Here is a 461,373-nt window from a genome sequence, read left to right as displayed (position 1 = left end):
TGTTTACAATTGCAATGGAAACAGGAATTTCACTTGTGACAATTGGTATTCCGCTAGTTGCCGGATTATCTGTCGTGCATGGACTTGTTCCGCCGCATCCGGCTGCGATGGCTGCCGTCGGCATTTTTAAAGCCGATGTCGGGACAACAATTCTTTATTCGCTTATTGTCGGGCTGCCGACAGCCATTATCGCCGGCCCGTTGTTTGGAAAATGGATCGGGTCGCGTATGTATAAACAAGTGCCTGGTGAAATCGCTGAGCAGCTTGTACAGCATAAAGAAAAGAAAGACCTCCCTGGCTTTGGCAACACGTTATTTACGATTCTGCTTCCGGTTATTTTAATGCTGGTTGCTTCCATAGCTAATGTTACGCTGGATCAAGCGTCGGAAGCATCGAAAGTGCTGCGCTTTATCGGAGATCCGATCATCGCGCTTTTGATCGCGACGATTTATTCGTTCTTTAGCCTTGGCTACGCTCGAGGATTCAATCGCGATAAAGTATTAAAATTTGCCAATGACTGCCTTGGTCCTGTCGCCAATATTTTGCTTGTCATCGGCGCTGGCGGGGCGTTCAATAAGGTGTTGCTTGATTCTGGCATTGGCGACCAAATCGCAGACTGGGCTACACATTCGCAAATGTCTCCGCTGCTGTTAGGTTGGGGAATTGCCGCGCTCATTCGGATTGCGACAGGTTCTGCGACGGTATCGATGATGACAGCGGCAGGCATTGTTGCCCCAATTGCCGCCAGCATTCCTGGCACGAACGCTGAATTGCTTGTATTAGCGACAGGAGCGGGATCACTCATTTTATCGCACGTCAACGACTCCGGCTTCTGGATGATCAAAGAGTATTTCGGCATGACCGTCAAAGAAACGTTGATGACATGGACCGCAATGGAGACAATTATTTCTGTCGTCGCTTTTGCGCTGATTGCGTTGCTGGATTTATTAGTGTAAGATATAAAAAATGTCAGGCGCTTTCACAAAACCCTGTTAAGTGGGCATTTCCGACTTAGATCGAACAACAATGCTGTAATAGTCACTTGCACATAACTCTGTCAAGCAGATATTAGAAAAAGAGTATATGAAGCTGCGGCCTTTTCTCGATACTCAACCGGGGAAAGGCCGTTATTTTTCTTGGAAACGACTGTGATGGTAAAAAATGAATATATTCTTCAATCGCAATTACAAGCCTTAAAGAATCACACATTTATTTTTTTTGATCATCAAACTAACCCAGCAGGAAATTGCGTAAGGACTTCTAAAAGCGTGAGACTAATCGCTCGCTGAATCGTATAAAAAAGGAGATGCCGTCAAAACTATGTGTTTTTTGTTCATCTAAATGTAAAAAGCAGGTGAATATGCGAAATTAGAAGAACGGAACATTCGTTAAAAGTTCGCCCAACGACATAAAATTTAGAAGTTGTATTGATAGAGCATTTTTATTTAGGTTCAAAAGAAAAATCCTTGGGCTATTGTTTATTGTTATTATATTTTCGAATAAATTCGTCCACAGAATAATAGAACACTGCACGAATAACTGCATAAATCAGTAATTCAGGAGGAGACTGTAATGCAAATATAGATATAGAAAGACAGTATATAATTGCTTTGACTAATAGTCGATTTTCTTTTTTCATAATACTTTTACTTAAAATTTCAGAGAGGATTGATGCGGATACCCCATACAACAAAACAATGAAAGATACATAGAAGCCAGCAGATAAAAATATAGGAAATATTTCATCAGGAGTTTCCATCCTGAATCTAGGGATTAGACAGATCGTTATCAGTACTGATACCAACCAATATGTTGTGAGATTTCTAAATAAAAATGCTTTCATTCATACTACACGACCTTTTTTATGTTTATCCATCGGTTTTAATACAATGTAAATTAGCAGTAAATGACAGTTTCATAGAGATTTTATGTTAAGCAGCGATGGATAAATGAATGCGGAGTTGAAAAATATTAAAATATATAGTCCTGTTTGTTTGGACAACTCTTTTTTTGTATGTATACGATATGATTATGCCGAAAAATTTTTTATACATCTTGATAGGAATACCTGTTTTATTAGTAAGTTCATTTTTTCTTTTGAAAATTTTTAATGAGAATCGAGCAAACGATTGAGTTTTAAATATCGACATTTGAAATTCAAAGGATAAGAATGTAATTTAATTACGGTTCTATGTCAATTGTTTTGGCGATCATTATTGGACGAAAAGAAGCCGGACGTAAAACTCCTGCCTTCTTGACCACAAGGCGACTACAAACATTTAATGACATTCGATCGTGTGAGTAAAATGTTTGTGGGAGAAATTCTTAGAATTCCCCGATGAGGGGGTTGGGAACGTAGGTTCGCAATCCCCCTCATCGGGGCCACCAAGCGAAGCGCGGTAGGATCCCAAGCAGGAAACATGAAAAAGGACTCTCTCCCTGGTAAGATGATCATTGTCCACACCATCAAACAGGAGGAGAGAGTCCCATGAATATTCAACAACATCTTACCACAAATTCGTTGACATGGAAAGAGATCGAACTTGATTTGTTTCGAGCCCTGCAAAACGCCTTCGCTGAGCTGTTTACGGCTCTGTTGGAGGACATCGACCGACAATTGGCGGAAACCCGTGACAAGCGCCGGTACCACTTGAAAGACAAACGACGCACCACGATTCAAACCCTGTTTGGCGAAGTTACCTTTGAGCGAAACTACTATTTAGACCGAGAACAAAACCGTTACACGTTTTTGCTTGACTCCTTTTTAGCGTTTGATGGATCACAGTCAATCAGCCCTTGTCTAGAAGAAACAGCGGTGGGATTGGCTGTGGAGTGCTCTTCCTATCGCAAAGCGGCTCATACGCTTGCCCAGATGGTCGGGTATCCGGTGATGAGCCATGAGGCGATCCGCCAGTTGGTGCTCGAGGCTGAAGTTCCGCTGCACTGCCCGGTTGACCAGCGATATGGACGGGTGCTGTTTGTGGAGGCCGATGGACTGTTTGTCTCTCGCCAAGGGAAGGGAAAACGGGCCAAGGAAGACAAAATCCTGACCGTTCACGAAGGGTGGAAGCGCAACGGCTCACGGATCGAATTCGTGAATCAGCGCCATTACGTCCATGAGGGCAAGGGGGAGGTGTGGGAAGGCTTCGAGGAATTTTTGATGAACGAATATGCCTATGATCCGTGTCGGGATCTTCTTGTCATCAACGGGGACGGCGCTCCATGGATTACCGCGTGCCGGGAGTATTTCAAGGGACGGGTCTGCTTCCAATTGGATCGATTCCACGTGGCGCGTGAGTTGCGTCAATGCCTCTCGGGCCATCCACGGTGGCAGGCGATTCGGCAAAAGCTGGCGAAGCAGGATGAAGAGAAGCTGCTTGTGGAACTGAACAGCGCCCTCGGCACGCTGGGGGACGAAGCGAAAGAACAACAGCTGGCTGCCTTGATCCACCGGATCGAATCGATGCCGGGATGCATCCGTGATTACCGGGAATGGCTGAAGGAGCAAGGAGTGGACACAACGGGCATGTATCCGATGGGGAGGGCTGAAAGCGTGATGAGCCAGCTGGCGTATCGGGTGAAATACCGCCGCAGTTGGACAGACAAGGGACTCGGGGCGTTTTTCAAGGCAATGATTGCCCGGATGGATGGGATTCGTCTTTTCGGACGTCGTTTAGGAGAAGAATCGTCGCATCCGGCGGAGGAAACGGCATCTACCAAACAGACGATCGTGAACAAGGCGAAACAACGCGTCCGCCGTCTTCTTCCGGAGGTAACGCGGAAACAAGCCATATTTACAGCAATCGTCCGGGACTCCGATCTATCATGCCCTGTCTGAACTCAAAGGATGGTAAAAAAAGGTATACATATCGGTCTGTCATGGCAAGGGATGAGAGTCCGAAAGCGCTTACGGATGAAATTCAAAAAAATGGTTCGCTAACCTATGACTTACATCTGTTTTCAGGAATCAAAAAAGTTCCCACAAAGTCTTGACTGACTCCATTCGATCTATTAAGAACGATACAAAGTGGCTACGGCTAACGATCACAAGCGCAATTATTGTGTCAGTGATCGGAGGAGTCGTAGCTATTATTTTTGCTGCATTGAAGTAAGTGTTCAGTGACGGAAAAAACCGTGCGGTAGACAAGTAACTCATTTGTTGAATTGCTATGCTTCTGCTGTTTCTCTTGCCCTAGGTCTTGAATACACTAATGTTGGAGCAATGACAATTAGAAAGGAGATGTTCAAATGGAAGCTATTCTATCAATTGAGTTCACTGCATATGTGGCATTAGCCGTTTTGCTGTACGCAATCCGTCAAGCAACCAATCTTTCGAATCGCTACATTCCGATTGTCGCAGTTGTACTTGGCGTTGCTTTCTCTATTTTTGAAGCCAGCGCTTTCTCGTTTGAGGTTTTAGTAAACGGATTAAAATATGCCTTGTATGGGATCGGATCCGTCGCTGCAATCAAATATGCTCTTGAAAAGACAACGGAGAAATAATGGCAGACATAAATCCGGGGCGATAGCTGGTTGGAAAAGTATAAAGTGTTTCCTTTCTTGACAGCTGCATAAGCGTACTTGAATCAGCTAGAGGAACAAGCGGTTTGGCCGGAAATGGTAACAACCAGATGGTTCGTTTTTCGGGCAACACCATCACAATGCCAACCAAAGAATATAAAGGTTTTGTTGTCAATGTGAAGTTAAAAAGTACGAAATCTGGGCAGGAAGCGTCGAACATCTAGACGCTTTTTTGTTGATAATAAACGTTGCAAAGCTGAACTTGGTGAAAAAGATTATGTTTAAACCGTAAAGAAGTTAACGCTGCCGGCTATGTATGCGCCGGAGCGGACGAGTTGACCCAAAAATGCTTGAGAAATATTGTTCATATAATTTTTGGATTTCACAATCAATTCTTGTATAAATTTACATCTGGTGTATAATCAATTTGAGATTCAAAGGCAATCACCATATTACAAAATCAATAGATGAAAATGTTCCAAAGAAAGAAGAGATCGAAAAAAAAGCTGGTGGAATATTGTCTATGATACAGAAGCAGCAGTAAAAAGCATTCTGGAAAAAACACGGATTTAAACAAAATTGAATTGTCGATCTGCAAACAAACGTTATGTTTTAAAAATAATGAAATTTGTCGTCGACCTCCAATCGTGCAAAAAACCTGGGGGATCGACGACTCTTTCAAATCTCCATTGAGCCCGCACAAATTAAAGGATTGATAAAATATAACTCCTTCGTTAAAATGAAAATAACCAATCAACCATTTAAAACGAAATGCTTATTTAACAACATTTTCTGGGGTTTTTATCTTAACTATGAGGAATTGAAACATTTCATTTCGGATTTCAAAAGAAACGTCTTTTGTGTTTTTATCTTAACTAAGAGGAATTGAAACTCTGTAGTTTTATCATGGTCCCCTTTAATTGATAGTTCGACTATCTTTAGAGCGCTCCTCCGTCAAAGTTAATTTGACCCATTCAGCTTTCATAAGTCGGCATCTTGCCAATTAATGAGCAGGAACGATTGTTTAGAGAGGAAGTGGCAGGAAATGAGGAGTGATTACCGAACTTACCAATGACATTTTAGAGACATCTCAAAGAATGAATCAATTACTCGTTAACTTTTTAAAACTTTCGAAAGGTGAGGAAGATAACATCAAAGAAACGATAAACGTTATTGCTGTCATAGATGAGTTATTATCTCACTTAAGAAAAAAAATGAAAGATCAAGGGATTCAGGTCATCAAACAATCTGCAGAGAAAAAAGTATATGTCCTTGCCAACCAAAACGGATTAGCACAAGTGTTTCTAAATATTTTGATAAACAGTATGCAAGCTATGGAACAAGGAGGAACTTTGCTGATTAAAGTCGAAAAATTCGAAAAAATAGCATGGTTGAATGATTTGTTTTAGACTGACCGGTTCATAGAGGAAGCAAGCAGGAACAAAAAGTAGCATAAAAAAGAGTTCAAAACCGGAAATAAAAATGAAAACAATAGTTGAACTGTCTTCATTCCAGTAATTTTTATTAATGAGAAGAATAAAGAGAATGAGAAGTACAAAGAGATTACTCTCTAAAAAAAAGGCAGCTCCTCTTTTAATAGAGAAATTATTATTTTTCTTTTTTGTTAATGGAAATGAGCGATCTGGTTGTTTCAAATTAGAGTTTGGCAATAATTCTTTCATTATATTAGAATCTCCTTTGTTAAAGTAATTTGAATTGGACCGTATCTTTTTCTCAATTTCTATTGCACTAATTAAAAAAAATTCGCAATATACTTTTCCGCGGTTGTTAAAGAATCATTGACCATTTCTGTAACGGTTTCAATACCTTCTTCAATTTCTTTTCCGACCTTTTCCACTCCTTCCTTTATTTCCTGAACACCTTCTTCAATTTCGCGTCCCACTTTTTCGCCAAAGTCTTTCACGGTATCCTCTATCAACCATGACCCGACAATACCAACTCCAGCGCCAATAGCCCCGCCAATAATAGTTCCTACACCTGGTGCTATGAATGAACCTATAATTGCTCCCGTAGACGTTGTCGCAGCAACACCAATATCAAGGCCTATACCTGCCGAAAATCTCCCGAATTTTTCAAACCAAGATTTATATTGGTTGTTGTTATGCCAAAATTCACCTATATTTGTCCCGATTGAGAACGCTATTCCTACATATGGCAACCTTTTCATAAGTTTTGAAAAGGATTTAACATCTGTAAATTGCCGACTAGTGCTGTTAATATCAACTTTTGCAACGTATTGTTTTAATAAGCTTTTATCTCTACTGTTGTCGGAACTGCCATTTTGAATGCGATCTTTGCGGAAGCTATCGTCTTAATGGCGGAAAAAGGGTTTGAACCACCTATTTTTTTAAGTGGAAACATTGAAGGAGCCGATGACCATAACAACAAAATAATAGAAAAATATAATGATAGGATTCCTATTTTGATAGGTGAAGGTTAATATAGTGCCTGCCAACACCCGGGTTTTGTTGAAATCTTTTAAAACATTCGGGGGATGGCAGGTATTTTTCTTTGGTTAAATAGGCGAAAAATAATATATTGATTGGTTAAACATTGAGCAAGAAGACATAAATTGACATCCAATTTTAGACAAAGGGTGCACTTTTATGTCATATTTTAGAAAATAAGATAATAAATGGTAGAAAAATTTATTTCAGAATATTATAATGATTATGTATTTGATATTTACATTAGGTTTTTTGTAAGGAGGGCATAAAATGGTTATTTGTGAAGATTATGAAATTAGTCAAACAACCATAGCACTTCTGCATAATCACCATGAAAAATGTCAAACGAAAATTTTAGATTTGGAAGGTGAATTTTATTCTTCCAAACCAATTTTGAAACTATTAGAGTAAGCTTGTTTAAACAATTGTTCCACTTATGAAGGAAGGCGCCAAGCTGTTATCCATTTTACTAATTACACCCAAAGAATCCCCATTCTGATTAATCAATTTGAGAAAATTATTGCCTTTCCCACACACTCCCCGAACAAACTCGGTGCATATGGATATTTTTCCATCAAATTTTGGAAATCTCACCTATTAACAAAACACAATCACTCATTACTTTTAAAAATTATAAACAATTGAAGTTAAATATATCATTTCATACACTTCATGAACAATGCAAGAAATCAGCAATGTGTATTACACGTTTTTGTTACCCGTCACAATTTTCTTTTTGGCTGAATCCTAAACAAAAAAAATAAAAGGTAAAAAATAATGATATTAATTAATTTTTAGTGTATTTGAGGTGATACACCATCAATAAATCGCTTTCTCCAAGAAGTTGGCCAAAGAAACATATGGAACGATGAAACTAGAAGAAGTATTTCTGAGAGCGTTGGAAAAATATTTTTGGAAGAGATAAAAATTGAAATGTTAAGAACAATTTAGTAGAAGTCCTCTTTTCTTGCTTATTAAGAAAGGAGGATTTTTTATTGACCTTAAAAGTGTAACAAGATTTAATAGGAAATCAAAATCAGCATTAAAAAAAATTATGTAAATGTATAACATTAAATGCTACTTTTCACATCAATTAATATTTTGTAATATTTAATTATTAGAAAAAAATGGTGTTTTTTAAACAGCATCTGGAGGGAAGGAATGTCAACAACTACGCCTCTATTTGAATCGGATATGATATTGGACATTTTCGTGGAAGACACTCATTTTCGCGGTTTTTCAGTAGGATATGAATTAGGCGAATTTAGATATGATGAAATGGTCGACTTGATTTTTTCTGCATTAGCAGATTTTGCATTAACTGAAAAAGAAAAGGCTACAATGAATCCGTTTAATTCCAATAGAAAACTAAAAAAGGCTGCGAAAATTGTGTATGCAACTGATAAGTATAAATCGAGAGGGGAATATGGCGAAATACTACTGCATTTAATAATGAGGGACTATTTTAATTCAATCCCTGCTATTTCAAAATTATATTATAAAGATGGAGCAAATGAAACGGTCAAAGGTTTTGATGCAGTACATATTGTTCCAATAGAGGGTGAACTGGAGTTGTGGCTTGGGGAAGTGAAATTTTATAACGATATTTACAGAGCTATTAGAGATGTTGTTAAAGAGCTACAAGACCACACTGATAAGGATTATTTGCGTAATGAGTTCTTATTCATATCAAACAAAATTGATGATACTTGGGAGTACGCAGATAAATTAAAAAAGTTAATCGATGAAAGGACAAGCTTAGATAAAATCTTTACTAGAATTAAAATTCCAGTCCTTTTGACATATGATAGCGATGTTGTGAAAAGTTATAGAGTGGTATGTGATGATTATAAAAAGGCCTTGATTGAAGAATTAAATAAACATCATACAAATTTTAGGAGTAAAAATCTTCCAACCAACGTAGATATTATATTAATACTAATTCCTTTAGAGCATAAAGAGATATTAGTAGATAAATTACACGATAAATTAAGGATTTGGCAACAGATATGAGGGTAGATATGAATTATCAAAATGTAAAAAGGTTAATTGATGAAGAACAATTATCAGTGGAACAATATTTTGATATTTTTGCTTGGATTAATCGGGTAACTAAAGATGAAAGTACTGAACATGAAGGAAGGGACGTTTTATTACGATTGTTGGATAAACGAAACAAACTTCCATCACAAATTCAACCTATATTGAATGATTTTCTTGATAAATTAGGATATTTTCCGTATTTATCTTTTGAAAATGAAGAAAAAGTTTCAACTAGGGAGTTATTGCATTATGAGTTCTATCGTTCGGAAAATATTCCAAATATTGTGATGCATCAAAAGCAGGCGGAGGTTTATGATGCAATAACTTGTTATCAAAGTATCATTTTAAGTGCTCCAACTAGTTTTGGGAAAAGTTTACTTATTGAAGAAATTGTAGCATCGAAGCAGTACCAAAATATTGTTATAATACTTCCAACATTAGCTTTAATTGATGAATTTAGACTGAAGTTGAATAAATATAAATCTCATTACAAACTCATCTTTACTTCCAAACAAACGATAGGTGACAGAAATATATTTATCTTAACACCTGAGAGATTTTTAGAAATCGAAGGAATACCCAAAATTGATTTTTTTGTAATTGATGAGTTTTATAAACTTGATGGTACAAGAAGTGAAGATGAGCGAGTCAATGTATTAAACCATGCTTTTTATAAGTTAATTAAAATGACGAAACAATTTTATCTTTTAGGTCCTAATATTGCTTCTATTCCACATGGGTTTGAACAAAGTTATAATTGTAGGTTTATTTCGTCGGATTTTACAACTGTCTCATGTGATGAATTTTTTATTGAACGCAAAAGAAATAAAGAATTAGACCAACTTCTTCAATTGTTAGAACAGTTGGATGAGCCAACTATGATTTACTGTAAATCTCCAACTAGTGCTGAAAAATATGTTAGAGAAATCTTGGAGAAAATACAGAATAATTGGGAGCAGAGTGGTAATCATCAAGATGCTATTCATTGGATACAAAACAACATACATTCACAATGGACACTCAATAAAGCACTACCTTATGGTATCGCCTTTCATCATGGCTCTATGCCTAGGCATCTAGGAAAATATATTGTGGAAGAGTTTAATAGAGGTACAATAAAATATCTATTCTGTACAAGCACGTTGATTGAAGGGATTAACACAACAGCTAAAAATGTTATTATTTTTGATAATAAGAAAGGAAACGATAATATCACATTTTTTGATTATAGAAACATTAGGGGCCGAGCTGGTAGAATGACCAAACATTTTGTTGGTAGGGTGTACTCGTTTTACGAACCACCGAATGATACAGATATTTCTGTTGATATTCCATGGTATACTCAAGAGAATGCTACAGATGAAATTCTTATTCAGGTAGAAGAAGAAGACTTAAAGCCCTTTGCAAAAGAAAAAATTCAACAATATAAGGAACAAGAGGTATTAGACGTTGAAGTGATTAAGCGAAATAATAATATTTCTGTAAAGGGACAATTGGCGGTAGCAGAGCTTATTCAGAGAAATTTAGACTATTATCATTCTGTACTATATTGGACTAGGTATCCTACTTATGAACAATTAAAGGTGAGCTGTAATTTAATTTATGACTATCTTAGATTTTCAAGAAACCGTGATGAAGTGTTCAGTGGTGACCAACTTGCTTTTTACGTGTATAACTACGTGAGAGTAAAGTCAAATATGGCTAGGTTTATTCGTTTTCTAGAAAAGAATGATAGAAGAGTCCGAAGTGTTGACCAAGCTGTCCAAAAAGCTACTAAATTAGGAAGAAGTTGGTTTGAGTTTCGATTTCCTAAATTATTGTTGGGACTACAGAAAATACAAGAATCTGTCTTTAAATCTAATGGATTATCGTACGGGGATTATAAATTTTATGCTTCATTAATTGAATCAGGTTTTTGTAATCCTGCTGTTGCTGCTCTACAAGAATTTGGTATGCCTTTATCCTTGTTAAGGAAATTAGAGACAATAATTGATATTAACAAAGATGAGGAAGTAGATGTTGATAACGTAATTGAGCTAATAAATGCACTTAATGTTGATTCGTTGCAATTAGACCCATTTGAAAAGAAATTACTAATCGAATTTATAAATAACTAATTTCAAAAATTATTTTTTTGCTTTATACCTTTCATTCAAAGGAATCATGTAAACATGTCGAAAGAAGGTTAGATTTATGGATTATATAAAACTTTAGAAAATCTCTTTAAAAGACCACCCTCAAATAAATGAAAAATGGGTACAAAAAAAATTGTTGATGCCCCATCCATACTCCGTTTGGGCGAAATTGAATTGTAAAACATAGAGCGAAAACAGCCAAGGGAAGAGCGACTGAATTTTTTGTTTCAAGATGATAATAATCGTCGCTATGAAGCATCCAATTACATTAAAGGATCAAGCTTTTTCTGCGAAATATTTGCATTTAAAAGATGTTTATCAGGAGTATCCACATATCGTTGAGCAAGCAACGAATGAGCTTGTACAAGTGAATCAGTACTTGCAGCCACTTGGGGCTCATGTTGGTTACCGTGTGCGGGACGAAATTTGTTTTTACCTTGCCTATGCTGAAGAAGGAAATTTGATGACATATAAAAATGCGTTTGATCACTGTCTTCTTCAAAAAGTCTTACCGAGAATTTCTGGAAGTGATACGAGGGTACAACGGGCATTGGAACAGCTGTATATGTTTTGTACAGGTGCTGAATTACATGAGAATTACGAAGATCTAGCCAATTTTTCCTATGCCAAATATCCGAAAAGTGCAGCTAAAATTCTAGAAATGTTAAGGAGGTTAACGGACGATGGCTTTACGTCCTTCTGGATTAGCTCATGAGGATGTAGAGCTAGTCCATATTGAAACTGAACTATTAACACTCGTCATGAAAGGGAAGCCTTATCATGAGCGATATCAAGGTTTGAAGCAATATCGAAACATGGATGTTCACGAACAAATGGAATTTTCGGTCGATGGGGAAGGCATTCAAGAGATAAAAGTATTTGATGTAGATCAACAAACATTAGTCGACTGGTCGTATCATCGTCCAATCTTTTTTGAAAACGGAATTTACCAAGTCATCGTCTCTCCGAAAGTCGATACAGAATTATCTTTTTATCATGAACACCCTTCATTAAGAAGAGCGGTAGACAAAGTAAAGATCGGACAATCTTATGTGTTAATGGGGAATCTCCAGTTTCAAAATGAAGTGGGGCTTTCAACCTTTGAAATTAGAAATGAAAACAAAACTGTGTTAGAGGTCACAATTGAAATTTTTCCAACGAAATTAAATTACAAAGAAGATTATCACAAACTATTACAAGAAGTAAACGATGAAATTTATAATCTTGCCTTCCACTTTATCAAAAAAACGTATCAGCGGGCCAAAGTAAAGCTAGAGGGAACCCCATCTAGAAGTGAATTTTTTCGCTTAATGGACGTTCATTTTCACTCTTTTATTCAAGCGATCAAACGAATCGAACAGCAGCCTCACCACCAGCTTGTAAAAACTCATGTCAAGGCGAGAGGGGATCAATTAGGACGTCTCGATCAAAAAGGAAGACATTATTTGCGAAAACGTTCGCAGCTTTTTCGAGATGTGCCCAATGGTATTGCGATCCATGACCGTCTCGTCATGCCTGTTTCCGGATTAAAAATCAAAAAAGATCTCACGTTTGATACGTTGGAAAATCGTTTTGTCAAATGGATGATGAACCGATTAATCGATAAATTAGCGGATTTACTAGAAAAAATACATTCAAAAAACAAGCGCTATGAGGTTGAGCCTGATCAGGATCTAATCGAAAAGCTTTCAAACATGAAAAGAGAATTAGAAAAGAAAGTAAATAGTTTCTTTTGGAAAACGATCGGGATACTCGATCGCTCTGTCATGAGCCTTGTATTGCAAATGGCTCCTGGCTATCGCGATGCCTTTCAAATTTATTTATTAGTGACAAGAGGTCTTGCACTGCATGGAAAACTGTATCAAATGTCCGTCAAAGATGTCGCGACCCTTTACGAATATTGGACGTTTTTGAAATTAGGGCAAATCTTAGATAAAAAATACAAGTTAGTGAGTCAGGATATTATTCGTGTCAATCGAAACGGTTTATTTGTCAACCTGGAGAAAAATGCTTCAGCTACACGAATATATAAACATCCGTACACGAGTGAAAAAATTATTTTAACGTATCAAAAATACGAAGGGAAATTACCAACCATCCCGCAAATCCCGGATACAATGCTATTGATCGAAAAGAAGGGAAAGGATTACACATACAATTATATATTTGATGCAAAATACCGTATCGATTTTGCGATGGAAGGGAGCAGCTATCATCGAAACTATCAGCTTCCAGGACCAACAGAAGAAGATATAAATACGATGCACCGTTATCGAGATTCACTAGTTGTCCGCCACCAAGGACCATACGAACGAACCGCTTTTGGCGCTTACGTTTTATTTCCTTGGTGGGATGAAGACAGCTATCAAGAGCACAAGCTTTATAAAAGCATCAATGAAGTCAATATCGGCGGCTTGCCGTTTTTACCAAATGCCACACGCTTAGTAGAACAACTGATCGAACGACTAATTGAAAAAAATCCTGAAGAATTACAAAAGGAAGGAATCCTCCCAAGAGGAACGATCGAGGAATGGCAATCTTCTCTTGAGGAAAAGGTCCTTGTCGGTATGGTCCCAAGAGAAGAAAACTATCGGGCGAATCTTCAGCATCGATTTTACCACATCCCTGTCAAACGTCTTAATAAAGGCTGGCAAGAAGCTAAATATGTTGCCCTTTATCCGAAAAAAGGAGCTGCACCGACAAACGGTGTGACGTGCTACGGAAAAATAACCGACGTCCAATTTGTGAAAAGATATGAAATCACCGAATTACCGAAAAACAGTGCAGAAGAATATGTCAAATTCGAAATCGAGAGCTGGCATTTTCTCAAAGAAATTATTAAACCTGTTGGCTATGGAATTTCTGTCTACACGATGACAACCTTAAATACCTTAAAAGATGCGAAAGAATTGCCAGAACTTTTCATGAAATCAAAAGAAGAAGTCACCTTGTGGAGAATGCTGCGACGACTATCGGATCGAATCCGGTTTGATTTGGATGACAGGTACTTGGACAAAGCTTCGAAAATAAAAGCGTATCGAATCAAAGACATCGTGCTAAATCTTGACTACGATCAAAATTTCTTGGCTATCGCGAAAGAGAATGTAAGAAAAGTTGTAAAGCTTGAGGAACTGCGTAAACAGCCATCGAAAGTGTTTAAGGAAATTTGGAAGATGATGGGGGAGGGCTAGTTTTTTTGGAGGAAGCTAGGTCCTTTTAATGATTCCTTTGCTGCCTTTGTTAAAGGCACTTTTCTTACTTGTGGAACAAAAAGGTTCTGCAACAAGCCTTTGTTCAATAAAACTACTAGGATCATTTACATCTTTTTCAAAAAAAATGAAAATTTGTCGTCGACCTCCAATCGTGCAAAAATCCTAGGGGGATCGACGACTCTTTCAAATCTTCGTTGAACCTTGACAAATCAAAGGATTGATTAAATGTAACACCTTCGCTAAAATGAAAATAACCAATAAACTATTTTAAGCCAAATACTTATCTAACAACAATTTGTAGGGTTTTTATCTTAACTACGAGGAATTGAAACAAAATCTTTCGAAAGAAAAAGCTATTCATGTCGCACGTTTTTATCTTAACTACGAGGAATTGAAACCATCGAACGAATTATTGATGTGAAAAACGGAAAATTGGAAGTTTTTATCTTAACTACGAGGAATTGAAACTTTTTTTGTAACAACCAAATGTTACGCCTTCCCACCAGTTTTTATCTTAACTACGAGGAATTGAAACACTTCAATCCCAACAAACACCCCATCCACGCATGCAATGGTTTTTATCTTAACTAAGAGGAATTGAAACCTTCATTATAATGCTCCCATAAGGTGAGACACATGAGCGTGATAAATAAGTTATAATGATACCATGAAAAAAAGAAACCGATATACCGCAGAATTTAAAGCTAAGGTGGTTCTTGAGGTGTTGCGTGAAGAGCAAACCGTCAATGAAATAGCCGCCAAATATGAATTAAGCCCAGTCATGGTCAGTCGTTGGAAAGCAGAATTTCTAGAACGATCCTCGATGGTCTTTGAAAAAGGCTCAAGCGAAGTGGATAAAATCCGTAAAGAATATGAGGCCAAACAAGAAAATTTAGAGAAATTGGTAGGTCAGTTAACGGTTGAAGTTGACTGGCTGAAAAAAAAATCTGGGCTCAAATAAGTCTGTTGACGAACGAAAGGCTATGTATAATGCTCCCATAAGGTGAGACACATTTTGTCGAATTGAGTAGACCAAAAGGAAGTTGGTTTAAAATGAAAAAGTTTTTTCAATGTGCCAAAGATCAAGCAATCTGGATTTATTCAGGTATAGCCTGTGCTGTGTTGATCTTATTTCTAAAATAGAATTTAAAACAATAGTATCCTTCGGGGTGCCTTTTTATTTGGAGGAATGACGAACTGTATATATTTGTATCCTTCGTAGGAAGTATCATTAAGATTTTGAGAGTTATTGGATTAGCTTTCACAAATTGTATTTTTTGTATTCCTTGAAAGATGGAACGGAACGTTTTAACGATTATATTGAGAGCTTGTTGAAGAAAGAGATGGACAGAGACTAGTCAATGCATACGGAAGATTGGCTTTATCTAGCTAGTATTATGTTTGTTTTCAAGGAAAATAGTCGGCTGGCAAATAGACTGTTCCATGAAAAAGGAGCTACAGATTAACTAAATTTGTGATTTAACATTATATCTTATTCAATTAACGTGGCGGGATAGTTTAAGAGCTAACATTAAAAATACGAAGAAAGACAGGATGAGCTGTAAATGAAGAAAGTAATAAAGGTAATTTTTAGTATTAGTTTCATATTTTATTTATTAGCACTGGTAATGCTGTTGTTTGTAGGAGTTATGTTTGTGGGAATTAGAGGTCATATATGGACAGACTTATCGTTAATAGAATATTTAAGGAGTTCTTCAAATTTCGTTCCATTTAAAACTATTAGTACATATATTACGGCAATGTTTGACGGAAGTTTGAATATAAGTATACCTATAAAAAACCTCTTTGGTAACTTAATTATGTTTTTACCAATGGGAATTTACCTACCTTACTATATTAAAAAGATAAACAAGGTAGGTGGATTTACGTTCTCAATGATTATATTGTTATTTGTTATTGAAGTAACACAATTAGTTACAAGAAGAGGAAGTTTTGATATTGATGATTTTATACTTAATATGGTAGGTGCTTTGATAGGTTTTGGTATTTGGAAAACAAAAATAGTTCAGAGGTTACTTAAATAGATGTCTCTTACTCTTCAACTAAAGGGGGCTTTAGGTGAATAAGACTAAACTACGATATATAACTTCCAGATAATTGGAAGTTCTACTTTTTTATATAAAATCAACATTAAACTTTAACATAGCCATTTTTAAAAGGCCACCAAGTGATAGCGTGGTAGCTGCGAAAAAAATTTATAAATTTTTGTGTCTACTTTATTGACCTAATATCAAATCTCCAGTGAATAGTTGTAAAAGTATATAAAGAAAAAACGCCTCTCTCATCATTTTTCCAGCACCTCGTATCAAATGTAATTATCTCAATTTTTTACTATAAATTTAGAAAGCCGTTTTGCGCCAACATATACTGCGTGAATACATAAATACCCGAAAAACAAAAATAGGGAAACATAAAGACGACCTTTTTCTGTCATTACAATTTCATTAGATAGAAGAGAATAAAAGAACACATACAAATAGAAAAAGGCGAGCATGAGAAGAGCTTCGGAAATATAACCAAGAATTCCTTTTGCACGGTTTAACACGGCGGAAAATATCATATCCATGATCACTGTAATAAAGAGAGTAGTTACAAAAAATTTGAGAACAATTTTTATAGAAGATAGGGTTCCCGATGCATGAATATGAACATCGTTTGTCCATGAAATAAGATGCATTACAAAATAAAAAACAAGAAAAGGAAAAGAAATAATGGCTAAGCACATGAAAGATACAACTGTTTTAGCAAAGATGTGATCTGCCAAAGAATATTTGCTTCTATCTTTCTTTTTCATAATATGAAAAATTCCTCTCTAATTTATTTATTAGAAACGGGAATCGATTTTCCAGATGTTGATTTAACAAAATTAGAAGAAAGTTCGCAAATGCCTCCGTATCAAAACTGGAGGAAATATTAAATTCTTCATAATTAGGACGTTCTACTTGAAGGGTTCAGTTGCTGCTGCAATTAGAGAGTGGCTAAGAGCACTATAGTTGCAAAACAGCATGTAACGAAAGTATGAAAAGCTGTAAAAAGGTATAAAATTATGAAAAAAATATTGGTACTAAGACAACGATTTTTGTTTTAAATTATAAAGAAGGAAATAAGCGGACAACTAAAATAAAATTAGAAAGCATCATATTAATCCCAAATGGGGAGACAAAAAATAGAGGTGCTTGCTTATGATACAATATAAATTTGACATTGAGAAAAACCGTTCGAAAGAGATATTGGAAAATATTATAAATCAATTGTTTCCTCAAAAAAGAATAATCTATGCAATGATTCCTGATTACTACGATGACTTCCTTTTAGAGCTTTCTCCAAAGTTTGTAACAATCAAAAACATTTTGGATGAAAAATATTCCTTTCCGAAAACAGAATACATATTAGGTTATGCAGAGGCTGAAGACTTGTCCTTAGTTTATGAATTTTATGAGCGAGCCAGCGTTATTCCATTTGTTGTTGCAAGTCAAGATATTCCATTCTCCGCTGGCAGAGAAATTGTTGATTTCGAAAAATTTTATGATTACTTTAAAACGAATCTTATTTCTCACTTGACGATAGGTTATGATCAAAAGTTTTTAACCTTTTACAAAAATGAACCTTTACAGCATTAAAATTTTATCTAGCTTTAAAAGCACACTAATCCAAGATGAACTGCTTCCTTTCAAGCAGAACGTGGAAACAATCAGCGGTCTCGATCCTAAACTTCGAATGACTAAGACCATAAAGGGATCGACTGCATTAAGATTGGAGTCGCTAGTCTTGATCCGCAGGACTAAGGCCGTTTAATCATTTTTGATAACGGTGGTTATGGTAAATTTGATTTATTCGTCAACTAAATTTTTTCACATTTGATGTTAGTCAAAAAATGTAAATGGAAACAGAGATTCGAGGTGTCCGAATCGGCTAACAAGCAGCCGATATAAATTATCAGACTGGATCTTTATTTCTTTTGCCATTTACAAACGCCCAAACTGAACCAGAAACAATAGACAGAATTCCAATAAATAAAGAACATTTCTGAAGAATATCGTTACTCTGTTCCGTTGTCAGACATATTAGAAGCAAAGAAAAACCTATAAGAAATTGAGAAATCACCATATTATCTATTTTCAAATGAAACACCTCCCAAGAAAATAATACCATATTTTATGGTGTTTTAGTGCATACGTGAAAAAGTGATTTGAAGAATTTGCGAAACAAAATTGTGTTAAATGAAAAGTATTTAAAAATGCTTTTTTCCATTTTAGAAACGAGTTAAAAGTAATTGCTTACTTTATTAAGGAGTTTGGATTCTTAAAATAAATCGAATTGTAAATATGGCTATTGTAAAAATTGATCGTGAATTATCAGCTTTCTTCCATGGAGAAATCAAGTTTTTCTTGAAAGCATATGAAGAGTAGTAGCACAGACTCCGGCCAATGTCTGTGTTACTTTAGTAGATTTGGAGAAAAGGTCTTAACAGTCCTAAAACATGAGTTCTTACAAAAAGCTGGCTTCCTTCATTGTCCTTACCAGAACCAGTTTCAAAATGTTGGACCCGGCTGATGCTTGCTGTTTTCAGGATGTAGTAATGTCACAATTCCCAATTCAACATGTCCTTATCGAGTTCCGCAAAGAAAATCTGCAAAACGACGATTGCCCTTGATTTTAGCTAGTCGTTTTTGTTTTAGTATTTTTTAAGCGTAGCCTTCTTTTTATTTGGTCAAAGAAATCAATCGTCTTGTTCTTTTATTTTTTTGCGACTTGCCTGTCTCTAGATGTTGTTCAGCTTCTTTTTCAGTTGTGTTGATTCCTGATGATGTTGCAGCGTTTCATATGATTCAACATCATCACATCAAATATAAAATGAAGGGTATCTTTGCAAGTCATCACCAAAGAGACAGGACATACCTTTCAAACGCTTAAAACATACCGATAAAAGAGATGGACATCAACTATCCCAGTTAAGAAGCATCCTTTGAATAGAACCGCTATCCAACTAATGATTCTAGAAAGGATTGGAGACATTTTGAACGTTACGAGTTAAGCCGAATTTTCTCGCAAACTTTCTTGAATTCTTTTGCCCTTTGCTCAATCGTTCGCAATAGTTTTGCATCATTTGGATATATCAATTCAATAGCAGCAATAATATGACCGCTTGTGTTTTTCAAAGGAGCGGCGACAGTGATGAAATCTTGATAATGTTCATCCGCTGAAATTGCATATCCATTAGTTTTTACATGTTTGAGTTCATCTAAAAAGTCCTCAATATTTGAAAAAGCGGTAGCAGTTAAAAGATATTGTTCGGAATAATGGATAATTTCCTCTTCAGATAGTTGCGACAATAAAATTTTTCCAGCACTTGTATAGTGTAAAGGTACCTTTCTTTCTATGTACGTCACATACCCCATGATAAGATGTTCGTAGTCTGTTTTATTAATATAGTAAACGTGTTCGCGGTGCATCACGCCAATTTGAACCGTTGCTTTGAATTGAGAAGATAATTTCTTAAGTAAATAGGTAGAATTGCTGATAAGTTTTGTGTGGGCTGTCACAACAGAACTTAAGGAAAGAATGGACACACTTAATCGGTAGCTGTTCAATATGGAATCTTTCACAATAAAGCCTTCGTCTTCAAGATTTTTTACTAGCCGATGAGCAGTGCTGTAGGCGATTCCAAGTTGATCTGAAATTTCTCTAATGGAGTATTCACTTTTTTCCATGGTAAATAAATCGAGAATTCTTAAGGCATTTTCTAAAGAAGAGTAAGTTTTCTTTTTCATGTAATTTAGCAACTCCCGCCTAAAGATTAATTAAAATATCCGAGCATTTTCGAAAGCTTTTTGGCGGCTCGGATGACTTCTTGGGTAAAATAGGGAATATCCTCTTTGGTAATCCGATTACTTCTTCCTGTAACACTAATCGCTGCGATGACTTCATTTGTATAATCATAAACAGGAGCACCGATGCTAATCCCCTGGTAAAATTCATCAATGCAAATAGCAAAACCTTGTTTTTGAATTTCCTTTAATTGAGTGATCAGTTCGTGAGCAGATGTAACGGTATTTTGTCCATAACGTACAATCCCGTTTTCTTCAATTTTTTTCACTAACTTTTCTCTTTTCTCCTCTTTTTGATAAGCTAACATGATTTTTCCGCAGGCTGTACAATAGGATGGATTTCTTTTCCCGATGTGTGAATTTAACCGGATCGGATGTTTGCTCTCAATTTTGTCTAAGTATGCGATATCAGTTCCTTCCAGGACTCCTAGATGAACGGCTTCATCCAATTTTTGAACGAGTTCTTCTAAAACGGGTCTGGCTTCTTTTCGAATTTCCATTGTTGTTGTAATGATTTCAGATAAATGGAGAAACATATAGCCTAGCCTATATCGTTTTGATTGAGAATCTCGCAAGATGTAGCCATAATCTTCAAGGGTCACCAATAACCTTTTGGTCGTGCTAATGTTTAAATGAAGCTGTTTCGAAATCTCTGATAGTTTCCATTCAGGATTCTCCTTCGTAAATAGTTTCAGAATGTTCATGGCATTTTTGATTGTGTGAATCGAATAGGTTTCATTCATACGCTTCCTCCAAAACTTTTGAAATTATCATATAGCGAGAATCTATATTTTTATACAACTATTTTTTTGATAAATGTCATATAGCGGGAATGTATACTTTTATTTAACTGTTTTTTATTATAACATCAAATCGAAAAATTCAATAAAAACAAAATATTTATAATTTAGGGAGGATAAAAATGATTCTGAAATTTGAAAACGCATTCAACGAACCTTATGTGGAATTGAAGGATTTTCAAGAAATAAAACTGAGGAAACAAATAAAGTATGTGTATGAAAATTCCCCATTTTATAGAGAAAAATTTAGACAAGCGGGAATTTCGCCTGATGATATTCAAACGATCGGGGATTTAGAGAAAGTACCTTTTACAACAAAGGATGAGATAAGGGAGAGCCAAAAAATTCAACCGCCTCTAGGGTTGCACGCGGCCGCTTCTTTAGAAGATGTCATTCGGGTGCATTCTTCATCAGGAACAACAGGCAAGCCAACATATGTTGGGATCACAAGGCATGATTGGGATATATGGACAGAAATTCTTGCAAGGGTATTGACGACCCACGGGATTGGAAGAGACAGTCGAATCGTTTTTGCCATGGGACTTACTTTTTTCGTTGGAAGTTCAATGAAAGACGGCATTGAACGATTAGGTGCAACATTTATTCCTATTGGTACCGGCGCTTCTGAACGTGTAGTTCAAAGCATTCAAGATTTTCAGGCGGATGTTCTATTTTGCACCCCTTCCTATGCAAGCTATTTAGCAGAATATGTACGGGACCATTTTCATATGGAGCCAAAAGATCTTGGCATAAAAATTATGTCTGTAGGAGGCGAACCGGGAGGTGGTCTGCCGGAAGTAAGAAGAAAAATAGAGCAAGACTGGGGATGTAAAGTTTTAGAGGCAATGGGAAATGCAGATATGGCTCCTGTCTTGTTTAGCGAGTGTCCGGAACAGGATGGAATGCATTTTATAGGCTCAGACTTTGTCATTTGCGAAATCATTGACCCGAAAACGGGTAAAACGATTCCAATAGCTGATGGAGTAGAGGGGGAACTCGTTTATACAGCGATCGATCGCGAATGCTGTCCGCTCGTTCGCTTCCGCACGAGAGATTTAATTCGGGTTAAAACAGGTGAATGTAAATGCGGCAGAAAAAGTTTTCGAATCAGATGCATCGGACGAACTGATGACATGCTTATTGTAAGAGGTGTCAATGTATTTCCATCTGCCATTAAAGATGTGGTCAGCAGCTTCCGTCCACAAGTAACGGGAGAAATTCGAATCTTGTTAAAACAAAAACCGCCGTTAGTACATCCTCCTTTACCCATTCAAGTAGAGGTTGAAGACGGGTTAACCGAAAGTGAGCAATCGGCATTGAAAAAAGAGATAGAGAGTACTCTTCGTTCGAAACTGATTTTTACCTCTGATGTTCAACTTGTTCCAAAAGGAACATTACCAAGGTTTGAAATGAAAGCGAAATTAGTTCAAGAAATAAATGTGTAAAAAATTTTTCTATATTAATACTGACTATTTGTTAATAAGATTCATAGTATTTTCATATAGCGAGAAATGTTACTTTTATAAGAAATTCTAGAAATTTTTTGGAGGGATAAAATGAATTTGCAATTTGTTGATACAACGTTTCGCGATGGATCCCAAAGTTTGTGGGCAGCCGGAATGCGAACAGGAATGATGGAAGCGGTTGCAGAAGACATTGGAAATGCTGGCTTTCGCGTTGTTGAAGTACCCGTTATGCCGATTAATTTCAAAAAGATGATAAGAGATTTAAAAGAAGATCCTTGGAAATTGGTTTGTATGTTGGCGGAAAAAATGCCAAATGTAACAAAAGGTACTATGGGGGAACCGGCCATTTTTCCCTTTGAGATTATAAACGCCCCTGTTGAAGTTGTGAAACTGTTTTATAAGCGGATTGTGGAAACGGGAGTATTAAACAGGGTACAAATTATGGCAAATATTTTCGGGAATGTAGATAAACTTTATCCATGGTATCTTCCGTTTTTAAGAAGTTTAAACTTAGAAGTTGTTCTAGCTCTTTCTTATACTGTTTCACCACGGCATACGGATGAGTATTATGCCGAGAAAACCCGTGAGTTAGCTGCAATGAAACCGGATGTTATTTATTTAAAAGACCAAGGAGGTCTTTTAACACCAGATAGAATCAAAACGTTGATGCCGGTGATTTTGGAAAACGCGGGCGGCATTCCTGTTGAACTCCATTCCCATTGTACAACGGGATTAGCCGAAGCGGTGTATATGGAAGCGGTTAAACTTGGCGTTCGGACCCTTCATACTGCCATTCCGCCGTTAGCGGACGGATCTTCTCAGCCATCCGTTTTCAATACAGTAAAAAATGCCGGATATTTAGGCCATCAAACAAGCTTAGATTTAGAAAGAATCCAGCGGGCTTCAGATAAATTAATGCAAATCGCGAAAGAAGAAAATCTGCCTATCGGACAACCGCTCTATTACGATTATTCCCAATATGTTTACCAAATTCCGGGCGGAGTGATATCAAACTTAAAACACCAATTAAAAGAATTAAAACTTGAAAACCGATTAGATGAAGTATTGGAAGAAACGGTGCGTGTTCGTGAAGATTTAGGCTATCCGGTGATGATTACTCCGTATTCTCAATTTGTTGTCAGTCAAGCTGCGATCAATGTTGCTACAGGCGAGCGCTACAAAGTAGTAATTGATGAAATTATTCAATTCGCTCAAGGAATATTTAGTGAAGACTCTGGTTACACTTGGATGGATCAAAATTTACGGGATAAGATTTTATCTTTGCCGAGAGCAAAGCAGTTGTCAAAACCATCAGATCGAGATGTACCTCTTCATAAAATAAGAGAGCAATTCGGCGGTCCTGATTTATCGGATGAAGAGTTTTTGCTTCGCTATATTATGAAAGGAACAAAAGAAATTGAAGAGATGCGTAAAGCAGGGCCTCATAAGACCTATTTTTCAGCGTCAACTCCATTAGTACAACTGCTAGATAAACTTAGTAAGCAGCAAGATATCACACATGTGCAAATACAAGGTTTTAACAGCTCTTTAGTTTTAACAAAATAAAAAAAGTTTCGGATAGAACGCGGGTTTGTCAAAGAAAACGTAGGAGGGGAAAATATGAAGAAAAAGGGATTGGAAATTTTAAGTGAAATGGATGTACAAAACCTCACGGCTCTTATTGAAAAATTAGAGGCTTCTTCTTTTAACTTTTTAAAGCTTGAAAATGAAGATTATAAAATTGTAATCGGTAAAAATGGTGTGATCGAATCAAGTGAGACTGAAAAACAAACTGTCCAAGTCGCTGCTGAAACTCCTGTAGAATCAAAAACACAAGAAATTCAGTACCAAGAGGCAGCTGCAACGGAAGAACAAGCTGTGATTGAGGAAGCACCTTCAAACACTTTAAAAGAAATACCTGCCATACAAGAAGGGATTGAAATTATTAAAGCGCCAATGGCCGGTTTGTTTTATGCTCAATCTGAACCAGGTGCTCCTCCGTATGTAAAAGTTGGCGACCAAGTTGAAGAAAAGACAACAGTTGGATTAATCGAAGTCATGAAGGTATACAGTGCAATTCATGCGGGAGTAAAAGGAGAAATTGTCGACATTCATGTTGAGGATGCACAACTAGTAGAATACGGCCAACCGTTATTTTCAGTTAAAGTCAAATAGACGTAAGCACCTCTTATCATATTGGAAAAATATAAAATGGGTATCGCTTTTTAAGCTCAGAAATTAGAGGGATCGGTTTTATACCGATTTCTTCTCTTTACGTTGCTCTTTTTATGATAGGAAAAACTTAATTTCTATTAAATGAAAGATAGAGGGTGCAGGTCAAATGAATATTAAAAAAATTTTCATCGTCAATAGAGGCGAGATAGCAGTTCGAATTATTAGATCTTGCAAAGTTTTAGGAATCGAAACAGTTCTTGCTGTTTCTGAAGCTGATATAGACAGTCTGCCAGCTCGATTAGCCGACAAAACCGTTTGCATCGGACCAGCTAATTCAACCAAAAGTTATTTAAACATTCCCGTGATCATTACAGCAGCGAAATCAGTTGGGGCAGATGCAATACATCCAGGGTATGGATTTTTATCGGAAGTAGCCGAACTTGCACAAAACTGTCAAGATCATGGTCTCATATTTATCGGTCCAAAACCGGAGCACATTTCGAAAATGGGAAACAAGCTTGTCGCTAGATCAATCGCACAGCAATGCGGCGTCCCTGTTTTGCCCGGTTCCGAAAAAGTGGCATCCTTTGAGGAAGTAATTCAAACCATTGAAAAAATAGGTTTACCCATTATGTTAAAGGCTGCAGCTGGCGGAGGGGGCCGCGGTATGAAAATTATTACCGAATATGCCAATATTAAAACGGTTTTTGAATCAGCCTCAGCTGAAGCGAAAGCAGCTTTTGGTGATGGAACTATGTACGTTGAAAAATATATCCCTAACGCCCGGCATATTGAAGTGCAAATCCTTGGCGATCAACACGGAAATGTTATTCATCTTGGTGAAAGGGATTGTTCAACACAACGCCGGCATCAAAAATTAATTGAAGAAGCGCCCGCACCTAATATTTCTGAAAAGCTTCGCCAAGAGATCCGTGAAGCAGCAGTGAAGCTAGCCAAAAACATTTCCTATGAAAATGCAGGGACGGTTGAATTCATTGTGGATCAAGATGAACAAAAGTTTTATTTCCTTGAAATGAACACAAGAATTCAAGTTGAACACCCAGTGACTGAAGCTATTACAGGTGTTGATTTAGTGCAGGAACAAATAAATATAGCACATGGTGAAAAACTTCGCTTTACCCAATCAGATATTCGGTTTACTGGTCATGCAGTCGAATGCCGAATCAATGCGGAAGCACCGGAAGAAGGATTTCGACCAAGTCCAGGATTAATTTCAAAATGGGAAATGCCGCAAGGACCTGGAGTGCGGATTGATACCCATTGTTACCAAGGCTATTCAGTGTCTTTGTTTTATGATTCCATGATCGCCAAAGTTATCGTCCATGGTTATGATCGAACACATGCCATGAAACGAATGCTTGTCGCATTAGATGAATTTACAGTTGAAGGGATTAAAACAACAATCCCATTTTTAAAAGAAGTTTTACAGGACGAAGAATTTGTTAGCGGAAATGTCAATACCCGTTTGCTTGAAAAAGTTATGAAGTAAACAATGCAAGCAGAAATAGACAGGGCTGTTCAAAAATCGATGAAAGAGCAGTCCTGATTTTTTTTAACATAAGCAAATTGTCTATTTTACTTTTAAATAATAAATGATGAAGGATTTAGATTTACTTAGAATGTCTAGCAAAACATAACTTTATTTAACTTTCAAAAGAAGGTTATCGCAAAACTGTCGATTACCTCTTTTTTGTCTTAATTTTATCGATCTGGTTATAAAAAGTCTCACAAACAGATTCCTATCTTCTTTATTCGCATATTTTTTAACTGTTTTAAAACTATGTCCCGTCTCTTTGGCGTTGGTCTCAGAGACATCCCTTAATACAAATAGTTGATATGATGTTGTTGAATTATTGCAAGCATTTTTCTCTACTAACTGCCTTTTTTGTCCAATTAGAAGGCGACGGAAGAGGGGGGGATGACAATGATTTTTTATTTTGCAAGCTGCTAAATTTTTATTTTGTACTCAACTTTCGCAGCTCAATTTTGGTAAATAAGCCTTGATATAATTAGGCAAAACTACAATCCATTTACGTAATTGACTTTCGATGAATTTTTTAATCTTTTGATTTACATTTTGAAGTGCATCTTCAAGAATTTCAATGAGTAGTTGAAGTGCAAAGGCCCAATCTAGTTCATCGATTTCATCACAAAGTTCATAAAAAATGCCGCCTAATGTTCGATAATCTGTACTTACTCGGTTTTGCCAAGACAAAACAATGTACCTTGTAAACACAATAGTGGTATGGCTGATCATGGAATCATAAGATCTTCCTTGGAACTCTTTTTGGAGTTTCAATAAGGATTTGACTGTTTTGAAGAATACTTCAATATCCCAACGTATCCCATAAATACGAATGATTTCTTGATCCGATAAAGTACAGTCTGTACTCAAAATAGCTAGCCACTGTCTCTTTTTATTACGATTACGGACAAATACCACTTTAACAGGTACGCCATTTGCCATCGTTGTGTGAATAGAGCGCAAAATACCCTTTTGATGTTGTGATGGTTTAGCTGTTTGGTATAGTTTTTTTAGGCTCACCCATTCACCGTTCACTTGATATCTTTGTTTTGTATCCTTCACCATTCCAATAACATCCAACCCTTGATCCACAATGGACTTGATCAAAGGCTGTTGGGTAAACCATGTATCCATTAAAACGTATGAGGCATCGATTCCTTGAGAAAGTGCCCGTTTAATCATATTGGGAATAACTTCCGGCGCTTTTTGTAAAGCTTCGACACGCCGCTTATAACCGGATGTACGCTTATCGATTCGGTTATCAATCCCATTGATTTGGGAATTCGTAGAGCTTAATAAAGCAAAATCAATAGGCAAAAATGTAGCACCATCTGACCAGCCGAGTGTAAGCATACGAAATCCTTTGTAATAACGCATTTTTTGAGAAGAATGATCGAAACAGCGAGCAAGCAGTTCAACCTTTTTACTGCGATTTCGTTCATAAGATGAGTCGTCCACGATCAGCACTTTCGGACGGTCGTGTCTCGTTAAACTACTTACCTTCATAATGGTGAAAGTACTCAAAACAAGTAAAAACCTGCGCCAATTGTATTGAGGGTTATTTAAGAAGCGATAAATAGCGTTTTTTTCCGGCAAATCTTTAGCTTTTTTACTGTAGTTGAGCAATTTTCATTACAATAATTACCATGTAAAAAGAGACAAACGGAGTACCCCTTATGCCACATGAAGCTGTTTTTTAACGACATCAATGGGAATATCTTGTTTCGCTGCATCGTAAATAAACTCCACGAGGCTATGTCCTTTCTTCTTTCGAAGGAAGTCAAGCCCGGTAGAGAAATCGCTGTTGGATTCGACCATACTGTACACATAAGCGAGTTGCACCAAGATCCAATACCGTTTCACCGCACGACGTTGACGAACGCGGTACCCATCGAGCTTCAGCTGGTCTTTCGCTTGTCGAAAAAAGCATTCGATCGACCAACGCTGGGCATAGTAGCGCAAGATCTCTTCATCGCTTAGCTCCCGGTCGGTGCTCAAGACGCAGTGAAGATGTTCAGGTGTCATCGGCTGATCGGCTTTCCAAGCCAACAACACAACGGCATCATCGAGACCTTTCAGCGCTCCCTCGTAGCGATACACGCGATAACGCTCTTCTCCCACCGTGACGAGATGGGTGTCGTTCGGTTCGATATAGCGGGCAAACTGTTTGGCTTGGATGGCGATGCCTTTTGGATAAAGAACCCGATTCGTCTTGAGCATCGCAATGACGTGGAATCCTTTTTTCAGGCAGGCTTCCACGAGTGTTTTCGATGGGTACCAAGAATCCATCAGCACATAAACAGAACCGTGCACATCCAAAGAAGAAAGCATCTCGATGGCCCATTGACCCTTGCTTTTCCCATCCGCCTTGTCGTAGAGGCGAAACGCAAAGGGAAAGGCTTGCGTCATCGTATGAACCATGAGCCAGACGAGAGAGTGTCCCCAAATCGACTTTTTGTCCGCGTGAGAATAATGCCAATTACACCCTTCAATAGCGTGTTTCGCCTGTGACGAAGGCTTCGTTTTTCGGCAGATCGTATCATCGATCGAAACAAAAATGGGGTGATTCTTTCGCTTGGCCGTTCGTTCCACATGACGAAGCATCCACTGCTGGAGTTTGCGAAGCAAGATTTCTTCATCCCAAGGGCTTTTCGTGAAAAAATGGCTCAGTGTCGTTCGATGGTTGGGATGAAAGCTCTCATGATGCAGATCGGTCAAGGTTCCCACAAATCCTTTCGTTGTCAGCGCATCGATAATATGAACGAGATGCTTCATGACCGGCTTAGAGAAATAAAGGGCCAGCCCCAACATTGCGAAAAACTTGTCGATTCCTTGGTGATGTGGTAGTCTATTCATGAGACATGAACCTCCTTGAGAATGGTTTGGTGACACATCTATTCTAATCAAGGAATCGGGTTCATGTCTCCTTTTTTGTTCGGATGTAAATTTATGTTAGTGAATTTGCTCATCTACAGTTAGTGATTGTCGAAGCAACGAAAAACATTCCAAATGAAATCCGAGAAGCACACCCGCATATCGAATGGAGAAAGATGGCTGGCATGAGAGATATGATAATTCACGGCTATTTCTCCATTAATTATCGAATTGTCTGGGATGTTGTTCAGAATAAGATTCCTAAGTTAAAACTACATGTTGAGCAGTTACTAATTGAAAATTAGAGTGGATATTTTTAAAGACCAAATCTTTTTGAGTTAGCATAGAAGATGATAATCGATAATAATTTACTGTCGTTAAAAATCCATACTATCTATTTTCAACCGGCGTTCTCTTAAAATCTCTAGTTGCTCATCAAATGTAGTTGGACGTTTAACATTTGCTGTATTTTCTAACCCCCATAAATAAAAAAGCCCCACCTTGGTACACATTGTAAGAGTCGAGGTGGGTTCTGCTAATTTAATCGTAATCTTGTGTAAGTGAAGTGAAATGAAACATACACACATTTCTATAACTAAGATTAAAACAACTTCATCTGTTCGTTGTACAAAGTGTTTTTTTCATCTAACACATAGCCCATGGCGCGGTATCCCGCCAATCTTTTTTCAAACATCTTTTGCATCATCGGGATGTTTTTATCCACGTAGTCATATACACGTACTTCTTGTTTATTTGCATGAATTCGATGCAAGCGTCCGACATATTGTTGCAGGGTGCCTTTCCATGAAATCGGCATGGCTAAAAATAGAGTATCTAACCTCGCATCGTCAAATCCTTCACCGATATATTTTCCTGTTGCAATCACTAATCTTTCCATGTCATCAGGAATGGAAGAAAGTCGATGCAATTGTTCCATCCGTTCTTTTTTCGTCATATTCCCGGAGAGTACAATAATATTTTTAGCAAATCCTTTAAATAATTGCTTTAAAATTTCAACATGTTCAATTCGTTCTGTTAAGATTAGCGGACAACGGCCTTCTTCAAGCGCAGACAACACATCATCAAATAATTGCTGATTTCTCTGTTCATTGAGTGCTGTTTCTTTATAAAGTTGCTGAATGTCGTTGTGTGAGGACGTAAAGTTCGTATACCTCGGAATTAAACGATGAATAAATGGCCTTACTTTTGCTTGGGTTTTCCCGTCAATTTTATAACGAATAGGACCACATTGCATGTGAATAATAGGGTGTAAACCATCTTTACGAATCGGTGTAGCCGTTAGCCCATACACATACTTGGCGCGAACTTGTTTTAACACTTTCTCAAAGCTAAAGGCAGAAATATGATGGCATTCATCGACAATGATTTGGCCATATTGGGTAATAAATGACTTCAACTGACCTTTGTAATTTAAGCTTTGAATGGTTGCTATATCAATTTTTCCTGTTATTTTGTTTTTTCCGCCGCCAATTTGTCCGATTTCTTTTGATGAAATATTAAGAAACGTTGATAATTGCTCCAACCACTGTTGCATCAACTGTGTCCGATGAACAATGACTAGCGTATTAACTTTTCGTTCCGCAATAAGAGCGGCCGCTATAACTGTTTTACCAAAACCAGTGGTTGCTGAAAGAACACCTGTATTGTGTTTCAATAATTGCAATATGGCATCGTGTTGCTGAGAAGTTAACTCACCTTGAAATTCCACCTCAATCGTCTGGCCATCGAATTGATCATCAATGATTTCAGTTTGAATGGATAATGACGATAAAAGGTTAATAACCTCCTCCAAACAGCCGCGCGGTAAGACTAAATATCCTTCCTCATCCCAAGAGCAATTAATCACTCGTGGTATTCCGTATGTAGACATGCGATTTTTCTGAGCTTTATAAAATTCAGGATTCGCTAATGTTGCTAGTTTCGTCAACTTAGTTAAAAGAGAAGAGGGGACTCTATCATTTGGAATGTATAAACCATTCTTTAATTCAATAGTAATTTTCTCTGGATAAACTTCGTTTACAGTAATAGATTTATTTTCGTAAAGCTGTACCACATCTTGTACTTCTTTTTTTGTCATCGTTTGAACAGAAGATAGATACAGCCATTGGTCTGGATAAGGAGTAAAGGATTCATCGACAAATACACTATTGCCGTTTATCCTTGGCTTTCGCTGAAGCGGCAATGCGATTAAATTTCCGAATCCGCCTTTTGGAAGCGTATCTTGATTCGGGAATAATCGATCATAGGAGTCTAAACCTATTTCATATCGTTTTTCCATTGTTTTAGTGAGCAATGTCATTCCCATTTTGCGAGCTAATGAAGCAGGAATCTCTTCGGAGAAGAAAATCCATACGTGTGCACCATTCCCAGATCTTGATCGTTCAATGCTATACGGTACGGAAAACTCTTTACATACACAAACAAACGCCAACACATCTTCTTGCCAATTCTTTTTGTCAAAATCAATCGCCAAAAAGAAACACGTTTCATCTTTTTGCATCGGATAAATTCCAACCGTATGCTTTCCGCTTAAATGATCGTACAGTACTTGATCATTTAGCGGTAGCAATGTTCGATGCGGACACTCACTGCATTTGATCTCCGGTTTTCGACAAAGAGGTGGTTGCCACTCATAGGCACAGGCAGGTGTATATCCCGCACGGCCGTTTTTTGACTCCCAGCGAACCGCATATACATCAGTCCGTCCTCGAAAAAGCCGCTTGAATAATCGTATCTTTTCTTCAGGGGACGATTGGTTGTTGACTATAGAACTAGCCGTAGTTACAGAATTACTTTTTTCTTTCTTTTGCATCATCGTTGAAAGAATGTGTTTTAAATATTCATTTTCTTTCCTTAAACGTTCGCATTCCGCAAGAGCTTCTTGCAACTGAATCCGGATATCCATGACTTTACCTCGTTCGTTAAGTACCTTTGTAATTTTAGGACTACCATATAGGCCTCTTGATTCTAAATGTGCACGTTTAATCTTAGCTGTTAGCTTTTCTTTTCGTTTCTTTTGTTGACTCTTTTCACGCTTTTTCCAAGCATAATATCCACTTTTTGCAACACCTAATACTTGGCACATCTTCGCTACACGAAACTCGTGTTGGTGTTTTTCAATGAAGTCATATATTACTTCTGGTTTTTGGCGAAGATGCCCATAGCCTTTTTTAAGATTGCGTTCTCTTCCTCCAAATCCTTTATACGCTTATTTAATTCACGCATAGCTGCATCCTCAGGTTTTAAGTTGCCACTCCCAACAAAACTATTTACTGGATCCTTTTTATAATCACTCACCCATCTATGCAAGGTTTTTGGTGAAATATCTAGTTGTCTAACCGTTGCTGTAATTTGTTTTCCACCTTCTAAAACTAATTTTACTGCTCCTTCTTTAAACTGGCAATTTTAGTGATATAGAAAGCACTTACGAAACCTTTCAGTGTCAAGTGAATATGAGATACCCAAAGAAACCTATCAAATCAAGGATTATTCATAAATTTTTCACTGCGAAAGTTGAGTAATTTATTTTGTGTAAAAGTGTTCTAAAATATATTGAAGAGCTTTTGAATCCAGATAAAAACTCCCTACAATTAACCCTGTCAAATAAACAATGAAAAAAGAGCATTTCTGTTATATATAAATGTAACTGTAATTCAATATTTCGACTTCTCAAGAAACGTCTTAAGCGTTGTAGAACTTCTTCCAGACGATGTTCAATGTACTCTAAAAAACCGTTCACTCACATTTCGTAATCTTTGATTCCGAAAAAGTAGGATTTTTTTGAACGATGCCGAATGAGTAAGTATAAGTAGGAGAAAAACAAAGAAGTCGCAAAGAATGAAAATTCATATTCGCGTCATTTTTTACCAAGCTACGTATCTCAACATGCTCAGTGAATTTTTCGAGGATGAAATATATGTCAATTTCAACTTTTTGAAAAAATGCTTTAAAGGCTAGGAGGAGGCTTTTTTTCTTAATTATGTTTTCGAGATTGATACTCATGACGCAAAAAATGCATCATTATTACAAGAGTGAAAATCTATTTTGTCGAATGTTTTAAATTTATACATTTTGGAATTTGAGTATGTCCATGGAAGATGTATTCATTATATTAGCAACCATATCAAGTTGTTGAACTTATGTCTTGTTTGTTTGGAAGTCATCAGAAGAAGCCATACATAGTTTTAGCCTTTTTGTGTTATTATGTAAGAGAAAGGCGGTAGATTGGGAATGGACGATTTGTTTGACAAATACAAAGAATCGATCATGTTGTCGTATCAATATGCATTTCGTTTATTGTTGCACTTAAAAAATGTGATTTCAGCATCGCAACAAATAACAAATGAAGACGAATTGATGAAAGAAGTGTATAGAGATTCGATTGTGAAAAAATATGAGATTTTAGAAGATCAACTTTGGAAGCTTTTATCAAAAATTTTTAAGTCATCCGGGCTTGAACTAAACAGTCCGCGGGCATGTTATCGTCAAGCTTTTAAGGAAGGATGGATTGAAAATATTGATGTATGGAACGATATACTGAGTTCGCGAAACGCAACTGCCCATGTGTATAACGAAGAAGATTATGAGCGAATAAAAAATAAAATCGTAAATGAATATGTTCACCAAATCGAAGCGTTGCTTCAAAAAATAAAAGAAGAAGTGATTGATAGCGATGTATGGAATTAATAAAAATGTATTTGAGCGGTTGCTTACGTATTTTGAAGGTGACAAAGAGATTCAAAAAGTTATTTTGTTTGGATCACGCGCAAAAAACACGGCACGCTATAATTCTGATATTGATTTGTGTCTTGATTATACCGGAAATAAAAAGGGGAAAATAATGGACGACATTGACGAGATTGTCGGCATTTATTCGTGTGATGTGCTGTTTTTTGACTCGCTGAATGAGGAAATAAAACGGCAAATTATGCGTGATGGAAAGGTCATTTATGCAAAGCCTCTGTCGTGAGCTCAGTGTTCGAGAGTATGTGTCGAACATGATGGGACCCAAAAGTGTTCGCTAGGCGTTCTCTTTTCGGGTGCCCTCCCTTTTTCCGCAAAAAACATCCATGAGTAAATTTTACTCCCCACCCATACATGAAAATCAACTACTCCTTCCCATAATGGATGATGAACGCAAACAGTTTTGAAAGACGTTCTTGGCGAACAGTGACAGGCATTGTTTGTCAATATTGTAAAAAAGCTGCAGAAAGAGAATCCTTCCTCTGGAAGTTTTGTATGATTAGTGAAGTATGCTGAGGAGCGTCCGCATGAGGTTGCTATGTTGTTAAATCAGTTCATTTATTCATCTTTATTTCCTGCCTCAAACTTTGCGTAAAACTATAGTTTAATGAAAAATTCTCCTCAAGTTTTTTAGTTTAAAAGTGAAAGCAGCTTAGCCCGGTGTTTCATCATCTTCCCTTGTTTTGCAATCCCCCTCAAGTTTGGGAACAATCATTCATACCCTCTTCTCTTGTTTTCTTATATAATAAGAGAAAATCCAGTTTGTAGGAGTGGAGCGAGATTGGAACCAATTGAAAGATTGCTAGCCGTTTTTCCGAAGCGGACGATTTCGTTAGGGGAGCTGGAACAGCTCATTCAGCCTTTTGTACGTAAGCGTCAAATCTTGCACACCTTCTTGATGTGCTAATTTCATGAGATAATCTCCTCAAGATGAAATTGAAGGAGGTTTTTTTATGCCTAAGAATCCTGAATTACGAAAGGTTTGGGAACAACGAATCGCTGACTATCGTAAAAGCGGTCAAACTCAAGTAAACTGGTGCAAGGAAAATCAATGGAGTATTCACCAGTTTAAATACTGGTTAAGAAAAATTGAAAATCCAATAAAAAATCAAGGAAAGTCTACAAAATGGGCATCCGTTACCCTAGAAGATCATTCACAAACAGTTGAAAATTCATTACGGATTGAAATTAGTGGGATTTCAATTGAAGTAAAACCTGGTTTCGATCCGGCCTTTCTTTCAGAAGTGGTTAGGACGTTGAAATCAACATGTTAGCTGGTACAAGAGTTGAACGAGTTTACTTGGCAAAAGGAAGTACTGATTTGAGAAAATCCATTGATGGATTACCATTCTCATTATTGATGAAATGGGGTACTTAAAATTGGACCCAAACAGCGCTCATTACTTATTTCAGGTCATCGCCCGTCGGTATGAACATGCCCCGATTATCCTCACCTCCAACAAAAGCTTTGGGGAATGGGGAGAAGTTGTGGGAGACTCGGTATTGGCGACCGCGATGTTAGATCGATTATTGCATCATTCCATCATTTTCAACCTAAAGGGGGAAAGCTATCGATTACGGGAAAAGAGGCTCCAACAAGAAAAACAGAAGGATCAATAAGGTCCTTCTGGGGAATTTTAAACCGGCGATTTTGGGGAAAAAATAATCGGCCTTGACACTCAGATCAGGAAATTCATTTTATTTCCAAAATTAATTGTGTGCATACCACAAAAAATACTAAAATAGAAAAAAATAATCATTATAAAAAAATAATGTAAAAATACTACAAATTACCTAAAAATGTGATAAAATGATAATTGAGGTAAAAAATGGCTCTTCACCACAAAATGTACTTGACAATCAGGTTGTTTTCTGATCAAGGGTACAAAAAATGCGAAATTTCCTGTATGGTAAAGGTGACCAAACCATCAACCATGGAGGAAATTTCGCATGCAATCTCAGTTTATCAAAGATTTGATCACTTTACCAGGCTTTCTTATTCATGGAGAACGAAAAGAGGGAGAACGATGGATTTTTGAACTTTCCCTCCCTCCTCATTGTCCGATCTGCCCGACTTGCTTCGGACGGACAACCAAAATATCATCGAAACGAAAACAATGGATTCATGGCTATACCAATACGGTCGGTTTATTTTGGATTGAACTTCCCATAGAAAAACGGCGTTGCCAAGCCTGTTTTCTGACATTCACCGTTTCTTATCCGGGACTTCCGTCTCACAGTATCGCGACGGAATCGTTTCAACATTGGGTCGCCCAGTTATGCATCGGAAAAACGATTCAAGAAGTCGCTCGCTTGTTACAACTCGCCTATACGACAGTAGAACGCTGGTTTTATCAATATGCCCCGGCTCTTTTACCAACATCGAATCCTACAGTAGTATGTGTGGATGAATTCGCTTTCCGAAAGGGACATGATTACGGAGTAGCGGTGATGGACACACAGACTCGGAATGTCCTTTCCATTGCTTCTGGAAAAAATGAAGAAGCCATTGTGGAGGCGCTTCAACCCGTCGCCTCCAAAGTGAAGTATGTTGTCAGCGACTTGGCTCCTGCCATGAGAAAAGCCATTGAAAAGGTATGTCCAAAAGCCATCCATGTTCTTGACCACTTCCATGTGATTCAGTTATTCACCGATGCACTGGAACGTTGTCGCAAATACCTTGCCAAAGGCGGAACCAAACATGGAAGCGTTCGCCGCGTGTGCCGATTGTTAAGCCAACGTCCAGAAAAATTAACAGAAGAAGAGAGACAGGAAGTTCGACAATGGTGCCAAGAAAGTGCTTATTTACGTGATGTCTATCAAGCACTTCAACATTTCCGTTACGTATCCAAAAGCCAAACAAGAAAGCAAGCCGAAACTCGTTTGACCCAATGGTTTGACCGGTACCTTTTTAGCGACTGTGCCGCCGTACGCAGTATTGCCAAGGCACTCATCACCCGAAGAGACGCAGTGCTTTCTTGCATCGTTTTTTCTTACTCAAATGGTCCAATGGAAGGAATCAACAACAAAATAAAATTGATCAAAAGGCGAGGATATGGGTATCGAAATATCCAGCGTTTTACTTTGCGTGTCCGTCTAGAGACCTCTATCACATTTTAACGTAAAAATCAAGTACATCTTTTGGTGATGAACCTAAAAAGTGTATAATATTCAATTATTTAGGTGAAAAATGCTTGCTTTATCTTTTTCTATATTACTATGTTTTATTTTTACATTTTCACAATCTGCTGATGCTTATCGAGCCAGCAAAACTGTAAATCGCCGCCCTGTTCTTTTCTAACCAAAGCGTTAATCCCGATAACAATGTAACAGCGAAAGCCGATTTGCCTTATTTGTCTGACTGGAAAGGTTGCGGAAAATATAAAGCATTAAGTTCTACTACTAGAACCGGGTTTAAGAAGTTAACTCATCAAGTTTCGTTTTATACAGTTGGAGGAAGTGTTTCTTTTAGTGGAGCCGGAGCAAGTGGTAGTGGATCTAGTCCGGGTTATTCAAGAAGCACAACTACAAAATCTTATAGCAGCTCTGGAAATGTTTGTGGAAGCGGTTTAACAATATATCTTGGCAGTACACTACTACTATAGTTGATTATAGTAATAGAACATACACAGCTACTGCAAAAATCTAATATTTAGAGCAGAATATCTACACTTTTTACCTCATTTCCAATATAAACGCTAATAGGTTAGGAGATATGTTAAAAATAAGGAATAAAAAACTTTGAGGCGGTCATATGATACATTTGAGATATAAAAATATTGTGTCGATATGATGTTCAAAACAGTAAAATTGATGCAGGTGTTTGCTTATGAAATATGATCAAGGTGTTTCCTTGTCTTCTAGATACAGGCATGGCATCACGATCCCCATAATTGTAGATGTAAATCCTGCTGGGAAGTTTGAAAATTGGTCATTTCCTTCATGATTAGGCGGATGACCCCCATTCCAATGATGAAGGAGCTGTTTAAGGCGCAACACCCTGTTCCAGTGAAAGAGGATGACGGTACGGTTGCCGCTTTGACAGAAAAAGATTGTTCAAAAGAATGCTACTGGATGTACTTGTTAGCCAATGGCGATTCAGCTCCAACCTTCTTGTTCTGGCCTCTCTAGATGAAAAAGCTCATTTCATCCATCCTGCTGAGAGCTTTGTGGTGTGCATTTCATTTGTGAAACGATTTCATTGAATGGTGACCCATATTTTTTTGAAGCTTTTATTCGCCTTTTTCCTGCAAAAAATTTGTTAATCCTTATTGTTTAAAGAAGGAAAAATTACCCCTTTGTCGAATGGAGTAAAAGAAGAGAGGTAAATGCCGAAACTTAAGCAAATTTGTTGCGTTTACGATTCAACACTTATGAAAAACCGAATCAACAGCAGGTTAGAAATTGTCGTGCCTCATTCCCAAATGTAAACGGTGAAGGAAAATATTTTCAGCATTATGAGTGGCAACAAGGCTGTTCAAAAACTAAGCTATATAGGGGAGGTGTTGAAAGTCGAAAAAGATGAAAAATATTTAAGGGCGAAAAAAAGAGTGGAAAATTTGAAAGCCTTTTATTTGCATTTCATTTCTTATGTTTTAGTGAATTCTATGCTTTTTGTTTTTAATTTAATTTCGGATCCCGGTAATTGGTGGTTTCAATATCCGCTTTTTGGCTGGGGGATTGGACTTTTAGTACACGGCGCCTCAACGTTTGCATTTGGCATATTCGGGGAAGAATGGGAAGAAAAAAAGATACCTGAATCCGTGATGAATTGAAATCGACTTTGATTTTGTTGTAATTTTGATGGATTGATAATCCATAAAACCCCTTTTATGCTTATGACCTATGTCATCTCTATTTCCGAAAATGGAACAAATCTCTTTTTTAGGTATACGAACCAAAAAAATAGACAAAAAAGCACAGGGAGTGACGTTGGACATCAGTGCCCGAACATTCGTTCGTTATCTTGCCTCTCTCCATTTCTGATAGACGTTCAGTAGGGGCTCGCTATAGCCACTCCTTCGCGTCAGTTTCATCCAGATCTGTCGTGATCGACGGACGAGTCGCCCTGCCATCGTGATCACCGTCTGAATAATCGTCTTGATGCGGCGGCGTTTCACTTTGTGGTGCAACGGATGTCTCGGATCGCTTAATAGATCTTGTCCAATCAGACGAAGAAGATTGTAAACGAAGGCTCCCATGACCAACACGAGCGCATTCGTTTTCATCTTCCCAGATGGAAGCCGCTCTAAATCTAAGTCGCTCTTCAGTTCGCTATGAAACTGTTCGCATGTCGCATGGTCATGATACAACGCGAGCACATCGCTCATTCGAACATGCTCGTATCCTTTGAGCCGCACCCAATAGCTTTCCACTTCATAATCAGGAACGAGCATCAGCTGTCCATTGCGTTCCATCGTCCGTTCCGTCACTTGGGTGACTTGAACGTACGTATACGTGTTTCCATCGATCGCTGCCTTCTGTGGAAGGCATAGCTCATAGGTTTGTACTCCTTCGCTTTGTCCATCATCGACACGTTTGCCCTTTTGCGAAGCGATCTGGAACCAAAGCGCTGTCGATTCTCGGCGTAAGTTTCGCTTGATGACAAAGTCCACGTCTTCCTTTAGGCATACGTGCACATTCGCTTCTGCATCGTTTCCTGCATCCATGCGAACAAGCAGACGAGATGAAGTCAGTTGACGAGCTCGACGGATAGCGGTGACTAAAAACGAGGGCATGTTGTCTTGCACATGTTGTTTCCCTGGACGCAACTCGGCATGAACGAGATACCCTTCCTTCCCTGCATACGCAAACAACGGTGTAAAACCGTCAAATCCTTTATACGTTCGACTGACTCCTTCTTTTTTCGTATCGGAGTTGTCAAATGGGGAACCATCTATATCAAGGGGAAGCCATGTCGTCTTTCCTTTGGTCCAACAAGGGGACAAAGTGGCATGTCGTTGAATCAACAGACGTATGGACTCCTCCCAAAGAATCGTTTCGGTCATCGGAAGACAAGCGAGCTGATCGAGTCGTTGTCGCAAGGTTGGAGAGGAAGGCACGTGCTGAATCCCCATCGATGCCGAAAAGATATCGTCCTGACGATACGCTTCGATATGATCGAAATCCGTTTTTCCTGTGGCAAGCAAGCCAATCATCGAGCGAATGACATCGCTATGGGAAATGTGCACTTCTCGACGAACCGTTGGAAGCCGAAGTGCGTTTACCCGTTTATCCAGTTTCGTTCGATGGAGTAAGTAGCCAACGAGAGCAAGCCCAGCACTTGGGGTAATCGCTTCATCTGTCAATACAAACCGAATCGGGAAATCTTTCATCACATCACCTACTTGATGAAGAATCGTCAACGTCGTTTTCCCTTATCGTATCAACGGTTTGCGACCATTGTAAAGATGTTTTGTCACGGATTCAGGAAGATAAAAAAATATATGGAAAAAGACAGGTAGAACATTTTAAAAGCGTTCGGAATCGAACGTTTTTTTGTGGAGAGTATTAAAATGGAACATCTAAAAGCTGCACCCTGTGAGATGCATTTCAAACATTACAGTATGGAGAGTTGAATTATGTTTCGTCTATTTCATAAGCGGTGCTTTTTGTGTAAGCGAAAAACAAAAACTTACTATCATTATGTAGACCATAACGGAAAGAGTATGAAAGTTTGTCCGGAATGTGCAGTATATGCGGAAAGAAGGGCATTTAGAAAAAAAGTGTAGGCACCTTTTGGAAGGTGCTTTTTCTTTTCCTTAAAAACTCAACTTCAAAGGAGGGAGCTCTTTGTTAAATACTGCATAAGCAACGGGTAAGAGCAAGAGCTAAAAGCGCTGCTAAAATCGATTGGAAACCGCTGCAGAATCAATGTTGAAGCGAACAGCAGCTGATAAATTAGCCAAGATTAAGTTTAGTAACCCATAAAATAATTATGTAAACTAATATAAAAAAGAGTCGACTCATTCATCGTATGGATATAAATGGATGTATTGCAACTGATGGAGATTAACTCAAAGTATGGATATTGTTGGGGAAACAGGTTGGAATGGGTTGATAAAAAGAAAGCTGTCTGATCTTGAAGGATGGCCGCAGAGACATCCGAGAGGATGGCGAATCAGAGGACGAAAAATTCCTTTTGTATACATTGAAACATCCAGAGGGCACAAAAATCCTTTGTTCACAATAAACGCATCGGCATTTTGCAAAGGAATAGTTGCTTGGTCTGTATCGGCTTAATTTATGGTGTCTCCAATGAAAATCTGAACATTAGTGTACTTTTGAAATGCGAAATAATGATGGAACCTCTTGAGGTTATGGCGTTAAGGGAATTTAAACAAAACAACGCCCCCCTTAATAAAAGAGGGCGCATTGTGTAATGTCATTTAGCAGCACTTAGAAGGGTATCCTGGATCAACAATTACGTTTCTTGTAATTGGTCTATAAATATGTCTAGGAACATTGACAATATTGAAACGATTAATCCTTACAATTGGATGAATATAAGGAACTACACGTGGAATGAAACGGTCGCAAACCACATGTTTAGGCGGACAGATAATGGGTCTAGTATGACCAAACATTGGAAACTCACCTCCTAGAATATCTATATACATTAAATGTATTAGCAGGGCTTTTTGAAACGGACAAATATCACAAGTTATATAAAAAATTCATCTAATTGTAAAATATTGTAATATTTGGTATCGGAAGAGCATTCATAGTACGCATTTGAAGAGAAATTTTTGTTCGATGTGTTGACGTTAAAAGACGTCCAGATATCCCGCTTTATGTAGAAAGCTAAATTTGGAATGATCGGGATCAAATCCATTTGCCAGCTGCTGGAACAAAAAAGAGTTCAGCAACAGAAGAGAAAATGAACTGTTATTATGTTTACTAGGGACAGGAGAAACTCATTAAGTGAGGGGCTATAAGTTTTCGTGTAACCGATTTATCAGCTCCATCAGAGCGGGGTATTATGATTTAAACAAATGTGAACGGCTCATTTCTTTGTTCTACAAAAGCACAGATCCAACGCTTTTATGCCATATTATGCAAAAAATTGCTATGGAGACTTCCCAACTTTTTAACAGCAGCATTGGAATTCCACTTCTTTCAAATAATTGCTTAGAGAAAAAAGCTATCGTCTAAAACGGCATTTCTTCTGTTAAGAAAAACGGTAAGCTGCTTTATTTTTAGCCTGCCGAAACAACCTATACAAGTTGTGAAATAGGGGTTTTAACATGTTACTGTACATTCGTCAGGATGGCAACCCTGAACCCTTCACATTTTAACATGTTACTGCACATTCAAAAGGGACTGTTTCCCGGGGTGGATCGGGACTGTATAATTGAAATCAATATGTACTTTGGCATTAACAAATCAACGACCGGTGAGGGAGAATTTTTTTGCCTAAATTCATAAAAACATAAATTTCTACTTGACAGGTAGGATTAATATGTTTTAATATAATGTTAAATTTACTGGAAAATTAAAAACGCCGACTGGTTCACTAGAGGCTCCATTCAAGATGGATTTTCTTGATTTGGGAGCCTCTTAGTTTTTAAATTCGCAGCAGGAATATAAATGATCCGTATAAGGCACAGATGATGAAATAGTCTTAACAAGATCAGACTTGCACTAAGAAAGCTGGTGCAGCGAAATCGGATAACCATTTAAAAAAACGTAAAAATTTTATGATAAGGAGAGGATCACATGAGTAACCTTCTTCGTCAGGCTGTAGAAATCAGAAGAAAAAAATTGATCAACAAACTGATTGTCTTAAATGCATTTAAGAATGAGGAGCAGCTTTGCAAATTAACGTTATCAGAATTAGAATATGAATATAAAAAAACCCAAAGGGATTCCCATCCGCATAGTGAAACAGGGTTGATTCGTTGGACGAGCAAAAAATTATAATTTTCATCAAAAAATACGCATGATTCTTTTAAACCCGTACATTGGAAAGGGAAGGACAGTGAATTCTCATCAAAGCATGGGTAAGTGAACTGAATTTTCCAAAAGGTCTTCAACCCTTCTCAATTATTCTGCTAGTGATTAGCAGATCAAAACGCTATGGCAAATTCCAAAAATTTTGAATGAGGATTTATCGAAAACGAAATTTTACGCAATGGCTTTTAGTAAAAATTTCTATCTGCTTTTGCACTCTGAAATACTACTATATAGATAGTATTAGTATGATTTAATAAACTACCAGCTGAATTATTTGAGGCTCTTGATTCGAGATAGGAGGAAATCTTGATTTAAGAGCCTCTTAGCTTTTCATTTTAGTGTAAGGATTATAGATGCCGATTGAAACAGCGTTCTTCATTTTCGCTAAATCCGCCTTTAAATATTTAACATATATATAGATGCCGATTGTGCCATAGGAAAAATAGAAAATATGTACATATGGAGCTCGGTTATGCAGAAGGGGGGGGAATAAGGCTTCAAAGGCTATTGCAAAGCACAAAATAGCGTCCTCAAACGGTTTAAAGATTTTGTACAACTGAGAGGGGAAGCCGTTTTCATCATCGGCAGCCTGAAACAAATGCAGATCAGCTTGAGTTTGAAAATGAACATTAAAAAATCGCAAACGCGCGTTATTACATAGAAAATAACAAACAAGAACTTTCAACGACTAATGTCATGAAGTGTCAACCATTACATGAAAAATAGGGGAATTTTCCGGCAAAAACCATGAATTTCAACCTTACAGTTTTGGCTTTTATTGGCCAGACATTGAGAAAAGGATAAACTTGTGATCAATCAAGTTCGGTTTTTGCTTCGTTTTCAGATCAGCACACTGAGATGTGATCTATCTAGTCCGGTTTTGACAGAAAATAGAAAAACAAAAAACAAAGTTCATTTGATCTTCTAGCAGCTGTATGGCCTGCTGTTTATATGAATTAGACGTTTAAATTCTGACAACATTGAAGTTTGTGACAGCTCGCCATTACGGAAAGGCGTAACGGAAAAAACCGCTCAGTTGAAATTTCCAACAAAAAAAGGCATCCGTGATGGATACCCTTTTTCATTATTTTTGTACTAAGGAATCTAGAATATCATCGATGATTTGCGAATTGGCAATAGAGCCTGTGTACAACCAGCTTTTTTCAGGTGAAAATTCAAAAACGTTGCCTGCTTTTACAGCCGGAATGCTTTTCCATAGAGCATCACTTAAAGGTGCTGCATTGGAACCGTCACTATTAATTAAGAACAAATAGTCAGCATCCAATTCTACTAATTTCTCTAAAGAGATAGAGCTCCAGTTATCTGCTGAGTTTGCTGAAATTTCTTTTACAACTTTTGGCACTTTTAATCCTAAGTCTCCGTACATGACGGCACCGCTTGAAAGTTTTTCATTTACGATAAAGAATTGTCCGCCTACTAACCAGACTGCTGCGACAGAAGGATTTCCTACTTTTTCTTTAATTGTCTCTTTCGCTTCGGCTACTTTGGCGTCATATTCTTCTAGAGCTTTTTCCGCTTCTTTTTCCTTTCCTAATACTTCGCCAATAAGCTTCAATTCTTTGCGCCAATCGCTGTTATCTTCTTCACCAATAACAAAAGTAGGGGCGATTTGATTATATTGTTCATATTTTCCGCCTTCTACCATGCTAGCGGAGTCCATTATAATTAAGTCCGGATTCATTTTTTGAACTGCTTCAAACGGAAGATCATGAGGAATGGTTGGAATTCCTTTCAGCTCATCTTGCAGATAATCTTGTACGGTTTTCCCGTCGTTTACACTCCATTGTGCGACAGGTTTTACGCCAAGGGCAACAAGATGATCTTCAAGATAGCTGGCAATAATTCTTTTTGGATTAGCAGGAACTTCCACTTTATTTCCCATTCCATCTGTTAATGTTCTTGTTTCTGACTTTTCATTCTCATTTGAAGCTTGATCCGATCCGGAAGAGGAGTCGGTTCCTTGTCCGCCGCAAGCGGTTAATGATAGAGCTAATAGCGCAGCTCCTATTAGAGAAAATAACTTTTTCTGAAATACCATTTCTAAACCTCCAACTCATATGATAAAATAAATTTTTGGGAAGCAATAATGATAACCATTTTCAATTAAAATATATCTCTGCCACTTTGTCAATCTTAATTTTTATCATATGGAGGAAAAATGGTTTATGGATTCAACGATACATACGAAACCTGCTTCAGAATCTTTACATAAAAGCAAAAATAGATGGATTGCTCTTATCGTTCTTTTCATAGGCACCATTGGCCTATTTCTGTCAGTTGTCATTTCGATTCGTTTTGGTGCTGCGGATTTGAGTTATCGGGATGTTCTTGGTGCGTTTTTTGCCTTTGAAGAGGACAATCAAGCTCATGTCATTGTCAGGGAATTGCGTTTGCCCCGTGCAGTCGCAGCCATTCTCGTCGGTTCTGCCTTGGCTGTTTCCGGTGCTATTATGCAAGGAATGACTAGGAATCCATTAGCCTCTCCTTCTATTATGGGTGTAACGGCAGGATCGTCCTTTCTCATTGCCATTGCGCTGGCATTTTTACCGGGAATCTCTTATTTCGGTCTATCTATCTTTTCTTTTATAGGTTCAGGTCTTGGCGCTGGTCTTGTGTTCGGCATTAGCTCCCTTTCCCGCGGAGGGATGACGCCTGTGAAGCTGGCTTTGGCCGGGTCAGCGATTACATCACTCCTAACCTCCTTATCGACTGCGATAGGAATTAAATTTAATATTGCAAAGGATATCAGCTATTTTTTTGCGGGAGGAGTTTCAGCTGTCCAACCAACCCAAGTCCATTTTCTTTTGCCGTTCGTCATTTCCGGTCTTTTGCTGGCCGTCTTACTGTCGCGCTCTATTACCGTCCTTAACTTGGGCGAAGAAGCTGCCAAAAGTCTCGGGCAAAATACAAATGTGGTAAAATTTTTAGGAGCGGTCACGGTGCTGCTTTTAACAGGGGCAGCTGTTTCAATTGCTGGAGTGATTGGCTTTGTCGGACTCATCGTTCCTCATATTACACGGTTTTTAGTCGGAACGGATTACCGTTGGATTATTCCTTGTTCTGCCGTTTTAGGCGGGATTTTATTAATTGCGGCTGATATTGTCGGACGCATGGTGAATGCTCCGTTTGAAACTCCTGTTGGAGCGATAACTGCCGTTGTAGGGGTTCCCTTCTTCCTCTATTTAGCCCGTAAAGAGGGGAGGGTGTAACATGTCAAAAAGATTAATAAACTTCAAAACATTGTTTTTTTCAACTATTTTTTTCATCGTTATAACCGCAATCATAAGCATTAATGCCGGCTATATACAAATACCTCTTCATGAGGTCATTGCCGCCTTATTAGGAAATGGAACAGATCAAAATGAATTGACCATATTCCAATTCCGTTTGCCTAGAATATTCATGGCATTGCTCGTAGGGATGGGAATCTCCCTTTCAGGGGCTATCCTCCAAGGGGTTACGCAAAATCCGTTAGCGGATCCGGGAATATTGGGGATTAATTCAGGAGCAGGGTTTGCCGTTGTATTATATATGTTCTTTTTCCAAGGAGCTTCCTTTTTGAACGGCTGGGCTTCCGTGTATGTTTTGCCCATAACGGCTTTAGCAGGCGCTTTTCTTACCGCCGTCTTAATCTATTTTTTATCTCGAAAAAATGGACATATTACACCGATAAGACTTTTATTAATGGGAATAGGGATGAATGGGGCATTCAATGCCGGCATCCTCATCTTCCAAATGAAAATGGAACCGAATGATTTTACAAGAGCACTTACTTGGCTGTCGGGAGCCATCTGGGGTGCGAACTGGAACTATGTGTGGGCGCTGTTACCATGGTTATTGATCCTTATTCCGATCGCGATTTATAAATCAAAGGTTCTCGATATATTGCTTTTAGGTGATTCAACAGCAACAGGGGTAGGAATAAACGTTGCAAGAGAACGCAAGATTTTATTAATCATTGCCGTTACACTGGCAGGAGTTTGTGTAGCGGTTGGCGGAGGGATTACGTTCCTTGGCTTGCTTGCCCCTCATATTACAAGGCAACTAGTCGGGCCAAAGCATTCGAAATGCTTGCCCCTGACTGCAGCTTTAGGAAGCTTCATTCTTTTGGCTGCAGATACATTAGGACGGGTTGTCATGGCTCCTTCAGAGCTGCCTGTCGGGATCGTTGTTTCCATTTTGGGGGCGCCTTATTTTATATATTTGCTAATAAAATCAATTTGACGCTATATACAGCAAGATTTCATTGCACCGCTTCGTCTCAAAAAAAACTATACGAATTTGTCTAAAAGCGGCCCGGTTAAATGAGGGAAGGGACAAACACCTCCAGTGTCGAATGCATCAAATAAATTCGATGAATGGAGGTGTTTGTTTTATCCAAAAGATCAAGCGGTCAACGTTTTTTCATTATTGCAGCTTGAAGCTGCGCTTGTTCGTTATAAAAAACTGTTTTCTGCCGGTGAAAGGATGATCGTTTGCCATGCTATCCCGCAATTAATACAAAAGCAAGCCAGGCGAGCCCAGGTCCAAGCGCTACGACTACAACAGCAGAAAGTAAAAGCTGTTTAAAAAATACATTCTCTTTTACCCCTTGTACGTTTGCGAGCAGCAATGCACCGTTAGTGGAGAAGGGGCTTATATCGACGATGCTTGAAGAAATGGCAATGGCTGAAACGACACCGATGGAAGAAATGGTCGGGTCCTGTAAAATGGGTGCTGCCAGCGGGATGATAGCTGCCAGAAACCCTGTTGTCGAGGCAAAAGCTGAAACGATCCCTCCTACGTATGACGATGCAAGGGCTGCGATTACCGGATTTCCTACTTTTGCGATTAAGTCAGTCATGTAATCAATCGTTCCAATTGTTTCTAAAACGCCTACGTATGTGACAATACCAGTTATTAAGAGAATCACAGACCAAGGCATCCGTGATAGAACGCCCTTTTGCTGCTTTGGAGCAATTAATGCTAGCACTAATCCTACTCCAAGCGCTGCAAAGCCGATATCGATATCGAACATAAGAGCGAGGACGACGAGTGTGATGATCCCTAAAAGTGTGATGCCTCTGTAAAAAGTTAATCCATTTTCTTGTGATTTATTGTTCTCATTTGCGGAGGACCCTTCAGCTCTAGACGCTGCATCTTCTTCGGCAGCAGTTCGTTTTTTTAGCAGCCGAAGTCCTCCCAAAACGATGAACACAATCACAGAAGCAAATACACTGAAGATAAAAGCGTTTATGAAAAGCAACCCCGGCGAATGAGGAAGATCTCTTGCCTGCATAACGCCGTTAACAATCACTCCATAAGGATTAAGCAGTGAGAAGGATCCCGCTGTGGAACCAATCACTAACAATAACCCCATCAAGAGAGGATTAATGTTGTATCGTGCTGCAAAACGCAGCGCAATCGGCGCTAGGATCGCAATAGCAGCAGGTCCCAAAGTGCCGACGCTAGTTAAAATAGCGCAAAGCAAAAACATTATCCATGGCACGAGACCTAGATTACCTCTGACTAGGCGAAGACCCCATCCGGTAATCAAATCAACTGTCCCGTTTTTCTCAACAATTGAAAACAGATAAGTCACTCCAGCAAGAGTGACGAACAATTCAGCCGGAAAACCGCTGTAAATGTCGTCAATATTTAATCCGCTGAATACAACTCCGACGATAAAAGCAGCTACGAACCCTAAAACACCGAGGTTAATTGGCAAAACTGAACCTACAATAAACATCAACAGAAGCACAATAATTCCAATGAGCTCAATACTCATATTGATTTTTCCTCCTAAGCTTTGGAATGAAAATAGAAAATCCCAAAAATTTGAAACCGCTTTCTAAAAAACCCAGCTTACAAAATCGACGATCGACAATGCATTATAAGAATATGAATGACTAGAAAAAAGGTGACTTTTTATTTGAATATTCTGAAAAATATAATTTCAAATCATAAATCGTCACCTCTCGAAAAAATAATTGAAATGTATGCTTTTATTTTGAATGACATACCTGAACATTTCGGCGACTTCACAAGGAAATCGGCTGCTTATCCTATTTGTTAGAAGGCGGTCCAAGGGCAAAATAAAGAGAGAAACAGCATTTATAAGATTAAGATAAAGTGTTTTTCGCACATTCCCTCCTTTTCTCCGTTTTTCATTCATCACAGATTGTTTACAGCTATTTATTCATTTACAAAAATGTTTACGAAAGCAAAATGCAAAATATGCATCTTTGTCAATTGTCGACAGGATGTACGAAGCGATGAAATATTCGTAATAAAAATTTGAATATTCTTATTTATGAAGTCATTTATAATGAAAGGGATCACATTAATTTTTATATATGGAGGAAGGAGAACTTCTATAAATTTCGAATAAATTAGAACAGTGCAGCAAACGAAAGATTTGCGGAAAATCTTCCAATACAATGCCGACTTTACAGAATTTTTCGATTTGTATTTATAAACAAGTTATAATAGGATTATAAAAAATAGACAGTCGACATTATAGAGAGGAAGAGCGGGAATGAAAAATAATCAATTATTTTACAATCATTCGTTGTCCCACAAAATAGCGGAAAAAATAACAAACCAAATTATGGCGGGGGAGCTGAAGCCCGGACAAAAAATTATTGAGTCCACTTACGCAGAAGAGTTTGGAACGAGCCGGGCGCCTATTCGAGAGTCGCTCTATTTGCTGGAAAATGAAGGGCTAATAGAGCGAATTCCTAGAAAAGGCGCTGTTGTGAAAGGCTATACGGAAGATGAAGTTTATGATCTTCTTGAAATGAGAATCGTATTGGAAAGCCTTGCGATGAAAAGAATTAAAGTCCGCGGGATAAATGAAGAAATTCTTAAGAAAATGGAGCAATTGGTACAAAAGATGTCAGAGGTTGATGACGAAAAACAGTATGCCAATCTGAACCAAGAGTTTCATATGCTCATCATTGAAATGAGCAAAAGCGAAATTATTAAAGAAATGTATTGGAGATTAGGACGTCCTTTGCTTGTACTTCAAAGAATATCGTTTCTTGAAGAGGAGCATATAAAAAAGTCTTTGAAGGAACACCGCATTATTTTAGATTTGTTAAAGGAAAACCTGATCGATGAAGCGCTTGTTTTGCTTGAAAATCATAATCATAGCGTAATTAAAAGGGTCGAAAACAAAACGAAAAATAAACAATCGTACTAGCAGCAAAAAAGGGAAAACAACGAGCGCTGTAAATGTCTTGAAACGAACAACATATACATGATTTTAGGGAGTTCATATGAAGGAGTGAAGCCCTTTTCATATAAGCTCCTTTTTTTATTTTTCAGCTTATTGACTGGGTCATAATCAAAACATGACATAAGTAGGTTTTCCTCAGCAAATACAAAATGAAAATTTAAAATTTTTAGAATTTTTATTGACTTTTATAACATGAGGGGATATCATGGTTGTAACAAGATGATTGTCGACAGTCGTCCATCTTCTAGGAAGAGCATTTTTTGAATCCTGATGGTTTTGTTAAAAAATATAAAGACAAGAGATAGGTGATTTTTAATGAGGGTAACGATTAGTCAGGTCGAGGCGGATGGGAAAATTATACTTCAGGAAAGTGCCGGGCTTGCCATTGTAACGATCCAACGTCCACGCCTAAAAAATGCTATAACATCGGGGATGTGGAGGGAGCTGGCGGAAATCGGAAGGCTGATTCCTGAAAACCCGAAAACACGAGTGGTGATCCTGCGCGGAAGCAAGGATCAATTTTGTTCAGGTTCTGATTTGAAAGAATTTAACCAAATGTCGATTAACGAAGCGCACGAAGCTTTCCGCTTAATGGAACAAGCCATTTCGACGTTTGAAAAACTTCCGTTGCCAACCATTGCCGCTATAAATGGTCCGGCATTAGGTGCAGGATTTGTTCTATCTTTAGCATGTGATCTTCGGGTTGGGACCTCTAAAGCTAAAATGGGAATCCCAGTCGGACGGCTGGGAATTACGTTAAACCAAATGTTTGTAAAACGAATTGCAGATCTGATCGGAGGGAGCCGGACGATGGATTTAGTTTATACAGGTCGACTGCTAGACGCTTCAGAATGCTGTCAATTGGGATTAGTTAATTACATGGTTCCGGATGATGAGGATGTGGATCATTTTACAATACGTTTGGCGAAAAAAGTTATGGAGCAGTCACCGGCATCTCTTCTTGCTGTTAAAAGATCTGTCGCCTACAATAAGCCGGCACTTTCATTTCCGTGGGATACAGGTACGGCGTCCAGTATTGACGCAAATGATTTTCCTGAAGGTGTTCGTTCCTTTGTAGAAAAAAGAAAACCGAATTTTAAAGGGAGAGGTTGACATGCTGCCACTTGCAGGAATTAAAATTATTGACTTAACGAGAATATTGAGCGGCCCTTTTTGCACAATGACATTAGCTGATTTAGGCGCCGAGGTGATAAAAATTGAAAGTCCACAAGGGGATGATACAAGGCAATGGGGTCCTCCGTTCATTAAAAATGAAAGTGCGTACTTTCTAAGTGTCAACCGCAATAAGAAAAGTGTTGTTTTAAATTTAAAAGATCCAAAAGGAAAAGAAATTTTACTGAAAATGGTAGAAGAAGCGGATGTTGTTGTTGAAAACTTTCGACCCGGCACATTAAAAAAGCTCGGAATTGATTATGACATCTTAAAGCAGCATAACCGCGGAGTCATTCTTGCTTCGATTTCCGGCTTCGGTCAAACAGGACCGTATTCAAAAAAGCCTGGCTATGATGTCCTGGCTCAAGGAATGGGCGGGTTAATGTCCGTTACAGGCGAACCAGACGGTACACCAGTTAAAGCTGGATATTCTTTGGCAGACATCGGAGCAGGAATGTGGGCAACAATCGGCATTCTGTCAGCACTTTGGGAAAGAGAGCGTTCAGGTCAAGGACAATGGATCGATGTCTCCTTGCTCGACACGATGGTTTCTTGGCAAACGTACCTTGCCGGCAACTATTTTGCGACAAACAATGATCCAAAGCCGCTGGGAGGAGCCCATCCGAATATTGTGCCTTACCAGGTTTTTGAAGCTTCGGACGGCCACTTTATTCTTGCAGTAGGAAATGACAGCCTTTGGAATTCGCTGGTTGACGTATTGGATGTGGAAGCTCTTAGAGACCGGAAATTTAAAACGAATCCGGACCGGGTTCAAAATAGAGATGAACTGATTTCCATACTTGAAGAAATATTTAAAAGAAAAACGAGAGATGAATGGGTTGACATGTTGGAATCTGCGAAAATTCCATGCGGACCGGTTAATAAGCTTTCGGACATTTTAAATGATACCCATATCAAGGAAAGGGAAATGGTCGTTGAAATGGAGCATCCTTCCCTCGGAATCTTAAAAATGCTTGGTGTACCTGTAAAATTATCGCGCACACCGGGCAGGATCAAAACGGTCCCTCCAGCTCAGGGGGAGCATAGTGAAACCGTTCTAAAGCAAATGGGTTATAGTAAAGAAGAGATAGAAACATTTATAAAAGAGGGGATTATTATCCCTCAACAAAAATGTGTATAATTCGATAAAATTCAGTCGACAATCGACTAAAAATATTTTAATAATTTGCTAGTTTTTTCAAGTAAAAAAACTTCCTCTGTTTTATTGTGTATGATGCTCGATCCAAAGCCTATTTTTTTGAAATTCATGAATATTAATATCCCTCATAACAATCGGAGTCCCGAAACAAACATTTGCTATCATACGAACTGAATTTTCCTGTAAATAGACAGAATAGAGTTTCCGGTTTGCCGGATCCGGTCCGCCTTTAAGTTTTACGGGCATTTTCCTTCAGGTTGAAAGATTTTTAAGAAAGGGGTATTCACCCAATGCGCGTATTCGCTCTTGTTGGCCGCAGCGGCACGGGAAAAAGCACCAGCGCACTTTCTTTTGCACATAGTAAAAACATACCGGCTATGATTGATGATGGATTGTTAATTTATAAAGGGCGAAAAGCTGCAGGGAGTTCAGCGAAATATGAAAAGAACTATATAACCGCTATTAAACGGGCTGTCTTTTTTTATGAGGATCACCGAAAAGAAGTCCAAAATGCTATTAAAGCACTTGATATTCATTCGCTTCTTATTATTGGTACGTCTACAAAAATGGTTGATCAAATTGCGGAAACATTGCAATTAGGAAAAATCACCAAATATTACAAAATTGAAGAAATTAGATCGTCAAAGGAAATCAACATGGCATTATATGTGAGAAAAACAGAGGGGAAACATATTATTCCGATTCCATATGTACAAGTCGAACAAAATATTTTAAAGAAGATCATTATGAAGGGAAAGAAAATTTTTTCTACCCAAAAAGAAGAGATTGGTGAAACAACGATTATCAGACCACGGTTTCATCAAGGAACCATCCACATTTCTGAACACGTTTTAAAACAAATCATTTCCCATGCCTGCACTTCGGTAGAAGCAGTGAAAAAATGCCATCGGATAGATATTGCATTAAACGAGCTGCCGAATATAAAAATCACCCTCACCATATTTTATCCATTAGATGAAGCATTACCCGTCATCGCAGAAAAGATTCAACAAAAAGTTGCTGAAGATTTTTTAAAGTTTTTAAATATAGAGTTAAATAGCATTACTATTCATATCAGTAAATTGTCGATGGAACACTCTTATACTGCATCAATGATCCGGACTGCGCGTATATGATTTGGGCTGATAAGTTATGCAAAATTAGGTAATCGTAGCTGAGCAAAGGGGTGCCATATGATCAAAAAGTCAGTCATTATTATAAAAATGGCAAATGTAAAAGAACGGATTATACAGTAAAAGGCATATTGAAAAAATAAATTCATATAGAGCAAGTATTATATTTTTAATGCTGACAGCACAAATGCAAATGCTCCAGATAAACCTAGCATTATTTTGAATTCAGGATGCTCCTGAAGCTTCTTTTTAATAGAAAGTAAGCCTATAATTAAAGAAGGTAAAGTAACCCCCCACCAAAATAAAGCCCATTCAATCGGCAGAAAACCTTCCATAATATGCATGGCGATGGCCTGTTCCGGGATAAAAACGAATAGAAATGATTGGGAGCTTCCTTTTCGGCCCAACAGCGATGAGTGTTGTTGGATTTATTGTTCTCTTTTTCCAATCATTATTTACACAAATTTATCTCTTGTTAATCCGCCATTTTCAAACATTTTTAGCTGATTGAAAACGCCAGTTTATTCATCGTGAAGAATACTCAAAGTTTTCAATAAATAGGGAAATATACAATTAACAACAGATGATGTGTCTAGTACGATTCTTGGTTTTGCACTTTTTGTTATTTTGGAAAATGAAAAAAATTGACTTTGTCCTCAGGGATAGAAAGAATATAAAACGCCTCAAACTAATTCGTGGGCACAAATAAATCTTTGAGTATCTTCGGGACAGATAGAATATAAAACTCCTCAAACAGCAGGAAGCTAAATGGAAGCGATCTTTCACACTTACCATATGAAGCTGTTTATTTACTTTAAAAAGATTAGGAAAACCGGGCGTTCAATTTTTACGCCCGGTTTTCCTTAATGCCCACCATGCCCGTGTCCGTCTTCCTGAGCAATTTCAAGCTTGTCATCTAGAATTCCTTGTGTTTGAAAGGAAATTTGTTTTTGATCTCCGATGATAAAACCATGATTGTAAGGACCTGTTGTCGGGTCATCTTGAAAGGTTGGCTTGATGCTTGCCAAGAAATCATATGTTTCTTGTTGAAGCTGTCCTTTGTTTAACCAAATCATCGGTGCATGTTTGCCGAGATGTGAAAACGGCGCGGCAGCTAAAGCAAGCTCTGGTGAATCTGTTGAAATAAAAGAAACACCATGGCCCGGTTCCGTTATACCCCATCCGAATTGAGTGTCTTTATCTTTAAATTTGGCAAATTCAATCGAAGTGGTTACAGGGTCATTTCCAGCTATTCGATGAACAGTCCCGTATTCTTTCAATTGATTTTCTACATCTTTAGAAATAACCTTCTCTGGTCCTAAAATATAAATGTTTGCTTTCTTGTTCCGTTTCTTAAGCGCATCTTTCGTTTCTTTAGGAAGCTCGTGTTCAGATGCAAACAGTATAGGCTCAGGCATATGGGAAATCCAATTAACGGCTGGTATGGAATATAGTTTATGTTGATCCTCTGAAGAAACGATGATCACGCTTTCTGGATAGCCTTCGGATACTTCTGCATAAGCTTGATCGACATTCCTTGCGAATTCTGCGGGATTTTTTCCTTTGATCTGTTCTATTTTATAACCTGACAACTGGTTGATGACATTGTTTGAAACATCTCCTAACACAACAATTTGAGTGCCGTTCCGGTTCCCAGTTGGATTTAACCGTTTGATTTCACTCAACACTTTATCGGGAATGTTATCTTGATGAATCAGTAAGATCGGGCCGTTATTTGGATGATGGATTAAGTCAGCTCCGGCTAATGTTGTTTGCCATTGACCAACAGGAGACAGAATAGCGGCTCCGGGTTGATTTTCTTTATGTGTGGCAGGCCAAATGGTTTGGGATACGTAAATGGATGCACGAATTGGATCGGCAACAGGAATTCTCGTTATATTTTTCGTGTTTTGAACAATTAAGCTTTCCTCAGCATTTGGATTGAATTGTGCAGGCGCTTTGGAAAAGGCTTGATTTTTTGTGCTCTGAGTGTCTTTTCCGTTATGTTTGGCATGATCATTCATATTTTTGTGGTCCATTTTTTCATGATTCATGCCTTCTGTATGTTCTCCTGTATGGTCGTTGCTGCTTCCGTTGGAACATGATGCAGAAAAGAGCATGAAAGCTGTTAAAACGGTAAGAAAAATCAGCAGCTTACTATTTTTTTTCATTCTGATTCCTCCTCCTAACATTTTCTTTGCATCTGTTTTATCAAAAAAATGTGCAAAAATGATGGAGACGGTCCCTTTTTGATCCTGTAAATTTTTTTATGCGAAAATTATTTACTCGCCAAAAGGTGTGCCCGCATTTGGCATCCGCTCGCTGTTTTAAAGTTCGGACGGGGGAGAACAGATAAGCGTTGGATGAAAATGATATAATGAAAAAATGAGAACAGAACGTTCGGTTAAAGGCGGCGAAGAGCTTTCCTTTTTGAAGAGGAAGCTAGTTGGCTGATAAGGAAGGGACAAAAAGTGAAAAAAATTTCGTTTAAATTAGGACTGCTATTTTTCGTGTTTGTTTTGGGAGTCGAAATCATTTTATTTGTCTCATTGTACATAACTTTGGTCAATTCAAGAATTGAGGAGGAGTTTGAGCATCTATTGGCGAGAGGGAATAACCATCGCGATGTGCTGGAAAAAAACTTTGACCATTCCACGCTGGAGCATGTGACGATGATGGAATCGGAAGCGGTGACGGATGTAGTGATTACAAATGAGAAAGGCGATATATTGTATTATTCCGATGACATATTGCCTTTTGCCAAAAAAATTGTAAATACAATGGACAGAACGATTCCGCATGACGGAATAATCGTGCAAAGAAATTGGCAAAAAGAGTCGCATATAGCGACAGTAAGCCCGATACGTATTGACGGCAAGATCAAAGGGTATGTCTATATGTTTCAAAATACCGATGCTATTCAAAAAATGATCTATAAGTTAAAGCATCATTTCGTTTTGGTTGGATTTCTTTCGGTATTTTTAACCATTTTGACGATCGCTTTTTTATCAAAAGTGATAACAAATCCTCTTATTCGTATGAAACAGGCAACCGAAAAATTGAGCAAAGGCGATTTTTCTGTTCGCTTGCAAGTGAAAGGTGAGGACGAATTGGCGGAGCTGGGGGAAGCGATTCAAACATTGGCGAGAGATTTGGAATATTTAAAAAAAGAAAGAAAAGAATTTCTTGCCAGCATTTCTCATGAGCTCCGAACCCCTCTTACATATGTAAAAGGGTATGCAGATATCGCAAGAAGGCCAAATCTAAAAGAAGAGGAGAGAAACCGCTATTTGTCCATTATTTATGAAGAAGCGGAGAATATGCAAAAGCTTGTAAAGGAACTGTTTGAATTAGCAAAGATGGATCAACATTCATTTCAAATCCATAAGGAACCGACCAACTTGTGTGATTTCTTAAAGAAATTACATGACAAAATGCTACCTGCGTTTCATGAGAAAACCATGTCACTTATCTATAAATGTGAAAAAAACATTACCGTCCAAATTGACCAAAAGCGATTTGAGCAGGTGATGATCAATTTGTTGGACAATGCTTTAAAATATTCCGATGAAGGCTCAGTTGTATCGATTGAAGCAAGAGCGGAGAAAAACAGCATAGTGATCATTGTTTCAGACGATGGAATCGGAATTCCAGAGGAAGATTTGCATCATATTTTTGAACGATTTTACCGAGTGGATAAATCAAGATCAAGAACAAGCGGCGGTACTGGTCTCGGATTGGCCATTGTTAAGGAGATCGTCGAAGCGCACGGAGGAACGGTTTACGCCGCCAGTGAATACGGAAAAGGAACAAACGTTGTTATCACGCTGCCGGAGGTATAAGGATGTACACGATTTTGCTCGTTGATGATGAAAGAAAAATGTTGGACTTGCTGGAGCTTTATCTTTCCCCTCAAGGATATCATTGCGTCAAGTGCGAATCAGGATTATCAGCCATCCGATATTTAGAAAACAACAAAGCTGAACTTGTCCTTCTCGATATTATGATGGCGGAAATGGATGGCTGGGAAACCTGCCGGAAAATAAGAGAATTTTCAAACGTTCCTATTATAATGGTAACAGCAAGAGACCAAACATTCGACATTGTTAAAGGCCTCAAACTCGGTGCGGACGACTATATAACAAAACCGTTTGACGAAGCTGAACTGCTTGCTCGCATCGAAGCGGTGCTGCGTCGTTCCGCAGGAAAGCGTTCAATTATTGATGTTCAAGGATTGGTGTGGGATCAAGAAGAACATAAAGTCCATTTTCAAAACGAAGACATATTATTAACGCCGAAAGAATTCGATATTTTAGGGCTGCTTTTAAAGCACCCGAACAGAGCGTTCAGCAGGGAAGAAATCATTTTATCCTTATGGGGATACGATGCTGAAACTGAGGAGCGCACCATCGACTCTCATGTAAAAAATATCCGCGAAAAACTGAGACAAGCCGGTTTTCCGATCGATCAATTCCTTCGCACTGTTTGGGGAGTAGGGTATAGATGGGGAAAATAGCTGTATTGCCGGATTAGCTTTTTTTAATGCTGATACGGCAAGAGTGCATACATCTTTTATATTTGTTAATAGGCAGATGAGAGCCAGCTTATGTCTGGCTCTTTTTTATGTTTTGGAACCAATTTACAGATCATCTGTCATTTGCTTTCCGACCTTTAGCAAGAATAATTTTGTTCGAACTGTAAAAAACTACCCACAAATAAATGAATTAAAAAAGGGGTAAGTTATATGGAGCGCTTTGAGGAATTGAACAAAAATTATATAAATGGTGAATGGGTCGAAGGATTAAGTGAAAGAAAATATGAAAATTTGAATCCATATGATGGAACTGTCATTCAAACGATTCAACTGGCGACTTCACAACAACTTGAACAGGCATTTTTAAACGCAAAGGAAGCTCAAAAAGAATGGGGAAAAACATCGTCAGAAGAACGAGAAGAAGTGCTGCGGAAAACCGCGGAATTTTTTAAAAAAAATCGTGACGAAATCATAAAAGTGATCTCTCGTGAAACAGGCGGAAGCTTCATAAAGGCTAACGTTGAACTTGACTTGACGGTAGGGCTTGTGGAAGAAGCTGTGAAAATGGCCAAGAAATTAGATGAAGTGAGGGAAATTGAAGCCGATATAAAGGGGAAAGTGAATCGTGTTTATCGTCTTCCTTTAGGAGTTATAACATCCATCTCGCCTTTTAATTTTCCGATGAATTTATCCATTCGGACAATTGCTCCTGCTATTGCACTTGGAAACAGTGTCGTTCATAAACCTGATATTCAAACAGCCTTGACAGGAGGATCAATCATTGCGAGGGCATTTGAATATGCAGGACTGCCAAAAGGTGTTTTTCAATGTATTTTAACGGATATTGATGAAATTGGCGATGACATGCTCACTTCTCCGCATTCACAGCTTATTAGCTTTACTGGTTCAACGCCAGTTGGCAAGCATATCGGAAAAATTGCCGGCAGCATGCTGAAAAGGGTTGCCCTTGAACTAGGCGGAAATAACCCGTTCATTGTTCTGGCAGATGCAAATGTAGACCGTGCTGTTGATGCAGCTATTTTTGGAAAGTTTATACATCAAGGTCAAATTTGTATGATTGTAAACAGAATTATTGTCCATAAAAATAAATATGATGAATTTGTACAAAAATTTGTGGAAAAAGCCAAATCGTTGCCTTACGGAGACCCGTCTGACCCGAAAACAATTATTGGACCGCTTATAAACGAAACACAAATTGAAAAAGCTTTAAATATTATAAATGAAGCAAAAAAAGAAGGAGCAAAAATTGCGTTGGAAGGGAAGCGTATCGGAAATATTTTAACTCCGACTGTATTTGTGGATGTTGATAACAACAGCAAGCTTGCTCAAACTGAGTTATTTTCACCAATTGCTACGATCATGAAAGCGGAATCAGACGATCATGCCATTGAAATGGCGAATAATACAGAATATGGTTTAAGCTCTGCGATTTTTACAGAGGATTTAAGTGAAGGTGAACAACTAGGACTTCAAATTGAAAGCGGAATGACTCATATCAATGATCAAACAGTCAACGACAGCCCGACAATTCCGTTTGGCGGAACAAAGTCGAGCGGAATGGGTAGATTCGGAAATCCTTGGGTAGTAGAAGAATTTACGATGACAAAATGGATTTCGATTCAAAAAGAATATCGAAAATATCCTTTTTAACAACATCCCGACCTGCCAAACAATAAGGGATTTTTGAACGAACAGTTAATGGTTAACTGAAAATGAATTTGTGTATCATTTTTGCTTGGCAAATAATCATGACGTTTCCAAACTCTTTCCCGCGATTTTTGGGAAAGTTTTTTTATGTTGTGCATTTTTAAAAATCTAGAAATGAGCAGGATGATCTTTTCTAATCTCGTGATATGAGCATAGATAGTTTTACTGTCACTATTTCTGCATCTTTTTAATATTCAATCCGGCTTCAAAAAACGATGAAGCGTGTGTCTCGTTATCTTAGGCAGCGATGGATTACGACTCAAGAAGCTTTCCAGCTTGTCGTTAAATATTTTCATTTATACTCTATTGGATAATAACGGGTGAATACTAGCTGCTTATTATCCGATTTCACTTTCAATCCGGCTTTAGCGTATTGTTCCAATTATTTTAATTATCATTGTTTAGAAATCTCTAATGTTCCAGTACCAACAAAAAAATGTTATTATTGGGTAAAAAGGAGAAACATGTATGTCAAAAGAATCTGTTTCAGCTTTAGGGTATATACTTATTTCTATTGTTTTGATAATTTCAATTTATTTGTTAATTGAACCCAATTCACTAGTGCCTGAAGCATATAAGCTGGCTGTTGATGGTTATGTAATTGCTAGAACTTTAGTAATTCTTTTTATCTTGTATTTAGTGTCAAAACTAGGATTTTTATTTATAAATAAAAAAAATTAACTTCAAACTGTGAAATAATTAAAAAGTAAAGTGAATGGCTCTGTCGGTATCATAAAGCTGCCATTATAGACAGCAGCATCTAAATAATAACGCTGTTCGTCCATTCCTATATTTTAATTTTTCGGAATGAAACTTCCTAAGTTTTGGCTAAAATGATTCTTTTGTTAATCCATATGAATCGATATAATGATTCCATATCATGTATTGAACAGGAGAGGGAAAAAATCGTTTATGAAAAGGTACATTCATACGAAATCAAAATAGGCGAAAAAATAGAAAGAAGGATGAAGGTGCATGAACGTTTTTGAAGCTATACAGAAAAGACGTGAAATGACAAAGTTTCTAGATCAGCCTATACCAAATGAACGGTTGGAGCAAATTTTAGAAGCAGCTTATTTAGCCCCTTCTGGGAACAATCTGCCTTCCAGGGAGTTTATACTTATAACAAATCGTGAAAAGCTTGATGAATTGGCAAACGCCACGCCTTTTGTTTCTTGGTTGAAAGAGGCGAAAGCGGCCATAGCCGTTACAGGCTGCCCGGAAGTGAGCAAATATTGGCTGCAGGACGCCTCGATCGCATGCGGTTTTATATGGCTGACTGCAACTGAATTAGGTTTAGGGGCTGCTTTTGGTGCGATATATCACTCACAGGATCAAGCAGAATCAAAAAAACGGGAAGACTTTGTCCGGACAGCCTTAAACATTCCATCAGACCGCCGCGTAGTTGCAATATTAGGTTTAGGTTATCCTGAAAAGGAACCGCCCGCAAAAGAAATGGTTCGGAAGGAATCTATTATTCATTATGAACGGTTTCAAACGTAATTACGTTTGCGGAAATTTTGAAAAACCTTTTTCCAAGCAACATATGTAAGGAAAAAGGTTATACGAGTGTCATAGCATTTTATGGAATTTTTTGAAAATCGAGCTTTTCCATAAACTCGACAAACGCTTTCACAAATTTCAGTTGGATCGATTCCTTGTGATAAAACATCCAAGTTTTTCTTAAAATGGGCTTCCCATTTTTCGATTTCAGATCGATTTTATAAATATCGTCGGCATCATCTAAAATCAAGCTTGGCAAAATAGCGTAACCTAATCCGTTCAACACCATTTTTTTGCACGTATCTGCTTTATCGACTTCGATGCTGATCAATGGTGGTTGGGAGTAATTCTCAAACCACCAATTGTCCACTGCCGTTTTTAGCAAGGGATCCATCCGGTAATCAATTCTCGGCAAATTTGGAAGCTCCCGGAGATCTATTTTGTCTTTAGAAGCAATACAAATGGATTCCTCAAATAGTAATCGTTTTTGATCGTTCCAGCTGTAAGCTCCTTTTACGAAAGCGACATGGACTTCGTGGCTGTGGATCAAATGGGCTATCTCGCTGCTCGAGCCTGTCAGGACCTTAAATTCAATGTCGGGATACTCGTTTTTAAAAAGCTTTAAAAGACCGGGAAGTTTATAATCTGTAAAGTAATTGGAAACCCCTAATCTTAATGTGCCGGTTACTCGGTTCTCCATGTTCACAACATTTTCTTTTATTTTTTGTATTTTCAGCAGCATTTGATTCGCACATTTCGCTAAATATTCTCCTTGCGGGGTAAATTCAACTCCCCGCCTTCCTCGATGAACAATCTGTACACCGAATTCCTTTTCAATTTGCTGAAGCCGGTTTGTTAAAGCTGGTTGAGAAATATATAAATTTTTTGCAGCTTTTGTAATGTTTTTTTCGTTGTAGAGAACTTTCAAAATAAGCCAGTCTCGATCATCCATCGTCATCACCTCTCTTTTTCCATCAATAATTTTTATAATCATGCATAGATTATTGATATTTTATTTATATCTAAAAAAAGTATACAATATGTTTGTAGCAAGTTCGAATGCCGCAAGATATTTTGTTTAGAAAGAAGGATTGAAATGATACGAACGAAAGGTTTCTTGCGCAATGTTTCGTTTATTTTATTCAGCAGTATTGGAGGATTGCTTTTATCTCTAACAGGCCTTTCCATCGGCTGGATGCTCGGAACATTGGTGATGGCAGGGGCTTTTTCATTTTGGAGCCATACCAATTCAACATCGTCCGATGACAAGTATGTTTTGCCCCGATTTTGGATGAATGCTGGGCAATTTATTTTGGCGATTGAATTAGGGCAAAAAATCAATTTAACGGTTATAGATATTTTTAGAGATCATTGGATGTCCATCATGACAATGCTTCTCTTGTCCATTGTTTTCTCGCTGCTGTCTGGACTCGTTTTGTGGAAGTTCAGTCATACAGATTTATTGACTAGTTTGTTCGGAACGGTGCCCGGGGGCTTGTCTGTTATACCAGGCATAGCAGAAGAAGTCGGGGGCAACATTGGTGTCGTCAGCATTATACAAACGATGCGGGTATTTTTAGTAGTGCTTGTGATCCCGTTTCTTGTTTCTTCATTTGCGGTCCATTCTGAGAAGCTTGAAGTTTCGAACAACCAATCAGCGTTCATTTTTCCTAGCTTGGAAATGGACGAAATGATTTGGACGGCAGTATTGGCACTAGGGGCATTGGCAGGGTATTACATTGGAAAGCGGCTGAAGTTCCCTGCACCTTGGCTCGTTGGCGGAATGCTTGGTGCTGCTAGTATTCAAGCAGCCGGCTCATCATTTGCAGGCCACAACTTGACTCCATGGTGGCCGAACATTTTGATCATAGCGGCGCAAGTTTTCATCGCTGCAAGCATCGGCTCGAAATTTCATAAAAAGATGTTTACAGGGCTAGGGAAAACAATGGCGGTTGCTTTATTCAGCACGATTGGTTTAATTCTTTCCTTGTTTATTTGCGCTTTTATTGTTTCAAAGCTGACTGGAATAACCTTTGTCACAGCAGTTCTTGCATTTGCGCCGGGCGGTATTACGGAGATGGCTACAACAGCCGCTGTACTTCATGAAGATTCAACATTTGTTGTGGTCGTTCAAGTACTGCGCATTGTGTTAGTATGCATCGCAGTACCTCCATTGATCAAACTGCTCCATCAAAGAAGATTGCGCAATAGAGCACATTCGCATGCAGCAAGAAATATTTGATTGACATTAGGAACTTAAGACATGAAGCTTTTCAAGACTGACAGCTTCAAGTAAAATGGTAAGCGATGAATCTAATAGAAAGAGTGGTTGAGATGAAATATTTTGTCGTATTATTGCCGATGAAAGATGAAGAAAAAAGCAAAGCGTTTCGGAATGATCACTTGAATTATTTAGAGCAGAAAGGAAAAGAAGGAAAAATATTTGCAAAAGGCAGATTTACCGACGGCACAGGCGGTATGGTGATTTATCGCGCCGGCTCTTTTGAAGAGGCCGAAAAGCTTGCGAAAGAAGATCCATATGTTGTGACTGGCGCTAGAGGGTATGAGATTCACGAATGGGAAATGGTCAGCGACGCAGTGCTCCCAAATTAAGATTTTGATAGGAAAGCCGTTGTAGAATGATAGAACATTTGCATCGGTGCTGTCCGTTAGTCTCTAAAATAAAGCCCTTAGAGAAAAAGAGCTGTTTTTCTCTAAGGGCTTTTGTATGTTTACGATTTTTCTCAAAAAAACAGTTCGCAGATGCCGACTGCTTTCAATATGCTGTGGGCTGAAGGCACAATTCTGATAACATTTATATGCAAAAAACAATCATCAGAATTTTCTTGACTTATTTGTTATTATTATCGATAATGATAATAATAACATAAATAAAGGAGAAATTAACATGATTGAACAATTTGTCAGCTTTCAAAGCTGCGGATATGAGTTAAAAGGAACATTATCCATGTTACAAAACAGCCAAAAGCCGGCTATTCTCATTCTTTCCGGTTCTGGTCCGTTGAATCGCGACGGCAATGATGCAAAAGGAAAATTCCAGTTGAATATATATAAGCAATTGGCATCATTTCTTACTTCTTTAGGATTTATCGTGTTGCGATATGATAAAAGGGGAGTTGGTGAAAGCGGCGGCGATTATTTATCTGCAGGAATGTGGGATTTCGTCCGGGATGCAGCTAGCGCTGTACAATTTTTAAAACAACATCCGCTTGTTGATGAAAATCGGATCATTGCCTTGGGGCACAGTGAAGGAACAACATTGGCAGTTGCTTTAAACACCTTGGAGAAAATGGATGGGCTCATTCTTCTCTCAGGGGCAGGGGAGAGGCTGGAAGAAGCTTTAACGAGACAGAGAAAGCTTGTGTATGAAGCTTTAAACAATGTAACAGGTTTAAAAGGAAAAATGATCCGCATGTTTAACATCGAGCAAAAAAACGAAAAAAAGTCGAATGCCCTTTTTGAAAAAATCATGCAATCTGATCAAGATGTGATCAAAGTTGGTTTTCAAAAAATAAATGCTAAATGGTTTCGGGAGCATTTGCAATACGATGTGCTCGAAGATTTGAAAAAAATAGAATGCCCTGTTTTGGCCATTACCGGTGACAAGGACGTTCAAGCTGATCCGGAAAAGCTCAACCGCCTCCCCGCTATAGTGAAAGGGGAGTTGGAATATTATATGATTCAAAATATGGATCATTTATTGAAAAAACAAGAAGATGAGATTAATATGTTGAAAATGAAAAAGAATTATATCAAAAATGCGGATCAACCGCTTCACGAAGAGCTTTGCGACCATTTGAAAAATTGGTTGAACAAACGGTACAATGAGGTGTTTTCATGATTGAATCAAAAGCTGCTTTAATCTTGCATCCGGTACGGATTCGGATCATTCAAACATTGATCGGAAAACGCTTGACTGTGCAGGAAATAATGGAGTTTCTGCCGGAAGTTCCGCAAGCATCCTTGTACAGACATTTAAAAAAACTTGAAGAAGCAAAGCTGATTGAAATCGTTGAGAAAAGAAAGATAAGGGGAACAATAGAAAAAGTTTATGCCTTGCCGGATGAAACGATTGGGCTCGAAGACAGCGATTTGCAGCATATAAGCAGAGATGAACATTTGAACATATTTATGAGATTTATCGCCAATATTTTAGCGGATTATGAGAGATATTTACGACAAGAACAAATCGATCTCCTAAAAGATGGGGTGGGATTTCGGCAGGTTCGCTTTTATGCAAGCGACGAAGAGTTTTTTCAATTTGCTGAAACTATCAACCGGGCGATGAAAAAGCTAATGGAAAACCAGCCTGCTCCTAACCGAAAAAAAAGAATTTTTACATCTATCATCATGCCGGAAGCAGAAGAAAAATTAAAATAGTGCAGTTTTTTTTATCCGCTTTGATTGGAAATGAAAAGCTAATCAATATGGATCAAAACAGGAGGATTATGTTCTGAACGAGCTATAACTAGAAAAATTGGGGAAGCGATCTGATTGTTGCTTCGGAATTGTCATGGGGCTGTCCAGAAAGTCAAAATCCACTGAAAACGAAACATCATAAGCATTGATATATCAACGGATCAACGTTTCTAAAACATTAAAGGGGCGTCTATAAGCCGGAAAATCGACTTATTAGACTGCCCCATAAAGTTTCAAAATTAATGCATGTGGAGGAATTTATGTGGCGAGCTGGAAGAAAGTTCGGCTTGGTGAGATTGTTCAAATAAATCCTGAATCATTAACGAAACAATTTCCCTTTCAAATGATCGATTACATCGATATTTCGTCTGTTGGAACAGGCGAACTGAGGGAGACATCGCAATATTTGATTCATGAAGCGCCCAGCAGAGCAAAAAGGCTGGTTCGAGCAGGCGATACAATTCTTTCGACCGTCCGTCCGAATCGAAGATCCTTTTTGTTTTTAAAAAATCCGAAAGAAAATCAAGTTGTATCGACCGGTTTTGCGGTTCTTCGGCCTACGGAGCATATTCATCCGAGGTATGTGTATTACCTTATTTCCAATCAATCTTTTACAGATTATTTAGTTTCTCAGGAACAGGGAGCTGCGTATCCGGCTGTCAGCATGGATTCTATTAAAAATGCGCTCGTATTGCTGCCGGACATGCGGACGCAAGAGAAGATTGCGGACATATTAGGAACAATTGATGATAAAATTGAACTGAATATCAAGATAAATAAAACGATCGATGAAACGATCATGACACTTTACAAATACTGGTTCATAGAGTTTGGGCCTTTTAAAGATAGAGGGTTCGAAATTTCTGAATTGGGAATGATTCCGAAAGGATGGAAGGCAGGAACATTAGGTGAAGTTATAGAATTACAAAATGGATATGCTTTTAAAAGCAAGGAATGGAAATGTGAAGGCATACCTGTAATAAAAATAAAAAATATTGTCCCGCCTTTCATCAACAAAGAAGATGCAGCATATGTAGATCCATCTTTATTCCATCGATTAGATCGTTTCAAAATTACACAAGGAGATCTGCTCATTGGGCTAACAGGCGCTGAAATCGGGAAATGCGGCATTTACTATTTTGAAGAACCCGCATTATTAAATCAACGTGTCGGCAAATTTTATTCTAGCGTGCACGAAATGAATACATTGCCATTTGTCTATGCCATAACTAAATTGCCGGATTTCCGCCAAAAAATTTTAGATCGGTCTACTGGATCTGCACAGCCGAATGTCAGCGCGGATGAGATAAAAAAAATGAAAATTGTGCTTCCGCCGGATGATATTTTAAAAAAATTTATACGTTTCACCAGCAATTATTATGCGATGATGATACAAAATGCCAATGAAAATGACCGGCTCAAAAAATTGCAAAACGCTTTGCTGCCCCGGCTTTTATCAGGGGAGATGGATGTATTAGATGCTGAAAAGCATGTTGCTAACATGCTGTAAAATGATAAATAAGTTCCAAAAGAGGGGGATTGTTCCCCCTTTTTGGAATACTGCTACTTATCTTTCCAGTTCAATAGGAGATCCAGCATGTTTAGTATGAATTTTTGATCTTCAACCGGCCTTGCCTGAAGTTTTGTAATAATTTGCGACAAAGTATAATCTGGTTTTTTTGAATTTGGTTGAATAGATTTAAATAATTCCTCTAAAGAAACCTCAAGCGCCGTTGCGATTTTGTTAATACTTTCCAATGTTGCGTTTTTTTCACCTCTTTCTAATTGTCCAATATAAGTAGCATGTAGATTTGCTATATCTGCTAATTCTTCTTGACTCCACCCTTTCTGCTTGCGAAAATTTCGGATTCTTTCTCCGATTATTTGCTGTATTTTAGTCATGAACCGTCACTCCTTGGGGATAATAGTGATTCCTTTTTACAATCTACTATGAGAGTTAAGCCCCCAAGAGACTATTGATATTAAAAGCATTAAAATATATACTAAAAATATGAAATATAACATTAGACATTATCCGAAATAGGTCTATAGATAGACGTCTAGGAGGTTCTTCCATTGGTTAAATGGGAAATTAGAAGGATAAAAGAAATTATAGATAACAAATCATTTTGTCATTTTTTTCAACCTATTTATGAATTAAAAGAATCAAAAATATATGGATACGAAGCTTTGCTTCGCTGCAAATATTTTTCCGATCCGGAAATTTTGTTTCAAATCGCCCGTGAATGCGGTTTTTTATATGAACTGGATACTTGCTCCATTCACAATGCAATAACATCGATGGGAGACCTGCAGCAAAAGCTGTTTATTAACGTATTTCCATCGACGATTGTTCATCATTCTTTTACCCAATTTATAAAAAAAATAAACCTTTTTTTTCAGTCGACCGAAAAAGTAGTTTTTGAAATAAATGAAAGTGAAAAAATCGAAAATATTGAATTGTTGAAAAAAAATATTCAATTTTTAAAAGATGAAGGGTATAAAGTTGCCGTTGATGATTTCGGAAAAGGTGAAATATCGTTAGAAACCATTGTCGATTTAAACCCGCATTATATTAAAGTCGATCGTTCTTTAGGCCAAAATTTATATAATTCGGGCAAAAATCAAGATGTTATTAAAAAGCTTTTATTTCTTTGCGAACGTACCAATATGAAACTAGTTTTAGAAGGAATTGAGAAAAAAGAAGATTTAGACATGGCTAAAGCATTGGGGGTTCATTACGCTCAAGGATATTTATTAGGCGAGCCGAAGCCGATGAGGGAAAATACAAAAAAATAATTGCTGCTTATTCATAGTAAATGAATTAGAAAAATAAATTTTATCGGATCGAACATATAGACTATTTTCAGATTATTTTTACTTCATTGACGTAAAAGAACCGCAATAAATGGACGATATTTTTAATAAAAACGCTTAAATATCGGGTTATCGGTTGATCATATTTTTTGATCATATACGTTCATACGAAAGCAAAAAAAATACAATTTTAACAATAAATGATTAATTAACTAAAAAAAGTATGTTTTTAGACCGATAATTAAAATGTCAAGCAGCCAATTTCGGATTTGAGGGAGTGAAATGGATGGACAATGAGTTCCGTAACGTTTTTCTAAGAGGGAAGATCGAATTCTTTAAAAAATTTATGGTATAACAAAGGGGTAATGTTTATGAAAAAAAATTTTCAATTCACGATACGTTTGAAGCTAATGACCATTTCATTTCTTTTATTAACGATTCCGTTAGTCATTTTAGGTTTATTAAGCTATCAGAAAACGACTTCCAGTTTAAACAAGCTGGGGGAAACGAACTTAAAAAACAGCGTTGAAATGACCATTGAGTTAATCGATGCGTTAAATAAAGAGGTCGAAAAGGGTACACTGTCTTTAGAAGAAGCGCAGGAACAGGTAAAAGTTGCGATATTGGGGGAAAAGAATGCTGACGGCAAACGGCCAATTAATAAAAATTTTGATTTAGGCGAAAACGGCTACATTTCTATTATCAATCAAGAAGGAACTTTAATTGGACACCCAGCCGTAGAAGGCAGAGAAAGCTGGAATGATGAAGATTCTAAAGGCGTAAAATTCATTCAAAAAATGATCAAAACCGGAAATGAAGGCGGCGGTTTAACTTATTACGAATGGGCGCTGCCTGATAACGAAAATAGAATTGAAAAAAAAGTCGCCTATTCCAAAACCGATCCTCATTGGGGATGGGTTGTATGTGCGAGCACGTATTTAATGGATTTCAATCAGCCGGCTAAAGATCTTCTCGTTTTTTTAATGATTGTCATTGGCGCAACGGTCGTGATTGGATTTTTCATCGTATGGCTGTTTTCGAACAGCATTTCCAAACCAATACATGCCGTATCAGAGCGCATGCATTTGTTGGCTAACGGAGATTTAACACAAGGTGAAATAAAAATCAGTTCGAAAGATGAAACACAAAACCTGGCACATGCCATAAATCAGCTGCAAAAGAAACTGAAAGAAATGATTACAAACATTTCGAATGCTTCTGAAGTACTGACAAGCCACAGCGAGGAGATGACCCACTCTGCAAATGAAGTGAAGGCCGGATCAGAGCAGGTTTCAACCACCATGCAGGAATTGGCATCAGGCGCTGAAACGCAAGCAAGCAGCGCGAGCGACATGGCAGCAAAGATGGAGGTATTTGTCGAAAAAGTTCAAGATGCCAGCGAAAAAGGGGAGCATATTGAATCAGTCTCCAGAGAGGTGCTTGACATTGCCGGCAAAGGAAATAAACTAATGATGTCTTCTACCGAACAAATGTCGAAAATTGACGAAATTTTTCAACAATCTGTTGATAAAGTGCTCGGTTTAAACGGACATTTGCAAAAAATTACAAAACTCGTATCCGTCATACAAGGAATTGCGGACCAAACGAATCTTCTAGCATTAAACGCAGCGATTGAAGCGGCAAGAGCAGGCGAAAACGGAAAAGGCTTTGCAGTAGTTGCAGATGAAGTAAGAAAGCTCGCTGAACAAGTTTCCGTCTCAATCTCAGACATAACAAGCATTGTCGACAATATCCAAAATGAATCAAAGAATGTAGTTGATGCTTTAAAGAGCGGCTATCAGGAGGTTGAACAAGGAACAGAGCAAATTAAAAATACAGGCGCAACATTTCAAACGATCAACAAAGCTGTTACGGACATGGTTCATCATATTCAAACAATTGCGAACAACTTGACGGAAATCGCTTCCAACAGCCGGGAAATGAACCGTTCCATCGAGGAAATAGCCTCGATCTCCGAGCAATCAGCAGCAGGTATTGAGCAAACCTCTGCGGCAGCCGAACAAACAAGCAGTTCTATGGAAGAAGTGGCGAACAGCTCCGAACAACTAGCGAAGCTAGCCGAAGAGCTGAATGAATTTGTACGGCAATTTAAGCTTTAGAAAATAGAAGAATGTGTTTGATTTTTTTGATATCAGAAGATGTATTTGGGTGGGGATAAATGTCCTCACCTTAAACTTTTGAGCGATACATAGACCAGCTCCCTGCAAAAAGGGGGATAAATGTTCAGTATTGCTGGCATTTAGAGGGGGAAGACAACTTGCATAAATGTCAGATCAAATACAGACCTTTCTTTATTAGAAAGGAGATCAGTCGTAAAAGCATACATTTGATTAGAGATTAGTTCTTAGTGTGCACGAATTGCACAGTCTTTTTGAAAAAACTTTTGTCTTATTGCTCAAATTCCCAATATTCCACATCACATTTTCTCCATTTAAACCGCCTTTTTGCTGCGTGAACGATAAATCTATTATAATCATATGTAGAAGTGGAAATAAAGAGAGAAGATTCTCCTCATACAAGCTCATGCAAACTTTCAAGCAAGGCAAATCGTTTTATTGAAACATCTTTTGGTTTGACAGCAAAAAAACTTCTAAAAGTTTTGCGCAAGTTTAAGAAATGGTTCATTGAGAAAACGATTGTTTTAACACGAGTTAGTTTTGAGGTATTTTAAATAAGTTCAAATCTTTTCGAGAAAACGATCACTTTAACTTGAATTAGCTTGCTGATGAGGAGGTTTTTTCAATCAGCTTGTTTCATGCGAAAATGGTTCACTAAGGAAGGATGATTTCATGATCATAGATGATTTTGACGTGTTTTTATTTGACCTAGACGGAGTGATTTACATAGGAGAAAATCCGCTTCCTGGGGCAGTTGAATCTTTGCGGCGCTTGCGTCAAGAAAAGAAAATGATTCGGTTTCTTACAAATGATCCTTGTACTACGAGAGAAAAAATTGCCGGACGGCTCAAGCGAATGGAGATTACAGCAAGTCCAGAGGAAATCATTACATCCGCTTGGTTGACAGCTCAATATTTGCGAAAACAAAATATTCGCAGTGCCTACGTGCTGGGGGACGATCATTTACAGCACGAGTGCAGTCAAGCAGGAGTAATGGTTGTAAAGGGTGAAGAGGAGGCAGAAGCCGTTGTTGTCGGCTGGAGCGGAAATGTATCTTTGTACGATATTCAGGAAGCGGTAAAACAAATACATAATGGTGCGAAGTTTATTGCAACGAATGCCGATATGAGTTTCCCTACTTCGAAAGGTCCTTTGCCTGCAACAGGAGCTGTTGCTGAAATGATACGAGCATCAACCGGGAAAAAACCGTACATTGTCGGCAAACCGAATCCATTTATGTTCCAGAAAGCGATTGAATCGATTTCGTCTAAAGCAAAAGTGGTTATGATCGGCGATAACCCGTTAACTGATATATTAGGTGCTCATCAAGCAGGGATTCAAGCGATTTTAATTTCCAACGGGAAGAATGCACCGTTTCCATCTCCCGGGGATTACCGCAATCCGGATGCGGTGATCGGAAATTTGCAGTCTTTATTTGATGATCGTGTCAAAATTAAACAATGGAATACGCGTGATTTTGCATGGCCGGAGCGGATCGAAGCAGGAGTGGCGGGAATTATTTTTAACGAACAGCAGCAAGTTCTCCTATTAAAACGGTCGGATAACGGACTATGGGGCATTCCATCAGGGCATGTAGAGCCGGGAGAAAAGGTGGAAGAAGCAATTATAAGAGAAATTTATGAAGAAACAGGTCTTGAAGTGGAGGTAACCCGGTTGATCGGCATTTACTCAGATCCGGATTCACAAATTTTTTTATACCCAAATGGCGAAATCAGCCACTTTATTACAACCTGCTTTGAGTGCAAAATCATTGGAGGGACGCTGCGTCAAAAAACAGATGAAACGCTTGATGCACGATTTTTCGCTCCAAACGATCTGCCGGAAAACCTTTTAACGATGCATCCGAGATGGCTGCAGGATGCATTGGAAAAAGAGCATGCTCCATATATACGATAAAAGCCGGAATACTGTTGGGGGAAAAATTACGTCTTTTTCAAGTTTCGAGCAGAAGAACCTTATTATGAATTTCATTTTACACTGTTCCTAAAGCTAGAAACAAAAGGCTTATTAGATGTGCTATCTGCAAGGAAAGGCTGCTATTTTTCGGCAGCCTAGATAGTCATGCTAGGACTTTTGTTCATCTATTGTTTTTTTAAGAGAAAACTAGTTTTTGGCGGAAAACGAATAGGAGGATTTCTGATTTCTTTTACCGATTATTTCGATTTCCGCCATCGTTTCGCTTGAGATTTTTGAATTATTTTTAGCCGATTTTATCAAGCGTTCACATGTTTATATTTGCTTTTGTCGACGAATATGCATTCATTTGGGAGATGAATAACATCGCTTACGTATGTGATCTTCTATTAGGATGGGAAAACTAGCAATTTTTTTGTTTTGATTATATGTAAAATGATAAATAAATTTCGAATGAAATTTCCTGTATTTGTGCTTCGGTGAAAAACCATTCCACTTTCTCTTTTCTTCGCTTATTGCCAATTTTACTTGATTAGCGAATGCTTGAACGCATAAATGACGGCTTGGGTGCGGTCTTGAACGCCCAGTTTGCTTAAAATGTTGCTGACGTGAACTTTGACGGTTTTTAATGAAATGAACAACTCATCTGCAATTTCTTGATTTGATTTCCCTTGAGCCATTAAAAGCAGCACTTCCATTTCTCGGTTTGTTAATTCTTCATGAGGATGGCGGTTTTGTTTTTTATTCATTCTTGCCATCATTTTCGTTGTCACTTCAGGCTCTAAGACAGATTGTCCCTGATATGTTGAACGGATCGCATCGGCGATTTCGTCTGCTTTTGAAGTTTTTAACATATAGCTGACAGCACCGGCTTCAAGGGCAGGGTAGACTTTTTCATCATCGAGAAAGCTTGTGACAATAATGATTTTTGCCTCTGGCCATTGATGAAGTATTTCTTTTGTCGCTTCAATCCCGTCCATTTCCGGCATGACGAGGTCCATTAAAATAATATCAGGCTTTAATTGTAAAGCTAGTTCAATGCATTTTTTGCCATTATCAGCCTCGCCGACGATTTCTATGTCAGGCTGGGACGATAAAAAAGCCGAAACGCCGATTCTTACCATTTCATGATCATCAACTAGTAATACTTTAATCATTTTTATCACCTTCATCTGTTAACAACGGTACTTTTATTTCCAATCTAGTTCCTTCATGAGGGACACTGACAATTTGCAATGTTCCGCCGATTTCGGCTGCACGTTCATACATGTTTTGCAAACCATATGCTCCTGATTTTGCCGATTGAACGTCAAATCCTACACCATCGTCGACAATCCGTAAAATGGCCATATTTTTCCGTTTGATCAGCAATACTTCAAGTGTATTCGCTTTGGCGTGGCGAAGAGTGTTTGACACCGATTCTTGCAAAATGCGGAATAAATGGTCTTCAATCCCTTTATCTAGAGGAAATTGCTCTGTCTTCCATTGGATGTTCATCGGCACCTTTTGCCGCAGCTCTGTGAGCAGTTCTTCAATTCCAGTTTGCAAAGATTTACCTTTTAAAGGGACAGGCCGCAAATGCAAAAGAAGAGCGCGCATTTCAAGCTGGGACTGCTGAATAATTTCTTCAACTAAATGGATTTGTTTGCTCGTTCCTTCATCGATTTTTTCCTTGTTTCCTTTAACAGCAGAAATGAGCATCGAGGCCGCAAACAAGTTTTGACTGACAGAGTCATGCAGCTCGCGTGCCAGCCTTTGCCTTTCTTGTGAAATGATTTCTTCCAATCTTTTTTCTTGTTCTTTTGCGTTTTCACCTGCAAGTTTTTGCGTTAATTTCGTCTGTTCAATGAGATGATGCTGCACTTGGTCAATTCGAAGGTTGATTTCATCTAATTCTTTAATGTTTATATGTTCATTTTGTTCAACCGTTTCTCCTTTTGTTATTTTTTTTAGTTTGTCTTCAATCTTGTGTAGTTTATCTTTAAAAGGAAGTCCGAATAGAATGCCGAAAAGCAAGCCGATGGCGCTGCTGATTACGAACGTGAAGAGGATAAACGGAATATCAAGAATTTTTTGTTTCCATAGTAATGTCCAATTAGGAAACAGGAACGTAAGCAAAAGCGAAACAGTGAAAAATAAAAAAGTGACTACTGATGTTACTAAGCAGATAATAATTTGTCTTTGCAATACATTCATGTTCTTTTCACCTCTATTCTGCCAAAGGTTATAGAGGTGATGATTTTCACTTTTTGGGCAGATTCATGATAGTTTTTGGACTCATATCGAATTGTTTCGTTCCATACATTCGGTTCACTATAATCAAAAATGGAGTAGGAGCCGATGAAACCGGAATGGTGGACGGACACTTCCAGCTCGTAAGGAACAATTATTTCGATATTGCCGATAAGCTTTCGGATGACAATCACCGCTTCACCTTTCGGAAGAATCGTATAGTTTAAATCTATTACTGTATCGCCGATGCCTGTTTGAATGTTGACATCGTTCCATCTGTATATTTGTTCTTCGGTTCGCTGCGTTCCGAACAATCTGTTTTGAAAAAGAGGCGTTTTGGAAAATGTCTCTTCTTGCGAGAGGATTGGATCTGCTTCTTCAATTTTAGGAGACTTTTTAGCAGCTACCTGCTTGTTTTGAACATAGTGAAAAATAAAGTAAATGAAAACAGCAAATAGAAGCAGTCGGAATGTAAACATATTGAAAAAAGATAGAACGCCGCCGATTATTCCGATCCAAAATAACAATAATCCTGATTTTTTCGGCATTCTTTTTCTTCCAATATATACGCAAAAAATCATCATCATTAGGAAGAAAAGGGCCTCACCATTGAAAAATAAAAGCTCTGCGATGAATAAGATGATGCCAATGACGAAAATCCATTTTGTAAAATCTATTTTCGATTGATGAAACACGAGGCTCCTCTCCTTCCTATTAGTGTGAACATAAATATGGAAAGGCGTAGAGAACTACGCCCTTATAGCATAACAATTTACGTTAAGAATTTGAATCCGTTTCTTGATTTTTTAATTCTTTTTCAAGCTTTGCGATTCTTGCATCAAATGTTAATGTATCGTATCTGTTGTTGATTCGATTTTCCAGTTCATCAAGGTAATTCTCTATTTCAGCAAAGCGAACAAAATGGTTCTTTTCGGAATTATGCTGCTCAAGAACTTGGTTGATCCGGGAGTAGGCGCGTGCAATATTTTCTCGTCCCATCAGCTCCATGCGCTTTATATGCATATCTTTTAATTTATGTTTCATTTCTTCATATTTATGTTCTAAGTCAATGAGCTGTTTCGTTGCTTGTTCAAGCGCTTGTTTTAATTTTGATGCACGCTCCTCATACTGCTGCTGCTCGTTGATGGCAAATTGATGCAATTCTTCTTCTTGCGCTTTCAACGCAATTTCGGCTTGATATTTTCTTTTTTCTTTTAAGTGTTCAGCATGGTTGTATTCTCTTAACAGCTCTTGTTTTAATAATCGTTGGCGTTCGATTAATTTTTGAACCTTTTCAACTTCCTTTTCACATTGGCGCAAATATTCATTTAATAGCGCAATTGGATTCCTTTGTTCCTGTTCATTCAATAAATCATGTAAATCGGCCATAATCACATTTTTTAATCTCGTAAATATGCTCATTTTTTTCCCCTCCATTTATTGTCGTTTTAGTGATTCCCATTGTTTTTCAAAATTGGTGAATGGATCGTCTGACACATACGGATCATTCGATTTTTTCCAATTATTAAAAATGAGATAAAGCACATATGCGGCGATTAAACCGAGAATAGCTGGGACATTTGCAGCTGAAACAGATAGTGCAATCAGCCCGACAATCCCCCAAAACCATTTTTTTGATTTTTTGTCGGATTTCACAAATTGTTTAAACGAAAAGTATAGAACAAGCAAACTGATAAGAAGTCCGACGATTGAGCCGAGATTGGCGATTAAAACTATTGCGGCTATTGCACCTGCGATGAACAAACCGATTTTTTTCATAATTTGAATGACCTCCTTTCAATTTTCATCTTACCTTTTGTGGTCGCTGCTCATAACGAACCTGAGGCATATTTTGAACTACGACTTGAGGCGTATTTCGATTTCCTTTCAATGATTTTGTTCTGCTTCGGATCATGGTTAGAAGGGAGGACGGGGCATGGGAAACATTGATCAATCTGTATAAAAAGCACGCCATTATTGATTTAATGCGATATTACACCGTGATGAATTTGTTAATGATCTTGTTGTTTTTCTTCCGTAATCTAGCGGATGTGCCTTGGCATTTAATTTTATTCGCCTTGCTGCTCGGGTTGAATTTTTTGCTGATTGGTGCGTTATTGATTTTATTGGTCAAAAATGTAGAAATGGCGTTCGGATTCATTGCCATTTATACGGTTGTCGAATACGTGACAAACGGCGAACTTATACCATGGCCGCACTTTTTTTACAAATTCAACTCGATGGCTGACGGAAATGAAGCGTTTGTTTATGCAGCAAATATTTTGAGCATCGTGATCGCAAGCTTGCTGATAAGAAGAAAATTAACGGAGTAGGAAAATTGTTTTAAAAAGCGGTTTGGGGAAATAACGCTCCAATTTTAAGGATTTTCATTGCTATGCAATTGAAAACATCTGTAAGGCCATTTGTGATTGACGTACACTTTGCTGTCGGCCAAAAAGGGGAGTAAGTATGCAGACAAGCTGTTAACCAGCTTTGAGTAGTAATCGATGAATTTCACACTGAACGTCAAAAGAAAACGGAATATGGAAAAAGACGCATGCAAATCGTCAAAATGATTACAAAATCAAATGAAAAATCCTGCCAAGCTGCTTCGGTTTTTGCAGATGATCGTTTGGCAGGAATGATTTGAACTCTAAAGAGGGGGCATCCTTCTTCATGGGTTACACAGTTTTCCGCTCAATTAACCGAAAGGGGAGAGTCATCTTCTTATTTGTTTGCTCCCGTTTTTCTTTACAATGAATAATCGATTGCACCGCAAGCTTCCCCATTTTTCTTATTGGGATTTCAATAGTAGTGATTCCCATGATGTCGGCAATAGGCTGATTATCAAAGCTTAAGATGGCAATGTCTTGAGGAATCTTTATTTTATATTGTTCAGCACTTAATAAGATACCTGCTGCCACTTGATCGTTTGTAACAAAAAAGGCAGTCGGTTTTTTCTCTAAATGCTGAAGCTTTTCCATAAGCTGTTTGCCGTCAGTGATCGATAGGCATTTGTCGAAGATCCACTCGCTTCGAATCGGTTCGCCTAATTCCTTCATTTTTGTTTTATAGGCTTTTCTTCTTTTTTTACTGTTTGGCCCTTCCATTCGTCCTAAAGTAAATGCAATTTTCGTATGACCTTTCGAAATTAAATAGTCCAAACCAAACTGAAATGCCTGTTCATGCGGAATGCTCAAAGAAGGGAAATGGCTTTGGTCTGAATCTTCGCAAAGAACGATCGGTCCAGCATTTTTATATTCTTTCAATACATCAAAGGAAATGGCTCTTGAACAAAAAATGACACCATCCAATAAGGTTCCCCGCAACAATTCCAATGCTTCAAGCTCTTTTGCTGGTTCATAATTCGTTTGAAAGAGAACAAGCTGCAAATGATGCTTGATCGCTTCCTCCGAAATCCCTTCCACAATGCTGCTAAAATAAGGATGATCGATTTTAGGCAGGACGACGCCGATCAAATTTGAAAAGCCTCTAGACAAGTGGACTGCATGAATGTTCCGTTTATAGTTGATTTCTTCTATCACTTTTAAAACCGCTTCTTTTTTTTCGTCACTGACATATGGATGATTATTTAAAACTCTCGAAACCGTTGTAACAGAAACACCTGCAAGCTTTGCAATATCACGAATCGTTGCCATGAAATATCCCTTTCTTTTAAAAATCCTTGACCTGAAACGCGTTTCATACATTATGTTGATGTTGACAAAGAGATGAGTTTGAGGGGGGGAGGAATATGATGAAAGGATTACTTATTTTAATTGGCTTATGTCTTCTCGAAATCATCTTAGCAAAATTGGCGTTAAAAGACAAAGATGCTTCGCTGATGGATTTTGCTGAGTTCTTTGAATTAGATGATAAAAAAGAAGATCAGAAATGATACCTGTCCGGTTACGGTATTCAACTTCATTTGTCTACATTTGCTAAAGCCATACGGATTTACTAATATTAAATTGCAACGGTCATTCCGATCAGTCTGCAAAAAGCAATTTGCTTTTGCATGTTTTCGGTTTATCTGAAAGCAGCTGGCGGATGCCGGCTACTTTCAGGATGTTGCGTGTTCATCACCAATCTTAAATTCGACTGTGTTTGCCGAGCCATCACAAAAAAATTTATGGAACGGCCAATTGCCCTTGCTGCGGCCAGAACAACAATTTCTGTAACGATTTTGCGCGCAAGAGGAGAGGGAGGTTTCTCTTCGCATTCAAACGCTGCTCTTGCGATTGCTTTCATTTTGGTAAGGATGGTATTTTAGTGAATACGGAACGAAAAGAGATGAAAAATTCAACAGATCAGCTTTTTGACAATAAATGAAAGATTTGATAAAATTATTTCGAATTAAAAATAATTTAATTCGAGATATTTTAATTCGAAATAACGACCCGTTAAAATAATTGATTTACAAAAATGAATCGCGTAAAGAAAATAATAAAGGAGAATCAAAGATGAAAAAGAAAACAGCTGGAATTCATCATATTACTGCTATTGTCGGCCATCCGCAGGAAAATATTGATTTTTATGCTGGAGTTTTAGGGCTGAGGTTAGTTAAAAAAACTGTGAATTTCGATGATCCCGGCACGTACCATTTTTATTTCGGGGATAAAGAAGGAAAGCCAGGGACACTGATTACTTTCTTTCCTTGGCCTGATGCGTATCAAGGAAAAATCGGCAATGGTCAGGTGGGTGTAACTTCTTATGTGATACCAGAAGGTTCCATGAGCTTTTGGCAAGAAAGACTAGATAAATTTAGAATTCCGTTTACAATGACAGAACGGTTTGGTGAGTCACTGCTTGTATTTCAAGACCCGCACGGTTTGAACATTGAGCTAGTGGAACGAAAAGAAGGAGAATTAAATCAATGGGAATTTGGCCATGTCACCTCTGATGTTGCCATTAAAGGATTTGGCGGCGCCGTATTATATTCATCATTTCCTGAAAAAACGTCAGAGTTGTTGGAGAATATTTTTGGACTTCAACGAATTGGAAGGGAAGGAGATTTTATTCGTTTTCAGTCTCCAAGTGAAATCGGCAATGTCGTTGATGTAAAAATTACTTCTTCCGGACGCGGCATCATGGGGGTTGGAACAGTCCATCATATCGCGCTTCGGGCAAAAGACGACAACGATCAATTAGAATGGAAAACATCTTTAGAATCAAATGGATACAGGGTAACGCCAGTTCAGGATCGAAAGTATTTTCATTCTATTTATTTTAGAGAGCATGGTGAAATTTTGTTCGAAATTGCAACAGATCCTCCGGGTTTTGCAATTGATGAATCTTTAGATGCACTTGGAAAAGAATTAAAGCTTCCGGAGCGTTACGAAAAGTATCGGGAACGGTTGGAAAATAAGTTGATGCCAGTGGAAGTCCGAAACCTTGACGAATAAGAAAAGTAATGCTTAATAAACGCTGAGAAGGAGAAAAAACGATGAAACATATTTTTCAAAAAGGAAGCAATCCGGCAAAACCGACTCTCCTATTGCTGCATGGAACCGGCGGAAATGAGTTTGATCTTCTTCCCATTGCAGAAATTATTGATCCAGAAGCATCGATTTTAGCTGTGCGCGGAAATGTAATTGAAAATGGAATGCCGCGTTTTTTTAAAAGACTTGCCGAAGGAGTTTTTGATGAAGAAGATCTTGTTTTCCGTACAAAGGAATTAAACTCTTTTTTAGATGAAGCAGCACAAACATATCGATTTGATCGAAATTCTGTAATCGCAATCGGTTATTCCAACGGAGCAAATATAGCAGCCAGCCTTTTATTCCATTTTCGGGATGCGCTAAATGGAGCCATCTTGCATCACCCGATGGTGCCGAGAAGAGGGATGGATCTGCCGGATCTTTCAGGAAAAAACGTTTTTATTGCAGCTGGAAAGCGTGATCAAATTTGCTCTCCTGAAGAATCAATAGAGCTTAAAACATTTTTAGAAAATAACAACGCAAATGTGCACTTGCATTGGGAAAACGGAGGACATGAGCTGACTTTATCAGAAGTTCAGGCAGCATCCAATTGGTACCGGCAGCTTTATCAAAAATAAGCTGTGAAAGATACCAATAAAAGCAAGTAAATTGGATCAAAATGTTGCCAGCAATCAATTGGCCGTCATTCCAAAATGTTTATAACAAAATGCGGAAGGAAATTGGGCGTGCTCTTCCATTTGTAAATGTTTGTCATTCTCAAGGCTCGTACATCATATATCAAAAGAGCTGCTTAATTCCACGCAAAGCGGATCAAAAATGATCCGTAATGCAAAAAGTTTCGTCAAAGTGCGGGAGTTCTTATATTTGAAAAAATGTTTATCAACTTTGAACCTTGTGCATCAAATATATTAACAGAGCTGCCGAATTCCACAAGATTTACAATAGAAAATCGTGAGCGTTCGGTGGATTTTATGAAATCAAGATAAGTATTCGCAAAATAAATGTTTTGACAGAGGCATTAATTTGCAATTTTTCAGTAATGCTTTATTCTGTTTTAATTAATTGATATAATTGCCGAAAAAAAGAATATCGTTCTAAATAAAAAGATTGAAAGTAAAGGACGGAATTGCTTTCAAGCAAACAGTGGGGCTGTCCGACGAGTTGCTAAAATGAAAGATTTTGAGAAATACAACTGTGAAGGACAAACATAATGAAATAAAATTTATAAATGTTCTTTATAGAGGCAATGAAGTCCAACAAGAAGCGATTGTATGTGCTGAATGTCCGTCATAAAACTTTTGAAGAACCTAATGAAGAAAGAGAGCAAAAGAAAAGTCCTTCATAAGACTTCTGAAGGATATAAAAAAGATTGAAAAAATTGTATGTCCGATAAGTCTAAAAAATAATGCTCCCAAAAGTCAGTTAACCCTACTTTTGGGAGCCTCTTTATTTTGTTATTGCAGCAGGCAGCAATCTCTTAAGATATTTTTATGGTGCTTTAGACAACTTCAAGAATTTGAACATAATGGAACAAACAATAAACAGTCGAGCAACTGCTGCTTGAAAATGAATAAAAGAATCCTTTCATAATTTCATTTATAAAGCCATAATAATATTTAATAGCTTATTAGTTAAAAAACTGATTTTTCTGATAGAATTTGTTATAATGTTAATGAAAGGAGTTGAAATATTGTGACAAAAAAGACTAGATTAGGCAAGACCGATATATATGTGAACCCAATCGGGCTTGGAACAAATGCTGTTGGCGGGCACAACATTTTTCCAAACCTTGACGATGAAACTGGGAAAGAAATCGTTCGTACAGCTTTGGATCATGGAATAAATTTTTTGGATACGGCATTTTATTACGGTCCTGAGCGTTCGGAAGAAATTATCGGTGAAGTCGTCAAGGAGTTTGGCCGTCGTGATGAAGTAGTCATTGCTACTAAAGGTGCTCACAAATTTGTAGACGGAAAAGTTGTTCTTGATAACTCTCCCGATTTCCTTCGCGAGTCGGTCGAGGGCAGCCTGAAACGCTTAAAAACGGATTACATAGATTTATATTACATTCATTTTCCGGACGAAACGACACCGAAGGATGAAGCTGTCGGTGAATTGAAGAAGCTTAAGGATGAAGGGAAAATTCGTGCGATCGGTGTATCGAATTTCTCGCTCGAACAATTAAAAGAAGCGAACAAAGATGGGTATGTCGATGTAATTCAGTCCGAATATAACTTATTTAAACGACAAGCAGAAAAAGATTTGCTTCCTTACACGGCGGAAAATGGAATATCGTTTATACCATATTTTCCACTTGCCTCAGGTCTATTAAGCGGAAAATATTCGAAAGATGAGAAGTTCAATGATTCACGTGCACAAAATCCTTTGTTTCAAGGGGAAGCATTTGCGCGTAATCTCGAAAAAGTCGAGCAATTGCGTCCAATCGCAGAAGCGAAAAATGCTGAAATTGCTCACGTTGTGCTAGCATGGTATTTAACGGTCGATTCCATCGATGCGATCATCCCTGGTGCGAAGAAGCCGGAACAGGTACTTGACAATTTAAAAACGTTAGATGTCCAGTTAACAAAGGAAGAAATAGAGAAAATCAGTCAGATTTTTCAATAATTTTGTAAAAAAGCTGTGATGGAAATATCCCATTCACAGCTTTTAATAGGACTTTCTCATTCGTCAGAACGTTTAGAGAAGAAGCAGGAGTGGTAATATGAGACGTGTTTGTGTTTTTGCAGGATCGAATCCGGGAACAAATCCTAAGTATAAAGAAGCAGCTATCAAACTGGGAGAAGAATTGGTAAAAAACAGGCTTGAGCTCGTATATGGAGGCTCCAGCATTGGTCTGATGGGAGTGATTGCAAACACCGTATTAGAGTTAGGAGGCACCGTATTGGGCGTTATGCCGACGAATTTATTTCAAGGAGAGGTTGTCCACAAGCATCTCACTCAGCTTTATGAAGTCAATGATATGCATGAGCGGAAAGCAAAAATGGGAGAGCTTTCAGATGCGTTCATTGCTCTTCCCGGAGGCTATGGTACTTTTGAGGAAATATTTGAAGCGGTTAGCTGGGGGCAGCTTGGGATTCATGAAAAGCCTGTGGCGTTGTTAAATATCGATGACTATTACACGCCGGTAAAACAGATGATTGAGAATGCGGTAGAGGGAGGCTTCATGCCTGAAACGCATAAACAGTTTATGATTTTTGCAGACAATCCCTCTATATTAATAGATAAACTTCGTGCGTACAAACCGCCTTTGAAGACAAATAAGTGGATCGAACTAGATCGATAAATGAAAATATCAGAACTTTACTTCGCCTTTAGCTTTCTGATCAGTTTGTCTAAAAATGACAAGCTGATCAGAAACGTCAATGTTTAGTCGTTTATGCTTTTTTCAAGAGCTTTCAGCTTATGTTCAAGCTGTTGAAGCGCATCATCAATTTGATTTGCATTTTTCTCTAAATAGATTGGTTCGCCAAATGCAACGACAGCTTTTTTCCCGGCAAAAAAATCTTTTAAACTTTTTGGACCATGATAGGTTGCAGGCAATATGGGAACGCCGGCTTTCATCGCAATTGTAACCGCGCCTCTTTTTAAAGGAACTTCCTCGTCTGTTCTTGTGCCGCTCGGGAAAATTCCAACAACTTTATTTTCTTTTAACAGTTTCAAAGGAATTTTTAGTGCGCTCGGTCCAGGATTTTCACGATTAACTGGAAAAGCATGCATCTTTTTCAAAAACCAACCTATGAGCGTGTTCTGAAACAATTCTTTTTTGGCCATATAATGGACATGAATTGGAAAAAGTGCTGCGGCGAGCAAGACTACATCTACCCAGCTGCGATGAGAGCATGTAACAATAAAACGATGGTCTGCCGGAATATGCTGCTTGCCTTTGACTTCTAGCAAACTAAAAATTTTAATGATCAATATTGCAAGTTTTCCTGCTAAATGATAAATCATTTTGTTCCCCCCCCGAATGACTTCCAGAAATATGTTTGCGTTGCAAAAGATCTGTATTTTCGGTTAGGGCGCATGTCGATTTTGTCTGCGTTCAGTTTAGCATTTTTACGTGATGCATGTAAAGTCGGTAGTACATCGTCAACGAATCGTCTTATCCAAAGTCAGTCAGTGAAAATACCGCCGTTTCATTGGAGGATGGGCAGCCGTATTCGGTGTTTTTTAGATGAACAAGTATTTGTGCTGAAGGTTATTGGCACTGGATAGAAGGAGCAACCATATCAATAATAAAATGCTTTAATTGGAAAAATCAATTTTAATAGCAGTTACTTTGTTTCTATAAATTTTATACTTGATGATACAAAATATTGAGAGTAAAGAAGAGAAGAAGCAGAAAAACAAACATCAGTGCAATCTGTCTTTTTTATTTAAAAAGCAAGAGAGATAATCAATCCAGGCATCAGCGTAAAAAAATATGTAAGATAATCTGACATAAAACTTCAATTCTCTCATTGAATGGGATACACTGATAGGGAAAAATTTGATCCAATCGTGGAAATAAAGAAGAGTGAATTTGGATCGGTGTGATGTCAATTTCTATTCACTCAAGTTAAGATGGGGTATTATAGTGAGCATGATGAATCGCCAAAGCAGGGTAGGTAAAGCTTTAGCGATTATCATATATGTTTACTCACTATAAAGAATAAATGATGGAAATGACCATTTTTCTATCTTTTAAATGACTCCTTGTTCTACCATTGCATCAGCGACTTTTTTAAATCCTGCAATGTTAGCGCCGACGACAAGATTTCCGGAGCAGCCGTATTCATTTGCAGCGTTGACGCAATTTCGGTAAATGTTCTTCATGATATCACGTAATTTTGCGTCGACATCTTCAAAGCTCCAAGATAATCTTGCGCTGTTTTGAGCCATTTCTAATGCTGAAACAGCAACTCCGCCTGCGTTAGCAGCTTTTGCAGGTCCAAAAAGAATATTGTTTGATAAAAACACGTCGATCGCTTCTAATGTAGACGGCATGTTGGCGCCTTCTCCAACAGCTTTGAGTCCGTTGGAAACAAGGAGTTCAGCTGCTTTTTTATCGATTTCATTTTGAGTAGCGCATGGGAGGGCAATATCGCACGGAATGGACCAAATTCCGGAACAGCCTTCATAATATTCTGCATGAGGATGTTCATTTACATATTCTTTAATTCTTTTTCTTTCAACTTCTTTTAACCTTCTAACCGTTTCAAGATTAATTCCATTTTTATCAAAAATGTAGCCATCAGAGTCGCTGCATGCGACAACTTTTGCACCTAATTGTGTTGCTTTTTCAATCGCATATATGGCAACGTTCCCAGAACCAGAGACAACAACTGTGCTTCCTTTGAAGCTTAATCCATGGTCTTTAAGCATTTCTTCAACAAAATAAACAGTTCCATACCCTGTCGCTTCGGTTCTCGCTAGGCTTCCGCCGTAACCAATGCCTTTTCCGGTTAACACCCCAGCTTCAAATCCGCCGCGTATTCTTTTATATTGGCCAAACAAGTATCCGATCTCTCTTGCGCCAACTCCAATATCACCGGCAGGAACGTCAATATCTGGTCCAATATGTTTGTAAAGCTCTGTCATAAAGCTTTGTGTAAATCTCATAATTTCCCCATCTGATTTACCTTTCGGATCAAAATCAGATCCGCCTTTTCCTCCGCCGATCGGCTGCCCAGTCAATGAATTTTTGAAGATTTGTTCAAATCCTAAAAATTTAATAATGCTGGCGTTGACGGTCGGGTGAAAGCGCAAGCCTCCTTTATATGGCCCAATTGCACTATTATATTGCACTCTAAATCCGCGGTTTACACGCACTTTTCCTTCGTCATCCACCCATGGAACGCGAAAAATGATCAATCTTTCCGGCTCAACAATTCTTTCAAGTATTCCGTGTTTTATATATGTAGGATGTTGAGCAAATACAGGCACAAGCGAGTCAAATATTTCTTTTACAGCTTGAAGAAACTCAGGCTCATTCGGATTTTTTTCTTGCACGGATTGAAATACTTCATTGACATATTGCTTTGCATTTTCCAGTTCACTTTGTTTCATAAGTAATTGATTCATAGCACCTCTCCTATACCTAAAATTTAAGCAGTTAGAAGAATTCAAACAATTCAGTAAATCATCCCGGCACTGACTAAGGAAGCGAAATCTACAATAAAAAATTCTACAACAAAATAAATCAAAAAACAATGACTGTTGAGAATTGTTGCATAATAGCTTTGCATGCAGGCGCGGAGAAGGCGCCTGAAATTTGTTTCATTGAATCTAGCTTGTCTGCATACATATTGATTAGAAAACATTTTTAAAAATTTAACATCGCTAAGAGAGGGAATGTTGAAAATTTTATAAAAAGAAAAAGGATGCCTCACCTGTTTTGAGACATCGAATATTCAGTGTATGGAACGGTATAGCCCGATCACTTTTCCGAGTATTGTCACATTTTTTAAAATAATCGGTTCCATTGTTGGGTTTTCCGGCTGAAGCCGTATAAAGTCTTTTTCTTTGAAAAACCTTTTTACGGTCGCTTCATTGTCGTCTGTGAGCGCGACAACGATGTCGCCGTTATTGGCTGTTTGCTGCTGTCTGACAATAACTAAATCTCCGTCCAGAATGCCTGCTTCGATCATGCTTTCTCCGACTACTTCAAGCATGAAAAGTTGATCATCACCTGACGCAATATGATTCGGAAGCGGAAAATATTCTTCGATGTTTTCAACGGCAGTGATCGGAATACCAGCCGTCACTTTTCCGATGACCGGCACGTTGATCACATTGTTTGTTAGAAGGTGGTTGCCATCATCGTCCAAAATTTCAATGGCTCTCGGCTTTGTGGGGTCTCTTCTAATCAGTCCTTTGCTCTCAAGCTTTGCTAAATGCCCGTGAACAGTTGAACTGGAGGCAAGACCGACCGCTTCGCCGATTTCTCTTACAGAGGGAGGGTATCCTTTCTTTTTTACTTCCTCCTTAATGAAGTTCAAAATATCTTGTTGTCTCTTAGATAATTTTGTTGACATGTCAAGCACCTCAGTCATATCAATTTGTGTCGATTATAGCATGATTTTTCCAAAAAAGCAAACGTAAGTTCGAATATTTGCTTGACAGAAACATGTGTTCCCTTTTATACTTAAAAACAAAAAACCGAACAAATATTCTGTTTCAGGGGGCGGTTCTAAATGGATAAATTATCATGGTCTTACATCGTTTCTTTTTTCCTTGTCATCATGGCGGCAGTTTTGGCGATTTCGTATACTGGAGAAAGGGAAGAGCTCGATCATTATATGGAGGTTCAAGTGAAGGAAGGGGACAGTTTGTGGAAAATCGCTGATGAATATAAAGAATATGACAATATGTCTCATTCAGAGTTTGTAAAATGGGTTCAGGAGCGAAACAATCTCCAAAGCCTTGTTGTAAAACCGGGGGAAACAATCGTCATTCCGATTGAAAAAAATAAATACTACAATGCTGAATATTTGGCAAACAAAGAATAACCGCAAGGAGCATTTAACATGAGAGCAGTCGTTTATGCAAGAGTCAGCACTGAAAAGGCAGAGCAGGAAACATCTTTGAAAAGACAAAAAGACGAGCTGTTAAAGCTCGCAGCTGAAAACGGTATGGAAGTTGTTGAAGTGATAGAAGAAAAAGCGAGCGGGTATGATGTTGATCGTGAAGGGGTTTTTCAACTGCTGGAATTGATTGAGGAGAAAGAAATTGAAGCGGTATTAATACAGGATGAAACAAGAATTGGCAGAGGAAATGCCAAAATCGCCATTGTCCATTCCATTTTGAAACAAGGCGTGAAAATTTTCACCGCTGCCCATCGCGGGGAGATGGAACTGTCTGAATCAGACACGATGGTGCTTGAAATTATAGGAATTGTGGAAGAATATCAACGAAAAATTCATAATTTGAAAATAAAGCGGGGAATGTTGAGAGCTATACAAAATGGGTACAGGCCTGAAAAAAATTTAAAGAATAGAAATTCTTCCTATAAAAGAGAGCGAAAAGAAGTTCCGATCGAGGAGATTGACCGATTGCGGAAAAACGGCCTGACATTTTCAGAAATAGCGGCAACATTAAGAGGATTCGGCTATGATGTTTCAAAAGCTACTGTTCATCGCAGATATCAACAATTTTTGTCAGAAAAAGGCGAATCATAGCAATAATTGTTGTCATTAGTGGTTGCATTTAGTATGATAAAAGAGCGCGGCAAAAATATACAAGGGGTTCAGCTTATGATTTCAAAAGAAAAACTTAACCGTATTAATGAACTATCTAAAAAGTCTAAGTCAGAAGGATTGACGCAAGTGGAAAAGCTAGTGCAGCAGCAATTAAGGCAGGAATATTTAGAGTCGTTTCGTCGGGATTTTCAAAACACCTTAAAAAATGTTACAGTGATTGATCCGAAAGGTAATGATGTTACACCGGAAAAATTGAAAAAATTTAAAAATAAAAGGCTGCATTAACGGATGGGTGTTGCCTTATTGCAACAATAAAGATAAGATTATAAACTGAAAATACAGATGAGAGGATGATAATGGTGACTCATTCCATTCAAGATTTATCCATCATGACGATTCGAACATTATCCATTGACGCGATTGAAAAGGCGAATTCCGGACATCCTGGAATGCCAATGGGCGCCGCACCAATGGCTTATGCGCTGTGGACGAAATTTATGAACATTAACCCTGAAAACCCTAATTGGTTTAATCGAGATCGCTTTGTTTTATCTGCCGGACATGGGTCGATGCTGCTTTACAGCTTGCTTCATTTATCGGGTTATGATCTTTCCATGGATGATATTAAGTCGTTTCGTCAATGGGGAAGCAAAACACCTGGACATCCTGAATACGGACATACACCTGGCGTTGACGCAACAACTGGACCATTAGGCCAAGGAATAGCAATGGCCGTTGGAATGGCGATGGCAGAACGTCATTTAGCAGCTACATACAATAAAGAAGGATACAATATTGTTGATCATTACACATACGTCATATGCGGTGACGGTGACTTAATGGAAGGGATTTCCTCTGAAGCAGCTTCCTTAGCTGGTCACTTGAAGCTTGGACGATTAATTGTTCTTTATGATTCGAATGATATTTCCCTAGATGGGGATTTAAATAAATCATTCTCAGAAAATGTAGAAGAGCGCTTTAAATCTATGGGCTGGCAAGTGCTGCGCGTTGAGGACGGCAACAACATTGAAGAGATTTCGAAAGCCATTGAAGAAGCCAAATTGGATGAACAACGACCGACATTAATTGAAGTAAAAACAACAATCGGATATGGTTCGCCGAATAAAGCAGGCACTTCTTCCGTTCATGGTTCGCCGTTAGGTCCAGAAGAGACAAAATTGACAAAAGAAGCCTATGCATGGACATTTGAAGAAGATTTCTATGTTCCAGCAGAAGTTTATGAGCATTTTGAGAAAAATGTAAAAGAACGTGGAAAGCAGAAAGAAATTGAATGGAATAATTTGTTTGAAAAGTATGAGAAAGAATATCCTGAACTTGCAAAAGAGTTAAAGGCAGCAATCAATGGTGAATTGCCAGAAAATTGGGATCAATCTTTACCTTTTTATGAAGAAGGAAAAAGCGTTGCAACCCGTTCTTCTTCTGGAGAAGTATTAAATGCAATAGCTGAAAAAGTTCCTTATTTCTTTGGGGGATCTGCAGACTTAGCTGGATCAAACAAAACGACAATAAAAGGTTCAGGAGACTTTTCTGCGGAAGATTACAGCGGACGAAACATTTGGTTTGGTGTCAGAGAGTTTGCCATGGGAGCAGCATTGAACGGTATGGCTCTGCATGGAGGTTTACGTGTTTTTGGCGGAACGTTCTTTGTTTTCTCTGACTATTTGCGGCCAGCGATTCGTTTAGCAGCATTAATGAATCTCCCTGTAACTTACGTGTTCACTCATGACAGCATAGCGGTTGGAGAAGACGGACCAACACATGAGCCGATTGAACAATTAGCTTCTTTGAGAGCAATGCCGAATCTTTCTGTCATTCGTCCAGCTGATGGAAATGAAACAAGAGCTGCGTGGAAGGCTGCGCTGGAATCTAAATCAACACCGACTGCATTAGTATTAACGCGCCAAAATTTAGAAACTATTAAAGGTACGAAAGAAAATGCTGAAGAAGGTGTTGCAAAAGGCGCTTATGTCATTTCACCGGCGAAATCGGATCAACCGGATGCTCTTCTACTTGCATCAGGTTCAGAAGTAGCATTAGCTATTAAAGCTCAACAAATTCTTGCATCTGATGGAATTGATGTGCAAGTCGTCAGCATGCCGTCATGGGACCGTTTTGAAAAGCAATCAAAAGATTATAAAGAATCAGTTCTTCCTAGCAGCGTAACGAAGCGTCTTGCGATCGAAATGGCATCTTCGCTTGGCTGGGAGCGCTATGTCGGATCTGAAGGTGAAATCTTAGCTATCGACAAGTTTGGAGCATCTGCACCTGGGGAAAAAATTATAAGCGAGTACGGTTTTACTGTTGAAAATGTTGTCGAAAAAGTAAAAGAATTAGTTCGGAAATAATCGCCAAAATTAGTGCCTCTATCCGCCACCATAAGACAAACCTTTTACATTCCTTGCTTTATAATAGCAAAAAAGGAATGTAACAATGAGGTGAGCGCATGAGGCACTTTTATTTGTATTTGATAAAAAAGGAATTTGCTGAGCATTTTTATCATAGGGAATCGAAAATTTTTCAGTTATATCAAGAATTTTTTTGGACAAGGAAAACGCATCCTATTTTTGAACAATTGGAAAGGCAAGTCAATTATATTTCAAGAGCCATTCCCATTTCAGAAATAGATTTGCTGCTTCAGTCATTCTTGTCTCACCGAAACCATTATCAAAAGGTATCATCGATTCACGCCATCCAAATGGAAAATCAAAAAGGACAAGCTACTATGGTTTTAAAGGAACGGTATATTGAAATGATTTGTACCGGCAGCTTTGACGGTGAGTTATTGTTTTTTGATATATTGGGAAAATTTGATCCTTATTTTTTTGCCATGGATTTTACAAATGAACGATACGGGTGGCTGAGTCCAATTAAAGAAAGAAAATTTGTCTAAAGTTGAGGAAATTTGCTAATGAAATATTGTATAATGTCATATGGTTTAGTACACTGTATGATAGACAACATGAAGGAGGAAATAAGATGGAACTTTGGCTGGCGATATTAATCGCTGTTCTGGCATTACTTGCCGGCGTAGCGCTAGGCTTTTTTATCGCTCGAAAGTATATGATGAATTATTTGAAGAAAAATCCACCTATTAACGAACAAATGTTGAAAATGATGATGATGCAAATGGGAATGAAACCGTCCCAGAAGAAAATCAATCAAATGATGAAAGCGATGCAAAATCAATTAAAATAATTTCGTTTCAGGCATTATTGAATGATTTTTCATTAAATTAGTTCATGATGACCAATCATATTTTTTGACATCATGTAATTTTTATCTATACTATTTAATATATGCGTTGTTTTATAACGGAATTGTGAAGTAAGAATTAGTCTTTCCTTTCTCAAGGTAAGATTAATTCTTTTTTCGTTGTAAGAAGTTGTAAAAATAGTCATTCATGGCGGGAGAAGGTTCATTGTAATAATGTGCGGAAAATGTCAAACGTTCTTTTAAACATTTATTCAATGATCTGTTAGAATGGATGGAGGTAAATCTTTTGGAAGGAGCAGCAAAATGTCGGAAATTAATGTGTTTTTAGCATTTGGAGCAGGTTTTTTATCGTTTATTTCTCCGTGCAGCTTGCCTTTATATCCTGCTTTTTTATCGTATATAACTGGGGTATCGGTTAATGAGTTGAAAACTGAAAACGCTATGCTGCAAAAAAGAAGCTTATTACATACTTTCTTTTTTTTAGTTGGTTTTTCTGCCATTTTTATCGCAATGGGATTCGGCACATCCTTGATTGGAAACTTTTTCTTGAACTATCAAGATCTGATAAGACAAATAGGAGCGATCCTCATTATCTTTTTTGGACTCGTTATTCTCGGTGTTTTTCAACCTGATGTTTTAATGAAGGAAAGAAGGATTGAATTCAAAAATCGTCCAGCCGGATTTCTTGGATCTGTTCTGATTGGTATGGCGTTTGCAGCTGGATGGACTCCCTGTACGGGCCCAATTCTTATGGTAGTAATCGGTTTAGCGGCAACCAATCCTAGTTCTGGAGTTCTGTATATGACAGCATATGTGCTAGGCTTTGCAGTACCGTTCTTTATTTTATCATTCTTCATCGGGCGGATGAATTGGATCAAAAAACATAATGTGAAAATCATGAAAATTGGAGGCATATTCATGATTTTCATGGGAATTCTGCTGTTTTTTGATTGGATGACTAAAATTATTAATTGGATGAACAAAATTCTTATATTTTTACCAACCGGGTTTTAATTTTTAGTCATTTAAGAGAAAAACGAGATTTTTGACAATATTTTAAACCTCTCGGTACTTTTTTGTGACAGAAAGTAGTATAATATCAAAGGATTTAGTTTGCGAGGATAATTGAGGTGGAATTAATTTGAAAGCATTGATCGTTGACGATGCGAAATTTTTAAGGGAAACATTAAAGGACATTTTGAAAAAGCATAGTATTGAGGTTGTTGCAGAAGGGGAAAACGGCATCGAAGCGGTACAATTATACAAACAATTACAACCAGATGTATTAATCACAGATATCACAATGCCGAAAATGAACGGCATTGAGGCTATTACAAAAATTAAACAGGAATTTCCGGATGCGAAAATCATTATATGTTCGGCAATGGGACAGCAAAAAATGGTTATCGAAGCGATAGAAGCAGGAGCACTCGATTTTATTACAAAGCCTTTTGATGAAGATCGTGTGATGGAAGCCATCAAAAGAGTTATGAATTAGCCTTTTCATTTTGCTTTTTTTTCTATAATATTATTAAAGAAAGAAGCTGAAAATAAAAGGATGGTTCTGCATGGTCATTTGGTCTTCTATTACGGCTGTATTAATGGGCATTGTCGTAATTATGATCAGAACAAAGGCTGCTAAAAAGCCGGCGACAGCGAAAAAAATTATTTTGCCTCCGATCTTTATGAGCACTGGAGCCCTTATGTATTTATTTCCGCAATTCCGCATAACGCCGATGGAAATTTTGGAGGCGTTGACAGTCGGGCTGATTTTTTCGATTTTTTTAATAAAAACCTCTACTTTTGAAGTTCGGGGAGAAGAAATCTATTTAAAAAGGTCAAAAGCTTTTGTTTACATTTTGATTGGTCTGTTAGTTGTACGAATTCTGCTAAAATCTTATTTAAGCGCGTCTATCGATGTTGGCGAATTAAGCGGTATGTTCTGGCTGCTGGCTTTTGGAATGATTGTTCCTTGGAGAATTGCGATGTTCATTTCGTATAAAAAACTGAAAAATCAACTGAACGGAACGTAAAAAAATACATATAGCTGCCGGCTGTTTAAAGCAGGTTACCGTTTATTCTATATAAATAAGCCTTTCGGGACAAATCCCCGAAAGGCTTATGTTTTTGTTTAAAAGAGTGCTTCATATTTGGAATAGTCGATATTTTTTTCTTTTAGTCTTTTAATTAAAAATTTATGGTCCCGTTTTGGAGTTGCGATAATATAGCCTCGAATGACTAAATCTTGCGTAATAGATGGAGCTTTTTCTTCTAATGCCAGTTGACCGATTTTTGCTGCGATTTTTTGTCTGGCAACATCGCGGAAAAGCTCTGGAACCGGTGCAACCAATTCTTCTAACAACGCCTTTTGTTCCTCTGACCATAAATGCCGAGTCTGTTGAATATAATACTCTTCCCAATCAAGTTCAGATTTTCCGTCTTCTTTCGGCAGCCGTTTCAAAAATTTGCGAAACATGAAGAAGCCGCCAATCGATAACATAGTTATAAGAAACACAACCCATATGAGAATAAACCATAAAAACCAGCCTTCAAGCATGAAATCACCCCCATCGCCTTAACATTTCCATTAATTCGTGCACTTCGGCGAAGTTGATGAAAACCGTTAAGGATTAATCGACTCATATGCATCTATCAATTCTTTTACAGCACGTCTCACAGCTTCTAATTTCTTTTTATGACGGCCGACAGAAAAGCAGTCATTAATTTCCGCGAAAACTTGGTATTCAACTGCATCACGGTAAATACTGATTTTAATATCGCCTGATTTGGAAGGATAAATTAACATTTCATATAAACGCCCGTTCATGACAGCCTCCAGACTTAAAAATTTTATATTATCAATATCTGTCATTTGCTGAAAAAAAGCTTCCATTTTCACCTTACTATATTTTATGATAGATTCCACTTTCATTTCAATCATTTGTCATCAACTTTTTATTATTAACAAAAACATTGTTCTAAATGAAAAATAGATATAACTTAAAAATTCGTCGTTAAAGAAAAACCATAAACGAAGGATTTCCGCAAGACATAATATGTAGAAAAGACGTGTATAAATTCAAAACTGCGGCTGTCCAGAAAGTCAAATTCTCATTGAAAACATAAACATCATTTCAACATTTCTATAAGATGAAAGGGGACGTCTATAAGCTGAAGAAAGACTTATGATATGCTTAAAAGCCATAGTATGACAAGAGTTGGACGTTGCATTGATAACGGCCCAATGGAATCTTTTTGGCGAACCTTATAATGTGAAAGAGGGATATGAAACGTTTGAAGCGTTACAACAGACCATTAAGGAATATTCAGTTTTATAATAACGAACGTTATCAAAAAAATTAAACGGCTTAAGCCCATTAGAATGTAGAGCTCAAGCCGCTTAAAGCATTTTTATTATTTCCGCTGTCTACTTGGGGACATTTCAATTAAACATCCCCATTTTTTTATAAATCATGCTCCGAGTTATGTTTTTGGCGGCTATGATTTCGATTTTTTATTTTTTTCGATCCAGATAACGGCTCTGGCTGTCCCTTCCGATTTTGAACGTTTTGTTTTTGATCATTTTGTACTTGATCTTTTGCCATATACATCGCTCCTTAATATTTAATAGTAAAGAATAGCATTGTTATCTTTCGTCGTTTAGTTTGAATGATTTTGAAATCATTCATTCATTTTAGAATAAATTGATTTCTTGAAAAAAACACTATAGAAGATAAAAAAACGAAAGGAGTGCTATATTTGCCGTACCATAAAAATAAAAAACAAGCATTTGATGCAGTGCAACAAGGAATGGTGGAAGTTCATAAAGTACATGTCAATCTAACGAAAAACAGTTCTGATTATGGACATCAGCTAAAGCATCTTCGCCAGGAAATTAATGAGGCGTATGAACAAATTCAAAATGCATTGGAAGTTGCATCGGAAACGCAGAGAAAGCATTTAGAACAGTACAAGCGCGATTTAGATCGAATTGTGCAGGAAGTGAATTTGGATGAGACTTGAAAGCGGCGGAGCTTCCGTCGTTTTTCACTATTTTTTCTCTTATACGAACGTTTTCATTAGCAAGAAAAATTATACTGAAAATATTTAAATTTTTTAGTGAAATAAGCATTTCTTATAATAATTGATAACATCATTGATATTTACTTATCATAAAAAGTATATTAAGATTTAAATGTGTGATGTTTAAAGTGGGGAGATATTCGGCATTTTTGTCGAAATTACGTTTAAAGGGGGATAAAATGACATGTCACAGCAACAGTTAGAGAAAAATGACGTTTTCCGTGCAAGAAAAAGCTTTTCAATTAACGGAAAAACGTACAACTACTATTCATTAAAAGCGCTAGAAGATGCAGGAATTGGTCAAGTTTCCCGTTTGCCTTATTCAATCAAAGTTCTTTTGGAATCAGTCCTGCGCCAAGTGGATGGACGAGTTATTACAAAAGAACATGTTGAAAACCTTGCGAAATGGGGAACAGATGAAATTAAAAATTTGGATGTTCCATTTAAACCATCTCGTGTCATTTTGCAAGACTTCACCGGCGTTCCTGCTGTCGTTGATTTAGCTTCATTAAGAAAAGCGATGGCTGACATGGGCGGAGATCCACAAAAAATCAATCCGGAAAAGCCTGTTGATCTTGTTATCGACCATTCTGTTCAAGTGGATCGTGCCGGAACAGATGATGCGCTGCAATATAACATGAATCTTGAATTCGAACGAAATGCTGAAAGATATAAATTTTTAAATTGGGCTCAAAAAGCATTTGACAACTACCGTGCTGTTCCGCCAGCAACAGGTATTGTCCACCAAGTAAACTTGGAATATTTAGCAAGCGTTGTCCATGCGGTTGAAGGTGAAAATGGAGAATACGAAACATATCCTGATACGTTAGTTGGAACAGACTCCCATACAACCATGATTAACGGACTCGGTGTTTTAGGTTGGGGTGTCGGCGGAATCGAAGCTGAAGCTGGAATGCTTGGACAGCCTTCCTATTTCCCTGTACCTGAAGTCATCGGAGTAAGACTTGTTGGCGAGCTGCCTAACGGAACAACAGCAACAGATTTAGCCCTTAAAGTAACTCAAGTACTGCGTCAAAAAGGCGTGGTAGGAAAATTTGTGGAGTTTTTCGGCCCTGGTGTTGCAAAGCTTCCGCTTGCTGACCGTGCTACTATTGCGAATATGGCGCCTGAATACGGAGCAACATGCGGATTTTTCCCTGTTGATAATGAATCGCTTGAATATTTGCGTTTAACTGGTCGCGATGAAGAGCATGTAAAAGTAGTGGAAACATATTGTAAAGAAAACGGTTTATTCTTCACGCCTGAAGCAGAGGATCCTATTTTTACGGATGTAGTTGAAATCGATCTTTCTCAAATTGAAGCAAATCTTTCCGGTCCGAAGCGTCCTCAAGATTTAATTCCTCTTTCAAAAATGAAAGAAGAATTTCATAGAGCTCTTACAGCTCCGCAAGGAAACCAAGGATTTGGCTTGCAGCCGGAAGAACTTAATAAGGAAGTAACGGTTGAATTTGCGAATGGCGAAAAAACAACAATGAAAACGGGTGCAGTCGTTATTGCGGCGATTACAAGCTGTACGAATACGTCAAACCCATATGTTTTAGTAGGCGCTGGTCTCGTTGCAAAAAAAGCTGTTGAAAAAGGATTGACTGTTCCGAAATATGTAAAAACATCATTGGCACCTGGTTCAAAAGTTGTAACCGGTTATCTTCAAAATTCTGGCTTAATGCCTTATCTTGAAAAATTAGGGTTTAACCTTGTCGGTTACGGATGTACAACTTGTATCGGGAACTCTGGACCGCTTGCAGATGAAATTGAAAAAGCGATCGCTGAAAATGATTTGCTCGTCACATCTGTTCTTTCCGGAAACCGGAACTTTGAAGGCCGTATTCATCCGCTCGTGAAAGGTAACTATTTAGCTTCACCGCCTCTAGTTGTTGCTTATGCATTAGCAGGGACTGTTGACATTGATTTACTGAATGATCCAATCGGAAAGGATCAAAACGGAAGCGATGTTTACTTTAAAGATATTTGGCCTTCAATGGAAGAAATTAATGAAGTTGTGAAACAAACTGTTACACCAGAATTATTCCGTAAAGAATATGAACGTGTATTTGATGATAACGAACGCTGGAATGCCATTGAAACAACAGATGAGCCATTATATCAATGGGACGAAGAGTCTACTTATATCCAAAATCCGCCATTCTTTGAAGGATTGTCTCCTGAGCCTGGTAAAGTAGAACCGTTGAAAGGGCTTCGCGTTGTTGGAAAATTCGGTGATTCTGTCACAACAGACCACATTTCTCCAGCAGGTGCGATTGGCAAAGATACTCCTGCAGGCCAATACTTGCTGTCTAAAGGTGTATCGCCAAGAGATTTCAACTCTTACGGTTCAAGACGCGGAAACCACGAAGTAATGATGAGAGGTACGTTTGCAAACATCCGCATTCGCAACCAAATTGCACCGGGAACTGAAGGCGGATATACAACGTACTGGCCGACAGGCGAAGTAATGTCTATTTATGACGCTTGCATGAAATATAAACAGGACGGAACAGGACTTGTTGTACTGGCAGGAAAAGATTACGGAATGGGAAGCTCTCGCGACTGGGCTGCTAAAGGAACGAACTTATTGGGAATCAAAACGGTTATCGCTGAAAGCTTCGAACGTATTCACCGTTCTAATCTTGTTCTTATGGGTGTTCTTCCGCTTCAGTTTAAAGAAGGCGAAAATGCGGAAACACTTGGTTTAACCGGTAAAGAAGTATTGGATGTTCACATTGATGAATCGGTAAAACCGCGCGATTACATCAAAGTAACGGCAACTGATGAGAACGGAAACAAAAAAGAGTTTGAAGTATTAGTTCGCTTTGACAGTGAAGTTGAAATTGATTACTACCGACATGGCGGAATTTTACAAATGGTATTAAGAGAAAGATTAAAAGGATAATAATTGAAAAAAAGCGGGAACTGTTCATAGTTCCCGTTATTTTTTGGCTAAAATTAGACAATTGATATGAAATACTGTTTTTTTCACAAAAATAATATATGATGAAATTGGGCATCATTTCGAAATGCTATCGTATTGAATCAGAGGTGTTATGGTTTATGAAACAAAAGCTTGCTGTTTTTTTATTAATCGTATTAGCAGCGATTGCAGTATGGCAATGGATCAATTCTCAGAAGGAAACAGTCGGTTTAGAAATAGGAAACAAAGCTCCGAATTTTGAAGTGACGACTTTGGATGGAGAAAAGAAATCGCTTTCCTATTTTTATGGAAAAAAAGTACTTTTAAACTTTTGGGCCACTTGGTGTCCACCATGTAAAAAAGAAATGCCGATCATGCAAAAAATATATGAAAAGCATCAAGATGAAGTAACGATTGTCGCGGTTAACTTTACTGCCAGTGAGAAAAGTGCAAAAGATGTTGAAAATTTTGTTCAACAGGCTGGATTTACGTTTCCGATATTACTTGATCCAAAAAATAAAATGAACAGTGGATATAAAATTCTTACATATCCGACGTCATTTTTTCTTGATGAAAATGGAGTCATACAAGATAAAGTAGTGGGAGAATTAAATGAAAAAACGATAAAAGAAAAACTAAACCTGAAATAAAAAGACGCTGATTTCCTTTCGGGAATCAAAAAGAATCGGCTGACTTTGCCGATTTTTTCTTTTTGCAAAAGAAGAGTTTTTTTGAAACGTATGAAATTTTGCATTATTGGTTATATTGTCATTAAACATTCAAATTTTCAACGGGAAAGTGTCGGAATATTTTGTACAATAAAAGTAACAGAGAAAAGAAGTGAGGGATAAAAAATGAAAAAAACGAAAATTTCGTTTAAACAGCTTGTGTTGGAAAATAAGCAAAACTTGCTAAAAGACCGTGAAGCATTGAATGAAATTGAAGAAAGACTTGAAAAAAGGCTGGAAAAACGGCAATTGGAAAAATCGAGCTGATAGCAAACAGTCGTGTTTGACAGCATGTTTTCTGCTTTATTGGTAAACAATAAAAGCAGGAGGCGATTGTTTGATGACAAATTCAAATGATATCCAGTCTCATTTTAATCCGAATCATATCGGAACAAAACCGAGAGGATTCGGTGGAAACAAAGGGAAAAAAATGCAAAATAAGACGAATGAGCATCCTCAAGTGATTCAGACAAAAGGCGAGTAGGACATATGTCCACCGCCTTTTAATTTACATAATATAATTATGGTTCCATCATTTTTCTCCTTTTCATTGAGGAAACAGGTTCGTTTCATAATTTAACATCAAATGCACAAACTATATTTGAAATGGCGATAAAACAATTTTTCCCAGAAAGGAGAATATTTGATGCAAAATCGAACAAATCGTGATGACCGTTCCGACAATGTTGAAAAATTGCAGGAAATGGTACAAAATACGATTGAAAACATCGAAAGAGCAGAAGAAACATTAGAGTTTGCCAACGACAGAGAGCGTGAACAGATTGAGGCAAAAAATCGCCGCAGAGAAGAAAGCATTGAGGCGATGCGACAAGAAATTAAAGATGAAGCCCGTGAACGAAACTCCTAGCTTTCAATTTAGGTTGATAATTCCATTTTAGTTTTCGATTGCAAATGGAAATGTTATAATAAAATTGTTCATTGAAAATTTTTGTCTTCTAAATTCATTTGATGAACGGCCAACAATGGGACAAACTTTGTTTGACCGGCTTGAATAAAAAACAGACTCCGCAAAAAAATTTAAGTAAGAAAGTTGAAAAGGCCTAAAATAGAAAGCCTGTATCACAGACGCTGATGCAGGCTTTTTCGATCGATTTCATTTTTTGCAAGGGAGAGAAGCTTATGTTTGTTTCATCAAAAGAAATAGAAGTTCGTTATGCGGAAACCGATCAAATGGGTGTCGTGTACCATGCCAATTATATTATATGGATGGAAGTTGGACGGACGAAGCTGATCCAAGATCTTGGCTTTTCGTATGCAGCGATGGAGAAAGACGGAATAATTTCCCCTGTCGTGGATATTCAAATCGAATATAAAAAACCGATTACATACGGTGAAAAGGCAATAATACATACGTGGATTGAGAAATATAACGGAATTAAAACAGTATATGGATACGAAATTTTTAATTCTCATGGCGAATTGGCAGCAAAAGGTTTTTCCAGCCATGTTTGCGTAAAAAAAGAAACGTTTCGCCCAGTTGTATTTAAGAAATTATATCCTGAATGGCACGAAGCATATGTAAAAGCGATGAAAGAGGAGAGATAAAGATTGGCCTTTGGAATCAAGAAAGAGGAGCTTGCTGAGTGGAAGAAAAAAGTGCGGAAAGGGGAAATCGCCTTTTTAACGCATTATTGGTATGATGAACGGTTTCCGGATTATCATTCTGTAACAAAGGTCGGATGCAGCAATATAAAGCATTTAATAGAATGGGGAAACGAAAACGGTTTGAAAATGGAGTGGATTCATCATCATAAAGATTTTCCGCATTTTGACCTGCTGGGGGAAAAACAAGTAGAAATCCTGCAAAAATATCAGCTAACCGATCATTTAAGAAGATTTAAATTGCTGAAAAAATAAAAGATTTGACGGGCATCATGTGGAAGTCAGATTTGAGTAAAAAATGATGAGATGAAACAAGAAACCCAATCGGCAAATTAAATTTGCGGTTGGGTTTCTTTTACTGACTATAGCATGCTTCGGCTACTAGAACAGCTCTTTGACAAAGACTTGTTTTTCGACCTATAGCATGCTTTCAATCGATTTGCTAATTTATAAGACGAACAACAGGTTCATGAATTTTTTCATCCAATTGAATGGTCACGTCATGATTGTCGAAATACCATAAATCATCATGTTCAACATAAAATGTGACCCCTAGTTTTTCGGCTTTTATTCCGATTTGATTTGGTGCTTCTTTTGCAATTCCAAGGGAAAATCCGCTTTGCACATGACCGCATCCGCCATATCGGACAAAGAAACGGACTGCATCTCCCTCGTTTAACTCCAATTCTTCCTTGTACCATTTTGCTGCATCATCGGTAATATTCAGTTTCATTTTTGTCACTCCTAATATCAGCTTCCTGTTTACATTATATTACATGAAAAGCTTTCTTTCCATGAATAAACTCTACTGGATAGAGTTCGTCACTTCTTTCGTTTCCAACCATTGATGCATATGCTTCATCACTTTTTCATAGGCGTTTTTGTCGATGCGGTCCAGCAATTCAACATAGTAATGATGATTTTTATTTTTGGTAACGTAGGTAGGGAGTAAACGCGGATTTTTCAAAGTCAGTGTCGTACCGTTAGCATCAGTCCGCTTAATTACATCAATCGAAAAAATCCCTCCGATGTCTTTTCCATCTCCCTTTTGGCCAGACAAGAAGTTGCCTAACGAATACACAACGATACTCTTGTTTCCATTTTTTCCTTCCAGCCATTCGATCGGCTGCAATACATGAGGATGGTGACCGATGATAATGTCTGCACCATGATCGACTAGCAGCTGCGCCCACTGTTTTTGAGCGTCGCTTGGAAAGGATTGATATTCTTCTCCCCAGTGCATGTTAACAATAGTTACATCAACTTGTCCATTTAGTGTGTCTAAATCCCTTTTCATTTTTTCTTCATCAATAAGGTTTACTAAATAGGGTTTATTTTTCGGAACTGGAATACCGTTTGTCCCATATGTATACGAAAGAAAGCCGATTTTCACCCCGTTGACCTGTTGAATTCTCCATGTATTGGCGTCCGCTTCGTTTTTAAAGCTCCCTACATACGGTAGCCCGATTTGTTCATAATGCTGAATCGCATTTAAAATACCTTTTTCTCCTTTATCTAAACTATGATTGTTTGCCGTTGAGACGATATCAATGCCAGCATCTTTTAGCGCATCTGCCACTTCGAATGGGCTATTAAACAACGGATAACTGGAGATTCCAAGTTCTGTTCCCCCAATGATCGATTCTTGGTTGGCGATGGCTAAGTCGCTTTTCGAGAGCAAAGGTTTTACTGTTGCAAACATTGGCTTAAAATTGTATGATTCGCTCCCGGTCCTCGCATCTTTAAAAAGCTGGCTATGTATGAGAACATCACCTATTGCAGAAACAGTGACGAGCGATTCGGTCGGCTCCACTTTTTTGGGAGCAGCTTGTATAGATTGTGGCGAATCATCCACATTTTCTTTTTTGACCGTGTTTTGCTCATTTGCCTGACCTTTGCTGTCGCATCCTGAAAAAAGCATCAAACAAATAATTGCGAATATTAAGAAAACCTTTCTCATAAAACCCTCCTTAAATACTGTTTTTATTATCATAAACGTTTTGTCGGAAAAAATAAACTATTGTCTAATTTTGTTTTTATGTTAGATTTCCTAACATACTTTTTCGAAAAATTATGGAAAATGAATTGACATTAAAATAAAACAGGTGTAAAAATAGAGATATACTTCTTATGTTATTTTTTATAACATTATTAAGAAGAAATAATTACATGGGAGGTTGTGCTATGGACTCATTAACGTTAATGAACAGTTTATGGGTGATGCTGGGAGCTATTTTGGTCATCTTTATGCAAGCAGGATTTATATTGCTCGAAGCGGGTTCTACACGAATGAAAAATGCCGGACATATTGCCGGAAAAACTGTTTTTACATTCGGAATTGCCTCCATTGTTTTCTGGGCAGTCGGCTATGGATTTATTTTTGGGAAGAACGGCAACTTTTTTGTAGGAATGTCTGACTTTTTTTATTCAGGATATGAAATAGATGGATTATCTCTTTCAACATCCGTCTTTTTTGTATTCCAGTTAGCCTTTGCCGGAGTTTCTCTAGCCATTGCTTTTGCTGGATTTGCGGAACGGGCGAAACTTTCAGTTTATTTAATTTTTTCTGTATTGTTTACCGCACTTGTTTATCCAGTTGTTGCTCATTGGATTTGGGGCGGAGGATGGCTGTCAGAACATGGAAAACAAGATTTTGCAGGTTCTACCGTTGTTCATTTGACAGGTGCAATGGCAGCTTTGGCTGCAACGATCTTGTTGAAACCTCGGATCGGTAAATATAACAAAGATGGTTCTGTTAATAATATTTATGGACATAACCAAGTTTATACAGCTCTAGGCGTACTTATTTTATGGGTTGGTTGGTTCGGTTTCAATGCAGGAAGCACGATTACAGTTGAGGATGGATTTTTTGGATTTGTTGCTTTGAACACGAATTTAGCTGCCGGAGCAGGAGCCGTAAGCGCCTTGATCATTTCATGGATCGCTGGCGGAAAAGCTGATATACCGACAATGTTAAACGGAGCGCTTGCAGGATTGGTCGCCATTACCGCATCTTGTGCATTTGTCGACACATGGGCTGCTGTCGTAATCGGGCTAATAGCTGGAATTCTCGTATATTTTAGTATGAAGTTTTTTGATAAAGTTAAAATTGATGATCCGATTTATTGTTTGTCTGTTCACGGAGTAGCTGGTGTTTGGGGCACTTTATCAACTGGATTTTTTGCAACCCCTGAATTAGCAACTATTGGTAACCCTGGATTGTTTTACGGCGGAGGCCTTACTCAGCTCGGCATTCAAGCATTGGGAGTGTTTACTTCAGGTTTATACGCTTTTGTTGTTTCATTCGTCATCTTAGCTGTGATGAAAAAATTGCTCAATGGCTTGCGGGTGACAGAAGAAGAAGAAATGATCGGTTTGGACTTAAGCGAGCACGGAGTTTATGGGTATCCGGAAGCATTTGAATCCAATGAACAAAAGCTTGGAAGCTAACCGCAAGAGCGTATGGATGATGTATCATCTGTACGCTTATTTATAAAAAAGGGGATTTTTATACACATGGGGAATCCTTACAAACAATTGAAGGAATGGCGCAACAGCCATTTGCAAAAAGCGAAAACAGTGACGGAATTAAACAGTATACACGATCAGGTTATGAAACAATCCTTCCATCTTTCTTTCGAGATTGTAAAAAAGAAATACGGCCCTGCGCCTTGTGAATTTACTTGGTTTTTAGTCGGAAGCGGCGGAAGAGGCGAGCAGGCGAAAATAAGCGATCAAGACCACGGACTCATTTTTCATTCCAATGAGAAAGAAGCTCTCGACTACTTTTTGCTGCTTGGAAAAGAAGTTTCATTCGGCTTGAACGTCATCGGTTATCCTTACTGCGAAGGAAATGTCATGTGTTCAACTTCTTTATGGTGCCGATCGGAACAAAGCTGGAGCAAGCAGATCAATAAATGGCTGCAGGATGAAACATTTGATTCTATCCGCTATTTATTAATCTTTTTTGATGCGCGTATGATCATCGGACAATCCGAATCGATTCATCGACTGAAAAACCAAATTTTCCAATATATTCAATATAATCCTGATTTTCTCGGTCGATTGTTAAACAACACAATGCATGTCAAAAAAGGGGTGGGTATTTTTCATCAGCTGCTTCCTGAAACATACGGCCCTCATTCAGGCGCTATTGATTTAAAACAGGCCGGGTTATTGCCTTACATTAATTCTGTCCGCTTATTGGCGATCAAAGAACGATTGTTGGATACGTCTACGCTGTCGAGGTTTCAGCTTCTGATGAAGCAGGAGTATTTTCGTCATGTATTATCTCCATATCACACATATTTTCAAGAATTAGTAACGATTCATTTTAAAAATTCATTAAAAGCGAACACATATGATGAAGTTCATTACCTCTCTTTAAAGGATTTATCAAAAGAAGAAAAAGGAAGGCTAAAAAAAATCATTTTAGGCGGAAAAAAATTGATGAATGAAACGAAATCCATCATTGAAAAGGGCGTTAATCCATGAAACTTCCATCTTTTTTTCACTTGATGAAGCAATTTCAGGGGAAAATGCAATCTTCAGCATTTACAGGTCTTGAAACAAATCTTCAGCATGCAGCGTTTTTGCGGAAAATGGAACAAGACTTAAAGCGGGAGGAAAGCTTGTCAACTCCTCTTCAGGAGCTGGACGTTGTTGTGCTTGATTTGGAAACAACAGGTTTTTTTCCGGAAAAAGGGGATCAAATTCTTTCGATTGGAGCAGTTAAAGTTCACGGCATGCAGATTGAAGAAAAGCATACATTTTACTCTTTTGTTCAGTATGAAGGGGAAATTCCCGTTGATGTAAAAAAATTGACAGGAATTGTTGAAGAAGACGTAAGAGCTGCTCCCCCTATATCGGAAGTATTGATTCGTTTCTATCAATTTGCAGAAAATCGGACGCTTGTCGCCCATCATGCCAATCATGAAAAAAATTTTCTTACAGAAGCTAATAAGGAGCATTTCCGCATTCCATTTAAACATCGGATTGTGGATACAGCCATGCTGTTCCAGCTCGTTCAGCGAGAACAAATTGCCGTAAGTTTAGATGAATGCTGCCGGTTTTTTTCCATCCCGGTCCAAAAGCGTCATCACGCCTTAGAAGATGCAAAAATGACAGCCGCGATCTGGTGTGAATATGTAAAAATGTTTGTTGAATCAGGCTATAAAACGTTGATGGATGTGTTTATCAAACTATCACAATTAAAACAAGGAGCGAGAAGATGAGTTCCCGCTCCTTTCTATTTTACAGCCATTTCACTTTTGGCTCTGTTTTATTTAAGATCCTTTTAATATTGGCTCTGTGCCGATAGAAAACAAAGATTGCGAGGATCGCGACAATGATCATTAAAGCCGCATCACCGGTAAAAATGGTATAAACTAACGTATACAGTGCTGTAACCATAGAGGATAAAGAAACATATTTTGATACATATAAAACAAGAAAAAATACAGCAAGCATAGATAAAAAGAGTAATGGGCTATAAAAAAGCAGCACCCCTCCGCTTGTCGCCACGGCTTTTCCGCCCCGAAAGCCTGCGAAAATTGGATACATATGTCCTACAGCAGCCACCATTCCTGCAATGAGCGTCCATGCTTGGTGAAGGTCGCCACTAAGCAATACGGGGAGGCTAGCTGCGAGAGTTCCTTTTAAAATGTCTGCAACCGTAACAAACAGCCCGGCTTTTTTTCCAAGCACTCGAAAAGTGTTGGTTGCACCTAAATTTCCGCTTCCATGTTCACGAATATCAATGCCGTATCCAATTTTGCCAACGATAAGTCCAAAGGGGATGGAACCAATTAAATAAGCTAAGATAAGGACTAAGATTAATAGAAAAGACATAATGAAACTCCTTTATATTCATGATTCTATTATTATTGTACACAATTGATTCGATCAGGACTATATTTTGTTGATAAAAGCCATTTTAAAACTTTGGTGTTCGACGCTTTTACAGTTATAATAAAAGAAACATTGGAAGGAGTGAACAAATTTTCATGCAAAATCCAAGTCTGGACGAAATCCGTGATATTTTAAAAAAAAGCAAACGAATCGCTGTTGTCGGCTTGTCCAACAATCCTGAAAGAGAATCTTACCAAGTTTCACAAGCGATGCAAAATGCGGGGTATGAGATTATTCCTGTCAATCCAATGATCGATGAAGCCTTGGGTGTCAAAGCGGTCTCATCCTTAAAAGAAATTGAAGGCCATGTGGATATTGTAAACGTTTTTAGACGTTCCGAGCATTTATTAGATGTTGCGAAAGAATTTTTAGAAATTGATGCCGATGTTTTTTGGGCTCAATTAGGCTGCGTTAACGAGGAAGCATATCAATTATTAAAAGAAAAAGGTTATCCCGTTATCATGGATATGTGTATAAAAGTAGCGCATGCGTTAACAAAATAACAAATGTTTCCCCCATCATCTTGATGGGTTCTTTTTTTGAAGAAAGGTTTGAAACATACAACATTTGAGTAATACAATAATATACGTTGCCGTGTAAGATTGCCAAACGCAGGGAAACCATGTAAAATACAGTTTACAAACATCTGTTCTTGTTTTTTGAAAGGAGTTATTTGTTTGTGGGAAAAGCAAAGATAATGGAATACAATGACGATGCGATTCAAGTATTGGAAGGATTGGAAGCAGTAAGGAAACGGCCGGGGATGTATATCGGCAGCACGGATGCTAGAGGATTGCATCATCTTGTATATGAAATTGTTGACAATTCTGTAGATGAAGCATTAGCAGGCTTCGGAGACCATATCATTGTCAAAATACATAAAGATGAAAGCATTTCTGTTGCTGATAAAGGAAGAGGAATGCCGACTGGCATGCATAAGCTTGGTAAGCCGACTCCGGAAGTAATTTTAACCGTGCTTCATGCAGGAGGAAAATTCGGGCAAGGCGGTTACAAAACAAGCGGCGGCTTGCACGGAGTAGGCGCTTCAGTCGTCAATGCTTTATCTGAGTGGCTTGAAGTGACGATTAAACGGGACGGATTTATTTACAAGCAAAGGTTCGAAAAGGGCGGGAAACCCGTTACGACATTAGAAAAGATAGGAGAAACAAAAGAAACCGGTACGACAGTCCATTTTAAACCAGATCCTCTCATCTTCAGCACTACGACTTTTCAATTTGACATATTGAGTGAACGATTGCGGGAGTCTGCATTCCTCCTAAAAGGATTAACAATTGATTTGATTGATGAACGGAACAATGTTCAAGAATCTTATTGTTATGAAAATGGGATCGAATCATTTGTCGCATATTTAAATGAAGGAAAAGAAACTCTTCATCCTGTTGTCTTTTTCGAAGGTGAGCAGCAAGGAATTGAAGTCGAATTTTCTTTCCAATTTAATGACGGCTACAGCGAAAACATTTTGTCGTTTGTCAACCATGTGAGAACAAAAGACGGCGGCACACATGAAGCAGGCGCCAAAACTGCCATGACAAGAGTGTTTAATGAATACGCACGAAAGACCGGTTTATTAAAAGAGAAAGACAAAAACTTGGAAGGAACAGATATTCGTGAAGGGCTATCGGCAATTATCTCCGTCCGAATCCCTGAAGGACTTTTGCAGTTTGAAGGGCAAACGAAAGGAAAACTCGGTACAACAGAGGCGAGATCTGCTGTTGACACAGTCATTTCGGAAAAATTATCTTATTTTTTAGAAGAGAATGCGGAGATCAGCACCCTCCTGATTAAAAAGGCGATAAAAGCGCAAGAAGCAAGAGAGGCGGCAAGAAAAGCGCGCGAAGAAGCAAGATCAGGAAAAAAACGAAAAAAATCTGAAATGTCTTTAAGCGGAAAGCTTACGCCTGCTCAATCACGGAATCCAAAGAAAAATGAATTGTTTCTTGTGGAGGGGGATTCTGCGGGAGGATCAGCGAAACAAGGTCGGGATAGAAGATTTCAGGCTGTTCTGCCTCTGCGCGGAAAAGTGATCAATACGGAGAAGGCGAAGCTGCAGGATATTTTTAAAAACGAAGAAATCAATACAATTATTCATGCAATCGGAGCTGGCGTCGGTGCTGATTTTAACATTGAAGATTGCAACTACGACAAAGTGATCATTATGACGGATGCTGATACGGATGGCGCCCACATCCAAGTGCTTTTATTGACTTTCTTCTATCGATATATGAAGCCGCTCATTCAGGCAGGGAAAGTCTATATTGCGCTTCCGCCTTTATATAAAGTAAGCAAAGGCAGCGGCAAATCCGAAGTCATCGAATACGCATGGAATGAGAAGGAGCTGTCCGCTGCCATTAAGAAGGTCGGCAAAGGCTACACAATCCAACGATACAAAGGGCTTGGAGAAATGAATGCGCCGCAGCTATGGGAGACGACGATGAATCCTGAAACACGCACTCTCATCCGCGTCCGGATTGATGATGCAGCAAGAGCGGAAAGAAGAGTGACAACCTTAATGGGTGACAAGGTTGAACCGCGTCGACAATGGATCGAAAAAAATGTGTCTTTTGGTATTGACGAAAATGACAACATGTTCGAAATTTAAAACAATGTGCTAGAGGAGGAGCAACATGGAAGCTCAACAACGTTATGTCGATTTACCCCTTGAAGATGTGCTGGGCGACCGTTTTGGACGGTACAGCAAATACATTATTCAAGACCGCGCGCTTCCGGATGTTCGCGACGGGCTGAAGCCGGTGCAGCGGAGAATTTTATACGCGATGCTGATGGACGGAAATACGCATGATAAAGGATTTCGAAAAGCGGCCAAAACAGTCGGGAATGTTATCGGGAACTTCCATCCGCATGGAGATTCTTCTGTATATGAAGCGATGGTTCGGATGAGCCAGGAGTGGAAGGTTCGCAATGTTTTAGTGGAAATGCACGGAAACAACGGAAGCCTTGATGGCGATCCTCCTGCCGCCATGCGTTATACGGAAGCACGGCTGTCCAAACTTGCTTCCGAGCTTTTAAAAGATATTGAAAAAAATACAGTTGAGTTTGTACCGAATTTTGATGATACAACGAAAGAACCCGTCGTTCTCCCCGCGATGTTCCCAAACTTGCTTGTCAATGGTTCAACAGGGATTTCGGCCGGCTATGCAACTGATATTCCTCCGCATAATCTCGGCGAAGTCATTGATGCTGTGATTATGCGAATGAATCATCCGGATTGCACAGTTGAGGAATTAATGGAAGTGTTAAAAGGCCCTGATTTCCCGACTGGAGGAATCATTCAAGGAATCGACGAGATTAAAAAAGCATATAAAACAGGAAAAGGAAAAATTGTTGTTCGCGGCAAAGCGGAAATTGAAAAAATCCGAGGCGGAAAAGAGCAAATTGTCATTACAGAAATTCCGTATGAGGTCAATAAAGCAAATTTAGTAAAAAAAATAGATGACCTTAAGTACGAAAGAAAAGTGGACGGAATCGCCGAGGTGCGCGATGAAACGGACCGGACAGGTCTTCGCATCGTCATCGAACTGAAAAAAGATGCCGATGCTGAAGGAGTTTTAAATTACTTATATAAAAACACAGATTTGCAAGTTCCATATAACTTTAATATGGTTGCAATTCACCGTCGGCATCCGAAATTATTAAGCCTGCCTGAATTGTTGGATGCTTACATCGAACACCGAAAGGAAGTCGTGATTAACCGATCGACTTTTGAGCTCCAAAAAGCTCAAGAAAGGGAGCATGTCGTAAAGGGATTAATCAAAGCTCTATCCATCTTGGATGAAGTGATCGCTGTTATTCGTGCTTCAAAAGATAAACGGGATGCGAAAGATAATTTAATTAGTGAATTTGCATTTACTGAACCGCAGGCAGAGGCGATTGTCTCGTTGCAGCTGTACCGTCTGACAAACACTGATATTACAGCGTTGAAAGCGGAAGAAGAAGAGCTTGAGAAAAAAATCAAGGGGTTAACAAGCATTTTGGAGGATGAAAAAAAGCTTTCCAAAGTCATTCAATCCGAATTAAAACAATTGAAAAAAACATTTGCCGATGAGCGGCGGACGAAGATTGAGGCGGAAATTGAATCCATTACTATCAATATGGAATCCCTCATCGCAAGCGAGGATACAATTGTTACTGTGACAAAAGACGGCTATGTGAAACGTACGAGCTTGCGGTCGTATACAGCATCAAACGGAAAAGATTTCGGCATGAAGGATTCGGATCGACTGTTATGCCAGTATGAAATGAACACAACAGATGTTCTTCTCTTATTCACAAACAAAGGAAATTATTTATATTGTCCTGTTCACGAGCTTCCGGATATTCGCTGGAAGGATATTGGACAGCATATTTCAAGGACCATTCCGATTGATCAAGATGAACGGATTGTACAAGGCATTCCTTTAAAAAGTTTTGACGACGAGAAATTTTTCTTGTTTGTTACGAAAAAAGGCATGGTGAAGAAAACGGAAATTCGCCAATATAAAGCTCAGCGATACTCCAAGCCGCTTGTTGCGATCAATTTAAAAGACGACGATGAAGTGGTTGCGGTTCATATAACTGATGGAACAGGATTGATTTTGTTATCCACCCGTTTTGGATACGGTCTTTTATTTCACGAAGAAGAAGTGAATATTGTCGGCTCCCGTGCAGCAGGAGTCAAAGGCATCCAATTAAAGGAAGGAGATGCAGTCGTTTCTGGACTTGTGTTTGCTGAGAAACATGTTAATGATCAAAAGCTCGCCATTGTCACGCACAGAGGCGCTGTGAAAATGATCAATATCGGGGAAATCGAACGAACACAACGAGCCAGAAGAGGATCAATGCTGTACAGAGAGCTGAAAACAAACCCGCATCGGACAGCGGCCGTCTTACTCGTCAACGGAAATGAGAATTTGGTATTGGAAACGGAGAAAGGCATCAGGGAAATAGTGCCTCTTTCCAATGTGAAGGTGACTGATCGATACAGCAACGGTTCCTTTTACATAGATAAAGAGGAGGCTGGAGAAGTCACTGATAGCTGGCTGGAAACGGAAGCATAAAAAATGATCACCCCTATCCGGATTTAGTGAGGATAGGGGTTTTTCACTCTAATACAGTGATATTTTGCTTCATTGGCGGTTTAGGAGCAAGTTCTGAAAGAAAACCGCTTGGTCTCGATCAGACATATTATTCGAACACATTTCTAAACGTTGTTTGAAATTGCATATCATTTTGTTTTTTAAAAACGATTGCCAGAGCTCTCTCATCTTTGTACAGAATCTAGATGGCGGATCGTTCAAGAGAGGATCAAGGAGAACTGGCACACTATGATTTGAAAGCGAGTGAGATGCTTTGGCCATTTCCCCAATGTCAAAAAAGGCTTTATGAAGAAAATAAAAGAAAACAGACTTGTTGGTACACTCTAGGCTTTGCAATCTAAATGCCATTTATTTGCGCTTTCAATGGGATGGATGAGAAAAATCCGAATTTTCATTCTCTTCTAAGCATGAAAAACAAAACAACGACCCATTTTTTTCGTCAATAGCCCCATTCAAAAAACCGTTTAGACAATGAATAGGTTTGCTGCACCTGATACAAAATCCTACAAATTCCTCCAATTTCCCTTCACTTCCTTTGTGATCGTAGTGGTGTAGTTGAAAAAAGTTGGATATAACTTATTATACTTATTATATCAGAAGAAAGATGTTTAAGTTATTCTTCTTTTGTGCCAAACAAGCAGAATATCAAAACAAGAAAAAGAGCGCTTCCAAAAAGAAAGAAACCATATCGAAAGCCGCTTATTCAGCAACATCAGCGAAAATGACGTCACACACCGAGGCGCTTTTCGTTTTTAGCTTTCTATTCTCTGAAAAAAACTCTATTACGACGGCATGCCATGAAACTTTGCTTGTCAATAGCCTTTAGCTTCGTCCTTGATAAAACGTTTTAAGTTTTAATGGTTAGATCAAGGTCTGAACAGTCCGTTTCCGTGATGTTGAAATGGTGAAGAAAGAGGCGGGGGATCGCCGCCTCTTCCACCCGAAATTATTGAAGAATGCGTGGGAATAATACGTTATTTTCCAAATGAATATGTTCAAATAAGTCTGATTCCAAAGCTTCTAAACGATTGTAAACGAGTTGATATGTTCGGCAAGCCCCGTTCGGAAGGGTATAATCATTTGTGACCCGCCTAATTTCTTTTATGATATCCCCTGTTTTATCATGTTCATTCGTAAGATCGACAATCATTTTTTTCATTTTTTGCTCGTTTTCGCTTGTCGGGTGCTTCTCGTATTGGTTAATAAGCGGAAATACTTCAGACTCTTCTTTCCATAAATGTTGTTCTAGTTCCGTTTTTAATTCATTAAACAATCTATGAATCTTTATTAGATGTGGATGATTTCCGCCGTGGACTTGCATAACTTTTGTCACATAGGGACTAAGGTTTGGCAGTTCTTCCAACAAATAACGATGATGTTTATTTATGATATGGTCAATAAGTTCTGAGTATGTTGCTGTCAACCAATTTTTCTCTGTTTTTTCATCAATTGCAGCATACAGATCCTGCAATTGACTCATTAATTCCTCAATCGCCACTCCCCGTTTATCGGCTGCTTCTTTTAAAGAGCGATCACCGCCGCAACAAAAATCAATTTTATTTTTTTTAAAAATATCGCTCGCTTTCGGAAGCATTGCGACAATTTCTCCAACTGTCGTATTTTCCGTAAATATTGTTTTCATTATTTTGCCCTCCCAATTTCATTGTTAAAAAGATAATATCGCAACTCGTTCTTTTCAATAGTGACAGGTGTCACTTTCCCGTTTAGTGTTGTGGCTATTTTGTGACAAAACAAAGAGGTATGCAACAAATCACAACGTAGCTAGTTTTTTTCACTATAATGGAATTTAGAAGAAATTGTTGATGAAAGGTGGATACATGATGGCAACCGTCAAGAAATTAGTGATTCCAAAACAGCATGGAGCCTGGGCAATGCTTGTTATACCATTTCTATTGGGGGCTTATATAGGAGGGTTCTCTTGGATTCATATTCCATTATTTATCGGCTGGTTATGTTTATATTTAGCAACCTATCCGTTACTGATGGCTATGAAAAATAAGCGCAAGCCATTTTATATAAAGTGGTTTGCTCTTTATTTTGCCGCTGCTGCCGTTATACTGCTCTTTCCATTAATTTATAGATGGGAAATAATATATTTCGGAATGGCGATGACACCGTTTTTTTTAATAAATATTTATTATGGGAAAAAGAAAAAAGATCGTGCTTTTTTCAATGATCTAGCAGCAATCGCTGTTTTTTGCATTGGAGGTCTTGCCAGTTCTTTTATTGTAAGCGGAGAAATAACAAAAGAAGCTTTCATCACCATAATGCTTTGTTTTTTATTTTTTGTGGGCAGCACTTTTTATGTCAAAACAATGATTCGGGAAAAAAACAATCCGAACTATAAATGGTTGTCATGGGGTTTTCATGTTTTCTTAATGATCGGCTTGGTCGCTACCGAGTATGCCGTTTTTATAATAGCTTATATTCCGAGTGTTATTCGAGCTGTTTATTTTTACGGAAAAAAAATGCCGATTTTAAAAATCGGTTTAATTGAAGTGGGCAATGCCGTATATTTTTGTTTTGCAATGTTTATGATCATCAATCTGTTCATGCTGCCGTAAGCGCATTTTCCCTTTGCAGAAGGTTGATTGCCCAATGATCATTCGATTTTTTTGGGGAAGTAATGCCGATATATTTTTTTAAACGCTGTCAAGACAAAATTGGCCATGAAATTCCCCCGCATTCATCATGATGATTGCAGGGGGTACAGGCATTTTCACTTAAATTTTTAATATCAGGAAAAAAAGGCATTATCATTCTTTTTCAGTCTTCAACGGGATGTTGTTGCCGTCAACATCCTCTATCATTCCATCAATTGTGCCCTCCGTATATGTATCTCTTATTTGTTCCTGCGTTATGGCCAAACCTTGTTTTAGGTCGGATTCGCTGCCGCTCTTTACAGGTTCATCATATGCTCCGAAGGTTGGGTTATTTTTCATTTTCTTGTCTTGACGTTTTGTGGACATTTCGTTTCCTCCATGAAAATTCGTTTTCCTTTATTATGATTCTTAATCGCTTCAAACATTCATCAAAAAACAGTTTTCTTTTTGGCGGCCGCTACATAAAGATTTCTTTCTCCAATTGTTCAGCATCAACCAAATAATATCCGTCGTCATCAACAAGAATAAGACCCTTCCGCTTCATCTGGTTAAGCGTTCTGCTTACGGTTTCACGGGAAGTTCCGATCATATTTGCCAATTCCCGATTCGTTAAATGGGTTGTCAAACGATAAAGTTTTCCTTGCGGCAGTGCATTCGTTTTGGTAAGCCGCAACAGCAACAATACGATTTGTTCATATGTATTATGAAGAATTTGCTCTTCTAACCGATTTTGCAAATCTATAATTTTTTCACTCATCACACGAAACAATTTGATGGACAATACCGGAAAGAGCATAAGCGTTTCCTCAAAATCTTTGATGGGAATGACAATTAATGTAGATTCTTCCATAACTTCTGCATGAGCAGGGTAAGATCCTTTGCGAAAAAATCCGGTATGGGGAAACATTTCTCCATTCTGCAAGATGGAAACGATTTGTTCTTTTCCATTTCTGTCCGTTTTATATATTTTAATAGTTCCTGAATGGATGAAATATACGTTTTCCAGCATGTCGCCTTGCATGAATACATATGATTTTGGTTGATAGGTACGTACTTGAGAGATAGCAACTATGGAAGTCAATTCTTCATCAGACAGTTCACGGAAAAGGGGAACGCTTCTTAATCTTTCAAACACCCAGCTATTTGTCATGGTATCACACCTTTATTTCAACTTTGATTTTCGTTTCATATTATAGCGTTTCTTTACAAATGAGTCGTGTGATGTAAATCATAGTTACCAATAAAAATTAGGTGTCTAACATACTTAAGGTTTAGGGCAGACCACCTCATCCATTTGCGAATTACCGAAGCAATCACGGGGAAGATCCGCAGCAGCTGAACATTTGTCAAAAGAATGACTTTATCGTAAAAATCATTTCTTCCCTTTTACCGAAAAGTGTGATGGCTTTCACTTCGAAAATTTCACCTTTTTATATGATGAGAAGAAGCAGAGATATTTTTCATTTTAAAGAAAGGAGTTTGTATGTGATGATGGATTATGACCAAAACCCTTTTATTGTCATTTGGGAGTTGACGAGAGCATGTCAATTAAATTGTTTGCATTGCCGAGCCGAGGCGCAATATCATCGTGATCCCCATGAGTTGACTTTTCAGGAAGGAAAAAAATTAATTGATGATATTTTTGCGATGAACCAGCCGCTATTAGTATTTACCGGCGGTGATCCATTAATGCGGCCGGATTTATTCGCTCTTGCCGAATATGCTATTGAAAAGGGATTGCGTGTTTCAATCACGCCGAGTGCAACTCCAAATGTAACAAAAGAAGTGATGCAGAGGGCAAAAGATATCGGGCTTTCCCGTTGGGCATTTAGTTTGGACGGCCCGAATGCGGAAATTCATGATCATTTTCGCGGCACAAAAGGTTCTTTCGATTTAACGATGCAAGGAATCAAATATTTGCATGAATTTAAGATTCCTGTTCAAATTAATACGGTTGTATCACGCTACAATGTTCATGTTCTTGAAGAAATGGCGGATTTTGTTAAAAAACTTGATTGCGTTCTTTGGAGCGTTTTTTTCCTCGTACCAACTGGAAGAGGAAAACAATCGGATATGATTTCTCCTGCCCAACATGAACAAGTTTTTCGTTGGTTATATGAAAAGAGCAAACGTGTACCATTTGATATTAAAACGACTGCCGGACAACATTACCGTCGTGTCGTCTTGCAAGCCAAAATGCGCGAACAGCAAATAGATGGAAAAGAAATCCATTATGAAGATATTTTGTTTAAAGGGGCTACAGGGGAAGTGGACGGACTCGGCCGTGCTCCGAAGGGAGTAAATGATGGCAACGGTTTTGTGTTTATTTCCCATATTGGCGATGTTTACCCGAGCGGATTGCTTCCAATCAAAGCGGGAAATGTGAGACAAGCATCACTGGCCGATATTTACAGAACTTCACCAATATTTCAAAAATTACGCAATCCAAATCTTTATAAAGGAAAATGCGGTGTTTGCGAATTTCGTTTTGTTTGCGGAGGCTCACGCTCAAGAGCGTATGCTGTGACAGGCGACTATTTGGAAAGTGAGCCTTATTGTGTATACATTCCTAAAGCGCTTCGCCAAAAACGGGAAGTTTAAACCGTTGGAAACGCAAGCGGCTTTTCAATTTGATTGAATGGGCAAAAATCAGAAAAACATTTTTGTTGAGGTGAAATTTTAACAATTATTTGGCAATCAATAATTATATGATAAAGTTCACAAACATTCCCCGCCTATTTTTATGGTACAGATGATGGCACCATTCATCTGTTTAGGAGGGGATTTTGGTGAAACAAAAAGCATTACTGCCAGTCACCACTTTAGCCATGACATTTGCATTTGCCGTATGGCGAATTTTATCTCCGTTAGCAAGTACGTTCCAAGATATTTATAACCTGACATCAACATAAAAAAGCATCTAAGTTGCCAACCCGTCTGCTAGGTTCTGTCATGCGAATTCCACTCGGAATTTGGACTGACCGGTATGGCCGACGGTAAATGTATTCTTTGCTTTTATTATTTTTAATTGTCTCATTAGTTGGCATCAGTTTTGCCAATTCTTACGGAATGACGATATTTTGGGCTTTTTCATTGGAATGGCAGAAACGTCATTTGCGATTTCAGTTACATTTTTTTCCTGGTTGACACCTCCGGAAAAACAAGGAGCAGCTATTATCCCCTGCAGGAAGACAGCATTTGTAAAAAATTTTCCTGGAAGGGGATTTTTTTGGCTGGGAAACGATTAAACGAAAATTTTAAATGTGATGCCGTTTGTTTGGGAGCTGGAAGAAGAGCCAAAAACACCAAAATAATTGGGACTTCTTTCATAAAAAAAGCTGTCCCTTTCAGGAAAGGAACAGTCTTTGAAAAACGTTTAGGAAAGGAACCCTAGCTGCCTTAATGCTTTTTCGCTCATTCTATCAGGGGACCAAGGCGGATTCCAAGTGATTTGGACATTTACGTCTTGAATGCCTTCAATATCACGCAACGCGCGTTTCACACCGCCTGCTATTGAGTCGTGCAACGGACAGCCGGGTGTAGTCAATGTCATTAAAATGAATGCAGTTCCGTCTTTTACTTCAATCTTATAGATCAGTCCTAAATCAACAACATTAATTCCCAATTCAGGATCTAAAACGTTTTGCAGTTTTTCCAAGATCTTTGCTTTTATTTCCATTGTAACATCACCCTTTATATTTCAGTAAATCGTTCCCTCATTTTTTATTTCAGCAATACGGAGCCAATCGTACAGGCAAATAATCCAGAAAACAGCACCATTCCTCCTTGAGCAAGATAAAATAGACCAGTGCTTGAAGAGGCAAGAGCAGCGATCATGCCGATAAGACTCGCAACAAATAAACAGCATTCCATCACAATCCATTTTTCATTTATCATTTGTTTCAAAGTCGGCACCGCTTCTTTGCCGATTTTTTTGCTATACCGGTGTGTCCACCATAGAAAAGGAACAATTTTATATAAATAGCCAATGATGCTTAATACAATCCAGCCGAACAGATAACAGTAGATGATGATGGAAAAGATGCGGGAATGGATTTCACTTTGAAAAGAAAAACCGGCCGCCGCTATATGCAGGATGACTCCAAAAACAATGGCCAAAAGAGCAAACAGAAAAGGTTTATCCAGTTTTTTCTTCATCCTTTTCTTTAAAATGGCAAACATATGGTATGCAAACAACCCATATCCGACAGCCATCAATTGAAGCCCTGCTGATAACAACCGGTCATTTGCCGTTATAAAACTGATGAAAGTTAACACAAGACCGCTTATATAAAAAATGTAGACATATCGGGCCGTGTTCATTGAAAAATGATGCGCCAATGAAAACATCGGAACCATTTTGTAAGAAAATCCGAAGATAAGAAGTGTAAACCAGCCGGAAAATCCCAGCAATATATGTGCTTTGAAAATCAAATCATGATCGATTAATTGTCTGCCGCTCCAAAAATGATAGGCAAGCGTCAATCCGAGCCCGATCGTTAGGAGCAAACAAATGGGGGCGGTACCAACAAATAAAGTGATGACCGTTCTTTTCTTCTGTTTTTTTAATGTCATGAACATCTGCCATAAAAACATTACAATCCCGCAAGTAAGAAGCAAGCCTGAAAATATAGCCATTTGAATATTAAAGGCCAGGCTGATGCTAAAAGATAGTATTCCTAATGACGTGACGACCATTTGGATAAAAGCAAATGATTCATTCCATATCGGGGTTAAAAACACGACTGGAACAAGCTGATACATGGCCCCCATGGCTGTCATTAAAGCAAAGCCAATCACTAATAAATGGACAGCTGACAATACGACAGGAAGGCGCATTTCTCCGGTTGAAAGCTGACGAGTTGACAGAAATAAAAGAATTTGAGAAAGGAAAAACGCCAGCAAGCCAAAAATAATAAACGAAAAAGGGATTCGAATATTCGTTTCATAAGTATGATTAGCCGTCATCATCGTCATCCTTCTTTTCAATCGTTATTTCATAGCTTCCATCACTGCGCTTTTGCGTTTGATAGGTATAACCGAGATCGTCAAGCTCTTCAAATAAAAACATCGGGCGGCGGTCATTAATAATTTTCAACGTTTCTCCTTTTTTTTAATTTTGCTAATGCCGTTAAAGTCCGCATCATCGGTTGTGGGGGCTCTAAGCCGCGATTATCCAGTATCATTTTTTCATTCCTCCGTTTTAACAAAGGTAATTTTCCAATGTTTATCCTCTATTTTTTCCGCTTGATAAGAAAACCCTTTTTTCTTCATGATAGGAAAAAGCGGAACGGGTTTAAACGGAGCGTGTAAAATAAATACATCTCCTTGTGCAAGAGGCTGAATGGCCGCCATGATTTTTTGAAACGCCTCTAATTTCTTCTTTAAATCTTCGCGAACATCTAATTCAACAGTTTTTCCCATCCATATTCTCCTTTCCATCTTTTTTATCAATGTTCATCATAGTAAAAACAATTCCCGCAATTTGTGATTTGCTTCACTTCATCGGCATCACTTTTGAAAAGTTTATGAATAATTGATTCGTGATGCCGTATTGGCATATATCCTTCCAATTGAGGGAAGGGAAGATGTTGCAACATCATTAGAAAATGTTTCAGTTTTCAATGAAAGATCGGTACCATTTCGCTAAGGATATTGTTTTGCTTGAAATAGAAAGGAGAGTGTGTGTTTTTAAAGCGGAAACAGCTGATGGCATGTAGGGAAATTTATTTCTTTGCTAATATGGTCAGCGGCCATTGTGCGAAAAATACGTCTAACCCGGACAAAGCGCTATTGCAAAAAGATCATTCTAACATTGAAAGTATGTCATTGACATCAAAAAGATGGTTGCCTGAAAAGTGTGCTAGAAGAAAAAAGCGGGGCGTAAACCAAGTTAATGCCATTCTCGAAAACGATTGAGAAGTTGTTCATCTATTTAGGTAGCTGGTATTTTTTCATCTTATTGTAAAGTGTAACTTGTGAAATCTCTAATTCTCAGGAAGCTTCGGATTTGTTGCCGGCGGTTTTCTTTAATGATTTTTCTATCAGTTGTTTTTCGATAGTATCTTTTTTTCAATCAACTTTGAGTTTTTTCGAGTCTGGACGGATTCTCGACAGGTGACCCGAAATGGAAAAAGCTAAGAAGATCCTGTTGATGGATGAACGGTTTTCTAATATAATAACCATTCTTTCCATCAAGTCGCCAAGCATTGGTACATTGTCCATAATGAAAACTGCTGATTCTATTATGAAAGCCTCCGTTTGCCGAAATCGTAAAATATTTTTGTGTATCTATTTTGCTTTCTCAATTCATTATATAGAGCCCCATCATGTTAGCCATAAAAAAAATGATAAATTGGTAAAATGTATTCCAAATAGGTTTCTTTTTCAGAAAATTTTTTTTACAATTAATTTAACCTTTTATGATCATTCGAATTTATGGGACAGAGATCTCATTCTATTGTTTATCTTGTCTGTAACATATGAAGAATGAATGTATAAGGAGAGGAAGATGTTGCGAGATCAATTAACCGCCCTTTATTGAATTTGCGCATTTCGGTGACAGACCGATGTAATTTTCGTTGTGTATACTGTATGCTGAAATGGAAGGAAGACAGTATTCTTTTATAAAACGGGAATAACTAATGACGTTTCAAGAAATATATCGTTTGGCCAGCCTCTTTACGTTTAGGCATTCGAAAAATTCGTCTGACCGGGGGGACGAAAGGACATTGATGTACTAATATCGATGTTAAAAAATATTTCAAGATCTTCAAGACGTTTCATTGACCATTAACGGATATTTTTAATATCATATGCCAAGCGTTTAAAAAAAGCGGGCATGAACCGGATCAATGTCAGTTTAGATGCTTTAAATAACGAAATTTTTTCTAAAATGAACGGAGGTAAAGCAAAGTCTGAGGAAATTGTTAGAGGAATTGAAGAAGCGGTTGCACAAGGTCTGGCGGTAAAGGTGAACATGGTTGTAAAAGGAATAAATGAGAGCGAAATTTTACCGATGGCTCGTTTTTTTGAAGAAAAAGGAATGACGATCCGCTTCATCGAATATATGGATGTCGAAACCTTAAACGGTTGGAAAATGGACGAAGTTTTGACGAGCAAAGAAGTTCATGATATGATTCACCAAGAAATACCTCTTAAACCAGTTCAGTCAACGTTTTTGGCGGTTACCACAAGGTATCGATACCGAGGTACGGATGTGGAAGGCGGTTTTATTTCTTCCTTATCAGGAGCTTTTTGTTCTGATTGCACGCGAATGCGCCTATCAGCTGACGGTAAAAAGTATACATGCTATTTGCCTCAAACGGCGTTGATTTATTAGTTAAAATGCGAAAGGGAGCAAGCGGTGAAGAAATATTGGATGAGATCACCCGTGTTTGGCAGGCTCGGGACGATCGTTATTCCGAAGAAAGAGGAAGGATCAATGCTCTTTCTGCAAAAAGACGTGTGGAAATGTCTTATATTGGCGGGTGAGGTGTGATTGATGAGTGTATCTGAACATCGCAGCAAGGCAAATGACCCTGTTCGCTGCAAAGTGATCACCGTTTCTGATACGAGAACGAAGGATACGGATAAAAGCGGTGCATTAATCATCGAATTATTAACGAGAGAACAAATGGAAATAATAGATTACGAGATTGTGAAAGATGAACGGGAAGCCATTCAATCTGCTGTGAAAGAGGCTTCTGACGAAATTGATGTTTTTTTATTGAACGGCGGGACTGGTTTTACAAAACGGGATGTGACGGTAGAAGCGGTAAAAGAATTGCTTGACAAAGAAATGGTTGGTTTTGGGGAATTGTTTCGTTATTTAAGCTATAAAGAAATTGGAAGCGCATCCATGCTTAGTCGAGCACTTGCCGGTTCAATTGGACAAAAAGTCATTTTTTGCATGCCGGGATCTACAAATGCGGTTCGTCTTGCCATGGAAAAGCTGATTTTGCCGGAACTTCGCCATCTTGTTTGGGAGATGAATCGTCAGTGAACAAGATGATCGGGATTGTGCTGGCAGGAGGACAGTCGAAACGGTTTGGGCAACCGAAAGCATTTGCGAAAAGAAATGGAAAGGAATTTATTTTATATAGCATCGAAGCGCTGCAATGTATCACAAAAGACGTGGTTGTTGTCATACATCCTGAAATAGATACGAAATGGCTGCAAAGGAACCAGCTGACATATATTCAAGATCTCGAATTGTATCGAGGAAAAGGACCTCTTGCCGGCATTTATTCCGTTATGTCCCAATTCAAATCCGAATGGTATATCGTTTTACCTTGTGATACTCCTTTTATCAATGCGCATTTGTTGAAAAAATTACAATTATACAGAAATGACGGTTGTGAAGCGATTGTTCCTAGCGTTCACGGAAATATTCAGCCATTGATCGCCATGTACCATCATCGAGTGAAGGAAAAAATACGATGGCACCTTGAACAAAATAAGTTAAGCCTGAAGCATTTTCTTCCAAATATTCATACTAGATATGTTGAGATCAATGATGACGATGCTTTCATCAATATTAATACAAAGGATGAATATGACCAGTATATTGTTCATAATAACCTTTTTCCTCAAGCCTCCTTTTCCAAAACAAAATAAATGTTCCTTGGTAGTATCGGGTGGGGGCAAGAAGGGTGGAAAGGAATGGGAGCGTTGCGAAAGCCAATTCAAGTAGAGGAAGCAATCGACCGGGTGTTGGAAAAAAGCTATGAAGGTGAAATAGAGTATGTATCAATCGAAAACAGCTTTCATCGTGTGCTTGGTCAAGATATAACTGCTACAACGGATGTGCCTGGATTTGATCGATCCCCTTATGACGGCTATGCTGTTTGGGCAGCATCGACCGAGGCCGCTTCAGCTTCCAATCCAGCAGTTTTGGAAGTCGTCGGGACTCAAGGAGCAGATTCTGTTTGGAAAGAATCTTTAAAACCTTTTCAAGCCGTTAAAATTATGACTGGCGCTGCCATTCCAGAAGGTGCAAATGCCGTCATCATGAAGGAATTAACACAGGAATTCAGAAAAGACGGAAAGACATATGTGCAAATAAAAAGAAAAGTTGAGGCAGGAGAAAACATCTCCCGCATCGGAGAAGATATGAAAAAGGGCAGTTTGCTTATCGAAAAAGGAACCGTGATCACTCCGGGAATATCCGCTGTTCTGGCAACGTTCGGGTATCATTACGTTCCGGTTATGAAGAGCCCAAAGGTTGTCGTCATAGCAACCGGGAGCGAATTGCTTGAAGTGTATAAACCGCTGGAAAAAGGAAAAATTCACAACAGCAATACTTATATGCTGCAGGCACAAATTTTCAGAGCTCACGGTGAACCGATTTTATACGGAATTGTGAAAGACACATTTCAAAATGTATTTCAAGCTGTTACAAAAGCAATGCAAATGGCCGACATTATCATCACAACAGGCGGAGTGTCAGTGGGCGATTTTGATTATATCCCAAAGGTGTACGAGCATCTTCAAGCCCAAGTTTTATTCAATAAAATCGGCATGCGTCCAGGGAGTGTTACCTCTGCAGCAGTTGTCGGCAACAAAATTTTGTTCGGCCTCTCAGGCAACCCTTCCGCTTGTTATGTCGGTTTTGAGCTGTTTGTCCGTCCGTATATAAGGGCGATGCTCGGACAAAAAAATTGTTATTTAAAACGAGCCCGGGCGATTTTAACGAAAGATTTTTTAAAGCCGAATCCGTTCACGCGCTTTGTGAGAGCAAAATTGTCCTTTCATGATGGAAAGCTAGTAGCTGATCCGATTGGAAGGGACAAATCAAATATTGTTTCATCCTTAATTCATACTAATAGTTTAATTGTTTTGCCTGGCGGAAGCAGAGGATTTCAAGCAGGCAGTGAAGTTAACGTGCTGTTAATCGAAGATGAAGAAGGAGCCTCCAGTTGGCTATGATGATTTTACAAGTGGTAGGGCATCAAAACAGCGGAAAAACTACGCTAATTGAAAAATGCATCAAAGAGCTGACCAATCATGGGATAAAAGTCGGTACTTTTAAACATCACGGTCATGGTGGAAAACCGGATATTCCAAAAAAAGATACGTATCGGCATTGGGAAGCTGGTGCTGTTGTTTCAGCGGTTCTAGGGGAAGAAACTTTGCTGTTGCAAGCTGAAATAAAAGCGAATGAACATTTTTCGAACATTATGGAACTTTACCGGCATTTTTCAATTGATGTATTGATTATCGAAGGATTGAAAAAAGCTCCATACCCGAAAATTGTCTGTATCCGTGATGAGAAAGATCTTCATCTGCTTGATTTATCAAATGTGATCGCATCGATTAGCTCGATCCCTTTGAAAGAAAAACATTCATTTTTTATTAAAGATGAAGATTTGTATATCAGCTGGATCGTGAACTATGTAAAGGAGAAGCTGTTGGAAATGAGACAATAATTCCATTTTATATTATATTTGGAGGGATAATTATGTTTCAAATTGTGAAAGAACCGATAGATGTTTCACGTGTCATCGAAGCTGTTGTGGATCGAAATGCCGGAGCTATCGTTACATTTATCGGAACTGTAAGGGAATTGACAAAAGGAAAAAAAACATTGTATTTAGAATATGAAGCATATGAATCGATGGCTCAAAAAAAACTGGAACAAATCGGAGCTGAAATTAAACAGCAGTTTCCGAATGCTAAGGTTGCCATTGTCCATCGTATCGGACGATTAGAAATTACGGATGCCGCGGTCGTCATCGCCGTATCTACTCCTCACCGCGCTGATGCTTATGAAGCAAACCGTTATGCCATCGAGCGGATTAAAGAAATGGTACCGATATGGAAGAAAGAGCATTGGGAGGATGGCTCATTGTGGATCGGCAATCAGCAAGAAACGATTTCTTATGAAAAAGGCATTCCAAAGGAGATGAAGTCATGATCCGAATTTTATTTTTCGCCCAACTAAAAGAGCAGCTGAATAAAAAGGAGATGACATTGCCATATCAAGAAATAACTGTTAAACAACTCCGCGAACGGTTGGAAAAAGAATATTCACTGCCCGCCCTATCCTCCGTCCTTTTTGCCATCAATGAAGAATTTGCTGCAGAAGATGACATCATTCGGGATGGGGATGTTGTCGCCCTTATTCCGCCGATGAGTGGAGGTTAAAAACATGAAGAAGCTGACTCACTTAAATGAGCAAGGAAGGGCAAAAATGGTAGATATTTCAGAGAAAGAGGAAACAGTCCGTACTGCACATGCCATCTCAAGTATTCTTGTTTCAAAAGAAGTGTATGAAAAAATCACAAGCTCACGGGTCAAAAAAGGAGATGTTCTGTCAGTAGCGCAAGTAGCTGGAATTATGGCCGCCAAACGCACGGCTGACATCATTCCAATGTGCCATCCGATTGCTTTAAAAGCGGTGGATATTCAATTTGAATGGAAATGCGACGAAAACAAATATGAATTAATGATCCATTCATTTGTGAAAACAAAAGGAAGCACAGGGGTTGAAATGGAAGCATTAACTGCTGCGAGCGTCTGCGCCTTAACCGTGTATGATATGTGCAAAGCAATCGATAAAGGAATGGTCATCGGCCAAACATATTTAATGGAGAAAACAGGCGGCAAAAGCGGTGACTTCCGCCGTGAACTATAACTTTTATAGGTAATTGATCATTATAGAAAAGAATTTTTAGCTGCAGAAAGAAACTAGTTACCATGAAACCAATCAACTTACAATAAAAGGACGCCAAAATGCAAATAATTGATTTCTGCTGCTGAAAACTACAAGGAAAGAGACACTTTTGAAAAAAGCATGATCATATCAAATGTTTCGCAATCCGGGCTCTTGGAACTGGAAAAATTTCTAAGGAGCCCTGTACATATTTTTCATTCGGCATATAAGAGCTTCTTCATTATCATCGATGAAGGGCTGCATAAGCGTTGTGGACAACGAGCTTGTCGGGGTGTTCTCGTGCCGTCCTATAACCGCCTCGTTGCCGTCTGTTTTGATTTATGTAATTCTTTCTGAACGATTCAATCAGCTCTATTTCACAAGTTATTCTATTGTTTTAAAGAAAAAATTTTATCATATCGAGTTGAAGGCTTTTGCATCCCGTTTTGCAAAAAAAGGCCAGGGGCTTATGAAGTGTCTAGAGCCCCAAAATTGTTGGATTGCTGAGGCAGATGGATAAAACGAAAGGTTAAGGACAAATTTTTTTTAAGCTCCTCTGATCATTTCTCCAAAGCAGGGAAGAAAACTGCTTCAAGACGCAAAATGTCGATCTTCATTAAGCCCTCATGATCAAAAGGCGTTTTCCTTTCAATAACATTGATTTTCCGCTTCGCAAAAAATTTTACAAAATGCTCCAAATACGTTAAAATTTCATTCAAAAAGCTTTTTTTATTTAAAACAAGAGGTATAAAATTCAAATTTTTTATCTTTTTTCCATTCCTTTGTTCCGACATTAAATGAAATAAAAAATTTTCAGTGGTTTGCTGCACGAAATAAAATAAATAAGAGTGCCAAGCTTTTTATAAAGAGAGAAGTGTTTAATAAGTATAATGGTTTGAATCATTTGCAACTTTATTCATAATCAAAACAGGGGATTTCGCTTTTTATGAAGAAAGGGCTGTTTTACATGTTTCACATCAAAAATTTACGATACAAAGATATTCTATACATTGACGAGTTGAAAATTGAAGAAAAACAAGTAACGTGCATCATTGGCCAAAGCGGGGGAGGAAAGACAACACTTTTAAAAATGCTCAATCACATGCTGTCGCCAGATCAAGGAGAAATTGTTTATAAAGGCCGGTCATTGTTTGAATGGAATCCAATCGCTTTAAGACGGGAAGTTGTGATGCTTTCACAGCAGCCAGTAATGTTTGAAGGAAATATTCGAGAGAATTTGAATTTCGGCAGAATTTTATCTGAAAAAGAGCCTCTTGACGATGAAAAGTTGAAAGAAGCACTAAAATTTGTGTGCTTGCAAAAAAAATTAGAGGATGACGTAGAACAATTGTCCGGCGGAGAAAAACAAAGACTTGCACTAGCCAGAATTTTTCTAATGGATCCAGAAGTTTTTTTATTAGACGAGCCAACCTCTGCGCTAGATAAAGGAACTGAAGAGAAAATCATGGATGCATTCATTCGTTATTCAAAGGAAAAAGAAAAAACGGTTATTATGGTAACACACTCAGATACAATACCAAAAACATATGCAGATAAAGTTATTACGATAAATAAACCAACAGGTGATAATCAATGAAGCAAGAAGTTATCAACATCGAATTTTGGAGGCTCTCGGCAGCATATTTATTTGTTCTTATTTTAATATTGCTTGTAAAAAAACGAGAAATTAAACGTGAAAAATTAATTGTCCTTTCAACTGCCAGGATGACGATTCAACTTGTGCTAGTCGGATACATATTGATGTATATTTTTAAAAATCCTTCACCTTGGATTGTCTTATTGGTGCTTTGTTTCATGGAATCGTTTGCCGTTTATAATATATTTAAACAGCTTCATAAGCCTTTATCGAAAAAATTGAAGCTGGTCATTGTGCTGTCAATGGTTATCGGCTCTCTCGTCAGCCTGTTGTATTTTAATCTAATCGTCATTCATTTTAAGCCTTGGTATGAACCTCAATACTTTATCCCGATTGCCGGAATGTTTATTGGAAATTCAATGATCGGTATAACGCTAGGCATGAAAGAAATGATCGAAAATTTTGCTACCCAAAAGAATCTGATTGAAGGGGCGCTCATGTTAGGTGCTAAACCCGATGCAGCAACAAAACCAATCGTAAACTCTGCATTTGATTCAGCTATTTTGCCGACTATCAATAACATGGTCGGTATGGGGATAGTGTTTTTGCCGGGAATGATGACAGGTCAAATCCTCGCAGGTACAAGCCCTTTAGTTGCAATCGAATATCAAATTGTGATTTTGATCGGCATTGCCGGAAGTGTAGGGATTTCATCTTTTTTATCACTGCAATTCGGCTACAAAACATTTTTTAATGATCGCTTCCAATTTATACCACAAAATGGAAAAGAGAAGTAAAAGAGCGGCAAAGAGCGGCAATAATTCATTGATTTTGCCGCTCAAATCATGAGGATGAGGGTATGAGTGGAGTTTTTTTAAAACATAAATATATTATGTAAACTTAGAAGGAGATGAATGAACGGACTTCGGGATATAGAACAAACAAAAATGAAGCGTTAATAAAAATAAATAAATCATAATCCTAAATTAATCATGGAATGAATTTAAACACGCAGCAAATCATAACGATTTTTTAAGATCAATTTTTAAAGATCAATTAATTAAATTGCAATGTAAATTTACAATTTAAAAAGAAATTCATTAAATGCAATTAAAATACAATTTGTTTCATTTTTTTATTTCGTCTCATCACAACAAGTAATCTCTTTAGTGAAACAAGATCCATTTATAACTTCCTATAATATATATTATGTAAACTAAAATCTAAAAAATATAAAGCAGCTATTGACTACTTAACTGCCCTTTCGTTAATTTTATAAAATTCTTCGTTAAATGATTTGTCACGTTTTAACAACCATGTATAATACGTTCCTAATGTAATTCAAGCAGTTTCACATGCTCGATGAATGCAATAATTTTTTTTCGATATTCATCGATAAAAGCTTTTTTTCTTTCTGCAACAGCTTGTTTTATTCTTTTTCATTTCGCATTTTGCAATATTTCTGTATCCAAATTTTGATCCGGAAACACTTCAAATTTGCGTTTTAAGTACAATCCTTTGTCATGATAAATCCAGTCGTAAAATTCCTTAATGGTTTTACGACCGCTCATATATAAACGAATATGATTTTCTTTTTTACTTAGTTAACTTCAAATCCACGTGGTTTTAAATGATTCTCCAATGCAGTTACAATAACTTTTCTATAAATCTCTATCACCAATCAAAATTCATATCCGGATTCAGTTGCAACAAGCATTTCAAAGGAAGTTGATGTATACACAATATTTATTTAATTATCTGGTTAAGAAAGTGAACATCGTTAAAAAGCAGTTAATTTAACAAACCGATCGACTTGATTTTCTTAGATTTCATGCATTAATATTCAACCCGCAAATTAAAACACCGCGTTTTCCTGTAAGAAAATCCGATTAGATGAATTATTATTCTAAATCATCGTAATCATGAGGAGTACTTACAGCTAATTTATAACGATAATTTAAATTTCGTGGTTCTTTTTGATACAGTTCTTCATATAAGCGCAATGCTTCCACGTACTTTTTCATGGCTAAGAAAATTCTTACTTTTTTACTGCTGTTGCAAAGCTTTCATGGTGTGTATCCTTAATGGTTACTCCTTCAAATTCGAGAATTTCTTCAGGGGGTTCATTTGTGTCGTGAATTTATGAAGTTAGAATCTATTTGATTAATGCAATATTGTTGTCTTAACCTTTTTTTCTTTTATTCGCAGGATGGTTGAGGTTCTTAACGAAAATTCCTTTCTGCATCTGCTTAGATAATTTATCTAACTTCTCCAACTTTTCGAATACAGACATGTCCCCTCCAATTGCTTTTCCAAACAACTCTTTTATGATATCCGTTTGGGCATTCTTTTCATAAAGTTCTGCTGACCTTCTTCTTGAATACTTTGGTGATAGATGGGCTTCTACTGCTATCTTGAAAATATTGAAATTGTAGAACGTGCAAACTTGAAACATTCGAAGAAATGGATTTTACTCCTTCTATCAGTAGAGCATTTTTTACATCATGAGCGTTTATTTTGAATGACGAAATGAACTTTTTATTTGGGAAAGTTTATTTTGTAAGTTTGCGTGATCACGTTTCATTTGACTAAGACGATTCGTTACAACTTTTTTTCCATATCCATGTGGTGCGGAGGCGATTAATATTACATTTTCTTTATAATTGTTCATTTGAGAGACCTCCTAACAGCATTTTGATAAAGTAACAATAAGAATATCCTTTTGATTCAAGTATAGCATTAAATATATTCTCTTGGTAAGCCTTCAGTTTATAATAATCCCACTCTCCTAGCAGGGGCAGATGAAAGCAAAATACGTAAGTCTTTACCTTAAACAAGAAATAACATATTCTTTTTTCCAGTGAATAGTATAGCTTTTCATTATGATTATGATCATTATATGTTTGCACAACGTAAGAAGAAGTATCATCTAATGAAAAGTTCTCAGGAGTTGTTAATCCATCATATTCTTTGCAAATCATCTGGTTATCTCTTTTTTCGTAAAGAGTTACGGCTTTACAGTCCATTAATGCTCCTATAGCTTCTTGTTGGTACTTTGTATTTGTAGAGTAAATATTGCAGCCGACCATCTTAGATCGTAAAAGCGCTAATAGCCTTCTCCAATTTGTAATTTGCCCATTCCGCAATAAACTTATGAATTCAAGTGATAGTTCATAAAAATCCCCGTATAATTCTACATGTTCTAAGCTCCGTTCTATTTCAGAACGAATATTTAAGTATTGAAGGCTTTCTTTGAAAAGAGCTGAAAGATAGCTTTTTATGTTTGAAAGAATTTCGACACCTAATGAGCATTTTTCGAAATATATCCCTTTTTGTTCTGCATCATAAAGAAAGTACCATACGTAATTTTCGGCAACATGAGGCTGCTCTTTAATGTTTTCGCTTATAAATTTCAACATTGAATCCGGTTCTTTACCGTATTCGCTTAAATACTGTACTAATGATTGTTTTATTTGAGGTCTGATCGTCTGAAAATAGGTATCAAGAACTATATCGTGAACATACACGATAAGACGTTTATTTTCGTGATATGCACGTAAAAATTCAAGGTGAGTAACAGTTTTCCCTTCATCCTCTAAGAATGTTCCTGCTTTATCCGCGATAAATAGTAGAAAGATATCACTTCTTGATACGTATTCCAAACAAGTTCGGATGGCATCTTGGTGAATATATCGCATACTATCTTCAAAACGAATAGGTTCATGCCCCATATTTTTTAATTCCTCAAATACAGCGTTTCGTATAGAGGAAAGAGCATCTTGTGCAACAGAACTTATAAAAATAGTAGTTCTATCCATATTACAAAACCACCTTACTTTTTAAACAACCTCCCGTGAATCTATTTGATTAATAGAACATTGTTGTCTTAACCTTTTTTCTTTTATTCGCAGGATGGTTGATGTTCTTAACAAAGATTCCTTTCTGCATTTAGCTTAAATTTAATTTAAAAACGTTCATTAGAGATTAAATTCGACAAAAACTGCTAAATTCCTTCGCTTCCAATGATAAGTCTTTCTTCCTTACAGTGGTTTAAATGAATTAAGTAGTTTAATTAAATACTAGCATGAAGAGTTGCTTAATTTACACATCTAACTCAATACTTTACAATATCATTACAGTTAAATAAATGTTTTAGAGGTAAAGTCATGGATATCCGGATTCAGTTGCAACAAGCACTTGCAGAATGCAAACGTTTAAGAAAAGAAAACGAATATTTAAAACACATCCTTTCAACGATGATGCAAAAGAAAGAAAAAAGTAATTCTGTAACTACGGCTAGTTCTATAGTCAACAACCAATCGTCCCCTGAAGAAAAAATACGATTATTCAAGCGGCTTTTTCGAGGACGAACAGATGTATATGCGGTTCGCTGGGAGTCAAAAAACGGCCGTGCGGGATATACACCTGCTTGTTCCTATGAGTGGCAACCACCTCTTTGTCGAAAACCGGAGATCAAATGCAGTGAGTGTCCGCATCGAACATTGCTACCGCTAAATGATCAAGTACTTTACGATCATTTAAGTGGGAAGCATACTGTTGGAATTTATCCGATGCAAAAAGATGAAACGTGTTTCTTTTTGGCGATTGATTTTGACAAAAAGAATTGGCAAGAGGATGTGTTGGCGTTTGTTCGTGTATGTAAAGAGTTTTCCGTACCGTATAGCATTGAACGCTCAAGATCTGGGAATGGTGCACACGTATGGATTTTCTTCTCCGAAGCGATTCCTGCTTCATTAGCTCGCAAAATGGGAATGACATTGCTCACTAAAACAATGGAAAAACGATATGAAATAGGTTTAGACTCCTATGATCGATTATTCCCGAATCAAGATACGCTTCCAAAAGGCGGATTCGGAAATTTAATCGCATTGCCGCTTCAGCGAAAGCCAAGGATAAACGGCAATAGTGTATTTGTCGATGAATCCTTTACTCCTTATCCAGACCAATGGCTGTATCTATCTTCTGTTCAAACGATGACAAAAAAAGAAGTACAAGATGTGGTACAGCTTTACGAAAATAAATCTATTACTGTAAACGAAGTTTATCCAGAGAAAATTACTATTGAATTAAAGAATGGTCTATACATTCCAAATGATAGAGTCCCCTCTTCTCTTTTAACTAAGTTGACGAAACTAGCAACATTAGCGAATCCTGAATTTTATAAAGCTCAGAAAAATCGCATGTCTACATACGGAATACCACGAGTGATTAATTGCTCTTGGGATGAGGAAGGATATTTAGTCTTACCGCGCGGCTGTTTGGAGGAGGTTATTAACCTTTTATCGTCATTATCCATTCAAACTGAAATCATTGATGATCAATTCGATGGACAGACGATTGAGGTGGAATTTCAAGGTGAGTTAACTTCTCAGCAACACGATGCCATATTGCAATTATTGAAACACAATACAGGTGTTCTTTCAGCAACCACTGGTTTTGGTAAAACAGTTATAGCGGCCGCTCTTATTGCGGAACGAAAAGTTAATACGCTAGTCATTGTTCATCGGACACAGTTGATGCAACAGTGGTTGGAGCAATTATCAACGTTTCTTAATATTTCATCAAAAGAAATCGGACAAATTGTCGGCGGAAAAAACAAAATAACAGGAAAAATTGATATAGCAACCATTCAAAGCTTAAATTACAAGGGTCAGTTGAAGTCATTTATTACTCAATATGGCCAAATCATTGTCGATGAATGCCATCATATTTCTGCCTTTAGCTTTGAACAAGTGTTAAAACAAGTTCGCTCCAAGTATGTGTATGGTCTAACGGCTACACCGATTCGTAAAGATGGTTTACACCCTGTTATTCACATGCAATGTGGTCCTATTCGTTATAAAATTGACGGGAAAACCCAAGCAAAAGTAAGGCCATTTGTTCATCGTTTAATTCCAAGGTACACGAACTTTACGTCCTCACACAACGATATTCAGCAACTTTATAAAGAAACAGCACTCAATGAACAGCGAAATCAGCAATTATTTGATGATGTGTTGTCTGCGCTTGAAGAAGGCCGTTGTCCGCTAATCTTAACAGAACGAATTGAACATGTTGAAATTTTAAAGCAATTATTTAAAGGATTTGCTAAAAATATTATTGTACTCTCCGGGAATATGACGAAAAAAGAACGGATGGAACAATTGCATCGACTTTCTTCCATTCCTGATGACATGGAAAGATTAGTGATTGCAACAGGAAAATATATCGGTGAAGGATTTGACGATGCGAGGTTAGATACTCTATTTTTAGCCATGCCGATTTCATGGAAAGGCACCCTGCAACAATATGTTGGACGCTTGCATCGAATTCATGCGAATAAACAAGAAGTACGTGTATATGACTACGTGGATAAAAACATCCCGATGATGCAAAAGATGTTTGAAAAAAGATTGGCGGGATACCGCGCCATGGGCTATGTGTTAGATGAAAAAAACAGTTTGTATGAGGAACAGATGAAGTTGTTTTAATTCATTATCAAGGACAAATATAGAGAGTGGGCATAATGTTTCACTTTGTTTTTGTTTACATATCGACTGTTTGACAAAATTAAATACCATGAGTAACAAACCCCGCCTCTTAATAACTCGTACCAAGGCGGGGATATTTTGTCTATATGGGGATTTTTTATGGGATTAGAAGAAACTCCAAATGTTAAAGCCCCAACTACATTCGATGAATAACTAGAGATTTTACGACAACGCCGGTTGAAAATACGAATGTAGCAAGGGCGATTTTGACGAGAGTAAATTATTATCGATTATCATCCTCTACGTTCTATGTTAACTTGAAAAAATTTGGTCTTTATTAAAAATCACTTAGTAATTGTTCAACATGTTGTTTTAACTTAGGAATCTTATTCTGAACAACATCCCAGACAATTCGATAATTAATGGAGAAATAGCCGTGAATCATCATATCTCTCATGCCAGCCATCTTTCTCCATTCGATATGCGGGTGTGCTTGTCGGATTTCGTCTGGAATGTTTTTCGTTGCTTCACCAATCACTAATATATTTTTAATTACCGCGTCCGACACTAAGTCATTGTTTAGAAAATCATCATAAGATAAGCCCTTGGTGTATTTTTCAACTTTTTCTGCAGCCGCAAGAATATCTTGTAAAAAGACTTTAGGCTCTCTCCGCATACTTAGCACTCCTTAAAATACTCGACTTTAATGATGGCTTGATATCATCTAAAATGACTAAATCTACCGGCTTTTGAAAATGATCTTCCAGATTGAATTTTAACTCCATATAATTATCGAATGTCATGGCATGATCCATAAATTCTACTAACACATCAATGTCACTGGACTCCTTTTGTTCTCCCCGGCTATACGAACCAAACAAACCTATCCGTTTTACACCATATTTTTCCTTCCATATATCTAAGTTTCTGGACATTTCGTTAAGTATTTCTTGCTGTGATAACAAATTTATCACCACCGTTTTCTTAATACTCTATATCCTCATTATAGCATCCCTCATTTTAATTATTCTTCATCAAATTGTTAACTGCTACTTTTTTGCTATTTCTTTAGGATAGCTTTTTGTAGGCTTTATGAATACTTAAAACAAGTTCTCTCAGCTATGATGCAAAAGAAAGAAAATAATCAGTCTGTCACTTCGACTAGCTCGATAGTTACTAACCAATCGTCCCCTGAAGAAAAAATACGCTTGTTCAAGCGGCTTTTTCGAGGACGAACAGATTGTATATGCGGTTCGCTGGGAGTCAAAAAACGGCCGCGCGGGATATACTCCTGCTTGTTCTTTGTCGATTAGAGAATCTCTCAATAATTTGACAATCAAAACAGGGAATCTTTTTTTACTCCTGAATCCGTGACAAAACATCTTTACAATGGTCGCAAACCGTTGATACGATAAGGGAAAACGACGTTGACGATTCTTCATCAAGTAGGTGATGTGATGAAAGATTTCCCGATTCGGTTTGTATTGACAGATGAAGCGATTACCCCAAGTGCTGGGCTTGCTCTCGTTGGCTACTTACTCCATCGAACGAAACTGGATAAACGGGTAAACGCACTTCGGCTTCCAACGGTTCGTCGAGAAGTGCACATTTCCCATAGCGATGTCATTCGCTCGATGATTGGCTTGCTTGCCACAGGAAAAACGGATTTCGATCATATCGAAGCGTATCGTCAGGACGATATCTTTTCGGCATCGATGGGGATTCAGCACGTGCCTTCCTCTCCAACCTTGCGACAACGACTCGATCAGCTCGCTTGTCTTCCGATGACCGAAACGATTCTTTGGGAGGAGTCCATACGTCTGTTGATTCAACGACATGCCACTTTGTCCCCTTGTTGGACCAAAGGAAAGACGACATGGCTTCCCCTTGATATAGATGGTTCCCCATTTGACAACTCCGATACGAAAAAAGAAGGAGTCAGTCGAACGTATAAAGGATTTGACGGTTTTACACCGTTGTTTGCGTATGCAGGGAAGGAAGGGTATCTCGTTCATGCCGAGTTGCGTCCAGGGAAACAACATGTGCAAGACAACATGCCCTCGTTTTTAGTCACCGCTATCCGTCGAGCTCGTCAACTGACTTCATCTCGTCTGCTTGTTCGCATGGATGCAGGAAACGATGCAGAAGCGAATGGGCACGTATGCCTAAAGGAAGACGTGGACTTTGTCATCAAGCGAAACTTACGCCGAGAATCGACAGCGCTTTGGTTCCAGATCGCTTCGCAAAAGGGCAAACGTGTCGATGATGGACAAAGCGAAGGAGTACAAACCTATGAGCTATGCCTTCCACAGAAGGCAGCGATCGATGGAAACACGTATACGTACGTTCAAGTCACCCAAGTGACGGAACGGACGATGGAACGCAATGGACAGCTGATGCTCGTTCCTGATTATGAAGTGGAAAGCTATTGGGTGCGGCTCAAAGGATACGAGCATGTTCGAATGAGCGATGTGCTCGCGTTGTATCATGACCATGCGACATGCGAACAGTTTCATAGCGAACTGAAGAGCGACTTAGATTTAGAGCGGCTTCCATCTGGGAAGATGAAAACGAATGCGCTCGTGTTGGTCATGGGAGCCTTCGTTTACAATCTTCTTCGTCTGATTGGACAAGATCTATTAAGCGATCCGAGACATCCGTTGCACCACAAAGTGAAACGCCGCCGCATCAAGACGATTATTCAGACGGTGATCACGATGGCAGGGCGACTCGTCCGTCGATCACGACAGATCTGGATGAAACTGACGCGAAGGAGTGGCTATAGCGAGCCCCTACTGAACGTCTATCAGAAATGGAGAGAGGCAAGATAACGAACGAATGTTCGGGCACTGATGTCCAACGTCACTCCCTGTGCTTTTTTGTCTATTTTTTTGGTTCGTATACCTAAAAAAGAGATTTGTTCCATTTTCGGAAATAGAGATGACATAGGTCATAAGCATAAAAAGGGTTTTATGGATTATCAATCCATCAAAATTACAACAAAATCAAAGTCGATTTCAATTCATCACGGATTCAGGTAAGAATAATGAATTCCAGATATTATCATAATTAGCATCTGTATATGTCTTCTCAAAGTCATTCCAAATTTCAGGCTCCAAGAACTTTTTTAAGCGTCTTCCTCCCTCTATAAATGTTGATATATCAATGGTTGTAGCCATTTCAGGGGTGTCAAAAAAATTTTTTTCGACACGTTTTCTAACTTTGTTTCTCAAATCTGTATATATATGACATTGGATGGGTGCGCTTCGCTGCCACTACTGGTTTAATTTGGTTGTAATGGTGGTAAATGTATGTGATGCACCTTGGATCTCTGCATCGCTGATGATGACGAACCCTCCCATGTCTCTGGGCATCCTTGTGCCTACATTCCTTCGTTCGGTCTAGTCATCAGGCAGAGGCCGGCTAAGCTCCTTTAGGGTCTCAAGGTCGAATGGATGATATCGTGCCAGCTTCTCCGTGTCATCCTTGTTGTCTAAGGAATCACAAGGCATGCAGGCATCAAGCCGCCGTTTCGAGACCAAAGATGTCCTGCATCATTCGCTTCGCATCGAACGCCTGGTGCTTCGTACACACAGCGTGCAGTACCTTCAGTAATTTCCCGCATAACACCACAATGGATTGCTTCTTGCGCAACGGATTATCGGGCCGTGTCGTGTAATATTCATGTAACTGTCGAAACGCTTCGTTGTGGCGGATCATCGGCATCATCACGCGGAAGAGGAGGGCGCGCAACCGCCTTCTTCCACGCTTCGAGATCCGTTTTTGCCCTTTGTGTTGGCCGGAGGAATGCTCCCGCAGTGTCAGGCCCGCAAGTTTCAATAATTGGCGCGGATCCTGATAGTGGGAAAAACTCCCGATTTCCGATAACAGTTCCACGATAGTCGCATCCCCTAAGCCCGGAACCGTTTTGAGCCATTCGTATTCCACGGATGTTTGCACAAGTTCCGTTAGTTGCTGGGTCAGTGCCTCGATTTCTTCCTCCAATTGGCGGTACCGGCGGACAAGTGTGGCGATTTCGATACGGGCCATCTGTTGTCCTTCCGTTACGCCAATGGAGTGTTGGGCCAGTTCCATCAGCTTCTTCGCTTTCGGCTTTTGTGGCGATTGTAATCCCTCGCTTTGCCGGTAAAGGGTGAGAACCTCTTCGATCTCTTTCCCTGCTAAATCCGACGGAAACGGCGTCTGTTCCAGCACAGCGAGCGCCATTTTCCCAAACGACGGAAAGACTTGCGTAAATTCCGGAAAATACCGATCGAGCCAGCGAATCATCTGATTTCGAACCGCCCCCTGCTCTTCCACGAGTTTGGATCGAAACGTCGCCCCTGCGCGCAGTTCGGCCTCCATCCCTTTCAGAATACGCGGATAGCTGAATCGGCCGTCTTTCACTAACCGGGCAATGACGAGCGCGTCTTTCGCATCATGCTTGGTTGGAAGATTGTCGTCTAGCTCTTTGGAGCGCTTCACGTGCATCGGGTTTGTCATCACGAGAGAGATGCCCTTCTCGTCAAGAAAGTAAGCGAGATTGAGCCAATAATGTCCCGTTGGCTCGATGCCAACGATCACTTCCGTTTTTTCAAATTCCTCCATCGCTTTCACGATGCACTGGTACAACCATTCCAACCCTTCTCTGGATTGCGGAACGGGAAACGATTTTTTTAGCACCCTCCCTCGCTCATCCACAAAGCAGGCATAATGCTTCTTTTTCGCGATATCCATGCCAACGACGAGCGTTTGATCGGTGACTTGATTAATCTTCTTGTTTGAGATAGAATTCATGTATAGTCCTCCTTGGTATCCAAATTAGGGGTCAATTCATCCGATTGACACCCCCGAATCATACCAAGAGGGCTTTTTTTATTCAAGTCCCCGAAAAAACTTCTAACAGGAATGCTCCTTTCTAAAAAGAACTATTTTCCACACCGATAATTTCTACAAATTAAAATCAAATCCTTTTTCAACTAACTGAAGTTTGCCATCACTTATGACACGGTTCTCCGTATTTCATTTCGTTATGTTGGATAAGAACACTAAATATCAAATTTACGGTTACAGAGCCATTTCACAATTTCAGGATCATTATGTGAAAAAAACAAGCTCTTTTTCGTATCTAACGTAGCAATCATCTTCATATCCTCCTGGCTTAATTCAAAGTCAAAGATATTGAAGTTTTCGATGATTCTTTCTTTATGAACAGACTTTGGAATCGCAACGATTCCTCTTTGCGTCAACCAACGTAAAATCACCTGAGCAACGGATTTATTATACTTTTGAGCTATTGATACTAAAACTTCATTTTGGAAGATGTTATTTCTTCCTTCAGCAAAAGGCGCCCAAGACTCTATCTGAACATTGTACTCTTTCATAAGTTTCGCGCTTTCTATTTGCTGGCAGAAAGGATGTGTTTCAATTTGGTTTACAGCAGGAACTACTTCATTATGAATAATCAAATCTACCAGGCGGTCCATCTGGAAGTTACTAACTCCAATTGCCCTAATCTTTCCCTCGCGATACAATTCCTCCATAGCGCGCCAAGAGCCATATACATCACCAAATGGCTGATGAATTAAATACAAATCCAAATAATCCAATTGCAATCTTTCCAGTGATTTTGCGAATGCTTTCTTTGTGCTCTCATAACCGGCATCCTGAATCCAAAGTTTTGTGGTAACAAATATTTCCTCTCTTGGCACGCCACTCCGTTTGATTGCTCTGCCAACCGCTTCTTCATTTTGATAAGCGGCGGCCGTATCAATGAGGCGATAGCCGGTCATCAAGGCGTCATATACACATTGCTCACATACATCTAGATCGGTAATCTGGTAAACGCCAAAGCCTAAGATCGGCATCTTGACGCCATTGTTCAACGTAACTGTTTGCATATATATACCTCCTCTATTTCTCATGGAAAACCTCTTTGCATCTTTCATTATGCCGCAACTACAAAAGAGACCGGTATCACAATCATCGCAAATCATTGCCTAATCCTCTCACAACCACTTATGCAGCCGATGAATATGTATTAGAATGAAACTAGCAAGAATAAAAGCGAAGGAGGATTTTATGTCTGAACAAATTTATCAACAACAAAACGAACTGGCCAAACTCGTTGAGCGCCATACAGGGCAAGATGGGGTTCACGCAACAGCGATTCCTGCTTTATTTTTGTTCCGCCAATCGGGGGTGACGGCTCCGAGTCACGGCGTTCAACGCCCTTCTTTATGCCTTGTTGTCCAAGGGAAAAAAGACGTCTGGCTGGCACAGGAACGTTTTACTTACAGTCCTACCCATTATCTTGTGGCATCCGTTGACTTGCCGGTTATTGCCCAAGTAGTAGAAGCAACTGAAGATGTGCCGTATTTGGCGTTGAAAATTGAATTGACGCCTGGGGAAATTTTAGGCATTTTAAGGGATGAGGAAATTGGAACCGGCCTGAACGGACAAGCTAAGCGGGCGATGTTTGTCAGCCTGATTGAGCTCCCTTTGCTCGATGCGGTAATAAGACTCGTTCGTTTGCTTGACACTCCGAAAGATATTGACGTCCTAGCTCCTATTTATACGAAGGAAATCTTGTATCGCGTTTTGCAAGGGCCGCATGGAGATGTGCTGAAACAAATCGCAATCGAAGGGAGCTCTGTTTATCGAATTAGAGACGTGATCGAATATATTAAACAAAACTATAATCGACCTATTCGAATTGAAGAGTTGGCAGACATTGCCCACATGAGTGTTTCTTTTCTTCATAGACACTTTAAAGAGGTAACAGCGATGAGCCCAATTCAGTTTCAAAAACAACTGCGGCTCCAAGAAGCCCGGTGCTTGTTATTAACTGAATCGACCGATGCCGCCGATGTCGCCTTTCAAGTCGGCTATGAAAGCCCCTCGCAATTTAGCCGCGAATATTCCCGCATGTTTGGGCTGCCTCCAAAAGAGGATGTCAAGCGTCTAAGAGGGGATTGTACGAAAAGGGCTAATGCATAGAAAAAGAGAAGCTAGCCGAAACATCTTCTGTTCTCTCAAGGCTAGCCTCTCCGCTTTTCATTTGCCAAAATGATACATGGTCATCCAATCCCATTTCGCTCCCCGAATCCTTAACAGACTCACTTCACCTCTGGCTGATTATGCCTCCTCGTGCGCCAGAGAAGTCGACAAGTCACAGTATGCGTTGATCTGTTCTTGGAACTCGGCGGTCTTCCGCTCAGCTTCGGCGATGGCGTCAGTACCGGCGATAAAACGGCGTGGCGGTTCCTCTTGGCTAGCAATAGCCACTAACGCCTTGGCCAGTTTAGCAGGATCACCAGGCTGTTTCCCATTCATCGACTCCCACCAAGGCCGCAGCTCGGCATTGCGTTCGGTGTAGTCCTCGATGCGCAGCGCTGCCCAAGTCGTCGATTCCGGCCGCAAAAGCTCAGTGCGGAAAAAGCCCGGATTGACGATGGTCGTCTTGATGCCGAACGGTTCGACTTCGAAACGCAGTGACTCCATCCACCCCTCGAGGCCAAATTTCGAGGCAGCATAAGCGGAACAATACTCGTAGCCGACAAAGCCCGCGGTCGATGAAATGGAGATGATGTGCCCCGAACGTTGCTTACGCATCACCGGCAGCACAGCGCGGGTGACGTTCATCGGGCCGATGAGGTTGGTGGAGAGTTGATGCCCAATCTGCTCCGGTGTCAGTTCCTCGAAGAAGCCCCCATAAAAGTTAGCGGCGTTGTTAACAAGCACATCGATCGTTCCAAATCGGTCAACCGCTGCATTGACGGCGGCCTCAGCATCTGCAGGATTCGTAACATCTAGCTTCGCAACGAGCAGATTTCCGGTCTCGCCGATAGCCTTAGCCACCTTTTCGGGATTGCGGCCGGTAGCAACGACGTTGTAGCCAGCGTCTAGGGCGGCTTTGGCGATCTCGACGCCCATGCCGCGCCCGGCACCAGTAACAAACCAGACTTTCTTGTTAGACATATTTCATTCCTTCCTTTCGAAATAATGATGTATCAAGGCTTTGCGTCCTCTCAGAGGTGCACTCCTTTTTTACGGATACGTTTACGCTATTTCATTAATTATGCGCTCTCAAAAATCAATATTGATTGAATAAACAACATCTGTTTATAATTATAAAAAGAAATCGAATGCGTTCAAATCGTTAAATGAATGGAATTCGTTGATTATTCAACAAATCAATGAAAGTTATTGATTATCTTTAGGAGAGGTTGGTGATTTCAACATGGCCAAAGTCGACCGCAGAATCATCAAAAGCCAAGAAGCCATTAAAAAAGCCGTTATCGAACTGATGGCGGAAAAACCGTTTGACGACATTACGATCCAAGAGATTGCCGACCGGGCCAATGTGAACCGGGGAACGATTTATCTCCATTACACAGACAAATACGATTTATTGGATCAACTGATTGAAGAACATATGGACAATTTACGGAAGCTTTGCCGCGAGGCTTCCGATCTGACGTTTGAGGAAGGAAACTATATCTGGTACGAGTACTTTGAACGCCATCGTCTATTTTTCTCGACGATGTTATCCAGCAAAGGGGCACCACATTTCCGCAATCGGTTTTTACAGCTGGTCATCGAAGAATTCAAGCCGGAAGTCGATGTATCTGGCGGGAAAAATCAAGGATTGCACGAAGAGGTGGTGTTGCAATTTTTCGCTTCCGCCGTCGTCGGGATTGTGGAATGGTGGTTCAAAAATGGGATGCCGCTCCCAGCACGCGTCATCGCCGAACAAACGGGACGGTTATTGGATCGGAATTTAGGTTAATCTTGGAATAACGGATCGATGCGGACATTTCCGGTAAAATACTCTTCTTGTCCTTTAGAGGACGGCTGTGCGCCGTTACGGATAATCTCGATGTTTTCCATTTTTTCTCTCCTTTCCGACGGATGCGTATTTCGCCATCACGATAATGTCGACATGTCGATGACAAAGCGGTAACGGACATCGCTGCGGAGGACACGTTCATACGCTTCGTCCACTTGGTCAGCGCGAATCACTTCAATTTTTTGCACAATGCCGTGCTCAGCGGCGAAATCAAGCATCTCTTGCGTTTCCCGAAGGCCGCCGACAAGGGAACCAGCGATGCTGCGGCGGTGCATAATTAAGGAAAACACATTGTACGTATCCGGGTTAGCTGGCGCACCGGGTTAAGTCCAAGATTTTGTGTAAAAAGAAACGGCAAAAAGTAGTTTGATTTTTCCAAGACCTAAATTTGCTAGACCGAAAGCGAATTTTTACACAATAATCAGGAGTTGATCGTCTCAAAAGGTTGTTGATCCTAACAAAAACACAACATATTGTCACTAAATGATTACTTAATATGCGTATACATTAGGAAGAAGAAAAGGTGTCCTCCCTTGTGGAACACCTTCCGTTTCACCCTTTTCAGCCTGCTCATTCTTCGTTCAGAAGGGAACGCAAACATTCCGAAATAATCTGCAAAGCCAAAATCAATCTGTTTGGTATCTATCGGTTAACTATATATATGCTCATTGAAAAGTTAACCTGCGCATAAGCGGCGCCCACTCCGGTTATACTGCTTCTAAGGAAAACCATAGAAAACATCCATGAGCAACTTTTGCTCTCCACCTAGGCATGAAAATCTCCCTCTCCTTCCCATAATGAAGGATAGGCGCAAACAGTTGAACAGAACGTTGTGCTTAACAGTGGCCTGGACCCTGTGTAGAAAACTGTCTTGAATCCACTGGGTGCCCCACCCATTGTCCGCCCTTTCCCCATGAAGTCGGAAAGGTGACGACGCATAGAAAAATGCCGCATGTCTCCCGTGGATTCGCTGTTTGCGCACTCAATCATCGAAAAAGCCGATTCCGTTGAGCATCACGTCATCAATATCTACTTTTCTCCCGCTTCCTTGAAACATATCTTCCATGATGTTCCAGTCATTATGCGTCTTGCCTCCTTATTGAAAGAGATCGATCCACAGAAAACATCATCAATTTGTTCCTTTTCTTACAAAAACATTAGATTGAGGCATTAATATAAAAAATAGCACGAAGACAGCATGCTATGTTTGTCCTTATTCCAGCCAGAAGCAACATCACGATAAAATTTTTCATTATGAAAGGAGCATGAACATGGGAGAGTATATGTTGGAAACCCATCATTTAAGCAAAGCGTTCGGCAAACAACTAGCGGTAGACAATGTATCGATAAAGGTCAAAAGAAATACCATTTATGGATTGCTTGGACCGAATGGAGCCGGAAAATCCACTGTTTTAAAAATGCTGACAGGACTTCTGCGTCCTACAAAAGGGGAAATTATGATAAATAGCCATCCTTGGAGCAGAAAAGACCTTAAAGATATCGGTGCGCTTATCGAATCACCGGCTCTTTACGGCAATTTAACGGCCTATGAGAATTTACTTGTTCATGCAAAATTACTGAATTTGCCTGACTCAAGAATAAAAGAAGTGTTGAAAATTGTTGGTTTGGAAAATACAGAAAAAAAGAAAGTGTCTCAGTTTTCCTTTGGTATGAAGCAGAGATTGGGTATTGCCAAAGCACTTTTAAATCATCCCAAACTTCTTATTCTCGACGAACCGACAAACGGACTTGATCCGCTGGGTATACAAGAATTGCGGAAACTTATCAGATCTTTCCCAGAACAAAGAATAACTGTAATCTTATCAAGCCATATTTTGACGGAAGTAAAACAATTGGCGGATTATATCGGCATTATTCAAAACGGAAAACTTAAATATCAAGGAGAAATAGATGAAGACCAAGATCTAGAAAAACTCTTTATAGATGTGGTCAACGGATTATGAAGGAGGCTGAGAATAATGCTGAATATGATACAGTCTGAACGTTTAAAATATAAGCGGACTTTTGCCAAAAAACTCGTATATATTGCTCCTTTTTTCTTTGTACTGTACGCCATTATTACCATGCCTACGATTAATTCAGAATATAATTATTTCGAATACACCGTATTTAATTGGTGGCCGTTAATATTTGCTCCGTTAGGAACGTCATTGATCGCATCGCTTTCAGCAATGAGAGAAAAAAAGTCGGGGAACTATAGATCCTTACGTTGCTATGATATTAGTATTATACGCATATGGTTCAGCAAAATCATTGTAATTGCCTATTATACATTGCTCTCAACAATTGAATTCATTCTATTGCTAATCATATTAAAATTCATTTTGCCCAACAGTATTTCATCAGCAACTGTCGTCATATTGGCCAGCCTTACCATTTGGATCACATCTTTAGCATACATTCCTATAGGGTTGTTTTTTGCAGAACGATTCGGAATAGTGATTTCCATTATTGTAAGTGTGATAGGGATTGTATTAGGAGTAGTAATGGCTTCAGAATCGTACTGGATGTATATTCCATGGAGCTGGGGAATGAGACTGATGTGCCCAATTGTGGGGGTTCATCCGAACGGAGTTCCTTTGGAAAAAGGAAGCCCTTTATTGGATCCTTCCGTTATTCCAATGGGAATTGCCATCTCCATTGTCATTTTTCTTTTATTGTCTTTTGCTACAGCATTTTGGTTTTCGAGAAAAGAGGTGAACTGAAATGTCTTTTCTGCAGGTTCTGTCTTCCGAATGGTTAAAGACAAGGCGTACAACAATCAGACTGATCGTGTTTGTAACGCCGGTCATTTATCCAATCTTTATGTTATGGTATTTTTCCAGATACAATGATCCTTCTTCTTGGCAAGTTAAAATATACGGAGGCTTTTTTGAGGTATTGACTGTCTCTTTACCTATTATTATCTCGCTGCTTACCGGTTTGATCTCATACCAGGAAGAAAAATCGGGAAGTTTTATGAACTTGTTGACCGGTCCTGTTTCAAGAGCGAAATTTTACTTAGGCAAACTTTTTCTGCTGATTTTTGCAGCAATTGCGGACATATTCTTGGCAACTTTCCTTATGTTGTTAGGGATGAGATATATATTGAACATAGACAATATCCATTATGATTTGTTTTTGCAAGGAGCGCTGTTGTCTGTTGTTGGCTCACTAATTCTTTTTTCCATGCATATGCTTATCAGCTTTGCATTCGGTATGGGTGCATCTATAGCGATCGGAGGCGGAGGATTCCTTATTTCGGCTATCATCGGGGCAACTGTCTTAGGAGATTATATATGGAATTATATTCCATGGGCTTGGGCCGTTCGCCTTTCGCAAGCCCCCATGTTATTGATGCCCGAGGTAAAACAGGCCTTGGGAATGCAGTTGTCAAATTCCTATTTTCAAGAGTTGTTAAAAGGGATTGTGCCTGCGATCACATGCTTCATGGTTGTAACGATCATCGGTTCCATCTGGTTTCATCGTTGGGAAGGAAATAAACCGCATGAATGAAGATTCACCTTCCATCCAGGCATGATGTTGAAAAAAGGAGGTCTCAGAGCAGATATGAAAAATTCCATCTTATTCCTGATGCTGATTGGAACCATATTCTTAGGAGGTTGTTCGCTTTTCAGCGACCTGAAAAAAACGGCATCACACAATATGGCGATCGATCGAACATTGCCAAAATACGAACTGAACAAGAAAAATTTAAAAGAAATTAGCTATCAAGGCCGAACCTATGTCATTCAAGCGTCAAAAGTAGATCGACGTCAATTGAACAAACCGATTGGGAAAGTAACAGAAACGATTACCATTAATGAGCATCATCAAATCCTAAGCAAAAAAGAGCTGAGAAAGATCGAAATTGTTCCTGATAAAAAAGATGAAAAAAGAACTCACTTGAACTTTGGTTGGGTATACAGCATAAAAGGCGTAAGCCCGGAAGAAGAAGTGGCCGTAACAATCAACAATCAATTTCTAATTGCGAAAAGAAAATGAATCTCAACGTTGCGATAAGAAATAGAGCTTATAACAACCCGTATAATCTCAAATAAGTAGACAGCAGCTAGAGAAAGATGGGGATATGCAACCCTTTCTCTAGCCTTTCTTCCGCCGCCAACGCCCATCTTCATTTACTAGGGTTGTTGGAAGGTTGTGAAATTTGGGGATAGTTTGATATCTCCTTAATATAAAACTCAACGGTTGCTCCGCCGTTTTCATTGTTGTAAGCCCAAATCTCCCCATCATAATTGTTTACAATTTTTTTTGCGATATAAAGGCCTAAACCAAAATGATTTTTATATTGTTCATTCTGATAAAATGCCTTGAACAACAGAGACGTATCTTTTTCCTTAAATCCTGTCCCTGTGTCTGAACATTTAAAATAGATTTTGGTGTCGTGTCCGTCTGCTTCATCACGCACTTCAAGTTTAATTTCCCCGCTCGTTGTAAATCTCAGGCTGTTATATAAAATATTATCCAAAACCCTCATTAACATGGCTTCGTCAAGAAAATAAAATTGTTTCCTTAAATTCACATCAAAATAAATGTTTACGGATTTTTTATTATAGACCATTGTTGATATTTCTTGCTTTTTCTCATTAAGCATTTTGTTTAAATCAATTCTTTTAATATTCAATAAGAAGTGTGCTTTTTCCACTTTATATAGCAACGACAAATTGTCTGTAAGCATGCTCATTTTGCTGCAATTCTTGCGGATAATATCCAAATGGGGAGTAATATCAAAATGATCTTGGTTCTTCAGATCATTAATTAAATCGATTTGTCCTCGGATTACGGTTAATGGAGTTCTTATATCGTGGGCAATCGATGACACCATGATTTTCCGTTCATCATCGATCTTTGATAAACTTTCAATCATCTCTTTAAGGGCGCTGATCATTGTATTAAACGAATCCTGTATCCTTATAAACTCTTTTCTTTTCAGCCCCGAGACTTTAAAATCAAAATCACCGTTCGAAATTTTATCGGCAGCCTGAAGCAACACTTTAATATTATTAAACAATGATTTATACAGCCTGGATGTAAATAAAATTAAATATATAATAAAAAATATCAACGGAGAAATCAACAATACAACATAAATAAACACTATTCCGAGGCGATCATTATTATTAATGATGAATCCGAAAGGGGCTTTCAGCACATACACCGCTTGAATAGAGTTATCATGTTTAATAGGTATAAATCTGTAAACATAACTTCCTTTTACAATCTCATGATTTATAACTTCACCAACATCTATTTTGTCCCCAGCAACTCCCTTATCACCATACATATGATTACCGTTGATGTCCAAAACTTCCCCTTGAATCTTTTCGTTATAGGACTTTGTATCAATTAATCGCCCCATTAAAATTGATGCTGAGTTTTCTTCAATCTTTTTTTCAATTAAATCGAGATATTTAACAAAATAATTCGTCGGCTTAATAGTATTATTATTTGTAAACATAAATATGAATAATAATAAACATAAATAAGTAATAAGTGAGGATACAATGGTTGACAAGAAGATCTTAACAACCAATAAATAAAAATCTCTTTTTATTGTTTTATCTTTTTTCATATGTAACATCCCATTTATAACCTAATCCATATAATGTTTTAATATAGGAAGTTTCTTTATCTAAAGCTCTTATTTTCTTCCTAATATTTTTAATGCTCTCTGTAACCGTTTCTAACTGACTTTCTGAATCCAATCCCCATACACGTTCAAAAATTCTTTCTTTGGAAAAAACCACATTTTTATTCAACATTAACAATTTAATAATCTCATATTCTTTTTTTGTTAAGTGCAATTTAACTCCTTTGCAAAAGACCTCATTGGCCAAAAGATCAATGGTAATATTTTTAGAACTTAAAAGATATCTCTCATTCGAACGGATCCGCTCTTCCCTTCTTAAGTGGGAATCGATTCTTGCTTTTAACTCCTTTAAACCAAAGGGTTTGGTTATGTAGTCATCCCCACCGATAGACAAAGCTTGAACCTTATCTTCCTCCAGCGTTTTTGCACTGACAAATATAATGGGGCAATCCACTCTATCACGGATAATACTACACAATTCCATTCCGTCAATGCCTTCCATCATAATATCCAATATAATCAAATCAAAATCGCCGCTGATCATTTTCAACGCCTCCGTGCCGCTGTGTGCAATTTCAACCATATAATTATAAAGCTCCAAATATTGTTTGATCGTAAGACAAATATCTTCATTATCGTCAACTACCAATATTTTTCTTTTACTCACTTTTTTATATCCCACCTTACAGCTAACAGCATTTTAACATATTCCATATCTATGCAGATAGGGAACCTCTTAACCTCATAAGAGAATACCTTGTTTTTTCCTAGCCTAATAAATAAAATTTGATTCATCACCACATTTTGTGATTTAACCCAAAAAATAAGGAAAACACTCACGAATTCCTGGCAATAATGTTAGCGTCACTTAACATAACAGGAGGTTCTAAAGTGTTTTCCGTATCACTAGATTTGCCAGAATTTGAAGTTGTTAAACAAGTGTTTCTTGAAGATTGCAATTTGTTACATGTTGAGAAAAATACTACAGAAGAACGCTGTTCTTACTGCGGTTTTTTTTCTAGTCATGTCCATGACTGGCGGACAAGAAAGGTTCGTGACTTGTCCGTATTAGGTAAGCCCCTTTTCTTATTTGTCAGAGTGTATAGATACCGTTGTCACAACTGTAATGAGGTATTTTCACAAACATTTGAATCTATCAGTCCTAATAAGCATCAGACCAATCGGTACAGAGAATATCTGTACGAAATGTGCATTGGCTCTACTATCCAAGAAGTGAGTCGAAAGGAAAAAATACCTTATACAACCGTTGAAAGAATATTTTATTCCGTTGCTAAAGAAAAAGAGAAGGAGCATTTAGAAACTCTTGAAAGTGTTTTAGAAAACTATGAAATGTTTATCATTTTTTTAAAGCAACGATTAATCTATACCCACAATTTTGCTGCGGCGTTCAAGGAATACAACATCACGCCATACGCCATTTAACTTTCCTAAACGTTGTCGTATACCAACTTCACGAAATCCAACACTTTGATGTAAACGTAAGCTTGGTATGTTTTCAGGGAAAATCCCTGCATTTAATGTCCAAAATCCTTTTGCTTCCGATTCTTTGATCATGGCTTGTAGAAGTTGTTTTCCAACACCATTTCCTCGGCTCACATCTCGAACATACACACTCACCTCTCCTACTCCTGCATATACGCAGCGATCTGATACTTTACTGATCTTACACCAGCCTTGAATACCTTTTTCATCTTCAGCAACCAGACACAAGTTTTCCGCAATTGTCGACTCCCATTTTTCGAATGATGGCACTGTCGTTTCAAACGTTGCTTGTCCTGTCGCAATTCCTTGCTCGTAAATTTCCTTCACTTGCAGCCAATCCTCTTTGTAAAAGCTGCGAATGTTCATATTTAATCTCTCCTTATTTTTTATATAGAAAAGGCACTAGGAATCGCCCTACTGCCTTTTCTATGTCACAAAAACAACACTTACGATTAAATGTAGAAGGGCAACATCCATAACGGTACGGTTTCTGATCTGTTACACCGCGTTTTTTAAGGTTTCATTGCTTTTATGACCGCAGAAACTATGTAATCTTCGAAGTTCGCTCCAGGCACCCAGTCTTTGATAAACTCCTTCGATTCATCTTTCGGTTCAATGGTGATATGTGTGAATCCACTCTGTTGCAACAATGATTCCAGTTCTCTAATTGATGCTGCTCCTGATACGCAGCTCGAATACAAGACATCCATATTGTTTTTGATTTCCGATGGAAGCTCTGCTGTCGCTACAACGTCGGAAATGACGAGGCGACCACCTGGTTTCAGCACACGATAGGCTTCCTTGAACACTTGGGGCTTATCTGGAGAAAGATTAATGACACAATTGGAAATAATAACATCAACCGTACCATCTGCAACCGGTAAATGTTCAATCTCTCCTAATCGAAATTCGGTGTTGGTATAACCATTCTTGGCAGCATTATTCCGAGCTTTGCTGATCATTTCTGGCGTCATATCTACACCAATGATGCGGCCGGTTTCTCCAACCTGTTGTGCCGCCAGAAAGCAATCAAATCCAGCACCGCTACCAAGATCCAACGCTACTTCTCCAGGTTTCAATTCCGTAATTGCCAGCGGGTTGCCGCAGCCAAGTCCAAGATTGGCTCCTTCTGGTACGGCAGATAATTCCTCATCCGAATAACCTAGTTTTGCCGATACCTCCTTAGGTGTACCACAACCTCCGGAACTGACTGAACAACACCCCCCAGAATTCACTTCCTGCATCGCAATTTTCTTATAGCGGTTTCGGACATTTTGCCGGATTTGATCGTTATTCATGTGATTCATAAGTGATCACTCCTTAAATAAGATAGAATAAAAATCCTAATAACCCTGCCATCGTCATGACAGAGCCTACAAACGCAAAGACTAGTTTTTTTTTAAAGATACTGTGCAATATTGATATCCCGGTAAGCTTGCAGCTTCTCAGTTAATCATCAATGCAATGTCATGCTCATTGTAATCAACATTGGCGAGATAGGAATCACGAAAAGACGGACATTCCAAGGATTTTCGATGATTGCAGCAATACACCCCCATTTAGATTGAAATTCATTCTGTCGGTACAGCGCCATGAATAACGGCTCCAACGCCTGAACCCAAAAGCAAATAGTAAAAGGTGTCCTGTAAATCTTCTCTCATGTTTCCTTTTTAATCTTTATCTCTCCTTTCGCCATTACTTTGCATAGCTTGACTTTCAATCCGTATTTTTCAAGCCTGAATATATCTATCTAAAAAGTGAATAACAATCAAAATACTAAAAATAAAAGAGTTCATTCCAACGAAACAGAAAGAAATTTTCGAATAATCTTATCTCTTTTATTTTATTTGAAAAATGCAAATATAAGTTTAACGAATTGGCAAGCCAAGATAGCTTGCCTTAAAATAATGGTTTGCAACATACGCTCGATTTTCCCATGCACTCATTCAACAATTTAATCGAACGAATTACTGTTTCTTTCTCAAATTCCGTCATGTGTGAAAATACCTCTTCTAAATATTGTCTGATTTCTCGATCGATAGTTGTTGCTATAAATTTTCCCTCGTTGGTTAGAGATAACGTGTATACTCTTCGATCTTCAGGGAGCGGCGTTTTTTTTACTAAACCCTTTTTGACCAAATTTTGAATCTGTCTGCTGAATGTCGTAATATCCATTCCCAATACTTCGGCCACTTGTTGCATAGAAGGGTATTCTCTTTTATCAATTTCATATAGAATATGGCTTTGAACGAGAGAAATATCAACACCATCAATAGAACAGCAATTTTTATTCAGCAATCCAAAACGACGTGTCATCACTTGAAAAAGCTCTCTAACGTTTTCCATTTTTTCACCTCTATATTTATTTATACTATATTATTTGCGATTTGCAAATAATCATTTTTAATAATAAACTGAAGCTCCATCAGATCGTTGAATGGAGCCGAAAAAAACTGTTAAGACATTAGTTATGAAACTAGCTGAATTTTGCACTATAAAGTTAAAAATAGACTATTCACACAAATCTTTTGTCCGCTTTAAACCACTCATATATTGTTATTGGAACCATGCAAAAGTTTCGAGTCTTTCAGTACCTAGACCTGTGCTGCTTATTTATTCGCTGTTAAAACAGTTGTTAGCTCGTCAATTGCTTGCCGAATATCATCCTGCGTATTGTAAAAATGAGGAGCGATTCGGATGACGTCGTTTCTAGCAGAAACAATGATATTTCTCTCTTTCAAGATCGATTCTATTTGCCCAGCATTTTTTACATAAAAAGCAGTTATGCCGCCTCTTTTGTGAGCCGATAAAGGAGTAACAGTGTGTAATCCTTTTTCTTGTCCATAATCTAATGCGAATTGAGCTAATAGGTTTAAATAAGAAGATATATTCTCCACTCCTATTTCAAGAAGTAAACGAATAGCGGCAGCTGCTGCATAAGCGCTTATAAAAGAAGGCGTTCCAGTCTCAAAACGACGTGTTCCAGCTGCTGGTATAATTTGATGAACATTGAATTTCGAATGATCCTCCTGACCAAACCATCCTGTGACGCGCGGCTTCCATTTCTCTGCCAATTCAGCTTTTATGTATAGGAAGGATATTCCCGTAATACCTAACAAGTATTTCCTTGTTCCTGCTGCCAATATGTCGATATCCATTTTCTTTACATCAATAGGCACCTGTCCAGCAGATTGATATGCATCAACAAAAAGAAGTGAACCTTTACGATGAACAATGTCTGCAATCGCTTTGAGATCTTGTTTAAAACCGTTGTAATAACAGACATGGGAAATGGATGTGACAAGTGTGTCAGACGTTACATAACGTTCATAATATTCTAAAGGAATGACTCCTTGTTGAGAAGGAATAAATCTGACCTTTGCTCCAAATTTCTCCTGAGCGAGCCATACATGACCGGCGGTTGGAAAGTCCATATCTGTCGTCACAATGATATTTTTCCCTTTTTCAAAAGAAAGTGAAGAGGCGATAGCAGAAAAAATGTCAGAGACCGAGCATAATACAGCAATTTCATTAGGTTCAGCACCGATTAATTTTGCAAAACGGTATTTTGCCTGTTCAACTACTTTTATTGCTTGATTCCAATTAACCCCCGTCGTTAGCAAACTATTCATATACGCTTCAATCGATTCGGACACAGTTTTTGAAATGGCTCCTTGCGAACAGCTCGCCAGATGGATTTTCGATGCTAAAACAGGAAATAAAGAACGATAATGAGCATACGGGTGTTTCAATCCTATCTCCTCCCTTCAACTCCGCAAAAAAATTTTCTCCTAGTTATTGGTCTCCCGATTATTATAGTAATCAGCAACTGGGTTTTTTCTTTTAGTTTATTATCCTGTTTCATAGACTTACAAGAGTTTACTATTTGGAGTAATGAAACCTCTACTGTAAACTCCTGTTTTTATTTTGCCAGTGTGAATCCAATATAAATCGCTGCTCCCCACATGACGAGCGCGGAAATTTTGTTGAAAGCACTCATCAAACGTCCAGATTGATCTAGATCCCCTATTCTCCGCCCTGCCAAAGCCAGCCCCGCAAACCAGATCCAGGAAACTAGAATACAGGCAAGTGCAAAAGCTGCTTTTTCCCCTTCATTGTATTGAAGTGAACTCGTTCCGATCACGCCAATCGTATCCATGATCGCATGTGGATTGAGCAGCGAGACCGATGCTGAAAACACAACTTGTTTGAATGGTGTAAAAGTTTCCTTAGCTGTTTTTCCGTTATTCTCTTTAACAGCAGAAGGGGTACTTTTCCAAGTGCTCCATCCCATGTATAACAAAAATAAAATCCCTAAGCACAGCATAATCGTTTTGATCAAAAAAGAACCCAAGACCATAATAGATACTCCGAAAACAGCAAGGATGATTAAAAGTGTATCACATAGTGATGCAGTTAAAACGGCTGGGAGCGCATGAATGAAGTGTTTCTGAAGAGCTCCTTGATGAAAAATAAAAACGTTTTGGACGCCAAGAGGAAGAATAAGTCCAAATGCAAGAATAAGTCCGTGAATAAAGGCTTCCGCCATTCCAATCCCTCCTATTGTATAGCATATGAATACAATTTTACTCGGAAATCGATTATTGTCTCCAACCAATTGGATGGATTCAATACCAACCAAGTTGTATAATCGACTCATATGATTGTAAAGGGAGAGTATTTTTTCATGAATGAATTAGATTGGAAGCCGGACAAATCGATTCCAGTTCCCCTTTATATCCAGATCAAAGAATATATTAAAGAAAAGATTGAAACAGGAGAATGGACTTTAGGGACAAAAATCCCTCCTCAACGCACATTGGCCAAAGTATTCGGAGTGAACCGCAGTACGGTCGTGGCGGCTATGGAAGAATTGATTGCTGATGGATTGCTGGAAGGAAAAAGAGGGAGCGGTACCAAGATTATTAACAATTCGTGGTCTTTGATGACCTCTACCCCTCCCCCAGACTGGAATTCCTATGTGCAAGCGGGGAGTTATTATCCTAATTTGCCTACGATACAGGAAATCAATAAAGCAGAGTTTGATTCAAATATCATCCGGCTAGGAACAGGAGAGCTTTCTCCAGATTTATTTCCACGTGAGATGATGAAACAAGTATTTGAAAAGCTGACGGGGCACATTGATTCACTTGGCTACGAGGAACCGAAAGGGCTGCTTTTTCTCAGGGAACAGCTCAGTAGATATTTGAAAACCATCGGGATTGAAGCTTCCCCTTCTTCCATTTTGATTGTGTCAGGAGCTCTGCAGGCATTGCAATTGATATCAATAGGTCTATTGCGGCGAGGTGCTACGATCTTTCTGGAAAAACCATCGTACCTGTATTCCCTGCATGTATTTCAATCTGTCGAAATGCGATTATTTGGACTTCCTTTAGATGAGCATGGAATTCAAGCAAATAAGATTTCGGAACAAAAAAAGCGGCAAAATGCTTCATTGCTTTATACAATTCCGTCCTTTCATAATCCAACAGGAATTTTGATGTCCGAAGAAAGACGGAGAAAACTGATCGATGTATGCGAAAAGGAGCGGCTGCCGATTATTGAAGATGACGTATACCGAGAACTCTGGCTCGATTCACCGCCTCCCCCACCATTGAAAGCCATCGATAAAAATGGGCTTGTTTTATATCTTGGGAGCATGTCGAAAACATTGAGTCCCGGTCTGAGAATCGGCTGGATAGTCGGACCGAAGCCTGTTATTGAGCGATTGGCGGATATTAAAATGCAAACCGATTACGGATCCAGTTCCTTGTCTCAATGGGCAGTTGCGGAATGGCTAGCAAGCGGGCTCTATCATCAACATTTGGAAGAGGTCAGAAAAGAATTGAAGGTTCGAAGAGAGATCATGATTGATTTATTACAGAGGTATTTTTCCGATATTGCGACCTGGACTGTTCCTAGAGGTGGTTTTTATATATGGCTGCGCATATTGCCTTCAATCTCCATACGGGAACTTTTTGAAAAATCATTAGAGCATGGAATTCTATTAAATCCAGGAAATGTCTATGATAAGCATGCAGCCCAGTACCTTCGCCTTTCTTATTCCTACGCTTCTTTAGCTGACCTGGAGAAAGGAATGTTCCGTCTTTCGAAAGTCATCCGACAACTAATCACCTAACTCTTTAACGTGCGTTCCATAGCGGTAGTTGAATCCATCGCATACATCAACATCTCGTATAAAACAGCCAATATCGAAACTTGAATAGGTCCCACATTCAGGCGATTGTGAATCGACGCTTGTATCGGAAGCTTTCTCGATTTTATTCTTTCAAGCCCCACTTAAACTACACATAACCAAAATAAAATAATGTTAGAAATCGGGCGGTGTTTCAAAAATGTAATAATTGAAGCCTCAAATCGTACTATAAATCCCTTAAAACTTTTACCTAAATTAAATATCTATTTTTCTCCCTAAAATCTGCCCCATTGCAGCAAATCTATTAATCTTAATGTTGATATTGTCTTGCAACAGCCAATGCTATATGACTTTTTCGTTAATTGTCTAATTCTTCTCCTAAAAAACACGAAGAGCCCGAGAAAGTTCTCCAGGCTCTTTTTGTTATTGATATGGAGGGACTGAAGGAAGTTATTCACCAGTCTCAGCAAAACGTTTAATTCTTTCACCAATCTCATCGCGAACACGCATGAAAACAGCCCATTTTTCTTCTTCTGTCCCCTCTGCCTTCGCAGGATCATCGAATCCCCAATGTACGCGTTTCACGTGCGGAGGTGTTACCGGGCAATGGTCTGCGGCGTGACCGCATAATGTTACGACCAAATCCGCTTTATTTAAAATTTCCGGATCAATGATATCCGATGTTTGGTTCGAAATATCAATTCCTACTTCTTTCATGACTTTTACCGCGTTTGGATTTAATCCGCGAGCTTCGATACCGGCGCTGTACACTTCCCACTCGTCGCCAAGATATTTTTTTGCCCATCCTTCTGCCATTTGGCTGCGGCAAGAGTTGCCAGTGCATAAGAAGTAAATGATCTTTTTGTTTTTCATGTTTTATTGCACCTCTGTTGTTAGTATGATACTGATTCGGTTTTAAAGTATTTTCGCTGAAACCATAATGCTACGTTGACCAATGCAATCATGACAGGCACTTCCACAAGTGGTCCAATGACAGCTGCAAATGCTGCACCAGAATGGATCCCAAACACGCCAACAGCTACAGCAATCGCTAACTCAAAGTTATTGCTGCCGGCTGTAAAGGCAAGTGTGGTGGTGACAGGGTAGCTCGCTCCAAATTTCTTCCCCAAGAAGAAGGAAACGAAAAACATCAATACAAAGTAAATGAACAATGGAATGGCGACTCTCACTACATCCAACGGCAAACTTACGATAGCGTCTCCTTTTAAAGAGAACATGACGATAATCGTAAACAATAAAGAAATCAATGTAATCGGGCTGATTTTTGGAATGAATACTTTTTCATACCATTGTCTGCCCTTTGCTTTTACCAACAAAAAGCGCGTCACCATTCCGCCAAGAAACGGAATTCCTAAGTAAATGAACACCGACTTGGCGACTTCCGTCATTGTAATATGAACGACAGCACCTTCTAGTCCTAACCATTCTGGAATGATTGTTACAAACACATACGCATAAACAGAGTAAAATAGCACTTGGAATACAGAGTTAAACGCTACAAGCCCAGCTGCGTACTCTCTGTCTCCTTTCGCTAAATCATTCCAGACGATCACCATCGCAATACAACGTGCCAGACCGATTAGGATGAGTCCGACCATGTATTCCGGCTTATCCGGCAAAAATACAATCGCCAATACAAACATCAATATTGGTCCAATAATCCAATTTTGTACAAGGGACAAAACCAATACTTTTATGTCTTTAAAGACGCGTCCCATCTCCTCGTAGCGAACTTTTGCTAACGGAGGATACATCATGAAAATTAAACCAATGGCAATTGGAATCGATGTGGTTCCTGCCTGTAAACTGTTTATTGCGTCTACAAAGCCCGGAAAGACAGATCCAAAGCCAATTCCTGCTGCCATAGCTAGGAAAATCCAAAGCGTTAGATATCGATCCAAGAACGATAGGCGTTTTTTCCCCGTGTTATTCATTTTCCCTCCCAATTAAATTAAAATTAATAGGTTAACAACCACAACGGAGTGTAGGGTTGGTTTCCTCAATCTTACGAATATTCTCTGTTTGATCTGGAATGTGCTGCAGAATTTCTTGAATGAAATCATATAACTCATTTTCTAGATTGAGAGAATAATAAATCCATTGCCCCCTTCTATCTTCTTTTACTAATCCTGCATCTTTTAACTTGCGTAAATGCTGACTAATAGCCGGCTGACTCATATCAAATACTTCTAGAAGCTCACAGACGCAACACTCGCGTTTCTTTAAAATGGCCATAATCGTTAAACGTGTTTTATCACCGAGTAGCTTTAAAACGTGTGCTGCTTTTTCTATTTCCACCACTGCTTTTTGCATTTGGAACACCCCCTATACATATAGTTATATAAATATTTACTTATATAACGATCTACTTTATGGTTCATCGCACACTAAAAAATGTCTTTTCATATCCACGACATGAATACTGTTTAGTATTATCATTTCCTTATCTTCAATAAACATATAACAATATACTTATATAAATCAACGGAAAATACGATTTTTAACATAATTTTTATAATTGACCCGAAAGTATGAAAGAAATTTTTAAAGTCAGTGCAAATAACTTACACAATTGATTATGAGGAAAAAAATAAAACGTTAAAATTCCCTACTTTTTTAAGAAGCCAATACTATGTTTAAAACAAGAAGCTGTTGAACAATAACCCATGTCAACAGCTTCCTTCATCTATATAAAATTAAAAGAGGGGGAACAATTGTTAATCGCATTTTCTTATGCGAGACTGGATTTTACTAAAACTTTATAGAAGATCTCGATTCAAGCAATGCTTTGAAACGAATCATCATTTTGTTAAGACACTATGTTCAAAAATCCCGCAATAAATGCCTCCGTTTAGCTTATCGTTTATCCAAAAAACTGGCTAAACGGCTGCCGCTAATTTGAATAATGGAAACTAAAATGATCATGATAACAACTGTAGCAAGCATAATATCCGGTTGATAACGATAATAGCCATTTCGAACGGCAAAATCTCCGAGACCGCCTGCGCCAACAACACCCGCTATGGTAGAATAAGATATTAAAAGAATAATAATATTAGATAAGCTGACTACCATTCCTGCTCTCGCTTCAACAAACATTACTTTCCATATAATTTGAAATATATTAGCTCCCATTGAAATAGCTGCTTCGATGACCCCTTTATTTACTTCCACTAAAGATTGTTCTATTAGTCTGGCGAAATAAGGAATAATAGCGATCGAAAGCGGTACAGAGGCAGGAACCGTTCCAACGGATGTTCCTACCAACAGCCGAGTAAACGGAATGACAGCTACGATTAAAATTAATAATGGAAATGCGTTAATTAAATTCACTAATGAATTTAAAATATTGAAAATATGCGGCTGTTCTAATAATTGCCCTTTTCTTGTTAAAAACAGAATCGTTCCTAAAGGAATTCCAAATAGTATGCCAGCTGTTACTGAAATACCTACCATAATGGCTGTTTGCTTAGTGGCTTCTATTATATCAGGAATTTGTTGAATGATGTTTTCAAACATTTAGGATCATCCTTTTGTCCTTATTAAATATTAATTTAGCAATATCAGACTTAGGATTATATTGATTGTCTGATAACGAAAATTCCTCTAAAATACTTCCTTTTTCCATTACGGCTACTTTATTGCAAATTTTTCTCACTACATCCATTTCATGTGTAACAATAACCATCGTTATATTTAGCTCTTGATTAATTTTCTTTAAAAAGGATAGAATATTATCCGTTGTTTGTGGATCTAAAGCTGATGTAGGCTCATCACATAACAAAATTTTCGGGTTCGTTGCCAAAGCTCTTGCGATGGCAACTCTTTGTTTTTGTCCCCCGCTTAAATTAGAGGGGTATTGATTTGCTTTATCTTCTAATTGAACTATGGAAAGACATTCTTCTATTATACTTTTACGTTTAACGGATGGTATTCCGGCAATTTCTAATGGAAAAGATACATTGTCATAAACCGTTTTATTATGAATCAAGTTAAAATGTTGAAATATCATGGAAATCGATTGTCTCATATGCCGCAGCTCTTTCTTCTTTAAAGCCATTATATTTCTTCCTTCAATAAGAACCTCCCCTTCATCAGGCTTTTCAAGGAGATTGATTGTACGAAGCAGAGTTGACTTTCCTGCTCCGCTAAATCCGATAATCCCATAGATATCCCCTTTTTCCACTTTTAATGATACGGATTTAATTGCTTCCAATTTCTCATCTTTTTTAATTTGATAAGTTTTCTTTATATTTTTTCAGTAGCGTTGCATAAAAAAATTTAATGTTTGTCAAGCTCAATAAAAATTCCAGTTATTTCATGTAACTGAATATTCAGACATACAATCTTTCTAAGCAAGCTTAAAAGGACAATGACGTCTTAATCGGCAGTCCATTTCCACAATTTGGTAATATATTACAGAAACATTGGATCATAAACTAAATCGTCTAGGTGTTCCACCTCCCCTTCTTCAAATTGGTACACGATGGTTTCAAAATCTTTTTCCCAATGGTATTTTTTCCGACCGTTGGACGTTCGAATTGGCTTTTTAAAAAGGGAGCGAACAAAACAGTCAAAACCTTTAAAAAGCAGATTCTGTAAAGTTCGCTTGATCTCTAATAAAGGACCATCGTGATTCACTTTTAATTGGAGCATGGCCTGTAAGCAATAGGTGATTAGGGCGATCCAAATTTGATTGTAAACGGCATTTTGACTTTTTCCATAAAATCTTTTTATCTTAAGGTGCTGTTTCATCCATTTAAAGAAGGTCTCTATCTTCCAGCGATATCGGTATAAATCTGCAATCTCTTCCGCAGAAAGATCAAAGCAATTGGTTATGATGATCACGGGATTCCCTTCGCTGTCGACCGTTTCGATCAATCGGAGAGGATGAGTCATTTTGGTATGATTACGGTCATTTCCTAAAATGACAATCTGATCCCTATAAATCAAACGTTCTGGATTGGGAATCCGTTCCGATAAAACTTCAATCTCTGCGTTCTTTTTAAGCCGGGTAATGAATCGCACCCCTTCTCGGCATAAGCGGTCGAACTGTTTGTAATCGACATACCCTCGATCAAACAAGTAAATCGCATTTGGATCGATTTCAATGAGTTCGTCCATCTGTGTGCGATCGGCATGTTTCGCGGGTAAGATAATCCCTTGATCCGGAACAGTGATATCCTTCGTTACAACAACCTTTAAATGGAGTCGAACACCAGCCTTTGTCTTACGAAAAGTTGCCCATGGATATTGGCTCAAACTCATGCTCATCGTGGTAGAATCAATGACCAGAAGACGACCAATGTTTCGGATGATCGGGGCATTTTTCATTTGCCCTTGGATCTTTAAGACCAGATATTTAAATACTTTTTCAAACAGTTGAGGGGATAATTGGCCTAATTTGCGAGAAAGTTGCGAAGTACTAATTGCATCAAATTCCAGATATGTCTGCAACTCTTCCTTGTCTTTCAAATGTTTGGCCAATTTTGTTAAGCTTTCCAATTCGTTTAACTGAGCGATGATACAAAGTTGTAAAAACTTATACGCCGTTAATTTTTTAATGTATTTGTCAACGTCAATCACATTAATTAGTTTTGAAAAAGTTATTGGATCGATCTCTTTAAATAGTTCATTTATTGTGGATTCTGTGGTATTCTTATCCATAATGGTTTCTCCTTATTCTTAGGATTTGGATAGGACTGCCAATCCTAATTATAAGGAGTTTTTTTATATCCAAAAAGATGAAATTTAACATAAAATTGGGCTTGACAAATTAAAATTAACTTAATGCAATGCTACTGATATTTTTTAAATGTATCATTTGTGACAGCCCCCATTATTCAAATACTGGGATTATGTCCCCATGGAATGTTTCCTCAATGAATTTTTTAACCTCCGGTGTATGCAAAACCTTTTTTAATTTTTGGATTTTTTCGTCATTTTGGTTGTCTGGTCTAGTCGTGATAACGCCTATAAATTCAGAGCTAGAGTCTTCCGCAAGCAGCGCATCTTTTAAGTGAAGACCAACTGCTGTTTGATATCCTCCTAAAATAAAAGCTAAATCTACATCATCAAGAGATTTTGCTGACATTCCTTGATCTAATTCGATAATTTTGAAATTTCTTTTGTTTTCAATGATATCTTTTTTAGTTGCTTGTACTCCTACCCCTTCTTTCAATTTAATGAATCCATGTTTTGCTAAGAAATCAAGCGCTCTTCCGTTATTGGAAGGATCCTGCGGTATACTGATGGTTGCCCCGTCAGGAACGTCTTTTATGTCTTTATAACGCTTTGAATAAAGTCCGGAAGGCCAAGCAAGTACTTTAATCGCTGCAACTAAATTAGTTCCATGCTGCTTGTTGTAAGCTTCCATATAAGGAATATGTTGAAAAGCGTTCGCATCAACACTTTTGTCATGAACGAGCTCATTAGGCTGAATAATGTCATTTACATATTCAATTTTTAAATCTATACCTTCCTCTTTCAACTTAGGTTTTATAAATTCAAGTATTTCTGGAAAACCATTAAACGAAGGATTCGTTGCTATTACTAATGTATCTTTATCTTCACTGGCATTAGTAGCTTTTCCACAACCGCTTATTAGTACCATTAAGCAAATTATGTAAAACAAATAAGAAAGTCTTTTCATTTTGTCTTCTCCCCCAAAATCATTTATTATTGTTATTTCTTTTATTTTTTCTGGATGATGCATCTTTTTAGTTTATCCCTAATCCAACAAATTTTTCCCGATCATTTCTCGCGCGATATGATTGATGGTCCCATGGCGATGCCTGCTCGGGCATCTCGATATAATCTTTCCAAAGTTCCTTCACGGTAACCGAATCCGCCGCTGATATCAAGTCCTATTTGTGCTACTTTATTCGCTGCATCAGAAGCGTGTACTCCTGCAAGTTTTTATTACCTACAGGTGAAATCTGACAAAAATGAATTTATACATAATTTGTTTGGAATTACATAATAATTTTCATTGAAAAGTCCATGCCGACTCTGTGACTCTATCAAATAGTTTTACGCTAGGTACTAAATCTTTTTTTTGAGACAATGGCGTCTATTAGAAGTATAAGAAAGATTAAAAGCCCTCTTGCAACGCCTTGCCAGTAAAAATTAATTCCTATCAAGCTAAGGCCGTTAGCTACAATACCAAAGAAGAGAACTCCAATTAATGTTCCAGGTATGTTCGCATGGCCGTGACGACTTAAGGTACTTCCTATAAAAACAGCACCTATCGCATCCATTAGGTAATAACGGCCGCTCAAAGGTGTATAGGCTGTTAGCACAGAGGAACCAATTATTCCTGCTAATGCGCAGATAACACCACTTAATAAAAAAGCATAGATTGTATATCTTCCAATTGGTATCCCTGAAAGAGCAGCCGCTTCCTTTTTGGCCCCTAAAGCATATAAGTGACGTCCAAAAATAGTTCGTTTAAGGACAAAATGTGCGATGAAAGCTGTTAAGAGAGCGAGAAGAATAGAAAACTTAAAATCGATCCGGCTTCCTTCTTCCGCCTCTAGAACGAATAAGCTGCCGCGCCCTAAAAACTTGAATATTTCATTCATTCCCGGCAGATAAATTGGCTCGCCACCTTTAGTTACAATTTTTTCTATGCTTTCACCGATAAAAAGAGTCCCCAATGTTACTAGAAAAGGCGAAATGTTGATTTTGACGACAAAAAAACTATTAAAAAGGCCTACTACAGCTCCTGCAGCTAATCCCAAAAGAATAGCTGGTAACCAATCAAACCCTTCCTGTAGCATCATGACTGCAACCATAGCTCCAATATCAAATGATACGGCTACTGAAAGATCTATTCCGCCGCTAGCGACTACAAAGCATAATCCAATAGACACCAAAGCTAATATTGAAGATTGACTTAAAATATTTGCAAAATTGCTCATACTCAGAAATGAAGGGGTGGTAATGGAAAAGAGTAAAATGACCCCAATCAAGGCAATAAGAGTACTAAAGTGTGTTAAGCTTTTTTCAATTTTTAGAGTATCACCTGAATAAAAGCCTTTTTTAACAGTAAGTTTAGACATTTCTACTCATTCTCCTTTGCTGTGTCGTCGTAATCGAAACAGCCATCAGTATTAATCCCCCCTTAATTGCATAAACCCAGTATGCTGGAACGTTTATTAAAGTAAATCCATTAGATAACATCCCTACAAAAACCGCGCTAATGATTGCTCCAGGAATATTAGGTATAGAAAGACGTGTAAAAATAGCACTCATAAAACCCGCTAATATAATATCTAATAACATAATGTCTCCTATTCCTGGTGAACTGCCTGATAAACGGGCAGTTACTAGCAAACTTGCAATTGCAGCAGTTATCGCTGCAATTATATAAGTCATAGCCAATACAATATGAATATTAACTCCGGCTGTTCTCGCAGCTTGTGGATTGCCACCAACCGCATATACCCAATTGCCGAATACTGTTTTATGATGCAAAACATATAAGACGAAACCTACGATAGCGAATATCCACACGGGAAATGGCAACCCCAAAAAGCGAGTATTGGCTAGAGAAATTAAAGTAGGATCAGCCACGCTTACAACGGCATTGTTCGTTACAAGCATGATCACACCTTGAAGCAAATACATCATAGATAAAGTTCCTAATAAAGGAATGACTTTTAGTTTTACAACCGCAAATGCATTAATGATTCCAATGCATATACTGCATAAAACTGCCACTCCATAAGCTGCAAAAAAGGGGTACCCATTATGAATTAACACTGCTGTGACTGCGACATTTAGAGCAAGATTATTTGCTAACGAAAGTTCATTTCCGCCTCTGATCACATGATTACCGCCGCCGATCAATACAGAAGCCATTCCGCATGAAACAATGCCTAATGCACTTGACTGAACTAAAATATTAATCAAATTTTCCGGAGTTAAAAAAACCGGTGAACGAAGCGAGAAATATACGGCTACAATGAAAAATGCTGCATATCCACTATATCTTAGTAAATGATTGATATTGATAAAAGATTTACTCGTTGTTGCCTGAGTCATTTAGGCCCCCTCCCATCATACAAACCATCACCTTGTCCGTTGTAAGTTGATCTCCAGCCAGTTCCTGTATAATTTCACCGCGATACATGACTAAAATTCGATCACATAGACCGACCAATTCCTGAAGGTCTTGGGAAATTAAAAGCACTCCAGCTCCTTGTTCCACTATTTGATTAATAAGAGTATAAATCTCTGCTTTAGCCCCTACGTCCACAGCAGCAGTGGGTTGATTCAAAATATATAACTTTGCCCCACTGCTTAACCACTTAGCTATGACCACTTTTTGCTGGTTCCCGCCACTCAGGTAATTTACTGCTTCCTCTTGGCTTGGAGTGCGAATTTCTAACTTTTCTATCAATTCAGCCGTTTTTTGAGATTCCCTGGCAGTGTTAATGACTCCCACTTTGCTTACTTCCTTTAGACTTGCGAGTGTGATATTTTCTCGAACAGACATATTCTGAATGATCCCAAGATTTCGTCGATCCTCATGTACATATCCCATCCCTAAAGACACCGCTCTCTCGGGATTAATACGCAAGAGACGTTTTCCCTCGAATTCTATGCTTCCATAAGTGATGCCGGAATGATCATATATTGCCATGCCAAGTTCAGTATGACCTGACCCCATTAATCCAGTAACACCAACTATCTCACCGCTGCGGATTTGAAAACTTACATTCCGAAATAATGTTGTATGGGTTAAGTCCTTAACATCCAATAACGTTTTTCCTATAGTCCTATTTTTTGAAGGAAACTGATCACCTATATGACGACCAGTCATCATATATACAATATCTTCAATCGTTAACCCTTTGGTTTCTGTCGTATTAACCTTGCCCCCGTTGCGTAATACTGTAATGCGGTCACAAATATCAAGGATTTCACCCAAATAATGTGATATATAAATAATTCCAATTTTCTTTTTACGTAGTTCTCTAATAATCTTGAATAATTGATCCGCTTCACGTTTAGCAAGAACGGCTGTAGGCTCATCAAACACGATCACTTTTGGTTGTTGAAGCAATGCTCGACAAATCTGCAGTAATTGCTGTTCTCCCACAGTTAAATCTCTTACTAGTTTGTTACCAGGTAAGGGAATTCCCACTGTTTCCCTTAAAACTTTTTCTGCCTCCCTTTCCATGGATCTCCGTTTTATCAATTTTAAGGGTGTATAAGCAGGCTCAATGCCTAAAAATAATGATTCAGCTACAGTGAGATAAGGTACAACATACCTTTCTTGATGTATAAAGTGAATTCCGAGCTTTTTTACGAATCTCGGTGTCAAATGGTCTAGAATCTGACCCTGAAAACGAATTTCTCCTCTATCTTGACTATAAATTCCAGCTAGTATCTTCATTAGTGTCGATTTTCCGGCACCATTTTCTCCAATGAGGCCGTGAATCTCACCGTCACGGAGCTGGAAATTGACATTTTGAAGAGCCTTTACTCCGGGAAACTCCTTACTGATATTGATCATTTCCAATATGTAGTCTTCACTCATAAACCAACCTTCACTCCTCTCAAAACCTGTACCAAGTCAAGGAAGACTTCATAAACTATTTCTTGAATAAAATCTTCTTAGCTTCTTCTGCATTGTCTTTTGTTACAAGGAGTGGATCGACATAAACTGATTTTGGCACCTTTTGACCAGCCAAATAACGAGCGACTGTATCGACAGCTGACTGACCAATTTTATATGGCAATTGTGCCATATCAGCTGCAAAGGAACTGTTAGGATCTGCAACCATATCAATGGCAGCCGGATCTCCGTCTACACCATAAACCTTGATATCTGAGCGTCCCGCAGCATCGACAGCCTGAGCTGCCCCAATACTGGGTATGTCCCAAGCCGCCCAAATCGCCTTCAGTTCTCCTTTTTTAGGATATTTAATAAGTAAATCCTGAACCTTCTTTCTAGCATCCTCTATTGTTCCAGGAATAACGTCCTGTAATTCCGGTTCAATAAATTCAATTTTGGGATAATCTTTTGCCACATATTTCATCATGTCATAGCGAATGGCGCAAACACGTACCCCGCTAAATCCATTGAAAACAGCGATTTTTCCTTCTCCTCCGATATCTTCAAACATTTTACGCGCTAACGCCTCACCAATGTAATAATTATCAGACATATGATTGGTGATACTATACTCACTTGGATGATCAACAGTAAATAAAGGAATTTTTGCATCATGTACTTTTTTTAGAACTGGAGCAAATACTTTTGTATCACCAAGCTGCTTGATGATTGCATCAGGCTTCTGAGAAATTAAGTTTTCAATATCCGCAATGTGCTTTTGGTCATTACGTTCACCATCAACTGCAATCGGGATACCTCCCAATTCTTTTATACGGTCAATCTGTCCCTGAAAAGCTTGCCGATCCCAGTTATGGTATGTTCCAATAACCGCTACACCTATCTTCTTACCTTCAAGGGAAGGGACAGGCTTCCCATCAACAACGCCCTTAACACCAGAATCTTTATTATTTTTCGAATTACTTTCCTCACTGGAGTTGTCATTTACAATGGTATTAGCTTCTTTCAGCTCAGTATTGTTTGCCGTATCTTTAGAGCAAGCAGAAATAATAAAAATACTCAAAATTAACAATAACGTAAAACAAACTCTGTTAATCTTGCTTATTGTCGGCATATCTTTCCCCTCCTAAAAAACTCATAAAACCTTGTCTGAATATAATGAAGTAATTCATTACTGCCAATCTTTGGTATTAATTACTCGTATAATAACCAATGTCTTCAAGTAACTTGACAAATTGATTTGTAAAGAAGAATTTCCTCATTGTTTTATGAGTTGAAATTCTTTCTAATTAAAAGGGTGATGAAATTGTAAAGCTTCTAAAGTTATAAGGATTATGTGTCTGTGTCATTGTGAAATTCCTTTATATTTTACTTAACATTCCACAGATCATCCTTAATCCCAACAAGTTGTTTCCCGATCATTTCTCGCGCGATATGATTTGATGGTCCCATGGCGATGCCTGCTCGGGCATCTCGATATAATCTTTCCAAAGTTCCTTCACGGTAACCGAATCCGCCGCTGATATCAAGTCCTATTTGTGCAATCTCATTGGCTGCATCGGAAGCTAGGACTTTGAATTCAAGTAAAGAATTTTTCAGCTCTTCTGGAGCGTATTTTTCTCCGCTTTCTAACCATTCATCCAATTGAGAAGCTAAATCCTTCTGCCAGGCTTGCAGGCTGTCCGTTAAAATTTTCGCTTTTGCTAGCTGGCTGCGAATAACTTGATAATCGCTTAATGCCTTATTGACATCCTGATGAACTTTCCGCTTAGCATATGCAAGTGTTTCATCCAAAATCCCGATAGCGGTTCCTGTCCATGTTGCCCCTAGACCAATCAGGTAAGCGATACCGTTTTGAACAATTTCTTTTCCCTCACCTTCTTCACCTAAACGATCCTTTTTATCTACAAAAACATTACGAAGGGTAAGCGAAGAGCTGTGATTTCCACGCACTCCCAGCGCTGCCCATTCTCCAGCTTCTATCCCTTCTTGATGACCGTCCACAATAAAATAAGTAATGTCATCTGGTGATTTAGCATTTGGTGTTTTTGTTTGGAATACATAAAAATCCGCAAATCCACTGCTCGTGGTGAAAGATTTTTGAGCATTAATAATGTACCCGTCATCCGTTCTTACAGCTTCACTTATGTTGTACCAGTAATGTCCTCCTGTTGCTCCTTCGCTGGTTGAAGTTGTACCAAACTTTCCACTGCGAATCGGTTTCAACCACCGTTCCCATTGATCTTCATTTCCATGAGAGTATATCGTGCGGGCTGCCTCTACATGCATAGTGTAAATAAGTGCAGTGGAGGGACATGCCTTCGCTATTTCCTGAACAACAATTGCAAAGGCAGAATAGTTCAATCCCAATCCCTCTAATTTTTCTGGAAGTAAAATACTGTTAAACCCCTCTTTTGCAAGAACGGCGATATTTTCACTTGGAAATTCTTTGCTTCGATCAATACGATCTGCATTGGGACGGATAACTTTATCCACAATTTCACGAATTTTTTCACGTACTTGACCGAGTGTTAACGTGATAGGATTTTCATTTTCAGAAATAATTCTTGACATAAGCTTTCATCCTCCCTATATAAATGATGGTTTTTCCAGCCCATCCTCACTTTTTCTCGAGGAAAGGTGAAAACTACAGCATTTGCTCAAGTTTTTAGGCGTTCAGGGCCTTCAGATTATCCCTTAATGTTCCGTTTTCAACATATTCTGTCCTTACCAAACCGCGTTTTTGTAAAATTGGCACCACCAACTCAACAAACTCTTCCAGTGAGCCGGGCAAATAAGCTGGACTTAACAGAAAGCCGTCTCCTCCTACTTCCTTCATTGTCTCTTCCATCCAATCGGCTACTTGCTCTGGCGAACCTACTAACTGTGGAGTCATGACGCCGCGACCATGTAACATCCCAGCCTCACGAATGGTTATATTTTTAGAACTACTATGTTTATAAGCGTCAATCATTCCTTGAATACCAGGCACTTTTAAATCAGCAATTAATTCGTCCAGTCCGTGTTTGGATAAATCGTAGCCCAAGTGACCGGACAAGATCGTTACCCCTGCTTCAGCCGGAACGAGAGAATTGTGGAGTGCAGCTTTCGCACGGGCAATTTCCTCTGTTTCTCCAACAAATACTTGCAATCCAAAACAGACTCTGACATCATCCGGATCGCGCCCAGCTTTCACTGCTCCTTCTTTCAAACGATTGTAATAAACCTTCATTGCTTCGCGATCAGGCTGAAGAGTAAAAATAAGTTCGGCATGTTTAGCGGCAAATTGGATTCCGCGTGATGATTGTCCAGCCTGAAGGATAACCGGGCGCCCTTGCGGGGAACGATCGATATTCAATGGGCCTTTGCACTTGAACCATTTTCCTTCGTGATTGATCGGATGCACTTTTTCCGGATCGGCAAATATGTTATTTTCTGCATCCATAACGATTGCATCCGGCTCCCAGCTGTCCCATAATTTGTAGCAAACCTCCATATACTCTTCCAGCCGATCATAGCGCTGATCGTGGGATAAATGATACTGTTCAACACTCAACCCAAGGTTTTCAGATGCATTCTTATGAAAAGCAGTGACAACATTCCAGCCGACACGTCCACGTGACAGGTGATCCAAGGTGGCCAGTTTGCGTGCTAAAATGTATGGTGGATAACCTGCCACCGAAAACGTCATGGTCAGGCCAATATGCTTTGTTACCGCACCCATAAATGCCATTAAAACTGACGGTTCATAACAAGGCACTTGCGAGGCATAGCGAACGGCACTTTTGTAGCTGTTCTCATACTCGGAATAGATGCCTTCCGTATCGGCAAAAAATACTGCATCAAGTTTGCCTCTTTCGGCGATTTGGGCAACCTCTTGCCAAATCTCCGGACGATTCCATTGAAAAGCATTCGTCATCGTCATATTCCGCGGATGCTTCCATGTCGCGCTGCTGTGATGAGTTACAGGCGGACTCATATATTGAAGCAAATGCATTTTCTTCTTTTTCATGAGCTGTTTCCTCCCTACAATTCATTCCAATCATATTGCGTTCTGGCCAAAATTTTTATTGCCATGACCACCTGTACCGATAACAAGGAAGTTCTTTATTCGGTAAAGCGTGAATATTGTATTAAATAATTTCTGTACTATTTTGAAAAGAAAAAAGATTTTGATATTATCATCCGGAATTTTTCAGCACCTCCTCGTTCAAGACCTACCCGCCCATAAGTAAGGCTGATTTGCTCTCTTTTTTATGGAGTTCGCTCATACAACTCTCCTTATGAATCCATGCGAAAAAAATTTGTGATGTTTTTTTCCTCAACATGCCGAATTAACTCAACTGTCTCCATACCATTCAGTTGCTTTGCTCTCTAAGATAATGGGTACATCGAATTGTAAATCTCATTTTTTCAGACAGCTTTTGCTTTTAGCTGCAATCAAGGCGGCTTTCCCTACGTTAAGTAAATATTCATGTTCAGATGCTACATTTATAGCAGCCATACCTGATCCACCGAAATAAGCGTTGGCTAAAGAGTTAGGACAGCCATTAATTGGACGACTTCTTCTTCAACACACTGGTGAACTTTATGATCAGGCAAAATATTTCGATAACATTATTGAAAAATCATCCGTTAGCTTAAATCGTGCGTTGTGATCAAGAAATAAACCATCCCCGCTAAGCTGCGGGCTCTCGTCCTATTCAACCATCTGATGTTGCGAAACGGTCAATCGTCACTACCATTCATGCAGCTATGGTAGAAGATCAAGCCCCGGCCGAACTGTAACAAGAAATTTCAGTTTTTCCATAAATTAAAGGCAAAAATCCTCGCATCTTCACTTGATTTCCCATTGGGATTAAGCCCCCAATATAGTCAAACTCATTTTGTGGTCGGAACGATTTATTTTAAATATGTAATTTAATTTGCGAATCAAACAGTGTATGCTCCATAGATCATGTCTAGAGCACCAAGCATCGGAAAAACGAAAAGAGGCTCTCAACTCAAATGAATATTTTCATTGAATTGAGAGCCTCTAGTAATCCAGTCGGCATGTTTATTTTTGAAATAAAGGAAACTATTTATATATTTCGAAAAATCTTTAGTAAATATATTAAATAAATTAAACATATGTGTCAAGTTGGATTTTTATTTTTTCTTCCTCGATTATCCCCCTCACATAATATAGTTTCACAAAGCTTTTTCAAATGCGCTTCAAACTGTTTTACCTTTTCTTGATGTCTCTTTGAAATTCCTCATGCTCGACATGTCTAGATATTCGATTGACTTAAAATTTAAGTTATCATATAGTTCGTAAACTGGGCGCTTGAGAGAAAAGTAATTAACAATACCACTTTTGCTTCTCCGGTTGTTTCATCATCTGTATCGTTTGCAACATGATTTCCTTTCTTGCAAAGGGTAATAAACATTTCATGAGTTAATAATCAAGCAGTCTTTGTAATGAATGTATTGATTGGTTTCTCTAGTATTTCCAAGAGCCAAAATAATTTTGCAAACATATTTCCGAACGAGTGGAACATTATTAAAATTGAATGGAGTCTTTTGTTACGTTCTTCCGTATTCTTTACATAGATTGACTAATATGTCTCATAAATATCAACGCTTATTGTATACTATCATTATTCATTTATTGTAATCGTAGTTTTAGATGCACAATAAAAGAAGGAGTAGTTTCATGGGTGATATTAAATTATTTCGTATAAATGGAGAACATGTAAGTGAATTGGAAGGCACATCTCTGACAATTGAAAAATCGCTGCAAACCCTTATTGAGCGTAATCTTGAAACATTTTTAGGTGTACGGTTTTTAGCATCAGAATATTCTACTGGTAAGACACATGGCGGCAGAATCGATACATTAGGTATTGATGAAAATAACTCTCCAGTTATTATCGAATATAAACGAGCTGTCAATGAAAATGTCATTAACCAAGGATTATATTATCTGGACTGGCTGTTGGATCATAAAGCAGAATTCACTCTTATGGTAATGCGCAAATACGGTAATGACTTGGCTGACGCAATTGATTGGACGAATCCGCGCTTATTATGTATTGCGGGTGGATTCACAAAATATGACGAACATGCTGTTCAACAAATTAATCGGAACATTGAGTTGTACCAGTATAAGTTTTATAAAGATGGATTTCTTTTGCTCGATTTAGTAAATACAACAACTGCACAACCATTACTGGAAGTTGAAAACCATATTAACTCATCGAAGCCCGGATATAAGACAGTCTCCGAATATCTGGAACAATCCAGTACAGAATTAAAAGACCGGTTTGAAGCAATAAAAGCATATATTATGGCACTAGGCGATGATGTACAAATGGCTGTATTAAAATACTACATAGCCTTTAAGCGCATTAAAAATTTTGTCTGCTTAGAAGTGCATCCTCAGACAGAAAAAATCGTCTTATTTTTAAAAGTGAATCCAGATGAAATTGAACTCGAGCCAGGATTTAGCCGTGATGTACGAAATATCGGTCATATCGGAACAGGGGATTTAGAAGTCAGTATTTATAATGATGAAGATTTTGAAAAGGCAAAGCGACTTATTCATATGAGCTATGATAGAAGTTAGAAATCGCCGGTAATTATTATACTTGGCGATTTTTAATAATTAAATATTTTTAACCAATCCTCTGTAAAGAAGGCAGGATTTATTTTATCTCATTATTTCCATGATACAATTCCAATAAAAAGTGTTTATTAAGAAGAGACAGGAATTGTCAAAACATATAGGTGGAGCAGATTTTTGAAGGAATTTGCGGACGAAAGCAGTGATGATGCTCTACATATATTTGACAAAAAGGCAGTGTTAGAATATGAATAGCTGGAGGGAATCTTGTGAATCAAACTTTAAAGAAACAACCTGTTGCGTTTGTTACAGGAGCTTCAAGCGGCTTTGGATTGCTAACAAGTGTAGCGCTTGCCCGCGAAGGCTACCGCGTGCTGGCTTCAATGAGAGATTTGGATAAGAGAGGACGATTGAAAGCGGCGGCCAAAGAAGCAGGTGTCACAGACCGGATTGAGATTATCCAACTAGATGTAAACGATTTTTCCGCAGCGGAAACTGTGATTCAGAATGTGATTGAAGAATACGGCCAAATTGATCTGTTGGTAAACAACGCGGGGTATGCAGCGGGAGGATTTACGGAGGAGCTTGCTGTTGAAGAATGGCGTCGGCAATTTGAAACGAATTTTTTCGGTTTGGTGGCAGTAACAAAAGCTGTTTTGCCGTCGATGAGGGCACGCAGAAGCGGCAAGGTTGTGAATATAAGCAGTATCAGCGGACGAATCGGATTCCCTTCTATGGGACCTTACGTGGCATCAAAGTTTGCGGTGGAAGGATTCAGCGAGTCTTTGCGTTTAGAGATGCTGCCGTACGGTGTTCATGTCGTTTTAATTGAACCGGGATCCTATAAAACGGAAATCTGGTCAAAAGGGCTGGATGCGGTATCGGTCAATCCGGATTCTCCTTATGTTAAAGAGATGGAGAAAATTTTGAAATATGTCAACCATGTTGCTGACACGGCACCCTCTCCGTATGAAGTGATCCAACAGATTGTACACGTGGCAAAGTCTCCTTATCCGAAATTGCGGTATCCGGTTGGCAAAGGCGTGAAATTAGGAATTGTCTTGAAAAATATATTGCCGTGGAAGTGGTGGGAGCGGATGGTGATGAAGCGGCTGTGGGAGAGTTTAGAATCGTGATGCTGGGACATTAGTTCAAAAATATAGAGGTGAAGAGTCAGAGTTTACGGTTCAGTAAAATTATAGTTTGATGATATTTTTTGTCACTTCACTAATGGAAAGGGATTGAATTTGTTGAACAGTTTAAGATTAATTAAAGGTGAACCGTATCACAAGTGGAAATAGTTGTAGATAAAAAATTGCTAGGGAAGCTTATATGAATGACATGACTTTTAGATTTATCATTTATGGTGAGAAGACTGCTTACTCAAGGGGAATGAGGATGACACATTCCCCTTGAGTAAGGAGGGAATTCACCGTTTAAGGGCTTAGTTCAGTTTTATTTCAGACCATTGTAGGGATCAGGATCATAACTTATCAAGAGCTTCGTTAAATGTTCTGCATGGAATTTCTCATCACGGCTAATGACAGAGAAAACATGACTAACATCCGGGATAGAGATTTCAGCTGCATATTGATCATAAAGTACGGCTGTCTCTAGTTCTCCTTTAAGATCACTTCTGACAAGATTTAATATCAATTGTTTATCATAATTGGGTCTATAGGTCTGCATTGGTTCCTTTACATCCAAATGAGTGTTTTGATAGTAGAGATAGGTTTGATATTGTACAGGATCGTATTTGCGCAAGAGGGTTAGAAACATTCCGTAATGTTTTTTTTCATCCAGCATGATCATTCTCCAAACCCTATTGACTTCTTCCATGTTGGAATTTGCAATATGGTAATTATAATCATTAATTGCGGTTAACTCAGCGACCATCGCTTCCCTGATTTTACTTGTGATAAAGATGGGCTTCCCCTGCGGTTGACCTCCCGGAAATGTATAACTCAATATAGATTCCTCCCGATTATCCATTAGAATGATAATATACTTTATGGGCTGCTTTCATGAGTTGTGCATGGTTATTTTTTTGAAAGTCGATTAGCAGGGGCCCTTTACTAAAAGTTTTTGACAAACCATAATCAATTACCTAATAACGATGTAAGGTCTTATCATCTCATAGTCCTCGTGCTCCAAAATATGACAGTGTTGTTCTTGAGGAGCTTTGGGGGTGTCTTATAAGTCGTTTATACGGCTTATTGACGCCCCCATTAATGTTTTAGAAACGTTGATATATCGATGTTTATGATTTTTTGTTTTTAAAGTAATGAAGCCCGCTTATTTCAAAATCTTAAATCCGAATTTTTCAAAAATTTGAAACGAATCTTCTGTCTGTAGGTACTGATAGAAATCGGAAGCCTCTTTTTTATGCTTTGTGTCCTTAATGATACCAACTGGATAAATAATAGGATCATGCATATTTGCGTCTGCAATGTCGACAATTTTTACCTTATCAGATATTTGGGCATCAGTTTTGAATACAATTCCTGCGTCCACTGTATTTGCTTCTACATATGATAATACTTGGCGTACATCCTTTGTGTATACGACTTTCTCTTTTACTTTTGGCCAAAGATTTAGCTTGGTCAGAGTTTGTTGCCCGTATTGACCTGCTGGAGTAGTTTCAGGATTTCCTAATGCAAATTGCTTAATACCGCTGTCTGCCAAAGACTGAAATCCTTTTACTGTGTCTGCTTTATCTTTCGGAACGATTAAAACGATTTCATTTTCTAACAAGTTTTTACTCTCTTCTTTGTTAATCAATCCTTTGTCTACGAGTGGACGAAACTTATTTTCAGCAGCCGAGAAAAATAGGTCTACCGGCGCTCCTTGTTCGATTTGCTGTTGCAATGCACCAGAACTTCCAAAGTTAAATGTAATTTTTATATTTTCATGTTCTTTTTCATACTTTTTCTGAATTTCCGTTAAGGCATCTTGTAAGCTTGCGGCTGCTGAGATGGTTAATTTTACTGTCTGTTTATCCTCTGTATTCTTTGATTCCTGTTTTTCTCCCTCGTTTGTACAACCAAAAATAAAAAAGATTGAAGCACACAAAAACATGATCATGATCATGCGAATAGAATGCTTCATGCTTTCTCTCCCCCTTCTACTTTTAATCTAATATAAAACTTATTATAATTTCTTATAACTATTTTGTATAGTATATAATTAATTTATATAAAATATAATTATATAGAATAGTAAAGTGTCTCCGTTCACGGATAGAAAAAACACATTTGTTCAGTGCAATGAAAAAAACCATAAGGTGCTTTTTTAATCGGCCTTGCCAATAACGCCTTTTCAATAAATGCTTTTATCAGCTTTTACTTTATCTACGTTTTCGATTCTTTTTTCAAACCATCCAATCTTAGATGTTTCTATTGCATCAAACATCGGAACGTAAGGCTTTATATCGAGTAGAGGTGTTTCGTTCAATACATCGACATCTAGGACATGGATATGATTCCCCTCAATACTTTTCAATCGAACGACTGAAAAGCCGATTGGGTTCGGTCTTTTCGGGAATCTTGTTGCAAAAATACCATGGGGTTGATCATCTAAGAAAGGAACTACCTGCAATGAATATTCATGAACCTTATGAAAATAATAAATAAGAATAAGATGTGAAAAGCCGTCCAGATCTTTCATCCCTTCTACATACAATGGGTTAAGCTCTATTGTTCCTTCTACATTTTTCGCCGCCGCCGATTGAATCGGCATTCCTTCCAAGGTGTTAAAAGGGGTTAGAATTTTTCCTATCGCTTTAAAATGAATGTTCATCTTTACAACATCCTATTTTCTTTTATTTATAATTAATTATATTTAATTATAAATAAATATAATAGAAAAAGATATACTTATGTTTCTCTTTTTGGTTTTTCATTTCCAGTGCTCACGAATCAAGAAAACCAGATATTCCAGTGCCAAAAAGTGATAAAACAAAGCCAGAGGTTTTTAAGAGAACCCCTGGCTTTTAGCTGGATCCATTTCAGCTTTCATAAACGACTTGTCCGGTTTGTGACAAATCATAGCCTCCTAGTGCTTTTAAATCGTTTTGAAAGTGAACCGATCTTAAAATTTGCAGGACTTGACTAATTAACTCTCTATTCTCATCGTTCTTTAAAATAACCAAATCGTACTTTTCATTAACTAACGGAATGAAATCGACATCTTTAACTAGGTTAGCCCCTCTTTCAATTCCTACCCCGACATCTGCATCCCCTTTAGCGACAGCACTTGCGACACTTACGTGATTAGTTACCTCATTGTCATAGCCGTTAATTTCAGAAACAGGTATGCGATACTTTCTCAAACATTCATCTAGTAAAACACGAGCACCCGCACCTTTTTCCCGGTTCACAATTTTTATATTTTTTCTTCTTAAATCTTCCCAATGCTTAATATTCAACGGGTTTCCCTTTTTGACGTAAAAGCCTGCCTTCCTTGTTAGTAAATGAATCACGATATACTGAAAATTCACTAGTATCTTATTGATATACGGAACATTATATTCACCTGAAATTCCTTCGATTAAGTGTGTACTGACAATGTCTGAATATCCTTGATACATTGAAATTAGGCTTTCTAAGCTTCCAACATAAGAACGAAGTGGCCGAAACCTTTTCGAGGATTTTTCTAAGTAGTTCGCCAAAATATCTAAGCTCATATCCTGGCCGCTTATAATTAATTGTCTAGGTTGCAAATACCCTTGAGTTTCAATCGATGTTTCTTTTTTTGATGACTGTACGGAGCTTGGCTGCAGTTCTTCTTTTGACTTTTTTATATACTCTTCTAGATCGGAAGGATCAATTCGCATTTGTCGTCCGACACGATAAGCAGGTAATAACCCTTTTTTCACTAAATCATATACGGTTAATTTTGAAACCTTTAATATGGTTGCCACTTCCTCGGTTGTATAAGAAAGATTTTTTTTCATACCTACTTGCTCCTTCATAAAAAAATTCGTTATAAGTAATTAAATGTAATTTGATATATTATATTGATAACTTCTGTATCAATGATTTATATTTAAATATAAATAAAATTAATTATTTTCTTAACAAGAAGATGGCTATGTAGTTTATATCTAATCTTGATTATATCATGTTTTGTTTCGCTCTTTTTCAATGGAAATGACTCAACTTCTTGTTTTACCATTTCCTTTACTCCAAAGTTCAAAATAATTATAACCATTTATAACGAAAAATGATGAAACTTTATGAAAAGGTGAACGACAAATATGAATTACTCGCCACTTATACTCTCTTTAAAAACGGCAACAATCGCCACGTTTATCGTATTTGTTACTGGGGTTGTGTTGGCACGATTGATTAGTCGTAACTCCTTTCGAGGGAAAAGTATTATAGAAGCGATTATTTTGCTGCCACTCGTGCTTCCGCCTACAGTTGTAGGCTTTGGTTTATTATATATATTTGGTAAAAACGGTTTTATTGGTCGATTACTGCTTGATTGGTTTGATTTCCAAATTGTTTTCACCTGGTATGCTGTTGTGATCGCAGCAGTCGTTGTGTCTTTTCCTTTAATGTATCAAAGTGCATCTGCAGCGTTTCGGCAGTATGACCCAAATATTGAAAATGCTGCATATACAATGGGGGCATCTAAATGGAGAGTGTTTTGGACGATATCTTTTCCACTGGCATGGCCAGGACTGTTAGCTGGCTTAGTTTTATCCTTTGCACGAGCGTTAGGAGAATTTGGTGCCACTCTTATGCTCGCCGGCTACATTCCGAATGTCACCGACACTATTCCTCTAGCCATTTATTTTGCTGTGGAGTCAGGTAATTTGGAAGCGGCAAAATTTTGGGTAATCATTATCGTTGCCCTCGGCTTTAGCGCTATTTTATGGCTTAATTGGTGGAGCAAAAGAAATATGATGAGACATGTACAAAAATAGTAAGTTCAAATTGTCGCTTACTTAAAGGAGTTTTTTCTTATGCTTATCGTTGAAATCCAAAAAAGACTATCCCATTTTGAATTAGATGTAAAATTTTCAGTGGCCAATGAGATTGTTGTCCTTTTTGGCCCCTCTGGCTCCGGAAAAACGACAATCTTAAATTGTATTGCTGGGATAAGCAAACCTGCTGCTGGCATCATCCGATTAAACGACACCATTTTATTTGAAAATAAGAAAGTATTTGTTCCTATTCAAAAAAGAAACATCGGCTATGTATTTCAAGATTATGCGCTTTTTCCCCATATGACTGTTTGGAAAAACATTGCTTATGGCATGCAAAATGAAAGCTTTGTCAAAAATTTAATGAAAGAGCTGCGAATTGAACACCTTAGAGATAAATATCCGTCTGAAATTTCAGGCGGCGAAAAACAACGGGTCGCCATTGCACGAGCCATTGCAATCGAGCCGGATGCCTTGCTTTTAGATGAACCTTTTTCTGCATTAGATAATCAAACACGTGTAAAAGGTCATGAAGAGCTATTACGTATCCATAAGCTTTGGCGCATTCCCATTATATTAGTCACCCATCATCTTGAGGAAGCAAAAAAATTGGGGAATCGAATTTTATATTTACACGAAGGAAAAATTCGTGACAGTGAAATGAACGCGAATCTTATTCAGAGTTAATTGACAGACTTACTCTTTAAGCTAACATCAATTATAGCAAATTATGAGGAAAAAGGGGGTTTATAGCATTCCCCTTTTTCAGATTTTGTGTTTACTTCCTTAAAAACAGTAAATTAAATTTATTTTTATATTGTTCATTTAGCACATAGTTCTATTTTTTTTTACTGGATACGTCTCTCGCTTGTAACATTGTGCCTCTGCAAAACGGCATAATACTTGGTCGTGAAATTTATAAAATTTTCCCTTATGATGCTTTTTGATAAAATCTATTAATTTTTAATGCAAAAGGATCAATGACGGACAGTTGAACAAAGAATTCTGGGGACAAATTACAGCGCTCGTCTCTTTCATTTGTCGCCGGCAGTGGTTGCATTGGACTCGGCTTATGGTGCATTAGAATTAAGCTCAGACGTTTCCGGAAAAGACTGGCTTTCAGGTTGAGAGCTTGGCACAGGGGGAAAAATTATTCTGCAGCGCCCTCGACCCATTGGATATCGTCACTGGCGTTAGTTCGCTTTCTAAATTCAGCAGCGCGGACCGGTTACGCCCTCTTCGAAAAGCAATAGATCCAAAGCTATATAAGCTGGATTGAACCAAAAATCACAACATGCCTGCGACATGGTTGTCCGTATAGAAGAAAGGCGTATCTTCCCTCATCAAATGCGACAAGACAAAGGAAGTGATCAACAATTTAACGGAGGTATGAAAGCGAAATGCCTATGGATATAAGAATTTTACCCGTTTTCGTTCAAAAATACTATTATTCCACAAGTATAAAAGAATTGAGGGACATATAGGCTAGCGCTACCTTTTCTTCTAGAAAGGGAGGTACCCCTTTTTTAGAAGAAAAGGCCACCAAGCGAAGCGCGGCAGCCTGAACCCCAATATTTGACAAAGAACCTTTTTTATTACACCGGATATACTCCATGCTTTCTTTCCGAAAAGACGATATATTTCGACATATAGGCATCAAAGCGACGAATCAATTCTTCGCGAAGCTGGTTTGGAGCGATAATTCCATCTATCACCATCTCTGAGGCTAAACGATAAATATCAATATCGCGGCGATACTCCTCCCGTTTTTGTTCAATAAAGGCTGCCTGTTCTTCTTTAGGAAGCTCAGCAATTTTATTGGCATAGACTGCATTAACCGCTGCTTCTGGTCCCATCACGGCAATTTGCGCATTAGGAAACGCTAAGCAGCAATCCGGTTCAAAGGCCGGGCCAGCCATCGCATAAAGACCTGCCCCATACGCTTTTCGCACGATAATAGAAATTTTCGGAACCGTTGCTTCTGACATCGCTGAAATCATTTTCGCTCCATGGCGGATAATTCCTGCCCTTTCCACTTTTGTGCCGATCATAAATCCTGGAATATCGGCTAAAAATAAAAGCGGAATATGGAAGGCATCACATAAAGTAATAAATTTGGCTGCTTTATCAGCCGAATCATGGAATAGAACACCGCCTTTGATGCGCGGCTGGTTAGCGAGTATACCGATTGGCTGTCCATTCAAGCGAGCAAGTCCTGTAATCAATTCAGGTGCAAACAGCTTTTTGATTTCGCAAAAAGAGCCTTCATCAATAAAACGCTCGATCAAGTCATACATATTAAACGGCGCATTTTGATTCAGGGGTAAAATGTCCTCAATCGTTTTTTCAAAGCTCTTCGCTGGCTTTGCTTCGACAATTGGCGGTTTTTCAGCGAAATTGGCTGGAAAATAAGATAAGTACTTGCGAGCAAACTGAATGGCTTCTTCTTCTGTTTTCACAAGTACATCTCCACATCCAGAGACACTGCAATGCATTCGCGCTCCACCCATCTCTTCAAGCGTCACTTTTTCGCCAATCACCATCTCCGCCATTCGCGGCGATCCTAAATACATCGAAGCGTTTCCTTCGACCATAATGACGATATCGCAAAAAGCTGGAATATAAGCACCGCCGGCCGCCGATGGTCCAAATAATAAGCATATTTGCGGCACTTTTCCAGAAAGCTTTACTTGATTGTAAAAAATGCGCCCTGCCCCGCGGCGACCAGGAAACATTTCGACTTGATCCGTAATCCGCGCCCCAGCCGAGTCTACTAAATAAAGCATCGGGCACCGAAGCTTTTCTGCGGTTTCTTGGATACGAATGATTTTTTCTACGGTTCGTGATCCCCACGATCCCGCCTTTACCGTTGAATCATTGGCCATTACACATACGGTTTGCCCGTTGATTTTTCCGATCCCTGTTACCACGCCATCAGCTGGCAGACCGTCAGCAAGACAATTGGCAAATAAAGCATCCTCAAATTGCATTCCCTCATCAAATAACAGCTTTAGACGATCTCGTACGAATAGCTTGCCTTTCTCCGCATTTTTTTGATGGTACTTTAATGCGCCGCCTTGTTCAATTTTTTCGACTTGTTCCGCCAATTTCTCGGTCAATGTTTTTGCTTGCTCGTTGATCACTTGCACTTCCTCCTTTACTCTCCTTTATAAACAGGCTTCCGCTACACGTTGCTTTATCCCACATATGGAGAAGCTAGCCTCCAGTTCATTACCGATGCCCAAAACGGTCATTGCGGATGCAGGCTATGGTAGTGAAGAAAACTATGTATATGCAGTTGGTGATGAGAAAGAGCCCCGTTTTGAGTTTCTAATTCCTTATGGGAGCTATGTAAAAGAACAAACACGTACATACAAAAAAGACATTAAAAATGCCAAAAACTGGACCTATTGTGAAGAGGATGATTGTTTTATTTGCCCGAATGGAAGGAGAGTAACGTTTAAAAAATACCAAAACAAAAAGAATCCATCTGGCTATGAACAAAGCTTCAAAATATACGAATGTGAAGATTGTACCGATTGCCCATTGAAAGCGAAATGCACAAAAGCGAAGGGAAATCGTCAAGTTCACTGGAATCCCATCTTCGAAGAAATGAAAGCAAAGGCCAAAACAGCCCTTGAATGTGAAGAGAAAGCCGCCATCTACGCTCGACGCAAAGTCGAGGCAGAAAGTGTGTTCGGTCACATCAAGGGCAATCGGTCGTTCCGCAGATTTTCTTTGCGGGGCCTCGACAAGGTACATGTTGAGTTTGGGATTGTGGCATTAGCCCACAACATACTGAAAGTAGCCGGCATCCGCCAGCTACTTTCAGATAAAAATCGAAAAAATATAAAAGCAAGTGGAGAGAAACGAATTGTTTTTCTCCACTTGCTTCATTTTAGGGACTTATCGGACAGCCCCATCTATCTCGTTCCAATAGCGTATCGTTATTCCTATTCATGATAAACAGAAAGAAAAAGACGGGATCTTTTTTGTAAATATTATACAAAATTCATGCTTAAAAAATAGAAGACTGTTGTTCTTGAATCGAACATACTATTCTTTCATTTTGCTCACTTACCGCAAACCATTCCGTTGTTCTTCCTGGAAATATAGGTAGGATTTAACAAACAAATATACAACCCCGATCAATGTAACGGCTAAAAACAAGATAAAACCCCATATTCCTTCAATAAATACCGTCAACATTAATGCTAATCCCATGAACACAAACACTTTTCCGCCTATACGATGCGTCTTGTTCCAAACTGTTTCATTCGCTATCGTCCAAGGTGTACGAATCCCAACGAAGTAGTTATGTTTGAGTTTAGGCATGTAGTTTCCTAATACAATGAATAAAACTCCGATTCCGATTGGCACAAATAAATCCACATCTACAGGAAACCCTAGGTTATAGGCTAATGTCACGATATGAAGAGCGATAAAAAAGATCACTAATACGTTGATTATTATGTTATAGCTCCCTTTAAATTTTTCATAGTTTGCTTTTTTCGGATCCATTTTTGGTAAAAGTGTCATTAACAATACGATTGAAGTAATAATGAAAGGGAGACTAAACGCCCCAAACCATTTGCTACTGTACCCATCCGCTTCACCAGCCGTATTCCAATGAGTAGCCACTTCATCAGGTAGATATGGGATCGCAATCAAACTTAACAAATAACTAAAAACCGTCAACATGACCACGAAGCGATTTGTTCTCATCATTTATCCCCTTCCTTTTGTAAAAAATCATAAAACCAACTCATTAAATCTTGAAAGACGGTTGTGTTTAACGAATAATAAATATGCTGTCCGACGCGTTGATCTTGAATCAAATCCGCTTGCTTTAAAATTTTTAAATGATGCGACACGCTCGGTTTCTGCATATCAAAATGGGAAGCAATTTCACCAGCGGTTAAATCCCCACTTTTCAGCAAGGAAAGAATCTTTCTTCTAGTGGGATCAGCAATGGCTTTAAACGCTTCGTTAAATAACAAAGAACGCACCACCTTTTAAAAAAAATAAGTAATATTCTATTTAGATATTTAGAAAATCATCTAATTACGAAACAAAAAAAAAATTAGATATTTAGATATTTTTCTAATTATAGAATATTCTATTTGCAGATAATTGTCAATGAGTTCGTAAAACAGGTTAAGTAACTCGAACCGTCTGATTTTTTCCTACACTCTATACCATAATAAACCACACCATTCATATTTTCATTTCTCCAGTTCAATTTGTTTTTTCTTCTTCTGGGAAAAAAAAAGCCGCTGCGGCGGCTTTTCTATATAAGCAATTCATATTTTTAGCGGGTTGCAGCCGCTACTTCCTCTAATTTTTTGGTGGAATTTGTCATGTTATTCAACAAATCCCTCAATCTCTTCAACGCTCCCGTCACCTCTTCCACCATGGCCAGCAGCTGCTCGCTGTTTGCGGCATTGGATTGAATGTTGCCGTGCATATTCTCAAATACATCAATCACGCATTGGCCGTTTTGAAACATAGTTTCAACCGAATCTCCCAGCTGGGCAATCTTTCGTGACGACTCTTTCGTAGCATCAATCAAATGCTGAATAGAATCGTTCGCATGCTGAATTCCCTGTCTGCTGCTTATAATAACTGACAATTGATTGTCATTTCCTTCTTTCGTACTGGCAATTTCTCGCTGAATATCCAATAAGATTTGAGCAATCTTATCAGTTGCCCTTCTGCTTTCCTCCGCCAGTTTTCGGACTTCTTCAGCCACGACAGCGAATCCTTTCCCCTGTTCTCCAGCTCGAGCGGCTTCAATGGCTGCGTTCAACGCCAGCAAGTTTGTCTGTTCCGCAATACCTTTAATTAGTGAAATAATTCCTCCAATTTCCTCTGAACTTTTGGCTAGCTTTTCGATTCGGCTGCCGCTTTCTTCTACTCCTTTGTAGATATTTTCTATTACATTCGTAATATTTTCCAACCCCCGAATACTGCTTTCCGCTAGACCCTTGGCATTGTTTGAGAAGTCTTCGAGCTCGGATGTCATGCTGGAAACATTCGTCAAGGTACGGGACATATTTTCCACGATTTCCCCGGCTTCATTCAGCTGCTCAGCTTGCTGTTGATTGTTGTGTGCATTATCTGTCAATGCCTTGGTAACCTGTTCCAATGTCTCCAGCGTTGTATCCATCTCTGAACGATATTCCTTCTGGGTCTTTGTGACAGCAACTAAATTGCCTTGGATTGCCGACAGCATTTCCCGGTACTTTTGTACCACTTCTGTAATTGCTTCTTGAATCTCTTTTAACTCTTTCGCTTTTACTTGCTCCCATTTTACTTCCTGCCCGTCCCCTGCTTCCCGCAGGACTCTAGAGAAAAATTTCAACGGCTTTAACACCGAGCGGATCACACCAAAAAGGACAAAGAGGAACAACAGTGAAAAGATAAAAATCGCCAGCATGATTTTATATCCAACCCCATTAATCAACTGCTGAAACTCCTGCAATACTTGGTTAGTGGATTCGGCATGCTGGAAATACGGGGCAGCATCTAACAAGGTATATAATACATAACGCACATTTCCATCCGCTTTTACCGGAACATAAGCCTCCACATGATTGTCCTTCAGGAAAATCCGAGTTTTTCCGGAAGAAAAGACTGACTGAACATTTTCGTTTTTTGCAGCCTTTCCTTTTTCCCACAGCGATCGCTGTTCTTTCTTTAATGTTTCCATCAATACGACTTGTTTGGGATCAAACAAATAAATTGCTTTCACTTCTTCCTTCTCTTGGATGTGACGGGCGAGCGACGATTCAAAATTGCTTACATCTAACGCCGATTCGACAATTCCCTTTCCATCAGCGCGGGGAATGGCCATAAACTTGAAAATCTCTCCGGTCTCTGCTTTGATAGTCAAGGTTGAAGGCAGCATCTGCTCTTCACCCGTCAGCAATTTGCGATATCCGTCCCAAATATCAAATAAATTACTCCCTAGTGCCGCTTTCTCTGTAGATGCGACAAAAATTCCATCTCGATTTGTCAGATAAAAATCTGTCATCCCTGTTTGCTCTGCCAAACGCTTCAAATCTTCGTTATGTAACGTTCTCCCCCGATCCTGCTCCTGCAATAAATAGGCTGCATTCAGCATATTTTTCTCCATCGACTGCTCAAGTTCAACTAAATTTCTGGAAATTTGATTCGCAAACGCCTCCACTTCCACCTCTAATTTTGTTTCCGTTTCCTTCCATACTTCATCAGTTATTTCATTCCCTTTTTTCTCTAAAGTGTTTCTTTCCAACCATAATACTAGAAACGTGCTGGACAATAACAAAAAAAAACAAAACCTGCCATTAAAGCAAAAAGCTTAGCTTTCATAGTCATTCCGTCATATCCCCCTTTTAAATCGACAAATGTAAAAAAACGGCTGTAGGTTTGTTTTTTAGGAAAATTTAAATCTCATATCTAGTTTTTTATTTATTATCATCAGTGGAAAATAAATCCAACGGCTCATCTTGCCGTATCTAATTCCTTTTCGATAATTCCGAATTTTCTCACTTTATATCAGTAAAGCGGTTACAACCTGACCGATTGCCTATCGTTCAACTGCACGATCTCCCCTCGCTTTCGTTTTTAATAAACGGACATTTATTTAGATTTTTTAAATAACTTTCAAATTAAGGTATTATTTTACATATGTTTCAAAAAATGTTTCAGGAAAATGATGGATACATTTTTATTAAAGCGAAATGAGGAGGAGAAATCAAGATGATAAATAGAAAATTCCGACAAAAAAACAGAAAAAGGTACAAATATTTTTTTGAAGTATGAGCAGCTCTCTTCTCTGACAAATAAACATAGGATTGGAAAAAAAGAGTTTTTTTAGAATTAAAATAACATATTATTCCAAACATTTTTTTAAACTTCCATTTAAGACCATTCAAATGTTGATTTTAAAAGGTTTAATGTGATCTACGTTAAAATTTCTGGAGCATGTTACGATGAATATAAAAGAAAAGGCACATCTATGTCCAAAATGAGTGGAAATGATTTTGTAAGCAATAAAGGGGTTTTATTTATATCTTTATTTAGTAATATATTTAAATCACCTTAATGCTACTTTACGGTTACATACTGCAACTATAAGATTCTTTAAAAATACTTAAAACATTTTTAAAATATTTTAACAAGGAGTGTAATAACAATGGATTTTCATAAAATACTAAAAAAGAAAAGAATAGAAGCCCATTTATCACAAGAAGAATTAGCAGAACAATTAAACATAAGCCGACAATCAATTTCGAAATGGGAAAATGGGAAAGGATATCCAAATATTGAAACGCTCCTAAAAATAAGTGAAATATTCAACGTCACAGTAGATGAGCTTTTAAAAGGAGATGATTACTTGAAAAATAAAATAATTCAAGACAGTAAAAAGTTAAAATACCCAAAATGGAAATCTTTCTTCGATATTTTAACTGTCATAGGTTTGATATTCATAATTGCAAAAATAATTGTATTTATAATTACTAAAGTAACTGGCAACGAAATTGGTTTCTTATCAGGATCCATAATTTATTCATTCCTACCGCTACTTTTAATGATTATTGGAGCTATTGGTACTGATATATTAAGCAAAAAATATAAATGATGCTTTATTCCAATTGCTTTATTGACGTTGAGCCTCGGAACCCTTAACAATCCCAAAACTTGTCGAATGGTCGGCTTAATAGCTCACGCTATGCCGACATTCGTCTACAAGTTTAGTTAAGGGTTCTTCTCAACATCAATAAATTTTCTCGGCATAAATGCGTTTATTTGCTTTGTCTACTCAGTAGACCTAGTAGACCCGACATAAATAAATTTCAACATCCAAGAGCGCACTTACATACCAAAAATGGTATCGTGCTAAAACCAAAATTTACGTGTGATAATCTAATAGCCTTATTTTACATTTTAAAAGGCTATTTAAAGCAAACTTTAAAGATATATAGTTTATTACCTATATAATTATATATGAGCCAAATAAGAGGTGTTTTTATGACGATAAACTTTGTATTCACTTTTTCTGTATTTGATAAAACATCAAACGAAATTGCTGAGCTATGTAATATCCCTAACGACCAAAGAATTCAAAAAACAATTAAAATCATGAAAGACCAAAACATATCAGATATCGATTTTGAATTTCTTAAAATTTATGATTCTTATTTTGCAGATAATCCAGATGTAAGCGTAAAATAGTCCACACCTACCTTTAGATGTGGACTATTGTTATGATTTATTTAGCTTTATTAGGAACACGACATTCTTCTGGAATTGTTGTGGACCAAGGAAGGAGTTGATCTAATTTTTCTTTGTCAGTCAGATTAATATTTGGAAGCTGTTCAAATAAATATTTAAGATAATTGAATGGGTTTAATCCGTTTTCCTTCGCAGTCTCCACAATGCTATAAATGATTGCGCTGGATTTAGCTCCCTTTATGGTATTGCTAAACAGCCAGTTTTTCCTCCCGATTACAAACGGTTTAATGGATCGTTCTGCGCGGTTGTTATCAATCTCTAAACGACCATCCTCTAAAAAAGCTACTAAACGGTCCCATTGATTACGACAATATTTAATGGCTTGCCCAAGTGCACTTTTTGGCAACACTCTTGGGGCTTGTTCATGAAGCCATGCCAAAAAAGCCTCCAATACCGGTTGGCTGCGTTCTAAACGTTTCTTATAACGTTCTTCAGGACTAACATCCTTTAAATCCCGTTCTATCGAGAAAAGTTGGTTACAGAATGCAAGACCTTCTTTGGCTTTTACGTGAGTAGTTTTAGCCGATTCAGGAAGAGCCTGCAAAGCTTCTGTGAATTTACGTCTGGCATGAGCCCAACAACCGACCAGACTGACATCAGGGATTCCGTTATAACCGGCATACCCGTCCACATGTAAATATCCACGGAAACCTTCCAAAAATCGTAAAGGATGCTTGGATGCACGGGTTCGCTGGTAGTCATACAAAACAATTGGAGGCCCCATTCGTCCTGTCCGATAAAGCCACATAAATGATTTGGAAGTCGCTCGTCGGTCAGGTTCTGAAAGAACCTGTAAGGTGGTCTCATCCGCATGGAGGATATCCTGATTCAATAGATGGTTACGCATTTGGTCGTAAACAGGACTCAACCAGGTGTCGGCTCCATACAAAATCCAATTGGATAAAGTTTGCCTGGAAATGAATATGCCAAATCGCTCCAGATGTTTTTCCTGGCGATACAAAGGCATACTTTCAACGTATTTCTGCGTCATCGTATAAGCCATTGACGATGGAGATGCCAGACTTCCCGGAAAAACAGGAGCCGGCATTTTCGCCGTGACAATAGGCGTTTCTATTTCATGGCGTTCACAATGACGACAACTATAAACATATTGGACATGCTTTTTCACTTTTACTTGTGCTGGAATAACTTCTATTTCTCTGCGTACTTGCGTACTCATTTCGTGTAGAGGTCCAGCGCAACACGAACAAACCTGTTCCTCAGCTGGCAAACGGTATTCCACCGTTTCAGTAGGCAGGTTTTCTAGTTTTTCATCTCGACGATTTCGCTTCTTCTTGCGTGTATATGTAATGGTTTCAATCGTCGGTTCTTCATCATCAGGATTTGCGGTAGCTTCAGCTTCATTGAAAAGGGACAGTTGGTCTGAATTGGTCTTCTCACTGGAAGAACCAAAACGACGTTGTTGACTTAACCGAAATTGCTCCTCATACCATTTTAGCTTCGCTTCCAAAGCTTCCTTTTCTATTTCAAGCTTTTCGTTACGCGCTTTATAGTATTCAATTGTTTCTTGAGTTTTCATGTCCATGTTTTTCATAGTTCCAGTATACGCAAAAGAATCCGGCTTGACCAGTCGGATTCTCAAGTTTTTTAATTTCATAGAATCGTGCGTGCTTTCACTGTGGGATGGGCTTGTTTTTGTTCGATGGATAAGCCATCTAATAACCAGCGTAGCTGACGAGGACTGATATCCATCGGCACTCCTTCTTGTTCAGATGGCCAGTTGAAAGTTCCTCTTTCTAATCTTCTATAATGGAGCCAAAACCCATTATTATCCCACTGTAGAATTTTAAGTTTATCCCTTTTCCGATTACAGAAAACAAATAAACAAGGGGAAAATGGATCCAAATCGAAGCATTCTTTGACGATGACTGCGAGACCATCAATCGATTTCCGGAGATCGGTGCTTCCACGTGCAAGGTACACTCGTTCAAAATTTGCGTTAGATATCATCGATTTTGAATCACACGCACTACATCGGAAAGTAGATTCAAATCGGTGCCTGGACGTACTTCGATGGACAGTGCACCGTAATGAATAAGGACAGATTCCTGACCCGTATGATGGGAGGAGATTTCTTGGACATCCACCGTCAACCATTTTGATTGATGCTCGTTCGTAGAAATTTCTTCCTCTCGAAACTTTCGAATCCAGTAGTACATCTGATGTATATTTACATCATTGATGCGAGACCACTCAGAAGCACTCAATCCACTTGTTTTCCAAGCATCATACCTGGATTTCCATTCTATTCTTTTGTCAGCATCATTCATAGCATAACCTCCAGCATTTTTTCTATGGAGATTATCTCATGTAACATTCACAACTAGAAGGTGCTGAGTATTTGACGCTTACGTTTCAAAAGAAAGGGGTGCCCGATATTCAACTTTTGGGGCACCCTCTTTACTTTTACCGTTATTTAGCTTGAATGACTTCATTTTTCTTATATCCATAAATTGAGCCATCTTTAATTTTTATGTCGTCTTCCCATGGCAACTTATATTTGCCTTCAGCCAAGTCTTTGATAAATGTATAAGGATTTTCTTTAACACCTCCTGGAACAGCTACATAACCTCTCGTTCCCAAATTAAATATATTGTTTTCAAGCCCCCAATTCAAACGTGCTTGATCTGCCAGTTTCGGATATATTTCAGCCGTAACGATTTCCCAAGGATTTCTGTGTCCTTGAACCAATGTCGTTCCATCAAAATTACAAATTTGGCCTTCTCCGAAATAATAAAATACCCCATCGTAACCGGCTAGATTTACCGATAATGTATACATTAAATTATGCCATGCATTTGAACGATTTGTTAAAATCCATTGTTCATTTACTTGTGTACTGTATCCCGAAATTCTAATTAAAACATTAGCTCCTTTATAAGCAGCTTCTCGAGCAATTTCAGGGAACATGCCATCATGACAAATGCATACTGCCAATTTGCTTCCGCCTGGTCCATCACAAACTGGCATACCTAAATCCCCTGGCTGCCATGGTTCAATAGGAACCCAAGGATTTAATTTACGATACTTAAGAATAATCTCGCCTTGCGGATCGATGATAATGGCTGTATTGTATGGCAGTCCTCCATCTGGATTTTTTTCCATAATTGAAAATACCCCATATACTTGAGCTTCTTTACATGCTTGCGCAAACGCATCTGTTTCTGGACCAGGTATTGTACATAAAAATTCATCAGTAGTCCATTTTTTTGTGTTTAAACCTTGTGTACTATATTCAGGGAATACGATTAACTCTAATCCGGGATATCCCGCTTTTGTGGAATGAACTGTTCGAACAATTTGTTCAATTTGTTTTTCAATATCTTTTCTGGATTCCACTACTGGAACCGGATATTGAATTAAAGCTGCTAAAAACCCTTCTGGTGGCTTCGTCATACTTCCAATACTTCCCATTATCAGACTCCTCCTGTTCTTTTAATTCAATTTATTATTTTAAATAGGAAATGACTCATAAAGATTCATTCCTATATTTACTAACTCTAATTAGAAATTTTTCCATGCAGATAAATCACTATTGCCGTCAAAATAATGCTGTTTATATTTTATTAGTCTGCTTTTTAAAGCTGGGAAATGACTAAGAGTACGATCTAATTTTAATTTGTTATAAATAATTTCATTTAAATGTAATTAAAAATAACATAACATAATTATAACATTATTTTTGAGTTTTTTAAACGTTTGAAAACAATGAATTTTAGCTAGAAAACAAATTTCATGTTAATTTTTATTACATAAAAATGCGTACACCTTTCTGTCTTGAATGATTGATCATTCTTTTTGGGGATTTTTTCTATGAAAATACAGCGTATTTACTTTTGTAATAGTGAAAAAAAAGAAAATCAAAAGAGATCCGATTTAATTACGGGCTTTTTTTTTCTGAAAAGGATGCGAAACAACTATTATTGCTCCTTTGAACGTTTTTTTCGGATGTTCCATTTATTCATTTTTCGATATAACGTGCTTCTCGTAATGCCAAGAATTTGTGCTGCTTCCGTCATATTTTTTGTTTCTTGGAGAACTTGCTCGATCATTTGTTTTTCCAAAGACTTTAGATTGCCAACTACATGAGATTGTTTTATTGTACTGGAGCTTTGGAAGTCTTCAGGCAAGTGCATAGGACAGATTTTCGTCTCATGAATTGCTAAAAGAAATGCCCTTTCCATCACGTTTTTCAGTTCACGAATGTTTCCTGGCCAATAATAGGACTGAAGCATTTGCAATGCGGAATCAGATAACTCTAGTGGTCCTTTTCCATAATACTGATGAAACTGGCGCAAAAATTGTGCAGATAAATAAGGGATATCTTCTAATCGGTGTCTAAGCGGAGGAATCTGAATAGTAAATACATTTAATCGATAATACAGGTCGGAACGGAAAGAACCTTGGTAAGCAATCTCCTCTTTTAGATTGCGGTTTGTTGCAGCAATGACCCTTACATTAACTGGACGTTCTTTATAGTCACCTATGCGAACGACTTTTCGCTCCTCCAACACTCTAAGAAGGCTTACTTGCAATTCTAATGGCATCTCTCCAATTTCATCAAGAAACAATGTGCCCCCGTTGGCAGCTTCAAACTTCCCAACGCTTCCACCCTTTTTTGAACCAGTAAATGCTCCTTCCACATATCCAAATAACTCACTGGCAATCAGTTCTCTTGGAATAGCACCGGCATTCAAAGCAATAAACGGTCCATTTCGGCGAGGGCTTTGCTCATGAATCGTTCTTGCCAAAACTTCTTTACCAGTTCCTGTTTCCCCAAATATCAATACATTGGCGTCAAATTGTGAGGAGATCGAAGCAATGCGGAGCTCTTTTTGAAAGGCCGGATTGTAAGTTGCTATTTTTCCAAAATGGTATTTTTCATTTGACTGCTGAATAGCTTGTCCTGATCTTTTCTTTATAAAAATCAAAAAAGCGTTGTACGGCATTCTCATTTTCCTTTTCATTACTTCATAACCAATATCCAATAGGTTCGCTTCATCGAAAAGATCACCGGATTTAGCTTTCGTTATTTCAAAAGCATGGGGATTCACGTATAGTATCTTATCACTTTGGTCAACGGCGATAATTCCATCAGATACCTCTTTCCCTATTTCTTCGACTAAACCTTTCCATATATCTTCTTCATCTACAGAATCAAAAAGCGTATTTGTTAAAAGCGGTCTAGCAAAAATTTGTTTTTCCGAGCTCCAAACAATCTCAAACTGTCCATTTTCCTTTGCTTTTCCAATCCTCATTTCTCTTGACACATGATGATTAGATTCTATTTTAATTTTTCCACTCGGTGATGAAAACTCTTTCTCATATAAATATTTTGTGATTTTTTTTCTTTCTGTAGATTGTAAATGACATATCGCGTCTAATACTATTTGAACCCCTATATAAGTACTGCACATAACCGAGGAAATAACAGTATCCAAACCATATTTTTCTTTCATGCCTTTTACAAGTAAATCGTTTTCAGGAATATCTAATGACTGGAAATAACTAAAACAACTGTAATGACCAGCTGCATATTTTGGCTCCATTGCTTGTATCTCCAGCTCTGTTGTAATTGGGCTGATAATAGGCATTTCCTCAGGATTGAATCCTAATTCATAATACATTTTATAAAAAGGTAATATACTTTCCCCGACAAGCGTAGACAATATTGCATTGGAAGAAGAATGTTTAATCTCTTCCAAATAAGTCGAGAACTCTTTATGCCCTAATGGAACATATTTTTCCCCAATCACTTTCCCGTCCAATTCATATAACATCTCTCTAATTTGTTGATTCGTATATCTAGGGTAAACATAATCGTTTCCAATTAGGTAAACTTTTTTGCCAAATTGTTCAATCGTAAATTTAAGCAGTGAAGTGATTTGTTGATTGGGAATTTCTCCAACATAGAAAACATTTGGATGAATCTCCTGTCCTTCATAAAGCGCCGGATATATTAAAAGGCAATCGTATTGTTCAAGAACAGGTAAAATAGCTTTCCGGCATGCGGACGTATAGCATCCTACAAAAACTTTTATCCCTGAACACGCCATATCTAATGCTTGTCTATAGCTTTCAATTGGATCGGAACGAATGTCTCTTGCTTCAAAGGTAAAGGTAATATTTGATTTACTGTTGTCTTTTTGGAATTTTTCAAGAGCATACACAGCTGCTCGATATTGACCAATTTCTGTCAAGGAAGTGATGCCCGTTAATGAAAATAAAAAGCCGATGCAAATATTCATATAAATCCCTCTTTTGTATCAATTTGCGACAATGTATAAAAATTAAACATGCCTATTTCACTTTAATCTTATTATAAAATTCATAACATTTCAAATATTTCATCAATAATAATGTCGCAAAAGTGAAATCCTCCCTTTCCCTCCTATACTAAAAATAAAGCATTTATAAATTTGGCATATTTCTTGCAGTAGATATAAGCGAGAAAGCAGGAAACAAAACAATAGGCTACGTTTCCAGCTTTACATTCAATTATAGAAAGGAGTAATGAAAAATGAGACATGGGGATATCTCAAGCAGCCATGACACAGTTGGTATAGCAGTGGTCAATTACAAAATGCCTCGTCTTCACACAAAGAATGAGGTATTAGATAACTGTCGCAAAATAGCAGACATGATTGTAGGAATCAAAAAGGGACTTCCTGGTATGGACTTAATCGTTTTTCCAGAGTACAGCACTCATGGAATTATGTATGATGAACAAGAAATGTACGATACTGCCTCTTCCATTCCTGGAGAAGAGACTGCAATATTTGCCCAAGCATGTCGTGCTGCTAACACTTGGGGGGTATTTTCTTTAACAGGTGAAAGACATGAAGATCATCCCAATAAAGCTCCTTATAACACCTTGATTTTAATGAACAATAAAGGAGAAATTGTACAAAAATATCGAAAAATTATTCCTTGGTGTCCAATTGAAGCGTGGTATCCAGGAGACACAACATATGTAGTAGAAGGACCAAAAGGAATAAAAATAAGCTTAATTGTCTGCGACGATGGGAACTATCCGGAAATTTGGCGTGATTGCGCCATGAAAGGCGCTGAACTTATTGTGAGATGCCAAGGCTATATGTATCCTTCAAAAGAACAGCAAATCATTATGGCAAAGGCTATGGCATGGGCAAATAATACGTATGTAGCTGTTGCGAATGCATCTGGATTCGACGGCGTCTATTCTTACTTTGGCCATTCAGCTATTGTTGGTTTTGATGGCCGTACATTAGGGGAATGCGGAACAGAAGAAAACGGAATCCAATACGCGGAACTGTCGATTTCGCAAATCCGTGATTTCCGCAAAAATTCGCAATCACAAAACCACTTATTTAAACTGCTTCACCGTGGGTATACCGGTTTAATTCAATCGGGAGATGACAGCCGCGGTTTAGCAGAGTGTCCATTTGATTTTTACCGCACCTGGGTGCTTGATGCAGAGAAGGCTCGTGAAAATGTAGAAAAGATTACACGCTCTACAGTGGGAACTGTGGAATGTCCGATAGAAGGAATCCCTCATGAAGAAATTGAGAAAACAACTGGAAAATGATCTTGATAAGAAGAAGAGGTCAGGTTCTAGGACTTGACCTCCTGATCGCTAATCAGGAGATGATGCTATGACATTTATAACATCTAAATTAAAGGATTTAAATGAGAATCGCCAGCAAAATTCTATATCATCTGATAACCATTCAGAAACTTTTAATTCTTCTTCTCCCTTAGTGACCCGATTTCGTTTTGAAGTCAACGAAGTAATTCAACACATACGTTCAAAAATTTGGGGACAAGATGAAGTGTTAGAAGGTATAGAAGAAATGTTAAATATAATTTGGACGGATATTACAGAAGAAAACCGCCCTTTGTATGTAGCCTTACTTCTTGGGCCTACAGGGGTTGGAAAAACAGAAATCGTTCGCGTACTTAGTGAAGCTATTTACGGAAATGCGGAGGCTTTTTGCCGTATTGACATGAATACACTAACCCAGGAACACTATGCTGCGGCACTAACCGGTGCACCTCCAGGATATGTAGGAAGCAAAGAGGGGAACTCCTTATTTCAAAAGGAAAAAATTGAAGGATCCTACAGTAAACCTGGAATTGTTCTTTTTGACGAACTGGAGAAAGCAAATGACCAAGTGATTTATTCCCTGCTTAATGTAATGGATAACGGCATACTCGTTATGACATCTGGAGAGAAGGTTATTCATTTTCGTAATGCCATGATCTTTATGACAAGCAATATTGGGGCAAAAGAAATTATTAGTTATGCAAATAAAAGTTTAAAATATAGATTACGTAAACTGCTTTGGTTTTTAAGCCCTTCCAATTTTGGAAAAACAGAACAAGATTTTCTCCGCTCGATAGTTTTTTCCCAATTAGAAAAACGATTTAGTCCTGAGTTTATCAACAGATTCGATGATATTTTTGTCTTTCAGTGGCTAAAACAAGATGCGCTGGAACATATTCTTGATCTTAACATTCAAGCTATTAACCGAAGAATAAAAAAATACAACTGCACACTTCAGCTCGAAGGATCTGCTCGTAAATTTTTGATTAAAAAAGGATTTGATCAGCGATATGGCGCGAGATTTTTAAAACGCGCTATTCGAAAATATATAGAAGTTCCTTTAGCTGCAAAAATCAGCAAGAGATTACATCAAGATCACCCAACCAAATTTATTGCAAAAATTAAGGACGGCAATCTCATCCTCTTTGAAACAGCACAAGAAAAGTGATAATTATTTCACTGTTTAGGGGGAAGAGCATGGATAAAGTCGGTCTAATGTTTGTTGGTGCAGCATTATTTATAAATGGTTTAATGCTATTGGGAAAAGTCGATGAAAAAAGTGCGAGAGTGTTTAACTTATTTATTGGATCAATGAAGGTTATCACACCATTTTATCTCATTTTTACATCTACAGAAGATTCATGGAGAATCTTTAACGAAATCCGGCATATTTCTTTTTGATTTAACTTATTTATATGTAGGAATTTCTAATCTATAAACTTCAACTCTTCAGTCTTAGGTTGGGACTCTCTATAGGTAGCAATTCTTGCTTTAGGATACAGCTATATAAACTTTATTAAACTGCAAGATATAAAATTCGGTATTATTTGGCTTATGTGCTCCATTCTATGGACATTATTTTACTTGCTGCTTGCACAAAAAAAGAACATTGCTATCTTTACTGGGTGGGTCGCGTTTATTCAAGCATGGATTACAGCAACTATTCCCCCCTTTCTTCTTCTCATTAATCAATGGGAGTTCGTAGGATAAAAAACTGCTTTCGTAGTAGCTATTTTAACAATTCTAGCTTTTATCGCTATCTATATATTCACAAAACCTTCTTCTGCCAAAAAAAAGCATTTCAGCCCTATAGTTGTTTAGCATTTGATTGTTTTCATTTGTAATAAAATAAATCAATAAGACTAATGAAACAGCATGAAGACGAATATTTAATTGGCTTGAACAATCATTGTGTTCTTGTGTTGGGGTTGTCCAGAAAGTCAAAATCCATTGAAAACGAAACATCATAAGCATTGATATATCAACGTTTCTAAAACATTAAAGGGGCGTCTATAAGCCGGAAAATCGACTTATTAGACAGCCCCAACACAAAGGGTTTATTTCGATGATGATGAAAAATTTAGATTCCTGATTTTGAAAAGCAATTTTATGCTTATTTAATACTTTTGTATTGTTCTACATAAAAATACCTTAATTCTCACAATTATCTTATTCTTTAATATTTCGAACACACAATGAATGATAAAACGGAAACATAATTTCAACACGTTTACCAGCTTTTTTACGTATGAATCCCTTCTACACTATCCATCGTCACATAGTCATGCCGACTAAAAGATGCAGATTTTATTAATGCTCGGGCATTTTTGATACTGCATTTAATCAATTCAAGGCACCCAATCCGTACTTGTCAGAACCATTTCATTCGAATAAAATTGAGAAAAGGAGATTTTTAAAAGGAGTCAAAAAATGGAACAAAAACTCGACTTAATTTTAGAAAAAGTGATGTCTATTGACAATGATCTTAAAAATGTGCATGATCGACTAGATTATATCGGGACGCGATTGGACCAGGTGGATGATCGATTAAATCGGGTCGAAAATCGGTTGGATCGAGTAGAAGAGAGATTAGATCAAGTAGAAACACGCTTAAATCATGTTGAAGAGCGATTGAATCGGGTCGAAAATCGGTTGGATCGAGTAGGAGAGCGATTAGATCAAGTAGAAACACGCTTAAATTATGTTGAAGAGCGATTGAATCGGATTGAACAGGAACAAAAATCAATTAAACAAGCTGTAATGGAAACAAACAAAGAAATGAAAAACCTCCAAGAAAGCTTCAAATCTGTTTACGAAATTATTGGCGAACATGACGTTTCCATCCGTACGTTACGAAAAAAAATTATGTAACCTACAACCACCTCAAAAAGTGATAACCTCACTTCTTTTTTTAACCCTGTGCTATTTCCTGGAAATACCATACAAAAAGCAAAAATTTTTCCCCATTTTATTCAAAGAACCTGTATTTAAACTTTTATTCTGACCTTTGAAAATAAATAAAAAAACGTGCCCAATCATACAGTTCTCTATTTGGCATATTGTGCTAATGAATAACTTAGGATTGCTATGGCTGGTGAGCACGAGCACATTCAAAGCCGCCTCATCTTGATGTCTTCTCCATTTTTTTTACTAAAAGGATGTAAAAAATATTGAATACAATAAACTACTAATCTAAACTGATAGTTGATGAGGTAGAAAGACTTCCCTATGTTTCACTGGAGTTGATTTGATGATTGCTACTATGTATAAACGGAGAATGAAAGCAGCATTTGCTCTATCTTCTATAGTTATGCTCATTGGTATTTCTGTTTTTTTCATCGATCGACCAGATTCTTTACAAAATTGGTTAAATCTTTCTTCAATAGGTATTGTCGGTCTTTTTTTGTTTTTTACCGGAGTTTCAAACCAGATGAAATATAACAAGGTGAAAGATATTCAAATTCATGAGTCAAAAGCTTCCCTCCTTGAGTTGGATCATCTAGTTTTAAAAAAAGATCTTGGTTTTTTTCCTCGTCTCCTACTGTTTGAAAAAAGCGGCCATTTTGTTGGAACGATTAAGCCAATCCGTATTCCTTTTATTTTTTACCCAATGAGCCTGCTGCTTCGTGATTCATTGATCATGACGCTTCCGATTACATATGGTGTTTTTTCGAATAAAGGAAATGTGCTGTTTACCTTTAAGAGAAAAGGAATGAAAAAGTCGATTGTAACTGTGAAGGATGTACATGGCCGAAAACTGGGAGAGTATGTACAAGAGGATTGGAAAAGTCTAGTCAACATAAAAGGTGAGCTGAGAGATGCTGATGATAAGCTGATTCTCCATGTTAAGGTTAAAGCCTTTTCTGGCGATTTTACGTTAACTGATTCTGAAGGTCGGCAGTGGGCCCGTTTTTACAATGGATATTTTCCTCATGAATATACGAATATTTTTCGTGATGTGTACAATGATATCGTTGAGCTCTCTGACAACTTGTCGAAACATCATAAAATGCTTTTAATGGCAATGATTGGCTTTTTATTTTTGCAGCGCAAACAATAATCTAGTGTTGTTTTGGAAGTTTTCCCGCTACCACTTTACGATTTCTAAATTAACAATAAACTTTTTAAAATAGATCCAGTGAACTGCACGAGCTTACTAGTTGATGTGTGTAATAATAAATCCATGCAGGAAAAGATGCTCCTGCATGGATTTTTGTACTGAATATCGTCCTTACAACGAAATTTTTTTAGGGGGGTAAACGCATTATCACTTCCGGAGTGTCGAATTTATTATTTTAGCTGTATCAAAGAACATGGCAGATGTTTGATACAGTCTTTTAATCTATCAAAAGAGTTTTTATGGACAGTCAAGTTATTTCGTTAATGCAGGTTCATTTTGTGCACTTTCCTCTTTTTTTGGCATTTGGCGGACTCCAAATGCAACACGTTTAATGTTAAACAAGTGATTGACTGTAACATTGTCAGATGTAACGTTGTTGCCAATAGCACCGCAGCCAAGAGTCAAGGACGGTTTTACGTTCACTGTAGCGCCAATAGCGCCAAATGTTGTACCGGCATTTACAATGATACGTCCTGCTGGTTTATCGATTGTGTAAGCTTCGATTACTTTTTCGTCTTCAGCGTGAATTCCGACTGTGTGACCAAGTCCGCCTGCATCAAGAAGTTTTTGGGCAAGCTCGCTTGCTGCTTGCATATCTTTCACTGTATAAAATGCTAGCGTTGGAGATAGTTTTTCAATTGAGAATGGATATTCTTTCCCAACTCCTGTTTCTTCTGCAACGATCACTTTCGCCTCGGACGGAACTTCAATACCTGCCATTTCACCAATCACTTGAGGTGACTTTCCTACAATTTTTGCATTCAGTCCACCGTTTACGAGAATGATGGATTCTACTTTTCGTTTTTCTTCTTCATTCAAGAAATAAGCGCCTTGTTTTGTCATCTCTGCAACAACTTTCTCTTTAATCGACTCATCCACTAAAAGAGCTTGTTCAGAAGCACAAATTGTTCCGTAGTCAAAAGTTTTGCTTTCAATAATAAGTTCAACAGCTTTTTCGATATTGGCACTTTCATGAATGTATACAGGTACGTTTCCAGGACCTACTCCGTATGCTGGTTTTCCGGAGCTGTAAGCAGCTCTTACCAATCCAGGACCGCCTGTGGCAAGGATGACATCAGTTAATTTATGCTTCATCAGCTCGTTTGTTGCTGCCAATGTTGGTTGGGTAATGCACAAAATCAAACCTTTTGGTGCTCCGGCACGCTCTGCTGCTTCTTGCATAATTCTTGCCGCTTCCGTTGTACATTTTGCAGCAGCTGGGTGAGGGCTGAAAATAATCGCATTTCCTGCTTTAACTGCGATCAATGATTTAAAAATGACTGTTGAGGTAGGATTTGTAGATGGAACAATTCCTGCAACGATCCCTACAGGTTGAGCAACTTCCCATACGCGGTTTTCTTCATCGCGACGAATAATCCCGACTGTTTTCACATCCTTGATAGAATTGTAAACATCATTCGCTGCGAACAGATTTTTTACTGTTTTATCAGGAACATTCCCGAAGCCAGTCTCTTCTACTGCCATAGCAGCCAATCGCTCAGCTTCTTCCCTTGCCGCTTTAACCATGCTTTCAACAATATGATCAATCTCGCTCTGAGTCATCTTTGCCATTATTTTTTGAGCTGTTTTCGCTTCCTCAAGGTAATTTCTTACTTCTTGGATAGATTGTAAATCAATATCTCGCAACATCTTTGCTTCGCTCCCTTTCATAGTTTTCATTTAACTAGCAGATTCATATTGTCATGATCTCAAATGACACTATTTCAATTTTGTTCGCTTGAACAAGCATCATTTTTTGTGTTTCTGCCCTCACCTCCTCAAATGCTAGCAGTTTGACATCACTGATTCTTGTCATGACCACTTTATCGAACGACGATCTAATCTGATGTCGTCACCAATATGCAAAACTCCTTCTTCCAATACTTTCGCTTTTTGACAAAGAAGAAGCATTTCAACCGCCCAAAAATTGATAACGATTACAAAAAAAGCGGTTTCATAAAACCCGAAAATTTGTAGAAGTATATTTTTTATTTATTTAAATATCTAGAATCATCGATATAAATAATAATAAATCGATAATTCTCGATATCTGAATCTATAAATATAATAAAACAAAATAAAAAGGGATTCAAGCCAAAAGCAACAATTAAAAAATTAGGCCTATAAATCCCTTGATAATAATTCATTCAATTTTTTGATGTTCTCTTCATCCCTTTTATAATAAGTCCATTGCCCAACACGTTTTGCCTTTATTAATCCGGCATTTTGCAGCATCGATAAATAATGGGATACAGTAGATTGTGACAGTCCAACTTTTTTATGGATATCGCTCACACATACACCATCTTCGTGTATATCACCGTGCTGCGGTTTTGGAAAGTGAGCTTCTGGATTTTTGAGCCATTGTACGATTTGCAGCCTCGTTTCATTTGACAAGGCTTTAAACACTTCTATAAGTTCCATTGCTACCTCCAATTGACAATACTTATATTTCAAAACAACAGTTGCGGAATAAAATTTGCATTAACAGACAATAAAAACACGAACAACGACAATCCTAAAACGGAGGTTGATCGCTCTTGCATGGATAGATTAGCATATAACCAACAAATCTACAATACCTTGACGACTAGCTCTAATTGTTGACAGCGTGGCAGTGATCATTAGCCCCTAAAACGTAATTAATAATTTTATTATTAATTCAATAATACACGAAGCCCAACCATAAAAGCAAAATCTAAGTCTTTTAGCAATAAACTGCTTTATTTTCTGCAAAGCCCTGATAATAAAATTACATACAATTATAATCAACTTGATTCTTGAACAGTCAATCAGCCTCCTCAGCGCTTCAGTTCAAACACAACCTTATAAACATGTTTTCAGAGCAGCCAATCAAAGATGAACTGTTGAATCTTTGATCCGGATGATCGTAAAAACAAATTCATTGTTCCTTCTATAAGCGAAAGACAGCTATATTGAATGCGGGCAAAATCCTTTTCAGACACACTTGCAGAGCGAAATGGTTTTTAGATTGTGGTGAAAGCGCGCTGAACACCATTGCATGATCAGGCGAATCATTGCATATAGTTCATGTTTGTTTTCATCATACACTTGATCACTATAGCATCCTTATCATCCAAGTAAGAGCTCCAAATATTCTCTCTTTGTTTTCCTAACTTTAAAACCAATAAATGATACGCCATAATTATTATACATCTTGATTCGTTTTTTCGAATCACACATGGAAGTTTTTTCACTGACGGCTTAAAAAATATCGATCCAAATTTTCGCTGCCGTCGCTAAAATTAAGACAGCTAAAATTACGCGGAGTACTTTTGTGCTCATTTTTTGCTGCTTTTGCACCTAAAGGAGATGCAATCAAACTTGCAATGACCATAATTATCGCAGGAATGAATTCAACTTGGCCCGTTGTGATTTTTGCAAATGTCGATCCGATTGAGGAAATAAACGTGATCGCTAATGAGGAGGCAATCGTCATTTTCGTTGGAATTTTTAGAACAGAAAGCATAATCGGCACTAATAGAAAAGCTCCTGCCGCCCCGACGATTCCAGATCCAATTCCGATCAAAAATGAAAGCGAAACTGCCAGGCATTTATTGAAGCTCACCATGTCTAATGGAATATCATCCATCCCTTTATTTGCTACGAACATCATCAAAATAGCAAATGCTGCTAAAATGCCGTATACAAGATTAATGCTTCCTTCACTCATTATCCTAGAAACATATCCGCCAATGAAACTTCCAATTAAAATACTGCTCCCCATATAAAAAATTAACGACTTATTTAAGTATCCACCTTTCCGATAGACTAAAACACCGCCAATCGTCGTAAAAAATACTTGGACGGCACTAATTCCCGATACTTCATGGGCGCTGAACTCGGCAAGCCCAAAAAGCGGGGGCAGGTAAAGAAGCATCGGATATTTAATAATGGAACCGCCAATCCCAACCATACCGGAAAGGAAGGAACCGATAAAGCCAATAAGAAACATTACGATAATAAAATTGAACGTTATTTCCATTGATATACTACTCCTTTGATGTTGTTAAAATCGGGGGGCCGTATATGCACCCCGCTAGTAAGTGAATTATCCTTTTTAATTCGACAATGATCGATCATGTTCTTCTTTTTCATCATCGTATGTCTATTGCTTGATGCCCAAGGCGATAAATGAATTTTCGTCCCATAATGCAATCAACCATCGATTAATTCACAATAAGGAACAATTCAATATTGAGAAATTTCGCCTTTCATTTTCCAATTGCAAAATAGTTCGCATGTATACTACAAAAATGTTTTTTGTTGTTTAAAGATTTTTTGTACCTTTATCATATATTTGTATATTGATAACCAACTGTTCAATCATTGTTCAAGCGATCCATTCCATTCTGACATACCGGGGACAATATTCCATACGTTTGAAAACCCTTTTTCTGCTAATTTCTGGGCTGCCAAACTACTGCGCGTTCCCGTGCGGCAGACGACATAAATGGTCTTATCTTGCGGGAGTTCCTTGATCCGTTCCTCCAATTCTCCAAGAGGAATTGACACGGCACCAGGAATATGCCCAAATGCAAACTCTGCCGGTTCACGGACATCTAAAATGATAATTGACGGATCATGTATTTTGTCTGCTAATTCTTCATTGCGAATAACATGGGGGAATTTCGCTTCATTCTTTGCCTCGCTCTCACTTGCTCTACGAATATAGTGCTTTAATATCCTCTCTTCTTCAATTGTACCGAGATAGTGATGTCCAGTGCTTTCTGCCCATGCTTTCATATCCGCTTTCGATCCTTTGTCTGTTGCTTGTACCTCCAGTACTTGTCCAGGCTGCAACTTATGAATCGCTTTTTTCGCTTTGACAATCGGCAGCGGACAAGACAACCCTTTAGCGTCTATTGTCATATCTACTTGAATCATGACTTTCTCCTCCTTAAATAATGGGAACTATTCTACAGGATCTTCTTATTTATGCATCAATTTCTGCAACTTTCCGATAGTTTTCGGCTCGTCTGCTTTTTCCTTCATACAGCAGGCGAGAGTAGTTTCTTTTTCTGTATCTAGTTCATTCTCCGAAACTTGAATAGTCAGGGCGTAATATTTATGGAACTAGAAATTTTCCTGAATCGACTTCTTCTAGTTCATGAACATCAATAACATTGAATGTTTTCCTTTTATGGAACAACGCCTCAAATTTCTTTAGCAGAATAGTTGTTTCATAGCAACCTTTATGACCAAGAGTTCATGCCGCCTTTTACATTGGTTACACGCTGAAATCCTAATTTCTTTAATAATTTGCTTGCTTTGGCGCTTTTCATTCCACTTTGACAAATCACAATGACTTCTTTATCTTTTGATAGTTCATGAACTCGTTTTGGAAGCTCGTGAAGCGGAATATTTTTAAAACCAGGAATATGGTTCGTATGAAACTCAATAGGTGTGCGTACGTCAATGTAATGAACATCTTTTTTTCGTAATTCCTTCTTTAATTGCACTACTGATATGATTCGCACTCCTCGTATACTAAGTTTCAGAAAGTTTTTTTATCGAATTTCCAGTCCGATACGCTCCTTGACAATCGCATATCTTGGGTGGTTGCCTTTGTGGGAGGGGCGCGCCCCTCCCACAAAGGGTTGAGCGTACCGGGGTTGGACTTTTCGCAATGTTCCTGGATAATGGTCTTAGGATCATCGGGGATACTCTTCTCACTCCTGTAGCTTTGACTACTTGTAAAGTCTGTCTCCTCGGCCCCTGTTTGGACGTCTAACCCGCAGGCTGTTCCCGTTGGTTTTCCCCATGCTGGAAGGAGCAGCTTCCAGGGCAGCCCATGGTCCAACGTGAGTTCTCATATGCGAGGGTGACTGGTCAACAGGCGCGATCCGGGGGCATCCCGAAGAGTCCTACCCCTCGATCCTACAACAATAGGAGGTGATCTCATGAAACTCTACGTCGGGATCGACGTGAGCTCACGCGACTTAGCCACCTGCATTATGGATCATGAAGGAAATACGTGCGCACGCTTCAAAGTGGATAATCATCTTCTGGGCGCCACCTTCCTTCGGGATCAAATCCTCCTGTGGGCTAACAAGCGAAAGCCAACCGAAATTCTGATCGGGATGGAAGCCACCTCGGTCTACAGTTGGCATCCAGCTATGTTTTTCCACCAGCAGGAGGCCTTGCAGGCTTGGAACGTCAAGGTGTTTACGATCAATCCAAAGCTCATTCGCAAGTTTAAAGAAGCCTATGTCGACTTGGAGAAAACGGATGACATCGATGCTTGGATCATTGCGGATCGGCTTCGCTTCGGCCGTCTGAAGATGACGGCTGTCCTCAAGGAGCAGTTTCTCGCGCTTCAGCGACTGACACGCATGCGATATCATCTCGTCCACCAGTTAACCCGTGAGAAACAGTATTTTCTCCAGCACTTGTTTTACAAATGCAGTTCCTTTACCCAAGAGGTGGACAGTTCGATCTTCGGACATGCCATTCTCGAACTGCTGCTTGAGTCGTGGAGCCTCGATGACATCTGCCAAATGGATGTCAAGCAGTTGGCCGACTTCCTGCGCCAAAAAGGGCGCAATCGCTTTGCCGATCCGGAATGCATCGCCAAGTCGATTCAAAAGGCGGCCCGTTCGTCGTATCGGTTGTCCAAGTGTGTCGAGGATTCCATCGACTTGCTGTTAGGGCTGTCGATTCAATCAATCCGCAGCCTGCAATCGCAGCTCAAAGAGCTCGATAAAGCCATTACCCGCCATCTTGAAGGCATTCCGAACACACTGCAAACCATCCCAGGCATCGGACCGGTTTATACCGCAGGCATCCTGGCCGAAATCGGGCAAATCGAGCGGTTTCACAACCAGGCCGCCTTGGCAAAATATGCCGGCTTGACATGGTCCAAGCACCAATCGGGCCGTTTTCAAGCCGAGGACACCTCCCTCATTCGTTCCGGCAATCGCTATCTCCGTTACTACCTAGTGGAGGCTGCCAACTCGGTGCAACGGCATGATGCGACGTTTCGTGCGTACTACCGGAAGAAGTATGAGGAAGTGCCCAAACACCAACATAAACGAGCCCTCGTCCTCACCGCTAGAAAACTCGTGCGTGTGATCGATGCGCTGCTACGCAACGGTCAAATCTACACGCCAAGAAAGGGGGAAGATCGATAAGAGGATCGATCTGGTATACCAATATCAACCTTTAGACCCAGTTTATTACATGTACCAATACTGGGTTTCTTCAGTATTGCCTTTTTTCGGATCATCGGACAAGGGAATTTCCAATTTCTATGATTTTTCACCTTGACATATTACCGCAGGACTTTTATGGGCAGAAACCGATTGACAACGAACCATATCACCAATAGAACTAGACCAATATTAATAATGGTTTGAACCATAAGCCCCACCTTAAATAAACAAATTGACATTTCCTTCAGAAGCATCTGCTAAATACGCAGCAACCCCTGCAAATTCGATGCCGTCTATTAATTCATCCTGTTGGAGTCCTAAAAGATCGACTGTCATTTGGCAAGCAACCAGCTTTATTCCTTGTTCCTTTGCCATATCGATTAATTGCGGCAGCGGCACAGCATTATGTTTTTTTATCACCCGCTTAATTAACTTCGCTCCTATTCCGCCAAAGTTCATCCGCGACAGTCCCATGCGGTCAGCACCACGCGGCATCATTTTCGCAAACATTTTTTCTAATAATCCTTTTTTCACCGGAACTGTCGAATCTTTACGCAATGCGTTAAGCCCCCAGAACGTATGAAAAATTGTAACCTCATGGTCATAGGCAGCAGCGCCGTTCGCGATAATATACGCTGCCATCGCCTTATCATAGTCACCGCTAAACAAGATGATCGTTGTTTTTTTCTTTTGCTCCGACACTTTGTTTCCACCTTCTTCCCAAAATACTCATAGGGGTATAAAGATAGCAAAAATTATCCCTTTTTGATCCAAAACGTAAAAACGCCATTTTCTTCTTTCATATTAACAACCGTATGTCCACTTGCCTTTGCCCAAGCGGTCAAATCGTTTTTGGAACCTTTATCCGTTGTATGCACCTCTAAAACTTGACCAGCTTCTAACTCATCAATTGCTTTTTTTGCTCTTACGACTGGCATTGGGCATGCAAAACCCTTTGCATCTAATACTTTATCTGCATTCATTGTCAATGACCTCCTTTAATATTACCATTACCCCTATATGTATATTAATAGTGATAAAAAAATTTGTCAACTTTTCAAAGAAAAGTTGACAAATTTTTAACGACTTTTTACCAACAGCTCTACAGCTTCTTTTACTAGGTGTTCCGTTTTTTCCCCATTTTCTAAGCTTTCACGGATACATTGCTCTAAATTGGAACTTACAATAACGGCAATAGTGCGATCAATAGCGTTTCGTGCAGCAGAAAGTTGAGAAATCACGCTTTTGCAGTCCTTTTCTTGTTCCATCATACCAATAATCCCTTTTACTTGTCCTTCAATTCGTTTTAGGCGGTTTTTGATTTCTTTGCTGTATTCCATTTGGCATTTCTCCTTTCTTTGCAAGGACAATCGGCCATTGAATAGCTCTTCACTTTAAAACCGCGGCTGCGCAAAAAGCGAATGCCTAAATTTTTTCCTACTTCATCACTTGCAATCACATGGATTGGTTTATCAGGAATTTCATAAACATGCCGTTTTAAATAAGCAAACGGTATGTGAAAGGAATTCGCAATGGGATAATGATTTGTTTTTTCGTTGTAATCACGAAGATCTAAAATCGTTAAAGAATTTATACTTTCATCGCGGTAGTCAACACACGGAACTCCTCTTACTGGATAATACCGCCGATAGACAGATATTGATAACAAAATAAATAAAGCCAAAAGCAGTATTCCTTCCAATTCTTCTTTCCACCTCATTCATTGTTTTTATTTATGAACAATTATATACATGTATAAGTATATAATCAACCGATTTATTTTTCTAAACAAATTTTTGGAACAGAGGCATTGTCTTTACTTGTTAGTTATCAATATAGCTTTCCCTTTACTTAATTTAAAAAATATTTGCGGAGGGAGAAAAAGGAGACTCGGCATGAATGACTCAAGTCTCCCTTTTTAATCATTATCGGACTGCGCAACGGTTTGGACCGATTTCCATCTCGCGTTGCTGCTCTTCATCTGGATGAAGCTTTCCCATATTTGTTTGCCGAATTTCCTGATAAGCATTCGGCTGCGGAGGCAAGTTTTCCGTCACCGTTTTTCGAAACTCTTCTTCGCTCGCGATATTGAGACCATGATTTTTTGCGTACAACATACCTAATGTAGTACCAACACTACCATCGTCATTCATTTCACCCGGTACCATAAAATGTGCAGGCAAAACCAACAGGTCATCTGCTAATTGTTTATAGCGCTCATATAATGTCTTGCGCAAATCCCCCACCCAATCCTGCGCTTTTCCAGCCAAATCCGGACGACCGATCGAATCGATAAATAAAACATCTCCCGTTAGTAAATATTGGTCATCTATAATAAACGAAGTGCTGCCAATTGTATGTCCCGGTGAGTAAACAGCTTCGATCACTGCATGACCGACCTGAATGCGATCCTCATCTTGAATCGGTGCATAGGAAAAGGTCACTTCTGTCGCATCTTTTGGAGGCAAATAGTACGTCGCTCCCAATTGTTCAGCCAACTTGCGGCCGCCGGAAATATGGTCTGCGTGCAAATGGGTATCAATGACATATTTAATAGAAATCTCGCGTTCCTTCGCAAACTCAACGTATACATCTGTCATGCGATTTGTATCAATAAGCGCACCTTCTCCGTTTGATTCGATCAAATAGGACAGGCAGCCTTTCCCGAGACGGACAAATTGATAAATCGCACCGCCGTTTTTCAGCTCAGCGATTTTGACCGGTTGTAAATGCTCGCTCCACGCTTTCATACCGCCTTCAATGGAATAGACATGTGAAAAACCTGCTTGTTCAAGCTGTTCGGCAACAAATAGCGATGATCCTCCTTTGGCACAGACCACATAAATTTCGTTTTCTTTCTCTTTAGGCAATTGCTCAAGAAATGGATCCACACCGTCAAGAACTTCAAAATAAGGAATATTTACAACTTGTACGTTCTTTCCTTCTATTCTCCAATCAGCATACTCCTCTTGATTGCGTACATCGACTATAAACAAGTCTTCCCCGCGGATGATTTTGTTTGCAATTTCTTTTACAGTCATAGTTTTTACAGACATATTCCCTTCTTCCTCCTATCTAATGTTGTAAATTTGGTTTAAACTAATCATTTTACACATACATGTATAGGTATTTATGGACTTAATATTACAAAACAATGCTCTAAAAGTCAACGCTTTTTATTTTTAGATGCAATTACTTCCTTCAGTTCGCCGTATTGTTCTATAAACGATAATGGAGGGATTGAAGATGTTTGCTTAAAATAAACGTATGATTCGAACGAGATTGGGAAGGTCGGAAAATTGAAACGATCAATGAAGAAGACACCGATTTTACATATTCGTAATAGAATTCAAGCTTATCCCTTTTTTAAATAGGAGAATTAGGTTTTGTCGCTATGATAGGGATTATCTCGTTTCCACCGCCATCGATGCAGCATCGTTTTGCCATAATGGCGAACGGACGAGTTGCAGCAATCATCAGCGTAACTTTTTTAACAAGTATTTCCAGCTTGGGACTCTATACTTATATTTCAACCATTTTGGATAACTTAAAAGCACCCTCACGCTTGCATCTTATTGGTGGGCATGGGGCATTGGGGGGTGTCATCGGGAGCTTTTCCGTTGGATATTTCATTGACCGGACGGCACAACCGAAAATGCTTATGGCCGGAATTATAGCCATAATGGCTTTAGCTATGATCTGCATACCATTTGCACTCTCTTTCCCGATGCGATCCTTTTTACCTTTTATTCTATAGGGGCAATGGGCTGGCCTTCGCAAGCCCCGCAACAACATGAACGGCTTCGTTACCAGCCTGAGCATGACGCTGCTGTTGTAGCTTTAAACAGTTCCGCTAATTATTTAGGAAGTGCAGCAGGTTCTTCTCTTGGAGGGATTGTATTGCTTGCAGGATTGGCGCCTTCCTCCCTTCCGTTTGCTGCCAGTTGTCTAGTTTTGGCGGCTTTACTAGTACAATGTTTGATTATGTTCAGTAAAAAAAAGTAAGCGCATATCAGAACTTAAGAAATAAACTTATCTATAAAAAACAATTCTTTAATTCGTATACCGAGAAGCATGACGCACACAGGCTCTCACAAAGCGATTGTTTGGCCCGCGATGCTTGAAAACTCATAAATGGTATAACGAGAATCATATAATTATCATTTTCTCTAGAAAAATATAAATTCAAACAAACAGGGTGCCGCTATCGGCTTAACCAGAATAAATATGATACGTGAATTTATTGGCAGGCGGAACCTGAATCTCATCGTTCCACGAAATATATTGAGGAACTTATCGTGTTTTTGGGAAAGGTATTAATAACTGTTCATTTTGTTCGCCTGCAAGATTTCGGTTCCGTCTCTTATGATGTTTTGATTTAGTTGCGAAAAAACAATTTTTCTTATGTCTATTTAAACCATCCCCTTTCTTTAGATTGTTTAATCGCTTCGATCCGGTTCGTTACCTCAAGCTTATCCAAAATCGTTGAAATATAGTTTCGGACCGTTCCGGTTTTTAGTTTCAGTTCGTCCGCGATTTTTTTTGTGTTTTTCCCATCGGCAACGAGTTCTAATATTTCCTTCTCCCTTTCCGTGAGAGGATTTTCTTCACTGTAAACATCATCCATCAGCTCGGGTGCATAGATTCGCCGGCCTGCCATGATGCTGCGGATCGAGCTTGCCAGCTCCTCGCTGGGGCTGTCTTTCAATAAATAGCCGCTGACACGAGCTTTTAAAGCCCGTTGGAAATAACCAGTACGGGCAAACGTTGTTAAAATGATCACTTTACATTCCAGGTCTTTCAGCTCTTCAGCTGCCTCGAGGCCACTTTTTTTGGGCATTTCGATATCCATGATGCAAACATCAGGCTGATATTGCTTCACAAGTGAAACAGCTTCTTCTCCGTTGCTCGCCTTCCCCACCACTTCCATATCCTCTTCCAAATTAAGCAAAGTCCCTAAAGCGCCCAGCATCATACGCTGGTCTTCAGCTATGACGATTCGAATCATGATTTGAGTCCCTCCTTAACGGTCTGTTTTACTACATTAGGTATTTTCATGATTAATGTAGTCCCTTTTTCCGAGCAAATTTCCAGACTGCCGTTCACAAACTCCAGACGTTCTTTAATTCCGATCAGTCCGTTTCCTTTCGCAAGATCCCGTTCCTCCTCCATGCCGATTCCGTCGTCTTGCACCGTCATACATATTTCGTTCCAAGATTGCTGAATGGCAATCCGGCAAGTGAAAGCTTTGCTATGCTTGACGACATTTGTTACTGCTTCTTTCAAACACATACTTAAAATGTTCTCAATAAACGGGGATACGTTTGATAGTGTGAATTCTTCTTCATTACTGACTAACATGATTTCAGCTGCTTGGAGTAGTTGTTTTATATGTATGATTTCCTCTTTCAATCGAACCCCGCGCATTTGTGAAACTATTTTCCTTACTTCATTCAATGCAGTTCTGGCCGTTTGCTGAACGTCTTTTAATTCGCTGCGGGCTTGTTCAGGGTCTTTGTAAATTAATTTTCTAGCCAAATCGCTTTTTAGACCGATAAGGGACAGCTTCTGGCCTAACGCATCATGAAGGTCGCGGGCAATTCGCTGGCGCTCCTCCTGTTTCACGAGCTCGGAAATTCTTTTGTTGGCATCTTGGAGCTGTTCTTCGAGCTGCCCTTGCTTTTTTCGATTATAAATGTTGAATGGAAGAAGGATGACGCTAATCCAAATGATGATGACAAATGGCAATTGTTTTAAGAATAACTTTTCCTGTAGAACCACGTTATAGTTGATCGAGATGGTCGTTGCAGCTAAGTGAATGATGTACAATATTAAAAAAGCAATGCGGTTTTTGATATGACCGTTATAGTAAGCAATATAAAAAGCAAAATAGATAAATTGGAAAAGGATCGTCATCGTGATAGAAATCCCAATTAAAATTGATGTCCACAAGTAGACAGGCCACTTTTTTGAAATAAAAGCTAAACGATATACAAAGAAAAATATAAGTGTCAGCACGATCCCTGCAATGATTTCCTTAGTGGAGGAAGATTGAAAAATAAAATAAAACGGCAATATGATAAAAACGCTCCATATATAAGGAGTAATTCCCGAGAATTTCTCTAAAATCATATACTTTTTTTGCATGGTCAAATCCTCTAAAAATTTGTTTTACATGTTATCTTATCATAAAAAGGTACACTGCGTCTTAAAAACTTTGCCCAATTTTCTAAAGATTTTACAATTCAGATTCAATATGGACTTTCGAGTTTTTTTCCTTCTTTTTCGATAAGTCTTTAAACCCGACAAACTTTTTCGCTTGCTCATCCCATAAGCGGAATTGGAGAGATTTTAAGCTTGTCGCTAGAGTGATGGTTGGTACATTCTGTAAAAGATACGTTTGATTGTGTGCCTCTTCCAGCTTATAATTAGGTATCCTTGGGCTCAAATGATGGACGTGGTGAAAACCGATATTTCCAGTAAGCCATTGCAGCGGTTTTGGAAGCTTATAGTATGAACTCCCTTCAACAGCTGCTTTCACATACTCCCAGTTTTCATCTTCTTCAAAATAAGAATCTTCAAATGTGTGCTGTACGTAAAAAAGCCAAATGCCTAAAGAGCCTGAAATGAAAAAGATTGTGCCTTGAATGATAAGAAACGGCTCCCATCCGATCGTCCAACCAAGCAGTCCAACTAAGGCAACGATTGATATGTTTGTTATATATGTGTTGATGCGTTCCTTTAACCTCGCATTTTTTCTGTTAAACCGATTTTTAATAAGGAAAACGTAAATCGGTCCTAGCCCAAACATCACGAACGGATTTCGATACACCCTGTAGGCGAATTTAGTTAAAGGCGGTGCTGACAAATATTCATCAACTGTCAAAACCCATATATCCCCTGTTCCGCGCTTATCTAAATTTGAGCTGGTTGCGTGGTGGACTGAATGGTTGTGCTGCCATTTGCTGTACGGAAACAACGTTAAAATACCAGCTATTGTTCCAAAAATTTTATTGGCAAGGCGGTTTTTAAAAAAGGAATAGTGACAGCAATCATGGAAAATGATGAAAAGTCGAACTAAAAATCCAGCTGCGATCATGCAAATAGCGAAAGTAAGAACATAAGAAATGGATAAGCTTTGATAAGCTAAAAACCATAACAGAAAAAACAGCACAGTCGTATTGATCAACTGCCAAACACTATTCAGCGTGTTAGGTTTTTCATAAGGAGCCATTTGCCTTCTTAATTTTTTTTGCATTTGTTTCATCATGTTTCGATTCCCTTCTTTATTTGATATTTCTAATCATAAATGAGGGAAATCGATCTGTGTAGTCATATATGTCATATTCAAAATATGATAAATGTCATATATCGTTTTCTATCATATTCGCTTTTGCTGACGGACATGCACACTTGGGAATGAATATTTCTTAACAAAATGCATATTTTCTCAAAGCTTAATGCAGTGAGGGAGACAACGTGCAAAAGATGAAAAGAAAAAGATAACGGCATTTGCGGAATTTTGTGGATCATCAAAAAATATACTCTGGGGAGATTTTTTCATTTAGTATTGAATTTGGATGAAGGTGTGGAGTTTTCTTGTATTTTTTCGATATTACTCTGTTAGCTTACTGGCGATTTTTTTCGTAGCTCTCACCACCAAACTCATCCATTCATTTCTTTGCAGTTTTAGTGTCTTTTTCCCTTTTATTAAGAATGAGAACGTTTTCAAATCGCAAAAAAACTGGAACTTGAGCTTGGCCTCTTTGTTAGACTTCTCCATACGCAAACGGCAAAATCAACCTGTATGATGATATTCGAACAAAATTCTCATCTGCTTCCCTGTTTCTTTTCGTCTATTTAACCCCTGTATAATTTTGCTTCGTTTATAACGATTTTTTTAAAGGCTGTCACAAACGACAGCCTTGTCCATTTTTTATTTTGCTATTTTTTGAGGATGATCTGGCAATTCATTGACTGAAACAACTTGGTCTGTTTTCTTTTTTGGTTTTTTCCAATACTTTTCGTTGCCAGGCAGATCATCAAACCATGTTGCATCATCAGGGCAATCAAGCACCATAAATTGTCCATAATTGCCATCTCTAGATTGGTGATATTTCAAATACGCTTTTCCGTTTTCGATAGCTAAAATCTCGATTTTCCCAGAGGTATGGCTCATTGACAGGCGGACGCGCTTGCCTAGACCTGACGTTCTTGCTTTTGCTTGTTCAACGATATCGTAAACTTCTTTCAATGTTAATACAAAGTCACTGTTGCCAGCAACAGGTCGATTCACAAAGAAATAATAAGGTGTTACTCCCGCCCATGATAACTTATCTAATAATTCGCCTAAAACAACAGGATCGTCATTAATTCCTTTTAATACTGGAGTTTGGTTGACCACTATTGCTCCGGCATCATGGAGCGCTTCAAAAGCTTTTTTTGCTTCTTTCGTAATTTCTCTCGGATGGTTGACGTGAGCCATAATGTAGATTCGTTTTTCAGGAGATGAAAACTCTCTAATGAGTTGGAGTAAAGATTCATCTTCATAAATTCTCATAGGGTTAAAGACAGGCATTTTGGAGCCGATGCGGATAATTTTTACATGCTCGATTTCTCGTAAGCTTTCAATGATCATGCGCAATTTTTTCGTAGCAAGGATTAAAGGATCCCCTCCAGTTAGAAGAACATTGTTGATTTCAGGAGTTTTGCGAATATAGTCAATACCAGGCTGTACGTCTGCCATCGCTTCTTTTACATCACTTCTAAATAATCTTTTTCGAAAGCAATAGCGGCAATATGCTCCGCAAACCTCAGAAACTAGCAGCAATGCTGTTGTTTTGTACTTATGCTGGCAGCCAGGAACGACATAGTTTGTATCTTCATCTGATGCGTCCCACCTCCCATACTCTCGCATTTCTCCTTCATTTGGAATAACTAATTTTCTGATAGGGTCGTTCGGATCATTCCAGTCGATCAAGCTTAAATAATAATCATTGACCCGAAACACATATTTTTCTGTGATCGGCTTCAGCTTTTCCCGTTCCTCTTTTGGGATTTGTTCAATTTTGTCGATGTTTGTTATATATTTTGGCATCGCCACATGTATCACTCCCCCATCATTTGTTAACAGTTCTATGATAACATATAGTAACAAATTATTTAGCAATATGTCCAAAACGTTCATTATTTTTTTGCAAATTTCGATAATATTTTTCAAAAAAATTTGCCTTCCAGCAAGGAAAACTATTAAGCTAGTTTTCCAATGCGGACTTTTCTCTAATACAAGTCAAAATAGAAGGCAGATTCCACTACATTTGCTAAAACAAGGAATAAATATCTGACATATCTTGATAAGCTTTCACTAAATTTAGAATCCTTTTTTGCGAGTCTTTATCCCCGCTCAAACAATATATTGACTTAAGCCAAAAATGGAAAAAAAATCGTTTTCTATATTTTATATAAATAAGTAAAATAAGCGGCTTCCTGCTTTACATGAATTCTTTCGGGCAGCATGAAGCATTGCTTAAACTGATACAGCCTTCAACAGTTCTTTTACCGCATAGGCAAAGCCGTTCTCATCGTTCGTTTTCGTGACAAAATCGGCTTTTTCTTTCACTTCCTTTGGAGCATTTCCCATTGCAACCGATGTGGTCGCGATCTCGAATTGGGAAATGTCGTTGCCTCCGTCGCCAAACGCATAAATTTCTTCAAATGTCAGCTGCTTCATTTTTTGATAGCGTAAAATCGCTTTTCCTTTATGTGCTTCGCTGGAGGTAATTTCAATATTATTCGGAAATGATGAGGCAATGGATAGGTCGCTTCTTTCGCTTAAAGCTTCCTTCACTCGATCGATTTTTTCCGTTTCATCATGATTCACTAATCCAATCAGCTTATAGATTTTTACATTTTCCAGCTTGAAAATAGAGTCATAATCAAATTGGCGAAACATCTCTTCGATCTCTTTCCAGCTCAGCTTATGCAAAGGCGGTAAAGTGGATGGAAAGCCACCCTGATTGGTGTAAACGAGAATTCCGACATCCAGAGCATTTACTGCTGCAAAAATTTCTTTAAACGTTTTTTCATCTATTGTTGCTTCATACATCAGCTCTCTTTTATCGGAATATAATACAGCCCCATTAACACAAAAAATCGGCACTTGGAGCTCTTCAACCGCTTTAATCTTGATGACGTCCGGAAATGCACGTCCCGTATTTAAAATGACTTCATGTCCTTGCTTTTTCAATTCATGTAAAACTGATAAATTTTCATGTGAAATTTCATGCTGCGAATTTAATAGTGTGCCATCTAAATCAATTGAAAAACATTTCATATCCTCATCCCAATTCCTTTCTTTTTTTAAAATAATAAAGAAACTTCTTATTTTTCTCTTACCTATTTTATCAAAATCGTCCTGATCGCTGTAAAGATTTCCTGTTTACAAGAAAATCACTGCATTATCGGTCAAAGAGCTTGATTTGCCAGAAAGTCACTTTCCGCTCGGTTGATGGCAGCCCAAAAGATTGAAGAGGTTTAGAAAATTTAAAAGAAAGCTTCAGTACAAAATGGACAGTGACATCTATGCAAAAATAGCTGGATTCGAAGCATCGGCTGGGCATACAACAAATGACAAGAAGATGGCAAATAGATAGATACACGTACAATAGGCTATAGATGCAAATTGTCTGGCTTTTTTACCTTCAACTGGAAAAATTTTTTCATAGTGATTCACTCTTCAATGTTATAAGTTTTTATTAGGGAGTGAATATCAAATGATCTATCGAAGTGTCAAACAACTGGAAAAAGAATATAAACTAAAAGAAGCCCTTCGTTCTGTCAGAGATTTATGGTATCAACTAACGGAAGGGTATGTAACGATCCCTGAATCGACTGAAAAGCTTCAATCTTTCATTGAATATTTTGAAGGAGAATTGCCTGCAGGATGGATCCTCACAATGGATGAACAAGGAACGATACAAGCACGTACAAATTATTCTAATAGATTTAGTCAGATGCTAGTATGTAAAAGCTTTTCTGGAAAAGAGCGTGTAAAAATAATTTCTTAAAAGTTTTCCCTCAGTATCGCAGACTGAGGGGTTTTTTGTATAAAATGAAAAATTTCAAACATAATACTAACTGTTAAAAAATTACTTAGGAGGGATTGAAGGTATGAATCAATTAGGTGCTCATGAATTAATGGAAGTACATGAAGTTTTAACAAACACAATTGATGGAATTAACCAATTTCAACTTTATCAGCCCCATTGCAAAGATCCAGAGCTGCAAAACATTTTGCAAAATCAAATCATTTTTATGACAAATGAATACAATTCAATCGTTCAAATAGTAAGAAACAAGAGCAGTCAGCAAAATTTCAGCACTTACCGCCCATTGAAAAATGCAAGCCCTTCCTTTGGCACCTCAGGCGGAACACCGGAAGCTCCCAACAGCTCAATAAACGAGATGAACGACCATGATGTTGCGTCAGGAATGTTAGGATGTTTAAAAGCGTCAGCAGCATTAAGGATGCATGCTGCATTGGAATGCTCAGATCCGGAATTAAGAAATGTCGTGCTCCAAGGGGCGAAAAATTGCGCAGAGCAAGCTTATGAAGTTTGGCAATATATGAACCAAAAAGGTTATTATCAAGTGCCGGTCTTTCAGCAAAATACTGCTCAAGCGATCATCAATCATTATCAACCGGCTGGCAATCAAATGAACAATCAGCAGACATAAAACGATAAAGCAGCAGGGCTTACCCTGCTTCTGCTTTATTTTTTAGCTATTGCCAAGAAAAAAATTAGCTTTCGCTCACAATTTGCTTGTTTTCTTTTTCCTTTAGACTTTCGTCTTTTGCCGCTTGCGAATTTTTCATAAAAAACGATAAGATGAGAGCGATCGCAGAGAATATACCTGCCACTACAAAAGATATATTTACTCCATGTATCATTCCTTCAATACCTTTTTCAGGCAACGCTGTATTTGTCATGACTGTCACAAGCAAAGCTGTTCCAACTGCACCAGCTACTTGCCGCATTGTGTTGTTCATCGCAGTTCCGTGTGAAATTAAATATGTAGGCAGTTGATTTAAACCAGCGGTTGTCACCGGCATCATGACCATCGCAACACCGACCATCCTGAAAGCATTTACTGCCGCTAAATAGGTAAACGTTGTATGTAAGGTGAGGTGTGACAGCATAAACGTCGTGATCGTTAAGGTAAAAAATCCAATAATCGCCAGCCATTTGGCACCGAATTTATCAAATAATCTGCCTGTTATCGGGTTGGCCACCCCTTGGACAAGTGCGCCTGGCAAGAGCGCCAGTCCGGACTCAAATGCTGAAAATCCCAGCATATTTTGCATAAACATCGGCAAAATAACTGCTCCGCCAATCATAGACAGAAACACAATCATGCCTAAAACAGTTGTGATCGAAAATGTCTTGCTTTTAAATACTTTGAATTCCAAGATCGGCTCATCCAATTGCAGCTGTCTAATTATAAACCAAGTAAGAGTGATCAAACCGATGAAGAGCGATAAAATAACTTGACCGCTCCCCCAGCCGCTGCTTCCAGCTGCGCTGAATCCATACAATAAACCGCCGAAGCCTAACGTTGAAAGGATGATGGATAAAATATCGATTTTTGGGTAAGTTTGCCGCGTAACGTTTTTTAGGATGAAAAAAGCTAAGATAAGATCAATGACTACAATAGGTAAGAGCACATAAAACAAGCTTCTCCATGCAAAATGCTCTACAAGGTAACCGGATAAAGTCGGACCAATTGCCGGCGCAAATGCAATAACGAGTCCAAACATCCCCATTGCCGTTCCTCTTTTTTCAACGGGAAAAATTAAAAACAAGATTGTCTGCATCAGCGGCATGATAATTCCGGCACCAGCAGCCTGCGCCACTCTCCCTGCCATTAAAACAGAAAAATTGGGAGCAATTGCACAAATTGCAGTTCCAACAGCAAAAATTCCGATGGCTGTAAGAAACAGTCCTCTTGTCGTAAAACGACCAATCAAAAACGCGGTGATCGGTATCATAATCCCATTAACAAGCATAAAAATCGATTGCAGCCATTGAACTGTATTGGCATCAACTTTGAAATCCATCATTAAATGCGGCAAAGCAGTTCCAAGCAACGTTTGGTTTAAAATGGCAACAAAAGCACCGGACATTAACACAATCATGAGCGGCACTTTATTAAAGGTTTCCTGTGCTAGGTCTCGTTCTTCTCCCATATAAATCCTTCTTTCTAACAATTTTTCTATATTATTTAGCGATACAAATAGACTGCTTAATACATGTTATTGTAATATTTTTTCTTTGTAAATAGGAAGAATATATACTTGATGGGGATGAAACTTGAAGAGCGTTTTCCATAAATGAAGCAATTGTTGTCTTTATATTTATATTAGCGTACATTACCATAGTGAAGGAAGATGAAGAAAAAAGCAATTGTTTCGCTCACCTTTATTTTCTTTTTTGATAATAAGTAGGAAACGTTTGAAAAAATTTTTACATCATAAGTGTCAAAAAAAAATATCACTCCTTCCAATATAAAAAAGAACAGCCGTTTTTTCTCTTTCGGTTTGAATTGTTTCAAATGCAAAACCCCTTTTCAGCTTTACTTTTTAAAAAGGGGTGACAACAATTTGAAAACAAAAGCATCTTATTTAAATATTTTCAATCGCTCTTCTATTGGTTTTTTTTCTTTATCACCGGGCTCAGCTGTCGGTTTTCCGAACGGCATTTGAGCAATTAGTTTCCATTCATTTGGTATATTCCATTCTTTCTTCACTTCATCATCGATGAGCGGATTATAGTGCTGCAGCGAGGCGCCCAATCCTTCAATTTCCAACGAAGTCCAAATCACAAATTGCAGCATTCCAGAAGACTGTTGTGACCAAATCGGGAAATTGTCCGCATATAATGGGAATTGTTCCTGCAACCCTTGAACAACGCGGTCATCTTCAAAGAACAATACAGTACCGTATCCATTTCGGAATGAATTTATTTTTTCATCTGTTGAAGCAAATTGATCCGCTGGAACAATTTTTCGCAACGTTTCTTTCGTTATATCCCACAATTTGTTATGATGCTCGCCAAGCAAAAGAACGACTCGGGCGCTTTGGGAATTAAAAGCGGATGGTGTATATAGAACTGCGTGGCTGATCACTTCTTGAATACGCTCATCAGAAACAGTTGATTCTTTACTGATTCCGTAATAAGTGCGTCGATGTTTGACTGCTGAATAAAAGTCATTTGACACGTTCATCTCTCCTTTCTGAATTTCAATCTTTTTATATCATTCCTTTTAAACGCTTTGCCTATTACACTTCTTAGTAACGTTTTGAATAAAATTTTTTCTTGTAAGAGCCGTATTTTGAGGGATATAATTTACATGAAATCAATAATATTAGAAAAGGCGGTAAAAACTTGAAACAGCGGAACTTATTTTTCTACATTTTGATTTTTGCCATGATGTTTCTGTTCGGATGTACATCAAAAGAATATAAATCCAACATGGAATCTGGTATTGAAGCGCTAAAAAAAGAACAATACAGCGACGCCATCTCGTTTTTTAACAAAGCTCTTCATGAAAAAAACACTGAAGAAGTTCAATTGGCGCTGGATTTGTCAAAACAAATTAAAGACAGCGTTGCTGCCCTTGAAAAAGGAGAATTTGAAACCGCCATATCATTGGCAGAAAAAATCAAAAATTCAAATGAAACCTCCAAGGTTCTTGATATTCTCAAACCGAAAGCTGAAAAAATAATCGAAGAGGCGGAAAAAACGAGCGCCGCTTTAAAAGAAATGGAATCTGAACTTGAGTCAGGGAAAGCATTGTTGGAAGAAAACAAGTTTGACGAAGCATTCGCCATATTTAAGAAAATTGCGGAAACAACATCAAATAACGAGAAGATCGTCAGCGTTACCAAAAATGCAGAACAATTCATGAATCAAGCGGCTGCGGCGAAAAATCAATACTTGCAGGAGCAGGAGAAAAAACTTCAAGAAGAGCGGCAAAAAGCTGAAGAAGAAGCAAAAAAGAGAAAGGAAGAGCAAAAAAAGGCTGAGGAATCAAAGAAAAGCCGTCCTATAAGCCATACAGAAGCTGAACAGCTAGTTCGGGAGTATTTAAAAATTGAAAATACTTCTAACGTTTACGTTGAATATGATCATGATAATGAAAAAGGCGAATATATTATTCACGTTTATGAAATCGTGATCAGTGATCCGGAGACAAAAGAGGGACATACATCTACATGGGGCTGGTATGCAGTCGACCCGGTCAAAAAAGTTGTGCGTGATGCGTTTGAATAACAAATTTTAAGGATTTTCCGGTGGATACATTCGGAAAATCCTTTTTCTTTAGCTATTTAATCAGAATGATATTAATTCAACTGATAAGGCTTACAAAATTGCCTTGCTCATTAAACAGCTACTAAGTATTGTTCAAGGATCGAACGCATTTCAGGAGTTAAAGGCTCAGAACGCTGCAACTTAAAATTGTAATGAACGATAACTCCTTCCCCTTTTGCGATCAATTTCCCCGTTTCTGCATTTTTTATTTCATGCTCCATCGAAAAGCTTTTCGTTCCAATCCGCGTAATTTTTGAAGTTACCGTTAATGTATCATGGGCATACGCTTGGGCAAGGTAATCACATTTTGTGGATGCTAAAATAAATTTCCAGTCTTGGTTCCCTACTTGTTTTGATATGTGTTTTAAAAATTTAGTCCGAGCTTCCTCCATATACAAATAATAGCTTGTATTGTTAACATGGCCTGACGCATCCGTTTCGCAATATCTTACATAAATTTCTGTATCTGGAATGGTCTTCATGCTAAATCGTCCTTTCTTTTATGTCTTATTTTTCTGTTTTTATCAATCGATCGATATTTATGTATGAATGGAATTGAATCCTACATGTGTATAGGAATTGTCCATCGGATCATCGATGTGTTTCAAGAAAAAGCAAATTGCTGTACAACGTTTGAAGAACAGGCGTTTCAACACCAATCTGCCGCCCCTTTTTCACGATAAACCCGCACAATGATTCGATTTCCATCCTTTTTCCTTTCAATCGATCTTGCAGCATGGACGGCTTATGCTTCAGAGCTGCTCCTGAATTGGCAAAAGTGCGATGAAACATTTCTTCATCTAATGGAATCCCGATTTTATTGGCTACTCGCATCACTTCTCGGCAAGCATTTTCAGCTGTTTTCCTCAATTCTTTATGCTCCATAATTTCACCGACAGTCGCTTTGGATAAAGCAGCAAGCGGATTGAAGGTTGCATTCCACAACAGCTTTTTCCACTTATCCAGCATGATATCATCTGTTGTTTTTACAAAAATTTCAGCTTGACGAAAAAGATCTGCCACTTTATCGCGGAACGAAATGAGAGATTCATCCAGAGCACCGATTACTAGTTTTGCTCTTCCGCTATGCTTTATGACCCCAGGCTCTTCCACATGTGACGACAGATAGGTTGCAGCTGACAAGAGCCTTTTTCCACCTAAAATTTGAGCGAGCTTTTCTTCATTGTCGACTCCATTTTGCAGCGTCAAAACAACTGCGCGATCATTCTGCAAAGAGGCAATCTGTTCTGCTGTACTTTCCGTGTCTGTTGATTTCACACAAAACAGTATCAGCTCACAATCAGCAAAATCCTCTATTTTATCTGTAAAAACACCGTCTATTGTGAGGAGTTGATCATTCGTTTTAACCACTAAACCTGATTTTTTCATTGCCTCTAAATGCTTGCCCCTTGCAAGAAAAACAACATCATGTCCGGCTTTCTTTAACAAAGCTCCAAAATAGCCGCCGACCGCGCCAGCTCCAGCAACAGCGATTTTCATAACATTCCCCCTTCAATTGAATCAAAAAGCTTATGAATGACAGAATAAACAGAAAATAATGAAATGCAAGTTTTGCACCTCAATTATTAACCTAATCTTTTCATTAATCAAGTGAAAGCATTCGGGACTGAAAAGTCTTGAGTGTTTAAAACCAATAGTAAAAACGAGCCTCCAAAACAGATAATAATCTTGAAATCAATATCAGACTCTAGACTATTATGATTTATTCTATGTTCCATGAGGATTCGCAAAGCGCGCAGATCACAAACACTCATAACTTAAAATGACGGCAATGCTATAAAAAAAGAAGCAGAAGTTGAAAAAAGCCTTTCCAAAATGAACGAACTCCGTGAAATAGCTTCTCTCCCCCACCGAATCGTTGACTTAGCTTTCGAATAAAATACGCCTAATTTATTTTCAAGTCTTGTAAACATACAGCAGCTGGCACGTTTTTGCTTTCTTAAATTTTACAGTTTATATGAAAAATGAACAGATAGGTTTAAGCATCCATCCAACACACATAACCCCGTTCTAAGTTTAGGACGGGGTTACAATAAAATGGTTTACTTTTTAAGAACAATGCTTCACTTACATCAAGATTTTTAAAGGTTAATCATTGGATAAAATGACTTTCATCGCTTTTTCTTTAGCCGCATTGCGAAATACTTCGTATGCCTGCAAAATCTGGTCCAGCGAAAAACGATGAGTGACTAACTGTTCCGGTTTAATTTTTCCTGACTGCACCGTCTTTAGCAGCAACTGAAAAATTCTTTTTATATATTACTGCCATTAAAAGCGGAACAACGATTGCCAAGTCTATTAAAGTGCCAAGGATGACCCATCCCATTTCCTCAGGCAATACCATAATCGACAAAGGCGACCTATATATTAGAAAATTGGAACAAAGTACCAGCACCAATAAGGACAACCATATATACCTTTTTTTATCAAATTGCCAAGCTTCCACAAATCCACCCCTTTTTACCTATATTGTAACAGATTTTAAAATATTTCGTTTTTTATTTTTGTTAATTTTCAAAATTGCCAGCTTTCTCCTTGTCTCTGCTGATTTTAAGAAACGAACATGTTCCTAAATGGATTGTGATTGATTTCTTGAGGTAATACGAAAGAACTAAATTTGAACATGCATCCTCTGTATGTGAACAGTCAATCATCCCATAGTACAACCTTTACAAGAATTCATTGCCTTAAGAGATATAAAACTGAAACATATTATGCTTTTTCATTCAACTAATGCAAACCTCCCTCCATTCCGTTATACTTAAAACGTTGTTGATTGAAAGAAAGGAGCATTATATGAAATCTCTCGTTTTAGCTGAAAAGCCGAGCGTTGCACGTGAGATAGCCCGTGTGCTTGGCTGCAAAAAAGAGCATAAATTTCACTTTGAAGGAAGCAAGTATATCGTAACGTGGGCGCTCGGTCATTTAATTGAATTGAAGATGCCGGAACATTACGATCCAAAATATAAAACATGGCGGCTGGAAGATTTGCCAATTATCCCAGAAAAAATGGGGTTAAAAGTAATTAGACAAACGAGCCGGCATTATAAAGGCATAGAACTGTTGGCGAAACGAACGGACATTAAAGATTGCATTATCGCAACAGACGCCGGACGTGAAGGCGAACTTGTTGCAAGATGGATTTTAAAAAAGCTGAACTGGAAAAAGCCGATTTTGCGCCTATGGATTTCATCTCAGACCGATAAAGCCATTCGTGACGGTTTCAAGCATTTAAAACCTGGGAAACAATTTGAAGCATTATATCAGTCTGCTGTTTGCCGTGCTGAGGCAGATTGGCTCATCGGCTTAAATGTGACAAGAGCTTTGACGACGAAATATAATGACCCGCTTTCGGCAGGGCGCGTGCAGACCCCAACCCTTGCCATGATCATGAAAAGGGAAACAGAAATTCAAAAATTTGTACCGAAGCCGTATTGGACGATTCATGCAAAAATCGGTTCCATTCATACCATCTGGGAGCGAAACGGCGAAAAAAGAATTTTTTCCAAAGAAACGGCTGAACATCTATTGGCAAACCTGAATGGTAAAAAAGGTACAGTCATCAAAGTGGAGCGCAAGCAAAAGAAAGAACATCAGCCGCTGCCATACGACCTAACCGAGCTGCAGCGGGATGCCAACAAGCGTTTCGGCTTTTCCGCAAAGAAAACGTTAACGATACTGCAAAAGCTTTATGAGCATTATAAGCTTGTCACATACCCGCGGACAGACTCCCGTTATTTAACTGCGGATATGGAATCGACAATGTTTGACAGGCTTCAGGCAATGGCTTCCGGCTATAAAGACGAAATCCGCCCTCTCCTTTCCAACAAAGGAAAAATTTTATTAAAACGGGTGTTCAATAATGAAAAAGTGACCGATCATCATGCCATTATCCCGACGGAGGAACCGCTAAATATGAGCCAGCTTTCCAATGATGAAAGGAAGCTGTATGATTTGATTGCCCGCCGGTTTTTGGCGCTGTTTTATCCTGCTTACGAATATGAAACCGTCCATGCGGTTTTTGATGTGAACGGAGAAACACTCACTGCAAAAGAGACAATTGTATTGAATAATGGATTTAAAGCCGTTTTAGGGAAGCAGCAGGATGAGCCGGAAAACAGAAACATCCCTGCTTTGGTTAAAGGACAATCTTTTGCTGTTCATCAAGTAGAAATAGAAGAAAAATTGGAACAACCTCCTCTTCGCTATTCAGAGGCGGACATTCTTACGCAGATGGAAAAGTTCGGACTCGGCACTCCTGCAACTAGGGCGGATATTATTGAAAGACTTATCGAAACAGAAGCGGTTGAGCGAAAAAACGGAAGGTTCTACCCAACGAAAAAAGGTAAACAACTGATTGAACTTGTCAATGATGAACTAAAATCACCTGAACTGACAGCGCGCTGGGAAAAAGAGCTTGAAGCGATCGCACGGGGAAAAGGAAATCCTGAATTTTTCCTAAACAACATTCGCAAGCAAACGAAACGGCTCGTTAATGAAATAAAAAATAGCGATAGAAGCTACAAAGCACACAATTTAACCGGCTCCATGTGCCCGGAATGCGGCTCCTTTTTAAAAATACGTTCTACAAAAGAAGGACGTTTATTAACATGTTCGAACATGGAATGCCGCTATAGCAAACGAAAAGATCCGAAGCTGTCCAACCGCCGCTGTCCACAATGCAAAAAACGAATGGAAATCCATAACGGCAAAGCCGGTGTTTACTTCCAATGCCGCCGCTGCAATGTGGTTGAAAAAGCGGAAGAAAAGAAAACAGCAGTCAATAACCGCAAAGATCGGGCTTTAATTCAAAAATACAGCCCGAAAAGCGATTCTTTTGGCACAAGTTTAGGTGATTTGTTAAAACAGGTGTTGGAAGAAAAACAGCAATAAATAAAAAAGCTTCCGGATGCTGCGTTTACGACAAAAAGTTAGCTTGTTTCTATTTAAAAAACGGTGTCACGACGAATCTGGAATGGTATGCAGTTTGTTTCAAATTTTAAAAGGGATTTGTCAAATAAGTCATTTTTTCGGCTTATAGACAAACCCCTTTAATATTTAGAAACGTTCATATCGATGTTTATGATTATAATGGACTCCACTTTCTGGACAGCTCCTTATCATTCGTTAACTACACGCGAATTAAAACGTTATGTACTATTTGTTCCCCCCTGCATTTCTAAAAAGCTCAAAACAGTCAACCACATATATTCGAAAATGGTCTCCCCTCTTTCGACCTCCCCAATATATTTAAAAATCAAGAATGTTTATACACATGCTGCAGGGTCTTTATCGAACAGTAATCCTCAAGTCGAGATGTTTATAAATTTCTAAAAAAAAGCGGCACCTAAATAAGGCGCCACTTTGAAAGGATTAGTTTTTTTGTACGTTTGCCGCTTGAGGTCCGCGTTGGCCTTCGACAATTTCAAATTTAACAGTTTGCCCTTCTTCTAACGTTTTAAAACCATCGCCTTGAATCGCCGAAAAATGAACAAACACATCGTCTCCACCATCGACTTCAATAAATCCAAACCCTTTTTCACTGTTAAACCATTTTACCTTACCTGTGTTCATGCTTTTTCCTCCAAAAAAAAGATTTTACCATTCATTGTTTGTTTTTCATAAGAAAAAAAAGCCGCACACTCATGAGAAATGCAGACCATATAAGATCGCCTGCATTTCAATATGAGGTACGACTTATAATGGATCCATGATAAAACGAACTAAATGGCTAATTCATTATAACCAATCAAACATAAAGAGTCAAGAAAATGTAAGAATGTTCTTGACTCTTTAAGGGTGATACTTTATGTTATGCGCTGCTTTCCCCTAAAAACAAATCTCATTCACTGCCGCGGTAAAGAAAGAACAGAGCTGTCAGCATTAGCCCGATCCCAATCAGGCGGTTTATGTCTATTCGATTTTTCGGCATTCCAAATAATCCAAAATGATCAATGATGACGCTGATGGCCATTTGACCGACGATTCCTGCAAGGAGCGTTACGGCCACCCCAACCTTCGGAACAGAAATAATGGTAAACGTGACGAACATCGCGCCTAAAAATCCCCCAAGCAAATTCCATTTTGGAACTTGAAACAAATTGGTAATGTGGCCCTTTCCAAAAAATAAAACAAGGAACGCTAAAACCATTGTTCCAACAAAAAAAGAGACAAATGCTCCTTCAACAGCACCGATTTTTTTGCCTAGACTTCCGTTAATCGGCGACTGTATTCCTATCATCATCCCTCCCAGTATCGCTAAAAAAATGTAAATCCATTTCATCCTGAACCCTCCCCAGAAATATAATTTCTCTTCTAGCCGCTTGAACTCCTTTACGTAAAAACGTTCTTAAGTAAAAAAGTTGATTTTCTAAAATTTTCATTTTGTAAAAAAAGAAGAGACTTAAAAAAACGGCGCTTTTGTAAAAGCTCTTAAAATGATGAAAGACAACAGAATTTATCAATAAATTTTTGTTGTCTGAAAGTGCAAACCTGCCGTTCAGATGAGAATCAAACCCGTTAAATAATTTTCTAGCACCCCCACAGAAAATGATGCTGTAAAGGAGGAGATGAAGACCGATCTATTTGTTTGATGAAGAGCACAACGTTTACAAGTATATTCGGCCTGATGATTAGTTCAATTATCCATTAACGACAATTTACTACACTTGTTATATGTAAAGACCTTAAAAAAATTATATTCAGCAAACTATTTTCTCTCATGTCATTTTCTAGATCAACCATTTTCAACATATATATAAACAAAAAAAGGAGGCACTTATGATCATTCATATTATACAAAGAGAGAGACTTTATGGAACATAGCTGAACGCTACGGTATCAGTCTTTCTGAAATTATTGCTGCAAACAGTCTGCCCGATCCTAATCGATTACTGATTGGCCAATCACTTGTGATTCCCATTGCTTTTCGTCAACATATCGTCCGAGCAGGGGAAACATTATGGCAAATTGCCCAAAAATATGGAGTTGCCGTCGGGTCTATTGTTCAGGCTAACCATATTAGTGATCCTTCAAAAATTAATCCGGGAATAATTTTAAACATTCCGCCTCGCATCCATACTGTGAAGCCTGGAGAGAATTTATCGCAAATTTCTCAAATTTACCGTATATCCGTACAGGAAATTGCCAAAGCCAATCGAATTCAAAATCCCGACCTTCTTTATCCGGGGACAAGATTAACGATTCCTTTTGTAAAACCAGTCATTGACGTAAATGCATATACGATCCATGCAGGTGAAGAAGGAGGCAAAGAAGTTCGAGAAGCTGGCAGCTTTTTAACATACGTTTCTCCATTTGCCTACATCATCCGGGAAGACGGCGGACTCGATGCAATAAACGACACAGCGATTCTTCAAGCTGCTTTAACAGAACAAGTGATACCAATGATGAGCATAACAAATTTTACGTTCAGGGACCCCGGGTCACGGCTGGCTCATGCCATCCTTTCAAATACGGAACTGCAAGATCGATTATTGACCACCATTATAAACACTATGAAAGAAAAAGGTTATCGTGGATTAAATATTGATTTTGAAAATGTATTTCCTGACGATCGTGAGTTATATAATCAATTTTTACAGCGCGCCGTTGACCGATTGCACAAAGAAGGATATTTTGTTTCGACCGCGCTCGCCCCTAAAACGAGCCCAGAACAAAAAGGAATATTATATGAGGCACACGACTATGCCGCACACGGCAGGATTGCAGATTTCGTTATTTTAATGACATACGAATGGGGTTATAGGCTTGGACCTCCTCAGGCGATCTCTCCGCTTAATCAAATCAAACAAGTGCTAGATTATGCTGTAACCGTCATTCCAAGAAATAAAATCTTTATGGGCTTCCAAGTATATGCTCGTGACTGGCTCCTTCCCCATGTTCAAGGTCAGGAAGCAGAAACATTCGATATGCAAGAAGCGATTCGTCGAGCAGTTCAACATGGTGCTGTGATACAGTATGATCGAACATCTCAATCTCCGTTTTATCGGTATGTGGATGAACAAGGCCGTACGCATGAGGTCTGGTTTGAAGACGCGCGCAGCACCCGGGCAAAATTTGATGCGGTAAAGGATTACGGTTTACGGGGATTTAGTTATTGGGTACTTGGCTATCCGTTCCCGCAAAATTGGGTATTACTTGAAGACAATTTTCAAGTGCGGAAATTCCGTTCAATTCATTGATAGCAGAAGTCTCTCATAGCACAAATGAAAATAAGGGAACCTACGCACAAAGCGTATGTTCCCTTCTCGCTTATTCCTCTTTCATAAACGGCCACCAGTTCGCTTTACCAAACATTTTGACCATTACCGGTACAAATAGCGGCAGTACAACAAGAGCATATAAAAATAATCCTGTTAAAACAATTGTGGCAATTTCGAGCAGCGACAGCACACCGGACGGAAGCATCGCCGCAAATGTTCCGCCTAAAATGACCGCGGCGGAAATAATGACCGTTCCCATATGACTCATAGCTGAAAGCATCGCTTCTGTGACAGGCAAATCTCTGTATTCGTTGAAGCGGTTCATAAGGAAGATGCTGTAATCTATGCCAAGCGCAATTAAAATGACAAATGAGAAAAATGGAACTGCCCAGTTCAAACCGTCGTATCCAAGAAGGCGAACGAAAATGGCTTCTGACACTGCCATTGATGTGTAATACGTTAGAATAAGCGATAAAATTAAATAAATCGGCATGACAAACGAGCGCAGCAATGCAATTAATATAAGAGCAATCCCTATCAGCATCAATACAACTGTGCGGGAGTAGTCGTTTGCTGAAATCTCGTTCAAGTCGGAGTAAATGCTAGTAACCCCGTCATAGGCAATTTTCGCATTTTCAAGCTTCGTGTCTTTTACGGCAAACTCCACCGCTTGTTTGACCTCAGTAAGCTGATCCATCGCTGAAGTTGAATATGGATTTTTCTCGAAAACAACATCAATGGTTGTCACTTTGCCGTCATTCGATAAGTAAGCTTCTTTCGCATCCGCAAATTCTTTGCTTTCAAGCACTTCCTTCGGCATGTACCAGCCTGCCATTTCCTGATTTGAAGAAGAAAGACCCGATAAGTAATTTTCAGCAGAACCGAGACCATCGGCTACTTGATTTAGACCATCCACGCTTTTGTCAAGGCCTGAAATCAGCTGATTCATTTGTCCATCCAGTTGAGAAAAACCTTGCAGCAATTCCTCCTGTCCATTGTTGACTTGGCTTAAGCCGTTAGACAGCTCCGGCAATTTTGAAATGATGGTTTGCTGTCCAACCGCTGCCTTATCCAACCCTTTTTGCAGCTGATCAAGCCCGTTGATGAGCTCTCCCATTCCATTAACAAGCGCTTTTTGACCTGAAAGTAATTCAGAATATGAACGGTTCGCCTGCTCTATTCCATTTGTCACTCGCTGAAGCGCTCCGTTAATTTGCTGAAATCCGCTTCTCATTTGTTTTGCTTGTTCACTAAGCTGGGAAGCTGCCATTTTCACCTGTTGATACTCAGCATCCTGCTGAAGCTGCTGATGTCGTTGTTCGATGCGGTTTAAAGAATCACTCATACCGGATAAATGTGTTGACAATTGACCGAGATGTGATTCCATCTGTTGATATTGTTTCAGCAATGAATATAGACTGCTTCCGGCTGTTTCATATCCTTTCAAAAGCTGTTCTGCGCCGGATTGCAGCTTTTTCGCATTGTTTTGAACGGTCTCAAGCCCTTTCTTTATGTCACCGGCCCCCATCGATCCGCTCTCGATCCCCTGTTTAACTTGCGAAAGCCCTTTTTCAAGATCACCGACGCCGGCTTTTAATTCATTTGTTCCGGAAACGAGCGCTTCAATACCGTCTGTTGCTTGTTTTAATTTCGGAGATGATGCAGAAAGCTCTTTGCTCGCTTCATTCAAACCGGAGCTGATTTGTTCAAGCCCTTCATTTCCCTGAACAATTCCGTCTTTCAGCGTTTTCGCCTGTTCTGTCACAAATAATTGGTCGATCTGTTCGCCTGTCGGTCTCGTTACTGAGCGGACCGTCTCGACACCTTCAACTTTTTCGATGCTTCTGCTTATTTTTTCAATTAAAGCAAAGTATTCCGTCCTATTCATGTTGTCATCATTTTTGATCACAATTTTTGTCGGCATCGCTTCGCCTGGGTTGAAGCTTTTCGAAATAATATTAAAAGCCTTGACAGAGTCGTAATCATCCCCGATTTCTTGAAGGGAATTAAACGACAGCTTGCCGTCATAGGAAAGTAGCACTGGGAGGGTAATGATTCCTACGATGATTAAAGAAACAAGCGGTCTGGTGAACGAAAAACGTCCTGCAAAGTCCCATAGCTTGCTCTGTTTATGTTCCAGATTTCCTTTAACTGGCCAAAACAACACCGGGCCAAGCACAGCCATGAAAAACGGAACAAGCGTCATAAGTGCTACCAGCAGGATGGCGACTCCGACAGCGACTGCCGCAGCCGATTGATAAAGCTTAAATGATGACAATCCGATCGCCGCAAAGCCGATCATAACGGCTAAACCGCTGAAAAACACTGTTTTTCCTGCCGTGCGATAGGTTGTTACAATCGCTTCAGTTCGGCTTTCTTGTTTGCCAAGCTCCTCTTTAAAGCGGCTTAACAGTAAAATGCAATAGTCTGTACCGATCCCGAACAAAATGGCGACCAAAAATATTTGCGTAAAAGTGGACAATGGAAAATTCACCATTTCAACTAAAAAGGCGACAATTGACTGTGATGCCAAATATGTCATGCCGACTGTCAAGAGCGGCACAAATGGCGCTATAAGCGAGCGGAAAACGATCAGCAAGACAATCAAAATAAACACGACTGTTATGCCCTCTGTTTTTTTCACTCCTTCCTGCGAGCTGACAATAACGTCTTCATCGATGATCCAGCTGCCGGTATAATAATGCTCTAATGAAATATTATCGATCACTTTATAAAGAGCGGATGTCATTTCTTTTGCCGTTCTTCCGTCTCTTTCCATTTGTATTGACGTCAAGATGGTGGTTTTATCTTTTGAAACAAGCTGATCCTTTAACTCCTCTTGATGAAAAGGCGAAACAATTTCTGTAATCCGTAAATTCTCGCTGTGTTGTTCAAGCTGTTTTACAGCTTGTTCCGCTTCTTTCCAATCTTCCTTTGTCAGCCCGTCCTCATTATGCAGCACAAGGGCGACTGATATTAGATCTCCTGAATGCTCTTTGCTCTGAATTTCTTTTAAAATGTCATTCGCGATCGAAGAGGAATAACCTTCTGGAACCGTAATTTGCCCTTTTTCGCGCACAAGCTCCTCCATGTTTGGCGATGTAAAGAGCAAACCAATAACAGCGACAAGCCATAAAATGAGTACAAACCATTTTCCTTTCAGGATTGCCCTCATGACTCAACCTCCAGTTCAAGCAATACGTTTGCCAATTTTTCATAGGTTTGAATAAATGATTCGATCTCGTCCTCCGAAAATTTTGTTATGAACGATCCTACAACTTTATGAACTCTCTCTTCTGTACTTGCAAACAAATTGCTCCCTTTTTCAGTCAAAGCCAAATAAATGACCCTCCTGTCTTTTTCATCGCGAATTCGCTGAACAAATCCTTTCTCAACAAGCCGATTAATCATCGCTGTGATCGCGCTTTTGTTCACTCGAAAAACATTAGCTAGTTCTGTTGAAGTGCACCTTTCCTTTTGATGGATATAGCGCAAAAGATAGTGTTGTTCGTTTGTGATATCTGGATCAATTTCACATTTCACAAGTTCCTCCGCTCTTTTCGTCACAATGAACGAAACCTTAATATACCGTTCGATCAATTCATCTATTTTTTTTCGATCCATTGTCTGCCCCCTATTTTAAATAGTTCAACTATTTAACTATTAAATCATTTAACTATCAACCTGTCAATCAATTTGTATGAAAATTGGCAAACTTCCTCTTCTTCAAACGCGTGAAAGGTGCATTCCAATAAATGAAGGCTTCTCTAACGTGCTGAACGCTAGTTTCCATTCTCTAAAATATGTTCTTCGCATAGAAAAATGTTGTGTGAGCTAAGCTTTTATACTGTAAAAGATCCGGGTCACATAAGAGCAGATTCGACGAGTTAGCAGGCAGGACTGTCCGTTGCACTCTCAATGCTTTCGTTATAGAACTGAGAAGCTCCTGTTTCAAGTGTCAGTTAAACGGCGAGCAATTCATGGAAAAAGGGATCAACCTGCAAAGATGATCCCATCCATCGGTTCACAAAATCATCCAAACCGAAACAGCTAGCGAAACAACAATTGGAATAACCTGAATACATACCATCCCTTTAAAGGTGATTCGTTCTTCAGGAATCGGAAATGAAGCCTTTTCACACAGCCAATTAGCAAGCTTCTCCATTTTTGACTTTTTCATTGGAAAATCCGGTACTTCCACTGTATATTTTTTTAATAATTTATCAATTTCACGATCCTTTTCCATCAGATTCGATCCCCCATTCTTTCCTCATTTTTTGAACCGCTTGATGCAGCCTTGATTTCACCGTGCCCAAAGGTATGTTTAAGATGCGCGCAATATCCTTTTGTGACAGATCATGATAATAAAACAATACGATAACGGCCCGCTGTTCGTTTGAAAGCGATTGAAGCATCCGCTCGACCTCCATTTTTTCATCGGAACGGGATATGGTGACAGGCTCTTTATATAAAAACGGAAGAAGACGGTGCCACCTTGCTCTCATTTTTATTTTGCTGATCATCGTATGATAAGCAATTTGAAAAAGATATGTCTTCAGCCTCCCTTTTTCAGGGGAAAAGTAATGCTTTTTTTGCTGCAGCTTCAAAAATGCATCTTGAACGACATCCATGCTAAGCTGGTCGTCCCGTGTACAACGGTAAATAAAGCGGAAAAGCGGTGCTCGATATCGTTCATAAAGCTCGTTCAAAGCTTCCGTATCACCGTTTTGAAATTTTTCCATGAGCTTTTCATCTGTTAAATTCATCTGACCACCGCTCTTTAATTCCTTTGAACACATACAGGATTCTTCCGATGAACCAAAGAAACGTCATTAAAGTAAACATAAACGATTGATGAAGGAAAAATTGAATGACAGGACTGTTAATGTTATCTCCCCTTATTAGAAAGATAAAGAGTCCTGTGAGGCAGCAAAATGAATAAATTGCGGATATAACCGTAATCGTATCCCAACGGGTCCAATAGAAATAAAGATCGGTTTTTTTAAAATCAATGTTTCCCCATCGATCCCGAACGACCTTTTTATTTAAAGAAGCGATCGAAACACCGAAAATCGTTCCGATGATTCCGCCTACAATTGAACTGATTACCCAGCCGGTTACAGGCATAATTGTCATCTCCTTTCCCATCATTCATCTGTTTATACAAATCGTGAAAGGAAAAAGTTCATTTTTTTCCGTAATTTTTTAATAAAAAGGCTTCAGGTTGATTTCATCTGTAATATTAACAAAATCGCTGTTAGTTTTAATGTTTCGCTGGCCGTTTTACATGAAACGCTCCGATTCCATTCCGTTGATCAACATTTTACATCTTCTTGCAGATAAATCTCACGCTTTTTTCGCAAACGTCATAGGTCCGAAACAGATTCAATCATTTAAATGTTTTATGAAAAATGAAGTTTTCCTGTTTCTTTCTGTCAAGTCGAAAAAGTTGAAGTTGTTTCTTTTCATTCGATACAATGGATGTGCGATTGATTCATAAAAGAAGGTGAAAACATGAAAATTGAAATATGGTCTGATTATGTTTGCCCATTTTGCTATATCGGAAAGCGGCGGATGGAAAAAGCGCTTGAGCTGTTTCCGCACAAAGAGCAAGCGGAAATAGTGTTCCGCAGCTTTGAGCTTGATCCAACCGCCAAAAAGGAATACGATCTTTCCATCCATGAAATCATTGCTCAAAAATACGGCATTTCCGTTGAGGAAGCGAAGCGGGCAAATAACGATGTTGCCAAACAGGCAGAGTCCGTCGGATTGACATTTCGCTTCGAGGAAATGAAGCCAACAAATACGTTCGATGCCCATCGATTAGCGAAATATGCGGATAAAAAAGGGAAAGGAAGAGAAATGCACGAACGGCTCTTTTATGCTTATTTCACTGAATCGAAATTAATCAGTGACCATCAAGTTTTAGTTGAACTCGCAGAAGAAATCGGCTTGGATGGCGACGAAGTCAAGCAAGTGCTTTCAAGCGGTCAATTGGAAGAGGAAGTTAGAAAAGATGAACAGGAAGCCTCACGTCTCGGTGTCAGAGGTGTGCCGTTTTTCGTCATCAACCGCAAATATGCCATTTCTGGGGCGCAGCCAACAGAAGTATTTTTGAAAAGCTTTCAAAAAATATGGGATGAAGAAAACTCTTCTTCGCCGCTCAAACCACTGGCAGCTGATGGCGGAGGACTATGCAACGATCAGAGCTGTGAAATGTAATTCGTTTTGACCGCAGATGGACAGGAGGAACAACGGTCATCAATAACGACGTGTCCTCCTTTTGCATTTCTTTCAGTTCATGACGATCTGTCAATGGCTCACATCGCAAAGTTTGTTTAATTTATTTACTTAATTTCGTTTGTTAACACATATAAAAGAACCGAATCGTCAGGTTATCAATGTTTACATCCTTTGTTACATTGACTAACCTTCCCAAGTTTTCTTTAGAGGAACAATTCTTACTTTACTCCTCAAACTATGAAATTTAGGCGGTGCGGCCGCTCATTATGTCTTCATAACGGTGATGAATCGTTTAACTATTTTTCTTGTTGATCTGCTATTCCTTTTTTCTTGAATGATGCAAAGACCTTTCCATTTTATTACACTTGCACCCGAAATAAAAAATCCACGTCAAAGTCCCAGAGGTAAAATACTGGGATTTTGACGTGGATCTCCATTTTCCCTTCAAATTTATGAATTTTTCATCCATCGCAACATTGTAAATGATTTCAAAGAACGGACTTTTTTCCATTTAATGTTTGATTATCCATTTCTTCATAAATTAAATTCTCGCTTCAAAAATGACCGCCTCTTGATCAAATTTCATATCCAATAGACCCTCTGTTTTATTTATAAAAGAGTTCCAATTGTTGATAAGATTATTGTAAGTAAATGGATAATACGCATGATGCGCCGACCAATCATTTTGAAAAAACATGTCCCAGTCGTTTTTTGAGGAATGATAACGGACAAGATCATTCCAATTCGCATCATTTGTTTTTTGTTCATATGAAACGTAAGCAGACGGTATAATATGCAAAAAGACATGATCTATATTTTTTTCTTTTGCGTGCCTTCTCATACTTGAAATAATGTCATCGATGATTTTCGAATCAAGTATGGAATAAGCCCTTTTGCTCCGTCCATATGCTTCTTCCCTCTTTTCCTCCTGGAAGCGGTTGTATGATTCAATCGTTTTTTGGATATATGAATGGTATACATGCTCAAGGTTGCCACGCATTTTTTCAGACAATGGTGTATGAAGCAATGCTTCCAGCTTCATCCCTAATAATCCGAGTTCAATCCCGATTTGTTCTTCGCTTTTTGCAGCCGTATAGCCATGTTCTGTTCGGACCGCTTCTTGATAAAAGGACCCAGCCGCTTCAAAATCATATATTGTATAATGATCGCCGGTTTCTAAAGCGCTTTCCTTCTGTAAAAATTGTTGGCGGAGCGCCTCCAACTTAAAAGTATGGTTTCCCCTTAACAGCTGTTCACCATCCGTTCTGTCGATTGGGGCATAATCCTCATGCTTGCGTAAAAAAGATGTATATTGTTCGATGCGCTGTTCATAAGCTTTTAAAATATCGTTATACATCTCCTCTTTCACGTCTGGGAGACCATGCTTCACAAAAAAGCCGCCAACTGATTTTGAAAAAGAATCAGCTAACTGTTGGATGCTTTGTTGAAAAAAATGATCGAGTTTGTCGAGCCGCTCTTTTCGTTGTTCACCAAAAAAATTTTCTTCAATCCAGTTTTTTAAATAAACATATTCTGAAGCTAGATCATCAATTTTTTCACCGAGGCGGTCAAAACGCCCAAATCCTGCCCGCCCCCTTGCTTTCGCGTAGAACTTAGTTGATTTCCAAGGAACGATTAGAGCGTTTGACTTCCCCCTTTTTAACGTGATTGTTTTCAGAACAGATCCGTGTGCCAGCGCTTCCTTCTTCAAATCTTTTATGTTGTCCTTTTCTGATTGGGCCCCAAGATTGGATTCATATATTTTTTCAACAATAGACTGTTTTTTCTCATGTTCTTTCAATGATTGCTGCAGAGCAACAATAGGTGCAAAACTGAATTGATCTGTGTAATAAAGCTGAACCATTTTCCCACCTCCTTTTATATCAGAAGCTAGAAAGGATTCCTAAACTTTCATTTTTTTGCGGATGTGAATTTGTTTGATTTATATTCTTAGTTTCGACGGAAACCATTATAAAACCTCTTGTTTGCACAAAGATTTTAAGTGACTGTCCAAAATGGATTCGATCATCTCATTAGATAAATATTCCGGATGCATTAATCCATGAATGGCCAAGCCATCGATCAGTGCATACAGACGGTCCACCTCCAGCTCTACATTGATATTCGGCCGCGCAAGATCAAGTTTGACTAAAGTCTTGATGACCTGTTCAAATCCATAACGCATTTTAAGATATACTTCTTTGCTTAAAGACTGAAGTTCCGGCTCCGAAAGAGCTTTCTGGGTAAAAGCAAACCATACCTCCATTTCTTTCTTTGTATCATCTTCAAGCGGCAAAACCTCCCGGATCATCCTTTTCATTGCATCAAGCGGCGGCATAGAAAAATCAATTTCGTTAATTCGTTGACTCACCCTTTCCGACACCAATTTCATTGCAAATGACAGCAATTCTGCTTGAGTTGAAAAATAATGTCTTAATGAACCAACGGAAACTCCTGCTTCTCTCGCAATATTGCGAACGGTTGCTTTTTCCATCCCGCCTTTCGCAATGACATTCCATGTCGCTACAGCAATTTTTTCTCTTTGTTTTACGTGATCCACTTTTTTCGGCATATTTTTATTATATCATGGTTGTTTTTTTAATACACTTGTGTTAAATTTTTATTTAATACGTGTGTTTTAAAAAGGAGTGGAATCATGATCGGTTGGCTCATTGTCATATGCGAAATTTTGTTTTGGATATTTGTCGGCGCCGGATTATTCGCCAGATATATTCTAGGCTGGAAAAAAATCGGGTCGCTCCTTCTATTGTGTACGCCTCTTATCGATCTTGTTTTAATCATCGCAACGGTTTTCGATTTGAAAGACGGCGCAACAGCTCATTTTGTACACGGATTGTCTGCTGTATATATTGGGGTTTCGGTTGCATTTGGCAAACGGATGATTCAATGGGCGGATGAACAGTTTGCTTACCGATTTGCTGGAGGAAAGCGGCCAAATAAACGGCCTCAATTCGGAAAACAGCATGCTGCTTACGAACGGCAAGGCTGGTACCGCCACCTTCTAGCATGGATTATTGGGAATGCACTTCTCCTGTTCATGGTTCTTTTCGTCAACGATTTCCAGAAAACAGAAGCACTTTTATCATTTTCGGCAAAATGGACGTTCATCCTGTTTATCGATTTTTTATGGAGCTTCAGCTATACAATATGGCCGAAAAAAGAGGCGAAAGGGCATTATGAAAGTTAATCCTAGAATTTGACCATTTTCCCCTAGATTAGCGCTACAGAGCTTGTAGAGAAGGACAATATTTTTCTCTACAAGTTTTATTTACAGCTTTTTATACCATGTTTGTAAACTCTTTACGTTAGTACCATCCCATCATAAACACTCCGAAACATGCTGTATTCACTAAAAACGTAATCCCAGCTGCGATCAGTATTCCTTGAGCAATCGCTGTTTTTCTTTTCATTAAGGCGATCACGACTGCTGGAATGATATAAATCACCTGAACAAAACCGATAAAAAAGATCGTAATCGGAAAAATCAACAATAGCCCATGTAAAAGAAGCACAATACCGATGCCTTTCCAAATGTCTTTTGTATGCTCATTCATGCACAGTCATCGCCATTTCTGTTTGAATTTCTTTCAGCCGGTTTTCAAGGCTGTCCCTGTAAAACAAGTTATACGTGTCAAACGGAATGATGCGGCCGTCGTGATGTACAATATGAACACAGGATTTTTTAACTGAACGAACATCAAAGTTGTAAGCATCTAAAAATTGCATAATAATTACACGAAACACATTGTTATAGCTAATATTTTCCGGTATCGCTACTTTCGGCAGACAGCATAATAAATCTTTTAGTGACATCGCGGAAGAGCCGGGAGAATGATTTAAACTGAATAGCTCAAAAACTTTATGTTTCAATTGTTCATCTTGTTCAAATACGATCGTATTTTGATCTCCTTCAAGGAGAATATGTGGATCGATCATACCCGTCAGAGGCTTCACTTCCCCGTTTAACTTCAGCGCATACCCCATAGCCAAACAGTCAGGATGGCAAGGGACAGGAATAATATCGTCTGCTTGAAAAACCTCCGATTGCTCGATAATCATGCTGCGAACTTCGCTCAACGTTAATCGGTCAGTTGCAGGGTTAAAATTTTTTGTTCTTCCGGCAATTTGCACCGGCTGAAAGGTGACTCCCCTGACTGCCTGCTGCGAAAGACCGTATTTAATGATTTTTCCGACCTCCTGATCGTTTACACCTTTTTTTAACGTGACAACTAATGTTGTGGAAATGTTGTATTCATTTAAATGTTCTATTGCCTTCTCTCGAACTGCACGCAAATCTACTCCGCGCAGATCGATTAACGCCTCTTTTTCAAAACTGTCAAACTGCAAATAAATTTCAAATCCGGGCATGTAGCGAGCCAGCTTTTCAGCAAATTTTTTGTCCTGGGCAATTTTAATTCCGTTTGTATTCACCATTATATGCTTAATTGGCTTCGATTTCGCCATTTCTAATATCTCGAAAAACTGTGGATGGATCGTTGGTTCACCGCCGCTGATTTGAACGATATCCGGTTCCCGCTCATTTTTCACAATCGCATCAAACATCTTCTCAATTTCCTCTAGTGAGCGCCATTTCTGTTTTTTCGGGGAAGACTCCGCATAACAGATCGGGCATTGCAAATTGCACTGATCCGTAACTTCCACCAATGCCAAGCAGCTGTGCTGCTCGTGATCCGGACATAAGCCGCAATCATATGGGCACCCGTATTGAATGGAGGTATTCCAGCGATACGGCATTTCTGCACGCTTCAAAAATTCACGGCATTTTTTGTAATATTCGATATCGGTTGAGATCAATACTTTTTCTCTTCCATGATGACGGCAATGTTTTACTAAAAAAACTTGATCATTCTCAAATATGACTTTTGCTTCCGTTTTCCGCAAACATTTTGAACAAATGCTGTTCGTTAATTCATAGAAAATGTATGGTCTATTTGGCATACTGAAATTTCTCCCTTCTTTTTTTTCTTATAAGGAACAAATAGTACATCAATCCGACGAAAGCTGCTAACTGAATGTTGTTTAACCCAAAATACGGGTGAGGTGTCGGCTTGATAAAATCAATAAAAAAGCGAAACAGCAAATAGGAAACCATAAAAAACTGGAACAGAAACCCTTCCCACGGAGCTGTTTTCTTTTTTCTTATGTATAGAACGAAAAAACCGATCAGCCATAAATAGACAATTTCATATATTTGAGTTGGATGTCTCAGCACGCCGTCTCCAAAATCAACACCCGTCACCCAAGTCGTTGGGGTGCCGTGCGTATGGTCTGAGAGGCCGGTGAAAAAACAGCCTATCCTGCCAATGCTCATGCCAATATTAAGCGGTAAGACAAAATCATCGCCTGTCGATCGCTTCCAGCCGATTAGCTTTTTTGCGGTTTCAACTCCGATCAATCCTCCCAGCAATCCACCGACGATCGTTTTCCCGGCCATTAAATAGTTGAGATTCGTCACATTTTTCAGCGTTTCAACAGGATTTTCAAGCCAATACAGGAGCTTTGATCCTAACGCAGCCCCGGCTATCGCACCGATCACGACCCATATCGCCTTATCAAGCGGAATTCTTTCTTTATTTCTCGTATGCAAGTAAACTCTGAAACCAACAAAATAAGCCAAAGTCTCAAAAAATAAATGCGGATGAATCGAAACAGGACCCAAATGTATATAAACAGGAAAATCCATTTTACACCTCTTTTTGAAAACCTTACTTTCATCATATCAAAAAATATGAATTGATTGTTTTAATATTTTAAACATTACAAAAAATTTTGTTGCAGCAGTTATATTTTTCCCCGTCTCAACTAAACTAATGAAAGCGCCGGCAAATATTTTCGAAAGCTGATTTTTGTTCAACAAGCTTAGCATCAATAAGTGATTCCAAACTGTCCGCATCAGCCCATTTACAGAAAAGCTATATTTTCTAATGTTTATAATCAAGGCAGATTGGATTTTTCCAGAAGCAAATCCCGAATTTCCTTTGAATCATGATGGCAATCGCTTTTGCATACAAATAAATAATCTGTAGATGAGCAATTTTCATAACAATAATTACCATACCAAAAGAGACAAACAGGGTACCCCTTATGCCACATGGAGCTGTTTTTTGACAACATCAATGGGAATATCTTGCTTCGCTGCATGGTAAATGAACTCGACGAGACTATGCCCTTTCTTCGTTCGGAGAAGATCAAGCCCAGTAGAGAAATCCCGGTTGGACTCGACCATACTGTACACATAAGCGAGTTGCACCAAGATCCAATACCGTTTCACCGCCCGACGTTGACGAACGCGGTACCCATCGAGCTTCAGCTGGTCTTTCGCTTGTCGAAAAAAGCATTCGATCGACCAACGTTGGGCATAGTAGCGCAAGATCTCTTCATCGCTTAGCTCCCGGTCGGTGCTCAAGACGCAGTGAAGATGTTCGGGTGTCATCGGCTGATCGGCTTTCCAAGCCAACAACACAACGGCATCATCGAGACCTTTCAGCGATCCCTCGTAGCGATACACGCGATAACGCTCTTCTCCCACCGTGACGAGATGGGTGTCGTTCGGTTCGATATAGCGGGCAAACTGTTTGGCTTGGATGGCGATGCCTTTCGGATAGAGAATCCGGTTCGTTTTGAGCATCGCGATGACGTGAAATCCTTTTTTCAGACAGGCTTCCACGAGCGCTTGCGATGGATACCACGAATCCATCAGCACATAAACGGGACGGCGTACATCCAAAGAAGAAAGCATCTCGATCGCGAGTTCCCCCTTGCTTTTCCCAGCCGCCTTGTCGTAGAGGCGGAACGCAAAGGGAAAAGCCTGGGTCATCGTATGAACCATGAGCCAAACAAGAGAATGTCCCCAGATCGACTTTTTCTCTGTGTGAGAATAGTGCCAATCACACCCTTGAATGGCGTGCGTTGCCCGTGACGAAGGCTTGATTTTTTGGCAAATCGTATCATCGATCGAAACAAAAAGGGGTTGATTTTTCTGTTTGGCGATCCGTTCGACACGATGAAGCATCCATTGCTGGAGTTTGCGAAGCAGCGTCTCTTCATCCCAAGGGCTTTTCGTGAAAAAATGGCTGAGTGTCGTTCGATGATTGGGGTGAAAGCTCCAATGATGAAGATCGGTCAACGTTCCAGAAAAGCCTTTCGTGATCATCGCATCCACGATATGAACGAGATGCTTCATGACAGGTTTTGAAAAATAAAGTGCCAACCCCAACATCGTGAAAAACTTGTGGATTCCTTGATGATGTGCTAATCTATTCATGAGACATGAACCTCCTTGTGTGAATGGTTTGTTGGCACATCTATTCTAACCAAGGAATCGGGTTCATGTCTCCTTTTTTGTTTCGATGTAAATTTATGTTAGTGATTTTGCTCATCTACTGTAAATAATTAAAAGTTATTTGTTAGGAATCGTTGTTTGAGCAGGTTTCCTAGATTTGATTCAACGATCATCCTGTCATTTCCTTGCTCTCATTCACGCAAATCTTTCAAACTTTTTTTACACTTGACAGAATCGGTTTTGAAAAATATACATCCTACTAATTGTGCAATTCAAAATTTACGAGACTATATTTTCGTTTATAATGAAGTTGTCAAATTCCATAACGTAAAGGGGGAAAACACCATGTCTGGCAAGATGAAGACTTACCGAGTGGGGATCGCAGGTGCGGGCGCTTTTGCCACTTTTTTGTCCGGTGCGCTTGCACGGCTGCCTGAATTTCAATTGACAGCTGTCGCAGGAAGGACGGATACAAAACGGGAGAGCGTGATGGCTGCTTTTCAAAAACAGAGACATAATGCGATAACGCCAAAAGAATATTATGAGGCAGCCGACCTTATAGCCGATCCTGAAATCGATATTGTCATTTTAGCAACACCGCCTCATCTTCACTCCTCACTTAGCCGACTGGCTTTAACACACGGAAAGCATGTCTTGTTAGAAAAACCTGGTGCCCTTTATGCCAAGGAACTTTTGGAAAATGCGAACTATGCAAAAAAACAAAAGCGTGCATTCGCCGTGAACCTTGTATTGCGTTACAATCCGCTAGTAGAAGCTGTTGAATGGATCGTCCGCCATCGGCTGCTTGGATTCGTGCATCATGCAAGTCTCACCAACTCGGCTCATCACGTCGCCAATGGCCATTGGTTTTGGAATGATCAACTAAGCGGAGGCATTTTTATTGAACATGGAGTTCATTTTTTTGAGGTCGGTCGCCACATACTCGGAGAAGCGGTCGATGCGAACGGTTTTGCTCTGACGGAGGAAAACGGTGAAAAACAGCGTGTTTGGGCAAGCGTTCTTCATAAACCAGTTTATCAACAAGACGAAAAAAGTTCGGAAAACAACATATATTCTTTAGTTCCTGTTCAATATTACCACGGCTTTACGATGGATCCTGACGCACCGGAATCGACAAAATGGGAAATTCATTGCACTCATGGACGGATTGTACTTGAAGGATGGATTCCCCAAAAATTATTTTTAGAGGGCAAAATCTCAAAAGAACAGGGCGAGCTGATCGATCAAATACTAGACAGCATACCGAAAAAACCGGTAGAAAACGCTGTTGAAAAAGTACGCTCTTCAGCCTTTCATTGTTTCAAAAATAAATCGTTCCCGCTTGAAGCACTATCCAGCATTTCATACGAACGGACAATCAAATTGGAGCAGCGGCAATTGTGGTATGAGGCAATGGTCCAAGACCGTTTCCTTGATTTTTGCCGAATCATTGAAGAAGAAGGATGGGAAGGATTTGTTACAGCTGAAGACGCCGTGAAAGACTTAGAACTGGCAAATCGTGTAACGTTTAATAAAACGGAGCAGCCGCTAACCGAATAAATTGGTTAGCGGTTTTAAATAGCATTTTATCCAATGGAAAACGACTGATCTAATCTCGTTTTTTTATTTCGCATATACACTAATGCGAAATGATGTTAACGTCATTCCAGCACCTTTCATGTTCCTCCTTTTAATTTTTATTCAAAATCCCCTCTAAGAACAAAAGGGACACTTGGTCCGCAAGTTCATTTTCTGTTTTTTCTCCTGTCATTACATATCGTTCAATAATGTGCTCGATCACTGAGAGAAATGCTTCACCGGCAAATTGAGTGTCAATTTCCGTTTTAACAATTCCAAGTCTTTGATTGTTGCTCATATTTGCTGCTATTTTTTCAACAATGATGCTTCGTAAACGATCATCTTTGTTCTCCCTGAGTGCAACTTTCGTTAAGTGAGGATTTTTTCCGAGAAACTTCAGAATGTCAGCGATTGTCTCACGGACATGGTCTTTCACTTGCTCCGGTTGTATATCAGCCACTTTTTTTCCTGCATCACTAAAATGAATTAACTGCTTTTCAAAATCTTCAAGCATTTGTTCGAAAATTTCTTCCTTGCTGTTGAAATAAAGATAAAAAGCTGCCTGCGTGAGCCCTGCTTTTGCCACAATATCGCTGATCTTTGTAGCATGAAAACCTTTATGAGCGAACAGCTCCGCAGCAGCTTGAAATATTTTCTTTTTGCTCTCTTCTCCTTTATTTCTCGCCATAAAAATCACCCTTTTTTATACAACTAACTAATTAGTTAGTTGTTATTGTACATGATATTGCTTTTACGATCCATTACTTCCATTAAGTTTTTTTGCCATCGTTTGATCATTTCTCCTCCTCTGTCGCCACCGCTGTTGTGATGCTTAAACAAATAAAGAGCGGCATCAACAAATGAGCCGCCCAATTACCCTTGTGTCAGGCTGATTTAGCCTCCATTTGAAAGCCCGGATCATTCCATATTTCAATCCATTTTTTCAATGCCGTTGCCAAGATGACAATACCAAGAACGAGCATAATGATGGATAAAATTCCGTTTAATACGTTGTAGCCTGCAGCTTCCGGATTCAAATAAACATTTACGGTCATCCAGTAGCCAGCATAGTTTACTGTAGCAAATAAATAAGCTAACGGAATGAGGCAAGTAAGCATATATCTTCGTTTATCGGCAATTTTTAAAATAACTGTCGCACCGACAATCAGTCCGATGGATGCCATCAGCTGGTTCGATACGCCAAACAATGCCCAAACCGATCCAATATCTCCTGAGTAAAGCAGGTACCCCCACATAAAACAGGCTAAAGCGCTTGCAAATACGGAAGCCGGAACGGAGTCTACCTTTTTCAATGGTTTATACACTTCACCGAAGAAATCTTGAATTAAATAACGTGCTACACGTGTTCCTGCATCAATCGCAGTTAAAATGAAAACAGCCTCAAACATTATAACAAATTGGAAAAAATACGAAGCCAAATTCTCAAACCATGGAATCGCAGTAAAAATATAAGTCATTCCAACTGCAAGTGTAACCGCTCCACCTGTTCTTCCTTCCAAATTTAAACCTATTTCCTGGCTTAAAGCTGGTAAATTAATAACATCCATTCCAAGTGTCCGGAATACTTCCGGCGCGGAATTGATCGCAAAATAATCTGCCGGATGAAGAGCTGTTGCAGCGATCAGCGCCATGATGCCGACCAAACATTCCACCAACATGGCTCCAAAGCCGACAACTTTTATATCGCTCCACTTATTAAGCATTTTCGGCGTTGTACCCGATCCGACAAAAGCGTGAAATCCTGAAATCGCACCGCATGCAATTGTAATCGATATAAACGGCCAAACAGGTCCAGCTAAAATCGGCCCTCCGCCGTGGATAAATTCTGTAAAGGCCGGCATTTCAATAGAAGGATTAATGATAAAAACACCAATGATCAGCGCAATGAACACACCGATTTTCATAAAGCTGCTCAAATAATCACGAGGAGCAAGCAGCAGCCAAACCGGCAAAGCCGCAGCAAAAAATGCATAGATTGGTAAAATAAGCGCCAAAGTTTTAGTATCGAATGTCAACCAATCCCCAAGAGCTGTTTCTTGTATGGAAGGTCCTGCGAAAACACCTATCATTAATAAAATAAAGCCAACTGTTGAAGCTAATTTTAAATTGCCTGTTTTCTTATAGAAAATTCCGACTCCCATTGCAATAGGAATGGTGATTCCGACTGCAAACGTGCCCCAAGGGTTTTTTTCCAATGCATGAAGAACAACCATGGAAAGACCAGCCATTGTTATGGTAATAATAAACAGCATGGCAAGTCCTGTGCAAAAGCCGGCTACCGGACCTAATTCTTCTTTTGCTACTTCCGATAATGATTTCCCTTTTTGCCGCATGGAAGCAAATAAAACGACTGCATCATGGACGGCTCCCCCAATTACGGCACCAATCAAAAGCCACAGTAGACTGGGCAAATATCCAAATTGTGCGGCCAGGATCGGTCCGACGAGCGGTCCTGCTGCAGCAATAGCGGCAAAGTGATGCCCGAAGCTTACCCATTTATTCGTCGGAACATAATCCTTTCCATCATTTAATTCGTGAGCTGGTGTCGGTTTTGAATCATCCAGCTTCAACACTTTTACAGCCATAAATGTTCCGTAAAGACGGTAGGCGATCATTAAAATACACATTGAGGCAATCACGATTGTAATCGCATTCATTTTTTTGTAACCTCCCCTTTGTTCTTGCTTTTTACATCATTGTATTAAATAAACATCTTCATGATCGGTTTTCAAAACAAAATGCAAGAATCCGGGGATAAATCGTCAATTTCTTAAATTGAATTGCAACAATTTTGTCACAAATATTGCTTAAAGCTTTCAGCTTTTTTTAAATGCCCAATCGCTTTTTCAGTTCCTTCGTATAAGTTCTGCTGACCGGGATCGATTCGCCATTTTTCATGATTACATGATACGTGGAGTTGAACCACGGCTGAATTTCAACTATTTCATTCAAGTTGACTAAATAAGCTCTATGAACACGCATGATGTGCGTTTGCTGCAGCTTTCTTTCAAAAGTGACAAGCGATTCTTTAACTTCATATTTTTGATCGCGGCAAGTGATAATGGTTTTTCCGTCATTAAACTCAATATAAAGAATATCTTTCACGTTAATAAGCAGAATGCGGTCGTCTAATGACACAGGAATCTTTTCATCCTGCATTTGAAAATATTGCGGTCTTTTTTCTTGGCGAGCTTCCAGCCGCTTTGAAATTTTTTCAATTGTATGAAATATCCTTTCTTCATCAAACGGCTTCAAAATGTAATCAACCGCATTCAGCTCAAATGCTTTTAAAGCGTACTCATCATAAGCGGTTGCAAAAACAATCTCAGGTCTATGATCAATCTCCATTAGCTTTTCAGCAAGTCTAATCCCTTGTTCATGAGATGACAGCTGTATATCGAGAAAGATCACATCCATGTCGGTCTGGCGGATTTTTTCAATCGCTTCATCCATTTGTTCCGCTTCCCCAACAATCTCTACCTGCTTGCTCCTTTTAAGCAAGTAAATAAGTTCGTCTCTTGCCAACGGTTCATCCTCCACGATAAAAGCCTTGATCATACGGCTACTTCTCCTTTCATTTCTAATGGAAACTTAATCGTCACTTTCGTTCCATTTTCATCACTTTTAATATGGAAGGCTCCGGCGGAATCATAAATTTCTTCTATTCGTTTTTTTATATTCCAAAGAGCTGTTCCTGTTCCATCATTCGATTGAACGGTCTGATTTCCCAATTGGCGCAATAAATGATCAGGAATGCCGCTGCCATTATCTTCGGTGATTAAGATCATTTGATCATTTTCTGCATACGCCCGAATGGACACTTTCCCATGCTCCTTATTGGCAAAAGCGTGCTTGATAGCGTTTTCGACGAGAGGCTGAAGCGTAAACGGCGGAACCATTACTTTCTTTAAGCTTTGGTCAATATCAAAACTTACATGATATTTATCAGGAAATCTTGTCTGCTCAATAGATAAGTACGCTTCAACATGCTCAAGCTCTTTTTCAAGCGGAATGACAAATTGTCTAGCTCCCTGTAAATTACTTCGGAAGAACACGCTTAATTTTAAAAGAAGCTTTCTAGCTTTATCCGCATCAGTTCTGATCAAGCTGGAAATCGTGTTTAACGAATTGAACAGGAAATGCGGATTAATTTGCGCCTGCAAAGCTTTAATTTCTGCATCTTTCAGCAGTTTTCTCTGCAGTTCTGCATCAGCAAGCTCCAATTGGGTAGAAAACAGCTTGCTAAGTCCTTCCGCCAGCTCTTGCTCCACTTTATCCATAAGACTCGGGTCTAAAAAATAAAGCTTTAACGTGCCAACCGTTTGGTTGTGTACTTGAAGCGGCATAACAATCGCTGACTGAAGCGGACAATCAGAATTTGGGCATTGGATTTCCTCCTTCGATTTTGCTTTAATGATTTTCCCCCGCTCTAAAACCTTTTTTGTCAGCTTTGTTACTAAAGTTTGCCCTTGCTTATGATGATCAGAACCGGCACCGATATGAGCGAGGACAATTTCCCGATTAGTAATGGAAATGGCATCTGCTTTCGTCCATTTTAAAATAATTTCCGCCACTTTTTTACACGAATGCTCATTTAAGCCTTTTCGGAAAAATGGCAAGGTCTGCTGTGCGATGTAAAAAGATTTATGTGTTTGAAGAGCCTTCGTCCGCTCTTCCTCCACTAGAATCGAATGAATAATTAAAATAAAAATAAGAGTCCCAAATCCGTTAATCGTAATCATCGGAAGAGCGATTAATTCTACAAGCTTAACTGCGGATTCAAACGGGCGGGCAAGTAAGAGAATAAGTCCCATTTGAGTACATTCCATAAAAATTCCGGTCAAAACAGCTTTCCAAGGTGAAAAATTGTCTTTTATTCTAAAACGCTTCCAAAGGAAACCGGTCACGAATCCAGCCAAAATAGTAGATGCTCCGCAAGCAAACGCGGTAAATCCTCCTAATGTCATCCGATGCAGTCCTGCTACTAGACCAGTGCCGATGCCGACGAATGGACCGCCAAGCAATCCCCCAATCACTACTCCCATAATTCTTGTATTGGCAATTGCGGCATCTCCATCCACTTCTATTTGCCATGTTTGTGAGCTGATATTGCCTTGAGCAATTTCGACACCAGTATAATTACTAATAATGCCAAAAGATCCAAATACGGCAATCAGCATTAGCTTTTCGCTTAATCCATGCTCATGATGAATCATTCGCCGAAATGCCTTCATCCTTGATAACAAAAAAGCTAAAATGACTAAAATTCCCACTCGCTCCAGCATTAAAGGCATTAAATCAAACAAGACAGACACACTCCTTTACACCGATATTCCAGCTTTTGTTCGCTCGCGGTGTCAATATTCATTGTACCTATTAAAGGGTGCTGAATAAAGTTTAATGTTCACAATGGTTATCATTACTATTACATTTTAAGCTTCTCAAAATGGATTTTTAGGCAGTACTCATTATAATATGGGTGTTATAGTGAAAGTCGCACAGTTGCTTAGAGCGGGTGGAGATGCGGTATTTGATGCGGCAAGACATTTTAACATAATAGACGCAGCTACTGCCAGAACGTTTAAAAATAATAGTAAAAAATCGGAAATTGGTTAACGCAATTTGAAAATGCTGGTTCAGATGCAGCTGCTATGGTTAGAACAAGACTTCCAGTTTACTTAAAAAAGAATACTAGAATGAGTAAAACTACCGCTGAGAACATTGCAATAGCTGTAAGCTGAGCTATTCGTATGGCAGATGTCTTATTTTTTTAGGAGTGATACTTGTGGGGATTTTAGCTGTAAGTGAATGGATGAAAAAATGGTTTATATGAAGATGATATACATTTTATCGAAACAATTTTGACTTTTGCTTCAACATTATAAAACCCAGTGGCTGAGAGTGAAGAATCAATAACAAAGTCAATAATAAAATAAATAGCCTTTTCCCTGAAACAAAGGTGAAAATTAATAGAAAGGGCACTTATCAAGATTTTAAAAATATATTAAATGAAAATCAGTAGCATTGCATTAAGTTAATTTTAATTTGTCAAGCCCAATTTTATGTTAAATTTCATCTTTTTGGATATAAAAAAACTCCTTATAATTAGGATTGGCAGTCCTATCCAAATCCTAAGAATAAGGAGAAACCATTATGGATAAGAATACCACAGAATCCACAATAAATGAACTATTTAAAGAGATCGATCCAATAACTTTTTCAAAACTAATTAATGTGATTGACGTTGACAAATACATTAAAAAATTAACGGCGTATAAGTTTTTACAACTTTGTATCATCGCTCAGTTAAACGAATTGGAAAGCTTAACAAAATTGGCCAAACATTTGAAAGACAAGGAAGAGTTGCAGACATATCTGGAATTTGATGCAATTAGTACTTCGCAACTTTCTCGCAAATTAGGCCAATTATCCCCTCAACTGTTTGAAAAAGTATTTAAATATCTGGTCTTAAAGATCCAAGGGCAAATGAAAAATGCCCCGATCATCCGAAACATTGGTCGTCTTCTGGTCATTGATTCTACCACGATGAGCATGAGTTTGAGCCAATATCCATGGGCAACTTTTCGTAAGACAAAGGCTGGTGTTCGACTCCATTTAAAGGTTGTTGTAACGAAGGATATCACTGTTCCGGATCAAGGGATTATCTTACCCGCGAAACATGCCGATCGCACACAGATGGACGAACTCATTGAAATCGATCCAAATGCGATTTACTTGTTTGATCGAGGGTATGTCGATTACAAACAGTTCGACCGCTTATGCCGAGAAGGGGTGCGATTCATTACCCGGCTTAAAAAGAACGCAGAGATTGAAGTTTTATCGGAACGGATTCCCAATCCAGAACGTTTGATTTATAGGGATCAGATTGTCATTTTAGGAAATGACCGTAATCATACCAAAATGACTCATCCTCTCCGATTGATCGAAACGGTCGACAGCGAAGGGAATCCCGTGATCATCATAACCAATTGCTTTGATCTTTCTGCGGAAGAGATTGCAGATTTATACCGATATCGCTGGAAGATAGAGACCTTCTTTAAATGGATGAAACAGCACCTTAAGATAAAAAGATTTTATGGAAAAAGTCAAAATGCCGTTTACAATCAAATTTGGATCGCCCTAATCACCTATTGCTTACAGGCCATGCTCCAATTAAAAGTGAATCACGATGGTCCTTTATTAGAGATCAAGCGAACTTTACAGAATCTGCTTTTTAAAGGTTTTGACTGTTTTGTTCGCTCCCTTTTTAAAAAGCCAATTCGAACGTCCAACGGTCGGAAAAAATACCATTGGGAAAAAGATTTTGAAACCATCGTGTACCAATTTGAAGAAGGGGAGGTGGAACACCTAGACGATTTAGTTTATGATCCAATGTTTCTGTAATATATTACCAAATTGTGGAAATGGACTGCCGATTAAGACGTCATTGTCCTTTTAAGCTTGCTTAGAAAGATTGTATGTCTGAATATTCAGTTACATGAAATAACTGGAATTTTTATTGAGCTTGACAAACATTAAATTTTTTTATGCAACGCTACTGAATGAAAATAAAATATTCATAAACCTAAGTGAATTATTGAGTAGATACCATTCTCAAGGAATTTGCAAGGATTTATGTGAAAAATTACTTAAAGAATACAATGATAATAAAAATGTGTCATTTTAGTTATTTCGGTTGTAGTCATATAATAACTATTCGAGTGCTCTTCGTAAAGAAACTTATGCTTTAATGTTTGTCCATTATAATTTATATTGTCTAATTAAGGAAAAAGCCTAATTTCTCATCATTTAAAATGAGAGAATTAGGCTTTTTATTTCGGAATTTACTTAGTGTTCTCAATCTGCATTTTCCTACAGCAACCCTAAGTAGAAGCAAGGAATGATTGGAATCAGCAAAAAACTTATTTCTTTGAAACGTAGCAGCATATCTTAATTGAAATAAAAAGGTCGCTCAAAATTATCAGATGCACATAACAACCCAAATATTAGGAAAAGATAAAAGCATCATCAGATCTAATAGGAGGAACTTTTTTATGAAAGAAGCCGTTAGTAAAAATGAACTTCCTAAGCTTTCGAAACCGTTTTGGCCAGATTCTGTTCAGCTGCCCTCCTTCAACAAGCTTGACAAAGATATTTTTGTTGATGTAGCGATTGTTGGCGGCGGGATCGCAGGCATCACAAGCGCCTATCTGCTTGCGAAAGAAGGAATCAAAACCGCGCTGATCGAATCGGATCGTATTTTAAATGGTACGACCGGACATACAACCGCAAAAGTCACCGCACAACACGGGCTGATTTATGATGAATTTATACAGCACTTTGGGGATAGCAATGCAAAGCTATATTATGAAGCAGCCAGCGATGCGATGGAGTTTATCAAACAAACGATACAGGAGCACAACATCGAATGCGATTGGAAAGAAGAGGATGCATATGTTTATACGAATTCAGAGCATTACATAAAAAAAATCGAAAACGAATATAAAGCATATGAAAAGCTTGGAATTCAAGGAGAGCTTGTGGAAAATATCCCTGTTCCCGTACAGGCAAAAACAGCAGTTGTGATGAAAAATCAAGCCCAATTTCATCCGTTAAAATATTTGCAAAAGCTTGTGGAAAACGCGTCGGAAAAAGGGATAGACATCTATGAGAATACAACAGCTGTCGATATAAAACATGGCCCACACCCGAAAATTTTGACAAAAGACGGTTATCACATTTTGTGCAACTATGTATTCATTTGTTCGCATTTTCCTTTCTATGATGCCGCCTTTTATTTTTCAAGAATGTATGCGGAAAGATCGTATATTATTGCTGTCAAAACAAAAATTGAGTATCCCGGCGGCATGTACATCAGCGCCGAAAATCCGGTTCGGTCGCTTCGGTCCGTCACGATCAATGGAGAAAAGCTTGTGCTGATCGCAGGTGAAAATCATAAAACTGGACAAGGAATCCCGATGATTCAGCATTACGAGTCCCTTCAAGCTTTTGGCGATCAAGCATTCGGCATACAAAAAATTCCTTACCGATGGTCTACTCAAGACTTAACAACGTTGGATAAAATTCCTTATATTGGACATATAAACGAACAGAAAGCAAATATCCTGTTTGCGACAGGGTTTCGAAAATGGGGAATGACAAACGGCACAGCCGCCGCACGACTGCTTGTCGATATAATTAAAGGGAAGGAAAACCGATATCGCGAGCTTTTTACCCCAGCAAGATTTCAAGCAGATCCAAGCGTGAAGCAGTTTATTTCAACAAATACAGATGTTGCAAAGCATTTGATTGAAGGAAAGCTTGAGTTTGCTCTAAGAAAGCCGGAAGATTTAGCCCCTGATGAAGGAGCAGTCGTTTCCTATAACGGAAAAAGAGCCGGTGCCTACAAAGATGAAAATGGCAGCCTCCACATCGTAGATACTACCTGCACCCATTTAGGCTGTGAATTAGAATGGAACAGCGGCGAGAAAACATGGGATTGTCCATGCCATGGTTCGAGATTTTCAATAGACGGCGATGTTGTAGAAGGTCCGGCACTCAAATCAATTAAGAAATTAAAGGGGTGACTGCATCGCTTCCAAGTCCAAAAAATGAAAAATAAAAGGGAGAAAGACTTGTTGAACAAAAACAATCCTTTCTCCCCTTTTTTATTGAAACGTCTGTTCTTCAATCAAAATTCTGCCATAAGGAGAACTACGACAGGATTTGCTCAATTTCCTCGAGCACATCTTCCGTTAATTCCACATCAATTGCTTTGACGTTTTCTTCGACTTGCTCCGGCTTGGTGGATCCGATCAGAGCGCTGGCAACATTCGGCTGCCGCAATACCCAAGCAATCGCCAATTGGGAAAGTTTAATTCCTAATTTATCCGCCACTTTTCCTAATTTTTCTACCTTCAATAAATTTTCATCTGTCAGCAAATCATTGATATATTTATTTGCTTTTGGATCACTCGCACGGCTTCCTTCCGGGATGTCTCCATTGCGCTTATATTTCCCCGTCAGAACACCTTGTGCAAGCGGCGAAAAAACAATTTGGCTAATACCGTTATGTTCGCAGACTGGAATAATCTCCTTCTCAATATAACGGTTCAGCATATTATATTGCGGCTGGTTGACCACGATGCGGTCCAGCAAATATCGATCTGCTGTGCCAAGAGCTTCTTGTATTTGCTGAGCAGTCCATTCACTGACGCCGACATATAACACTTTTCCTTGCCGGACAAGATCATCAATTGTGCGCAACGTTTCATCGACCGGTGTTTCCGGATCATAGCGGTGGCAGTAATAAATGTCAACGTAATCTAATTGAAGGCGTTTTAAACTGGCATGGAGCTGTTCAAACACATGCTTCCGCGATAAGCCTTTGTCATTGGGGCCATCTCCCATCGGCCAAAATACTTTCGTTGCCAAAACATATGATTCACGCGGATATTTCCGCAATGCTTCACCGACAACCTTTTCCGCTTCCCCAGTTGCATAAACGTTCGCTGTATCAAATGAATTGATGCCTAGCTCATACGCTTTGTCAATCGTCCGAATGGCCGTTTCTTTTTCGATGGAGTTTCCGTATGTAAGCCAGCTTCCCAAGCTGATTTCGCTAACCTTTAGCCCCGTTCTTCCCAATTTGCGATATTTCATTTATTCATCCCCTTTTTTCAAAAAATAGCAAAAAATTCATTCAAGACTCATTATAATACTAAACATTTCGAATCTGAAAGCAATTTGTTTGAAGGGGACAAAAATCTATCATTTTTCCGCATGTGAAAAAGTTCTCTAGTTTTCATAAAACTTGCGCTGCCGATCAGTCAGCGTCATGGTAGCGAACCACTTCTTCATAAAAAATTTTTTGCGAGTTAATGACTGGCTCGTTTTCCGACCGTTCAACATAATGATAATCGCCGTTTGCATCCTGAAAACGCGCTTTGACGTTGTCCTTTAGTTGTATGTCCAAGATGTTTTTCAAACGCTCTTTTAAACGGACATCATAAATCGGAAAAAGAATTTCAACACGTTTAATCATGTTTCTTGTCATCCAGTCAGCAGAGGATAAGAAAATTTTCTCCTCCCCAAAATGGTGAAAGTAAAAAATACGGCTATGCTCCAAAAAGCGGCCGACGATGCTTCGCACTTGAATGTTTTCGCTCACGCCTTTTATTTGCGGTCGCAAACAGCAAATTCCCCTTACGATCAAGTCAATTTTGACTCCAGCCTGCGAAGCTTCATAAAGCTTCATGATGATCGTTTTATCTGTTAAAGAATTCATTTTGGCAATAATCCGGCCTTTGCCGCTTTTCTGGTGCCATTCGATTTCTTGATTGATGAGTTTGATAAAGGTCTCCCGCATATCATATGGCGATACAGAAAAATGATTCCAATCCGGTTTTTCCGCATAACCGCTCAAATAATTAAAAAAGTTGGTTGCATCGATCCCAAATGTTTCTTCGCTTGTAAAAAAGCCGATATCCGTATACAGTTTCGCCGTGACGTCATTGTAATTTCCCGTGCTCAGATGAACGAAGCGTTGAATTTTACCCGTTCCTTCTTCCTGCCGGACGACAAGGGTAATTTTGCTGTGCGTTTTTAAATGGTGAAAGCCGTAAATAACGTGAACTCCGTGCTGTTCAAGCATTTTTGCCCAATGGATGTTGTTCTCTTCATCAAATCTTGCCTTTAATTCAACTAAAACCGTCACCTGCTTCCCGTTTTCCGCAGCTTTTGCCAATGCTTGAACGATCGGCGAATTTCCGCTTACACGATACAGCGTCTGCTTGATTGCCAACACTTGAGGGTCATCCGCTGCACTTTCAATAAATTCAACAACAGGCTGAAAGGATTCGTACGGATGGTGTAATAATAAGTCCCGTTTTATATAGCTTCGAACAAATTTCCGTTCGGCAAGTCGAGCGGGGGTGGTGGAATGAACGAATCATGAACAAGGTGCTCAAAATCGGTCAGCAAATGGGTATAAAATGGAAATAAAAACGTTAAATCGATCGGGCCGTCCACTTCATAAACATCCATTTTTTGAATTTCCAGCACATCCATTAAATAATTTAAAACACGTTCATCTATCGTTCCTTTTTGAATTTCAAGCCTGACCGCCGCACCCCACTTCCGCTTTTTCAGCTCCTTCTCAATCACTTCCAGCAAATCCCGCGCCCCTTCTTCATCAATGGTCAAATCTGCATTCCTCGTAATGCGAAACGGTGAGACCGAAATGATGTTGTAACCGAGAAACAGTTTGTAAATAAAACTGCTGATCAAATCCTCAAGAAATACAAACTGCCTCTTTCCATCTTGATTCGGCACTTCAATGAATCGAGGCAAAACAGCAGGAACTTGAACGATCGCAAAAAAAGGGTTTTTCCGCTCTTTTTTCTTATATTGAAGCAATACGGCCAAGTTCAACGATTTATTTAAAAGCATTGGAAACGGTCTGTACGCATCGATCGCAAGAGGCGTCAAAACCGGGAAAATTTGCTCATCAAACTTTTGTTCCAAAAAGCGGAATTGTTCGCCAGTTAATTCATTAAGCTTGAGAAATTCAATCCCTTCCTCTTTTAATTCCCCCTGTACATATTCATTAAATATTGCATATTGGCGTTTGACCAATGTGTGGCATTTCGCCGAAATGGCGTTAAGCTGCTGCTTTGGCGTCATGCCGGCTTTATTTTCCGGTAAATTAAAACCAGCTTTTTCTTGATCTTTTAAACCAGCAACCCTCACCATGAAGAACTCATCTAAGTTCGAGCTGAATATAGCTAAAAACTTCATCCGCTCAAGCAAAGGATTTTCAAAGTCAATGGCCTCTTGCATGACACGCTCATTAAATGCAAGCCAGCTTAATTCCCGGTTATTATAAAATTCTGGACGGCTTATATCTGGAATCAATTGTTCTTTCTTATCTTGCATAATTTCGCCCACCTTTTACCTTTCGTAAGTCCATTAGACGAGTGTAAATGATAATTCGACTTGGCAGTTAAAAGCGCGTTCCATATGCTTTTTTTGCTTATTTGCTTCCTGCTCTTCAAAAGTATAATCACTGTTGCTGGCTAAAGATATTTCCATCTTTTCCCCCTCCTTTTTGTTCACCTCCAGCTCGGAAATGATGCAACGGTGTGTCGTGTTGAGGGAATAAAGGAATTTCAAAATCGCGCCTAATCGCTCCAGCGATAAAATTTCTTCTTCCGTTAATAATGATTTGTAAGGAGAGATATATTTCATCAAAGTTTTTTTGGACTTAAAGGAAGCGACGCATGCGAGTTTCAACCGCATTTTATGACTGATTCCGTCAAGCGATCGATTTGTCAAAATATAAAACGTATGCTGACTGCTTGAATGATGATCGATAAATTCCCCGAATTGAACCAGCTTTGTGCTTTTAAACAAAATTTCTTTTTCCTCTTGAGTAAAAGATATAATTTTCTTTGCCTCACATTCACTGACAAATACGTAAGCAAGACGAAGGAGAAATGATGTATTCTTCAAGTTGATTTTATAATCACTTGCCAGCTTGGAAAATGTTTCGTCCGCTACTTGAGAAAAAGACCGGACGTTTAAGTTGGAAAACACCTCCTCAAAAAAGACCCCTTCCCTTAAGCCTTTGCTGCTCATTGTAAAAAATGGAGCTGATACGATTTCCGTCAGCGTATAAATTGCTTCAATTGCAGGAATGATGATATCCGCGCGTTCCTTCGACAGTCCATCTAATTTTTGACGCTCCGAGACAGTCATTCCGATCAGCCATTGATTTATTTTTTTAATTTCATTCGGTTCCATTTCATATTGATGAATACCAAATAACGGGTAATTGGTTTTATTTTGATGAAGCCGTATTAGATTTCTGGCGCTGCCGCCTATCCCGATTACCGGAACATTTTTGTTTTTAAGCCATTTTTGCGAAGAAAATTCATTTCGCAAAAACACTGTCAGCTCTTTCATTTCCGATTCTTTCGGTTCGCTGTTGGCAATAAACCTTTTCTTTAATGTGAGGGCCCCAAACGGAAAACTGTATGAATGGACGAGCTCCCGATTTTTAAAATACGCAACTTCCGTGCTTGCTCCGCCTATATCAATGGTTATGCCTTCAGTTAAATATACGGAATGTATAACAGCTAAGTAGCCGTAATAGGCTTCTTCTTGGCCGGAAAGGACGCGAAAATCGAAATTCGTCTCTCTTTTTATAGCCTCTAAGACCATTTTCCGGTTTTTGGCAGATCTAATAGCTGCCGTTGCAACCCCTTTCGTTTCTGCCACTTGATGAAATTGAACGATTGGAACAAATTTTTTTAAAGAATCGATGACAACCTCGATCCCCTCGTTGGACAAATTTCCTTCGGCGTCAATATACGTAGCTAAACGGGCATTGATCTTAAAATTGTAAAGCTCTTTATATTGTCCATTTTGATCAATATGAAAAATAACGAGGCGAATGGAGTTCGATCCTAAATCTATTATGCCGATTTTTTTCTCTGTCATTTTTCCCATCCTTTTATGAAATCCAATGAAGAAAGTATGTTATTTTTACTTATATCGTACTATTTTTCCAGTCTATTTAAAAGATTTGAATAGAATATAAATAAGCAGTCAACATCCAAAAGACATTAAAACCGCAAAGCCTCCGATTGCTGGAAGCTGGCTTCCATTTTTAAAGTCAGTTCTTCAAATGAATTTTGTGAAAGCTGTCGTTTTACAAAAACGAAAATTCCGAAGATTCATTTTCTTTTTTTTAAAAATGTGCTATATTTGTTCCAGAAGTAAAAAAATGGTTTCCTAACCATTTAAGCTTCGACAAGTAGAGGCGGTCAATTATAGCAAGATCGCTTTGAGATTTGGGAGAAATGAATAGGCTTTAAGAAATGAACAATGTTATTGTCTCAGCAATTGCCCAATAACAAAATTTGTGAAAGCGATCGATCATCCCGATATTCATTTTTCCCTGTTTGCATCAAAAGTAAAGCGTTTTCGAAAACTTTTGAAGGAGGTATATTTGATGGAGTTTAGACCAGGATTAGAAAACGTAGTGGCAGCTGAGACAACGATTTCGTTTCTCGATGTAGAAAATGAAGAAATTGTCATTCGAGGATACGATTTAATTGAACTTGCCGAAACAAAATCATATGTCGAGGTTGCGTTTTTGCTGCTTGAAGGCAAGCTTCCGTCTGAACAAGAAAGAGCTAGATTTGAAAACGAGCTTCTAGCGAAAAGAGAGCTTCCAGACGTGCTTTACGACGTATTTTCCAAACTGCCGAAGACAACTCATCCAATGGACGCCCTGAGAACAGGCATTTCCATTTTAGCAGGATTTGACCCGCTCATTGATGACAGATCTGAACAGGCCAATAAAACGAAATCTATCAATCTTCTAGGACAGATGCCATCCATTCTTGCCAGCAGTTATCATCTACTCAATCAACAAGAAGTCATTCCACCAGATGAAAATCTCTCCTACAGTGCAAATTTTTTATATATGATTACAGGAAAAAAACCGACTGAACTTGAAACGAAAATATTCGACCGCTCGCTCATCGCTTATATCGAACATGAAATGCCAAACTCTACATTTGCCGCCCGCGTCATATCGTCTACACATGCAGATTTGTATGGCGCTCTCGCCGGTGCGGTTTCCTCTTTGAAAGGACACCTGCATGGCGGAGCCAATGAAGCGGTGATGTATTTAATTGAAGAAGCAGGTACAAAGGAAAATTTTGAACGATTGATTAAACAAAAATTAGCAAATAAAGAGCGGATCATGGGATTTGGCCATCGCGTCTATATGAAAAAAATGGATCCAAGAGCATTGCTTATGAAAAAAGCATTGCAGCAGCTGTCCGAACAACGGGGCGATTTTCGATTGCTTGAAATATGCGAAGCCGGGGAAACCATTATGAGAGAGGAAAAAGGATTGTATCCGAACCTCGATTATTATGCGGCTCCTGTCTATTACATGCTTGGCATTCCGATTGATTTATATACTCCTATTTTCTTCAGCGCTCGAACAGCAGGCCTGTGCGCCCATGTGATCGAACAGCATAATAACAACCGTTTGTTCCGTCCGCGCGTGAAATATACAGGAAAACGCTCTTTGAAAGTACAACAGTAATGGATAGCTTAGGAGGTTGTAAAAATGGCAGAAGTACTAGTAAAAAATAATGAAAATCGACAAACAGACAAGCTGCTTGAAGAAATTGCCGATTATGTTCTAAATAAAGAAATTCAAAGTAAAGAAGCGTTTGAAACCGCCCGCTATGTGTTGTTAGACACGCTGGGCTGCGGCATACTTGCTCTTCGCTACCCTGAATGCACAAAGCTTTTAGGCCCGATCGTTCCGGGGACGGTTGTTCCAAACGGGTGCCGCGTCCCTGGCACTTCATATGTATTAGACCCCGTGCACGGTGCATTTAACATCGGCTGCATGATTCGCTGGCTCGATTATAATGACACTTGGCTTGCAGCGGAATGGGGTCACCCTTCTGATAACTTGGGGGGAATTTTAGCTGCGGCCGACTACATAAGCCGAACGAATGTGGCAGAAGGGAAAAAGCCGCTCAATATGAGGACAGTTCTTGAAGCGATCATAAAAGCCCACGAAATTCAAGGGGTGCTGGCACTTGAAAACAGCCTGAACAGAGTCGGGCTTGACCACGTGCTGTTCGTAAAGGTTGCTTCAACTGCTGTCGTTACGAAGCTTCTTGGCGGCGGAAAAGATGAAATCATCAACGCCCTTTCCAATGCCTGGATTGACAATTCAAGTCTTCGGACATATCGACATGCTCCAAATACTGGTTCTCGCAAGTCGTGGGCGGCTGGCGATGCAACAAGCCGCGCTGTACGTCTTGCATTTATGGCCATAAAAGGTGAAATGGGATATCCTTCTGCCCTATCGGCTCCGAACTGGGGATTTGAAGACGTGCTGTTCCGAGGACAGAAACTGAAGCTCGCCCGTCCTTTGGAATCATATGTAATCGAGAATATTTTATTTAAAATATCATATCCAGCAGAGTTTCATGGGCAAACAGCTGCTGAATGCGCCATTGAGCTTCATCCTGAAGTAAAAGATCGCCTTGATGAGATCGAAGAAATCACGATCACGACGCATGAATCAGCCATTCGCATCATCGACAAAACGGGACCTCTTCTCAACCCGGCTGATCGTGATCATTGCCTTCAATATATTACTGCCATCGGTCTTATTTATGGCGATTTAACAGCGGATCATTACGAAGATGAAATCGCACAAGACCCGAGAATCGATGCGCTTCGTGAAAAAATGACAGTTGTGGAAAATAAACAGTTCAGCAAAGATTATCTCGATCCGGACAAACGGTCAATTGCCAACGCAGTTCAAATACGGTTTAAAGACGGAACGGAAACGCGCCAAGTTGTGCGGGAATATCCAATCGGCCACAGATTCCGCCGTCAAGAAGGTCTGCCTAAGCTGATCCAAAAATATGAAAACAATTTGGCAACACGGTTCCCAAACAAGCAGCTCAAGCAAATCTTAGACGTTTCGCTTGACCAGAACGTGCTGGAAGAGACGTTTGTACATGAGTTTGTAAACTTATTTGTTATATAAATCCGGGGCAGATCACACGTTGTTTTGCATCAGATGCATGTTACTTTGGCGCAATTTCATTGTTTGGCAAGAAAAAACATGTTATAAACCTTGTAAGAACATTTGAGATAACTATATCGAGCTGGTGTGGCAATCGGCCACACCGAAAAATGTTCTGTAAAGCGAAAATTTTTTGGGCAGTCAAAAAGAACGAAAGAATCGATTTTGTACCAAATGACGGAAGTTAACAGACAAAAGATCAGGGTACAAAACAGACCGTAAGCGAAGCGTGGATACAGGGCGGCACCCTCGAGTAGACTTGACGAGGGCAGCGCTCGTTTAATGAAAAACGCGGCTTGCCTCTAGAAACGTAATTAATGGTTCTGTAAAGCTAAGATGAAATGACAGAAAAGAAGGTGATTCCATGGTTTGGATCGTTGAAAAAGAATCGACACAAGAGGAGTTGGCCGATCGGTTTCGAACGTTAATGAACGCACCGGAAATCCTTCAAATTCCTGGAGCCCATGATGGAATGGCTGCACTTATAGCGAGAAAAGCAGGATTTCAAGCGCTTTATTTGTCAGGCGCCGCCTATACCGCGAGCCAAGGGCTTCCTGACTTGGGCATCGTCTCGTCAGAAGAGGTTGCCCGCCGGGCGCGGGAAATCGTGCGGGCGGCTGATCTGCCGCTTCTCGTTGACATTGATACCGGTTTCGGCGGTGTTTTGAATGCCGCCCGAACAGCTAAAGAAATGGCAGAAGCACGAGTAGCTGCTGTCCAAATCGAAGATCAAGATCTTCCGAAAAAATGCGGACATTTAAACGGCAAAAAGCTTGTGTCTGTAGAGGAGATGATGCAAAAAATTAAAGCTATTAAACAGGCAGCGCCGACTCTTGTCGTTGTTGCCAGAACGGATGCCTATGCAGTTGAAGGAATTGAAAGCGCCATTGAACGCGCCAAAAGATATGTTGAAGCGGGAGCAGACGCTATTTTTCCTGAGGCTCTTTCAACAAAAGAAGACTTTTTAAAGGTGAGCCGGGCAATTTCAGCTCCTCTTCTCGCAAACATGACAGAGTTTGGAAAAACTCCTTACTATACAGCAGAAGAATTTTCGGAACTCGGCTATTCAATGGTGATTTATCCTGTTTCATCTCTTCGCGCCGCCGCTAAAGCGTATGAACGCCTATTCCAAACCATTAAATCGTCTGGAACTCAAAAAAGCGAGCTCGAGAATATGCAAACTCGCAAGGAACTTTATGAAGTGATTCATTACGATGATTTCGAAGCGCTCGACCAAACGATTGCAAAAACAGTATTGCCTGAAGATTAACCATCCACGGGGTTTGCCCCGTGGATGAAAAAGTATTTACCGGAAAAAATAGTAGCTGCTCACATTTCTGATTCATAAAACTTTTTAATCCCACAATCCTTTTTTCGTGTCCTTCCATTCCCATTGCTCCAAAATCGTTGTTGTTCTTGAACCCCATCCTTCCAATGCTTCATTAGCAAACTCTCTCTGTATATAAAAGTACTGTCTGTTATGCTCGCTTAAATAAATCTCGCCCGTTCTCGTCTGCTCTACATTTTCATAATGAAAGGAACGGAGAGACCAATCAGGTATATTTCTTTTCTCTTCTTCTTCCGCTGATAAAACTTTATAAGAAACATTTCCCAGCAATTCATCTGTAATGTAATTTTCCGCCTCTCCTAAAGATGTCCCTTTTGGAAAAAACATGACATCAACTTCCCCATATTTTTCATTCACCGCTATCAGCTTTGCTCCGATCAAATTTTTTTCTTCAATATATTCTGCCTGCCAACGATCCGGAATATATGTGGTAAAAGGTAGTTGCTTTATGTTTACGAGGTGATACAGCTCCTTTTCTTCCATTCCTTCCAATGAAATTGTCATTTCGATCGATTCAGGTCGGTTGATATCTCCTTTTTCTTCTTCCTTTTCTGCATTTTGAGATTGTTGGGGAGACATTAGTATGCTTTGTTGATCTGAATGCTGGCCGCCTTCTTTCGTCTCATTTGTTTGAAAAGGAGGAAAAATCATTAGAAGGATGCATACAGCTGCTGCGGCCGCAAATGAGAATACAAGCTGAAGCTTGCTAGCGGCTTTTTTCCTTCTCTCTTTATTTCTAGCTAATTCAATTCCGGCTAAAGCTTTTTGAAAACTTTTTTCTTTAAATTCATCTGTCGGTTCTATATAAAAGTGATGAAAAAGCTGTTTTATTGACTCTTCACGCTTTTCGCTATTCGGCGGTACGAGTTGTTTTTTCATGATCATTCACCTCGCTTTTTAAATGGGCTGACAATTTCTTTTTAGCCCTTGTTTGCAGCGATTTAACCGCCATAACCGTTTTCGACATTACCTTGGCTGTTTCTTTTATAGACATTCCTTCAAAAAATCTTAAATAAAGGACCGTCTTTTCATCCGGGGACAATTTTTCCATACTGGCCATGATCTGTTCTCTGAGCGAATATTCCAGAATATTTTGTTCTACTAAATGTTTATCCTGTTTATGCCCTAAGTCCTCGGGGCTTAAATAGACTGTGTTATTTTCTTTTTTATACTTGCGATGGTAATCGATAACAACCCGCCTTCCAATTGTAAACAGCCAAGTTTTAAAGCTTGATCTTCCTTGAAAGTTCGCTAAATGAACCGCCATTTTATACATGACATCTTGAGCAATTTCTTCTGACCGATGATAATCCCCCGTCTGCATATATGCATAGCGGAGCACTTGGCCAATGTAGCGGTCATGAAGCTCACGGAAGGCTGAATCGTCCCCCTCTAAAGCCTTTTGAACCAAATCTTCATCTCGCATGCCGAGGTGCACCTCTCTTTCTCGTACAATCAATTAGACGAAATGCTGGAGAAAAAGTATCGAATCATCAGATTCTAGTTGCAGAAATAGATTGGAGGAATTCCCATTTTCTCACAAAAAGCAAGAACTCAAATTTTGGAGCTTTTTAGATGGCAAAGTTTTGTAAAATAAGCCAACGATCTGCCCTGCATCAGTGGATCGTTGGCTTATTATATGGGAAGTAGCTGAAATGTAAGACGCTTTCTCCACAGAAGCTCAACCTTTGAAAATAGTAATCTAAAAACAACGATCATTGAAATTTTAATGATCTCTCTTGCATTTCTAATTTATATACAAGCCGATTTTCCAACCCCTTCTTTTGGTAGATGTTCCTAAATGGATTGTAAGCGTTTCATCAATGAATCCCGAAAGCTTTCCGATAGTTCGTCCACACGAAGAATTTGTTCAATTCCTTCTTTATTTGTTTTATCATGAAACATGATTTGATTCGCAAAAGAAACCGTTATGTTTAGCGGATGTTTTTCAATGAGCTGCAAGCTTGATTGTGTCTCCACCCAGCCTTCTTTCAGCACCCGAAAATAAAAACCGGTATAACCAGTATTTTGAACACGAAGCGGCAAGTCATTCACCCTGTGCTTTTTGGCAATCTTATGGCATGGCTGCCGAGGCTGGCTAACTTGCACAACCGCTTCACCTAATTGGAACGTATCCCCGATGCAAACTTCTGTTTCCAACAAGCCTTTTACTGTCAAATTTTCACCAAATGCCACCACATCCAGCTTTCTTTCAAGCTCATGCTCCCAATAGGCATAATGATCATACGGATAAACGCATACCGCTTTATCTCTACCGCCATGATGAACAAGATCTGCCTGACCATCGCCTGAAAAATTAAGAAATGACAAAAAAACCGGTCCATCAACAGGCTGCTTTTGAATTCCAGTGACGAATTCTTTGCCGTTATATATGAAATTTTTCGGTTTTCCTACATTTATAGAAATAATTTCATAAGTTTTTGCTTCCATTTTGATCAACTCCATTAATTCTTTAAGATCTTCCAACTTCGTTTGGGAGCAGCAATAGATTATCGTTAAGCGGCAAGTCTGCAGTTTGTATGATTTTCAAAAAATCATACAGGATAAAAAAATCTATTCCAGTGCTGTAACCTCCTAAAATGGTTAAAAAGCTGAATTGGGAACAACCAAATAAAAACTAGCATAGTTTATAGTGAGCTTTTTTATTGTCTACTAGATAGATGCGCTCTTTTTGAAGAAACTTCCATTTTGTCTATTTTTTATTCATAATAAACTCGTTAATGAGACGCTTCACTTTTTCAGCAGATTGTTGAAATAACTCTTTTTCCTTTTGTTCGATTTCCCATTCAAGGATGCTTTGGATGCCTGTATGATTCACTGTTAGAGGTACACCTAAACTAATGCCAGAAACGTCATATTCTCCGTTTAATACCGCAGAACCGATTGCTGTCGACGTTTTTGGTTGAAGCAGCTGATCAATCAGCCTTTCCATACCGACGGCAGACGTCCACCCGGTTGTTCGGTTTATGCCTAGGTCATTGAAGTTTCGAAACCAATTTGTCAGCTTTTCTTTAACTTGAATTTTCTGATCTTCTGATAAAAGCAGCGGCTTATAGTTTACTTTGACTTGGCTGAAAAGCGGAACTTGTGTTTCTCCGTGCTCACCTATAACAGGGCTTGATACTTTATCATTCTCGTGTAGCTTTAGAACTCGGCGAAGCGCCCATTCAAACCTGTAGGAGTCATTCATGGTGTATCCGATTAATTTTTTCTTATCAAATTGAAACGTATGAACTAAATAGTAATTCAGAACATCGACTGGATTGGAAGCGGTGATAATCAAAGCGTTTGGGGCATGTTTTGCGACGGCTTCTCCGATTTGACGAAACAATTGCAAGTTTCCTTCTAAAAACTCATCTCTAGAAGAAATATCGGTTCGGTTTGGGATGCCTGCCGTAATGATGACGATATTAGAGTGCTTTAAATCGTGAAAAGTCCCTTTATAAATCGTTTTGGACGGATAAGCATTTTCCATATCCATTAAATGATTGAGCAGCAGCTTTTCATTTTGATCGATGAGACAAATTTCATCGATCGCTTTTTTCCCTGCTAATTTGAAAGCGATGGCGGCTCCAAGAGTTCCTGCTCCGCCAATGATCGTAATTTTGCACATTTTCTTTTCCCCCTTTGCAGCCGTTAAGATTCTACTCCACGTCAAACAGGCAGCATGACCCGTTTTGACATTGAATACACAAATTTCCCCGTCTTGTCAATGGATCATCTCTGAAAAAGTGCACCGTTTTAAAACAAGCTCGTCTCTTTTTGACTAAAATCACAAAGTCAGGCACTACTGATTTTGAAGACCACGGACGATATTATGGTATTTTCCGCAAAAGTCGAATTAAATCTTGAATTTCTTCTTCTGTAAATGCGTTGAATTTGGAACGCATATATTGAATCAAGTCCTGTTGAACCGCTATGATGGTTTCTTCTCCTTTTTTTGTTAAAGAGATATGGACAATTCGGCGGTCCTTCTTTGATCTATTCCGTTCGATGTAGCCTTTTTCGATTAGCTGATCAGTAATACCTGTGAGGAAACTGGGAGATATATCAGATTCTTGGGAAATGGTAGATAGTTTTTGAGGGCCGTTTTTCAGCAAAAACTTCATAATAAAAAATTCATTTCTTGACAAGCCATATTTTTTCCCCATTGTATAAAAATTTCGCAAATCACGAAAAATCCTTATAAATTCGTTCTCTAATTCCGTCATGGAGGAGGATGTCGGATTCATAATATTACTTTCCCTTCCTTTCACATATATAAAGGGTGTCCTCTGCCGGACATCCCCGTTTCATTCATTATATCTTTGTTTATAACTCTTGGGAAGATGCTTCTGTTTTAACTTTTGCTGCTTCGAACGAGCTTTCCTGGAGCGTTTTCTTTGGTGTTTTTAAGAAAAAGGAAAGAACTAGCGCGATGAATGCCAAAACGGTCGCAATGTAAAATGCATCGTTGATCCCTTCGATGGTTGATTGCTGCAATGCCTGCCCTAAAAGTGCCTGAGCACCAATAGTTTGACCAGCATGTGCAGAAAGTCCGGCTGATTGAGCCATACTGCTGCCAAGTGCTTGCAGCTGATTCATCAACATTGGATCAGTTTTTGACACAAGATTCGTATAATCTGATAAATGATTTGTTGATTGCTGTGTCATAACCGTTACTAATAATGCGGTTCCAATAGATCCAGCCACTTGGCGTATCGTATTCGACATGGCTGTTCCGTGGGAAATCATCTTTAATGGCAGCTGATTCATACCGGCAGTCATGATTGGCATCATGATCAATGACATTCCGAAAGACCGCAGCATATATATTCCTAATAAGGTTGTGTAGGGCGTATCGGCCGTCAGCTGCGTGAATTCATATGTTCCATATGTTGTAATGGCCAAACCGACAATTGCTAATCCTCTTACACCATATCGATCGAAAATTTTTCCTGCTATCGGCCCCATTAATCCCATGATCATTGCTCCTGGAAGCAATAATAAACCCGATTCAATCGGTGTAAAACCGCGAATATTTTGTAAATAAATCGGGAGAAGCAGCATTCCTCCAAATAATGCCATAGTAACAATCGAGTTGATAATTAATGTGAACGTAAAGAGGTTGTACTTAAATACTCTTAGTTCAAGCAGAGGTTTTTCCACATTCAATTGTCTTACGGCAAAGAAAATTAAAAAAACAACTCCGACCATTAAGCTGATGATAACTTCCGCGCTTGACCATCCTTTGCTTCCAGCCTCGCTAAACCCGTATAAAATGCCGCCGAATCCAATACTTGAATAAACAATCCCTTGGATATCAAACGTCGGGCGAGTTAATTCTTTTTCTAAACGGAACCAAATAAAGGCGAAAAAGATATCAATTAAACCGATCAAAGCCATCGCGTAGAACAAAAAATGCCAATCATAATTTTGCACAACCCATCCTGAGAGTGTCGGACCAATTGCAGGAGCCAGAATCATGGCAATCCCCATCGTCCCCATGGCTGTTCCTCTTTTTTCAGGAGGAAAAACAGTCAAAAAAATGTTCATGCCAAGCGGCATTAAAATTCCTGCACCAATCGCCTGAATAATTCTGCCAATCATCACCAATGGAAATGTTGTTGATACGGCACAAACGAGCGATCCAATTGTAAACGAGATCATCGCTGTAATAAACAGCTTGCGAAAACCGAAATTTTCAACTAAAAATGCGCTGATCGGTATTAAAATTCCGTTTGCAAGCATAAAGCCTGTCATCAGCCATTGTGCTGTTGTCGCATTGACATTTAAATCCGTCATCATGACCGGAAGCGCTACATTTAAAATTGTTTGGTTCAAAATCGCAATGAACATTCCAAACATTAAAACGAACAGCACTTTTCCAACCGGCACTTCCTTATCAAGTGCTTCCTCTTTTTTTGTATGCCAGTTTTTCTTTCTGACAAGGAAAACATTCATGACGATCAGCACAATCAGAGTGAAAAACGTATAACTGATGATAAACGGCATGCTTCCACCTCCTTCAGTTTATATGGTTAAATCATTTATTTATGGATGCGTACTTTTGCATTCATTCCCGGCATAATTCCTAGCCCTTTTGCATCCGCAATAGATATTTTCACAGGAATCACCTGTGTTACTTTCGTATAGTTTGCGTCCGCATTTTCACTTGGAAGCAATGAGAAGACGCTAGCTGTTGCTTTTCCGATTTGCTCTACTTTTCCCGAAAGTTTAGACTCGCTGTACCCGTCGATGTAAATATCAACATCTTGACCAACTTTTACATCCCCAATAATGGTTTCTTTAATATTGGCAGTGATCCATAAATGATCGAAATCATATGCATATGCCAAAGGGGTACCAGCTGCCACAAATGAATTTTCTACCGCATTTGTTTGGACAATCGTTCCGGACTGGGGCATTTGAATGCTGACAGGTTCATCCTCCCCAGGTACGGCTAATTTTCCAATGACTTTATCTTTCTGAAATTGTGCTCCAACCTTTCCATCAAATTTTGTCAAGACTCCGGAAGCAGGGGCGGCGATCACTAATTGCTGTCCGTCCACTTTTGCGTAATCTGTTTTAATATAGTTGACCGACTCATTGTAATAATAGAATCCGGCAAAACCTCCTAAAACCAAAACAACGAGAACAACAATATTTAATATGACCAACTTTTTCACATTCATTTTTTATCCCCCTTACAAAAAAAATATTCATTAAATAAATATTTCATTTTGTGAAATATTTATAAACTGCATTATTTATCATATGACAATCGTTTATCCGAGTCAATGTTTTTCGTGTACCGAAATATATATATAAAAATGACCCAGACAGTACAATGGACTGTTTGGGTCATTTTGTCCAAAAAGCATAATCATGTTCCATTCGATTTTTGATAAAAAGCTGCTGAAAACATTCATGAAAGTCCAAGACAAACGAACGAAATCTCAAAAAGAAAACGGTTTAAATAAATCACATTGTAAAAATGCTGCATGAATAGGAAAAGAGCAGCTATGATAAAAGCGATTCCCAGCCCAAGATTTATTTTTCCAACTAGTGTAAAATTTTTTATTTCAATTCCTCCAAACAATCACGTTTTCAAATAAACGTTACATGACAGGCGAATTTAAACTTGAAATATCGACTTTTTGTTTCCCTACTTTTAAGAATACCATAGTCATATCATCTTTTTGCGGAACGCCTTCTGTAAATTTATGAATCGATTCCAGCACTTTTTTTTCAATCTCCCCAGCATTTTTATCCTGATTTTGTTTTAACGTTTCGATCAGCCGTGCCAATGTAAATTGCTCGCCGCGTTTATTCTGCGCCTCAATGATTCCGTCTGTATAAAAGAAAATTGAATCATGTTCAAATAATTGGATCGATTCTTCATGGTAAATTTGATTAGGAAGACCGCCAATCATAATCCCTTTCACTTTTGGAAGCTCATGTACCCGCCTCTTATAAACAGCGGAAGATGATGGCCGGCATTTGCATATGTAAACGTTCCCGACAGCGGATCCCAATCGGCACAGAAAACGGTAACAAAAGATTTTAACTTTCTCAAATCATTGTATAACGCTTTGTTCATTGCAGTCAGCGTCTTTCCGGGGCTTTGCGTGCTTTCAGCGGCTGTCCGAAAGGCGCCGCGCGTTAAGATCATGAGCATCGCAGCAGGAATCCCTTTTCCCATCACATCCCCAATAACGATGCGCACTTTTCCGTTGACAAGCGGATAAAAGTCGTAATAATCCCCGCCAATTAATCGGGCAGGTATAGAATAGCCAAATACCTCTCCCCCTTCGATCGATGGAGCATGCCCGTTCAACAACGTTGTTTGTATCGTCCGTGCCAAGTTTATTTCCCTTTGCAGCATTTGTTCCTTTCTCTTAACATCTTCTATCGTATAGGAAGATTGCTGATACGTTAAAAAGTCTCTTTGCATCAAACAACCTCCCCTTGAATCGATTTTAAAATTTCGTATAATCCAACTGTTTCAAATAAATGGTTTGTGAAATCATTCATACCTTTAAAAACTAATTTAATGTTTTTTTCTTGAGATAAATAAATTAAATCGATGATTTCACCAATTCCGGATGAATCAATGAATTCCAAATAGCTAAAATCAATCGTCAATACTTGAAAATTGCCGATTTCATTAAAATGAGCATGAAACACATGAGCCGTTGAAATATCTAAAACTCCTTTAATGTATAATGTGAGGCTTTGATCTTGAATTTCCTTTTGAACCGTAAGACCCATACATACCCTCCTTAGCAGAAAAACTGAGCAATCATTTTCACCTTTATGTGTTTCATGATTCTTGAACTTTAAATTTATTTATTTTATTTTCTAAATCCTTTGAAAGGTTGTCTAATTGAATAATAATTTCATTCAATTGCTGTATCGCATCAAAAGAAGATAAATTCATTTCCGTAACTTTTTTGACATTTTGTTTCATCAAATCATTCAATCTTATGAGTTGATGACTTGATTGAATAATAAAATTAGAGACATGATGGAATTCAAAATGATTCGCTTCTTTTAGTTTTTCCAGTTGTTGATTGATATTTTCATAGTTTTGTCGTATTTCTTTCACTTCTAATTCTATTTCGTGAAAAATTTCCCGCGATTCCTTCGTCATGGTTGTTGAAACTTCGTCCATGACATGAAAGTAAGAGTGTACTGTCTCTGATAAAACGTTTGAAACGAGCCTTAATGTTTCAAAATCGTTTTTAATATCGACAATTAATTGGCTGATGCTGTCAGTCATTTCATTTAAATGGGCAGCAATATCACCGAATTCATTTTTCTGATCGACATGAATTTCTTCGGTCAAATCGCCTGCTGCAATTTTATTAATATAACGGTGAATAGTAGGGATCGGTGTTAAATATTTTTTCATAATGACCTGCAAAACGAAAAATATAATGACAAAGGCAGCAACAAATGACAGGACAAACAAAAAAATGATATTATGAAAAAACTTTGTGCCAGCGCTTAAGTCGGTGACAATCGTAATAACCCTGTCATTTGGAATTGGCAGATAATATTTCCGATAGTTTTCCCCCAGTTTCACTGACTCCATTTGATTTTCTTTCAGAACTTTTTGAATATAAAAATGATCTTTTTCATGCTTATATGAATTTTTCCCATATAATATCGGCGCATCTCTTTCCGGTTCAATAATATCTCGATTTTCGCTCCGAAGCAGTACATTGGCATTTATAACCGCAATTTCTTCGATTTCACTTTCTTTAAATTTTTGAATTGAATGAATAAGAGCTTGAGGATCCGAATGTTTTGTTGCTTTATAAATTTCAGAATCGAGAATATACGGATTGATCATAAAATCGGTCGTTCCATCATAATAATAGGCATATTTAAAATATTTGTTTTCCCAGTCTGATTTGGAGATCGGACCAACCCAATAATGTTCTTGATAATAACCTTTCCCTACTGTTACAGGCTTACCTGACATCAGTTGTTGAAAAGCATCATACCAATACCCCCACTCTTTTGTGCTTAAACCAATTTCATTGGGGTCTGAAGATTGGGCAATGATTATATCATCATTTCTTCTTACCAATAAAGAAATATTGTACACATCATATTTATTGCGCAATGCAATTAAATCTTGCTGAGTCACTTCCTCGATCGTTTTCCCGCGCAATTCTTTTGCAATCTCTTTTGAAATTAAGTGCAGCTTTTCGTCAATTAAACGTTCAACCGTTTTTTTGGAATTTTCGCTGATTTCTATCGCGCTTTTTAAAATGCTTGCTGTTCGTAACACATCATTTCTATGAAAATGATCAAATTCTTTCTCCATCTGCCTGACAAAAATAAAGATGAAAATAGAACAAATAATAATCGGAATAAGCGCAATCATCGTAATAATTTGACCAATGATCGTTTTATTCTTTAAGAAATTCATCCGCATTCACTCCGAACGAAAGGATCAAGTACTTGATGCAAAATGATCTTTATCATAATGGAATGTTTTTTCTTCTCTCTATGAGTCGATCCTTTAAATCTACTTCTAAAACAATCGTCGTTCCTTCTGTACTTGTATATATTGAAATTTTATCCATCATTTTTAACATAATGCTGAAACCGTGCCCAAATGACCGTTTGCTGGAATAACCTTCTAGCAATATGGATTTCGGCAGTTCGCTTAATTTGATGCCATTTCCTTTATCTTCTACAATCACTTTTAACCAATCATGGTTCAAATAAACTTTCATTTTTCCTTCAACCGCATGCTTTAATACATTTGTTACAGCTTCAGAAATAGATAAGAGCACATTATATCTTTTCTTTTCTGAAATATGCCGATCTTTTAACAACTGGTCAATAAATGTTCTACATGCCGCAACATCATTTTTTTCAGAAACAGGAAATTCTGCAATTTTCTCACCTTGATTAAAGCTTTTTAATTCTTCCCGTTCAATCAGAGTCAATTTTCCTTGTGTGACGGCGTATAAACAATCACGGTAAATTGTACGTATCCTCAATTCTTGTTTTCTCTCATATTCTCGTAAATGACTTACATCAAACAATAGACATAATATTTTCTTTTCCAAACAGATCCAATGAACGTTATACATTTTCCGACTTGGAACATCTTCAATAAATTCATGTGCATATCCATTTTGAATAGGATGATTCGTAATCAGGCTTTTGATTTGTTGTTCACAAGGAATCTGAACTTTTTCGCCATTTATATGATAGAAGCTGCCATTTTGATAAAATACAGCTTGTACAACAGCAAAATCTTTCAGAAGCTTCGAGCCTTTATATTTTATATCGTGAAAGTGCTGCTGATTTTGAGCCTGAATCAATCCCGGATGATGATCTTTGCCTGCCTTTTTGAAATCAGCTATTTTTAAAACAATTTCTACTAATTTTGGATCAAGTTTTGTATTCTTTAAATTTAGAAAAGCTTTCTTTTGATTGATAATTCCAGAAGAATGCATCAATTTGTCATACTCATTTGCCGCAGCAATAATGCGGGCTCCCAATGGAATTTCTTCTCCTTTTTTTCCATCCGGATAGCCTTTTCCATCCCATTGTTCGTGATGAAAACGGACATACTGGGCAGCTTTTTCGATTCCCGATATTGCTGAAACCATCTTTGCCCCTAACTCGGAATGTTGTTTATAAAGCTTTTCTTCTTCAAGCGTAAGAGCCCCTCGCTTCTGAAAAATTTCATGCTCCATTTGTATTTTTCCAATATCATGCAACAAGGCAGCGTAATGAACAGCATCAACATGTTTGGGGCTTAACTTTAACTCTTCTGCGATGCGGCGTGCTAAATCTCCTACCCTTTTAGAATGCCCCTTCGGCAAATGAACTTTTTGTTCCATATACTGTGTAATATTTTCTAAGGTCGTCAAATGGTTTTTTCTATGACGAACTAGTACTTGAGCAATGGATCGAGCGAATAGAAAAACAGCGACGGCAAAGATCGTTTCAAACCAAAATGGAAAAGGCTGTTGATCGTAATCAATAGCAGCAAGCCGAAATCCTAAAATAAATGTCACAGCAAATGCTAGCAATGTATCATTCATCTCTGTTTTCAAAACATCCGAAAAATTTTGAGAGAAAACGAGACTCTTATAGCTCATTGTAATGGCAAAAAAGATGAAAAAATATATAAACGTTGTGCATGCAAATGCGAAAACGGAGGTTATATATGTAAAAACGCCGAGTTTGCCAAAAAAATACTCAAATACAAATCCTGCTAAAAAAACAGCAACCGCACATTGACTAGCCTGAAATAACCAAGAAATAAAGCTTAATTTGCTATTGTAAAATAAGAATAAAGAAGCGATGAAAACAACAATCACAGCTTCCGGAATTCCCATTTGAACAAGAACCACAATGTTAAAAATGCTTGAACAAGAAAGCTTCTTACCATTGCGGAGTTCGATAGGAAATATTTCTAATATCCCTGCAAGAATCGCTATTAAAATGGCAAATGGCATATGTGTTTTCTCTAAACTCCATAATTGTATTAGAATAATGGGCAGGCCAAAGCCGATGACAATAAGCATGAACCCTTTCTCTTTCAACAAGATCGGCATGTATGATACACCTTTCTTTTAAAAACTCGGGTCAGACATATTTTACGAATTGAATGAAAAATCCCCGAATAATTTTTAAAGCTTTTTCAATATAAAAAAGAAAAAATCCATTTTAAAACTTCTCCCTTGCAAATATCATGCCCTTAACAATCCGTGCACCTCTTGTATTTTCAATTTCGAAATGTAGGCAACTTTATCGCTTCCAGAAAAATGGGCGGCATACGTTTCGCCTTGTGGTTCAATTTTTATGATCTTTTTCAAATTAACAATATAGGAACGATGAGTTTTATAGAAATTACAAGGCAATTTCCCTTCTATTTCTTGCAGGGATTCGTTTGTTTCGTGTTGATGTTCTGCAGTATGAAACACCGTTTTTCTTCCGTTCTTCTCAATAAAAAGAATGTCGTCTGATGAGATGTAATGAAAGGTTTGATTCGATTTAATCGAAAGCTTTTTAATCTCTTTAAATGGATGCTTGTTTAATAATTTTTTCTCTATTTCAATCGCTTTTTTCGCCTTTTCAAGCGCCGTAAATAATCGAGTCCGTTCAATTGGCTTTACGATATAATCTGTAGCAGACAGATTAAATGCCTCAACAGCAAATTCATCATACCCAGTTGTAAAGATGACTTGCAAGGACGGATGGATTTCTTTACATATTTTCATAGCTTCCATTCCGTTAATTTTCGGCATATCGACATCAACTAAAACAATATCAGGAATTTTCTTCATAAATCGTTGAATTAATTCTTCTCCGTCAGCTGCCTCACAGACGATTTCATATTGGGGGAACAATTGAATAAAATGGGATAAAATCAGTCTTGAAGGGTGATCATCATCTGCAATAATCAGTTTGTATTTCTCCATAAATCTCCACCTCGTTGCTCTAGTTTGCGTGCCGTCTTTTTGAGTTTATTGTGTATTCTGCATGGATGATGATGTTCCTTTTCAAAAGGAAAGCATGAATTGCGGATGAAACCGGCATCTTTCCTTGTTGGATGTCTCCATGATGCAGACAGCGTCTTCGATGTTTATCCAAGTACATAAAATGCTGAAAAGCCGTTTTGCTTTATGAATTTCACATAAATATTTTCATAAAATAAGTTTTTCATTATAATCAAATTTTGTCGCCGAAAAGATGCTTGCAAGCTGCGAAAAAGTTGAAATGCGTCGATTTCTTGCAAGGATCGTTCTGCAATTCAAATCTTTTCCCGATATAAAACCGCCGGGATGCCAATTTGAAATAAAAATTATTTTAACAGAAACATTATAGAAAAAATTTGATTTTTCCCCGGGCTCACAACTCAGTCTTCAACAATCTGTAAAATACATAAAATGCCAATATTAGTATTTTTTTACATATCAAAAGGTAGAAATCGGCTGTTTTGCTGATTTCTACCAATACTGCATCGTCTACATGTTGTTTTCTGCTTCTAAAATAGCACTCATCCCACTTCATTATCGTAATACCTATACAAATACATTTTCTCCTAAAATTTTATCTAATTGGAGCATATCAAATACATCTTTCACTAAAGGTTGAACGTTTTTTATTTTCACTTGAACATCCAACCCATTCTTTTTGACTGTCTCGATTAAATTTAATAGCAGTCCAATCCCGGTGGAATCAACGAAAGGAACTTCTTGAAAATCAAACTCAATATTTGTATAGGTTTGCAGAGCCGGAATAATTTCTGTTTCCATTAATTCCGCGACTTCAATATCTAAATCTCCGACAAACCGGACGTATGCTTTTTCGTTCAATTGATCGAGGCTATAAGAAAACATACAAAAATTCTTCCTTTCTAAATCATGCCTGTTCGTTTTGCTGAAAAATCTTTTTATAAACGGCACGTCCTTTTTCAAACGTCAACTGTTTTTATGTCGCTAAAATACAAGATTTCCATTTTTATCTAATTTCGCTATTATGTTTCTTTTCCCTTCATGAAACACATGCTTCATTTTTCCTATTTCGATGATTGTCCCTTCATTGGCATGATCAATGATAATTTTTCCATTGCTTGGCACGCTGATTTTTGTCATAACCCCGCTTTCCGAACCGCTCTCTCTCACCATGACCTCTTTTTCGGAAAATATTTCCCCGCCTCTGAGGACATTTTTTATGGCGATCGTTCCACCAGCATACACTTTGCTGTTAAAACAGCCTTGTCCAGTTATAAAAATGTCCCCTCGGGAATAAATGGTGCTATTTTGAGCATACTTTAGTTTGACAAAACAGTGATCATCCTGTTCATTTTTTTTCCGCTCTAACAGTTCAGTTATTTTTTGCATGAGCTGATTGATTTTTTCGATCGTATGGTATTCATTTACAGCAGGTGAAAGGAAACATAGTCTTAACTGTTCGCTAATTGTTAGCCATTCCAGCTCTAAAATATGACTCCCATTATTGCAGGTCGCAATATATTGCTTTACAAGCGTAAGCAAATTATTGAACTTTTTTTCAAGCAAAATTTTTATTAACGGCTGTAATCCTTTTGATGAATAGTCTGACATTTTATATGCAGGGAGCTTAATGACTTGATAAATGGATTTGATCAATTGATCCATTTGTTCTTGAATGCTTGTTAATAATCGAATGAGCTCGGATGAATAAATATTTTGTTTTCCTGCTGAGATTGTGCTTTTAATAAAGCTTCCATGAACGGCAATGGCATTTTTCGATGAAATTGTAGCTCCATATACATTTTTTTGAATCAAAATATTTCCATCCGCCTCTACAACCATTCCCTCTTCCACATTGCCAAGAACGTCCAGATCACCCTTAAAACGAATGTTTCCTGATAATAAATTCACATCATGAGAATGTACAAGTTTTGGCAATATAGATACTCTGACGATTAATCCCCTTTGTTCAATGAGAGGACGCCCCGTTTCTGTAGCTAAAATTTTTTTACCTTGCTCGATAAGAGCGATTCCCTTTCCCGGCTGAATCGTAAGCGGATATGTCGGTTTAGGTGGTAAAGGTTCGTTCGTAACCGTAATTCCAGGTATTCCAGGGACAGGAGGATGTACAATAGCAATGACCTGTCCTTTTTCAACTGAAGGGAACTCCTGTTTTTCACGAAAATCGACGGTTCCGTCTTCTTTTTCTTTCACTTTTGCTCCTTTATTTAAATCAACGAGAAGCTCGATTTTTCCATTTTCCCCTTCTTTCGGTTTCATGCCAGATGCAATTGTAAATTTTCCTGGCCGGTCCGTATGAATTGCTTTAATAATCTCGTTATGGTTAAATCCATGAATAACTCGCAGCTCTTCTAGTTTTTTTAAAATTTGATTGTAATCAACTGCTGGAATCGTTTCAACAATTTCTTCTCCTTCTAATACAATATGCTCACTAGGTTCGATATCTTTCACTTTATACGTTTTTCGATACCCTGGTTCTATTTGCAGTAAAACATGCAGCTTGTCAGAGTCGAGTATAATATCCCATTTACCTTCCGTTACAACTTCATCCGTTTGAATTTTATACTCATCCATTTCAGTTACGATGGTTGTTCCGGTAATGAGTTGACCATTTTTATACAACTTTATTCCTTTTCCAACAGTAACGGTCGGGTATTTATTTGAAGCTGGCTGGCAATATAATTTTCCATCTTTTATCCACACTTTACCTTCTAATGAATTTTCTTTTATTGGTTCAGAACTTGCAAATGATTCGATTTCTAACGAATCAATTATCTGTTCTAAGGGATCCTGTTTTATAGAGCTTTGCTTAGAAGATGTTTCCTGATCATCCAGCTTTGTTAGTCTGACGATCGCCTGTTTAGAACCAATTTTCCAAAATCCTTTGCCGCCTTTTTCGATGATTTCAATCGAAACTTTCTCCTTATCAGTTCCTAAAATACTCAAACCTAGTTCGATCGCTTCCTGTATGTTTTTTCCTTTCGCTAAAACTGACTGATTCATTTCCATCTACCTCTCCATATAAAATTCAGGAGAAACATGTTCATTCATCTGTCGGAGTGCTTATCGAAAAATATCTTCAATGGTGTGGACGGCTGATTTTTCTGGTTTTCCTAATAAATTTCCTTGGCCAACAGGAACTTTTAACAATTTTGCCTTAGCTAAGTCCATCTCCTTTTCGATTCCTTCCAAGATAATAGTGATTTGTTGTTTTGCATATTGCACTAAAAGCGAGACAATGTGCTGTTTTTCTTTAGAACGATATAATTCTTTAGTAAAATGCCGATCAAGTTTAATATAGCTTGCTGAAAAATCAACAATTTGTTGTAAAACAGCCGTTCCATTTCCAACGCCATATAATGCTACATCAAAACCGTTTTTCTTTAACATGTTTATTTTATCTTTTAAATCTGGCAAGTCCCATATATGCTTTTCACTTGGTGTATGATTTATTTGAAATACAACTTTTTCTTGTATTTGAGGATATTGTTTCAATAACCGCTCGACAAATTTTTCGAATTGATGATGAATGAGTGTGGAAGGGAAAAGATTGACGAATATTAATGAATCATCCAAACGTTCAATCGGAAAACACGTAATCGCATTTAATATCGCCTTTATGTTCAGTTCATAAAGACATCCTTTTCCCCGTGCCAGTTCATATATTTTTTCTATGTCCATTTGGCCATCTGGAAAGGTTAAAAATGCCTCATATCCAAATACATTCCAATTATTTAAATCCCAAATCGGTTGATAAACTGATTCCATTTTATTGGCTGCACTGTTTCTCATCTTTTCCCTCCCTTGCCATGTTTTATGATATTTTTGTTCTATGTTCAATGTAACTGTATTCCAACTTATTGTCTAACCAGCCTCCAGCATGAGAGGAACGTATTTTGACTTAAGAAAAATGATAGAGGACAGAATATGTCAAAAATCCGACATTTTACGACTTTTTTATTCAAACTTACAAATATTGTCCGAATAGTTCTTTTGAACTAAAAACAATAGCAAAAAAGACCTATGACTAAATAATCATACTAAAATTATTTCATTTTTTTTAGCAGAAGTTTGAATCCAGAAAGAAAAGCTTCAGAATCGTCATTGTCTTGTATTCATGATTTTGTAACTAGGAAATTGTATTTATGAAAAAAAAGAAGCTGCTGTGATTAGCAAGCCTCCTGTTCAAGTATGAAATTCTTCTGCTTTTACCGATATTGCCGGCAAGTTTGACGTGTTCGTCTAATAAAGTTTTTTATAATTCTCATTTCCTGTATTTCCACAAGATGGTATCTTTTGCTTAAGAAAAGGTTTTCATTATCACTGGAATGAAAAAAGCTTTGATTTTCATCAAACCTTTTACTTTTGCATATTGAATATTGCAAAACACATTGTAACAAGGCAACTGAACGGTCAGTCATTAAATTCCAACATTAAACGGAACTCTTTTAACCTATTTGAACAAAATAACATTTTTCCCATAACTCATGCGGCATTTTCCGTAAACATAGAAAACAGTTTATATATATATTAATGGTGCTGCCTGTGTTCTAGATCTTTCTTAACAGCCTGATTCGTTTCTCGATTCAACATAGGCAGTTTAATCCAAAAGTCACTTCCTTCTCCTATTTTGCTAACAACCCCAAATTCCCCGTTCATCAGCTCTATCAGTTGTTTTACAAGTGAAAGTCCGAGACCGGTTCCTTCAACTTGCACATGTTGAATACGATAAAAAGGTTCATATATTTTTTTCAATTCTTCTTCGCATATCCCGATTCCGGTATCAATTATGTGAATAACTAGAAATCCGTTTTGACATTTACAGGTTATATGGATCTGTCCACCTTCAACATTATATTTAATCGCGTTATCTAACAAATTTAAAATGACTTGTTTTAATCTTAACGAGTCAATGTGGATCATTTGATCCACACACTGATCAATGCTTTTGATGATTTTGATCCTTTTTTTGTTTGCCGCAGGCTTCATCAATGCTATACATTCACATATGACCGAATCAATTTGTACTTCGTCATTTGAAATTTTTATTTTTCCTGTTTCAATTCTGGAAAGATCTAAAATTTCATTAATCAAATTTAATAAATGGCGGCCTCCTTTTAAAATTTCTTCCACAAATGCTTGCTGCTGCTCCGTTAACGTTTTATCTAGTTCCAACAAATGAGAAAAACCAAGGATTCCATTTAACGGCGTTCTTAATTCATGACTCATTTTCGATAAAAATTCCGATTTCGCCATATTGGCTTTGACGGCTTCTTCTTTCGCCTGAATAATGCTGTTTTCCATCTTCTTTTGTTCTGTTATATCTTCAAACGTCCATAAATGGCCTTTCAGTTTCCCATCCATATAAAAAGGAAAATAACTTCTTTTCAAGATTTTACTATTTTTGATGTTCACTTCATCAGAGAAATGCTTATAGGGCGTGAAAATCTTTGACACTTCCCCTGTGTTCTCTTCGACCTTTCGGCCAACGGCTGGAAAATAATTTGTGATGCTTTTCCCAATCAGCTGTTTTATTGGCTCATTGATTTGAAAAATTTTCAATATCGTCTTATTTAAGGCGATAATCTTCATTTCATGATCAATCACAACAATTCCGATTGGCAGATTGTCAATAATCGTCCGTCTTAGTGCATTCGACTCATTTAATTTCATTTCCTGCTCTTTTCTGACGGTTATGTCTACACAAGAACCGATGACTTCAACAACTTTTCCATTTTCTATAACCGGACTTAACACAGCCAAGTAATCATATCCGTTCAGCTTTCCCTCAAAATGGACAATCTCGCCATTCCAGGCTTTCTGATAAGCTCGAAGCTGCCCTTCAGCGACTTCTTTCGGCAAAAAATCCCGCAAATCCTTTCCAATAATCTCATGGGGAGAATAGCCAAGTTTATAGAGCAATTCCCCTGCACATAACGTATGGATAAACTGATCGTTTATTTTGACGAACTTAAATGTCATTCCTTGCTGGCGTTCTAATGTATTCATTAAATCTTTCTGCATTTTTCGAAGTCGTTTTTGATATTGTTTTAATTCTTTCATATCTTTGGCGATGACGAAAAAACCTTCATTTTTTCCTTCAACGATCATAGGGACAAACGTTAAAAGTAAAGGAATCCATTCACCTTTACTATTTTTAAACGAAACTTCCATTTCATTTTCGTTATGCTCCAACAAACGATTCATTTTCTGTTTTACCCTTTCGGCATCGTCTTGAGGCAAAAACGAAAAAATCGATTGATGAATCATTTGTTCTTTTTTTGCTTTTAAGATTTCTAATCCTTTAGGATTTATATTCGTAATCATTCCGTCGATATTAATGATGAAAACGATATACGGATTATACGAAATCAATGACTCGTAATATAGATTTGTTGTTTCAAACTTTCTTTCTAGCTTGTTTTTTTCTTTTTGAACAAATGCAAAAATCATAAAAATCAAGATGATTGAAAGGAGGAGTTGATTTGCCAGCAATGTAGAAACCGAATAAATCTGCTCATATATGAATAATCCAGCTTTTTTTATTTCATTCATTACCGTATATTGAAAAATGAAAATACCCAATCCCAAAACAATTGAAGGTATTATGATCGCTTTCATTTGAAGCTTTTGAGATCGCTTATTGTGATGGAAAAAGGCAATCACTGCTCCCGCTAAAACAAAAGCGATTAAGTTAGAAAGAACGGAATAAAATCCGTCATATTCATTCCCTTTCAATGATTTTATACCAATATAATATATTACAAAAATACTTAAACCCACTACAATCGAAATCGCCGCTGCATTAGAAACATTTATTTGTTTATCTTTCATGGAAAAAACAGCGAATGATGCAATGATCCCTAGCAAAAAAGATAATAACGTATAGACGGTGTAATACGTTGCAATCAAATATAAATCATCACCGAGCATGTCAAAAAATTGCATCGACCAAATTCCTAACCCTACCCATATCGTTCCTAACATTATGTATAACCACTTATCCTTTTCAGTAGACACCTGTATGTTCTGAATCATGTGAACAGAAAAAAAAGAAGCAATGATTGCCATGACGACAGATGAAATCACTAACTCCCAATTAAACAAAGCTTCCATGTTTCACACACCTTATCTTATTTGCTTACATCATAAACAAATAAAGAAGGTTAGACAATTATTTTTACTCTGTGGAACCATTTTGAACAGAACGGAACAGTTTTTTTAGTAAAATATTAAAACTGTTTTTTGAAGACGGTGGAGTAATATGCCAAAGAACTTTGCAGATAAGCGGGATACTTTTTTTAAAAAGCGGAATTTAAAGCGTCATCCTAGTATTGAAAAAACAAAAAAAGCACCGAGATTTAAGAAATTTTATAGGTGCTATTGCTCTCAAACAATCATTCTATATGAAAAATTTCATAGAAGCAATTTTAAATGTTCTTAACAATCTTTGCATTTTATTGCACCTATTGATTCAAAAATCTCTTAGTGCAGCATTGTAAATGTTATATTTATTTATTTTTGTAAAATATAAAAATTCTTTTGATTTAAAGAGTACAACTACAGAATATGACTTGCAATGATTCGATCAAGCTTCCGAATATTCACTTTTTTATTTAATAATAATTTGAATTTCCCTGCCCTAGTCCATAGTTCGAGTTCTGCATTAAGGTCAATCTTTCCTCCATTTTCAGAAGAATACATGACAATCGATTTAAATGGAATGGTGTAGATTTCCACTTTTTTACCTGTAATTCCTTGACGATCGGCAATGATTATTCTTTTGTTCGTCACGACCGCAACATCTCGAACCGTTTTATACGCAGCTTCCGCAGTTTCCCCTTCAATTAAAATTTCCTCCACTTCTTTTGGAACATCTGTCTCTTCATAAAACGTCCAAGTCATAATAGAACCTACATTTGCCATACCTAATTTCCTCCCCTATTTGCTTCATTTATGAACAATAAACATAATTTTGGCAAACTGTCTTGGAGCTTATCTTACAAATGTGATAAAATCAACGTTCACTGGTTCATGCCGTTCAGATCGCAGTCTCAAGTTGATCTGTCCTCGATGGTAATGTCCGTGCAAAGCGACATGAGTTAAAATTTCCCTTAATGTATTTTGAAACTCGATTCCTTTACTGTTTTTGTAAGTGACAATGTTGTCTAAATCACGATTCGTCAAATTTTTCAAAAACGATGTAATGCTCTGTTCATTTTGTTTTGCAAGTTCTGCACAGGCATCTATATGTACATCCTCCCAAATCGCAATGTGTGAGCTGTCCAATCCTTGTAATCTTGTAAACCATAGTTTTTCAGTTAAAAGAATATGCGAAAACAAGCGCAGCGCCCCATTATTTTCCCCTTCAATCTTTTGCAAAGTGTCTAATATACGCTCGTTCGCCCAATGCAAGTGCTCAAACATCTTTTGAATCGTTTCCAATAAAAATCCTCCTTCTTTACTTTACTATGTATACAGCAAATGCTGTTCCTTTGAGTTAACTGACAATGATTAGGTTTTATCGTGCAAAAGTTCGTCAAATACACGGTGTATTTTCCGAATATTCTAATAATTTATTGTTGACAAGCTCCTGATTATGAATTCCTGTTTTTGACTGTTTTATCAAATAGGGAATATCCAACCTTTTAAAACTTTTTGGGAAAGCCACTCCAAAGATTGTTCAGAGTTTTGCATTCTGCCTCGCAAAATGACAAGTGTTGAAACAATTATAACATGAGTTCGCTTAAAAATTTAAACATTTTTTCGGTCTGCGAGCATAATTAAGCTCTCTATTATTAATCCAACTTCTGTCAAATATTATGCAAAATTACATATTCAATATACCTGCTTGACAGCCAATTTTCTCGTTGATTCGTTCAATCATTTCGCAAACTTTAAAAGTCGGATAGATCATATGCTTGCTGGACAGATCAAGCAATCAATAGTTTACTTGCTATCAGTTAGTATTTAATAATAGAAGAAGGAAAGGGGCATGCTGACATCAAACGACAAATAGTTAGTATTTATATCTATAGAAGGAAAGAGGTTGTAATAGCCTGACTCTTCTATTCAACCTTTTGAGGCATTGAAGCTCTTCATATAGAACTAGCAAAAGGAAAACCATCCCCTTTTAGGAGAGGATGGTTACTTGACATCGTAGCCTTGATCTTCAATGGCGTTTTTCATTTTTTCAACTGTTACTTTTTTGTCGTCATATTCTACCTCAACAGTTCCTTTTTCAAGTGATACTTCGACCTTTTCGACACCGTCCAGCTCTTTTAGAGCGTTTGTAACAGCCATTTTGCAGTGATTGCAAGACATTCCTTCTACTTGAAATGTAAGATTCATTTTCATTTCCTCCTTAGTATGATTTTAAGATATTCAGATTAAATCGTTGCAAATACTTTACAATTTTATTCGTTTTAAACGCAGAGCGTTTGTGACAACGGAAACTGAACTGAGTGCCATCGCTGCTCCGGCGATCCAAGGCTCCAAGAGGCCAAGGGCGGCAACTGGTATGCCGATTGAATTGTAGAAAAGAGCCCAAAATAAGTTTTGCCGAATGTTTTTCATCGTTTTTTGGCTCAAGGAAATCGCTTTTGGAATGTGTGTTAAATCGCCTCCGACCAAGGTGACGTCAGCCGTTTCGATGGCGACATCTGTCCCGGTTCCGATCGCCATGCCGATGTCGGCAACTGCTAGAGCGGGTGCGTCATTCATTCCGTCTCCAACCATCGCTACACGATATCCTTGCTTTTGTAGATCCTCCACGATTTTCGCTTTTTCCTCCGGAAGCACTTCAGCATATACTTGCCCGATCCCCGCTTCCTTCGCTACTGTTTCCGCTGTTCTTTTATTGTCTCCCGTTGCCATAAATATGTTGATTCCCATTTCCTTCAATGTTTGAATGGCTTTTTTTGAGCTTTCTTTAATAGTATCAGCGACAGCGATGATGCCGGAAAGCTCCCCATCAATTGCAACTAGCATAGCTGTTTTTCCTTCTGATTCAAGCTTCACCATTTTCTCCTCATGGGCTGAAGTTGCAATCGACCGTTCTTTCATCAGCTTTCTTGTGCCAACAAGTATATGTTTTCCATCTACTTTGGCTTCGATGCCATGTCCAGTCACGGCTTTAAAATGCTCCGGCTTTTGTATGTTGATGGAACGTGCTTTACCGAATTCTACAATTGCTTGGGCAAGCGGATGTTCAGAAGCGCTCTCAGCAGAAGCGGCATAATAAAGCATGCCTGTTTTTAATTCAATACAATCGGTCACTTCCGGTTTTCCTTTTGTTACCGTTCCCGTTTTGTCAAGGAGGACCGCATTGATTTTATGTGTTTCTTCTAGATGCTCTCCCCCTTTAAATAAAATCCCGTTTTCTGCCCCTTTTCCTGATCCGACCATGATCGATGTCGGCGTCGCCAATCCGAGTGCACAAGGACAGGCGATGACAAGAATAGAAATCGCTACTTCTAACGCTCTTGCCATATCATATGGCGTTATGAACAAATACCAAACAGCAAACATCACGATCGCAACGCCTACAACAATAGGAACGAATATACCGGATATGACATCGGCCATTCGCTGTATTGGCGCTTTCGATCCTTGCGCTTCTTCAACAATTTTAATGATGTTGGCAAGAGCGGTATCCTTCCCAACCTTTTCTGCCCGTATTGTTAAAAGGCCGTTTGTATTGATTGTGGAGCCAATTACTGCATCCCCTACTTTTTTCTCAACCGGGATAGATTCACCTGTGATCATCGATTCATCGACAGAAGACATTCCAGAAATGACCGTTCCGTCGACTGGAATTTTTTCTCCGGGCTTTACGATTATCTCATCCCCTACTTTTACTTGCTCCAGCGGGATCCATTCTTCCTTCCCGTCGCGGATGACCAGCGCGTCCTTCGCTTGCAGGCTTAATAGCTTGGAAATAGCTTCTGTCGTTCTACCTTTTGCAATCGCTTCAAAATATTTTCCAACGAGCACTAGGGTGATCAAGATTGCGCTCGTTTCAAAATATAGATGCGGCATATGATCGGAACGGCCGATTGATTTGATCGCTTCGTACAAACTATAAAAGTAGGCTGCTGATGTGCCGAGCGCCACGAGCACGTCCATGTTTGCGCTTTTGTTTCTTAAAGCCCGGTAAGCTCCTGTGTAAAATGAGCCGCCGATATAAAATTGAACAGGTGTTGCCAGCAACAGCTGAAACCACGGATTCATAAACAGATCCGGCACCGCAAGCCCCGTTTCAAACGGTAAATGGGCGATCATTGTATACAATAAAGGAAGCGATAATAAAATAGAAACAATAAGCTTTCTTCTTTTATGATGCAATTGTTCTTTTTTTCGATCCGATTGATGGGTAGTCTCGTCCCGAACTTGTCCTTTATAACCAAGCTTTTTTATTTTCTCTAAAAGATCTTCAACCGAAACAACGCCTTCCCTATATTCCACAACAGCGCTGTTTGTCGCTAAATTGACAGTCGCATTTACAACGCCTTCCGTTCTTTTCAGCCCTTTTTCAATACGTGCGCTGCATGCGGCACACGTCATGCCTTCAATATCCAATGTTACTTTTTCCGATTCGACGCCGTAACCTAACTGTTCAATTTTCCGCTGGATGTCTAAAAGATTTTGTTTCGAAGGGTTATAATGAATAGTTGCTTTTTCCATCGCTAAATTGACAGTTGCCTCTACCCCGTCCATTTTATTCAGCACTTTCTCAATGCGCGCGGAACATGCAGCACATGTCATGCCGGTAATGTTTAATGTGACAAGCTTCTGTTCGCTCATTTGTTCCACCTCTTATTTAGAAAACTGTTTGATCACATCCATCAGCTCGCGAATCGACTCATCACCGCTTCCTTCTTTGATCGCTTTCGCAACACAATGGCTGGCATGCCGCTCCAACAGGTTGAAACCTACTTTTTGCAGCGCAGCTTGAATGGCTGAAATTTGGACTAAAATATCAATGCAATAACGATTGTCCTCAATCATTTTTTGTACCCCACGAACCTGCCCTTCAATCCGTTTCAGCCTCTTTAAAAGCTTGTCTATTTCATCAGAAGTTCTAGGAACCATTATTTTCTCGTGATCATGTTTTTCATTTTCTGTCACTGACACCCCTCCCCTCTTTCGTTTGTATACATTATACCCGTTACAGGTATAAAAAGCAAATGATTCATCTTTCTAGTTTTTTTACAAAGATTCAACTCTATCAAGTCGTGAAACACAATTTTCTTCAAAAGCTGACCGCATACTTAAGAGTGGACAATAAAATTCAAAAATTGGTAAGATTCGTTTTAATAAAAAATCAGATAGCATGAGAGGTGCCTTCATGAAATTGTTTTCGTTTATAAAGAGGATGTATTTTTATATTTTTCTCTCGAACTATCGCTTATTCCCCCAAAAGGAATTTCCTCGTCCAAAATTCCTCTTACAATAAATCACTCCCTACACAATGTATAGGGAGTTGTCGTCATTAAAACGGAAATTGACGCTCTTTTTCTTGAACTGAAACCCATTTTGTCACGGTAAATTCGTCGACAACCCATGGATTTCCGAAACGTCCTAAACCGCTTCCTTTGTTTCCGCCGAATGGAATATTTGGAGCATCATTGACTGTTTGGTCATTGATATGGGTCATGCCTGAATCAATGGACAACGCAAGCTGTTCCCCTCTATTCAAGTCGCTGGTGAAGATAGAAGAACTTAAACCATATTCGGTGTCATTTGCCATTTCAATCGCTTCTTCATCTGATTCAGCCTTAATGATTGTCGCGATGGGCGCAAAAACTTCTGTTTGCGCGAGCTTGCTTGAATTTTTGACATTCGTAAAGACAAATGGAGTGAGGACGTTTCCTTCTCTTTTCCCTTCTAAGACAAGTGTTGCGCCTTCCTTCTTAGCTTCTTCAATGTAGCTTAAAGCTTTTTTCAGCTGCGTTTCATTGATTAATGGTCCAATGACCGTATTGGGATCGGAAGGGTTCCCATAAGGAAGAGATTTTGCTCTGGAAACAAATTTTTCCACAAATTCATCGTAATGATCTTTATGAACGATAAAGCGATTGACGATCATACAAATTTGTCCTTGGTGGATAAACTTGCCGAAAACAGCGGCGTTCACTGCCTGGTCTACGTTGGCATCCGACAGCACGACAAACGGACTGTTGCCTCCAAGCTCCAGCGCAACCCGTTTCAAATTGCGGCCAGCAATTTCACCGATATGTCTGCCAACGGCGGTGGAGCCGGTAAAACTAATTAAGCGCGGAATCGGATTTGTCAGCATTTCATCACCGATTTCAGGAATATCGGTTAAAATCATGTTGAAGACTCCTTTTGGAAGTCCGGCATATTCAAATGCTTTCGCAATGATCGAGCCTCCAACAAGACCTACCTGTATATCCGGTTTATGGACAACGCTGTTTCCTAATGCAATCGCAGGAGCGATTGTTCTCATCGATAAATTCATCGGGAAATTGAACGGTGATATTGATGAAATCACTCCGAGCGGAAGACGGTAAATTTTGTTCACTTTCCCTTCAATTGCACTTGGGACTTCCCTGACTTCATGTATGGCTCCTGCATAGTTCAAGGCTTCTTCGAGAACCTCCAGCGTCAAGTGCAATTCTACATTCGCCTTTAAAACTGTTCCGCCTGTCTCACGAGTGATAACGCTTACAATTTCATCCTGATGAGACTTTAAATATTCTGCTGCTTTTCGAATAACTTCCTTTCTTTCTTCAACAGACGATTTCGCCCATTTTTTTTGTGCCTGTTGAGCGATTTCAAATGCTTCTTGCACTTGTTCTCTTGTTGCTAAACGCACTTTTGTGATGAGGGAATTATCGTAAGGATTAACATCTTCAAATATGCTTTCGCTTTTTCCTTCAACCCATTGTCCGTTAATATAGCTTTTATTGTAGTTCTCAAATTTCTCCATTTGGTCCCCTCCTAAAAATTCCGAATTTTCAATCCAATTTTATTAGTTTATGGCGCGGCTGTCAATCATTAAGCATCATTTCATATTTTTCGTCCTGCTGTCATTGTATCAATTTGCTTGGCCCGCCATGAAATTGGCGAGCTTCTAAAAAACCTTTCATTGAGAACTGTAAGATTTTCTAGGAAGCTGCATCAACATAGCAGTTATGCTCCGTTTTATAGATAAATATGTTTCGCTGCCGACTTCCATTCCAACTCAAATCCCAAATATTTCTCGCTTTATTACGACAATGTTTAAATGATTTTCGAGTCATTTTTATTGAAATGGTTCAGAAGTTCCATTTGATTGTGCTTTTGAAAAGTGGATCAACTGTATATAGTTTTGTTCAAACATACTTTTTGGCTTCTTACATTCTAGCAAAATATTTTAAGCCGATGCATCAGCATGTTCCATTTTTACTGTGCATATGATACGGCAGTTACTTGCCTGGATCTAAAAAGCGGTGATTCAACTCTCCATAAAAATAAAATAATAAAGAGAATTCTCACCGCTTCCAAAAACTATCAAAACATGGTAAAATAAAAAGGAACATTTGTTCGTTTATTTTCGGTCTGCCTTTCGTCACGAATTCATGAAGGGATCAAGGGATGGAGGGTTATTTTTGAAAAGAAGATAAAAAAACATACAATGCTTTCTTTTGCTCATCATTTAAAGTAGAAAGAATATGTTCTACTTGATCATCAACAAGGGATATGTCCTCGTTATCGATCATTTTAAAAAAGCTTCCCATCGGTATATTAAATCTTTGGCAAAATTTTTGAATGAGGCTAATAGGAATTTCTTGTTCACCATTTTCGATTCTAGAAAGCCTTGGCTGAGAAATTTCCAAATCCTCGGCCAGTTGAACCATCGATATATTATACTTTTTTCGCACTTCTCTTATTTGTTCTCCGATTTTTTTATTGATTTCCATCTGTTACATTCCTTCTTTGCTACTTCATCTATAATATAGTTTAACGTTTTCCTATTTTACTTTCAATTCGTTTTGTATTACTATAAAAATGAATATTTTTTATTCATTTTTATCTTCAAAGGGTTGGGTGAGCATAGATGAACTTTGAGCAAGCTTTCAATGAATTCGCTTATAATCGAATTGAGCAAGCTTTGTTAAATCGACAAAACCGTGAGCTCAAAGCTCTATACAACGAGCTTGAAGAAAAGCTTAAAAAGCTGGGCATAGCCAAAAACGATTGCGATGATTTAAAAGGAACCATCTATTGTTTGATGGATACTCAAAATTTGCTAGTTTATAGGCAAGCACTTGCAGATGTCATTTCCTTTCTTATCAAACTGGAAGAAACAAAAGCGGGCACCGGCCAAAAATAAACAATTCTACGAAAATATTTCCCGTTCATGCTGATCAAAAGGGTTTTTGGGGGTCAAGATGTTGACAAATGAATTAAATCCTTCTTTCTATGAACATCGTAACGCACAATATTTTTCACTGCCTCTCTACATATTTAATAATGAGTATAAAAAAGACCATCATGAATCAATTATTGAACAGCATCTACATAAAAATGTAAAAAATAGGTATTTTCAAGTCCCGGAATTCGTTTTTAAAGAATTTGCCAAAGGAAATTTGTCTGAAGTGTGTGTCTGGATTTTATTGACTTGTTTTTATTTGCTCCATATAAACAAGAGAAACGGCTTTAGCGAAGGGGAAATTTTGCGGCTCGTAATGGAAGCGAGGAAAAAGACATGTTCTTATCCATCATTAAAAAAATGCTTTAAGCATTGTGTTGCGGAGTTAAAGAGAAGCGGATGGATCGAGCAGAAAAACAGGCTAATCTTTCTGAAAATTTTTTGAGTATTCATTCTCTTTTTTTTTAATTTTCTTGTTTGAGAGAAAAGAAAAACGCGGTTGTGAAACCGCATTTTTAAATAAAAGGGCGAAAATTATATCGTTTCAAAAAGGATTAAAACCATCTGCTTATTTTACTATTAAATCGACACCGATAACCCCGACGATGTCTCCGTTCTTATGAATGGGGAAGGAAATGGTGATGCACGGTTTTTTTGTAACAGCAGATGTATAGATGCTTGATATAAAGATTTTATTTTTACTAGCTTCGATAAACCAAGGACGGGCTTTTGCATTTATTAAGCCTGCAGGAGGGTTGGAATAAACGAATGTACCGTCCAGTCGATTCGACCAAATAGCTTCGATATGCTCGTTCTCCTCAAAAAATTGATCCAATGCTTTTTTATGAACATCCGCATCTAGTTCATACAGTGGAAATTGTGTTAAAAGATTCATCACTTTTTCTTTCATTTCGTTGATTTTTGCCAAATCTATTTCTGTAATTTGTTGAAGCTGATCCCTTTTGACTAACGTTTGCAGCTCTTTAGAGGTTTGATCCAATGTCTCGCTGATGGCAATCATCTCTTCAATATGCTGGTGCTGCTTATCCATATCTTCTGAAACTCTCAGTGCATAAGTTTTATTTTCATGAGCCATATCTGATATTTGCTTGAGCACCGTAGTAATTTCCTGTACATGATCACACTGCAATTCGACAGCGTCTTTCGAATCCGATACCATTGATGTGATTTTGCCCAACGATGTTTGAAAGGAATGGATAACATCAATTAAAGATAGTAATTCAGCCACATTCTTTTTCATCTGATCGTTTTCCGATTTTACCATTTTGGTCGAAAACTCAATTTCTGATTGAATCGAAGAAAGAATTTGATGTGTTTCTTCAACCGCATCATGCGTTTGGTTTGCTAAATTTCCAATTTCATTTGCAACGACCGAGAAGCTTTTCCCATGTATTCCGGCTCTTGCCGATTCGATATTTGCATTTAATGCAAGTATTTTTGTTTTTTGGGAAATCGCTCCAATCGAAGAAAGAATGTGATCCATTTGTTTGGAAAAAGAAACGAGCCGATCCATTTGATCAAGAATTTTCAAATGATTTTGCCGCAGCTGTTCCGTTTCTTCTTGTATTTTTTGCAGCTGCGTTTTCGATTTTACGAGCTGTTCATAAAATAATATGCTTGAGGAATGTATCTCTTGAGAAGATGCTGTGATTTTCACAGCTGCCTCTTCAATTTTACGCATCTTTTCTGAAACGTTATTTGTGTCTTGCGCGGTCTGCTCAATATGCTCTAATAGCTGAAACGTGCTTTTTTTACTCGAGGAAGATCGTTCATCAAGGGAAACAGCGGTTAATTTCATTTGCTCAATGACGCCTTTTAATTGATCCGCAGCAACTTCCACCTGTGCCGCAAACGAATCCTCCATCTGTTTTTTTTGTCTATCTTCTTCATGATCCGCTGCTCGATTCCATTTTTTTAAAAACAGCATATTTATCACCTACTGTCTCCACTAATTTACTCTTTATTGTAACAAGCCGAACGAGAACGAAACATGATTTATGTCACATAATCTGACACAAAACATTTCAATATACAACCATTCGACAGATGCTACCTTTTTTCTCGTTTTTTCTTTATCATTGTTGAATTTTGCGCTTTCCCGAGAAATAATTTTTATTTACAAAATAAATACTCTCCTTCCGTGCAAAAAAGGAGGAGAGTTTATCAAACTGTTATTCTCTTTCATTCAAACTTTCCTGTTTGATAGTCGACGATTGCTTGCCGTATTTCTTCTTTCGTGTTCATAACAAACGGACCGTAAGCTGTGACAGGTTCATGGAGAGGTTCTCCCGCATATAGAAGCAGCCGGAGTTTGTCTGTCGCTGTGACAGTTATGTAGCTTTCCTCTCCCTCAGCACCCTTTGTTAAAAACAGCACTTGCCCTTTTACCCCTTTTGTTTTGGACGCACCAAACAAGCCTTTTCCTTCCAAAATATAAAGAAAACCATTATAGCTTCCCGGAAGATCTTGATGTACGGACGCACCAGGTTCCAGAATCATTTCCACCATCGTGACAGGAACGTAATTTTTTAGTCGGCGCTTGAATACCTTTTGACGAACCAGAAAAAATCCGAATTAACGCTCCTTTTTCTTTTCTAACTGGCATGTCAGCACTTTTCAAATTTTGATAGCGGGGAGCTGTCAGTTTTTTTGAACTCGGCAAATTAACCCACAGCTCTAGACTGTGAACGGTAGATCCAGGTGCAGGATCTTCTTGATGAATTACTCCTCTTCCAGCAGTCATCCATTGAACATCCCCGGCTTTGCTTGCCATATCCATTTTTGTTATCAAAATGCTCCAAAATCCCGTCAATTACATATGTGACAGTTTCGATTCCCCGATGGGGATGAAGGTCAAACGTCCCTTGCTGAAAAATATCCTCCGCAAGCATTAAAATCGATCATATTCCTCCCAATTACCAGGTTCTAACATAAACCCATCGGATTATTCGTTTGGAACGCAACATTTTTAATTTTGCGTATATCTCTTTCCATACAAGCCTCCTTATCTATTTTCTGCTTTTTGCAAGTAATCAATAATCCCTTGCGCACAAATGCCCATATCGATTTTTAAATACTCGTGCACTTGATGATCTTCGGAAATATGTTTTTTCTTTAAGTAATCTTGCAACGTGCTGTACAATCTATCAGATAGAAGCTTTGATTTTTCTTCAAACGGCAAGCTTCCATGCTCTTTTACAACCGCTTTGCCTTGATCTACAAAAATGTCCAGCCAATATTTTAGCTGTTTATAAACTTCCTCTGGATGCTCGCTCATGCCAAAATGACCGAAAAATATTTTCGAAACGTTTAATGCTTCGATTCTTTCGCATGATTCAAGCATTTTATCCGGATCGAACTGGTTAGGAGAAGTAGACGGCAAATAAAACTCTAAGTCTGAATCTAAGAGCATTGAATAAAAAACCCCGATCGTGTCGCCGGTAAAGATGCCGTTGCTTTTGGAATCATGTATACAAAAATGGTGATTCGCATGACCTGGTGTGTGATAAAATGTCAGCACGCGATCATCGCCTACTTGAAGCGTTTCCAAATCTTCTTTTACAACTAGCTGGTCTTCTGGCACGGGCAAAATCGGGTCAAACAATTTTTGAAATTGCTCCTCTCCATACACCGTTTTGGCGCTGGCAATTAATCTGGATGGATCTTGCAAATGACGTTTCCCGCGGGGGTGGACGAACACTTTTGCTTTTGGGCAATGTTCAAGAAAAAGCCCGACACCTCCCGAATGATCTAAATGAATGTGCGTAACAATGATGTTGTTAACATCCTTCGGATCAATTCCTAAACTTTCAAGACCTTTTAATAAATATGGGACAGACGGGCTCGCGCTTGTTTCGATGATGGTCAGCTCTTTTTCGTGAAGAACGTAAGCCCCTGTTCTGTTTTCTAATCCTAAGTCAAAAAGATCAATTAATGTGATGTCATCGCCAATGTTTTGTACCTTCAATGTTATGTGACTCCTTTCTTTTATTTGCCTACTACATAATTCAACAAAAAAAGATTAATTTCCTTTTCCAAACTTTTTGTTGATTGGTTAAAATTTTTTGATGACAAATTTTTTATTTTAATATACAATATCAATGCTGACGTTTTTCGGGAAGTAGCTCAGCTTGGCAGAGCACCACGTTCGGGACGTGGGGGTCGCAGGTTCAAATCCTGTCTTCCCGACCATGGAGAAGTACCCAAGTGGTTGAAGGGGACGCACTCGAAATGCGTTAGGGCGGGCAACCGCCGCGTGAGTTCGAATCTCACCTTCTCCGTTTAAAAAACGCGCTAAAAAGCGCGTTTTTTTATTGCCGGAATTTGAATAATTGACCCTTTTAAAAATTTTTCAAAACAATTGATATTCTTATTTTCATAAAAACTGTTTCAGCAAGTTATGCAAAAAACCTGAAAAGCCTATTTAGTGCTTTTCAGGTTTTTTGCTTATCATTCCTCGATTGGAGCTTTTCTTCTAAATTTGCTTAATACTTCATAGACGATTGGAACAATGATGAGAGTCAGCAAAGTCGAGCTGGTCAATCCGCCGATGACGGTTAAACCAAGTCCTCTCGAGATCATGCCTCCATCTCCTTCATAACCTAATGCGAGAGGAAGCAATGCTCCAACTGTTGCCAGCGCAGTCATTAAAATCGGTCTTAGACGAGTTGCCCCTGCTTCAATGAGCGCATCTCTTGTAGAAAGTCCTTCACGCTCTTTATGAATGACACGGTCAATTAACACAATCGCATTCGTCACAACAATACCGATTAACATGAGCGCACCGATCAAAGCTGAAACGCTCAATGTTTCTCCCCCAAGCCATAGCGCTACAAATCCGCCGATGACGGTAAATGGAAGTGAAAATAGAATGGCAAAAGGCGCAAGTCCTTGACTAAACGTAACCACCAGCACAAAGTAGACAACAGCGATGGCAGCGAGCATAGCCAATCCTAATTGTGAAAACGACTCATTGATCTGTTCGGACACTCCACCTGTTTCAATGTTCACACCAGGCGGCAATTCTAAACCATCTATTTTCTTTTGAATGTTTGCATTTACTTGGCTAACGTCATTAGTAGTAATCTCTCCGCTGACTGATACTGCAAATTTTCCGTCGCGTCTAGTAATCGTATTGGATGTTTCGCCTTCTTTTACTTTCGCTACATCTCCAATTTTCACATTCATGCCAAGTGGGGACTGAATGGTTTTCTTTTTCATCTCATCAATCGAATCAAATGTTTGCTCTTCCCCTTCAATATAAACTTCAATGTCTTGACCTTCTTTTTGGATTGTTGTTAAAACCGGCCGTTCATGCTGTTGGCTTAATGCCATCGCAATTTGCCCAGCGGTCAATCCTAGCTTGCTCATCTTTTCTTGATCAACAACAAACGTGAACTCATCATAAGTTTTCGATAAACCTGATTCGACATTTTTCAAGTTTTTTTCATCTTCCAAGATTTTTTGCACTTTTTGGGCGACAGGCTCAATATCTTCCATCGAATCGCCAAACACATACAATGTGTACTCATTGCTTGCCATCATCATGTCAATGGTGCCCCAATCGCCTTTTTCGTTCGTTAATTCATTTAAGTCTTTAACAATTTTCTCCTTTTCTTTTTCAAAATTCGGTGTGTCATCTTCATACATAATAAAGAAAATGGCCTGATTTCGATTTCCAGGATTCATCGGATTTTCGCTTCCGACAGACAATTGAATCGTTTTTACATGATCACGGTCGACAAGGAAATCTTCTGCCTTCAATGCGATATCTTCTACTTCTTCCAGCGTTTGCCCTGGATCCGGATCATACGTTAAGATAACTTGCTTTTCTTGTTCATTCGGCAAAAAGCTTACACCGATGACAGGAATTAAAAACAGACTGGAGACAAGAAGCAGAATCGCAATCAATGATGTTATCCATTTATGGTTCAAAGACCAATTTAATATTTTTTTATAGTTAGTAACCAAAAAGCCAGCTTCCTTTTCTTTTTCGCCTTTCCGTTTTACTCCTTTTTTAAATAAAACGTGAGCAAGTGCCGGCACAATAGTAATCGCCACTAAAAGGGACGCTAAAAGCGAGAATACAATCGTAAGGGCAAACGGCATAAATAGCTGTCCGACCATCCCTTCGACAAATGCGAGCGGCAAGAAAACCGCTATCGTCACAATGGTTGAGGACATAATAGGAATAAACATTTCTTTTGTCGCTGCAATAATCAGCTCTTTCCCTTTTAACGGCTCCCCTTTTAATGTCATCCGTCTGTAAATATTTTCAATGACGACAATCGAATCGTCAATGACGCGGCCGATCGCCATTGTGATAGCTCCAAGCGTCATCATGTTCAACGTGATGTCCATTTCACGCAAAATGATTAATGCAATTAATATGGAAAGCGGAATTGACACCACGGAAATCAACGTTGAACGAATGTTGCGCAAAAACAGCAAAATGACAATAACTGCAAAAATCGAACCGAACAGAGCTTTATTCAGCATTGTTTCAACAGATTTTTCAATCGGTTCTGCTTGGTCCAGCGTTGAAACGACTCCGAGGCCTTTATATTCGTCTTTTAATTCATCCAATTTTTCTTTTACTTTATTTACGACTTCAACTGTATTCGCATCAGTAGCTTTTACAATTTGCAGTCCGATTGCTTCTTTTCCGTTCGTTCTTGATACGGATTCAGCTTTTCCGACGATTTCGATATCGGCAATTTCTCCTAATTCGACTGTTGGCAATTCAATGCTTTGCTGCTGGATCGCCTGATTTGGCGCTGCACCATTTGCTCCAGACAAACCGTTTGGCACTTGGCTCATTTGCGCCTCTCCGGCTTGCTGCCCTTGTGCTGATCCTGTGACTGGGATTTTAAGCTTTTTCAAATCGTCAATTGTCGTAATATTTCCGTCAACGACAACAGACTTTTCCGTGTCTTTAAATGTATAAAGACCTAATGGCGCACGGAGATCCGCACCTTGAATATAATTTTTTATTGTTTCCTCATTTAGCCCGAGCTCTTTTAATTTGTCTTGATGAAAAACAAGCCGCCCCTCTTCTACCTGCTGTCCAGAAGTTACAATGCTTTCTACTCCATCAATTCCTTTCAATTCAGGAACAATGATGTCTTCAACCAGTTCAGTTAATTCAGGAAGTGTTTTTCCTTCATCAAAAAAGCTCACTGTATAAACAGGGAAAGCGTTCATGCTAAATCTTGCAATTTTAGGCTCTCCTGCTCCATCAGGAAGTTCGACTTGTTCGATTGCCTTTTCAGCTTCCTCTTCTGCTCGTTCCATATCTTTTTCAAATTTGTATTCGATTTGAATAGAAGATGCATTTTCAAACGAATTAGAGCTGACGATTTCCACCCCGTTCAAATTGCGAACAGCTTCTTCAATAGGAACCGTCACTTTCTCTTGTACTTCTTCAGGGGTTGCACCTGGATATGTAGTCGTAACACTTATGATGGGAGTGTTTATGTCCGGGATCGTCTCCAGCTTCATATTAAATCCAGAAAATAGTCCCGCAAAAATTGCAATGATAGTTAAAATCCAAATAGCCAGTTTATTACGGAGCGAAAATTTAATAATGTTCTCCACCAAGTCCCATTCCTTTCATGAAGATTTGACAATTCTCCTTTTTTTATACATACTTATAGTAAGTTGACTATATAGTCATTATAATTGACCGGTTAACTAGTAGTCAACTAAACTAATAAAATTTTTTCCGACAATAAGGGGATGTTCATGTGAAAGAAAAAGAACGTTTAATCATTGAAGCTGCGATGAAGCTGTTTGCTCGAAAAGGCGTTTCTTCCACCTCCATCCAAGAAATTACCAATGCATGTGGCATTCCGAAAGGTTCGTTTTATTTTTATTTCAAGTCAAAAGACGAGCTGTTAATTAAATTATTGGAGCAGTTTTTTAGTCAGTTAAAGAAAAAAACGGAGCAAATCGGGGCAAATTACGAAGATCCAAAAGAGCGGTTTATTAAACAATTGTCTGTTCAATTAAAAGAATTTTTGGCGCATAAAGAAATATTTATTACGCAGATGCATGAAAATTTAAAAGAAAATAATGAAAAAATTGATTCGTTGTTACAAAACCTAAGAAACGATTTTTTTCATTTTTTAACAAACAATCTGAAAAACATTTACGGCAAGTCAATTGATAAGTATATAGCAGATGTAAACATTATCGTTCAAGGAATCTTTTTTTCATTCATTCAGTTCCTCATATTTGAAAATAGGGTGAGAGTAGATGAGGAAAAATTGGCAAAATACATTTTGCAAACAGCAGATGATTTAGTTAAAGGAATGCTGGCAAAACAAAATGACCCCATCATTCCAGCTGAGATCATGACCAAAATGTTCAATCATTCTCAATCCCCCAGCCATCCGTTGAACATTTTAAATGAGATAAAAGAAATGAGCCGTTCTATAATCGATGATGGACAGTTAAACATTACGATTGAAGTGTTAGAAGCTGAAATAACGGCTGAAAAGCCAAGAATTCCGGTCATTAAAGGAATGTTGTCAAATCTCCATGAATATCCTGAACTACGCTACTTGGCCAATCAACTAGCTGATTATTTTCAAATTAAATGAGCCTCTAAAGGGTTAATTCCTTTAGAGGCTGTATTTTTACTCCAGCTCCAACGCTTTTGTTTCTTGTCCAAACAATAGAACAGCTAGTGCTCCAATAATAATGGCAGCGCAAAAAATTGAAAAAATGGCTACCATGGAAACTTTGAGAGCGGCTAAATAACCAACTAATAAAGGTCCGAAAATGCCACCAATTCTTCCGAACGATGCGGCCATTCCAGCACCTGTCCCGCGAATTTCTGTTGGATAAAGCTCAGGTGTATAAGCATAAAGCGCTCCCCAAGCCCCTAAGTTAAAAAATGATAAAAAGATTCCAGATATTAAAAGCTCTGCCGTTGTATCGGAAAATCCGAAAAAGAATGCGCTCAGTGCAGTGCCAAATAAATAAAGAGAAAGAACAAATTTTCTACCAATTCGTTCAATGAGCCACGCCGCACTAAAGTATCCCGGAAGCTGTGCAATAGTCATAATAAGAACATACTCAAAGCTTTGCACTAAACTGTAGCCTTTCATCATCACAACGCTTGGAAGCCATAAAAACATCCCGTAATAAGAAAAAACAACAGAAAACCACAACACCCAAAGTACAGCTGTTTGTTTCACATATTTTTTTGACCAGACAGCTGCGATATTTTTCCATACATTTGATTTTGTTTGTATCGATTTGAATTTTTTTGAATCCGGAAGCTTCATGCGCAAATAAATCGCATAAAAAGCCGGAAGAGCTGTTAAAATAAGGGCGAGACGCCAGCCAAATTGAGGGATAACAAAATAAGATATAATTGCCGCGATCAACCATCCTGCAGCCCAAAAACTTTCAAGCAGCACGACCATTCTTCCCCGATCCTTTGTCGGCGAGCTTTCTGATACTAGCGTTGATGCTACTGGCAATTCACCCCCCAGCCCCATGCCGATAAAAAATCTTAACAGCAAAAATACTGCTAATGTGGTTGTAAAAGCCGACAGGCCGCTGCCGATCGAAAATAACAATAATGTGATAATAAAGACAGTTTTTCTGCCAATTTTGTCTGACAAGAGACCGAAGAAAAATGCCCCTACAGCCATGCCGATCGAGTTGATGCTCCCGATCCAGCTCATTTGTTCTGCCGTCAAATTCCAATCTTCTTTTAACGCGGCAATGATAAAAGATAAAATGCCGACATCCATTGCATCAAAAAGCCATGCGAGTCCCGCAATGCCTAATAGCTTTTTCGTTGACATCTCTTTCATCTTGTCAACTTCACCTCTTTCTGATGTCTTTACATATGTTTTGTTATATGTAAACTATATCATATTTTACATAATTGTCATGTTTTTTGTTTTATAAACGAAACATAATATTGTGCCACCGGCATATGAATCCTATAATCGCAATTTCAGACCATCTTTGCAGCGTTTCATTTATTGCAAAAGGTACAATTCCTTGAAATTTCTACTTTCAGAAAAATCCTTAACAACTAAAAAAGATCCACAGAAATCATTTATATATTCTGTAGATCTTCGCCATTTAAAAAGGAATAGGAGACAGCATTTTGTCTATAAAATTTTTATTTTTTGTTTTTTGTCCCATCTTCTACGTTATAGGCTTGACCATATGCTTCACGGGACGGTTCATATAAGTCATGTACATCCGTTCTTCTTTCGAGTTCCGTTTGTTCATGTGTACGTTTTTTGTTTTTAAACCACTTCATTTTTGCTCACCTCTCATATATATCATCATCTTCTTATTTATTGTTGCGAAATTTTTTACGTTTATTCGAAAATATGCATGCCATTCGCCAACCAGTTCTTTTTTTCATTTATAATGAAATTAATCGATTATGTTAGATTGAAGGTGACAGTATGGAGATCGAAGATATTATAAAGAAGGTTAAAAATCATACTCCGACGATAATTGGGATGAATCGTTTAGTAAAATTTGCGGTATTGCTTCCGTTTATGCGAATAAATGATGAAGTTCATTTGTTGTTTGAAGTACGCGCCAAAAAATTAAAAAGGCAGCCCGGCGAGATTTGTTTTCCAGGTGGGAAAGTTGAGCCGACCGATCACGATGCAAAACATACAGCTATTCGCGAAACATCAGAAGAGCTAGGTATTTCAGCCGATATGATTCAGCATGTATATCCGCTTGATTATGTGATGACTGCCTACGGAACGGTTGTTTATCCTTTTGTTGGCATGATCGACCCTGACGCTTCGTTAGAGCCAAACAAAGACGAAGTCGGCGAAGTATTTACAGTTCCTTTTCAATTCTTTTTAGAAACGAAGCCAGAAATTTATGAAGTTCATTTTCGGGCAGAACCTGAAGAAAATTTTCCTTATGAAAGCATCATCGGGGGAAAAAAATATAAATGGAATTCACCGAAAATAGAAGAACATTTTTATTATTATAAAGATAAAGTGATTTGGGGGCTGACAGCCCGGATGATCTACTATTTTATCGATATGCTGGAGAGCGAGCCATCCCTAAAATAGCTTTATGGGATGGCTGTTTATTTAAGCTGTACCGTGAAACAATTCTTTTTTCCTCCACCCGCCGAGCCTAAAATATAAAAAGGCGAATAAGCTGGAAATAACAAAGCTGACGCCCATTCCGACACCGATGCCGTCTTCGCCGATCCAATTGGAAAAAAGGTATGTGAGCGGGTAACGCAGCACCCAAAACGAGATGATGTTTAAAATTAAGACTTGCATCATCGCACCAGATCCACGAACAACACCGTTTAACACAAAATTGATGCCAAGAAACGGATAGAAGAAAGCGACGATTTTTAAATAATTCACACCAAATTGCACCGCTTCTTCCTCCTGGATAAATAATTCCACACCAAAACGGGCGAAAAAGAGAATTAGCAATGATATCAAAACCATAATAGCTAAATTATACATCAATCCATATTGAGCAATTTTATAAACTCGATCCCATCGATTTGCACCAATGTTTATGCCTGCCAAGCTGTTGACAGCAGTTCCGAGGGCCATTGCGGGAAGCAAGATAATATTATCGAGCCTCTGAGCAGCGCCGAATCCGGCCAGCGCGTCTTCGCCAAAACTAGCTACAACGCTCATGATCGCCGTCACTCCAGCGGAAATGACCATCATTTGCATGCCGGACGGAACCCCGATTTTTAAAATAAGAGAAACTTCTTCTTTTTTCGGCATACGCGGCCATGTAAAAGGAACTAATTTGTAATGAATCGCCAAATATATTCCGAATAAAAAGGCGATCCCTTGGGAAATCACTGTTGCATAAGCCGCTCCGGCTATGCCGAATTGAAATCCAGAAATAAATAATGGATCTAAAGCGGCATTTAAAAGAACAGCCAAAACAACAAAATAAACCGGGGCTTTGCTTTCTCCAAGTGCACGCATCAATGTCGCCACAAAATTGTAGCCGAATAAGAAAATAATTCCAAGAAAATTAATTCGCAAGTATAAGGATGCATCTGCAACTAAACTGTCAGGTGTTCCAAGCAAAAATAAAATCCGTTCGGCAAAAATAAATCCAAAAACTCCAATCAAAATCGATAATATAAACAGCGTGACAACAAAGGCATTCACATACCGTTTCAACCCTTGTTCATCGCGTTTTCCTTTTAATTGGGACAAAATCGTTAATGTTGCTTGGTTGATCCCGATAATGAAAGAAAGAATTGTGAAAATGACAGTTCCTGAGAGAGACACTACCCCTAATGCACGAGCCCCCAGCAAGTTTCCAACCCATAAACTGTCAATTATTTGATACGAAACTTGAAGCAAGTTCGTTAATAAAATAGGCGAGGAAAAAGTGATGAGCTGCTTTAAAATATTTCCTTCTGAGTAATCCGTCTGTTTCATCCAAGAATCACCTTTTTCTTTCATCTTACATTGACGCAGCCTTCGAATAAGCAAAGTGCCGCTCGGTGAAGGATTTACGACCACGTCCTGCTGAGAGCTTTTTTTGAACGAATGGGGCTCTCTTGCTTCCTTACCTTTTATCAAGATTTATTCTTCATATATCATTTTTTTCGTCATGCCGCCGTCAATAATAATATTTTCTCCCGTAATAAAATCGTTGTCGGGATGAGTTAAAAACAAACACGCTCTGGCAATATCATCCGGTTTTCCGACTCGCTTTGCAGGATGCTGTAGATGATCACGCTCAGTAAGCAGTTCATAGTTGTTCGTTTCAATCCAGCCGGGGCTTATACAATTGACTCTGATTTTGTCTTCCCCCAATGAAATAGCTAAAGCGTGTGTTAAAGCAACGATGCCGCCTTTAGATGCAGCGTACGCTTCCGAATCTTTTTCAGACATGAACGCTCTTGTTGAAGCAATATTAATGATCGAACCTCCCCTTTCATTTTCTCGCATATATTTTGCCGATTCCTTTGCAAATAAAAATACGCTGCGAAGATTTGTTTGTAATATGTCATCCCATTCTTCAACCGTTAGCTCATAAAGAGATTTAAATCTTGAAACACCTGCATTGTTAATCACAATATCGATTCTTCCCGTTGTATGTTTGACCGTTTCTATTAATTTGATGACGTCCTTATGATTTTTGACATCCGTTTTGATAAACATCGCTCCATATTCCTCAGCTGTTTCCTTTCCTTTTTGTTCATTCACATCCGCTATCACAACTGTTGCTCCTTCTTTTGCATAGGCGGAAACGATCGCTTTCCCGATCCCTTGTGCACCGCCGGTTATAATGACTGTTTTTCCTGCAAAGACCATGTCGATTCCTCCTCTTATCGTTTTTTTAAATCCTGCTCTTGTTTTCGATTACTTCCGTTGGAAATAACAGGGTCAGCCCCACAATATTGAAAATTTTCATTTAAAGATAGACTTTTTTCGTTGAACGCAGAAACCGTCTAAAGATCTTTTATGCAAGCTTTTTCCCTCCTTTTAGCTTCGGCTACTTAAAAGGTTGGTTTCACCATCTTGTGTTCGAGCTACTAGTTCAATCTGGCTGCAAATCTGGAAGCTTGCAACCTTCCCCTCCCCTAAATCGAAAAAAGAGTCCCCCTTGAAAAAGATTGACTGTTAGCTCAGAAGACACGCAGCCTGATATAAAAAGATCCACTCTACTCGCCTAAACGGAAGCGAATTAATTTTTTTGTATTGCCTTTTTTCGGCTACAGATTTTACATTTCTTCAATTTAGTCGCTTTTAGATAGCTCACTCATTTATTATATCATTTATAAACTTAATCAATTGACAACAACGTGCAGCATACATAAAATACAATTAAACAGATCGGAATAAAAGTCAGAAAGGAGATACCTTTGGCAATTAAATTGACAACTGTTTTCATCTTTGTTTCCATGATTATCTCATGGCTGTTTGGCATCTATTCGCTGTCAAAGTTTTACACACCAACAATCATCATCCCGATTTTTAACAATTATTATTGGTCTACTCCATTTGTCGGAATGTTAGGTTTAACTGTTTTCTTTTCCATCGTATCAGTAGCGGCATTTTTTATCTTGAAATATAAAAATTTTAGAAAACGAACCGCGATCTATTCTATAGCCTCCATTTTATGGATAGCTATTATCGCTGGGCAATTTAAAATTTTACTGTTTAATCTCGGGATTTGCCATTAACTTTATGATATTATTAAACTTTAACTCATTCTAACTGGACCAGGAGTGAAGAAATTGGAGAAGAAGCTAGAGAAAGCAACATTCGCCGGAGGCTGTTTTTGGTGCATGGTAAAACCTTTTGACCAGTGGGACGGCATTGAGAAAGTCATTTCTGGTTATACGGGCGGGCATGTTGAAAATCCTACTTATGAACAGGTCAAAACAGGGACAACTGGGCATTATGAAGCGGTACAAATCGAATTTGACCCAACGGTGTTCCCATATGAGAAGCTCCTTGAAATTTATTGGCAGCAAATCGATCCGACCGATGACGGCGGACAATTCCACGACAGAGGCAGTCAGTACAGGACAGCCATTTTCTATCATTCAAATGAGCAAAAAACGCTGGCAGAACAATCTAAACTCGCCTTAGCCAAAAGCGGAAAATTCAATAAACCGATCGTAACCAAAATTTTACCGGTTGCGCCATTTTACCCAGCAGAAGAATATCATCAAAATTTTTATCAAAAAAATCCAGAAGCATACAAAAAAGATCGGGAAATCTCCGGACGGGATGAATTTTTGCGAAAGCATTGGAAATAAAAATGATCGAAACAGTAAAATCTTACAATAGATTTTACTGTTTTTTTGAATGGCCATCACTGATTATGCATTCATTCAGCTTCCTGATTTCCGGACATCCAAACGCATTTGTGTAAACGATTCCATTTTGTGTGTCAATGCAGCCTCTCACTTCCAAAATGTTACAAACGAAATTTTGAAAACGTTTTACAAAAATGATTGACTATTTTTTTAGCATAACTTATTATTGTAATTGACAAAAAATTACGAATATTACCAAAGAAAGGGGATGGTACAATGGAAACATTCGGAAAGGAAAAAGAACAGGGGGAGCGCATTCTCGATTATGAGAAAATTGTTGCAACGAGCAAATTTCAACAGTTGATTCAAAAAAAGCGGAATTTTATTGTACCCATTATAATCGTTTTTCTCATCACTTACTTTTTATTGCCGATTCTCACGGGTTATACATCCATCTTGGAGCATAAAGCAATCGGATGGATTACATGGACGTGGCTCTATTCGCTTGGTCTTTTTGTCATGGTTTGGGTGTTCGCTACGATGTATGTAAAAAAAGCGGAAACATTTGACCAATTGGCGGAAGAAATTATTGAAGAAAATATAAAATAAAATAAGGGGGCTGCACTTTCATGAGTGTACCAGCATTTATTCTGTTTTTAATCATCCTTTTAGTCACGTTATATATCACGTATTGGGCTGCAAAAAGAACAAAAACCGCAAACGAATTTTATACAGCCGGCGGAGGCTTGACTGGGTGGCAAAATGGACTTGCGATAGCTGGAGACTATTTATCAGCCGCATCATTTCTTGGTATCGCAGGCGCCATCGCATTGAATGGATTTGATGGTTTCTACTACAGCATCGGCTATTTAACCGCATATCTCTTCGTTCTATTCATCGTTGCAGAGCCTCTCAGAAATTTAGGAAAATATACACTCGCAGATATGATCAACTCAAGATTCAGTGAAAGAAAAGTCCGTGCAACAGCTGCTCTTAGTTCCATCACAATTGTTATATTTTATATGATCGCACAGCTTGTTGGTGCAGGTGCACTCATTAAATTGTTATTGGGGATTGAGTATTGGATCGCCGTATTGATCGTTGGAGTCATGATGACCATTTACGTATTATTTGGTGGAATGACTGCAACTAGCTGGGTGCAAATCATAAAGGCTGTATTGCTTATGGCAGGAACGGTCATTATTTCATTCCTAGTTTTATTGAAATTTAACTTTAATATCGTTGGCATGTTTAACGAGATGTCACAAGCGACTCCACACGGCGAAAACTATTTACATTCAGGAATTGTATTTAAAAATCCGCTCGATTTACTTTCCATGATGCTGGCCTTAGTGTTGGGAACGGCAGGGCTTCCTCACATATTAATGCGCTTTTTTACCGTTAAAGATGCACAAGCTGCACGTGCGTCAGTAGTTAATGCAACTTGGGTTGTCGGAATCTTTTATGTCATGACAATCTTCTTAGGATTCGGTGCAGCCAAATTTGTCGGTTCAGAAACGATTATAGCCGAAAATCCTGCTGGAAATATGGCGGCGCCGCTGCTTGCGAAAGCACTTGGAGGAGATTTCTTAATGTCCTTTGTTTCTGCAGTAGCTTTTGCAACAATATTAGCTGTTGTTGCAGGTTTAGTTTTGTCTGGTGCGTCCGCATTCGCGCACGACATTTATGGACAGATCATTAAAAAAGGAAAAGCTACGGAAAGACAGCAAGTGTTAGCTGCAAGATGGGCTTCTGTAGGCGTTGCCGCATTTTCAATCCTGCTAGCCCTTGGCGCTCAATCATTAAATGTTGCATTTCTTGTGTCTCTTGCGTTTTGTGTAGCGGCAAGCGCTAATTTGCCCGTCATTGTTTATACGATTTATTGGAAAAAATTTAACACTGCCGGAGCGGTCACTGCCATGCTGGCTGGTTTAATTACAGCGATTGTATTAGTGTCAATCAGCCCAAATGTCATTCATCCTGAAGCTGGAAAAGCCTTTTTTGTCGGCGATCCTATTTTCCCGCTGACAAACCCAGCGCTCATATCAGTACCAGCAGGTTTTATCGGTGGTTTGATTGGTACGCTTGTTTCCGCCAAGCGGGATGAGAAAAAATATGCTGAAGTGACGTTTAAAGCCAATACTGGATATAAAGAAGCCGAAATGTAAGCGCTTGAAAAATAGATGAAGGGGGTGTCTGATAAGTCGTTTTTACGGCTTATTGACGCCCCCATTAATGTTTTAGAAACGTTGATATATCGGTGTTGTTTTCAATGGCGATTTGACTTTCTGGACAGCCCCCTTCAACTTTAAAACATGAAAAAGCCCATTTGAAATCATTAAAAAATGGGCTTTCATAATTTCCTAATGAAAAAAACAATCCGTTCTCGTGCTTCTTCTGAATCCTTTCTCTGTTTTATATGCGTCAAAACGAGATGAGCAGATCTTTGTTTCACACTTTCTGTATGTTGCTTCCCCTCATCTTTCCAGCAGTATTGGATCAGAAAAATTCGCCAAATCAAGTGAGATCATCTGAAAAATGCTAGAAAGACGCGGCAGTCGCTTCTTTCTAGAAATATGTGCAGCTATGAATAATATAGGAAAATCTGTCCAATTTTTAATTTTTTGAAAAAGGGGGCAGTTAGTGACGTCAAATTTTCATAATGCCGCCTGTGCTAGCAGATGTAACCAGTTTGGAATAGCGAGCTAAGTAACCGGTTTTCACTTTTGGCTCAAAGCCTTTCCATTCCGTTTTTCGTTTGTTCCATTCCTCTTCTTTAACATGCACATCAATCGTCCGTTTTTCAATATCGATCACAATACGGTCTCCTTCTTTTACAAAGGCAATCGGTCCGCCTTCCGCAGCTTCAGGTGATACGTGACCAATCGATAAACCGCGGGATGCACCGGAGAAACGTCCATCCGTGATGAGAGCAACTTTCGGTCCAAGACCCATCCCAACAATTTGTGATGTCGGCGCAAGCATTTCAGGCATTCCCGGGCCTCCTTTAGGACCTTCGTAGCGAATGATGACAACATCCCCTTCTTTTACTTTTCCTTTCGCAATTCCTTCAAGCGCTTCCTCTTGAGAATCAAAAATTACGGCAGGGCCGTCAAAATGAGTGATTCCTCCTTGAACGCCGCCTGTTTTAATGATAGCGCCATCTGGAGCTAGGCTTCCAAATAATACGGCAAGTCCGCCTTTTTCAGAAAACGGATTATCAATTGGGCGAATAACGTTGTAATCTTTTACTTCGCATCCGGCAATATTTTCACCGAGCGTTTTTCCTGTTACCGTCATGCAGTCTAAATGAAGAGTTCCTTCTTTTTTCGTCAACTCATTTAATACGGCGGAAACTCCCCCAGCTGCATGTAAATCTTCAATATGAACATCAGATGCCGGCGCAAGCTTTGCTAAATGAGGCACTCTTTCCGCCACTTCATTGATCCGTTCAAGCGGATAATCAACGCCTGCTTCATTGGCAAGGGCTAAAGTATGCAAGACCGTGTTGGTCGAACCACCTAACGCCATATCTAAAGCAAATGCGTTATCAATTGCTTTTTCCGTCACAATATCACGAGGTTTTAAATCCATTTCGATCAATTTCATTAATTGTTTTGCCGTTTGTTTGACAAGTTCTTTCCGTTCAGGCGAAACAGCTAAAATCGTTCCGTTCCCTGGCAGGGCCAAACCTAATGCTTCAGACAAACAGTTCATTGAGTTTGCTGTAAACATGCCTGAACAAGATCCGCAAGTCGGACAGCCGTACATTTCAAGTTCTTTTAATCCGTTTTCATCTATTTTTCCTGATTGATAAGCTCCTACTCCTTCAAAAACTGAAGATAGGGAAATTTTCCGGCCGTCGCTTGTTCTTCCGGCAGCCATCGGCCCTCCGCTGACAAAAATCGTCGGAATGTTAATCCTCATAGCTGCCATCAACATACCAGGCGTAATTTTGTCGCAGTTCGGAATGCAGACCATGCCGTCAAACCAGTGTGCATTGACGACTGTTTCAACAGAATCAGCAATAATTTCTCGGCTTGGCAGTGAATAGCGCATGCCGATATGCCCCATTGCAATTCCGTCATCGACACCGATCGTATTAAATTCAAATGGCACGCCGCCAGCTTCGCGAATCGCTTCTTTTACAAGCTTTCCAAATTCTTGTAAGTGAACATGGCCTGGAATAATGTCCACATATGAATTAACAACCGCAATAAACGGTTTATCAAAATCTTCTTCTTTTACACCAGCTGCGCGCAACAAGCTTCGATGCGGTGCACGGTCAAACCCTTTCTTGATCATGTTGCTGCGTAATTGCGCCAAAATAAATCCCCCCGCTTTTAATTCCTTTTTTAATTTTCAATTAATTTTAATATTTAAATATTATACTACTATTTTATTTTTTTCACAAAGGTTTTTATTATGGCCTTTTTCATTAAAAAAAAGAGGAATCGTATGCGCCGCTTCCTCTTGTCATTGCAAATAATCAATCTCCATCAAACAAATCCCCAATTCCGCCTAAAATGCTGCCTTCATCTTTGCCTCCACTTTGCGCGGCCAAAACTCTGTCAGCTAAACGGCTGAAGGGCAATGATTGCACCCAAACAGAACCCGGTCCACGTACGGTTGCGAAAAACAGACCTTCGCCGCCAAAGAATGCCGTTTTCACTTTGCCGACAAATTCGATATTGTAATCAACATCTTTTGTCATTGCTACTAAACAGCCTGTATCAATTTTAAGTTTTTCTCCTGGGAGCAAATCCTTCTGGATAATCGTTCCGCCTGCATGAAGAAAAGCTAATCCATCTCCCTCAAGCTTCTGCATAATAAACCCTTCACCGCCGAAAAATCCTGTCCCTAATTTCCGTTGAAATTCAACTCCGACGGAAACCCCTTTTGCAGCGCAAAGAAATGAATCCTTTTGACAAATGACCTTCCCGCCGAATTCCTTTAAATCAAGCGGAATAATTTTTCCGGGATACGGAGCGGCAAAGGAAACATGTTTTTTTTCCATCTGATGATTTGTAAACACTGTCATAAATAAGCTTTCTCCAGTAATCAAACGCTTCCCTGCGCCAACCAGTTTACCTAATAAACCTTTTGATTGATTACTTCCGTCACCAAAAACTGTTTCCATTTCAATACCATCGTCCATCATCATCATGGCGCCGGCTTCTGCTATGGCGCTTTCGCCAGGATCAAGTTCAATTTCGACAAATTGCATATCGTCTCCATGAAGTTTGTATTCAATTTCATGAGCGACCATAGTTTCACCCCAATAATTGTAATTTTTTGAATATGTAATATACTCATCATAGCTCTTTTTCATCCATATTGCCATAATTTTTTTAAGAATCTCTATGACCATAGAACCAGTGCATAATACCACTTTGAGCAATCCGTTCGATTTCTTTTTTCAATCGGGCTTCGGTGCAATATGAATGTTTTGTCCTAGGCAAGGAAAAAGAATTGCTTGCAGCAAAAAAGCCAAAGGATTAACGGCTGCTCAGTTAAACGATATATCTACTTCATTTGCAAAATGCAGATGTAAAATAAAGTTTGATAAATAATCGTCTTATATAAAATTGAAAGTTTGATCAAAAATCCTGTTTATTTAGAATTTATCCTTTAAAAAAGCAAAACAGAATTTGATCGAATTTAATCGATTTAGGAGCGAGAAAATCAGCCTCTAAATCCGAAAAAACTAATGAGGTATTGGTACAGCTCGAACAGTTAATACAGGGCTGACCAGTTTATAAAGATAATATAAAAAGTTAATTGATGAAATTATCTGAGTAATAGATTTTCGAATAAACTAACATCACTGGATATGGAATATTCGTTCTGGATCGCTGCTGAAATAATTTCGCAGAAGCAATTTGAGAAATTATAGATAATACCTTTTATTAGGTGTATTTTTATTTTTACTTCAACAAAGGAAAGCAGCTGCAAATGAATCTTATCGTGCAAATAATATAGAATGATTTCTTGTCTTTGATAAAAATTCCTATGTAAAGCTGGAGAATAGTATGTGAAACATACACTTCAACAATTCGGGGCTTTAGTTGAAAACATCTGAGCCTTCATCGTAAAAAAATTAAAGATTGAAGAGAGCTTTTTCGCCAAAAACAAATGCTCAATCCCTATCATGTGCAGAACTTCCATTTTCGGATTCTCACTTATTTGATCACATTTACTTTCTCTGTAGCCGTGAAAGGCTGTAATCATAAATATCTTCATGTCAACACAAAGGAGGGCATCGAAACTTCCAGCGCTCAAAACAATTGATGTCCTCCCCCTCCTAGCTTTATGTTCAGTCAACTTTTTCCAATTCTAATTCAAGACAAATCCGAGCATTCGCTCCTAAATTGCTCGTCATTCTTTGTCGATAACTTTTACGGTCGTAAAATCGGCAATATAAAGGAGCCCTGAACAGCTCGGAATTTTCAGATCTATCAATCAACATCAAGTCCGTTGTTCCTCTAAAAGCCGTTTATGAATCCAAATCGCTGCTTGGATTCCATCCCCCATTGCGATTGCAGCTTGTTCCGAGTGAGCCGCAACGTCTCCGGCTGCCCAAACATTTTGGACGCTCGTTTCTTTCGTCCGTGCATGGATGACTAGATGCTTATTTTCTAATCGCTCGGCGCCGAGCTGAGCGGCAAGATCTGAATGAACGCGATTGCCGCCAAATCCGAGGAAGCCTCTATCCGCGAAAAGGCGTCTTCCGCTTTCCAATTCAACTCCCTTAAACCATTCACCGTCTCTCATCACTTTCGTTAACCGTTCTTTTATGTATTCGATATTTTTATTAGAAAGTTCATTTTTTAATGCAGCATTAATTTCTTCTCCATCATGATTCACGTACTGAATGTCTTTCGTCCAGTACGTTAGTGAGAGAGCCAGCTTCGCTCCTGCTTTTCCTGCCCCCATTACAATGACCGATTTCCCATCTACTTCATATCCATCGCAATCAGGGCAAACATATACCGAAATGCCTAAACAATGCTTTATTTCTGACAGCACTTCTGGTATGCGGTCGGTAACCCCTGTTGCAATCAGCAATTTTTTTGTTTTGTATATGCTGCGATCGTCCGTTTCGATAAGGAAATCTTTTCCTTGCTTTTCGACTTTTGCTGCCAGCTTTTTCAAAAATTTTACTCCGTATTTTTCTGCATGTTCTCTTCCAAGAGTACGCAGTGTCTGTCCGCTTACCCCGTCAGGCCACCCTAACAAATTATGATAGCTTCTGCATAGCGTCGATCTTCCGTTCATCTTGTCGATGACTAAAACATTATGTTTATACCTTCCAAGCATAATGGCCGCAGATAAACCGGCGATCCCGCCGCCAACAATGATGCAATCGTATGTTTTCACTTTTCCACCCTTTCAGTCAACCTTGCAAAAAAGGCGTTAATGTTTTGATCATTTCAGCTATTTTTTTTCTATTTTTTATATACATGTTTTTCGCTTCCGTATTTTCAGTTTGCAGAGCGTATAATTCAAAATCTGCCTCCACTTTTTTAAGGGATGAAAGAAGAAGCTGTTTTTCAACAGGTTCAGGCACTTTTACTTTATCATCATATAAATCAACAGTGAGTTGTCCATATGAATCGACTTGGGCTAAAAAAACATTCTCGACGGCGACTCCTAATTGATCGAGTTTTTCTTTCAGCCATCTTCGATTCAAACCGGTCGTTGAAAGAGCTTCGTCCATAATTTTTCCGTCCATTATGACGGTTTGCGGTTCTTTAACAGGGGCAACGTTCGTTTTGATATCTCCTACCGTTATAGGCTGTTTTTCTTTTTTTAGCAAAATACTCAGTTCACCAGTAGTTTCCAAAATAGCAAATTCCACATCACTGGCATGATGGACATTATTTTTCCTCAATTGTTCCAACAAAGCGGCCAAAGGATATTTTTCTTTCTTTAAATTTTCCTCCATGATTTTTCCGTTTTTAATAAAAACGGTCGGTTTTCCTTCAATAAATTGCTGAAACGACGGACTTTTCATGGAAATGAATGAAATAATAACCGGAATCATCACCCATATGGCAATGCTGATAATACCGTTTGTTAAATTTAAATTCGTATCCATTGACAGTGTCCCGGCAATGTCACCAATGGTAATGCCGACGACGTATTCAAAAAAGGAAAGCTTGGAAAGCTGTTTTTTTCCCAATAGTTTGGAAATGAAAAATAATCCAGCTATTATGGCAAGTGAACGAATAATGACTTCAACCCACTCTGGCATGTTCATCCCTCTTTTCAAAAGCCTTTATACTCAGGTTCCTCAAACTCCAGCTCTCCAATTCGAGACTTTACATCATTGATAATTTCTTCAGATATTAACATGTTTTCGTGAAAAACTCGTTTCGTTTCTTCATCAGTTGACGTAATGGCCAAGTTTTGCAATCCCGCATGAATGCTTTTTAAACTGGCCAGCGTTTGCTTGACCTGTGATGCTACTGTCAATCCAATCACCCCTTCGGTTTAAATAAAAGCGCTCCGATAAAACCAAAAATAATAGCTGCTGAAATACCGGAGCTAGTCACTTCAAACATACCTGTTAAAACGCCGATCAATCCATGTTTTTCTGCTTCTTGCAACGCTCCATGAACGAGAGAATTTCCGAAGCTTGTAATCGGAATGGTTGCACCTGCACCCGCAAAATCGATAAATGGTTCATAAAGCCCGAAACCGTCCAAGATGGCTCCAATCACGACAAACGTACTTAATGTATGAGCAGGTGTTAAATGAAACACATCAAACATGATCTGTCCAATTACACAAATTAATCCGCCTATGACAAACGCCCAAAAAAATGACGCAACCAAATGTTTCACCCCCTGAATTCAATGGACACAGCGTGTGCAATGCACGGAATGGTTTCATTTTGCTGGAACGTTAGCGGAGAAAGCAGCGCCCCAGTTGCGACAGCGAGAATTCGCTTCAGCTCGCCTTTTTTCATCCGATTTAATAAATGGCCGTATACGACAATTGCCGAGCAGCCCGCCCCGCTTGCACCGGATAAAACTGGTTGTCCTTCCCGATAAATCATTAAACCGCAATCCTGAAATTTTTCCTCATCCATTTGAACTCCATTTTTTTCAAATAATTCAAGAGCGACGTTGCGTCCGATTTTTCCTAAGTCGCCTGTTACAATTAAATCATAGTAGTCCGCATCAATATTTAAATCGCGGAAATGCGCTTCTATCGTATCAACTGCTGCCGGCGCCATCGCACCGCCCATATTAAACGGATCAGACATGCCTAAATCGACCACTCTGCCAATCGTTGCCGAGGTCACGGCAGGTCCTTTCCCTTCATTGCTTAACAAAGCAGCTCCTGCACCCGTGACTGTCCACTGTGCAGTCGGTGGCTTTTGCCCACCGTACTCGGTCGGATAGCGAAATTGTTTTTCGATTGCCGTATTATGGCTGGCCGCACCAGTCAGTAAATATTTTGCTCCGCCGTAATTGACGATAAATGCGCTTAATGCCAGCCCTTCCATCGACGTAGAACAAGCGCCGAAAATGCCGAGATAAGGAACGCCGAACGTTCTTGCTGCAAAGCTGGACGGGGTGATTTGATTCACTAAATCTCCGGAAATAATAAATTCCACCTGTTCTTTTTCAATGTTTCCTTTTTCAATTGCTTTGTAAAACGCTTCTTCAAAAAGCACTTTATGAGCTTTTTCATAAGAGTCCTCACCCAACCACAAATCTTCGTGAAGAAGATCAAAATCGTCGGCTAGTCTGCCATTTGCTTCAAACGGCCCGCCAACGGTAGCGGTTGAAATGATCACGGGTTGATTATGAAATACCCAAGTGCGATGTCCTTTCAGCATTTCAAAAACCACCCCATTTAATTAAAATCGTTTTGATTAAAGCAACTACAAATGCAGAAAATGTTCCAAATAAAATAACAGATCCGGCCAATTTAAACATGTTCCCGCCTACACCGAGGACAAATCCTTCTGTTCGGTGCTCAATCGCTGCAGAAATAACAGCATTTCCGAACCCTGTGACTGGTACAGCGCTTCCGGCACCGCCAAATTGAGCAATCCGGTCGTAAACACCAAATCCGGTCAAAAGCATAGATAAAAAAATCATCGTGGCAACAGTCGGATTTCCAGCGGTTTGTTGAGTAAAATGAAAAAAGTACATGTAAAAAAACTGTATCGCTTGTCCGATGGAGCAAATAATTCCACCGACTAAAAAGGCTCGTAAACAGTTTTGGACAACAGGTCTTTTCGTTTCATTTTTTTTCTCCAATTGATAGTATTCCTGCATGATTTTCGTTTGAAGTTTTCTTTGCTCATTCGCCATCGAAAACACCTTCTTATGTTTCTTCTCTGCTCAATTGAATAATGTTTTCCACTTTCTTGTTCATTTCACGCTTGTCCAGATTTTCCAGTTTGTTAATTAATTTTTCTGTTTCCCAATAAATTTTCATGTCGCTTGAAACGGTGACATCATAATCTCGGAAAGATTTTTTTAATTTTTTTTCAATTGTTTTTTCCTTTTGTTTTAATTGAAACCGTTTCATATGATCTAATTGAAAAGCAAGCAATAGCTTGCGGTCTGTATTGACGCTTATGGCTTTGGGAACTCCATCATAGCTTTCCGCTATTTCCTCCGCCTTTTTCGCGACCTTTTGATTAAAAGGAGCGTTCTTCGTCGAATAATTGATTTTTGTCGGTTGTTCTAAAGTCGGATCGACCATATCGTTCTGTTGGCATGCTGAGAAAACAAAAAGGAAAGTGAAAAAGAATATAAAATGTTTCATCCTGACCAGCTCACTCTTATTTGTGATGTGTTGAAAAGGTTGGTAAATACCAACCTTTACTGTTGTTTATATTGAGGCTCTTCATTCTGGATTTGCTGCAAGCGGGTATTAATCAAATCAACAATTGACTGTGTTTGCTGCGCAGCCTGTTGATAAATCTGTTTTGCTTGCTTGTTTTCCGTTTGCAGTGCAAACGTTTCAAAGCTTGCTTGAGCACTTTTTAATCCTGCTAATGTTTGTTGAACTTGAGTTGAAACTGTCAATGTCAATTCCTCCTTTTTGTTGTTACAAGTTTAATATTTCCTAAATGCCCAAAAGTAAAAAAGGGATGTTCTTCCCTTATATCCATTTTATTCCGTATTATTATTTTGATTTTTCAGGCATAATGACAGCAGGTGCCGAACCAGTCCCGCCGCTGTTGTAAAACTGCGGAACTTTTCCTTCAATAAATAAATCACCAATTTTCACTGAATTTTCTATTTCCATATCTTTTGAAATCGAAGGAATAATGACGTTAATTTTAACTAAAATGTCCATATAAATTTCTAAATAAGCGTTATTAATGCCAATTTCCTTATATTTTGTGCTAATTTCTGAATTAACTGAACCAATAAGTTCAAAGCGTACGGGAACTTCAGGACCTAAATGGGAGATGAGCGCATTGTTTGTTATTAATCCGAGTGGAATATGATAAACCAGGCCTTTTCCATCTGGGTTTTGATTGACGGGGATGCCGTCTTCCGATTCAACCTCCACATTCCCATCCAAATATTGCTGAATATAAACGGTCGCATCTGAAATAAGACGGTTATAAATTTGGGAATTAAAGCTGTAAGTCGCCGTTTCGTCTGATTTCTTTTCATGAATAATGATCAATTCCTTCATATCAAGTTTTTCTGCTATTTTTTTCGAAACAGCATCATGAATTGCATGTTCGGCAATTTGCCTCGTCTTTGTTTCCGCTATTCTGACCAATGTCGGTTCAATAATGGCATTGATCAGCCATAAGCTGTATGCTGTCAAAACATTGAAAATGACAAATGTAATTAAAAAAACATATTTAGCCGGCAGAGGGCCGCGTCTTCGTCGTCTTCTGAATTTTCGGTACAAAAGAATTTCCCTCCCTTTGTACCAATATATGTAGAAAAGAAAGCTGATTAGAAGCTAAAATAAAATTGGAATCAACTGTAACTAATAAAGAATCGTGAAAAAACAATACTATAACTGTTGGAAGATGTTCTTCCAAACACAACTTAGGAAGAGGTGCTTTTATAATGAGAAAAATGGGGTCCCTCTTCAAAATGGGAAAAAAAGGCTCCATGTTTCCTAAGAACCGGCAAAGAAACAGCATGATGTGGATTTCTTTAGTCGGTTTGGGGGCTGCAGCATTATACGGATTTGGCAGACGACAAAACTTATTCGCTAACATCATCAAACCGCTGCAACAAAAATTTGCAAACAGTCAAATTCAACAAATCATGCCAAACCGATAAAAGAAAACGGCCGATTTTCTTTCTCATGTTTGAAAGAAAATCGGCTTTTTTTTGTAATATGTTTCAGTTGAAACTTTTTCACCCCATCGCTGTTCTAGATTTTCCATCGATTTGTGAATTTTCTTCTCCAGCTTCTAATAAAAAGAAAAGGCAACCAATCCATTGAGTTCCTTTGAAAAATTTGTATAATAGAGTAGTTGGTAATTGTTCGAGTATCTAAATATTTTTGTTTTTACGATGCAGGAGGTGCCATCAAATCCATGAAGGATTCTGCCGTTCATACCGCCAAGCCGCCGCTTTGGACAAAATCATTCATTTTGTTAATTATCGGAAATTTATTTATTTTTATGAGCTTTCAAATGCTTTTGCCTACTTTGCCGCCGCAAGCGAAAGCAATTGGAGCATCGGACATTGAAATCGGGCTTGTTACAACCCTTTTTTCCATCGCTGCTGTTGTCATTCGACCGCTCATTGGTTTTCTTCTTGAATCAGCGAAACGAAAATGGCTCGTTATAACTGGAGCTGTAGGCTTACTCTTTTTAACCCTTTCATACTCGCTTACATCGATTGTTTTTTTATTTTTAATTGTCCGCCTCCTTCACGGTTTTGCCTGGGGCTGGTCAACAACAGCAAATGGAACGGCAGCTGTTGAATTGGTTCCAACGAAACGCCTCGGAGAAGGAATGGGCTATTATGGTTTATCTATCACCATTGGGATGATCATCGCTCCTAGTTTTGGCATTTTGCTTTTTCAACATTTAGGATTCCAGCCGCTCATCATCGGTTCCGCCATTTTCGGTGTCATATCGATTATCGCCCTTTCATTAGTTCAATACAAAATGCCAAAGTCTGTTTTAGAAAAATCAATGCATGTAAAGGATTTTTCTTTTTTTCGCTCACTCATTGATAAACATGGGGCGTTTCCTGCACTGATTACATTATTATCAGCTTTCGGTTATGGGGGAATTGTCACGTTTATCGTCATATTCGGCCAAGAAAGAGGGATCGATCAAATCTTCTTATACTACTTATGTAATGCGTTGGCGGCAACTGCTGTACGACCAATTTCAGGAAGGTGGTTTGATCGAAGCGGTCCTTGGCTTCTTGCCATTGTTTGCTCATTCTTAACATTTATCGCCTTTTGGGTTTTATCTTTCACATACTCAGTCGGAATGCTTGTTTTAGCTGGTATTTTATTTGGCGCCGGTTTTGGGTCACTGCTTCCTGTTTTGCAATCATGGGTGCTTTCTAAAACACCTGCCGATCGGAGAGGAGTCGCAAACGGAATGTATTATTCAGCATTGGATGGAGGAATAGGAATAAGTGCGGTTTTTCTAGGCTTCTTATCATCCTATGTTGATTTAGGAACGATTTTTCAATTATCAAGCATTTGTTTTTTCATTGTTATTCTGCTAGTTTTAATTGATTATTTAAAAGAGAAAAAGAAAACGGAAAAGCGGGAAAACCAGCAAGTTCATGCCAAATCGTTTTCGTAACGAGCATTGACAGATTCAAAGCTTGCGACTCCCGCGCCCGTTTCGCGCCGGCAAGCTTGCGGTCGAGGCCGTCTAAGCAAAAGAAATTCTCGGAGTCTCTCGCTTTCTTTGCGCTGTCAAAATTGGGGCACCCGTCAGTTCGTTGATGATGATAGAAAAATTTTTTATGGAAGAAAGTCTTTTCTTCATTCCCGAATTTTTAACGCCCTAATCCGATTCAAGGCTGCCGCTAATTCAAATCTTCTTACATACGACAATTCACCTTGATGACCATGATGGGCCGAAAAACTTTGGAGACCATCCTGATTGATCTTATTTTCTACGAAATCAAGCAATTGTGATACTGTTAAGCGTCTGTCAAAAAGGTTTGTCCGTTCGATATACGATAATATTTCTCCAATCATTCTTGTCTGGCTTTCGTCGACCAGCTGTTCTACATAAGATAAATCAATTTTTTCTAGTCCATATTGAATTTCAGAAAGCCGGCAAGCAATTTTAGATTTTTTCCCTTTTCTGCTGTTCAAGCTGCCTGATTCCGGAATACGAAGCTTCCATTCTCCAAATTTCTCCCCTCCTTCATGCTTTCTTCCGGTTTTAATTTGACAGGCAATCTGTTTTGCTTCATGTGTGACGTCATAAGGCTTATAATGATCCATTTTAATTACGCGATCCGCAACGGAAAAGTAATCTCCCGATCCGCCCATAACTAAAATTGTTGAGACATCAAAATCCTGCTTCAATTGTAAAACTTTATCGATAAATGGAGTAATGGGCTCATGCTCTTTATGAATTAATGCTTGCATTCTGGCGTCCCGAATCATAAAGTTTGTTGCACTTGTATCCTCGTCGATCAATAATGTTTTTGCTCCTGCTTCTAGCATTTCCATTATATTGGCTGCCTGCGATGTACTGCCGCTTGCATTTTCCGTAGAGAAGGATTTTGTGCTTTTTTGAAACGGCAGATTGTTAATAAAAGCGGAAATATCCACCTTCTTTATACTGCGGCCATCTTCGGCACGTATTTTGCATGCTGAACGGTCCGTCAAAACAAATTCACGGCCGTCCCCTTCAATATGGTCATAAACACCATGCTCGAGCGCCTTTAATAAAGTGCTTTTTCCATGATAACCTCCTCCAACGATCAAGGTGATGCCTTTGTATATAGCCATGCCCTTCAACGGTTCTTGCCGATGCGGAACAGGAATTGAGACTTCCATTTCCTTTGGACTTTGAAAAGGAACAGCGCCCTTCAACGGCTGATCACTTACGCCGCTTGCACGCGGCAAAATTGAATTATTTGCAATAAACGCTATTATTCCTCTCTCTTTCATATAGGAGCGGATCGCCATTTGCTGATCGCAAAGCTGAATCGCGCTCTCAATATCTTTCCCCTTCACAGAAAAGACAGAATGCCGCAAAATTTCGGGAAGTAGTTGAAAAAATATTTTTTTGGCTTCCTTGCCTAATATTGTTCTCCCTTTAGCCGGAAGACCGATTGAAAGACAAACTGTAATATCGTTTTCTCCTATCTGAACAGCTGTCCGTTCTAACACCTTCTGCCCCGGTTTGTCAATCATGATCAGCCCGCTTTTTCCAGAGCCGCGTACGTTATTTTTCAAATTAGAAATAGCTTGAAATACTTCGCGGACAATCATATCTTCACATCTTATCTTTCTTTGCCGGCTGTTTGTCCATTTTTGTAAAAAAGCCGTTTTGCTTCTAGCGATCAATATTCTGATTTTCGAAGGACTCGCAAACGGATCGCCCTGTACATAATCGATCAACAATTCAAAATCAGGAAACTTGTACGAGCCTTGAATCTGTTTGTACGCTTTATATCCTTTGCCATCGATTTGTTCCAGCTTTTTTGCAAGATTGATCATAATACTCCTCCATATTTATGCAAAATTGTCTCGTATAGCTTTTTCAATAATTGCTTTTGAGCGGTCCAGCTCTGCTTTTAGTTGTCTTTTATATTGTTTTGCTTTTTCATAATCGACAAACTGATAATAGACAACCTCTTGAAACTCGGCTCCTTCTTTTTTTCGTTTAATTTGTTTTAAAATGCCGTCTTTTATTAAATCATGAAGCGCTTTGTACAGCTCAGAATGATTCGGACGGTAGCCATACGGGCGAAACTCTTCCCGCAGTTCATCCAATATTTTAAAACCATACAGCCGCTTCTTTTCCGTCATCGTGATTAAATATAATTTTAAAAAAGCGCGCTGCTTCAATAAAAAGCCGCTAGGTTTTCTTTTTTCCGTCATCTCTCCATCCATCTCCTTTTTACAATAATATAATTATGTAAACTTATAGTTTTCCGATCCTTTTATTTTAATCATAATATAAGTTCATATAAAAATATATCTTTTTTTCATTTAGAACATTGTTTGCAAAATGAATTGTCACACAATATGACAAGACCTCCATGCTATTTGTTAAAATATTTGTTTAAGCATAAAGTGGAATGGCATTCGGCTGTTGGTTAATTCGAAAGTCTTTTCCTCTACCACCGAATCTTGACCTTTTTAAAATTTAGATTGCATCTCGGAAGCATCGGGCATGAACATTTTTTATTCACGCAATAATGAGTGTTACAAACAAGATGATTCTGTCTGAAAAAACGTAGATTAATGGGATGGATTACTTAAAATCATTATTCCTAACATGCCACCTTTTGAAAACCATTAGAAAAATTTAGGAGCAGCTTGACCAAGGGATCCAACCTTCATTATAATATTTCTATAAATTGCCAAAATCCTCATTCGGAAATACTAGTTTAAAAGAAATTACATGACTTTGTTTTCGGGTTTCATCACATAAGAATTCACGGGCTGCTTAGCTATGCAAGTTCGGTTGATTACAATTTGGCTTCCCGCTTTAGTACAATTGCATGATTTGTTGTTTATAGTCTACTTGAACTAAAAATTTTTGACCAACTAAGTACAGCCCATTCAGTTGCAATTTTAAACGAGGAAAGAATATTATTTGTGTGAAATTAAAGCAATTTTGAGAGGATAAGTTATGAATTTAATCTGACTGCTGCCGGAATTATTCTTGATGGTCTCAATGAAATTTCTTATGTTTCATGGTGATTGACTCTAACTGTAATAGCCTTTAGCCTCCTGCTGTTTTAATTTTTGTAATAAGGCGGGACACCTTTTCTTATAAAGGGGATAAATATGCTCAAATTAAAAAATGAAAGAATAATAAATTTACTTTCTTTTTGCCTGTTAGTGCTAGCAGTTGTGGCGAATTCATTTTTTTCCATTAAACAGTTTCAAGTGATTGAGCAATTTGATAAACTGCAAGCGAGCTTTCCATTGTTTGCACATTCGTTTGTTGCTGCTTTGTTAATTTTAATACAATTGATTGCGGGAATTACCGTGATCATAATCGAAACAATATTTGTTACTTATATTACAAATGTCATGACGAATAAAAAGTTTACATTTAGTAACTTTTTATCAGCCATCATTTTTGCGAATCTTGTTTCCATTTTATTAAATATGACGATCATTTCACTGGCTGGCTTTAATCAACTGCAAGATATTCAATGGCTGGGCTGGTTTCCAGGTTCGCAAATCCTATTGGTTGTTTTTTTCTACTTATATTTATCATATTTAGACAGTTCCACTTCCATCAGCCTAAAAATAAGACTGTGTACAATAATATTTTCGACCACTTATGGTTTGACGCTTATCATTCAAACGTTCATGACTGTTGTGCAATTTCAATGATCTTAGGAAGGTGCATAATATGGAAAAAAAATTTAAGGCTAAAATGAGAATATTGTTCGTAATCTCGATAATCGTTTTTTTAGTAGGAATTTTTAATCTGGTAAAAATTGTTACGAAAATGTTGGGGAATTGAAGAAGATGAAATACTTCAAATACAAGCGGTTAATGAAAAAAAGAAAAGCATTAGCAAATTTCGAGATTTTATTTGGGAATTTTCTAAATAAGTTTGCTGGCGGCGATAAAAAATTGCTGCTGGTCTTTCTCTATAACGTAAATGCAGTCATTACTTTCGCTTCGATGTTAGCACCGATTTTTGTCTATTTGCTCATTTATTTTTTTCATTCCTTTATAAATATAAATCCTTTTTATATCGCCACTATCTATTTTTTTATAACGCTTTTGTTCACTGATATTAATAATGATGATTACGATCATGTGGAACTGGAGAATATTTCTCAATGGATGTATAAAGCTCACAAAATTAAATTTCAATTACTGATTATTAAAAAATTGCTGTTAACATTTGGAACAAACATTTTGTCTTATTGTTTTTTTATGTTGATTTTTATGAGAGAATTTCATTTTAGTTACATAACCATCCTTTTATACGAGATTTTCGTCTTAATAGCTGTTTTTTTTACTATTATTGTAAAATTTTTATGGAGCAATCCTCAGATTGTCTTTTTATTTATTCACGGGCCGAACGCTACGAAAAAGAAAGAACATTTCATCCGGTATAAAAATGACCTGCATTTAGATCAGTATCAAGCGGCTTTATCCCGATCTTGTCAAAATAGAACTTACTACTTATATATATTGTATACTTATTTGTTTGCAGCTGCTTCTTTAGTTCTGATATGTATGATTCATTTTTATTTTAATATTCATAAATTGATTATCATTTCGGTTTATTTAGGAATTGAAAGCGCAATGATTAGTATGATATCTCAAGGAATCATAAATAGCTCAAAACTGTTAAACGACTGTAATTTAAGCGATTTTTATTATATAAAGAAGTTTGATCAAAAAACTTATTATGAGAATTCGCTTTCTAAATTTCTGTCAAGAAGGCTCATCGTAATCCTAATCAGTTATTATGCTGGTGTATTCCTCCTTTATGGATTTTCATTATTTTCAGCTGTCACTGTTTTATGTTCAACAATCATTTACTTCTACACAATAAAAATCATTTCAAAAAGAGTCTATCGCTTTCAAAAATTATCAATAGAAGATATTAAAAACAATTTTTTTGTATATTTTTTTAATCCTTTAGAAGATTTATTCGTTTTAGGGTTGCCTTCTATTACATGCAGCGTTGTAGCTTTTTATTCAATGAAATTCGGCAGTATATATCCTATACTCTTTTTCTTTATTGTTTATTCACATTTTTTATTATTATATAATTTTCTGACAAAAGAGAGGTAAAACATGCTTGAATTGATCAATATAAAAAAAAGATATGGTGAATCAGCCTACATTTTTGACGGTATTAACTTAAAAATAGATAACATGAGCATTGTTGAATTACTTGGTGAAAATGGAATTGGCAAATCAACGTTGTTGAATATCATCGGTGGAATGACAACATTCGATGGGGACATCAAGTTAAACAATATTTCATTAAAGGACGATTTTCAAAAGTATATAAAAGGAGTCTCCTTAATTGGCAATACACCATTTTTATACGATTATTTAACAACGGCTGAAACAATTGATATGATCTTATCCTTCCTGAATGGGGAAAGATTAGATTCGTCTCTAGAAGGTCTTATAGAAAAAATTGGACTCTACAAATATAAAAATACCCTTACACGCGAACTGTCTTTAGGAACGAAACAAAAACTATCTTTAATTTTAGCACTTCTATCTTCGCCTAATTTGATTCTCCTTGATGAACCTTTTGTCAATTTCGATATTAGGTCAAGAAAAGTTATTCTCGATTATTTGAAAAATTACGTCATGCAAAACAAGGCAATTTTAATTTATGCCACTCATTCAACGGATGCTGATTTAACTGATTTTTCAAATCAAAAGATCATTTTAAAAAGGAATGAACAACTGAATACAGTAGTTTTAGAGTGTGGCAGCCGTGAAGCATAAATTTTGTATGCTCGGTTACAGGAAGTTCATTTTTCTTTTGGGCTTTCTAAGGAACAGTTTCACCTTGCTTTTTCCGCTATTTTACTAACGTACCAATACTGTTTGAATCATTCTTTCATATAGCAGAATGAAAAACAAAAAAATTCCTAAAAAAACAGCATTTACGAGGATAGCTCGAGTAAATAGTAGTCAAAGCCTGATGAAACAGTTCATAAAGGAGTCCAAAAAGCTATTCAAAACCAATCAATCTCTATAAAAATTGACCCTGCTAGAACAGTCGCTAATGTTAATGGAGATTTTCAAACTCAAGGGGCAGTGTCTTGGACTTATAAAGCCTTGGTTGGAAGATTGTTGTCTAGCTCTTTGGAGCGCTTCACGTGCATCGGGTTTGTCATCACGAGAGGAATGCCCTTCTCGTCAAGAAAGTAAGCGAGATTGAGCCAATAATGTCCCGTTGGCTCGATGCCAACGATCACTTCCGTTTTTTCAACTTCCTCCATCGCTTTCACGATGCACTGGTACAACCATTCCAATCCTTCTTTCGATTGCAGAACGGGAAACGGCTTTTTTAACACCCTCCCTCGCTCATCCACAAAGCAGGCATAATGCTTCTTTTTCGCGATACCCATGCCAACGATGAGCGTTTGATCGGTGACTTGATTAATCTTCTTGTTTGAGATAGAACTCATGTATAGTCCTCCTTGGTATCCAAATTAGGGGGCAATTAATCCGATTGACACCCCCGAATCATACCAAGAGGGCTTTTTTATTCAAGTCCCCGAAAAAACTTCTAACAGGAATGTTCCTTATAGGCTTTTGTTTATTCTTTGCTATGGCTGTTCCTAGCCTAATCATTTACTTTGTTTCTTTAGGAGTTAATCATTTCTTAGGAGACTATGTAAATTATAGCTCTCGGTCAGACTTATACATTTTTCTTTATTGGTAAGTGCAGTAGCACTCGTTTATATGCTCAGATTTATGGTAATTATTAAAGGACTCGCAGCATCGCTCATAATACCTAACTGGATCACTTACATTTTTGAGTTTTCTTTTGCATAGATAGCTGTGTATTTTCCATACAGTATGTTATAAATAACCATTTAAGTAATGTGTCCATTTTTCAAGGAGGAGAGTTACTTTTATCCTTTTTTGTTGCATTTTTATTTTTAGGGTGTGCCATTCTTTTCTAACCTAGATGATATATCAAGGATAAAATTGGGATAGACATAGTAGAAGTAGAAAATACTATGTCTTCATAAATATTAAGGAGGAGGATATGATTTTGAATTTTATTCATGGGCTAAAGAAAATGGATTAAGTAATGCAAAATACACTATTTTTGTACGTGAACAGCTTCAATTGATCGATTGTACAGCTGCTTGTATTATTTTAAAAGAAAGAGAGTAAAAAAATTCGATCAATGCTGTCAATCTTGGATATTACCAACAATGTTCTGCCTGAAACATAAAAGGAGCATCCAATAGATGAAAGTACGTCTGATTGGATGCTCCTTGAACTTCTTAAAAAAACTTTTTACGATCACGTTCTTCTTTTAAAATTTCCACCGCCTCCCGAAAACGTTGCGAATGAACAATTTCTCTTTGGCGCAAAAATCTTAATCCGTCATTTAAGTCTGGATCATCTGACATATCGATAATCCATTGATAAGTAGCTCTTGCTTTTTCCTCGGCAGCTATATCCTCATACAAATCAGCTATCGGATCCCCTTTTGCTTGAATATAAGTCGCAGTCCACGGAGTTCCAGCAGCGTTGTTATAAAACAAGGCGCTGTCATGATTGACATAATGCTCGCCTAGTCCTGCTTCCTTTAATTGTTCCGGTGTCGCATCTTTCGTCAATTTATACACCATTGTTGCGATCATCTCCAAATGAGCAAATTCTTCTGTTCCAATATCCGTTAAAAGTCCTACTACTTTGTCGGGGATCGTGTATCTTTGATTCAAATAGCGAAGGGCGGCAGCAAGTTCTCCATCTGCTCCGCCGTATTGTTCAATTAAATATTTTGCCAGTTTTGGGTTGCACGTACTCACCCTGACAGGATATTGTAGTTTTTTTTCATAAAACCACATGTTCTTTCTCCTTTCATCGTATGAGTATAGTTAAACGAATTAAAGCTATACTTGCCATGGCCACGGCATCGTTCCCCAGCTCCAGTTCGCGTCTGAAAAGCTGTTTCCAAATTGCTGCAGCGCACCGAATTTTGATTCAAACATTTGCTTCAATTGTTTTGAGTATTGGGCATATTGGTTAAATTGCTGGATTGCTTCTATATCATTTGGATGAGTGTCTAGATAAAGCGATAATTCAACAAGCACGAAATCAGCCGCTTGAATTTCTTCAAGGAGCTGATAGTACTCTTGAGGAAGCTCCTTCATTTTGGCTACCTCCCTTTTTTCTCATACGGATTTTCGTAATAGTCATAAAAAAATCGCCAAAGAGTCCCTTTTTTTAATGCTTCTTTTGCGGAAAATTGCTGCAAGTTCGGCGGCTGAAAACCGAGGAAAAGGTTTGGCGGTGTGGAATAGTATTTGACACCGATTGGTTTACATGGATCATATCTGCTATGAAAAGGACGATATGATTTTACGGTCGTAAAAGATTTTTGATGCTTCTCATTCATAGTCATCACCTCTTTGAAGTTCATTTCTCTTTATACGATTATTCTTAAATAGTTTGTCTTGATGACTGAAATAAAGTTGTTTTCTTAAGTTTTCTGCGGCCATCCAGCAGTTGTTGGTCAGGAGATTTTTGGTAATTTTTAAAAAATAGGTTGAAATATTCTGAATTTTCCTTTATTATAAAACTGTATTTCGTTCATCCAGAGTTTACACAACGAAAAAAAAAATTAGGAGGATGATCGATGAGTCAATTAATCGCTAATGTTGAAGGGAAAGTAGCGGAGTTTCTAAAAGGGAAAAAAAAGTTGTACATTAATGGTGAATTTGTCGAAAGCGTTTCCGGCAAAACGTTCGACACTCCTAATCCAGCAACTGGAGAAACTCTTGCAACGGTTTATGAAGCGGACAAAGAAGATATTGACCGTGCTGTCCGTGCGGCAAGAGCTGCTTTTGACAGCGGGCCATGGTCCAAAATATCAGCTGCTGAACGAAGCCGATTATTGTACAAACTGGCGGATTTGCTGGAAGAAAACAAAGAAGAACTAGCTCAGCTGGAAACGCTGGATAACGGAAAACCGATCCGGGAAACTAGAAATGCAGATATTCCATTAGCCATTGAACACTTGCGTTACTATGCCGGATGGTCTACAAAAATAGTCGGGCAGACCATTCCTGTCAACGGACCATTTTTCAATTATACAAGACATGAACCTGTTGGTGTTGTCGGCCAGATTATTCCATGGAACTTCCCGCTTCTAATGGCAATGTGGAAACTTGGTGCCGCTCTTGCAACTGGTTGTACAGTCGTTTTGAAGCCTGCAGAACAAACTCCACTTTCAGCCCTTTATTTAGCAGAGCTTATTGAAGAAGCAGGTTTCCCACCTGGGGTTATCAACATAGTACCGGGCTTTGGGGAAACAGCTGGGCAAGCGATTGTTGATCATCCTCTGGTAGATAAAATTGCTTTTACCGGATCGACGGAAGTCGGCAAGCTGATAATGAAAAATGCCGCACGTTCACTGAAGCGAGTTACGCTGGAATTAGGAGGCAAATCGCCGAATATTATTTTGCCGGATGCTGATCTGTCAAAAGCGATTCCAGGTGCATTAAACGGTGTAATGTTTAATCAAGGTCAAGTATGCTGTGCAGGTTCTCGTGTGTTTATTCAGAAAAAACATTACGATAATGTATTAGCAGATATGGCCTCCCATGCCAAAAATATCCGCCAAGGCTTTGGCCTGAATCCGGAAACGGAAATGGGGCCGCTCGTATCTGAAGAGCAGCAGTCAAGAGTGTTGAATTATATTGAAAAAGGAATTGAAGAAGGCGCAGAAGTTGTGACCGGCGGATCTACGCCATCTGAAAAAGGCTATTTTGTCACTCCTACAATTTTTGCTGATGTTGAAGATAAAATGACAATTGCCAAAGAGGAAATATTCGGTCCGGTCATTGCTGCATTGCCTTTTGAAGATTTAGATGAAGTTATTGATCGGGCAAACAACAGCGAATACGGCTTAGCTGCCGGTTTATGGACGAGAGATGTGGCCAACGCTCACTATGTCGCCAATCGCTTGAGAGCAGGAACTGTTTGGGTCAACTGTTATAATGTATTTGACGCAGCTTCTCCGTTTGGCGGATACAAACAATCAGGTATCGGTCGCGAAATGGGTTCATATGCTTTGAACAACTATACAGAAGTAAAAAGCGTGTGGATTAGCTTAAATTAAAATATATAATTCAGAATAGCGCCTGTCTAAAAAACAATATCTATGGGGCTGTCCGATAAGTCCCTAAAATGAAGCAAGTGGAGAAAAACAATTCGTTTCTCTCCACTTGCTTTTATATTTTTTCGATTTTTATCTGAAAGTAGCTGGCGGATACCGGCTACTTTCAGTATGTTGTGGGCTAATGCCACAATCCCAAACTCAACATGTACCTTGTCGAGGCCCCGCAAAGAAAATCTGCGGAACGACCGATTGCCCTTGATGTGACCGAACACACTTTCTGCCTCGACTTTGCGTCGAGCGTAGATGGCGGCTTTCTCTTCACATTCAAGGGCTGTTTTGGCCTTTGCTTTCATTTCTTCGAAGATGGGATTCCAGTGAACTTGACGATTTCCCTTCGCTTTTGTGCATTTCGCTTTCAATGGGCAATCGGTACAATCTTCACATTCGTATATTTTGAAGCTTTGTTCATAGCCAGATGGATTCTTTTTGTTTTGGTATTTTTTAAACGTTACTCTCCTTCCATTCGGGCAAATAAAACAATCATCCTCTTCACAATAGGTCCAGTTTTTGGCATTTTTAATGTCTTTTTTGTATGTACGTGTTTGTTCTTTTACATAGCTCCCATAAGGAATTAGAAACTCAAAACGGGGCTCTTTCTCATCACCAACTGCATATACATAGTTTTCTTCACTACCATAGCCTGCATCCGCAATGACCGTTTTGGGCATCGGTAATGAACTGGAGGCTAGCTTCTCCATATGTGGGATAAAGCAACGTGTATCGGTCGGTCGTTGATGAATGGTATAAAACAAGATAAACTGATTCTCTGTCCCCATTTGCACGTTGTATCCGGGCTTGAGCTGACCGTTTTTCATATGGTCTTCTTTCATGCGCATGAAGGTTGCGTCTTTGTCTGTTTTCGAGTAGCTGTTACGGTCACCGAACATTTCCTTTTGTTCCTTGTATCTTGCCATTCGGGGCAGGAAATCTTCCCGAATTTGTTTCACCGATTTCTTTAATTGACTGCGTTTTTTTCGCTTCTCTTTCCGAATGGATGTATCGGTCTCCTTTTCGATTTCTTCCGTTAGCGTTTCAACTTTTTCTTCTATTTCTTTTGCGATTTCCTCCAGGTTTTGTTCGGTGATCTCTGTATGTTGATCGCTTTCCTTTTGCCCTGTTCCGGCTTCTAATTGGGTTAATTCATGAATGTGCTTTAGTGTTTCTTGGATTTTTTCTTTTAATTTCTCTTCGAATTTCAAAGTGGATTTTTTCCACACAAAAGAATACTTATTGGCATTGGCTTCGATCTTAGTGCCATCCAAAAAGTAGTTTTCCATCGTGATGTAATGTTCTTTTATCAATTTGAGAATCATGACTTCAAAGAGCTCATCCATGAAAGCTTTCATCCGTTCCCCTCGGAACTCATTAATGGTGCGAAAATCTGGTTGTTGCATCGCTGAAAGCCACATGGCAGGAATATTTTCTTTAACGAGTTTTTCGATTCCTCGGCAGGAATAAACCTTTTGAGAATAAGCATACAGAATGATTTTCAGCATCATTTTGGGATGATAGGAACTTCTGCCGCCGCCTTTATAATGAGAAAACAATTGTTTATCTGGTATCGCCTCCACCATTTCGTCCACGACACGTGCCACGTGATGTTCGGGTATAAGAGATTCAATATCATAAATCATTTGAACTTGACGGTTGTCATATGGTTTGAAAGTAGGGGCTAAATTTCTTTTGGCAGGAGTTTTTTCTTCTTTTCCATCTAGAGGAAGTGTCATTTGTGTGTTATAATTTTCACGAGTAATCATTTGATTGCTCATAAAAAATCGTCCTTTCTGTAATGTTGTGTGGTAACTTCATTTTACTAGAAAGGACGATTTTTTTGTGCATTTTTTTTAAAAAGTGAAAAAATGAGGGGCTCCAAAAAGTCAGTTACCCTGACTTTTTGGACAGCCCCTTTCCAGTTGTCGAGAACTTCTCCTAAAAGGTTGAGTTCCGCCTGCTTTAGTACTTTCTGCATTGAGAAAAGCTCGGGCATTTCCTCTGTGAAAAACAACAGAAACAGTAATTGTCCATAATACAGCAGAACACCCCTTCCCTGTTCGGCTTTAAATTGAAAAAAGCGTTGTCTTCTCTGCTTTTTACAAATTAAAGGACGCACAGCATCAAAAAGGAATTACAGGGAAAATCGCGATATAAAATGAACATTGTTTCTAAAAATCTTTCAAAAACAGAAATGAAGAAGATTATGAAATCTTTAAAGGAAAACCAAGTAACGGGATAAATCAAGTAATTTTATATATGAAATCTGTACAAATAGTAAACAAAATGAATTTAAAGGGTGTATAGACAGATGAAGCTATTATTTGAGATTGAAGAATATGAGGATACAAAAGATGCTCCTTTTGAGCTATCCTTTTATTTCTACCAAAGATTATATATGTATATTGTTGAAAAGGGACAAAAACAACATTCCGTGATGGTCTTTTATTAGATATCGGAGATTACTTGATCAAATTCAGTAATGAAAAATAGTTCAAGGGACCGTAGAAGCTATGAGAATGCTTTAAAATATTACATTAAAAAAATCCCAAAATCGTCTGTTTATTGATTGTTGTATTATGATTCAAGCAAACAAAAAGTACTGGATTGTCATTTCACGGACTTTGTTAAAGCTTTTATAAAGGAATACCAAGATATATAGACGACATTTTAAAGCAGGATGAAAATGCGTATGATGATAAAATTTTTGTTATGATGGCAGATCTAATCAAGAAGTTACATAGTATTTGTTGTTAAAATGAAATTTGAATGTACTTACTTCTGTCATAAAATAGAGTTTGTCTATTAGTTCCCAAAAAAGCTAAAGAAGCTGACGTGCTTATTTTAAAAGATGAAAAGTATACTGTTCAATGAACGATGTTTGGGCAGATTGACTTAAGGGGCTGTCCAATAGTTGATTTCACGGTATTGGATCCCCCTTTTCATGTTCAGTAATGCTGATATATCAGCATTTCTTGATTATTGAATTCCAATGGATGTATCCTTTTGGGACAATCCCCTGATCTTATTTTGCATTGATATGCATGGCATTTTTCATACATAATTCAGGCAGCTGCTCTTTTTTCATAACAAGACCGAGTATTTACAAACATATTTCTTCCCATCCAGCCTCTCCTCTCACAAAAAAAATGCACGTCTTCAAAAAATCATCCGTTTTTAATTGGTGAAAAACCGCTTTAAGGAGCTCCCCTCTTCCATCTAAAAAAAGACGCGCTTCTTTTAGTTCACCCTTTTTCAAATTGCTTCATATAGTATTCTGGACGATTGAATGAAAAGGAGGATTTTGTTGTCTTGAGTGAATCGTATATTAATGAATTAAAAAAATGGTGTGATGATCTTTATGGAAACATCATTTCAGAACACCCTTTTGCAAGCGAATTCGAGGAAAAAATAATCCGTTTCAAAACAGAGCTGGACAAAGCCGAGTCCGTTTCAGAAAGCGAACTTTATGAACAGGCGAATCAATTGTATGATGAATTCAGATTATTTATTGAAGGTGAAGATGACCGGTCTTTGGCTGTGCCGATAGGACAACATAAGCTCCCTCCTCTTCCCTATCGATACAATGCGCTTGAGCCGTATATTTCAGAAGAAATCATGAGGCTTCACCATTTGAAACACCATCAAAGCTATGTAGACGGTTTAAACAAGGCGGAAATCGAAATGGAAAAAGCACGGAGAACAGGAGATTTTTCATTGATTAAACATTGGGAACGGGAAGCAGCTTTCAATGGGGCAGGCCACTATTTGCATACAATTTTTTGGAATGTCATGAATCCAAAAGGCGGGGGCGAGCCAAAAGGTGAATTAAAGGAAGCGATCAAAAATTCATTTGGAAGCTTTCAAGCATTTAAAAAGCATTTCAGCGAAGCTGCAAAAGCAGTCGAAGGCGGAGGCTGGGCGATATTAGTATGGTCCCCCCGTTCAAGAAGATTGGAAATATTGCAGGCGGAAAAGCATCAAAACTTAAGCCAATGGGATGTCATTCCTCTTCTTGTATTAGATGTTTGGGAGCATGCATACTACTTGCAATATAAAAACGATCGGCAAAAATATATCGATAATTTTTGGAAAATCGTCAACTGGCCAGAAGTGGAACAAAGATTTCAAACTGCAAAAAAAGTCATTTGGAAGCCATATTGATAAGGCTATTCGAATCGTTTCATCACTTCCGGCAAAATGTCTGGAATATCGCCCGCAAGCATTGATCTTACACCTTTCGTTTTTACAAACAGATCTGCACATAAACCGTGTAAATAGACTGCATTTGCCACAGCTGCTTTTTTGTTCTCATAATAGGACAAAAAAGCAGCGATGATTCCCGTTAATGCATCTCCGCTCCCGCCTTTGCCCAAAGCAATGTTTCCAGTTGGATTGATCATTCCTGTTCCATCCGGAAATGCAATCACTGTATATTGGCCTTTTAAAACAACAATGACATTTTCTTCAACGGCAAATTTAGAAGCAGCTTCGATTCTGTTCTTTTGTATATAGCTGATCGGCTGATCGATTAAACGGCTAAATTCACCCGGATGCGGTGTTAACACAATAGGATGTTGTCTATTTTTCGGATATGTGCGTTTATGTAACGCACCGGCATCCAGCACAACAGGCCAATCGTTTTGTAAGATGGATTGAATGGCTTTTTCGGTCTCTTCTCCAGGAACGATACCTGGTCCAATTGCACATACTGACAGCTTTTCCGGGAATTCACCATCTCCTGCTTTTATAAGACCTTCAAAAAAATAAGTTGCTTCAGGAATTTGCCCGGCGATGGCACCGGCTACAAATGGTGTTGTGCCGATCACAAGCTTGCCAATTCCTGCCCTCATAGCTCCCTTCGCAGCAAGAAGCACACTTCCCGGCATTTCGTCGGAGCCAGCAATTAAATAGCCTGTTCCAAAAGTGCCTTTATGGGAAAAAGACGGATGGTTCGGCCATGTTTGCTTCACATCTTTTTCTGTCCAGACCTTCCATTTCCCTTCTTCCTTCAGGCCGATGGACACAACTTCCTTTTTTCCGTAAAAAGATGAAGAAGGCAGCAAAAAGGCTGATCGCTTATATCCGTGGATGCTGATGGTGACGTTTGCTTTAACCGCTATTGGCGCTTCTCCGGAGTCGGATAAAACTCCTGAAGGAACATCAACGGAAACGACAAAAGCGTTTTGTCCATTAATCCATTCAATGATGTTTTTCACATCATCTCTTAGCGGATGCCTTGCACCGACCCCCAGCAAAGCGTCAACGATGACTTGGTAATGATTTTGTTCATATTCGGCTGTTTCGAGAAAACCGCTGTTTTTATAAAAAGCGAAATGATGCTTCGCTGCTTCACTTTTCGGTGCCCCAAGCGGAAAAGAAAGTTCGGCATGGTAGCCGTTTTGTTTTAAATATCTGGCCAAAACAATTCCATCTCCGCCGTTGTTGCCTTTACCGGACAATATTAAAATGCGATCATCTTTTTTTACGTACGAAACAAGCTTTTGAAATAAAGAGCGCCCGGCGTTTTCCATCAACACAATAGAAGAAAGGCCATTTTTTTCTGCCAGATTGTCAATGTTGCGAATATCCTCTTCAGTATAAACGAACACGAACAACACCTCCTCTCAAAAAGGAAAGAAAAAATAAAGGGATGATTAGCTATTTTGCTTCTTCAAAATATTCTTTGTAAAACCCGCCTACTTTTCCGGAATTGTCGATAATAAAATAATACTCTTCCGTTTCGTTCAAGACATCATAAGTTTGTCCAGGTGTCAATACATTATTTACCATATACTTTTTTGCATTTGTATGTAAACACACAACTTTTTTATTCGCTTTTTTGTTTTTCCATGATAGATGATTCATGTTTGCCACTCCTTCATTCGTTCGTTTTCATATGAAAAGAAGAACGCGGAATGCGTTCTTCCTTCATTAGTGATTTACCCTTCCAGCAAGAGCTGCTCTGGATCCTCCAACAGCTTTTTGACAGTTGCCAAGAAGCTGACAGCTTCTTTTCCGTCAATAATACGGTGGTCATATGATAAAGCAATATACATCATCGGACGGTTTTCAATGCGCTCTTCGTCAATCGCAACTGGGCGAAGCTGGATTTTATGCATCCCTAAAATACCGACTTGAGGTCCATTTAAAATCGGTGTTGACAATAAAGATCCGAAAATACCGCCGTTTGTTATCGTAAATGTTCCTCCTTGCAGATCCGAAAGCGCAAGTTTATTTGCTCTCGCTTTTGCTGCAAGATCGGCAATTTCTTGCTCGATTTGAGCAAATGTTAAGCGATCTGCATCTCTTACAACAGGAACAACCAAACCTTCATCTGTAGAAACAGCTACTCCAATATCATAATATTTTTTCAACACAATTTCATCGCCTTGAATTTCCGCATTCAGTAGAGGGAATTTTTTCAAGGCTGCGACAACTGCTTTTGTAAAGAAGGACATAAAGCCTAAACGAACATCATGCTCCTCAAAAAATTGATCTTTTCTCCGTTTGCGGATGTTCATAACTGCTGTCATATCCACTTCATTAAAGGTTGTCAGCATAGCTGCTGTATTTTGAACTTCTTTTAGACGTTTGGCAATGGTTTGTCTTCTGCGGGACATTCTGATCCGTTCCACAGGCTTCTGATCTGCAACCGTTGCCTTTTGTGTTTCTTGCGGTTCTGGTTTTGGTTTATTAGGGGCTTTTTCTTCCGCTTTTGGCGCTTCATAATATGCAATATCTTGTTTGCGAACACGACCGAGCGGATCAGCCGTCGGCACGGCCGATAAGTCGATTCCTTTTTCACGTGCAAGCTTTCTTGCTGCAGGCGTTGCGATTGGGCGCGGTTTGCCTGCAGACTGTTCTTCCGATTCCACTTGAACTGTTTGCTCCTCTCGATTTTGCTCTGGAGCGGCTTCTACTTTTTGTTCTGGCTGAGGGCTGCTTGCCTGTGGAGCTTCACTTGCGCCTTCATCGATGATTCCGATGACTTCGCCAACTTCGACAACATCGCCCTCATTTTTAAATACTTCTTTTAAAACACCAGCATGTTCAGCAGTAATTTCAACATTGACCTTATCGGTTTCCAGCTCAAGAATGTATTCGCCTTTTTCAATTTTATCGCCAGGTTTTTTCAACCATTGAGAAATTGTACCTTCTAAAATGGATTCTGCTAGTTCTGGAACTTTAATTTCAGCCATTTTTTAAATTTCCTCCTCATTCATTCCATGTAAGCGCTTCTGTTATGATTCGGCTCTGCTCTTTTTTGTGAATTGTCGGGTCTCCTTCTGCAGGGCTTGACCGTCTTGGACGTCCAATATATTTAACAGCGAGCTTATCACCCACAATAGATTTTAATTGCGGATATGTGAAAATCCACGATCCCATATTCTTCGGCTCTTCTTGCACCCAGACGATTTCCTGCAAGTTAGGGTATCTTTCTATAATCTCTTTAATTTCTTCTTCAGGGAACGGATAAATTTCCTCCACCCGTACAATATGAAGAAAATCTTTTTGATCTAATTTTTGCAGACCATTCGCCAATTCTATCGATATTTTGCCAGTGCACAAAATTAAACGTTTTACTTTTTCTTTATTTTGACCTAAACCAGGCTGTTCAATAACCGGTTGAAATTGACCTTCAGTCAGCTCTGTAACGTCGGAAACCGTATTTGGATTACGCAGCAAGCTTTTTGGCGTCATAATGATGAGCGGACGCACTTCTTCTTTTGTTAAAATCGCTGCTTGTCTTCTTAGCAAATGAAAATATTGAGCAGCAGTCGTTACATTTGCCACCGTCCAATTGTTTTCTGCAGCAAGGGTCAAGTACCGTTCCAAACGCCCGCTGGAATGTTCCGGTCCCTGGCCTTCATATCCATGCGGCAGCAACATGACGAGTCCAGATTTTTGTCCCCATTTTGCCCTGCCGGCTGAAATAAATTGATCGAATATGACTTGTGCAACGTTTGCAAAATCACCGAATTGTGCTTCCCAAATAACAAGCGTTTCCGGAGAAAATACGTTATATCCGTATTCAAATCCCAATACAGAAACTTCAGACAACGGGCTGTTATGAATCGCAAACGATGCTTGAACATCCGACAAACGATGCAGTGGCGAGAAGGTTTTGCCTGTTTTCACATCGTGCAAGACTAAATGTCTATGAGCAAAAGTTCCGCGTTCCGAATCTTGTCCAGTAATTCTAAGCGGAGTTCCATCTCTCAAGATTGTCGCAAAAGCGAACGCTTCTGCAAGCGACCAATCTACTTTTCTTTCTTCTTCATATACTTTTGCCCTGCGTTCTAGAATTTTTTGCAATTTATTAAAAACGGTGAATCCTTCTGGGAAAGTAATTAATTCCTTGTTAATTTTGTCAAGGACATCCACCGGCACAGTCGTGTCGATTTTGGGCAGACCATGGCTGACCGTTTCTGGAATATGAATTTCCTCTTCTTGGTGTTCGTTTTTTGGAACTTTATCGTATGCTTTTTTCAGCCGATCCTGCACTTCTTGTTCAAACTTTCTTGCGTCTTCTAAAGAAATAATTCCATCGCTTTCAAGCTGTTTAGCATATAATTTGCAAATTGTTTCATGTTTCTTAATTTTTTCATAAAGCAACGGATTTGTCGCCATCGGCTCATCCATTTCGTTATGCCCGTAACGGCGGTATCCGATTAAATCAATTAAGAAATCTTTATGGAATTTATTGCGATACAAAATGGCAATATAAACAGCTGCCAAACATGCTTCTGGATCATCCGCATTCACATGAACGATCGGAATTTCGAAGCCCTTGGCTAGGTCGCTGGCATATTTTGTTGATCGAGAATCATGGCTTTCCGTCGTAAATCCAATCATATTATTGGCGATAATGTGGATTGTTCCTCCGGTTTTGTAACCGTTTAACTGACTAAGGTTAAGAGTCTCTGCCACGACTCCCTCGCCAGGGAATGCTGCATCGCCGTGAATCAGCACAGCCATGGATTTGTGAATATCTTGTTCAGGATATCCGCGCACATTACGATTATCTTGGGCTGCACGTGTATACCCTTCCACAATCGGATCCACAAACTCTAGATGGCTAGGGTTGTTCGCTAGCGTGAGCCGTGCACGAACAACATTATGATCTTTAATTTTTCTGTCCGCACCTAAATGATATTTCACATCTCCGGTCCAGCCGTAGTTGATTCCGATTGAACCTTCAGACGGAACCAATTCTTTGTTCGGTGCATGCTGGAACTCAGAGAAAATAAGCTCAAATGGCTTTCCTAACACATGAGCCAACACGCTTAGTCGGCCCCGATGCGCCATTCCGATGTTTATATTTGTCGTTCCGCTTTTCACAGCTTCAGAAATCAGCTCATCAAGCATCGGAACGAGCATATCAACACCTTCAATGGAGAATCTCTTTTGGCCGACAAATGTTTTATGGAGAAAAGATTCAAATCCTTCAACTTCTGTTAATCGCTTCAAAAGAGAAATGCGTTTCTCTTTTGAAAGTGTTTTGAAAATTTTCCCAGATTCCACCATTTCGTTTAGCCATTCATGCTCTTCAAAATTGTGGACATGCTGAAATTCAAATGCAATCGATTTTGAATAAACATCTTTTAAATATTGGATCGCTTCGTACCCGTTGTGTACATGATCAGGAGTATACGGACTCAACAATTTGGCCGGTATTTCAATTAAGTCCTCTTTCGTCAGACCGTATCTTGATTCATTCAAAACATCTTCTTCGTTATGTTTTATCCCCATAGGATAAATAGAAGCATCCAAATGTCCAAATGTCCGAATATCCTCTGCAAACCTTACAGCAGCTGCTACTTTTTGCAGCTTTTCAAACGTATAAGACAAATTTCTGCTTACAGTGGATGAGGAGTTTACATAAGATTGTTCAGTTAGAGCCTCAGGAGCCCCCCAAGCATCAAACATGTTTCTTAATTCTTCATCAACAGAATTCGGATCTTCTAAATATTGTTCATATAAGTCCATGACATACCCTAAATTAGGTCCGTGAAAATCACGCCATGCGATTTTTAAATTTGACGAAGTTTCTTCCATTTTCTTAAAAACCCCCAATGATCACTAATCATTAGAATTCTTCTGCTTTGTTTCCCCACAAAAAATTTTTTTAAATTCTCATCACCATCCCACAAGAAGCAAGCTATATTTTTTTAAATAACCGCTTCCACCGCTATTTTAACACTATTCATCAGATTGACCAATAGTATTTACTTAAAAATTAGCATCTTTATATAATAATTTTCTTGATTTTTTGAATACATGTTGTATTCTGCCATGTTTTGGCGGTTTATTCGATTGTTTTTTGCAGCAATTTTTTCAAAAGCGGGAACAAGACGTCCGGGAGTTCTGTGATATTTTGCACCATGATGCTGTGTTTTCCATAAATCGTTTTCATTACCTTTCTTTTGCTTTCTTCAACTGCTCCGGCGGATAAAAATATGTTCAGCACCTCTATACCGTGCTTTCGAGCATTCATTACGGCTTCATGTGTATCGACAATTCCGTTTTGATCATATCCGTAGGCAGCAGGCTCACCGTCTGAAAAAACAAGAAGAAATTTTTGCTTCTCTTTTCTTGCAAGCAGTTCGTTTGTCATATGCCGGATCGCAAAACCGTCGCGGTTATCTTCTTCAGGCAAAAGCTGCATGATTTCTGGTCCTGAGCTGGAGCTAAGTGAAGTTTCGAAGTTGATTACTTTTTTGAAATAGTTCGGCTGGTTGTTTTCTGTACTGTTTGCCGAGTCTTCCCAAAAACCGACAATTTGATGTGGAACCCGAACGGACTTTAACGTTTCATGAAACAAAATGATGCCTCGTTTTGTTTCTTCCATTTTGTCGTGCATGGATGCAGAGCAGTCGACGAGCAGTGTAAACACCCCGTCAAGATCATTCGCAGGATTCCTTTTTTTGAAAAAAAGCTTCGGGTTTTCATCCGTCCATAGACGCAACAGCTTTTTATTCAATCTGCCGAAATGTTCATCTTGTTTTGGATATGTCTTTTTATGTTCAAGCGTTTTTTGAATGATTCGCTGCAAACGTTTTTTGTACACGATCAATTGCTGCAATTCCTTTTCATACGCAGATTTTTCTGCTTCCTTTGGCATGTTTGCCGTCAGGAAATATGCTTTTGCATGCTTGTTTTCCTTCCCGAGTTGTTGTTGTATTTCTTGCTCTGCTTCTTTTTGCAGCTTTTCATCAGCATTTACTTCGTCATAATAATTGTTTTGAGTCTGTCTAGCTGAACCTTCCACAATCACAAGCGCCTGATCTCCCGTCTCAGTTTGCCTTGCATGTTCATCTATTAAATTCGTTTGCGTTCCTTGTTCTAAATCAAATTGCAAAAAGCTTTTCGTCGGTGTGGATGTTTCACGATGCCATATGGCCATTTTTTCATCATGAAGATCTTCATCGCCCTTTTTTACATTATCCAGTGCATCCTGATTTTGAAGCCGGTCTTTTCGTTTCATGTCGTCAAAAGTCAAGGTATGGAGATCTTTTTCCGATAAATCAGGCAAAATGAAATAAGTATGGATCAAATCTTTTTTCAACACTTCATCCAACAGCCCCATCGTCTTCAGGACAATATCGGAAACTTCTTTCGTGCTATTTGCATCGTATACGTTCATCACTTGTTCCTTCACGAAAGGCAGCAGTTCATCTATTTGGACGCTTATTTCTGGTACATTCAAAACAGGTGATGTGGCCGTAGCCATTTCATACAGGGCCGCAAAGAGCGCATCGGTTGCAAATCCCCGATCAAGGCTTGCTTTCAGCTGATCACGGTAATATTTTTTATAAATATTCAGCCGCTTGCGGAAATAGCGCTTTGTCCCGGGACGATCGCGTTTAACCAGTTCTTCAATCCGGACATCTTCAAGCAGCATCAACAGCTGTTTTGCAAATTTTTGATGATGTAATATCCGAACGAGATCATGAAATGCAGCAATTTGATGAAAATCCGTATAATAATAGCTGCCAATTGCGCGCAAATAAATGTCTGATTTAAATCCTGCAAGCTTGTCTTCTTCCGCACGATCGTTCCAAAAATGGCTGATATAAATTTTTTGTTCTGCTGGATGAAAGTAAGACTGAACGGCAAAAGCGATATCGATATCTCTTCGTTTTGTCAATGTTTGCGCTAAATCGGACAGCTCCATCATTAACATTGAATCTATGATTTCATCATTAAATTTTATATAATGCATCGGATTTCCCTCACTCAAAAACGGTTTCTGCAATGTTCATGATCGCTCTTTTTTCCAGCTCATCATCCAATTTTGCTGCAATGGCCCGTTCAATCGCTCTTAAAGGGGGCAAATAAACCGACAAATCGCAGGCATCGATCAAAGCCCGGATGGAAGCTGCTTCTTCCGAAACCTTCCCGATTTTTACTTGTGTAATAATGTCGCTGGATAATGTGAGAAACTTTTCTATCAGCTTTTCATCTTTTAAAGAAGACTGCTCAGTGAGCACTTGTTTTAACTTTTCATTTTGTACATATGGAACATCAATCACGACGAATCGGTTTTTCAACGCTTCGTTTAACGGAACCGTCCCTACATACCCTTCGTTAATAGCTGCGATGACACCAAATCCCTCTTTCGCCGCCACAACCTCTTGTGTAAATGGATTCGTGATCCGCCTCCGGTAATCTAGCACCCCATTTAAAATTGGCAATGTCTCAGGTTTCGCCATATTGATTTCATCTATATATAAAAAATGCCCTTTTTTCATCGCCTGAATAACAGGTCCTTCGACAAACTCAATGGCTGTTTGATTGCTGGAATTGACAATCGTTTTATATCCAAGCAATGCTTCGGCATCAAGATCAACTGAACAGTTAATGCTGTGCATCGGCTGAGAAAAAAATGATGACAGCGTTTCAGCAAGTTTCGTTTTCCCAGCACCGGTCGGTCCTTTTAACAAAACATTTTTTCCAAGGGCCAATGCCACCAGCGCATCATACAAAATGACTGGATCGTCAGACAAAAAACCGCCTTGTCCAATTAATCTTTGATCTTGATCAGAATGCACCCGCTTTTTGCGAGATTCAATTACATTTATTATTTCTTTTGGCAAATGAAGCTCTAAAGACATCATAAAAATTTCCTTTCTAATCATCACGTTCTTTTTTATATTGTTTCACTACATAACTATATCATATCCTTTTTTAACACATTAATTTTTAAGATTCTTTTGAATTTAAAATATTATAATTTTTACAGACAGCACAAACCATAGACGTGGTTTGTACTACTGGGATTGTCCAGAAAGTCAAAATCCATCAAATCATAAGCATGAATATATCAACGTTTTAAAAAAAGTTAAAGGGGCGTCTATAAGCCCAAAAATCGACTTATTAGACAGCCCCTATAAATCAATAAATTACTGTAGTTGAGCAATTTTCATTACAATAATTACCATGTAAAAAGAGACAAACGGAGTACCCCTTATGCCACATGAAGCTGTTTTTTAACGACATCAATGGGAATATCTTGTTTCGCTGCATCGTAAATAAACTCCACGAGGCTATGTCCTTTCTTCTTTCGAAGGAAGTCAAGCCCGGTAGAGAAATCGCTGTTGGATTCGACCATACTGTACACATAAGCGAGTTGCACCAAGATCCAATACCGTTTCACCGCCCGACGTTGACGAACGCGGTACCCATCGAGCTTCAGCTGGTCTTTCGCTTGTCGAAAAAAGCATTCGATCGACCAACGCTGGGCATAGTAGCGCAAGATCTCTTCATCGCTTAGCTCCCGGTCGGTGCTCAAGACGCAGTGAAGATGTTCAGGTGTCATCGGCTGATCGGCTTTCCAAGCCAACAACACAACGGCATCATCGAGACCTTTCAGCGCTCCCTCGTAGCGATACACGCGATAACGCTCTTCTCCCACCGTGACGAGATGGGTGTCGTTCGGTTCGATATAGCGGGCAAACTGTTTGGCTTGGATGGCGATGCCTTTTGGATAAAGAACCCGATTCGTCTTGAGCATCGCAATGACGTGGAATCCTTTTTTCAGGCAGGCTTCCACGAGTGTTTTCGATGGGTACCAAGAATCCATCAGCACATAAACAGAACCGTGCACATCCAAAGAAGAAAGCATCTCGATGGCCCATTGACCCTTGCTTTTCCCATCCGCCTTGTCGTAGAGGCGAAACGCAAAGGGAAAGGCTTGCGTCATCGTATGAACCATGAGCCAGACGAGAGAGTGTCCCCAAATCGACTTTTTGTCCGCGTGAGAATAATGCCAATTACACCCTTCAATAGCGTGTTTCGCCTGTGACGAAGGCTTCGTTTTTCGGCAGATCGTATCATCGATCGAAACAAAAATGGGGTGATTCTTTCGCTTGGCCGTTCGTTCCACATGACGAAGCATCCACTGCTGGAGTTTGCGAAGCAAGATTTCTTCATCCCAAGGGCTTTTCGTGAAAAAATGGCTCAGTGTCGTTCGATGGTTGGGATGAAAGCTCTCATGATGCAGATCGGTCAAGGTTCCCACAAATCCTTTCGTTGTCAGCGCATCGATAATATGAACGAGATGCTTCATGACCGGCTTAGAGAAATAAAGGGCCAGCCCCAACATTGCGAAAAACTTGTCGATTCCTTGGTGATGTGGTAGTCTATTCATGAGACATGAACCTCCTTGAGAATGGTTTGGTGACACATCTATTCTAATCAAGGAATCGGGTTCATGTCTCCTTTTTTGTTCGGATGTAAATTTATGTTAGTGAATTTGCTCATCTACAGTAAATTATATAGAAATTTATTTATATTGAACTCAACTTTCGCATACTAGTAGCTTAGTTAAAATTTTATATATATAGATCTTGTAATTCAAATGTATCATTTAACATTTTGGCAACATTAAGAAAGACACCTATTTTCAGACCGTCGAAAAACGGTCCAAGCTACATATCCATGCAGATGTTAACATGTCAAGTTACATCTATATAGGGAGGAATGGATTCAATCCAATCGTTTTCTATCTTACCAAATGAAAGGAAGATGATGGACGCCTTTCCGCCATTCCCCCATCTCTGGATGTTGGGAGCTCTGAACAGACAATCTTAATTATCGGAATAAAAAGAACAAATCATTTGATGGAAAAGATGAAGCTTTCCCTTTAACTGATGAACGCCGCTCCGTATCAAGAAAGAGCGGCTTTTCTGATTGGACCATCATTCGTTTACACTTGTCCTGCACCATACGAGCGTTTTCGTCGTTGTGATGGCATACAAAATCCGTTGAACACCGAACGTGCAGATTTTGGATACTAATGCGTCTTTTCAAGCGGCTTTTTAGTCTAATTCACATTCATCGAGAGGAACGACCTTTGTCTTTTTCACGATTTTATAGCCAAACCAAACTGCTAAAAACAATGGCAATCCAATGTAAGAAACGAGAATACCGTACCAGTCGATTGATTCTCCCATGAAGGCCCTGTAGTTCTGTCCCAAAATGACGACCGCGCAAAGTACCAGAGCAAACAGCGGTCCGAATGGAAACCATTTTGCTTTGTAAGGAAGATCACGGAGATCTCTCCCTTGCGCAACATACGCTTTGCGGAAACGATAGTGACTGATTGCAATGCCAAGCCATGCAATGAACCCCGACATACCAGAAGCATTTAATAACCATACATAGACGATCCCATCCCCAAAAAACGAAGCCAAGAAAGCAAGCGTTCCTAATGAAGCAGTAACCAGTAATGCATTAACAGGGACTCCCCGGCGATTCAACTTAGCCAAAAATTTTGGCGCTTTCCCCTCTTTTGCTAGCCCCCAAAGCATCCGAGTAGACGCATACATACCAGAGTTTCCAGCTGATAAAACCGCTGTTAAAATGACAGCATTCATAACGGATGCAGCGAACGCAATGCCAGCTTTGTCAAAAACGAGAGTAAACGGGCTGACCGTAACATCGCTATTCGCTAGATTTTCATTCGTATATGGAATAAGAAGTCCGATTGCTAAAATAGCCAATATATAAAATAGCAAAATGCGCCAAAATACTTGCCGAATGGCGCGAGGAATGTTACGCTTCGGATCCTCGCTTTCACCTGCTGCAACTCCAAGCAGCTCTGTTCCTTGGAAAGAAAAACCCGCCGCCATAAAAATGCCGAGAGTCGCCATGAAACCACCATGGAATGGAGCGTCGCCGATGGTGAAGTTTTTAAATCCAACCGCTTCACCACCCATAATACCTACAATTATTAAAAAGCTGACAATAAGAAAAATAATGACTGTTATTACTTTAATGAGCGAAAACCAATATTCTGCTTCGCCAAATCCTTTTACGGATAAATAATTAAGCAGAAACATAATTACTAAGCATAAAGCGCTCCATAAAAGTGAAGGACTATCAGGAAACCAAAATTTCATAATTATAGTCACAGCAGAGAGCTCTGCGGCAATCGTAATGGCCCAGTTGTACCAGTAATTCCATCCTAGAGCAAATCCGAGCGCAGGATCGACAAACTTAGTTGCATACGTACTAAACGTTCCAGTAACTGGCATATAAGCTGCCATTTCTGCAAGACTGGTCATCAAAAAATACACCATTATACCAATTGCAATATACGCTACCAGCGCTCCGCCCGGCCCAGCAGTATGAATTGCTCCACCGCTGGCTAAAAACAATCCAGTGCCAATCGTCCCACCAAGAGAAATCATCGTTAAATGCCTTGTTTTTAGCTTGCGTCGAAGCTGGTTAGGCGAAGAATGGGCGGTCGTAGCTGTTTCCTTCTTTTTAATAACGCTTTCCATTGTTTTCATCGCTCCTTTTTTCTTTGTCATGGAAAGGAGCCGGGTGATAATCGAGTAGGAGTGGGTGACTAACCCCCGACCTCTCACACCACCGTACGTACCATTCAGTATACGGCGGTTCAATTAAGATGACGCAGAAATTGATATCTTTCGAATAGACTTCTTAACCTTTGTCGACTCCAGTAGGAGTTGTCGAGGGTTTTGTGTAGAATGGGACTGCAGGCAATCCGACAGTATTTCTTGCGTATTACCCCACTCGAATGGCTTATGCGTTGGAACACTTAATCCTCTGAGTTTCCGAATTTTTGTTTTCGGCGTTTTCCACTCTTTCCATAAACACATTCGAAGTCTTCGTCTGATCCATTCGCCAAATTCTTTGAACTTACTTGGCGTATCTGCCAAGGCAAAATAGCCGCACCATCCCCTTGCGTTAAGCTAACTGCTCTTCTGCCTTTGCAGCTCGGGACTTTCACCCTAGAGATTACACCCATGCTGGGCGCACCAAAAAAGCCGCCGAAGGTGATTCGGCGGCAATACAAACATTACCCGTATCAACCCTTCCGTGAAGATAGCGCTCCACGGCTGCTTTTCTTCAGGCAAACCGTGACAGTGCTGCCCCTGTTCGGTGGCAACCCCAGTCCGCACATCCAGAGAAATGTGCGAACTTCGGCGGCTTTCCCTTTCCAGCGAAGTCTTCAATGTTCTCTGCATCTCGTTCGCAGTACTCATAAAAGCCGCAACCTCTACCTCATCGGGTGAATGAGGATGCTATTTATTTAATTCCATAATGATTATAAAACAATTTTTGTGCAAAAACAATATCTATTTGCACCTCGATTGAGACAAGATTTTTTCGTATAGAATTTTTTAAAATCCAACCATTGCTTTCAAGGGATGATCAATCGGTCTACCAGATGATTGTTGTAGATAGAAGACATGGTTTCTCGTGATGACTTCGATCTTTTGTTTAGAAATGATTTTAAATATGGTTCTTACGAAATTTTTTATGAAAACGAGTAAGGGTTGAAAACAAGTTTATATTTGTTATTTCGCAATAGTTATCACAATCGATAAAGTACCTGTTTCTCTAACAAAAATAATCCAGTTCGTCCGCAAGTCACTCGTTTTATTATTTGTAAGCGATTGATTTGACCCTCAAGCAGACCGATGTTTTAGGGGGAAGTAAAGCATTCCTTACAGCTTGGATATCACTTCTCAGCCTAAAAGCATAATAATAAAATGGTGTTGGGATCATTTCACCCTCCCTCTATAAACTTTAATTTTCTTCAAAATTCTCACGTTTTCTTTAAATTTCACTAACTTCCAATAGCTTCTTCACCTCATGTTAGTAGATATTAATTGAATATATTTACATGGTAGGGTCCGTCCCACCTAACAGATTTACAATATCTGTAATATCCTGTATGACCGTGCTCCTAATCAATACCTATAGCACCTCCTTCAGATCAACAGAGTATGACTTATTTTCTAAAAATTATTCCATATCATTTGCTGAATTCGTTGCAAAATATAAATTTTTATATACAATTGTATTTCTTGTCAATAATGTCGAAACATTTTCAGCTATGAGGAGTAAATTTATCAATTTTCGGTAGTATTATGCAATTACGACTTATCCACAGTTGGTAAAATTTTCCAGTTAAATTTATTTACAAAAAGGGTCAAAAAGAACCAATTTTGCTTATTTTTTTAAAAAATGTGGATAACTTATTTTTGTTTGTTGTGGATAACTTTTTTTCTTTGCCAAACATCACATCCTTTGGTACAATTAATTCGCTAGGTAAACCTAATTTGCATAGGTTTTCCCAGTTGTGCGATATCCTCGTCTGTTAGTGTTTGCCCACGGAAGGCTTCTAACAATCGCGAGGATATTTCTTTTATCGTTTTCTTCATGCTTCTCAATATTTTTGACCCATGCTCATGTAACACCATGATAATCTCTGTAATTTGGGTTAATAGGTAGTGATTTTTCATGGCATTGTAATCTTGGCTGCTTGCGTGTTCAATGTGGTAGCGCAGGTTTTTTTGTCTGTTAAACCCCTCATTCTCTATTCTCCAGCGGCTTCTGCCAGCGTTCATCAGTTTCTTTGCATTGTTTTTTGTGATTTTTATATCTGTGATAAAGGTAAATTTTTGTTTTCTTTTTTCATCTTCTAATTCGCATTCGAAAACATTCACCCCAAAGCCTCTGTAATCAATATCGTTCACCCAGGTGATTTCCCCTCGCTGTTCGCTTTCACGTATCTTTACCACATTGGCTTTCTTGCCTTCCTCCTCTTCCATATTTTTTAACGCTTGAAACTCATCGGTGATGCTTTTAATACGATCTTCCTTAAAACGGAATAAGTAGTTCCAATTATTCGCCTTGCATTGTTTAAATACATTTTCGCAGGCATAAAGACTATCGGCAATCAGACAGATAGGCAGTTTTTTAAAGGTGTCTTTCAGTCTAGCAGTCAGTCGATAAAAAGCATTCAACTCACAATCTTGCTTTTCCACGTCCTCTGATTCATTTTCAATAAACTCGGAGGCCACACTTAGTACCATATTTCCCACAATTAACTTGGCTTCCAAGACATGATGCATGTAGATGGTCTTTATTTTTTCTTCACCCGTTTCCTTGTCTATGTATTTGCGCTCCCGTTTCAGGCAGTGTTCACAATGTTTTTTGTCAAAAGTAAAAATACCGGTCCCATCTATGGCAATACCCCAGTATTTCCCATTGATACGATAGGATTCAAAACACCTCTTTTTGAATAATTTCTTGATCATATCGATTCGGATCCTTTCAAGTTCTGCCGGGTTCACTCGTGCCAAAAAATCATTGATTGTGTCATAATGGGGCAGTTCTTCCAAATCTTCATTCCCCAACAATTTCCCCAAATTTTTAATGCACTCTTCCTTATTAAATTCGTTTGTCATTTCGCGCATACTTTTTAAGTTGCATGCATTTTTCAAAATAACCATCATCAAAAGGACTTCCGTGTCATAGGTAATATAGCTTTGGTGCCTTGGATCATCAATAGTTTTGAGCAATTTGTTTAAATTTTTAAAAAAGTGATTTTGTGTTTTTAGCAACTCGAATAAATAATTTACCTCTTTTTCCTTTTCACGCTTTTCCTTCCTCGTTACCATAAAAAAATCCCCCCCAAATGCCAATATATTAGGTTTTTTACATACCCTTATTATCACATATTTGGCAAAGTTTGGGTGGAATTATCTCGAAGAATTTTTACTCTTCAGGGCTGAAACATTTTTAACAACCCTAAATTTCATACATATACAAAATCTCCAGTAAGATGGATGTATCGGCAAATTAGACGATTCTATCATTCTTCCGATTAAAAAAGCAATCAGCCAACAAACGGCTGATTGCTTCATGTTTCTCATTCTCGCAAAATATAATTTTAAAAATAAGATCTGGCTCCTAAATATCGATCGTTCCAATATTTTTGGTTTAAATTCGATATTTGCACGCCACTTGATCCGGCATGAATGAAATCCCCATTTCCAAGATAGATTCCCATGTGGGAAGGACCTTCTTTATATGTTGAAAAATATACAAAGTCTCCGACATCTGGTGAACTTACTGGTTTCATCATGTTCCAATAACCGGCTGTACTTAACCGAGAAACGGATGTCACTTTGTTTAATACATAGTAAACAAATCCGCTGCAGTCAAAACCAGATGGCGTATTTCCGCCCCATCTGTACGGAACTCCAACTAATTTTTTGGCTTCTCGAATCATTACTAAAACTTTGCCGTTTTGAGTAGATGAATCAGAATTCGTTTTTGTACCGGAATTCACTTGACGTGCACTATCGGCTGAAGAGCCTGACAGCTTCAATACTTGGCCGGGGTAAATAACGTCAGATGAAAGGTTATTCGCAGCTTTTAATTGATTGACGGTTAATTTAAATTTTACAGCAATTTTCCATAGAGAGTCGCCTTTTTGGACGGTATATGTATTTTGTGAACTTGCTTTATTTGAAGTTTGTGAGGTTTGTTTGGGCGCCTGCACCTGTTCTTTGGCGCTAACCTTTTCGCTAGATACAGCTTGGCTGGATCCAGATAGTTTTAACACTTGGCCAGGATAAATTAAATCGCTGGTTAATCCGTTCAGCCTTTTTAATTCGCTGACAGACGTTCCGTTGTTTTTGGCAATGCCCCATAACGTATCACCTTTTTTCACTGTGTATGTCGAACCAGTTTGTTTAGGAGCCGCCTCTGTTTGATTATTAGTAGTTACTTTCGCTTTCGGAGAAGACGATGCTTCTGAAGGAATATTTAAAACCTGACCTATGTATATTGTATCGCTTGTAAGTCTATTTGCTTCTTTTAACTTTACAACAGTAGTATTATATCTTTGCGAGATTCCCCAAAGAGTATCCCCGGCTTCTACTCGAATCGTTTCAGCGGAAGCGACTCCTGCGAAAACCGAAGATCCAAGAACCGCGGATGTCGTTAATCCCAACACTTTTTTCTTCATACAGCCTTTCCTCCTCATATGAGACATCCTATGTTCGTTTATCGTACAATAAAATTTCTTACTTATTATATCGACAACTTTCTTCATATTTTACTATATTATAAGATAAAATTCATCATTTTTTCAAAAAAGAGGATGATAGACCTGTATTGTAAATATTTTCAAAGCAGCCTATTCGATCGTTTATTTTTCATCATCAAATGGGTAAATCCAGAACGTTTCTTTATGAAAAAATTGTTGAAATTGAGGGAGGTCTTTTCCTCCTTCTTCTATTTTTTCTACGATGGAATAAGTTTGCGATCGATGAGCCTTCAATGCCTGTATTTTTATATCTGCAACTTCAGATATATCGATTTCTACATCCGGCTCGCCTATATGTTCAAATCGATCGTTTGAAAAAGCTATGCAATAAACGGTTGGACGCTCCTCCCTTTTCAAGCGTTTCACCGCACGAATAACCGCCTCGCCACAAGCGTTGTGATCTGGATGAACAGCATAACCAGGATAAAACGTGACAAGAAGGGTCGGTTTGACTTCCCGGATGATCTGTTCAAAGTGGTCTGCCAATTTTTCTTCATCTTCAAATTCCAATGTTTTATCCCGATAGCCGAGCATTCGTAAATCGTTTATATTTAAAATTTTTGCGACCTGCTCCAATTCTTTTTTTCGAATATCTTTTAATGTCTCCCTATTGGCGATTAAAGGCTTTCCCATGCTGCGGCCCATTTCGCCTAAAGTGCAGCAAGCATACGTGACAGGTACGTTTGCTTTCCGTTTTAAAGCGATCAGTCCTGCTGCTCCGAACGATTCATCGTCGGGATGAGGCAGGATCACTAATAACCTCTCTTCCATTTATTCCTCTCTCCTTTTTAAGAAAATGGAGTTTCACTAATTTGTAATGCAATGGCAAGCTTTCCATCTCGATCGTGGCCGGCCATGAGAAGGCGATTTTGTTCATCAACGGTATAATCGGTAAGACCTTCAGCATACACCCAGCCTTCCTCTGTTTTTAATCCGACACGGTATGGTCCTGTTCCTTTTATTTTACCTTGTGAAAATGTAATTTTTGCATTTCGGACAAACGCGACAATAGTCATGCTGTTTTGATTGTGGTGTGAAGTATAAGCACCGGTTGTCGTTTCAAGATGAATATACACCTCTTTATGTAAAAAAGAATCAATGATTTTTTGAACCCTTATCGGATCAATCGGTTTCAAAGCTTCCACCTTCTTTATTTTGTTAAGATTTTCTCATACATCTCCATATGCTTGCTGATTAATTCAAGCTTCTCTTCCGGTGAAATGTCGGCTGCTATAATGCGTTTCAGCGCATCTAGTAATTTTTTATCTGGACTTTTTCTTACACTAGGGTGAGTCATTTCATCGAGGAGTTCTTTTTTAATCGCCTCTTCCAACGTTTTTTTCTCATCTGACCCTACTGAAAGAGTTCGGTTTGACCAAAGTTTTCTGTATGCATGAAGAAGTTCGTTATCATTCACATTTATTCACCTCGAGGAACCTGCTTGCATGAGGTTACTTTGAGAGTCTAGTCTTCCATATCGTTTTGAAAGAAGGTTCACTCATTGTAAAAATGATGATGCCTGTCCAAATGCAAACAAAGGTGATCAATTCTACAACAGTAAACGGCTCGTGGTAAAGAAAAACGCCGAGAAAAAAAGTGATCGTTGGCGCAATATATTGCAAGACTCCGAGAAAATACATCGGAATTTTAGGCGTACCTTTCGCAAACAGCAATAAAGGGATCGCCGTAATGACGCCTGTTCCCATTAGAAGAAAGTTGGTCGATGCATCCCATTCAAAAAAAACACTGCTTCCTAACGATTCTAAGTATAGCACATAAATGATTCCAATTGGAAACACAACAAACGTTTCAAGCGCCAGACCAAAAGCAGAATCTAATTTTATCACTTTTTTAGCCAGTCCATAAAACCCGAATGTACTCGCAAGAATAAGCGATGTCCACGGGACATGGCCATAATGGACAGTTGATATGAGCACTCCGAAAGCCGCAAACAAAAACGCGGTCTGCTGCCCTTTGTTTAATTTTTCATGCAAAAAGATCATTCCTAATAGTACGCTCACCAATGGATTTATGTAATAACCAAGACTTGTCTCAAGTACACGGTCATGATTCACCGCCCAAATATAAACAAACCAATTGGCGCTGATTAAGAAGGATGAAAGAGCCAACGTTAACAAAATCTTGGGTGATTTAACGATTTTTGTGCACTCATATAAAAAATCAGCAAATCGTTTTTGGAACAAAAGCAACAGCAACACAAAAACAAAAGACCATATGATTCGATGAGCCAAAATTTCCTCAGATGACACATGGTCTAATACTTTCCAATAAATAGGGAATATCCCCCATAAAATATAAGATAGACTAATATACATGATTCCTGATCTCATGCTAGATCATCTTCCTTCCCATATCACACATTATATTCTGTTTCGATCGCTTTTTCCAAGAAATTGTTTTGAACGATCTTTCCGCAGCAGTCATATATTACAATGTAACAATTAGGGTCGAAGAGGGATGTGTGAGCAATGAATCTTTGGAAAAACATGAATGCCGGACATGTTGAACAATATATTCAGGAAGTAATGAAGCAAGCGTTTGGTTCACACTATACGGAGCAATTCCCATTCACCAGTCCTTTTCCTATTATGAATCATAAAGAAGCTCCTCCTTCACCTGAATTTTATGAGACAGATGAATTTATCTATATTAAACTTCCGATGAATGATGATTTAAAAAAAATGATAAAAATCCAACATAACCAACACCATTTGCATCTTATGAATTATCCGGAAAAAAATCAACAAAAAAAATTTGTATTTCCTGCACCTGTGAAAAGAAAAGGGACAAAAGCCGTTTTTTCTGACGGAATTCTTGAAATTAAATTCGTGAAATTAAAAGATCATCATTATACGGAAATTGATCTTTTCCCATCTGAGTAAAATGAGGCCGGTTTTGTTAACCAGCCTCCACTCATCCAATTTTCGTATGGATAAACTCCGCACTGCCAAAAGGGATCTTCAACATATTCCTGAAACTGAAGATGAAATGCAGATAAATCCGATTCCGCATTTTACTTTAATCCCTTTTCTTAACACCAATTCAAAAATATCGAAGCGAACGTTCGCCGCATTATATGAAAGCTCAACAAAAATGAAATGAAAATGGCAGAACGATAGGGAGGTCTATGATTATTAAATTTTTTAAAATGAAATGAAAAGTGGAGAAGGTAGGCAAGAATTTAAAAGCAAAATATTTGTCACTTGCCCTTTTTTATTTGCGATCACTTTACATATATTTGGATGCCTTAGTTGTATTAGCAATCATTCCCTCTTGCTTTATCGTATAGAAAAAATCAGTTAAGTAAAGCTTTTGCAACAGGACTTTCCTTAAATAAAGTCCTTTCAATGTCAACAATATGCTTGAACAAATCTGAAAATAAAGAAGGCGGCCGGAAGACCAAGCCGCTGCTGTCAATTTTATTCCATCTTCGATTTCAATACTTCAATTGCTTTTTTCATTTGGGTATCATTTTTTTCAATTTTTTCTCTTACTAAATCCATCAGTTTGATTGTCGTATCTTGTGAGATTTTCCCCGTTTGTTTTAATTGATGGTCTCTTTGGAAAGCAACAACAGTATTTTTTAATGCTTTATCAAAATATCCGTCCACATCTGTTTTATAGCCTAAAGCTTGAAGCATTTTCTCAGCTGTTTTCACTTCTGTTGAAACGTCGCCTTCCTGCAACGTTTTTTCCGGATTTAAATATGGTAAATGAGCATATTCAGGCAAAGTCACTTTATATTGAGGTTCTATTCCTTTTTCGTGAATCCATTTGCCTGAAGGTGTCAGCCATTTGGCAATCGTATATTTCATCGACGAACCGTCTTCAAACGTTTTAGCGCTTTGAACGGTTCCTTTTCCGAACGTTTTTTCTCCTACAATCGGAATTCCCTCCGATTCGTTCAAAGCCGCGGCCATAATTTCGGCTGCGCTGGCTGTTCCATTATCTGTGATGACTACGACCGGAACATCAACGATGGGTTGATTTTCCGCTTTATAAATATCCTTTGATCCGTCTTTTGCTTCAACTTGCAAAATCTTTTTGCCTTTGTCTACAAACATATTTGACATCGTTATGGCTTGGTCCATCAGTCCCCCAGGATTTTGTCTTAAATCGAGGACAATTCCTTTTACTTTTTTCTCCTTCAGCTCTGTCAATGCATCTGCCAATTCTTTTCCAGTGTTCTCGGAAAATTTTGTGATTTGTATTTTTCCAATTTTATTTTCTACTACTTCACTATAAACTGTTTCAATCGGAATCGTATCTCTTGTAATCGTAAAGGTCAGCGTGCCGACGTCATCCCGTTCAATTTCAAGGCTTACTTTCGTTCCTTTTTCGCCACGAATAAGAGATACCGCTTCATTCACAGACATTCCTTCAACACTTTTATTGTCAACTTTTAAAATTTTATCTCTCGGCTTCAACCCTGCTTTCTCGGCAGGCGAGCCTTTTATCGGTGAGACGATCATGATATAACCGTTCGTCTCTGTTACTTCTGCACCGATTCCTTCAAAGCTTGAAGATATATTTTCTTCAAATCCTTCTGATTCTTTCAAATCCATATATGACGTATACGGGTCGTCGAGAGATTCTACCATCCCTTTGACAGCACCTTCTACCAATTTTTCATCATCTATTTTTTTATAATATTCTTGCTTTAACGTATCATATGCTGAATAAAGCTTCTCAAAACTATCATTTTCTTTTTCAGATGCTGACGTAAAGTTGAGTAATGTGAGCGTAAAACCGCAAGTTATTATGACCGTCAGTACAATAGCGATGAAAAAATTTCGTTTTTTAATATACAACACAACTCCCCCTTTAATCCATCCATTTCATTATGTCCGACAATTACAATATCGTCAAACGATCTATGTGTTTCTGTCGGCAAAGAAATGGCAAGTCAAAACGTTAAATCAACGCTCTTTCATCCTTCATCTCTTGTTTATGAAAAAATCAATCCCGCTTCAGCGGGAGAGCTTCGGTTAAATTTTCTTTACTTTTTGGAAATATTCTTCAAGTGTTAAATTATTTTCATATATGACTTTTGCAGCTTTCTTTCCGACGTAGCGAATATGCCAAGGCTCATACTTATATTTTGTGATCGCTTCTTTCCCTTTCGGATAGCGGATAATATAGCCAAATTTATGGGCGTTTTGTTGAAGCCATTTTCCTTCCTTCGTTTCCCCAAATTTTTCAGTAATTTGAAAATCTACACTTTCACTCGTCACATCAATAGATAACCCTGTCTGATGCTCACTTTGACCAGGTTTTGCTACTGCTTGAACTGCTTTTTGCTCCCCTTTTTGTTTTTTTTCTGCTTCAAACAGCTCAACCTGCCGATCGTACGAACGAAAGCCTGAGGCTCCGAAAAGAATCACGCCGTCTTTTTTCGCAGCTAGAAAAAGCTGTTCAAGTGCCGCAGCTGCTTCCTTGCGCAAATAACGCTTCGGAACATCCGCGTCCCCGAATGAAAACTGTATGTTTGGCACTGTCAAATCATTTGGTTTATAGTCGACAGGAAGGAAAAAATCTTTATTGACAAGAACTAAAATATTGTCAGGATTTTGAATAACGGGTTGACCGTTAACCGTTTGTACGACATTAAAATATTGCTCCTCAAGCAAAAATTCCGGATCAATTTGTTCTGTTTGGACGGTTTTTTCCGTTGTTTGGACTAGTTCTTTGTTTTCTACTGTTTTTGCTTGCGGTTCATTCTCTTCAACATAGTCGCTTCCATGAAAAAAGGGAAGCTTATCAAATGGCATTGAGCATCCGGCAAGCATCAAAGCTGCAAGAATCGTGACTGCGATGATTTTATGCATAAAAATTCCCACCTTGTATAATCTCTCACTCCTATTTTAACACTTGTCCAAACAGAAGAAAAACGGTTCTTACATTATAACTTATCATAACGTTCAATAAAAGAAAGGAGCAGATGACGATCTTTCAAAAACTAAAACAAGAGAGTGGATGTAATAAATGGAGCTAAGCCGTTTCCTTCAATTTTTGTGAACATGTTTTAAAAAATAAAAAGCGGCATGACGCCGCACATGCCGTTTTATTCCTGTATAGCAGCTTCAAGAGCGATTTCAACCATTTCGTTAAAGGTCGATTCCCTTTCGGCAGCAGATGTTTCTTCCCCAGTCAGGACATGGTCGCTGACCGTTAAAACAGATAATGCTCTTCTGCCGAATTTCGCAGCAAGTGTATAAAGAGCAGCCGTTTCCATTTCAAGTGCCAAAATTCCGTATTCAGCCCATTTTTCGTGCTCCGCTTGATCATTATAGAATAAATCCGTCGTGAACACGCTTCCGACTTTGACGTCGATTCCTTTTGATACTGCAGCATCATAAGCTTTTTTCAACAAATCAAAATTAGCGGTAGGCGCATAATCAACAGAGCCAAACGTTATGCGGTTCATTTGGGAATTCGTTGATGCGCTCATAGCTAAAATGCAGTCTCTGATGTGGACGTCTTTTTGAATGGAACCGCAGGAGCCAACGCGAATAAGCGTTTGCACATCGTACTCTTGCATGAGTTCATGAATGTAAATCGAAATCGATGGAACCCCCATTCCTGTTCCTTGGACAGAGATGCGCTTTCCTTTGTAAGTTCCGGTAAAACCGTACATTCCTCGAACTTTGTTGTAGCATACAGCATTTTCTAAAAAAGTTTCCGCAATATATTTGGCCCGAAGGGGATCACCGGGAAGCAATATTTTGTCAGCAATCTCGTCTTTTTTCGCACCAATATGAATGCTCATGTTATCAAGCCCCTTCATTTAAAAATAATTGAAGTAATATTATCATAACATAGCAGATTTTTCATGAGAATCCGTGCAGCATATTTTGCATCCTCCAATCACCGGACGTGAATGCGGTGAATTTTTTCCCACCCACCGGTCACTAATTTATAATACTTTGTTCCATTTTTTCCTTCATCAATAAAAACAATGTCTCCTGTCCAAATATAACGTCCGTTATAATCCGGAGGGATCGCTTCCGAAATATTAAATTTCCGAAAAATTTTTTTGAGCACTTCCTGATGATTTTTTGCACGGACAGTTAAGCGGTATACGGGTCGATACCCTTTTTTCTCCCCGATGTTTGGTGTTTGAAAGATCGTCACATCATAATCGGTCGATGGATTAGACAATTTAAGAAGATTCAGTGCCAACCTTGTCCCCTCCAAATACAATTTTCCAAACTTATTTGCTGTCAATGGAGGGAATTCCTGCTGCGAATGTCAACTACTTTTGTCGAACCTTTTCTGATATTGTCAAGATAAACATAAGCCAGCACAATCCAACCGCAAATCCCGCCAAAACATCTGTTAAATAGTGAACTCCCAAATAAATTCTGCTTAATCCAATCAACAGACATAAAATACTGGAAACAGCAAAAACGACCCGCTTTCCTTTTTTTATGCGGGTGCTGATTAAATAAGCGATCAAACCGTAGACAGCTGTTGAATTCATCGTATGACCGCTTGGAAAACTGTAGCCGGAAATATCGGTCAGTCGATCAAAATCAGGGCGCTCTCTTTTCACTATTTCTTTTATCATTTCATTCATCCAACGAACTCCGTATAAATTTATGTAAAGAATAATGAACGTGATCCATTTTTTTCGAAATATATAATAAATACTTATGAAAATAGTGACAGGGAGAAGAATATGATATGAACCAATTTCTGTAAAAAAGAACATAACGGAAGTGAATGGATCATTTCGAACCCCTTCGATTGATTGAACAATTGTATCGTCAACATGGCGAACTGTCTCATTTTTAATCGCAAAGGAACTCGTTATCAAATAAAAAAGCAGGATGAAAAATATATATGTTTTATTCATCTAAGGCAGCGAAGATATGCCACTTTTTAGCGAAAGTGGGAAAGGTAATCGCTTTTTCCTCCCTTCGTTTCGTTGTATTTCTTAGTATAGTAAAAAATAGGAAAAACGCAAATCGTTTAAAACGTCTTATTCTTTTTATCGCTGATATTCGAAACAATTTTTGCTGAAACCTATGATAGAATGATAGTTGGGGAGGTGGTGGAAAACAGTGGATAAAAAATACATCCATTCATACTATTAAATTTGTTGATCAATTCGATCGTGTTGAGGATGTTTGCTTATGACAATTACAGCGAACATAATATAGGTTATAGCATCACTTTTACAGTCTTATGTATATTTTTTGTTTTCTTAACTATTTATGGGTTCATGAACAATAGTAAAATTAACCGAGCAAAGCAATAAAAGAATGATGCTTCTTTTTGATGTTAAATAGTAGTGATGGCCGCCTTTTAATAAGGTGGAGGAGAATTTCCTTTGCGTGCTGCTGGTATTTTCTTATTCAAGTTAAGAAGTTTACTGTTGCCGCGCATTGATAAATCCGTTCATTCATCTTTTCAAGAGAGTGTGTGAACTGGATACATTTCCTTCCGTCTTTATATACATAGAGAGCTTTGATTTTTAAGTCCTTCATCGCCATAAATTTTTGATAGCTGGCTTCTATTTCTGAGCAGCAAAAGCAGAGGGGTGACGATATGTGCTGCCCAACACCCCTTCCATTTTCGCAGCCTTAATGCGCCCTCTTCCTCCCATTTTGGGTTGGTCCGATTTTATCGCGGCCACAATAAATTTAGCTAGTTAAAAATGCCGCGTAATTTGACTGCACAGCTACTTTAACAACTTTTCTAAACGGAATAGGCTTCTCCATTGTCACTAATATGAGAGCTTTGTTATACACTGACTTACGCCATAACCGACTGATTCTATTCCCGTCGGATTTTATGACAACACCCTTTGAAATTGGACATGATTGTAAATTTTCATACAAAAAACTAGGCTTTCCTTGTTTATCAGCTATATTGGCGAATGATATTGATAAGCTTGCTATCAAGATTCGGCACGTCCTGCCTGCTTACACGAACTCGAACGTAGCTTTCATCCAAATCTAGCGCTTCGGCGAGAAACCCGGAAAGTCCTCTTGCTCTTCGATCAATTTCCATAATCATTTCAATATCGTGTTCGGCTATCGAATAGAAAACAATTTCAAGCTCCTTTAAACGGCCTCTAAAAGGACCGGAAGTCGGATAAAATTCAAACTCTTGAATGAACGGTAGCCTTTTTCTTAAACGATATGGCGCTGCTTCATTTTCAACTTGAAGGAGCTTAAATCCGATTCGGTTTATACTGTTTAATACTTCCTTCATTAAACCGCCGGGAACAACGTCGATATAGTCCGTATCTTTCGGATCGATCGCTCCTTTAATATCCAATCCGGTATGAATCCATACTTTGGATGCTCCGATAGTAATTGGAGTATCAAGCGGAAGCTGAAATGAAAACGGAATTTCTTTCGTTTCATTCGGCAGTATGACGAAAGGTTTATTGATTTGTATTTTAGCGATTTCTGCTTGCCTCTTCTCTCTACGATCATCTACTTCTTTTATATAATGCGTAAGAACGGACAAGTAAATTTCGTCAATTTTTTGTTCAACGTTTCCTCCATTAATGACAACAATGCCTTTCACCTCTTCGCCAGGATAGAACGTTGAGGAGGTAAGCTTCGTATCTACTTTTGCCGCTCCAATCCCAATGCCCGCGAAAATTTTATTAAATAGAGACATTTATTCTCCCCCTATTTCGGAATTTTTCTGAATATCCTCTAGAATCTCCTCTGCTGATCTATATGAACCATCCATTCCAAACAGCTTTTTTATAATATTCTTTGATTCTACGGAAATATCTAGCTCCTCTTCCCAACTTTTTTCTTTTTTTCCCTTTTGATCAAATGATGAATAAAGCAAAAACAATACGAAATGCCCCAGCGCATAAAAATCCGTCTGAAAGCTAATTTTACGCATCCTTTGCTTTTCCGGCTCCCATTTATGAAAACTCTCCTCTTCTTCATCTGTAATCAAACGGGACAAGCCAAAATCAATGATGGAAATACTGTCGTTGTAAAGAAGAATGTTCGGTATTCTTAAATCACGGTGGACAACGTTTTGATCATGTATATACTGGACAACTTCGAGAATTTTTGTTAAATAATGAAAAGCATCTTTTTCGGAATATTTTTTTCCAAATTGAAAGATTAATTGCTCAAATGTTAGCCCTTCTTTGTATTCCATGACAAGATATTGATGGCTACCATCATTGATTTCAGCGTATAAAGCTGGAACGGCAGGATGACTTAATTTTTGCAATATTTCCCTTTCTTTTTGAAAAGGCCGTTCACCCGTTGTTTTTCTTCGCTTTCGGAGCTGCTTCAAAACGACTTTTTGATGTGTGGACAAATCTTCTGCAAGATACGTGATTCCGTAGCTCCCTACTCCTAAAAATTTTTGGACTACGTATCGTTCGATAACAGATCCTGGTTTATGTAGCCGCTCACCCCAAAGCGGAAACGGCTTCCAAAACTTTTTCCATACTTCCATCATCAGCTGCTATACGAACCGGAAAAGAATCCAAACCCAGAGCGATGTTTTCTTTTATAATAATGATGGCCGTAAGAAGTTGGATCATGTTTGTATTTTGACTTAGGATAATGCTTTTTGTGGTAGTGGCTGCTGCTGGAATAATGGTAAGGGCGATGGCCTAAAAACGATTTGATGAATTTTTTCAACATACACCTTTTCCCTCCTTCTTGTATTACTTGTTTTTACGAAAAAAATCTGTATTGGTTTCAGTTTAAAAAATTTTTTGAATAAAAAGATTGGAAGACCTGGTAATCTTCCATTCCTCTATTTCTATTACTTGTCATCCATTGCAGTTTTTTCATTAGAAAATTTTTCAAAAAAAGATCATGGTAAGCGGCTCATTTTTTTCAAATATTGAATGACAACGTCCATCATTTCCTTATATTTTTTATCCCCAAATAAATCGTAAAGACCTTTGTAATCATTATACAGATCAAGGAGGGAATCAATGATTTCCTGCTGCATAGGCTTTGTTTTCTTTTCGTTTTTTTGGCTGTTCATCGGAGCAGAAGCATTTTTCTGTGCGCCCATCCCAGCAATATGTTGGATAATATGAATATTTTGCAAATGTTGATCTGCTTCTTTTTTCGAAACGGCCAGCTTTAATTCATCCGCAGATGATTCCATCCATTCCCCGTCGCGCACCCGCACTAATTCATAAATCACTTCCTCCCACGCATCGTCTTTATATCTCCACAATTCCGTCCGGTACCCGACAATTTTGAAAATTTCATCACCATAGCCTTTCACATAAACAAGGTCGCCAATTCCAAACATCAGTTCCACTTCAACCGTTTCTGACTCAAACACAGTCCCATCATATTCTGATAAAAACTGTAATGAATGTTCAAAATATAAAATTTCACTGTAATTGATTTCATATAAAAACTCTTCGTCCATCGTATGGATGTTTGTAATCGTCCCCAAAGTACCGTACAAAGTAATAACGACTTGATCGCCAATATTGAACTTCGGTTTTTTTCTTTTCAGTATGAAGGCACCCCCTTTAATGCCATCACTCTTTCGATTATCACATTATATGCATCATCAACTTGTTTGAGTTGGGCGGACTATCTTGAAGGCTCAGTCAATGTTTTTGTTCAATCAATTGAACCTGAATCCGTGACAAAACATCTTTACAATGGTCGCAAACCGTTGATACGATAAGGGAAAACGACGTTGACGATTCTTCATCAAGTAGGTGATGTGATGAAAGATTTCCCGATTCGGTTTGTATTGACAGATGAAGCGATTACCCCAAGTGCTGGGCTTGCTCTCGTTGGCTACTTACTCCATCGAACGAAACTGGATAAACGGGTAAACGCACTTCGGCTTCCAACGGTTCGTCGAGAAGTGCACATTTCCCATAGCGATGTCATTCGCTCGATGATTGGCTTGCTTGCCACAGGAAAAACGGATTTCGATCATATCGAAGCGTATCGTCAGGACGATATCTTTTCGGCATCGATGGGGATTCAGCACGTGCCTTCCTCTCCAACCTTGCGACAACGACTCGATCAGCTCGCTTGTCTTCCGATGACCGAAACGATTCTTTGGGAGGAGTCCATACGTCTGTTGATTCAACGACATGCCACTTTGTCCCCTTGTTGGACCAAAGGAAAGACGACATGGCTTCCCCTTGATATAGATGGTTCCCCATTTGACAACTCCGATACGAAAAAAGAAGGAGTCAGTCGAACGTATAAAGGATTTGACGGTTTTACACCGTTGTTTGCGTATGCAGGGAAGGAAGGGTATCTCGTTCATGCCGAGTTGCGTCCAGGGAAACAACATGTGCAAGACAACATGCCCTCGTTTTTAGTCACCGCTATCCGTCGAGCTCGTCAACTGACTTCATCTCGTCTGCTTGTTCGCATGGATGCAGGAAACGATGCAGAAGCGAATGGGCACGTATGCCTAAAGGAAGACGTGGACTTTGTCATCAAGCGAAACTTACGCCGAGAATCGACAGCGCTTTGGTTCCAGATCGCTTCGCAAAAGGGCAAACGTGTCGATGATGGACAAAGCGAAGGAGTACAAACCTATGAGCTATGCCTTCCACAGAAGGCAGCGATCGATGGAAACACGTATACGTACGTTCAAGTCACCCAAGTGACGGAACGGACGATGGAACGCAATGGACAGCTGATGCTCGTTCCTGATTATGAAGTGGAAAGCTATTGGGTGCGGCTCAAAGGATACGAGCATGTTCGAATGAGCGATGTGCTCGCGTTGTATCATGACCATGCGACATGCGAACAGTTTCATAGCGAACTGAAGAGCGACTTAGATTTAGAGCGGCTTCCATCTGGGAAGATGAAAACGAATGCGCTCGTGTTGGTCATGGGAGCCTTCGTTTACAATCTTCTTCGTCTGATTGGACAAGATCTATTAAGCGATCCGAGACATCCGTTGCACCACAAAGTGAAACGCCGCCGCATCAAGACGATTATTCAGACGGTGATCACGATGGCAGGGCGACTCGTCCGTCGATCACGACAGATCTGGATGAAACTGACGCGAAGGAGTGGCTATAGCGAGCCCCTACTGAACGTCTATCAGAAATGGAGAGAGGCAAGATAACGAACGAATGTTCGGGCACTGATGTCCAACGTCACTCCCTGTGCTTTTTTGTCTATTTTTTTGGTTCGTATACCTAAAAAAGAGATTTGTTCCATTTTCGGAAATAGAGATGACATAGGTCATAAGCATAAAAGGGGTTTTATGGATTATCAATCCATCAAAATTACAACAAAATCAAAGTCGATTTCAATTCATCACGGATTCAGGTTGAACATATTTTTCCCAAGCTTCATCAAAAACAGACATGTTTTCCAAATATGATCCATTTAATTCCAAGTAAGTGCTGAGTTCATCATAATCAGTTGAATTTTTCGGAAAGCTGTGGTCAAGATAAGCATCGTTTGCAAACTTGCTGATTTTGTCCTTCGGTTTAGGATGTCTGAACGTCATCAAATAATGATAAAAAGAACTCATATTTCCACCTTCCTAAAAAATTTGCTTGTTTCATTATAACGTTTTGATAAATTTTCGAAAATAAAAAAACCGCCTTTTTATGGAGCGGTTTTAAAGAGAAAAATGCTCTTTCTTCAGCTGCAGCTGGAAAAAGATTTTTTATTGTTTTATAGAATGGACCATATTTATTCTCCACTGATTAAAAAACAACGATCCATTATGCCAAGACACCGTTTCCTTATTGAACGGTTTCTGGAAGCGGATTTAAGTCAATCTCAAAGCCTAAATCTTTTAACATTTCGTGATCTTTTGACATTTCCTGTCCTTCAGTTGTTAAATAGTCTCCGATAAAAATAGAATTAGCCGCATATAACCCAAAAGGCTGCAGCGAGCGCAAGTTTACTTCCCTTCCTCCGGAAATGCGTATTTCTTTTGTCGGCAGCATGTAGCGGAATAAGGCAAGCACCTTTAAACAATATCGAGGATTAAGATTATTTTCTCCTTGCAACGGAGTTCCTTCAATAGGATGAAGAAAATTAACCGGAATAGAATCTGCGTCGATCTTCTTTAAAGCAGCAGCCATTTCAATAACATCTTGTTTCGATTCACCCATCCCGATAATCACACCGGAGCAAGGAGAAATCCCTGCACGTTTGACTTTGTCAACTGTGTTTACGCGATCTTCATATGTATGACTAGTGACTATATGTTCATGATATCTTTCTGATGTGTTCAAGTTATGATTGTATCGATTGACACCAGCTTCCTTCAATCGTTCCGCCTGTTCGTCTTTTAAAATTCCTAAACATGCGCAAACCGTCAAGTTGTATGTATCTTTTATTTCGCGTACAGATTCGCATATTTTTTCTACCTCATGGTTTGTAGGCCCTCTTCCGCTTGCAACGATGCAGAAAGTTCCAGCTTTCAACTCTTGTGCCCGTTTGGCCCCCTCTAAAATGGCTTCTTTTGAAAGCAGCGGGTATTTGTCGATCGGAGCCGTTGATACGGAAGATTGGGAACAGTAGGAACAGTTTTCAGGACAATATCCTGATTTTACATTCATGATCATATTTAACTTCACTTTATTCCCGTAAAATGCTTTTCGAATCTTGTAAGCACCATGCAGAAGAAGCAGCAATTCTTCATCAGGACAGTCCAAAATTGCAGCAGCTTCCTCATAAGTTATTTTATGTCCAAATAGTACGTTTTCGGCTAATTCAACCCAATCGATTCTCATTTCGTAATCCCCCTTTTCTGTAATACTTAAATGGTAAAAAAAGAAAGGATATATGTCAACTATTTTTTGAATTAAGTTTACATAAAATGCAGATAAAAGGGGCTGTCCGATAAGTCCCTAAAATGAAGCAAGTGGAGAAAAACAATTCGTTTCTCTCCACTTGCTTTTATATTTTTTCGATTTTTATCTGAAAGTAGCTGGCGGATGCCGGCTACTTTCAGGAAGTTGTGGGCTAATGCCACAATCCCAAACTCAACATGTACCTTGTCGAGGCCCCGCAAAGAAAATCTGCGGAACGACCGATTGCCCTTGATGTGACCGAACACACTTTCTGCCTCGACTTTGCGTCGAGCGTAGATGCCGGCTTTCTCTTCACATTCAAGGGCTGTTTTGGCCTTTGCTTTCATTTCTTCGAAGATGGGATTCCAGTGAACTTGACGATTTCCCTTCGCTTTTGTGCATTTCGCTTTCAATGGGCAATCGGTACAATCTTCACATTCGTATATTTTGAAGCTTTGTTCATAGCCAGATGGATTCTTTTTGTTTTGGTATTTTTTAAACGTTACTCTCCTTCCATTCGGGCAAATAAAACAATCATCCTCTTCACAATAGGTCCAGTTTTTGGCATTTTTAATGTCTTTTTTGTATGTACGTGTTTGTTCTTTTACATAGCTCCCATAAGGAATTAGAAACTCAAAACGGGGCTCTTTCTCATCACCAACTGCATATACATAGTTTTCTTCACTACCATAGCCTGCATCCGCAATGACCGTTTTGGGCATCGGTAATGAACTGGAGGCTAGCTTCTCCATATGTGGGATAAAGCAACGTGTATCGGTCGGTCGTTGATGAATGGTATAAAACAAGATAAACTGATTCTCTGTCCCCATTTGCACGTTGTATCCGGGCTTGAGCTGACCGTTTTTCATATGGTCTTCTTTCATGCGCATGAAGGTTGCGTCTTTGTCTGTTTTCGAGTAGCTGTTACGGTCACCGAACATTTCCTTTTGTTCCTTGTATCTTGCCATTCGGGGCAGGAAATCTTCACGAATTTGTTTCACCGATTTCTTTAATTGACTGCGTTTTTTTCGCTTCTCTTTCCGAATGGATGTATCGGTCTCCTTTTCGATTTCTTCCGTTAGCGTTTCAACTTTTTCTTCTATTTCTTTTGCGATTTCCTCCAGGTTTTGTTCGGTGATCTCTGTATGTTGATCGCTTTCCTTTTGCCCTGTTCCGGCTTCTAATTGGGTTAATTCATGAATGTGCTTTAGTGTTTCTTGGATTTTTTCTTTTAATTTCTCTTCGAATTTCAAAGTGGATTTTTTCCACACAAAAGAATACTTATTGGCATTGGCTTCGATCTTAGTGCCATCCAAAAAGTAGTTTTCCATCGTGATGTAATGTTCTTTTATCAATTTGAGAATCATGACTTCAAAGAGCTCATCCATGAAAGCTTTCATCCGTTCCCCTCGGAACTCATTAATGGTGCGAAAATCTGGTTGTTGCATCGCTGAAAGCCACATGGCAGGAATATTTTCTTTAACGAGTTTTTCGATTCCTCGGCAGGAATAAACCTTTTGAGAATAAGCATACAGAATGATTTTCAGCATCATTTTGGGATGATAGGAACTTCTGCCGCCGCCTTTATAATGAGAAAACAATTGTTTATCTGGTATCGCCTCCACCATTTCGTCCACGACACGTGCCACGTGATGTTCGGGTATAAGAGATTCAATATCATAAATCATTTGAACTTGACGGTTGTCATATGGTTTGAAAGTAGGGGCTAAATTTCTTTTGGCAGGAGTTTTTTCTTCTTTTCCATCTAGAGGAAGTGTCATTTGTGTGTTATAATTTTCACGAGTAATCATATGATTGCTCATAAAAAATCGTCCTTTCTGTAATGTTGTGTCGTAACTTCATTTTACTAGAAAGGACGATTTTTTTGTGCATTTTTTTAAAAGTGAAAAAATGAGGGGCTCCAAAAAGTCAGTTACCCTGACTTTTTGGACAGCCCCTTTTTTATTTTACATAAGCGCAGCCGACAATGATCAAAAGTATAAATAATACTACGATCAAAACGAATGAAGATCCGCAGCCATATCCGGCACCATGTACCGGATAACCGTATCCATGTCCACAATGGTGAAAATCGTGATGGTGAAAATGCATTTGCCCCACTCCTCATTTTTTAATCTAGGTTTCAGTTTACATTATGTTTTTTTGGACTTTCAGGTATGTGCACATGCCTATTTTTCCAAATTCTTTGGAACAAACGCCCTGCAGTTGGAAATTGGAAACACCAGTTGTGCAAGCGGGCAGATGATATCGTCCTATAAGAAACATGAGGAGGAACTTCATCTGCGACCGCATTTTGATTGTCTTAAAAAATCAATTTTACAAATTTTAGATTGTTTGAGATTACTGTATAGACATGGCAGCGGTCAACGAAAGAAAAGGAGTGGGCAAATTCGTCTTTTTCCGACATAAGCTGCTAGTATTAGTTCAGAGTCATCTGACCAGTTATGGTTGTACAAGTTTAAAAATATCTTTTTTTCCAAAAAATATAAGCTGTTAAGCTTGACATGAGCAATGAAATGGAAATGGGAATAAAAAACGCAAAATGATGATTTTGAAACGGTATCGGCACATTCATTCCATACAAGCTCGCTACTAATGTCGGAATAGAGATGACGATCGTAATTGCCGTCAAAAATTTCATGACAATATTGACATTGTTGGAAATGACTGATGCAAATGCGTCCATCATTCCGCTTAAAATACTTAAATATACCTCTGTCATTTCAATTGCTTGTTTGTTTTCGATAATGACATCTTGCAAAAGATCTTGATCTTCCTCATACATTTTCAAGTAATTTAATCGCAGCAGCCTTTCCATGACAATATTATTGGATTTCAGCGATGTCGTAAAATAAACTAAGCTTTTTTCCAGACTGAGCAATGAAAAAAATTCTTTATTTTTCATCGATTGATGAAGCTCTTTTTCTACTTCGCTCGTTTTGCGATTAATTTGTTTCAGATATCGCAAATAATATGTTGAAGTTAAATATAAAATTTGAAAAGCAAATCGCGTTTTCATAAACGTATAAAAACCTTTAACTTTGTTTCTGGCAAACTGTTCAAAGATTGGGTTTCCTTGCAAACATACTGTAATAAAACAACTGTCAGTAATGATCATTCCGATCGGGATCGTTTCATAAAACGTTTGCCCGATGTCATCTACCGTGATAACCGGAATGTCAACAATAATCAACACATTGTGGTCCTCTTTTTCAATCCGGGATCTTTCCTCATCATCCAGTGCATCTTTAAAAAAGTCTATTGGAATTTGCAGCCGTTCTGACACGAAATGAACTTCTTCCTCAGTCGGTGCCACCATGTTGATCCAACAACCGTTTTGAATATCTTCAATTTCCTTCAATTGGCCGTTCGCGCTTGACATATAAATGTTCAGCATGCTTTAACCTCCTTTGCTAGAGGCAGTCTGCACGCGCAAGAGTGTCATCGCTTACGAACAGCGCCTCTTTCCGCATACATACTGCCTTACCTATCTCGGGTCCGTCCGGATCTAAAAAAGAACCGCTATTCATAAACGATTTTCACCCTCCTTCATCCATAAAAATTCAACCTAATATATGATACTAATTTTGTTTTACGATGTATATAGGTTTTAACGGAATTTTACATAAATTTGAACATTTAATAAAAAAAGGGCACATGTTTTTGTGCCCATTCATTTTCATATAATCTTTACTCTGTTTGATCGTCTTCAAACAGTTTTTTATATTCACCATAGCCTTCTTGTTCGAGCTGATCTTTCGGGATAAAGCGAAGCGCAGCCGAGTTAATGCAGTAGCGAAGGCCTGTCGGTTCTGGACCGTCAGGGAAAACATGTCCAAGGTGCGAATCCGCCGTTTTGCTTCTAACCTCTGTACGGATCATGCCGTAAGATGTATCTAATTTTTCGACGATCTCATGCTGATGAAGCGGTTTTGTAAAACTTGGCCATCCGCAGCCTGAATCAAATTTATCGAGCGAGCTGAAAAGCGGTTTTCCCGAGACGATGTCGACATAAATCCCTTCTTCTTTATGATCCCAATATTCATTTTGAAATGGAGGCTCCGTCCCGTTGTTTTGCGTCACCTCATATTGCATCGGAGTCAATCGTTTCTTCAGCTCTTCTTTATCCCAGTCGCTCCAATGCTTGCGTATAAATTCATCCCGTCCAGACGCTTGACGATACCGTTTGTAGTGAAAAGGATTTTTTTTGTAGTAATCTTGATGATAGTCTTCGGCTGGGTAAAAAGGTTTTGCCGGCAATATTTCGGTCGCAATCGGTTTTTCAAAACGTCCGCTTTTTTCTAAAAGCTCTTTCGATTGTTCCGCGAGCTCGCGCTGTTCCTCCGAATGATAAAAAATAGCCGTTTTGTAAGATTCTCCCCTGTCATAAAATTGTCCGCCCGGATCAGTCGGATCAATTTGCTGCCAAAATATATCCAGAAGCTTTTTATATGGAAACACGTTCGGATCAAAGGTAATTTGCACGGCTTCCACATGACCCGTCGTGTGCGAGCACACTTCTTCATATGTCGGATTTTCCTTATGTCCTCCCGTATATCCGGAAACAACCTTAATAATTCCCGGAAGCTCATCAAAAGGCTGGACCATGCACCAGAAGCAGCCACCCGCAAAAGTAGCCAATTCATATTTTTCATTGCTCATCATTTTTCCCTCCCTTTAGCTAATTTTCCTGCCTGCTCATTCTCATCGCAAAAGTAAAGATCAACTTGTTCTTCCTACAATACATTATAAAACGATTAAAAAGAACAAAACAATTGATTTGCAACTCAAGCATAGCGAAGTGCAAAAACTAGTATATTCGTTCCATTAAGAATTTTTCCTTTTTTGCTCCATGTTATCACGAAATGGCCATAACGCTGCCATCATGAAGGCTAAAAGCAAAACGATGGAAGCTAAAACGTATGGAAAATCGACGTCGATATCAAACAAAATTCCTGCAATCGCAGGACCGACAATGTTTCCTAAACTTGTATAAGTAGAGTTCATGCCGGCAATAAACCCTTGTTCATCTCCTGCCATATTGGATAATAGAGTGGTGACAGCTGGTCGAAGAAGATCGCATGCTAAAAATACAGCAAACGTTACAGCCATAATGAAAAAGTAGCCGTCAACTAAGGTTGACAGAAAAATAAAGACGGAAGCGCCTAATAAACAAATTTCAATCAACCTTTTCTCGCCAAGATACTTCACTAGCTTGTCAAAGAAAACGATTTGGGCGATGAGTCCAAAAATCGTTCCTGTTGTTATGACGATGGAAATATCTTTCGGCGAAAAACCGAATTTTTTATCGACAAACAAACCGAACATCGTTTCATATGCGGAAAGACCAAATGCTAAAACAAACACGATCAATAGCGGTACAACATACGGAGGTTTGATCGATTTGCTTAATTCGCTGAAAAATTGAAGACGAGTTTGTTTTTCATCTAATTGTTGAATGTTATCATTTGGAAGCGGTTCTTTTAAAAGGAGAATGGAAAAAACGGCTGCGACAAGCGCAATAAATGCCGCAAGAAAAAACGGCACCCGAATGCCGAATTCTGCTGCAAATCCTCCGATGCCGGGCCCGATAATAAAACCTGCGTTAATGCTGGCAGACAAATATCCAAGCGCTTTCGGCCTGTCCTCTAAAATGGTGATATCTGTAATAAACGCAGTAACAGCGGGCATAATACATGCCGCGCTGATTCCGCCAATTATTCTTGAAATCAAAAGCAAGAAGAACGCAGAACCTATTGCAAATAAAAATTCGGATACAGCAAACAAAACTAAACCGATGACAATCATAATCTTTCTGCCAAAACGGTCAGTAAAAATCCCCGTGACCGGCGAGGAAAACAACTGGGCAGTTGAAAATGCTGCTATGAGATATCCCATATAAACGCCCGATAAATTTAGTTCATTCATATAAGCAGGCAAAACCGGAACAACGAGTCCGATTCCTAAAAAAGCGATAAAAACATTGCAAAGCAGTAATATGAGGGAGATATTTTGTTTATTTGAACGTAACATGATAACTTCACCTGCATATCTTTGACTTTAAATTTTTATGTATCAAGAATCAACTACGATGTAAAATTTTTACTTTTACAGGAAAGAAAGAAGGCGATCCATCAAAGGACGTTTTTCATCCTTCTGGATCCCCTTTCTATCTCGCTTTTCTTTAACTTTTATGCTCGCGCAAATGAAGTACATATACAGCAATGCTTAAAAACAAGGCGCAGTAACCGACATTTATGTAAACTTTGTCTAAATTGTAATCTAAGTTTCCAGCAAGGTATTGTTTATATGCCATACCGCCAAAATAAACAGCAAGGAGGAACATGACGATGCTAGCAATTAAATATATTTTTTTCAAATACATCACCCCTACACCAAATTCCCTTGCTTTTCTTTTTCTATAAAAATGTTTCATCTCTAACAATTTATTTTCTCTTATCTTCACCTCTCCGTCAAGAATTCGCCAGAAAGAATTTTCGCCATTATGTTTCATATTCCGCTATAATATTTTAGGAAAGGAGATCTGAAATATGGCATTACCTGATGATTTTTGCCGGAAAATGAAACAATTGTTAAAAAATGAAGCAGATGATTTTTTTTCTGCTTTGCGAGATGAACCGATCAAGGGACTGCGCTTCAATCGTCTAAAAATAGAAAAAGAAACGTTCATTCGGAAAATACCTTTTTCTCTTTCTTCAGTTCCCTTTTGTGAAGACGGATTTTATTACGATGAAAAACAAGACGAGCCCGGAAAACACCCTTTTCATGCAGCTGGGCTCTATTATATACAAGAACCGAGTGCTATGGTTCCTGCTGAAGTGCTTCAGGCAAAACCCGGAGAAAAAATATTAGATTTGTGCGCTGCGCCAGGAGGAAAATCGACGCAAATTGCCGCGGCGATGGAAAATGAAGGAATTCTTATCTCAAATGAAATTCATTTCAAACGAGCGAAAGCACTATCGGAAAATATTGAACGTTTCGGAATTCAAAACGCTATTGTGATAAATGAACGGCCCGAAAAACTGGTTCAACACTTTCCGAATTATTTCGACAAAATTTTAGTTGATGCCCCGTGCTCTGGAGAGGGAATGTTTCGAAAAGATGATAACGCCATCGAATTTTGGAGCGAGGATCTTGTTGAAAAATGCTCGTACACGCAAAAAAAGCTGTTATCTTTAGCGTTTCAAATGTTAAAACCCGGCGGAACTCTCGTCTATTCCACCTGCACGTTTTCTCCTGAAGAAAATGAACAGGTTATTGAGGCATTTGTAAGCATGCATCCAGAAATGTCTCTTGTTGAAATTCCTAAACGTGAAGGTTTTGATCGAGGAAGAGTGGAATGGACAAAAACGAATTTTGAAGAAATTTCAAAATGCATCCGCCTTTGGCCGCATAAAATCAAAGGTGAAGGGCATTTCGTTGCGAAATTAATCAAAAATGGCGAAAACAATACGAGAAGCAGCGTTTCATATTTAAAATCAAATGTCAAAAAACAGCAATTAGCTGAGTTTCAGCAATTCGAACATTCTTTTTTAAAGAAAAGAATAACCGGGGCATTTTTCTTAAAAAAACAACAGCTGTATGTATTACCTGAAAAATGCCCAGATATTACTTCGTTGAACGTTTTGCGGGCGGGTCTCCATCTTGGAGAAATCAAAAAGAAACGATTTGAACCGAATCATCATCTTGCCCTGTCACTCACACCAAATGATGTGAAATACAGTTATTCCTTCTCAACGAACGAAAAAGATTGGCAAGCTTATTTAACGGGAGAAACGATTTCATCTCCATTGGGTGTAGACAGGGGATGGATATTAATGACAATAGACGGCGAATCGATCGGTTGGGGAAAAGAAACGAAAGGAACCATTAAAAACTTTTATCCAAAAGGTCTTCGTGTTCAATTTTGACAATCGAGTAGGAGGGAGCGATTAACTCCCGTCCTCTCACACCACCGTACGTACGGTTCCGTATACGGCGGTTCAATTAAGATAATTGACGCAAGTTTTCATAACTTCCGTGAATAGCTGTTCTCTTTATGCCAGTGGTCACTCCACCCTCCAAGAGGTCTCCCACGGGATTCACCGCTTCCTCCCTCAAGTGAGGTACTACGTTTTCTGTGTTCATCATGACTCACTGAATGCCAAGGGCTATTCTCTCTTAATTGTTCGGTCCTTCTTAGTTGTTCTAGACCAACTAATACTATGACCTCTGCTGACTTCTGACGGTTCAGCTACTTATCACTAAGTAGGTTATGAAGCGTACTTCACATATCCACCAGACCTCCCCGGGTAAGTACATGCACTTTCACACCATCTATCCGCCTCATTTACTCGATATGACCTTCGACAGAAAGAGCTTTGTTTTGTTTTGCAAACTCACTCAATCATACCTAGCCTTATATGAGGTTCGTGTTCCTCGGACCGGTGTTTTGCCTCCAGCTTCCTTCAGATTCCGCGTCACCACGGACACCCTTGCTCTTGGCTAACCTCTACTTCTGTCTTCGGGGTTCGGGACTTACACCCTATAGTTCATATACATGCCGGGCGCACAAACAAAAGCGGGTTTTGATACCCGCTTACTTATTTGAGAGGGAGCGGAACATACAAATTTGCTGAAATTACCCCTTCCTCCAAATCAATTTTTTCAGCTTGAATTTTAGACCCGTTTTCCAATGCCAGCTGATCAAGAAAGACTACAATCTGGCGATTTTTTGCATCAATCTGCACTTCTTTTGGAAAGTGGTATTGGGAATCAATATATTTCAACACATAAGAAACCGGAACGGAAAGTCTCCCAACCGATAAGCTTTTCACCTTTAAAATGACGTTTCCCTGCTGTACACTCGGTTCAAAAGACATGACCATGTCCAAATCTCGGCCGAAAGCGAGAAGGCTGCCGTACAGTTTAATATCATCCGTAATTTCAACCCAGTATGTGAGAGGCTGATGAACGGCTTCCTTTTTTAAATAATCATTGATGACCTTAGTTACTGTCTGTTTATCTGTTTCCACTTTAAAGACAGCAAAATCTTTACTACCTTCCGCTTCCTTTTTCAGAGGCGGTTTTTCCCCAGGCATAAGCAGAAGACCAGAGGAGATGAGAATAATCAAAAAATTGGAAAACAACAAGATAAAAAATGCAAGCTTCCATTTATTCATTTACTTCAATCCTTTTTTGTTCCATTTTCCAATGTTTCCATAACCCTTGCCGCAATCAATACATATCCGTTCTCGTTCGGATGGAATTCATCTGTATATAAGAGGTTTTTGTCCTCTCCTTCTTGAAAAATATCCTGAATTGAAACGAATACCGCACGTCCATCTCCGAGCAAAATTTGTTTCGTCCGCTCGTTCCATTCCGAAATAATCATATCAATTTCCGGAAATTCTGCCAATTTCCACGCAAACGGATTATAAAGCCCAATAAACGCAATCACTGCCTGTTCATTTGTCGACCGGATCTTGTTCATAATGTCTCTTAAACGTTGTTCATAAAGAAGGCGTTCTTCTTGAAAAAGTTCAACTGTTAATTCAAAAATATTTTCCCGCACGACTTTCATTAAATCATTTGCACCAATCGTCATGAAAATGAGATCGGCATCTTCCAATTCCTTTTTTACTTGATCTTCATCAAGCTTTTTTAACAAATTTTCCGTTGAATGCCCCATCGCTGCAAAATTGACTGTTGAAACAGATGAAATGTCTTCCTTTTTTTCTAATTCATCTGAAACGAGACCAACATAGCCTTCTTTTGTTCGGTCGCCCACTCCTTTTGTCAGGGAGTCGCCAAGTGCAACAATTTTGATATCTCCTTGCAATTGAAAAGAGCTGGACCTACTTTCATTCCCCGCGACAGCGATTTCAGTTTCAATCGGTTTGCTCTCTTCCTCTTCCGCCTTCGCTTGATTTGAAGGAGAAGCAGTGGATTTTTGGACACATCCGGTTAATAAGAAAAAAGTCATAATAAGAAGAGAAAATTTTTTCGACAGCATTCCTATCACCTTGTGACGATCTCTTTCTTTTTATTATATCATACGAAAAAAAGTTTAAAATTGACCCAAAGGCATCATGTACAGAGGGTCCTTTCCCCCTGCTGTCAGACGCTTTAGGCCAACTTTAAACTTTATTGAACAGCTTTTATATCGTTGATGATTTCGTCATACGGCGTATTTTCAACACCGTTGTAGCTTTTTAAAACAACTCCGTTTTGATCCACTAAATAAAAGCTCGTTCCATGAATGACCTGATCATCGCTTTCCGGTTTTTGAACGATCGTTTTAAAACTGTTTTTTGCAAAGTTTTCAATTGTCTCTTGGCTGTATCCGGTTAAAAAATGCCAGTTGTCAAGAGAATCGGAAAATTGATTTGCAAATTGTTTCAGTTTCTCTGGTGTATCTACTTCCGGATCAACGCTGAATGATACAAACTCGACTTCAACACCTTCTTTTTCCGCTTTTTCCTGCAATTGAGCCATATGGGCTGTCATCGGCGGACAAACGGTTTCACAGCTTGTAAAAACAAAATCAGCTACCCAAACCTTCCCTTTTAAATCTGCTAAAGCAAAGGGCTGTCCGTTTTGATCCGTAAATTCAAAATTTTCCACTTTATAATTCAACGGATCTTTTATTTTATTTCCGCTGCAAGCCGTTAAAAAGATCAATAACAGAAAACAGGAAATGAACATTTTCTTCTTCATCGATCATTCACCTTTCACCTATTCTCATCGAAAGTGTATCAAATTTTCATTCAAGTGAAAACAAATTCCAAAATGATTCATAAAAGATTCAAAAAACTAGCTTTTACTTATGGCTTCACATAGTAAGAAACTCCTAAAGCTCCTTTGCCGGTATGAATGGAAATGATTGGTGTCGTTGTGCAAATATCAATTTTATCGGCGGTTGTGATCTTCAACAATTCCTCTTTTAAGCGCAGCGCCAAATCTAATGCATTGGCATGCGCCACCCCAATCCTCAGCAAATCGCGATCTTTTATATCTTGAATCAATTGCTTCATAAAAAATTTAACAACTTGCGAATGGCTTCTAACTTTTGTGATTGGCGTAAAGATCCCGTCTTGTAAAGAAGCGATCGGTTTAATATTCAATAACGATCCTAATAGAGCCTTTCCCTTTCCAATCCGTCCCCCTTTTTCCAAATGCTCGAGAGTGTCTACTGATACATAAAGAAAAGTGTTTTTTCGTACTTGTTCTATATGAGAGATTATTTTGTCTAACATTGCTCCCTTTTTTGCCATTTTTGCCGCTTCAATCACTTGAAAACCTAAAGCGCTAGATATATAGTTGGAATCTATGACCGTAACTTCTCCCTCGGTCAGGCTTGCCCCCTGCTGTGCGGCGCGCACTGTTCCGCTCAGTTTACCGGACATATGAATGGATAGCACTTGAAAACCTTCTGCATGAAGGCGATCATACACTTCCTTAAAATGGATCGGAGAAGGCTGAGAACTTTTCGGTATTTCTGCTGATTCCATCATTTTTTCAATAAATTCCGCTGGTTCAAAATCAATGCCGTCCGTATAAGATACACCATTCAATGTATAGGTTAACGGAACAACTTCAATATTGTATTCCTCCAAAATATTTTTATCTAAATCTGCTGTTGAATCGGTAACGATCCTTACCTTTTGTGTCAATATATTCACTTCCTATCAAACAATAATATTTCAACCTTATCACGTTTCTGATCAAAAGAAAAGAAACAGTCTCTAATCTTTACCCGTCCTAACATATTTTGAAACTTAAAAATTCAAAAACGGTCAATTTCGCAGATCTCTCCTTCTTCTCCAAAACGCTTAAAAAAAATAAAAAGCCCTTGCCGATAATCAAATATCTGCAAGGGATATTTCTTTAAGCGTTATGTTTTAATCGGTTGTCTTGAAAAATTGATTCATAATCTTTCCACTTTAAAGCATGCTTCAAATAGCTTCGAAAATTATAAAGGCTTTTTGGCTTTGATTCTTTGCAAATGTTCGCTATAAAAAGCTGCAAATGAATATTTAACATGAAACGGTAAGAGTTATCCTCCTCCAATACTGGGATTTCAACAATCTTCACCTTCTGTCCATTTTCAAGTTTGAACTCTAGGCTTTTAAATAGCAAAGTATCAATCCTCTTTTTACCCGTTTCTTCTATTATACAACAAAATAGGAGCGAATTTTGCAAAAATTTGTCATATACAAAAATATTTTAAATTAACAAATTGAATAAGTTGCTGTCCTTGTTAACCTCTGTAAAAGGAAAACCTTTCTTTTTCATTCTTTCAACTAATCCGCGATAATCTTCCCGATGCTTGACTTCGATGCCGACAAGCGCAGGACCGCTGTCTTTATTATTTTTCTTCGTGTATTCAAAGCGAGTGATATCATCCGTCGGACCTAATACCTCATCTAAAAATTCACGTAAAGCACCCGCACGCTGCGGAAAATTAACGATAAAATAATGCTGCAAGCCTTCATAAATTAAGGATCTCTCCTTAATTTCCTGCATGCGCTCAATATCGTTATTGCCTCCGCTAAGAATACAAACGACATTTTTTCCTTTTATTTGATCTTTGTAAAAATCAAGCGCTGCGATTGGAAGCGCACCTGCTGGTTCTGCTACAATTGCATTTTCATTATATAAGTTCAAGATCGTTGTACAAATTTTTCCTTCCGGCACAAGTAAAAGATCGTCCAAAATTGTCCGGCAAATGGAAAATGTCTGATTTCCTACCCGCTGGACCGCCGCTCCATCCACAAATTTTTCAATTTCATCCAGTTCGACTACTTCGCCTTTTTCGAGTGATTTCGCCATAGCTGGTGCTCCGGAAGGTTCCGTGCCGATTAATTTTGTTTCCGGCGATACGCTTTGAAAGTATGTGCCGATGCCAGACATTAACCCTCCGCCGCCGATAGCAGCAAACAAAAAATCAATTGGCTCATCGCTGTCATTTAAAATTTCAACAGCAATGGTGCCTTGGCCCGCAATGACATCTTTATCGTCAAACGGATGGATGAACGTACGGTTTTCTTTTTCGGCGCATTCAAGCGCTTTTTTATACGCATCATCAAATGTATCGCCTGTCAACACAATTTCAATGTACTCTCTTCCGTGCAATTCCACCTGAGATATTTTTTGTTTAGGAGTTGTGGAAGGCATAAAAATTTTTCCATGCACTTTTAACGCTCTGCACGAAAATGCGACTCCTTGCGCATGATTTCCAGCACTTGCACAGACAACTCCATTTTTCGTTTCCTCAGGAGTCAAATGTTTCATTTTGTTGTAAGCTCCTCTTATTTTAAAAGAGCGTACAACTTGCAAATCTTCCCTTTTCAAGTATACCCGGCAACCATATTTTTCAGATAATCTTTGGTTAAATTCCAATGGAGTATGTGTCACAACATCCTTTAATGATTGATGCGCTTTTAATATATCTTCTACTTGGACGAATGCTTCAACTTTTGTCAAATTCGTCATCGTACATCCCTGCCCTTAAACAATTTCTTAATTTTTAAATTATAACACGATTCAAATAAAAATAAAATTACATCTATTGTTTTTATTTAGAAATCGGCTTTTTTGACCGATTGAATCCAATTTTACATGTGAATTTATATGATTCTTATATGTATTACTTGCAAGATATGGCACAACTAAAAAAGACGCTTGAGCGCCTTTTTTAATGTCCTATAGAAACCGGCAAAAGAAGCAATGCTTCCTTGACTTCAAATTGACTCAGACCGTTCTTATTTTATTTCGCTCGTACACAAGGAAGCGGTGCGGATAAACATTTTTTTCATCAACTACTCCATCTTTTTGGGAAATAAGCTTCCATTCAGAAAAATCAATTTTTGGAAAATATGTGTCGCCTTCAAACTCCCCCTCAATTTCTGTTACATAGAGCCGATCGGCAAATGGAAGCAGCGCTTCAAAAATCTTCGCTCCGCCAATTACAAAAATTTCTTCTTCCTTATTGTTTTGGGCAAATTGCAAAAATTCATTTATCGAATGAAAAACGAGACAGCCTTCGCAAGAAAACTTTTCATTCTTTGTTAACACAATCGTTTCTCTTCCGGGAAGGGGCCGTCCAATCGATTCAAAGGTTTTACGGCCCATGACGATCTTTTTGTTCATCGTTGTTTCTTTAAAATATTTTAAATCATTCGGAAGATGCCAAGGAAGCTTATTGTCCTTTCCGATCAGCCAGTTTTTATCCATCGCAAACAAAAAGGAAATCATACACTCACCTCACCTTTAATGTGAGGATGAGGATCATACCCTTCCAGCGTGAAATCTTCATAAGTAAAATCAAAAATGGATTTTACCTCTTTATTCAATTTCATTGTCGGAAGAGGCCGCGGCTCCCTCGTCAGCTGCAATTTTACTTGCTCAATATGGTTGTTATAAATATGAACATCGCCGAATGTATGGATAAACTCCCCGGGCTCCAAGTCGCAAACTTGAGCAATCATCATCGTTAAAAGCGCATAGGAAGCAATATTGAACGGTACACCTAAAAAAAGGTCTGCTGATCGTTGATAAAGCTGACACGAAAGCTTTCCTTCCGCAACATAAAATTGGAAAAACGCATGACACGGCGGGAGGGCCATTTTATCTAAATCAGCGACGTTCCAAGCACTTACAATCAATCGCCGTGAATGTGGATTCGTTTTAATTTGTTCAATTACATTTGAGATTTGGTCGATGGTATTTCCGTCTGCACCTGTCCACGAACGCCATTGGTAGCCGTAAATGGGGCCCAAGTCGCCGTTCTCATCTGCCCATTCGTTCCAAATTCGGACGCCGTGTTCTTGTAAATATTTTACGTTTGTATCACCTTTTAAAAACCATAACAGCTCATAAATGACCGATTTTAGATGAATTTTTTTCGTCGTAACAAGAGGAAACCCTTTAGCCAAATCAAAACGCATTTGATATCCAAATGTGCTGATGGTTCCTGTCCCCGTCCGATCCTGTTTTTTAACCCCGTGCTCAAGCACATGTCTGCATAAATTTAAGTATTGTTCCATTGATGACACATCCTTTAGTTGAAATGTTACTTTAGTTTACAATCGGCTCGTTCTCTCATTGCTATTAAACCGTTTGTCAAACGAAAAAATTTTTTCAAAATCCGGATCGAAAAAGCCGTCTCATGCAGCTTATTTTTGCAATCTCCATCTTTAAAAATGGAAAAATTGGCGAATCGCCAATTATTTCCCGCTGCACACTTTCTGAAATTATTTTATCTCTTCCAGCTTATCATTTACATCTTCGTTATTATGAGCAATGCGGCTAGCTGCACTTGCAGCAATGGCTGCCACGATATCGTCTAAAAATGTATTGACTTTCCCGTCATGGCTATTGTTCAGCTCTTTGATGATTCCAAATTTTTCTTTGTCTAAATAGCCATAATTCGTAAATCCAATTGACCCATAAACATTTACAATCGATAACGATAAAATTTCATCAATTCCATATAGCGGTTCATCTGATTCGATAATTTGCTGAAGCGGTTCAGGAAGCAATTTTTGTTCCGCAAGCTTGTCTAAAGCAATTCCTGTCAAGACAGCATGAATGATTTCTCGTTTTCTTAAAATCTTTTCAACATGGTATGTGCATTCTTCAAGAGACAGATCGGGAATGTATTTTTTTTGCAGCTCCAACACGATTTGTCCAATGTCTTTTAATGTTACTCCCCGATCTTCCAACAATTCAATCGCTTTTTTTTGGAGCTTTTCAAGTGAATACGCCATATTCAATCACTTCCTTTACTGCATCCAATTTGGAGGTGTGTTTGTGTCCCAATAAATTTTCCCCAATGCATAATGGGTTTGAAAGTGGTCATGGTATGTATGGTAATGAAAATCAAACCAATAGCCCTGTTTTGGCGGATGATCGACGCGAACATGAAATCGTATCAAGTCTTTTCCGCTCGTACGATCATAAATGTGAAAAATTTTTTCTCCTTTTCCATTCGCAGGTTTTTGGGATATAGCCAAATCTGCAAATTTTTCCTTCTCCGTTGCCAAGAAGGTTTTGATCACTTCTTCCATTTGCGGCAAAACTAAGTTGCGAAACTCATCTTCTATCACACCGCTGATTTTTTTGCCGAATTTTTCAAATGATTGTTTTTCCGCTTCAAACAAAAATTGATCGACAATGTTTGGCTGTTCTATTGCTGACTGATCTTGTGAATCACGATGCAGTAATAGTTTTTTCTCTTCGGCCTCCGGTGCATAGTTTGCGTCAGGAGCCTGTTTATTGACGGTTAAGGCGGACGGAGGCGCTACAAGCCCGAATGTTGCGAGTGTAAATAAAACGACAAGCGATTTTCGAATCCAATTTTTCAAGTTCCCAACATCCTTTCCGCCAAATGAACAAACGATACTATCATTCTATCATATTTTAATCAAAATAGATATTTGATAGAGTTTTTTGACTGAAAAGAAATGGGTTCAAAAAAACGAGAAAAAAGGGTAAAATAAAAATCAGAAGTTGGAGGCAGCAGATCGGAAGCCGACAATTTGGGAAACCGGCAGAAAATGACCGTTCAACTCATCCTGCAAAATTTTTTCTAGTTGATTGGAGGAAAGTACATATGTATGATGCAATGTTCATAATAGGTAGCTTTATTACACTTGCATATTTAATTGTAATGGAACTTACAGACTAAAAGCTCATGGAAGACCATGAGCTCTTTTACTTTTAAGAAGCTGAATATCATTAGCAATGCTTTTCAAATGCTTGAAGAAGATTTTCCATAACTCCTTCCAGCGTATTGCCTTCAATGTCATGTCTTGGGATAAAATGGACAACTTCTTTTCCTTTTAAAAGAGCCATTGACGGCGACGACGGTTCATAACCGATAAAATACTCCCTCATTTTTGCCGTCGCTTCCCGATCTTGACCCGCAAAAACTGTTACGAGATGGTCAGGAGTTTTTTCGCTTCTTACTAAAGCTTGTGTTGCCGCTGGTCTTGCAAGTCCCGCTGCGCAGCCGCAAACGGAATTCACAAAGACGAGCGTTGTCCCTTCCGCTGATTCCATAAATTGATCCACCTCTTCAGGTGTAACTAATTCGCGGAATCCGGCATTTGTCAACTCATCTCTCATCGGTTGAACGAGCTGACGCATATACTCTTCATAAGCCATTGACATTTTCAATCCCCCTAATTTTTACTATATTTAACATTATTCGTTTATGAAACAGAAATATGCTACTTTTGCCGGCTTTCGGTCATTTGCTTCCAAACGGATCCTTTTGCTTCTTCTCCTTTTTCGATCCTTTCTATTGCCATTTTTATTTGCATTTTCACTTCAAATTCTGGATCGTCTTCCGCTTCCTTCAGTTCCTTTAAAACAGATTCATCTCCTACTTCGTACAAAAACATGGCTGCTCGCCAACGAACAAGTTTACTTTTGTCCTTCAATGCTTTCGCCATTTCAGGAATAGCCGCTTTGTCCCCGATGTCAGATAGCGCATCACCTGCTGTTCTTCTAACAGTAACGCTTTTATCTTTTAACGCTTTATAGAGCAAAGGAAGGACAGCCGGATCTTCGAGCATTCCTAAATAGACCGTTGCAAGTCTTCGTATCGATGCTTTCTCATCATTCAACGCTTTTTCCAGCACATCTAAATCTTCAAGCGTTGGATCCATTTGCTCCAAATGGGCAAATCGCTTTTGCCAATCAGGATCATCAAGCATGTCAACCGTTACTTTGTAGCTGAATCGCTTAAACGTTTCCTTTTCATCCTTTTGATGAATGATTCTATTTTTTATGCGTTCCAGCCTGTCATCCGGATAGGCTGCTGATATTTCATCGACAACCTCCTGGCCGATTGCATCCAAATCTCCGTAGCGGACGCCATGCTCCTTCCATTCCCTTTCTAAAACAACGTTGTTCGCATGCTTTTGAACTTCCATGATCATGTTTCGGAAGCGTTCAGGCAGCCCGTAGCGGCGCTCCTCATGTCCGTCTGTCAGCTTTACTTGCATCGGCAGGCCGTGAAACATTTGAATAAACACTTTTACTTCGCCATATCCTTCTTCAGGAGAATAGGCGTCCTGGCTGTTATCTTCAACCTGCTCGCCGAAAATGCTTCTTACTTCTGATAAAATATCCTGCCAATGATATTTGCTGTTTCGTTCAATGGCCATAAAATCTGCAACATGATAAACCCCTTTCACCCCTTCAATTGCTAAAATGGATTGGATTTCCTTTGGTGCTTCATGAGCATTTTCTTTTTTATAATTGTTCCTTTTACCTGCCGGAAGCTCTTGGTCGAGAATTACTTTCATCGTATTAGGGCTTGGGGTAGGTTCAATCGACTTAATGTTCACAAGATGTCACTCCCTACTTCCTCTTAGCTAGTTCCATTTTAACATGCCAGTCTGCAAAATTCTTTCCAAAAGCACTTGCAGTGAAATAATGGAGAATTTACAAAAGCTTTTCGATATAAGGAGCGATGTCTTTCGGATTTGTTTGCGGAACAAATCGCTCTACCGGATTTCCGTCGCGGTCGATCAAAAATTTTGTAAAATTCCATTTAATCATCTTTGTTCCAAACACGCCTGGAATTTGTTCGGTCAAGTACACAAATAAAGGATGGGCATTCGGGCCTCTCACATCAATTTTTGAAAAGACGGGAAATGTCACACCATAATTTTCACAAAATGTTTGGATTTCTTCGTCCGTTCCCGGCTCCTGATTGCCAAACTGATTACACGGAAACGCCAGTACGACAAATCCTTTTTCTTTGTATGTTTCATATAAATTTTGCAAATCTTTGTATTGCTCCGTAAAGCCGCAATAACTTGCAGTATTGACAATGAGCATGACATTTCCTTTATACTGTAATAGTGATATTGTTTGCCCATCTGCGGTTTTTACATCAAAGTCATAAACAGTCATCACGCCTCCCCCTCCATTTACGTTGATTTTACATTACAGTCATAATAATAACAAATCTAAAATTGAAATATCATTTTAAACTATCTATAATATTAGCAAAACTTAGTCTGATCATGTTCTGTTTCGCTCTGCACATGATTCATTTTTTTGTTTTTCGATTACATTCCGGAGGTGCACATACATGCCAATTAATATACCAGCAAATTTGCCGGCAAAAGAAATATTGGAGAAGGAAAACATTTTCGTGATGGATGAAAAAAGGGCTTACACTCAGGATATCCGCCCATTAAATATTGCCATTTTAAATTTAATGCCAGAAAAAGAAAAAACGGAGACCCAGCTTCTCAGACTTTTAGGAAATTCTCCGCTTCAAGTTAATATCACGTTTTTGCGTCCGAAAACCCATACGCCAAAAACAACGGCAAAGCAGCATTTAGAACAATTTTATACAACGTTTGATCAAGTCAAGCATCGAAAATTCGACGGGTTGATTGTAACAGGGGCTCCTGTTGAAAAAATGCCTTTTAATGCTGTTAATTATTGGGAAGAGTTGACAAACATTTTTGAATGGACGAAAGAAAATGTGACATCTACTTTGCATATTTGTTGGGGTGCTCAAGCAGGCCTATTCTATCATTACGGCATCGATAAATATATGCTGCCGAAAAAATGCTTCGGCGTTTTTGAACATAAAATATCAGATCCTTCCGTCAAGCTGTTAAGAGGTTTCGATGAAATCTATTACGTTCCTCATTCTCGCCATACGGACATCGATGTGGAAGAAGTGAAAAAACAAAAAGATTTAGAGATTTTGTCTTATTCGGATGAAGCGGGTGTATGTCTTATTTCTTCGAAAGACGGGAGATTTATTTTTTTAACCGGACATCCTGAATATGATGCAACAACATTAAGAGATGAATATGAACGAGATTTGGCGAGAGGACTTGACATCGAAATCCCAAAAAATTATTTCCCTAATGACGACCCGACGAAATCGCCTTACAATCGCTGGCGGTCACATGCGAATTTGCTGTTTGTCAACTGGCTTAACTATTATGTATATCAAGAAACTCCTTATATTTGGGAATAATAATAGCAACCTGGTCGGATTAAAATACGACGTTCTGAAATTGAGGTGATGAAATCGTTTATGAATAAGCAGAAAATTTTGATCTTGACAGCAAAGTACGGAAACGGGCATATTCAAGTGGCAAAGACGCTGGAAAAGCGATGTATGGAACGGGGTATGGACGTCATCGTTTGCGATCTATATCAAGAGTCTCATCCACTCATTACTGAATTCACAAAATACCTGTATTTAAAGAGCTTTTCGTTTGGAAAACAGTTTTACCGTTTGTTTTATTATGGTGTAGATAAAATGTACAATAAACGAGTCATGAATGTTTATTACACAATGGGCAGAAAAAAACTCGAACAAGTGATTGCTGCTGAAAAACCCGATATCATCATCAATACGTTTCCAATGATCGTCGTACCCGAATACCGGAGACGCACCGGTCACGTGATTCCGACCTTTAATGTCATGACAGATTTTTGTTTACATAAAATTTGGGTGCATCAAAACATAGATAAATATTATGTAGCATGTGAAGATGTAAAAGAAAAACTTCTCAGCTTAGGGATCGACGAAAAAGACGTAAAAGTTACCGGAATTCCTATACGCAGCCGATTTGAAGAAAATATTGAGATAGAACCGTTGTACCGCAAATATGGATTAAGTGAGAACAAACATATTTTGCTTATTATGGCAGGTGCTCACGGCGTCTTAAAAAATGTGAAAGAAATTTGCGAAGCGATGCGCTATTCAGAAAACGTCCAAACCGTTGTTGTATGCGGAAACAATCATGCGCTCAAAGACCGCTTAGCCCCTCTTGCTAAAGCAAGCAGAGATCAATTGAAAGTTTTGGGTTACGTCGAAAGAGTGGACGAGCTGTTTCGAATTGCTTCCTTGTTGATTACAAAACCCGGAGGAATTACGTTAACAGAAGCTTCTTCCCTTTCGGTTCCTCTCGTTTTATACAACCCGGTTCCTGGGCAGGAAAAAGAAAACGCGGAATTCTTTGCAAAACACGGCGCTGCGGTCATCGTCAACAATGTATCTGATATGATTGATGAGGTGAACAAATTATTGCATTCACCTGATAAATTAAAACGGATGCGTAAAAATATTTTTCAACTGTACCATCCAAACGCTGTGGACACCATTTTAGACGACATAAAGTTAGAAAGTGAACGAATGTCTAAATATATTCATGAACATATTTCATAAACGAGTGTCAATAAGACATTCGTTTTTTTATAAAATGATGTCGCTTTATCGTATTAACTTCCTCGTATTACCTGGAAAATGCTTTTTTTTTTTGCGAGAAAACAGCACCGATTTTCACGGTGAAAGCATCCTTGTCATGTAGCCGGCAATTAAGCTGATTTATTCCCAATCAATTTCCATCTTAGCGTTTTGACAAAAATTCGAATGATTGGAATAAACTTGACTTTCAATAATTGGTTAGTGTATAGTAGATATATCATTTAGCTGAATATAGGCAGCCTAAGGTTTTGAGACCTTGCTTGTTGCATTATATTCCTGTTAAATGATAAAAAATTTTTTAAGCACGGCTTTGTGCGGAAAGTATTAGGAGGAAATCGAAATATGCAACAAAATGGTAAAGTAAAATGGTTTAACAATGAAAAAGGTTATGGTTTTATTGAAGTTGAAGGCGGAGACGATGTTTTTGTCCACTTCACTGCAATTCAAGGCGAAGGTTTCAAAACCTTAGAAGAAGGTCAAGCGGTATCTTTTGAAATTGTCCAAGGAAATCGTGGACCACAAGCAGCGAACGTTGTAAAATTATAATCGATGATCATTTGATCTTCAAATATAAAAAGAGGCTTTTGCCTCTTTTTATTTTTTATTTTCGGAATTTTTATTTATTACTGAATTTTCGATCGCCGCGCTTGCGTGTCCCCCTCAAATTTTTCCCCAGCTCTTTAATTTGCTGTCCCACCGTGCATTTATTAATACAAAATGAATGGGCATATGTTTTTCCATATTCTTTTCGAAAATGAGCTTTTAAAAAACAATTTACGCAATATTCATCCATTAATTCAGTCACTTTTTCAAATATAGCCGCACGATCTTTCATCATTCCATCTCCACTGTTTTTTATTTATCATTATGCTGTTTCACAAAAAGAGATTGTACTTTCTCGAAAATGTATCTTTCGCATTCTCAATTGAAGAGACTAATTTTTTATACCATATTTTGTTCAACCTTGCAACCGATTCACTCAAAAGGGTTTTTACAGACATTGATCGAATTGTATGGTATAATCACATCGATTTTTTTGAAAAGAAAAAGGCAGTCAAATAGATGTTTTACTTAATAAGATCAAAAGCTCCTCACATCTATTTTAAGCTTTTTTCATCCTTATCATGATCTTGATGACATGTTATATTCTTCATTTTTAAAAAAATTCCTCTAAGGGAGTGAAATTGATTGGTAGAAGTCTACATAGATGGTGCGGCAAAAGGAAATCCCGGACTTTCCGGCGCCGGTATTTATATAAAAGGAACGAACATTCAAGAAAAATATTTTTTCCCCCTTGGCGTCATGGATAATCATGAAGCTGAATTTGCTGCATTAGTCAAAGGACTTATGATCTGCCTTGAAAAAGGATATAAGATCGTCTCTTTCAGAACCGATTCACAGGCAGTGGAGCAAGCAGTGCTTAAACGTTATGCAAAAAATCAACGCTATAACAGCCATCTTCAAGAAGCGTTAAAGCTCATCGATCAATTGGATTTGTTTTTTATTAAATGGATTCCCGAAAAGCAAAACAAAACGGCTGATGAATTAGCCAAAAAAGCATTGCAGCTTCAAAAAGGGATTGATCATGAAGGAACAACAAGCGGCTGATTTTAAGTTTTTTCGTGTTGCTTATATTTGGAAACAGCATTTTTTATCGTTCGGAGGGCTTTATGTGTTAACTCATTTTATTGAAGAAGAACTAACAACGTTCTGGTCTTTCATTGGAACCCTTTATTGTATTAGCACGCAATAAACTAACAACGTTCGGAGCGTTCAGCGGGACCTTTAATGTATTAGAACACGATAAACTAACAACGTTCGGAGCGTTCAGCGGGACCTTAATGTATTAGCGCGATAAACTAACAACGTTTGTGAACATTCACCGGGACCTTTAATGTATTAGAACACAATAAACTAACAACGTTTATGAGCGTTCCATCAAGAGCGGGGCCCCATGAGATCATCCGCTTTTTGATCAGAGGGATGAGCTTTGTTTTTGCGGCTTCTCCCGGCAAAAAACATTTCCACAAACCATTTTGCACGTTCTGTTAGCATCCAGAAAATAAAGACTCTTCCATGAATTTTATGAGGAACTGGGTCATCCAGTTCCTTTCAGCTTTGCTTCCGACTTACATATTCTTTTACCATTTCTTCCGTTACGTATTTTCGCTGCGGAACGATTCCGGTGGTTCTGGCCAGCTCATTCATTTCTTTTGTAATTTCGTTAATCGTTTGCACGGAAAAATGAAGCCCCTTTTCGCAAAGCATTACAGCTTCATCGATTGCCTGCTCCCGTTTTTCTTCTAGATGCAAAAACCTTTTCACGATCTCGTGCTGGCGGTTTGAATGCTTTGTTATCTCTTTATGTACTTCTGCCATCTTTTTTCCCCCTAATTTTTAAGTTCGAGCACTTTCAAAGGAAGAGAGGAGCTTCTGCCCCTCTTTATGAAAGCGATGTTAATTCATTGAATTTTTCTTTCATCCATTGTACATCATTTGGTGCTGTCAACGTTTTTAATCTAGCTTGAATAAATTGTTTTCCTTCCTGAATCATTTTTTCCTTCAGCTGTTCGATTTCCTTTTTCAATAATGCTTCGTAATGGCGAGCCAGATGCTCTTCAAAAGCTCTCACCGACATGTCAATCGTATCTTTCAAATTCTGTTCTAGAATATCAAACAGCTTTTGCTTTTCGTTCTGCTCGAAAAATGATTTCGTATTTCGGAACACTTTATGTGCTTTTGAAACATCAAATTGAATGTAAGGGAAAACGGAAACTTGGATCCGGATTTCTTCCCATTGAACCTCTTCTATATTTGAAAACGGAACTGCTTCACATTGTTTAGCAACCATGTCGGACAGGTTCTGATTGATTTTTTGCAATATTCCGTTTAAATAATTTTCAATACGAAGTGTTGTAGCGTTCATTTCCTGCTGGAGCTGAATATTCAGTCCTTCTATCATTTCGTTAAAACAATCCATTAAAATGGCTGCTTCTCCCTTTGTGTTGTTTGTAAATTTGCCAGGATGATACGCCTCTTTAAACAGCTCCGGAAGTTTATGAAGAAGCCGCTGTTTTACGTAATAGTTCAATTCTTCCGTTTCCTGTTGGAATGTTATAACGTATTCGTCAACTGATTGCGTACGAATTAATTCCTGCATGCGATTGAGCTGATCCTTCAATTCGCGAATTTTCTGATCGCGTTCGCTTTCATCAAGCTCCAAAAGCTTGATCATATCTGAAAGTTCTGAGACCGCCTGTTGAAATTCATGTTCAGCCGCTTGAATTAAAACGGTCATCAATTCATGATGGATAAAATGTTCAAACGACTTGAGAAAATGCGGAAACTCGTCTCGAACCTTTGAAATCTTTTTCTTTTCCAATGCCTGTAAGCTTGAAACTTGAAAAAGCTTCGGCTCTCGGATTGAATGGGACAATAACATTTGCTCGACATAATTTCGAACATCTTCTGCATCTTGATCATGTTCCGCCAAATCAATTGCATTGATGATAAAAAACATTTTATCTAACGTAAAGGCGTCCTTTACAAGACCAAGCTGATCCAAAAACTGCTGATCTCCTTTTGAAAATGGATGGTTGTAGTAAGTTAAAAAGATAATGGCATCCGCATGTTTTATATATTGGAAAGCAAGTTCTGTATGCCGGCCGTGAAATGAACTCGCACCTGGAGTATCAACAAGAGTAATCCCTTTTCTAGTCAGATCACAATCATAATAAATCGTTACATCCTGAATCATACATGACCGTTCTTCTTTTGCAACAAATGACTCAAGCTCATCTGCCTTGATCCATTTCACTTTTTGATCTTCTTTTTCATAAAATGAGATTCCTTCTAAAAAGGTGTTCAGCCTTCGTTGAACCATTTCATCTTCCGTTCGTTTCATTGCTTGAAGCATCGCTTCGCGCAAACCGGAAAATCGCTCCGCCTTAAGAGAAAGCGGTGCTAGCAATTCATTAATTTCTTCTAAAATTTGCTGCTCATTTTTAAAGACTACTTCCACATCCCCGTGTTTTTTGCCATCTTTAACACCGGTTAATTTATTGATAACAGCGGTTGTTGGAGTTGGCGAGGAAGGGAAAATTTTTTCACCAATCAAGGCATTTAAAAAGCTCGATTTTCCTGCACTAAACGCGCCAAAAATTGCAATTTGAAAGGAGCGGTTCTCAATTTGAGAAAGTTTTTCTTTTAAGCGGTTGGCTGAATGCTCCAGCCCAGTCTCATTTAAAATTTCAATCCCTTTTTGCAGCTTATTTGTCATTTGATCTTTCTTCGCCGCTTCATGTTTTCGTTCGGTTTCTTTTTTCTCTATTTTTTTATCTTTTCTTTGCTTTCCATTCGAAATAAGGAATTGAAGAGAATTCCATTCCATGATTTGTTTTTGCAGATGTTCGGCTTTCCATCGCTCGATATCGATATTGTCAACAGTTCCTTGACCATTTAATATGTCGGAAAGCTGTTTAAACTCATTCATAAATTGTTCTTTCTCATCAATCGCTTTAGACATTTGCATCAGTTTGACTGTAAGCTGTTCCCGCTCCTGCTTCATCCGTTCTCTTTCTGTTTGATTCATCTTGTGTAACGCTTTGATCATGTGATCGCGCAAGCTTTGAGCTTCTCGTTTGCACAATTGCTGTACAGCATTTGAAACATCTTTCCCATACTGGAGCACATATTGACCGTTTAATTCAGCCCCTGGTTTGATCACGTCAAGCAGCATATTTTCATCAAATTCGATCGAAAAGCTTAGTATTTGCTGTAAAAGAGAAGGTTGGTCGATATGATGCTTTTCGTAATATTTTTTCGCCATATTGATGATGTGCCATACAATTTGCGATTCCACATTTTTGGCCAGCTCTTCATAAAATTGAATAAGTGCATTTCGTTTTGCCTCTTCTGTTTTCTTTTTTGAGAAAAACAAACCAACTTTAAAATCTTTTTTCTGGGTTTCAATTAATTTTGCCGCTTTTTCCCTTGTATCATAAGGCATAAGATTGGCGTTTCTCAACAAACCATCAAGTTCTTGATCAAATGCTGCTTCAAACTGTTTAATGTCTTCATCTATCAGTTTGAGCTTCTGTTCTATTTCCGACAATTTTTGCTGGCTGTTTTGAAGCAGCTGATCAAGCTGATTCCATTCATCCAATGAGAGATGAAGGCTCTCCGCTTTCTCTTTAGACAAATCCTCCTTCATTTGTTGAAGCAAAATTTTTGCCTGCTCCAATACATTTTTTCGCACTAAATGCTTTTTATTATCGACTAGCCCATTTAACCGCTCCTCTAACTGCTTAAATTCGTTTAAAGGATGCTCAGGCGATTTCGTTGTCGTATAATAAATATTTTCCTTTTCAATTCCGATAGCTGTCAGCGAGGCTTCAATGTTTGTTTTAAACGTTGAAAAAGGTATTTCATCTTCTTGATGCTTATCAATTTGGTTGATGATGACGATGATCGGTTTATTCATCCCCCTCAGCTTTGACAAGAAAGAAAAATTCAGCTCCGACTGAACGTGATGATAATCCGTCACATATACGATGTAATCCGCTAAATGGAGCGCCGATTCTGTTCTTTTGCGATGATCGTCATCCGTCGAATCAATTCCCGGCGAATCTGTTAAAATCAGATGTTCACGAATCGTAAAATAAGGCCGTTGAATAAATACTTTTTCAATTTCATTTTCTTGTTTGCACAGCTTGCTGATCAGCTCATTATCCAAATCGTCTTTCGATTCATACATTTTGCCATTAAACAGATGCACACGGGTCAAACGTTCGCCTTTCGCCAGCATGACGATATTGGAGCTGGTCGGAAGCGGACTCGAAGGCAAAATGGTTCCGTTTGCAAGCTTGTTTAACAGCGATGATTTTCCTGCCGAAAAATGGCCCATAAATGCAATTTGGATTTGATCCTGCATTTCTTTTTCAATTAATTCTTTCCATTTTTGTTTATAGGAAGCTTTGACTTCTTTAGGAAGCTTTTCAAATATTTGAATCAAGCTGCTGATTCGTTCTTGCTCAACTACATTTCCCATACCTCAGGCTCCTTTTCGTCAATTCCTCATGTTGATTTTACCATATTGCCCGTAAATGAAGGCAAAAAAATTATTTTCAGGAGCCTGGACAAGAAAAAACCCGCTTCGCTTCCTCCCAAGCGACTGTTAAAAAGCTCAGTTTTCCCATAAAAAAGAGATTGACTGTTTTTTGCCAATCCCCGCTATGTAATATATGAAAAATTTATTTATGAATTTGAATCGACTCGCTTCAAAACATATCCGATTAAAATGCTATAAATCAAAACCGTACTACCGACAAAAAGCATTGTCATGTCGTCACAGCCTTTCTTGAGAATGATTTTCATCATTAATTAAAGAATAACATGAGTGAAAATCATTTTCAATAGTTTTTTCGAAACGAAGTTTTAAATTTTAAAATTTTACATAAAAAAACCAGCCAAAAATGGCTGGCACAAAATTTATTATTTAGTGATTTCGATTAACAAATCACCTGTTTGAATAGCTTCTCCGCTCTTCACATAAATATCTTTAATAACACCTGCAAACGGAGCTTGAACAGTCGTTTCCATTTTCATTGATTCAGTGATCATTAAATGATCGCCTTTATTTACTTTTTCGCCTTTTTCTACCAAGACTTTAATTACTGTTCCAGGCATAGATGCTCCAATATGTTCAGGGTTTTGCGGATCTGCTTTGACTCTTTGCTGAACAGTTGATTTGATGCTCTCGTCTTTAATGACAACCTCACGCGGCTGGCCGTTTAATTCAAAGTACACGATCCGCGTTCCATCAGGCTGCGGTTGGCCAATGGAAACTAGCTTCACAATCAGCGTTTTTCCTTTTTCAATTTCCACTTCAATTTCTTCGCCTAAACGCATTCCGTAGAAGAATGTCGGTGTATCTAAAACAGAAATGTTTCCATATTGTTCATATGTTTTCAAATATTCCGTGAACACTTTTGGATACAGTGCATAAGCGATCGTCTCGTAAGGCGTCGGCTCACGATGGAGCAGCTGCTCCAGCTCTTCTTTTAATGCTTGGAAATTAACCGGCTCCAATAGCTCACCAGGTCTAACTGTAATCGGCTCACGGCCTTTTAAAATCACGCGCTGGAGCTCTTTCGGAAAGCCTCCGTACGGCTGGCCGAGATATCCGGCAAAAAATTCAATGACTGAATCTGGGAAGTCAAGCGATTCTCCACGCTCATATACGTCTTCTTCCGTTAAATTGTTCTGAACCATAAAGAGCGCCATGTCACCAACAACTTTTGATGACGGAGTTACTTTGACAATATCACCAAACATTTGGTTGACGCGGCTGTACATTTCTTTCACTTCCTCCCAGCGGTCACCCAAACCTACAGCCTTCGCCTGCTGCTGCAAATTGCTGTATTGTCCGCCAGGCATTTCATGTACATAAACTTCTGAATGAGGAGCTTTCATGCCGCTCTCAAAGTCTTGATAATATTTGCGCACTTCTTCCCAATATTGAGACAGCTTTTCCAATGATTGAATGTTAACATTCGGTCTTCTTTCCGAACCTTCAAGCGCATAATATAAAGAATTGGCACTTGGCTGAGAAGTTAAACCGGCCATTGAGCTCAACGCCGTATCTATAATATCGACCCCTGCTTCGATCGCTTTGGCATATGTGTAAATGCCGTTTCCGCTCGTATCATGTGTATGCAAATGAATTGGCAGATCGACCGTTTCTTTTAACACTGAAATAAGCTCATATGCCGCCTGTGGCTTCAACAATCCTGCCATATCTTTAATGCCTAAAATTTGTGCGCCTGATGCTTCCAATTCTTTTGCCATCTGTTTGTAATAATTCAAATCATATTTTCTTCTTGTTGGATCGAGAATATCCCCTGTATAACAGATGGCTGCTTCGGCAATTTTTCCGGTTTTTCGGACAGCATCGATGGCAAGGGTCATCCCTTTTACCCAGTTTAAGCTGTCAAAGATTCTGAACACATCAATGCCTGCTTCCGCTGATCTTTCGACAAATTCTTTAATTACATTATCTGGATAGTTTTTATATCCGACAGCATTCGATGCGCGCAAAAGCATTTGCAGAAGCAAGTTTGGCACATGCTTTCTGACAATTTGAAGTCTTTCCCACGGATCTTCTTTTAAAAAGCGATAGGCAACATCAAACGTTGCTCCTCCCCACATCTCAAGCGAAAACAGGTTTGGAAGCAATCTCGCAGTAGGTTCAGCAATCTTTTTAATATCATTTGTACGCACGCGAGTTGCCAACAATGATTGATGAGCATCTCGGAAAGTCGTATCCGTCAACAGCACTTGTTTTTGTTCTTTTACCCATTTAACAAGGCCGTCGACTCCTTCTTTCTCTAAAATTTGTTTCGTTCCTTCTGGAATAGGCTCCGATAATTTTACGTGCGGAATTGGTGGCTCATCAAATACTGGTTTTTTCTTTTTCCCGATGCCTGGAAAACCGTTCACCGTCACATTCCCAATATATGTGAGCATTTTTGTTCCCCGATCTCGTTGTTTCGGGAAAACGAACAGCTCAGGTGATGAATCAATAAAGGACGTATCATATTCTCCAGATAAAAATTTCTCATGTTTAATGACATTTTCCAAAAAAGGAATATTTGTTTTTATTCCGCGAACTCGAAATTCTCTTAAATTTCGAATCATTTTTCTGGCAGCTTGCTCAAACGATAGCGCCCATGTCGATACTTTTACAAGCAATGAATCATAATAAGGTGTAATAACAGCGCCTTGGAAGCTGTTTCCGGTATCCAATCGAACGCCAAAGCCGCCTCCGGAACGATACGCCATAATTTTTCCAGTGTCCGGCATGAAATTGTTCAGCGGATCTTCCGTCGTCACCCTTGCTTGAATAGCATATCCCCATGTTTTAATGTCTTCCTGTCTTGGAATTCCAACTTCCGGGCTGTGAATTGAGTGGCCTTCTGCCACAAGAATTTGTGTTTGAACGATATCTATCCCTGTAATCATTTCAGTAATCGTATGTTCTACTTGAACACGCGGATTTACTTCGATGAAATAAAAGTCATCTCCGGAAACTAAAAATTCCACCGTACCTGCATTGACATAGTTGACATTTTTCATTAACCGTACAGCCGCTTCGCAAATTTTATCCCTTAATTCCTGCTTTAAAGAAACGCTTGGAGCAACTTCCACGACTTTTTGATGACGACGTTGGACAGAACAGTCCCTCTCATAAAGATGAACAATGTTTCCATCGTGGTCACCAATGATTTGCACTTCAATATGCTTCGGATTTTCGATCAGCTTTTCTACATACACTTCGTCGCTGCCGAATGCAGCTTTTGCTTCCGATTTAGCTCGTTCATAAGAATCCTTTACTCCAGCCTTTGAACGGACTATGCGCATACCCCGGCCTCCGCCGCCAAGAGCAGCTTTAATGATAAACGGATACCCGTATTCTTCACCAAACTGAATCACTTCATCCAAGCTTTTGACTGGACCGTTGCTGCCTGGAATGACTGGAATTCCGGCCTTTTCCGCCTGATGTCTAGCTTTCACTTTATCGCCAAACATATCTAAGTGCTCTGTTCTAGGGCCGATAAAAATGATTCCGGCTTCTTCGCATTTTCTAGCAAATTCGATATTTTCAGATAAAAAACCGTATCCGGGATGAATAGCATCCACGTCATGAGCTTTTGCAATTTCAATGATACCGTCAATATCGAGATATGCTTCGATCGGTTTTTTTCCTTCGCCAACTAAATAAGCTTCATCTGCTTTATATCGATGATAAGAACCTGAATCTTCCCTGGAATAAATTGCAACAGTTCGGATATTCAATTCATTGCAAGCTCGAAATACCCGAATCGCGATTTCTCCACGGTTTGCTACTAAGATTTTTTCAATTTTTCTGTTCGTCATATAAATCCCCCTTGCAGTGTATATTAGATTTTCAAGAAAATAAAATTAGAGCAGCATATGGCGGAACGATTACATGCTTGCAATTTCTTTTTCTTTTTTATATTGCTCCCGGTAATTGACAAACATTGAAACATTCACTAACAATCCCATCGATATTAAAAGTACTAATAACGATGAGCCTCCATAGCTGACAAACGGCAATGTAACACCAGTGATCGGGATCAGTCCTGTCACTCCTCCCAAGTTGACGGCCGTTTGAATAGCGATCATGCTTGAAACTCCTACAGCAATCAATGTACCAAACGGGTCGGTGCATTTTCTTGCAATATAGAGGCCTTTTAAAACGATAAACGCCAAAAGCGTAAGAACAAATAATACACCGAAAATACCTAGCTCTTCCGCTACAACGGCCATAATAAAATCAGTGTGCGCTTCCGGCAAATATCCGTATTTTTGCACGCTTTCCCCCAGCCCCAGTCCAGTAAGACCTCCGGATCCGATCGCAATATATGAATTGACGAGCTGATAACCTGCTCCGTCTTCATGTTCAAATGGATCCGTATACCCTGTAAAGCGGGAAAGACGTTCTTTACTAAAAATATCATCGGCCTTAAATAAAATGAGCGGACTTAGCAGCAATAAGAAAAATAAAGCAAGCAATACTAACTTTAACATGTTTTTGATGCCCATACCTGAACATAAAATAATAGACAAGGCAATCATTCCAATAATGAATGATGTCCCAATGTCAGGCTGAAGCATAACAAAAACGCAAATCAATACGGTAAAGATTACCGGAGGCAATGCTCCCTTTCCGAAGTGCCATATGTACGATTGCTTTTTTTCGTATACAGCTGATAAATAAATAATGGCGGAAAGCTTGACAAATTCTCCCGGCTGAATGGCTCTTCCGGCAACTTTAAACCAGCTTTGCGCACCGCCGGCAACATGTCCAAAAATAAATAACAGCCCGAGAATAGCAATCGATCCAAAAAACAAAATTCTTATAAATTTTCCGTTCAGCAGAGCGCGGTACGGAAAAAACATCATTACTAGAAAAGCTATCGTTGCAAGCAGGAGCGAGGACAATTGCTTGCGAAAAAAATAATCGCTTTCCGTATAATACCTCGTGACTGCCATGATCATACTTGAACTGTACACCATGACCAAGCCGAAACCGCATAATAAGAAAACTGCTAAAATAAGCGAATAATCATATGATTTTAAAATTCGTTTCAACATGTTCATCTTCCTTACGACTTGCTGCTCTTCTTGTTGCAAAATAAATACACAGTCATTGTTTTCATAAGTGTAAAGAAAATTTATTTTCTATTATACTTTGAACAATTCATTTTCTCAATGGCAAAATAAAAATTGCGAAGGAACACCTATTGTGGAAGGTCGATATGAGAAATGGAAAAGATAAAATAAAAGCCCAAACCTTTTTTTTACCGGTTTGAGCAAGCTTTTTATTTTCGTACAAATGCCTCGTGCAGAGCTGACAGCTCACGCTCAAGCTCATCAAGCAGAGCTTTTCCCTCGCGTTCTTCAATCAGGCCTAGTCTGACAGCAAAGTCAATTTCCCGAGATAATCCGAACATTTGCGTATCTAAAACCTCTTCATAAAGAGGACATTGAGGCATTGTCAAATTGTCCATTTGTACTTTAATCAATTTCATGATTTTATCTGCATCCGCCTTTAAAAGCGAAAGAGCCTTTTCCCGGTGACTAAGAACCATTTCAAATGATGCCATCTGAATCCCTCCGTTCCCCATTAAGGAATCCCTATTCTATCTATTAATATTAAATGTTATAAAGGAAAATTGCAAGGAAACACGCACCCTCCTTCCCTAATAATTTTAAAGTTGTTCATATATATGTATGAACCTTCCAAAAAAATGCTAGAAGAATTCGTCTGATTGATTTGCCGCGTCTGGACTCAGCCGCCTGACTGTCGCCTTTTTGAACTGAAATGGGCAACGGAATGTGACAAAATCCATAAAAGCGCTTATACTTTAACGTGGAGGGATGCTCATGAGCGATATTATTCAAATAAAAGGGAATGTAAAATTTCCAATTACTTTGGACCCAGGTGTTTGGATCTTTGATGACCGCCGCATTGATTTAAATACATATTTTGATCAAGGCCGCAAAGAGGAAAACATAGAAGAGGACTATGTGCAAAAAACAGCAAATCAATGGCAACGGGAGATTCAGGAGGGAGCTGTATTTCCGCCTACTTTAAAAACGGAACAAAAATTTGAAAAAGAAAAGGTGCTTACCGGGACTTTCGGCATGCCGCTTAAACCGTTTTTATCAAATGCTGAACCGTTAACGAACGCCAAAACGGTCGTTTTTGAAACCGAAAACGGCGAAGTCGAAATGCCGATTGAAAAAGCAGAAGAATGCATTTTGGCATTCAGCAAGGAAGGAAAACCGCTAAAAGAAGACGGCCCTGTCCACATCATTTACGGAGATGGCTCGAACCGCAATGATCCAATTAAAAAGGTGAGAGCAATAATCGTAAAATAATTTTTGGGGGTGTCTAATAAGTCGTTTTACGGCTTATTGACGCCCCCATTAATGTTTTAGAAACGTTGATATATCGGTGTTTATTACCAATGGCGATTTGACTTTCTGGACAATCCCTTTTTTTCCATTGCTCACAATTTGAGTAGAATCGCAAATGTTAGCGCAAAAAATCTTTTTGGATGCTGCAAAGAGCTTAAGATAAATCAGCTTCTGCAAAGCTCACACTTTTATCTCTGACCCCTGAGGCTTTTAAAAACTACAACATCTCACTTTTTCATAACAAATCTGCTGCTATTTGCGCCAATTGGGATCGTTCGCCTTTCAGTAATTTTACATGCCCGGCAATTGCTTGATCTTTAAATTTTTCCACTACATAGGTCAACCCATTGTTATATTCATCTAAATAAGGATGATCAATTTGTCCTGGATCCCCCATCAACACAATTTTGCTTTTTTCGCCAACTCTTGTTAAAATCGTCTTCACTTCATGTTTCGTCAAATTTTGCGCTTCATCGATGATGATAAATTGTTCCGGGATGCTCCTGCCGCGAATATAAGTCAGCGCCTCCACCTCGATCGAATTCATACCTGCTAAAATCGCATCAAGCTCGCCAGCTTTTTTCGTATTAAATAAATATTCTAAATTATCCCATATCGGCTGCATCCAAGGCCTCAGTTTTTCTTCTTTTTCTCCCGGCAAAAAACCGATATCTTTTCCCATTGGAACAATTGGTCTGGCGACAAGAAGCTTTTTATATGATTCCATGTCTTCTGTTTGCATCAGCCCGGCCGCTAAAGCCAAAAGCGTTTTTCCTGTACCTGCTTTGCCGATCAAAGTCACGAGCTGAATATCGTGTCTCATTAATAGTTCGAATGCCATCGTTTGTTGAACATTTCTCGGCTGAATTCCCCAAACATGGTCATGCTGAAAAACAATCTTTTTCAATCTTTTCCCTGTTTTATCGACAATCCCAATGGCAGATGATTTGCCTCCTAAAGCATCCTTCAGCAAAATAAATTGATTCGGATAAAAAGGATGATTGGTTATTTCCGACAGCAGCAGCTCATTTTTCTCATAAAATCGGTTTAAGTTTTCCATACTTATGTAAAGGTCAAGAAACCCTGTATAGATATGGTCAATTTCTACTACACGATCGCTCAGAAAATCTTCAGTATGAAGTCCAATCGCATCTGCCTTCACTCTCACTAAAGCATCTTTGCTGACTAAAATTACCGATTTTCCATCTTTCTTTGATTGCTCTTCCAATGATAAATTTTTGGCTACTGCCAAAATTCGGTTATCATTTGTTTTTTCCACGAAAATCTCCTGCAGATCATGAAACGAACGATGATTTAATTCAATTCTTAAAGATCCGCCGTTTGGCAGAGGAATTTTTTCGTGCAATTTCCCTTGTTCCCTCAACTGATCAATGATTTTTGAAACTTGGCGCGCATTTCGTCCAACTTCATCCATATATCTTTTTTTGGAATCCACCTCTTCAAGAACAACGGCAGGTATTACAACTTCGTGCTCATCAAAGGAAAAAATGGAATTCGGATCCTGCAACAAAACATTCGTATCCAGCACATATATCTTGCCCAATCTTTCTTCCTCCCTCATCCGAAATTATTGGAGGCTTCCTTAGCTAAAATATATGTCTTTATGAATAAAGATAGAAGGTTTATTAAACAATAAATAAAGAAAGATGCTGCCTAAGCCGATGTCTTCTACAATCCAGTCGGGAGTAAACTCCGAAAGATTCAGGCTTCTTTATAAGTTTTGTAACTAGAACCAATGTTATTCGTCAAAGACGGAAGCACTAAATAAGCAATGGATTACTTTACACCTTACTTGTAAGAAAAGGAGTGATAGCATGCGCAGCTTTTTGATGTTTATTTTGCTTGTCGGCTTTATTTTAAACGGTTGTTCCACAAACGAAAATGCACGAGAGGAAAATCGTGGTGAAAACTATTCAAGAACAATTACTGTCAAAGATTCCGTGCGGGAAAATGTTGATCGCAAATCCGGCCAGGAAATCGCCCGCCGCTTGGCAAAAATAGCCGAAAATGTTCCAGATGTAAATGATGCAACTGCAGTTGTTCTTGGAAATTATGCAGTCGTCGGAATTGATGTCGACAAAAAGCTGGATCGTTCAAAAGTTGAATCGATTAAGTATTCCGTTGCAGAATCATTAAAAAACGATCCTTACGGGGCTTATGCTGTAGTTATTGCCGATCCAGACACAAATGAACGAATCCGCCAAATTGGAGAGGAAATTCAAAACGGCCGGCCCATTGGCGGCATTCTAGATGAGCTCGCTCAAATCGTCGGAAGATTGATGCCGGATCTTCCTGGTGACGCGACAGACAATCAACAAAAGCAGCCGATGAATGAAAAAGATCAGCTTCCGAAGTCAAAAAATCAAGAGCTGAATAAAGAACAGCGTGATCAATCAAACCAAAAACAACAATAAAGACATTAAAACGCTTAAGTCCGAAGCTTAAGCGTTTTTCATTGCTTTCAACACCTTTTAGTCAAAATCCGATGATATTTTGTCATATTTAATAAAATAACAACTCATAAAACATTGTTTCACTATCGACCTGCGCGGCTGAAGATCAGTATGTCTATTCATTTTAATAGCTTGACTATCGCCGGATGATTCACGATCCCAAGTCGGAACGGAAATGCAAATGGCTCTGGTTTGGATAAAGAGTATTGACCTGTCTCACAATGTTTTTTGCAATACTCGAAAGTGGCTCAATAGCTTATTTTTCTGTCTTTTCTTATAGAAATTGTATTGTGTGTAAGTCGTATAAAGCCGCTGCTGGCTTGATTCTTTTGCAAAGTTGCAAAAGAAATTGTGTGAGCGGAAGCAAAACGTGATATACTATGCGAGAGGCGAGTGAGTATAGAGGCGTGTTGTCTGAAAGCAATCCAAACTATCATCGAAGCCTTTTGATGCTGAGACGAACAACGTTGTACAAAGCTTAAAAATTTGATTAGAAAGTGTGAGAAGCAAGATGAAAGTCAAATGTGTTTTATGCGATAAAATCGAAACAATTGATGACGAATCATTGAAGGCAAAACAGCTGAGGAATAGACCGATTCATACATATATGTGCAATACTTGCTATAATCGAATTACGGAAAAAACAAACAAAAGACTATCAACTGGAAAATTCCGTTTGTACCGCGAAAGAAAAAGGAATGAGCTTTTTTGAGAACAGAAAAATACTCAGAAAAAAAGTTAAACAGATGAAGGTGGTGCGCGCTGGCACATACCGACATCTGTTTTTATTTTCTTTAAAGCTATGTGTTGTTTTCATTTTTTTTCGAATAGTAAAGCCGAATTTTATATATGCTTAAAATAAGGACAGCGACTACCAATCCTTCTGCAATCGGCAGAAAAATTGCCAAAAACGTCAGCACCGTACAGCCCAAAGCGAGAAATAAATAGATTATAGCAGACTTTAAAATCGGGAGCTTCTTAGCAAATCCTAGTTTATATACAATAATTGATAAAATCAGAATGGTAATATACAAATACCACATTCCGACATCATGCTGCTCATGAACACGGAAAAGACGTGCAAAAAAAGACAGCCTTTCAATTACTTGTTCTTCTGTCACTACGTCCCTCCCCCTTTCACTCATTAGCTTTGACTTGACAGTTTTTTCTTTTTCGCTGCTTTTTCCCTCTCGTTTTTATCCAAGATTTTCTTTCTTAAACGAATCGATTGAGGCGTGACTTCACAATATTCATCATCATTTAAATATTCAAGTGCTTCTTCCAACGACATGATCCGAGCTTTTTTCATTCCGACCGTTTGTTCTTTCGTCGAAGAACGGATATTTGTTTGTTGTTTTACTTTACATATATTCACAACAAGGTCATTTTCACGATTATGTTCACCGACAATCATCCCAGCGTACACGTCTGTTCCGGGTTCAACGAAAATCGTTCCGCGATCTTCGACCTGTTGAATGCCATAAGAGGTAGCTTTTCCAGTTTCCATTGAAACAAGAACCCCTTGACGCCTTCCGCCAACTTGTCCTTTTTGCATAGGCTGATACGAGTCAAACGAATGGTTTATGATGCCGTATCCTCTTGTTAAAGACATAAATTCGGTCGTGTAGCCGATTAATCCGCGCGATGGCACCATAAAAATCAAGCGGACTTGTCCATTTCCGTTATTGATCATGTCGACCATTTCCCCTTTGCGCGCGCCCAATGATTCCATGACAGGACCTGTGTATTCCTCTGGAACGTCCACCTGCACCCGTTCAACCGGTTCGCAAAGTACTCCATCGATTTCTTTTACAATTACTTCAGGCTTCGAAACTTGCAGCTCATACCCTTCCCTGCGCATGTTTTCAATTAAAATGGATAAATGAAGCTCGCCTCGCCCTGATACTATCCATTTATCCGGGGAATCCGTCGGCTCCACTCTTAGCGAAACATCTGTTTGCAGTTGTTCATGCAGCCTTTCTTCGATTTTTCTCGCCGTCACATATTTTCCTTCTCTGCCTGCGAAAGGGCTGTTGTTAACTAAAAACGTCATTTGCAGCGTCGGTTCATCAATCCGAAGAACAGGTAGCGCCTCTTGATGATCAACTGGACAAACCGTTTCCCCGACATTAATGTCTTCCATTCCAGAAACAGCGACAAGATCACCAGCTTTTGCCTGTTCAATTTCCAATCGTTTTAATCCTTTAAATCCAAACATTTTCGTAACACGGAAATGCTTCACACTTCCGTCAAGCTTCATTAATGCGACTTGTTGTCCGACTTTCATCTCTCCGCGAAAAATGCGGCCGATGCCGATCCGCCCAACATAGTCGTTGTAATCCAGCAGCGCCACCTGGAATTGAAGGGGTTCTGAGCTGTTATCAACAGGTGCAGGAATATGTTCGATAATCGCATCAAATAGAGCTTCCATATTTTCATCCTGTTTAGTTGGATCTGTGCTTGCCGTTCCGTTGATGGCCGAAGCATAAATAACCGGAAATTCTAATTGATCATCGTTTGCATCAAGCTCAATAAACAGCTCAAGCACTTCATCGACAACTTCTTCAGGCCGGGCAAACTCTCTGTCAATTTTGTTCACGACGACAATCGGTGTTAAGTTTTGTTCCAACGCTTTCTTCAAAACAAATCTTGTCTGCGGCATGCAGCCCTCATAGGCGTCGACAACTAGCAGCACGCCATCGACCATTTTCATAATTCGTTCTACTTCTCCGCCAAAGTCGGCATGACCAGGCGTATCTAAAATATTAATGGTCGTTCCTTTATATTCAATCGCCGTATTTTTGGCTAAGATGGTGATTCCGCGCTCGCGCTCCAAGTCATTGGAATCTAATGCGCGCTCCGCCACTTGTTCATTTTCCCTGAACGTTCCTGATTGGCGAAGCAATTGGTCAACCAATGTTGTTTTCCCATGGTCTACGTGCGCGATAATAGCAATATTGCGTAAGTCGTTTCTAACTTTCACACTGTCATCTCCTATTTGCTAAACTGAACCTAGGCTATTATACCATAAATACTGTGGAAACGTTGAACGTTTTTCGATAAACTAAAGATGGAAAGAGGCTTAAAGGCTATTAATGGTTTTCGTCTTGGATTGATGAAAGGAGGATGGGAATGGGCAACGGAAAATGGATATTTTGGGTTCTCGCCACCATTGCGGCGCTGCTTATTGTGTCGGTCGGCTTTGCAATAGGGGCTGGCAGCCTGTTGGGAGTAGTTGTTAGCATCATTGGAATTATTATTGTATTTGGACTCGGCTTTACCCAGAAAAAGAAAATGCGAGAGAGAGGATTATTATAAAGAATTTACATCTTGGCATCGGCCATTTTATACTTTCAAACGGTTTATGATACATAGATCGTCCCCTCTACTGATAGAGGGGCTTTATTACATGGCATTAGTTTCTTTCAAACCTACAAAGACCCATCTTTTGTTTCACAATATGTTCGGTTTTAGCTAAAATTCATTTACAATAGCCTTTTTCAAAAGACCAGCCAGAAATGGAATGGATACAAAAAAGTTCCATTTTATGTAAATTTTTAAACAACCCGATTTTTAGCCCTATTTACAAAACGTTGATTGCTACAACATTTCATTGCTCCACACTTGTTCCATTTTTCTCGCCTGCCATCACGATGTGAAGTTTGCCGAACGATACCAATTCTTTCATATTTTTATAAGAGACTTTTTATACTGCTTTCTTCATGCTTGTTTTTTAGCAAGCTATGATGATCTATAAGCTGTCAACAGCATTTGCAGCTTTATATTTTCCCTTTAATATACTCCTCGATAATTTGTTGATGAATGGTTTGGTTAGCGGTGAAAATGCTTTGCTTTTTAAGCAAATCGACTGGTTTTCCGTCAAGCGTTGTCGTAACCCCGCCTACTTCGTCGACAAGGATTAAACCTGCCGCAAAATCCCAAGGAGCAAGTCTCATTGTAATATAGCCGTCCAGCTTGCCTGCAGCTACATAGGCAAATTCAAGAGCGGCTGAACCAAATGATCTCGTTCCTCTTAAACGTTTGACAAGCGGACTTAATATTGCTGGATCAATTCGTCTGTTTTCCACCAGCCATGATGCATTCAAGCCGATGATGGATTCTTCTATTGTTTTCTTTTGTAACGGCGGAAGCTCCGTTTTGTTTAAATAGGCGCCGTTCCCCCTTATCGCATGGTACATTTCATCTCTGACGACATCATAAATCAGTCCTATTTGACCGACACCATCCGCAAAAACAGCAACCGAAATGCAGAAATTCCGCTTTTGATGTACAAAATTCATTGTGCCGTCAATCGGATCAATTATCCAAACGATACCGTCCAATGATTTCAATTCATGACCGGAACCTTCTTCTCCTAAAATGCTGTGTTCCGGAAACGTTTTGCGAATATTTTCCCAAAAGAAATGCTCTACTTCCCGGTCAATATTCGTCACTAAATCGTTTGGACCTGATTTCGCTTCAACGACCAGCTTTTGTTGAAATGATTGGCGAATTCTTTCACCAGCCTCATAAATCCATTGCTTTGCTTTTTGATCTATTTCATGCCAGTTCATCTATCTTACCCACTTTCTATTCAATCACCTTTTTTAGCATACTGTAAAGAAATGGAGAAAATCAAGTTTTTCACCTTTTTCATTGCAATATTTCACCCACATTATTTTTCTTTCTCTGTCGGTTTGTGCTACAATGTGGACAAACAACACAAGGAGGATTTTTATGGATTTTGTGCCATTTGTGAAGGAAGATTTTGAAGTTTTTCAAATAGACGGTTTAGAAGCGAGAATGGACGAGCTAAAAAAACGGGTGCGCCCAAAACTTGAAGCGCTGGGACAGCATTTTGCACCTACTTTGTCTGCTTTGACGGGAGATGAAATATTTTATCATGTAGCAAAACATGCCCGCCGTACCGTTCATCCTCCCAATGACACATGGGTTGCATTTGCAAACAGTAAACGGGGTTATAAGAAGCTCCCTCATTTTCAAATCGGATTATGGAGCACACACGTCTTTGTTTGGTTTGCCATTATTTATGAATCCCCTGTGAAAGAAGAAATCGGAAAACAATTTCTACAGAATTGGCGGCAAATTCGAAAGCAAATTCCTGAAGATTATTTCTGGTCAGCCGATCATACAAAACCGGATGCGGAAAAACAAAAAAATTTATCTGACGAAGATTTTCAACGAATTTTTCAACGTCTGCAATCGGTGAAAAAAGCAGAAATGTTATGCGGCATCAACCTTCCAAAAAATGAAGTTCTCTCTATGAGCAGGGAGCAATTTTTGGAAAAGGTTGACGAGACGTTTAAAACGTTAATGCCGCTTTATCAAATCACACAAAAAAGCACTGTTTAAAAATGGTCAGGATGCACTGCATCGCTGACCATTATTTCTTTTGAAAAACAATTAAGCAATGCTAGACCATTTCCGCCTTATCTCTTTCGCCTGTTCAATGATTTCGTCAAACAGTTCCGCAACGGACGGAATATTTTTTACCAGCCCTATAGATTGACCGGCCCATGCGTATCCTTCCTCGATTTTGCCTTCATAAATATATTTTTTGTTCGCTTCTCCACTAATGAAATCTTTTAGCGACTCATAATCTCCTCTTTCTCTTTCAATTTCCAAAATTTTTTCGGTCCAATTATTTCGAAGCGCCCGACCTGGTGCCCCTAACGACCTTTTAATAATGACGGTATCAAGTTCAGTACCGTTGACAATTGCTTCTTTATATAACGGGTGTGCATGAACGCATTCCTTCGTTGCAATAAAACGAGTTCCCATTTCAATCCCTTCAGCTCCAAGAGCCAATGCTGCCATTAGTCCCCTCCCGTCCGCAATGCCTCCAGAAGCAATCACCGGAATGGAGACAGCTTCCACTACTTGTGGAATTAATACGAAATTGCCGATATCGTCTTTTCCTAAATGACCTCCGCCTTCCTGTCCGACGACCATCACTGCATCTGCTCCAAGCTCTTCCGCTTTCTCCGCTTGTCTTCTTGCCGCAACGAGAACTAGTTTTTTTACATCGACACCTTTTAATTGGTCAAAAAGCGGAGCCGGGTTCCCGCCAGTGATGGAAATGACCGGCACTTTTTCTTCAATCGCCACATCAAGCATATCGGAAAATGGACGGCCATGCTGACCGATGGCGAAGTTCACTCCAAACGGCTTATCCGTTTTTTGTTTCACCTTCCGTATTTCCTCTCGAAGCGCAGCTGGATTCGGAAGAGACATAGCCGTGATTTGACCGAGCCCTCCTGCATTGCTTACTGCACTTGCTAATTCTGAATACGCTAAATAAGCAAGTCCCCCTTGAATGATCGGATATTTAATCCCTAGCAATTCGGTAATTTTTGTTGAAAATACCATGTTTCCCCCTCCCCATTTCGTATTATTCTTTTTCCACGCATTAAATTCCTTCTTTATAAAAACGTAGCTCAAAACAAAGAGAAGCACAAAGATTTTCAAAACCATATTCAGTGCCTTTTGCAGGTTTTATAGGAAAGTGCTATAATTTCATTTGTTTTTAATTTTGGGGAACCTTTAAAAAGTAGGTGAAAAGGAAAATTGTCACAGCATGATACACCATTGTTTACAGGTCTTTTAGAACATATTCAAAAAAATCCAATTCAATTTCACATTCCCGGCCATAAAAAAGGAGCCGGAATGGAGCCAAAATTCCGAGAATTTATCGGACATAATGCTCTCGCGATGGACTTAATTAATATCGGTCCTTTGGATGATCTTCATTCGCCAAAAGGAATTATTAAAGAAGCACAAAAATTGGCTGCTGAAGCTTTCGGGGCCGATCACACCTTTTTCTCGGTACAAGGTACGAGCGGAGCCATTATGACAATGGTCCTGTCGGTTTGCGGACCTGGAGATAAAATTATTGTTCCAAGAAATGTTCATAAATCGGTCATGTCAGCAATAATTTTTTCAGGGGCTTCCCCCGTTTTTATACATCCTGAAGTGGATAAAAACCTCGGCATTTCTCACGGAATAACGACAGAATCAGTTGAAAAAGCTCTTCAGCAATATCCTGATGCAAAAGGGCTTTTAGTCATTAATCCAACGTATTTCGGAATCTCAGCTGATTTAAAACAAATCGTAAATATTGCTCATTCATATAATGTCCCTGTTCTTGTAGATGAAGCGCACGGCGTCCACATTCATTTTCATGACAAGCTGCCATTATCCGCCATGCAGGCAGGGGCAGATATGGCGGCAACTAGCGTTCATAAGCTGGGAGGATCGATGACGCAAAGCTCTATTTTAAATGTTCGGGAAGGTCTTGTGTCTCCTGATCGTGTTCAATCGATTTTAAGCATGCTGACTACGACATCGACATCCTATTTGCTTCTTGCATCACTGGATGCAGCTCGAAAGCAGCTGGCAACGAAGGGCTATGAATTATTAGAGCAAACGATTCAATTGGCGAATCAGACAAGATACGAAATTAACAAAATTGATCATCTATATTGTGTAGGAGAAGAAATTTTGGGAACGAATGCAACGTATGATTATGATCCGACAAAATTAATTATTTCTGTGAAGGAACTAGGCATAACGGGATATGATGCAGAGCTGTGGTTAAGAGAACATTACAACATTGAAGTGGAGCTTTCCGATCTGTACAATCTGCTCTGTCTGATCACGCCCGGTGATACAGAATATGAAACATCACTTTTAATAAAAGCGCTTCGTGCTTTGTCAAAAGAATTTTCCCATCAGGCAAACAAGCAAGCGGAAGTCTCTGTCCTTCTGCCCGATATTCCTGTTTTGGCGCTGACACCTAGAGATGCTTTTTATGCAGAGACGGAAATGGTGCCTTTTGAACAATCTGTCGGACGCATTATTGCAGAATTTGTCATGGTGTACCCACCGGGCATACCGATTTTCATACCAGGAGAAATCATCACTAAAGAAAATTTACATTACATCCGAAAAAATTTAGATGCCGGCCTGCCTGTTCAAGGTACAGAAGATCCAACTCTTTCGTACATTCGCGTTATTAAAGAGCATAAACCGATTAAATGAGAAATCGATGAAGAAGCTTTATAAATCCATACATTCGAGGACAAGTCGAAAAACGGATGAAACCAAATTTTGCTGAAGATCGATCATAAAATAATTTTGCTGCGGTAATGGCTAAAACCATTACCGTATTTAATTTATAATAATATTCAATTCTTTTAAAAGTCCTGCGGTAATATGTCAAGGTGAAAAATCATAGAAATTGGAAATTCCCTTGTCCGATGATCCGAAAAAAGGCAATACTGAAGAAACCCAGTATTGGTACATGTAATAAACTGGGTCTAAAGGTTGATATTGGTATACCAGATCGATCCTCTTATCGATCTTCCCCCTTTCTTGGCGTGTAGATTTGACCGTTGCGTAGCAGCGCATCGATCACACGCACGAGTTTTCTAGCGGTGAGGACGAGGGCTCGTTTATGTTGGTGTTTGGGCACTTCCTCATACTTCTTCCGGTAGTACGCACGAAACGTCGCATCATGCCGTTGCACCGAGTTGGCAGCCTCCACTAGGTAGTAACGGAGATAGCGATTGCCGGAACGAATGAGGGAGGTGTCCTCGGCTTGAAAACGGCCCGATTGGTGCTTGGACCATGTCAAGCCGGCATATTTTGCCAAGGCGGCCTGGTTGTGAAACCGCTCGATTTGCCCGATTTCGGCCAGGATGCCTGCGGTATAAACCGGTCCGATGCCTGGGATGGTTTGCAGTGTGTTCGGAATGCCTTCAAGATGGCGGGTAATGGCTTTATCGAGCTCTTTGAGCTGCGATTGCAGGCTGCGGATTGATTGAATCGACAGCCCTAACAGCAAGTCGATGGAATCCTCGACACACTTGGACAACCGATACGACGAACGGGCCGCCTTTTGAATCGACTTGGCGATGCATTCCGGATCGGCAAAGCGATTGCGCCCTTTTTGGCGCAGGAAGTCGGCCAACTGCTTGACATCCATTTGGCAGATGTCATCGAGGCTCCACGACTCAAGCAGCAGTTCGAGAATGGCATGTCCGAAGATCGAACTGTCCACCTCTTGGGTAAAGGAACTGCATTTGTAAAACAAGTGCTGGAGAAAATACTGTTTCTCACGGGTTAACTGGTGGACGAGATGATATCGCATGCGTGTCAGTCGCTGAAGCGCGAGAAACTGCTCCTTGAGGACAGCCGTCATCTTCAGACGGCCGAAGCGAAGCCGATCCGCAATGATCCAAGCATCGATGTCATCCGTTTTCTCCAAGTCGACATAGGCTTCTTTAAACTTGCGAATGAGCTTTGGATTGATCGTAAACACCTTGACGTTCCAAGCCTGCAAGGCCTCCTGCTGGTGGAAAAACATAGCTGGATGCCAACTGTAGACCGAGGTGGCTTCCATCCCGATCAGAATTTCGGTTGGCTTTCGCTTGTTAGCCCACAGGAGGATTTGATCCCGAAGGAAGGTGGCGCCCAGAAGATGATTATCCACTTTGAAGCGTGCGCACGTATTTCCTTCATGATCCATAATGCAGGTGGCTAAGTCGCGTGAGCTCACGTCGATCCCGACGTAGAGTTTCATGAGATCACCTCCTATTGTTGTAGGATCGAGGGGTAGGACTCTTCGGGATGCCCCCGGATCGCGCCTGTTGACCAGTCACCCTCGCATATGAGAACTCACGTTGGACCATGGGCTGCCCTGGAAGCTGCTCCTTCCAGCATGGGGAAAACCAACGGGAACAGCCTGCGGGTTAGACGTCCAAACAGGGGCCGAGGAGACAGACTTTACAAGTAGTCAAAGCTACAGGAGTGAGAAGAGTATCCCCGATGATCCTAAGACCATTATCCAGGAACATTGCGAAAAGTCCAACCCCGGTACGCTCAACCCTTTGTGGGAGGGGCGCGCCCCTCCCACAAAGGCAACCACCCAAGATATGCGATTGTCAAGGAGCGTATCGGACTGGAAATTCGATAAAAAAACTTTCTGAAACTTAGTATACGAGGAGCGACAACAATGAAAGAATATCAATTTCCCGTTCCACCTATTTTTATTTTACTAATTGGTGTTATTTCTATTTCATTTTCTTCTATTTTTGTTAAATGGTCTGATGCGCCTGCATCTATATTAGGAATGTATAGACTGCTTTTTACGGTGATCGTTATGCTGCCGTTTCTCCCTTGGAAGAAAATCAAAACAGGAGCTATTAACATTCAATGGAAGGATTGGATTCAACTATTTTTATCTGGAATCTTCCTAGGTTTTCATTTCTTATTTTGGATGGATTCCCTTAGATATACAACAGTAGCAAGTTCAATGATTATAACTACGTTAGAGCCTGTATTTGTTATGATCGGAGCGTATTTTATTTTTAAAGAGAGAACAAACCTTATTGGGATTGTGAGTATTATTATAGCTGTTAGCGGTTCAATCATTATTGCATGGGGAGATATTAATCTTTCTACAAAAGCATTATATGGAGATTTCCTTTCATTAGCAGGAACGTTAGCAGTAGCCATTCATATGCTTTTTGGACAAGTATTATGCAAAAAAATTCCAACATCAATATATAGTTTTTGCGTGTTTTTTATAGGTGGATTTGTATTATTGATTTACAATCTTAGTTACGAGATCCCGCTGATTCATTATTCAGTTCATGATTGGGGCATATTTGTACTTCTAGCACTAGTCCCCAATATTTTTGGTCACGCATTATTTAATTGGCTTTTAAAATATTTGGATGCTACGACGATTTCAATGAGTATTTTAGGTGAACCAATAGGGGCAATTATATTAGCATACTTATTTTTAGGAGAAGCTACATCTATTTCCCAAATGATTGGCGGAGCGCTATCTTTAATTGGAGTCAGTATGTTTTTGAAAAATAAAGGACTTTCAAATAAGGAATTGACTACGAATGCTTCTGTAAAAAGTGCTAATACATAACTAAAATATGGACGACGGCCTTCCTGCTTCGTAGGGAAGGTCTTTCATTAAAAAAACAGTTAATAGATGTAATGAAATATTTTTTGATAAACAAACGGTAAAACGGAAGCAATAATTAAACCTGTAACAATTGAAGATATGGTGAAGATGATGAACTCCCGAAGCGTTATTTCTTTCCTCTTAAAAGCGATGATGAATACCCTTATCATAGAAAAGACAGTAATAAATATAATAATTGCCGAAAAGACGCTTGCTGCCATTACCTCCATTGTAAAGCTCCTTTCACAAAAGTCCTTTAGCTACATTTTACCGCCTAATGAATGGAATAGACACCACTTTTTATACTTTTATTGAAAAGACATCGATAACAAACTTCGCTATATCGAATTGCTGCCAGTTCCAATATTGGCTGCGAAATTTGTCGTAACTCCAATAAATTTTTCATCCAACCTTTTATGCACAAGTGACATTTGGTATATGTTTCATCAATCTTTACAAACCGCACCGCTGTCGTTTTAACACTTAAAAACCGCAATGACCGTACTTACTGAAAAAGACAAAGGTGAATTGATAAAAAATGAATTCAAACGATGTTTTTCTGTCTTAGCTCTCAATCACAATCCTGCAAGCATCCATTCCATTAAGATCACCAGCATTTGCTTTACATAAAAAAAAGCTGCCTTAAAGACAGCCCATTTATCTTAAACCCCTTTGTTACACGTGTTATTCAATATGTTATTGATGATTGCTTTTTATACGATTCTTTTCTGTACAGCAATTGTTGCATTTACCATACAATACCGTAACTTTTTCATCATCATAGAAATGAATTGTTGAATTGCAGTCTTGACAGACAATTGTTCCCATCCTGTATTCCCCTTTTCCATATAGCGTCATAAAGAATAAAGTGGAGACAAAATGACCTGATAGTTATATATTAATATGTCACATTATATTCGTCAAGTAGAAAATTGTATAACACATTTATTTTTTTATGCATTAAAAAATATGTAAATTGATTTTATCCGTTACAATTAAAGTTTTGTACATTTTATATGGGGATGGGGACATTTTTTTGGTTCAAAGTAGCTTTCAAATGACCTTTATCTTTATGATCATTAGCATTACATGATGCTGAGTATGATCCATTACGTGCATCTAAAGTCTACAACCCAACAACTCAAACATTCGCTCTAGATATCATACTTCTCGTACACGATTTGAAATTTTTTAATTTGTTTAAATAATATTTTATTTTTGTAACATTTGCATAACATTCAAAAGTGACGGAATTAAATATGTTAAAATGGCGTTAAGAAAAAATGAACACATTTTACCAGTTTTCTTTAAACGAAAGAGGTAGGACAATGGTGAAATTTATTGCATATACCTATACCGTTGCCGTACTGCTTCTATTGTCATCTTGTATTGCTGATCCGAAAGACGATCACTCGATTTCAAGCTCCGACAAAAAACAAATTCTTTTTTTTACCGACCAAAAAATGATGGAAAAAGAATCAATTTACTACGATGCTTTATTAGATTTAAAAAAACAATTTCCAGAGGAAATGGACAATATGATGATCTACCAAGCTGATAACCCTGAATCTAAGCGGTTTAATATTAAAACATATCCTTCCATTATCGTGATGGATCATGACGGCATCATTTTGCATATTAAAGGATCAGTTTCAACAAAAGATGAAATTGTAGAGCCGGTCTCAGAAGTGCTTTCCGAATAATGAGAATGTCGGTTTGAGGTAATTAAGCGCTGAGAAGATTCTTTAGTTAAATAGGATTTGTGCTCAAAATCTCTGCACAACATATTTTTGTGAAAAAACTTTCACAACAGTGAGAGAATTGTTCCATCATTTATTTTTCATCATAAAAAACATACTAACATTAGTAGTACAGACCTAGGCCAAGGTTTGTGCTACTATTTTTTTATAGTAGAAGTGAAGGAAGGTCGAACATCCCCTGGGACCAAATAGAGTCCGTATTAAAAACAGACCAACTTCACATCCTTATTTGAATCAGTTTAGTATGTTGGGTCCGAAGAGACCGTGTATAAGAAAATGGAATCAATAAGGCAATGTGAAGAACTTCTATGTTTGGCTAAAAAGGAGAGGCAGAAAATATGAAACACGTAGTGGCATTTGATGTCAGTATGGGGAAAAGTACAATGGTCATTTATGACCGTTATCGTCAATGCGAATATGAGGGTGAAATAACCCATAACCGCTACTCTTTCGAGAAATTAAACGAAACCCTTATATCTTTAACACAAAAAGATGCACAGGCACCTGATATTGTCTTTGAAGCAACAGGCGTATATTCAAAACCACTAGAACGATTCTTAGGTGATCAAGGTTATATGTATTATCGAGTTAACCCACTCGAAGCGAATATTCAAATGGCTTCAATGAGGAGACAAAAAACAGATAAAAGCGACGCTCATGAACTTGCGAAAACTCACTTTAGAGTTGAACGTGAACAAACTTATCAAGAAGGGGAATATTATAAACAAATGCGTGCAATGACGAGATATTATGATGAATTAAGTAGTGAAATGACGCATTTATATAGTCGTTTACATGCGATTCTACAATTGAGTTTTCCCGAGTTAGAAAAGCTATTCAGTAAACGTTCTGCTTTATTTTTGAATGTCGTTCAATTATACCCTCATCCGGATCATGTGTTAGTTTGTTCAAAAACAGTGATTCGTAATCGTTTAAAAGCCAACACAAGAAAAAACTTATCATTGGCACGTGCTGAAGAAAAAGGGATCGCTTTAATCGAAGCAGCAAAAGAAGCGTATCCAGCAATTTCAAAAGATGATATTCGCTGTGAACAAGTGCGGGATTATGCCAAACGGATTGCAGACTTGAAGGAGAAAAGAGATCAACTTGTCCAAAAGATGGTTAAATTATCGAAAGATAAACAAGAGTATCAGATTTTAATTTCATTTCCAGGAATCGGAGAAACGACTGCAGTTCGTTTAATTGGAGAATTAGGAGATATTCGACGATTCAAAAACCATAAACAACTGAATGCTTACGTCGGTATTGATATTATGAGATATCAATCTGGGAATACCTTTTATAAAGACAAGATTAATAAAAGAGGAAATAACAAACTTAGAAAGATTCTATTTTACATGATCCAGACCATGATCCAACTACGGAAAAACACACAAAATCATATTGTAGATTATTATGATAAATTAAAAACGCAACCCCAGAGGAAACCTCATAAAGTTGCGTCCATAGCATGCGTGAATAAGTTCTTGAAATCGGCTTATCACCTTATCACACATAATCTGAAATACGATTACGAAAAGGCAACAATGCATCAGTAATCGTAAGTAAGATTATATCACAAAGACCTGACGAAAAAAATGGAAATCGTGAGGTCTATTTGTCATGCGAAAATTTATTTTGGAAGGAAGGGGTCCCCCTTCCTTCCAAAATAAAATCTATATTAACCAAATTATTTAATAAAAAATACTTGACTAGAGGTAAGAAAGGGGTTGTCCAAAAAGTCAAATCCCCATTGAAAACAAATAATCATAAACACCGATATATCAACGTTTCTATAACATTAAAAGGGGCAGTCAATAAGCCGAAAAAACGACTTATTAGACTGCCCCCTTTGGGCTGCATTACTTATTTATAATATGAATCGGTGTTCCAAGTGCAAGTTCGGCAGCTTCCATTGCAATTTCTCCTAATGTCGGGTGGCCATGAATTGTCAAGGCAATATCTTCTGCCGTCATGCCTGCTTCGATCGCAAGTCCAAGTTCAGCAATCATATCTGATGCGCTGACACCTGCGATTTGAGCCCCAATAACAAGGCCGTCTTCTTTTCGTGTAATCAATTTTACAAATCCATCGGTTGCATTTAATGACAATGCGCGGCCGTTTGCTGCAAATGGAAACTTAGCTGCCACGATGTCAATTCCTTCGTCTTTAGCCTGTTGTTCCGTATATCCGACAGAAGCCAACTCAGGTTCTGAGAAGACAATGACAGGAATTCCGTTATAATCGATTTCAGAAGGTTTTCCAGAAATCGCTTCTGCAGCAATTTTCCCTTCATATGAAGCTTTATGAGCAAGTGAAGGTCCTGGAACGATGTCGCCGATAGCATAAATATTTGAAATATTTGTCCGGCACTGTTTGTCAATTTTAATGTAGCCTTTTTCATCGATTTCTACTCCGACTTGTTCGAGACCAAGTTCATCAGTGTTTGGTTTGCGTCCTACTGTAACTAAGCAATAGTCCGCTTCCACTACTTGCTCTTTTCCTTTCGCTTCAAATGTCACTTTTACTCCGTCTTTTGTTTCTTCAACACCTTTTGCAAGTGCGCTAGTATGAATTTCGACATTTCCTTTTTTCTTCAACGCTCTTTTTACAAGAGCTGTCATTTGTTTTTCAAATCCTGGAAGAATTTCTTTGTCTCCTTCAATAATCACAATTTCAGTGCCGAAATTCGCATAAGCAGTTCCAAGCTCTATGCCAATGACTCCCCCGCCAATGATAACCATTTTTTTCGGAACTTCTTGCAGGGACAACGCTCCTGTTGAGTCAATGACTCGCTCAGAAAATTTAATGCTTGGAATTTCAATTGGACGGGAGCCAGTTGCAATGATTGCATTTTTAAATTTATACGTTTGAGCTGAATTCTCGTTTATGATTCTGACGGTGTTGCGATCAACAAAATATGCTTCGCCTTTTACAATTTCAACTTTATTCCCTTTTAAAAGGCCTTCAACACCGCCTGTAAGTTTTTTGACGACACTTTCTTTCCAAGCTTGCACTTTAGAAAAGTCTAGTGTTACATTTTCAGCTTTTATTCCTATATCTTCTGATTCTTTAGCCTCTACATAACGGTGTCCTGCACTAATTAATGCTTTAGAAGGAATACATCCAACATTGAGGCAGACGCCGCCAAGAGATCCTTTTTCAACGATCGTAACTTTTTGCCCTAATTGCGCAGCTCTTATTGCAGCCACATAGCCGCCGGGACCAGCTCCTATGACGAGAGTGTCAGTTTCAATCGGGAAATCTCCTACTACCATTTATTACGCCTCCATTAGTAATAATTGGGGATCATGCAATAAACGCTTAATATGGTTAAGCGCATTTTGTGCAGTTGCACCGTCGATCATTCGATGGTCAAAGCTTAAAGACAGCGCTAAAACAGGGGCTGCAACGATTTCTCCGTTTTTCACAACCGGTTTTTCAGAAATGCGTCCGAGACCTAGAATGGCTACTTCTGGATGATTAATGACAGGAGTAAACCATTGGCCGCCAGCGGAACCGATATTGGTTATCGTGCATGATGCGCCTTTCATTTCATTTGGAGTAAGTTTGCCCTCACGCGCTTTTGTTGCCAATTCATTAATTTCTGCAGAGATTTCAAAAATCGATTTTCGATCTGCATGTTTGACAACAGGAACTAAAAGTCCTTTTTCCGTATCAGCTGCAATTCCGATATTGTAATAGTGCTTATGAATAACTTCTTCTGTTTCATCATCAAACGACGTGTTTAATACTGGATATTTTTTCAGTGCCGATGTTAAAGCTTTGACAACATAAGGCAAATATGTAAGCTTAATGCCTTGTTCTGCCGCAATAGCTTTAAATTTCTTCCGATGTGCAACAAGCTCTGTTACATCGACTTCATCCATTAATGTTACATGTGGCGCAGTTTGCTTCGATTTAACCATCGCTTTTGCAATTGCTTTTCGAATACCGCTGATTTTCTCGCGGGTTTCTGGGAATTCTCCTTCAAGGACAACCGGAGCCGGCGCTGCTTTTTCTCCTGCCGATACGCCTGTTGCAGCTTCTTTTTCCACGTTTTCAACAGGTTTTGCTTCTTCTTGTCCACCTTTCAGATAAGCATCAATATCTTCCTTCAATATGCGCCCGCCGTTTCCTGAGCCTTGTACCAATCGAATATCAACGCCTTTTTCACGCGCATATTTTCGGACGGATGGCATTGCAATAACGCGTCGGTTAACATCTACGTCTTCTGAAGCAGACTGTGAAGCGTTGCTTTCCACTTTTTGCTCTTCTGTGGAAGGCTTTTCTTCTTTTGCTGCTTCACCGCTTTCATCGCCTTTTGATTGATTTTCATAACCTGGAGCATCAATTGTGACTAATACTTGACCGACAGTTGCAACTTCCCCTTCATTCACTTTTAATTCTAATACTTTTCCTTTTACAGGGGAAGGGATTTCAACTACTGCTTTGTCATTTTGCACTTCACAAAGAACATCATCTTCATTGATTTCATCACCAGGTTTGATAAACCATTTTACTATTTCACCTTCATGAATGCCTTCACCGATATCCGGCATTATAAATTCAAAAGCCACAGATTTCAACCTCCTAAATAATTTTCAGTTGATGGCCGAAAAGAAGAAAAGATGATGCTCCTCTTTTTAGCCAATTAGAAATTCAATGCTTTTTTAGCCGTTTCAACGATATCTTTGTAGTTTGGAAGCCATACATCTTCCGCTTGTGAGAATGGATAGACAGTGTCCGGAGCTGCCACGCGGAAAACTGGAGCTTCCAAGCTAAGAATCGCTCTTTCATTAATTTCTGCAACAACATTAGCAGCAATTCCTGCTTGTTTTTGGGCTTCCTGCACGACAATCGCGCGGTTTGTTTTCTCTACTGAAGCAATAATCGTTTCTATATCCAGCGGACTTACTGTTCGTAAATCGATCAATTCTGCTGAAAAGCCCTCTTTTTCAAGTTCGTCAGCAGCTTTTAAAGATTCATGCACCATTGCCCCGTAAGTGATGATCGAAATATCTTTCCCTTCACGTTTTATATCCGCTTTGCCGATCGGAATTGTATATTCTTCTTCCGGAACTTCATCACGGAAGGAACGATAAAGCTTCATATGCTCCAAGAAAATGACCGGATCATTATCCCGAATTGCTGAAATAAGCAACCCTTTTGCATCATAAGGGGTGGAAGGAATAACGACTTTTAAACCAGGCTGCTGCGCCATCAAGCCTTCCAAGCTGTCCCCGTGAAGCTCAGGGGTATGAACGCCGCCGCCGAAAGGAGAACGAATGGTGATCGGAGCATGCCAGCGGCCCCCGGAGCGATAACGCAAACGCGCCATTTGTCCAGAAATGGAATCCATAACCTCATAAACAAAACCGAAGAATTGAATTTCAGCTACCGGACGAAAGCCTTGTGTGCTTAAACCGATTGCCAAGCCGCCAATTCCTGATTCTGCCAGAGGCGTATCAAAAACTCGGTCTGGGCCGAATTCTTTTTGAAGTCCTTCTGTTGCACGGAACACACCGCCGTTTACACCAACATCTTCCCCAAATACTAACACATTTTCGTCGTTTTTCAGTTCCGTACGCAACGCATCAGTGATTGCTTGAATCATTGTCATTTGCGCCATGCTCACTTCGACTCCTTCTCTTTATAAATTTCATATTGTTCTTTTAGGTTATAAGGCCAGCTTCCTTCTTCAAACATAATGTTGATTAAGTCTGTCACTTTTTGTTTTGGAGTTTCATCCGCTTTTTTGATTGCTTCTTTTATATCTTCTTTCGCCTTTTCGATAACTTCGTTTTCTTCTTCCTCGCTCCACAATCCTTTTGCTTGAAGGAAGTTTCTGAAACGAACAAGCGGATCTTTTGCCTCCCACTCGTCATCAAGCTCTTTTGCCCGATATCTCGTTGGATCGTCTCCTGCCATTGTATGCGGACCGTAGCGGTAGCATAATGTTTCAATTAATGTCGGACCTTCACCGTTTATTGCCCGTTCACGCGCTTCCTTCACAGCTGCATAAACAGCAAGCGGATCCATTCCATCTACTTGTATACCAGGGATTCCAGCTGCAACAGCTTTTTGTGCAAGTGTTTCAGCTGAAGTTTGCACCTCTACAGGTGTTGAAATTGCAAACCGGTTGTTTTGAACGATGAAAATAGCAGGTGCTTTAAATGCCCCAGCAAAGTTTATTCCTTCGTAAAAGTCGCCTTGAGACGTTCCTCCATCACCTGTATACGTAACAGCAACTGCTTTTTTGCCGCGTTTTTTCAAGCCTAATGCTACCCCTGCAGCTTGCACATATTGGGCGCCGATAATAATTTGCGGTGAAAAAGCGTTTACGTCTTCAGGCATTTGGTTTCCATGAAAATGCCCGCGGGAATATAAAAATGCTTGATACAAAGGCAATCCATGCCAAACTAACTGCGGTATATCACGATAGCCCGGGAGAATGAAGTCCTCTTTTTCCAAGGCAAAATGAGAAGCAATTTGTGATGCTTCTTGTCCGGCAGTCGGTGCGTAAAAACCTAAACGACCTTGACGATTTAAAGAAATTGAACGCTGATCCAACACTCTGGTAAATACCATTCGTCTCATTAATTCCTTTAATTCTTCATCAGAAAGGGAAGGCATCGCATCTTCATTCACGACTTCGCCTTTTTCGTTTAAAATTTGGAACGTTTGGAATTCCTTGCGAATCGCATCAAATTGCTTTTCGCTGTCAACGACAACATTTTTCGCCTTTTTTGCCATTCAACACACCTCTTCGTTTCATTTTCTCAGCCTTTAAATTCATCCATAAAACTAGATTACCCCAAATTGTTCATGGAGACACACATTGCGGATCTTTAATTGCCAAAATCGTCAAGTACATTGCAAGATCGCTTTACAAACTGTATTAATTTTTTTATTCAAAATAGTAATACACATCGATTTCACTTCATAGTGTACACCCTTTTTTCACATGCGTCAATTAATTTGTTTATTTTTAAAACAATATATAAAACGCTTTCAAGATAATTGGAAATATTTTTACTTTTAAATCTGTACTAATACAACAGATAATTCTGTATCACTATTACAGATACAGACGGAAGCGAATCATTTATCTGGAGAGCGTGTTGCTTCTCTATATAAATTACAGAAGAATTTATATAAATAAGGAAGGCTTCTAGGCAAACGTCTATACCTTTATTTTGCTTCATCATACGATGATATAGACATTTGACCTAAATAAGGCGATATGGAGTCCTTATGTGGAGGTGAAAGAGATGCATTATTATTACAATCCGTCTTATCATTACCCATCATACGGATATTTTCCAGTTTCAAACTGGACATTTGTATTGATCGCTGTGCTTTTTATTTTGCTCATTATTGTTGGCGCTGCCTGCTTAAACTATTAATTGATGATTGTCCGATTTTCGGGCAATTCTTTTTTTGTTTCTTTTAAAAGATTTATGTATAATGAAATTTGTTGATATAGGTTCAGGAGTGATTAGCAATGATTACAATGGAAGATATTATTAAGGAAGGACATCCAACTCTTCGTCAAGTTGCCAAGGAAGTGGAATTGCCCGCTTCTGAAGAGGAGAAAAAAATTTTAGCGGAGATGCTTCAATACTTAAAAAACAGTCAAGATCCAGAGATTGCAGAAAAATATGGATTGCGGCCTGGGATCGGTCTTGCCGCCCCGCAAATTAATGTATCAAAACGAATGATTGCCGTTCATGTGACGGATGAAAAAGGAAAATTATATTCGTACGGCCTGTTCAATCCAAAAATTGTAAGCCATTCAGTGGAACAAAGTTATTTAACAAGCGGTGAAGGATGCCTTTCCGTTGACAGAGAGGTTCCAGGATATGTTCCGCGTTATGCACGCATCCGCGTCAAAGGGGTTGACCTTGAAGGCAATGAAGTCGACCTTCGTTTAAAAGGTCTTGTCGCTATTGTGTTTCAGCATGAAATAGATCATTTAAACGGCATTATGTTTTATGATCGGATCAATAAAGAGAATCCTTTTAAAGAACCGGAAAATGCAACTCCAATTGACAGATGAAGCCAGAAGTTAGCGCCCGGCATCCAAGCCTCGGAATATTTCAAGCAAAACGAAAATCCATGCAAAAAATCCCGAATAGTTCTTTCGGGATTTTTTGTTCATAAAGAGAAATTTTTTGTGCACACTACCATTTGAAATCGCCTTTGCAAGGCATTTTTTTAAGTTTAGCTTCGGATTTATATCAACTGCAATTGCTTTGCAGCATAAAATATTCCATCTTCATCAACAGGCTTTGTAACAAAATCAGCTACTTTTTTCACATGCGAAACAGCATTACCCATAGCAACGCCTGTTCCAGCAAACGAGATCATTTCTATATCATTCAAACCGTCTCCAAAAGCAACCACATCTTGACGGCTAACGCCAAGCATATCCATTATCTTTTTGATCCCTTCTGCTTTCGATCCTTTTTTTGGAACAACATCAGTTGAAAGCTGGTGCCAGCGGACAAATTTTATCTCTTCAGAAATATTGAACTGTTCTTCTTCTCCTTCTTTGCAAAACAAAAGCGCTTGGTAAATAGGTTTTTCTTGAAAATAATCAGGTCTGTACTCAGGATGCGAGAGGTGCAAAGATTTCAAACTTTCATGAATAAACGGATGATCTTCCACATTTGCTTTCATATCTTCTTCACTCAAAAATACAAGCGGGTAATCAGTATTTTCAGTCGCTTCGATTAATTGCTCCAACGCATCGACCTTCAAAGGATTTTCATAAATAACTTCTCCTTCATGCACAACATACTGTCCGTTATAGCTGACATAAGAATGGATTTCGAGCTCTTCTCTTAGCTTTTTAAACATAAAAGGGCCGCGGCCGGTTGAGATGGCGACGTGATGTCCGGCTTTTTTCAAACGGGTGACCGCGTCAAGAGTAGATTCCGGCAAACGTTTATCATGATCCAATAAAGTACCGTCTATATCAAAAAAAATAAATTTTTTCCCCATGTTCAATCTCCTTTTCTCTTTCGTGAAAACCTTATTTACACTAAACAAAACGGTATAGTATGCAAACGCTTTATGTCAATAGAGCTTTTCCACGTTTAGCCATAAAAAAAATAAAAAAATAGCATATAATATAAGTAAATACAATCGGACTCGACTTTGACATCTTAATGAAGGAGGAGTTGATATGTTAAAACGTTTAAAGAAAAAAATTAAAAAACAGTGGAAGCAATTGCTTCGCAGAAAATCGATTGCTTAAAGAAACCGGGCGGCTTTAGCCCGGTTTTCGTTATTTTCAATGAAGGTTGGATTTGCCATCAGAATCGACTATAATAATAAAAGCTAGTTTAACATGGAAAGTAAGGAGAGATTACGCAAATGATGTTTAAAGTTTTTTATCAGGAAAACCCGAATGAACCGCCTGTTCGGGAAAGAACGAAAACATTTTTCGTTGAAGCGGAATCAGAAAGAGAAGTTCGTGAAAAATTAAAAGGCCGCTCCATAAACATAGAATATATTCAACCGATCAGCGGTCCGTTTTATGAATTTGAAAAACAAAGCGAAAATTTTTCTGTATTGGAGAAATGATAGTATATGAAATTTGTAAAAAGAGACCAAGTAGCAGCATTCGCCCTCGGCGGATTGGGCGAAATCGGAAAAAATACGTACGGTGTGCAATTTCAAGATGAAATCATTTTAATTGATGCTGGAATTAAGTTTCCAGAAGACGAACTTCTAGGGATTGACTATGTGATTCCGGACTATACGTACTTAGTAAAAAACCAAGAAAAAATTAAAGGCTTGTTCATCACACATGGTCATGAAGATCATATAGGCGGTATACCTTATTTGCTGCGGGAAATTAATGTACCAATCTACGGCGGTAAACTGGCGATCGGACTGATTCGCAATAAGCTTGAAGAGCATGGACTTTTAAGACAAGCTAAACTAAACATCATCCAGGAGGATGATGTGATTCGGTTCAGAAAAACTGCCGTAACTTTTTTCCGTACAACTCACAGCATTCCAGATTCATATGGAATTGTTGTCAAAACTCCCGCAGGAAATATCGTTCATACAGGAGATTTTAAGTTTGATTTTACTCCAGTCGGGGAACCTGCAAATTTAACTAAAATGGCGGAAATCGGCAAAGAAGGTGTGCTCTGTCTTTTATCGGACAGCACAAACAGCGAAATTCCTGAATTTACAATGTCTGAAAGACGGGTCGGCGAAAGCATTCACGACATTTTCCGAAAAGTAAGCGGCCGCATCATTTTTGCAACATTTGCATCCAATATTCATCGACTTCAGCAAGTAACAGAAGCAGCTGTTAAAAACAATCGAAAAATAGCTGTTTTTGGAAGAAGTATGGAAGCAGCTATCCAAATTGGTCAAGAACTCGGGTATATTCGCTGCCCGAAAGATACGTTTGTTGATGCAAATGAAATAAACCGTCTGCCCGCTCATCGGGTCGTGATTTTATGTACAGGAAGCCAAGGCGAACCAATGGCCGCTCTATCCCGAATTGCAAATGGAACTCATCGGCAAATCCAAATTATTCCCGGCGATACTGTCGTTTTCTCATCATCGCCCATCCCAGGGAACACTTTATCGGTTTCAAGAACGATCAATCTGCTTTTCCGCGCCGGTGCGGAAGTAATTCACGGGTCGTTAAATGACATCCACACATCTGGCCACGGCGGACAGGAAGAGCAAAAATTAATGCTGCGGCTAATGAAGCCAAAATATTTTATGCCGATTCATGGAGAATATAGAATGCAGATCATGCATATGAAACTAGCTGTCGATTGCGGAGTTCCAAAGGAAAACTGTTTTATTATGGATAACGGAGATGTGCTGGCGATGAACGACCGCGAAGCATCCATTGCCGGTAAAATTCCATCCGGATCCGTTTATATTGACGGAAGCGGAATTGGCGACATTGGAAACATTGTGTTAAGAGACCGAAAAATTTTATCTGAAGAAGGACTCGTAATCGTTGTCGTCAGCATCAATATGAAAGAGTTCAAAATTGCTGCAGGACCTGACATTATATCGCGCGGCTTCGTTTATATGAGAGAATCCGGAGATTTAATTAAAGATGCCCAAGAACTGATTACTAAGCACTTAAATAAAGTATTGGAAAGAAGAACTACGCAGTGGTCGGAAATCAAAAATGAAATCGCCGATACACTCGCTCCGTTTTTATATGAAAAAACGAAACGCCGACCGATGATCTTGCCAATTATAATGGAAATTTAAGTAATAACTTGTGATCGATCCCTCTTGTGTTGACAGTGGAACGTACTGTTTAACATAAGAGGGATTTATTTTGCAAAAATGTCCAGTTGTTATTTTGTCGGCTCATAACACGCAGCATCCGGCCGCTCTTGCTTTTTTAGGTAGATGGTTTTAAAGCGGGCAGCCGTCAGCTAAAAGTTCTTATAAAAAAACGAAAAAGTGAGTGCTTGCAGAGAAGAAAGACGGAGATCAAAACATGTAAATGAAAAATACCGAAAAGTTTTATGGTTAATTTTTTCGATATACAAGTGTTTAATAGAAGAGCAGAAAGACATTTTATGTACGTTTGTGCCATCATATAAATTTATACGCAATCATTTGAAAAACATTTGATGAAAAAATTCGACTTGGATAATGTCATAATCAGAATTTTTCAGGAGCAGGTGCTGCAAGTGGCAGCAGTAAAGGGAGATAATAAAGAAATCAATTTGTAGTTAAAGAAGACATGTATTCGATTGCCAGAAAAAACAACGACATTCTTGCAATAAGCAAGGATTTTGAGCCGGCAAACAAAAAAAGAATGAGAAGAACTGTCTTTGGGCATTCTAGACAGCTGCTTCTCATTCAATTACCATGTAAGCTTCAAATGATTGTTTTTACTTGACTGGATAAGTTCAGTTCATTCTTCAGTAGATTTTGATTTTGCCCATGCGGATGAAACATTTAAAGCTCCGAAAGAATGTATATAAGTTTTCATTATTCTCCTAGCACTTTCTTTTCAAACCGATCAATATCGACATCAGCTCCGATGACAATTAAAATATCTCCTGCCTTGATTACTTCTGTAGCTTGCGGCGATACGATAATTTCGTTATTTCGTTTAATCGCAACAATATTGATTCCGTATTTCGCACGAATATCGAGCTCGATGAGAGAATGACCGGCAATGTTGCGGTTAGCAGCAATTTCAACAATGCTGTGCTCTTCCGACAGCTCAAGATAGTCCAACACATTGTTCGAAAGAAGATTATGGGCAAGCCGCCGCCCCATATCCCGTTCAGGGTGAACAACTGTATCTGCTCCTATTTTTGACAAAACCTTTTCATGATAGTCGTTTTGAGCCTTCACCGTTATATGCTTAACTCCTAGTTCTTTCAACATAATGGTTGTCAAAATGCTCGCTTGAATATTGTCGCCGATGGCTACGATCACATGATCAAAATTTCTGATTCCCAAGCTTTTTAATACGGCTTCATCCGTTGTATCCGCTACAACAGCATGTGAAACAATATTGGCAAATTCGTTTACTCGATCCTCATCCACATCAATGGCAAGCACCTCTGCTCCTTCTTCCGATAACGTTCGGCAAATGCTTCCGCCGAACCGCCCCAACCCGATTACGGCAAACTCCTTTTTCATCAATACTCCCCCATTACAACTTGAATGACATTATTCTTGTATTTCTTGGCCAAAATCAATCGCTTGTTTCAACTTTTGCTGCATAAACCCTATTCCTTTGCAATCGGAAAGAGGATAATGAAAAGCTGTCTTATTTGTAAACACTTGTTCTATATATGGACGGAATTTCTTTCCTCCCAAAAGAACAATATCATCTACATCTAACAAATTTTTTTCAACCGCTTGTTCCTTCAATTGGTTGATTGTAATTAATTCAGGATGCTTTTTCATGCTAAAGGAAACATTGTAAGGACCAGGCACAAAATCATTTGGCCGCAAAAAGCCATGCTTGGCAGACAAAATCACCCATTCATCGAAAAATTTTTTAGCATACGCCTGGCAAAGGCGGTGAAAAACTCCTATATACGCTTTTTCTGCGGAAACAGCACCTGCACTGGGCTCTTTATCCCATACTTTTTTTGTTCCGCAAGGTATGACACAAATCCTTCTCATTTAACATTTCACCTGTTCAATCGATTATTCAATTCATTCAAAAATTGTATAATATCGTTATGAAAAACAAAATCAGCCCATTCATCGAAGTCTGTTTGTTCTTGGTTGACAATCACTAATACCGCTCCCATCCTTTTTGCCAAGAACGGTATTTCGTTCGCTGGCCGAACTGTTAAAGATGAACCAAGCACGATCATAATGTCTGCTTTTTCACATTCAAGCTCCGCATCTCTAAAAGCATCTTCCGAAAGCAGCTCTCCGAACAGTGTAATGGAAGGACGAATAAAGCCCCCGCAGCCGCAATAATATTGATTTTTCAAGTATACATCATTTAGAAAGCGTTGGCCGCAATTGTGGCAGTGAAACGTTTGAAGTGTTCCATGAAGTTCAATTACGTTTTTGCTTCCTGCTAAGAGATGGAACCCATCAATGTTTTGAGTAATAATCGATTGAATCTTCCCTTCCTTTTCCCATTTTGCCAGCAAGTAGTGTCCTTCATTCGGAGATTTGCTTTTATATAATTGAAGGCGTTCTTTATAAAATTGAATAAATTCATCACGGTTTGTCTCCATCGCTTCAATGCTTGCCAATTTACTCGGATCCTTTTTGCGCCACAAACCAGTTTTTGAACGATAATCCGGAATTCCGCTGGCAGTGGACATCCCTGCGCCAGTAAATACAACAGCATGTTTAGATTGTTGCAAAAGATCAGCGATTTCGGATATCAAAGCCATCTTTTTTCATCCTTTTTTATTAATTGTGAAAACAATTATTTTAACCTGAACTTACCATTTTTTTATAAATGAAATCAATAAATTCGTCAACAATTTCTTTGCGGAACCGTTCAGTCCGAGACAATATCGATAAATGCCGTTTAATTTCCACATCTTTTATTTTCAATTCATGTAAGTAGCCATATTTCAGCTCTCTTGACACCGTAATCCTCGGCAAAAAGCCGATTCCCAGCCCGGATTCTATAGCAGCTTTTACAGCCTGCGTGCTTCCTAGCTCCATATAATAATTTATTTTATCTAACACCCCATATTTTTTTAATGTATTTTCGATAATGAGACGGGTTCCTGAATTTTTTTCTCTCCAGATCATTTTTTCTTTTGCCAGCTCTTCAATGTCAATTTGTTTTTTCTCCTTCAAAGGATGCTCTCTTCCGCATACTAAAATAAGCTCGTCATCGACAAGCTTTTTTACATGAAAAATGCTGTTTTCTACAACTCCTTCTACAAATCCGATATCAATTTTGCGGTCAACAAGCCGATCAATAATGCCCGGAGTATTAGAAATCGCTAATGAAAGCTTTACATCTGGCACTTCTTTTTTAAATTTTCCGAGCAGACTAGGCAAAAGATATTCCCCAATTGTCAACGTCGCTCCGACACTTAGTGTAAAATCTTTGTGTCCGGTTATTTCCTTTACTGCTTCTTTTGATTGTTGAATTTCTTCCACAATATTTTTGGCAATCGGATATAACATTTTGCCGGCTTTTGTCAAAGTCATTTTTCCGTTCGAACGGTCAAACAATGGGGTTCCATAATAATCCTCTAGTTGATGGATTTTTCTCGTAACAGCCGGCTGGGACACATAGACAAGCTTTGCAGCACGGCTGATGCTCCCTTCCTCAACAACAAGACAAAACATTTTTAAACTTTCCAAATCCAATTCGGAATCACTTCCTTACAATTTAAACACTTAAAAACAACTTCATGCTAACACCTATCAGCAAAAAAGACAACATTTGCAAAATCCATTTTCCAGGCACTTTTGTTGATAAGATAGCTCCCAGTTGAGAGCCGATCATCACTCCTATACCGCCCCACAAGCAGGCCGTCCAATTAACATTCCCTAATGCAATTTGATTCAGCGCACCAACAAGTGAATAGATCGATAATGCAAAAAGAGAAATCGCAGTTGCGTCGTGAGGACGAATCTTCAATAAATAAATTAAAATGGGAACGAGCAACCATCCGCCGCCAATTCCAAAAAAATTCGATAAAGTTCCCAACAAAAGTCCGATGATGAATAAAAAAACAGCTTTTAAACGGTTTCTGCCCTCATTGAAAAAACCTGCTTTCATACTATGTTCCGGCTCTTCCGGAGCTTTTTTTAAAAGCAAAAACATCCCGAGCATGAATAAAGCAGCGGCAAATATCCAATAAAAAAAGTCGGGTGAAATAATTCCCAACAGCCAAGTGCCGATAAACGTTCCCGGGATGGAGCCGAAGATGATCGGCCAACCGATAGAAAAATGAACACGCTTTTGCCGTATATAATTCATCGACCCTGATATAGAATTGAGAAAAACCACAACAAGACCAGTACCAGCTGCAATTTCAGGAGGCAATTTCAACAGCAATAAGAGAGCAGGAACAAACACAAATCCTCCCCCTGCTCCCACCATTACCCCATAAGCGCCTGACAAAAGTCCAAGAGCGAGCAGCAAAACCATTTCCACCATTCAAGTTCACCTCTTTAATATCCTAATTAAAGGGTACCAGTGAGAAGGATTGGTGTGAAATGCTTATTCAACATGGGGTATAACAAAATGTTATAGTTTGTGATATTTTTGTTTTTAGTGCTTCTAGCCTTGCCCATTTAGAAAATGTTATATATAATTAAATCGAAATCATTACGATTTAACACAGCGGGGTACACATATATTTTGAAAGGAGTTCAAATCGATGAAAAAAGTCTTTTTTGCATTTTTAATGGCAATGCTTGCAATCTTTCCTATCGGCTGCGGCCAAAATAACAACAATGCTTCCGAAACGAACAATAATAATGAGGACAAAAACAATCAAAAAGAAATTGAAATTTATACAACAATCTATCCACTGACAGATTTCACTAAAAAAATCGGCGGTAAATACGTTCACGTCGAAAGTGTTTACCCGCCGAATGTAGAAGCCCACACGTATGAACCTACATTAAAAACTTTGGAAGCAATTGCGAAAGCGGATTTATTTATCTATACTGGAGCTGGTATAGAAGGATTTGCCGATAAGGCAGAAAAAACGCTGAAAGACGGCAATGTCAAAATTGTAAAAGCAGCTGAAGGAATTCCATTATTAAGTGCGTCCGAAGATGAACATGACCATGAAAGTGGAGAAGAAGAGCATTCACATCATGAAGAAGATTCAGATCATGAAGAAGAACATGTGAACCAAAACGAAGAGGAACACGATCATGCACATGGAGATGTTGACCCTCATGTATGGCTTGATCCAAATAGGGCCATTACTCTTGCGGAAAACATCAAGAACGCTTTAACGGAAGCGGCTCCTGATCAAAAAGAATATTTTGAACAAAATTTCGCTCAACTTAAACAAGATCTTGAAGAACTGGATCAATCATTTCAAGAAACAATTAAAAAATCGAAAACAAAATATATTCTTGTGGCTCATGCTGCTTATGGTTATTGGGAAGACCGCTACGATATTGAACAAATTCCAATATCGGGATTATCTCCAACAGATGAGCCTAGTCAAAAGCAGCTTGTCAAAATCATTGAACTATCGAAAAAACATCATTTAAAACATGTGATCTTTGAACAAAATGTATCTGAAAAGGTAGCAAAAATCATCCAACAAGAAATTGGTGCCAAATCATTAACGCTACATAATTTAGAAAGTGTTTCGGAAACAGATTTAAAAAACAACGAAGACTACTTCAGCATTATGAAACGCAATCTTGAAACGTTATCTGAAGCTTTAAATTAAATACTATTTGCACGCTTTTAGGGGGCTGTCCAATGAGTCTTTTTTGGCTTATGGATGCCCCCTTTAATGCTTTAGAAAACGTTGCTATATCGATGTTTATGATTTTTTTGTTTTCAATGGAAATTTGACTTTCTAGACAGACCTTTATATATACTAAGTTGACATAATAAAACTACTGTAAATCGTTAAACTTTTTTATTTCATATTTTTGTAAAATCAAGTAAAATATTTAGACATACGAATAAATAAGAGAGGAGAAACCAAAATGGAAGCAGCTGTTCAAAAACAGAATATGGGTCAAATTACATTATACAGAATATTATTTATTATCGGATTTGTTCATCTTCTAAACGATTCGATTCAAGCTGTTATTCCAGCAGTTTTCCCTATATTGGAAAAATCAATGAATCTTACATATATGCAGCTTGGATTCATTACATTCAGCCTTCAGCTAACGGCATCTTTGCTTCAGCCTGCTGTCGGGTTTTATACAGATAAAAAGCCGATGCCTTATTTGCTGCCCATCGGGCTTACGTGTACGTTTTTCGGCATGCTGGGACTTGCTTTTGCACCTAATTATTGGATTGTTTTAGTTTCGGTATTTTTCGTCGGAATCGGTTCAGCCGTTTTCCATCCGGAAGGTTCAAGAGTGGTGCATTTAGCAGCGGGAGAACGAAAAGGGCTCGCCCAATCCATTTTTCAAGTTGGAGGTAATGCCGGACAATCTCTTGCTCCCATTATGACAGCTCTTATTTTCGTCCCTATGGGACAATTTGGCGCGATTTGGTTTACTTTAATTGCCGGCATGGCCGTCATCGTCCTTCTATACATTGCAAATTGGTATAAGGAAAAGCTCGACAGCCGAAAAAAAACAAGCGCAAAAAAAGCCGTTGTGCAAGTTCCTGCCGCTCGAAAAAAGCAAGTGAAAATTGGACTTATGCTGCTCATCTTCTTAGTTTTTGCTCGTTCATGGTATCATGCAGCAATCACTAATTTTTACCCTTTTTATTTAATTCATGAACATGGACTTTCCATCAGCAAAACACAGCTATATATTTTTATATTTTTAGCAGCAGGTGCAATCGGAACATTTTTAGGAGGGCCGCTTTCAGATCGTTTCGGAAGACGGAATATCATTGCTTTCTCAATGCTCGGATCAGCTCCGCTGGCGGTCATTTTGCCTTATGTGAATGAATTTTGGGCAATTCCAATAATGCTCATTAACGGCTTTATTATTTTGTCAAGCTTTTCTGTAGTTGTCGTATACGCACAAGAGCTAATGCCTGGAAAAATCGGAACTGCATCAGGCTTAATGGTCGGTCTTGCCTTCGGTTTAGGCGCTTTAGGATCAGTCGTGCTCGGTGCTCTCGCGGACTTATTCGGCTTAAAGCCAGTTATGATCGCGTGCGGCTTTCTTCCATTTATCGGCATGCTCTCCATGCTTTTACCTTCCGATCAAAAGCTGAAAGAATGGACATCTTAACATTTTTACAAGACAGCAGCTACTTTTCAATTGATGTGAAACAAAAGACAAAGTTGTTTTGACAATAAAAAAAGATTGAATGAAGTTAAAACCAATGAACAATTTTTTGTTCAAATGTAATAAATGAAAGCTTTTATTTGTACTAAGGAACGAATGAACACAGAAATAATAAAAGGCGTTTTTCGGCTGTCCATCAACTTTTCAGCCTGAGAAAACGCCTTTTGTGTTCTTTTATTCTTGAAAAGCACGGTCACCGAAAATTTTTAACGTTATATCATCTGCTGGAGGATTATGAAGACCGCATCTGACATCCCGATAGTAGCGCTCCAATGGGTATTCTTTTCTTAAGCTTTGTCCGCCTGCAATTCGCATGGCTAGGTCAACGACTTTGATCGCACTGTTTGTGGCAACATATTTTACGGCAGCCAGCTCATGCCCCATTTGTTCGTGTAAATGCGGCTGTTCATCCCATTTTTTCGCCACACTGTACATAAAATGCCGTGCGCTTGTAAGCTCCAGATCCATTTCAGCTGTTTTTCGCCGCACTTCCGAAAGTTCTGAAATTGGATGAGAAAGACTGGCAGGTTGATACTCTTTTGCATATTTGACAGCAAAGTTTCTTGCGGCGATAGCGATCCCGAGGTAGCAGGCAGGAATATGTAAAAGCCATCCTTTCGGAGTGGAAGGACTGAATGTAGCTTGTCTAATCGAAACGAGAGCGTCTTTTTCGACCTTTACGTTGTGCAGTAATAAATCGTCGCTTCTTGTCGCGCGCATGCCGATTGTATCCCATGTTTCTTTTATGGAAAGCCCCTCTGCTCCTTTTGGGACTAAATATTCGCCAACCTCACCTGTTTCTTCAATTGTTGCGGTTACAATAAAATAATCTAGAATCGGGGCCAGTGATGTGAACGATTTATGGCCATTAATAATCCAGCTGCTTCCTTCTTTTCTTGCCGTTGTTTTTGGTTTTCCGCCTCTTGCAGGACTTCCGGCAGCCGGTTCTGATGCACAGCTATTGATTAATTTTCCTTCAGCGACAATTTCTTCGCAAATGCGCTCAAACGTGCGTTCATCCCATTTTTTTGATTCGGATAAATCCATTACGATTCCATTATGCCACCCTAACGATAAACCTGTCGCTCCATCTCCTTCTGCAATTTTTTCTTGCACAAGCAGAAATTCATATAAAGAAATTTCATTTCCTCCATATTTTTTTGGCACTGTTAATTTCAGAAATCCTTCCGTTTTTAAATCTGAAAAGTTTTCAAATGGAAACGAAGATTCCTGATCATTTTTCGCGGCTCGCTCCGCGAACTTCTCCGCAAGTTTTTCGGCTTTTTCTCTTAATTCTCGATGCGATTTGTTGACAATAACCATTTCATCTAAAAAATTCATATTCTTCACACACCTGTTTCTTTTTCTTTCTTTTCTATCTCTATTGTAGCTCTATTATTCATTTTCGTTAAGCAATCCAATTGGTTTTATTTTAATTTTTTTGGTAAAATACAGAAAAAAATATGTAGGAAATAAAGGAGAATGATGATGACAACTTTCAAACAGCAGCTTGAAAAATATGCAGAACTTGCCGTCAAGGTCGGAGTCAATGTTCAAAAAGGACAAGAATTGTTCATTTCTGCAAGCATAGATGCAAAAGAACTCGTCCGATTTATTGCGGAAAAAGCTTATGAGGTTGGTGCAAGGAATATTCATATCGACTGGCAAGATGATGTTTTAACAAGATTAAAATATGAAAAGGCTCCTGATGACGTGTTTTTAGAATATCCTGAATGGAAGTCTCTCGAAAGAACTGCCCTAGCAGAAAGAAATGCAGCTTTTATTTCTATTGTGTCCCAAAGCCCTGATTTATTAAAAGGCATTCAGCCTGAGAGAATCGCTAATTTCCAGAAAGCGTCTGGAACAGCTTTAAATACGTTTCGCAGATACATACAATCGGATAAAGTCAGCTGGACGGTTATCGCTGCCGCAAGCGAAGAATGGGCGGAGAAAGTTTTTCCAAATGAAGAAAAATCGCTTCGAGTTGAAAAATTATGGAATGCTATTTTTCAAGCAACACGCATTAATGAGGAAGATCCGGTTTCTGCATGGAAAAAACATAATGAAAACCTTCATCAAAAAGTCGATTATTTAAATGCGAAAAAATATAGAAAACTCCATTATCAAGCTCCTGGAACGGATTTAACTATTGAACTGCCTGAAAAGCATCTATGGGTGGGAGCAGGAAGCGTTAATGAAAAAGGCGTTTCTTTCATGGCAAACATGCCTACAGAAGAAGTGTTCACAGCTCCGAAAAAAGATGGGGTAAATGGTTATGTGACTAGCACAAAACCGTTAAGCTACGGCGGAAATTTAATCGAAAATTTTGTAATCACATTTGAACGAGGACGCATTACAAATGTAACAGCCGAAAAAGGCGAAGAAATTTTGAAGCAATTAGTCGAAACAGATGAAGGCTCTCATTATTTAGGTGAAATTGCTTTAGTACCTCATAACTCACCGATCTCAAAGTCAAATCTTTTATTTTATAACACGTTGTTTGACGAAAATGCTTCAAACCATTTAGCGATCGGCAGTGCCTATGCGTTTTGCTTAGAAGGCGGAAAAACGATGACAGAGGATGAATTGAAACAGCATGGTCTCAACACAAGCATTACACATGTTGATTTTATGATCGGAAGTGCAGAAATGGACATCGACGGCATTCTTCCGGACGGCACACGTGAACCAATCTTCCGAAAAGGAAATTGGGCGTTTTAAAAAAGGGCCGGCTGATCGTTTCTCATGAAAGCCTTGCTTAAATATTGCACAACACTTATCTGAAACTGTACCGTACATCCTTGACGTTTGTTTCAGGCAAGTCAGTAAAAGCTCTATATTTCTCGTTTTGCTTATTTGCTGCATCAACATCATCATAGTATTTGTCTTCTTTGAATCGAATCGTACTTTATCATGCTAATGGGCGGTCATTTGACTTTGCCCTTTTCATTCTTATTCAAAGAAAAAAACAGCCAAACTTTATAATGATCCACTATGCGAAAAGGAGAACGTAAAAAATGGAATTGTCCATCATTTTAAGTTTTCTTGCAGCTTCTATTTTATTAACCGTTGCACCAGGACCCGATAATTTATTTGTCATTGCACAAAGCATGTCTTACGGCTTTCGAGCGGGGTTCATCACTTCTCTCGGACTTTGCACCGGACTTATCGGACATACTTTAATCGCATCACTCGGACTGTCAGCCATACTCTATCAATCTACTGTTATTTTTACAGCTATTAAATCTGTCGGTGCGATCTATCTGTTATATTTAGCATGGGAATCTTATAAGGAAGGGAAATCAGCAGTTTCCGGTAAAATAGCAAATGTAAAAAGTCTTTCACTCTTTTCTTTATATAAAAGAGGCATCTTGATGAACCTGTTAAATCCGAAGGTGTCATTGTTCTTTTTAGCTTTCTTGCCGCAGTTTGTATCAACAAACAGCGGCCATGTTAAGCTCGACATGTTTGTACTAGGTCTTATTTTCATTGTACAAGCATTGGTATTGTTTTCCTTATTTTCAGCATTAGCCGGCAAAATAAAAATTCTGTTTCAATCTAAAAAAACAGTTTCTGCTATTCATTACGGCAAATCTATTTTATTTGCAGTTCTTGGTGGAAAGCTGCTTTTTACAAAAATTTAGTAGATACAATGAGGGGAAACGTCAGGAGCGAAATTTTTTTCGCTCCAGTTTATTTACTCTCTGCCCCCTACTTCATTTGTTTAGAAGATGAATGTCCGAATCAACATCATTACTTTCCCGCACATATTTTTTCTTAAGGCAGTAAGATCAATTTTTTCAACATGTTTTAAAGCCGTCCAAACTCATTCTTTTTACAGCTTCTTTTGTCTGCTATAATTCTACGTTTATTAATCTATTTGTCCTCCTAAATAAATGAATTCTTCCTATCATCCTTATCCCAAAAACAAAATCGTCAAGCTGAATAATCATCATTCCAATAAATTGAAGGTGTTTATTCATTTTAACCTTCTAATTCGCATATATTTGTACAAATGAGAGGTGAACATGGTGAACGCAGAAAAAACTAAGCCGGCTCTACAAATAAAAACATTTTTTGAACATCGTTTGCAGCGGTTTCTTAAGCATCTTTTTTTATCGATCATTTGCGGATATATTTTATACTACTTAGTTAATTAAATGCAGAATAAACGCAGCGAATTCATAACAAAGAGACTTCACATTTTTAGTACGTGAAGTCCGAAACTGCCCATAATAAACAAACGATGACGAAAGCAAAAGCGCTGCAATCGGTATTTCCAGGGCTTTCCGGAAAGCCAAATCCTCATTGAAAACATAAATATCAATATATCAACGTTTCTAAAACAATAATGAGGGCTTCTATTATGCGAAAAAACGAATTAAAGATACCCCTAAAAAAACATGCCTTGGCTCGCAAGCTTCTTTGAAGACGGAGTTAAAAAATTCAAATTGAAAAAGACCGCACAATTTCATTAATAAATTGTGCGGTCTTCATCATTTTAACAGCTCGATCCATAAGTAAAAAAGATTACTCAGTCTTCTCCTGTTTCTTTTTAAATGTTCGATAGACGAAGAAAAATATAATAAGCGCCAATAAAACAATTGGTAAATTCCCTACAACGAGCACAACAATCCAAGATGCCGCCTGAACAATCCAATGAATGCTTGTCAAAAATTGTTCTTTCGTTTTTTCCCACGTATTAAAATCCTTTGAAAAATTTTCATGAGATTTTATTTCTGTTAATTGCAGTTCAACTGTTGCATAGTCTGTTCTATTTTCAATATATTTTATTCTGCCCTTTAATTGTTCGATTTCTTCTTGGACAGCTGCCAAATCTTCCGAAATTTTCAACAAGTCTTCTGTTTTCTCAGCCGACTCCATAAATTTAAGGAGCCGAGCTTCAACCGCTTGCTTCGATTTCAATCGAGAGTTTAAATCGACATATTCTTCTGTTTGATCTTCACCAGTCATTTGCTCCGATTTGACTGATTTGCTTGCCTTTTTCACTTCCTCTATAAATCGTTGAAGTTCATTTTGAGGAATGCGGAACGTTACATATGCCTCGATCTTTCCATCCTGTTCCACTGCATTTGATTGAATGATATAGCCCCCTCTGCTTTCGGCCTTCTTTGTTAAGTTTGCAATCGTTTCATCATAGCTTACCACTTCTGCCGTTATATTCGCAGTGTACATAACTTTTCGTTCGTTTGAGTATGTGCTGGCAGCTGATTTCGCTTCAACTGTTTCCATTTCTCCTTTTTTTTCAATTTTTTTCTCTATCATTGTCTGATCCATTTTAGCACTTTCTACGGACGATTTTTGTTCTGAATTGCTGCAGGCGGCCAAGAAGAGCAGCAACAAACCAATCAAGACTTTCTTCATTTTCATCATCTCCAGTTAATGACAGTTTATGGATTAGACGAAATAATGAAGCAAAGGTATCTTAAATAGATGAATAAAATGTGTGCAAACAAATGAAAGTGTGCTACTATAATAAACGTACTTGCGCTTGAAACCTTTCGCTTTTACCATTCGTCTAACATAAGGAAATTCTACTCTTCTAAAAAAATCATTTTCATAAAGTTGGTGGGCTTCATGGATTCTAACAAAAAGGCGCAATCGCGGTTTGATTATCAATTAGCATTTATTATATTTCTACTATTTTGCGCGAGCTGCGTGGCCATTTACGGAGCGCAAATGACTTCAGGGCAATATGCGGTAAACTTTATTTTTAAGCAAATTGCCTTCTATGCAGCCAGCTGTCTTATTGCCGGAGTTGTCATGCTGTTCGATTCAGAACAAATTCAAAAAATGACATGGTATTTATACGGTTTTGGGATATTTCTTCTATTTTTGTTAATGATTTCACCAGAAAAAATTGCCAAAGAAATAAATGGCGCTAAAGCATGGTTTACTCTTCCCGGTTTTTCGTTTCAGCCTTCAGAAATCATGAAAGTTTTCTTAATCATTGCTTTGAGCCATATTATTTGCAAGCATCATCAAAAGTATTTGCATCGAACCATTCAAACCGATCTCATTTTGTTATGTAAAATGGGTGTGACGACAGCAGTACCGGTATTGTTCGTTATACTGCAGCCTGACTTTGGGACTGCGCTTGTCATGTTTGCCATTTTAGCCGGCCTTATTCTTGTTTCAGGCATATCTTGGCGGATTCTTACATTAGGGTTTCTCATCGTAACCCTCTTTGCTGCAACAATTTTTTATCTTGTATTGCGAATGCCTGAATTTCTTGCCAAATATTTAGGTGTCAAGCAATATCAGTTCGGCCGGATTTATGCATGGTTAAATCCCGAAGGATATAAAAGCGCTGAAGGCTATCATTTGCTCAATTCTCTAAAAGCTATCGGATCTGGACAAATTTTCGGAAAAGGGGTTGGGCATGGACAAGTATATATCCCTGAAAACCACACCGACTTTATATTCAGTGTGATTGGGGAGCAATTTGGATTTATCGGCACTAGTATTGTCATTAGTTTATTTTTCTTATTAATCTATCACATCATTAAAGTGTCAATTGAAACAACTGAACCGTTTAACAGCTATCTTTGTACTGGCGTCATCAGCTTGTTTGTCTTCCATGTATTTCAAAATGTCGGCATGACGATTGGCCTTCTGCCGATCACAGGTATACCGCTTCCTTTTATCAGCTATGGAGGAAGCTCCCTTATTGGCAGCATGATGGCGATCGGATTGATTTTCAGTATCCGATGGCACCATCGTGTATCTATGTTTTCAAAAGAATAGGTGTCCAATAAAGTTGGACACCTTTTTTGTTTTGTTTAAAAAACAGATTGTATTAGCATGAATTTTTCTCGCCTATGGAAGGCAGAGCCAGCAGCTTTCTGTATCACTCATATCTTAACGATTCGATTGGATCCAATCTTGCCGCCTTGTTTGCCGGCAATAGTCCAAAGAGAATCCCAATAAACATTGAGAATAAAAGTCCGCCGACGACAACCTGCCATGATACTAATGATGGCCAACCGGCAAAAATGGAAATGATGGATGCAATTCCTGCACCTAATAAAATCCCTAAAGTTCCCCCAATTAATGTTAATGTCATCGATTCAATTAAAAATTGCAGCAAAATTTGTCTCCTTGTTGCACCAAGAGCTTTGCGGATGCCGATTTCTCTCGTTCTCTCGGTGACGGAGACGAGCATGATGTTCATGACACCGATGCCGCCAACTACGAGGGAAATTCCGGCTATGCTTCCGATAATCATGGTCATAATACGGGTAATTTGGCCGATGGATTCTGCAATTTCTTCAAAATTCACCACTTGATACGAATCTTCTGTTTGATGCATGTCGTTTAGCAATTGCTCAGCTTTTTCCCCTGCAGCTTTGATTTCGTCTGCACTAACTGCTTCAAGCGTTACTTGCGTATAATTCGTTTGACCGAAAGCATTTCGATAAGCCGTCCATGGAGTGTAAATTTCCGACATGCCAAAGGCAAAAATTCCTGTCGGTTTTTCAAGTATGCCGATAATTTCGAACGGCTGATTCGATACCCAAACGACCTCGCCAATCGGATTATGTTTTTTAAATAAATCTTCTGCTAATTGGTCGCTAATAATCGCAACACGTCTGCCGCCTAAAAAATCCGCTTCCGTAAACAGTCGGCCTTTATGAATGTTTAATTGATTGACATCCATATATGCAGCATTGATCCCATAGACCGTGGCATCGATTGTTTCTTCTTTAAACCTTATTTGATAAGAACTTGTCGTGGAAGCAACAACCTGTTTAACTTCAGGGATCCCTTTCAACGCTTCAACATCTTCTTGGGTAAACGGATCCACTAACATTGCGTTCGGATTTGCTTTCAACTCTTCTTCACTTGGTTGATAATACACTTCTATCGTATTGCTGCTGCCTGCAATTTGGGCTTTTAAGGCTTGTTCGCCCCCTTGGCCGATTGCTACAACTAAAATAACAGATCCGACTCCGATAATTATTCCTAGCATTGTCAAAATTGAACGGAGCTTATGGGCAAGAATGGAGGAAAACGCCATCCGAAAATTTTCCATCAAATTCATAATGTGCTCCCCCGTCCCAAATCTTCTTGTAAAATTTCTCCATCTCTTACTACAATCGTACGCTTAGCAAATTGAGCCACTTCATGTTCATGCGTTACGACAATGATGGTTGTCCCTTCTTTATTTAGCATTGTAAATTGTTCCATAATTGCTTCGCTTGTTTTCGTATCCAATGCACCAGTCGGTTCATCTGCCAAAATGAGCTTTGGATTATTCACAATGGCTCGAGCTATTGCCACCCGTTGTTTTTGGCCTCCCGATAATTCGTTTGGCATATGCTGAATTCTATCGCCGAGACCAACCTTTATTAAAGCCTGCTTAGCGAGTTCATCCCGCTGTTTTTTCCCAATGCCGGCGTAAATCATTGGCAGCTCTACATTTTTTAAGGCGCTCAACCGCGGCAGAAGATGAAACTGCTGAAAAACAAAACCGATTTTCTTGTTGCGTATTTTGGCCAATTCTTGATCATCAAGGGACGATATATCCTTCCCTTCAAAATAGTAAGCACCTGATGTCGGGCGGTCCAAACAGCCAATAATATTCATGAGAGTTGATTTGCCGGAACCGGACGGCCCCATAATGGCCACAAAATCCCCCTGCCGGATTTCTAAATTGATTTTTTTGAGCACATCCATTGTTTCTTTACCGTTTCTATAAGATTTCGTCACATCTTCCAGCTTGATCATTTGATTGTCACTTCCACGCCTGCTTTGATTTCATCAGATGGTTCACGAACAATTTCATCATCTTTTGTTAAACCGCTCGTCACCTCAATATATTCATCGGTTGAAGTACCGGTTTTAATTTCTTTTCTTGTTATTTTTCCGTTTTTCACTACATAAACATATTGTTGATCATCATCTTGTTGAACAGCAGTAAGAGGAATAACATTCGCTTTTTTTCTTTCCGTTTCAATTTCCATAATCAATTTAAAGCCTGGCTTCACCGGAATGTTCTGATCTTGGACAAGAACTTCCACTGGATACTGGACAGCCTCGTTTCCTGTTTCCGCCGCCATCTCACTGCCTTGTTGAGGCAAAATGCCAATTTTCAATACTTTTCCTTTCCATTTTGCATCAGGCACCACATCAGATTTTAAAACTACAGGCTGACCTTCTTTAATTTTTAAAGAATCGTATTCAGAAATGACCCCTTCCACTTTCATTTTGTTCAAACTGCCAATATGTATGAGCGGCTTCACATTTTCGCCCATTGCTACAGCTGCGTCTTCATCTACGGTAATCACAATTCCATCAACTTCGCTTTTCACTTCAAGTTCTAAAATCTTCTTTTCCACTGTTTCCAGTTGAATCTTCTGTTGTTTAAGCTCAAGATTCGTCATTTTCTTATCCATTTGCAGTTGATTTTTTTCATTTTCTATTTGCTTTTCTGCTTCTTCTTTACCGACTTGTTTCTTCAATTCTTCTTCTTTTTTCTTCAGATCATCCAACTGCTCATTGATTTGATCTAGTTTGATATAGCTTTGTTCAATCGAAAGCTTGGCCTGTTCCTTTTCAAGCTCTAATTGTTCGTTTTCATAAATGACGAGAGGTGCTCCTTTTTTTATTTTGTCCCCTTCTTTGACAAGGATTTTTTTGATCTTTCCTCTTTCAGCATCATAATAAATTTTTTGTTCATTCATTAATTGAAGAGTACCGGGAATCATAACATTCCCGGTAATTTCTTTTTGCTCCAATTTGACTGTTTCTACAGTCGGATTTTCCTTCGATGCAGCACGAAAAATACTGATCCCAACAAATAAAGCGATGATAACTGCTACTCCTACACCGATCAAAACTTTCTTTCTCATACTATAACTATGCCCCCACTAATGATTGTGTTGCTCCAGATAATGTCAATAGCAGACTGCCAAGAATGAATAAAACGATTGAAATAGTCCAAGATGCACCTTTTGACAGTTGACCTACATGATGAAGCCCAAAAGCGGTCAATATTGTTCCCCAAATTCCAAAAATTTCGATAGATGACAAAAATGATCCAAGCGCCCCTTCAGCTCCTACAATACTGTTTAAACTAGTAAATACTTGATTAGTGATGTCTCCTCCACCGACAAAATATAAAATAATCGCATTTAACAGTGTTCCTATTGATGTAACAAGAGAAATAAAAACGGTCATTGAAAACATTTGTTTAAAACGAATTTGTTTTCCGGCAATTTTTACAATGGCAAAAAGAATGAGTGCCGAAATCAATAGTGTAATAAGTCCGCCAATGATACCAGACACAAGTGCACCGACTGTTGTAAATGCGCCGACGTAAGCTGCTCCTTCTGCACCTAATTCCTCTTCCACGATGCTATAGTCGACTGATAACACTGAAAGGTAAGCTGCCAAAGATGAAATAATAATGACAACAATTAATGGAAGCAATACTTTTGGCTGTTGTTTGATCCGCTCAAGCGTCTCAATCGGACTTGTCACAATCCCTAACAACGACGGTTTATCCACTTTTTCATTTGAATGCTGAATGTTCAGTTGCTCACTCATTAAAGTCATCTCCTCCATTATAATGATTATTTTCAATTTATTTTACGAGATTGATAAGAATGAAGTTTCACATTTTTTGAATTTCTTACAAATATTTTGAAAAACTTCCCTTAACATGATGAAAAGACCGCAGAAATACATTCTACGGTCTTTTACAGGTTATTAACTCTTTGGTTATCATTTTGTCCGCATGTTGTTTAGCTCTAATTTGCTCCTGCTTTTCGCGTTTTTTTAAAACGGAGTTTGGGTTTGCTGCGCTGATTGCTGGTTTTGCTGGCGCACTTCATTGACGTTTGTTTGGCTCGCTTGTCCGCTTAACGGATTGAAGCTGAAGCCGGATGATTGCTGCGATTGATACTGGTTCGGTATTTGCTGCGCTGATTGCTGATTTTGCTGACGCACTTCATTGACGTTCGTTTGGCTTGCTTGTCCGCTTAACGGATTGAAGCTGAAGCCGGATGATTGCTGCGATTGATACTGATTCGGTATTTGCTGTGCTGATTGCTGGTTTTGCTGGCGCACTTCATTGATGTTCGTTTGGCTCGCTTGTCCGCTTAACGGATTAAAGCTGAAGCCGGATGCTTGCTGCGATTGATACTGATTCGGTATTTGCTGTGCTGATTGCTGATTTTGCTGGCGCACTTCATTGATGTTCGTTTGGCTCGCTTGTCCGCTTAACGGATTAAAGCTGAAGCCGGATGCTTGCTGCGATTGATACTGGTTCGGTATTTGCTGTGCTGATTGCTGATTTTGCTGGCGCACTTCATTAACGTTTGTTTGGCTCGCTTGTCCGCTTAACGGATTGAAGCTGAAGCCGGATGATTGCTGCGATTGATACTGGTTCGGTATTTGCTGCGCTGATTGCTGATTTTGCTGACGCACTTCATTAACGTTTGTTTGGTTCGCTTGTCCGCTTAACGGATTGATGCTGAAGCCTGATGATTGACTTTGATATTGATTTTGCGGTTGTTGAGCTTGGTATACTGCTTGATACTGGTTTTTCGGTTGATAATTTTGCAGCTGCTGTGCTTGACTATGAAGCGACTGAGCCAAATTTTCAATTTGCTGCAAATTTTGCACCGCATTTTGTTCCTTTTGTCCAAATGCTTGTGTCTGTTGTGCTGTAAATTGATTTGAGCTAAATGCTTGATTAGCGTTTTGCTGTTCTTGCTGTTTCAGTACTTTGGCAATTTGTTGAATCTGCTGCAATGCTTGCTGCGCTTGATTTACATACGATTGAATGCGTTGCGGCACTCTTTTTCCCTCCTTATCATTTAAATTCATTTTATTTTTTTGTAATCACCTAATTTTTATTCATAAAAAAATGTGCTTTACATCACAATTCACCATTTTTTCACAATCAAGATTCCTAGGTTCTGGTAAAATATTGGTATATAGATGGTTTCCTTCTTGAAAGGAGGTTTTATAATGGTCAAACAAGTGGCGGATCCATTCTTAACCGATCCATTGAGTGCTTTGCATGAATATTTCGACGGAATCATAAACGTGAGGGAAGGGACATATCTTTTTCAAGAAGGCATGGAGGTTCATGAATTATATTGCATCCAATCCGGCTTGGTGCAAATAAGCAAAACAACTTCAGATGGAAGAGAATTGGCGCTAAAGATCTGCAAAAAAGGCGACCTTATTGGTGAATTTTCTTTTTTTTCAAATGATCCGAAGCACATATTTAACGCAAAAGTTTTGGAAAACAGTTCTATTTATTTCATAAAAAAAGAACGATTAGAATGCAAACTGTTTGAAAATCCGAATCTTAGTCTTTCGTTCCTAAAATGGATGAGCGAGCAATATCAAATTACTCAAACAAAATTCCGCGATTTGATTTTAAACGGGAAGAAAGGTGCCTTATACTCCACACTCATACGAATGGCGAACACCTATGGAGTAGAAACTGAAAATGGCATTCTCATCAATATCGACATGACCAATCAGGAGCTTGCGAATTTTTGCGGAGCGACTAGAGAAAGCATCAATCGAATGTTGAGCAAGTTGAGGAAAAAAGGCGTGATTTCTTTTCAAAACAAAAAAATCACCATTCACGATCTTCAATTTTTAAAAGATGAAATCAATTGTGAAAATTGCCCCGTTTCCTACTGCCGAATTGATTAAATTGGAAAACCATCTTACATGCTCCTTGTCTTTCAGAGATGGAGGCGGAACTTTAAACTGGCAAATCGCCAGTTTCTTTGTTTAGTTTTCATTTAACAAAGATCTTGTCGTGCATATATTCTGTCAAGTAAAACAATGAAAATAGGGAATACTATGCCGGGACAATGATTCGATCGCAGGACAGGCATTTTTTTAAAGCGGCTAAGGCAAAAAAATGAGAACCTGTTCGATCGTTTCGGGGTGTGCTTCATATAAGTGTCTTTAATCTTTTCCTTCAAATGAAAGGTTCCTGATTTGAGGTTTTGTTTTTTCTTTGCCATTAAAAACCCCCATCCCAGGCAGACTCTTTACACATCATATGAAATGCATCTGTTTTTTTTGTCTACCTGAGTAGGGGATACCAAATGGAATTTAACTCAAAATTTGCACTTGATTCCTGCAAATTTTAGAATTTCCATATGAAACTTTTATTATGAATACAAATCACAACCGGTGCCATTCCCATGCAGGAAAATGTCCGTACCTTTAGTGCCTTCATTATTTAATGCCGATATCGATCTCTCCAATCATCATTAATGACTGGATCGATAAAAGAAGTTGATGATGAATTATAGGATTTCGCAGTTCCTGCTGAATAATGCTTTCGATTTTGCTTACCCTGTAACGCAATCCGCTGATGGATAACGCCAAATCTGCCGCTGTCTGTTCCAAGTTACCGCCATTGACTAGAAAGATGTACAATGTTCGCAGAAACTCGATATTTTTTGGATCATCCAGTTTTAAGTTTCCAAGGCAAGCTTTGGCCATTTTTTTTACCTCTTGTTCATTCTTTTCATTAATCAGCACACCAACAACTCCTAACGATTCAAACGAAATGATTTGTTGGTGTTTCGATGACACCCTGACCGCTGTAAGTGCTTCTTTATATGCTTCCCCGGCATTTGACACATTGTTTGCTTTGGAACTGATTCCCCCGTAAAATTTAATAGTAGAGAATTGTGAAGATAGTAAATCAACGATTTTTGACAACCATGTTTGTATACCTGTTTTGGCAACTTGATCTTCTGTTACCAGCAAAATAAGATGTTTAGCACGCTGGCCAATCAACATGTTTTGTTTTTGATCTTTGCCGTAAGCGGAAAGAAAACTTAAAACTTCTTTTTGCATTTTCAGCTCTTTCGATAAATCATCTTCTTGAAACCGGCAATCCAGCACACAGATATAAAAAGGCTTGGATAAATCCACTCCTATTAAACTAGCTTTCATGATTAAGTCGTGATCATTGCTTTGTTGTCCCGCATTAATGATTTCCTCTAAAAAAAATCCTTTAATCCGTTCATACGATTCTAGCTTTGCTTTTTCATTGAGCAAGCATACCGAGCTGACAGAGGCCAGCCGCTCTAAAATCATAGGAGAAATTGAGGCGTTATATTGATGCAAATCGCGATAAACAAACGAACAATATCCTACAATTTTGTTTTGCAAAAATATTGGTGTCATCAGGCGATCATGATGGCGCAAATGAAGAAGTTGTGTTGATGTGACGATGGCTTGAGGCTGGCAAAAAGGATTTTTTCCTACATAGTCAATAAGTTCGTTTTTATATTGTTCTAATTCATTGGAAGTAATCCCAGCATAGGCCATCGGATGAAGGTGCAGGTTCTCAATTAAAACTGGGATATTCGTCGATTGAAACACTTGACGAACTACGGAGTCTAAATTGTTTCCTTTAATGATTTCCTCAGTGAGCTTCTTATGAACATCCGTCACAAATTTTAAATTATTCCGTTCTTCTAAAAGTTTTTCGTATGTTGCCGCCAGCTCTTCTACGATTGGGGACTCTTCAAGATAGCACAGCTCTTGTTCCGCTTCTTCTCCCTATCGATCCACCGTTTGGCCGATCCAATGGCATTCTTCTTTTCCCATACCTTGACAAGCAATTTCTTTGAAAATCGTCTTTTCTCCGACAATTTCTGAAACGAAACCGCTGGCATAACCAGAAAGGGTAAAGCAAACTGGGATGGATGATGTCTCAAAATGGCGCACATGTTCTTCTGCTTCATAGGAATGACACCAATATCCTTCCATTCTGACTTGATATTTTCCATTTTCCCTTCTGACTTCTAAAAAAGTACATCTCGCTTTCACATGACCTTTCATCGTATGCAGCTTTGGGCCATCTTGAATGTACTCCTCTACTGTACAGTTTGCATGATTCATCAATTCTTTCGCGTCTTGTCTACCTAGATTCCATCCATACCGAAACAAAAAACCTTTCATCCGTTCAAATCCCATGTCGCGAATTAAATCTCTGCGCAATAATCCGAGCGCATTTGTCGCCACAATCATCGAGCGGGACTTCCCCATATAAATGTAACCGTTATCAAAATTTAATTCCAGCTGATCTAATGCCGATCTTTTTTTGTTCATATGTTACCACCTTAGCTTTATTCAACAAGATCACCAATCAAGTGGCTGAGCGGATACGTTTTGCAAGCCAATACATAACCTTGCTGCCGCTCCTCATCCGAAAGAGCTCCTTTCGAACACAATCCAATTTTGTATTCTCCCTTTTGGATTTTGACTTTGCACATTCCGCATCCTCCATTTGCACATCCATAAGGAATTTTTACTTGATGAGATCTCGCAGCTTTTAATAAATCAACGCTCTCTCCGCAAGAAAAAATTTCTCCGCCTATATGAATTTGATATACCATTATTATCTCCCTCCCAACATGATAATTTTTTCTATTATTCAAGCATGCTCTACAGCATAACGTTATGCGCCATTTTGCACCTGCTTTTACTAGCGCTGGCGAAAAGAAACAAAAATGCATAGCATTGATCGCATCGTTGATGAACATAACATCATGGCTATCCGACACCTATAAGCATAATAAATATTTTTGCTTAAGGTATGTTTTCTTCTTCACGACCAATGCCGCAGTTCTTGAAAGCGTCGAACGGAGTTCTTAATCACGCAACATGTTCCCCATTCATAAACAATTAACTTTCTACTTTTGTATCTGCCGATTTCATCCCTCTTTTTCATGCTCTCTTCGTTTTTTCACAGATTCTCCAGCAATTCCCCAATGTTCTAGAGGCATTTCTTGAATCATGATGCGGACATTTTCTTTCGGCGCATCCAATACTTTGCACACCGTCTCCGTTAATTCATAGATAAGTGTCTCCTTTTTTTCCGGAGAACGACCTTCTAACAAGTGAACTTGAATGAAAGGCATACGTTTTGACTCTCCTTTCCAAAGATAAAAAGGCTTCAACCGAACGAAAGAAGTTCAGGCTTATGGAGAAAACGTTTTGCTATTGCATCGGCTAACTCTCGCTTAGACGATTTCTACCATTGCACTGATTCCTGGTCACGAGAAAGTTTGTTATTGTTCAAATAATGGACCCTGACACTCTAGCACCGCAACCGTCGAAATAATGGCACCATTCCTTTAAAAAACTATAAAGATGAAGCATACATCTGATCCAACATTTTTCGTAAATCGTTCTTTTAACATGATGCGGGAAGACAGCCGCTAAAGTAAGAAAATGCGATGCCGGCTGCAAAAAATTTCAAATCGCTTTTAGTGCAGGCTGTCTTTCTAGGTAAAGCGTCAATGATTGAAATGTACAACAACCGTAACTGTTGTGTTGTACTAGGCATATTCGCAATGCTGTCTGGCTTTCAAAAAAGCGAATCATAACCTTGTTTTTTGATAAAAACATAAAAATATTCTTATATTTCATTGTGAAAAAAATGCAAAAGCAAAGAATGAAAGCTGTCTCGATATTCCACTTGCGTCCAATGGCTGCATTGTCCGTAAATCATCATTTTTACCCGCGGAAGATGTTTGGCAAAATAATAATTTGTCTCGACAGGAACGATCGGATCATTCAGCCCGTGAACGAGTAAAACTTGTTGTTGTATGCGGCGCAAAGTGGCGCTTGGCAAAACAAGATCATCTACTATCTGCTGGCGAAGCGGAGGAAACATTGCTTCATAGGAACGGCGCACGGCAGGATTCATTGCGGCCTCAAAGCGCATTTTACTAATGCTGTCAAGATTGTCTTTAATAAAGCTTTCATCATAAGCAAACCAGCGAATGATTTGCGCCATTGCCTCTGCGGATGGATCCTCATAAAACCCCCAAACGCGGTCAAGTTCTGGAGTCAATCGAAACGGAGCACCCGCCGAGCCCATTAACACAACGCGATCAATTCGTTCAGGCGCCTCGGCCAATAAATGAAGAGCAACAGCCCCGCCTAAAGAATTTCCCACTAAATGAACGTTTTTCACCTCCAATTCATCCAAAAGGTCTTTAAGCTGATCCACCCATAACCTCATCCAAGTACGGATGCCTTTCGGAGGCGAAGGCGGATGTTCCGACATTCCAAAACCGATTAAGTCTGGCGCGATACAATCAAATCCCTTTTCCTTGAAAAAAGGGAGCGCATATTGCCAATTAGACCAAGCAGTTGCTCCAGGACCGGACCCATGGATAAAAAGAATCGCTTCATTATTTCCGATGCCGGTGCGGTAAAAATAAGTTTCATAGTCTCCGGTTTTGACACTGGTACTTGTCGCTTCTTGCAAACCAATTCCTCCCCTCTGGCACTGCTTTCGAATCATTTTCCAACACGTACTCCTGACACGAAATTAATTGACACAATTTTTAGAAAATACTAATTATCCCAATCGTAAACGGTATTTATTGTTTATACAACTCCATTGTTTCATAATAAGAAACAAAAGGAAAAAATAACAAATTTTTTCATACGTTTGTATTTCTAAAAACATGTTCCTTTAGATGTATCAAAATGAAACGTACTATTAAAGAAATCTCTGAAAAAAATTGGGCATGGAAACCGCATCAAAAGAACAATCCGTAAATTATGAATTCGCATGTCCGTATAAAAAGAAGCTGACCCCAAACATCGACTTCAAGCGATTTTCGGTCAGCCATCTGAAACATTTCTTTTTTAAGAATGCAAAATAAATAGCGAAGGGGCTGCAAACATCTCCTTACGTGTTTCCCGAATCAGAAGAGATGATCGAACCCCTTTAACAAGAATATTCTTGATCTTTGTATTTTTATGTTAGTGCTTTAGAGAATGATTCAATGAGTTCTCTTCGATGATAGAAAATACCTGTTCCAATTTTATCTTCCGTCCAAGTAATGGTCGGAAAGTCTGCATAGCTCATATAACCGCTTGTGTATGCTTCATTTCTATTGCCGGATGGATCAAAAAAGTAAACGGTAAGGCCTCGTGTAATGCCGTGTCTTGTTGGCGTCACTTCTGCTTGAACATTATTTTTGGTTAAAATATCTGCTGCCTTTAATACTTCATACCAGTTATCGACATAAAATCCTGCATGATGAAATTTCGCATCCGGTCCTTTCACGAATGCAAGATCGTGACCTTTGTTCGTCACTGACATAAAGCTTCCGACTAAATCTTCTCCATCTACCGTAACGATTTTCTCGGTTTGTCTAAAACCGAGCACTTCTGTAAAGAAGCGGGTTGCTGTTTTTAAATCATCGCCTGTTAAAAGAGCGTGATCCAATCGATGCGGAGCAATTCCTTTTAGTCCATCCGGCCATGGATCTGGGTTTAGATTCCCAGTTTTTGTCCCTACTTGTTCTATTTCCGTATACAGCTCCATATGATGGCCTGTTGGAAGCTGAAAACGAACCGCTTCTCCTTCTGCTAATCTAGTACCTTTGGAAATTCGGGAAAGTTTGCAGCCAAATTGCTCAATTTTATATTCTAATTTTTCCAGCTCGTAAATATCTTTTACCTTAAATGCCATATGATCCATTCCAGCTGTATCGGATTTTTGCAAAATGATGCTGTGATGGTCATATTCGTCCCAAGCTTTTAAATATACTCGATTTTCCTCGCGTCCTGTCACTTCAAGCCCAATGACATTTGTGTAATATTTTACAGATTCTTCTAAATCCAACACCCGAAGCTCCAATCGCCCTAATCTTAAAATTTCGCTCATTTGAATCCTCCCTTTCATTGAAAAATCTTATTTTAATGAATTTGATCATCAGCTCTTTCCATTAAACCGTTTCCAATAAAGATAACGCAGCCTCGCAGCACAATCTGTCTTCTTCTTCTGAGCCGCCGCTGACCCCGATTCCTCCAGCTAAATCGTTTCCGTCATAAATCGGGTACCCTCCTCCAAAAACGACAAGCTTTTCTGTATGGACAATCCCAAGGCGCAAGCTCGGCTCATCTTTGATCATGTCATACCATTGATGGGTCGGAATCCCGAAAGCCGCTGCCGTATAGGCTTTATTTTGAGCAATTTGTATGCTTAAAAGAGGCGCCTCGTCCATCCGGAAAAACGATTTCAAATTTCCGCCTTGATCCACAATAGCAATGTTCACTTTCACTCCAAGTTCTTCAGCCTTTTGTACCGCTTTGTCAATCATTTTTTTCGCCAAGTCACTGCTGATGCTTTTTTGCTGTAAAAACGCCAACATTTCTTCCCCCTTTCCTAAAGTCAACACCGCTATCCTTTTGTAAATACTAGATTTTTCTCTTCCTTTTCTTCGATCTCTAATGTGAAATCGAAACTTCTGGCAATCCATTTTACTTTGACTCGAGAAATACTCCACACAGAAGATATGGATGGACCAAGCCAATAGATTTTTTTCTGCTTAGTAACAAGCACGCGTCCCTCAAACCACCCTTTTCCTATATCAATTGCCACGTCGTAGCATCCTTTTGGAGGAAGCATATAGTACCGATCCAAAATCAATTCATCTTTTGCATCAGTATGGATCATTTTTCCTTTTGTTTCGTAAAATTCTCCCAAGTAATCAGGAAGTTCTTCCATCAATCCTGATTGAATCTTATTTCGAATCAACGTAGAACTAATTTTTTCATCGTTTCGTTTGACATTTTCTACTTTCGTGACAGTGATTGAGTATCCGCTGTCTTCCTCCATCGTATCTAAACTTCCTTTTCCTTTTCGGCCGTACGTGAAGTCATATCCAGCTACTACATGCTTGATTTGCAGCGGAACTAAATATTTCTGGACAAATTCCTTCGGCTCAAGTCTTGCAAATTCCGATGTAAATCGTATTAAATAAAAGTAATCAATCTCTAAATGGGAAAACTTTTTTGCTTTTTCGGCAGGCGGGAGCAAATATTGGACACGTTTTCCCGTTTTGCCGATTATGTCTTTAGGGTGCGGAAAAAAGCTGATAACCGCTGTTTTTACCCCCATTTTTTCCGCCAAGTTTTTAGCGGTCTGAATGACTTTTTGATGTCCGAGATGAACGCCGTCAAAAAACCCTAGTGCAGCAACGACAGGACAAGAGGCAATAAGATCTAGATCATTTTGATGATCAATGATGATTGTTTTCAATGAAATGCCCCCTTTTTTTAGCTCGACGCCGTCGCTTGTTCGCTTTGAGCAAGCTGATGGTATTTTCCGCTGAAAAACAGAAGCGGATCTTGCTCTGTCATGTTTATATCCGTCACTTTCCCGATGAAAAGGACATGATCACCTGCTTGAACCTCATTAACAACTTGGCAGGAAATTTGCGCAAGAGCATCTTTAATGACCGGCAGTCCCCCCAGCTGTTCAAATTGTACATCGACTGGTTTTTCCAGCTGCCCGGCAAAATTCATCGAAAGCACTTGTTGATCGTGCGACAAGATGTTAACGGCATATTTTTTTGATTGTTGAATTTTTTCCAGCATTTTCGCTTTTTCTCCAATGGAAATTAATACAAGCTTCGGATTTAAGGAAATGGACATAAAGGCATTTGCTGTCATTCCATGAATATCTCCGTTATGCTCCGTTGAAATGACCGTCACCCCTGTAGCAAATTTCCCCATCGCATTGCGAAACAAGCGATCGTCCATATCCACCACCTCCTTTCTTTTTATTTCTGAACAAGTTCTTTTTGTGGAGATACCCAAGTATCATTGAGCCAACCGTTTAGATCGTAATCATCCAAAGCGGAATCGACAAACTCTTTAAATCGGTCGGAATCTCCAGTTGCATCAGCAATTTTTAACGTCTCTAGACGAATGTTCTCATGGTTGCCCGCATAGTTGATTTCATAAAGCTCATGACGTCCGCCAAATTCCGTTCCGATCGCATCCCAAATCATTTTCATCAATTTCACCCGCTCTTTTGCATCAATGCCTGAACCGCGATAATAACGATCGAGATACGGTCGCAGCTCCGGATTTAAAAAGTCGCTGGCACTGGAAGGCAATTGAATGAGGCCCCCCGCAACGATTTGTTCAAAAATTTGTTTGACGCGCGGCCATACCATTGGAGCGAGCACACGGTAAGCAGCGCCGTACTGAAGGTTCGGAAGTGCAACGCCATTTTTCGTTTCACAATTGGCTGCCATTGCGGTAGAAAGAGCCCAAAACATATTGCGAAGGGCAATAACCTCACCGATATTTGCCTGAACCCCACGAAACTGCTTCGTACCTGCCGCCTCTGTCGCTTTCATTAATAAGCCGACCATAAAGTCAAGCTTGACGGCAAAACGCGTACAACCTTGGAATGTAAAGCGGTTTACAAATCCCGTTTCAACAAAAAACCCGTTTACTACGTTTACATTTTTGTAGGCAAGTACGTTCTCCCAAGGAATAAATACATTATCTAATACAATGACTGCATCGTTTTCATCAAAACGGCTGGAAAGCGGATAATCAAACGGAGAACCTAATGTTTTTGCGATTTGTTCATACGATTGACGGCTGATCATTTTTACGCCAGGCGCATTCATCGGTACAAAGAAGACGAGTGCATGGCTTTGATCACCATCTCCTAAATCTTGAGCTCCATAGTTAGAGACGAAGTTATAATGAGTTAGTGCAGCTGCCGTTCCCACCATTTTGGCACCGTTTACAATAATACCGTCATCCCGCTCTTTTACAGCGCGAACATAAACATCTTTATTTTCATGAAGAGGTTTTGAACGGTCGACCTGCGGATTAATAATCGTATGGTTAATAAACGGAACTTCTTTTGTTGTTTTTTTGTACCAATTTCGCGCATTGTCCTCAAAACCTTCGTAATAATCCGCAAACGCTTTCAAATGTGCTGTGAAAGAAGCTTTATAATCAGGGGTGCGCCCCATAAAGCCATAGCTCAGCTTGGCCCATTGTGCAATCGCATCTCTTGCTTCTAAAAGATCTTGAGCATTTTTTGGTTCTTTAAAAAATTTGTGAGTTTGATAGCCTTCTTCAGTAGTCGTCGTTAAAATTTTTCCCATCTGTTCATCATGAAGAGCATCATACATTCTTGCTATGGAGCGAGCAGAGTTTTCGTAGGCAGAATGTGTTGTAACATCATCAATCTTTTCTCCATTTAAATAAACAACCCTGTTATCTCTTAAACTTTCTAAATATTCCTTACCATTCATCATCTTTTATCACCTTCCTAAATGAAAATATAATGAACTGGTATTTCCTCTACGGTTCTATCATATAATTGATTTGAATTTTCAGACAATGACAGCGTTTGTTTAAAAATCATTGAAAACTAAACAATTGTTGTTGAAAATACACAAAAAAGACTACCTCATTGCCAAACACCAGCATTGCGTCAAAATGGCAACAAGCTGGCGATTTGAGCGTGAGACAGTCTTCTCAAATAATATTCATACATATCTTGGCTTCGATTGCTTCCAGTGAATAGTCTCCAGGCGTTTTTTATCATATAATGCTCATACATATCCCTGTCTAATGTACTGAAATGTTGTAATCACATTTCCCGCTGATCTTTCAATGACCTAGCAATGTGAACTTTCTTAATCCCTTGTGCTATCTGGGCATTGCTCTTTATTCCAATATGTTTGCGGCACCGCCGATAAGATCAGCGTTTCTTCTGCGCTGTCAGAAGCCGAATCGTCAGCAATCGGATCAAGTCACCGATCAGAAAGTGCTCTTTAAACTGCAAACGAACGACTCCCCGTTTTCAGGATTGTCCTTTCACATAAAAACCCCAGTCCGAGGCAGACTTTCAGAACATCGTATTAAATGCATCGTTTTTTACTGTCTGCCTGTCGGGGATAATAGTATCGTACATTTTCATTATAAGTTCAATGTATTTATAACTTCCTCTACATCTGTTGTCGGCTGTTGGCAGGCAAAGTTTTCACATATATAAATAGTTGTTTCATTATTGATCATGCGATAATTTTTCGCAAATTCCGCAATTTGTGCAAATTGATTTGGATCTTCAGCAACTAACACTGAAAGTTCCATTGTATACGCCTGTTGAATACGATTCAATAATCTTTTCCTTTTGCTGCAATCTTTCGGACCAATAATGACAACCTCTTTTTGCGGCAGCTGTTCCATCAAAAGGCTTTGCAAGAAAAACGTATGACCGCTTGGGTATTTCTCCACTTCCTCTTTAAAAATAGAATACATTTGCTGAACGCTTTCGTGTAAATCCAAATTGCCGGTCAGCCTGCTCAATTTCAAAAGCGCGAAGGCCGCAACGCTGTTTCCTGAAGGGAGCGCACCATCATAAATTTCCTTCTCCTTGACAAGCATTGCTTCACTGTCATGACCTGTGAAGAAAAATCCGCCATTTTCTTGATCCCAAAAAAGATCAATCATTTTATCAGCAAGCTGTTTACCTTTATGCAAATAAGTTAAATTAAATGTCGCTTCATACATTTCGATATAGGCCCAAAGAAGGTATGCATAATCATCAATGAACGCCTGTTGTTTTACTTCGCCATCGCGATAGCGCACCATAACTCTTCCGTCTACAATTAAATGATTTTCAATAAAATCCAGCGCCTTTTTTGCCATTTTGATATATGCTTCCTGATCAAAAACAGCTCCTGCTTTTGCTAGTGCAGCAATCATGAGAGCATTCCACGCGGTCAGCACTTTATCATCAACATGTGGAAACGGTCTTTCAATTCGTTTTTCAAAAAGCTTTTGTCTCGCCTGCTCCAATTGCTCTTTCAGCTCTTCCAGCCCCATTTGATAGGTAATTGCCGCTTTTTCTTCATTCGTATGAATGAGATTCGGGATATTTTTTCCTTCAAAGTTCCCTTCTTCAGTTATATCGTAAATATGACAAAACTGTTCGCCTAGTTCCTGCCCGAGAATCTCTACCACTTCCTGTTTTGTCCATACGTAAAATTTCCCTTCCTCCCCCTCAGAATCTGCATCAATGGCAGAATAAAAAGACCCTGATTCATTCCTCATGTCCCGTCGGACAAATTCAATAATTTGTTCTGCAATTGTTTTAAATTGAGGGTTTTGGGTCACTTGATAGGCCTCGGAGAATGTATAAAGCAAAAGGGCATTATCGTACAGCATTTTTTCAAAATGCGGAACGAGCCACATGGCATCTGTCGAATATCTGGCAAATCCGAAGCCGATATGATCCCAAATCCCTCCCTTTGCCATTTGCACAAGCGTTTTATTCACAAAATAAAGAGCATTTTCATGTTTAGTCCATTCGTGATATTTCATTAAAAACATGAGCATGTGAGGAATGGGGAACTTCGGTGCCTGACCAAACCCTCCATAAATTGTGTCAAAATTGCTTGAAAGCTGATGAAACGTTTCATGAAGAACGCTTTGCTTCAGCTCACCTTTCTTATTTCGACTGGCATTTTTATTTAAAACTTCCGTTATGCGTGCTGCTGTCTTTTCAATTTTTTCATGCTCTTTTTGATAAATTTCCGAAAGCTGCTGCAACACATCGATAAATCCCGGACGTCCAAAACGGCTTTGCTTAGGAAAATAAGTGCCTGCATAAAAAGGTTTTTGATCCGGTGTGATAAATACATTGAGCGGCCATCCGCCTTGCCCCGTGAGAATCTGGCATACCCTCATATATATGGAATCAATATCTGGTCGCTCCTCACGATCTACTTTTATAGCGACAAACCGTTCATTTAATATCTTTGCAACTTCTTCATCTTCAAAGCTTTCATGAGCCATGACATGACACCAGTGACAAGTAAACTTTATATCCACCTTTTAATTAATATATTAGCCCCATTACAGGGCTAGGAATAGCCGATAGACACAAGTACAGGCTTTCCTTCTCTTTTTGCTTTTTGGAAAGCTTCAGGTGACCATTCCAACCAATTCACAGGAT

General features: G+C 38.7%; 411 protein-coding genes, 2 tRNA genes, 23 pseudogenes, 1 CRISPR repeat array and 1 riboswitch (2 of these 438 only partly in view). Of the genes and pseudogenes, 173 read left to right on the top strand and 263 right to left on the bottom strand.

Going from position 1 to position 461,373, the window contains the following annotated elements; genetic code table 11:
• From NSQ71_RS09890 to NSQ71_RS09875, 4 genes and pseudogenes are all read left to right on the top strand, one after another.
• Positions 1 to 956: pseudogene (locus NSQ71_RS09890) on the top strand (GntP family permease) (it extends 394 nt beyond the left edge of the window).
• 1,532 nt (positions 957 to 2,488) lie between these two features.
• A pseudogene (locus NSQ71_RS09885) lies at positions 2,489 to 3,854 on the top strand (ISLre2-like element ISGsp4 family transposase).
• A gap of 394 nt (positions 3,855 to 4,248) precedes the next feature.
• Positions 4,249 to 4,503, top strand: coding sequence for a hypothetical protein (locus NSQ71_RS09880; RefSeq protein ID WP_063388730.1), 255 nt, complete (start codon positions 4,249 to 4,251; stop codon positions 4,501 to 4,503).
• 1,070 nt (positions 4,504 to 5,573) lie between these two features.
• Positions 5,574 to 5,930: a hypothetical protein gene (locus tag NSQ71_RS09875; RefSeq protein WP_340733880.1), complete on the top strand. Its 357-nt coding sequence runs from the start codon at positions 5,574 to 5,576 to the stop codon at positions 5,928 to 5,930.
• Positions 5,931 to 6,274: 344 nt separating this feature from the next.
• Here the strand turns inward: NSQ71_RS09875 and NSQ71_RS09870 are convergent, their stop codons facing one another.
• Positions 6,275 to 6,700 carry a hypothetical protein gene (locus NSQ71_RS09870; protein WP_340733878.1) on the bottom strand — a complete coding sequence of 142 codons (426 nt, stop codon included), beginning with the start codon at positions 6,698 to 6,700 and terminating at the stop codon, positions 6,275 to 6,277.
• Between the two features lie 99 nt (positions 6,701 to 6,799).
• Between NSQ71_RS09870 and NSQ71_RS09865 the strand changes: the two are divergent.
• The 9 genes and pseudogenes from NSQ71_RS09865 to NSQ71_RS09830 all read left to right on the top strand — a co-directional run.
• A pseudogene (locus NSQ71_RS09865) lies at positions 6,800 to 6,982 on the top strand (hypothetical protein); the annotation flags it as partial.
• A 277-nt stretch (positions 6,983 to 7,259) separates the two neighbouring features.
• Positions 7,260 to 7,400: a hypothetical protein gene (locus NSQ71_RS09860; RefSeq protein WP_340733876.1), complete on the top strand. Its 141-nt coding sequence runs from the start codon at positions 7,260 to 7,262 to the stop codon at positions 7,398 to 7,400.
• A 12-nt stretch (positions 7,401 to 7,412) separates the two neighbouring features.
• Positions 7,413 to 7,753 (top strand): annotated as a pseudogene (locus NSQ71_RS18560) (competence protein ComK); the annotation flags it as partial.
• A 397-nt stretch (positions 7,754 to 8,150) separates the two neighbouring features.
• A complete protein-coding gene (locus NSQ71_RS09855; RefSeq protein ID WP_340733873.1) occupies positions 8,151 to 9,002 on the top strand; it encodes a HamA C-terminal domain-containing protein in 852 nt (283 codons plus the stop codon).
• 8 nt (positions 9,003 to 9,010) lie between these two features.
• Positions 9,011 to 11,149: a helicase-related protein gene (locus tag NSQ71_RS09850; protein WP_340733871.1), complete on the top strand. Its 2,139-nt coding sequence runs from the start codon at positions 9,011 to 9,013 to the stop codon at positions 11,147 to 11,149.
• Between the two features lie 268 nt (positions 11,150 to 11,417).
• Positions 11,418 to 11,882, top strand: a complete 465-nt coding sequence (locus NSQ71_RS09845; protein WP_340733869.1) for a hypothetical protein — start codon at positions 11,418 to 11,420, stop codon at positions 11,880 to 11,882.
• Entirely contained in the window at positions 11,851 to 14,358 is a 2,508-nt protein-coding gene (locus tag NSQ71_RS09840; protein ID WP_340733867.1) for a restriction endonuclease-like protein, read from the top strand. Before NSQ71_RS09845 ends, NSQ71_RS09840 begins: the two co-directional genes overlap by 32 nt.
• A gap of 323 nt (positions 14,359 to 14,681) precedes the next feature.
• Positions 14,682 to 14,983: direct repeats of the CRISPR family, unit length 30 nt; unit sequence GTTTTTATCTTAACTACGAGGAATTGAAAC.
• Positions 14,984 to 15,046: 63 nt separating this feature from the next.
• The gene (locus tag NSQ71_RS09835) at positions 15,047 to 15,340 is read left to right on the top strand and encodes a transposase (protein ID WP_063387357.1); all 294 of its coding nucleotides are present in this window, start codon (positions 15,047 to 15,049) and stop codon (positions 15,338 to 15,340) included.
• Positions 15,341 to 15,944: 604 nt separating this feature from the next.
• On the top strand, positions 15,945 to 16,424 hold the full coding sequence (locus NSQ71_RS09830; protein ID WP_130157899.1) for a VanZ family protein: 480 nt from the start codon (positions 15,945 to 15,947) through the stop codon (positions 16,422 to 16,424).
• A gap of 296 nt (positions 16,425 to 16,720) precedes the next feature.
• Here the strand turns inward: NSQ71_RS09830 and NSQ71_RS09825 are convergent, their stop codons facing one another.
• The gene (locus NSQ71_RS09825) at positions 16,721 to 17,194 is read right to left on the bottom strand and encodes a hypothetical protein (RefSeq protein WP_063388206.1); all 474 of its coding nucleotides are present in this window, start codon (positions 17,192 to 17,194) and stop codon (positions 16,721 to 16,723) included.
• Between the two features lie 388 nt (positions 17,195 to 17,582).
• Between NSQ71_RS09825 and NSQ71_RS09820 the strand changes: the two genes are divergently transcribed.
• A complete protein-coding gene (locus tag NSQ71_RS09820) occupies positions 17,583 to 18,020 on the top strand; it encodes a hypothetical protein (RefSeq protein ID WP_311066199.1) in 438 nt (145 codons plus the stop codon).
• A gap of 316 nt (positions 18,021 to 18,336) precedes the next feature.
• Here NSQ71_RS09820 and NSQ71_RS09815 read toward each other — a convergent pair whose 3' ends face one another.
• From NSQ71_RS09815 to NSQ71_RS09805, 3 genes are all read right to left on the bottom strand, one after another.
• Positions 18,337 to 18,522, bottom strand: coding sequence for a hypothetical protein (locus NSQ71_RS09815; protein ID WP_063388204.1), 186 nt, complete (start codon positions 18,520 to 18,522; stop codon positions 18,337 to 18,339).
• Between the two features lie 902 nt (positions 18,523 to 19,424).
• Positions 19,425 to 20,171: an IclR family transcriptional regulator gene (locus tag NSQ71_RS09810; RefSeq protein WP_327855855.1), complete on the bottom strand. Its 747-nt coding sequence runs from the start codon at positions 20,169 to 20,171 to the stop codon at positions 19,425 to 19,427.
• A gap of 26 nt (positions 20,172 to 20,197) precedes the next feature.
• Positions 20,198 to 20,971: an IclR family transcriptional regulator gene (locus NSQ71_RS09805; protein ID WP_066247440.1), complete on the bottom strand. Its 774-nt coding sequence runs from the start codon at positions 20,969 to 20,971 to the stop codon at positions 20,198 to 20,200.
• 179 nt (positions 20,972 to 21,150) lie between these two features.
• Here NSQ71_RS09805 and NSQ71_RS09800 point away from each other — a divergent pair, with 179 nt between their 5' ends.
• The 4 genes from NSQ71_RS09800 to accC all read left to right on the top strand — a co-directional run bounded on the left by NSQ71_RS09800 (position 21,151) and on the right by accC (position 26,179).
• Entirely contained in the window at positions 21,151 to 22,473 is a 1,323-nt protein-coding gene (locus NSQ71_RS09800; RefSeq protein WP_094245983.1) for a phenylacetate--CoA ligase family protein, read from the top strand.
• Positions 22,474 to 22,584: 111 nt separating this feature from the next.
• Positions 22,585 to 24,060, top strand: a complete 1,476-nt coding sequence (locus NSQ71_RS09795; protein WP_094245982.1) for a hypothetical protein — start codon at positions 22,585 to 22,587, stop codon at positions 24,058 to 24,060.
• 54 nt (positions 24,061 to 24,114) lie between these two features.
• A complete protein-coding gene (locus tag NSQ71_RS09790; RefSeq protein ID WP_340733858.1) occupies positions 24,115 to 24,669 on the top strand; it encodes an acetyl-CoA carboxylase biotin carboxyl carrier protein in 555 nt (184 codons plus the stop codon).
• A gap of 166 nt (positions 24,670 to 24,835) precedes the next feature.
• Positions 24,836 to 26,179, top strand: a complete 1,344-nt coding sequence (gene accC / locus NSQ71_RS09785; RefSeq protein WP_340733856.1) for an acetyl-CoA carboxylase biotin carboxylase subunit — start codon at positions 24,836 to 24,838, stop codon at positions 26,177 to 26,179.
• A 477-nt stretch (positions 26,180 to 26,656) separates the two neighbouring features.
• Here accC and NSQ71_RS09780 read toward each other — a convergent pair.
• Together NSQ71_RS09780 and NSQ71_RS09775 are read right to left on the bottom strand one after the other, a co-directional pair.
• A pseudogene (locus NSQ71_RS09780) lies at positions 26,657 to 27,829 on the bottom strand (IS4 family transposase); the annotation flags it as partial.
• Between the two features lie 60 nt (positions 27,830 to 27,889).
• Complete coding sequence (locus NSQ71_RS09775) at positions 27,890 to 29,071, bottom strand: IS701 family transposase (RefSeq protein WP_063388773.1); 1,182 nt, start codon at positions 29,069 to 29,071, stop codon at positions 27,890 to 27,892.
• A gap of 122 nt (positions 29,072 to 29,193) precedes the next feature.
• On the opposite strand from NSQ71_RS09775, the gene NSQ71_RS09770 reads away from it, so the two are divergent.
• Positions 29,194 to 29,394 carry a HepT-like ribonuclease domain-containing protein gene (locus NSQ71_RS09770; RefSeq protein WP_340733854.1) on the top strand — a complete coding sequence of 67 codons (201 nt, stop codon included), beginning with the start codon at positions 29,194 to 29,196 and terminating at the stop codon, positions 29,392 to 29,394.
• A 296-nt stretch (positions 29,395 to 29,690) separates the two neighbouring features.
• Here the strand turns inward: NSQ71_RS09770 and NSQ71_RS09765 are convergent, their stop codons facing one another.
• Both NSQ71_RS09765 and NSQ71_RS18555 read right to left on the bottom strand, forming a co-directional pair.
• Positions 29,691 to 32,015: a TOTE conflict system archaeo-eukaryotic primase domain-containing protein gene (locus NSQ71_RS09765; RefSeq protein ID WP_340733853.1), complete on the bottom strand. Its 2,325-nt coding sequence runs from the start codon at positions 32,013 to 32,015 to the stop codon at positions 29,691 to 29,693.
• Positions 32,016 to 32,021: 6 nt separating this feature from the next.
• Positions 32,022 to 32,509 (bottom strand): annotated as a pseudogene (locus NSQ71_RS18555) (transposase); the annotation flags it as partial.
• A gap of 831 nt (positions 32,510 to 33,340) precedes the next feature.
• Here NSQ71_RS18555 and NSQ71_RS09760 point away from each other — a divergent pair.
• From NSQ71_RS09760 to NSQ71_RS09725, 8 genes and pseudogenes are all read left to right on the top strand, one after another.
• Complete coding sequence (locus NSQ71_RS09760; RefSeq protein ID WP_094245930.1) at positions 33,341 to 33,796, top strand: HI0074 family nucleotidyltransferase substrate-binding subunit; 456 nt, start codon at positions 33,341 to 33,343, stop codon at positions 33,794 to 33,796.
• Positions 33,783 to 34,079, top strand: coding sequence for a nucleotidyltransferase domain-containing protein (locus tag NSQ71_RS09755; protein ID WP_003397908.1), 297 nt, complete (start codon positions 33,783 to 33,785; stop codon positions 34,077 to 34,079). The genes NSQ71_RS09760 and NSQ71_RS09755 overlap by 14 nt, the downstream gene beginning before the upstream one ends.
• A 555-nt stretch (positions 34,080 to 34,634) precedes the next feature.
• The gene (locus NSQ71_RS09750) at positions 34,635 to 34,760 is read left to right on the top strand and encodes a hypothetical protein (protein ID WP_340733851.1); all 126 of its coding nucleotides are present in this window, start codon (positions 34,635 to 34,637) and stop codon (positions 34,758 to 34,760) included.
• A gap of 46 nt (positions 34,761 to 34,806) precedes the next feature.
• Positions 34,807 to 35,127, top strand: a complete 321-nt coding sequence (gene tnpA, locus NSQ71_RS09745) for an IS66 family insertion sequence element accessory protein TnpA (protein ID WP_003352856.1) — start codon at positions 34,807 to 34,809, stop codon at positions 35,125 to 35,127.
• A 70-nt stretch (positions 35,128 to 35,197) separates the two neighbouring features.
• Positions 35,198 to 35,473, top strand: a pseudogene (gene istB, locus NSQ71_RS09740) (IS21-like element IS5376 family helper ATPase IstB); the annotation flags it as partial.
• A gap of 330 nt (positions 35,474 to 35,803) precedes the next feature.
• On the top strand, positions 35,804 to 36,973 hold the full coding sequence (locus NSQ71_RS09735) for an ISL3 family transposase (RefSeq protein WP_340733850.1): 1,170 nt from the start codon (positions 35,804 to 35,806) through the stop codon (positions 36,971 to 36,973).
• Between the two features lie 807 nt (positions 36,974 to 37,780).
• The gene (locus tag NSQ71_RS09730) at positions 37,781 to 37,984 is read left to right on the top strand and encodes a hypothetical protein (protein ID WP_340733849.1); all 204 of its coding nucleotides are present in this window, start codon (positions 37,781 to 37,783) and stop codon (positions 37,982 to 37,984) included.
• A 374-nt stretch (positions 37,985 to 38,358) separates the two neighbouring features.
• The gene (locus NSQ71_RS09725; RefSeq protein WP_340733847.1) at positions 38,359 to 38,628 is read left to right on the top strand and encodes a 2TM domain-containing protein; all 270 of its coding nucleotides are present in this window, start codon (positions 38,359 to 38,361) and stop codon (positions 38,626 to 38,628) included.
• Between the two features lie 186 nt (positions 38,629 to 38,814).
• On the opposite strand, the gene NSQ71_RS09720 is transcribed toward NSQ71_RS09725, so the two are convergent.
• Together NSQ71_RS09720 and NSQ71_RS09715 are read right to left on the bottom strand one after the other, a co-directional pair.
• On the bottom strand, positions 38,815 to 40,188 hold the full coding sequence (locus NSQ71_RS09720) for an IS1380-like element ISGsp2 family transposase (protein WP_327847978.1): 1,374 nt from the start codon (positions 40,186 to 40,188) through the stop codon (positions 38,815 to 38,817).
• A 1,053-nt stretch (positions 40,189 to 41,241) separates the two neighbouring features.
• Positions 41,242 to 41,439, bottom strand: coding sequence for a hypothetical protein (locus NSQ71_RS09715; protein WP_340733846.1), 198 nt, complete (start codon positions 41,437 to 41,439; stop codon positions 41,242 to 41,244).
• 1,132 nt (positions 41,440 to 42,571) lie between these two features.
• On the opposite strand from NSQ71_RS09715, the gene NSQ71_RS09710 reads away from it, so the two are divergent.
• Positions 42,572 to 42,775, top strand: coding sequence for a Fur-regulated basic protein FbpA (locus NSQ71_RS09710; protein ID WP_063387775.1), 204 nt, complete (start codon positions 42,572 to 42,574; stop codon positions 42,773 to 42,775).
• A 1,117-nt stretch (positions 42,776 to 43,892) separates the two neighbouring features.
• On the opposite strand, the gene NSQ71_RS09705 is transcribed toward NSQ71_RS09710, so the two are convergent.
• On the bottom strand, positions 43,893 to 44,867 hold the full coding sequence (locus NSQ71_RS09705; RefSeq protein WP_340733844.1) for an ABC transporter substrate-binding protein: 975 nt from the start codon (positions 44,865 to 44,867) through the stop codon (positions 43,893 to 43,895).
• A 127-nt stretch (positions 44,868 to 44,994) separates the two neighbouring features.
• On the opposite strand from NSQ71_RS09705, the gene NSQ71_RS09700 reads away from it, so the two are divergent.
• Positions 44,995 to 46,038 (top strand): FecCD family ABC transporter permease, encoded by a 1,044-nt coding sequence (locus NSQ71_RS09700; RefSeq protein ID WP_340733843.1) that lies wholly within the window; start codon positions 44,995 to 44,997, stop codon positions 46,036 to 46,038.
• A 1-nt stretch (position 46,039) separates the two neighbouring features.
• Positions 46,040 to 47,053 carry a FecCD family ABC transporter permease gene (locus tag NSQ71_RS09695; protein ID WP_340733842.1) on the top strand — a complete coding sequence of 338 codons (1,014 nt, stop codon included), beginning with the start codon at positions 46,040 to 46,042 and terminating at the stop codon, positions 47,051 to 47,053.
• A 259-nt stretch (positions 47,054 to 47,312) separates the two neighbouring features.
• On the opposite strand, the gene NSQ71_RS09690 is transcribed toward NSQ71_RS09695, so the two are convergent.
• Positions 47,313 to 48,596, bottom strand: coding sequence for an SLC13 family permease (locus tag NSQ71_RS09690; protein ID WP_339209831.1), 1,284 nt, complete (start codon positions 48,594 to 48,596; stop codon positions 47,313 to 47,315).
• Positions 48,597 to 49,346: 750 nt separating this feature from the next.
• Between NSQ71_RS09690 and NSQ71_RS09685 the strand changes: the two genes are divergently transcribed.
• From NSQ71_RS09685 to NSQ71_RS09670, 4 genes are all read left to right on the top strand, one after another.
• A complete protein-coding gene (locus NSQ71_RS09685) occupies positions 49,347 to 50,012 on the top strand; it encodes a GntR family transcriptional regulator (RefSeq protein ID WP_339196337.1) in 666 nt (221 codons plus the stop codon).
• A 351-nt stretch (positions 50,013 to 50,363) separates the two neighbouring features.
• Positions 50,364 to 51,161: an enoyl-CoA hydratase/isomerase family protein gene (locus tag NSQ71_RS09680; protein WP_339196335.1), complete on the top strand. Its 798-nt coding sequence runs from the start codon at positions 50,364 to 50,366 to the stop codon at positions 51,159 to 51,161.
• A gap of 1 nt (position 51,162) precedes the next feature.
• Complete coding sequence (locus NSQ71_RS09675) at positions 51,163 to 52,362, top strand: CaiB/BaiF CoA transferase family protein (RefSeq protein WP_340733839.1); 1,200 nt, start codon at positions 51,163 to 51,165, stop codon at positions 52,360 to 52,362.
• Positions 52,363 to 52,670: 308 nt separating this feature from the next.
• Positions 52,671 to 53,516 (top strand): hypothetical protein, encoded by an 846-nt coding sequence (locus tag NSQ71_RS09670; protein WP_066251589.1) that lies wholly within the window; start codon positions 52,671 to 52,673, stop codon positions 53,514 to 53,516.
• 161 nt (positions 53,517 to 53,677) lie between these two features.
• On the opposite strand, the pseudogene NSQ71_RS09665 reads toward NSQ71_RS09670, so the two are convergent.
• A pseudogene (locus tag NSQ71_RS09665) lies at positions 53,678 to 53,857 on the bottom strand (energy-coupling factor ABC transporter permease); the annotation flags it as partial.
• 519 nt (positions 53,858 to 54,376) lie between these two features.
• A complete protein-coding gene (locus NSQ71_RS09660) occupies positions 54,377 to 55,684 on the bottom strand; it encodes a cell wall-binding repeat-containing protein (protein WP_339230637.1) in 1,308 nt (435 codons plus the stop codon).
• Positions 55,685 to 55,984: 300 nt separating this feature from the next.
• On the opposite strand from NSQ71_RS09660, the gene NSQ71_RS09655 reads away from it, so the two are divergent.
• From NSQ71_RS09655 to NSQ71_RS09635, 5 genes are all read left to right on the top strand, one after another.
• Entirely contained in the window at positions 55,985 to 57,355 is a 1,371-nt protein-coding gene (locus NSQ71_RS09655) for a sensor histidine kinase (protein ID WP_340733833.1), read from the top strand.
• 2 nt (positions 57,356 to 57,357) lie between these two features.
• Complete coding sequence (locus NSQ71_RS09650; RefSeq protein WP_339196321.1) at positions 57,358 to 58,029, top strand: response regulator transcription factor; 672 nt, start codon at positions 57,358 to 57,360, stop codon at positions 58,027 to 58,029.
• Between the two features lie 228 nt (positions 58,030 to 58,257).
• Positions 58,258 to 59,718 carry an aldehyde dehydrogenase family protein gene (locus tag NSQ71_RS09645; RefSeq protein WP_340733830.1) on the top strand — a complete coding sequence of 487 codons (1,461 nt, stop codon included), beginning with the start codon at positions 58,258 to 58,260 and terminating at the stop codon, positions 59,716 to 59,718.
• A gap of 525 nt (positions 59,719 to 60,243) precedes the next feature.
• Positions 60,244 to 60,456 carry a hypothetical protein gene (locus NSQ71_RS09640; protein ID WP_066251603.1) on the top strand — a complete coding sequence of 71 codons (213 nt, stop codon included), beginning with the start codon at positions 60,244 to 60,246 and terminating at the stop codon, positions 60,454 to 60,456.
• Positions 60,457 to 60,750: 294 nt separating this feature from the next.
• Complete coding sequence (locus tag NSQ71_RS09635; RefSeq protein WP_066251605.1) at positions 60,751 to 61,278, top strand: nitroreductase family protein; 528 nt, start codon at positions 60,751 to 60,753, stop codon at positions 61,276 to 61,278.
• A 79-nt stretch (positions 61,279 to 61,357) separates the two neighbouring features.
• Here the strand turns inward: NSQ71_RS09635 and NSQ71_RS09630 are convergent, their stop codons facing one another.
• Positions 61,358 to 62,230 carry a LysR family transcriptional regulator gene (locus NSQ71_RS09630; protein ID WP_066251606.1) on the bottom strand — a complete coding sequence of 291 codons (873 nt, stop codon included), beginning with the start codon at positions 62,228 to 62,230 and terminating at the stop codon, positions 61,358 to 61,360.
• 144 nt (positions 62,231 to 62,374) lie between these two features.
• On the opposite strand from NSQ71_RS09630, the gene NSQ71_RS09625 reads away from it, so the two are divergent.
• From NSQ71_RS09625 to NSQ71_RS09605, 5 genes are all read left to right on the top strand, one after another.
• Positions 62,375 to 63,520 carry an AbrB family transcriptional regulator gene (locus NSQ71_RS09625; RefSeq protein ID WP_066251609.1) on the top strand — a complete coding sequence of 382 codons (1,146 nt, stop codon included), beginning with the start codon at positions 62,375 to 62,377 and terminating at the stop codon, positions 63,518 to 63,520.
• 92 nt (positions 63,521 to 63,612) lie between these two features.
• Entirely contained in the window at positions 63,613 to 63,891 is a 279-nt protein-coding gene (locus NSQ71_RS09620) for a YciI family protein (RefSeq protein ID WP_066251612.1), read from the top strand.
• Between the two features lie 295 nt (positions 63,892 to 64,186).
• On the top strand, positions 64,187 to 65,140 hold the full coding sequence (locus NSQ71_RS09615) for an alpha/beta hydrolase (protein WP_340733825.1): 954 nt from the start codon (positions 64,187 to 64,189) through the stop codon (positions 65,138 to 65,140).
• The gene (locus NSQ71_RS09610; RefSeq protein WP_340733824.1) at positions 65,137 to 65,679 is read left to right on the top strand and encodes a helix-turn-helix domain-containing protein; all 543 of its coding nucleotides are present in this window, start codon (positions 65,137 to 65,139) and stop codon (positions 65,677 to 65,679) included. Before NSQ71_RS09615 ends, NSQ71_RS09610 begins: the two co-directional genes overlap by 4 nt.
• A 301-nt stretch (positions 65,680 to 65,980) precedes the next feature.
• Positions 65,981 to 67,228: a restriction endonuclease subunit S gene (locus NSQ71_RS09605; RefSeq protein ID WP_066251614.1), complete on the top strand. Its 1,248-nt coding sequence runs from the start codon at positions 65,981 to 65,983 to the stop codon at positions 67,226 to 67,228.
• A gap of 53 nt (positions 67,229 to 67,281) precedes the next feature.
• On the opposite strand, the gene NSQ71_RS09600 is transcribed toward NSQ71_RS09605, so the two are convergent.
• A complete protein-coding gene (locus tag NSQ71_RS09600) occupies positions 67,282 to 67,620 on the bottom strand; it encodes a helix-turn-helix domain-containing protein (RefSeq protein WP_063387802.1) in 339 nt (112 codons plus the stop codon).
• A gap of 174 nt (positions 67,621 to 67,794) precedes the next feature.
• On the opposite strand from NSQ71_RS09600, the gene NSQ71_RS09595 reads away from it, so the two are divergent.
• From NSQ71_RS09595 to NSQ71_RS09585, 3 genes are all read left to right on the top strand, one after another.
• Complete coding sequence (locus tag NSQ71_RS09595) at positions 67,795 to 68,517, top strand: EAL domain-containing protein (protein ID WP_082829624.1); 723 nt, start codon at positions 67,795 to 67,797, stop codon at positions 68,515 to 68,517.
• Positions 68,518 to 68,906: 389 nt separating this feature from the next.
• The gene (locus tag NSQ71_RS09590; protein ID WP_340733819.1) at positions 68,907 to 70,655 is read left to right on the top strand and encodes a methyl-accepting chemotaxis protein; all 1,749 of its coding nucleotides are present in this window, start codon (positions 68,907 to 68,909) and stop codon (positions 70,653 to 70,655) included.
• A gap of 690 nt (positions 70,656 to 71,345) precedes the next feature.
• Positions 71,346 to 72,590: an HAD-IIA family hydrolase gene (locus NSQ71_RS09585; RefSeq protein WP_339192858.1), complete on the top strand. Its 1,245-nt coding sequence runs from the start codon at positions 71,346 to 71,348 to the stop codon at positions 72,588 to 72,590.
• A 542-nt stretch (positions 72,591 to 73,132) separates the two neighbouring features.
• Here NSQ71_RS09585 and NSQ71_RS09580 read toward each other — a convergent pair.
• The 5 genes from NSQ71_RS09580 to NSQ71_RS09560 all read right to left on the bottom strand — a co-directional run bounded on the left by NSQ71_RS09580 (position 73,133) and on the right by NSQ71_RS09560 (position 76,619).
• Entirely contained in the window at positions 73,133 to 73,765 is a 633-nt protein-coding gene (locus NSQ71_RS09580) for a response regulator transcription factor (RefSeq protein ID WP_063387805.1), read from the bottom strand.
• Positions 73,758 to 74,804, bottom strand: coding sequence for a sensor histidine kinase (locus NSQ71_RS09575; protein ID WP_063387806.1), 1,047 nt, complete (start codon positions 74,802 to 74,804; stop codon positions 73,758 to 73,760). The genes NSQ71_RS09580 and NSQ71_RS09575 overlap by 8 nt, the downstream gene beginning before the upstream one ends.
• A complete protein-coding gene (gene liaF / locus NSQ71_RS09570) occupies positions 74,801 to 75,535 on the bottom strand; it encodes a cell wall-active antibiotics response protein LiaF (protein ID WP_066251251.1) in 735 nt (244 codons plus the stop codon). The genes NSQ71_RS09575 and liaF overlap by 4 nt, the downstream gene beginning before the upstream one ends.
• A gap of 82 nt (positions 75,536 to 75,617) precedes the next feature.
• Positions 75,618 to 76,262 (bottom strand): PspA/IM30 family protein, encoded by a 645-nt coding sequence (locus NSQ71_RS09565; RefSeq protein WP_063387808.1) that lies wholly within the window; start codon positions 76,260 to 76,262, stop codon positions 75,618 to 75,620.
• Positions 76,263 to 76,277: 15 nt separating this feature from the next.
• Positions 76,278 to 76,619, bottom strand: a complete 342-nt coding sequence (locus tag NSQ71_RS09560; RefSeq protein ID WP_063387809.1) for a lmo0954 family membrane protein — start codon at positions 76,617 to 76,619, stop codon at positions 76,278 to 76,280.
• Positions 76,620 to 76,786: 167 nt separating this feature from the next.
• Here NSQ71_RS09560 and NSQ71_RS09555 point away from each other — a divergent pair, with 167 nt between their 5' ends.
• The gene (locus NSQ71_RS09555; RefSeq protein WP_066251242.1) at positions 76,787 to 77,173 is read left to right on the top strand and encodes a hypothetical protein; all 387 of its coding nucleotides are present in this window, start codon (positions 76,787 to 76,789) and stop codon (positions 77,171 to 77,173) included.
• A 348-nt stretch (positions 77,174 to 77,521) separates the two neighbouring features.
• On the opposite strand, the gene NSQ71_RS09550 is transcribed toward NSQ71_RS09555, so the two are convergent.
• On the bottom strand, positions 77,522 to 78,499 hold the full coding sequence (locus tag NSQ71_RS09550; protein ID WP_063387811.1) for a LacI family DNA-binding transcriptional regulator: 978 nt from the start codon (positions 78,497 to 78,499) through the stop codon (positions 77,522 to 77,524).
• A 95-nt stretch (positions 78,500 to 78,594) separates the two neighbouring features.
• On the opposite strand from NSQ71_RS09550, the gene NSQ71_RS09545 reads away from it, so the two are divergent.
• The 5 genes from NSQ71_RS09545 (at position 78,595) to NSQ71_RS09525 (ending at position 83,585) form a co-directional block, all read left to right on the top strand.
• A complete protein-coding gene (locus NSQ71_RS09545; protein ID WP_161939811.1) occupies positions 78,595 to 78,738 on the top strand; it encodes a hypothetical protein in 144 nt (47 codons plus the stop codon).
• A 565-nt stretch (positions 78,739 to 79,303) separates the two neighbouring features.
• Positions 79,304 to 80,245: a ring-cleaving dioxygenase gene (locus tag NSQ71_RS09540; RefSeq protein ID WP_144598032.1), complete on the top strand. Its 942-nt coding sequence runs from the start codon at positions 79,304 to 79,306 to the stop codon at positions 80,243 to 80,245.
• A gap of 41 nt (positions 80,246 to 80,286) precedes the next feature.
• Complete coding sequence (locus NSQ71_RS09535) at positions 80,287 to 80,898, top strand: alpha/beta hydrolase (RefSeq protein ID WP_094245877.1); 612 nt, start codon at positions 80,287 to 80,289, stop codon at positions 80,896 to 80,898.
• A gap of 1,075 nt (positions 80,899 to 81,973) precedes the next feature.
• The gene (locus NSQ71_RS09530; protein WP_094245876.1) at positions 81,974 to 82,906 is read left to right on the top strand and encodes an aldo/keto reductase; all 933 of its coding nucleotides are present in this window, start codon (positions 81,974 to 81,976) and stop codon (positions 82,904 to 82,906) included.
• A 97-nt stretch (positions 82,907 to 83,003) separates the two neighbouring features.
• Positions 83,004 to 83,585 (top strand): LOG family protein, encoded by a 582-nt coding sequence (locus NSQ71_RS09525; protein WP_066251226.1) that lies wholly within the window; start codon positions 83,004 to 83,006, stop codon positions 83,583 to 83,585.
• Between the two features lie 83 nt (positions 83,586 to 83,668).
• On the opposite strand, the gene NSQ71_RS09520 is transcribed toward NSQ71_RS09525, so the two are convergent.
• The 3 genes from NSQ71_RS09520 to lexA all read right to left on the bottom strand — a co-directional run bounded on the left by NSQ71_RS09520 (position 83,669) and on the right by lexA (position 87,318).
• Positions 83,669 to 84,253, bottom strand: coding sequence for a lysophospholipid acyltransferase family protein (locus tag NSQ71_RS09520; protein WP_066251223.1), 585 nt, complete (start codon positions 84,251 to 84,253; stop codon positions 83,669 to 83,671).
• 732 nt (positions 84,254 to 84,985) lie between these two features.
• The gene (gene gdhA / locus NSQ71_RS09515; RefSeq protein WP_094245873.1) at positions 84,986 to 86,365 is read right to left on the bottom strand and encodes an NADP-specific glutamate dehydrogenase; all 1,380 of its coding nucleotides are present in this window, start codon (positions 86,363 to 86,365) and stop codon (positions 84,986 to 84,988) included.
• Between the two features lie 329 nt (positions 86,366 to 86,694).
• Positions 86,695 to 87,318, bottom strand: a complete 624-nt coding sequence (gene lexA, locus NSQ71_RS09510; RefSeq protein ID WP_094245872.1) for a transcriptional repressor LexA — start codon at positions 87,316 to 87,318, stop codon at positions 86,695 to 86,697.
• A 159-nt stretch (positions 87,319 to 87,477) separates the two neighbouring features.
• On the opposite strand from lexA, the gene yneA reads away from it, so the two are divergent.
• The 9 genes from yneA (at position 87,478) to NSQ71_RS09465 (ending at position 93,749) form a co-directional block, all read left to right on the top strand.
• On the top strand, positions 87,478 to 87,792 hold the full coding sequence (gene yneA / locus NSQ71_RS09505) for a cell division suppressor protein YneA (RefSeq protein ID WP_339196274.1): 315 nt from the start codon (positions 87,478 to 87,480) through the stop codon (positions 87,790 to 87,792).
• Positions 87,793 to 87,810: 18 nt separating this feature from the next.
• Positions 87,811 to 88,461, top strand: a complete 651-nt coding sequence (locus NSQ71_RS09500) for a YneB family resolvase-like protein (protein WP_339196272.1) — start codon at positions 87,811 to 87,813, stop codon at positions 88,459 to 88,461.
• Between the two features lie 75 nt (positions 88,462 to 88,536).
• Positions 88,537 to 88,767: a DUF896 domain-containing protein gene (locus tag NSQ71_RS09495; RefSeq protein WP_340733804.1), complete on the top strand. Its 231-nt coding sequence runs from the start codon at positions 88,537 to 88,539 to the stop codon at positions 88,765 to 88,767.
• A 71-nt stretch (positions 88,768 to 88,838) separates the two neighbouring features.
• A complete protein-coding gene (tkt, locus tag NSQ71_RS09490) occupies positions 88,839 to 90,848 on the top strand; it encodes a transketolase (protein ID WP_063388296.1) in 2,010 nt (669 codons plus the stop codon).
• A gap of 98 nt (positions 90,849 to 90,946) precedes the next feature.
• On the top strand, positions 90,947 to 91,393 hold the full coding sequence (gene sirA / locus NSQ71_RS09485; protein WP_063388295.1) for a sporulation inhibitor of replication protein SirA: 447 nt from the start codon (positions 90,947 to 90,949) through the stop codon (positions 91,391 to 91,393).
• An 86-nt stretch (positions 91,394 to 91,479) separates the two neighbouring features.
• Entirely contained in the window at positions 91,480 to 91,698 is a 219-nt protein-coding gene (locus NSQ71_RS09480) for a YneF family protein (protein WP_063388294.1), read from the top strand.
• A gap of 321 nt (positions 91,699 to 92,019) precedes the next feature.
• Positions 92,020 to 92,730: a cytochrome c biogenesis CcdA family protein gene (locus tag NSQ71_RS09475; RefSeq protein ID WP_066251214.1), complete on the top strand. Its 711-nt coding sequence runs from the start codon at positions 92,020 to 92,022 to the stop codon at positions 92,728 to 92,730.
• A gap of 127 nt (positions 92,731 to 92,857) precedes the next feature.
• Positions 92,858 to 93,214, top strand: a complete 357-nt coding sequence (locus tag NSQ71_RS09470) for a response regulator (protein WP_063387698.1) — start codon at positions 92,858 to 92,860, stop codon at positions 93,212 to 93,214.
• Positions 93,215 to 93,284: 70 nt separating this feature from the next.
• Positions 93,285 to 93,749, top strand: a complete 465-nt coding sequence (locus NSQ71_RS09465; RefSeq protein ID WP_063387697.1) for a CcdC family protein — start codon at positions 93,285 to 93,287, stop codon at positions 93,747 to 93,749.
• Between the two features lie 98 nt (positions 93,750 to 93,847).
• Here the strand turns inward: NSQ71_RS09465 and NSQ71_RS09460 are convergent, their stop codons facing one another.
• The 3 genes from NSQ71_RS09460 to NSQ71_RS09450 all read right to left on the bottom strand — a co-directional run bounded on the left by NSQ71_RS09460 (position 93,848) and on the right by NSQ71_RS09450 (position 95,321).
• The gene (locus NSQ71_RS09460) at positions 93,848 to 94,273 is read right to left on the bottom strand and encodes a DUF2621 domain-containing protein (protein ID WP_063387696.1); all 426 of its coding nucleotides are present in this window, start codon (positions 94,271 to 94,273) and stop codon (positions 93,848 to 93,850) included.
• A 66-nt stretch (positions 94,274 to 94,339) separates the two neighbouring features.
• A complete protein-coding gene (locus tag NSQ71_RS09455; RefSeq protein WP_063387695.1) occupies positions 94,340 to 94,657 on the bottom strand; it encodes a hypothetical protein in 318 nt (105 codons plus the stop codon).
• Between the two features lie 523 nt (positions 94,658 to 95,180).
• Positions 95,181 to 95,321, bottom strand: a complete 141-nt coding sequence (locus tag NSQ71_RS09450) for a small acid-soluble spore protein P (RefSeq protein WP_063387694.1) — start codon at positions 95,319 to 95,321, stop codon at positions 95,181 to 95,183.
• 154 nt (positions 95,322 to 95,475) lie between these two features.
• On the opposite strand from NSQ71_RS09450, the gene NSQ71_RS09445 reads away from it, so the two are divergent.
• The 8 genes from NSQ71_RS09445 to NSQ71_RS09410 all read left to right on the top strand — a co-directional run bounded on the left by NSQ71_RS09445 (position 95,476) and on the right by NSQ71_RS09410 (position 101,334).
• Positions 95,476 to 95,739 (top strand): hypothetical protein, encoded by a 264-nt coding sequence (locus NSQ71_RS09445; RefSeq protein ID WP_063387693.1) that lies wholly within the window; start codon positions 95,476 to 95,478, stop codon positions 95,737 to 95,739.
• 244 nt (positions 95,740 to 95,983) lie between these two features.
• On the top strand, positions 95,984 to 98,710 hold the full coding sequence (acnA, locus tag NSQ71_RS09440; RefSeq protein WP_063387692.1) for an aconitate hydratase AcnA: 2,727 nt from the start codon (positions 95,984 to 95,986) through the stop codon (positions 98,708 to 98,710).
• Positions 98,711 to 98,868: 158 nt separating this feature from the next.
• On the top strand, positions 98,869 to 99,378 hold the full coding sequence (locus tag NSQ71_RS09435; protein WP_340733796.1) for a redoxin domain-containing protein: 510 nt from the start codon (positions 98,869 to 98,871) through the stop codon (positions 99,376 to 99,378).
• Positions 99,379 to 99,582: 204 nt separating this feature from the next.
• A complete protein-coding gene (locus tag NSQ71_RS09430; protein ID WP_082829475.1) occupies positions 99,583 to 99,723 on the top strand; it encodes an FbpB family small basic protein in 141 nt (46 codons plus the stop codon).
• 73 nt (positions 99,724 to 99,796) lie between these two features.
• On the top strand, positions 99,797 to 99,940 hold the full coding sequence (locus NSQ71_RS09425; protein ID WP_063387690.1) for an acid-soluble spore protein N: 144 nt from the start codon (positions 99,797 to 99,799) through the stop codon (positions 99,938 to 99,940).
• A gap of 162 nt (positions 99,941 to 100,102) precedes the next feature.
• Entirely contained in the window at positions 100,103 to 100,324 is a 222-nt protein-coding gene (gene tlp, locus NSQ71_RS09420) for a small acid-soluble spore protein Tlp (protein WP_063387689.1), read from the top strand.
• Between the two features lie 272 nt (positions 100,325 to 100,596).
• Positions 100,597 to 101,022, top strand: coding sequence for an acyl-CoA thioesterase (locus NSQ71_RS09415; RefSeq protein WP_063387688.1), 426 nt, complete (start codon positions 100,597 to 100,599; stop codon positions 101,020 to 101,022).
• A gap of 3 nt (positions 101,023 to 101,025) precedes the next feature.
• Positions 101,026 to 101,334 carry a hypothetical protein gene (locus tag NSQ71_RS09410; protein WP_066248556.1) on the top strand — a complete coding sequence of 103 codons (309 nt, stop codon included), beginning with the start codon at positions 101,026 to 101,028 and terminating at the stop codon, positions 101,332 to 101,334.
• Between the two features lie 187 nt (positions 101,335 to 101,521).
• On the opposite strand, the gene NSQ71_RS09405 is transcribed toward NSQ71_RS09410, so the two are convergent.
• Positions 101,522 to 101,812, bottom strand: coding sequence for a HesB/YadR/YfhF family protein (locus NSQ71_RS09405; RefSeq protein ID WP_063387686.1), 291 nt, complete (start codon positions 101,810 to 101,812; stop codon positions 101,522 to 101,524).
• Between the two features lie 72 nt (positions 101,813 to 101,884).
• Complete coding sequence (locus tag NSQ71_RS09400) at positions 101,885 to 103,039, bottom strand: CapA family protein (protein WP_327848194.1); 1,155 nt, start codon at positions 103,037 to 103,039, stop codon at positions 101,885 to 101,887.
• A gap of 224 nt (positions 103,040 to 103,263) precedes the next feature.
• Here NSQ71_RS09400 and NSQ71_RS09395 point away from each other — a divergent pair, with 224 nt between their 5' ends.
• The 3 genes from NSQ71_RS09395 to NSQ71_RS09385 all read left to right on the top strand — a co-directional run bounded on the left by NSQ71_RS09395 (position 103,264) and on the right by NSQ71_RS09385 (position 106,313).
• Positions 103,264 to 104,529 carry an ammonium transporter gene (locus NSQ71_RS09395; RefSeq protein ID WP_311066129.1) on the top strand — a complete coding sequence of 422 codons (1,266 nt, stop codon included), beginning with the start codon at positions 103,264 to 103,266 and terminating at the stop codon, positions 104,527 to 104,529.
• 66 nt (positions 104,530 to 104,595) lie between these two features.
• Positions 104,596 to 105,573: a DUF294 nucleotidyltransferase-like domain-containing protein gene (locus tag NSQ71_RS09390; RefSeq protein WP_063387683.1), complete on the top strand. Its 978-nt coding sequence runs from the start codon at positions 104,596 to 104,598 to the stop codon at positions 105,571 to 105,573.
• Positions 105,570 to 106,313, top strand: coding sequence for an exonuclease domain-containing protein (locus NSQ71_RS09385; RefSeq protein ID WP_094245866.1), 744 nt, complete (start codon positions 105,570 to 105,572; stop codon positions 106,311 to 106,313). Before NSQ71_RS09390 ends, NSQ71_RS09385 begins: the two co-directional genes overlap by 4 nt.
• 19 nt (positions 106,314 to 106,332) lie before the next feature.
• Here the strand turns inward: NSQ71_RS09385 and plsY are convergent, their stop codons facing one another.
• Entirely contained in the window at positions 106,333 to 106,929 is a 597-nt protein-coding gene (plsY, locus tag NSQ71_RS09380; RefSeq protein ID WP_340733788.1) for a glycerol-3-phosphate 1-O-acyltransferase PlsY, read from the bottom strand.
• A 155-nt stretch (positions 106,930 to 107,084) separates the two neighbouring features.
• On the opposite strand from plsY, the gene NSQ71_RS09375 reads away from it, so the two are divergent.
• The 3 genes from NSQ71_RS09375 to parC all read left to right on the top strand — a co-directional run bounded on the left by NSQ71_RS09375 (position 107,085) and on the right by parC (position 112,064).
• Positions 107,085 to 107,492, top strand: coding sequence for a CoA-binding protein (locus NSQ71_RS09375; protein ID WP_063387680.1), 408 nt, complete (start codon positions 107,085 to 107,087; stop codon positions 107,490 to 107,492).
• Between the two features lie 194 nt (positions 107,493 to 107,686).
• Complete coding sequence (gene parE / locus NSQ71_RS09370) at positions 107,687 to 109,609, top strand: DNA topoisomerase IV subunit B (RefSeq protein WP_094246508.1); 1,923 nt, start codon at positions 107,687 to 107,689, stop codon at positions 109,607 to 109,609.
• A 25-nt stretch (positions 109,610 to 109,634) separates the two neighbouring features.
• Positions 109,635 to 112,064, top strand: a complete 2,430-nt coding sequence (gene parC, locus NSQ71_RS09365; protein WP_340733784.1) for a DNA topoisomerase IV subunit A — start codon at positions 109,635 to 109,637, stop codon at positions 112,062 to 112,064.
• A 985-nt stretch (positions 112,065 to 113,049) separates the two neighbouring features.
• Here parC and ric read toward each other — a convergent pair.
• Entirely contained in the window at positions 113,050 to 113,745 is a 696-nt protein-coding gene (ric, locus tag NSQ71_RS09360; RefSeq protein WP_340733783.1) for an iron-sulfur cluster repair di-iron protein, read from the bottom strand.
• Between the two features lie 199 nt (positions 113,746 to 113,944).
• Here ric and NSQ71_RS09355 point away from each other — a divergent pair, with 199 nt between their 5' ends.
• Complete coding sequence (locus NSQ71_RS09355; protein ID WP_144598043.1) at positions 113,945 to 114,688, top strand: YwiC-like family protein; 744 nt, start codon at positions 113,945 to 113,947, stop codon at positions 114,686 to 114,688.
• Positions 114,689 to 114,880: 192 nt separating this feature from the next.
• Here the strand turns inward: NSQ71_RS09355 and NSQ71_RS09350 are convergent, their stop codons facing one another.
• Positions 114,881 to 115,093 carry a YozQ family protein gene (locus NSQ71_RS09350; protein ID WP_339192851.1) on the bottom strand — a complete coding sequence of 71 codons (213 nt, stop codon included), beginning with the start codon at positions 115,091 to 115,093 and terminating at the stop codon, positions 114,881 to 114,883.
• A 91-nt stretch (positions 115,094 to 115,184) separates the two neighbouring features.
• The gene (locus tag NSQ71_RS09345) at positions 115,185 to 115,877 is read right to left on the bottom strand and encodes a Crp/Fnr family transcriptional regulator (protein WP_066248574.1); all 693 of its coding nucleotides are present in this window, start codon (positions 115,875 to 115,877) and stop codon (positions 115,185 to 115,187) included.
• 338 nt (positions 115,878 to 116,215) lie between these two features.
• Here NSQ71_RS09345 and NSQ71_RS09340 point away from each other — a divergent pair, with 338 nt between their 5' ends.
• Positions 116,216 to 117,328 (top strand): TIGR04053 family radical SAM/SPASM domain-containing protein, encoded by a 1,113-nt coding sequence (locus NSQ71_RS09340; protein ID WP_340733779.1) that lies wholly within the window; start codon positions 116,216 to 116,218, stop codon positions 117,326 to 117,328.
• A gap of 188 nt (positions 117,329 to 117,516) precedes the next feature.
• Positions 117,517 to 117,639, top strand: coding sequence for a hypothetical protein (locus NSQ71_RS18550; protein WP_277874803.1), 123 nt, complete (start codon positions 117,517 to 117,519; stop codon positions 117,637 to 117,639).
• Positions 117,640 to 118,103: 464 nt separating this feature from the next.
• Here the strand turns inward: NSQ71_RS18550 and NSQ71_RS09330 are convergent, their stop codons facing one another.
• The 5 genes and pseudogenes from NSQ71_RS09330 to NSQ71_RS18545 form a co-directional block, all read right to left on the bottom strand.
• The gene (locus NSQ71_RS09330) at positions 118,104 to 118,406 is read right to left on the bottom strand and encodes a metal-sulfur cluster assembly factor (protein WP_063387670.1); all 303 of its coding nucleotides are present in this window, start codon (positions 118,404 to 118,406) and stop codon (positions 118,104 to 118,106) included.
• A gap of 44 nt (positions 118,407 to 118,450) precedes the next feature.
• A complete protein-coding gene (locus NSQ71_RS09325; protein ID WP_340733776.1) occupies positions 118,451 to 119,698 on the bottom strand; it encodes a hypothetical protein in 1,248 nt (415 codons plus the stop codon).
• Positions 119,685 to 119,913: pseudogene (locus NSQ71_RS09320) on the bottom strand (DUF2249 domain-containing protein). The gene NSQ71_RS09325 and the pseudogene NSQ71_RS09320 overlap by 14 nt, the downstream one beginning before the upstream one ends.
• A gap of 4 nt (positions 119,914 to 119,917) precedes the next feature.
• Positions 119,918 to 120,151: a DUF2249 domain-containing protein gene (locus tag NSQ71_RS09315; protein WP_340733774.1), complete on the bottom strand. Its 234-nt coding sequence runs from the start codon at positions 120,149 to 120,151 to the stop codon at positions 119,918 to 119,920.
• Positions 120,152 to 120,721: 570 nt separating this feature from the next.
• Positions 120,722 to 120,787, bottom strand: a complete 66-nt coding sequence (locus NSQ71_RS18545) for a helix-turn-helix domain-containing protein (protein WP_157728047.1) — start codon at positions 120,785 to 120,787, stop codon at positions 120,722 to 120,724.
• A gap of 465 nt (positions 120,788 to 121,252) precedes the next feature.
• On the opposite strand from NSQ71_RS18545, the pseudogene moaA reads away from it, so the two are divergent.
• From moaA to NSQ71_RS09260, 10 genes and pseudogenes are all read left to right on the top strand, one after another.
• A pseudogene (gene moaA / locus NSQ71_RS18540) lies at positions 121,253 to 122,221 on the top strand (GTP 3',8-cyclase MoaA).
• Positions 122,222 to 122,231: 10 nt separating this feature from the next.
• On the top strand, positions 122,232 to 122,732 hold the full coding sequence (locus NSQ71_RS09300; RefSeq protein WP_094245859.1) for a MogA/MoaB family molybdenum cofactor biosynthesis protein: 501 nt from the start codon (positions 122,232 to 122,234) through the stop codon (positions 122,730 to 122,732).
• A 5-nt stretch (positions 122,733 to 122,737) separates the two neighbouring features.
• Positions 122,738 to 123,346, top strand: a complete 609-nt coding sequence (locus NSQ71_RS09295; protein WP_261308752.1) for a molybdenum cofactor guanylyltransferase — start codon at positions 122,738 to 122,740, stop codon at positions 123,344 to 123,346.
• A gap of 45 nt (positions 123,347 to 123,391) precedes the next feature.
• A complete protein-coding gene (locus NSQ71_RS09290; protein WP_339196239.1) occupies positions 123,392 to 124,657 on the top strand; it encodes a molybdopterin molybdotransferase MoeA in 1,266 nt (421 codons plus the stop codon).
• Positions 124,654 to 125,157 (top strand): molybdopterin-guanine dinucleotide biosynthesis protein B, encoded by a 504-nt coding sequence (gene mobB / locus NSQ71_RS09285; RefSeq protein WP_201108594.1) that lies wholly within the window; start codon positions 124,654 to 124,656, stop codon positions 125,155 to 125,157. Before NSQ71_RS09290 ends, mobB begins: the two co-directional genes overlap by 4 nt.
• 32 nt (positions 125,158 to 125,189) lie before the next feature.
• Positions 125,190 to 125,645 (top strand): molybdenum cofactor biosynthesis protein MoaE, encoded by a 456-nt coding sequence (locus NSQ71_RS09280; protein ID WP_130156967.1) that lies wholly within the window; start codon positions 125,190 to 125,192, stop codon positions 125,643 to 125,645.
• A complete protein-coding gene (moaD, locus tag NSQ71_RS09275) occupies positions 125,642 to 125,875 on the top strand; it encodes a molybdopterin converting factor subunit 1 (RefSeq protein WP_063387661.1) in 234 nt (77 codons plus the stop codon). The genes NSQ71_RS09280 and moaD overlap by 4 nt, the downstream gene beginning before the upstream one ends.
• Before the next feature lie 4 nt (positions 125,876 to 125,879).
• Entirely contained in the window at positions 125,880 to 126,365 is a 486-nt protein-coding gene (moaC, locus tag NSQ71_RS09270; protein ID WP_340733767.1) for a cyclic pyranopterin monophosphate synthase MoaC, read from the top strand.
• 985 nt (positions 126,366 to 127,350) lie between these two features.
• A complete protein-coding gene (locus NSQ71_RS09265; RefSeq protein ID WP_063387700.1) occupies positions 127,351 to 127,980 on the top strand; it encodes an ABC transporter ATP-binding protein in 630 nt (209 codons plus the stop codon).
• A complete protein-coding gene (locus tag NSQ71_RS09260) occupies positions 127,977 to 128,777 on the top strand; it encodes an ABC transporter permease (protein ID WP_063387658.1) in 801 nt (266 codons plus the stop codon). The genes NSQ71_RS09265 and NSQ71_RS09260 overlap by 4 nt, the downstream gene beginning before the upstream one ends.
• Positions 128,778 to 129,881: 1,104 nt before the next feature.
• Here the strand turns inward: NSQ71_RS09260 and NSQ71_RS09255 are convergent.
• From NSQ71_RS09255 to NSQ71_RS09245, 3 genes are all read right to left on the bottom strand, one after another.
• A complete protein-coding gene (locus NSQ71_RS09255; RefSeq protein ID WP_261308750.1) occupies positions 129,882 to 130,004 on the bottom strand; it encodes a hypothetical protein in 123 nt (40 codons plus the stop codon).
• A 488-nt stretch (positions 130,005 to 130,492) separates the two neighbouring features.
• Entirely contained in the window at positions 130,493 to 130,651 is a 159-nt protein-coding gene (locus NSQ71_RS09250) for a hypothetical protein (RefSeq protein WP_165381934.1), read from the bottom strand.
• Complete coding sequence (locus NSQ71_RS09245) at positions 130,638 to 131,798, bottom strand: DUF4062 domain-containing protein (protein ID WP_340733762.1); 1,161 nt, start codon at positions 131,796 to 131,798, stop codon at positions 130,638 to 130,640. Before NSQ71_RS09245 ends, NSQ71_RS09250 begins: the two co-directional genes overlap by 14 nt.
• 348 nt (positions 131,799 to 132,146) lie before the next feature.
• Here NSQ71_RS09245 and NSQ71_RS09240 point away from each other — a divergent pair, with 348 nt between their 5' ends.
• A complete protein-coding gene (locus NSQ71_RS09240; RefSeq protein ID WP_066248608.1) occupies positions 132,147 to 134,471 on the top strand; it encodes a TOTE conflict system archaeo-eukaryotic primase domain-containing protein in 2,325 nt (774 codons plus the stop codon).
• A gap of 337 nt (positions 134,472 to 134,808) precedes the next feature.
• Here NSQ71_RS09240 and NSQ71_RS09235 read toward each other — a convergent pair whose 3' ends face one another.
• Both NSQ71_RS09235 and NSQ71_RS09230 read right to left on the bottom strand, forming a co-directional pair.
• On the bottom strand, positions 134,809 to 135,147 hold the full coding sequence (locus tag NSQ71_RS09235; RefSeq protein WP_066248612.1) for a HepT-like ribonuclease domain-containing protein: 339 nt from the start codon (positions 135,145 to 135,147) through the stop codon (positions 134,809 to 134,811).
• Positions 135,131 to 135,406, bottom strand: a complete 276-nt coding sequence (locus NSQ71_RS09230; protein ID WP_066248648.1) for a nucleotidyltransferase family protein — start codon at positions 135,404 to 135,406, stop codon at positions 135,131 to 135,133. Before NSQ71_RS09230 ends, NSQ71_RS09235 begins: the two co-directional genes overlap by 17 nt.
• A gap of 522 nt (positions 135,407 to 135,928) precedes the next feature.
• Here NSQ71_RS09230 and NSQ71_RS09225 point away from each other — a divergent pair.
• Positions 135,929 to 137,302 (top strand): IS1380 family transposase, encoded by a 1,374-nt coding sequence (locus tag NSQ71_RS09225; RefSeq protein ID WP_066248651.1) that lies wholly within the window; start codon positions 135,929 to 135,931, stop codon positions 137,300 to 137,302.
• Positions 137,303 to 137,488: 186 nt separating this feature from the next.
• Here NSQ71_RS09225 and NSQ71_RS09220 read toward each other — a convergent pair whose 3' ends face one another.
• The 3 genes from NSQ71_RS09220 to NSQ71_RS09210 form a co-directional block, all read right to left on the bottom strand.
• A complete protein-coding gene (locus NSQ71_RS09220) occupies positions 137,489 to 137,650 on the bottom strand; it encodes an aminoglycoside 6-adenylyltransferase (RefSeq protein WP_340733758.1) in 162 nt (53 codons plus the stop codon).
• A gap of 340 nt (positions 137,651 to 137,990) precedes the next feature.
• Positions 137,991 to 139,268, bottom strand: a complete 1,278-nt coding sequence (locus NSQ71_RS09215) for an IS110 family transposase (RefSeq protein ID WP_340733756.1) — start codon at positions 139,266 to 139,268, stop codon at positions 137,991 to 137,993.
• A 251-nt stretch (positions 139,269 to 139,519) separates the two neighbouring features.
• A complete protein-coding gene (locus tag NSQ71_RS09210) occupies positions 139,520 to 140,371 on the bottom strand; it encodes an aldo/keto reductase (protein ID WP_066248614.1) in 852 nt (283 codons plus the stop codon).
• 181 nt (positions 140,372 to 140,552) lie between these two features.
• Between NSQ71_RS09210 and NSQ71_RS09205 the strand changes: the two genes are divergently transcribed.
• The gene (locus NSQ71_RS09205; protein ID WP_066248617.1) at positions 140,553 to 141,470 is read left to right on the top strand and encodes an AraC family transcriptional regulator; all 918 of its coding nucleotides are present in this window, start codon (positions 140,553 to 140,555) and stop codon (positions 141,468 to 141,470) included.
• A 138-nt stretch (positions 141,471 to 141,608) separates the two neighbouring features.
• On the opposite strand, the gene NSQ71_RS09200 is transcribed toward NSQ71_RS09205, so the two are convergent.
• Positions 141,609 to 142,451 (bottom strand): SDR family NAD(P)-dependent oxidoreductase, encoded by an 843-nt coding sequence (locus NSQ71_RS09200; RefSeq protein ID WP_066248619.1) that lies wholly within the window; start codon positions 142,449 to 142,451, stop codon positions 141,609 to 141,611.
• Positions 142,452 to 142,713: 262 nt separating this feature from the next.
• On the opposite strand from NSQ71_RS09200, the gene NSQ71_RS09195 reads away from it, so the two are divergent.
• Positions 142,714 to 143,262 (top strand): TetR/AcrR family transcriptional regulator, encoded by a 549-nt coding sequence (locus tag NSQ71_RS09195; RefSeq protein ID WP_066248622.1) that lies wholly within the window; start codon positions 142,714 to 142,716, stop codon positions 143,260 to 143,262.
• Positions 143,263 to 143,399: 137 nt separating this feature from the next.
• Here NSQ71_RS09195 and NSQ71_RS09190 read toward each other — a convergent pair.
• Positions 143,400 to 143,642, bottom strand: a pseudogene (locus NSQ71_RS09190) (alcohol dehydrogenase); the annotation flags it as partial.
• 951 nt (positions 143,643 to 144,593) lie between these two features.
• Here NSQ71_RS09190 and NSQ71_RS09185 point away from each other — a divergent pair.
• The 4 genes from NSQ71_RS09185 to NSQ71_RS09170 are packed head-to-tail and all read left to right on the top strand — an operon-like array spanning position 144,594 to position 147,327.
• Entirely contained in the window at positions 144,594 to 145,286 is a 693-nt protein-coding gene (locus tag NSQ71_RS09185; protein WP_340733748.1) for a lantibiotic protection ABC transporter ATP-binding protein, read from the top strand.
• Positions 145,287 to 145,301: 15 nt separating this feature from the next.
• On the top strand, positions 145,302 to 146,048 hold the full coding sequence (locus NSQ71_RS09180) for a lantibiotic immunity ABC transporter MutE/EpiE family permease subunit (RefSeq protein ID WP_066248629.1): 747 nt from the start codon (positions 145,302 to 145,304) through the stop codon (positions 146,046 to 146,048).
• A gap of 1 nt (position 146,049) precedes the next feature.
• Positions 146,050 to 146,838 carry a lantibiotic immunity ABC transporter MutG family permease subunit gene (locus NSQ71_RS09175; protein ID WP_066248632.1) on the top strand — a complete coding sequence of 263 codons (789 nt, stop codon included), beginning with the start codon at positions 146,050 to 146,052 and terminating at the stop codon, positions 146,836 to 146,838.
• 54 nt (positions 146,839 to 146,892) lie between these two features.
• Positions 146,893 to 147,327 (top strand): NisI/SpaI family lantibiotic immunity lipoprotein, encoded by a 435-nt coding sequence (locus tag NSQ71_RS09170; protein WP_094245851.1) that lies wholly within the window; start codon positions 146,893 to 146,895, stop codon positions 147,325 to 147,327.
• 130 nt (positions 147,328 to 147,457) lie between these two features.
• Here NSQ71_RS09170 and NSQ71_RS09165 read toward each other — a convergent pair whose 3' ends face one another.
• Positions 147,458 to 148,915 (bottom strand): sensor histidine kinase, encoded by a 1,458-nt coding sequence (locus tag NSQ71_RS09165; RefSeq protein WP_066248637.1) that lies wholly within the window; start codon positions 148,913 to 148,915, stop codon positions 147,458 to 147,460.
• Positions 148,902 to 149,600, bottom strand: coding sequence for a response regulator transcription factor (locus tag NSQ71_RS09160; RefSeq protein WP_066248639.1), 699 nt, complete (start codon positions 149,598 to 149,600; stop codon positions 148,902 to 148,904). The genes NSQ71_RS09165 and NSQ71_RS09160 overlap by 14 nt, the downstream gene beginning before the upstream one ends.
• Positions 149,601 to 149,824: 224 nt before the next feature.
• On the opposite strand from NSQ71_RS09160, the gene NSQ71_RS09155 reads away from it, so the two are divergent.
• Positions 149,825 to 150,376 (top strand): transposase family protein, encoded by a 552-nt coding sequence (locus NSQ71_RS09155; RefSeq protein WP_339192831.1) that lies wholly within the window; start codon positions 149,825 to 149,827, stop codon positions 150,374 to 150,376.
• Here the strand turns inward: NSQ71_RS09155 and NSQ71_RS09150 are convergent.
• The 5 genes from NSQ71_RS09150 to NSQ71_RS09130 form a co-directional block, all read right to left on the bottom strand.
• Positions 150,311 to 150,802: a GNAT family N-acetyltransferase gene (locus NSQ71_RS09150; protein ID WP_066251750.1), complete on the bottom strand. Its 492-nt coding sequence runs from the start codon at positions 150,800 to 150,802 to the stop codon at positions 150,311 to 150,313. The two genes, NSQ71_RS09155 and NSQ71_RS09150, sit on opposite strands and share 66 nt — an antisense overlap.
• Before the next feature lie 146 nt (positions 150,803 to 150,948).
• Complete coding sequence (locus tag NSQ71_RS09145; RefSeq protein WP_066251753.1) at positions 150,949 to 151,743, bottom strand: arsenite methyltransferase; 795 nt, start codon at positions 151,741 to 151,743, stop codon at positions 150,949 to 150,951.
• Between the two features lie 592 nt (positions 151,744 to 152,335).
• A complete protein-coding gene (locus NSQ71_RS09140) occupies positions 152,336 to 152,782 on the bottom strand; it encodes a MarR family winged helix-turn-helix transcriptional regulator (protein ID WP_066251755.1) in 447 nt (148 codons plus the stop codon).
• 263 nt (positions 152,783 to 153,045) lie between these two features.
• The gene (locus NSQ71_RS09135) at positions 153,046 to 154,188 is read right to left on the bottom strand and encodes an aminotransferase class V-fold PLP-dependent enzyme (RefSeq protein WP_340733738.1); all 1,143 of its coding nucleotides are present in this window, start codon (positions 154,186 to 154,188) and stop codon (positions 153,046 to 153,048) included.
• Positions 154,189 to 154,358: 170 nt separating this feature from the next.
• Positions 154,359 to 154,985, bottom strand: coding sequence for a LysE/ArgO family amino acid transporter (locus NSQ71_RS09130; RefSeq protein ID WP_340733736.1), 627 nt, complete (start codon positions 154,983 to 154,985; stop codon positions 154,359 to 154,361).
• 138 nt (positions 154,986 to 155,123) lie between these two features.
• Here NSQ71_RS09130 and pdxR point away from each other — a divergent pair, with 138 nt between their 5' ends.
• A complete protein-coding gene (gene pdxR / locus NSQ71_RS09125; RefSeq protein WP_144598540.1) occupies positions 155,124 to 156,575 on the top strand; it encodes a MocR-like pyridoxine biosynthesis transcription factor PdxR in 1,452 nt (483 codons plus the stop codon).
• Between the two features lie 468 nt (positions 156,576 to 157,043).
• Here the strand turns inward: pdxR and arsC are convergent, their stop codons facing one another.
• From arsC to NSQ71_RS09055, 14 genes and pseudogenes are all read right to left on the bottom strand, one after another.
• On the bottom strand, positions 157,044 to 157,466 hold the full coding sequence (gene arsC / locus NSQ71_RS09120; protein ID WP_340733735.1) for an arsenate reductase (thioredoxin): 423 nt from the start codon (positions 157,464 to 157,466) through the stop codon (positions 157,044 to 157,046).
• A 20-nt stretch (positions 157,467 to 157,486) separates the two neighbouring features.
• Positions 157,487 to 158,548 (bottom strand): ACR3 family arsenite efflux transporter, encoded by a 1,062-nt coding sequence (gene arsB, locus NSQ71_RS09115; protein WP_311066111.1) that lies wholly within the window; start codon positions 158,546 to 158,548, stop codon positions 157,487 to 157,489.
• Positions 158,549 to 158,579: 31 nt separating this feature from the next.
• Entirely contained in the window at positions 158,580 to 158,927 is a 348-nt protein-coding gene (locus NSQ71_RS09110) for an ArsR/SmtB family transcription factor (RefSeq protein WP_340733731.1), read from the bottom strand.
• Between the two features lie 543 nt (positions 158,928 to 159,470).
• A complete protein-coding gene (locus tag NSQ71_RS09105; protein WP_063388321.1) occupies positions 159,471 to 160,133 on the bottom strand; it encodes a methionine ABC transporter permease in 663 nt (220 codons plus the stop codon).
• Positions 160,126 to 160,830, bottom strand: a complete 705-nt coding sequence (locus NSQ71_RS09100; protein WP_340733728.1) for a methionine ABC transporter ATP-binding protein — start codon at positions 160,828 to 160,830, stop codon at positions 160,126 to 160,128. The genes NSQ71_RS09105 and NSQ71_RS09100 overlap by 8 nt, the downstream gene beginning before the upstream one ends.
• A gap of 200 nt (positions 160,831 to 161,030) precedes the next feature.
• Positions 161,031 to 162,281, bottom strand: coding sequence for an IS4 family transposase (locus tag NSQ71_RS09095; RefSeq protein ID WP_339192832.1), 1,251 nt, complete (start codon positions 162,279 to 162,281; stop codon positions 161,031 to 161,033).
• 172 nt (positions 162,282 to 162,453) lie between these two features.
• Positions 162,454 to 163,329 carry a MetQ/NlpA family ABC transporter substrate-binding protein gene (locus NSQ71_RS09090; protein WP_340733726.1) on the bottom strand — a complete coding sequence of 292 codons (876 nt, stop codon included), beginning with the start codon at positions 163,327 to 163,329 and terminating at the stop codon, positions 162,454 to 162,456.
• Between the two features lie 15 nt (positions 163,330 to 163,344).
• Positions 163,345 to 163,520: pseudogene (locus NSQ71_RS18535) on the bottom strand (acyl-CoA dehydrogenase family protein); the annotation flags it as partial.
• Positions 163,521 to 163,651: 131 nt separating this feature from the next.
• Positions 163,652 to 164,677: an ABC transporter permease gene (locus NSQ71_RS09080; RefSeq protein WP_340733724.1), complete on the bottom strand. Its 1,026-nt coding sequence runs from the start codon at positions 164,675 to 164,677 to the stop codon at positions 163,652 to 163,654.
• Positions 164,670 to 165,662 (bottom strand): ABC transporter permease, encoded by a 993-nt coding sequence (locus NSQ71_RS09075; RefSeq protein WP_327856746.1) that lies wholly within the window; start codon positions 165,660 to 165,662, stop codon positions 164,670 to 164,672. Before NSQ71_RS09075 ends, NSQ71_RS09080 begins: the two co-directional genes overlap by 8 nt.
• Positions 165,640 to 167,163, bottom strand: a complete 1,524-nt coding sequence (locus NSQ71_RS09070; protein ID WP_327856745.1) for a sugar ABC transporter ATP-binding protein — start codon at positions 167,161 to 167,163, stop codon at positions 165,640 to 165,642. The genes NSQ71_RS09075 and NSQ71_RS09070 overlap by 23 nt, the downstream gene beginning before the upstream one ends.
• Positions 167,164 to 167,218: 55 nt before the next feature.
• Positions 167,219 to 168,313 (bottom strand): sugar ABC transporter substrate-binding protein, encoded by a 1,095-nt coding sequence (locus NSQ71_RS09065; RefSeq protein WP_327856744.1) that lies wholly within the window; start codon positions 168,311 to 168,313, stop codon positions 167,219 to 167,221.
• Positions 168,314 to 168,567: 254 nt separating this feature from the next.
• Positions 168,568 to 169,773, bottom strand: a complete 1,206-nt coding sequence (locus tag NSQ71_RS09060) for an acyl-CoA dehydrogenase family protein (protein ID WP_327856743.1) — start codon at positions 169,771 to 169,773, stop codon at positions 168,568 to 168,570.
• A gap of 94 nt (positions 169,774 to 169,867) precedes the next feature.
• A complete protein-coding gene (locus NSQ71_RS09055) occupies positions 169,868 to 171,211 on the bottom strand; it encodes an LLM class flavin-dependent oxidoreductase (protein ID WP_340733718.1) in 1,344 nt (447 codons plus the stop codon).
• Between the two features lie 1,683 nt (positions 171,212 to 172,894).
• Between NSQ71_RS09055 and NSQ71_RS09050 the strand changes: the two genes are divergently transcribed.
• Together NSQ71_RS09050 and NSQ71_RS09045 are read left to right on the top strand one after the other, a co-directional pair.
• Positions 172,895 to 173,806: a DUF5655 domain-containing protein gene (locus NSQ71_RS09050; RefSeq protein WP_066250723.1), complete on the top strand. Its 912-nt coding sequence runs from the start codon at positions 172,895 to 172,897 to the stop codon at positions 173,804 to 173,806.
• Positions 173,807 to 174,072: 266 nt separating this feature from the next.
• The gene (locus tag NSQ71_RS09045) at positions 174,073 to 174,939 is read left to right on the top strand and encodes an oxidoreductase (RefSeq protein ID WP_340733716.1); all 867 of its coding nucleotides are present in this window, start codon (positions 174,073 to 174,075) and stop codon (positions 174,937 to 174,939) included.
• 319 nt (positions 174,940 to 175,258) lie between these two features.
• Here NSQ71_RS09045 and NSQ71_RS09040 read toward each other — a convergent pair whose 3' ends face one another.
• The 4 genes from NSQ71_RS09040 to NSQ71_RS09025 form a co-directional block, all read right to left on the bottom strand.
• Entirely contained in the window at positions 175,259 to 175,771 is a 513-nt protein-coding gene (locus tag NSQ71_RS09040) for a rubrerythrin (protein ID WP_094245830.1), read from the bottom strand.
• 327 nt (positions 175,772 to 176,098) lie between these two features.
• Positions 176,099 to 176,911, bottom strand: a complete 813-nt coding sequence (gene modA / locus NSQ71_RS09035; RefSeq protein WP_445684689.1) for a molybdate ABC transporter substrate-binding protein — start codon at positions 176,909 to 176,911, stop codon at positions 176,099 to 176,101.
• Between the two features lie 210 nt (positions 176,912 to 177,121).
• Positions 177,122 to 177,601, bottom strand: a complete 480-nt coding sequence (gene tsaA, locus NSQ71_RS09030; protein ID WP_130157274.1) for a tRNA (N6-threonylcarbamoyladenosine(37)-N6)-methyltransferase TrmO — start codon at positions 177,599 to 177,601, stop codon at positions 177,122 to 177,124.
• Between the two features lie 208 nt (positions 177,602 to 177,809).
• Positions 177,810 to 178,757 (bottom strand): helix-turn-helix transcriptional regulator, encoded by a 948-nt coding sequence (locus tag NSQ71_RS09025; protein ID WP_340733712.1) that lies wholly within the window; start codon positions 178,755 to 178,757, stop codon positions 177,810 to 177,812.
• Positions 178,758 to 179,060: 303 nt separating this feature from the next.
• On the opposite strand from NSQ71_RS09025, the gene modB reads away from it, so the two are divergent.
• From modB to NSQ71_RS09010, 3 genes and pseudogenes are all read left to right on the top strand, one after another.
• Positions 179,061 to 179,735, top strand: a complete 675-nt coding sequence (gene modB, locus NSQ71_RS09020; RefSeq protein ID WP_063389471.1) for a molybdate ABC transporter permease subunit — start codon at positions 179,061 to 179,063, stop codon at positions 179,733 to 179,735.
• Between the two features lie 39 nt (positions 179,736 to 179,774).
• Positions 179,775 to 180,422, top strand: coding sequence for an ATP-binding cassette domain-containing protein (locus tag NSQ71_RS09015; RefSeq protein ID WP_340733711.1), 648 nt, complete (start codon positions 179,775 to 179,777; stop codon positions 180,420 to 180,422).
• Between the two features lie 676 nt (positions 180,423 to 181,098).
• Positions 181,099 to 181,224 (top strand): annotated as a pseudogene (locus tag NSQ71_RS09010) (transposase); the annotation flags it as partial.
• Positions 181,225 to 181,330: 106 nt separating this feature from the next.
• Here NSQ71_RS09010 and NSQ71_RS09005 read toward each other — a convergent pair.
• Positions 181,331 to 182,878: an acyl-CoA carboxylase subunit beta gene (locus NSQ71_RS09005; protein WP_063389473.1), complete on the bottom strand. Its 1,548-nt coding sequence runs from the start codon at positions 182,876 to 182,878 to the stop codon at positions 181,331 to 181,333.
• 64 nt (positions 182,879 to 182,942) lie between these two features.
• Here NSQ71_RS09005 and NSQ71_RS09000 point away from each other — a divergent pair, with 64 nt between their 5' ends.
• On the top strand, positions 182,943 to 183,698 hold the full coding sequence (locus NSQ71_RS09000; protein ID WP_340733709.1) for a transposase: 756 nt from the start codon (positions 182,943 to 182,945) through the stop codon (positions 183,696 to 183,698).
• Between the two features lie 114 nt (positions 183,699 to 183,812).
• On the opposite strand, the gene NSQ71_RS08995 is transcribed toward NSQ71_RS09000, so the two are convergent.
• The 3 genes from NSQ71_RS08995 to NSQ71_RS08985 form a co-directional block, all read right to left on the bottom strand.
• Positions 183,813 to 184,460, bottom strand: coding sequence for an SdpI family protein (locus NSQ71_RS08995; RefSeq protein ID WP_445684708.1), 648 nt, complete (start codon positions 184,458 to 184,460; stop codon positions 183,813 to 183,815).
• The gene (locus NSQ71_RS08990; RefSeq protein ID WP_144598020.1) at positions 184,460 to 184,735 is read right to left on the bottom strand and encodes an autorepressor SdpR family transcription factor; all 276 of its coding nucleotides are present in this window, start codon (positions 184,733 to 184,735) and stop codon (positions 184,460 to 184,462) included. The genes NSQ71_RS08995 and NSQ71_RS08990 overlap by 1 nt, the downstream gene beginning before the upstream one ends.
• Before the next feature lie 311 nt (positions 184,736 to 185,046).
• Positions 185,047 to 187,044, bottom strand: coding sequence for a methyl-accepting chemotaxis protein (locus tag NSQ71_RS08985; protein WP_340733707.1), 1,998 nt, complete (start codon positions 187,042 to 187,044; stop codon positions 185,047 to 185,049).
• A gap of 870 nt (positions 187,045 to 187,914) precedes the next feature.
• Between NSQ71_RS08985 and NSQ71_RS08980 the strand changes: the two genes are divergently transcribed.
• Together NSQ71_RS08980 and NSQ71_RS08975 are read left to right on the top strand one after the other, a co-directional pair.
• Positions 187,915 to 188,361, top strand: coding sequence for a helix-turn-helix domain-containing protein (locus NSQ71_RS08980; RefSeq protein ID WP_340733706.1), 447 nt, complete (start codon positions 187,915 to 187,917; stop codon positions 188,359 to 188,361).
• A gap of 389 nt (positions 188,362 to 188,750) precedes the next feature.
• Positions 188,751 to 188,954: a hypothetical protein gene (locus NSQ71_RS08975; RefSeq protein WP_340733705.1), complete on the top strand. Its 204-nt coding sequence runs from the start codon at positions 188,751 to 188,753 to the stop codon at positions 188,952 to 188,954.
• A 37-nt stretch (positions 188,955 to 188,991) separates the two neighbouring features.
• Here NSQ71_RS08975 and tnpC read toward each other — a convergent pair whose 3' ends face one another.
• From tnpC to NSQ71_RS08950, 5 genes are all read right to left on the bottom strand, one after another.
• Positions 188,992 to 190,569, bottom strand: coding sequence for an IS66 family transposase (gene tnpC, locus NSQ71_RS08970; RefSeq protein WP_094246405.1), 1,578 nt, complete (start codon positions 190,567 to 190,569; stop codon positions 188,992 to 188,994).
• Positions 190,570 to 190,628: 59 nt separating this feature from the next.
• The gene (gene tnpB, locus NSQ71_RS08965; RefSeq protein WP_063389611.1) at positions 190,629 to 190,985 is read right to left on the bottom strand and encodes an IS66 family insertion sequence element accessory protein TnpB; all 357 of its coding nucleotides are present in this window, start codon (positions 190,983 to 190,985) and stop codon (positions 190,629 to 190,631) included.
• Positions 190,982 to 191,305, bottom strand: coding sequence for an IS66 family insertion sequence element accessory protein TnpA (tnpA, locus tag NSQ71_RS08960; protein WP_063389610.1), 324 nt, complete (start codon positions 191,303 to 191,305; stop codon positions 190,982 to 190,984). Before tnpA (NSQ71_RS08960) ends, tnpB begins: the two co-directional genes overlap by 4 nt.
• A gap of 142 nt (positions 191,306 to 191,447) precedes the next feature.
• Positions 191,448 to 192,449 carry a formamidase gene (locus NSQ71_RS08955; protein WP_327848778.1) on the bottom strand — a complete coding sequence of 334 codons (1,002 nt, stop codon included), beginning with the start codon at positions 192,447 to 192,449 and terminating at the stop codon, positions 191,448 to 191,450.
• A gap of 506 nt (positions 192,450 to 192,955) precedes the next feature.
• Positions 192,956 to 195,283, bottom strand: a complete 2,328-nt coding sequence (locus tag NSQ71_RS08950; protein WP_340733704.1) for a transporter substrate-binding protein — start codon at positions 195,281 to 195,283, stop codon at positions 192,956 to 192,958.
• A gap of 272 nt (positions 195,284 to 195,555) precedes the next feature.
• Here NSQ71_RS08950 and NSQ71_RS08945 point away from each other — a divergent pair, with 272 nt between their 5' ends.
• The 5 genes and pseudogenes from NSQ71_RS08945 (at position 195,556) to NSQ71_RS08925 (ending at position 200,680) form a co-directional block, all read left to right on the top strand.
• The gene (locus NSQ71_RS08945; RefSeq protein ID WP_063389505.1) at positions 195,556 to 196,602 is read left to right on the top strand and encodes an aliphatic amidase; all 1,047 of its coding nucleotides are present in this window, start codon (positions 195,556 to 195,558) and stop codon (positions 196,600 to 196,602) included.
• Between the two features lie 67 nt (positions 196,603 to 196,669).
• Positions 196,670 to 197,788 (top strand): AAA family ATPase, encoded by a 1,119-nt coding sequence (locus tag NSQ71_RS08940; protein ID WP_340733702.1) that lies wholly within the window; start codon positions 196,670 to 196,672, stop codon positions 197,786 to 197,788.
• A 29-nt stretch (positions 197,789 to 197,817) separates the two neighbouring features.
• A pseudogene (locus NSQ71_RS08935) lies at positions 197,818 to 198,330 on the top strand (AmiS/UreI family transporter).
• A gap of 720 nt (positions 198,331 to 199,050) precedes the next feature.
• A complete protein-coding gene (locus NSQ71_RS08930; RefSeq protein ID WP_158640187.1) occupies positions 199,051 to 199,491 on the top strand; it encodes a hypothetical protein in 441 nt (146 codons plus the stop codon).
• 379 nt (positions 199,492 to 199,870) lie between these two features.
• Complete coding sequence (locus tag NSQ71_RS08925; RefSeq protein ID WP_144598010.1) at positions 199,871 to 200,680, top strand: hypothetical protein; 810 nt, start codon at positions 199,871 to 199,873, stop codon at positions 200,678 to 200,680.
• A 312-nt stretch (positions 200,681 to 200,992) separates the two neighbouring features.
• Here the strand turns inward: NSQ71_RS08925 and NSQ71_RS08920 are convergent, their stop codons facing one another.
• The 5 genes and pseudogenes from NSQ71_RS08920 to NSQ71_RS08900 form a co-directional block, all read right to left on the bottom strand.
• Positions 200,993 to 202,390 carry an acetaldehyde dehydrogenase (acetylating) gene (locus NSQ71_RS08920; protein ID WP_082829333.1) on the bottom strand — a complete coding sequence of 466 codons (1,398 nt, stop codon included), beginning with the start codon at positions 202,388 to 202,390 and terminating at the stop codon, positions 200,993 to 200,995.
• A gap of 471 nt (positions 202,391 to 202,861) precedes the next feature.
• A complete protein-coding gene (locus NSQ71_RS08915) occupies positions 202,862 to 203,164 on the bottom strand; it encodes an ArsR/SmtB family transcription factor (RefSeq protein WP_094245798.1) in 303 nt (100 codons plus the stop codon).
• 801 nt (positions 203,165 to 203,965) lie between these two features.
• Positions 203,966 to 204,746: pseudogene (locus NSQ71_RS08910) on the bottom strand (sulfite exporter TauE/SafE family protein).
• Between the two features lie 341 nt (positions 204,747 to 205,087).
• Positions 205,088 to 205,648 carry a sulfurtransferase TusA family protein gene (locus tag NSQ71_RS08905; RefSeq protein WP_340733699.1) on the bottom strand — a complete coding sequence of 187 codons (561 nt, stop codon included), beginning with the start codon at positions 205,646 to 205,648 and terminating at the stop codon, positions 205,088 to 205,090.
• 308 nt (positions 205,649 to 205,956) lie between these two features.
• A pseudogene (locus tag NSQ71_RS08900) lies at positions 205,957 to 206,247 on the bottom strand (rhodanese-like domain-containing protein); the annotation flags it as partial.
• 417 nt (positions 206,248 to 206,664) lie between these two features.
• On the opposite strand from NSQ71_RS08900, the gene NSQ71_RS08895 reads away from it, so the two are divergent.
• Entirely contained in the window at positions 206,665 to 207,894 is a 1,230-nt protein-coding gene (locus tag NSQ71_RS08895; RefSeq protein ID WP_027725928.1) for an IS110 family transposase, read from the top strand.
• Between the two features lie 240 nt (positions 207,895 to 208,134).
• On the opposite strand, the gene NSQ71_RS08890 is transcribed toward NSQ71_RS08895, so the two are convergent.
• The 5 genes from NSQ71_RS08890 to NSQ71_RS08870 all read right to left on the bottom strand — a co-directional run bounded on the left by NSQ71_RS08890 (position 208,135) and on the right by NSQ71_RS08870 (position 210,971).
• Positions 208,135 to 208,617, bottom strand: coding sequence for a DsrE/DsrF/DrsH-like family protein (locus NSQ71_RS08890; protein WP_066246720.1), 483 nt, complete (start codon positions 208,615 to 208,617; stop codon positions 208,135 to 208,137).
• A 53-nt stretch (positions 208,618 to 208,670) separates the two neighbouring features.
• Entirely contained in the window at positions 208,671 to 208,898 is a 228-nt protein-coding gene (locus tag NSQ71_RS08885) for a sulfurtransferase TusA family protein (protein ID WP_066246718.1), read from the bottom strand.
• A gap of 96 nt (positions 208,899 to 208,994) precedes the next feature.
• The gene (locus NSQ71_RS08880; RefSeq protein ID WP_063389517.1) at positions 208,995 to 209,255 is read right to left on the bottom strand and encodes a metal-sensitive transcriptional regulator; all 261 of its coding nucleotides are present in this window, start codon (positions 209,253 to 209,255) and stop codon (positions 208,995 to 208,997) included.
• Positions 209,222 to 209,617, bottom strand: coding sequence for a sulfurtransferase (locus NSQ71_RS08875; RefSeq protein ID WP_240326745.1), 396 nt, complete (start codon positions 209,615 to 209,617; stop codon positions 209,222 to 209,224). Before NSQ71_RS08875 ends, NSQ71_RS08880 begins: the two co-directional genes overlap by 34 nt.
• Positions 209,618 to 209,840: 223 nt before the next feature.
• The gene (locus NSQ71_RS08870) at positions 209,841 to 210,971 is read right to left on the bottom strand and encodes an MBL fold metallo-hydrolase (protein WP_327847665.1); all 1,131 of its coding nucleotides are present in this window, start codon (positions 210,969 to 210,971) and stop codon (positions 209,841 to 209,843) included.
• A gap of 338 nt (positions 210,972 to 211,309) precedes the next feature.
• Here NSQ71_RS08870 and NSQ71_RS08865 point away from each other — a divergent pair, with 338 nt between their 5' ends.
• Positions 211,310 to 211,672 carry a hypothetical protein gene (locus tag NSQ71_RS08865; protein WP_340733695.1) on the top strand — a complete coding sequence of 121 codons (363 nt, stop codon included), beginning with the start codon at positions 211,310 to 211,312 and terminating at the stop codon, positions 211,670 to 211,672.
• Positions 211,673 to 211,677: 5 nt separating this feature from the next.
• The gene (locus tag NSQ71_RS08860; RefSeq protein ID WP_066246711.1) at positions 211,678 to 211,920 is read left to right on the top strand and encodes an MFS transporter; all 243 of its coding nucleotides are present in this window, start codon (positions 211,678 to 211,680) and stop codon (positions 211,918 to 211,920) included.
• Between the two features lie 403 nt (positions 211,921 to 212,323).
• Here NSQ71_RS08860 and NSQ71_RS08855 read toward each other — a convergent pair whose 3' ends face one another.
• The 5 genes from NSQ71_RS08855 to NSQ71_RS08835 form a co-directional block, all read right to left on the bottom strand.
• The gene (locus NSQ71_RS08855) at positions 212,324 to 212,923 is read right to left on the bottom strand and encodes a response regulator transcription factor (protein ID WP_063389521.1); all 600 of its coding nucleotides are present in this window, start codon (positions 212,921 to 212,923) and stop codon (positions 212,324 to 212,326) included.
• Positions 212,920 to 214,062 carry a sensor histidine kinase gene (locus NSQ71_RS08850; RefSeq protein WP_340733694.1) on the bottom strand — a complete coding sequence of 381 codons (1,143 nt, stop codon included), beginning with the start codon at positions 214,060 to 214,062 and terminating at the stop codon, positions 212,920 to 212,922. Before NSQ71_RS08850 ends, NSQ71_RS08855 begins: the two co-directional genes overlap by 4 nt.
• Positions 214,063 to 214,153: 91 nt before the next feature.
• Positions 214,154 to 215,185 carry a fatty acid desaturase gene (locus NSQ71_RS08845; protein ID WP_340733693.1) on the bottom strand — a complete coding sequence of 344 codons (1,032 nt, stop codon included), beginning with the start codon at positions 215,183 to 215,185 and terminating at the stop codon, positions 214,154 to 214,156.
• A 666-nt stretch (positions 215,186 to 215,851) separates the two neighbouring features.
• The gene (locus NSQ71_RS08840; protein WP_063389524.1) at positions 215,852 to 217,018 is read right to left on the bottom strand and encodes a KamA family radical SAM protein; all 1,167 of its coding nucleotides are present in this window, start codon (positions 217,016 to 217,018) and stop codon (positions 215,852 to 215,854) included.
• Between the two features lie 423 nt (positions 217,019 to 217,441).
• The gene (locus NSQ71_RS08835) at positions 217,442 to 218,248 is read right to left on the bottom strand and encodes a Cof-type HAD-IIB family hydrolase (RefSeq protein WP_066246706.1); all 807 of its coding nucleotides are present in this window, start codon (positions 218,246 to 218,248) and stop codon (positions 217,442 to 217,444) included.
• Positions 218,249 to 218,687: 439 nt separating this feature from the next.
• Here NSQ71_RS08835 and NSQ71_RS08830 point away from each other — a divergent pair, with 439 nt between their 5' ends.
• Positions 218,688 to 218,981, top strand: coding sequence for a hypothetical protein (locus NSQ71_RS08830; RefSeq protein WP_066246704.1), 294 nt, complete (start codon positions 218,688 to 218,690; stop codon positions 218,979 to 218,981).
• Positions 218,982 to 219,084: 103 nt separating this feature from the next.
• The gene (locus tag NSQ71_RS08825) at positions 219,085 to 219,651 is read left to right on the top strand and encodes a spore coat protein (RefSeq protein WP_063389527.1); all 567 of its coding nucleotides are present in this window, start codon (positions 219,085 to 219,087) and stop codon (positions 219,649 to 219,651) included.
• Between the two features lie 64 nt (positions 219,652 to 219,715).
• Here the strand turns inward: NSQ71_RS08825 and NSQ71_RS08820 are convergent, their stop codons facing one another.
• The 3 genes from NSQ71_RS08820 to NSQ71_RS08810 form a co-directional block, all read right to left on the bottom strand.
• Positions 219,716 to 221,161 (bottom strand): DHA2 family efflux MFS transporter permease subunit, encoded by a 1,446-nt coding sequence (locus tag NSQ71_RS08820; protein WP_339195565.1) that lies wholly within the window; start codon positions 221,159 to 221,161, stop codon positions 219,716 to 219,718.
• A 173-nt stretch (positions 221,162 to 221,334) separates the two neighbouring features.
• Positions 221,335 to 221,526, bottom strand: a complete 192-nt coding sequence (locus tag NSQ71_RS08815; protein ID WP_340733691.1) for a hypothetical protein — start codon at positions 221,524 to 221,526, stop codon at positions 221,335 to 221,337.
• Positions 221,527 to 221,592: 66 nt separating this feature from the next.
• Positions 221,593 to 222,192, bottom strand: a complete 600-nt coding sequence (locus tag NSQ71_RS08810; RefSeq protein WP_340733690.1) for a nitroreductase family protein — start codon at positions 222,190 to 222,192, stop codon at positions 221,593 to 221,595.
• A gap of 167 nt (positions 222,193 to 222,359) precedes the next feature.
• Here NSQ71_RS08810 and NSQ71_RS08805 point away from each other — a divergent pair, with 167 nt between their 5' ends.
• A complete protein-coding gene (locus NSQ71_RS08805) occupies positions 222,360 to 223,247 on the top strand; it encodes a hypothetical protein (protein WP_339199870.1) in 888 nt (295 codons plus the stop codon).
• A 110-nt stretch (positions 223,248 to 223,357) separates the two neighbouring features.
• On the opposite strand, the gene NSQ71_RS08800 is transcribed toward NSQ71_RS08805, so the two are convergent.
• The 4 genes and pseudogenes from NSQ71_RS08800 to NSQ71_RS08785 all read right to left on the bottom strand — a co-directional run bounded on the left by NSQ71_RS08800 (position 223,358) and on the right by NSQ71_RS08785 (position 225,753).
• Positions 223,358 to 223,768: an acyl-CoA thioesterase gene (locus NSQ71_RS08800; protein WP_339199868.1), complete on the bottom strand. Its 411-nt coding sequence runs from the start codon at positions 223,766 to 223,768 to the stop codon at positions 223,358 to 223,360.
• A 109-nt stretch (positions 223,769 to 223,877) separates the two neighbouring features.
• Positions 223,878 to 224,786 carry a ketopantoate reductase family protein gene (locus tag NSQ71_RS08795; protein ID WP_063389532.1) on the bottom strand — a complete coding sequence of 303 codons (909 nt, stop codon included), beginning with the start codon at positions 224,784 to 224,786 and terminating at the stop codon, positions 223,878 to 223,880.
• Between the two features lie 609 nt (positions 224,787 to 225,395).
• Positions 225,396 to 225,545, bottom strand: a pseudogene (locus tag NSQ71_RS08790) (alcohol dehydrogenase); the annotation flags it as partial.
• Entirely contained in the window at positions 225,511 to 225,753 is a 243-nt protein-coding gene (locus NSQ71_RS08785; protein WP_340733689.1) for a hypothetical protein, read from the bottom strand. The gene NSQ71_RS08785 and the pseudogene NSQ71_RS08790, both read right to left, overlap by 35 nt.
• A gap of 350 nt (positions 225,754 to 226,103) precedes the next feature.
• Here NSQ71_RS08785 and NSQ71_RS08780 point away from each other — a divergent pair, with 350 nt between their 5' ends.
• Positions 226,104 to 228,200 (top strand): DNA topoisomerase III, encoded by a 2,097-nt coding sequence (locus NSQ71_RS08780; RefSeq protein WP_340733688.1) that lies wholly within the window; start codon positions 226,104 to 226,106, stop codon positions 228,198 to 228,200.
• Positions 228,201 to 228,680: 480 nt separating this feature from the next.
• Here NSQ71_RS08780 and cspD (NSQ71_RS08775) read toward each other — a convergent pair whose 3' ends face one another.
• Complete coding sequence (cspD, locus tag NSQ71_RS08775; protein ID WP_063389535.1) at positions 228,681 to 228,881, bottom strand: cold-shock protein CspD; 201 nt, start codon at positions 228,879 to 228,881, stop codon at positions 228,681 to 228,683.
• Between the two features lie 268 nt (positions 228,882 to 229,149).
• On the bottom strand, positions 229,150 to 229,590 hold the full coding sequence (locus NSQ71_RS08770) for a DMT family transporter (protein ID WP_340733687.1): 441 nt from the start codon (positions 229,588 to 229,590) through the stop codon (positions 229,150 to 229,152).
• A gap of 497 nt (positions 229,591 to 230,087) precedes the next feature.
• On the opposite strand from NSQ71_RS08770, the pseudogene NSQ71_RS08765 reads away from it, so the two are divergent.
• Positions 230,088 to 231,508, top strand: a pseudogene (locus tag NSQ71_RS08765) (LysM peptidoglycan-binding domain-containing protein).
• A gap of 70 nt (positions 231,509 to 231,578) precedes the next feature.
• On the opposite strand, the gene NSQ71_RS08760 reads toward NSQ71_RS08765, so the two are convergent.
• From NSQ71_RS08760 to NSQ71_RS08740, 5 genes are all read right to left on the bottom strand, one after another.
• Positions 231,579 to 234,704: an MMPL family transporter gene (locus NSQ71_RS08760; RefSeq protein WP_340733686.1), complete on the bottom strand. Its 3,126-nt coding sequence runs from the start codon at positions 234,702 to 234,704 to the stop codon at positions 231,579 to 231,581.
• The gene (locus tag NSQ71_RS08755) at positions 234,701 to 235,153 is read right to left on the bottom strand and encodes a MarR family winged helix-turn-helix transcriptional regulator (RefSeq protein ID WP_063389539.1); all 453 of its coding nucleotides are present in this window, start codon (positions 235,151 to 235,153) and stop codon (positions 234,701 to 234,703) included. Before NSQ71_RS08755 ends, NSQ71_RS08760 begins: the two co-directional genes overlap by 4 nt.
• Positions 235,154 to 235,553: 400 nt before the next feature.
• Positions 235,554 to 235,775 carry a hypothetical protein gene (locus tag NSQ71_RS08750; RefSeq protein WP_094245728.1) on the bottom strand — a complete coding sequence of 74 codons (222 nt, stop codon included), beginning with the start codon at positions 235,773 to 235,775 and terminating at the stop codon, positions 235,554 to 235,556.
• The gene (locus tag NSQ71_RS08745; RefSeq protein ID WP_340733685.1) at positions 235,759 to 236,271 is read right to left on the bottom strand and encodes an RNA polymerase sigma factor; all 513 of its coding nucleotides are present in this window, start codon (positions 236,269 to 236,271) and stop codon (positions 235,759 to 235,761) included. The genes NSQ71_RS08750 and NSQ71_RS08745 overlap by 17 nt, the downstream gene beginning before the upstream one ends.
• A 7-nt stretch (positions 236,272 to 236,278) precedes the next feature.
• Entirely contained in the window at positions 236,279 to 236,656 is a 378-nt protein-coding gene (locus tag NSQ71_RS08740) for a hypothetical protein (RefSeq protein WP_063389541.1), read from the bottom strand.
• A 387-nt stretch (positions 236,657 to 237,043) separates the two neighbouring features.
• On the opposite strand from NSQ71_RS08740, the gene NSQ71_RS08735 reads away from it, so the two are divergent.
• The gene (locus NSQ71_RS08735; RefSeq protein WP_340733684.1) at positions 237,044 to 237,751 is read left to right on the top strand and encodes a DsbA family oxidoreductase; all 708 of its coding nucleotides are present in this window, start codon (positions 237,044 to 237,046) and stop codon (positions 237,749 to 237,751) included.
• Between the two features lie 562 nt (positions 237,752 to 238,313).
• Here the strand turns inward: NSQ71_RS08735 and NSQ71_RS08730 are convergent.
• Together NSQ71_RS08730 and NSQ71_RS08725 are read right to left on the bottom strand one after the other, a co-directional pair.
• Entirely contained in the window at positions 238,314 to 239,636 is a 1,323-nt protein-coding gene (locus tag NSQ71_RS08730; RefSeq protein WP_339195546.1) for a hypothetical protein, read from the bottom strand.
• A 105-nt stretch (positions 239,637 to 239,741) separates the two neighbouring features.
• Complete coding sequence (locus NSQ71_RS08725; RefSeq protein ID WP_339211458.1) at positions 239,742 to 240,344, bottom strand: TetR/AcrR family transcriptional regulator; 603 nt, start codon at positions 240,342 to 240,344, stop codon at positions 239,742 to 239,744.
• An 84-nt stretch (positions 240,345 to 240,428) separates the two neighbouring features.
• Between NSQ71_RS08725 and NSQ71_RS08720 the strand changes: the two genes are divergently transcribed.
• Positions 240,429 to 240,980: a hypothetical protein gene (locus NSQ71_RS08720; protein ID WP_144597989.1), complete on the top strand. Its 552-nt coding sequence runs from the start codon at positions 240,429 to 240,431 to the stop codon at positions 240,978 to 240,980.
• A gap of 118 nt (positions 240,981 to 241,098) precedes the next feature.
• On the opposite strand, the gene NSQ71_RS08715 is transcribed toward NSQ71_RS08720, so the two are convergent.
• From NSQ71_RS08715 to NSQ71_RS08700, 4 genes are all read right to left on the bottom strand, one after another.
• Entirely contained in the window at positions 241,099 to 241,347 is a 249-nt protein-coding gene (locus NSQ71_RS08715) for a hypothetical protein (RefSeq protein ID WP_063389546.1), read from the bottom strand.
• Positions 241,340 to 242,752 (bottom strand): radical SAM protein, encoded by a 1,413-nt coding sequence (locus NSQ71_RS08710; RefSeq protein ID WP_094245724.1) that lies wholly within the window; start codon positions 242,750 to 242,752, stop codon positions 241,340 to 241,342. The genes NSQ71_RS08715 and NSQ71_RS08710 overlap by 8 nt, the downstream gene beginning before the upstream one ends.
• The gene (locus tag NSQ71_RS08705; RefSeq protein WP_340733682.1) at positions 242,742 to 243,497 is read right to left on the bottom strand and encodes a prolipoprotein diacylglyceryl transferase; all 756 of its coding nucleotides are present in this window, start codon (positions 243,495 to 243,497) and stop codon (positions 242,742 to 242,744) included. The genes NSQ71_RS08710 and NSQ71_RS08705 overlap by 11 nt, the downstream gene beginning before the upstream one ends.
• Before the next feature lie 399 nt (positions 243,498 to 243,896).
• Entirely contained in the window at positions 243,897 to 245,078 is a 1,182-nt protein-coding gene (locus NSQ71_RS08700; protein WP_311066339.1) for an IS701 family transposase, read from the bottom strand.
• 363 nt (positions 245,079 to 245,441) lie between these two features.
• Here NSQ71_RS08700 and NSQ71_RS08695 point away from each other — a divergent pair, with 363 nt between their 5' ends.
• Positions 245,442 to 246,656: a Gfo/Idh/MocA family protein gene (locus NSQ71_RS08695; protein WP_066246674.1), complete on the top strand. Its 1,215-nt coding sequence runs from the start codon at positions 245,442 to 245,444 to the stop codon at positions 246,654 to 246,656.
• 130 nt (positions 246,657 to 246,786) lie between these two features.
• Here NSQ71_RS08695 and NSQ71_RS08690 read toward each other — a convergent pair whose 3' ends face one another.
• The 4 genes from NSQ71_RS08690 to NSQ71_RS08675 all read right to left on the bottom strand — a co-directional run bounded on the left by NSQ71_RS08690 (position 246,787) and on the right by NSQ71_RS08675 (position 252,001).
• Positions 246,787 to 247,362 carry a TetR/AcrR family transcriptional regulator gene (locus tag NSQ71_RS08690; protein ID WP_066246672.1) on the bottom strand — a complete coding sequence of 192 codons (576 nt, stop codon included), beginning with the start codon at positions 247,360 to 247,362 and terminating at the stop codon, positions 246,787 to 246,789.
• A gap of 196 nt (positions 247,363 to 247,558) precedes the next feature.
• Positions 247,559 to 249,352, bottom strand: coding sequence for a carbon starvation protein CstA (gene cstA, locus NSQ71_RS08685; protein WP_063389551.1), 1,794 nt, complete (start codon positions 249,350 to 249,352; stop codon positions 247,559 to 247,561).
• Between the two features lie 169 nt (positions 249,353 to 249,521).
• Positions 249,522 to 250,253, bottom strand: coding sequence for a LytR/AlgR family response regulator transcription factor (locus NSQ71_RS08680; RefSeq protein WP_063389552.1), 732 nt, complete (start codon positions 250,251 to 250,253; stop codon positions 249,522 to 249,524).
• A complete protein-coding gene (locus NSQ71_RS08675) occupies positions 250,250 to 252,001 on the bottom strand; it encodes a sensor histidine kinase (RefSeq protein ID WP_339195527.1) in 1,752 nt (583 codons plus the stop codon). The genes NSQ71_RS08680 and NSQ71_RS08675 overlap by 4 nt, the downstream gene beginning before the upstream one ends.
• 181 nt (positions 252,002 to 252,182) lie before the next feature.
• On the opposite strand from NSQ71_RS08675, the gene NSQ71_RS08670 reads away from it, so the two are divergent.
• From NSQ71_RS08670 to NSQ71_RS08660, 3 genes are all read left to right on the top strand, one after another.
• Positions 252,183 to 252,311, top strand: coding sequence for a hypothetical protein (locus tag NSQ71_RS08670; RefSeq protein WP_277986809.1), 129 nt, complete (start codon positions 252,183 to 252,185; stop codon positions 252,309 to 252,311).
• A gap of 537 nt (positions 252,312 to 252,848) precedes the next feature.
• Positions 252,849 to 254,099: an IS4 family transposase gene (locus NSQ71_RS08665; RefSeq protein WP_339192832.1), complete on the top strand. Its 1,251-nt coding sequence runs from the start codon at positions 252,849 to 252,851 to the stop codon at positions 254,097 to 254,099.
• 650 nt (positions 254,100 to 254,749) lie between these two features.
• On the top strand, positions 254,750 to 256,282 hold the full coding sequence (locus NSQ71_RS08660) for an FAD-dependent oxidoreductase (protein WP_340733681.1): 1,533 nt from the start codon (positions 254,750 to 254,752) through the stop codon (positions 256,280 to 256,282).
• Between the two features lie 127 nt (positions 256,283 to 256,409).
• Here NSQ71_RS08660 and NSQ71_RS08655 read toward each other — a convergent pair whose 3' ends face one another.
• From NSQ71_RS08655 to ppx, 3 genes and pseudogenes are all read right to left on the bottom strand, one after another.
• A complete protein-coding gene (locus NSQ71_RS08655; RefSeq protein ID WP_066246666.1) occupies positions 256,410 to 257,357 on the bottom strand; it encodes an aldo/keto reductase family protein in 948 nt (315 codons plus the stop codon).
• Positions 257,358 to 257,520: 163 nt separating this feature from the next.
• Positions 257,521 to 259,631: pseudogene (locus tag NSQ71_RS08650) on the bottom strand (RNA degradosome polyphosphate kinase).
• Between the two features lie 33 nt (positions 259,632 to 259,664).
• Complete coding sequence (gene ppx, locus NSQ71_RS08645; protein ID WP_066246661.1) at positions 259,665 to 261,197, bottom strand: exopolyphosphatase; 1,533 nt, start codon at positions 261,195 to 261,197, stop codon at positions 259,665 to 259,667.
• 514 nt (positions 261,198 to 261,711) lie between these two features.
• On the opposite strand from ppx, the gene mmgD reads away from it, so the two are divergent.
• The 3 genes from mmgD to prpB all read left to right on the top strand — a co-directional run bounded on the left by mmgD (position 261,712) and on the right by prpB (position 265,603).
• Entirely contained in the window at positions 261,712 to 262,821 is a 1,110-nt protein-coding gene (gene mmgD / locus NSQ71_RS08640) for a citrate synthase (protein WP_063389557.1), read from the top strand.
• 24 nt (positions 262,822 to 262,845) lie between these two features.
• On the top strand, positions 262,846 to 264,294 hold the full coding sequence (locus NSQ71_RS08635) for a bifunctional 2-methylcitrate dehydratase/aconitate hydratase (RefSeq protein WP_066246660.1): 1,449 nt from the start codon (positions 262,846 to 262,848) through the stop codon (positions 264,292 to 264,294).
• 403 nt (positions 264,295 to 264,697) lie between these two features.
• Positions 264,698 to 265,603, top strand: a complete 906-nt coding sequence (gene prpB, locus NSQ71_RS08630) for a methylisocitrate lyase (protein ID WP_066246659.1) — start codon at positions 264,698 to 264,700, stop codon at positions 265,601 to 265,603.
• 84 nt (positions 265,604 to 265,687) lie between these two features.
• On the opposite strand, the gene NSQ71_RS08625 is transcribed toward prpB, so the two are convergent.
• The 23 genes and pseudogenes from NSQ71_RS08625 to NSQ71_RS08515 form a co-directional block, all read right to left on the bottom strand.
• Complete coding sequence (locus tag NSQ71_RS08625) at positions 265,688 to 266,560, bottom strand: hypothetical protein (RefSeq protein ID WP_066246656.1); 873 nt, start codon at positions 266,558 to 266,560, stop codon at positions 265,688 to 265,690.
• Positions 266,532 to 267,107 (bottom strand): RNA polymerase sigma factor, encoded by a 576-nt coding sequence (locus NSQ71_RS08620; RefSeq protein ID WP_063389561.1) that lies wholly within the window; start codon positions 267,105 to 267,107, stop codon positions 266,532 to 266,534. The genes NSQ71_RS08625 and NSQ71_RS08620 overlap by 29 nt, the downstream gene beginning before the upstream one ends.
• 371 nt (positions 267,108 to 267,478) lie before the next feature.
• A complete protein-coding gene (locus NSQ71_RS08615) occupies positions 267,479 to 268,132 on the bottom strand; it encodes an MOSC domain-containing protein (RefSeq protein ID WP_063389562.1) in 654 nt (217 codons plus the stop codon).
• Positions 268,133 to 268,394: 262 nt separating this feature from the next.
• Complete coding sequence (locus NSQ71_RS08610; RefSeq protein ID WP_094245712.1) at positions 268,395 to 269,315, bottom strand: malate dehydrogenase; 921 nt, start codon at positions 269,313 to 269,315, stop codon at positions 268,395 to 268,397.
• A gap of 202 nt (positions 269,316 to 269,517) precedes the next feature.
• A complete protein-coding gene (locus tag NSQ71_RS08605; RefSeq protein WP_130157264.1) occupies positions 269,518 to 269,934 on the bottom strand; it encodes a MarR family winged helix-turn-helix transcriptional regulator in 417 nt (138 codons plus the stop codon).
• A gap of 79 nt (positions 269,935 to 270,013) precedes the next feature.
• A complete protein-coding gene (locus tag NSQ71_RS08600; RefSeq protein ID WP_445206423.1) occupies positions 270,014 to 271,645 on the bottom strand; it encodes a DHA2 family efflux MFS transporter permease subunit in 1,632 nt (543 codons plus the stop codon).
• A gap of 86 nt (positions 271,646 to 271,731) precedes the next feature.
• Complete coding sequence (locus NSQ71_RS08595) at positions 271,732 to 272,376, bottom strand: HlyD family secretion protein (RefSeq protein WP_063389565.1); 645 nt, start codon at positions 272,374 to 272,376, stop codon at positions 271,732 to 271,734.
• Between the two features lie 426 nt (positions 272,377 to 272,802).
• Positions 272,803 to 273,356, bottom strand: a pseudogene (locus NSQ71_RS08590) (PP2C family protein-serine/threonine phosphatase).
• 281 nt (positions 273,357 to 273,637) lie between these two features.
• Complete coding sequence (locus NSQ71_RS08585) at positions 273,638 to 273,955, bottom strand: STAS domain-containing protein (protein WP_063389567.1); 318 nt, start codon at positions 273,953 to 273,955, stop codon at positions 273,638 to 273,640.
• Positions 273,956 to 274,007: 52 nt separating this feature from the next.
• Positions 274,008 to 275,627, bottom strand: a complete 1,620-nt coding sequence (locus NSQ71_RS08580; protein ID WP_340733680.1) for a methyl-accepting chemotaxis protein — start codon at positions 275,625 to 275,627, stop codon at positions 274,008 to 274,010.
• A gap of 52 nt (positions 275,628 to 275,679) precedes the next feature.
• Positions 275,680 to 277,779, bottom strand: coding sequence for an HD domain-containing phosphohydrolase (locus NSQ71_RS08575; RefSeq protein WP_340733678.1), 2,100 nt, complete (start codon positions 277,777 to 277,779; stop codon positions 275,680 to 275,682).
• Positions 277,780 to 277,914: 135 nt separating this feature from the next.
• Positions 277,915 to 278,646 carry a LytR/AlgR family response regulator transcription factor gene (locus NSQ71_RS08570; RefSeq protein WP_063389570.1) on the bottom strand — a complete coding sequence of 244 codons (732 nt, stop codon included), beginning with the start codon at positions 278,644 to 278,646 and terminating at the stop codon, positions 277,915 to 277,917.
• A gap of 603 nt (positions 278,647 to 279,249) precedes the next feature.
• Positions 279,250 to 279,567 (bottom strand): STAS domain-containing protein, encoded by a 318-nt coding sequence (locus NSQ71_RS08565; protein WP_063389572.1) that lies wholly within the window; start codon positions 279,565 to 279,567, stop codon positions 279,250 to 279,252.
• A gap of 99 nt (positions 279,568 to 279,666) precedes the next feature.
• Positions 279,667 to 281,706 carry a flagellar assembly protein A gene (locus NSQ71_RS08560; RefSeq protein ID WP_340733677.1) on the bottom strand — a complete coding sequence of 680 codons (2,040 nt, stop codon included), beginning with the start codon at positions 281,704 to 281,706 and terminating at the stop codon, positions 279,667 to 279,669.
• A 60-nt stretch (positions 281,707 to 281,766) separates the two neighbouring features.
• Positions 281,767 to 282,495, bottom strand: coding sequence for an EAL domain-containing protein (locus NSQ71_RS08555; protein ID WP_066246638.1), 729 nt, complete (start codon positions 282,493 to 282,495; stop codon positions 281,767 to 281,769).
• A gap of 738 nt (positions 282,496 to 283,233) precedes the next feature.
• Positions 283,234 to 285,819, bottom strand: coding sequence for a PAS domain S-box protein (locus tag NSQ71_RS08550; RefSeq protein ID WP_340733676.1), 2,586 nt, complete (start codon positions 285,817 to 285,819; stop codon positions 283,234 to 283,236).
• A 444-nt stretch (positions 285,820 to 286,263) separates the two neighbouring features.
• A complete protein-coding gene (locus NSQ71_RS08545) occupies positions 286,264 to 286,629 on the bottom strand; it encodes a PH domain-containing protein (RefSeq protein ID WP_063389575.1) in 366 nt (121 codons plus the stop codon).
• A 69-nt stretch (positions 286,630 to 286,698) separates the two neighbouring features.
• Positions 286,699 to 287,148 (bottom strand): DinB family protein, encoded by a 450-nt coding sequence (locus tag NSQ71_RS08540; protein ID WP_063389576.1) that lies wholly within the window; start codon positions 287,146 to 287,148, stop codon positions 286,699 to 286,701.
• 702 nt (positions 287,149 to 287,850) lie between these two features.
• On the bottom strand, positions 287,851 to 288,054 hold the full coding sequence (copZ, locus tag NSQ71_RS08535; protein ID WP_066246633.1) for a copper chaperone CopZ: 204 nt from the start codon (positions 288,052 to 288,054) through the stop codon (positions 287,851 to 287,853).
• Positions 288,055 to 288,111: 57 nt separating this feature from the next.
• Positions 288,112 to 290,508, bottom strand: a complete 2,397-nt coding sequence (locus NSQ71_RS08530) for a heavy metal translocating P-type ATPase (protein WP_063389578.1) — start codon at positions 290,506 to 290,508, stop codon at positions 288,112 to 288,114.
• Between the two features lie 12 nt (positions 290,509 to 290,520).
• The gene (locus NSQ71_RS08525; protein ID WP_063389602.1) at positions 290,521 to 290,796 is read right to left on the bottom strand and encodes a metal-sensing transcriptional repressor; all 276 of its coding nucleotides are present in this window, start codon (positions 290,794 to 290,796) and stop codon (positions 290,521 to 290,523) included.
• Between the two features lie 400 nt (positions 290,797 to 291,196).
• Complete coding sequence (locus NSQ71_RS08520) at positions 291,197 to 292,657, bottom strand: aldehyde dehydrogenase family protein (protein ID WP_066246629.1); 1,461 nt, start codon at positions 292,655 to 292,657, stop codon at positions 291,197 to 291,199.
• 655 nt (positions 292,658 to 293,312) lie between these two features.
• Positions 293,313 to 293,630, bottom strand: a complete 318-nt coding sequence (locus NSQ71_RS08515; RefSeq protein ID WP_063389580.1) for a helix-turn-helix domain-containing protein — start codon at positions 293,628 to 293,630, stop codon at positions 293,313 to 293,315.
• 137 nt (positions 293,631 to 293,767) lie between these two features.
• On the opposite strand from NSQ71_RS08515, the gene NSQ71_RS08510 reads away from it, so the two are divergent.
• Together NSQ71_RS08510 and NSQ71_RS08505 are read left to right on the top strand one after the other, a co-directional pair.
• On the top strand, positions 293,768 to 294,043 hold the full coding sequence (locus NSQ71_RS08510) for a hypothetical protein (protein WP_063389581.1): 276 nt from the start codon (positions 293,768 to 293,770) through the stop codon (positions 294,041 to 294,043).
• A gap of 58 nt (positions 294,044 to 294,101) precedes the next feature.
• Positions 294,102 to 294,527: a hypothetical protein gene (locus tag NSQ71_RS08505; RefSeq protein WP_340733675.1), complete on the top strand. Its 426-nt coding sequence runs from the start codon at positions 294,102 to 294,104 to the stop codon at positions 294,525 to 294,527.
• A 123-nt stretch (positions 294,528 to 294,650) separates the two neighbouring features.
• On the opposite strand, the gene NSQ71_RS08500 is transcribed toward NSQ71_RS08505, so the two are convergent.
• The 3 genes and pseudogenes from NSQ71_RS08500 to NSQ71_RS08490 all read right to left on the bottom strand — a co-directional run bounded on the left by NSQ71_RS08500 (position 294,651) and on the right by NSQ71_RS08490 (position 298,076).
• Positions 294,651 to 296,030, bottom strand: coding sequence for a methyl-accepting chemotaxis protein (locus NSQ71_RS08500; RefSeq protein WP_327848633.1), 1,380 nt, complete (start codon positions 296,028 to 296,030; stop codon positions 294,651 to 294,653).
• Between the two features lie 254 nt (positions 296,031 to 296,284).
• Positions 296,285 to 297,097: pseudogene (locus NSQ71_RS08495) on the bottom strand (pirin family protein).
• A gap of 10 nt (positions 297,098 to 297,107) precedes the next feature.
• Positions 297,108 to 298,076 (bottom strand): MBL fold metallo-hydrolase, encoded by a 969-nt coding sequence (locus NSQ71_RS08490; RefSeq protein WP_445684588.1) that lies wholly within the window; start codon positions 298,074 to 298,076, stop codon positions 297,108 to 297,110.
• A 141-nt stretch (positions 298,077 to 298,217) separates the two neighbouring features.
• Here NSQ71_RS08490 and NSQ71_RS08485 point away from each other — a divergent pair.
• Together NSQ71_RS08485 and NSQ71_RS08480 are read left to right on the top strand one after the other, a co-directional pair.
• A tRNA-Pro gene (locus NSQ71_RS08485) sits at positions 298,218 to 298,294 on the top strand.
• A gap of 1 nt (position 298,295) precedes the next feature.
• Positions 298,296 to 298,383: transfer RNA gene (locus NSQ71_RS08480), tRNA-Ser, on the top strand.
• A 169-nt stretch (positions 298,384 to 298,552) separates the two neighbouring features.
• Here the strand turns inward: NSQ71_RS08480 and NSQ71_RS08475 are convergent.
• Positions 298,553 to 301,699 carry an efflux RND transporter permease subunit gene (locus tag NSQ71_RS08475; RefSeq protein ID WP_340733672.1) on the bottom strand — a complete coding sequence of 1,049 codons (3,147 nt, stop codon included), beginning with the start codon at positions 301,697 to 301,699 and terminating at the stop codon, positions 298,553 to 298,555.
• A gap of 149 nt (positions 301,700 to 301,848) precedes the next feature.
• Between NSQ71_RS08475 and NSQ71_RS08470 the strand changes: the two genes are divergently transcribed.
• Positions 301,849 to 302,706, top strand: a complete 858-nt coding sequence (locus NSQ71_RS08470) for a TetR/AcrR family transcriptional regulator (RefSeq protein ID WP_340733671.1) — start codon at positions 301,849 to 301,851, stop codon at positions 302,704 to 302,706.
• 36 nt (positions 302,707 to 302,742) lie between these two features.
• Here the strand turns inward: NSQ71_RS08470 and NSQ71_RS08465 are convergent, their stop codons facing one another.
• Positions 302,743 to 303,933, bottom strand: coding sequence for an MFS transporter (locus tag NSQ71_RS08465; RefSeq protein ID WP_063389587.1), 1,191 nt, complete (start codon positions 303,931 to 303,933; stop codon positions 302,743 to 302,745).
• Positions 303,934 to 304,250: 317 nt separating this feature from the next.
• Positions 304,251 to 304,394, bottom strand: coding sequence for a hypothetical protein (locus NSQ71_RS08460; protein WP_158640157.1), 144 nt, complete (start codon positions 304,392 to 304,394; stop codon positions 304,251 to 304,253).
• A gap of 151 nt (positions 304,395 to 304,545) precedes the next feature.
• Here NSQ71_RS08460 and NSQ71_RS08455 point away from each other — a divergent pair, with 151 nt between their 5' ends.
• Positions 304,546 to 305,178: an NUDIX hydrolase gene (locus NSQ71_RS08455; protein WP_066246620.1), complete on the top strand. Its 633-nt coding sequence runs from the start codon at positions 304,546 to 304,548 to the stop codon at positions 305,176 to 305,178.
• Positions 305,179 to 305,199: 21 nt separating this feature from the next.
• Here the strand turns inward: NSQ71_RS08455 and NSQ71_RS08450 are convergent, their stop codons facing one another.
• Together NSQ71_RS08450 and NSQ71_RS08445 are read right to left on the bottom strand one after the other, a co-directional pair.
• Entirely contained in the window at positions 305,200 to 306,540 is a 1,341-nt protein-coding gene (locus NSQ71_RS08450; protein ID WP_340734421.1) for an MATE family efflux transporter, read from the bottom strand.
• Between the two features lie 147 nt (positions 306,541 to 306,687).
• Positions 306,688 to 307,422 carry an SDR family NAD(P)-dependent oxidoreductase gene (locus NSQ71_RS08445; RefSeq protein ID WP_339195488.1) on the bottom strand — a complete coding sequence of 245 codons (735 nt, stop codon included), beginning with the start codon at positions 307,420 to 307,422 and terminating at the stop codon, positions 306,688 to 306,690.
• A 551-nt stretch (positions 307,423 to 307,973) separates the two neighbouring features.
• Here NSQ71_RS08445 and NSQ71_RS08440 point away from each other — a divergent pair.
• The 4 genes from NSQ71_RS08440 to NSQ71_RS08425 all read left to right on the top strand — a co-directional run bounded on the left by NSQ71_RS08440 (position 307,974) and on the right by NSQ71_RS08425 (position 311,044).
• A complete protein-coding gene (locus NSQ71_RS08440) occupies positions 307,974 to 308,294 on the top strand; it encodes a hypothetical protein (RefSeq protein ID WP_066246618.1) in 321 nt (106 codons plus the stop codon).
• 54 nt (positions 308,295 to 308,348) lie between these two features.
• Positions 308,349 to 308,876, top strand: a complete 528-nt coding sequence (gene msrA / locus NSQ71_RS08435) for a peptide-methionine (S)-S-oxide reductase MsrA (RefSeq protein ID WP_340733669.1) — start codon at positions 308,349 to 308,351, stop codon at positions 308,874 to 308,876.
• 276 nt (positions 308,877 to 309,152) lie between these two features.
• Complete coding sequence (locus NSQ71_RS08430) at positions 309,153 to 309,485, top strand: DUF485 domain-containing protein (protein WP_063389591.1); 333 nt, start codon at positions 309,153 to 309,155, stop codon at positions 309,483 to 309,485.
• A gap of 20 nt (positions 309,486 to 309,505) precedes the next feature.
• On the top strand, positions 309,506 to 311,044 hold the full coding sequence (locus NSQ71_RS08425) for a solute symporter family protein (RefSeq protein ID WP_340733668.1): 1,539 nt from the start codon (positions 309,506 to 309,508) through the stop codon (positions 311,042 to 311,044).
• Between the two features lie 481 nt (positions 311,045 to 311,525).
• Here NSQ71_RS08425 and ilvD read toward each other — a convergent pair whose 3' ends face one another.
• The 11 genes from ilvD to yunB all read right to left on the bottom strand — a co-directional run bounded on the left by ilvD (position 311,526) and on the right by yunB (position 320,780).
• Positions 311,526 to 313,202, bottom strand: coding sequence for a dihydroxy-acid dehydratase (gene ilvD / locus NSQ71_RS08420; protein ID WP_340733667.1), 1,677 nt, complete (start codon positions 313,200 to 313,202; stop codon positions 311,526 to 311,528).
• Positions 313,203 to 313,365: 163 nt separating this feature from the next.
• A complete protein-coding gene (locus NSQ71_RS08415; RefSeq protein ID WP_063389744.1) occupies positions 313,366 to 314,145 on the bottom strand; it encodes a TIGR00266 family protein in 780 nt (259 codons plus the stop codon).
• Positions 314,146 to 315,344: 1,199 nt separating this feature from the next.
• Entirely contained in the window at positions 315,345 to 316,256 is a 912-nt protein-coding gene (locus NSQ71_RS08410) for an NAD(P)/FAD-dependent oxidoreductase (RefSeq protein WP_144597008.1), read from the bottom strand.
• Between the two features lie 16 nt (positions 316,257 to 316,272).
• Complete coding sequence (locus NSQ71_RS08405) at positions 316,273 to 317,133, bottom strand: DUF421 domain-containing protein (protein WP_066246610.1); 861 nt, start codon at positions 317,131 to 317,133, stop codon at positions 316,273 to 316,275.
• 14 nt (positions 317,134 to 317,147) lie between these two features.
• On the bottom strand, positions 317,148 to 317,354 hold the full coding sequence (locus NSQ71_RS08400) for a DUF1657 domain-containing protein (RefSeq protein ID WP_063389730.1): 207 nt from the start codon (positions 317,352 to 317,354) through the stop codon (positions 317,148 to 317,150).
• Between the two features lie 5 nt (positions 317,355 to 317,359).
• A complete protein-coding gene (gene spoVAE, locus NSQ71_RS08395; RefSeq protein ID WP_063389729.1) occupies positions 317,360 to 317,716 on the bottom strand; it encodes a stage V sporulation protein AE in 357 nt (118 codons plus the stop codon).
• 5 nt (positions 317,717 to 317,721) lie between these two features.
• Entirely contained in the window at positions 317,722 to 318,729 is a 1,008-nt protein-coding gene (spoVAD, locus tag NSQ71_RS08390; protein ID WP_063389728.1) for a stage V sporulation protein AD, read from the bottom strand.
• Position 318,730: 1 nt separating this feature from the next.
• Positions 318,731 to 319,210 (bottom strand): stage V sporulation protein AC, encoded by a 480-nt coding sequence (spoVAC, locus tag NSQ71_RS08385; protein WP_063389727.1) that lies wholly within the window; start codon positions 319,208 to 319,210, stop codon positions 318,731 to 318,733.
• Positions 319,211 to 319,223: 13 nt separating this feature from the next.
• Complete coding sequence (locus tag NSQ71_RS08380; RefSeq protein ID WP_063389726.1) at positions 319,224 to 319,670, bottom strand: YhcN/YlaJ family sporulation lipoprotein; 447 nt, start codon at positions 319,668 to 319,670, stop codon at positions 319,224 to 319,226.
• 56 nt (positions 319,671 to 319,726) lie between these two features.
• Entirely contained in the window at positions 319,727 to 319,933 is a 207-nt protein-coding gene (locus tag NSQ71_RS08375) for a DUF1657 domain-containing protein (RefSeq protein ID WP_066246606.1), read from the bottom strand.
• A gap of 100 nt (positions 319,934 to 320,033) precedes the next feature.
• Positions 320,034 to 320,780: a sporulation protein YunB gene (yunB, locus tag NSQ71_RS08370; protein WP_063389724.1), complete on the bottom strand. Its 747-nt coding sequence runs from the start codon at positions 320,778 to 320,780 to the stop codon at positions 320,034 to 320,036.
• Positions 320,781 to 320,944: 164 nt separating this feature from the next.
• On the opposite strand from yunB, the gene NSQ71_RS08365 reads away from it, so the two are divergent.
• Positions 320,945 to 321,163, top strand: a complete 219-nt coding sequence (locus NSQ71_RS08365; protein ID WP_063389723.1) for a hypothetical protein — start codon at positions 320,945 to 320,947, stop codon at positions 321,161 to 321,163.
• Between the two features lie 260 nt (positions 321,164 to 321,423).
• The gene (locus NSQ71_RS08360) at positions 321,424 to 322,659 is read left to right on the top strand and encodes an MFS transporter (RefSeq protein ID WP_340733666.1); all 1,236 of its coding nucleotides are present in this window, start codon (positions 321,424 to 321,426) and stop codon (positions 322,657 to 322,659) included.
• Between the two features lie 185 nt (positions 322,660 to 322,844).
• Here the strand turns inward: NSQ71_RS08360 and NSQ71_RS08355 are convergent, their stop codons facing one another.
• A complete protein-coding gene (locus NSQ71_RS08355; protein ID WP_340733665.1) occupies positions 322,845 to 324,542 on the bottom strand; it encodes an ABC-ATPase domain-containing protein in 1,698 nt (565 codons plus the stop codon).
• A 15-nt stretch (positions 324,543 to 324,557) separates the two neighbouring features.
• The gene (locus NSQ71_RS08350) at positions 324,558 to 324,926 is read right to left on the bottom strand and encodes a helix-turn-helix transcriptional regulator (protein ID WP_063389720.1); all 369 of its coding nucleotides are present in this window, start codon (positions 324,924 to 324,926) and stop codon (positions 324,558 to 324,560) included.
• A gap of 915 nt (positions 324,927 to 325,841) precedes the next feature.
• On the opposite strand from NSQ71_RS08350, the gene NSQ71_RS08345 reads away from it, so the two are divergent.
• The 3 genes from NSQ71_RS08345 to NSQ71_RS08335 all read left to right on the top strand — a co-directional run bounded on the left by NSQ71_RS08345 (position 325,842) and on the right by NSQ71_RS08335 (position 328,499).
• Positions 325,842 to 326,399 (top strand): hypothetical protein, encoded by a 558-nt coding sequence (locus tag NSQ71_RS08345; RefSeq protein ID WP_063389719.1) that lies wholly within the window; start codon positions 325,842 to 325,844, stop codon positions 326,397 to 326,399.
• 138 nt (positions 326,400 to 326,537) lie between these two features.
• Positions 326,538 to 327,824, top strand: a complete 1,287-nt coding sequence (locus tag NSQ71_RS08340; RefSeq protein WP_340733664.1) for a sugar transporter — start codon at positions 326,538 to 326,540, stop codon at positions 327,822 to 327,824.
• Positions 327,825 to 327,827: 3 nt separating this feature from the next.
• Positions 327,828 to 328,499, top strand: coding sequence for an ABC transporter ATP-binding protein (locus NSQ71_RS08335; RefSeq protein ID WP_144597000.1), 672 nt, complete (start codon positions 327,828 to 327,830; stop codon positions 328,497 to 328,499).
• A 335-nt stretch (positions 328,500 to 328,834) separates the two neighbouring features.
• Here the strand turns inward: NSQ71_RS08335 and NSQ71_RS08330 are convergent.
• From NSQ71_RS08330 to NSQ71_RS08315, 4 genes and pseudogenes are all read right to left on the bottom strand, one after another.
• Positions 328,835 to 329,188, bottom strand: a pseudogene (locus NSQ71_RS08330) (IS110 family transposase); the annotation flags it as partial.
• 831 nt (positions 329,189 to 330,019) lie between these two features.
• Positions 330,020 to 330,589 (bottom strand): spore coat protein CotJC, encoded by a 570-nt coding sequence (cotJC, locus tag NSQ71_RS08325; RefSeq protein ID WP_063389715.1) that lies wholly within the window; start codon positions 330,587 to 330,589, stop codon positions 330,020 to 330,022.
• A gap of 45 nt (positions 330,590 to 330,634) precedes the next feature.
• On the bottom strand, positions 330,635 to 330,895 hold the full coding sequence (locus tag NSQ71_RS08320) for a spore coat protein CotJB (protein WP_063389714.1): 261 nt from the start codon (positions 330,893 to 330,895) through the stop codon (positions 330,635 to 330,637).
• Positions 330,896 to 330,900: 5 nt separating this feature from the next.
• Positions 330,901 to 331,140, bottom strand: a complete 240-nt coding sequence (locus NSQ71_RS08315; RefSeq protein WP_063389713.1) for a spore coat associated protein CotJA — start codon at positions 331,138 to 331,140, stop codon at positions 330,901 to 330,903.
• 240 nt (positions 331,141 to 331,380) lie between these two features.
• Here NSQ71_RS08315 and NSQ71_RS08310 point away from each other — a divergent pair, with 240 nt between their 5' ends.
• Entirely contained in the window at positions 331,381 to 332,865 is a 1,485-nt protein-coding gene (locus tag NSQ71_RS08310; RefSeq protein ID WP_063389712.1) for an aldehyde dehydrogenase family protein, read from the top strand.
• Positions 332,866 to 332,891: 26 nt separating this feature from the next.
• Here NSQ71_RS08310 and NSQ71_RS08305 read toward each other — a convergent pair whose 3' ends face one another.
• Complete coding sequence (locus tag NSQ71_RS08305) at positions 332,892 to 334,694, bottom strand: IS1182 family transposase (RefSeq protein ID WP_340733663.1); 1,803 nt, start codon at positions 334,692 to 334,694, stop codon at positions 332,892 to 332,894.
• 1,534 nt (positions 334,695 to 336,228) lie between these two features.
• On the opposite strand from NSQ71_RS08305, the gene NSQ71_RS08300 reads away from it, so the two are divergent.
• Complete coding sequence (locus NSQ71_RS08300) at positions 336,229 to 337,080, top strand: superoxide dismutase (RefSeq protein ID WP_311067248.1); 852 nt, start codon at positions 336,229 to 336,231, stop codon at positions 337,078 to 337,080.
• A gap of 5 nt (positions 337,081 to 337,085) precedes the next feature.
• Here NSQ71_RS08300 and NSQ71_RS08295 read toward each other — a convergent pair whose 3' ends face one another.
• The 15 genes and pseudogenes from NSQ71_RS08295 to rarD all read right to left on the bottom strand — a co-directional run bounded on the left by NSQ71_RS08295 (position 337,086) and on the right by rarD (position 356,652).
• Positions 337,086 to 338,528, bottom strand: coding sequence for an NAD(P)H-hydrate dehydratase (locus tag NSQ71_RS08295; protein WP_339195456.1), 1,443 nt, complete (start codon positions 338,526 to 338,528; stop codon positions 337,086 to 337,088).
• A gap of 49 nt (positions 338,529 to 338,577) precedes the next feature.
• Positions 338,578 to 338,784, bottom strand: a complete 207-nt coding sequence (locus NSQ71_RS08290) for a DUF6501 family protein (protein ID WP_063389709.1) — start codon at positions 338,782 to 338,784, stop codon at positions 338,578 to 338,580.
• Between the two features lie 74 nt (positions 338,785 to 338,858).
• A complete protein-coding gene (odhB, locus tag NSQ71_RS08285) occupies positions 338,859 to 340,118 on the bottom strand; it encodes a 2-oxoglutarate dehydrogenase complex dihydrolipoyllysine-residue succinyltransferase (protein ID WP_063389708.1) in 1,260 nt (419 codons plus the stop codon).
• Between the two features lie 16 nt (positions 340,119 to 340,134).
• Complete coding sequence (sucA, locus tag NSQ71_RS08280; protein ID WP_063389707.1) at positions 340,135 to 342,978, bottom strand: 2-oxoglutarate dehydrogenase E1 component; 2,844 nt, start codon at positions 342,976 to 342,978, stop codon at positions 340,135 to 340,137.
• Positions 342,979 to 343,228: 250 nt separating this feature from the next.
• On the bottom strand, positions 343,229 to 345,145 hold the full coding sequence (locus NSQ71_RS08275) for a vWA domain-containing protein (protein ID WP_339195453.1): 1,917 nt from the start codon (positions 345,143 to 345,145) through the stop codon (positions 343,229 to 343,231).
• 10 nt (positions 345,146 to 345,155) lie between these two features.
• On the bottom strand, positions 345,156 to 346,061 hold the full coding sequence (locus NSQ71_RS08270) for an ATP-binding protein (RefSeq protein ID WP_130157580.1): 906 nt from the start codon (positions 346,059 to 346,061) through the stop codon (positions 345,156 to 345,158).
• A 329-nt stretch (positions 346,062 to 346,390) separates the two neighbouring features.
• Positions 346,391 to 347,572 (bottom strand): IS701 family transposase, encoded by a 1,182-nt coding sequence (locus NSQ71_RS08265; protein ID WP_063388773.1) that lies wholly within the window; start codon positions 347,570 to 347,572, stop codon positions 346,391 to 346,393.
• A 670-nt stretch (positions 347,573 to 348,242) separates the two neighbouring features.
• On the bottom strand, positions 348,243 to 349,709 hold the full coding sequence (locus NSQ71_RS08260) for an amino acid permease (protein WP_063389705.1): 1,467 nt from the start codon (positions 349,707 to 349,709) through the stop codon (positions 348,243 to 348,245).
• Between the two features lie 119 nt (positions 349,710 to 349,828).
• A pseudogene (locus NSQ71_RS08255) lies at positions 349,829 to 350,132 on the bottom strand (group II intron maturase-specific domain-containing protein); the annotation flags it as partial.
• 138 nt (positions 350,133 to 350,270) lie between these two features.
• A riboswitch (Lysine riboswitch) is annotated at positions 350,271 to 350,463 on the bottom strand.
• Between the two features lie 1,043 nt (positions 350,464 to 351,506).
• A complete protein-coding gene (locus NSQ71_RS08250) occupies positions 351,507 to 352,865 on the bottom strand; it encodes a transposase family protein (RefSeq protein ID WP_094245205.1) in 1,359 nt (452 codons plus the stop codon).
• A 272-nt stretch (positions 352,866 to 353,137) separates the two neighbouring features.
• Positions 353,138 to 354,220 (bottom strand): C40 family peptidase, encoded by a 1,083-nt coding sequence (locus NSQ71_RS08245; RefSeq protein ID WP_311067245.1) that lies wholly within the window; start codon positions 354,218 to 354,220, stop codon positions 353,138 to 353,140.
• A gap of 183 nt (positions 354,221 to 354,403) precedes the next feature.
• On the bottom strand, positions 354,404 to 355,072 hold the full coding sequence (bshB2, locus tag NSQ71_RS08240; RefSeq protein ID WP_063389702.1) for a bacillithiol biosynthesis deacetylase BshB2: 669 nt from the start codon (positions 355,070 to 355,072) through the stop codon (positions 354,404 to 354,406).
• Positions 355,073 to 355,089: 17 nt separating this feature from the next.
• The gene (locus NSQ71_RS08235; protein WP_063389701.1) at positions 355,090 to 355,437 is read right to left on the bottom strand and encodes a YojF family protein; all 348 of its coding nucleotides are present in this window, start codon (positions 355,435 to 355,437) and stop codon (positions 355,090 to 355,092) included.
• Positions 355,438 to 355,451: 14 nt separating this feature from the next.
• Positions 355,452 to 355,718, bottom strand: coding sequence for a hypothetical protein (locus NSQ71_RS08230; RefSeq protein WP_340733662.1), 267 nt, complete (start codon positions 355,716 to 355,718; stop codon positions 355,452 to 355,454).
• A 34-nt stretch (positions 355,719 to 355,752) separates the two neighbouring features.
• Entirely contained in the window at positions 355,753 to 356,652 is a 900-nt protein-coding gene (gene rarD, locus NSQ71_RS08225; protein WP_063389699.1) for an EamA family transporter RarD, read from the bottom strand.
• A 138-nt stretch (positions 356,653 to 356,790) separates the two neighbouring features.
• Here rarD and NSQ71_RS08220 point away from each other — a divergent pair, with 138 nt between their 5' ends.
• A complete protein-coding gene (locus NSQ71_RS08220) occupies positions 356,791 to 357,204 on the top strand; it encodes an Hsp20/alpha crystallin family protein (RefSeq protein WP_063389698.1) in 414 nt (137 codons plus the stop codon).
• Positions 357,205 to 357,741: 537 nt separating this feature from the next.
• On the opposite strand, the gene NSQ71_RS08215 is transcribed toward NSQ71_RS08220, so the two are convergent.
• From NSQ71_RS08215 to NSQ71_RS08175, 9 genes are all read right to left on the bottom strand, one after another.
• Entirely contained in the window at positions 357,742 to 359,127 is a 1,386-nt protein-coding gene (locus tag NSQ71_RS08215; protein WP_445684707.1) for a S41 family peptidase, read from the bottom strand.
• Positions 359,128 to 359,310: 183 nt separating this feature from the next.
• Positions 359,311 to 360,150, bottom strand: coding sequence for a M15 family metallopeptidase (locus tag NSQ71_RS08210; RefSeq protein ID WP_063389695.1), 840 nt, complete (start codon positions 360,148 to 360,150; stop codon positions 359,311 to 359,313).
• 236 nt (positions 360,151 to 360,386) lie between these two features.
• The gene (gene deoD / locus NSQ71_RS08205; RefSeq protein ID WP_066250301.1) at positions 360,387 to 361,091 is read right to left on the bottom strand and encodes a purine-nucleoside phosphorylase; all 705 of its coding nucleotides are present in this window, start codon (positions 361,089 to 361,091) and stop codon (positions 360,387 to 360,389) included.
• A 98-nt stretch (positions 361,092 to 361,189) separates the two neighbouring features.
• Positions 361,190 to 361,498, bottom strand: a complete 309-nt coding sequence (locus NSQ71_RS08200; RefSeq protein ID WP_082829560.1) for a YodL domain-containing protein — start codon at positions 361,496 to 361,498, stop codon at positions 361,190 to 361,192.
• A gap of 79 nt (positions 361,499 to 361,577) precedes the next feature.
• Positions 361,578 to 361,901, bottom strand: coding sequence for a phosphatase PAP2 family protein (locus NSQ71_RS08195; protein ID WP_340733661.1), 324 nt, complete (start codon positions 361,899 to 361,901; stop codon positions 361,578 to 361,580).
• A gap of 1,289 nt (positions 361,902 to 363,190) precedes the next feature.
• The gene (locus tag NSQ71_RS08190; protein WP_340733660.1) at positions 363,191 to 363,961 is read right to left on the bottom strand and encodes a sporulation protein; all 771 of its coding nucleotides are present in this window, start codon (positions 363,959 to 363,961) and stop codon (positions 363,191 to 363,193) included.
• Positions 363,962 to 364,774: a serine/threonine protein kinase gene (locus tag NSQ71_RS08185; protein ID WP_082829558.1), complete on the bottom strand. Its 813-nt coding sequence runs from the start codon at positions 364,772 to 364,774 to the stop codon at positions 363,962 to 363,964.
• A complete protein-coding gene (locus NSQ71_RS08180) occupies positions 364,774 to 364,962 on the bottom strand; it encodes a hypothetical protein (RefSeq protein WP_327855925.1) in 189 nt (62 codons plus the stop codon). Before NSQ71_RS08180 ends, NSQ71_RS08185 begins: the two co-directional genes overlap by 1 nt.
• Before the next feature lie 175 nt (positions 364,963 to 365,137).
• Positions 365,138 to 365,752, bottom strand: coding sequence for a hypothetical protein (locus tag NSQ71_RS08175; RefSeq protein ID WP_235600520.1), 615 nt, complete (start codon positions 365,750 to 365,752; stop codon positions 365,138 to 365,140).
• Positions 365,753 to 366,022: 270 nt separating this feature from the next.
• Between NSQ71_RS08175 and NSQ71_RS08170 the strand changes: the two genes are divergently transcribed.
• Positions 366,023 to 367,396, top strand: coding sequence for an IS1380 family transposase (locus NSQ71_RS08170; protein WP_066248651.1), 1,374 nt, complete (start codon positions 366,023 to 366,025; stop codon positions 367,394 to 367,396).
• Positions 367,397 to 367,582: 186 nt separating this feature from the next.
• On the opposite strand, the gene NSQ71_RS08165 is transcribed toward NSQ71_RS08170, so the two are convergent.
• The 8 genes from NSQ71_RS08165 to ypmT all read right to left on the bottom strand — a co-directional run bounded on the left by NSQ71_RS08165 (position 367,583) and on the right by ypmT (position 375,486).
• Positions 367,583 to 367,810, bottom strand: a complete 228-nt coding sequence (locus NSQ71_RS08165) for a YozE family protein (RefSeq protein ID WP_340733656.1) — start codon at positions 367,808 to 367,810, stop codon at positions 367,583 to 367,585.
• Positions 367,811 to 368,027: 217 nt separating this feature from the next.
• Entirely contained in the window at positions 368,028 to 369,026 is a 999-nt protein-coding gene (bioB, locus tag NSQ71_RS08160) for a biotin synthase BioB (protein ID WP_066250286.1), read from the bottom strand.
• Between the two features lie 77 nt (positions 369,027 to 369,103).
• Positions 369,104 to 370,909: an IS1182 family transposase gene (locus NSQ71_RS08155; protein ID WP_340733654.1), complete on the bottom strand. Its 1,806-nt coding sequence runs from the start codon at positions 370,907 to 370,909 to the stop codon at positions 369,104 to 369,106.
• Between the two features lie 139 nt (positions 370,910 to 371,048).
• A complete protein-coding gene (locus tag NSQ71_RS08150) occupies positions 371,049 to 371,198 on the bottom strand; it encodes a YjcZ family sporulation protein (protein WP_082829556.1) in 150 nt (49 codons plus the stop codon).
• Between the two features lie 367 nt (positions 371,199 to 371,565).
• Positions 371,566 to 372,504: a magnesium transporter CorA family protein gene (locus NSQ71_RS08145; protein ID WP_063389686.1), complete on the bottom strand. Its 939-nt coding sequence runs from the start codon at positions 372,502 to 372,504 to the stop codon at positions 371,566 to 371,568.
• A 293-nt stretch (positions 372,505 to 372,797) separates the two neighbouring features.
• Positions 372,798 to 373,769 carry a peptide-methionine (R)-S-oxide reductase MsrB gene (gene msrB / locus NSQ71_RS08140; protein ID WP_063389685.1) on the bottom strand — a complete coding sequence of 324 codons (972 nt, stop codon included), beginning with the start codon at positions 373,767 to 373,769 and terminating at the stop codon, positions 372,798 to 372,800.
• Positions 373,770 to 373,934: 165 nt separating this feature from the next.
• Positions 373,935 to 375,140, bottom strand: coding sequence for an MFS transporter (locus NSQ71_RS08135; protein WP_311067239.1), 1,206 nt, complete (start codon positions 375,138 to 375,140; stop codon positions 373,935 to 373,937).
• Positions 375,141 to 375,291: 151 nt separating this feature from the next.
• A complete protein-coding gene (ypmT, locus tag NSQ71_RS08130; RefSeq protein ID WP_063389739.1) occupies positions 375,292 to 375,486 on the bottom strand; it encodes a protein YpmT in 195 nt (64 codons plus the stop codon).
• Positions 375,487 to 375,658: 172 nt separating this feature from the next.
• Between ypmT and NSQ71_RS08125 the strand changes: the two genes are divergently transcribed.
• Positions 375,659 to 377,038 (top strand): RsmF rRNA methyltransferase first C-terminal domain-containing protein, encoded by a 1,380-nt coding sequence (locus NSQ71_RS08125; protein ID WP_130157591.1) that lies wholly within the window; start codon positions 375,659 to 375,661, stop codon positions 377,036 to 377,038.
• Positions 377,039 to 377,710: 672 nt separating this feature from the next.
• Here NSQ71_RS08125 and NSQ71_RS08120 read toward each other — a convergent pair.
• The 13 genes from NSQ71_RS08120 to NSQ71_RS08060 all read right to left on the bottom strand — a co-directional run bounded on the left by NSQ71_RS08120 (position 377,711) and on the right by NSQ71_RS08060 (position 388,040).
• Complete coding sequence (locus NSQ71_RS08120; protein WP_066250274.1) at positions 377,711 to 378,289, bottom strand: YpmS family protein; 579 nt, start codon at positions 378,287 to 378,289, stop codon at positions 377,711 to 377,713.
• Positions 378,290 to 378,294: 5 nt separating this feature from the next.
• Positions 378,295 to 379,122: an SGNH/GDSL hydrolase family protein gene (locus NSQ71_RS08115; RefSeq protein ID WP_339199787.1), complete on the bottom strand. Its 828-nt coding sequence runs from the start codon at positions 379,120 to 379,122 to the stop codon at positions 378,295 to 378,297.
• 131 nt (positions 379,123 to 379,253) lie between these two features.
• Positions 379,254 to 379,826, bottom strand: a complete 573-nt coding sequence (locus NSQ71_RS08110) for an SCO family protein (RefSeq protein ID WP_094245660.1) — start codon at positions 379,824 to 379,826, stop codon at positions 379,254 to 379,256.
• A 107-nt stretch (positions 379,827 to 379,933) separates the two neighbouring features.
• Entirely contained in the window at positions 379,934 to 380,782 is an 849-nt protein-coding gene (locus NSQ71_RS08105; protein ID WP_063389679.1) for a DegV family protein, read from the bottom strand.
• A 214-nt stretch (positions 380,783 to 380,996) separates the two neighbouring features.
• Positions 380,997 to 381,248 carry a DUF2535 family protein gene (locus NSQ71_RS08100; protein ID WP_063389678.1) on the bottom strand — a complete coding sequence of 84 codons (252 nt, stop codon included), beginning with the start codon at positions 381,246 to 381,248 and terminating at the stop codon, positions 380,997 to 380,999.
• Positions 381,249 to 381,335: 87 nt separating this feature from the next.
• Positions 381,336 to 382,604, bottom strand: coding sequence for a threonine ammonia-lyase IlvA (ilvA, locus tag NSQ71_RS08095; RefSeq protein WP_063389677.1), 1,269 nt, complete (start codon positions 382,602 to 382,604; stop codon positions 381,336 to 381,338).
• 258 nt (positions 382,605 to 382,862) lie between these two features.
• The gene (locus NSQ71_RS08090; protein WP_340733647.1) at positions 382,863 to 383,366 is read right to left on the bottom strand and encodes a dihydrofolate reductase; all 504 of its coding nucleotides are present in this window, start codon (positions 383,364 to 383,366) and stop codon (positions 382,863 to 382,865) included.
• Entirely contained in the window at positions 383,363 to 384,157 is a 795-nt protein-coding gene (locus tag NSQ71_RS08085) for a thymidylate synthase (RefSeq protein ID WP_063389675.1), read from the bottom strand. The genes NSQ71_RS08090 and NSQ71_RS08085 overlap by 4 nt, the downstream gene beginning before the upstream one ends.
• A gap of 207 nt (positions 384,158 to 384,364) precedes the next feature.
• Positions 384,365 to 384,880: a phosphatidylglycerophosphatase A family protein gene (locus NSQ71_RS08080; RefSeq protein ID WP_063389674.1), complete on the bottom strand. Its 516-nt coding sequence runs from the start codon at positions 384,878 to 384,880 to the stop codon at positions 384,365 to 384,367.
• 15 nt (positions 384,881 to 384,895) lie between these two features.
• Positions 384,896 to 385,477, bottom strand: a complete 582-nt coding sequence (locus NSQ71_RS08075) for a YpjP family protein (protein ID WP_066250261.1) — start codon at positions 385,475 to 385,477, stop codon at positions 384,896 to 384,898.
• A 373-nt stretch (positions 385,478 to 385,850) separates the two neighbouring features.
• Positions 385,851 to 386,285, bottom strand: coding sequence for a BrxA/BrxB family bacilliredoxin (locus NSQ71_RS08070; RefSeq protein ID WP_063389672.1), 435 nt, complete (start codon positions 386,283 to 386,285; stop codon positions 385,851 to 385,853).
• Between the two features lie 59 nt (positions 386,286 to 386,344).
• Positions 386,345 to 387,469 (bottom strand): conserved virulence factor C family protein, encoded by a 1,125-nt coding sequence (locus NSQ71_RS08065; RefSeq protein WP_066250259.1) that lies wholly within the window; start codon positions 387,467 to 387,469, stop codon positions 386,345 to 386,347.
• Between the two features lie 97 nt (positions 387,470 to 387,566).
• Complete coding sequence (locus NSQ71_RS08060) at positions 387,567 to 388,040, bottom strand: glutathione peroxidase (RefSeq protein ID WP_063389670.1); 474 nt, start codon at positions 388,038 to 388,040, stop codon at positions 387,567 to 387,569.
• A gap of 181 nt (positions 388,041 to 388,221) precedes the next feature.
• On the opposite strand from NSQ71_RS08060, the gene metA reads away from it, so the two are divergent.
• From metA to cspD (NSQ71_RS08045), 3 genes are all read left to right on the top strand, one after another.
• Entirely contained in the window at positions 388,222 to 389,130 is a 909-nt protein-coding gene (gene metA, locus NSQ71_RS08055; RefSeq protein WP_063389669.1) for a homoserine O-acetyltransferase MetA, read from the top strand.
• 60 nt (positions 389,131 to 389,190) lie between these two features.
• Positions 389,191 to 390,330, top strand: a complete 1,140-nt coding sequence (locus NSQ71_RS08050; RefSeq protein WP_063389668.1) for a diglucosyl diacylglycerol synthase — start codon at positions 389,191 to 389,193, stop codon at positions 390,328 to 390,330.
• A gap of 381 nt (positions 390,331 to 390,711) precedes the next feature.
• Positions 390,712 to 390,915, top strand: a complete 204-nt coding sequence (gene cspD / locus NSQ71_RS08045) for a cold-shock protein CspD (RefSeq protein WP_063389667.1) — start codon at positions 390,712 to 390,714, stop codon at positions 390,913 to 390,915.
• Between the two features lie 70 nt (positions 390,916 to 390,985).
• Here the strand turns inward: cspD (NSQ71_RS08045) and NSQ71_RS08040 are convergent, their stop codons facing one another.
• Positions 390,986 to 391,204, bottom strand: a complete 219-nt coding sequence (locus tag NSQ71_RS08040; protein WP_157728045.1) for a zinc-finger domain-containing protein — start codon at positions 391,202 to 391,204, stop codon at positions 390,986 to 390,988.
• A gap of 353 nt (positions 391,205 to 391,557) precedes the next feature.
• Between NSQ71_RS08040 and NSQ71_RS08035 the strand changes: the two genes are divergently transcribed.
• Positions 391,558 to 391,977: a reverse transcriptase-like protein gene (locus NSQ71_RS08035; protein WP_063389665.1), complete on the top strand. Its 420-nt coding sequence runs from the start codon at positions 391,558 to 391,560 to the stop codon at positions 391,975 to 391,977.
• A complete protein-coding gene (locus NSQ71_RS08030; protein ID WP_161939842.1) occupies positions 391,955 to 392,122 on the top strand; it encodes a hypothetical protein in 168 nt (55 codons plus the stop codon). Before NSQ71_RS08035 ends, NSQ71_RS08030 begins: the two co-directional genes overlap by 23 nt.
• A 359-nt stretch (positions 392,123 to 392,481) precedes the next feature.
• Here NSQ71_RS08030 and NSQ71_RS08025 read toward each other — a convergent pair whose 3' ends face one another.
• The 5 genes from NSQ71_RS08025 to NSQ71_RS08005 form a co-directional block, all read right to left on the bottom strand.
• Positions 392,482 to 392,748 (bottom strand): YpbS family protein, encoded by a 267-nt coding sequence (locus NSQ71_RS08025; RefSeq protein ID WP_063389664.1) that lies wholly within the window; start codon positions 392,746 to 392,748, stop codon positions 392,482 to 392,484.
• A gap of 64 nt (positions 392,749 to 392,812) precedes the next feature.
• Positions 392,813 to 396,418, bottom strand: a complete 3,606-nt coding sequence (locus tag NSQ71_RS08020; protein ID WP_340733639.1) for a dynamin family protein — start codon at positions 396,416 to 396,418, stop codon at positions 392,813 to 392,815.
• 443 nt (positions 396,419 to 396,861) lie between these two features.
• The gene (gene pyc / locus NSQ71_RS08015) at positions 396,862 to 400,305 is read right to left on the bottom strand and encodes a pyruvate carboxylase (RefSeq protein WP_063389662.1); all 3,444 of its coding nucleotides are present in this window, start codon (positions 400,303 to 400,305) and stop codon (positions 396,862 to 396,864) included.
• Between the two features lie 69 nt (positions 400,306 to 400,374).
• Positions 400,375 to 401,547 (bottom strand): FtsW/RodA/SpoVE family cell cycle protein, encoded by a 1,173-nt coding sequence (locus NSQ71_RS08010; RefSeq protein ID WP_311067232.1) that lies wholly within the window; start codon positions 401,545 to 401,547, stop codon positions 400,375 to 400,377.
• A gap of 227 nt (positions 401,548 to 401,774) precedes the next feature.
• A complete protein-coding gene (locus NSQ71_RS08005) occupies positions 401,775 to 402,059 on the bottom strand; it encodes a YlaN family protein (RefSeq protein ID WP_063389660.1) in 285 nt (94 codons plus the stop codon).
• A gap of 280 nt (positions 402,060 to 402,339) precedes the next feature.
• On the opposite strand from NSQ71_RS08005, the gene NSQ71_RS08000 reads away from it, so the two are divergent.
• A complete protein-coding gene (locus NSQ71_RS08000) occupies positions 402,340 to 402,837 on the top strand; it encodes a peptidyl-prolyl cis-trans isomerase (protein ID WP_327855915.1) in 498 nt (165 codons plus the stop codon).
• A 274-nt stretch (positions 402,838 to 403,111) separates the two neighbouring features.
• Here the strand turns inward: NSQ71_RS08000 and NSQ71_RS07995 are convergent, their stop codons facing one another.
• Entirely contained in the window at positions 403,112 to 404,458 is a 1,347-nt protein-coding gene (locus tag NSQ71_RS07995; RefSeq protein ID WP_445206412.1) for a PhoH family protein, read from the bottom strand.
• 253 nt (positions 404,459 to 404,711) lie between these two features.
• On the opposite strand from NSQ71_RS07995, the gene NSQ71_RS07990 reads away from it, so the two are divergent.
• Positions 404,712 to 405,311, top strand: coding sequence for a YhcN/YlaJ family sporulation lipoprotein (locus NSQ71_RS07990; RefSeq protein ID WP_063389657.1), 600 nt, complete (start codon positions 404,712 to 404,714; stop codon positions 405,309 to 405,311).
• Between the two features lie 550 nt (positions 405,312 to 405,861).
• Positions 405,862 to 406,062, top strand: a complete 201-nt coding sequence (locus NSQ71_RS07985; RefSeq protein ID WP_063389656.1) for a YlaI family protein — start codon at positions 405,862 to 405,864, stop codon at positions 406,060 to 406,062.
• 88 nt (positions 406,063 to 406,150) lie between these two features.
• Here the strand turns inward: NSQ71_RS07985 and NSQ71_RS07980 are convergent, their stop codons facing one another.
• Positions 406,151 to 406,471, bottom strand: a complete 321-nt coding sequence (locus NSQ71_RS07980; RefSeq protein WP_232515525.1) for a YlaH-like family protein — start codon at positions 406,469 to 406,471, stop codon at positions 406,151 to 406,153.
• Between the two features lie 23 nt (positions 406,472 to 406,494).
• Positions 406,495 to 408,333, bottom strand: a complete 1,839-nt coding sequence (gene typA, locus NSQ71_RS07975; RefSeq protein WP_094245652.1) for a translational GTPase TypA — start codon at positions 408,331 to 408,333, stop codon at positions 406,495 to 406,497.
• A 149-nt stretch (positions 408,334 to 408,482) separates the two neighbouring features.
• Here typA and NSQ71_RS07970 point away from each other — a divergent pair, with 149 nt between their 5' ends.
• Positions 408,483 to 408,668: a DUF5325 family protein gene (locus NSQ71_RS07970; protein WP_063389653.1), complete on the top strand. Its 186-nt coding sequence runs from the start codon at positions 408,483 to 408,485 to the stop codon at positions 408,666 to 408,668.
• 461 nt (positions 408,669 to 409,129) lie between these two features.
• Here NSQ71_RS07970 and NSQ71_RS07965 read toward each other — a convergent pair whose 3' ends face one another.
• Positions 409,130 to 409,924 carry an inositol monophosphatase family protein gene (locus NSQ71_RS07965; protein WP_311067229.1) on the bottom strand — a complete coding sequence of 265 codons (795 nt, stop codon included), beginning with the start codon at positions 409,922 to 409,924 and terminating at the stop codon, positions 409,130 to 409,132.
• Between the two features lie 163 nt (positions 409,925 to 410,087).
• Between NSQ71_RS07965 and NSQ71_RS07960 the strand changes: the two genes are divergently transcribed.
• Positions 410,088 to 410,723, top strand: coding sequence for a YktB family protein (locus NSQ71_RS07960; protein ID WP_340733628.1), 636 nt, complete (start codon positions 410,088 to 410,090; stop codon positions 410,721 to 410,723).
• A gap of 51 nt (positions 410,724 to 410,774) precedes the next feature.
• Here the strand turns inward: NSQ71_RS07960 and NSQ71_RS07955 are convergent, their stop codons facing one another.
• Complete coding sequence (locus NSQ71_RS07955) at positions 410,775 to 411,740, bottom strand: NAD(P)H-dependent flavin oxidoreductase (protein WP_063389650.1); 966 nt, start codon at positions 411,738 to 411,740, stop codon at positions 410,775 to 410,777.
• A gap of 198 nt (positions 411,741 to 411,938) precedes the next feature.
• Here NSQ71_RS07955 and NSQ71_RS07950 point away from each other — a divergent pair, with 198 nt between their 5' ends.
• Entirely contained in the window at positions 411,939 to 413,411 is a 1,473-nt protein-coding gene (locus NSQ71_RS07950; protein WP_066250238.1) for an aminotransferase class I/II-fold pyridoxal phosphate-dependent enzyme, read from the top strand.
• Between the two features lie 313 nt (positions 413,412 to 413,724).
• On the opposite strand, the gene NSQ71_RS07945 is transcribed toward NSQ71_RS07950, so the two are convergent.
• Complete coding sequence (locus NSQ71_RS07945) at positions 413,725 to 414,954, bottom strand: IS110 family transposase (RefSeq protein WP_027725928.1); 1,230 nt, start codon at positions 414,952 to 414,954, stop codon at positions 413,725 to 413,727.
• A gap of 432 nt (positions 414,955 to 415,386) precedes the next feature.
• Between NSQ71_RS07945 and NSQ71_RS07940 the strand changes: the two genes are divergently transcribed.
• Positions 415,387 to 416,316, top strand: a complete 930-nt coding sequence (locus tag NSQ71_RS07940) for a DMT family transporter (protein WP_340733624.1) — start codon at positions 415,387 to 415,389, stop codon at positions 416,314 to 416,316.
• A gap of 59 nt (positions 416,317 to 416,375) precedes the next feature.
• Here the strand turns inward: NSQ71_RS07940 and NSQ71_RS07935 are convergent, their stop codons facing one another.
• Both NSQ71_RS07935 and NSQ71_RS07930 read right to left on the bottom strand, forming a co-directional pair.
• Positions 416,376 to 416,585 (bottom strand): hypothetical protein, encoded by a 210-nt coding sequence (locus NSQ71_RS07935; protein ID WP_130158509.1) that lies wholly within the window; start codon positions 416,583 to 416,585, stop codon positions 416,376 to 416,378.
• A 466-nt stretch (positions 416,586 to 417,051) separates the two neighbouring features.
• Positions 417,052 to 417,183: a GapA-binding peptide SR1P gene (locus NSQ71_RS07930; protein ID WP_327862993.1), complete on the bottom strand. Its 132-nt coding sequence runs from the start codon at positions 417,181 to 417,183 to the stop codon at positions 417,052 to 417,054.
• Between the two features lie 500 nt (positions 417,184 to 417,683).
• Here NSQ71_RS07930 and NSQ71_RS07925 point away from each other — a divergent pair, with 500 nt between their 5' ends.
• A complete protein-coding gene (locus NSQ71_RS07925) occupies positions 417,684 to 418,058 on the top strand; it encodes a hypothetical protein (RefSeq protein WP_066250224.1) in 375 nt (124 codons plus the stop codon).
• A 395-nt stretch (positions 418,059 to 418,453) separates the two neighbouring features.
• Positions 418,454 to 419,674, top strand: a complete 1,221-nt coding sequence (locus tag NSQ71_RS07920) for an IS110 family transposase (RefSeq protein WP_063388609.1) — start codon at positions 418,454 to 418,456, stop codon at positions 419,672 to 419,674.
• A gap of 303 nt (positions 419,675 to 419,977) precedes the next feature.
• Here the strand turns inward: NSQ71_RS07920 and lpdA are convergent, their stop codons facing one another.
• The 4 genes from lpdA to pdhA all read right to left on the bottom strand — a co-directional run bounded on the left by lpdA (position 419,978) and on the right by pdhA (position 424,871).
• Complete coding sequence (gene lpdA, locus NSQ71_RS07915; RefSeq protein ID WP_066251282.1) at positions 419,978 to 421,393, bottom strand: dihydrolipoyl dehydrogenase; 1,416 nt, start codon at positions 421,391 to 421,393, stop codon at positions 419,978 to 419,980.
• Between the two features lie 3 nt (positions 421,394 to 421,396).
• Positions 421,397 to 422,695, bottom strand: a complete 1,299-nt coding sequence (locus tag NSQ71_RS07910; RefSeq protein ID WP_063389644.1) for a dihydrolipoamide acetyltransferase family protein — start codon at positions 422,693 to 422,695, stop codon at positions 421,397 to 421,399.
• Positions 422,696 to 422,769: 74 nt separating this feature from the next.
• Positions 422,770 to 423,747: an alpha-ketoacid dehydrogenase subunit beta gene (locus tag NSQ71_RS07905; RefSeq protein WP_340733617.1), complete on the bottom strand. Its 978-nt coding sequence runs from the start codon at positions 423,745 to 423,747 to the stop codon at positions 422,770 to 422,772.
• 2 nt (positions 423,748 to 423,749) lie between these two features.
• Positions 423,750 to 424,871, bottom strand: coding sequence for a pyruvate dehydrogenase (acetyl-transferring) E1 component subunit alpha (pdhA, locus tag NSQ71_RS07900; RefSeq protein WP_063389642.1), 1,122 nt, complete (start codon positions 424,869 to 424,871; stop codon positions 423,750 to 423,752).
• 518 nt (positions 424,872 to 425,389) lie between these two features.
• Here pdhA and NSQ71_RS07895 point away from each other — a divergent pair.
• Together NSQ71_RS07895 and def are read left to right on the top strand one after the other, a co-directional pair.
• Entirely contained in the window at positions 425,390 to 425,524 is a 135-nt protein-coding gene (locus tag NSQ71_RS07895; RefSeq protein ID WP_130157987.1) for a YjcZ family sporulation protein, read from the top strand.
• Between the two features lie 98 nt (positions 425,525 to 425,622).
• Positions 425,623 to 426,177, top strand: a complete 555-nt coding sequence (def, locus tag NSQ71_RS07890) for a peptide deformylase (protein WP_063389641.1) — start codon at positions 425,623 to 425,625, stop codon at positions 426,175 to 426,177.
• A 176-nt stretch (positions 426,178 to 426,353) separates the two neighbouring features.
• Here the strand turns inward: def and NSQ71_RS07885 are convergent, their stop codons facing one another.
• Positions 426,354 to 427,124 carry a Cof-type HAD-IIB family hydrolase gene (locus tag NSQ71_RS07885; protein ID WP_340733616.1) on the bottom strand — a complete coding sequence of 257 codons (771 nt, stop codon included), beginning with the start codon at positions 427,122 to 427,124 and terminating at the stop codon, positions 426,354 to 426,356.
• A 375-nt stretch (positions 427,125 to 427,499) separates the two neighbouring features.
• On the opposite strand from NSQ71_RS07885, the gene NSQ71_RS07880 reads away from it, so the two are divergent.
• A complete protein-coding gene (locus NSQ71_RS07880) occupies positions 427,500 to 427,709 on the top strand; it encodes a DNA-dependent RNA polymerase subunit epsilon (protein WP_063389639.1) in 210 nt (69 codons plus the stop codon).
• Positions 427,710 to 427,715: 6 nt separating this feature from the next.
• On the top strand, positions 427,716 to 429,383 hold the full coding sequence (gene rnjA, locus NSQ71_RS07875; protein ID WP_063389638.1) for a ribonuclease J1: 1,668 nt from the start codon (positions 427,716 to 427,718) through the stop codon (positions 429,381 to 429,383).
• A 735-nt stretch (positions 429,384 to 430,118) separates the two neighbouring features.
• On the opposite strand, the gene NSQ71_RS07870 is transcribed toward rnjA, so the two are convergent.
• The 5 genes from NSQ71_RS07870 to NSQ71_RS07850 are packed head-to-tail and all read right to left on the bottom strand — an operon-like array spanning position 430,119 to position 433,743.
• On the bottom strand, positions 430,119 to 430,784 hold the full coding sequence (locus tag NSQ71_RS07870) for a potassium channel family protein (protein WP_269467019.1): 666 nt from the start codon (positions 430,782 to 430,784) through the stop codon (positions 430,119 to 430,121).
• A gap of 27 nt (positions 430,785 to 430,811) precedes the next feature.
• Positions 430,812 to 431,273 (bottom strand): DUF6884 domain-containing protein, encoded by a 462-nt coding sequence (locus tag NSQ71_RS07865; RefSeq protein ID WP_130157983.1) that lies wholly within the window; start codon positions 431,271 to 431,273, stop codon positions 430,812 to 430,814.
• A gap of 8 nt (positions 431,274 to 431,281) precedes the next feature.
• The gene (locus tag NSQ71_RS07860; RefSeq protein ID WP_340733613.1) at positions 431,282 to 432,007 is read right to left on the bottom strand and encodes an NAD-dependent protein deacylase; all 726 of its coding nucleotides are present in this window, start codon (positions 432,005 to 432,007) and stop codon (positions 431,282 to 431,284) included.
• Between the two features lie 40 nt (positions 432,008 to 432,047).
• Entirely contained in the window at positions 432,048 to 432,947 is a 900-nt protein-coding gene (locus NSQ71_RS07855; RefSeq protein ID WP_063389634.1) for a LysR family transcriptional regulator, read from the bottom strand.
• Positions 432,948 to 432,969: 22 nt separating this feature from the next.
• On the bottom strand, positions 432,970 to 433,743 hold the full coding sequence (locus NSQ71_RS07850) for a sulfite exporter TauE/SafE family protein (protein ID WP_340733611.1): 774 nt from the start codon (positions 433,741 to 433,743) through the stop codon (positions 432,970 to 432,972).
• A gap of 223 nt (positions 433,744 to 433,966) precedes the next feature.
• On the opposite strand from NSQ71_RS07850, the gene NSQ71_RS07845 reads away from it, so the two are divergent.
• Positions 433,967 to 435,004, top strand: a complete 1,038-nt coding sequence (locus NSQ71_RS07845) for a metal ABC transporter substrate-binding protein (RefSeq protein WP_340733609.1) — start codon at positions 433,967 to 433,969, stop codon at positions 435,002 to 435,004.
• A 265-nt stretch (positions 435,005 to 435,269) separates the two neighbouring features.
• Positions 435,270 to 436,487, top strand: coding sequence for an MFS transporter (locus tag NSQ71_RS07840; protein ID WP_066251268.1), 1,218 nt, complete (start codon positions 435,270 to 435,272; stop codon positions 436,485 to 436,487).
• A 231-nt stretch (positions 436,488 to 436,718) separates the two neighbouring features.
• Here NSQ71_RS07840 and NSQ71_RS07835 read toward each other — a convergent pair whose 3' ends face one another.
• Positions 436,719 to 437,885: an acyl-CoA dehydrogenase family protein gene (locus tag NSQ71_RS07835; protein ID WP_094245627.1), complete on the bottom strand. Its 1,167-nt coding sequence runs from the start codon at positions 437,883 to 437,885 to the stop codon at positions 436,719 to 436,721.
• A gap of 147 nt (positions 437,886 to 438,032) precedes the next feature.
• Here NSQ71_RS07835 and NSQ71_RS07830 point away from each other — a divergent pair, with 147 nt between their 5' ends.
• The gene (locus tag NSQ71_RS07830) at positions 438,033 to 439,265 is read left to right on the top strand and encodes an aminopeptidase (RefSeq protein WP_094245626.1); all 1,233 of its coding nucleotides are present in this window, start codon (positions 438,033 to 438,035) and stop codon (positions 439,263 to 439,265) included.
• A gap of 296 nt (positions 439,266 to 439,561) precedes the next feature.
• Entirely contained in the window at positions 439,562 to 440,188 is a 627-nt protein-coding gene (locus NSQ71_RS07825; protein ID WP_063389630.1) for a LysE family translocator, read from the top strand.
• 886 nt (positions 440,189 to 441,074) lie between these two features.
• Here the strand turns inward: NSQ71_RS07825 and NSQ71_RS07820 are convergent.
• Positions 441,075 to 441,929 (bottom strand): DUF4349 domain-containing protein, encoded by an 855-nt coding sequence (locus NSQ71_RS07820; protein WP_327855903.1) that lies wholly within the window; start codon positions 441,927 to 441,929, stop codon positions 441,075 to 441,077.
• Positions 441,930 to 442,142: 213 nt separating this feature from the next.
• On the opposite strand from NSQ71_RS07820, the gene NSQ71_RS07815 reads away from it, so the two are divergent.
• Positions 442,143 to 443,312 carry an FtsW/RodA/SpoVE family cell cycle protein gene (locus tag NSQ71_RS07815; protein WP_063389628.1) on the top strand — a complete coding sequence of 390 codons (1,170 nt, stop codon included), beginning with the start codon at positions 442,143 to 442,145 and terminating at the stop codon, positions 443,310 to 443,312.
• 103 nt (positions 443,313 to 443,415) lie between these two features.
• Here NSQ71_RS07815 and NSQ71_RS07810 read toward each other — a convergent pair whose 3' ends face one another.
• From NSQ71_RS07810 to NSQ71_RS07790, 5 genes are all read right to left on the bottom strand, one after another.
• Positions 443,416 to 444,609 carry an ABC transporter permease gene (locus tag NSQ71_RS07810; protein ID WP_340733604.1) on the bottom strand — a complete coding sequence of 398 codons (1,194 nt, stop codon included), beginning with the start codon at positions 444,607 to 444,609 and terminating at the stop codon, positions 443,416 to 443,418.
• Complete coding sequence (locus NSQ71_RS07805) at positions 444,606 to 445,295, bottom strand: ABC transporter ATP-binding protein (protein ID WP_063389626.1); 690 nt, start codon at positions 445,293 to 445,295, stop codon at positions 444,606 to 444,608. The genes NSQ71_RS07810 and NSQ71_RS07805 overlap by 4 nt, the downstream gene beginning before the upstream one ends.
• The gene (locus tag NSQ71_RS07800; RefSeq protein ID WP_063389625.1) at positions 445,292 to 446,419 is read right to left on the bottom strand and encodes an efflux RND transporter periplasmic adaptor subunit; all 1,128 of its coding nucleotides are present in this window, start codon (positions 446,417 to 446,419) and stop codon (positions 445,292 to 445,294) included. Before NSQ71_RS07800 ends, NSQ71_RS07805 begins: the two co-directional genes overlap by 4 nt.
• A gap of 7 nt (positions 446,420 to 446,426) precedes the next feature.
• Entirely contained in the window at positions 446,427 to 447,116 is a 690-nt protein-coding gene (locus NSQ71_RS07795; RefSeq protein WP_063389624.1) for a Yip1 family protein, read from the bottom strand.
• A gap of 231 nt (positions 447,117 to 447,347) precedes the next feature.
• Positions 447,348 to 448,370 (bottom strand): hypothetical protein, encoded by a 1,023-nt coding sequence (locus NSQ71_RS07790; RefSeq protein WP_340733599.1) that lies wholly within the window; start codon positions 448,368 to 448,370, stop codon positions 447,348 to 447,350.
• A gap of 174 nt (positions 448,371 to 448,544) precedes the next feature.
• Between NSQ71_RS07790 and NSQ71_RS07785 the strand changes: the two genes are divergently transcribed.
• Positions 448,545 to 449,246, top strand: coding sequence for a Crp/Fnr family transcriptional regulator (locus NSQ71_RS07785; protein WP_340733597.1), 702 nt, complete (start codon positions 448,545 to 448,547; stop codon positions 449,244 to 449,246).
• Between the two features lie 537 nt (positions 449,247 to 449,783).
• Here the strand turns inward: NSQ71_RS07785 and NSQ71_RS07780 are convergent.
• From NSQ71_RS07780 to NSQ71_RS07725, 12 genes are all read right to left on the bottom strand, one after another.
• Entirely contained in the window at positions 449,784 to 451,016 is a 1,233-nt protein-coding gene (locus tag NSQ71_RS07780) for a PucR family transcriptional regulator (protein WP_340733594.1), read from the bottom strand.
• Between the two features lie 108 nt (positions 451,017 to 451,124).
• Positions 451,125 to 451,676 carry a XylR N-terminal domain-containing protein gene (locus tag NSQ71_RS07775; protein ID WP_339199748.1) on the bottom strand — a complete coding sequence of 184 codons (552 nt, stop codon included), beginning with the start codon at positions 451,674 to 451,676 and terminating at the stop codon, positions 451,125 to 451,127.
• Positions 451,677 to 451,693: 17 nt separating this feature from the next.
• Positions 451,694 to 451,963: a 2Fe-2S iron-sulfur cluster-binding protein gene (locus NSQ71_RS07770; protein ID WP_063389622.1), complete on the bottom strand. Its 270-nt coding sequence runs from the start codon at positions 451,961 to 451,963 to the stop codon at positions 451,694 to 451,696.
• Between the two features lie 318 nt (positions 451,964 to 452,281).
• A complete protein-coding gene (locus NSQ71_RS07765; RefSeq protein WP_277874811.1) occupies positions 452,282 to 452,527 on the bottom strand; it encodes a 4-oxalocrotonate tautomerase in 246 nt (81 codons plus the stop codon).
• A 461-nt stretch (positions 452,528 to 452,988) separates the two neighbouring features.
• Positions 452,989 to 453,882 (bottom strand): alpha/beta fold hydrolase, encoded by an 894-nt coding sequence (locus NSQ71_RS07760; RefSeq protein WP_339211362.1) that lies wholly within the window; start codon positions 453,880 to 453,882, stop codon positions 452,989 to 452,991.
• Between the two features lie 462 nt (positions 453,883 to 454,344).
• The gene (locus tag NSQ71_RS07755) at positions 454,345 to 455,259 is read right to left on the bottom strand and encodes a catechol 2,3-dioxygenase (protein WP_063389734.1); all 915 of its coding nucleotides are present in this window, start codon (positions 455,257 to 455,259) and stop codon (positions 454,345 to 454,347) included.
• A gap of 61 nt (positions 455,260 to 455,320) precedes the next feature.
• A complete protein-coding gene (locus NSQ71_RS07750) occupies positions 455,321 to 455,746 on the bottom strand; it encodes a GlcG/HbpS family heme-binding protein (RefSeq protein WP_199757352.1) in 426 nt (141 codons plus the stop codon).
• 29 nt (positions 455,747 to 455,775) lie between these two features.
• Positions 455,776 to 456,636, bottom strand: a complete 861-nt coding sequence (locus NSQ71_RS07745) for an FAD synthetase family protein (RefSeq protein ID WP_339211360.1) — start codon at positions 456,634 to 456,636, stop codon at positions 455,776 to 455,778.
• A gap of 17 nt (positions 456,637 to 456,653) precedes the next feature.
• Positions 456,654 to 457,139, bottom strand: coding sequence for a flavin reductase family protein (locus NSQ71_RS07740; RefSeq protein ID WP_339211359.1), 486 nt, complete (start codon positions 457,137 to 457,139; stop codon positions 456,654 to 456,656).
• Positions 457,140 to 457,159: 20 nt separating this feature from the next.
• On the bottom strand, positions 457,160 to 458,665 hold the full coding sequence (locus NSQ71_RS07735; RefSeq protein WP_339211357.1) for a 4-hydroxyphenylacetate 3-hydroxylase family protein: 1,506 nt from the start codon (positions 458,663 to 458,665) through the stop codon (positions 457,160 to 457,162).
• A 667-nt stretch (positions 458,666 to 459,332) separates the two neighbouring features.
• A complete protein-coding gene (locus NSQ71_RS07730) occupies positions 459,333 to 461,213 on the bottom strand; it encodes a thioredoxin domain-containing protein (protein WP_339211355.1) in 1,881 nt (626 codons plus the stop codon).
• A gap of 68 nt (positions 461,214 to 461,281) precedes the next feature.
• Positions 461,282 to 461,373, bottom strand: partial view of a DUF255 domain-containing protein gene (locus tag NSQ71_RS07725; protein WP_144598360.1) — the 3' portion only. Its footprint extends 91 nt past the window's final position; the window shows 92 of its 183 coding nt (coding positions 92–183); its start codon lies off the right edge, out of view; the stop codon is at positions 461,282 to 461,284.

Origin of the sequence: Aeribacillus sp. FSL M8-0235 (assembly GCF_038000355.1) — a bacterium.
In the GTDB taxonomy this organism is placed as follows: Bacteria; Bacillota; Bacilli; order Bacillales; family Aeribacillaceae; genus Aeribacillus; species Aeribacillus composti.
This window is presented reverse-complemented; position numbering and strand designations above follow the sequence as displayed.

Excerpts from the sequence above, each read along its gene's own strand:
- NSQ71_RS09880 (WP_063388730.1), top strand. The coding sequence starts at position 4,249 with ATGGAAGCTATTCTATCAATTGAGTTCACTGCATATGTGGCATTAGCC.
- NSQ71_RS09860 (WP_340733876.1), top strand. The coding sequence starts at position 7,260 with ATGGTTATTTGTGAAGATTATGAAATTAGTCAAACAACCATAGCACTT.
- NSQ71_RS09855 (WP_340733873.1), top strand. The coding sequence starts at position 8,151 with ATGTCAACAACTACGCCTCTATTTGAATCGGATATGATATTGGACATT.
- NSQ71_RS09850 (WP_340733871.1), top strand. The coding sequence starts at position 9,011 with ATGAATTATCAAAATGTAAAAAGGTTAATTGATGAAGAACAATTATCA.
- NSQ71_RS09845 (WP_340733869.1), top strand. The coding sequence starts at position 11,418 with ATGAAGCATCCAATTACATTAAAGGATCAAGCTTTTTCTGCGAAATAT.
- NSQ71_RS09840 (WP_340733867.1), top strand. The coding sequence starts at position 11,851 with ATGGCTTTACGTCCTTCTGGATTAGCTCATGAGGATGTAGAGCTAGTC.
- NSQ71_RS09835 (WP_063387357.1), top strand. The coding sequence starts at position 15,047 with ATGAAAAAAAGAAACCGATATACCGCAGAATTTAAAGCTAAGGTGGTT.
- NSQ71_RS09830 (WP_130157899.1), top strand. The coding sequence starts at position 15,945 with ATGAAGAAAGTAATAAAGGTAATTTTTAGTATTAGTTTCATATTTTAT.
- NSQ71_RS09825 (WP_063388206.1), bottom strand. The coding sequence starts at position 17,194 with ATGAAAAAGAAAGATAGAAGCAAATATTCTTTGGCAGATCACATCTTT.
- NSQ71_RS09820 (WP_311066199.1), top strand. The coding sequence starts at position 17,583 with ATGATACAATATAAATTTGACATTGAGAAAAACCGTTCGAAAGAGATA.
- NSQ71_RS09810 (WP_327855855.1), bottom strand. The coding sequence starts at position 20,171 with ATGAAAAAGAAAACTTACTCTTCTTTAGAAAATGCCTTAAGAATTCTC.
- NSQ71_RS09805 (WP_066247440.1), bottom strand. The coding sequence starts at position 20,971 with ATGAATGAAACCTATTCGATTCACACAATCAAAAATGCCATGAACATT.
- NSQ71_RS09800 (WP_094245983.1), top strand. The coding sequence starts at position 21,151 with ATGATTCTGAAATTTGAAAACGCATTCAACGAACCTTATGTGGAATTG.
- NSQ71_RS09795 (WP_094245982.1), top strand. The coding sequence starts at position 22,585 with ATGAATTTGCAATTTGTTGATACAACGTTTCGCGATGGATCCCAAAGT.
- NSQ71_RS09790 (WP_340733858.1), top strand. The coding sequence starts at position 24,115 with ATGAAGAAAAAGGGATTGGAAATTTTAAGTGAAATGGATGTACAAAAC.
- accC (WP_340733856.1), top strand. The coding sequence starts at position 24,836 with ATGAATATTAAAAAAATTTTCATCGTCAATAGAGGCGAGATAGCAGTT.
- NSQ71_RS09775 (WP_063388773.1), bottom strand. The coding sequence starts at position 29,071 with ATGAATAGACTACCACATCACCAAGGAATCGACAAGTTTTTCGCAATG.
- NSQ71_RS09765 (WP_340733853.1), bottom strand. The coding sequence starts at position 32,015 with ATGGATATCCGGATTCAGTTGCAAGAAGCTCTTGCGGAATGCGAACGT.
- NSQ71_RS09760 (WP_094245930.1), top strand. The coding sequence starts at position 33,341 with ATGGACGATTTGTTTGACAAATACAAAGAATCGATCATGTTGTCGTAT.
- NSQ71_RS09755 (WP_003397908.1), top strand. The coding sequence starts at position 33,783 with ATGTATGGAATTAATAAAAATGTATTTGAGCGGTTGCTTACGTATTTT.
- tnpA (WP_003352856.1), top strand. The coding sequence starts at position 34,807 with ATGCCTAAGAATCCTGAATTACGAAAGGTTTGGGAACAACGAATCGCT.
- NSQ71_RS09735 (WP_340733850.1), top strand. The coding sequence starts at position 35,804 with ATGCAATCTCAGTTTATCAAAGATTTGATCACTTTACCAGGCTTTCTT.
- NSQ71_RS09720 (WP_327847978.1), bottom strand. The coding sequence starts at position 40,188 with ATGAAAGATTTCCCGATTCGGTTTGTATTGACAGATGAAGCGATTACC.
- NSQ71_RS09715 (WP_340733846.1), bottom strand. The coding sequence starts at position 41,439 with ATGTTTGGTCATACTAGACCCATTATCTGTCCGCCTAAACATGTGGTT.
- NSQ71_RS09710 (WP_063387775.1), top strand. The coding sequence starts at position 42,572 with ATGAGTAACCTTCTTCGTCAGGCTGTAGAAATCAGAAGAAAAAAATTG.
- NSQ71_RS09705 (WP_340733844.1), bottom strand. The coding sequence starts at position 44,867 with ATGGTATTTCAGAAAAAGTTATTTTCTCTAATAGGAGCTGCGCTATTA.
- NSQ71_RS09700 (WP_340733843.1), top strand. The coding sequence starts at position 44,995 with ATGGATTCAACGATACATACGAAACCTGCTTCAGAATCTTTACATAAA.
- NSQ71_RS09695 (WP_340733842.1), top strand. The coding sequence starts at position 46,040 with ATGTCAAAAAGATTAATAAACTTCAAAACATTGTTTTTTTCAACTATT.
- NSQ71_RS09690 (WP_339209831.1), bottom strand. The coding sequence starts at position 48,596 with ATGAGTATTGAGCTCATTGGAATTATTGTGCTTCTGTTGATGTTTATT.
- NSQ71_RS09685 (WP_339196337.1), top strand. The coding sequence starts at position 49,347 with ATGAAAAATAATCAATTATTTTACAATCATTCGTTGTCCCACAAAATA.
- NSQ71_RS09680 (WP_339196335.1), top strand. The coding sequence starts at position 50,364 with ATGAGGGTAACGATTAGTCAGGTCGAGGCGGATGGGAAAATTATACTT.
- NSQ71_RS09675 (WP_340733839.1), top strand. The coding sequence starts at position 51,163 with ATGCTGCCACTTGCAGGAATTAAAATTATTGACTTAACGAGAATATTG.
- NSQ71_RS09670 (WP_066251589.1), top strand. The coding sequence starts at position 52,671 with ATGCGCGTATTCGCTCTTGTTGGCCGCAGCGGCACGGGAAAAAGCACC.
- NSQ71_RS09660 (WP_339230637.1), bottom strand. The coding sequence starts at position 55,684 with ATGAAAAAAAATAGTAAGCTGCTGATTTTTCTTACCGTTTTAACAGCT.
- NSQ71_RS09650 (WP_339196321.1), top strand. The coding sequence starts at position 57,358 with ATGTACACGATTTTGCTCGTTGATGATGAAAGAAAAATGTTGGACTTG.
- NSQ71_RS09645 (WP_340733830.1), top strand. The coding sequence starts at position 58,258 with ATGGAGCGCTTTGAGGAATTGAACAAAAATTATATAAATGGTGAATGG.
- NSQ71_RS09640 (WP_066251603.1), top strand. The coding sequence starts at position 60,244 with ATGTCAAAAGAATCTGTTTCAGCTTTAGGGTATATACTTATTTCTATT.
- NSQ71_RS09635 (WP_066251605.1), top strand. The coding sequence starts at position 60,751 with ATGAACGTTTTTGAAGCTATACAGAAAAGACGTGAAATGACAAAGTTT.
- NSQ71_RS09630 (WP_066251606.1), bottom strand. The coding sequence starts at position 62,230 with ATGGATGATCGAGACTGGCTTATTTTGAAAGTTCTCTACAACGAAAAA.
- NSQ71_RS09625 (WP_066251609.1), top strand. The coding sequence starts at position 62,375 with ATGATACGAACGAAAGGTTTCTTGCGCAATGTTTCGTTTATTTTATTC.
- NSQ71_RS09620 (WP_066251612.1), top strand. The coding sequence starts at position 63,613 with ATGAAATATTTTGTCGTATTATTGCCGATGAAAGATGAAGAAAAAAGC.
- NSQ71_RS09615 (WP_340733825.1), top strand. The coding sequence starts at position 64,187 with ATGATTGAACAATTTGTCAGCTTTCAAAGCTGCGGATATGAGTTAAAA.
- NSQ71_RS09610 (WP_340733824.1), top strand. The coding sequence starts at position 65,137 with ATGATTGAATCAAAAGCTGCTTTAATCTTGCATCCGGTACGGATTCGG.
- NSQ71_RS09600 (WP_063387802.1), bottom strand. The coding sequence starts at position 67,620 with ATGACTAAAATACAGCAAATAATCGGAGAAAGAATCCGAAATTTTCGC.
- NSQ71_RS09590 (WP_340733819.1), top strand. The coding sequence starts at position 68,907 with ATGAAAAAAAATTTTCAATTCACGATACGTTTGAAGCTAATGACCATT.
- NSQ71_RS09585 (WP_339192858.1), top strand. The coding sequence starts at position 71,346 with ATGATCATAGATGATTTTGACGTGTTTTTATTTGACCTAGACGGAGTG.
- NSQ71_RS09580 (WP_063387805.1), bottom strand. The coding sequence starts at position 73,765 with ATGATTAAAGTATTACTAGTTGATGATCATGAAATGGTAAGAATCGGC.
- NSQ71_RS09575 (WP_063387806.1), bottom strand. The coding sequence starts at position 74,804 with ATGAATGTATTGCAAAGACAAATTATTATCTGCTTAGTAACATCAGTA.
- NSQ71_RS09565 (WP_063387808.1), bottom strand. The coding sequence starts at position 76,262 with ATGAGCATATTTACGAGATTAAAAAATGTGATTATGGCCGATTTACAT.
- NSQ71_RS09560 (WP_063387809.1), bottom strand. The coding sequence starts at position 76,619 with ATGAAAAAAATCGGTTTGTTCATCGCAGGTGCAATAGCCGCAATAGTT.
- NSQ71_RS09550 (WP_063387811.1), bottom strand. The coding sequence starts at position 78,499 with ATGGCAACGATTCGTGATATTGCAAAGCTTGCAGGTGTTTCTGTTACA.
- NSQ71_RS09545 (WP_161939811.1), top strand. The coding sequence starts at position 78,595 with ATGATGAAAGGATTACTTATTTTAATTGGCTTATGTCTTCTCGAAATC.
- NSQ71_RS09540 (WP_144598032.1), top strand. The coding sequence starts at position 79,304 with ATGAAAAAGAAAACAGCTGGAATTCATCATATTACTGCTATTGTCGGC.
- NSQ71_RS09535 (WP_094245877.1), top strand. The coding sequence starts at position 80,287 with ATGAAACATATTTTTCAAAAAGGAAGCAATCCGGCAAAACCGACTCTC.
- NSQ71_RS09525 (WP_066251226.1), top strand. The coding sequence starts at position 83,004 with ATGAGACGTGTTTGTGTTTTTGCAGGATCGAATCCGGGAACAAATCCT.
- NSQ71_RS09520 (WP_066251223.1), bottom strand. The coding sequence starts at position 84,253 with ATGATTTATCATTTAGCAGGAAAACTTGCAATATTGATCATTAAAATT.
- gdhA (WP_094245873.1), bottom strand. The coding sequence starts at position 86,365 with ATGAATCAATTACTTATGAAACAAAGTGAACTGGAAAATGCAAAGCAA.
- lexA (WP_094245872.1), bottom strand. The coding sequence starts at position 87,318 with ATGTCAACAAAATTATCTAAGAGACAACAAGATATTTTGAACTTCATT.
- yneA (WP_339196274.1), top strand. The coding sequence starts at position 87,478 with ATGGATAAATTATCATGGTCTTACATCGTTTCTTTTTTCCTTGTCATC.
- NSQ71_RS09500 (WP_339196272.1), top strand. The coding sequence starts at position 87,811 with ATGAGAGCAGTCGTTTATGCAAGAGTCAGCACTGAAAAGGCAGAGCAG.
- NSQ71_RS09495 (WP_340733804.1), top strand. The coding sequence starts at position 88,537 with ATGATTTCAAAAGAAAAACTTAACCGTATTAATGAACTATCTAAAAAG.
- tkt (WP_063388296.1), top strand. The coding sequence starts at position 88,839 with ATGGTGACTCATTCCATTCAAGATTTATCCATCATGACGATTCGAACA.
- sirA (WP_063388295.1), top strand. The coding sequence starts at position 90,947 with ATGAGGCACTTTTATTTGTATTTGATAAAAAAGGAATTTGCTGAGCAT.
- NSQ71_RS09480 (WP_063388294.1), top strand. The coding sequence starts at position 91,480 with ATGGAACTTTGGCTGGCGATATTAATCGCTGTTCTGGCATTACTTGCC.
- NSQ71_RS09475 (WP_066251214.1), top strand. The coding sequence starts at position 92,020 with ATGTCGGAAATTAATGTGTTTTTAGCATTTGGAGCAGGTTTTTTATCG.
- NSQ71_RS09465 (WP_063387697.1), top strand. The coding sequence starts at position 93,285 with ATGGTCATTTGGTCTTCTATTACGGCTGTATTAATGGGCATTGTCGTA.
- NSQ71_RS09460 (WP_063387696.1), bottom strand. The coding sequence starts at position 94,273 with ATGCTTGAAGGCTGGTTTTTATGGTTTATTCTCATATGGGTTGTGTTT.
- NSQ71_RS09455 (WP_063387695.1), bottom strand. The coding sequence starts at position 94,657 with ATGATTGAAATGAAAGTGGAATCTATCATAAAATATAGTAAGGTGAAA.
- NSQ71_RS09450 (WP_063387694.1), bottom strand. The coding sequence starts at position 95,321 with ATGGCAAAAGATCAAGTACAAAATGATCAAAAACAAAACGTTCAAAAT.
- acnA (WP_063387692.1), top strand. The coding sequence starts at position 95,984 with ATGTCACAGCAACAGTTAGAGAAAAATGACGTTTTCCGTGCAAGAAAA.
- NSQ71_RS09435 (WP_340733796.1), top strand. The coding sequence starts at position 98,869 with ATGAAACAAAAGCTTGCTGTTTTTTTATTAATCGTATTAGCAGCGATT.
- NSQ71_RS09430 (WP_082829475.1), top strand. The coding sequence starts at position 99,583 with ATGAAAAAAACGAAAATTTCGTTTAAACAGCTTGTGTTGGAAAATAAG.
- NSQ71_RS09425 (WP_063387690.1), top strand. The coding sequence starts at position 99,797 with ATGACAAATTCAAATGATATCCAGTCTCATTTTAATCCGAATCATATC.
- tlp (WP_063387689.1), top strand. The coding sequence starts at position 100,103 with ATGCAAAATCGAACAAATCGTGATGACCGTTCCGACAATGTTGAAAAA.
- NSQ71_RS09415 (WP_063387688.1), top strand. The coding sequence starts at position 100,597 with ATGTTTGTTTCATCAAAAGAAATAGAAGTTCGTTATGCGGAAACCGAT.
- NSQ71_RS09405 (WP_063387686.1), bottom strand. The coding sequence starts at position 101,812 with ATGAAACTGAATATTACCGATGATGCAGCAAAATGGTACAAGGAAGAA.
- NSQ71_RS09400 (WP_327848194.1), bottom strand. The coding sequence starts at position 103,039 with ATGAGAAAGGTTTTCTTAATATTCGCAATTATTTGTTTGATGCTTTTT.
- NSQ71_RS09395 (WP_311066129.1), top strand. The coding sequence starts at position 103,264 with ATGGACTCATTAACGTTAATGAACAGTTTATGGGTGATGCTGGGAGCT.
- NSQ71_RS09390 (WP_063387683.1), top strand. The coding sequence starts at position 104,596 with ATGGGGAATCCTTACAAACAATTGAAGGAATGGCGCAACAGCCATTTG.
- NSQ71_RS09385 (WP_094245866.1), top strand. The coding sequence starts at position 105,570 with ATGAAACTTCCATCTTTTTTTCACTTGATGAAGCAATTTCAGGGGAAA.
- plsY (WP_340733788.1), bottom strand. The coding sequence starts at position 106,929 with ATGTCTTTTCTATTAATCTTAGTCCTTATCTTAGCTTATTTAATTGGT.
- NSQ71_RS09375 (WP_063387680.1), top strand. The coding sequence starts at position 107,085 with ATGCAAAATCCAAGTCTGGACGAAATCCGTGATATTTTAAAAAAAAGC.
- parE (WP_094246508.1), top strand. The coding sequence starts at position 107,687 with ATGGAATACAATGACGATGCGATTCAAGTATTGGAAGGATTGGAAGCA.
- parC (WP_340733784.1), top strand. The coding sequence starts at position 109,635 with ATGGAAGCTCAACAACGTTATGTCGATTTACCCCTTGAAGATGTGCTG.
- ric (WP_340733783.1), bottom strand. The coding sequence starts at position 113,745 with ATGAAAACAATATTTACGGAAAATACGACAGTTGGAGAAATTGTCGCA.
- NSQ71_RS09355 (WP_144598043.1), top strand. The coding sequence starts at position 113,945 with ATGGCAACCGTCAAGAAATTAGTGATTCCAAAACAGCATGGAGCCTGG.
- NSQ71_RS09350 (WP_339192851.1), bottom strand. The coding sequence starts at position 115,093 with ATGTCCACAAAACGTCAAGACAAGAAAATGAAAAATAACCCAACCTTC.
- NSQ71_RS09345 (WP_066248574.1), bottom strand. The coding sequence starts at position 115,877 with ATGACAAATAGCTGGGTGTTTGAAAGATTAAGAAGCGTTCCCCTTTTC.
- NSQ71_RS09340 (WP_340733779.1), top strand. The coding sequence starts at position 116,216 with ATGATGGATTATGACCAAAACCCTTTTATTGTCATTTGGGAGTTGACG.
- NSQ71_RS09330 (WP_063387670.1), bottom strand. The coding sequence starts at position 118,406 with ATGGAAATAAAAGCAAAGATCTTGGAAAAACTGCAAAACGTTTTAGAT.
- NSQ71_RS09325 (WP_340733776.1), bottom strand. The coding sequence starts at position 119,698 with ATGATGACGGCTAATCATACTTATGAAACGAATATTCGAATCCCTTTT.
- NSQ71_RS09315 (WP_340733774.1), bottom strand. The coding sequence starts at position 120,151 with ATGGGAAAAACTGTTGAATTAGATGTTCGCGAAGATTTAAAGAAGAAA.
- NSQ71_RS09300 (WP_094245859.1), top strand. The coding sequence starts at position 122,232 with ATGAGTGTATCTGAACATCGCAGCAAGGCAAATGACCCTGTTCGCTGC.
- NSQ71_RS09295 (WP_261308752.1), top strand. The coding sequence starts at position 122,738 with ATGATCGGGATTGTGCTGGCAGGAGGACAGTCGAAACGGTTTGGGCAA.
- NSQ71_RS09290 (WP_339196239.1), top strand. The coding sequence starts at position 123,392 with ATGGGAGCGTTGCGAAAGCCAATTCAAGTAGAGGAAGCAATCGACCGG.
- mobB (WP_201108594.1), top strand. The coding sequence starts at position 124,654 with ATGATGATTTTACAAGTGGTAGGGCATCAAAACAGCGGAAAAACTACG.
- NSQ71_RS09280 (WP_130156967.1), top strand. The coding sequence starts at position 125,190 with ATGTTTCAAATTGTGAAAGAACCGATAGATGTTTCACGTGTCATCGAA.
- moaD (WP_063387661.1), top strand. The coding sequence starts at position 125,642 with ATGATCCGAATTTTATTTTTCGCCCAACTAAAAGAGCAGCTGAATAAA.
- moaC (WP_340733767.1), top strand. The coding sequence starts at position 125,880 with ATGAAGAAGCTGACTCACTTAAATGAGCAAGGAAGGGCAAAAATGGTA.
- NSQ71_RS09265 (WP_063387700.1), top strand. The coding sequence starts at position 127,351 with ATGTTTCACATCAAAAATTTACGATACAAAGATATTCTATACATTGAC.
- NSQ71_RS09260 (WP_063387658.1), top strand. The coding sequence starts at position 127,977 with ATGAAGCAAGAAGTTATCAACATCGAATTTTGGAGGCTCTCGGCAGCA.
- NSQ71_RS09255 (WP_261308750.1), bottom strand. The coding sequence starts at position 130,004 with ATGAAAAAGTACGTGGAAGCATTGCGCTTATATGAAGAACTGTATCAA.
- NSQ71_RS09250 (WP_165381934.1), bottom strand. The coding sequence starts at position 130,651 with ATGAACAATTATAAAGAAAATGTAATATTAATCGCCTCCGCACCACAT.
- NSQ71_RS09245 (WP_340733762.1), bottom strand. The coding sequence starts at position 131,798 with ATGGATAGAACTACTATTTTTATAAGTTCTGTTGCACAAGATGCTCTT.
- NSQ71_RS09240 (WP_066248608.1), top strand. The coding sequence starts at position 132,147 with ATGGATATCCGGATTCAGTTGCAACAAGCACTTGCAGAATGCAAACGT.
- NSQ71_RS09235 (WP_066248612.1), bottom strand. The coding sequence starts at position 135,147 with ATGCGGAGAGAGCCTAAAGTCTTTTTACAAGATATTCTTGCGGCTGCA.
- NSQ71_RS09230 (WP_066248648.1), bottom strand. The coding sequence starts at position 135,406 with ATGTCCAGAAACTTAGATATATGGAAGGAAAAATATGGTGTAAAACGG.
- NSQ71_RS09225 (WP_066248651.1), top strand. The coding sequence starts at position 135,929 with ATGAAAGATTTCCCGATTCGGTTTGTATTGACAGATGAAGCGATTACC.
- NSQ71_RS09220 (WP_340733758.1), bottom strand. The coding sequence starts at position 137,650 with ATGGCTACAACCATTGATATATCAACATTTATAGAGGGAGGAAGACGC.
- NSQ71_RS09215 (WP_340733756.1), bottom strand. The coding sequence starts at position 139,268 with ATGAATTCTATCTCAAACAAGAAGATTAATCAAGTCACCGATCAAACG.
- NSQ71_RS09210 (WP_066248614.1), bottom strand. The coding sequence starts at position 140,371 with ATGCAAACAGTTACGTTGAACAATGGCGTCAAGATGCCGATCTTAGGC.
- NSQ71_RS09205 (WP_066248617.1), top strand. The coding sequence starts at position 140,553 with ATGTCTGAACAAATTTATCAACAACAAAACGAACTGGCCAAACTCGTT.
- NSQ71_RS09200 (WP_066248619.1), bottom strand. The coding sequence starts at position 142,451 with ATGTCTAACAAGAAAGTCTGGTTTGTTACTGGTGCCGGGCGCGGCATG.
- NSQ71_RS09195 (WP_066248622.1), top strand. The coding sequence starts at position 142,714 with ATGGCCAAAGTCGACCGCAGAATCATCAAAAGCCAAGAAGCCATTAAA.
- NSQ71_RS09185 (WP_340733748.1), top strand. The coding sequence starts at position 144,594 with ATGGGAGAGTATATGTTGGAAACCCATCATTTAAGCAAAGCGTTCGGC.
- NSQ71_RS09180 (WP_066248629.1), top strand. The coding sequence starts at position 145,302 with ATGCTGAATATGATACAGTCTGAACGTTTAAAATATAAGCGGACTTTT.
- NSQ71_RS09175 (WP_066248632.1), top strand. The coding sequence starts at position 146,050 with ATGTCTTTTCTGCAGGTTCTGTCTTCCGAATGGTTAAAGACAAGGCGT.
- NSQ71_RS09170 (WP_094245851.1), top strand. The coding sequence starts at position 146,893 with ATGAAAAATTCCATCTTATTCCTGATGCTGATTGGAACCATATTCTTA.
- NSQ71_RS09165 (WP_066248637.1), bottom strand. The coding sequence starts at position 148,915 with ATGAAAAAAGATAAAACAATAAAAAGAGATTTTTATTTATTGGTTGTT.
- NSQ71_RS09150 (WP_066251750.1), bottom strand. The coding sequence starts at position 150,802 with ATGAACATTCGCAGCTTTTACAAAGAGGATTGGCTGCAAGTGAAGGAA.
- NSQ71_RS09145 (WP_066251753.1), bottom strand. The coding sequence starts at position 151,743 with ATGAATCACATGAATAACGATCAAATCCGGCAAAATGTCCGAAACCGC.
- NSQ71_RS09140 (WP_066251755.1), bottom strand. The coding sequence starts at position 152,782 with ATGGAAAACGTTAGAGAGCTTTTTCAAGTGATGACACGTCGTTTTGGA.
- NSQ71_RS09130 (WP_340733736.1), bottom strand. The coding sequence starts at position 154,985 with ATGGCGGAAGCCTTTATTCACGGACTTATTCTTGCATTTGGACTTATT.
- pdxR (WP_144598540.1), top strand. The coding sequence starts at position 155,124 with ATGAATGAATTAGATTGGAAGCCGGACAAATCGATTCCAGTTCCCCTT.
- arsC (WP_340733735.1), bottom strand. The coding sequence starts at position 157,466 with ATGAAAAACAAAAAGATCATTTACTTCTTATGCACTGGCAACTCTTGC.
- arsB (WP_311066111.1), bottom strand. The coding sequence starts at position 158,548 with ATGAATAACACGGGGAAAAAACGCCTATCGTTCTTGGATCGATATCTA.
- NSQ71_RS09110 (WP_340733731.1), bottom strand. The coding sequence starts at position 158,927 with ATGCAAAAAGCAGTGGTGGAAATAGAAAAAGCAGCACACGTTTTAAAG.
- NSQ71_RS09105 (WP_063388321.1), bottom strand. The coding sequence starts at position 160,133 with ATGTTTGAAAACATCATTCAACAAATTCCTGATATAATAGAAGCCACT.
- NSQ71_RS09095 (WP_339192832.1), bottom strand. The coding sequence starts at position 162,281 with ATGGATAAGAATACCACAGAATCCACAATAAATGAACTATTTAAAGAG.
- NSQ71_RS09090 (WP_340733726.1), bottom strand. The coding sequence starts at position 163,329 with ATGCATCATCCAGAAAAAATAAAAGAAATAACAATAATAAATGATTTT.
- NSQ71_RS09080 (WP_340733724.1), bottom strand. The coding sequence starts at position 164,677 with ATGTCTAAACTTACTGTTAAAAAAGGCTTTTATTCAGGTGATACTCTA.
- NSQ71_RS09075 (WP_327856746.1), bottom strand. The coding sequence starts at position 165,662 with ATGACTCAGGCAACAACGAGTAAATCTTTTATCAATATCAATCATTTA.
- NSQ71_RS09070 (WP_327856745.1), bottom strand. The coding sequence starts at position 167,163 with ATGAGTGAAGACTACATATTGGAAATGATCAATATCAGTAAGGAGTTT.
- NSQ71_RS09065 (WP_327856744.1), bottom strand. The coding sequence starts at position 168,313 with ATGCCGACAATAAGCAAGATTAACAGAGTTTGTTTTACGTTATTGTTA.
- NSQ71_RS09060 (WP_327856743.1), bottom strand. The coding sequence starts at position 169,773 with ATGTCAAGAATTATTTCTGAAAATGAAAATCCTATCACGTTAACACTC.
- NSQ71_RS09055 (WP_340733718.1), bottom strand. The coding sequence starts at position 171,211 with ATGAAAAAGAAGAAAATGCATTTGCTTCAATATATGAGTCCGCCTGTA.
- NSQ71_RS09050 (WP_066250723.1), top strand. The coding sequence starts at position 172,895 with ATGGGTGATATTAAATTATTTCGTATAAATGGAGAACATGTAAGTGAA.
- modA (WP_445684689.1), bottom strand. The coding sequence starts at position 176,911 with ATGAAGCATTCTATTCGCATGATCATGATCATGTTTTTGTGTGCTTCA.
- tsaA (WP_130157274.1), bottom strand. The coding sequence starts at position 177,601 with ATGAACATTCATTTTAAAGCGATAGGAAAAATTCTAACCCCTTTTAAC.
- NSQ71_RS09025 (WP_340733712.1), bottom strand. The coding sequence starts at position 178,757 with ATGAAAAAAAATCTTTCTTATACAACCGAGGAAGTGGCAACCATATTA.
- modB (WP_063389471.1), top strand. The coding sequence starts at position 179,061 with ATGAATTACTCGCCACTTATACTCTCTTTAAAAACGGCAACAATCGCC.
- NSQ71_RS09015 (WP_340733711.1), top strand. The coding sequence starts at position 179,775 with ATGCTTATCGTTGAAATCCAAAAAAGACTATCCCATTTTGAATTAGAT.
- NSQ71_RS09000 (WP_340733709.1), top strand. The coding sequence starts at position 182,943 with ATGGAGAAGCTAGCCTCCAGTTCATTACCGATGCCCAAAACGGTCATT.
- NSQ71_RS08995 (WP_445684708.1), bottom strand. The coding sequence starts at position 184,460 with ATGAGAACAAATCGCTTCGTGGTCATGTTGACGGTTTTTAGTTATTTG.
- NSQ71_RS08980 (WP_340733706.1), top strand. The coding sequence starts at position 187,915 with ATGGATTTTCATAAAATACTAAAAAAGAAAAGAATAGAAGCCCATTTA.
- NSQ71_RS08975 (WP_340733705.1), top strand. The coding sequence starts at position 188,751 with ATGACGATAAACTTTGTATTCACTTTTTCTGTATTTGATAAAACATCA.
- tnpC (WP_094246405.1), bottom strand. The coding sequence starts at position 190,569 with ATGAAAAACATGGACATGAAAACTCAAGAAACAATTGAATACTATAAA.
- tnpB (WP_063389611.1), bottom strand. The coding sequence starts at position 190,985 with ATGATATCTAACGCAAATTTTGAACGAGTGTACCTTGCACGTGGAAGC.
- tnpA (WP_063389610.1), bottom strand. The coding sequence starts at position 191,305 with ATGAATGATGCTGACAAAAGAATAGAATGGAAATCCAGGTATGATGCT.
- NSQ71_RS08955 (WP_327848778.1), bottom strand. The coding sequence starts at position 192,449 with ATGGGAAGTATTGGAAGTATGACGAAGCCACCAGAAGGGTTTTTAGCA.
- NSQ71_RS08950 (WP_340733704.1), bottom strand. The coding sequence starts at position 195,283 with ATGAATATTTGCATCGGCTTTTTATTTTCATTAACGGGCATCACTTCC.
- NSQ71_RS08945 (WP_063389505.1), top strand. The coding sequence starts at position 195,556 with ATGAGACATGGGGATATCTCAAGCAGCCATGACACAGTTGGTATAGCA.
- NSQ71_RS08940 (WP_340733702.1), top strand. The coding sequence starts at position 196,670 with ATGACATTTATAACATCTAAATTAAAGGATTTAAATGAGAATCGCCAG.
- NSQ71_RS08930 (WP_158640187.1), top strand. The coding sequence starts at position 199,051 with ATGGAACAAAAACTCGACTTAATTTTAGAAAAAGTGATGTCTATTGAC.
- NSQ71_RS08925 (WP_144598010.1), top strand. The coding sequence starts at position 199,871 with ATGATTGCTACTATGTATAAACGGAGAATGAAAGCAGCATTTGCTCTA.
- NSQ71_RS08920 (WP_082829333.1), bottom strand. The coding sequence starts at position 202,390 with ATGTTGCGAGATATTGATTTACAATCTATCCAAGAAGTAAGAAATTAC.
- NSQ71_RS08915 (WP_094245798.1), bottom strand. The coding sequence starts at position 203,164 with ATGGAACTTATAGAAGTGTTTAAAGCCTTGTCAAATGAAACGAGGCTG.
- NSQ71_RS08905 (WP_340733699.1), bottom strand. The coding sequence starts at position 205,648 with ATGATTCAAGTAGATATGACAATAGACGCTAAAGGGTTGTCTTGTCCG.
- NSQ71_RS08895 (WP_027725928.1), top strand. The coding sequence starts at position 206,665 with ATGAAACTCTACGTCGGGATCGACGTGAGCTCACGCGACTTAGCCACC.
- NSQ71_RS08885 (WP_066246718.1), bottom strand. The coding sequence starts at position 208,898 with ATGAATGCAGATAAAGTATTAGATGCAAAGGGTTTTGCATGCCCAATG.
- NSQ71_RS08880 (WP_063389517.1), bottom strand. The coding sequence starts at position 209,255 with ATGGAATACAGCAAAGAAATCAAAAACCGCCTAAAACGAATTGAAGGA.
- NSQ71_RS08870 (WP_327847665.1), bottom strand. The coding sequence starts at position 210,971 with ATGTCTGTAAAAACTATGACTGTAAAAGAAATTGCAAACAAAATCATC.
- NSQ71_RS08865 (WP_340733695.1), top strand. The coding sequence starts at position 211,310 with ATGATAGGGATTATCTCGTTTCCACCGCCATCGATGCAGCATCGTTTT.
- NSQ71_RS08860 (WP_066246711.1), top strand. The coding sequence starts at position 211,678 with ATGGGCTGGCCTTCGCAAGCCCCGCAACAACATGAACGGCTTCGTTAC.
- NSQ71_RS08855 (WP_063389521.1), bottom strand. The coding sequence starts at position 212,923 with ATGATTCGAATCGTCATAGCTGAAGACCAGCGTATGATGCTGGGCGCT.
- NSQ71_RS08850 (WP_340733694.1), bottom strand. The coding sequence starts at position 214,062 with ATGCAAAAAAAGTATATGATTTTAGAGAAATTCTCGGGAATTACTCCT.
- NSQ71_RS08845 (WP_340733693.1), bottom strand. The coding sequence starts at position 215,185 with ATGATGAAACAAATGCAAAAAAAATTAAGAAGGCAAATGGCTCCTTAT.
- NSQ71_RS08835 (WP_066246706.1), bottom strand. The coding sequence starts at position 218,248 with ATGAAATGTTTTTCAATTGATTTAGATGGCACACTATTAAATTCGCAG.
- NSQ71_RS08830 (WP_066246704.1), top strand. The coding sequence starts at position 218,688 with ATGATCTATCGAAGTGTCAAACAACTGGAAAAAGAATATAAACTAAAA.
- NSQ71_RS08825 (WP_063389527.1), top strand. The coding sequence starts at position 219,085 with ATGAATCAATTAGGTGCTCATGAATTAATGGAAGTACATGAAGTTTTA.
- NSQ71_RS08820 (WP_339195565.1), bottom strand. The coding sequence starts at position 221,161 with ATGGGAGAAGAACGAGACCTAGCACAGGAAACCTTTAATAAAGTGCCG.
- NSQ71_RS08800 (WP_339199868.1), bottom strand. The coding sequence starts at position 223,768 with ATGAAGACCATTCCAGATACAGAAATTTATGTAAGATATTGCGAAACG.
- NSQ71_RS08795 (WP_063389532.1), bottom strand. The coding sequence starts at position 224,786 with ATGAAAATCGCTGTTGCTGGAGCTGGCGCGGTCGGCGGCTATTTTGGA.
- NSQ71_RS08780 (WP_340733688.1), top strand. The coding sequence starts at position 226,104 with ATGAAATCTCTCGTTTTAGCTGAAAAGCCGAGCGTTGCACGTGAGATA.
- cspD (WP_063389535.1), bottom strand. The coding sequence starts at position 228,881 with ATGAACACAGGTAAGGTAAAATGGTTTAACAGTGAAAAAGGGTTTGGA.
- NSQ71_RS08770 (WP_340733687.1), bottom strand. The coding sequence starts at position 229,590 with ATGAAATGGATTTACATTTTTTTAGCGATACTGGGAGGGATGATGATA.
- NSQ71_RS08760 (WP_340733686.1), bottom strand. The coding sequence starts at position 234,704 with ATGAGGGCAATCCTGAAAGGAAAATGGTTTGTACTCATTTTATGGCTT.
- NSQ71_RS08755 (WP_063389539.1), bottom strand. The coding sequence starts at position 235,153 with ATGGATCGAAAAAAAATAGATGAATTGATCGAACGGTATATTAAGGTT.
- NSQ71_RS08750 (WP_094245728.1), bottom strand. The coding sequence starts at position 235,775 with ATGGAAAAGGATCGTGAAATTGATAAATTATTAAAAAAATATACAGTG.
- NSQ71_RS08745 (WP_340733685.1), bottom strand. The coding sequence starts at position 236,271 with ATGGAAAAATTTCAAAACGGTGATACGGAAGCTTTGAACGAGCTTTAT.
- NSQ71_RS08740 (WP_063389541.1), bottom strand. The coding sequence starts at position 236,656 with ATGCCTGTAACCGGCTGGGTAATCAGTTCAATTGTAGGCGGAATCATC.
- NSQ71_RS08735 (WP_340733684.1), top strand. The coding sequence starts at position 237,044 with ATGAAAATTGAAATATGGTCTGATTATGTTTGCCCATTTTGCTATATC.
- NSQ71_RS08730 (WP_339195546.1), bottom strand. The coding sequence starts at position 239,636 with ATGGTTCAGCTTTATTACACAGATCAATTCAGTTTTGCACCTATTGTT.
- NSQ71_RS08725 (WP_339211458.1), bottom strand. The coding sequence starts at position 240,344 with ATGCCGAAAAAAGTGGATCACGTAAAACAAAGAGAAAAAATTGCTGTA.
- NSQ71_RS08720 (WP_144597989.1), top strand. The coding sequence starts at position 240,429 with ATGATCGGTTGGCTCATTGTCATATGCGAAATTTTGTTTTGGATATTT.
- NSQ71_RS08715 (WP_063389546.1), bottom strand. The coding sequence starts at position 241,347 with ATGAATGAGCATACAAAAGACATTTGGAAAGGCATCGGTATTGTGCTT.
- NSQ71_RS08710 (WP_094245724.1), bottom strand. The coding sequence starts at position 242,752 with ATGCCAAATAGACCATACATTTTCTATGAATTAACGAACAGCATTTGT.
- NSQ71_RS08705 (WP_340733682.1), bottom strand. The coding sequence starts at position 243,497 with ATGGATTTTCCTGTTTATATACATTTGGGTCCTGTTTCGATTCATCCG.
- NSQ71_RS08700 (WP_311066339.1), bottom strand. The coding sequence starts at position 245,078 with ATGAATAGATTAGCACATCATCAAGGAATCCACAAGTTTTTCACGATG.
- NSQ71_RS08695 (WP_066246674.1), top strand. The coding sequence starts at position 245,442 with ATGTCTGGCAAGATGAAGACTTACCGAGTGGGGATCGCAGGTGCGGGC.
- NSQ71_RS08690 (WP_066246672.1), bottom strand. The coding sequence starts at position 247,362 with ATGGCGAGAAATAAAGGAGAAGAGAGCAAAAAGAAAATATTTCAAGCT.
- cstA (WP_063389551.1), bottom strand. The coding sequence starts at position 249,352 with ATGAATGCGATTACAATCGTGATTGCCTCAATGTGTATTTTAATGATC.
- NSQ71_RS08680 (WP_063389552.1), bottom strand. The coding sequence starts at position 250,253 with ATGATCAAGGCTTTTATCGTGGAGGATGAACCGTTGGCAAGAGACGAA.
- NSQ71_RS08665 (WP_339192832.1), top strand. The coding sequence starts at position 252,849 with ATGGATAAGAATACCACAGAATCCACAATAAATGAACTATTTAAAGAG.
- NSQ71_RS08660 (WP_340733681.1), top strand. The coding sequence starts at position 254,750 with ATGAAAGAAGCCGTTAGTAAAAATGAACTTCCTAAGCTTTCGAAACCG.
- NSQ71_RS08655 (WP_066246666.1), bottom strand. The coding sequence starts at position 257,357 with ATGAAATATCGCAAATTGGGAAGAACGGGGCTAAAGGTTAGCGAAATC.
- ppx (WP_066246661.1), bottom strand. The coding sequence starts at position 261,197 with ATGACAGAGAAAAAAATCGGCATAATAGATTTAGGATCGAACTCCATT.
- mmgD (WP_063389557.1), top strand. The coding sequence starts at position 261,712 with ATGGAGTTTAGACCAGGATTAGAAAACGTAGTGGCAGCTGAGACAACG.
- NSQ71_RS08635 (WP_066246660.1), top strand. The coding sequence starts at position 262,846 with ATGGCAGAAGTACTAGTAAAAAATAATGAAAATCGACAAACAGACAAG.
- prpB (WP_066246659.1), top strand. The coding sequence starts at position 264,698 with ATGGTTTGGATCGTTGAAAAAGAATCGACACAAGAGGAGTTGGCCGAT.
- NSQ71_RS08625 (WP_066246656.1), bottom strand. The coding sequence starts at position 266,560 with ATGAAAAAACAACTCGTACCGCCGAATAGCGAAAAGCGTGAAGAGTCA.
- NSQ71_RS08620 (WP_063389561.1), bottom strand. The coding sequence starts at position 267,107 with ATGCGAGATGAAGATTTGGTTCAAAAGGCTTTAGAGGGGGACGATTCA.
- NSQ71_RS08615 (WP_063389562.1), bottom strand. The coding sequence starts at position 268,132 with ATGGAAGCAAAAACTTATGAAATTATTTCTATAAATGTAGGAAAACCG.
- NSQ71_RS08610 (WP_094245712.1), bottom strand. The coding sequence starts at position 269,315 with ATGTGCAAAATTACGATCATTGGCGGAGCAGGAACTCTTGGAGCCGCC.
- NSQ71_RS08605 (WP_130157264.1), bottom strand. The coding sequence starts at position 269,934 with ATGAATCCGACATCCTCCTCCATGACGGAATTAGAGAACGAATTTATA.
- NSQ71_RS08600 (WP_445206423.1), bottom strand. The coding sequence starts at position 271,645 with ATGAATGTTTTCCTTGTCAGAAAGAAAAACTGGCATACAAAAAAAGAG.
- NSQ71_RS08595 (WP_063389565.1), bottom strand. The coding sequence starts at position 272,376 with ATGAATGTGAAAAAGTTGGTCATATTAAATATTGTTGTTCTCGTTGTT.
- NSQ71_RS08585 (WP_063389567.1), bottom strand. The coding sequence starts at position 273,955 with ATGGGTCTTACGGTTCAAAAGGAAATTCAAGATCAAAGCCTCACATTA.
- NSQ71_RS08580 (WP_340733680.1), bottom strand. The coding sequence starts at position 275,627 with ATGAATTTCTTAAAGAATAAAACGATCATTGGTCAAATTATTACGATG.
- NSQ71_RS08575 (WP_340733678.1), bottom strand. The coding sequence starts at position 277,779 with ATGCCGATCTTGTTGAAAGAGAAAGGGTTCATGCTTATTGTCATCGGC.
- NSQ71_RS08570 (WP_063389570.1), bottom strand. The coding sequence starts at position 278,646 with ATGGAGAAATACAAACTGATTATTGCAGATGATGATCACCCTTCAAGA.
- NSQ71_RS08565 (WP_063389572.1), bottom strand. The coding sequence starts at position 279,567 with ATGTTTTCTTATAGCCTCGATCAATTGAACGAAAAAGCATACGTCCGG.
- NSQ71_RS08560 (WP_340733677.1), bottom strand. The coding sequence starts at position 281,706 with ATGAATCAGTCAGTTTTAGCGAAAGGAAAAAACATACAGGAAGCGATC.
- NSQ71_RS08555 (WP_066246638.1), bottom strand. The coding sequence starts at position 282,495 with ATGAGAAACAGTGCAGCCAATAAAATGGAATCAGTTTATCAACCGATT.
- NSQ71_RS08550 (WP_340733676.1), bottom strand. The coding sequence starts at position 285,819 with ATGGAAGCTTTGTTTAATTGGGAGTTAGTGATTTCATCTGTCGTCATG.
- NSQ71_RS08545 (WP_063389575.1), bottom strand. The coding sequence starts at position 286,629 with ATGGCAAATGTAGGTTCTATTATGACTTGGACGTTTTATGAAGAGACA.
- copZ (WP_066246633.1), bottom strand. The coding sequence starts at position 288,054 with ATGAATCTTACATTTCAAGTAGAAGGAATGTCTTGCAATCACTGCAAA.
- NSQ71_RS08530 (WP_063389578.1), bottom strand. The coding sequence starts at position 290,508 with ATGAGCGAACAGAAGCTTGTCACATTAAACATTACCGGCATGACATGT.
- NSQ71_RS08525 (WP_063389602.1), bottom strand. The coding sequence starts at position 290,796 with ATGGTTCCTAGAACTTCTGATGAAATAGACAAGCTTTTAAAGAGGCTG.
- NSQ71_RS08520 (WP_066246629.1), bottom strand. The coding sequence starts at position 292,657 with ATGGAGAAATTTGAGAACTACAATAAAAGCTATATTAACGGACAATGG.
- NSQ71_RS08515 (WP_063389580.1), bottom strand. The coding sequence starts at position 293,630 with ATGGAAATCAATAAAAAAATCGGAGAACAAATAAGAGAAGTGCGAAAA.
- NSQ71_RS08510 (WP_063389581.1), top strand. The coding sequence starts at position 293,768 with ATGAACTTTGAGCAAGCTTTCAATGAATTCGCTTATAATCGAATTGAG.
- NSQ71_RS08505 (WP_340733675.1), top strand. The coding sequence starts at position 294,102 with ATGTTGACAAATGAATTAAATCCTTCTTTCTATGAACATCGTAACGCA.
- NSQ71_RS08500 (WP_327848633.1), bottom strand. The coding sequence starts at position 296,030 with ATGCTGTTTTTAAAAAAATGGAATCGAGCAGCGGATCATGAAGAAGAT.
- NSQ71_RS08465 (WP_063389587.1), bottom strand. The coding sequence starts at position 303,933 with ATGAAAGAGATGTCAACGAAAAAGCTATTAGGCATTGCGGGACTCGCA.
- NSQ71_RS08460 (WP_158640157.1), bottom strand. The coding sequence starts at position 304,394 with ATGAAGTGGTTTAAAAACAAAAAACGTACACATGAACAAACGGAACTC.
- NSQ71_RS08455 (WP_066246620.1), top strand. The coding sequence starts at position 304,546 with ATGGAGATCGAAGATATTATAAAGAAGGTTAAAAATCATACTCCGACG.
- NSQ71_RS08450 (WP_340734421.1), bottom strand. The coding sequence starts at position 306,540 with ATGAAACAGACGGATTACTCAGAAGGAAATATTTTAAAGCAGCTCATC.
- NSQ71_RS08445 (WP_339195488.1), bottom strand. The coding sequence starts at position 307,422 with ATGGTCTTTGCAGGAAAAACAGTCATTATAACCGGCGGTGCACAAGGG.
- NSQ71_RS08430 (WP_063389591.1), top strand. The coding sequence starts at position 309,153 with ATGGAAACATTCGGAAAGGAAAAAGAACAGGGGGAGCGCATTCTCGAT.
- NSQ71_RS08425 (WP_340733668.1), top strand. The coding sequence starts at position 309,506 with ATGAGTGTACCAGCATTTATTCTGTTTTTAATCATCCTTTTAGTCACG.
- NSQ71_RS08415 (WP_063389744.1), bottom strand. The coding sequence starts at position 314,145 with ATGGTCGCTCATGAAATTGAATACAAACTTCATGGAGACGATATGCAA.
- NSQ71_RS08405 (WP_066246610.1), bottom strand. The coding sequence starts at position 317,133 with ATGCCAGAGTGGGTTGAAGTCATTATTCGTTCACTTGCCATAATAGCT.
- spoVAD (WP_063389728.1), bottom strand. The coding sequence starts at position 318,729 with ATGCTGAAAGGACATCGCACTTGGGTATTTCATAATCAACCCGTGATC.
- spoVAC (WP_063389727.1), bottom strand. The coding sequence starts at position 319,210 with ATGGCGAATGAGCAAAGAAAACTTCAAACGAAAATCATGCAGGAATAC.
- NSQ71_RS08380 (WP_063389726.1), bottom strand. The coding sequence starts at position 319,670 with ATGAAACATTTTATATTCTTTTTCACTTTCCTTTTTGTTTTCTCAGCA.
- NSQ71_RS08365 (WP_063389723.1), top strand. The coding sequence starts at position 320,945 with ATGAGAAAAATGGGGTCCCTCTTCAAAATGGGAAAAAAAGGCTCCATG.
- NSQ71_RS08360 (WP_340733666.1), top strand. The coding sequence starts at position 321,424 with ATGAAGGATTCTGCCGTTCATACCGCCAAGCCGCCGCTTTGGACAAAA.
- NSQ71_RS08355 (WP_340733665.1), bottom strand. The coding sequence starts at position 324,542 with ATGATCAATCTTGCAAAAAAGCTGGAACAAATCGATGGCAAAGGATAT.
- NSQ71_RS08350 (WP_063389720.1), bottom strand. The coding sequence starts at position 324,926 with ATGACGGAAAAAAGAAAACCTAGCGGCTTTTTATTGAAGCAGCGCGCT.
- NSQ71_RS08345 (WP_063389719.1), top strand. The coding sequence starts at position 325,842 with ATGCTCAAATTAAAAAATGAAAGAATAATAAATTTACTTTCTTTTTGC.
- NSQ71_RS08340 (WP_340733664.1), top strand. The coding sequence starts at position 326,538 with ATGAAATACTTCAAATACAAGCGGTTAATGAAAAAAAGAAAAGCATTA.
- NSQ71_RS08335 (WP_144597000.1), top strand. The coding sequence starts at position 327,828 with ATGCTTGAATTGATCAATATAAAAAAAAGATATGGTGAATCAGCCTAC.
- cotJC (WP_063389715.1), bottom strand. The coding sequence starts at position 330,589 with ATGTGGTTTTATGAAAAAAAACTACAATATCCTGTCAGGGTGAGTACG.
- NSQ71_RS08320 (WP_063389714.1), bottom strand. The coding sequence starts at position 330,895 with ATGAAGGAGCTTCCTCAAGAGTACTATCAGCTCCTTGAAGAAATTCAA.
- NSQ71_RS08315 (WP_063389713.1), bottom strand. The coding sequence starts at position 331,140 with ATGAATGAGAAGCATCAAAAATCTTTTACGACCGTAAAATCATATCGT.
- NSQ71_RS08310 (WP_063389712.1), top strand. The coding sequence starts at position 331,381 with ATGAGTCAATTAATCGCTAATGTTGAAGGGAAAGTAGCGGAGTTTCTA.
- NSQ71_RS08305 (WP_340733663.1), bottom strand. The coding sequence starts at position 334,694 with ATGAGCAATCAAATGATTACTCGTGAAAATTATAACACACAAATGACA.
- NSQ71_RS08290 (WP_063389709.1), bottom strand. The coding sequence starts at position 338,784 with ATGAATCATCTATCATGGAAAAACAAAAAAGCGAATAAAAAAGTTGTG.
- odhB (WP_063389708.1), bottom strand. The coding sequence starts at position 340,118 with ATGGCTGAAATTAAAGTTCCAGAACTAGCAGAATCCATTTTAGAAGGT.
- sucA (WP_063389707.1), bottom strand. The coding sequence starts at position 342,978 with ATGGAAGAAACTTCGTCAAATTTAAAAATCGCATGGCGTGATTTTCAC.
- NSQ71_RS08275 (WP_339195453.1), bottom strand. The coding sequence starts at position 345,145 with ATGCATTATATAAAATTTAATGATGAAATCATAGATTCAATGTTAATG.
- NSQ71_RS08270 (WP_130157580.1), bottom strand. The coding sequence starts at position 346,061 with ATGATTAGAAAGGAAATTTTTATGATGTCTTTAGAGCTTCATTTGCCA.
- NSQ71_RS08265 (WP_063388773.1), bottom strand. The coding sequence starts at position 347,572 with ATGAATAGACTACCACATCACCAAGGAATCGACAAGTTTTTCGCAATG.
- NSQ71_RS08260 (WP_063389705.1), bottom strand. The coding sequence starts at position 349,709 with ATGGAAAGCGTTATTAAAAAGAAGGAAACAGCTACGACCGCCCATTCT.
- NSQ71_RS08250 (WP_094245205.1), bottom strand. The coding sequence starts at position 352,865 with ATGGTAACGAGGAAGGAAAAGCGTGAAAAGGAAAAAGAGGTAAATTAT.
- NSQ71_RS08245 (WP_311067245.1), bottom strand. The coding sequence starts at position 354,220 with ATGAAGAAAAAAGTGTTGGGATTAACGACATCCGCGGTTCTTGGATCT.
- bshB2 (WP_063389702.1), bottom strand. The coding sequence starts at position 355,072 with ATGGAAGAGAGGTTATTAGTGATCCTGCCTCATCCCGACGATGAATCG.
- rarD (WP_063389699.1), bottom strand. The coding sequence starts at position 356,652 with ATGAGATCAGGAATCATGTATATTAGTCTATCTTATATTTTATGGGGG.
- NSQ71_RS08220 (WP_063389698.1), top strand. The coding sequence starts at position 356,791 with ATGAATCTTTGGAAAAACATGAATGCCGGACATGTTGAACAATATATT.
- NSQ71_RS08210 (WP_063389695.1), bottom strand. The coding sequence starts at position 360,150 with ATGCATAAAATCATCGCAGTCACGATTCTTGCAGCTTTGATGCTTGCC.
- deoD (WP_066250301.1), bottom strand. The coding sequence starts at position 361,091 with ATGAGCATTCATATTGGTGCGAAAAAAGACGAGATTGCTGACAAAATA.
- NSQ71_RS08195 (WP_340733661.1), bottom strand. The coding sequence starts at position 361,901 with ATGAATGAAATGATAAAAGAAATAGTGAAAAGAGAGCGCCCTGATTTT.
- NSQ71_RS08190 (WP_340733660.1), bottom strand. The coding sequence starts at position 363,961 with ATGTCTCTATTTAATAAAATTTTCGCGGGCATTGGGATTGGAGCGGCA.
- NSQ71_RS08185 (WP_082829558.1), bottom strand. The coding sequence starts at position 364,774 with ATGATGGAAGTATGGAAAAAGTTTTGGAAGCCGTTTCCGCTTTGGGGT.
- NSQ71_RS08180 (WP_327855925.1), bottom strand. The coding sequence starts at position 364,962 with ATGTTGAAAAAATTCATCAAATCGTTTTTAGGCCATCGCCCTTACCAT.
- NSQ71_RS08170 (WP_066248651.1), top strand. The coding sequence starts at position 366,023 with ATGAAAGATTTCCCGATTCGGTTTGTATTGACAGATGAAGCGATTACC.
- NSQ71_RS08165 (WP_340733656.1), bottom strand. The coding sequence starts at position 367,810 with ATGAGTTCTTTTTATCATTATTTGATGACGTTCAGACATCCTAAACCG.
- bioB (WP_066250286.1), bottom strand. The coding sequence starts at position 369,026 with ATGAGAATCGATTGGGTTGAATTAGCCGAAAACGTACTATTTGGACAT.
- NSQ71_RS08155 (WP_340733654.1), bottom strand. The coding sequence starts at position 370,909 with ATGAGCAATCATATGATTACTCGTGAAAATTATAACACACAAATGACA.
- NSQ71_RS08150 (WP_082829556.1), bottom strand. The coding sequence starts at position 371,198 with ATGCATTTTCACCATCACGATTTTCACCATTGTGGACATGGATACGGT.
- NSQ71_RS08145 (WP_063389686.1), bottom strand. The coding sequence starts at position 372,504 with ATGCTGAACATTTATATGTCAAGCGCGAACGGCCAATTGAAGGAAATT.
- msrB (WP_063389685.1), bottom strand. The coding sequence starts at position 373,769 with ATGAGCAATGAAAAATATGAATTGGCTACTTTTGCGGGTGGCTGCTTC.
- NSQ71_RS08135 (WP_311067239.1), bottom strand. The coding sequence starts at position 375,140 with ATGTTACGTTCAAATAAACAAAATATCTCCCTCATATTACTGCTTTGC.
- NSQ71_RS08125 (WP_130157591.1), top strand. The coding sequence starts at position 375,659 with ATGGCATTACCTGATGATTTTTGCCGGAAAATGAAACAATTGTTAAAA.
- NSQ71_RS08120 (WP_066250274.1), bottom strand. The coding sequence starts at position 378,289 with ATGAATAAATGGAAGCTTGCATTTTTTATCTTGTTGTTTTCCAATTTT.
- NSQ71_RS08115 (WP_339199787.1), bottom strand. The coding sequence starts at position 379,122 with ATGCTGTCGAAAAAATTTTCTCTTCTTATTATGACTTTTTTCTTATTA.
- NSQ71_RS08110 (WP_094245660.1), bottom strand. The coding sequence starts at position 379,826 with ATGAAGAAGAAAATGTTCATTTCCTGTTTTCTGTTATTGATCTTTTTA.
- ilvA (WP_063389677.1), bottom strand. The coding sequence starts at position 382,604 with ATGACGAATTTGACAAAAGTTGAAGCATTCGTCCAAGTAGAAGATATA.
- NSQ71_RS08090 (WP_340733647.1), bottom strand. The coding sequence starts at position 383,366 with ATGATTTCCTTTTTGTTTGCGATGGATAAAAACTGGCTGATCGGAAAG.
- NSQ71_RS08085 (WP_063389675.1), bottom strand. The coding sequence starts at position 384,157 with ATGGAACAATACTTAAATTTATGCAGACATGTGCTTGAGCACGGGGTT.
- NSQ71_RS08080 (WP_063389674.1), bottom strand. The coding sequence starts at position 384,880 with ATGGCGTATTCACTTGAAAAGCTCCAAAAAAAAGCGATTGAATTGTTG.
- NSQ71_RS08070 (WP_063389672.1), bottom strand. The coding sequence starts at position 386,285 with ATGTCAATGGCTTATGAAGAGTATATGCGTCAGCTCGTTCAACCGATG.
- NSQ71_RS08060 (WP_063389670.1), bottom strand. The coding sequence starts at position 388,040 with ATGACTGTTTATGACTTTGATGTAAAAACCGCAGATGGGCAAACAATA.
- metA (WP_063389669.1), top strand. The coding sequence starts at position 388,222 with ATGCCAATTAATATACCAGCAAATTTGCCGGCAAAAGAAATATTGGAG.
- NSQ71_RS08050 (WP_063389668.1), top strand. The coding sequence starts at position 389,191 with ATGAATAAGCAGAAAATTTTGATCTTGACAGCAAAGTACGGAAACGGG.
- cspD (WP_063389667.1), top strand. The coding sequence starts at position 390,712 with ATGCAACAAAATGGTAAAGTAAAATGGTTTAACAATGAAAAAGGTTAT.
- NSQ71_RS08040 (WP_157728045.1), bottom strand. The coding sequence starts at position 391,204 with ATGAAAGATCGTGCGGCTATATTTGAAAAAGTGACTGAATTAATGGAT.
- NSQ71_RS08030 (WP_161939842.1), top strand. The coding sequence starts at position 391,955 with ATGAAGGAACAACAAGCGGCTGATTTTAAGTTTTTTCGTGTTGCTTAT.
- NSQ71_RS08025 (WP_063389664.1), bottom strand. The coding sequence starts at position 392,748 with ATGGCAGAAGTACATAAAGAGATAACAAAGCATTCAAACCGCCAGCAC.
- NSQ71_RS08020 (WP_340733639.1), bottom strand. The coding sequence starts at position 396,418 with ATGGGAAATGTAGTTGAGCAAGAACGAATCAGCAGCTTGATTCAAATA.
- pyc (WP_063389662.1), bottom strand. The coding sequence starts at position 400,305 with ATGACGAACAGAAAAATTGAAAAAATCTTAGTAGCAAACCGTGGAGAA.
- NSQ71_RS08010 (WP_311067232.1), bottom strand. The coding sequence starts at position 401,547 with ATGTTGAAACGAATTTTAAAATCATATGATTATTCGCTTATTTTAGCA.
- NSQ71_RS08005 (WP_063389660.1), bottom strand. The coding sequence starts at position 402,059 with ATGGCATCATTTGAAATGGTTCTTAGTCACCGGGAAAAGGCTCTTTCG.
- NSQ71_RS08000 (WP_327855915.1), top strand. The coding sequence starts at position 402,340 with ATGAGCGATATTATTCAAATAAAAGGGAATGTAAAATTTCCAATTACT.
- NSQ71_RS07995 (WP_445206412.1), bottom strand. The coding sequence starts at position 404,458 with ATGAGGGAGGAAGAAAGATTGGGCAAGATATATGTGCTGGATACGAAT.
- NSQ71_RS07990 (WP_063389657.1), top strand. The coding sequence starts at position 404,712 with ATGCGCAGCTTTTTGATGTTTATTTTGCTTGTCGGCTTTATTTTAAAC.
- NSQ71_RS07985 (WP_063389656.1), top strand. The coding sequence starts at position 405,862 with ATGAAAGTCAAATGTGTTTTATGCGATAAAATCGAAACAATTGATGAC.
- NSQ71_RS07970 (WP_063389653.1), top strand. The coding sequence starts at position 408,483 with ATGGGCAACGGAAAATGGATATTTTGGGTTCTCGCCACCATTGCGGCG.
- NSQ71_RS07965 (WP_311067229.1), bottom strand. The coding sequence starts at position 409,924 with ATGAACTGGCATGAAATAGATCAAAAAGCAAAGCAATGGATTTATGAG.
- NSQ71_RS07960 (WP_340733628.1), top strand. The coding sequence starts at position 410,088 with ATGGATTTTGTGCCATTTGTGAAGGAAGATTTTGAAGTTTTTCAAATA.
- NSQ71_RS07955 (WP_063389650.1), bottom strand. The coding sequence starts at position 411,740 with ATGGTATTTTCAACAAAAATTACCGAATTGCTAGGGATTAAATATCCG.
- NSQ71_RS07945 (WP_027725928.1), bottom strand. The coding sequence starts at position 414,954 with ATGAAACTCTACGTCGGGATCGACGTGAGCTCACGCGACTTAGCCACC.
- NSQ71_RS07940 (WP_340733624.1), top strand. The coding sequence starts at position 415,387 with ATGAAAGAATATCAATTTCCCGTTCCACCTATTTTTATTTTACTAATT.
- NSQ71_RS07935 (WP_130158509.1), bottom strand. The coding sequence starts at position 416,585 with ATGGAGGTAATGGCAGCAAGCGTCTTTTCGGCAATTATTATATTTATT.
- NSQ71_RS07930 (WP_327862993.1), bottom strand. The coding sequence starts at position 417,183 with ATGGGAACAATTGTCTGTCAAGACTGCAATTCAACAATTCATTTCTAT.
- NSQ71_RS07925 (WP_066250224.1), top strand. The coding sequence starts at position 417,684 with ATGGTGAAATTTATTGCATATACCTATACCGTTGCCGTACTGCTTCTA.
- NSQ71_RS07920 (WP_063388609.1), top strand. The coding sequence starts at position 418,454 with ATGAAACACGTAGTGGCATTTGATGTCAGTATGGGGAAAAGTACAATG.
- lpdA (WP_066251282.1), bottom strand. The coding sequence starts at position 421,393 with ATGGTAGTAGGAGATTTCCCGATTGAAACTGACACTCTCGTCATAGGA.
- NSQ71_RS07905 (WP_340733617.1), bottom strand. The coding sequence starts at position 423,747 with ATGGCGCAAATGACAATGATTCAAGCAATCACTGATGCGTTGCGTACG.
- pdhA (WP_063389642.1), bottom strand. The coding sequence starts at position 424,871 with ATGGCAAAAAAGGCGAAAAATGTTGTCGTTGACAGCGAAAAGCAATTT.
- NSQ71_RS07895 (WP_130157987.1), top strand. The coding sequence starts at position 425,390 with ATGCATTATTATTACAATCCGTCTTATCATTACCCATCATACGGATAT.
- def (WP_063389641.1), top strand. The coding sequence starts at position 425,623 with ATGATTACAATGGAAGATATTATTAAGGAAGGACATCCAACTCTTCGT.
- NSQ71_RS07885 (WP_340733616.1), bottom strand. The coding sequence starts at position 427,124 with ATGGGGAAAAAATTTATTTTTTTTGATATAGACGGTACTTTATTGGAT.
- NSQ71_RS07880 (WP_063389639.1), top strand. The coding sequence starts at position 427,500 with ATGATGTTTAAAGTTTTTTATCAGGAAAACCCGAATGAACCGCCTGTT.
- rnjA (WP_063389638.1), top strand. The coding sequence starts at position 427,716 with ATGAAATTTGTAAAAAGAGACCAAGTAGCAGCATTCGCCCTCGGCGGA.
- NSQ71_RS07865 (WP_130157983.1), bottom strand. The coding sequence starts at position 431,273 with ATGAGAAGGATTTGTGTCATACCTTGCGGAACAAAAAAAGTATGGGAT.
- NSQ71_RS07860 (WP_340733613.1), bottom strand. The coding sequence starts at position 432,007 with ATGGCTTTGATATCCGAAATCGCTGATCTTTTGCAACAATCTAAACAT.
- NSQ71_RS07850 (WP_340733611.1), bottom strand. The coding sequence starts at position 433,743 with ATGGTGGAAATGGTTTTGCTGCTCGCTCTTGGACTTTTGTCAGGCGCT.
- NSQ71_RS07845 (WP_340733609.1), top strand. The coding sequence starts at position 433,967 with ATGAAAAAAGTCTTTTTTGCATTTTTAATGGCAATGCTTGCAATCTTT.
- NSQ71_RS07840 (WP_066251268.1), top strand. The coding sequence starts at position 435,270 with ATGGAAGCAGCTGTTCAAAAACAGAATATGGGTCAAATTACATTATAC.
- NSQ71_RS07835 (WP_094245627.1), bottom strand. The coding sequence starts at position 437,885 with ATGAATTTTTTAGATGAAATGGTTATTGTCAACAAATCGCATCGAGAA.
- NSQ71_RS07830 (WP_094245626.1), top strand. The coding sequence starts at position 438,033 with ATGACAACTTTCAAACAGCAGCTTGAAAAATATGCAGAACTTGCCGTC.
- NSQ71_RS07825 (WP_063389630.1), top strand. The coding sequence starts at position 439,562 with ATGGAATTGTCCATCATTTTAAGTTTTCTTGCAGCTTCTATTTTATTA.
- NSQ71_RS07820 (WP_327855903.1), bottom strand. The coding sequence starts at position 441,929 with ATGAAGAAAGTCTTGATTGGTTTGTTGCTGCTCTTCTTGGCCGCCTGC.
- NSQ71_RS07815 (WP_063389628.1), top strand. The coding sequence starts at position 442,143 with ATGGATTCTAACAAAAAGGCGCAATCGCGGTTTGATTATCAATTAGCA.
- NSQ71_RS07810 (WP_340733604.1), bottom strand. The coding sequence starts at position 444,609 with ATGAATTTGATGGAAAATTTTCGGATGGCGTTTTCCTCCATTCTTGCC.
- NSQ71_RS07805 (WP_063389626.1), bottom strand. The coding sequence starts at position 445,295 with ATGATCAAGCTGGAAGATGTGACGAAATCTTATAGAAACGGTAAAGAA.
- NSQ71_RS07800 (WP_063389625.1), bottom strand. The coding sequence starts at position 446,419 with ATGAGAAAGAAAGTTTTGATCGGTGTAGGAGTAGCAGTTATCATCGCT.
- NSQ71_RS07795 (WP_063389624.1), bottom strand. The coding sequence starts at position 447,116 with ATGAGTGAGCAACTGAACATTCAGCATTCAAATGAAAAAGTGGATAAA.
- NSQ71_RS07785 (WP_340733597.1), top strand. The coding sequence starts at position 448,545 with ATGGTCAAACAAGTGGCGGATCCATTCTTAACCGATCCATTGAGTGCT.
- NSQ71_RS07775 (WP_339199748.1), bottom strand. The coding sequence starts at position 451,676 with ATGAACAAAAAAAGATCGGCATTAGATCAGCTGGAATTAAATTTTGAT.
- NSQ71_RS07770 (WP_063389622.1), bottom strand. The coding sequence starts at position 451,963 with ATGGTATATCAAATTCATATAGGCGGAGAAATTTTTTCTTGCGGAGAG.
- NSQ71_RS07760 (WP_339211362.1), bottom strand. The coding sequence starts at position 453,882 with ATGATTCGAAAGCAGTGCCAGAGGGGAGGAATTGGTTTGCAAGAAGCG.
- NSQ71_RS07755 (WP_063389734.1), bottom strand. The coding sequence starts at position 455,259 with ATGAGCGAAATTTTAAGATTAGGGCGATTGGAGCTTCGGGTGTTGGAT.
- NSQ71_RS07750 (WP_199757352.1), bottom strand. The coding sequence starts at position 455,746 with ATGTTGGCGTTTTTACAGCAAAAAAGCATCAGCAGTGACTTGGCGAAA.
- NSQ71_RS07740 (WP_339211359.1), bottom strand. The coding sequence starts at position 457,139 with ATGGACGATCGCTTGTTTCGCAATGCGATGGGGAAATTTGCTACAGGG.
- NSQ71_RS07735 (WP_339211357.1), bottom strand. The coding sequence starts at position 458,665 with ATGATGAATGGTAAGGAATATTTAGAAAGTTTAAGAGATAACAGGGTT.
- NSQ71_RS07730 (WP_339211355.1), bottom strand. The coding sequence starts at position 461,213 with ATGGCTCATGAAAGCTTTGAAGATGAAGAAGTTGCAAAGATATTAAAT.